This window comes from Pseudomonas sp. LBUM1661 (genome assembly GCF_059695925.1).
In genome coordinates this window covers 3,937,947-4,389,978 of sequence record NZ_CP166794.1, presented here as the reverse complement: position 1 = coordinate 4,389,978, position 452,032 = coordinate 3,937,947, and the positions used below count along the sequence as shown (strand labels likewise).

The following is a 452,032-nucleotide window of genomic DNA, read 5'->3' as shown; positions in this document are numbered from 1 at the left end:
GATCGCTCAGGTCGTAATCGGAAAAGTAGAAATTGATCTCGATTTTCTCGAGGTTCTTGCCGGCTAACAGCCGCGCAAAACCCGACAGGTCGAAGAACATGAACTTGTCCGGGAAGGTGAAGTACTCGTGCAGCAAGCGATAACCGAGGAACGAGCGCTCCGAGTAATCCACCAGTCCTTCATCGCGACCATAACCGACGGCTTTCAGCGCGTTCGCCGGTAGCGTGATCTCGCGGGTTCGCCCCTCATCCTCGAACGACAACGTGGCCTTGGCCAAGTTGTTGAACAGCAGCTCATAGAGCTGCAGCATCAGGGTGCTTTCGCCGTCGAGGAAAAAGCGCAGGCTGTCCAGTTCCATCTTGCCGAACAACACGTCGGAGGTCGCCGTCAGGCCGATGCGCAGGCGCGCGACCAAGTCAGCGCTATGACCGTTGAACGCCGAGCGTTCCATTTCAATGAACGACGCCTGATGCACCGCCACCGGCCACAGTTCGACCGGGTAGCACGTGCGGAATTTGCACACCACGCCATCAATCGGGTTGGCGCTGAGTTCGGTGTGGCGGGCGACGCGGAAGGCTTCGGTGACTTTTTCCTGCTTGCCCAGGTTGAACTCGACGATCGACATCGACGGGGTAGGGCGCAGGTAATGCGGGTACAGCACTTCGAGAAACGACTCGACGATTTCCGGCAGCTCATCGTCGAGTTTTTTGTGCACGCGAGCAGACAGGAACGAGAACGCTTCGATCAAGCGCTCGGTATGCGGGTCTTCGCAGTTATCGCCCTCGATGAGCAACCGCGAAGCAATCTTCGGGTACTGGCTCGCAAACTCCTGGCCTAAAAAGCGCAGGTGCGACAGTTCCTTTTCGTAATAGGGCAGCAGATCGTCGAGCATCAGTTGAGGTTCTGCACTTTGTATTCCTGGGTGTTGACCTGCAGCACCGCGTCGAAGGACACCTGACGGGTGATGTCTTGCAGGCGCAATACTGCGTCCACGCGGAAGGTCAGCATGCGTTGGCCGGTTTGTTGGGCGAGCAGTTGGACTTTTACGCTGCGAAACCGTCGATCGCCGACGGTGATCGCTTTCTCCAGTTGTCGTTGAATCAACAGGCGGTCTTGTGGATCAAGCACGCTGCGGCTGGTGAAATCCGGCATGCCGTAGTCGAGGATGGTTCCGCTCAAATTGACGAAACCCTCCAGCTCGTTGGCGACCAGGGACTGGCGCGTGTTGACCAGCACCTCCAGGTCGCGAACGATGCTGGCCTTGTAATCGGCCAGCGAACACAAGCGTTGCGACGAGGCTTCCATGGATTGATGCGGATGATCGTCCAGCAATCGATCCAGCAACGATGGCAACAGCTTGTGTTGACTACTCATATTGCCTCCCTGGCAATGGGGTGGATCAACCGCGAGTCGATTGCGGCAATTCGGCGACCAGGCGCAACGAGGCGGTCAGCTCGTCCAATTGGTAATGCGGACGCAGGTACGTCACGGCCTTGTACACGCCTGGCTTGCCGGGAACCTCGAACACTTCGGCCCGCGCTTCACGCAACGGGAACTTGGCCTTGGCTTCCTGGCTGGCGGTGTCATCCAGCAGCACATAGCTCGACAGCCACTTGTTGAGGAACATCTCGACGTCCTTGCGGGACGCGAAGCTGCCGATCTTGTCGCGCATGATCGCCTTCATGTAGTGCGCGATGCGCGACGTGGCGAAGATGTATTGCAACTGCGCGGACAACCGGGCGTTGGCGTTGGCGATGTCGGTGTTGTAGTGCTTCTGTTTCTGCGCCGACTGAGTGCCGAAGAACGCGGCGTAGTCGGTGCCTTTGCAGTGCACCAGCGGAATGAAGCCAAGGTCCGACAGCTCTTTTTCACGACGGTCGGTGATGGCGATTTCGGTCGGGCACTTGAGGGCAATTTCGCCGTCATCGGTTTTGAACGTGTGCGTCGGCAGGCCTTCCACCAGACCGCCACCCTCGACACCGCGAATCGCCACGCACCAGCCGTAACGCGAGAACGCGTCGGTGACCCGAGTGCCCAGTGCGTAGGCGGCGTTCATCCACAGGTATTTGTTGTGGTCGCGGCCATCGACGCTTTCGACGAAATTGAATTCTTCAACCGGCGTGGTATCCGGGCCATAAGGCAGGCGACCCAGCACGTGCGGCAACGTCAGACCGACATAACGCGAGTCTTCTGAGGCGCGGAACGACTTCCACTTGGCGTATTCGACGGTGTCGAAAATCTTCGCCAGGTCCCGTGGGCCGGACATGTCGGTAAACGAGTCCCAGCCGAACAGCTCAGGCGAGGCCGCCGAGATGAACGGTGCGTGAGCCGCCGCGGCGACATGGGAAATCTCTTCGAGCAGGTACATGTCTTCGGGGCTGCGATTGAACTCGTAGTCACCCAGCAACATGCCGAACGGCGCACCACCGAAGGTGCCGTATTCTTCTTCGTAGATCTTTTTGAACAGCGCGCTCTGGTCGAATTCGGAGGCGGACTTGAGGTCGCGCACCAGGTCTTTCTTCGACGCATTGAGCAGGTGAATCTTCAGCGTGGTGCTGGTTTCGGTTTGGTCCACCTGATACTTCAGGCCACGCCACGACGCTTCCAGTTGCTGGAATTCGCGAGCGTGCATGATTTCGTTCATCTGCTCGGAGAGCATCGCGTCGATTTCGGCGATGCGCGCGTCGAGCACGGCAATCAGGTCCTTGCTCGGCGTCATTTCGCCTTCGAGCACCTGGCTGACCAGTTCGCCGATCAAGTCACGTGTGCGGGTGCGCTCAGTCTCGGAGCGCGCCACACGGCTTTGCGAAATGATGCTGTCGAGCAGCGAGGATTGCGGGGCGAAGTTTTCCACTTCAACCAGATCGCCGTCCTGTTGAGTCACGGTTTGCTTATCGTTCATCTTCAGGCTCCTACTCTTTGCTTTCGGTGGCTGGAACGGCGGCTTCACGGCCGAATTCCTTGCCCAGCGTTTTCAACTTCTCGGTGTTCTGCAACACGTCCATGAGCAGCTCTTCGAGCTTGTCGTTGCCGCCCATCTTGTTGCGCAGATCCGCCAGCTTGTTGCGTACTTCCAGCAGCTTGCGCAGCGGCTCGACCTGCTTCACCACGTTCTGCGGCTCGAAGTCTTCGAGGGCGTTGAAGTTGAGCTCGACGCCCAACTGCGTGCCGTTCCTGGCCAGCGTGTTGTCGACCCGATAACTCAGGCGCGGCTTGATGCCCTTGAGCACGCCGTTGAAGTTGTCGCGGTCGATGAAAATGAACTTGCGGTCCTTGAGCTTCGGCAGCGGCTCCAGCGGGTTGCCGGAGAAATCGCCCAGCACACCGACGACAAAGGGCAGCTCTTTCTTTTCCTGAGCGTCACCGATATCCACGTCATAGGTGATATGGACCCGAGGCGCGCGAACGCGGTCGAGTTTGTGCTGGGTACTTTCCTTCTTCGCCATCGTGATCTCCTGGTGCGAACAATTCGCTGCAAGTCGTTTGCGTTCCGGCCAACGGGTGGCCGGGCGCGTTACATTCCTTCGATCGTCAGCAGAAGGCGCTGACGGATTTCATCGTTCATTTCAATAATGTTGTCGTGCCCCACCAGCTCTTCGAAGCTGGTGTTGCCGGCGATTTGCGTGCTATTGCGGATAACCGATTCATCCGGCAATTGGGAGCGCACCGGTGAGCCGATGACGCAAAAGGGCAGGTCGCCAAAGTCTTTCAGGCGTTCGAAACTGAGGGGGAAGCGCAGGCCGCCAAACAGACGACCCAAACCGGGTGACTGGCTCAGGCAATAGAACAACACCAGGTAGTGCACGACAAAGCGGTACAACTCGGCGCTGCTGCGATTGGGGTCTTTGATGACGGTGCGAAAGCGGGCCAGATCGAATGAGTTGAAGCCCACCACCCAGCGCACGGGGCTGGTGATGCGGATGGTCTGGCCGCTTTGCGAGAGCACCTTGTCGTACTCCAGCGGAAACAGTTCCGGCGTCGTCCCGATCAGGTTCAGGGGCACTTCCAGTTCATTGACCAACTGAAAGGGCGCTGCCGACCCGATGCGGTCATAGAGTTCCTTGAACTCCTTGAAGTGGTGCTGGGTTTCGCGGCCGCTGCTGCGTTGCGCGCCTTGCAGGTATTCACCGAAAAACGTCTGTGGACGGATCAGCAATGCGAGGGTCGACAGATAATCCGAAGCCTGCGCCTTGAGCGCATCGGAAATGGCCCGGGTCTGGCTTCGCAGTTTGATCAGTGCTTCAACGTCAAACGTCTGAGTCATCGGTATATCGTCCTTGAACTCTACACAACCGCTTCCCGACTATTCAGGGAGAACGTGAAGAGTTACGAATTTCTCAATTGAGCACCTGTTCACAAAGTGCGATGGCCGATGTTTCAACATCGAAAATGCACATTGCCAGGAATTTGTAGGAACACGGTGCTGGCATATGGATGTCGAGTGGCCAGCAACGTCGTATATGGCAACATCTCGAACGGAAAAGTTCACTGAGGAAGAGATTTTTTCTCGTTTTTGATACATGCCGCAATGATGTCCGCTTGCCATTAGACGATGGATCTGTCTGACAGAAGCCTCTGAAACCCAGCAGGTTCAATGGTTTGAGAAGGGTTGTGGATCCAATTTTCAAATGAAATTAAATTGAAAAAAGGTGAACCGGTTCACCAAATACAGGTTTATTTAGCCTCGGCAAAAAATGAGAACAGAGGAAAGTGATGATTGTTGCGCAGGGAAGTGATGGCAACGCAGAGTATTTGAAATAAGGAAAGGTTTATCTCGTTGCTCTGTTTGTAGGACGGCATTGCGGGGTTACATAGGGTTGGCATCGCTGTATAACGCGTTCAGTGCAATTACGTCCCAAGGAGCTTTCGCGACGGGCTGTGCAAATGCGCAAAGGCCTTCGGGCATTTGTTAAATGGATTTTGCGCTCGCTAAGGACAGTAGAGCGGCGCATTTATTGGGCCAGTGCCTCATGAAAAAATTAAAACTCATTGCCGTACTCATACTCCTGCCGCTTTGCCTTGGTTTGTTTGGTTTCTGGGAGCTGCAACGCAGCAGCGAAACCGAACTGGAGCTCGCCCGGGCCAGCGCTGATCTGGTCGATATTCGTCCCCAGCTTGAAGCTTTGGCCGCGAAACGAGGCTCAAGCGCTATCGCAGTCGATTTTGAGGGGGAGCGAGTGAGCGTTGCGTTGGCCTTGTCCCGCCTGGCCGAAGTCGAAGACGCGTTCAGCACCCTGCTACCGTTAAGTGCGGTGATGACCGTTCTGGCCAAGAGTGTCGTCATCCTTGGCCTGCTGGCCGCGCTGGCCGGTGTGTTGGGCCTGCTCTGGCTCGGTTGGGCCGGATCACGCGCAAGCCATTCCCGTGAGCAATTGCTGCACACCTTCACTGAAGTGAGCCGTACGTTGCCGTATCTGCTGGTGGGCCATAACGTCGCCATGGGCGCGGCGGTCGCAGCCATCATCGGTTTCGAAGCGTTGGGGGTGTGGCACATCGGGCAATTGACTGTCGGTGAGGTCAGGCTGATGGCGGTCGCAGCATTGGTAATACTGGGCTGTCTGTATTCAATCTGGCAGATGGGCAAGCAGCTGCGCGTCATGCTGCGCCTGTTTGAGCCGACGCCAATGCCCGTTCTCGGCCAAGTGGTCACGCCAGAACAAGCGCCGGTGCTGTGGGCTTATGTTCGAGATCTGGCCGATCAACTAGGCGCACTGGCGCCTGAACACATCGTCCTGGGCATGACCGAAGGTTTCTACGTAACGTCGAGCGACGTCGACCTGTTGCCCTCGAACACTGCGCTCAAAGGCCGAACCCTGCACGTGCCGATGATGTACCTGGGGTTGCTCGACTCTGCGGAAACCAGCGCGGTGATCGGGCACGAACTGGCGCATTTCGCCGGCGACGATACCGAGTACAGCTTGCGCTTCCTGCCGATCTACGACGGCATCGGCCGCAGCCTGGGCCTGATTGCCGGAACCATGCTGGAAAGCGGCCTGCTGCAACGCTTGATCTTGCGTGGGGCCTTCATGCTCGGCATGTACTTCATGGAAAGTTTCGATCGTGCGGTGAACCACTGGAGTCGCGTGCGGGAGCTGGCTGCGGACGCCGCAGGCGCTCGGCTAGCGGGAAACATCGCCGCCGCATCGGCGTTAGTGCGCATCTCTGCCATCAACCCGCTGTTACAAGAGCGCGTGAGTAAGCATGTTGACCATGCTACTCGCCTGGCTCCCAAGCGCGTCGCGCCCCGCGACCTGCCGACCAGTGTGCTGCACAAACTGGCGGCTCGGCGGCTGATCTTGCCCGAGGAAGAAATGGCGACCCGGATGCCGCACCCGTCGGACACTCACCCGTCCAATGGGGAGCGCGTGGCATCGTTGCAGGTATCAGTCGAGGAGGCCGTGCGCCGCGGTACGCGTCCCATCGTCGCAGCGCAAGCCTGCGCCGCAATGGATCAGTATTTTGCCGATCCCCAGGCATTGTGCATCCGTATCACCGAGGACTTCCTCAGCCACTACGTGACACAAGATGCGGCAGCAGTCGAAGAGTTGCGCACCCATGCCAGCCAAGCTACGGAAGAAGTCCGGCTGCACGAAGGTGCACGCTGGCGCGGCTGGATCACTCTTGTTTTCTTCGCAATGCTGATGTTGCTGGGCCTGGGTCTGCTGATGTGGCCGCTACTGTTCCCGGAGGCTGTAGGGAGCAAGAAGGGCGTGATACTGGTGACGGGCGGCATGCTCGCTTGCCTGATGGCGTGCGTGCTGCCGTTCTCGCTGCGCATGCTCATGCGAGCGGACAAGACCGCGTTACTGCTGACCCCCGATCACTTCGTTTTCGCCAACCTCAAGCAACCGCTGCCGATCCAGCACATCGCCGATTTCGGCCTGCGAGTGGGGCAGGGGCTGCATTTGAACCTATTGCTCGAAGACGACGCGCCCATGCCAGAACTGGCCTCACGCTCGTTCTTTGCCCCTGATGTGAAGCTCGACAAGAAAAAACGCTGGGTCCAGTTGCAACTGATGCAGTTCTGTCGCGACGACAAAAAACTCAAGGAGAAGGAGCTGGCGGAACTGATTGGCACGTACTTGAACGCAGGGACGGCGCGGCATTTGTTGCAGCAGCGGTTTGAGCAGGCGTAACGGAGGGGGCGCTGGCAGCCGCTGAGGTTGTCAGCCATTGAGTGAGCGGCGTCCTATTTTTCAAAAGCAGCAACGCTGACGGTGCCATTGTGCAAGTCGACCGAGTAGCTGAGGCCATTCCAGTTACCGGCAATCACCGCATTTTTGTCGCAGAAGAGGTTCATGTAGGGCTTGTCGACTTCCGTGCCATGGGGGCTTTCTTCGATTTGCCAGAGCAATTCACCGTGCATCGACAGTGCGAAGACGTTTCTATTGAAAATCACATCGGGCGCGGGCTCTACCAGAATCAAAAGCCTGTTGTTGTGTTGAAGGGCCTCTTTTACGGGGTGAGGCAGGTAAATGGGTTGACCGGCTATCCATAGGGTTCCGTTTTCAACACGATGCCACGTTTCGGTCATCTCTTTACCTCTAGCGATAATCCAGGGCAGTTATTGGAGTTTTAAGGAGGTGGTCCCTTCGAGCTCCAGCGTTTTGAGCGCGACGCGACGTAATCATCAAACATTTGAACCTGCTCTCTGGTCAAGTCACCGTCCCGATAATAATCAACGTGTTTTCTATTGCTAAGGAATCGTTCCGATTGTGGTCCATGAGTCAGCAGCGAAACGATGGCTGCACATTGCAAGAGCCAATAGATTTCAAACGAGGATTCAGTGCCTCGACAATAGCCAAGCTTTTCCCCTTGCTTGTACAAGTCAGCGGCCAGTTGGCTGGCTGTATCGCGGTTTATCGTCGTCTCTGATGTCAAACCGGCCGAGTCATTCGCTATGACGAATACCCGATAGCGCTGCAATAGGAGAGCATCCACAAGCGTCAGGTCCGGACAGGCGGGGGGCATTAGCGGGACAAATACCTCCGCTTCACGATTGATCGGTAGCCAGGACAGGTTCCTTTCCACTTGGGAAGGTGCCTTGACCAACTCGGTCAAGGGGACTTCATCAACAAACTGCTCGGTGGGGGTGGGAGGAAAACCAGTCTTTTGCCTGAAAAGAGCTTTCAAATGATGCAGTAGTTTTGTCATGGGAAAGCCTTCAGCGGTCCAATCAACGTTATTTATCCATATTTGCTTCTATCTGCATATTAAATAGCCGAGCCTCTGTTAGTTCCAGGCTTCTCAATGAGCAACTCGTCCAGTTCTCGGTGACGGCATTTCATAGCGAAATCCACTGCGGCATCAAGGTCGTTTTGAAAAAGTTCGAAGCTTGCGCGATCTATTTCGTAATATTCCTCGTAGTCAACCATGCCGTTGCTCACTGGTATCGACACGTAAAAGCGGCCTGTAGTCTCTTCGACTCCTAAAGAGAACATGTGTTTACGGCTTATGAACGCGTCACTGAATTTCATCGTGCTCCTGAATCGCGTTAATTTTTGCAATTGTTTGGTTCTAACGTGACTTCGGCAATGTTTTTTAAATCAGCGCTGCTGTATTGGTAAGTAATTCTGTTACCCAAAGCCAGAACCAGTAAATAAGCGGTTTGGCTGCACAGTGATTTGTTGATTTGTTGAGCAAGATAACTTTGATAATAAGCTTGCTCGCCGGGACGACCTTCGTACCCAGATAGCGTCAATTTGTAATGGATAGTTCGATCTGCGTACGTGATGTTGTCGATGCGTGTGGCTAAGTCCAGCATGATCGGTAGCTGTTGCTGCTGTTGATTAACAACCTCGGCGAGTATTTTTTCCGCATCCTCCGCGTATAGGGGCGTCGTGAACATCATTGCGGCGGTGAAGGCCAAAAGGCCATGGCGCAAACAGGACTGCTTCAAACTGATCTCTCCCTGATGTGGGGTTCGGCTGCAAAATTGACGGCCGCCCATGCTGACTGATCATCCGTGAGTAAGCGTTCGCTCAGCTGTCAGTCAAGCTTCAAACCGCTGTTCTTCTTCTCTTCCATCTGCGACTTGAGTCGACGCAGCGTCCCGTAGCGTAAGCGTCTTTTCTATCAGTAGTTCGCTACTCACACTGACGCCTTTCATCTGCCGTCTACCTGAATACGCACTTTCTGATTGCCGATCATTTTGCAAGGCCAGCTATTTTACTGTCTGACTTTTTTCATGATTTCTTCTATCATTTTAAGCGTGTCCGAGCCACGGCCATCGATAAGTTCAACATAAAAATTGCTGTAAGCATCCGAAAGCTCCCGATGCTTCCGAAGGTTTGACTCATCCATGATGCGATGGCCTGGTATATCTCTTGCTTCAACTTGGGTTTTGATTTCACCACGCTCAGCTGCGGATATCAAATATTCCATTTGTTCGTACAAAGTCAGCGCTGCCGGTTCTTTTTCTTTATAGAACTCAAGTTGTTTTCGCAATTCGATCGCGGTCTGTTTTAACGCTAGAATATCCATTGCTAATTCCTAGTTTGCGATTTCGCCAATAAGCTTTGCTGCAGACCACTCTTGCCGATTAGGCACTAGATACTGAGCCGCCTCTCCCGTTCTCGTGATTCTACCCCCAAATTCTACCGTTGGCGCGACCTTGCTAACGAAAACCTCAGTAGGCGCAAGTGGCTTAATTTCAAAAATAGAATATCTGGCATTTTCGCTGATGACCGGCAAACCGAGAGCATCTGCTAGCGTTTTATCTGACTTAGCTGCCGCCTGCAATTCTTCCATGGTAGTGAAAAATGGTGAGTAGTCGGAAATGCCTTTTTCACCCACCGGTACGATTTTCACAAGCGGCGTTGTTATGCTAGTGGTTACGGGTACCGTACTTCCTGACGCCACTTGGCTAAAGGCTCTCTCTAAGAGACTTGCAGAGGATGCATTAGGGTCTGCCAGTGCGAGTTTGGCGATGTATTTTTGCCCGTCTGCGCTCTGGAGATAATTATGGATTTCCTGGTTACTTAAGCCCTTTGGCTCAAATGTCTTCACCAACTTTCGTTTATTTTCGACGGAAACGAATTCAGTATCTTGCTTCGCGTAAAACTCGCGCATCTGATTTTCCCGCGCAAGCTTCTCAACTGACGTGACCCCCCTGATCTGTAGCTCCGGATGCTCCAAAAGTAGTTTTTCGTTTTTCGTGAGCCATACAGCTAACGGCTTGTTCGAAATCTCTGATCGAAGCTTGGCACTTCTCGTCGCGATGCTTTCCATGCCGCCAACAACACCCGCTTTCGCCTGGCCGCGTGTCAGGTAGGTGACAATGGCAGTCAGTAGCAGCAACACCAGTTGCTCCTGGCCACGGGCCAGTTGTCGCGCTGCGCGTTCGGTGCGTTCCTGGACCAGCGATGCAGAGCCGCCGCTGGGGTCCAGGCCCGCGGGCTTCACACCTTCTTCGGCGTGCCATGCAGTGGCAATGCCTTCCTGCAACGTGGAGAGGCAGGCGGGGAGGCCGTCGTAAAAATACTCAGCGATGGCCGACAAGCCCAGTCCCATAAGAATCAGGTTACCGACTTGCAGGCCGATACCGGCCCCGGCGGCAGCTCCCGGTGCTGCGCCAATCCCGAACGCAAAGGCCCCTGCCGCACCACCGGCGATAGTGCCAACCACAACGCTGCCACCCAGAATCATCGAAACTTCTTTGACCAATTGCAGCAGCACAGGAAGGATCTGCTCGATTTCGATCGAGGCCCACTTGCGCTTGAGGTCCATCTGGATGATCGGGTAGGAGAGGGCGAACGCTCGGTTCACCGCATCGATGCGGTGGCCGCCCATGTAGCCATAGGCTTGGCTCGCCCCATTGCCGACGCGACGGGTAAAGCCGTTCCAGTTGTCGTGAGCGCTCTGCAAGCCCTCGTTGACGCCCTGGTTCAGTTCGCTGAATTTCTGGTCGAGATTTCGTTCGACGTCAGCCCAGCTGGGCACGTTCGCTAAAAGATCCATTTACACATCACTGTCCTTGGGTGGAAGAAGCTTCCCTGTCGCTACGTTTGAGGTGTCGAATGCTCGACTCTATGCGTGAGCGAAAGTACTGGCCATTAGCCGCACTCTAGACTGCACTCCGTGTAATAAAATTCAATGTGGATCCCATTTTTATTATTCACGTTACACTCGGCAATGATGTCAATGAGGCACTAGTTGCTTTTTTAATGGCATCTGATTCCCCTTGCTCCTTGATATACAGGCGTTTCTGCCGCGCTTTATGGGCTCATAAATATTTTTCAAACTTTCCTGATGGGCGAATTCGTGTCTGGGGAGCGCTGTGCGATGCCTGGTCCGGGTTGACACAGTGCAGGGCGAAGGTGTTTCCTTTGCCGCTTTCGAAGCGCGGTTATGCCGCCGAAATTGTGACCGTTCTCTCATTTTTGCGTGGTTAGTGGCACTTTCACACTGCTGTGCGGTCGCAGTACCAGACTTTGAATCCCGGTATCAGAAATCTTCTACGGTTTCAAAAATATGACGGGGAAAAGTTTGTAGGCAGTTTCATACAAAGTTTCAGGTATTTGGGCCCCCAATCTCACGAGGTGGCGGGTTGTTGCCCTGATCCATGATAGTGCAATCGGGTTTCGACCCACTTGTCAGATTCGTTATGCGCAGTGGCTGGCGAGGACGGTAGCGTTTCCACTGCTTTCAAGGAGATACACATGTTGATGGACCTTGCCGCAATGCTTTCGCCGCAGAACCGGCGCCTGTTCAAATTCACGAACCTTGCCAATCCCGACCAGCAATTATTGCTTGAGTCCTTCAAGGGAACTGAAGGTCTGTCACGTGCCTACAACTTCGAATTGCTGCTGGTGTGCCAGGATTCGGAGGTCGAGCTCAAGTCGATGATGGGCCAGCACGTGGTGCTGGAGATCGAGCTAGCCGAGGCGGGGCCTCGATACTTGGCGGGTTACCTGACCCGCTTCGCCAGTATCGGCAGCGACGGCGGCATGGCCCGCTACACCGCGACGTTGAACCCTTGGTTCTCGATGCTGAAAAACCGTTTCGACACCCGCATCTTCCAGGGCTGCACTGTCGAAGACGTTGTCACTCAGGTGTTTGCCTTATGCACCGCGTTTTCCCGGCATGAATTCCGCCTGAGCAAGCCGCTCAAACGCTACACGTACATCACCCAATACCGCGAAACTGATTTCAACTTCGTCCAGCGCCTGCTGGAAGAAGAGGGGATGTTCTACTACTTCGAGCACACTGCCGAAGGCCACACCATGATCATCTGCGACGACTCCACCACGCTGGTGCCGTTGCCTGAGCAGCCACAGATTCGCTATCACACCGCTTCGGTCACCGAGACCGCGGACTCCATTACCCAATGGAGCGGCAACCGCCAATTGCAGTCCGGAAAAATCGCCGTCCAGACCTTCGATTACCGGCAGCCGAGCAATCGCTTGCCGGTCACCATGAAGAGCCTGAACAAGCAGGGCGACGTCGAAGATTTCGAGATCTACGACTTTCCCGGCCAGTACACCCACGGCACGTACGACGAAGGCGAGGCGCTGGTTCGGTTGCGCGTCGAAGCACTCGAATTGAAGGGCAAAAGCTTTCAAGGCGCGAGTAACTGCCGCGCGATGAAACCCGGCTACACCTTCGAACTGCTGCAGCATTACGACCACGATCAAGGCTCGCCCGACGATCGTCAGTTTCTATTGATGAGCGTCGAAAGCGAAGGCCACAACAACTACCTCAACGGGTACCCGGCGAGTTACTACAACACCTTCTCCTGCGTACGCAAAAAGATCGTATTCCGCCCCCAACTGACCACACCACGCCCGACCATTTCCGGCCCGCAAACTGCCATCGTCGTCGGCCCGCCGGGCGAGGAAATCTTCACCGACGAACTCGGCCGCGTCAAAGTGCAGTTTCACTGGGACCGCAAAGGCGAGCACAACGACAAGAGTTCGTGCTGGGTCCGCGTGGCTCAATCCGGAGCCAGCGGCGGCTTCGGCAGCATTCTCATTCCACGGGTCGGCGATGAAGTTGTCGTGGTCTTTCTGGACGGCAACCCCGACCGCCCACTGATCATGGGCAGCCTCTACAACAGCCAGAACACACCGCCGTGGTCGCTGCCGGCGAACAAGACGCAGAGCGGGTTTTTGACGCGGTCGATGAAGGGCGATGGCGGCACGGCGAACTTTTTCCGCTTTGAAGACAAGGCGGGGGCCGAGCAGGTCATCGTGCATGCCGAGCGCAACATGGACACCGAGATCGAGGTCGACGAGATCCATAGCGTTGGCAGCAATCGCACAATCACGGTCGGTGGCACGCACACCGAAACGATCAAGAAAGACACGGTGATGAATGTCCAGGAAGGTTCGCTGACGATTCAAGTCGACAACCAGTTCATTCAGGTCAACGCCAAGCAGCACATCATTCTTCAGGTGGGGGACAGCAGCATCACCCTCACGCCGGATGGCGTCGAGATCAAAGGCAAGACGATTGTCACGACCAGCACTGGCACTACCCAAATCACGGGCTCCGAGGTTCGGGTCAATGACTAGGGAATCGTGCCCATGACCAGAACCAGTATTTACGATCGTATTTCCGCCAAGCGTATTGCGCTGGAGGAAGCTGCGCGCCTTGAGCAGCAAAATGCGCCGATCGTTGAACAAGCGCCCGAGCCGGAACCCGTGCCTGTCGTTGCCCTGCAAAGCACGCCCAGCAGCTTCAATTTCGGTGGTTTCAATCTGGCTTTCCCTGCGGGTTTCAACTTCCGCGATATCCAGACGACCATCGAACAGAAAGGCGAGCCAATCATCTTGACGATCAAGCGTCGCGATGTGGCGCAGGGCCAGAATCTGGAAATGCTGTTCGAAGCGTCCGTGCAGATGTTTCGCACGATTTATCCCGAGTTGCGCATCATCCGTCAGCGCGAATACAGCGTGGCAGGCAATGCCGCCAAGTGCCTGGATTTCCACTTCAAGATCGGTCACGCCGAACGCCACGGACGTTTGGTGGGCGCCATTGTTCCTGTTGCCGGGAGTGACGAAGTGCAATGGCTGAATATTTCGTGCGTGATTGATCCGACCAAGCCGGCGCTGAGTCTTTGGCTGGTGGATTTCGACAGCATGCTTGAAGGCCTCGCGGCCCGCTGATACCTCATTTTTCGATTTCAGGAATTTACATCACATGGATTATGAATTGCAGGAAGGCAGCATCGCGTTGCCGCAGGGTTTTCAGGACCGAACGGTAAACATGTTTGTGCTGGGGGCGAGCGTTCCTGCGCCGTTAAGCATCACCATTTCCAGGGACATGCTGCTGCCCGCCGAGGCGCTCAAAGCCTACGTTGATCGTCAGGTGAAAATGCTTGCCTCCAAGCTGCGCGGCTACACCTTGCTAGGCAAGAAGGCGGTTGCGTTGTCGATCTCTGCGCCGATCGACGGCATCCAGATCGATGCGTATTACATGACCGATGGTCGACCGTTCTATCAGCGTCAAGCGGCATTTCTGATTGAGCCGGGTCGCGCGATTATTTTCTCCACCACAGCTCAGGCCGATTTCAGTAGCGAGCAAAACCAGAACTGGGTGGACCTGCTGGCCAGCTTCCAGCCTCGCCAGCCCGGCGCAACCAAGACCGACTCCAGCGAACAGGAGTAACGGCCATGTTTGAAGCCGCAAGGTTTGGCGATGAGATCGCCCACACCAGTGCGTTGGGCGGGTTTCTGATCGGTGCCGCGCTCGGTATTGCGCTGATCGCCACGGTTGCCATCGCGACGTTCACCTGTGGGTTTGGTGTGGCTTTGTTGGCGGGTCTTGCGGCAGGCGTCGGAGGTAGCCTGCTGACTGCCGCAGGGGAGGCGATAGGCAGTATGTTTTCATCGCCCTCCGGAACCATCGTCACCGCGTCGGACAACGTATTCATCAATAGCCGCAAGGCCGCCCATGTCGAAAAAAGCATTGGCGCCTGCGACAAGCATCCCGGTCCGGTGCAAGTCGCGGAGGGCTCGACCAACGTCTTCATCAATGGCACGGCGGCTGCGCGCAAGGGCGACAAGATCACCTGCGGTGCGAAGATTTCCAGCGGCTCGGGCGATGTTTACATTGGCGGTGGCACACACCGCTATCTGCCGGTAGACGACGAGATCCCCGGCTGGCTACGAACCACGGTCGATATCCTCATGGCAGTCGCCGGTGCGGCGGGCGGTATCGCTCAATTGATCAAGGCCGGGACACAGGCCGGCATGAAAGCCATCATGCCCTGCGTGTTGAAATTCACCGCCGGCTTCGTCGCGGGTGAGGTTGCCAGTCGCTACGTCGTAGGACCGGCTATCGAGCGTGCAGTCGGCGGTCTGGTCGGCAACCCTGTCGATGCCACCAGCGGCCGCAAGGTCATCCCTGACGAAACTGACTTCAGTCTCCCAGGCCTGATGCCCATCGACTGGTCACGCTTCTACGCCAGCGACCTGACCGTCGACAGTGTGCTCGGCAAGGGCTGGGTGCTGCTTTGGGAACAAAGTTTGCGCCGCAGTGGCAGCTTCGTTTACCTGACCGACAATCAAGGTCGCACGGTGCCCTTCGTAGACATCCAGCCCGGCGAGCGCATCTACAATCCGCACGAACAGGTCTATCTGGTCTGCACCGAAGGTGGCCACTACCTGCTGCAAACCCTCGACAACATCTTCTTCTACTTCGGCGAAGTATCGGACGATAACGTCCCCGTACCGCTGCAACGCATCGAAAACGCCCTCGGCCATTTCCTGCATTTCACCCACACGGTCGAAGGCACGCTCACTGACATCAGCGCCACCGGCGGCGTTCGTGTTCATCTACATTACGACAACCCGCTGGGTCGCCTGACCGATGTCAAACGTATCGTCGACAATCAGGCCGTCGAAACCCTGGTGCAGTATCGCTACGACGACAATGGCCAGCTCATCGAGGTGATCAATCGCAACAGTGATTCGGTCCGGCGCTTCAGCTACGTCGACGGCGTCATGGCCAGCCACAGCAACGCTCTGGGTCTGACGTGTAATTACCGCTGGGAAACCATCGGTGAGCAGTCCCGCGTGGTGGAACACTGGACCAGCGATGGCGAACATTTCCATTTCCGCTACGACGTGAAGGCCCGCACCACTTGGGTCACCGATGTGCTCGGGCGCGAAGCTGAAATTCACTACAACGACGATCATCGCGTCATCGCCAGTCGCGACTTCGGTGGCGAGCACTACGTCATCGACATCGACGACAACGGCAACATGACCGGTCTGACGCTGCCAGACGGCAATACAGTCGAGCTCAAGTACGACGACTACGCGCGACTGGTCGAAGAAACCGATCCGCTCGGGCGCAAGATCAAGTACCAGTATCACCACCTGACCACGCTGGTCACGCAGGTCGATTATCCCGACGGCAGCACCTGGAAAGCCCGCTACGACGCTAAGGGCAACCTCATCGCCGAAGTCGATGCGTTGGGCAACAAAACCGAATACCTCAACAGCGATGACGGCTTGCCGCACACCGTAATCGACGCCACCCAAAAGTCCAAATACCTGTGGTGGAACACCCTGGCCCAGGTCGAACGCTTCCAGGATTGCTCGGGCAAAAACACCCATTACCGCTTCGACGAGCGCCATCACCTGATCGCCGTCACCGATGCCCTGAACCAGACCACCACCCTGGAACGCAAACCCGACGGCGAAGTGCTGCGTATTCAGCACCCGGACGGCAGCGCCGAGTCGTTTACCTACAACGCCCTCGGCCAAGTCCTGACGCACACCGACGGCAAAGGCCAGACGACGCGCCTGCTGCGCACCGCTCGCGGCCTGCCGAGCAGCCGCCAGGACGCCAAAGGCCAGCGCATCCGCTACGAATATGACCAGGCTATTCGCCTGACCGCGCTGGTCAATGAAAACAACGCCGCCTACCAGTTTGCCTACGACGCGTCCGACCGCCTGATCGAAGAAAAACGCATCGACAACCTGACCCGTCGATTCAGCTACAACACCGGCGGGCACCTGACGCGGGTCGACGAAATCGGCTACGGCGAGCGCGCCGAACGGCCACAACGCCACACCGAATTCGAGCGCGACACCATCGGCCGGCTGTTGGCCAAACTCAACGCCGATGCGCGTCAGGATTACACCTACGACGACGGCGATCGCTTGCTGTCCATCGAACGCCTGCCCACCGCTCACGGCAAAAAACTCGGCGTCAGCGAAGAGAAACTCGACTTCACCTACGACCTGCTGGGCCGCCTGATCAAAGAGACCACGCCGCAAGGCGCCTTGTCTTACGACTACGATCCGCTGAGCAACCTGACCACGCTGACCCTGCCCACCGGCCAGCACCTGAATCACCTGTATTACGGCAGCGGCCACCTGCACCAGCTCAACCTCGACGGCCAGCTCATCAGCGACCTGGAACGCGACGACCTGCACCGCGAAGTCCTGCGCACCCAAGGCCAGCTCACCAGCTGCTTCGGCTACGACGCCATGGGCCGCAAGGCCTGGCAGTTCGCCTCGACCCTGCCGGCGGAAAAACTCTCGCAACTGCACAACCCCGGCATCCAGCCCGACCTGCTGGTGGAGCACGCCCACAACCCGATCCACCGCCGTCACCACTACGACCCGGCCGGCGAACTGACCCGCACCCTCGACAAGTTGCGCGGCGAGATCAAGTACGACTACGAAGCCAACGGCCAATTGCACAGCCGCGACACCGGTAAGTTGGTGGACAGTGAAGAGTTCCGCTACGACGCGGCGGCGAACCGGTTGAACTTCAACACCAGCCAGTTCGATCACGTCAAAGACAACCGGCTCAAGCAGTGGCGGGATCAGGAATACACCTACGATGCGTGGGGCAACCTGATTGAAAAGCGCAGTGGCATGAGCAAGCTGCAGACATTCAGTTATGACGGTGAGAATCGGCTGGTTAAGGCTGAGACGTTGGTCAACGGCAAGCTGGAAAGTACCGGCGTTTATCGTTACGACAGCCTGGGGCGTCGTGTGGCCAAGGTGTCAGCGGTCAACGGCGTCACCGAACAGAAGAATTTCCTGTGGCAAGGCTTGCGCATGTTGCGCGAGGAAAGTCCGGGGCAGAGCAGCCTCTACGTTTACGAGCCGGGTAGTTATGCGCCGTTGGCGCGGGTGGATCAGGCCGAGGGCGGGGAACAGAAGCTCTATTACTTCCACACCGACCAGATTGGTACGCCGCTGGAGATGACTGACCGGGAAGGGCAAATCGTCTGGCAGGCGACGTACAAGGCGTGGGGTTCGCTAGAAAAGCTGGAAGTGAACGAAGTCGAGCAGAATCTGCGGTTTCAGGGGCAGTATTTCGACGATGAGACAGGACTGCACTACAACACGTTTCGGTATTACGATCCGGAGGTGGGGCGGTTTGTTACGCAGGATCCGATTGGGTTGATGGGTGGGTTTAACCTTTACCGGTATGCACCTAACTCGACAGGATGGATAGACCCTTATGGGTTGACCGGGTTCTTCGCGCCGTCTACATATATGGCTCCATCTGGTAGTGTCCACACTGTTTATCAGCAAGCTATCGATTGGGACTTGCCGGTTAATACTCGGGGTGGCGTCAGAACTAACCTAGATTTAGCCTCTGAGGGGAGAAGTCCGTTTGTAGTTAAAAACGGAAGCTACTCACAACTTAATTTGCACCATTCAAAACAAGATGGCTTAGGCTCTCTTTTTGAATTATCCGCTGACACGCATCAGAAATTTGGTAAAACTAATGCGCTCCATCCTCATTTGCCTGGTCAGCACCCGATTAATCCTGTGGATAGAGATCTATTTAATGGAGATCGGGAGGCGTATTGGAAAGGGCGTGCGCAGTCGGAAGTAAAAAATAGAAACTCTGGAGGCTCTAAAGTCTCTATGAATTGTGGGTGAAAAAATGATATCTAAAAAAGTTGTAGATTATTGTAAGCAGCAAGGTTGGTGGTATGATGATGCTAGTTTGGATTATGAGATGGAGCTTAAAAAATTAGGTGTTGATCTTTCAACTGACTTCAGTCAATTCTATCTTCATGTGGAAGATGGACCTACTTTTATTAGCGGCGGTAAAGAAATATTTCAAATTTGTTGGTTTTCCAAAAATACTAATTTTGATTTGACGCTAAGACGAACCCACGAAACGCTAGGAATTCCTCAGGACTATCTTCCGCTGGATAGTTTTGAGGGGGAGAGTGGTTATTTCTATAATAAAAAAACAGAAGAGGTAATCGAAATTTCTCTCGGAGATTCTATTATTGAGTTTCAACAGGGGCGGTTGAAAGCTCAATGGCCGAATTTCAGTGAATTCTTGGAGAGCTTTTTTGAGTTGGCGTAAAAAGCGAGTACGTATGGCCGATTAAATTTGGCCATTTGTGACTAGAATTTTAGGATGTAACTGGCATGATGCGGTGATGCGTAGCCTCTTCGCGCAATCGACAAACTATGCAGGGGGATCAATATAATGATTCACAACGAACTCACTCACACCCAGCGCAGTGGGAAATGTAAAATTCGCAGGTTGAGATCGGTCGCGATATCTCAATTGTACAAGCTAAATCGAGTGGATGAAATAAGTGGGCGATGGTAACGTTTGTCGATAATGCGAGGAAGGTTTGAAGATATATAAAGGTTTGTCTGATCTGTTGGCCAACATTGATCGTTTGCCCAATGTTGGATGGCTGTTCGTCGATTCTAAAATTGATAGAGCGTCAAAGGAATCTGTAAGTTCTGCGGCTTTTTATGTTGCGGAGGATGATGCAGAGGAGATTCTTTTTGAAAAGTCCAAGCGTACATTTGTTGAGTGTTCGACTATGCTGGATATCAAAGCTATCGCAGACAATCGAGTAGTCAATCCGGACTTAAAAACATATTTGGAAGCGGCATTGTACTATCTTGAGAATGATGATTTTAAAGATTAAATGAGTCTTGGGTCGGTGAGGTAATGGCTTTTCGCGTAAGCTAATTGAGCTCTTTAAAAATGTGAATTTTTTTAGAGTGGTTGCTTGCCTCAGCCACTCATCTATACGCTTTGATTGCGTTCAATTTTTATGCTGCTGCATTGACTGAGTGACCCCGCCGCGCTTACTCAACCATTAGCTGGCACCTTTAATCACCTGTATTACGGCAGCGGCCACCTGCACCAACTCAACCTCGACGGCCAGCTCATCAGCGATATGGAACGCGATGACCTGCACCGCGAAGTCCTGCGCACCCAGGGCCAGCTCACCAGCTGCTTCGGCTACGACGCCATGGGCCGCAAAGCCTGGCAGTTCGCTTCGACCCTGCCGGCGGAAAAACTCTCGCAACTGCACAACCCCGGCATCCAGCCCGACCTGCTGGTGGAGCACGCCTACAACCCGATCCACCGCCGTCACCAATACGACCCGGCCGGCGAACTGACCCGCACCCTCGACAAGTTGCGCGGCGAGATCAAGTACGACTACGAAGCCAACGGCCAACTGCACAGCCGCGACACCGGCAAGTTGGTGGACAGTGAAGAGTTCCGCTACGACGCGGCGGCGAACCGGTTGAACTTCAACACCAGCCAGTTCGATCACGTCAAAGACAACCGGATAAAGCAGTGGCGGGATCAGGAATATACCTACGACGCGTGGGGCAACCTGATTGAAAAGCGCAGTGGTATGAGCCGGCTGCAAACGTTCAGTTATGACGGTGAGAATCGGCTGGTTAAGGCTGAGACGTTGGTCAACGGCAAGCTGGAAAGTACCGGCGCTTATCGTTACGACAGCCTGGGGCGTCGCGTGGCCAAGGTGTCAGCGGTCAACGGCGTCACCGAACAGAAGAATTTCCTGTGGCAAGGTTTGCGCATGTTGCGCGAGGAAACGCCGGGGCAGAGCAGCCTCTACGTTTACGAGCCGGGTAGTTATGCGCCGTTGGCGCGGGTGGATCAGGCCGAAGGCGAGGAGCAGAAACTCTACTATTTCCATACCGACCAGATTGGTACGCCGTTGGAGATGACTGACCGGGAAGGGCAGATTGTCTGGCAGGCGACGTACAAGGCGTGGGGCTCGCTAGAAAAGCTTGAAGTGAACGAGGTCGAACAGAATCTGCGGTTTCAGGGACAGTATTTCGACGATGAGACGGGGCTGCACTACAACACGTTTCGGTATTACGATCCGGAGGTGGGGCGGTTTGTTACGCAGGATCCGATTGGGTTGGCTGGGAGCTTTAACCTTTATGGCTATGTTCCAAATTCAATAGGTTGGGTTGACCCTTCTGGGTTAAGTCCAGAAGATCTAGTCAGGTATAAGCCGAGGGCTTCGGTGACACCTCAACCGGGAGCTCGAGGTACTGCTATCAGCCGAGCTTGGGGTGAGGAACGGACACTTGTTGAGAGGGGTGGGGGCTCACGAGATTGGACTTCTGCAGAGCGTCAGACCATTTTAGGTACTCGCAATAATGCACAGCTTTCTTCTGTCATGTCCGAGGCTGGTTATACGGGCCACCATATCAATAGTGTAGAAGGTAATGGTGGTCTTGGGTCTGCATGGAAAGGTGATCCAAGGAATATCGTATTTTTACAAAATGCTAACCATCCAAGCGGTATCGATGAACACTTGAACAGTCCGCAAGGGCACCGTGGCAACTATACAAATGCAGGAAAGGGGCGCTTAATTGATCGTGCCAAAAGTGCCGCAAGGTCAGGATCCTGTGGTTGACAATATAAGTTTAGGGGGTAGATATGAACGACATTGATGACGCAATGTTGGAATTGATTAGGGTTCACAATAAATATAGTCTGCCCGGCAGTTTTCAGCGACGTAGTCAAGTTGACGCAAGGTGGCCGTCGAATCTAAGTCGTTCCGTGCAATTAGATTATTTTTTTAATAACTACGAGCCAGTCGATGTCAAGATTGAGACGGGGTTCACGCCAATAAAATTTGTAAATTTGGACTCGCTGGAAAAGGCGCAGATAGGCTATAAGTGGATAAATATTGATACGAATACTAAATTAAACGAAGGCTGGGATCATGCTTTTGTTGTAGTTTTGGATGATTCAGGCGGTGGGAAACCTGTGGTTGCAAAAACCAATATTGAAAACACACCTGTTTTCGCTAGCTATGGTGTGGTTGCTCCTTTTCAAATTTCAGATTCGTTAGCTGATTTTCTTAATGCGCTGGCAAAGCTTATCGAAATTATCTACGGTGAATTTAATGTTTTTGATGTTTCGGATGATGATGGCTTAAGTCCATTGTTTGTTGCGAGGGTGGAAGCAGATATTTCTCCTTTGTTAGGCAATAAAAACTTTCGAGGGTTTTTCGACTACTTTTATGGGTGAGTTTGATTTTTTAGCTTGCTCTGTAGATCAGATGTCACGTTAGTTGGTTTTGCCGACCGTCATCCGCTCTTTTATAACTTCTCGAAAAAATAAAGTGGCTGTCGGCATTGTCTCAGCCACTTTCTCAGCACCTGACGCGGGTCGACGAAATCGGCTACGGCGATCGCGCCGAACGACCACAACGCCACACCGAATTCGAGCGCGACACCATCGGCCGGCTGTTGGCCAAACTCAACGCCGATGCGCGTCAGGATTACACCTACGACGACGGCGATCGCTTGCTGTCCATCGAACGCCTGCCCACCGCTCACGGCAAAAAACTCGGCGTCAGCGAAGAGAAACTCGACTTCACCTACGACCTGCTGGGCCGCCTGATCAAAGAGACCACGCCGCAAGGCGCCTTGTCTTACGACTACGATCCGCTGAGCAACCTGACCACGCTGACCCTGCCCACCGGCCAGCACCTGAATCACCTGTATTACGGCAGCGGCCACCTGCACCAGCTCAACCTCGACGGCCAGCTCATCAGCGACCTGGAACGCGACGACCTGCACCGCGAAGTCCTGCGCACCCAAGGCCAGCTCACCAGCTGCTTCGGCTACGACGCCATGGGTCGCAAAGCCTGGCAGTTCGCCTCGACCCTGCCGGCGGAAAAACTCTCGCAACTGCACAACCCCGGCATCCAGCCCGACCTGCTGGTGGAGCACGCCTACAACCCGATCCACCGCCGTCACCAATACGACCCGGCCGGCGAACTGACCCGCACCCTCGACAAGTTGCGCGGCGAGATCAAGTACGACTACGAAGCCAACGGCCAACGGCCAACTGCACAGCCGCGACACCGGTAAGTTGGTGGACAGTGAAGAGTTCCGCTACGACGCGGCGGCGAACCGGTTGAACTTCAACACCAGCCAGTTCGATCACGTCAAAGACAACCGGCTCAAGCAGTGGCGGGATCAGGAATACACCTACGATGCGTGGGGCAACCTGATTGAAAAGCGCAGTGGCATGAGCAAGCTGCAGACATTCAGTTATGACGGTGAGAATCGGCTGGTTAAGGCTGAGACGTTGGTCAACGGCAAGCTGGAAAGTACCGGCGCTTATCGTTACGACAGCCTGGGGCGTCGCGTGGCCAAGGTGTCAGCGGTCAACGGCGTCACCGAACAGAAGAATTTCCTGTGGCAAGGCTTGCGCATGTTGCGCGAGGAAAGTCCGGGGCAGAGCAGTCTCTACGTTTACGAGCCGGGTAGTTATGCGCCGTTGGCGCGGGTGGATCAGGCCGAGGGCGCGGAACAGAAGCTTTACTACTTCCACACCGACCAGATTGGTACGCCGCTGGAGATGACTGACCGGGAAGGGCAGATCGTCTGGCAGGCGACGTACAAGGCGTGGGGCTCGGTAGAAAAGCTAGAAGTGAATGAGGTCGAGCAGAATCTGCGGTTTCAGGGGCAGTATTTCGACGATGAGACAGGACTGCACTACAACACGTTTCGGTATTACGATCCGGAGGTGGGGCGGTTTGTTACGCAGGATCCGATTGGGTTGGTGGGTGGCGATAACCTATACCAGTATGCTCCAAACTCAATCGGCTGGGCCGACCCTTGGGGCTGGAGTTGTAACCGTCCGGGCGGCTATAAGGCTGGTGATGTTGATGCTCACGGTAACTTGTCACCCGGTGTTAACAGAGCGTCGGGTCACAAGAATATTTCAGAAGATAAACTCGTGCAGTCGCACCACTTTATCCAAGATGAGTGGGCAAAAAGAAACGTTACTGGATACAAGAGAAATGATGCACCTGCTGTTCTTCTGAAAAGTTCCTCGGGAGAGCCTCATGCTGTTGTCTCATCCCTTCAGCGAACTAGGCGTAGGCTTTCTGGATTTGGTGGGACTATAAAGGACGAGTTTGGAACAGCATACAAAGAACTACTTGATGCAGGTGTTAATCCTGATGCAGCTAAAAAAGCTGCAAGCAAGTCATACAAATATTTCGATTCGCTAGGGGCGTTTAAATGACTATAAAATATACAGAAACAAAACACGCCGCATCAGCGAAATCCATAGCTGACATTATCCAAACGCTCGGAGTAGATAGAGACGTCTGGATTGTAAAATTTTGGTCACGCTACGATGGTGCATTGCTTAATGATCAAGTTTTGATGTACTCAACAAATGACATAGTTGAACGCAATCAAACGTATGAAATAGACATCAATTTTCCAGAACAGGTTTTGATAGGCGATGACTCTGGAGGCAGACTTATTTTAATTGATAAAGCTCTTTCAGATGTCTTCTATCTAATTGACTCTGGTGATCCATTCTTAGAGGATGCCGTCATATTTCATTCGATTGACGAGCTGATGGAAAATATTTATGGTGAGGAAACTGATCTGTCGGCTACTTTTAATATAGTGGCTGTTGCGAACGATAAACCAACTCCGCAAGAAGTGCTGGCTATCAAAAAAGGGCTGGGATTAAGTTTTTCAATAACAGATCTGAAGGGGAAGCTTGAGAAGAGAAATGAGATAATTCTATCAGATGTTAAGATTGTTAAATATGAAGCGATGGTGATGGCGTACAATCATCTAATTCGGTTTGACTCATAGTGAGTGCGAATTGATGATTTTATAAGTTGATTGCAGGATGAGAAACTTGTGTTTGGAGCCTGCACTGTTTTTTCATATGTGTGTGCTACTCCATATTGTTCTTTAATAATTCGAATTCGAATTCGAAGTGGCGGTGAGTATTTTTCTGCCACTCTCACCATCCTTGTCGATTAGCCCCACGGCAGTACAGGAAAGCCCGCTACGACGCCAAGGGCAATCTCATCGCCGAAGTCGATGCGTTGGGCAACAAAACCGAATACCTCAACAGCGATGACGGCTTGCCGCACACCGTCATCGACGCCACCCAAAAGTCCAAATACCTGTGGTGGAACACCCTGGCCCAGGTCGAACGCTTCCAGGATTGCTCGGGCAAAAACACCCATTACCGCTTCGACGAGCGCCATCACCTGATCGCCGTCACCGATGCCCTGAACCAGACCACCACCCAGGAACGCAAACCCGACGGTGAAGTGCTGCGCATCCAGCATCCGGACGGCAGCGTCGAGTCGTTTACCTACAACACCCTCGGCCAAGTCCTGACGCACACCGACGGCAAAGGCCAGACCGCGCGCCTGCCGAGCAGCCGCCAGGACGCCAAAGGCCAGCGCATCCGCTATGAATACGACCAGGCCATCCGCCTGACCGCGCTGGTCAACGAAAACAACGCCGCCTACCAGTTTGCCTACGACGCATCCGACCGCTTGGTCGAAGAAAAGCGCATCGACAACCTGACCCGTCGATTCAGCTACAACATCGGCGGGCACCTGACGCGGGTCGACGAAATCGGCTACGGCGAGCGCGCCGAACGACCACAGCGCCACACCGAATTTGAACGCGATTCAATCGGCTGCCAGCCATGGTGCAGGACAGATCAAGACGGGCTCTGGAAATGTCTTTACCAATAGAAAAGCTGCCGCTAGAGCTCACGTAGATACTGCCGTGTGTGACCAGCATGGCCCCGCTCCTCAAATTCTGGCGCAGGGTAGCGACTCTGTTTATATCAATGGTCAGCCCGCAGCGCGGGTCGGCGATAGAACCGTTTGCGACGGCAAGATCAGTGCAGGCTCTGGGAACGTTTTTATTGGCGGCGGGACTGAGACTACGGATGCAATTGATCCAGAAGTTCCTGAGTGGTTAGAACGAGTAGTTCTCATCGTCGGTTTGGCCAGTGCTTTTGTGTTGGCAAGCCCGGTAATCGTAATCGCAGGCCTTGCCGGTGGGATTGCGGGGAACTGGGCTGGTGGTGAACTTTTTGGTCAAGGTTCAGATGGCCAGAAGCTTATGGCGTTTGGTGGTGCGTTGCTTGGGGGCGGACTGGGGGCGAAGGGCGGTAAATGGTTCGATGCGCGGTATGAGATTAAGGTGCAGGGGCTGGGATCGAATCTTGGAAATTTGAAGATTGTTCCGAAAGGTGCGACTAGAGTTGCTAACATTGCCGAATCAGAGGGTGCATTAGGCCGTGCGTCTCGAGCGAAAGCAGAACTACCGGAGGGTAAAGAATATAAGGTAAAAACTGTATCCTCTAATGATAAAAAAACTCTAAGCGGCTGGGGTAACAAGAAGCCGCAAGGGTATGAAAAGGTTTCTGCAGAACAAGTAAAAGCTAAATCCGTAGAAATTGGCCATGAGGTTAAACCTCATCCATATGATAGAGACTATGAAGGCCAGTATTTTTCGTCTCATGCAGAAAAGCAAATGTCTCTAGCGAGCCCGGATCATCCGATAGGAGTATCCAAGCCTATGTGTAATGACTGCCAAGGTTATTTTTCAAAGCTGGCACAGTTTAAAAATGCCGAGCAAACGGTTGCTGATCCAAAAGCCATTCGAATTTTTAAACCTGACGGTACTGTTGAGACAATTTTGAGGTCGGAATGAACGAAAAATCTGAGATTTTGATTAAAGTTCTTTTAGATGAGGTGAGAGGGTCTCTATCTGGTGAGTTAATGTTACCGCTAAGAAAGCTGTTGTGGGAGACAATCACTGAAGGCCAGGTTGAAGAGGAACGACGTTTCACTCTCACCAGGCTTGATGCTCTTTGTGTAGAGCATGGTTCACTTTTTTGGGTTCGAAAGTTTGGGGGGGTTGAAGAAGTAGCTAGTATATTGTCTATGGCTCTTGCTCTGGCAAAAGGAGCACTATCCGAAGAAAGGGCGATGAGTGTGCGGGATGAATTTTATGTGGCGGTAGTTGAGGATCAGGATTATGAACTTGATGAATACCCAGCAATGTTTGTGGGGCATGCAGCTGCCAACACAGTGATCACAGCAGCAAGCAAGTATAATTTTGATCCAGCGGACGGGCGAAGTGATCGCGACCTAGATCCCGCCGCTTTTGAACCTAGTTATTTGGTCGCATCGGCGTTCGCCGGAGGCTTGGCAGAGGATGGTGATGCTGAGTTACGTCGAAAATTTTGGCAGTGGTATCTAATAGATGCAGTTTCGCAAGTATCGTAGCGCGGTATCAGTAATATGGGCTGTTGCAAGGGCCGAATAAGTGGTGTTTTGTACAACCGCCCAAGGTTAGCTACATCTGGAAGTGCCGATTGCGGCCTTGGCTCAAGTTATAAAGTGCTTGGCCAAACGGGTGGGCAGGTTGCTCATCTCCCTGCTAACAGGTTCAGGGCTGCACTGAGTGCGTGCCATGCTGCATGCCGGAGGTCAGTTTGACGCATTGGTTGAGACGCTCGAGTTGCGCTCCCCACCTGACATCGACAAGGAGGAGATCGTCGACGAGGTTCTGCCTTCACGAGCGAAGCCGCGGCGCGCCTGGATGACCCGATTGAGCATTCGAGCGCGTTAAGTGGGCTGTTAACCGGGCTTGCGATTGGCGCTGGTGCAGTGTTGATAGGTATTGCCATTGTCGGCACAGGCGGCCTGGGTGCAGTCGCACTGTGTGCGATGGTCGTCGCAGGAGCTGCGACCGGTGCGGGAATAGGGCAATTGCTCGGTAGCCTCTCATTTGCCAGCCATGGTGCAGGACAGATCAAGACGGGCTCTGGAAATGTCTTTACGACATATCTGCTTTAGTTTCAGAAGCTAAGCGCGGGCTTTTCGCAAATGTGCCTATGCAATATGTGGAGTTTCTAAAGGTTCATGATGGGTTGGTTTCAAGTGGTGTTTTTATATATTCAAGTCGGTCGCACAAATTTCCTGATAGTGATGGGTTTAGTCACTCATTTATTGAACAGAATTTAATGATTCGAGATCTGGGTTTTATGAGTGGGTTTCTCGTTTTTGGTGAAAGCGATCAAGATGAGTATCTCTTGGATATTGTGAAAAATAAATACCAGGTTAGAGATAGGCAGGCAATCGATAATATATTTGAGGAGTTTGATACATTTGATGGTTTGCTGGGGTTTATGGTGGACGTGATCAACGCCCGACTGTGAACTTTTTGTGCAGTAAGTATCTAATGGACAGGGCGCTGTAATAAGCGCTGATCCTTCACCTACCACGCTTTAAACTGATGAATATTCCGGATATTTAATGAAAATCCCACCAAGTTCTCATCGCAAGGCGGTAGCTAATCACACCTTGAAAATGTTTCAGGGCACACCAGTTGTTCATGCCTATTATGATGATGCAAAAGTTCGTTCTTTTTCAATTTTGACAACGAATAATTCTATTGAAGACGGAATTAAATCGATAGGAACTATTGGACTGTCGGAAATACCTTTGGTTGGCGAGGATGGTAAAGAGTTTATTACTCGTGTTGAGCTTTGCTCGGCGGTGCCTATTAGCGAAGAGTTATGGGATAATATTATAGCGTCAGCTGCTTTTTATATTGAGCAAAGACGCCTATCTGTATCACCTGGTGATATTTTAGAAAATATTGTTGAGGATTATTATCCAAATACAAAAATGCCGCATCTGTACTTTTCGATCCCTTTTTTGTGGAATGACGGGCATTTTGAAGAACTTTTGGTTTCTGATTTAAGAGTGAATTGGCTGCAATGTTTTGCGATTCACGAGTCAGAAAAAAAATTCGTTCAAACTCATGGGGTTGAAGCATTTGAAGATCTGTTATCTGACCAAGAAATCGACATATTTGATAGCGAGCGAGCGGCGGCTTTATTGAATTAGGTAAAATTTTTATGAGTATATTGGTGATGTGGCCTTCGAAGCACTAGTGCAATATTGCTATGACGATAGTGGGGCCAGCCACAGCAACGCTCTGGGTCTGACGTGTAATTACCGTTGGGAAACCATCGGTGAGCAGCCCCGCGTGGTGGAACACTGGACCAGCGATGGCGAACATTTCCATTTCCGCTACGACGTGAAGGCCCGCACCACTTGGGTCACCGATGTGCTCGGGCGCGAAGCTGAAATTCACTACAACGACGATCATCGCGTCATCGCCAGTCGCGACTTCGGTGGCGAGCACTACGTCATCGACATCGACGACAACGGCAACATGACCGGTCTGACGCTGCCAGACGGCAATACGGTCAAGCTCAAGTACGACGACTACGCGCGACTGGTCGAAGAAACCGATCCGCTCGGACGCAAGATCAAGTACCAGTATCACCACCTGACCACGCTGGTCACACAGGTCGATTATCCCGACGGCAGCACCTGGAAAGCCCGCTACGACGCCAAAGGCAACCTCATCGCCGAAGTCGATGCATTGGGCAACAAAACCGAATACCTCAACAGCGATGACGGCTTGCCGCACACCGTTATCGACGCCACCCAAAAGTCCAAATACCTGTGGTGGAACACCCTGGCCCAGGTCGAGCGCTTCCAGGATTGCTCGGGCAAAAACACCCATTACCGTTTCGACGAACGCCATCACCTGATCGCCGTCACCGATGCCCTGAACCAGACCACCACCCTGGAACGCAAACCCGACGGCGAAGTGCTGCGCATCCAGCATCCGGACGGCAGCGCCGAGTCGTTTACCTACAACGCCCTCGGCCAGGTCCTGACGCACACCGACGGCAAAGGCCAGACCACGCGCCTGCTGCGCACCGCTCGCGGCCTGCCGAGCAGCCGCCAGGACGCCAAAGGCCAGCGCATCCGCTACGAATATGACCAGGCCATCCGCCTGACCGCGCTGGTCAATGAAAACAACGCGGCGTACCAGTTTGCCTACGACGCATCCGACCGCTTGGTCGAAGAAAAACGCATCGACAACCTGACCCGTCGATTCAGCTACAACCTCGGCGGGCACCTAACGCGGGTCGACGAAATCGGCTACGGCGAACGCGCCGAACGACCCCAGCGCCACACCGAATTCGAGCGCGATCCCATCGGCCGATTGCTGGCCAAACTCAACGCCGATGCGCGTCAGGATTACACCTACGACGACGGCGATCGCTTGCTGTCCATCGAGCGCCTGCCCACCGCCCACGGCAAAAAACTCGGCGTCAGTGAAGAGAAGCTCGATTTCACCTACGACCTGCTAAGCCGCCTGATCAAAGAGACCACGCCGCAAGGCGCCTTGTCCTACGACTACGATCCGTTGAGCAACCTGACCCTGCCCATCGGCCAGCACCTGAATCACCTGTATTACGGCAGCGGCCACCTGCACCAACTCAACCTCGACGGCCAGCTCATCAGCGACCTGGAACGTGACGACCTGCACCGCGAAGTCCTGCGCACCTAGGGCGGATGGTACAGAGGTTGACATTTATTCGCGTGCTTAGGTCGCCCAGATACGTAAGTAGTTGCTGTGATTAGCTATTTTTTTGCGGGGAAGCGAAATTGTGTCACCATTAAGAATGATGACTTAAATTACACAATGTTTGAGTGGGAAAAAACTAATGATTGTTAATCATATAGTAACGCCGAGTTGGTAGAGGTATTTAATAATGAATCGGAAAATTGAACATAAAATAGCAGCGTTACGAGACCAACTAGATGAAGCTGACATGTTTCTTGGCGGCCCGGCTCGAGAAGAGGATACATTGGCTCTCGTTTCGGAGGCGAAACGTGGGCTTCTCACAAATGTACCTGAGCAGTATGTGGAGTTTCTAAAGCTACACGATGGGTTGGTTTCAAGTGGTGTTTTTATATATTCAAGTCGGCCGCATAAATTTCCTGATTGCGATGGGTATAGTCCATCATTTATAGAACAAAACTTAATGGCTCGAGACCTTTGCTTTATGAGTGCGTTCGTCATTTTTGGTGAAAGCGATCAGGATGAATATCTTTTTGATGTTGTAGAAAATAAATATCAAGTTAGAGATAAACAGGCAATCGATAACGTATTCGAGGAGTTTGAAACCTTTGATGGTTTACTTGAATTTATGGTGGGTGTGATTAGCTCGCGGCTATGATTTATTGTGCGTTAAACTATAGAAAACTAAATGGGGCGCCGATAATTCTATTGGCAAAATACGCGCTAGTATTGCTTTCGTTCCATCGAAGGGAAGTTAAGGGGTTTGTGATGTTTTACTATATCGAACCCGAAGTAGCGGGTTGCTTTGGTGTGGGTACGGTTCTGGATGCAGCGCTCCATCCACCGACAGTGGTTAAGTTGGAGTATCAGTTTGACGGTTGGTTGGGAGATGAGGTGCTGGAAGTATTTCCCTGCTTTGTTGTAACGGAGGCGGTGGCAACTGAAATTACCAAGCTAAGGCTTACAGGTTTTTCTTTGGACTTTGTAACGGTTTACAAATCTGAGATTTTTAATGAATTGAAGCCCACGATAGTTTTGCCAAAGTTCTTTTGGTTAAAAGTTGAGGGAGAGGCTGGTGTGTCTGATTTTGGTATTGCGGATGATTATAGACTGGTAGTTTCTGACAAAGCTAAAAACACATTGAGTAAGTATCAGTTGCGGAATGCCGATTTTGAGAATTACGTTGGATAGGTCGACTATTTAATTTATTGATACCTCTGTTAACCAATTTGACAGCTATGAGTATTGTTCGCCGGTACCAATACCCTACGACCGCTTAATCAGCCTTGAGTCATGTTTTCATACATTTCCACCGCCTTACACGAAGAGGTGACGCTGGCAATGCCCATATGGATGTCAGGCAACTCACCTGACTAATGCCGTTAGTCGCGGTTTCGCCTGACTCAGCTGCGACACGGGGCGTTGCGGGCTACCGAGAAATGATCCCGTGATCGATCGCGTATTTGACCAGCGCTGCCGGTTTGTCAATGTTGAGTTTGCGGCGGATGCTCAGGCGATGGGTTTCGACCGTGCGGACGCTGATGTCCAGCTCCCGGGCCATTTCCTTGTTGTTGAGCCCCTGGGCCATTTTGTACAGCACCTGGCTTTCGCGCGGTGTCAGTTCGTTGTCGGTGCTTTTATCAGCGATGAGCCTCTGGGCAATTTCGGCGCTGTAAAACGTGCCGCCACTGGCGATGGCTTCGATGGCCGCAATGATTTCCCGCGACGGTGAGTTCTTCAGGACGTAGCCGCTCGCACCCGCGCGCACGGACTCACTGACGTATTCATTGTTGTCGTACATGCTCAGCATCAGCACCTTGAGCGACGGGTATTGGCTGCGTAGCACGCGGGTCAGTTCCAGGCCGTTCATGTCTTTGAGGCTGATGTCGACCAGCAGCAGATCCGGTTTGCAGCGCCCGACCATCTCGATCGCGTCCGCGCCGTTCTCGGCTTCGCCCACCACTTCCAGGGGCGCCATGACCGCGAGCAAGGCTTTGATGCCGTCGCGGACCAGGGAGTGATCGTCGACCAGGGCAACGCGGATCGGGTAGGGCAGGTTCATCGCAGGCATTCACTCTTGTTGTCAGGGGGCACGTCAGCGTTTTGTGCCGGGCATTTTCATCGGCAGCCAAACGTCCAGCTCACTTCTACCCGGCATCGAAATCAGGTCGAAGCGGCCACCAAAATGCTCGACCCGTTCACGGATATTACGCAGGCCGATGCCCGCGTGACGACGCTCGACCTGGGCAACGTTGAAACCAACGCCGTCGTCGACCACCGTCAATCGCACGGATTCTTCGCACCCGTGCAGGGTAATGGAAACGTTTTTTGCCTGTGCGTGGCGTTCAATGTTGGTCAGGCCTTCTTGCACGATGCGAAACAGCGAGACGGCGGCGCCATCGACCAGATCACAGGCGAATTCGTTGTCGTCGTAGGTCACCACCAGCCCGCTGCGTTGCTCGAATTCGGCGGCGAGTTGACCGATGGCGGCTGGCAGGCCGAGGGTGTCGAGCAGCGACGAGCGTAAGTCGTGGGAGAGGCTGCGAACTTCGCCAATCGCATCGCCCAGGCGCCCGGTGGCCTCTTTTAGAATGTTCAAACCCTTGTCTTGTCCACTCTCCAGCACCAGGCTCGCCAGTTCGAACTGAAATTTGATCGAGACCAGTACCTGGCTGATGCCGTCGTGCAGTTCGCGGGAAACCCGTGATCGCTCTTCCTCTTGCAAGCTGACGATACGCTGGGTCAAACGCTGAAGTTTTTTGTCGGCCAAGCGATGTTCGCTGACGTTCAGTGTCATGCCGCTGGCGAAGACGAACAGCACCGCCACCAGGGCGACGACGGCAATCGCCATCATGGTTTTGCGGATGCCCTGCGCGACCTCGGCCCGCGCTTGCTGCGTGGCGCGCTCGACGTCTTCAAGGTAGATGCCGGTCCCGAGCATCCAGCCCCAGCGATCCAGCATCACCACATAGGCGAGCTTGTCGGTGACCTGGCCGGAAGAGGGTTTGTTCCAGGCGTAGCGTTGAAAACCTTCGCCGGATTGCGCACTTTTCAGCAGCGCCTGGATCACGGGCAGGCCGTGCGGGTCTTTCATGTCCCACAGGTATTGGCCCACCAGATCCGACTGCCGCGCGTGCATCAGGCTGCGGCCCTCGCGGTCGTAGACGAAGAAGTAGCCGTTGATGCCAAAGCTGAGCTTGCGCAATTCTTCCAGCACTTGTTGCTGGGCCTGCGCGTCACCGTGGCCGTCGTCGTACAGCGGGGCGATCAGGCTTTGCGCCATTTCGACGTAGTTTTTCAGTTCGGCGCGCTTGCTCGCCAGAATGCTGTCTTCGATCAGCTGCGCCTGTTGATCACCCAATTGGCGGTTCAGGGAAATCACCAGCGCGCAGATGACGGCGATCGCCAACACCAGCGGCAGAATCCCGAGCGCGACGATTTTGTGTTTGAGCTGCATCGGTGCTCCTGACCGGACCGAGGGAAGGCGGGGCCCGGCATCATATGCCAAAGATACGCCCGCCCTGTAGCGCTGCTGGACGGAATGACCGGTGGCCAGGATGTCCGTCACTTGAAACGCAATCGTTGTGGGAGCGGGCCTGCTCGCGAAGGCGGTAGATCAGTCAACATCCCTGCCAACTGATCCACCGCTATCGCGAGCAGGCTCGCTCCCACATTTGTATCGCTGTCCTGCAGGGGATTTTGTGTCCACCACCGATCCTCTGTGGGAGCGAGCCTGCTCGCGATGGCGGCCGACCAGTCACTATCCCTGCCAGCTGATCCACCGCTATCGCGAGCAGGCTCGCTCCCACATTTGTATCGCTGTCCTGCAGGGGATTTTGTGTCCACCACCGATCCCCTGTGGGAGCGAGCCTGCTCGCGATGGCGGCCGACCAGTCACTATCCCTGCCAACTGATCCACCGCTATCGCGAGCAGGCTCGCTCCCACAGGGGATTGGGTTTATCTACGTAGAACTACGTAGACGCTGTGTACGTAGTAACGCGGATTTATTTGTAGACGGCATGCGGGGATATTGGGCCAGCTCCGCACAGCGGACACAATTATAAAAATTACCGCCGCAGTCCACTGGCTGTCGGCAGGAGACACGCTATGCCCCGTCTGGCTAAACACCTCGCCTGGTTTGCCGTGGCTGTCCTTGGAGCGTTTGCGCTAAGTGTCGTGGCCCTGCGCCGCGGCGAAGCGATCAACGCCCTCTGGATCGTAGTCGCAGCCGTCGCTATCTACCTCGTCGCCTATCGCTATTACAGCCTGTTCATCGCCACCAAGGTGATGCAACTGGACCCCAATCGCGCGACGCCCGCCGTACTCAACAATGATGGTCTGGACTACGTGCCGACCAACAAACATGTCCTCTTCGGTCACCACTTCGCAGCCATCGCTGGCGCGGGGCCGCTGGTCGGTCCGGTCCTGGCCGCGCAGATGGGCTATCTGCCCGGTACGCTGTGGCTGATCGCCGGCGTAGTGCTGGCCGGTGCGGTTCAGGATTTTATGGTTCTGTTCATGTCCACCCGCCGCAACGGCCGCTCCCTGGGTGACATGGTCCGTGAAGAAATGGGCCGCATCCCCGGGACCATCGCGCTGTTTGGCTGCTTCCTGATCATGATCATTATCCTCGCGGTGCTGGCGCTGATCGTGGTCAAGGCCCTGGCCGAGAGCCCGTGGGGCATTTTCACCGTGATGGCGACCATCCCGATCGCGATGTTCATGGGCATTTACATGCGCTACATCCGCCCGGGCCGCATTGGTGAAATCTCCGTGGTCGGCGTGCTGTTGCTGCTGGGTTCGATCTGGCTGGGCGGGCAGATTGCCGCTGATCCGGTCTGGGCCAAAGCCTTTACCTTTACCGGGATCCAGATCACCTGGATGCTGATCGGCTACGGTTTCGTGGCTGCAGTGCTGCCGGTGTGGCTGATTCTGGCACCACGCGACTACCTGTCGACTTTCCTCAAAATCGGCACCATCGTCGCCTTGGCGATCGGCATTTTGATCACCATGCCCGAGCTGAAAATGCCGGCATTGACCCAGTTCATCGACGGCACCGGGCCGGTGTGGAAGGGCGGGATGTTCCCGTTCCTGTTCATCACCATTGCCTGTGGCGCGGTCTCCGGTTTCCACGCGCTGATCGCCTCCGGCACCACGCCTAAATTGCTGGCCAGCGAAGGGCATGCCCGTTACATCGGTTACGGCGGCATGCTGATGGAATCGTTCGTCGCCATCATGGCCATGGTCGCGGCGTCGGTGATTGATCCGGGCGTGTACTTCGCCATGAACAGCCCGGCCGCCATTGTCGGCGCCGACGCTGTTTCGGTTGCGCAAACCGTCAGCAGCTGGGGCTTTGCAATCACCCCGGAAGCCCTGCAAGCGGTGGCCAAGGACATCGGTGAAACCACTATCCTGGCCCGTGCCGGTGGCGCACCGACCCTGGCGGTCGGTATCGCGCAGATCCTGCACCACGTCCTGCCGGGTGAAAACACCATGGCGTTCTGGTACCACTTCGCGATCCTGTTTGAAGCATTGTTCATTTTGACCGCCGTTGACGCCGGTACGCGTGCCGGGCGTTTCATGCTGCAGGACTTGCTCGGTTCCTTCGTGCCGGCCCTGAAGCGTACTGATTCCTGGACCGCCAACCTGATCGCGACCGCCGGTTGCGTAGCGATGTGGGGTTACTTGCTGTACCAAGGCGTGATCGATCCACTGGGCGGCATCAACACTTTGTGGCCGCTGTTCGGTATCTCCAACCAGATGCTGGCCGGTATCGCGCTGATGTTGGCGACTGTCGTACTGATCAAAATGAAACGCCAGCGCTACGTTTGGGTGACCATGCTGCCAGCGGTATGGCTGCTGATCTGCACCGTGACCGCCGGCTTCATCAAGCTGTTCGACGCCAACCCGGCGATCGGTTTCCTGGCCCTGGCCAGGAAATACAGCGATGCCCTGGCCAACGGTCAGGTGCTGGCCCCGGCCAAAAGCATCGAGCAGATGCAGCACGTGATCTACAACGCGTACACCAACGCGACCCTGACGGCGCTGTTCCTGTTCGTGGTCTTCAGCATCCTGTTCTTTGCCCTCAAGGTCGGTATCGCCGCTTGGGGCACCAAGGAACGTACGGATAAAGAAGCGCCATTCCAGGCCATTCCGGACGCTTGATCGAGGATTGCAACCATGTTCAATGACCTGAGTCGCCTCGGTAAATACCTCGGTCAGGCCGCGCGCCTGATGGTCGGCATGCCCGACTACGACAATTACGTCGAGCATATGCAAACCAAACACCCGGACAAACCGGTGATGGACTACGAGATGTTCTTCCGGGAACGGCAGGAAGCCCGCTACGGAAGCAAGGCCGGGCCGAAGTGCTGTTGAAACCTGATACTTTAGGCGGATGCAGACGGCGGGTTAACGCTGCTGATGCAGTCTCAGCGATGGCAGATGCCTGCGGTTGAAGTGATTACTGCGTAGCCCGACACACCGCTTTCGCGAGCAAGCCCGCTCCCACATTTAATCGACTGTGAACACAGTATTTGTGTACGACGCAGATCAAATGTGGGAGCGGGCTTGCTCGCGAAGGGCGCGACGCGGTGTTACGGCGTAACGATATTGAACTGCGGACTGAAGCTATCCAGGCTGCCCATCAGTTGCGCAAGCTTTTTCCCGTCCCCTTGCAGTTTGATCAAGCCCTGCTGCATCGCTGTCGGGAAATCCAGTTGCTTGAGGCTGATCTGCTCCAGCGTCGCGTTGCTCAGACTCACGCTGGCATCCGCCGCCGGGTTGAGCCCCGAGCGGTGTGTCAGCACGCCATTGCGCAAAGTCAGGTTGAAATCCTGGTGCTGATCCTCGAACGTCCAGTTCAGCGTCAGGTCATGGCCGGCGGCTTTGTCGCTGTCGAGCCGAATCGCCAGGAAGTCGAAGAACATGTCCGGCGTCATCGCCCGCACCATGTCCACCGACACCGTACTGCCGGCATGTTGCGGCACGCCATTACGCAGTTCCATCGCCCCGGTCAGGTACATATTGCGCCAGGTGGCGTTCTCGCTTTGATAGCCCAACTGCTCCAGCGCTTCGGCCTGAGCCGTGCGACCCGGTCCGTTTTCCGGCTCGGCAAACAGCAACTGATTGCCCAACCCCGCGTCCACCTGACCTTTTTCGCCTCGGGGCAACAGGCTGCCGAACTGGTATTGCGCGCGGCGACTCATGGCATTGCCGGCGAACACGTTTTCGCTCATCACGTGCTCCATGAACCCGGACGGCGCAAACACCTTGACCTTGCCATCCTTGACGTCGGCCTCGTCGATCTCACCGCGTACACCGCCGAAATGGTCGACGTGGGTGTGGCTGTAGATCACCGCCACCACCGGTTTTTGCGGACGGTTCCGGTAGTACAGGTCCAGCGCTGCCTTGGCGGTTTCGGCCATGGTCAGCGGGTCGATGATGATCAGTCGGGTAGGGCGCCAGTCGGGTGGTTCTGCAATCGTCAGCGGACAAAAACCATTCAGGGCCGCTATCCTTGCCCCACGCTCATCGAACAGGTTTTCCCATGCTTGAAGTCCACGGCGTCTTCAAAAGCTATGCCACTGCGCAAGGTCCGCTGCCGGTGTTGCAAGGCGTCGACCTGACGTTGAAACCCGGCGGCAGCCTGGCGCTGATGGGCGAGTCGGGCAGTGGCAAAAGCACCTTGCTGCACCTGATCGCGGGGCTGGACAAGGTCGATCGCGGCAGCATCCGCAGTGGCGAACATCGCCTGGAGCAGATGAACGAAAGGCAACTGGCGAACTGGCGGCGGACTGAAATCGGCCTGGTGTTCCAGCAGTTCAACCTGATCGGCAGCTTACGCGTTGAGGACAACCTGGCGTTTCAAGCGCGACTGGCGGGGCGCCACGATCCGCGCTGGCAAGCGCATCTGGTACGGCGTCTGGGGCTGGGTGATTTGCTGCGGCGGTATCCGGAGCAGCTGTCCGGCGGCCAGCAACAACGGGTCGCACTGGGACGTGCCCTGGCGTCGCAGCCAAAATTGCTGTTGGCCGACGAGCCCACCGGCAGCCTCGACGAAATCACCAGCGATGAGGTGCTGAAGTTGTTGCTGGAATTGCTCGACGACAGCCCCACCACGCTGCTGATGGTCACCCACAGCCCACGAGTCGCGGCGCGACTGGCGGAAAAAGTGGTGCTCCACGGTGGCCGGCTGGCTGGCGCGGACGAGCGCTGACGTGCGCGTCTTTGGCGAAACATTGCGGGCGCTGCTCAGTCATTGGCGGCAACACCCGGTGCAGTTTTTCAGCGTGCTGACCGGGCTCTGGCTCGCCACCAGCCTGCTGACCGGCGTGCAGGCACTGAACAGCCAGGCGCGGGAAAGCTACGCCCGGGCCAGTCAGTTGATCGGCGGCGAACCCCAGGCCAGCCTCAGTGCGCCCAATGGCGCGACCTTTTCCCAGGCCTTGTTTGTCGACCTGCGCCGCGCCGGCTGGCCGGTGTCGCCGGTGCTGCAAGGGCGGGTGACGCTCAAGGGCCATGAAGACCAGCGCCTGCAACTGATGGGCATCGAGCCGGTGTCGCTGCCGACCGGTTCCGCAGTGGCGGGGCGGGCATTGGCGATCGAGCAGATTGTCGAGTTTTTCAGCCCGCCGGGCAGTACCTGGATTTCGCCGCAAACCTTGCAGGCATTGAGTCTGCGCGAAGGTGAAACGCCTTTGAGTTTGAGCGGTGTGGCATTGCCGCCATTGCGTGTTCAAACCGATATGGCGCCCGGTGTGTTGCTGGTGGATATTGGTTTCGCCCAGCAGATTCTGGGCCTGCCGGAGCAACTGTCGCGCCTGCTGTTGCCCAAGGATTTCACCGCGCCGTTGCCCGATCAGTTCAAGGGCCTGCTCCAGCTCAAGAGCAGCGGCGAAGAGAACAACCTGTCGCGCCTGACCGAGAGCTTTCACCTCAACCTCGATGCCTTGGGTTTTCTGTCATTCGTGGTCGGCCTGTTCATCGTCCACGCGGCAATCGGCCTGGCCCTCGAACAGCGCCGGGGTTTACTCAGAACCCTGCGTGCCTGCGGGGTCAGTGCGCGGATGCTGATCGGTTGCCTCGCCGTCGAACTGGGCGGGCTGGCCCTGATCGGCGGATTCGCCGGGGTCGTCAGCGGCTACCTGTTGGCCAGCGTGCTGTTGCCGGATGTCGCCGCCAGCCTGCGCGGGTTGTACGGCGCCGAAGTGGCGGGGCAGTTGAACCTGAGTCCCGGGTGGTGGCTCAGCGGTATCGGCCTGAGTGTGCTCGGCGCTTTGCTGGCCGGTGCCAACAGTCTGTTGCGCGCCGCGCGTTTGCCGTTGCTGGCCCTGGCCGATCCGCAAGCCTGGCATCAGGCCCATGCGCGCTGGTTGCGGCGTCAGGGTTGGGTCGCGGCGATTGCCGCCGTGATTGCGTTGCTGGCGTTGAGTGGGGGCGACAGCCTGGTCGCCGGTTTTGTACTGATGGCGGCGCTGTTGCTCAGCGCCGCGCTGGCGCTGCCTGTGGTATTGAACACCGTGCTGAACCTGGTGCTGCATCGCAGTCGTTCGGTACTCGGCCAATGGTTTCTCGCCGATTGCCGGCAGCAATTACCGGCGTTGAGCCTGGCGTTGATGGCACTGCTGTTGGCCCTGGCGGCGAACATCGGTGCCGGCAGCATGACCGCCGGTTTTCGCCAGACGTTCAGCGACTGGCTCGAACAACGCCTGACCGCCGAGCTCTACCTCACGCCACAAAATCCAGCCCAATCACGGGAGCTTTACGCCTGGCTCAAACAGCAGCCGTCACTCACGGCGGTGCTGCCCAACTGGCAAGTATCTATTCAGTTGCAGGGTTGGCCGACCGAGGTGTTTGGGGTGATCGATCACCCGACCTATCGCCAGCATTGGCCGCTGCTGGAGAGCGTGGGCGACAATCCCTGGGACCGGCTGGCCAAGGACGATGCGCTGATGCTCAGCGAACAACTGGCCCGCCGGCTGAAAGTGCGCCTCGGCGACCACCTGACGATTCCCACGCCGAGCGGGCCGTGGTCGCCGCGGATCGTCGGGATCTATGCCGACTACGGCAATCCCAAGGGCCACGTGCTGGTCAACGTCAACCACCTGTTGCGCGGCTGGCCGCAGCTGACGCCGAACCGCTTCAACCTGCGCATCGACCCGGCCTCGATCCCCGGGTTCGTGACAATCTTGCAATCACGCTTTGCCCTGGAAGACAGCCGCATCGTCGATCAGGCCCGGCTCAAGGGCTGGTCCACCCAAGTGTTTGAGCGGACCTTCGCCGCGACCGCTGCGTTGAACAGCCTGACCCTCGCCGTCGCCGGTGTCGCGTTGTTCATCAGCCTGTTGACCCAGAGCCAGAGCCGTCTCGGACAACTGGCGCCCTTGTGGGCATTGGGCGTGACGCGCCGGCAGTTGATGCTGCTCAACCTCGGGCAAACCTGGTTGTTGGCGGTGCTGACGCTGGTGCTGGCGTTGCCATTGGGCATCGCGCTGGCGTGGTGCCTGGACACGGTAATCAATGTCCAGGCCTTCGGCTGGCGCCTGCCGTTGCGGGTGTTTCCATTGCAGTTGTTGCAACTGATGGGGCTGGCGTTGCTTGCGACATTGCTGGCGTCGGCGTGGCCACTGTACTCGCTGTATCGCACGCAACCTGCCGATCTGCTGAGGACGTTTGCTCATGAGGATTAAGATCGGAGTGTTGCTGTTGGCCTTGTTGTGCGGCTGCGATAACTCGGCACCTGACGAAAAAGGCTTCGCCGGCCTCGGCAATCAGGCCGCTGCGTTTACGCCGGTAGTGCCCGGTCGGGTGTTCAGCTTTCCGGAGGATCATGGGCCTCACGACGGTTTTCGCATCGAGTGGTGGTACGTCACCGCCAACCTCAAGGACGATCAGGGACGCGAGTTTGGCGTGCAATGGACGTTGTTTCGCAGCGCCTTGAAAGCGCTTCCCGAGGTGGCAGGTTGGGGGAATCAAACAATCTGGCTGGGGCACGCGGCCGTGACGTCGGCGACGGTGCATCACGCCGCTGAGCGCTATGCCCGTGGCGGCGTCGGCCAGGCCGGGGTGAGTCTGGCGCCGTTCAAGGCGTGGATCGACGATTGGCATTTCAGCAGTCAGGGGCCTGACACGGATCCTCTGGCCGACGTGCAACTCAGCGCCCGCGACAAGGGCTTCAGCTATCAATTGCGCCTGACCTCGACACGTCCGCTGGTGCTTCAGGGCGACAAGGGCTTCAGCCAGAAATCCGAACAGGGCCAGGCGTCGTATTACTACAGTCAGCCGTTTTTCCAGGCCAGCGGCCAACTCGAAATCGATGGCAAGGTTTATCAGGTCAGCGGCCCGGCCTGGCTCGACCGCGAGTGGAGCAGCCAGCCGCTGACTGCCAATCAGTCAGGCTGGGACTGGTTTTCCCTGCACCTGGACAGTGGCGAACAGGTGATGCTTTACCGCATGCGACAAAAGGACGGCGCGCCGTACCTGACCGGTACGTGGATCGACGCCCAGGGCCAGACGCAATTACTGCACGCCGCCGACATCAGCCTCACCCCGCAAGACACCGCCAACGTTGCTGGCCGTTCGATGCCCATTCGCTGGGCGATCAAAATCCCCGAAAAGCACCTCGACATCCACATCATGGCCCTCAATCCCAAGGCGTGGATGGATTTGCGCATTCCCTATTGGGAAGGCCCGGTGCAATTGAGCGGCAGCCACGGCGGGCAGGGGTATCTGGAAATGACCGGGTATTGAATCGGAACTCTCGGCGAAGCGGCGCCCTCCTAAGTTAACCTCCCCCGTTTTCAGGAGCCCGCCATGAGCGAAGACCTCAAACCGCCCGACCTTGATGCGTGGCAACGCCTGTTCGAAGACAAGGCCTACTGGCAGCAATCCCCCGACGCCCATTACAGCGAACTGCTGCGCGTGGCCGACGATCTGCTGGGGCAGGGCGCCATCGACCTCGAACAGTGGCAAGCCCTGAAGACCAAAGCGGAGCAATCCCACAAGGACTCGCCTGCCGTAAATGTCGCCCACGAGGTTGACGATCCCGAAGCCTGAGGAGAACCCGGATGAAACCCATACCCGACACGGAACACCCAGACGAACCGCGTCCTCCCGGAGAAGTCGAGCGCGACAACGACGCCCTGCGTCCCACCGACCCGACCCGACGCAAGGACAGCGGCAAGGGCACTGACAGCGGCGAATCCACCGCGCAAGAAACCGCGAACACTCCCTGATCAGCGTGCTTGAGGGGCCGGAAGGTAAACAGGTTCACGTACAACTGACAGATAAGGCCCAAGACCTGGGTAACCTGAAAGTTGGCGATAAGGTCAACGTTGAGGTCATCCACTCGGTGACAGCGTACCTCGATACCCCGGCAGTGAAGCCTTCCGTCAGGTCCCTAGTTTCAGCTCTCTCAATTTCGCCTGAACTTCAGGCTTTTCGACGTTGACGACTTTGGACTGGCCGGCCGGGTTTTCGAAGGCTACCTGGTTTTTCTACAGGTCGATGCGGGTAATTTTCAGCTGCGTTGTGGTGACCTATACCGACATATTGAAAGTGACCAGTCAGCATGAAAGCTGATCATTAGTTCTACATATTTATTGTTCTTGTACAGTTTCTTGCATAAGAGCAATCAGTTTTGATGGTCGAACCGGTGCGTTTAAAAAGTTTGTCAAAGTTATATTTCGACTGACATTTTGTTAAATAGGGTATCGATAAATTTCATGTTCGTACTACGGACATATCTGCCAACTTCTATTAAAATACTCCCCGTTCGCCCAGTGTCAGGGCTCTTTACCGGTGCATGGATTGCCAGGCCATTACACTGGGCGAACACCTCCTCTGAAGCGCAGTGTTTAAAAGTTCAGACATAGAGATGGGCGACCGTAGAAGTCGCCCATTTTTTATTTGTCTGGATTAAACCTGCTAGCAGAGAGGACTTTCTTTATGGCGGAAGGAACTGCAAGACTTTTTGTGCATCAAGGCGATATTCCACTCCCTCAGTTTGGAGGGAGGTAACAACATCGATCAGCAGGGCTGGCCGAATCTTGGAACGGCTGGCCAGAGTTAACTCGCGGTTGGAGAGCGCCAGTCATCAGCCCCCATAGAGCGGGATATCTGGTGTTCCCAAGTGATTGCCCGGTAGCTGAAATGCACATCTTGTAAATGTGTGAAGTGCGAATTCGCCGGATCCTGGCAGTTGTGCATGTAGTCCTTGATGTGGACGATGACCGCGTCCAGAAGCGTGGTGGTGTAATAGAGTTCCTGGGCGCCGAGAGTCGAAGTGCGGTACCACTGAATTTCGACTATTTCCATGACCTCGCCTTTGCACAGTGCTTCCAATAGCAGTGGGGACGCCTTGTCGAATACCTTGGTAATGACGAGTGGTTTGTGAACGCGCTGACCGGTCGGTTGGCCCGACTGAGGGTCGCGCGGGATGGTCACCTCGTGGCTGAAACCCTGAACCATGACCTTGTCTTGGTGATCTTCCTGATAGATGTTGCCAACCGATTCAGCAGTGAATGCCTGATCAGTGAGCGAAACACCTTTCTTGTTAATGATGACCATATACGCTGGTGTAGCCATGAATGCTCTTCCTTGCTCAATCAGTGAGGGCCCCGGGGCCGGTATCGCCCGGTGGGTATCTGACTGTTATCAAGGCTCGTGCCAGAAGCCATTAAATCTATATAAATCAATGCGTTGAAGTATTTTCCTTGTTGTTGGACAGTTTTTTCACCGCCATTACCGCGAAATATGCGCAAGAACTTGCGCAGCCTCCGCAACTTCTTGCGCACCTGTCTGAAGCGCCTCATAACCCGAGTGTCCAGCAGCGAAACACAGCCTTTCGCAGATCCGCCCCAGCAAATTCTTGCGCATCAAGGCAATTAGCCGTCACACCGAGTGACCAATCGTCTCAATGACCGAAAACCCGTCGCAGAACGACTATGTTGTCAGGTGCAACGAACAGAGCGGCACGGCGGTCAAAGTTAGCCGAGACGACCCGACACTCCCGAACTCAAGGAGCCCGACATGAAAATTCTGATGGTTCTAACCTCCCACGATCAATTGGGTGACACCGGCAAGAAAACCGGCTTCTGGCTGGAAGAATTCGCTGCACCGTATTACGTCTTCAAGGACGCCGGCGCTCAGCTGACACTAGTTTCACCCAAGGGCGGCCAGCCACCGCTGGACCCGAAAAGCGACGAGCCGGACTTTCAAACAGCCGCCACCGAGCGATTCCGCAAAGACTCTGCTGCGCAGTCCGCATTGGCCTCTACCGCCCTGTTGAGCAGTGTGAGGGCCGAAGATTACGACGCGGTTTTCTATCCGGGTGGCCACGGCCCGCTGTGGGATCTGACCGAAGACAAAAATTCGATTGCGCTGATCGAGGCACTCTTCAAGGCCGGCAAACCGGTCGCGGCGGTATGTCACGCGCCGGGTGTGTTGCGTCACGTCAAGGCAGCGGACGGCCAGCCGTTGGTCAAAGGCAAGCGTGTGACGGGGTTTACGAACACCGAGGAAGAAGCGGTGCAACTGACGAAGGTCGTGCCGTTTCTGGTGGAGGACATGCTCAAGGAGAAGGGCGGGATTTATTCCAAGGGCGAGGATTGGGCGAGTTATACGGTGGCTGATGGTCTGCTGCTGACAGGGCAGAATCCGGCGTCTTCGGAGGCCACCGCCAAAGCCCTTTTGGCGAAACTCGGCTAAACACCGAACCCCGTAGAAGCTGGCGCAGCCTGCGCCAGCTGCTTCAGGTCGTGCTATGCCTCAGGCAGTTAATGCGGCGAAACACTGCTCGATGGAGCGCCGCTGCGTCTCGGCATACAAGCCCAACTCGTCAATAGTCGGCCGCCCCAGCGCCTTCTCGAACGCCTGCTGATTCGAATGCACCCCGTAGTGGGTTTGTGCTGCATCCCCCAGGTTCGACTGAAAAATCCCCGCCGCACTGACCGGCAGGAAGTCTTCGTACACCAGCGGTTCAACCTGCAAATAGCCGCCGCTGAGCAAGTCTTCCAGCGACAAGGTTTTCAGTTCCTCCGCCGCCCGGCCTTTTTCCGTGACGAAGTAGCGAAAGTACGCCAGTTCCTGTCGGCGCATGCCTTCATAGGTGTCAGGGAATTCGCCAAAGTGCTGGGCCATCAGCGTGTTGTAGCGCTCGGCGTTGGCCTCGTTGGGGAAGTCCTTGAGTTCGTCCCGGGCGGCGTTGAGCAAGCGGTCGTAAAGCGCCCGGCCTTTGGGGGTGAGGGCGGCGCCGCGTTGCTCGATTTCACCGAAGCGCGCGCTGTGGCTGCCGCGCGTCTCGGTTTGATCGCTGAAGGCAATCGGCTCGTCCAGGGCCTTGAAACTCGTTTGGCGCAGCAGGATCGGGCACTGCCGGCGGGGTGGGCCTTCGATCACCGCTTTGGGAGTGATGCCGTGCGCCGGCATTTGCGCCTGGACGATGTCGATGTCCAGGGTGCGCGGGGTCAGGTGGTTGATGTGCGGGCCTTTGAACGCCACCACATCGGCGATCAGTCGATGCTGGGCGCTGAGTGTCTGGTATTGCTCGGCGGTGACGGTAGCGCTGTGGTGCCAGCGAAAAGTTTCCAGCGCCTGTACGACGAAATCCTCGGCCTCTTGTTCAGTGAGTCCGCCCTGGGTCTCCGCGCGTTCGATGAGGATCAGCGCCACCGGGGTGAAAATCGAACGTTTATCCAGCACTGACTGGGCGAAGGCCCGCAGATCCAGTTCTTCGATCAGTTCCAGGCGCAGCAGCGAGGTGAAAACGCGGAACGGGCTGACCTGCAACGCCGCTTCATGCACGGCGCGAAAAGCCGTGGAGTGCACCGGTACGCCGGCCGGCGTCAGGTCGTAATAACCCACGGGTTGCATGCCCATGACGGCGAACAGTCGCGCGAGGGTCGCCAGTTCATGAGCGGTGCCAACGCGAATGGCACCATGACGCTCCCTGTCCAGGCGCTGGATTTCGCCGGTGCTGTTCAACTGTTGAGCCACTTGTGGATCGCTTTCCAGCACATGGCGGTTGGTCTGTTCCACCAGTTCCATCAGCGCGCCGTACAGCGGCACTTCTTCGCGGTACATGTCGGACATCGCTTTGGAGAAGCGTTGGCGGATCAGGTCAGGGCTGACGAAGTTCGGGTGGCTCATGAAAAAAATTCCTGGCGCGATGACTTAAAGGATGTGAGAAAAGATCGCAGCCTTCAACGACGCCGACAAACGAAGTTTCTGACGGACTTCATTCTGCAAAGGACTGCTGGATGTAATTCCTGATCACCTGTAGCAGCTGTCGAGCCTGCGAGGCTGCGTTCGGCTGCGAAGCAGTCGCAAAACCTGCATGCACGTTCCTACTGACACACCGCGGTGCTTGATTTCATGACTGCTTCGCAGCCGAACGCAGCCTCGCAGGCTCGACAGCTGCTACAAAGAATGTTGGCAGCGGTTATAGGTGAGAACGGCTTTCCGAACGCAGCGATGACAAAAATTCCCCATACAGGCGCGCCGTGCTCGTGGGCAGTTCCACCATCGGCATGTGACCGATGTGGTCCCAGACTTCCACTCGCAGATTTTCGATGCCTTTGCTCCAGATCGCCACGCTGCTGACATCGATCAAGCGATCCTTGTGCCCCCACAGCAACAGCGCCGGGGCCTTGATGTCGGGGAGTTTCGGCTCCATCGGCGGGCTGGCGCGGAAGTCGTTGAAGATCTCTTCCAGCTCATCGCGACACTGTTCATATCGCTGGGCAATAGCGTCCAGCACCACCCCCGGCACCCACGGTGGTTCGGCCATGGTCATGGCATAGAGACGGCGGAATTCTTCCCGGGAGTTAATCAAAAACGGGTTATGCCCCTTGGCCAGATGCCGCTCCAGGTCGCTGGCTTCGGGGGCGGTGACGCCGGCCGGGTCGATCAGGGCCACCGAAACAATGCGATCCGGGTAAGTGGCCGCGAGCCACGCCGCCATGTAGCCGCCCATGGAGTTGCCGATCACATGGACCTTCTCGACGCCGCAGACGTCGAGCAACTGGATCATCCGTTTCGCCTGCAAGGGAATGTCGTAGCCGCCGCCCGCCTTGAAGCCGGTTTCGCCATGGCCGGCGATGTCGGGGATGATCACCCGATAGTTGCCGACAAAGTGCCGGGCAAAGCGCAGCCAGATGTTTTTGTCGGCACTGAAACCGTGAAGCATCAGCACACTGCTGGAGGCTTCGTACGGCCCGCCCTGCCAGGTGGAGACGGTCATCTCGGCAATCGGCACGACAATCTTGTGCAGCCGATACAGCTTGGCCTCCACCGCCATATTCAGGTTATAGAGCCAATGCCCGATGGCCGGGTAACTCAACCAGCTCCAGGCCGCGAAAACCGCGATTGCGACAACCAACACAAGCATCAGGCGACTTCCTTCTACAAAATCAGGACAAAATGTGATCGGCGGGTTTCAGCGCCCGGGTCAACCGGTGATAGCTGAAACTGAACCCCGGAAATATAGCAATCACATGACCGCTCTTGCTTTGATACCAACTGTGGCAGCCTCCGGACTTCCACACGGTACGTTTCATCTCTCGATGAATCATCTCAGTGTAGGTACGTTCCGCTTCGGGGCGTACTTCGATACTGCGCAAACCTTGATCTTTCAGTGTGCGGATGCAATCGAGGATGTAATTCATCTGGGATTCGATGATGAATAGCGCCGACGTATGGCCAATGCCGGTGTTCGGCCCGGTGACGATGAACAGGTTGGGGAAGTCCGGCAGGCTGGTGCCCAGATAGGCTCGCGGGTACTGGGCCCAGAAGTCTGTAAGTCGGGTGCCGTTTTTGCCGATGACGGGGTAGGAAATCACCCCGTCGGTGGCGTCGTAACCGGTGGACCACACAATCAGGTCGACGTCGATGTGCTGGCCGTCCTGAGTGAGAATCCCGGTTTCGTCGATCGAAGCGATGCCTTGCTCGCGGCTGTGCAGCGTCACGTTATTGCGGCCGAGTGCCGGGTACAGGGTGTTTGAGAGGATGACTCGTTTACAGCCAATGGTGTAATCCGGCGTCAGTTTTCGCCGAAGTTCCGGGTCGGGCACTTGCCGTTTGAGAAACCGCAAGGCGTGTCGCTGGACGATGCGGATCGCTAATTTCGAATACTTGAAGCCAATCACTCGGCTTTCGCACTGCCAGTAAATCATCCAGCGCAACAGTGTGTAGGCCGGTTTCAGGCCCAGCAGCCAGCGCTGGAACCGGCCAAACGTGCGATCGGCGCGGGGCAATACCCAATGGGGCGTGCGCTGGAACACATGCAAGCGCTCGACCTGCGGCGCAATCGCCGGAATGACCTGGGCCGCACTGGCGCCACTGCCGACAATCGCTACGCGTTTTTGCCGATAGTCGTAGGTGTGATCCCAGTTATTGGTGTGAAAAGTCTTGCCCCGAAACCGTTCCTGGCCCTCGAAACGCGGGACCACCGGTTGGCTCAGCGGCCCGGTGGCATTGATCAGGAACTGCGCATAGTACGTGCCTTTGCTGGCGGTATGGACTGCCCAGTGTTTGCGCTCGTCATCCCATTCGATGCGCTCGACATTGGCCTGCAGTTCCACCTTGTCGCGCAGGCCGAAATGTTCCACCACGTATTGGGTGTAGTGGTGCAGTTCGGCCTGTTCGGCGAACATCTGCGTCCAGCGATAAGGGGCGAAGGACAGCGAGTAGAGCGGCGAGGGCACATCAACCGCGGCGCCGGGGTAGGTATTCTGGCACCAGGTGCCGCCGAAAAAGTCCCGCCGTTCCAGCAGGCGAAAATCGCCGATGCCGGCGTTCAACAAATTGATCGCCGCGCACTGACCGCCAAAACCGCTGCCGATGATCAACACTTGAAAGGTTTGCATGGGCTTCCTTTGTCATCGTTGTCGATCGAACCCTCCCTTCATGTATAGCAAACTGTGGAAACCCGTTTGCTCTTGTAGGAGCGGGCAAGTCGGATCGCCGCACCGCTCGCTCCTACACGCATAGCGCGATATTCAGACTGCCGGCCGGAGATGGCTATTTAACGTTGCCCTGATAGACTTCCCGACACACATGCAGGCCCGGTGTTATCAGGTTCCGTTCAGTGGCACAGAGGCCCTATGGGAAAGACCGGAGGAAAAGGATTTTCATTGGCCAAGAGGCTCTATACATCGCGAACCCTGGGGTTGGCCCTCGGGCTGCTTTGTGTGGGCGCGGCGATGTACCCGCTGAACCCGGCACCGTGGGTTTGGGTGGTGATGCTGTTCAATGCTTTTATCTGGCCACACCTGGCCTATCAATGGGCGCGCCGGGCGAAGGTTCCCTATCACGCCGAACATCGCAATTTGCTGGTCGATGCGTTTATGGGTGGTTTCTGGGTCGCCGCCATGCACTTCAATCCGCTGCCCAGCGCGACCACCATTTCCATGATGGCGATGAACAATGTGTCCATCGGTGGTTTGCGATTCCTGCTGGCGGGCACCGTCGCGCAAATTCTGGGCGTCGGCGTCGGCTGGTTGATATTCACACCACTCTTTATCCCTGAAACCAGTCAACTGCAGCTGTACGCCTGTTTACCCTTGATGGGGTTGTATCCGCTGGCGCTGGGCTGGATCTGCTTTCGCCAGGCGCACATGCTCGGTCGGCAAAAGCGTGAACTGCTGGCCCTGAGCCGCACCGACAGCCTCACCGGCCTGCTGAACCACGGCGCCTGGAAGGATCGGCTGGACGTCGAGTTCCAGCGTTGCCAGCGCCAGCAACAGGGCGGGGCGATTGCACTGATCGACATCGACCATTTCAAAACCATCAATGACACCTACGGCCATGTTGCCGGGGACATCGTCCTGCGTCAGCTGAGCAAGATGCTCAAGCAGAACCTGCGGGCGGCCGATGTCGCCGGCCGCTATGGCGGTGATGAGTTTTGCGTGATCCTCCCGGACCTTCCGCTCAACAGTGCCGCTGCCGCCATGGATGCCCTGCGTGATCGCTTCGCCACCCTGGGTTACGAGCAGAGCCCGGCGCTGAAAGTCAGCCTCAGTATCGGCCTGGCCGCCTTCAACCCGGCCCACACCGACGCGACCCTGTGGCTCAACGACGCCGACCAGGCGCTGTACGAAGCCAAATCCACGGGACGCAATCGGGTCATCTGCTGCGGCGACGGCAGGTCGCATCACGACGAGTTACTCGATCCGGTCTGACCCTTCACCACAATGAAATCCTTGGTCAATCAGGTCCATGTGCGTCGCTTTCGGTATAGAGCCGCGCCGCTGAGTCAGGTAGGGTTTGAGCTCCCCGACACGAAACAAGGATCGATTCATGACGTTCAAACTCCCTCGTTCCCTGCTGGCCACCAGCCTGGGCCTGACCCTCGCGCTCGGTGCCTTCGCTCCCGCCGCCTTCGCCGAACCGCACAAACAAGTCCTCGCCGACGCCGAACAGTACAAGGGCGAAGCCCTGAAATTGCTGGAACGGCTGGTGAACATCGACTCCGGTTCCGGTTATGAGCCGGGCCTGACTCAAGTCAGCGACATCGCCGTTGATGAACTGAAAAAACTCGGCTTTACCATCGAACGTGTAGCGAACACGCCGGATAAAAGCAGCCATGTGATCGCAACCCTGAAAGGCACCGGCAAGGCGAAAATCCTGCTGATGGCGCACATGGACACCGTGTTCAAGGAAGGCTCTGCCGCCGAACGTCCGTTTCACATCAAGGACGGTCGCGCCTACGGGCCGGGTGTGATGGACGACAAGGGCGGTATCGTCGCCGGGATCTATGCGCTGAAAGTCCTGAAAAACCTCGACTTCAAGGACTACGCGCAAATCACCTTCCTGCTCGACGCCAGCGAAGAAACCGGCTCCGACGTCGCCACCGACCTGATCAAGAAAACCGCCAAGGCTCACGACGTCACCCTTAACCTCGAACCCGGTCGTCCGGCGGATGGCCTGGTGGTCTGGCGCAAGGGCAGCGCGACCGCAGTCGTCGAGGTCAAAGGCAAGGCGGCTCACGCCGGTGTCGCACCGGAACTGGGTCGCAACGCAGCCATGGAGGCAGCACACCAGATTTTGCAGCTCGGCAAACTGGGCGATGAAGCGAAGAAAACCACCATCAATTTCACCGTGATCAAGGCCGGCGACCGGACCAACGTGATCCCGGACCAGGCCACGGCCAAGGCCGACGTGCGGGCGGCGGTGCCGGAAGAGTTTGACCGGATCGAGAAGGACCTGGCGCGGGTTTCGAAGGACAAGTTGATTGCCGATACCGAAGTCACCACCACCCTGCAGCGTGGCTTGCCGCCGATGCCGCAGACACCGGAATCGGATCGGTTGATGGCGATGGCGCAGGGGATATACGGCGAGATCGGCCGCAAGTTGACCGAGGAAGGAAGCGGTGGGGCGGCGGATGCGAGCCTGTCTGCGGGAGTGGGGACGCCGACGCTGGATGGGTTCGGCATTGTTGGCGGGAATATTCATACGCCTGAAGAATATGCCGAGGTCGAGAGCGTGGCGCCGCGGATTTATCTGTTGTCGCGGATGATTATGGAGTTGGCCAAGAAGTAAGCGAGGCGTCAAGGCTGCGCTGTAGCGTTGTAGCGACTGACGCCTTCGCGAGCAGGCTCGCTCCCACATTTGATCACTGGCGTACACAAATCAGGTGTCCACCGACAATCCACTGTGGGAGCGAGCCTGCTCGCGATGGATGGCGTCAGATCGGTTCACACCGTCAAACTCACTGAACCATTATTCCTTAACCCGCATAAACTCTTCTGCCCAACGGATGTAATCCTCAGGCTGGGTGTAGGTATGCGTCAGTTCGGTCGCGCTCAAATCCGATGCCTCGGTAAAAATCTGCCGTTGTTCGCGCAGGCTGTCGTACGTCGCCTTGATCGCCGCAAAGTACGCACCATGCCCATCGATAGTGACGCGCACGCCCAGTTCGGCCAGGCGCTTGTCGTCGCGTAGCGCCGGGTTGCCGTAGGTGACCAGCATCAGCGGCACGCTCAGGTGCTCGGCAATCTGTTCCAGATGATTGAAGTCCTGAATCCCCACCATGCAAATGCCGTCCGCGCCCGCCGCCTGATATTGCTGGGTGCGGCTGATGATTTCCTGGACCGGCAAAATCCCTGCGTGGGTTCGGGCGATAATCGCCATCTCCGAGTCGCAGCGGGCTTCCAGTGCCGCACGAATCTTGCCGACGCCTTCTGCCACCCCGATCAGGTCGGTGGACTTGCGGCCGAATTGCGCCGGCAGCAGCGTGTCTTCAATCGTCAGGGCGGCGATGCCGGCGCGTTCGAGCTCGACGATGGTGCGCATGACGTTGAGTGCGTTGCCGTAGCCGTGGTCAGCGTCGGCGATGACCGGCAATTGCGCCACACGGCCGATGCGGGTGGCCTGTTCGGCGAACTCGCTGAGGGTGATCAAGGCAAAGTCCGGGGCGCCCAGTACCTGCAACGACGCAACCGAGCCGCCGAGAATCCCCACTTCAAAACCCAGATCAGCGGCAATACGGGCCGACATCGGGTCGAAGACTGACGCCGTGTGGTAGCAGGCGTTGGAGGCGAACAGCTCGCGAAAGTTACGGCGCAAATCTTGATGAGAAAGCCTGGACATATGTGTTCCACCAATGGAATGGAAGGGCTTGAACAAAAGTGTCAACGCCGAAGGAACAAAAGGCTATCACGGGGACGGGGGGAGAATGATGACGAATTTAACAAAATAACCTCATCACCGACGATGCTTTCTAACAGGAAGGACACAAACCTCAGCCATCACACGGCCCCCTGTAGCAGCTGCCGAAGGCTGCGTTCGAGTGCGAAGCGCTCGCAAACAGGATGCGCTTGGGAAGGAGGATTTCGGTTTGAAAGACCGAGGCGTGAGGTTTTACGGCTGCTTCGCAGCCGAGCGCAGCGTTCGGCAGCTGCGACACTTCACGCGGCAGCGGCTTGTTGCTGTTGATTGAGCAGAGGTACGGCGCGTACCGAGTTGCCGGGTTGCAGTTGCAGGCGTTTGGCGGTGAGGCGGTCGACGATCAGGCTGTTGCCCACCCTTCGCGCCGGGGCGGCGGTGATGCGGCAGTTTTCCAGACGTCGATTGTGGATCAGCCAGGCCGGCGCTTCGTCGTCCGGTGCGCCGATGGCCAGCACCAGGGATTGGCTGTCACGTACGGTGCGGATTTTCGGGATCGGCGCCTCGATCACCGGGCCTGCGTCGAAGATGTCGATGTAGCCTTTGTGGGCAAAACCTTCGGCCGTGAGGATTTTCAGGGCCGGTTCGGTGTTCGGGTGAGCCTTGCCGATCACCGCTTGGGCCTGTTCGGTGAGCAGGCAGGTGTAGAGCGGTTGGCGTGGCATCAGTTCAGCGATGAACGATTTGCTGCCCAGCCCCGACAAGTGATCGGCGTGGTTGAAATCCATCTTGAAAAAGTGCCGGCCGAGACTGTCCCAGAACGGCGAGCAGCCTTGTTCGTCGGCACTGCCTCGCAATTCAGCGATGAGTTTGTCGCCGAACAGGTGCGGATACTCGGCAACAAACAACAGGCGCGCCAATGACAGCAACCGACCGTTATTACCTTGGCGTTGATCCGGTCGCAGGAACAGCGAGCAGATTTCCGATTGCCCGGTCATTTCATTGTTCAGGAACAATGTCGGGATTTGCCGCTGGATGCCCAGGTCCGGTGACGAGCTGACCGTCAACCCGACCCGGTAGTTGTACCAGGGCTCGCGCAGGCCAACGGCCCCCGACAGGGCACTGACACCCACCACTTGCTGATCGTCGTCTTCGAGCACGAACAGGTAATCGGCATCGGCGCGCTCGACCTGTTCGGCGAAGGTCCGTTGCGCCCAGCGCAACCGGTGGGCCAGGCGCTCTTCGTTGGCCGGCAGGGTGCTCAACCCGCGACCGGCCTGCCGCACCAGTGCCAGCAAGGCGGGCAGGTCGGTGACGTGAACCGGACGGACAATCATGATGCAGCTCCTTCTTCGCGCCTGCTCGGGCGCCGTCGATGGGCACGGGGCCGGGTGATGCTCACAGGGCGATCAACCGGATCGCACTGCCTTCGGTCACGTTCAGTGCCGCGCACATGTCCTCGCTCAGCACCACGGTTTGCCCGGCGTTATAGTCCAGTTCGGCGACGATGGCGCGATAGTCCTTCAGCGCGTCGTTGCTCACCAGGTAGCGGCCACGGGCATCGATGGGCGAACCCGGTTTTACCGTGCCGGTCTGGCTGCGGGCAATCGAGCGGATGTTGGAGGTGCGTGCATACAGCGTCGGCCCGCCATCGAACAGGTCGACGTAGCTGTTGGTCTCGAACCCTTCGCACTCGAGGATATCGAAGGCTTCCTGGCCATCGGGGTGGATTCGGCCGATACAGTCCTGCGCCGCTTGGGGCAGCATCGGCACATAGATCGGGTATTGCGGCATCAGTTCGGCGAGGAACGTGCGACTCTCCAGACCACAGAGCCGCTCGGCCTCGGCGTAGGGCAGGTCGAAAAAATGCTTGCCCACGGCGTCCCAGAACGGCGATCGCCCGTCATCGCTGCTGAAGCCGACGATCTCGGTGATCACCGCTTCGGCAAAGCGCTGTGAATGGGCGGCAATGAACAACAGCCGCGCCCGAGACAGCAATTCGGAAAACGGCGTTCGCACCCATGCCGCGTCAATATGAAACCCGCGCAATAAGGTGTGGCCACTGAGGTCGTGACACAACGACAGCGTCGGTACGCCGTGCTCGATGTTCAGTTCCCGCGAGGCGCTGGTGAAGTGCCGATTGCGCAGGCTGTAGAACGGCTCGCTGAAACCGGCGGTGGCGAGGATTTCCGAACACCCGACCAAATGCCGGGTATTCAGATCTTCCAGCACGAAGAAGTAATTCTCCGGGCCGTGACCCTGGACGTCCTTATCGAACGAGGCGCAGGAGTCGAGAATTCTCTCGCGCAAGCGTTCGGTATCGTCCGGCAAGGACGTGACGCCTACCAGGCTTTCGCGAGCAAGCCGCTGTAACTGGGGCAGGTCGGTTAACTCGACTGGACGTAAAGCCAGCATGGATGCACTCCTGTATCAAAGGGCCCGGCGGTTGGCACCGAACCTGACTATCACTGTCGGTTTCCACGCGTTGAATCGGCGGTCGCTTGAACAGGTCAGGCGCCACTCTTTTTTTTCAGCCGTTACGTGAGGCGGGCAGCACCAAGCTCACACTCCGGTTGTTGAAGTGCGGGCTGGACGTGTATCTGGCGCTGGGAGAACGGAGGCGGTGGTCGATATCGTTGAGAGAGGGCATCCGGGCTCCTTGCTGGATGGGTGTGTCGTTTTCAATTGATGTTCCGTTTAACCAGTATTTATTTATAGCTTGCTCCCTGTCTAGTGAATTTTTGCGCACTTTTTTCACGCCCCGGAATGGAGCGAAATGCCCGTCTGACGGGGGCTACACGTATGTCGACAGAGTTTGTAGGCCATCGCCTATAGAGGCATCGGAGGTAGCCTTTTCTCTCGGATGAAATGTGTCTAAAAGCAGCGTTGCCGGTTGAAACGAAACACCCCCGAAAAGCGCTTCTTACGGCACAATTGCCCAATTATTGGCGGCATGCCGGTTTCCCTTCCTATCAACAGAGTGATCCTCAGTGCAGGCAACCCGTTTGACCCTGATGTGCCACGCACGAACCGTCGCACAAAAATTGGCGCGTTTTCCTACGGATGAACCGCTGGAGATGGATGGGCCATCGGCCAAGGGTTCCCGTGGCCGCCAGTTCAAGGGGACACCACGCCTGGTGTGTGGCCCGGAACTGCGCACCCGGCAGACTGCGGAATTGTTCGGCAGTGATGTGGAGATTGTTGCGGCGCTGGGTGACTGTGATTTCGGGCGCTGGAAAGGTGTGCGGATCGACGATTTGCAAAAAAACGAAGCGGAAACGCTCCAGGCCTGGCTCAGTGATCCGGACTCGGCGCCCCACGGCGGTGAGTCGGTGGCGCAACTGGTTGAGCGCGTGGCCGCGTGGCTGACCACACTGACGGCGACACCGGGGCACATCGTTGCCATCACCCATCCGTTTGTCATTCGCGCTGCGCTGACGCACGTGTTGCAAAGCCCGGCATTCAACCTTATCGACGTTGAACCGCTGTCGGCCATCGAGTTGCGGTTCAACGGCTGCTGGCGGCTACGCTTCCTGGGCGCGGACCCTGAGGAAACATTTTGATGAAAAAACTTCTGGTCATCGGTATCGGCGCCGGCAACCCCGACTACATCACGATGCAGGCGGTGAAGGCGTTGAACCTCGTCGACGTGTTTTTCCTGATGGACAAGGGAGAGAGCAAGGACAAGCTGATTGACCTGCGTCGCGAGATCTGCGAGCGCTACATCACTGATCGCGACTACCGCTTTGTCGAGGCCCACAGCCCGGAGCGCGAGCGTGGGGATGTGGACTACAAGACCAGCGTCGAAGATCTGAACCTTGCCAAGCAACTGACCTTCGAACGGCTGATCAATGAGGAAATGACTGACGAGCAGTGCGGCGGTTTTCTGGTCTGGGGCGACCCCGCGTTGTACGACAGCACGATTCGGATCTTGCAGGCGATTCTGGCATCAGGCCGCTGCGACTTCGAATTTGACGTGATCCCCGGCATCACCAGCGTCCAGGCGTTGGCGGCGCAGCATAAGGTGCCGCTGAATCGCATCGGTCGCTCGATCGAGATCACCACGGGCCGGCGCCTGGCAGCGGGGCAGGTGAGTGATGCCGACAGTTTGGTGGTGATGCTGGATGCGCAAGATTCCTACCATCAAGTGGCGGATCAGGAGACAGAGATTTACTGGGGAGCCTACCTGGGGACGCCGGATGAGATCCTCATCAGCGGCAAACTCAAGGATGTGGCGGATGAGATTGAGCGGGTGCGCAAGGCTGCGAGGCTGGCCAATGGGTGGATTATGGATACCTATCTGTTGCGTAAGCCTTGAGGGATAGGGTGTCTGGTCTGGCCTCATCGCGAGCAGGCTCGCTCCCACAGTTAACCGAGTTGGCTGGACGAACGCGATCTAATGTGGGAGCGAGCCTGCTCGCGATGAGGCCAGTCCAGACACCTCAAGAAATAACGTTGACCTCCCGCCCAAACCGCTCCCGATACACCGACGGCGGCACCCCGACCACGCTACGAAACGCCACCCGGAAACTTTCCACCGAACGATAACCACAGCGTTCGGCAATCTGATCGGTGTTGTGGCTCGTGCTCTCCAGCAACTCACGCGCCCGACCGAGGCGTTCATGTTGCAACCAGGCCTTGGGCGGCATGCCCGTGGCTTCGGTGAAACGACGCAGGAACGTCCGTTCACTCATGGCCGCCTCGCTGGCCAATTCGCGCACTTCCAGCGGTTCATGCAAGCGCTCGCGCGCCCACTGCATCACGCGCGAAAGATCGCTGCGCGGCGTAGGACTGACCGGTGTCGGAATGAACTGCGCCTGGCCGCCGGTGCGTTGCGGCGACATCACCAGGCGTCGCGCCACTGCGTTGGCGACCTGCGTACCGAAGTCCCGCGCCACCAGATGCAGGCAAGCATCGATACCTGCCGCACTGCCAGCCGAGGTGATCAGTTGACCGGAATCGACATAGAGCACGTCCGGGTCCACCAGAATGTTCGGGAAACGCTCGGCCAGTTCAGTGGCGTAGCGCCAATGCGTGGTGGCGCCGTGACCGTCGAGCAATCCGGTGGCCGCGAGCACGAATACGCCCGAGCAAATCGACAGCAACCGCGCGCCGCGGGCATGGGCCTGGCGCAGGGCCGCGAGCAAGGCTTCGGGCACCGGCGCGCTACGGTCGCGCCAGCCAGGAATGATGATGGTCCGGGCTTGCTCGAGCAGTTCCAGGCCGCCATCGGCCAGCACGTGAATGCCGCCCATGGCGCGCATCGGGCCTTGATCGACAGCGGCGATCCGATGCTCGTACCACGGAAAATCGAATTCCGGCCGCGCCAGGCCAAAGATCTCCACGGCGATACCGAATTCGAAGGTACACAGGCCGTCGTAGGCCAGAATCACGACCAATCCAGGGGTGGGCTGCATTTGGCGGAAAGTTCCCGGTGAGTGTCTTGTGCGCCACTGTAGCCTCCAGCGACGGGCGGATAAAGTCTCCTTACACCCACCGAGACTTTGGAGTACGACCCATGACCAGCCTGGTTCGCGCAATTCCCGCCGCCCCATCGGCCATTGCCCTGATGCATTTCAGCAACCGTCTGACCTTCGAAACCGATTGTTCCGACGTCTATGGCAGCCAACAGGCCGGCGAGGTGGATTTTGTCCTGGTGGACGTGCGCGGTCCGCTCGCGTTCGAGCGGGGCCATGTGCCGGGAGCGATCAACCTGCCGGGGCGACTGCTGACCGCTGACGGTCTGGCGACGTACGCGAAAACCAGCGTGTTCGTGGTCTATTGCGCCGGTTCGCACTGCAATGGCGCCAACAAGGCCGCGGTGAAACTGGCGGCGCTGGGTTACCCGGTCAAGGAAATGATCGGCGGCGTGACCGGGTGGCTGGATGAAGGGTTTGAGTTGAGTGTGGGGGGCGAACGTCCGATCAATGCCGTGATCGGTTGCGAATGTTGATCTTTTGATCTTCGCTTTAAACCGCTACAGCCCACCATCCATCCAGCGTCGCCTGCAACCACTTGAACACGGCGGCATAGGCGGCGCTGTCCTGCTCACCCCGTGGCAACGGTGACTCATTGGCAAAGTGTTCATTCAGCAGGGCCACCGACTCGGCATTCCACTCTGGATGAAACTGCAGCCCCACTCGCGTAGGCCCCACGCGGTACATCTGCTGCTCACAATGATCACTGCTGGCCAGTAACTTTGCGTTCGGCGGCAGATCAATCGCGTCTTCGTGCCACTCCAGCACCTTCAGCGTCTGACCCTCGACGAACGTCACGGTGGTCCAGCCCGTTTCGCTATGCGCCATCCGCCGCACAGTGCCGCCCAGGCTCAGCGCCAACAACTGCGCACCCAGGCAAATGGCGAACACCGGAGCGCCCTGATCGAGGCTGCCCGCCAGCCACTGACGTTCGGCTTCCAGCCACGTCGGTCCGGCATTGGACTCGTAGGGCCCGCCCAACAGAATCACCGGCGCCGCCCCTGGCGGCGGCAATTGCCCGAGGTCTGCGCGAAAGATGTTCAGCGCCACGCCTCGGGACGCGGCCCACTTGGCAATCGCGCCGGGGCCTTCGGCAGGGTGGTGCTGGATCAGGTTCAACGTGGGCATCACGTTTCTCTATTGGGGCGGGAGGGAAGGCAATGTGCCGCAAAAAATGCTTCATCGCCAGCGCGACTCGTCAGTCGGACTAGCACCCCATACCTTGTAGGATTTGTCTGAAATCAGGGATTGTCTGACAACCTTTGCACCGCCATGGCGCACACCTCTAAACGGCGTAATCCGCCGGCCACTTTTCTATACGTATTTGTCGCTTAAACACAATTTGCCCTCCGTAAGCCCCTCTAGACTGCCGGCCACTTCGGTCTTCACCAGCCACAAGCTACCGACCGCAAGCTGATAATCGAACGCTGCCAATAAAAGCCTCCGCACACAGGAGTTATAAATGAAGAAGCTAGTGATGTTCGGTGCCCTGGCACTGTCGATGTTGTCCCTGACCGCTGTGGCCGAAGACGCCAAGCCGATCCGCATCGGTATCGAGGCCGGTTACCCGCCCTTCTCGATGAAAACCCCCGACGGCAAACTCACTGGTTTCGACGTCGACATCGGCGACGCGTTGTGCGAGCAGATGAAAGTGAAGTGCACGTGGGTCGAGCAAGAGTTCGACGGCCTGATCCCGGCCCTGAAGGTCAAGAAAATCGACGCGATCCTGTCGTCCATGACCATCACTGACGACCGCAAAAAGAACGTCGATTTCACCATCAAGTACTACCACACCCCGGCGCGCTTCGTGATGAAGGAAGGCACCGACGTCAAGGACCCGCTGACCGAACTCAAGGGCAAGAAAGTCGGTGTGCTGCGCGCCAGTACCCACGACCGCTTCGCCACTGAAGTGCTGCAACCGGCCGGGATTATCCTGGTACGTTACGCCTCCCAGCAGGAAGCCAACCTGGACATGGTCGCTGGCCGCCTCGACGCGATGCTGGCTGACTCGGTCAACCTGGACGACGGTTTCCTGAAAACCGACGCTGGCAAAGGCTTTGCGTTTGTCGGCCCGACCTACGAAGACGCCAAGTACTTCGGCGGCGGCGCCGGCATCGCTGTGCGCAAGGGTGACAAAGAGCTGGCGGACAAATTCAACACCGCCATCACTGAAATCCGCGCCAACGGCAAGTACAAGCAAGTGCAGGACAAATACTTCAATTTCGACGTTTACGGCGAGTAATCCGGCCGTTCAAAAAAAGTGGCAACCGTTGACGCGGTTGCCACTTTTTTTATGCTCTCTATCTATTGAAACGAGAAACCTGTGGGAGCGAGCCTGCTCGCGATGGCGTCGTGTCAGCCGACATTGATGTTGAATGTCAGTACGCCATCGCGAGCAGGCTCGCTCCCACAGGTGATCTCACCGTTCAGACATTCAGGAGTCCGCCATGCAACGCATCGACCATCCTCTGCCCTGGAGCCACTTGGGTACCGAACGCACACTCAGCGTGTTTCGTTATGGTGCGGGCACTCGCAAGGTGTACATCCAGGCCAGCCTGCACGCCGACGAACTGCCAGGCATGCGCACTGCCTGGGAATTGAAGAAGCGCCTGACCGAACTCGAAACTCAAGGCCAGTTGCAAGGCATCATCGAACTGGTGCCGGTGGCCAATCCCATCGGCCTCGATCAGCACTTGCAAGGCAGCCACATGGGGCGCTTTGAGCTGGGCAGCGGCAAGAATTTCAACCGTTCGTTCGTCGAACTCAGCGCGCCGGTGGCCGAGTTGATCGGTGATCGCCTGGGCGCCGATGCCGAGGCCAACATCGCGTTGATTCGTCAGACCATGGGCCAGGTACTCGACGACTTGCCCGCAGCGGTTTCGCCATTGGAGGCCATGCACCGCTTGCTGCTGCGCCACGCCTGCGACGCCGACATCACCCTCGACCTGCACTGCGATTTCGACGCGGCGATTCATATTTATGCACTGCCGCAGCACTGGCCACAGTGGCGGTCACTGGCGGCGCGCTTGAAGGCCGGTGTCGCTTTGCTCTGTGAAGATTCCGGCGGCAGCTCGTTCGACGAGTCGTGCTCATCGCCGTGGTTGCGCCTGGCACGGGCCTTCCCCGAGGCGGCGATTCCACCGGCCAACCTGGCGACGACGCTGGAGCTGGGCAGCATGGGCGACACCCGCGTCGATCAGGCCCAGGCCAATTGCGAGGCGATCCTGGGATTTCTTGCCGAGCAGGGTTTTATCAACGGCACCTGGCCGGCGGCACCGAGCGAATGCTGCGAAGGCATGCCATTCGAAGGCACCGAATACCTGTTCGCGCCGCATCATGGCGTGGTCAGTTTCCTGCGAGATTCCGGAGAGTGGGTGGAGAAGGGCGATGCGCTGTTTGAAGTGGTCGATCCGTTGAACGACCGGGTCACGACGGTGTGCGCCGGGACCAGCGGTGTGCTGTTTGCCATTGATCGTGGTCGCTACACCCAGCCGGGTACGTGGCAGGCGAAAGTCGCGGGGCGCGAGCCGATTCGGGTTGGGAAACTGATCAACGACTGAGGTGCTGGCTGGGGCATCTTTAGTGAATTTCCCGGCCTCATCGCGGGCAAGCCCGCTCCCACAGGTTTTGCGCGATCCTGTGGGAGCGGGCTTGCCCGCGATGGCGGTATCCGCATCGCTACAAATGTCCCTGCCTGTCTCACAGTGTTAGGCTCTGCCCCGAATCCTGCGCGCCGTGAAGGAAGGTTTATGTTGAAGTTTCTCGCTCTGCTGACGCTGCTGGCATCCGCCGCCGTCCACGCTCAAACCCCGCTGCAAACCGATTTGCCACTCCAGTACCTGGAGCAGACCCACCCCGACTCGAACAATCAACCTCTGGTGATTTTCCTCCACGGTTACGGCAGTAACGAGCAGGATCTGTTTGGCATCAAGGATGAACTGCCCGCGTCCTACAACTACCTGTCGGTACGGGCACCGATGGTGCTGGAAGAGGGCAGTTACCAGTGGTTTCGCAAGAAAGGCGAAGGTGCCTACAACGGCGAGACGGACGACTTGAAGACCAGCGGCCAGGTGCTGCTGGATTTCATCGCACAGGCGGCGAAGAAATATCACACGGAGCCGGCCAAGGTTTTCCTGGTGGGTTTCAGCCAGGGCGCGATCATGTCTTACGAGGTCGCCTTGCGTCACCCCGAGGCGGTGGGCGGGATTGCAGCGTTGAGCGGGCGGATTTTGCCGGTGCTCAAATCCGAGCTGAAACCGGATGAAAAACGCCAGAAACTGGCGATTTTCATTGGTCATGGCACAGTGGATAAACGCTTGCCGTACACCGATGGCACCGACGCCGTCAGCCTGTTGCAGAGCCTGTCACTCAAGCCTGAATTTCACGCCTACCCTGGCGTAGGTCACAGCATCAGCGGCGCGGAAATGCAGGACTTGAGCACCTGGTTGCAGCGCCTCAACCCCTGAGTTTCACTTGCCGCTGACCAGCTGTTTGATCAAGGTTTCGTGGGCGGCCATGTCGCCGGGGCGGGAAATCACCTGAACCACGGCCATGCGGGTGCCGGACGCCGCCATCAGCGTGGTGTTGAGGGTGACGCCGCCACCCTGTGTGGCGGTGCTGTCGACCTGTCGCAGTCCCAGCCCGGTGCCTTTTTGGGTCAGGCTTTTCTCGCTGAGTTTATTGAAATCCGGTAGGGCCTTGCGTTGCGCGGTGTCGAAGTCGGCCACGGTTTCGTCGAGAAACGTGCCGTCGTTGTCCTTGACGGTGACACCGGGCGGGAGGTTGTTTTCGGCGGCGATCACCACGGTCTTGGTGGTCTCGTTGGTGTACATGGTGCCGGTCGCGCCCGTCGGGCTGGCGGGCAAGGGGTTGGCAATGAAGCCCTTGGGCAGGGTGAACTTGAACTTGCCGCCCAGCATCGAGACTTTTTGTGCCGGCGCGGAATCGCTGGAAGTGGCCTTGGCCGCTTGCGCATTCAACGCCCCCAGGCTGGTAGCCACCGTCAGCAACAGGACAATGGCGTTTTTACTCAACAATGACATTCGAAATCTCCAGGGATGGTCGCGCTATGAGGGCGATCATCCCATGGATTACGATCTGTAGCAGCTCCCGAACCTGCGAGGCTGCGTGGGCAGGTGCTGCTAGGTTGATGTTTGCGCGAACCTGTTCGATTGACGTGCAGGCTTCTTGTTCTACTCGTTCGAAATGATCGAACGTGTGATCGGCACTTTGGTGGTTGAATTCGACGTGGCGATCACGGCACCGGCAATGATCAGCAACGCCGGGATGATCAGGATCGGGCTGGCATGGCTGCGGCCGACGGTAATCAGCAGCATCGTGGAAATCAGCGGCGCCAGGTAGGACAGTGCCCCTAGCGTCGCCAGATTGCCGTGTTTGGTGGCGTGGTCCCAGGCGAGAAACGCCAGCCCGACCGGGCCGAGGCCGAGGACAATAATCGCCGTCCATTGGCTGAAGTCGGGCCGCACCGTGGTTTCGATCGCGAGGTGGCAGACCAGCCCGGCCAAGGCGACCAGACCGCAGATCCCACCGATGGTGCTGCTGGGCACTTCGCTGAAGCGGCGGTTGATCACCGAGTAACCCGCCCAGATCAGCGCACAGCCGAACGCGGCGAGATAACCGGCGATGGGCAGCGCGACGGCTGCGTTCGGGGTGTGTTGTTGCATGATAAACGCCGTGCCGGCCAGGCCCAGCAGCGCGCCGAGCATTTGCCGCTTGTGCAGTTTTTCTCCGGCGGAGAACGCCGACAACAACACCAGCAACAGCGGCCAAAGGTAATTGATCAGGCTGGCTTCGGCGGCGGGGGCCGCTTTGAGCGCGAAAAAATACAGCGCGTGATAAACGAAAATTCCCACGAAGCCGGTCGCCCAAACGCTCCAGGGTTGTCGCCAACTGCTGAAGCCGACCCATCCGCGTCGGCCCAAAATGATCAGGCTCGCCAGGAACGCCACGCCGAAGCCCAGCGTCATCAGCTCAAAGGGCGGAATGCCTTCGGTGAGGGTGGTCAGCAATGCCAGGGAAGACCAGAGCAAAATCGCAATCACGCCGACAGCCGTGGCCGATCGGGCGTTTCGGAGCTGAGTCATGTCTGTTCCTTCAGCGTAAAGAGCGGGCGACCATCCTGGCCCGATGACATCAAGCAGCTTAGCGTTTGATTGCCGTACGTCCAGCGTCCGCCACCGGGCTCGCCGGTTTGGCCAGCAATCGCTTGGTCACCCCGAGCATTGCCACCGACACCGCGACGCCGAGGGCGAACGCGCTCAGGCCCATGCCTGGCAATGCCAGCGCCAATACCAGGCAGAACGCCGCGAACGAATACATCCCGGTGGCGGTGGCTCGCAGCAACGCGGCGGTAAACGCCGGGCCGCGGGTTTGCTGGGAGAACACCGCCATCACGCTGCCGAGCACCGGGAACACGGCGAGCAGGCCACTCCAGCGATCGCCGACGGTGCTAGCGAGCAACGTGACCGCAAGGGTGAGCAGGGCGCCGGCGACCATGCGCAGCAGCAGTTTGTCGGACTTCGGCGCCGGGCCTGAAACGATCGGCTGCACGGCGGGAAACAAGTAAGGCGCCGCCAGCAGCGCGACGGAAGCGGCGATCACCGAGAACGTCAGGGACGCGGGAATCAATGACAGCACCACGGCCACCGAGGCCCAGACCAGCAACGAAATGATCAACGCCCATGGCCAGCCGGCCCGTTGTGCGACCTGGGCGTAGGTCACGCAGAAGGCAATCATCGCGAACATTGCCGACAGCGCTGCCGTCGCCGATTGCGCGGCGAACACCTCACCTTGTTCGATGGCGAGGAAGAACAGAATCGGTCCGACCACCACCGGCAATCCCGATAACCAACCGGCCACGCTAGGGCCCCAGCGCTTGCCGGCCAGGGAAATCAGCAGGAGAAATCCTGGAATGACCAGCAGTTTGAGCATCAGCACGCACGCACCTCCGACCTGAGTGAGGCGGCAACGTTAGCATTGCGGGCGAATGATTGCTCTATGGATGTCTCGATTTTGTATACAAAGCACAGCGCGACCCCTGTCCCTGTAGGAGCCGAGCTTGCTCGCGAAGACGGCGGCACATCCAACATCAAATGAACTGTCGGACCGCCTTCGCGAGCAAGCTCGGCTCCTACAGGGTTTGTGAGTACACCGGAATGGGGGAAACGTCTAAGCTGGCCGCTCCCAGCTGTTGACGGATGGTTTGCGTGAAATTCAGTTTGCCCAAATTCGCCACCGCACCGTTCTGTCCGCCGGAAGTGGCCGGCAGCGTTGCCGTCGATCCCCGCGCGTCGTTCTTCAAGCGGCTGCTGCGTTTTGCCGGTCCCGGTTTGCTGGTGTCCATCGGTTACATGGACCCGGGCAACTGGGCGACCGCGATCGAGGCCGGGTCGCGCTTTGGCTACAGCTTGTTGTTCGTGGTGCTGCTGGCGAGCTTGGCGGGGATGGTGGTGCAGTGTTTGTGTTCGCGGCTGGGCATCGCCACCGGGCGGGACCTGGCGCAGTTATCGCGCGAGCGCTACAGCCCACGGACCGCACGGACCCAGTGGGTGCTGGCGGAAATCTCGATCATCGCCACCGACCTTGCCGAAGTGCTCGGTTGCGCCTTGGCGTTCCATTTGTTGTTGGGTTGTTCGCTGACCGTCGGCATCGCGCTCACGGCGTTCGACACGCTATTGGTGCTGGCCTTGCAAAACCGTGGCTTCCGCCGACTGGAAGCGATCATGTTGGTGCTGGTGGGCACCATCGGCGCGTGTTTCTTCGTCGAACTGCTGTTGATCAAACCTTATTGGCCGGACGTTGCCCGGGGTTTCACGCCGTCACTCTCAGCCATCGGCGACGCTGCGCCGCTGTACCTGGCCATCGGGATCCTCGGGGCCACGGTGATGCCGCATAACTTGTACTTGCACACCTCGATCGTGCAAACCCGGATGATCGGCAAGGACCTGGCCAGCAAGCAGGACGCGGTGAAACTGGCGCGCATCGACACGATTGGCTCGCTGGCCCTGGCGCTGCTGGTGAACGCGGCGATCCTGATCCTCGCGGCAGCGGCATTCCACACGAGCGGGCATACCGACGTGGTGGACATTCAGGACGCCTATCACTTGCTCGATCCACTGGTGGGCGGGGCCTTGGCCAGTGTGCTGTTCGGCGTGGCGTTGCTGGCCTCGGGGCAGAGCTCGACGTTCACTGGCACGATCGCCGGGCAAGTGATCATGGAGGGGTTCCTGAACCTGCGGATTCCGTGCTGGCAACGGCGTTTGATTACCCGTGGGCTGGCGCTGATTCCGGCGTTCATTGGGGTTTGGTTGATGGGCGATAACGCGGTGGGCAAGCTGCTGGTGTTGAGTCAGGTGGTGTTGAGCCTGCAGTTGCCGTTTGCCTTGTATCCGTTGATTCGCATGACCAACGATCAGAAGCTGATGGGACCGTTTGTCAATCGACTGCCGACGCGGGTGTTGGCGTGGGGGTTGTTTGGGGTGATCAGTGGGGCGAATAGCTGGTTGATCCTGCAATTTTTGGGGTGATTGTTCGGGCCTCTTCGCGGGCAAGCCCGCTCCCACATGGATTGTGGTGTACATGGATCCTGTGGGAGCGGGCTTGCCCGCGATGAACGATTACACGGCGTCCCGTCCAAACGCATCCACCACAAAATCAACAAACGCCCGCGTCTTGGCCGGCATCAAACTCCGGCTCGGGTAATACAGCGAGATCGGCCCCGCATCGCCGTACCAGTCGGGCAGCAGGCGCACCAGTTCGCCGCGCTGGAAATTGGCCAGCACATCGGGCAACACCAGCAGCGTCACGCCCAAGCCAAGCATGGCCGCCTCACGCATGGCCGCCGGGTCATTGAGGACGATGTGTTCGTTGAGGCTGGCCGGTGCTTCATGGCCCGCCCCGTCACGCATGATCCACTGGCGAATCCGCCCGGTGCGGGAGCCGCGCATCACGATGCCGTTATGCTGTGACAAATCCTCCGGGCGTTCAGGCAACGTGCGTGAGGCCAGGTAGGCCGGGGAAGCCACAGCCACCACATGCGCCGCCGCCAATGTTCGGGAAATCACCCCCGGAGTCAATTCGAAGCCGCCGCCGATGGCCGCGTCGTAGCCCTCGGCAATCAAATCAACGGGACGGTTTTCGAAGTGCCATTCAGGGCGAATCAGCGGGTAGCGCTCCAGAAACGCCGGCAGCAGCGGCAGGATATGACCGATGCCAAACGTCGGTGCCAGGCTGACCTTGAGCACCCCGGCCGGTTCGCCACGGTCGCTGGCCACGGCGCTGATTGCCGCTTGCAATGCCTGCAGATTGCCGCCGATGCTGGCCAGAAAGCTTTCGCCGGCTTCGGTCAGTGACAATTTGCGGGTGGAACGCTGGAACAGCCGCACACCCATGTTGCGTTCGAGCATCGCCACGTTGCGGCTGACCGCAGCAGGCGTCAGTGCCAGCAAGCGAGCGGCAGCGGAAAAGCTCCCGGTTTCGGCGCTGCGCACAAAGGACTCAAGGTTGGCGAGGGTTTCCATGGCAACCACCTGCTAGTAATGCTTGAAGATCATTCAAGTCATTACCGACTAATAAAGACCTAATGGCAAGCGCAGTATTCACTCCATCGACAACCCACGGAGTGAACAACCATGAGTACTATCGGAATCATCGGCGCCGGCGCAATCGGCGCAGCCTTCGCCAAAGCCCTCTCGCGTCAAGGCATTGAAGTAGTCATCGCCAACAGTCGCGGCCCGCAAACCCTGGCCTCGCTGGTCGCCGAACTCGGGCCAACGGCTCGCGCCGGAACCCGCGAAGAAGCCGCCGCCCAGCCGATGGTGCTGGTGGCAGTGAACTGGTCGAAATTGCCGACTGCACTGGCTGGCCTGCCGGATTTCGGCGGAGGGATCGTCATCGACGCCAACAATTCGATCGAGGCGCCCTCGTTCAAAGCCGTGGATTTGCAGGGAAGGACATCCAGCGAAGTATTCGCCGAATGGGTGCCGGGGGCGCGGGTGGTGAAGGCGTTCAATCATCTTCAGGCGCGTTTTCTGGACAGCGATCCGGCGGCGGAGGGCGGGCGGCGGGTGCTGTTTTTGTCCGGCGACGATGCCGACGCGAAAGCGCAAGTGGCCGCACTGATCGATCAGTTGGGGTTCTTCGGGATCGATCTCGGGGAGTTGAGCGTTGGAGCGAAGCTGGTGCAGTTTCCAGGCGGTCCCTTGCCGACGCTGAACCTGGTGAAATTCGCCTGACCCTTCATTCACCGCCAGCGGCTACAAAGTGTGCGTTGTGGCAGAGATAGGGATAACCCGGTGCGACGTGAGTCGCACCGGGTGTGTTGCCAGGCTGCGGCGGTTCTTCGTGGATCCCCGCGCAGTCTGTTGAACGCTTTAAGACCGTTCGATTGCCAATGCCACGCCCTGACCACCACCGATGCACAGGGTGGCGAGGCCTTTCTTGGCGTCACGCTTAATCATTTCATGCAGCAACGTCACCAGCACCCGGCAACCCGACGCACCGATCGGGTGACCCAGGGCGATGGCGCCGCCGTTGACGTTGACCTTGTTCAGGTCCCATTCCAGGTCCTTGGCGACCGCCAGGGATTGCGCGGCGAAGGCTTCGTTGGCTTCAACCAGCTCAAGCTGGTCGATGGACCAGCCGGCCTTGTCCAGGCAACGGCGAGTGGCCGAAACCGGGCCGATGCCCATGATGGCCGGGTCGACGCCCGCGTTGGCGTAGGCAGCGATTTTCGCCAGCACCGGCAGGCCCAGGGCCTTGGCTTTTTCGGCGCTCATCAGGATCACAGCAGCGGCGCCGTCGTTCAGCGAAGAGGCGTTACCGGCGGTCACCGAACCGTCCTTCTTGAAGGCCGGTTTCAGTTTGCCCAGGGCTTCGGCGGTGGTGCCGGCCCGTGGTTGTTCGTCGGTGGCGAAGGACAGCGGATCGCCCTTGCGCTGAGGAATCAGGATCGGCGTGATCTCATCGGCAAAACGCCCGGCTTCAATGGCGGCCGTGGCTTTCTGCTGGGAGGCTGCGGCGAAGGCGTCCTGTTGTTCGCGGGTCAGGCTGTACTTGTCCGCCAGGTTCTCGGCGGTGATGCCCATGTGGTAATCGTTGAACGCATCCCACAGGCCGTCGCTGATCATGGTGTCGACGATTTGCGCGTGACCCATGCGCAGACCGGTGCGTGCGCCGGGCATGACGTAGTTGGACAGGCTCATGTTTTCCTGGCCGCCGGCAATGATCACCTCGGCATCGCCGCAGCGAATTGCCTGAGTGGCCAGATGCAAGGCTTTCAGGCCCGAGCCGCAGACCTTGTTCAGGGTCATGGCGGGAACGGCGAAGGGCAGGCCGGCCTTGATCGACGCCTGGCGCGCAGGGTTTTGCCCGGCACCGGCCGTCAACACCTGGCCCATGATCACTTCATCGACTTCGGCCGGGTCCAGGCCGGTTTGCGCCAGCAGCTGACGGATGACCGCAGCGCCCAGGTCGACCGCAGAAACATTGGCCAGGGCACCCTGGAAACTGCCGATCGCGGTGCGCGTGGCGGCAACAATGACGACTTCTTGCATGGAATGATTCCTCACTGGGCAGCGAACTGCATTTCCGGCACGTGATCCGGCACGATCAGTTTACCGGCGGTCTTGGCGACAATCTCTTCGACGCTGACGCCCGGTGCACGTTCTTTCAGGATGAACGCGCCGTTTTCGATTTCAAGATACGCCAGGTCGGTCAGCACACGCTTGATGCACCCGGCGCCGGTCAGCGGCAGGCTGCATTGGGACAACAGCTTGGACTCACCGTCCTTGGACGCGTGGGTCATGATCACGATGATGTTGTCCGCGCCTGCGACCAGGTCCATCGCGCCGCCCATGCCCTTGACCAGTTTGCCGGGAATCATCCACGAGGCGATGTTGCCTTGCACGTCGACTTCAAAGGCGCCGAGCACGGTCAGGTCGACATGGCCACCGCGGATCATCGCGAAGGACTCGGCCGAGGAAAAAATCGAAGCGCCGATACGGGCGGTCACGGTTTGCTTGCCGGCGTTGATCATGTCGGCATCGATGGTGTCTTCAGTCGGGAAAGGACCCATGCCGAGCAGGCCGTTTTCCGACTGCAGCATGACTTCCATGCCTTCCGGGATGTAGTTGGCGACCAGGGTCGGAATGCCGATGCCCAGGTTCACGTAGAAGCCGTCCTGCATTTCGCGGGCGACGCGTTGAGCCATTTGTTCGCGGGAAAGTGCCATTGTTGTTCTTCCTTCATTCGGTCCGGGGGCAGGGGATCACTTACGCACGGTGCGCTGTTCGATGCGCTTCTCGAACGTGCCGCAAATGACCCGGTCGACGTAGATACCAGGGGTGTGGATCTGCGCCGGGTCCAGCTCGCCGGGTTCGACGATTTCTTCGACTTCGACCACGGTGATCTTGCCGGCAGTGGCGGCCAGCGGGTTGAAGTTCTGGGCGGTGTGGCGATAGATGACGTTGCCGAAATGGTCGGCTTTCCAGCCTTTGACGATGGCGAAGTCACCGGTGATGGATTCTTCCATCAGGTACTTGCGACCGTGGAATTCGCGCACTTCCTTGCCTTCGGCAACCGGAGTGCCGACGCCCGTAGCGGTGAAGAAGGCCGGGATACCAGCACCGCCGGCGCGCATTTTTTCGGCGAGGGTGCCTTGGGGGGTCAGGACAACTTCAATTTCGCCTTTCAACAGCTGTTCTTCGAACAGTTTGTTTTCGCCGACGTAGGACGCCACCACTTTACTGATCTGGCGGTCTGTCAGCAGCACGCCGAGGCCGAAGCCGTCGACGCCGCAGTTGTTGGACACTACGGTGAGGTCACGTGTGCCTTTGCGCTTGATCTCGGCGATGAGGTTTTCCGGGATCCCGCACAGGCCGAAGCCGCCAGCGATCACGGTCATGCCGTCTTCAAGACCTGCCAGAGCTTCCTCGTAGGAACTCACACGCTTGTCGAAACCTGCCATATGCACCTCTTTTATTCTTTGTGGGCGGCTGGCTAGCCGAATGGATGGAGTGTCTCTCTGGGTGATTCATTTGTTAAGTTGATTTTTAAGGTTGATTGGTTAATAAAGCTCATCAAACCGCTGCTTCAATCTTGCAGCTTATAGCTTGAAGCGTACAACTGGAGCGAAGCGAGATGACCGTCAAGCAGATACGCGCATTCCTGGCCGTGGCCCAGAGTCTGAGTTTTGCTGTGGCCTGCGAGCGGTTGCACCTGTCGCAATCGGCGTTGAGCCTGACCATCAAGGCGCTGGAGGAGGGCTTGGGCGGGCGATTATTTACCCGCAATACGCGCAACGTGGCGCTGACGCCTGAGGGTGAGTCGCTGGTGCCGCTGGCACGCCGACTGATCGCCGATTGGGACAACGCCGAGGATGAACTGCGCCAGCGTTTTACCCTGCAACGTGGCCGCGTGACCCTGGCGGCGATGCCGTCGTTTGCCGGCAACCTGTTGCCACCGATCCTGAGGATTTTCCGTGCGCGTTACCCCAAGGTCAATGTCACGGTGAATGACGTGATCAATGAGCAAGTGCTGGAGATGGTGCGGGATCGGCAGGTTGAGCTGGGGGTGGCGTTTGAGCCGACGCAGAGTTCGTCACTGGAATTCACGCCGCTGTACATGGACCGGTTTGTGGCGGTGGTGCCACACGATTCCAAGTTGGCCGAACTGGACGACATCGACTGGCAGACGTTGCTCAAGGAACCGTTCATCACCTTGCAGCGCCCGTCGACGGTGCGGGTCATGCTTGAAGAGCACTTGCAGGCACGGGGAATGAAGCTGCCGGTGGAGTTTGAAAGTCACCAGCTGGCGACGGTCGGCAGAATGGTCGCCAGCGGCCTGGGCGTGAGCGCGGTGCCGGCCCTGTGCGCCGGGCAGATGCGCGAGCTGGGCGCACGCTGCATCACCTTGCGCGACCCGGTGGTGGAGCGGGCGATCGGGGTGCTGACCAAACCGGGGGTTGAACTGTCGGCGGCGGCGCAGGCGTTGTTCGATATTCTCAAGGAAGAAAATCTTGGCGTGCACTGAACACATTCCCCTGTGGGAGCGAGCCTGCTCGCGATGAGGCCCGCACTTCCAGCATTTATGTCGCCTGCCAGACCGCTATCGCGAGCAGGCTCGCTCCCACAGGGATTGGGTTTCGTCAGTTCTTAAGGTGTTGTGCCAGTAACGGCAGCAACCGTTCGCAGGAGCCTTCGATTTTCAGATCGAGGATGTCATCCGCCCGGGTCTTGCCCAGATTAATCGCCATCAACGGCTTGCCCTGATCCGCCACAGCCCGGCACAACCGAAACGCCGAATACGCCATCAGCGAAGACCCGACCACCAACAACCCCGCCGCCTTTTCCACCGCCGCCATCGCCTTGGCGGCCGTAGCCTGCGCCACGTTCTCGCCAAAAAACACCACGTCCGGCTTCATCCGTTCGCCCGCGCAGTGGGGGCAGTGCGGTACTTGAAAGCGCGCTTCAAAGGCGGCGTCGAGCAAGGTGTCGCCATCGGGTGCCTGCACCGCATCAACCCCGGCCAGGTAAGGGTTCTGCGTTTCCATCAGGCGCTGGATCGAATCCCGTTCGCTGCGCTGGCCGCAGTCCAGGCACAGCACCCGATGCAGGCTGCCGTGCAGTTCGATCACGTCGTGGCTGCCGGCCTGGTCGTGCAAGGTGTCGACGTTTTGGGTGATCAGCGCGCTGATCTGCCGCGCACTTTGCAAACTGGCCAGGGCCTCGTGCGCCACGTTCGGTTGAGCCTGGCGCACTCGCGGCCAGCCAAGCATCGCCCGCGCCCAATAGCGGCGCCGGGATTCAGGAGCCGAGAGGAATTCCTGATACATCATCGGTTGCCGGCCACGCCGCACGCCCTGGTTGTCGCGGTAGTCCGGAATGCCCGACGGCGTGCTGATGCCGGCGCCGGTCAGGACCACAAACGGTTGATCGGCCATCAGCTGCTGGAGCCGGTCGAGTTGTTCGCGTAAGGGGCTGTCGAGCATGTTCAACACTCCGCAAGGCCTTGATGGCTTGCAGCGTAACATTTGCCGGGCGAGCGCAAGCAGTCAACTTGTAGCAGCTGGCGAAGCCTGCGTCCGGCTGCTACATGGCACGTGTTTCACCGTTTATTTACGCGCCTCCAGGATCAGGTTGAACGGCGTTTCCGTGGCCCGGCGGAAACTCTTGAAGCCCGCCTCGGTGAAGACCTTGCGCAACCGCGCCTCGCCCGCCTGGGCGCCGAGCCCGAGGCCGACTTCCTGGGACAGCGAGTTCGGCGTGCAAATGAAGGTCGAAGCAGCGTAGAACAGCCGACCCACCGGGGTAACGTTGTCGTCGAGCGAATCGTTGGCAAACGGCTCCACCAGCAACACCGTGCCGTCCGGCTTCAGCGAGTCATAGGCGTGCCGTGCGGCGCCCACCGGGTCGCCCATGTCGTGCAGGCAGTCGAAGTAGCAGACCAGGTCATAGTCATCGCCGGGATAGCTTTTTGCCGTGCCCTGGAAGAACCGCGCACGCCCGGACACACCGCCTTCCTCGGCGCGCTGGGTGGCGACGGTGACAGAAGGTGCGTGGTAGTCGAACCCGACGAATCGCGAGTCCGGAAACGCCTGGGCCATGATCACCGTTGACGCGCCATGGCCGCAGCCGATGTCCGCCACTTTGGCGCCAGCCTGCAGTTTGGCGACGACGCCATCCAGCGCGGGCAGCCACTCGGCAATCAGATGCGCCTTGTAGCCGGGGCGGAAGAAACGTTCCGTGCCGCTGAACATGCACGGATGGTGATCGCCCCAGGCGAGGGCGCCGTTGCCGCGCATGGCGTTGACCAGTTTGTCCTTGTCATGGAAAAACGACGCCACCACCCCGATTCCGCCGGCGATGTAAACCGGCGAATCTTCGATGGCCAACGCCAGCGCTTGCTCTTCCGGCAGGCGGAACTGGCCGTCGCGATGTTCCATGTAACCGGAGGCCGCGTGGGCGCTGAGCCATTCGCGCAGCAGGCGGGTGTTGCAGCCGGTTTTGTCGGCAAGTGCTTCAGGGGTGATTGGCTGACTGTCGGCCATGGCCCGGTACAGTCCGAGCTCTTCGCCGAGGATGACATTGGCCAGCATCGCCGCGCCGCCCATGTCGTTCACCAGCTTGCCCATGAAATCGTTGAGTCTGGCCTCGTCCATCACGTGTGCTCCTTCAGCAGGATCACGGTCCAGAGGCGTGGTTAGCCTGGGTGTTCGCCACTGGGCGGTGGTCGTGGGAATGAACAGGACGCTGTGCACGTCCTGCGTGCAATAAGTTTAGTCCGAGCCCCGCGCACCGCAGCCTGGAGCGACGAAAGCCCATTTACTGACCCACCCCCATCCAATGTGGGAGCGGGCTTGCCCGCGATAGCGGTGTGTCAGTCGACAGGTATGTTGGATGTGCCGACCTCATCGCGGGCAAGCCCGCTCCCACAGGGATCTGCAGTGGCTGTTGGTATCGCATGTATCTCACTGTATCTAACCGGCCTTTCGATACAGTCTCGCTCAACACCGGGGCACTGCCGAACACAGACCAGATACAAACCTGCGCTGAACTGTGAAGGCCGTTTTGGCGCCCTGTAACCGGGGCGACCGAGACCCTTTCCAGGCCGTCGCAACAGGCGGCCGTTTGCTTTTGCCACTGTTCCGCGCCTGATGCGGTCAAGGGGACCACAATGACAACGCTTGTGTCTCAACCCACCCTCAACGCCACGCCGGTGAATCGCCTGCGGGTCGATCACTACACCAACGGCATCATCGGCCCGAGCCAGCCGATGCTCGGACCGTTGGCCGACGGCGGCACCCTGATCACCGGCACACCGCCGGGCTGCTGGGGTCCGATGATCACGCCAGCATTCGAGGGCGGCCATGAAGTGACGCAACCGGTGGCTATCGCCGGGGCGGAAGTCGGCGATGCGGTCGCCATCAAGATCAAAAGCATGCGCGTGACCTCGCTGGCGACCTCGTCCGGGGTCATGAAATTCGTCGAGGGGCGCTACAACGGCGATCCGTTCGTCTCCAAATTCTGCGCCAAGTGCGGCACCGAGCATCCGGCCAGCCATGTCGAAGGCATCGGCGAAGAGTCGATCCGCTGTAACAATTGCGGCGCCGAAGTCAGCGCGTTTCGCTTCAGCCACGGCTACGTGATCGTGTTCGATGCGCAGAATCAGGTCAGCCTGACCGTCAATCAGGACGTCGCCAATCAACTGGCCGGCAATGCTTCAGAAATGTCGGCGCTGCCGGAGTTCGCCGCCCAGCACTCGATACTGTCCCTGGCCCGCGCTGACATCCCCGGCGTCGCGGCGCACATGCGCCCGTTCCTCGGCAACATCGGCACCACGCCGTCCCGGGATCTGCCCGATTCGCACAACTGCGCCGATTTCGGCCAATACCTGATCAATGCACCACACCGTTTCGGCACGACCCGTGAAGAGCTGCACGCGGCCAAGACCGACGGCCACATGGACACCAACTCGATCCGCGAAGGCTGTGTGCTGATTTGCCCGGTGAAAGTGCCAGGCGCGGGGGTGTACATGGGCGACATGCACGCCCAGCAGGGCAACGGCGAGATCGCCGGGCATGCCACCGATTGCTCCGGGGAAACCGAAGTGGTGGTCGAGGTGGTGAAAAACCTGACGCTGGAAGGCCCGATCCTCCTGCAAAACCTCGATGACTTGCCACCGATGGCGCGGCCAATGACCGCTGAGCAACGGGCCAAAGTCCGTGAGTTGGGCGAGCGTTGGGGCCAGCAGGAGATCGAGCAGAGCGGGCCGATCACCTTTATCGGCAGCGGCGAGAACCTCAACGTCGCGGTCGAGAACGGCTTGAAACGTGCGGCTTCGGTCACCGGCCTGCCGTATGACGAAGTGCTCAACCGCGCAACCATCACCGGCTCGATCGACATCAGCCGCTTGCCGGGTACCGTTCGCGTGACATTCCTGTGCCCGATGAGCGTGCTGGATCGCATCGGCATTGGCCATCTGGTGCGTGAAAAGTACGACTTGGCGTAACCCTGACGGCGGGTCTGTATCACACTGTGTACAGGCCCGCCGACGATACAACCGCTGCGATTTTCTGCCGGACCGGAACACAGACCCGATACACCGTTTCGGTTAACTGTGATTCCGAACTGGCAACCCTGAGATCGACATCATGCAGACCTCTCACACATCAACGAAGGCCACCGTCGGGCTCGGCCTGCGTCGCGGTTTAATGAAAGACCTTCAAGCCGCCCCGGTGGGTGACTTCGATTTTCTGGAAGTCGCACCGGAGAACTGGATCGGCATCGGCGGCGCCCATGGTCATGCGTTGCGTGCCCTGGCCGAGCGTTATCCGTTGTCCTGTCACGGCCTGTCCCTGTCACTGGGCGGCCCGTCGCCGCTGGACGTCGGGTTTCTGCAAGAGGTGCGGGTTTTCCTCGATCACTACAAGGTGCCGCTGTACAGCGAGCACTTGAGCTACTGCAGCGATGACGGTCACCTGTACGACCTGCTGCCGTTGCCGTTTACCGAAGAGGCGGTGCATCACGTTGCCGCGCGCATCCGCCAGGCCCAGGACATTCTGGGTCGGCGATTGGCGGTGGAAAATGTCTCGTACTATGCCGCGCCTCAGCAGGACATGGACGAGCTGACGTTCACCAACGCGGTGCTGCGCGAAGCCGATTGCGACCTGCTGCTGGACGTCAACAATGTCTACGTCAACTCGATCAATCACGGTTTCGATCCACAGACCTTTCTGGCCGGCATCGACTCGGGCCGGGTGGTTGCCATGCACGTGGCCGGGCACTTCGATGAGTCCGATACCTTGAAAATCGACACCCACGGCGCCTCGGTCAAACCGGTGGTCTGGTCGTTGCTGGCGGCGGCTTACGCCCGTTTCGGCGCGCAACCGACGTTGCTGGAACGGGATTTCAACTTCCCGGCGTTTTCTGAACTGGTGGCCGAGTTGCAGACCATTCGTCGCCTGCAAGCCGAGGGGGTGAACCGTGGATAAGCCGAGTCTGTTTCAGCAACAAAACACGATGGGGCTTTACCTGCGCGATCCCGAACACTGCGAGCCGCCAGCCGAGATGGACGTGGCGCGGGCACAGGTGTATCGCGACCTGATTTTCCTCAACCTGTCGACGCTGCTCAGCGGGACGTTTCCGGTGCTGATCAAGATTCTCGGGGATGAACAGTGGCGCACGTTGGTGCGGGTTTTTCTGCGGGACTACCGTGCGCACACGCCGAAATTCGGTGAGATTGCCAGTGAGTTCGTCGAGTTCCTGGCGTCCGAGCCGCCTGCGTTGAGTAAGGGGGATTGGCCGCCATTCATGGTCGAGCTGGCGCATTACGAGTGGGTCGAGATGGCGTTGCAACAATCCGAGGATGAGCCGTTGGTGCACGGTGATGCCGGGTTGATCCTGGAGCGACCGTTGCAGGTATCGCCGCTGGCCTGGCCGTTGGCGTATGCCTGGCCGGTGCAATTGGTGGGGCCGGATTATCAGCCCGAAGCACCTCCGGAACAGCCAACATTGCTGCTGGTTCGTCGGTCCGAAGACTGGAGCGTGAAGTTTTCCGAACTGAGCCCGTTGGCGTGGCGGTTGTTGCAGAGGATCGGCGAGTTTCCCGAACTGGACGGTCGTGCGCAGCTGGAAGGATTAGCGGTGGAGGCCGGGACCACGGGGTCGCCGGAATTTATCGACAGCGGTTTGGCATTGTTGCAGCAGATGCATGGGGAAGGGGTGGTGGGCGTAGTCGCTTGACCAACCACAACCCTCAAAACCCCACAATTCAAATGTGGGAGCGGGCTTGCCCGCGATGGCGGAGTGTCAGGCGATATCAGTGCTGAATGTACCGACCCCTTCGCGGGCAAGCCCGCTCCCACACTTGATCGCTGACGTGCATAAAACCTGTGTTCACTAAAAATCTACTGTGGGAGCGAGCTTGCTCGCGATGGCGGTGGGTCAGGCGACAGCAATGCTGGAAGTGCCGACCTCATCGCGAGCAGGCTCGCTCCCACACTTGATCTTTGTCGTGCACAAAACCTGTGTTCACTAAAAAATCCCATGTGGGAGCGAGCCTGCTCGCGATAGCGGTGGGTCAGGCGACAGCAATGCTGGATGTGCCGGCCTCATCGCGAGCAGGCTCGCTCCCACACTTGATCTTTGTCGTGCACAAAACCTGTGTTCACTAAAAAATCCCATGTGGGAGCGAGCCTGCTCGCGATGGCGGTTTGGCAGGCGACAGCAATGCTGGAAGTGCCGGCCTCATCGCGAGCAGGCTCGCTCCCACACTTGATCTTTGTCGTGCAAAAAACCTGTGTTCACTAAAAAATCCCATGTGGGAGCGAGCCTGCTCGCGATGGCGGTGGGTCAGGCGACAGCAATGCTGGAAGTGCCGACCTCATCGCGAGCAGGCTCGCTCCCACACTTGATCGCTGTTGTGCACCAAATCAATGTGCTTTTTGCGCCGGTAATTTGAGTTCTGCACACAACCCACCCCCTTCACGATTACTCAGCGTCAACGACCCCCCGATCGCCAACGCCAGTTGCTGTGCGATCGCCAACCCTAACCCGGTGCCGCCGGTGCTGCGGTTGCGTGAGTTTTCTACGCGGTAGAACGGTTCCATGACTTGGGCCAATTGTTCTTCGGCAATGCCCGGGCCGCGGTCCATGACTTTCACCGAGACGCTGCCATTGGCCTGCTTTTCGACCCACAGCTCTGCTGCCCCGGCGAATTTCAGGGCGTTGTCCGTCAGGTTCACCAGCACCCGGCGCAAGGCGTGGGGGCGGGTGTCGATGACGGTGGCGCTTTTGCCGCTCAGCTGAACTTCCTTGCCCATGTCCTGATAGTCAAACACCAGGCTGTCGAGAAACGAGTCCAGGTCGGTGCGGCGGCTTTCTTCGGTGGCGCCGTGGACGCTACGTGCATACGCGACGCCTTCACGCACCAGATGCTCCATCTCGCCCAGGTCGCTCCACAGTTTTTCTTTTTCCACGCAGTCGTCCATGAATTCGGCACGCAGTTTCATCCGCGTAATCGGCGTTTGCAGGTCATGGGAGATCGCCGCCAACAGCTGCATGCGTTCTTTCAGGTAGGCCGCGATGCGCACCTGCATGGCGTTGAAAGCCTTGGCCGCGTGGGCCACTTCGGTCGGGCCTTTTTCGTCCAGCAGCACCGGGTGGGTGTTGGGGTCGAGGGTGTCCACGGCTTCGGCGAGGCGGGTGAGGGGGCGGATGGCGATTCTCACGGCCAGCCAGGTGCAGAGAAGCATCAGTGCCAACTGCCCAAGCAACGCGATGGGTAACCACGGCGACAACGGCACCATCGACGGTCGCACGTCGATGGTCACCGGGCTGCCGTCAGCCAGTTTCAGGTGGACCTGAAAGTGTTTGATCGGCCCTGGGATGTCGGTAAAGGTCATCGGATAATCCTTGCCGATGGCCTCTTTGATCGATGTCATCGCGATGGGCGCATCGCTCATGGCAACACCCGGTGAGCCCTCATTCAACAGGTAGCGGTAATTGCGCCGTTCCAGTTGTTGCAGCCAACTCATGCGTTCTTCGGCCGGCAAGCGGTCGAGGATTGCGATGGAGGTCGAAACGTCGGTTTCCAGATTGCCTAGCATGGTGTTCTTGGTGCTTTCGTATCGCTCGTAATACTGCGCGCCGAAAGACAGTGCCTGCGCGAGAATCAAGCCGATCAGGAAGATCAGCGACAGCCGCGAGGCCAGGGTGCGCGGCCAGCGAATCGAGAGATTCATGAAGGTGCTCCGAGGACTTCCACCGGCAGGGAAAACACATAGCCTTCACTGCGCACGGTCTTGATGTACGCCGGTTCGCGAGCATCGTCGAGCAGGCGCTGACGCAAACGGCTCACCAGCAAATCGATGGAACGGTCGAACAGATCGGCGTCGCGGCCCTGGGTCAGGTTCAGCAGTTGATCGCGGTTGAGTACCCGCTGCGGGTGATCGAGGAACACCCGCAGCAAACGATATTCCGCGCCGCTCAAGGCGACCATGGTGCCGTCCTCATCCAGTAAGTGCCGGGCCGACGTATCCAGTTGCCAGCGTCCGAAGGCCAGCAGGCGACCCGTCTCGGTGACCACCAGGTTAGGCGGTAGCATCCGTGTGCGGCGCAGCACCGCGTTGATCCGCGCCAGCAATTCACGGGCCGCGAACGGCTTGACCAGGTAATCATCGGCGCCCATTTCCAGGCCGATGATGCGGTCGGTTTCATCGTTGCGGGCGGTGAGCATCATGATCGGCGTGGCCTTGTGTTTGCCCGCGCGCAACTCGCGGCAGAGCATCAGGCCATCGTCGCCCGGCATCATGATGTCGAGCACGATCAGGTCCACCGGCGTCGATTCAAGGAAGGCGCGCATTTGCCGGCCATCGGCGACCACGGTGGTGCGCAGACCGTTCTTCTTCAAGTAGTTGCCTACCAGCTCACGGATCTCGCGGTCATCGTCCACGATGAGAATGTGATCGACGTGTTCCATGGGGCCTTGCCTCTATAAAGGGGGAATGTCGCACAGTCTATCGAGCCTTGGCGCGTTCGCCCGCAGCCCTTTGTATTGCAGTGTATCTGGCTTGTCAGTGGATACACGCAGACGCAAAAACCCGATTTTTCGCTGGTTTTGTATCGCTCTGTATCCAGGCCCCACTTTGATACTTGCCGATTTACACGCGCCTGTTCCCGACACATACGGGATACCTCGCGGGCTTCTAATAGGTTCCATCGAGGCAAACCAAACCGCCTCGGCCCACTAAACGATTTGACCTATTGAAGCCTTGAGGAAACCACCATGAACACTAAAGCCATCTACGCCGCTTGCCTGTTTGCCGCACTGAACATCTGCACCTTGGCCGCCCGTGCCGAAGCCGCCGATGTCACCGCTAAAACCTACACCTACGGCACGCACCTGGATATCAAGAAAGTGGTGTCGCTGAAACAGGACGCTTCCTCTTCCTGCGGGGTGGTGGATGCCCAGCTGACCTACCTGGATTCCCAGAACAAAACCCAGGTCCTGGACTACCGCAAAGTGGCTGACAACTGCAACTCGGACAACTGAGTGCGTCGACCACCCGACGCCCACCCCATTTGAATCAGGAAGAACATCATGATCAACGTCACGCGCTTTTTGACCGCCATCGCCTTCTCTGTTGCCGGCGCCGCCGCTCACGCCAATGCCGCTGTTGAGCAAAACAGCTGTGGCAGCGCCACCTGCTTCCAACTGACGCCCGTGGCCGAGAAGGGCGCGGGTGCCTTCCTCGCCGAGGATGGTTACAGCCGCACGCCGCAGGGGCAGTTGCTGGATAACCCGACGGCCTGAAGCCCGAACACCGATCTGTAAACACCACGCTCCCACAGGGTATGCGGTGCAACGTCCCGCTCATATTTTCAAGGTGATCCCATGTTTCTCATCGCTTTCCTGGGCGGCATATTGACCGTCCTCAGCCCCTGCATCCTCCCGGTCGTGCCGTTTCTGTTCGCCGGTGTCGACCGTACCCGGTCCTCGATCCTGCTCACCCTCGGCGGCATGGTCCTGACCTTCGCGCTGATTTCCAGCCTGGCCGTGGTCAGCAGCGAGTGGGTCGTGCAAGCCAACAACACCGGTCGCCACGTGGCCCTGATCGTGATGGCACTGTTCGCGCTGTCGCTGATTTCTGCGCGGATCGGCGGCTGGCTGGCACGTCCCTTCGTGCTGCTGGGCAATCGCGTCGACCCCAACACCCGCAAAATGTCCGGCCCGTTGAGCTCGGTCATGGTTGGCGTGGCGACCGGTCTGCTCTGGGCGCCCTGCGCCGGACCGATCCTCGGCGTGATCCTCACCGGCGCCATGCTGCAAGGCGCGAACGCCCAGACCAGTCTGTTGCTGGTGGCGTACGGCCTGGGCAGTGCGCTGTCCCTGGGCACCTTGATCTTCTTCGGTCGCAGCCTGGTCAATCGCTTGAAAGGGTCGATCCCGGTCACCGGTTGGCTGCGTCGTGGTACCGGTGTTGCCGTGCTGGCCGCGGCGGCGGTGATTTCCACCGGCGCCGATAAAACATTGCTGGCCGGCACCTCGTCCGAAGGCGTCAGCAGCGTCGAGAAAAGCGTGTTGGAAACCGTACCGAAAGTGGTCGATTACTTCGTCAGCAAGGTCAGCGCGGACTCGATGGATAACGCCAAAGGCGCCATGCCGTCGCTGTCCGGTGCGGTCGAATGGATCAACTCGCCAGCGCTGACCAACGAGTCGCTGAAAGGCAAAGTGGTGCTGGTGGACTTCTGGACCTTCGACTGCATCAACTGCCAGCACACCTTGCCCTACGTGAAGGACTGGGCGAAGAAATACGAGAAGGACGGCCTGGTCGTGATCGGCGTGCACACCCCTGAATACGGCTTCGAACGCATCATCGCCAACGTCAAGGATCAGGTGAAAAAGCTCGGCATCACCTACCCGGTGGCCATCGACAACAACTACGCGATCTGGCGCAACTTCGACAACCAGTACTGGCCCGCTCACTACCTGATCGATGCCAAGGGCCAGGTGCGTTACACCCACTTTGGTGAAGGCAGCTACGAGACGCAGGAGAAAGTGATTCAGCAGTTGCTGGAAGAAGCCAAGGCCGACGCCAAAGCCCCCGCAGCCGCTTGACCTTGATGTTCGGTGTAGCAGCCGAACGCAGCCTCGCAGGCTCGTCAGCTGCTACATCGTCCGAGGCTGCGGTCACGCGTGGGGGCGAGACGTTACCTGGTTGCGTCGCCACGCCGCCGGTGGCGCTCCGTACTCACGACGAAAGGCGCGGCTGAACGCCGTGTCGGTCTGGTAACCCACCTCTTCGGCAATTCGCATCAATGAACTGTTACTGCTGCGTAACAGGTTCGCCGCCAGCAGCATCCGCCATTGCGTCAGGTACTGCATCGGCGAACTTCCCACCAGTTGCTGAAAACGCTCCGCCAGCACCGACCGTGAAGTGCCGGCTGTACGCGCCAGTTCATCCAGCGTCCAGGCGTGGCAGGGCTTTTTGTGCAACGCGTTCAGGGCGGCGCCGACAATTCGGTCACCCACGCCGGCCAGCCAACCGGTACGACCTTCGCCCTGTTCGTGCATGTACAGGCGCAACACCTCAATGAACAGCACCTCGGCCAACTTGGCCAGCACGCCTTCACCGCCAGGCCTTGGCGACCGGGCTTCAGCCAGCGCATAACGGACCGACGATTCCAGCCAGATACCGGCATTCGAGCCGCGCACATTGACCCTTACCACGGCCGGCAACCCGGTCAGCAACATGCCCGCCAGACGCGTCTCGCACGCCAGATAGCCGCACACCAGCCGCGTGACCGCGCCGCCTCCGCCGTAACTCAACTGCCGAGGACGCCGCGCCAGCACCACGTCCAGTCGCGCACCGGTGGCCGGAGGCAGTCCCGGTTTAGAGCTCATGCGGTGCGCGTCTCCCTGGGGAAATACCACCACATCGCCAGCCGTCAGTAGCAGCGGGGGATCATTGCCCAGTTCGACGTAACACTCGCCTTCGGTGATCAAGTGGAAAATCACCACCCGTTCGGCGCCGGGCTCCAGGAAGGGCGCTGCCGTGTCAGCGCTGGGCGACTGGTAGCACCAGGGCGCGGTGAATCGGGCGTTGATGAAAATCGCGCCGACCAGGCGCACGACACGCAGGGTCTGGGACAAGGCATCCATGGTGGCTTTCCCGTGTGGGCGGGTAGCTTTTGATTGTGAGCCTGTTGCCGCGCCACGCGAAATCTCCGGACGATCGGACAGCCTTGGCCGACGATCGGGCAGGACGCCGACGTTGCCTGGCGCGATAGTTGGCACACAGGGTCTGCCGGCCCTGTCATCAATAACAAGAATGAGAGGTTGCCATGCCGAAGTTCGTCATAGAACGCGAGATTCCGGGTGCTGGAACACTGTCAGAAAGGGATTTGAAAGCCGCTTCGCAAAAGTCCTGCAGGACCTTGCGCGATTTGCCGCAAGTGCAGTGGCAGCAGAGTTATGTCACCGGTGACAAGCTCTACTGCGTGTACATCGCGCCCAACGAAGAGTTGATCAAGGAGCACGCCAGGCTGAGCGGTTTCCCGGCCAACCGTATTTCCCAAGTCACGGCCATCATCGATCCGACCACGGCAGAATAGGCCGGGCTGTGTTCCAACCCCAACGGAGCGGAATTCATGAGTACTCCCATTGATCTTACTGCCTTGAAAAACCGTCAAATGGCCTCTTGGGCCAGCGGCGACTATGCCGTGATCGGCACTACTTTGCAGATCGTCGGCGAGCAACTGGCCGAGGCCTGCGACCTGCTGTGCGATGAACGCGTGCTCGACGTCGCGGCCGGCAACGGCAACGCGACGCTGGCGGCCGCACGCCGTGGTTGCCACGTTACTTCCACTGACTATGTGCCTGCGTTGCTTGAGCGCGGCGAAGACCGAGCCAGGGCAGAACGCCTGGAAGTGACGTTTCAGGTGGCCGACGCCGAAGCACTGCCGTTCGACGACGCCAGTTACGATGCCGTGCTGTCGACTTTCGGTGTGATGTTTACGCCGGACCAGGCCAAAGCCGCCACGGAACTGGCGCGGGTCTGTCGGCCTGGCGGCCGGATCGGCCTCGCCAACTGGACGCCCGAAGGCTTCGTCGGCCAGATGTTCAAGACCCTGGGCCGCCACCTGCCACCGCCACCGGGCGCCCAACCGCCTTCACTGTGGGGCACCGAGGCCTGGCTGCACGAGCACTTTGACGAGCGCAATTTCCTGGTTCAGGTGACGCGCAAGACCTTCAACTTCCGCTACCGCTCGGCCGCGCATTTCATCGATACGTTCCGTAACTGGTACGGCCCGCTGCACAAGGCTTTCGCGGCGCTGCCTCCCGAAGGCGGCAAGGCGCTGGAGCAAGACCTGACCGAGCTGATCAACCGGATGAACCGGGCGGGCGACAAATCGCTGGTGGTGCCGAGTGAATACTTGGAGGTGGTCATCACCCGGCGTTGACCTGACGCCGATCCCCTGTAGGAGCCGAGCTTGCTCGCGAAGACGGTGTATCAGTTGGCAGTGATGTTGCCTGACAGTCCGCCATCGCGAGCAGGCTCGCTCCCACATTTGATCTGTGTCGTAACCCAAATCCGTGTTCACTGGAGATCTACTGTGGGAGCGTGGCTTGCCCGCGATGGCGGACTGTCAGCCAGCCTCGATGTTGAATGTAAGGCCTTCATCGCGAGCAAGCTCGCTCCCACAGGTTTTGTGCTTTATTCACCCGTTCCGTCACTCATCCAGCCGCTCGGTGTACACCACCCAAACGCTGCACGGCATTTTGTACAGCAGGTGCTCGACCGTGCTGCCGATCAGCCGGCCCATGCCGCGATGGCCGATGCGGCCCATGACGATCACGTCGACATCGTAGGCATCGGCGTAGCGGGTCAGGACCTTGGCGGGGTTGCCCATGATCATGTGCCGCTGCTCCGGCGCGATGCCGTTGCGCTCGGCCAGTTCGTGGAACGCGTCTTCCTGGTAGTCGAACACGGTCTTGGCCTTGCCCGACGAGAAAAACGCCGAACCGTTGTCGAAGCCGAATTCGTCGGCGCTGATGGAGGAAAGGTCATAGGCGTAGACCACATCCAGTTCAGCGTTACAAGAACTCGCCAGTTTCGACGCTTCGTGCAGGATCCGGTCGTTGAAGCTTTTGTACTGGTCATCGCGATGGAACGGGTCGACCGCCGCGACCACTTTGCGCGGCAACGCGTGCACCGCGTGGCTGACAAAGTGCAACGGCACCGGGCACTCACGCAGCAAATGCACGTCGAGTGGGGTAAACATCAGCCGCGACAGCAGCGATTCGTGCTCCAGCGCCTTGATCAGCACGTCCATCGGCTGCTCTTTGAGGTGAATCAGGATTTCCTCCAGCGGGCGTTCGACCCAGGCCACCTCCGTGGTGACCGTGACGCCGATTTTGCGCAAGGGCCGGGCCTGTTCCTCCAGCCATTGGCGGTGGCGCTCGACGTAGCCCAGGCGTATCTGCTCCAGGGCTTTTTCATTGACCAGACTGGCCGTCGCCAGGCCTTCCAGATAATCGAAGGCGACGATGTGCAGCGCCGCGTCTTCGGCCTTGGCCAGCGCGGCGGCCCGGTCGAAAGCGGGGCTGTGTTCCATCAGGGGCGAGGCGACCAGCATGAAGCGCGATTGCTCAGACATGACAAACCTCCCGTGGGTTAACGAGCCGGTGGCGGGCCCTGTCTAACCAACAACAGAAACCGACGTTGCCGCCCGACGTGCAGTCATTCGACAGGCATTCAATCCCCTAAGTATTGACCATGATCAACCTCCCGTCCGTCAGTCCGGCGCAGGCTGGCGTTCGTGCTGAACTCAAGCGCACGCGCACACTCAGGAGAACCGCCATGGCAACCATGAAAGCCGCGATATTCGTTGAGAAAAACCGCATTGTGCTCGACGACAAACCGATCCCCGAGGTCGGCCCGCTGGACGCGTTGATCCGCATCACCACCACGACTATCTGCGGCACCGACGTGCATATCCTGCGCGGCGAATACCCCGTGGCCAAAGGCCTGACGATCGGACACGAACCGGTGGGCATCATTGAGCGGTTGGGCTCGCAGGTGCGCGGTTTTGTCGAAGGGCAACGGGTGATTGCCGGCGCCATCACCCCCAGCGGCCAAAGCTATGCGTGCCTGTGCGGATGTGGCTCTCAGGATGGCCCGGACACCCGCCATGGCTTCAAGGCCGCCGGCGGCTGGAAATTCGGCAACACCATCGACGGCTGCCAGGCCGAGTACGTACTGGTACCGGATGCGCTGGCCAATTTGTGCCCGATCCCCGATGGTCTGACCGATGAGCAGGTGCTGATGTGCCCGGACATCATGTCCACCGGGTTCTCCGGGGCGGAGCGCGGCGAGGTCAATATCGGCGATACCGTGGCGGTCTTCGCCCTCGGGCCGATTGGCCTGTGTGCGGTGGCCGGCGCGCGGCTCAAGGGCGCTACCACGATTATCGGCATCGATGCCGTGCCCGAGCGCATGAGCGTTGCGCGGCAGTTGGGGGCGACCCACGTGATCAACTTCAAGGACGGCGATGTGGTGGCGCAGATCATGGCGCTGACCGACGGTCGAGGGGTCGACGTGTCCATCGAAGCGCTGGGCACCCAAGGGACTTTCGAGTCCGCGTTGCGGGTGCTGCGTCCGGGCGGCCGCCTCTCAAGTCTTGGGGTTTACTCCAGCGACCTGCGCATTCCCCTCGACGCCTTTGCCGCCGGGCTCGGGGATTTCAGCATCGTCAGCACCCTGTGCCCCGGCGGCAAGGAGCGGATGCGCCGGCTGATGGCGGTGGTGGAGAGTGGCGGGGTAGACCTGTCGCCGCTGGTGACCCATCGGTTCAAGCTGGATGACATTGAAGCGGCGTATGAGTTGTTTGCGCATCAGCGGGACGGGGTGATGAAGGTGGCGATTACACCTTGATGTTTTTTGGTGCCTGCTAGACCGCTATCGCGAGCAGGCTCGCTCCCACATTGTTGACCGAGGTGTCCAGGCGAACACGGTCAAATGTGGGAGCGAGCCTGCTCGCGAAGAACGATGACTCGGTTTTCGCTCAGCCTCGGTCGGCCAGCATCGGTAGGTGCCGCTCCATAACGATCGTGCGTTCAGCGCCGTGGAATTCATCACGTACTTTGCGAAAACCCAGCTTGATGTAGAAACCTTCAGCGGTGATTGAGGAGGGAACGCGCAGTACGGCGATTTTCGCGTCAATAGCGATGGATTCAAGCGTGGCCATCAACTGCCTGCCGAGTCCGCCTCCTTGATGGATGGGGTCAACGAATACACTGCGCACAACATCGCCATCCAGGCTGGCGGTGGCGACTACCCGATGATCGACGGTCGCGACAAAGACCTGGCGTTGGTTCAACAAAGCGCACACGGCCTCAGGAGAAAAGCTTTTCTCCACCTGTGCGATGACTTCGGGCAAGTAGTCCTGAGCATTGGACTGGCGCAGCGACCGGATGATGACCTGGCTGATGGCTGCCGCATCCTCTGCGGTTGCGAGTCGAATCTGGCTGTTCATGTGGGACCTCATTCCTTGGTCTGTTGATCGTAAGGTGAGACGGCGTGGCAGGTCATGCAAAATAAACCTGTCCAGGTTTTCTGAATCGGCGTAAATGGCGTTCGGGTAATCAATCAGGATGGAATGCAATGGACGCTTTTAACGCGCAGGCGCTGCAGAACCTTATCTCCCGCAGACGCAGCGTCAGGAGTTACACCGACGAACCTCTTCCACTGGACGCCTTGCTCAACATTCTGTCGGCCGGACAACGCCGAACATCGGTAGACGGAAAGCGCTCGGTGCCTTCGGCGCATGCGTTGTATCCATTGACGCTGGGTGTCGTCGTTCGTCGGGTCCACGGTTTGGCGCCGGGCTTGTACACGTTCGACCCGGAAGCGGTTCAGCTGGAGTTATCAGGCCCGGCGGTGAAGGCGGGGGTCTTGAACTCAGCTGCCTTGGGGGATGAAACGTGGTTGGAGAGCGCCTCTGCCGTAGTGGTCATTCTCGGCAACCGGGACTTGGCCTTCGAGCATTTTGCCGATCAACAAGCGGATGGCTTGCGCGGTGCGCGTTACGTCGATTTTGAAGCAGGCGCGGTCGTGCAAAACATGTATCTGGCAGTGACCGCCGAAGCACTGGGGGCCGTGGTCGTGATGGGATTTGACGATGCACTCATGCAAAGCGCTTTGGAACTGGATGACGCCAGCTATCCGATAGCGCTTTTTTGCATTGGAAAACCGCAGTTGTAAGGCTTGAAACGATCACACAATCCAGGCGCCACGTGCCGCCAGCAGCTCTCGCAACACGGAGCGATGGCAGTGCGCCTCATCCTCGCAGTAACAGCCTACGGCCAGCGAGGTTTGATGGGACAGGGCGGCCAGCAGATCCAGTAAGTGGTTGGGCGCGGGATGGTTCATCTCAGCCTTGAACTTGCGTCGAAAGGCCTCCCAGGCTTTCTCATCCTCCGCCGCTTGGGCTTCGGCAACCAATTCGGCACTGGGGGAAAGCAGCGGTTGCCAGACGTCATAAAAATCCCGACTGGCGAACTCGGCTTTCGGCACGCCCCGGGGTGGGCGGCGCACCGTGCCTATCCGCAGGCCTTCGTCAGGCTGGCGGGGTGAACCGAGTCGCACGATATGGATAGGCATGTCGGGTTACTTGTGCCGAGACCCGTCGAACCATTCCATCGCCGTGCGCCAGATGCAGATCCCCAGGAAATACGCCGACATCAGCAGCCAAAGCCCCATGACCAGCGGGTTGATGACCGGATGGTTGATCACCAGCGACAAGCTGCACAGCAGCCAGATGGCGGTCACGGCAATGTTGATCGGCATGAACTTGCGCACGCGGAACGGGTGCAGGAATTTCATCCGGGTCACGGTCAACAGCGCCAGGCCGATGACGGTGAGCAGGGTGATCCAGGGCGACGGGGCGATGATGTAAAGGCACAGGGCTACTACGTTCCAGGCGGCGGGGAAGCCCTGAAAGTAGTTGTCCTTGCTCTTCATGTTGACGTTGCAGAAGCAAAACAGCGACGAGACCAGGATCAGCGACACGGTCAGCAGCAGCGTGTAGTCCGGCAACGGGACGTAGCGATAGATGAACAGCGCCGGGATAAACACGTACGTCAGGTAGTCGATCACCAGGTCGAGGATCGAACCGTCGAAACTCGGCAGCACCGACTGGACATTGACCTTGCGCGCCAGCGCGCCGTCCAGCCCGTCGACGATCAGCGCGACGCCCAGCCACAGCAGGCAGTTGGTCGGTTGGTTTTCCAGCAGGGCGAGGGTGGCGAGGAAGGCGGTGACCACGCCGGTCGCGGTAAAACCATGGGCGCCCCATGCTTTGAGCCTGGCGATGTGTAGAGTCGATATCACGGGGGCGTTCTCCAAAAAGTGAAGCAAGCCAGTTATCACCCCTTCAATGAGGGGTGTCGGCAAACCAAGTCAGGTTGCATGTATCGACCGGGTATCCGGGGATAAGGTTCACCGTCTGTAAATCTTAGCTGCGTGGGGGAAAAATACTTTGGATAAATTGGTGATGGTTGTGGAGTTGAGAAAAGGCTGGGACTGAGTACATATCCGTTTCTGCGGTAACGGCTGATTATGGTTTCGCTCTTACAGCGACTCCCTTTTGCAAACGCCCAAAAGGAAGCAAAACGCTTCGCCCCTCCATTCGGTGCCTCGCCTAGGCTCGGCATGCCCTCACTCCGGCATTGCTCCGGGGGCCCGCCGCCATCGGCCATCCATGGCCGGGGGCGGCTACCGCGGCATCCTTGCCGCGGTACCCCCTACGCAACGCCTGCGTTCGGCCTCTGGGAAAGGGGCGGTAGATCTGAAGCCAAAGCAAAGCAACGGCAAGATCAACAGCATCGCGAGCAAGCCCGCCTGGACATGATCGTTCCCACGCTCCGCGTGGGAATGCCGGCGGGGACGCTCCGCGTCCCGTTGTCGACGCAAGACCCGCGTCCTGCGCACGGGTGACGCGGAGCGTCACGGGATGCATTCCCACGCGGAGCGTGGGAACGATCAGGTCACGGGGAGTGCGTGCGCAGGAATCAGGCCGGCCTGCAGGCCGCCGTGCTTTTGATTTTGACGCACCGCCCCATCGTAAGGCCGAGTGGAGGTTCTGCGCAGTGGGTAACCCGGCAGGGATGCCGGGTTAGCCGCCCCCGGCCATGGATGGCCGATGGCGGCGGGCCCACGGAGCAGGACCGGAGCGAGGGCATGCCGAGCCTAGGCGAGGCACCGAACGAAAGGGGCAAAAGCGCTTGGTTACTTGGCGCTTTTCCAAGTAACCCGCCGTAAGGGCGGAACCAATAGCCGCCATCACCCAAATAATGGATATACACCCCTCACAGCAGCTTGCTCATAAACACCCGACTCGTACCCTCCGGATCACAGGGCACTTCGCCAAACCGTTGCCACCCACGCTTCTCATAAAACTCAGGCGCCTGAAAACTGAGGGTATAAAGCACCGCCGAACGGCACCCGCGACGACGTCCTTCATCCTCATACGCACTGAGCAGGCGCGACCCCAGTCCCGAGCCACGCAGGGATTCCGGTAAATAAAACAGATCAAGAAAGAGCATCCCCAGCGACGTTCGCCCAGTCACACCGCCGAGCACCTGATGGTTGACCGGATCACGCACCGTTACCGCCAATGCCTGCCGGTCATTGACACCCGACATCTGCTGATTAAAAGCACTTAATCCTGCGCTGAGTAGGTGCTCGACCTCTGGTTCGATGACATCGCTGACGACAATCTGATGTCGGTCCATGTATTTATTAATCCTGTGGGCAACGAAGGCAGAACACTCGCAGCCGACGGTAATCGAGGTCAAGTGCCACCGACCGCCAGCGCTGTCTCACTAACGTGACAGCCCCGGACAATAAGGCTTCCACGTCAGCCAAACGGTCGTGGCGCAAACGCCTGCGAGGACTATTGTTGCCTGACCGGATCACTCCCATCGATGAGGACGTCGTCATGAACACCAGCGATCTGCTCGAACAACTATTGCGAGCCGGCCAGGGCTCGATGTCGCAACAGGGCGGCGCTGGCGCGTCGGGTCAAGGCGGGCTCGGTGGCCTGGGTGGATTGCTTGGTGGGCTGTTGGGCGGCGGTGCCGGGGCGAGTGCCGGAGGCGGTGGCCGGGGCGGTTTGCTCGGCGGGCTGCTGGGTGGCGGCGCTCCCATGGGCGGTTCGACCCGGGCCAGCTCAGGTGGCGGCGCCAACTACGCAGCGCTGGCTTCACTCGGGATGATGGCGTTCCAGGCGTATCAGGCCTGGCAGCGTAGTCAGGCCTCGGCGCCGCAAGAGGCACCGCGCACCGTCGACCTGCTGTCCGGCCCGGAAGTCGAGGACCACAGCCACGCGATCCTTCGTGCATTGATCGCGGCGGCCAAGGCCGATGGCCGGATCGATGACGCAGAAAAACAGATGATCAGCACTGAAATCGGCCGCCACACTGACGACCCGCAATTGCAGCAATGGCTGGACGACGAAGTGGCCCGGCCACTGGATGCCGCCGATGTGGCGCAGTCGGCAACGGATTCCGGCATGGCGGCGGAAATGTACCTGGCCAGTGTGATGCTGGTGGATGATCAGCAGGATGCCGAGCGCACTTATCTGGATGAACTGGCTGCGGCGCTGAGTATTGATCCGGATTTGCAGGTGCATCTGGAACAGCAGGCCAAGGGCGGCGTTGCCTGAGGTGCAACAATAAATACCGGGTTGGCTGTCAGGCCGCCTTCGCGAGCAAGCCCGCTCCCACATTTGATCGGTTTGTCCAGACGTACGCGGTCAAATGTGGGAGCGGGCTTGCTCGCGAAGAACGTAACGCGGTCAATCCGTAGAAACCCCTACACCAGAAACGTAACGCCATAGCGCTCGGCCACTTCAACGATCCGCGATAGATCCTCGGGCACTTTAAGTTGATCCATCGCCGCAAAAAACTGCCCTCCACGCGGATCAGAGACCACGCCAATCATTTTCGCCGTGGCGCTGATGTTCTTGTAGGCATGAATCGCCCCGCCAGGAATATGCACATACCCCCCGGTCGACACAGTGGTGGATGTGCCTTCCACCGTCACTTCCACCTGACCATCAATGACATAGAACGCCTCGTCCCAAGGGTGAAAATGCGGAGGCGGGCCGCCACCTTGCACACCTTCCTGGATATGCATTTCAAAGGGCTTGCTCAGATCCCCACCCGCGAGAATCGTGATGGCTTCACCGACGACATTGACTGGACCGGGGGTTTGTTCGGGCTCGATGACGTGAACCGTGCGCATGATTGCTCTCCGAAGGATGAGTCCACACCCGCTGAGTATATTCACTTGCGTGCAAGCCAAGTGCCGTCGCACAAGCCCGTCTGTCCGGGCGTTTTCAACGTCGATGGAATTTTTCTCCGGGCGAGTCGCTCTGCTGCTGTAGAGACGTGCTGATTGAGCGTCCTGCCACTGGCCACCGATCGAGAGACGCATCCATGACTGCCCTGACACGACTTGAATCCAAGCCTGCCCATGAACACTCGATTCCCGGTGCGGGCAGCCTGAAGCAGACCTACGAGCAGCTGTTGCTGAGCGACGATGCCGAGCATCAGCGCACGCTCGCCCGGACCTTCCTGGAGGCTCAACTTGAGCACGCCACGGACCTGCCCGAGGAAATGCCACGGGACTTATCGGCGCTGCACACCTTTGTCGAACACCACTGCGCCGAGGTCGCTCGCCAATACGCCGACTACCTGCAACAACGCAAGGACGGCGGGCCCCGGCAGTTCTTCAGCAACAAGGCGCGTGCGCTGTTTTTCCTGCAAGCCGTTGCCCCGACCAAACTGGTGGACGGCGCCTGGCTGTATGGCTTGCTGCGGCACTGGCGCGATCCGCGTTTCGACGGGCTGATTTGCACGTATCTGGAAGAGTTGGGCGACGGCAATCCGGCGCAGAATCATGTGGTCATCTACCGCAAATTGCTGGCCGAACATGGCTTGCAGGACGGCGCCGTGATCGCCGATGAACGCTACCTGCAAGGCGCGGTGCAACTGGCGCTGGGTTATTGCAGCGACGAGTTTTTGCCGGAGGTGATCGGCTATAACCTCGGCTATGAACAACTGCCGCTGCACCTGTTGATCAGTGCCTATGAACTCCGCGAGCTGGGCATTGATCCCTACTATTTCACCCTGCACGTGACCATCGACAACGCCAGTACCGGCCATGCGCACAAAGCCGTGCAAGCGGTGCAGCAATTGATGCCGCTGGAAGGCGATCGCGAGGAATTCTTGCGCCGGGTCGCGCTGGGTTATCGGCTCAACGACCTGGGGCAGGGCAGCCGCGCGATCATCGAGTCGTTCGACCTGGACGACGAAGTGCTGAAGATGCTCGAACGTAAGCGCCCGTTCGGCCAGCACATGCATTCCGATTACTGCCGCTTCGAAGGCCAGACCGTCAATCAATGGTTGTCGACGCCGGAACAGTTGCCCGGCTTCCTTGTGGCCCTGGAAAACAAGGGCTGGATCAAGCGTCACCAGGACCCGCAAGCCAGCCGCTTCTGGCAATTGATCGAAGGCGACGGCGCGGCCATGTTCGGGGTGTTCAGCCCCTATGAAAAACAGTTGCTGCATGACTGGATCGGCGGAAACTGGAAGCCTGAGCGTTCGCCGGCAGCGGCTCGACGCAGTATCAGCACTGCAACGCAACCCACACTGCCCGCCAATGACCCGGATATCGTGAGCCTGCAAGCCGCGCTGGACGGTCTTGCCGCCCACGAGCAGATGCAAGTGCTGATCCCGTGGCTGTCCGCCCAGCGGCATTCCCATCCTGCCGGCCTGATGGCCACGCGACGGTTTATCGAACTCAAGTCCAGCCTTCGATAGGGAGCACGTCATGAACCAGGAAGCACAACTGGGCGCTGCCGATCTGGCCTTATTGCAACTCGGGCGGCGCTTGCAGGCCGACGGCTACCGTTTTATCACCCCGACACCGCTGACTCACCAGCGGGTCAATGACCGCAACTTCGGGCAAAGCGCGCGGACCTTGCGCGAGGTGTTCGGCTGGTCACGGCCGTTCGAACCCGGCCTGTTATCAGTGGATGAACAGCGCCAGTTGCAACAGGCCGGCGTGTTAGAAGAAAGCAACGGACACCTGAAAAGCCGCGTGCGCTGGTCAAGCCTGGACGATCTGCTGTTCGTCCATTCGGGATACCCCACCGATGCGGCCGACGCGGTGTTCTTCGGCCCGGACACCTACCGTTTTGCCCAGCTGATCCACAGCCATCTGCAACAAAACTTCGCGCCGATCAGGCGCGCCGTGGACATCGGTTGCGGCGCGGGCGTCGGGGCCATTGTCATCGCCCGCGCGCGCCGTGAGGCCGAGGTCCTGGCCGTCGACATCAACCCGGCGGCGCTGCGCCTGACAGCCGTCAACGCCGCACTGGCCGAGGTCGCCAACATCAGCATCGAGGCCAGCGACGTGCTGCAAGACGTCGACGGCAACTTCGACCTGATCGTCGCCAATCCGCCTTACATGGCCGACCCGGCCGAGCGTGCTTACCGCCACGGCGGTGGGGCGCACGGCGAGCAACTGTCGTTGCGCATCGTCGAGCAAGCCCTGTATCGGCTGGCGCCCGGTGGCTCGCTGGTGCTGTACACCGGCGTGGCGATGATCGATGGCTTCGATCCGTTTCTCGCGGCGCTGACGCCGCGCCTGGAGTCGGCGATGTTCGGCTGGACTTACCGCGAACTCGATCCCGACGTGTTCGGCGAAGAGCTGTTGACCCCCGGCTATCAGCGGGTGGAACGGATCGCCGTGGTCGCGCTGGTCGTCACGCGCATCGGCCCGGGCATCGGCGGAATCGTTTCGTCGTCAGCGGGTGCGCCATGAGCAAGAACCTTGACGATTACAACCGCATGCGCGACTTCTCGGCGACCTCTGAGCCGGCCGCCACTAAACGCGCGGGCAGGAAAACCGCGAAAGACCATGCCTTGCAATTCTGTATTCAGAAGCATGACGCCTCGCGCTTGCACTACGACTTTCGCCTGGAACTCGATGGCGCGCTGAAAAGCTGGGCGGTACCCAAAGGTCCGTCGCTCGACCCCAAGGTCAAGCGCCTGGCGGTGCACGTCGAAGACCATCCGCTGGACTACGCGACCTTCGAGGGCAGCATTCCCGAAGGGCATTACGGCGCCGGCGATGTGATTGTCTGGGACCGTGGCGTGTGGATTCCCCAGGAGGATCCGGCCAAGGCCTACGCCAAGGGCAAGCTGAAATTCGAGCTGCAAGGCGAGAAGCTCGGCGGCCTGTGGAACCTGGTGCGCACGCACATGCCGGGCAAGCAGGAGCAATGGTTTCTGATCAAGCATCAGGACGGCGCGGCCAAACCCGAAAGTGATTACGACGTGGTCGCCGCCGAGCCCGACAGCGTGCTCAGCGATCGGACTATCGTCGCCAAAGCGCCAAAAGCCGCCAAGACTGCAAAACCCAAACCGATCAAAAAGCCGGCAGCCCCGGAGCGCAAAGCCGCGCGTAAAGAACCACCGGCGCAGCTGACCGGCGCCCACAAGGCCAAACTCCCGGACCAACTCAAACCGGAGCTGGCGACGCTGGTCGAAAAGGCCCCGGAAGGCGAGTGGAGCTACGAGATCAAGTTCGACGGCTACCGCATCATGGCGCGCATCGATCACGGCGAGGTCAAACTCTTCACCCGCAACGGCCACGACTGGACGCACAAACTGCCCAGCCAGGCCGAGGCGCTGGCGGCACTCAACCTTGAATCGGCGTGGCTCGACGGGGAAATGGTGGTCGCCGACGAGCACGGTGTGCCGGACTTCCAGGCCTTGCAAAATGCCTTCGATTCGGGCCGCAGCGGCAACATCGTTTACTACCTGTTCGACTTGCCTTACCTCAATGGCGTCGACTTGCGCGAAGTGCCCGTCGAAGAGCGCAGGGTCGCGTTGGCGACATTGCTCAAACTCAATGAAGACCCGCTGCTGCGCTTCTCCGACGCCTTCGGCGAGGACCCGGAGGCCTTGCTCAATAGCGCCTGCCAGATGCAGATGGAAGGGTTGATCGGCAAACGCCTGGGTTCGCCTTACGTGTCCCGGCGCAGCAGCGACTGGATCAAACTCAAGTGCAAGCATCGGCAGGAATTCGTTGTCGTCGGTTACACCGACCCGAAAGGTTCGCGCAATGCCTTCGGTGCCTTGCTGTTGGGGCTGCATGACCGTGACAGCGGTGAGTTGCGCTACGCCGGCAAGGTCGGCACCGGTTTCAACGAGGCCACGCTCAAGCGCATCTACGAACAATTGAAACCGTTGAAGGCGAAAAAACCGTCGGTGGTCAACCCGCCGAGCGGCTTCGACGCCAAGGGTGTGCACTGGCTCAAACCCAGCCTGCTGGCGGAAGTGGCCTTTGCCGAAATGACCAAGGACGGGTCGGTGCGTCATGCGGTGTTCCATGGCCTGCGTGACGACAAACCTGCCGAAGAGATTACCGAGGAGCGTCCGAAAGCCGTGAAGACCTCAGCCGCGAAAAAAACCACTGCCGAAAAACCGGCCGCCGCTGCCAAAAAGAAGGCTGCACCCGCGCCCTCGCAAATCGGCCTGGGCGATGGCAAGGTGCGCATTACCCATCCTGATCGGGTCATCGATGCCACCAGCGGCACGACCAAAGTGCAATTGGCGGAATATTACGCCAGCGTCGCCCAATGGATTTTGCCGGAGCTCAAGGATCGTCCGGTGGCGCTGGTTCGCGCACCGGACGGCATCGCTGGCGAATTGTTCTTCCAGAAAAACGCCGAGCGCCTGGCCATTCCGGGGATCACCACGCTCGACAAGGCGCTGACCGGGCAACCGGTGATGATCATCAACAACGCCGAGGCGTTGATCGGCGCGGTGCAGATGAGCACCGTCGAACTGCACACCTGGAACGCGACTTCGGACAACCTCGACAAGCCTGACCGCTTCGTTCTCGACCTCGACCCGGACCCGGCGCTGCCGTGGAAAAGCATGGTCGAGGCGACCCAGTTGACCCTCTCGGTGCTCGATGAGTTGGGGCTCAAGGCATTCCTCAAGACCAGCGGCGGCAAGGGCATTCACCTGGTGGTGCCGCTGACCCGCAAGCTCGGTTGGGACGAGGTCAAGGACTTCAGCCACGCGATTGTCAGCCACATGGCCAAGTTACTGCCGGAGCGGTTTTCCGCGGTGTCCGGCCCGAAAAACCGGGTCGGGCGGATCTTCATCGATTACCTGCGCAACGGCCTGGGTGCCACCACCATCTGCGCCTACGCCGTGCGCACCCGCGAAGGATTACCGGTGTCGGTGCCGATCTTTCGGGAGGAGGTGGCCGAGCTCAAGGGCGGCAATCAATGGAACGTACACAACGTGCATGAACGTCTGGCCGAAGTCGGCGACGAGCCTTGGGCGGACCTGAAAAAAACCCGCCAGACCATCACCGCCGACATGCGACGGCGGGTCGGGATGAAGAAATAGAGATTGGTCGAAGGGGTCGTCTGACTGACCGGCAGGTGCCCGGAATTTATGTGCCCCACCAATCCCTGTGGGAGCGGGATTGCCCGCGAAAGCGGTGTGTCAGTCAGCATTGATGTTGAATGTGATATCGCCTTCGCGGGCAAGCCCGCTCCCACAGGATCCTCGGTGTTTTCGACAACGTGCGCGCCGGTGCCCCTGTTTTTGAGAGGCACCGATGTCGTCGGTATTACCGGATAAACGCCTGCAAATCGGTGCCCAGTTTATCGATCGCCGCTTTGAAATCCTGGGCGGTGATTTTCTGGCTGGCGTTGGACACCTGGGTGCCGAAGACTTTGCGCACCACTTTGGCCACGGTCTGGTTGTTGCTCGCGTCGATGAATTCGGCTTCGATGAACAGCGTGGTGTCCTGGTCGCGATGGCCACTGGCAGCAGAAACACCACCCACGACGGCGGCCACCGGCACCACTTCATACCACTTCATGCCTTCGTTCTCGGCATTCACCCCGGTGATCGCCGCGCGCATGATCAGGACTTTTGAACCCTCCGGTGCTGATTTTTCGCTCGTGACCACCCGGTATTTTTGTCCCAGCGTGTTTTTAGCTTTGCTGGTCATATAGCTTTGTATTTCATTCAGGGTCTGCTGATTCACCCGCTCGTTGGGCTGTGGCGCCGGGTAGAGTTCCAGCTTGTTGAAGACCACGGTGTTGTAGGCGTCGGGATTCCACGACGGGCTGACCCAGCGCATGGCGGTCTCGCCGCTGGTGGTGGTCACTTGCTGCAGGTTGTTGTAGTTGGACAGGAAGCCTGAGTACTGTTCCTTCTCGGTGACTTTCGAGGTGCAACCGCCTAGCAACAGACCGGCCATTGCAGCGCCGATGAGCAATTTTCGGGACAGGTTCATAGTGGTGTGTGCTCCATGGATTAAGTCGTTTTTTTCAGTGGCAGGGAATCAGAATCGCCAAGTCATGTTTCCGGTCACGGCTTGAATCCAGGCATTGTCGAACTGACCGGAAGTTCGCGTGCCTGACGTGGTTTTGGTCTGGTCCACCGGCATGTCGCCCAGCCAGACCATGGCCCAACTGACGTTGATGTCGGTGACCTTGTTCAGAGCATAGGTGGCTCCTGTTGCAATGCGCCAGGATTCGCCCATGGGCACGGTAAACGTCCGGTTGCCGTCCGAAACGGCGCTGCTGTCGTAGGCCACGCCGACGTTCCACAACAGGTGCGCGGTGGCCTGGTATTGCGCGCCGAGCGCCAGTTGCCAGGTGTCCTTGAAGTGGGCGTCGACCGTGGTTGATTGGGCGCCGACCGCCGTGGTGTCGACCTGCACGGCGATATCGCCGAACTCCGACCAGTCCTGCCAGTTGACCGAAGCCAGCAACGCCCATTGTTGGTCGAGTTGCTGGAACAGGCTCAGGGTGGCGGTTTGCGGCACCGTCATGTCGAGTTGGGTGTTGAGGCCGTCGAGGCGCTGCAACAACGGGCCGTCGCCTTTGACGTCCAGCCCGTCTTCGAAGTCCAGATCGACCTTGCTGGTGTAGGCCAGGCCAATGCGCGTGCCGGGTTGCGGGGCGTAGATCACCCCGACATTCGCGCCAAACCCCCAATCGTTGTCCTTGTATTTGAACTGACCGTCGCTGCGGTCGGTGAGGCCGAAGGGCGAGCGGTCGATCGCCGTTTGCGCTTGCAGCATGCCGTACATGGCTTTGACGCCGAGGCCCACCGACCATTGCTCGTTGAAGCGGTAAGCCACACTGGGCACAAACGACAAACCGGCCAGACTGGCGTTTTGCGCGAAGTAGCGCCCGGACCAGTCGTTGTCGTAATTGGCGGCCAGGCCAAAGTCGCCGTAGTTGCCGAAGCCGACGCTCCAGTGCTCATCCAGTTCATGGCTGATGAAAAAGCTGCCGCCGGGAATCGGGTCGAGGGCGTTGCCACTGCCGGTGCCCGTGCCGTTGGTGTTGGAATCGCGGTTGAAGGTCAGGTCGCCATAGAGAATCTGCAATCCGCCGGTGATTTGCGTGCCGGGCAGGTAACTCATGCCCGCCGGGTTGCTGGCGATGGTCGAAGGGCCCTGCGCCCGGGCGGCGGCACCAGCGTTGGCCAGGCCGGCGTTATCGGTACCGATCTCGTAGAGCATGATGCCGCCCGCATGGGCCTGTTGGCAGCACAGCGCAAGCAGGGTCAGGGCGGGCAGGGCGGATGTGTTTATTTGCATAGGGTCACCTCAGCAAATGTCCGTCACAAACGCGGGTGGCCAACGCTGGCCACCCGTGAACTCGTCTGATTACTTGGCCATCGCCGCCCGGGCTGCTTCGATCTTGGCCTTGACCGCTTCAAGGTTGAAACTCGCGCCTTTTTGCATCGGCGGGAACTCGACCGCTGTTTCAGCCAGCTTGACCACCTGCTGCTGCACGAACACGAAGCGCCAGAACTGGAACTTGAACCACTCGAAATATTCCAGCGAGCCATTGGCCGCCATGTTTTCCGGCCACCCGGCGCGTTCGAACGGGTCGAGACGCAGGTTGGTCAGGATCGGCATGTCCAGTGTGGTTTTCGCCCCCAGCCAGCCACCGGGCTGGTCGATGAAGCGGTACTTGAAGTCATCGATGCGGATCGCGCCCAGGGTGCTTTCACCAAAGTAGAAGATTTCATGGCGATTCGACGGACCTTTACCGGTGATCATCGGCGTCTGGTCATAGCCATCGAGGTGCACCTTGTACGTGGTGTCGCCCAGTTGCTTGCCCTTGAGCAGTTCGGCTGTGATGTTCGGATTGCCAGCCGCCGCGACCAGGGTCGGGAACCAGTCCATGCCGGACATGATGCCGTTGGCGACCTGGTTCGCCGGTACTTTGCCCGGCCAACGAATGATCGCCGGCGCCCGGAAACCACCTTCCATCACCGTGCCTTTGCCCATGGCAAACGGCGTGGTGCCGCCGTCCGGCCAGGTGAAGTTTTCCGCACCGTTGTCCGTGGTGAAGATCACGATGGTGTTGTCATCCATGCCGTCCTTTTTCAGTTTGGCCATGACGTCGCCGACGATGTCATCAAGCTGCGCCATGCCTGCTTCCTGTTCCGACCAACCGTTTTGCGCATTGCGCATGGCTTCGTACTTGTCGGACAGGTGCGTGACGATGTGCATGCGCGTCGGGTTGAGCCAGAGGAAGAATGGTTTGTTGTCCTGCTTGGCCTTGTCCACAAAGGCGAACGCCTTGTCGCGAATCTCGTCGTCGACGGTTTTCATGCGGTCGGGATAGAGCGTGCCGGCGTCTTCGATTTTCTGTTTGCCGACCTTGCCCCAGCGTGGCATCACGGTTGTATCGTCAGTGGTCGTGGCCCAGCTGTGGACCATGTTGCGCGGGCCCACGGTCGCCAGCAGTTCCTGCGGATAGTTGGGGTGCGCCGGGTCTTCCATGGCGTCGAGGTGGTAGAGGTAACCGAAGAACTCGTCAAACCCGTGCACGGTGGGCAGGAACTCGTTCAAATCGCCCAGGTGGTTCTTGCCGAACTGCCCGGTGGCGTACCCCATGGATTTCAGCGTGGTGGCGATGGTCACGGCTTCGGGTGGAATGCCGACGGGAGAACCGGCCTGGCCAACCGTGGTCATGCCGGTGCGGATCGGCAGTTCACCGGTAATGAAATTGGCGCGCCCGGCCGTGCAACTGGCCTCGGCGTAATAGTCGGTAAAGCGCATGCCTTCGGCGGCGAGCTGGTCGAGGTTGGGGGTTCGACCGGCCATCATGCCCTGGTTGTAGACGCCGATATTGGACCAGCCAATATCGTCACCCATGATCACTACAATGTTTGGCGGTTTATCAGCGGCTTGAGCCATGCCGGGGAGAACCATTGCAGACAACAGTACAGATGCAGCGAACGCCGTTGATAACTTTGTTCGGTTCATGTCGAGCTCCTGCGTACCAGCGTAAGTACCTGAGTGAAGCCCCCGACTGCTCTTCGAATGTGTGATCCCCCGCGAATAGATTAGGTATGAATCGGTAAAAAGCCAGAAAATCCTCGACACTGTCAGGAGCTGTTTCGTCACTGTTACAGCGGCCGTTGATTAAGGGCGGCAAGAAACTCTCGCCGCCCTGATGAGCGTTACTTGCCAATGCCTGCCAGCAGCGGCGCCATCTGCTCATCGGTCAGTGCCGCGTGGACTTCCATGCTCATGAGGTCGTTCCATTCCAGCACCCATTTCTGAATGAGCAGTAGATCATCGGCCTCTGCAATGCCAAAACCGGCCGAACCTCCTACCGCATGCCAGCGCCCCTTCATGGTGACGCCTGCCGGTGGTTTGCCGCCGGTCTTGAGAAAGCGTTCGATCGCGCGGTTACGATTTTCCGAGCTGATGGACCAACTCACGATGAATAACATTTGCCACCTCCTGCGACGGATCGGCACCTGTTTATCTGCGCGCACCGGGCTGGCGCCGGGACCACGGTGACGCGGGTGTTTCCAGTAAGGCATAGCAGCGGCGCGCGGTTTGCGTACGACCGCTGATCCTCTTTACAAGGCTTTTTCGGCGCGGGGGAAGGGGCTTGTATCAACGGCGAAACAGGCGCCGATTTTACGCGTCGCGCAACAGGTCGTTGGCGTTGAGCAGTTCGTAGGCAATCTCCGGGCGCTTCTCCAGTGCGCGGCGAATGGCCGCCGGGATAGAGGCGCGGGTCTTGCGACACAACCCCGGTAATTCACCGATGTTGATGCCGATGCCGCGCATGGTCCGTACTTCGTTGAAGCTGGGGACGATGCTGATGCGGATGCCCAGCTGCTCGTACATCCGCTGTTGCAGGCGCTCGAGGTCGCTCAGGCTCTGGAGGTTTTCCAGGCGCTCGATCAGGCGCTTTTCCTCTGCGCGGGTCAGCAGCAGGATGCGCACGTCCGCCCCCGGTGTTTCCAGCAACGGGTCACGCCCGCAATCGCAGGCGCCGGGCGGGCAGGGTTGGCGGATCGGAACAGAGGTCGTCATGGGGTTCAATCATAGAGCGCGGCGATCGAGTTTGCCCATAGGGTTTGCAGCGAAGGAGATCAAATGTGGGAGCGGCGGTGCGACGATTCGACTTGTTCGCGAAGGCGGTGTATCAGTCAACAATGATGTGAATGACACGCCGCCTTCGCGAGCAAGCCCGCTCCCACAATGATTAGGGTGAAACCGGCTTACCTCATTTCAGGACCAGCATGCGGTAAACCCCGGCTTCGGCTTCGATCCCGTGGGTGTCATGGGTGAAACCGGGGAAGGATTTGTCGAAGGCTTCCAGGGCCTTGAGGTACGCCAGCAACGGCCCGTCCGCAGGGCCGGCGTTTTCACCTGGCATCAGCAAGGGGATTCCCGGTGGATACGGCACGATGCCGGTGGCGGCGATGCGTCCGGCCGCTTCCTCCAGGGTGACCCGCTCGATGTCATTGCGCACCAGTTTCTCGTAGGCCTCCACCGGGCTGAATTCGGCTGTCGGCAGCGTGCCGAACGCCTGGGACATGTTGTACGTGGTCTTGTGTTTTTTCATGGCGGCGAAAATTTCGTCGGCCAGGTCCTTGAGGCCCATGCCGGCGTAACGGGCCTGGTTGGCGGTCAGCAGATCCGGCAGGCACAGTTCCAGGTCGACGTTGTCGTCGTAGTCGCGCTTGAAGTCGAGCAGGGCGTTGACCAGCGTGCCCCATTTGCCTTTGGTGATGCCGATGGAGAACAGGAACAGGATCGTGAAGTCGGTGGTTTTCTCGACCACGATGCCCTGGCGTCCGAGGTACGCCGTGAGCACGCACGCCGGTATGCCGTTTTCGAGCAAGTTGCCGTCGTCGCCCATGCCGGGGCTGAGCACCGAGACCTTGATCGGGTCCAGCATGCAGTAGCCTTCCTCGATGTCGCCGAACCCGTGCCATACCTCATTCGGGTGCAGGACCCAGCAGTTTGGCTCGGTTTTCAGCAGGACCGGGTCCACTTCGTGGAACGGCACCGTGGCGTTGCCGACCTGCACGGTGGGCGGCTGCCAGCAGGTAAAGAACCAGTCATTTTTGCTGAGCATGTCGTTGTGCATGCGCGAGATGACTTGGCGGAAGGACACGGCTTCTTCAATCGATTCGCTAGTGAGAATCTGCCCGCTCGGCGCTTCCATCATCGCCGAGCTGACGTCGCAGGAGGCCATGATCGCGTAGTTGGGCGAGGTCGAGGCGTGCATCATGAACGACTCGTTGAAGCGCCCGTGCTCGATCGGGTTGCGACCGTTGCGCACGTGGATCATCGAGGCTTGGGACAGGGCGGCCAGCAATTTGTGGGTCGACTGGGTGGCGAACACCGTTGGCTTGGACGCATCGTGATCGTCAGGGCTGCCATGCATGGCATGGCGCTCGCGGTACAGCGGGTTGAAACGTGCGTAACCGTACCAGGCTTCGTCGAAATGCAGGCGGTCCACGCTCTGGCCCAGCAGCTCTTCGACGCGAGTGACGTTGTAGGTCAGGCCGTCGTAGGTGGAGTTGGTGATGATCGCGTGGATCGGCGTCGGGTCGATCCCGTCCTTGACCAACGGGTTGTTGGCGATGGCTGCCTTGACGGCTTCGGCGCTGAGGGTTTGCGGCAGGATCGGGCCGATGATGCCGTAGCGGTTGCGCGTCGGCACCAGGTACGTCGGAATGGCCCCGGACAGGGTCATCGCGTGCTCGGCGGATTTGTGGCAATTGCGGTCGCACAGGGCAATCTGGTTGCGCGTGACGCTGGCCATCAGGATGACGCGGTTGGAGGTCGACGAGCCGTTGGTCACGTAATAGGTGCGATGGGCGCCGAAGACCTTGGCCGCGTAGCGCTCGCCCTGGCCGATCGGGCCGCTGTGATCGAGCAGCGAACCGAGTTCGCCGACCGAAATCGACAAGTCGGAACGCAGCAGGTTTTCGCCGAAGAACTCGTAGAACGCGCGCCCGGCGGTGCTTTTCAGAAATGCCGTGCCGCCCGCGTGTCCTGGGGTGTGCCAGGAATATTCATAGGTGCGGGAGAACTTCACCAGTGCGCCAAACATCGGCGGCAGGGCGGCCTGGCGATAACGTTCGATGGCCGCCAGGATGCGTCCGCTGAGGAAGCGGCTGGTGTCCTCGGGCAACCAGATGAAGTCGTCGGCGTGCTGCATGACCACCAGCGGAATGCTCGACGCGGTGCTGCGGTCGCTGATCAGGAACACCGGTACACGGGTGTTGCGCTCGCGCAGGCTGGTCAGCAGTTTGATGCATTGTTCGTGGCCTTCGCTGTCGTCCATTTCCCAGCTGAGCAGCACACATTGGATGGCCGGGTCTGTGCGCAGGATCGACGTGGCGTCGCTCAGGGTTTCCGACGCCAGCACGTGGACGGCGCGTTCTTCTACATCGTTGACCAACTGTTGCAAGGCGCGGCCGAAGACGGTGCGTTTGTCCGGCGGGCTGCTGACCAACAAGGTCAGCATCCCGAGCGAGTGTCTATATTCCGTCATGATTAAACCTCCAGAGGGACTTTATTCAAGCTGTTCACCGGCACCGGTTCGCCGGTGAGGTGCTGCGCGCTGACGGTCTGCGTCGGTACGCTGTTGTTGTGCGCTTCAAGTGCAATCAGGCGGTTGTTGACGAAGCCGAACAGGGTGTAGCCGAAGATGGTCGCCACGCCGCCGAGCATCAGCGCTTGCTCGCCCGAACTGTAGAGCGCCAGGTAGCTGTAGGCCGCCGCCACCCAGGCAATGATGTTGGTCGCCAGGGCCTTGCCGGCCGGCACGTTGGAGACTTTTTGCATGGTCATCAGCGCAGCCATGGACAGGATGTACGGCACCAGGTTGGTGACCACCGCGAGGTTGACCAGGGTGTCGAACTGCTTGCTCAGGTTAGGGCTGATGGTGAGAAGGGCCAACGCAGTCTGCGCCGCCAACAACACCAGCATGCCGATAATCGGCGTGCCGGCCTTATTGGCTTTGGCAAAAATAGGCAGGAAGTAACCGGTATCCGCCGAGCTTTTGTACACCTGGGCAATCGTGAACTGCCAACCGAGCAGCGAGCCGATACAGGCGAGCACCATCGACGCCATCACAATGTCGCCGATCAGGGGTGTGAACATATGGGCGAACACCAACCCGAAGGGCGCGGTGGAGGAGACCAATTCTTCGTTGCCGACGATACCGAAGATAACGTTGGTGGAGACGATGTAAATCACCGCCGCACCCAGGGTGCCGCCGAGGACGGCGATCGGTACGTTCTTCTCGGGGTTTTCCACCGCGTCGGTGTTGGCGCACGCCGATTCCAGACCCAGGAAGGCCCACAGGGTGATCGCCACCGAGGCGCCGGCTGCTTCGAACCAGCTCTTGTCGTGGGGGTTCCAGCCGGCGGCATAAACGCTGCTGTCAAACCAGAACCAGCCAACCGTGGACACCAGCACCACGGGCGCAATCACTCCCCAGACCGTGACCGCACCGATCCGACCGGTAATGCGTGCACCGCCAAAGTTGGCGAAGGTAGTGATCCATAACAAGGCAATCGTTGCCAAGCCTACTTGCAGGGAGTCCAGTTTTATATTGAACAACACCTGAATGTAGCCGACCGCGGTAATACTGATTGCCACGTTGGCGATCAATAAAGACAGGCCATAGGTGTAGTTGGTGATGTAGTTACCGGCCTTGCCGAAGGTGTATTCCGCGTAGCCACCCATGCCACCGGTTTTGCGGCTAAGCATCCCGCAGCGCGCAAAGGCATAGGCCAGAGCGAGTGAACCGGTAGCCGTCACCAGCCAGGAAAGGATTGAAATTGCGCCGACTTCGGCGAGTTTGGTCGGCAACAACACAATGCCTGAGCCCAACATGTTGACGGCCGTCAACATTGTCAGTTGCCCCACCGTCATTTTCTTTGCGACTGACATTCCGTTGCCTCACTGGGTTGCATTGAGAGGTGTTAGCTATAGCAAAGGATTGAAATCTCGCAAGAAATGTCCGTCAGACACCGAGAAAACAAACTATCGCGCACGTAAGGCATTTTGCTGGCCCCGAAGTTTCGATTTATTGACCAAAATCAATTTATATTCAGTTAGTTAGGGTCGGATGCAAATGCGGAATGTGATGATCACGCTGATGGCCTGTGGGCTGGCGGGCATGGCGGCCTCGGTCCAGGCCAAAGAGCTGGTGTCCAATGATCGTTATATGTGCAGCTGGGGGGCGGGGACGGCTGCCAGGGCCCAGGAACTGAAGCTGTCTGGCGTCTCGCTGTATGCCGCGCGCCAGAAGTTGCAGGCGTACAAGTTCAGCAAGCCGTGGATGCGCATGATGGCCATGGGCATTACCGAGCAGACGTACGACAGCAACTCACGGATCAAGCCGGCGGCGATCCGTGAGAGTTTTTATCAGGATTGCCTGAGGTATAAGTTGGCGCGTAAATGATGGGGTAGTGCCCGGTGCGACTGCAGTGGATGTGATGTCCCCATCGCGAGCAGGCTCGCTCCCACAGTGGATTGGGGTGTACACAGATTTTGTGTTCACCAGAGATCAAATGTGGGAGCGAGCCTGCTCGCGATGAGGCCCTCGCAGACGATTTGATCCCGCTTCAAGCCAACATCGACATCAGCCCACCCTGGCGATCCAGCTTGGCCAGATCGTCAAAGCCCCCCACATGTGTCTCACCGATAAAAATCTGCGGCACGCTGCGCCGCCCGCTGCGGCTGATCATTTCCTCAAACTTCCCAGGTTCCTTCTGAACGTTTATTTCCAAAGCCTCTATCCCCTTGCGCGCCAACAGCGCCTTGGCGTTGCGGCAGTAAGGGCAGGTGTCAGTGGTGTAAAGCGTCACAGTGTTCATAACCGGTACTCCCAAGGTTAAAAGTGGCGTTCAAGCATCGATGGCCGGGAAGTCAATCTCGGTCAGGGCGGCATTGTTCAAGTAGTTGGTCAGCGTCTGTGACGCGACGTGGGCAATCACCTCAATGATCTTGGCATCGTCGATACCGGCTGCTCGCGCCGCTTCAATCTGCTCGTTGCTCAAGTGGCCACGGGTTTCGGTGATCTGCCGGGCGAGGGTGGCAAATGCATTGAGCTGGCCGTGTCGAGCGCTGAGGATGTCTTGGGCCGACAGCCCGGCCTTGCCGGCGAACAGCGTGTGTGCGGCCAGGCAGTAGTCGCAGCCGTTGACTTGGGAGGTGGCGAGGAAAATCGCTTCTTTTTCAGTGGCGCTCAACGACGTCTTGCCCAGTGCCACAGACTGTTGCAGATAGGACGACAGCACGGCGGGTGCATGGGCCAGCGTCTTGAAGACGTTCGGCAAAAAGCCGATCTTTTTCTGCACGCCTTCCAGCAGCGGGCGGGTGGCGTCGGTGGCGTGTTCAAGGCTCAGGGTGTTGATGCGGCTCATGGTGACTCTCCGTCGATTGAAGCGCGGTGTGCGCTGGGTACGGAGCTCATGCTAGTGAGACGGGCTGGTCTTTAGGGTGCAAATCGTCGAGGATATGCGACAGATCGTCCAAATATGCCCTCGGGAGCCTGTCCATGGATCGCTTGTCCACGTTGCTCACGCATTTCGGTGTCAATGCCGGGACCTTTCACAGCGGGACGTTTTGCGGCACCACCGGCTTTGATGGCGAGCAGGCGAGTGGGCATCTGCATTTGCTCCAGGCCGGCGAACTGGACCTCACATTAGCCGATGAGCGCGTCCTCCACCTGACCACGCCAACGTTGATCTTTTTCCCGCGGCCGTACCGTCATCGATTGATGGCCTCGGAAGCGGCCGACACGCAATTGGTGTGCGCCTCGCTGACCTTTGATGGCGGCGCGGGGAATGCACTGGCTGCAGCGTTGCCCGATTACCTGATCCTGGATCTCGAAGAAATGCCGACCATGGCCGGTACGCTGGAATGGTTGTTCAACGAAGCCTTCGGCGGTATTTGTGGCCGCGAAGCGATGATGGATCGCTTGTTCGAACTGCTGGTGATTCAGCTGCTGCGGCACATTCTGAGCAATCGTGACCAGACCCCGGGAATGATGGCCGGCCTTGCCGACCCGCGCCTGGCGCGATCCTTGAGCCTTATGCACGACTCACCGAGCAAGGCCTGGACCGTGGCCGAACTCTCGACGGCGGCCAACATGTCGCGCGCCAGTTTTGCCGAATACTTTCGGCAGGTGGTGGGGCAGACGCCGGTCGATTATCTGGTGAGCTGGCGGATCAGCCTGGCGCAGAAACGCTTGCGTGAAGGCAAGTCGATTGCGCTGATCGCCGATGAAGTGGGCTACGAAAGCCCCTCGGCGCTGGCGCGGGCGTTTCGCCGAAAAACCGGCACCAGTCCGCGCGAATGGCTGCAGGAAGGCAAGCGCCGATAGCCGGGGCTCAATCGTTCATCCCATCTTCGATGGCGATGCCTTGCGCACGCATGGCCTTGATCAGTTCGGCGCGGGTGCCCGGCAGGTTGAGCATGGTTTCGTGGCGCAGCGCGGCGACTTCCTCGGCGCTGTAGGGCTGATAGTTGGCGGGTGTGCTTTTGCCCGCGAGGCCGTCTTCACGCATCAGCCAGTTGAGCAGGTCAGCCAACTGCGCGTTGTTCAGCGCCGACTGCGACATACCGGGCACACGCACGAGAAACTCACGCCCGCCCGGTACCTTCAGAAAATTGCCGACAAAGCCTGTCATTCGAGGCGTGTCATTGGCGGCGGACCCCATGCCGTTGCCCAAGTGGCAACCGGCGCATTGCAATTGGTAATTCACACCGACGCTGTAACCGGCCTCGGCGATGGGTTTTTGCAGTTCTTCATTGCCCGGCGCATGACGCTGGGCCGGATCGGGAATGGCTCGGGCGTACGCCAGCGGGGCGGCCATGACGCAGACAAGACCGAGCAACAGCAAACGACGCATGATGAGCACCTCTTACGCTTGAATCGCTTTTCGTAGGAGCCAGGCTTGCCGGCGAAGGCGTCCTTGAGATCGCCTTCGCCGGCAAGCCTGGCTCCTACGAGTTCGATGTGTTCCCTAAACGGCGACACCACGGATGATCGAAACGGTGCAGTGATAGATGTGCGATTTGGCGGCCAGGCACCAGTTCACATCGTTGTTGTTGAACGGGCGATAGGCCGGTTCTTCACTGTCGTTACGGGTGCAGGCGCATTGCGCGCAGCTTTGCTTACCGCAGCAATCGTTGTACGAAATGATGTAGTCCTTGCCGTCAGCCGGGTTGCGGCAGGTGCCGATCCAGGTGACTTGCGAGGCTTCGGTGCCCGGTGGGCAGGACGTCACCGAGCCGCCGCAGCAACTGCACAAGAAGCCATCGATGGAACAGTAGCGCCAGTAGTCGCAGCTGTTCGGATCGCCCGGATCACCGGCCTTCGGGTTGTCGGCGGCCAGGGCCTTGCTGGTGCGATCCAGCGGCAGCAGCAGCGGCAGTGCAGCCCCGGCGACCATCAGCGAGCCCATCCGTGCAAGCAGTTTGCGTCGCGACGTGGTGTCGGCAACCCGGCGCGTCGAGCGTTCGAACAACAGATCCAGCAGTTTCATAAACGTCTCCCTGCCTTAATCAGTGGCTATGGCCGTGGCTATGGTCGTGATCGTGTGGCTGAGCATTGAGGTATTGCTGCAGCGTGGCGTGCTTGAGGTGTTCAACCTCGAACAGGCTGTCCAGGTGCTCGCGGGAATTGACCAGGCCTTTGGCGCGCAAGGTGCCGGTCTTGTCGATCAGCGCGGCGTAAGGCAGCTTGCCGATCTGATAGGTCATGCCCACTTCCGGCCCGACCACGTAGGTGGCGTCGTCCAGTTTGTGTTCGCGGATCAGCGCTTGCTGGGCGTCCATGTCGCCATCGCTGATGAACACCACGTCGAGGCGGTCGGCTTGTTCCCTGGCGATGGATTTGATCGCCGGCAGCAGCGACTTGCAGATCGGGCAGGTCGGCGAGAGGAAGAACAGCAGTTGCGATTTCTCAGCGGCATAGCCGAAGTTCACCGGGCGGCCATGGCGGTCGCTGGCCGTGACTTGCGGCGCGGCTTCGTTGACGGCCACGCCTTTGTCGACCATCAGCGCACCGGCGGGCGCCAGTCGGCCATGCAGCACGCCAATCTGACGAACCAGGCCCATGACGACAAACGCCACGGCCACCAGCAACACCCAGAGCAGAACGTTGGAAACAATCAAGCCTTCCATTGGATCACCTACCAATCAATTTGAGCAGAAGAGGGGAGTTCGCCAGCAAGCCATCGGCCGCGGCGTAGATGAGCAACGCGACAGCGCTGGCAGCCAGCGTCACAAAGCCATCGAACACAGTCATGTCTCGGGCAATCGGCGCCACGCTGGCCAGCAGCGCCAACGCCACCAGCACGCTGTTGCGCAGCAGCAGAATCGGCCGCAACGGTTGCGCCTGGTCCGGCCCGGCACAGCCGCAGTCGATGTCGCGACGACCGCGCCACAGGTTGATGCCAATGGCGGCGGCGTACAGCGCGATCAGGCTGGTGGCACTTAACGCGGCCCAACCACGGCTGAGCGGCACCAGCAAGGCGAAGGCGATGGCCAGCTCCAGCAGCGGGATCAGCCGGGCACTGGGGCGCACCAGCGCCTCGGGCAACAGTTGATAGTCAGCCAGTTGCTTGGCGAAGCGTGCCGGCGCCCGCAATTTGTGGGTCGCGGCACTGGCCAGCAACGCCGAGATGGCGAGGGCGGCGGCAATGATGAAGATCGGATCTGAGTGCATGGCCGAACCTCGTTAGTAGCTCATGACCTGAGTCGCGGTTTTCGCGACCTTGGCCATGCTGCCGGTGTGCTGGTTGGTCTTGAGATCGAAAATCTGCAAGCCGCCTTCAACGTCGGCACCCAGCAGCAGCGGCTTGTCGTCGCCCGTTGCCTGCAGGCTCCACACCGGTGCCGGTGCTTCCAGGGTGGCGATTTTCTTCTGGGTCTTGAGGTCATACGCCCAGATGAACGTGCTTGGGTCTTCCCACTTCATCGGTTCGTGCGCGTCGTGCATCAGCACGTACAAGCGGTTGAGCTTCGGCGCGACAGCCATCAGCTGCCAGCCGCCCGGGGCCCAGCCGGCTTGCTTCTCGGTGTCGGTGACCAGCGACCAGCTCGGCAGGATCTTCGGTGCGTCGCCGGCAAAGTCCACCGGGCGAACGGTGCCCGTGGTGGTGGTGAAGTAATAGGTGTCACCGACGTTGACCGCGCGCTCCACCAGTTTTTCCGCGTTCGGGTCGAAGAACGGCGTGCGGCTGCGCGCGGTTTCCAGGCCCTGGTCGTTGAGGGTCACCACTTGCAGAGTGCCGTCGCCGCACAACGAGGCGAAGCGGCGATTGCCGATCGGGTAGTTGAGCACGCAACCGGGAATGGCGATTTCCGTGGCGACGGTCTTGGCCTGGGTGTCGACCACCGTCACCGACGTCGACGGGGTGAAGTTGTAGACGTAGACGAAGCGGTCATCGCCACTGGTCTTGAGGCCGTAGCGCTGGGTCAGCGACTCGGCGCGCTTGTTCGGAATCAGCACTTCCCAGGCGGGCGACAAAGTCGAGCTGTCCCAGGCGGTCAACACGTCGGTGCGGGTGCCACGGGTGCCGCGGGAATACCAGATGTCGGCGCTGTAGATCAGCTTGCCGTCGTGGCTCAGGGTCGAGGGCGCGGCAAAACCGGTGGGCACCATGCCCAGCACGCGTTTCTGGTCGGGGTCGACCACGGTGATCCGGCCCGCGACGAAACTTTCGAATTCGACATCGACGACGAACGCCCGGTGAGCTTCAGCGGGGAACGCGAGGGTGGTCTGGCCGATCGTGTCGGCGGGCAAATCCGCACGGGCACTGTTCAAGCCGAGTACAAGCAGGCTCAGGCCTAGCGCTGACTGTACGGAGATCCTGTTTGTTCGCATAAGGGGAACTTCCTGAATTGTTGGTAACGCGGATCGCGGGTGCTTTGGCAGATTTTTACAATTCGATTCTGCCTCGCCGGGAAAACCGGAGAATTGCTGTGGCTGCCAAGTGTTTGTGTGTCTGTGCCAGTGTCAGGAAATCACTGTTATCGCGGGCTCGGCAGCTGCTACAGGTCCGGGGAGGACAGGGGAAGGGAGAACGTGAACACGGCACCGCAAGGCTCAAGGTTTTGCGCCCAGATATCGCCGCGATGCCGGCCGATGATGTTTTTGCACAGCGCCAGGCCGATGCCGTTGCCGCTGACTTTGGAGGAGAAGAAGCCATCGAAGAGCTTCTCTTGCGCCTGGGCCTGAATGCCGCGACCGCGGTCTTCGATGCGCACCAGCGCCACGTCTTTGTCGCGGCTGGCATGAATGCGCAACACGCGTCGCTCGAGCGGCAGATCAGCCATTTCTTCAATCGCGTTGAACGCCAGGTTGAGGATGACCTGGCCGATCAGCACCTTCTCGCAGCTCACCCATAGCGGCTCGGGACTGGTCGCGATTTCCACCCGGATCCGGCTCGGATCGGCCCGCAGGCTGATGAAGTAGCGGGTTTCGCGCAGCAGCTCATTGAGGTCGATCCGCTCTTCGGACTGCTCCAGCTTGACCACGTAATCGCGCACGCTTTTGATGATCAGCGACGCATGCTCGATTTGCCGCACGGCGTTCTGCAAACCCCAGGCGACGCCCTGATCAGTGGATTGATCCTTGCCCAGGCGAATCATCGCGCCTTCGATGAAATTGCGGGTAGCCGCCAGCGGCTGACTCAGCTCATGGGCAATCGCCACGGCCATTTCGCCCATCGCGTTGTAGCGGGCCAGGTACTCGAGTTTTTGCTCGCTCACGCGCCGCGCTTCTTCGGCTTGCACCTGCTCGGTGACATCGCGAAACAGCAGCAAATGGCCGATCAGGTCGTCTTCAATCTCGATAAACCGGCACGTCGCGTCATGCCAGCGCCACTCACCGTCACGCCGTTGCACCTGGTAATGCACGCTGAACGGTGCGTGCTCAGGCGTTTCGCTGGCCAGCTGTTGCAGCAGGCGCTGGCGCGAAGCGTCGTCGCACCAGGCGAGGAAGTTTTCGCCGGTCAACTCATGTTCCTCACCCTTTAAAAGGTGTGCGGCAGAGTCACTGATAAAGCGGATATCACCCTGCGGCCCAAGCACCGCAACCCCTTCGGCCAGGTCCTGCATAAAGGCCTTCAGGCGGCTTTCGAAACGCTTGAGGTCGCGCTTGACCTTGTCTTCCTTGGAGATGTCGCGGAACTGCACCATCAGCACATCGCGCCCGTCCAGGTGTACCAGCGTGGCAACCGCCTCGGACAAGATCTCAACCCCTTGCTTGGAGCGATAACACCACTCGATGGCGCGCTGGCCCGTGCGTGCGGCGCCCTCCAGCCAGCGCAAACCCACCGAACGGCGGTACTTGGGCGCGTCGCGGGTCATGTCCGGGGCTTTGAGCGGCGTGAGTTCTTCCAGGGTAAAGCCCAGCGCCTTCAGGGCGGCGTTGTTGGCCCAGAGAATCTCCTTGCTCTGGGCATCGTGAAGAATGATGCACAACGGCATGGCTTCGATGAGGCTGTAGAAATCGTTCGGTTTTGGCAGATACATCGCGCAGCCCTTGGCGGCAGAGGGGTCAACGACCGGTGTCGGTTGAAGTATGGCTTTTTATACCGGCTTGCGCGTGGGGATGCGCTCAGAAGTAACCGGGGGCGGGCTAGGGGATTTCTTTAGCCGAGGGGCTGCACGCCCCAATAGTTGCGACCCGATGTGGTTTTTACACTGGACCTCAATGCACAGGGCACCCACGCATCCCCTCTGTAGGAGCAAGGCTTGCCCGCGAAGAACGATGACTCGGTCGATCTGAGAGACCGCAGTGCCTGGTTCGCGGGCAAGCCTCGCTCCTACAGGTAGCGGTGCGGTTCGCCCCACTAACAATAAGCAAAACGGAGAAAGCCCATGCTGCGTTCAGCGGTCGCGCAACAAGACGCTCTGCCCGGCGTTGACGACGATGTCGTCGACAGCCCGCTCTTTGCGCAGGTACTGGATGAGGTGCGCCAACGTCGGGACGAATTCGACGCCGGCTCCCACGTGCCAAGGGACATGATCGAACGCTTCAAGCAGGTCGGCATCTACCGCGCCGCCACGCCGAAATGCTTTGGCGGTGACGCCTTGGCCCCCGCGCGTTTCCTGCACATGATCGAACGCATCTCCGAAGCCGACGGCTCCGCGGGCTGGGTCGCCAGCTTCGGCAGCGCCGGTGTCTATCTCGCCGCGTTGCCGAAAGAAACCCTCGCCGACCTCTATGCGCACAGCCCTGACCTGGTGTTTGCCGGAGGCTTGTTTCCGTTGCAACCCGCCGAAGCCGTCGAGGGCGGTTGGCAGGTCAACGGCACCTGGAAATTTGCCAGCGGTTGCAAGGGCGCCGACTTGCTCGGTGTCGGTATCGGCGCCGCGGGCGGCAAACCGCGCACGGCGGTGTTCCGCGCGGATCAGGTCGACATCGTCGAAAACTGGGACGTGGTCGGCCTCAAAGGCACCGGCAGCCATGACCTGCGCGTGACCGATCAACGCGTTGACGAGCGCTGGACCTTCATTCGTGGCGGTGCCTCGACCATCGATGAGCCGTTGTTCCGCTACCCGTCGATTGCCTACGCCGCGCAGGTGTTGGCGGTGGTTAACCTTGGCCTGGCCCGTGCGGCACTCGATGAGGTCAGCCGCATGGCCGCCGGCAGTGGCATCACCGGCGCGCCGAAAATGGCTGATCGTGCTTATGTGCGCATCGAGATCGCCAAGGCCGAAGCGCAACTGGCCGCCGCGCGCGGGTTTTTCTACGGCGCGACCGAGCAGGTGTGGCATTCGATCCTCGCTGGCAACCCGGTGACCGCCGAACAAACCAGCCTGTTGCGCCTCTCTGCGATCCACGTTTCCCAGGCCGGTGCCGCTGTAGTGCAAAGCGCGTACAGCCTCGCCGGGACCACCGCGATTTACCTGCGCCATCCGCTGCAACGCTACCTGCGCGACGCGATGGTGGTCACCCAGCACGCCTTCCTCAGCGAAGGCCTGTACGACGGCGCTGGCTCGGTGTTCCTCGGCGTGCCGCCATTCCCTGGCTATCTCTGAACCCTCTATTCAAGGATCAACACCCATGACCCAGACCACCCAAGAACCGTTGCGCGTCGTCTTTTGCATCGGCATCACCCAGAACTTTTTCGACCTGCCCACCGGCGAAGGCTTGAGCGTCTGGAAAGGTTTCAGCCAAATGATGGGCTCGCTCGGCGCCATGCCGGGCATCACCGTGCTGGGCGCGATGGACGATGATCGGCTGATGGTCGGGCCGTCCACCACCTCGCCGTGGACCGTCTACATCATGGCCGACGTCGACTGCCATCAATCGGTGATCGACGCCTGCAACCTGTTCCGCACCACGCCGGTGAACGAGTACAGCCTGTGGCGCTACGCCAAGGTCGAAGCGCGCATCGGTCGTCCGCTGACCATCCCCGACGCGGCCCAGGTGTAAGTCATGAACGAGGCCTTGCTGCAGCGTCTGCAGACGCTCGAAGGGGAGAGCCAGGTGCGCCGCGTGATGGCGCGCTACATGGACCTGTGCGATGTGCCGAGGGCCGCGACCCAGGTCCGCGAACTGGCTGAATTGTTCTGCATCGATGCGATCTGGGAAGGCGTCGGCAGCGTCACTGCGCAAACTTTTGGCCAGCACCAAGGGCGTGATGCCGTGGCGGCGTTTGTTGGCAGTTATTTGCCGCCCTCGGAGCACTTTCGCCTGAACCTGCATTACCTCACCAGCGAGCAGATCGTGGTCGACGGCAGCACGGCCCAGGGGCAGTGGATCATGCAGCAGATTTCCACCTACGCCGATGGGCGCAGCGAACTGTTCGGCACTCGGCTGAACATTGATTTTCGCTGTGTCGACGGTGTCTGGCTGATCGCGCACTTCCGTACGCAACGCTTGTTCAATACGAGGCTGGGCGCATGAGTACGTTTATCAGCGAATTTTTACTCGGTGGCAGCGGCAAACGGGTCGCGATCAAAGACTCGATCGACATTGCCGGGTATCCGACGCGCTCGGGCAGCCGTGCATTTGCCGATGCCGCGCCGGCCACCCGCAACGCCGAGGTGGTGGACGCGATCCTCGCTGCTGGCTGGCAAATAGTCGGCAAAACCAATCTGCATGAGCTGGCGTTTGGCGTCACCGGGATCAACGACTGGACCGGCACGCCGATCAACCCGCAAGCACCGGATCGGGTGCCGGGCGGTTCGTCCAGTGGTTCGGCAGCGGCGGTCGCGGCGGGCCTGGCGGACATCGCCATCGGCACCGACACCGGCGGCTCGGTGCGGGTGCCAGCGGCCTGTTGCGGCATCGCCGGGTTGAAGCCGACATACGGTCGCGTCAGCCGAGTCGGTGCGCACCCGGCGGTGTCCAGCCTCGATTGCGTGGGGCCGTTCGCGGCGGACATGGACGACCTGATCGCCGCGATGCAGGTCATTTGCCCAGGTTTTCAGGTCCAGGACTTGCCGTCGAGCGATGCCCGCGTGGGCTTTCTCGAAGTGGCCTGCGATCCGCTGTTGCAAGCCTGCCTCTATGCAGCTGCCGACCGTGCCGGTTGGCGTCGCAGCAGCCTGCATCTGGGCGAATTCGAAGCGGCGTTTGCCGCCGGCCTGAGTGTTATCAATGTTGAAAACTGGGCCGCGTTCGGCCACCTCACCGGCAAAGGCCTGATCGGCACCGATGTCGAGCAGCGCCTGTTGGCCGCCAGCCGCACCAACGCCGCTGAGCTGGCGCACGCCGAAGAAGTCCGTGCGCGCTTCAGCCAGCAAGTAGATGCCGCACTGGAGCAGTTCGAAGTGCTGCTATTGCCGACGATGCCGAGCCTGCCACCGACGCTGATCGAAGCCCGCAGCGCAAGCAAAGCCGTGGCCGGTATGACGCCACTCGTACGGCCTTTCAACCTCAGCGGTCATCCGGCGCTGACGGTGCCGGTGGAACTGGCGGGTAGCGGGCTGACAGTCGGCCTGCAGATTGTCGGCCGTAAAGGCCAGGACGAAGTGGTCTGCGCCTTTGGTGCGCAGCTGCAACAGAGCATGCACCCCTAAAAACAAGTCATAAAAAAGCCATGAGGAGAACCGCATGAGCACTCATGAATACCGGCTGATCGCATCGTCGAAAAGCCCGGACGACCTGGTCAAGCACGACCGCGTCGACGTCTCGCTGTACAACGACCCGGCGCTGTTCGAAGCCGAGCTGGACAAGATTTTCTACCGCACCTGGGTCTGGGTCGCCCACGAAAGCGAAGTGCGCAACAGCGGCGACTTCAAGACCGCCACCATCGGCCGTCGTCCGGTGATTGTGGTGCGTGACAAGAAGGGCCAGATCAACGTGCTGGAAAACCGCTGCCGGCACCGTGGCGCCACCGTCTGCGAAAAACACAAAGGCAACGCCACCGGCTTCACCTGCCCGTATCACAGCTGGTCGTACGGTCTGGATGGCAAGCTGCGTGCGCTGCCATACCCGGACGGCTACGAAGGCATCCTGGAAAAATCCGAACTGCCGCTCACCCGCCTGCGCGTCGAAAGCTACGCCGGCATGGTCTTCGCCAGTTACAACGACGAGATCGAACCGCTGGAAGATTTCCTCGGCGGCGCCAAGCACTGGATGGACCTGTTCATGAAACAGGGCGCCGGTTACCCGATCAAGACCCAGGGCGAACACAAGTTCAGCTTCAAGGGCAACTGGAAGATCCAGCTGGAAAACACCACCGACGGTTATCACTTCCCGATCGTGCACAAGTCGTTCATGTCGTCGGTGGATGAAGAAACTTCGGAAATGCTCTCGTTCATGACCGACGAACACGCCGTCACCCACGCCTTGGGCAACGGCCACAGCGTGATGGTGATGGTGCCTGAGCACGTCGATCTGGATCACGACGACGGCACCGAGCAGTTGCAGGAACGCTTCGCGCATGTGACTGAAGAATTGTCGAAAACCATGGCGCCGGAGCAGGTCCGGCGCATCGTGCTCTCGCTGCACGGCGCCGGTTTCAACCTCAACCTGTTCCCCAACGTAGCGATGTCGATGTCGTTCTTCCGCGTGCTGCGTCCGGTGTCGGTGACTGAAACCGAGATCCGTCATGTCGCCCTCGGCATGGACGGCGGCCCGGAGATCGCCAACCGCGAACGCATGCGCATTCACGAACACTTCCAGGGCCCGTTCGGTTTCGGCAGCCCCGACGATGCCGAAGCCTGGGACCGCGTGCAGCGTGGTTCGTATGCCGGCGTCGATGCGCCGATCCTGGTCAATCGCGGCCTCAATCGCGAAATCACTGCTGAAAACGGCGACAAGGTGTCCCACGCCACCGACGAGGGCGGTATGCGCGGGGCCTATGACATGTGGAAAAGGATGATGAGCCAATGAGCAATCACGACACCCTGAACGGTTTTTCCGGCCCGTTGGCCCAGGCCATCGAATTCATCTGGCGTGAAGCCGAATTGCTCGATCACAAGAACTACGCCGAATGGGCGACCTTGTGGAGCGAGAACGGCCGCTACATCGTGCCGATCGATCCGGACACCGACGACTTCGAAGCCACGCTCAACTACGCCTACGACGATGCACGCATGCGTGACTTGCGCATTGAACGCCTGACCGCCGGCTACTCGCCGTCGGCGGTGGACGCGGCGAAAACCGTGCGCAGCGTTTCGCGTTTTCGCTTGGTGGAAGCGGCGGGTGACCTTGTTGAAGTCAATTCCGCGCAGTTGCTGTACGCCTACAAACGCGGGGTGCACACGCCGTTCGTGGCCGACTTGAACCATCGCATTCGCTTCACCGACGGTGTCGCGACCCTGGAACGCAAGGTCGTGCGCCTGATCAATTCCACCGACAGCCTGAGCGCGCTCGGCTTCCTGCTGTGAGGGCCAACACCATGAACCGAGTAGCCTTGGTAACCGGCGCTTCGCGCGGTCTTGGCGAATGCATCGCTCGCCGCTTGCACGCGGCGGGTTATCGCGTCGGCCTGGCGGATGTGCGCCTCGATGGCGTGCAGCGTCTGGCGTTGGAACTTGATAGCAGCGGCGCGAGTGCCGTCGCCATTGAGCTGGACGTGCGTAATAAGGCTGATTTTGTGCGGGCCCGCGATGTGCTCGCCGAGCGCTGGGGCGGCACCGACATTCTGGTGAACAACGCCGGTGTGTCGAAGGTCGCGGCGCTGATGGACATCACCCCGGAAGAGTTCGATGAGTCGATGGCGATCAACCTGCGCGGCACCTTTGTCGCGTGCCAGGTGTTTGGTGCGCACTTTGCCGAACGGGGGTTTGGCCGGATCGTCAACATCGCCTCGCTCGCCGGGCAGAACGGCGGCACGGCCACGGGCGCGCATTACGCGGCGGCCAAGGGCGGTGTGGCGACGCTGACCAAAGTGTTTGCCCGGGAATTGGCGCCGCAGGGTGTGACGGTCAACAGCATTTCGCCGGGCCCGCTGGATTTGCCGGTGGTGCGCGAAACCGTGGCCCCGGAGCGTCTGGAACAGATTCTGAAAATGATCCCGGCGGGCACCCTCGGGGCACCGGAGTACATCGCTGACACGGTCCTGCTGCTGATTGCCGACCACGCTGCCTCCGTAACCGGCGCGTGCTGGGACATCAACGGCGGGTTGTTCATGCGCTGATTTCGCCGCACAACGAACCCGTAGCAGCTGTCGAGCTTGCGAGGCTGCGTTCGGCTGCGAAGCAGTCGTGGAATCAGGCGGCGCGGTGCATCAGTGAGACCGAGTACTCAGGTTTTACGACTGCTGCGCAGCCGAACGCAGCCTCGCAAGCTCGACAGCTGCTACAGGTTGCTCATTAACCAAAAGATAACTGTATTCAGGTGATGCAATGATGAAGGTGAAGATCGAAAGGATCGTCGACGAAGCGCTGGATATCCGCTCCTTTCGCCTCGTGCGCAGTGACGGCCAGCCGCTCGACACCTATGAACCGGGTGCCCACGTCGACCTGACCGGGCCGACCGGGGTGACCCGCCAGTATTCGCTGTGCAGTCCGCCGCAGGACCGCCGCGCGTATCTGGTGGCGGTGAAGAAAGAAGCGCAGTCGCGTGGTGGTTCAGCGGCGCTGCATGAAGTGCAAGAGGGCATGGAGCTGGAAATGGGCGCGCCACGCAACCTGTTCCGCCTCGACCCGACGGCCACCGAACACGTGCTGTGCGCCGCCGGCATCGGCGTCACGCCGCTGCTGAGCATGGCTTATAGGCTGACGGAAAACGGCCAGCCGTGGCGCCTGCATTATTTCGCCCGCTCGGCGGAGTACGCGGCCTTTTCCGCGCTACTGGCGGAGACTTTTGCCGGGCATGTGCAGTTCCACTACGGCGTTGAGCCGGGTGATATGGAGGCCGCGTTGAGCGACTGCCTGAACCAGTCGGGCAGTGCCGCGCACGTCTACACCTGCGGACCCGCGCCGTTCATGAACAAAGTGGTGGAAGTGGCTTCACGCAGCCGTTGCGACGATTTCATCCACCTCGAACACTTCCAGGCCGATCCGGCCGCGAATGCCGCGCCGAGTGGCGGTTTTGAAGTGGTGTTGGCCAGCTCCGGCGTGGTGCTCCAGGTGCCGGCCAACTCCAGTCTGGTCGACGTCTTGCAGGCCCATGGCTGCGACATCGACACCGAGTGCCGCGAGGGCATCTGCGGCACCTGCATCGTCGAGGTGCTGGACGGTGTGCCCGAGCACCGCGACAACTGTTTGTCGAACAAGGAGAAGGCGGCCAACAAACAGATTTGCGCCTGCGTTTCCCGCGCCGTTTCCGCTCGTCTGGTATTGGACATTTAACTGCACGGAACACTGGCAAGCCAACGCCGGAGCCTGTTGAATGGCGCTCCGGCGGCCGTCGAAGGAGGAGACAGCCAGGAACGAAACATTGGCCGAACCGCTCGACGAAGCGGTCGAAAAATAACAATAAAATACGCGTGAGGCTTTGCAGTGATGATGACTTCTTCGGCGGTTCGCAACGAGGCGTTCGAAAACTGGTTGAGCCAGGTCAACCAGGCCTGTGGGCGTTTCGATGCTCGCGCGCTGGACACCGATTTCTACGGTGAGCTGGCGGAGTTTCGCAGTGGCGCGATCAATCTCAGCGTCGTCGACATGGCGCACGTGCACCTGTATCGCACCAGCAAGGACGTCAGTATCAGCAGCGACGGTCACTATTACGCGGTGTTCCAGATGCGCGGCAGTTCGCAGCTGGAGCAGGGGGGCAATCGCGCTCAACTCGGCACCGGCGACATTGCCCTGATCGATGCCTGCCACCCGAGCGACATGACCTACAACGAAGATTCCCGGCAGTTGTCGCTGATCCTGCCGCGCCAGGTGGTCGAGCGCGGTTCGCACTTCAATGCCGTCAACTGCGCCACGCGCATCGCGGCCAACACGCCACTGGCGACGATGGCCAATAAACTGGTGCTTGATACCCGACAACACCAAGGCCTGGACATGCAGGAAAGCGAAGCGGTCCTCGATGCGCTGGTCAGTCTGCTGTTGCCGGGGATCAGTGCTCGCGACAGCGGCGGGGATGCCCATGAGCGGCAGTTTCGTAAAATCATCGCCTACATCGACGAACACATCAGTGCCGAAGAACTGTGCCCGGAGTTGATCGCTCGTGAGGTGGGGATTTCGGTGCGTGGGCTGTACCGGATGTTCTCCAAGCGCGGCCTGGTGGTGGCGCAATACATCAAGCACCGGCGCCTGGATTTCTGCGCGGAAAACCTGCGCCACTCGCACGTTGAGCAGAAGCTCTCGGCGCTGTGTTACGCCTGGGGATTTTCCGACTCCAGCTACTTCTCATCGGCGTTCAAATCGCGCTTTGGCGTATCGCCCGGCGCCTATCGCAAGCGCTACAGCCAGAACTGAGCTGCCGGCATTGATGTTGAACTTGCCGGCCTCATCGCTAGCAGGCTAGCTCCCACAGGGATTTTCGTCGTACACAGGTTTTGTGTTCGCTGGAGATCCACTGTGGGAGCTAGCCTGCTAGCGATGGCGGCCTCGTGAGCACCAATAATCCCTCAATGCCGCACCGGCTCTTCCACCGGCAGGTGCAGCACTTCACGCACCAGCATGGCGATGCTGGTCACGCCCATCTTTTCCTTGATCTTGGTCCGGTGCACGTCAACGGTTTTCACGCTGATGTTCAGCTCCCGGGCGATGACCTTGCTGGCCTTGCCATCCACCACCAGCATCAGCACTTCCCGCTCACGGCTGGTCAGCAGTGCCAGTTTGCTTTGCAGGTGCTGGCGCTGTTGCTGATCGGCCTGGGCATGCACGGCCGTCTTCAGCGCGGCCTGGATGCGGTCGATCATTTGCTGCGGGTTATAGGGCTTTTCAACGAAATCCAGCGCGCCGTTCTTCATCGCCGTCACGGACATCGGAATATCGCCATGGGCGGACACGAAGATCGTCGGCAAGGTGCTGCCGCGCTGGTTGAGGATTTCCTGCAACTGAAAGCCGCTGGTCTCCGGCATGCGCACGTCCAGCACCAGGCATGCCGGCTGTTTCGGGTCGTATTGGCTGAGGAACTCGTCAGCGCCGGCAAAGCATTGCGCTTGCACGCTGACCGACTCCAGCAACCAGGCCAGCGAGGTGCGCAGGTCTTTGTCGTCATCAACGATGTAAACAATCGGTTTGCGGATTTCCATCAGGGACTGCCACGAAAGTTTCTAATTATTGTTTTCGCACGCGTGCACGCTGCGGCGGACATCGGCTCTCATCGGAGCCAGTAAGCAGAATACCCACTGCGGCGGGCCGTGACGATAAAGAAACCACCTAGTCGACTAGCGGAAAGCCAACCTCGGCATGGGGATCGTCAGGATAGTTGCGTAACCCGCCGGGTCGTAATCTTGTTCCATCACTTTGGGCCGCGCAACGGCGGTCCTCCTGAAGGAAGGGGCACCGACATGGCCGACCTGAGCCAGCAGCAAATCGACTTTCGCAACGCCATGGCGCAGCTGCCCGCGGCGGTGAACATCATCACCACCAACGGCCCGGGCGGGCGCTGCGGCATCACCGCCAGCGCCGTGTGCTCGGTGACGGACTCACCGCCCACCGTGCTGGTGTGCGTCAACCGCGGCAGCGCCACCCACGATGTGTTCCGCACCAATGGCCGGTTGTGCGTCAACGTCTTGTGTGGCGAGCAGGAGGAGCTGGCGCGGCATTTTGCCGGCATGACCCAGGTGCCGATGGCCGAGCGATTTGCCTGGGACCTGTGGGATGGCGGCGACCTGGGCGTGCCGGTACTGCGAGATGCCCTGGTGCAGTTGGAAGGGCGGATCAGCGAATGCAAGGAAGTGGGGTCGCACTCGGTAATGTTTGTGGAGCTGGACCACGTGGGTGTGCGCGGGGAGGGTGATAGCCTGGTGTATTTCAACCGGTTGTTTCACCGGCTTGAGCATGCCGGCGCGCATTGCTGAGGAACCGCGTTATCGTAATTCGCGGGCAAGCCCGCTCCCACAGGTTTTGTGGCGTTCGCAATGTTTGTGATCGCCACAACCTTGTGGGAGCGGGCTTGCCCGCGATGGCGGTGTGTCAGTCCCGTTGATGTTGTAGGTGATGGCCTCTTCGCGGGCAAGCCTCGCTCCTACAGGTTTCCGGTCGTTCACAATGTTTGTGAGCGCCATGACATTGTAGGAGCGAGGCTTGCCCGCGAATGCGCTGGGTCAGGCACAACAGTCTTTTTCCTTGACGCGAAAGGACGCCGCAACGCGATCCCTGCGTTGCGGCTACCTCTTAGAACGTCGTGGCGAAGATCACTTGGCTGTAGAGGTTTTTGTCGTTGTTGCCCAGTTGGGTGCCACCCTGTTCGGCGCTCTTGTCTGGCTGGTAGAGGCCCACCAGCGGCATGATCGTCAGGTGGTCGTTGACGTGCCATTCGGCATACAGGTCGACTTCGTGGCCGTCGGTGTTGCCGAGGTTGCGGTCGAGGGTGTCGTAGTTGAAGTACATCGCGCCCACTGTCAGGTTTTCCAGGGGAGAGACTTTCAGCGTGACGTTCTGAATGCGTGAGTTGGTGTTGAACGGGCCGGCGTAGTTGCCGGCGACTTCGCCCTGGAACCAGGTGCCAAAGCCGCGACTGAAACCGTAGAACAGCGTGTCATAGCCTTCCGAGAATCGGCTGTAGCGGTAGCTGACATACGGCGTCCAGGCCACATCGGCAAAGGTCCAGCCGGCTTCCAGGTACCAGGCGTCTTCGGTGGCGGTGTGGGGTTTGTCCTGCTTGGCGTATTCACCGGACAGGAACAGGTTTTTCACCCCGGCATTGCCTGTCGCGCGCAGGCTGTAAGTCTTCATGCCGTCGCGTTCAAGTTGTGCCGGGGAGGCAAATTGCTTGTCGACATCGGTGCTGTCGATATAAGTCACGCCGACCGTGCCCGCTTCGGCGACGTGCTCGAGCGTGCCGACGTACATTTCAGTCTTGGCCTGGGCGCGGTTGTCTGATTTCAACCACATCAGGTCGCCGCGCCAGCCTTCCTTGCCACCCAGACGCAGCACGGCAGTCTCGTCGAAGGCTTTGCGCGCGGCCAGCCAATAGGCGCCGCCACGGTTGAATTCGCCGTCGGCCAGGCCTTTGCCCAGGTTGAGCGCATCACCATTAATCAGGAAGCCATCACCGACCACGATGTTCTGGCGGCCGAAGGACAGGTCGACGCCGTCGTCACCCAGCACGTCAAACAGCTTGCCCGAACGCCAGCCGAGGTAGGCGTCTTCGAATTTGGTGGTGCGTTCCGAGCCGTCGCTGAAGCCCGCGGCATCGCCGTCGCCCCAGGTCCCGGAGCTGAGCAGGTTCGCCGCGCCATACGCGGTCCCCACACCGGCCAGGCCCTTGTCGAAGCTCAGGCCATATTTGATGTAGCCCTCGCGCCACGACGATGAACCTTCGTCGAGGCGGCCGGACAACGCGTAGTTTTCCTGGCTGTGGAAAATGCCGAATACCGCTTCCAGCGTGGCGTTCAGGTGACTGTCGTCATCGGCGTACAGTTCGTAGGCACTGGCCTGGCCAGCGCTGATCATCAGCGCGAGCGTCGAGAGACGAAGCAAGGGGGACTTGAGCATGTGTGGCATCCGTTCTTGTTCTTGAGCGCAGGTTTGCGGTCTTTTTCGATACTACGGCCCGGCACTTTTTCGGCCTTTTGTGTGGTTGCCAAAGAGTTGCCTGTGCTTGCCAAAATGCCCGGTTTGGCAGCCCTGCGAATACGACTGGCACGCAGGGCAAATCCCGCCTGTCCCTGACCATCGACAATCCGTATCAACCCTGCCGATGCACCGTTGCGTCGGCCTTCCAGTGTTGACGCTCGCCTGACGAGCGCGCGGATTTTCAAGGTCGTGTTCTTATGGTTACTGCGCTCAGAGTCTCCCTGTTCGGTCTGCTCTCTCTCTCGCTGACACAAGCCGCACTCGCGGCTGAATGTGCGCCGGACCAGGGCCACGGCGCCCAGGTCTTTGCCAATGAATGCGCGGTTTGCCACTCAGTGACCAAGGGCATGAACGGCATGATGGGGCCGAACCTGTCGGGCGTGGTGGGGCGCAAATCCGGTTCGCTGGAAGGCTTCAACTATTCCCAGGCCATGCGCAATAAAGACATCAACTGGCAGGCCGAGAACATCGCGCAACTCATCGCTCAACCCCAGGCTTTCGTGCCGGGGACCTACATGCCCTACATGGGTCTGGCCTCTGCGGACGATCGTCAGGCGGTCGTGTGCTTCCTCAAAGAACAACAGTAATCAGCCGGTTTTTTCTGGCTGAACAACGCGTCTGAAGCAAAGGTGATTTATGAGCAACGTTGAAATTCTGCCGCAGGTGGCGGCCTTCCTCGACCGTCGTCATGGCTGCTTTATCGAGGGTCAGTGGGTGTTTGCCGAAGGGCAACGCATCGCCGTGGTCAACCCGGCTACCGGGCAAACGCTGTGCGAAACCCTGGATGCGCCGCTGGAAGTGATCGAGCGTGCCGTGCAGTCATCCCATGCCGCGTTCAAGTCCGGCGTCTGGTCCGGTTTGCGCCCGGCGGACCGCGAACGCATTCTGCTGAACTTCACCGCGCTGGTTGAGGCGCATGCCGAAGAGCTGGCCCAGCTGGAAACCTTGAGCCAGGGCAAGTCGATCAACATGGCCCGCGCGCTGGACTTGAACGCCACGGTGGAGTTCATGCGTTACATGTCCGGCTGGGCCACCAAGATCGAAGGACAAACCTTTGATGTGTCGATTCCGCTGCCGCCGGGCGCCAGGTTCACGGCGTTTACCAAGCGTGAACCGGTGGGTGTGGTGGTCGGGATTGTGCCGTGGAATTTCCCGTTGCTGATCGCTGCCTGGAAGCTGATGCCGGCGCTGGCCACCGGTTGCACAGTGATCATCAAACCAGCCATGGAAACCCCGCTGACCGCCATGCGCCTGGCTGAACTGGCCCTCGAAGCGGGCATTCCGGCTGGCGTGTTCAACGTCGTGACCGGTGGCGGCGCTTCGGTGGGTGGCGTGCTGACAGCGCATCCGCTAGTGAGCAAAGTGTCTTTCACCGGTTCCACCGCCGTGGGCAAAAGTGTCGGCGTGGCGTGCATGGAAAACATGACACGCTTTTCGCTGGAACTGGGCGGCAAAAACCCGATGATCGTTCTGGCGGATGCCGACATCGACAAAGCCATTCAGGGCGCGATCCTCGGTGGCTTGTTGAACAACGGCCAGGTCTGCGCGGCGGCGTCGCGCTTCTATGTGCATCGCTCGATTCACGACCAGTTTGTCGAAGGCCTCGCGTCGGCGGTGTCCGCCATGCCGATTGGCGCGGGCATGAACGGCGACGCGGCGATCAACCCGCTGGTGTCGCGCAAGCAACAACAAGCGGTGCTCAAGCACATCGAGCTGGCTCGTCAGGAAGGTGCGCGCGTGGTGTCGGGGGGCGAGTTGCTGGAAGGTGAGGGCTTTTATGTGCAGCCGACGATTCTCGCCGACATCGACCACAGCATGACCGTGGCCCGTGAAGAGGTGTTTGGTCCGGTGTTGGGCGTGATGCCGTTCGACGATGAAGACGCGGTGATCGCGTTGGCCAACGACAATCGCTACGGCCTCGCCGCGAGTCTGTGGACCAATGACCTGAGCAAAGCGATGAACCTGGTGCCGCGCATCGAGGCCGGTACGGTTTGGGTCAACGCCCACGTACTGCTCGACCCGGCGATGCCGTTTGGTGGCGTCAAGCAATCCGGGATGGGCCGCGAGTTCGGTCGCGCGGTGATCGAGGCCTACACCGAGCTGAAGTCGGTGTGCATCGCGCACTGATGCCAGTGCGCTAAAACGAAACGGCGCCCGCAAGGGCGCCGTTTTTGTTTTGGCCGATCAGACGCGTTCGAACAACACGGCAATGCCTTGGCCGCCGCCGATGCACATGGTTGCCAGGGCATAACGGCCCTGGACGCGGTGCAGTTCGTGGATGGCTTTGGTGGCGATGATCGCGCCGGTCGCGCCCACCGGATGCCCCAGCGAGATACCCGAACCGTTCGGATTGACCTTCTCAGGGTCGAAGCCCAGTTCTTGCGCCACGGCAAACGCCTGAGCGGCGAAGGCCTCGTTCGACTCGATGACATCCAGGTCGGCCACCGTCAGGCCCGCGCGCTTGAGCACCAGTCGGGTGGCTGGAATCGGACCGAGTCCCATCAGTTCAGGCTCGACACCGGCATGGGCGTAACCGACCAGGCGGGCCATCGGCTTGAGGCCGTGCGCGCGAACCATTTCACCGGTGGCCATGATCAGTGCGCCGGCACCGTCATTCAGGCCCGATGCATTGCCGGCGGTGACGCTGCCGTCTTTTTTGAAGGCCGGTTTCATCTTGCTCAATTGCTCGAAATTGACCTCTGTGCGGACATGTTCGTCCGTGGAAAAGGTCACGCTGCCTTTGCGCGACGCCACTTCGATCGGCACGATCTGCCCGGCGAACCGGCCTTCGGCAATGGCTCGGGCAGCACGTTGTTGGCTGACCAGCGCCAGTTCATCCTGGGCCTGGCGGGTGATGCCGTAGCGTTCGGCGATATTTTCTGCGGTGATGCCCATGTGGAAACCGGCAAACGGGTCTTGCAGGACGCCGAGCATGTAGTCGATGGCTTGCATGTCGCCCATCCGTGCGCCCCAGCGCGCCTGCGGCAACAGGTAAGCGCCACGGCTCATGGATTCGACGCCACCGGCCAGTGCCGCGCCCGTGTCGCCCAGCATCAGGCTTTGTGCGGCGCTGACAATGGCTTGCAGGCCAGAACCGCAGAGGCGATTGACGTTGAAGGCCGGGGTCTCTTTTGGCAGGCCGGCGTTCATCGCCACCGCCCGGGAGATGTAGGCGTCGCGTGCTTCTGTCGGGATCACATGGCCCATCACGGCATGGCCAATGTGTTCGGGCGCCAGGCCTGAACGTTCGATGGCGGCGCGGCAGACGTCGGTTGCCAATTGAATCGGCGGGACGTCTTTGAGCGAACCGCCGAAGCTGCCAATGGCTGAGCGCACGGCGCTGATGACGAAGATATCGGATGGGTTCATGCGGGGTCCTCTGGGGCCGTCCTGGATGCGGTGCGCTTTGGCACTTGTTTGGGGGGCGAGTCTAGAGACGGCGAGCGTGTTGGCCTATGCCGGAACTGCTCACGGGAGGTGGTGTTTTTTGCCATTTCGGGGGGGCGGGGGATTGGGACATTCGACCGCGTTCGTGCGGACAAATCGCTCCTACAATTGTCCGGGGTGTCTGGAGGAACACTATCCAATGTGGGAGCGAGCCTGCTCGCGATGGTCGTCAACGATGACGTGTTTTGACAGGATAAACGCGGTGCCTATGGGTTCATCGCGAGCAAGCTCGCTCCTGCATTGGACGGTGCTGGCCAAGCCAGCACCGCCCTGGGTTCCAGGTTGAAGCGCAATCAGCGCCGATCCAGCCACACGGTCTGGGCATTGCAAAATTCGCGTACGCCGAAGTGCGACAGCTCGCGGCCAAAGCCGCTTTTTTTCACGCCACCAAAGGTCACGCGCGGATCGCTGGCGCAGTAGCCATTGATAAACACGCCACCGGTGTCCAGTTGATCGGCCATCTGTTCGGCCAGCTGAACATTGCGTGTGTAAATGGTTGAGGCGAGTCCGAATTCGCTGTCATTGGCCAACGCCAGCGCATGGTCAGCATCGCGGGCGGTAATGATCGACGCCACTGGCCCGAACAGTTCCTGTTTGAACGAGGTCATCTGGTCGGTGACATCGGCCAACACCGTGGGCGGGTAAAAATTGCCCGGCCCTTCAGCCTTGCGGCCACCCAGCAGCAACGTCGCGCCTTCTTCCAGGGTGTCGCGCACCTGTTGATCCAGTTCATCACGCAGGTCAAAACGCGCCATCGGGCCGATGTAAGTGGCGGCGGCCAATGGGTCGCCGACGACCAACTGACGGGTGGCGTCGACGAACTTGCGGGTGAATTCCTCGACAATGCCTTGCTCGACAATCAGCCGCTTGGCGGCGGCGCAGACTTGCCCGGTGTTCTGGTAACGGCCAATCACGGCGGCTTTGACGGCCTCGTCGAGGTCGGCATCGTTGAGCACGATAAAGGGATCGGAACCACCCAGCTCCAGCACACACTTCTTCAATGCCGCACCGGCCTGGGCGCCGATAGCCATGCCGGCCCTGACGCTGCCGGTGAGGGTGACAGCCGCGATGCGTGGATCGGCAATCGCCGTGGACACGCCGTCCGGCGTGACGTTGATGACCTCGAAGACACCTTCGGGAAAGTCCGCTTGCTTGAAGGCATCCCGCAACAGATAGGCGCTGCCCATCACGTTGGGTGCATGTTTGAGCACGTAGGTGTTGCCAGCGATCAACGCTGGAACCGCGCCGCGAAGCACTTGCCAGATCGGGAAATTCCACGGCATCACCGCGAGAATCGGCCCGAGCGGGCGGTATTCAATGCGTGCCTTGCCACCTTCAACCAGCGTCGGCTCGGCGCTGAGCATGGCCGGGCCGTGCTCGGCGTACCACTCGCACAGCTGCGCGCACTTTTCAATTTCACCGCGCGCCTGAGCGATCGGCTTGCCAATTTCCAGGGTGATCATCGTGGCCATTTTTTCGGCGTTGTCGCGCAATGCCCGAGCCAGGGCAATCAACAATTGCGAACGCTGCTCAACGGGCTTGCCGCGCCAGACGCGGTACCCGGCAGCGGCACGGGCCAGTGCGGTTTGCAGCGCTGATTCCGATTCGAAAGGGTAGTGGCCGATCTGTTCGCCCGTGGCGGGATTGATCGAAAGGGCATGGGTGAGGCTGGAAACGTTAGTCATGGCACCGTCCTGCGAGGTGGGGATGCGTTCAGGTTACGGTGGCATTTGTTTTCTGGAAACTGAATAATACTGAGCATATCGTTCACGTTTGGAGAATGTCGTGGATCTGGTTCAGCTGGAAATTTTCAAAGCCGTGGCCGAGCACGGCAGCATCAGCGCCGCCGCGCAGCACATCCATCGGGTGCCTTCAAACCTGACGACACGGATCAAGCAACTGGAGCTGGATCTGGGCGTGGACCTGTTTATCCGCGAGAAGAGCCGTTTGCGTCTGTCGCCGGCCGGCTGGAGTTTTCTCGATTACGCCCGACGCATTCTCGACCTGGTGCAAGAGGCGCGCGCGACGGTGGCCGGCGAAGAGCCGCAAGGGTCGTTTGCGCTAGGGTCGTTGGAGAGCACGGCGGCGGTGCGGATTCCCGAGCTGTTGGCCGCCTACAACCAGAAGTACGCCAAGGTCGAACTGGACCTGTCGACAGGGCCGTCCGGGACCATGATCGACGGCGTGCTGGCGGGCCGGTTGGCCGCAGCCTTTGTCGATGGGCCGGTGTTGCACCCGGCACTGGAAGGCGTGCCGGCGTTCGAAGAAGAGATGGTGCTGATCGCGCCGCTCAACCATTCACCTATCCACCGCGCGCAGGAAGTGAACGGCGAAAACATCTATGCGTTTCGCTCCAATTGCTCCTACCGCCATCACTTCGAAAGCTGGTTCGCCAAGGACGCGGCGGTGCCCGGCAAGATCTTCGAAATGGAGTCTTATCATGGCATGTTGGCCTGCGTCAGCGCCGGTGCGGGGCTGGCGTTGATGCCGCGCAGCATGCTCGAGAGCATGCCGGGCTGCACCACCGTCAGTGTCTGGCCGTTGTCGCAATCCTTCCGTTATCTGCGCACCTGGCTGGTCTGGCGCCGGGGCACGGTGTCGCAAAGCCTGACCATGTTTGTTCGCTTGCTGGAAGAACGAGGCGTGACGCAAGACGCCACAACCCAACCCCTGTAGGAGCGAGCTTGCGATGAACGCAGCGGCACCGCGTTCATTCAGTCAGCGCGCGTTATCGTTAACGTCCATCGCGAGCAAGCTCGCTCCTACAGAGGTTGCGGTGTTTAAACGATCCCGGTCAGGTAATAGACCCCGATCACGAAAAACGCCGCGAGGATCTTGAAGATTGTCATGCCGAAAATGTCCTTATAGGCCTGACGATGAGTCAATCCGGTGACCGCCAGCAACGTGATCACCGCGCCGTTGTGCGGCAGGGTGTCCATGCCGCCAGCCGCCATGGCCGCCACGCGATGCATGACTTCCAAGGGAATGTGGGCAGCGTTGGCCGAGGCGATGAAGGTGTCCGACATGGCCGCGAGCGCGATGCTCATGCCGCCGGATGACGACCCGGTGATACCCGCCAGCAAGTTGATGGTGATGGCCTGATTGACCAACGGATTGGGAATCACCTTCAGCGCCTCAACCACCGCGACGAAGCCAGGCAACGCGGCGATGACCGCACCGAAACCATATTCCGAAGCCGTATTGAGGGTGGCCAGCATCGCCCCACTGACGGCGGTACGGCTGCCTTCGGCCAGTTTGCGCGAAATCGTGCGATAGCTGAACAGGAAGACCGTGACGATCCCGACCAGCAACGCCGCCTGCACCGACCAGATGGCGATCATCTTCGACACTTGCGTCTGGATCGGCGCCTTCAAACCGGGCAGATCGATTTCATAAACACTGCCGTACCAGTGGGGAATCCAGTGCGTGAAGGCGAGGTTCATCACCCCGACCAACAGCAAGGGCAACAACGCCACCAGCGGGTGAGGCAGGGCGATGTCCTGCGGTGTTTCCGGCTCATTACGCAGATCGGTGCCGTAGCCTTCTCCCGCGCGTTGCGCTTTACGCCGCTGACGCTCGAGATAGAGCATGCCGCCGATCAACACGAACAACGAACCGATCACGCCCAACCACGGCGCAGCCCAGGACGTGGTGCCGAAAAACGTGGTGGGGATGATGTTCTGGATCTGCGGCGAACCGGGCAACGCATCCATGGTGAAGGTGAACGCGCCCAAGGCAATGGTCGCGGGCATCAGTCGCTTGGGGATGTTGCTTTGCCGGAACATTTCCGCTGCAAAGGGATAGACCGCAAACACCACCACAAACAACGAAACGCCGCCATACGTCAGCAGCGCGCAGACCAGCACAATCACCAACATGGCCTGGCTGCTGCCGAGCAAGTGAATGACGGACCTGACAATCGAGCGGGAAAAACCGGACAGTTCAATCAGTTTGCCAAACACGGCGCCGAGCAAGAAAACCGGGAAGTAGAGCTTGATGAAACCGACCATCTTGTCCATGAAAATATCACTGAACGCCGGGGCGACCGCGCTGGGATCAGTGAGCAAAACGGCAGCGAGTGCAGCGAGAGGCGCGAAGATAATGACGCTATATCCCCGGTAAGCAGCGAGCATTAACGCGAACAACGCCAGCAAGGCGATGATGACACTCATGGGATGTCCTTTGAGGCTGAGCCTGTAGCGCAGAGGGGCGGGCGATGGGCTGCGCAGTGGCTGTGATTTATTGTTGTTGGGCCGCGAACGTGTCGCGGCCCTTTCTAGCCAGGCTTTTATTACTCTGCGATACCGGCGTACGGCACATCCTTGTGACCGTAGCGACGGACGCGGATGTTGGCTTGCTCGCCGTGGCCGGAGAAGCCTTCCAGGGCGCACAGGCGTGAGCAGTACTCACCGATCATGGCCGACGCTTCGTCGGTCATGACCTTCTGGTACGTGCAGGTCTTGATGAATTTGCCGACCCACAGGCCACCGGTGTAGCGCGCGGCTTTTTTGGTCGGCAGGGTGTGGTTGGTGCCGATGGTCTTGTCGCCGTAAGAAACGTTGGTGCGCGGGCCGAGGAACAGGGCGCCGTAGTTGCGCATGTTTTTCAGGAAGAAATCCGGGTCACGGGTCATGACTTGTACGTGCTCGAAGGCCAAGTCGTTGGCGATCGCGAGCATTTCCTCTTCGTCTTCGGCGACGATCACTTCACCGAAATTCTCCCAGGCCTGACGGGCAATGACGGCGGTCGGAAGGATCAGCAGCAGGCGCTCGATCTCAGCCATGGTCTCGCGCGCGAGTTTTTCCGAAGTCGTCAGCAAGATCGCCGGCGAATCCGGGCCGTGTTCGGCTTGACCGAGCAGGTCCGTGGCGCAGATTTCACCGTCGACCGTTTCGTCAGCGATCACCAGGGTTTCGGTGGGGCCGGCGAACAAGTCGATGCCGACGCGGCCGAACAATTGGCGTTTGGCTTCGGCAACAAACGCGTTGCCCGGACCGACCAGCATGTCCACCGGCGCAATCGACTTGGTGCCCAGCGCCATGGCGCCGATCGCCTGGATACCGCCCAGGCAGTAGATCTCATCGGCGCCCGCCATGTGCTGCGCGGCGACAATGGCCGGCGCCGGTTTGCCATGGAAGGGCGGGGCGCAGGTGATGATGCGCGGGACACCGGCGACCTTGGCGGTGATCACCGACATGTGCGCCGAAGCCAGCAGCGGGTACTTGCCACCCGGCACATAGCAACCCGCCGCATTCACTGGAATGTTTTTGTGGCCGAGGATCACGCCCGGCAGGGTTTCGACTTCCAGGTCTTGCAGGCTGTTGCGTTGGTGCTGGGCGAAATTGCGCACCTGGGTCTGGGCGAATTCGATGTCGCTGATGTCGCGTTTGGTCAGCTGCGCCATGCACGCATCGATCTCGGTGCTGGTGAGTCGGTAGTCCTCGCGATCAAGGTTGTCGAAGCGAATGGAGAGCTCGCGAATCGCGGCATCGCCACGTTCTTCGATGTCGGCCAGGGTCTTTTCGACCGTGTCACGTACTTCACGCGCTGCCGATTTGATGACCGATGCTTCCGCGCCTTTTTTGAGCCAAGTTGCCATGGGACGAATTCCTGAGCGTTGTTGTTTTTGGTTTTGCATACGTATGCAATTCAGAGCAATGCTAAGCCATTCCCGAGGACGATGAAAAGGGGGTGGGCGAAAAAGACTCGAAATCGCGAAGGGCGGGTTGATGCGTTTTTTCGCAAAACGGGCAGGCAGCACACCTCACTGGCAATGGCAGGTATGATCGGCATTTCGACAATTGAGCTGAGACGCAATGGCAGATTCCAACGACCCCTCCCGGCATCCGGTCACCGCCCATGATGTGGCCAGGTTGGCGGGTGTCTCGCAGTCGGCGGTCTCGCGAACCTTCACCAAGGGCGCCAGTGTTTCGCCGAAGACGCGGCAGAAAGTCGAGGAAGCCGCCGCGACCTTGGGTTACCGCCCGAATCAGTGGGCACGCTCGTTGATCAAGCGTCGATCCAACCTGATCGGCGTCGTTGGGCCGAGCATGGAAAACCCGTTCTATTCAGCGGTGTTGGAGGCCTTGTCGGCGGCGTTCGAAGAGTTGGGTTATCGGGTTCTGTTGTTCTCCACCGCGAATCACGAAGACTGCGATCCGGTGCTCGAAGAGGTGTTGGGTTACCGCGTTGAAGCCCTGATTCTGGTCTCGGCGAGCCTGTCTTCGCGTTTCGCCCAAGAGTGCAAACAGACCGGGCTGCCCGTCGTGCTGCTAAACCGCAGAAATGACAGCAGTAGTATTTCCAGCGTGACCAGTGACAACGCACAAGGCAGCATGGAAATTGCGCAATTTTTGGTGGCGGGCGGTCATCGTCAGCTGGCTTATATCGCCGGCAAGGAAAGCTCATCGACCAGCCGCGACCGCGAAAAAGGCTTTGTCGACACCCTGCAACGCCTCGGTCACCCCGCGCCGCAACGCGAAGTAGGGCATTACACGTTTGAGGGGGCCATGGACGCCACTCGCCGACTGCTGTCGAGCGCCAACCCACCGGACGGCATTTTTTGCGCGAACGACATCATGGCGTTGGGCGCCATCAACGTCGCTCGCGAAGAGTTCGGGCTGAAGCCGGGCAATGACATTTCAATCGTCGGTTTCGATGACATTGCCCTGGCTGCCTGGCCGGTTTTTTCGCTGACCACTTACGTGCAACCGGTGGGTGACATGGTCAGTCGTGCGGTCGGCATCATTTGCGCGCAATTGGAGAACGCCGATACGCCAGCGATTCAAGAGGTGGTTCGAGGGCAGTTGATCGTGCGCAACAGCTCGAAAATCCCTGAGTCTGGCGTACAGCAAGGGCCGGATTGCCGGGTATGGCAACCGCACGAATAAGCACAGGCGAGAACGCGATCTGTGTAGCAGCCTGCGGCAGCTGCTACAAAGTGTGCGTGATGCATTAGGCTGCTGAGGCTTATAGACGCCTGCAATGGATTTTACGTTTGGCCTCTGCCCGGCATGTCGATGGCATGCTGGTGCACCCGTCGATACAGCGTTGCCCGGGAGATGCCCAGTGCCTTGGCTGCGGCAGTGGGTTTCCAGCGATGACGCACAAGTGCATCGATGAGTGCCTGGCGTTCCGGACTGGCGCAGCGTTCCATGGTCTCGGCCGGCTCATTCAGGCCGTGACCGAGCAGTTGCTCGGGCAAGTTACTCAGCACAATCAAGTTGCCTTCGCATACCGCGCAGGCGTAACGCAGTGCGTGGCGCAACTCGCGCACATTGCCCGGCCAGCGGTAGCCGAGCAGGCACTCCAGCGCGGCGCTTGCGAGGTGTATCGACACCCCGCAAGCCATCGATTCCTCTTCGAGTATCCGGTTGATCAAGGCCAGTCGGTCACTGCGTTCGCGCAGCGGCGGCAACTGGAAGCGCGCGCCGCTGAGGCGAAAATACAGGTCTTCGCGAAACGTGCCAGACGTCACCAAGGCTTCCAGGTCGCGGTGGCTTGCACAGACGACCTGAAGGTTTATCGCCTTGCTCCGTGACGCCCCCAGCGGCGCCACTTCGCCCTCGGCCAGCACCCGCAGCAAGCGGGTTTGCAGGGGCAGGGGCATGTCGCCGATTTCATCGAGAAACAAGGTGCCGCCATCGGCCTGTTCCAGCAGGCCTTGCATGCCTTTGCTCGAAGCGCCGGTGAAGGCGCCGGCGACATAACCAAACAGCTCGCTTTCGATCAGGTTTTCCGGGATCGCTGCGCAGTTCACCGCGATGAAAGGTCGCTCCCGGCGCTGACTGGCCTGGTGCAACTGGCGGGCGAAGACTTCCTTGCCGGAGCCCGTTTCACCCTGAATCAGCACTGGCAGGTTGCGATCCTTGACGCGCACGGCCAGACGCAGGCTTTCTTCCAGCCGCGGGTCGAGTTCGGCGGGTGTCAGTACCAGGCGTGCAGGGTTGCGTTTCACCTGCCGAGGCGCGCGCAGTCGTCCATGCAACTCGGTGCGGCCGCCCAAGCCGTGAAGCAGACACAGCGACTCGTCACGGGCCCGATGCAACACCTGCTGATCGAACACTTGGCCGATGTGTTCCGGCAACTGGCCGAAGCTTTGCAGCAGCCAATGCCGCGCTGCAGGGTTCAGCGCTTGCAGCTGGCCGTCATCGTCCCAGGCGAGCAAGTAATCGGGTTGGCTGTCGACATAGCCGGGGCTGTTGTGCGCCCGCAGCACCCAGTAACCCTGGGCACTGCTCATGAAAAACGCCTGTTCTATTTCCCGCGCACTCTGCACCACCATCTGCCGGATCAGGTGTTGCGAGCGGCGGTCGTCCGGAGAGCGCACGGCGGAGACGTCGAGCACCCCGAGCAGTTCGCCCCGAGGATCGAAGACCGGCGCGGCCGAACAGGTGAGGCCGATAAACGCGGCGCGGAAGTGATCGCGCTTGTGCACGGTGATGGGTGTTCTTGCGGTCAGTACGGCGGCCACGCCACAGGTGCCTTCCTCGCCTTCCGACCAACAGGTGCCGAGGTACAGGCCGGCTTTGCGGCAGTCGTTACGGATGGCGCTTTCCACCCGGTAGTCGATGGTCTGGCCCTGGGCATCGGTGAGCAGCACGCAGTAGTCGGCATCGCGCACACGACCGTGGAGGCGGGCGACTTCTTCGCTGGCAATGCGCAGGAACAGCTCGGAACGCTCGCGGCATTCCTGCAGCACGTTCTGCGAAAGAATCCGTGGCCCTTGCAGCGAGCCGGGGTCCAGGTGGTGTTGCTCCATGGAGCGGCGCCAGGAGTCGAGAATCAAATCCGACACCGGTAGCTGCGGCAGGTGTCCGGCGTTTTTCAAAACACGGCTGACGCAATCCACGTGCGCCTTCGAGTGTGCGGAAAGCATTAAGGCCTCCGGGTCCAGCTTCTTTTAGTTGTGCGGCTATTAAGCGCCGTTCATGGACGGTCGACAAGCGTTGGCTCACCCACGGCGACGGTGAGACGCGACGTCTCAGGGTCTCACCGCCCACCCGTGCAGGCTGACATGGAACGTCTCAGCCGAGCGTGCTCCCCATCACCTTAAAGTTAGACAGCGACCGCTCTGGAACAGGGGTTCAGGCGATTTTTTACGGAACTGGCACCGGCCTTGCTCTAGCCCTCGTAACCAGTGCGACTGGCAACCCAATAATAAAAAGAGGTGCCCCATGTCCTCCTGCCGAGGCTCTTTCCCTGTTCTAACTGCGGTGGCGACATGAGTCGCTTGCCCCTGACCGTTGGCATCATTGCCAACCCGGCGTCCGGCCGGGACGTGCGACGCCTGACCGCCAACGCCGGGCTGTTTTCCAGCACTGACAAGGTGTCGGTGATCCAGCGGCTGCTGGCGGCGTTTGGCGCCACCGGTGTCGAGCGGGTGCTGATGCCCACTGACATGACCGGCATTGCCGCAGCGGTATTGAAAAACAGCCATAGCCGCCAGGCTCGCGACAGCCATTGGCCAACGTTGGAGTTTCTCGATCTGCGCTTGCGCCAGAGCGTGGTGGATACGCGCCAGGCAGCGCGCTGGATGGCTGAGCGCGGCGTCTCGCTGATTGCCGTGCTCGGCGGTGACGGCACCCACAAAGCGGTGGCGGCCGAGGTCGGCGACATTCCGCTGCTGACCCTGTCCACCGGCACCAACAATGCCTTCCCCGAATTGCGCGAAGCCACCAGTGCCGGACTGGCCGGTGGGTTATTCGCCAGCGGACGGATCCCGCCCGAGATTGCCTTGCGCCGCAACAAGCGTCTGCTGGTCCAGGTCCCGAGCCGCGACGTGTGCGAAGTGGCGCTGGTGGACGTCGCGGTGTCTTCGCTGCCCTTCATCGGTGCCCGTGCCATCAGCCGCGGGATCGATCTGGCCGAAGTGTTCGTGACCTTTGCCGAACCTCAATCCATCGGCATCTCGGCCCTGTGCGGCTTGTGGTTTCCAGTGTCGCGCCAGGCATCGGGCGGCGCCTGGATGCGCCTTGACCCGCAATCCCCCGAAGCCTTGCTGGTGCCACTGGCGCCCGGCCTGTTGCAAGGCTGCGGCGTGCTCGCCGCCGGCAGTCTCGAACCCGGCGTCGCCCACAGTCTGTGCCTGAGCAGCGGCACCCTGGCCCTGGATGGCGAGCGCGAAATCGAATTCAACGCCGATGACCGGCCCACAGTGACCCTCGATGCCGGCGGCCCGATGAGCATCGATGTCAATGCGGCCCTGGCCTACGCCGCGCAACAACGGTTGCTGGCCATCGGTCGCGAACACCCGCAACACCCCCTGAACGTCTCAAGACACCCTGGAGAATAAAAATGTCGACACAGCTGACCGCTGATCAATTGCTGCATGCCTACCGGGTGATGCGCACTATCCGCGTCTTTGAAGAGCGCCTGCACGTGGAATTCGCCACCGGCGAGATCCCCGGTTTCGTCCACTTGTATGCCGGTGAAGAGGCCTCGGCCGCCGGTGTCATGGCCCACCTGGGCGATGACGATTGCATCGCGTCCAACCACCGTGGCCATGGTCATTGCATCGCCAAGGGCGTCGATGTGTACGGGATGATGGCCGAGATCTACGGCAAGAAAACCGGGGTCTGCCAGGGCAAGGGCGGCTCCATGCACATCGCTGATTTCGAGAAGGGCATGCTCGGTGCCAACGGTATCGTCGGTGCCGGTGCGCCGCTAGTGGTCGGTGCGGCACTGGCCGCCAAACTCAAGGGCACCGACAGCGTTGCCGTGGTGTTCTTCGGTGACGGCGGCTCCAACGAAGGCGCGGTGTTCGAGGCGATGAACATGGCCTCGGTGTGGAACCTGCCGTGCCTGTTCATTGCCGAGAACAACGGTTACGCCGAGGCCACGGCGTCCAATTGGTCGGTGGCCTGCGATCACATCGCCGACCGCGCGGCCGGTTTTGGCATGCCCGGCGTCACGGTCGACGGCTTTGACTTTTTCGCCGTTCACGAAGCCGCCGGTGCTGCCGTGGAGCGGGCCCGGGCTGGGGAAGGACCGTCGCTGATCGAGGTCAAGTTGACCCGCTATTACGGGCACTTCGAGGGCGACGCCCAGACCTACCGCGCACCGGACGAGGTCAAGTATTTCCGCGAGAACAATGACTGCCTGATGCAGTTCCGCGAGCGCACCACCCGCACCGGCCTGGTCGATGCCAGCCAACTGGACCAGATCGACAGTGAAGTGGAGCTGCTGATCGAAAACGCCGTGCGCAAGGCCAAGTCCGACCCCAAGCCCAGCGCGGCCGACCTGCTCACCGACGTCTACGTGTCCTATCCCTGATCGCCCCCTATAACAATAATCGAGACCTTCATCATGGCGAGAAAAATCAGCTATCAACAGGCAATCAACGAAGCCCTGGCCCAGGAAATGCGCCGCGACCCCAGCGTGTTCATCATGGGTGAAGACGTCGCCGGCGGTGCCGGTGCCCCCGGTGAGAACGATGCCTGGGGCGGTGTGCTGGGCGTGACCAAAGGCCTTTATCACCAATTCCCCGGTCGCGTGCTGGACACGCCATTGTCGGAGTTGGGCTATGTCGGCGCGGCGGTCGGCGCCGCGACCTGTGGCGTACGTCCGGTGTGTGAATTGATGTTCGTCGACTTCGCCGGTTGCTGCCTGGACCAGATCCTCAACCAGGCGGCGAAGTTCCGCTACATGTTCGGCGGCAAGGCCTCCACGCCCTTAGTGATCCGCACCATGGTCGGCGCCGGGCTGCGCGCTGCCGCCCAGCACTCGCAAATGCTCACGTCGCTGTGGACGCATATTCCGGGGTTGAAAGTGGTCTGTCCGTCGTCGCCTTACGACGCCAAGGGCCTGTTGATCCAGGCCATCCGCGACAACGATCCGGTGATCTTCTGCGAACACAAAATGCTCTACAGCATGCAAGGCGAAGTGCCGGAAGAGCTCTATACCATTCCGTTCGGCGAAGCCAACTTCCTGCGTGATGGCAAGGACGTGACCCTGGTGTCCTACGGGCGCACGGTCAACACGGCGATGGATGCCGCCCGCAGCCTGGCCGGGCGCGGCATCGACTGCGAGGTCATCGACCTGCGCACCACCAGCCCGCTGGACGAAGACAGCATCCTCGAAAGTGTCGAAAAGACCGGGCGCCTGGTGGTGATCGACGAAGCCAACCCACGCTGCTCGATGGCCACCGACATCTCGGCGCTGGTGGCGCAAAAAGCCTTTGCCTCGCTCAAGGCACCGATCGAGATGGTGACCGCGCCGCACACGCCGGTGCCGTTCTCCGACGCCCTCGAAGACCTGTACATCCCTGACGCGGCGAAGATCGAAAATGCCGTGCTCAAACTGATCGAGTGGAGCAAGCGTTCATGAGCCAGATCCATACCCTGACCATGCCCAAGTGGGGCCTGTCCATGACCGAAGGCCGGGTCGATGTCTGGCTCAAGGAAGAAGGGCAGGCGATCACCAAGGGCGATGAAGTGCTGGACGTGGACACCGACAAGATTTCCAGCAGCGTCGAGGCGCCGTTTTCCGGGGTGCTGCGCCGTCAGATCGCGCGTCAGGATGAAACCCTCGCCGTCGGTGCCTTGCTGGGCATTGTGGTCGAGGGCGACGCCAGTGAGGCGGAGATCGATGCGGTGGTCGAGCAGTTTCAGGCAGCGTTTGTGCCCGGCGACGGAACCGAGGAAGACAGTGGACCGAAGCCGCAAAAGGTCGAGCTGGAGGGACGGGTGATCCGCTACTTCGAGCGCGGCGAAGGCGGGGTGCCGTTGGTTCTCGTGCACGGCTTTGGCGGTGATCTGAACAACTGGTTGTTCAACCACGAAGCCTTGGCGGTAGGGCGCCGCGTGATCGCGCTTGACCTGCCGGGTCATGGCGAGTCGAGCAAGCAACTGGCGCGCGGCGATCTGAATGAGCTGAGCGAAGTGCTGCTGTCGCTGCTCGATCATCTGGACATCCCAGCGGCGCATCTGGTGGGTCATTCCATGGGTGGCGCGGTCTCGCTGAACGCGGCGCGCCTTGCACCGCAACGCGTGTGTTCCCTGACCCTGATCGGCAGCGCGGGCCTGGGGACGGACATCAACGGTGCGTACCTGCAAGGTTTTGTCGACGCGGCCAATCGCAATGCGCTCAAGCCGCAGCTGGTGCAGTTGTTCTCCAATGCTGAATTGGTCAACCGGCAGATGCTTGAAGACATGCTCAAGTACAAACGCCTCGAAGGCGTGGACGCGGCATTGAGGATGCTCGTGTCAGGCCTGTTTGCCGATGGCCGGCAACAGCTGGATTTGCGCCACGTGGTGCAGGAAGGCCAGCAGCCGGTATTGCTGATCTGGGGCAGTGACGACGCAATCATTCCTGCGGCCCACAGCGCTGGGCTGCAGGCCCGGGTCGAGATCCTGCCGGGTCAGGCGCACATGGTGCAGATGGAGGCGGCCGAGCAGGTCAATCGGCTGATCCTGGACTTTGTGCAACAGCAGTGATGCGTTCCCGGCAGCCCCTTGCGGGCTGCCGGGCCAACTTTTTTCAAGGAGATTCCAGCATGAGCCTTTCAATCAATCCGTCCCGCAGCATGCGTGCCGCCGTCTGGCATGGCCGTAATGACATCCGCGTCGAAGACGTTCCGCTGCCGATATCGCCACCGGCAGGCTGGGTGCAGATTCGCGTGCAGTGGTGCGGGATATGCGGGTCCGATTTGCATGAGTACGTGGCCGGACCGGTGTTCATTCCGGTAGACGCGCCGCACCCGCTGACCGGGATCAAGGGGCAGTGCATTCTCGGTCACGAGTTCTGTGGCGAGATCGTCGAGATTGGAGCCGGTGTCGAGGGTTTCAATGTGGGTGAACCGGTGGCCGCCGATGCCTGTCAGCACTGCGGCACCTGTTATTACTGCACGCACGGCTTGTACAACATTTGCGAGAACCTGGCCTTCACTGGGCTGATGAACAATGGCGCGTTCGCCGAGTTGGTCAACGTGCCGGCCAACCTGTTGTACAAGTTGCCGGCCAACTTTCCAGCCGAAGCCGGGGCGCTGATCGAGCCCTTGGCAGTGGGCATGCACGCGGTGAAAAAGGCCGGCAGTTTGCTGGGGAAAAATGTGGTGGTGGTTGGCGCGGGCACTATTGGCCTGTGCACCATCATGTGCGCCAAGGCAGCGGGTGCGGCGCAGGTCATCGCCCTGGAAATGTCCGGCGCGCGCAAGGCCAAGGCCCTGGAAGTGGGCGCCAGCCATGTGCTCGACCCCAATGAATGCGACGCGCTGGCTGAGGTGCATCGCCTGACGGGTGGGCTCGGGGCCGATGTCAGCTTTGAATGCATCGGCAACAAACACACGGCCAAGTTCGCCATCGATCTCATCCGCAAGGCCGGCAAATGTGTGATGGTGGGCATCTTCGAAGAACCCAGCGAGTTCAATTTCTTCGAGCTGGTGGCCACCGAAAAACAGGTCATCGGTTCACTGGCCTACAACGGCGAGTTCGCTGACGTGATCGCCTTTATCGCCGATGGCCGGCTGGACATTACGCCACTGGTGACCGGGCGCATTCAGCTGGAAGAGATTGTCGGCCGGGGCTTCGAAGAGTTGGTGAACAACAAGGAGCACAACGTCAAAATCATCGTTTCACCTGCTCGGCTCTGAAGCGTCTGGACGGGGGGCGATCAAAACGATTCCTTGAAGCGCCGTAAATCCAGTTCCTGGGTCCACGCGCTGGGCGGTTGCGAATGCAGATACCAGTACGCTACGGCGATGTCCTCAAGCTGCAATGAACCCTCGGCGCCAAGTTGCTACAGAGTCGAACGCAGCATGCAACAGGGATGGTGTTTTTGGCTTGATTCCACACGGCCTCTGAAATGAGGGTATGGTGGCCCCGGAGCACAAGACACATCGCGACACAAAGGATCTGGAAGCAACACCCCATTCAAGGACTAAAGGACTTATAGAATGAACACGACTGATCAAGTGCAAGGCAACAGCAAGTACAGCGCAAAATGGCAGGAGCGGTTTGCGTTTTTCGATGCCCACGGTGCGCCCAATGCACCGGGTTACAAAGAGGCACTCAAGCAGCTTCCCGGCAAACAGAAGAGAACCATTAACGCAAACTTCATCGCGTTCTTCTTTGGGCCGATTTACCTGTTTGTGCTCGGACTGTGGAAGAAGAATCTGACGCTGATTGCAATCATGGTGGCGTTATCTTTCGCGCTGGACGCCGTCTATGCGTTGACCGATTTCGCCTATGCCAAACAGCTCAACTTTGCCGTGGGGTTTGCTTTCAATCTGTCCTACGCCCTCATGACTAACTATGCTTACTACCTCAAGGAACAAAAGGGCGAACAGGGTTGGAACCCGTTCAAAGGCATGCGCTTGTAATCAACAAGTACAGGGTATTAGTCAAAGCACGCCTTTGAGTTGAAGCAGGATTCAACACGCCTTCCTGGAGGGCGTTTTGAGTCGCTGTTCCGCATCAATAGCTGAACGGAGCCTGGCATGAAAGTTGGCGTGATTTCCGATACCCATGGCTTGCTTCGCCCCGAAGCCCGCGCGGCCCTGGAAGGGTGTGAGCGAATCATTCATGCGGGAGACATCGGCAACCTCGACATTCTCGATCAACTGGCATCGATCGCCCCGCTGCACGTCGTACGCGGTAATAACGATCTCGGCGCTCCTTGGGCGGAGCATATCGCCGACCTTCTGCGGTTCGATCTCAACGGATGGCAGGCGTTGCTGGTGCATGACATCGCCGATGTCCCGCAAGTGCTCGATGCCGACATAAAGCTGGTGATCACCGGCCATTCGCACAAGCCTCGCATTGAATGGCGCGGTGATCAGCTCTATCTCAACCCCGGCAGCGCCGGGCGGCGGCGTTTCAAGCTGCCGGTGACACTGGCTCTGCTTGAGGTGCTTGAAACTTCAATTGAGCCGCGCCTGGTCTCGCTGCTGGAATGACCAGTGTTGCTGGCGTTGTTGCACGGTTTGAGCGGTCTCACCCACCAGTTCGCTGTACACCGCAGGAGCTGTGGCACCTTCGGTGCTGATCAACAAAACCCGAGCATGCTTATCAATGCCCACTTGCGTGGCGAGGTGTGGCGACTTGAGCAATTGGATCAACCCTGCGAGCCCGGCCACCGCCGATTCACCGGCAATCAGCGGAACGTCCCGCTCACTGCCTGCCGCCAATACGCGCATCGCGTTGACGGCGTCCTCGTCCTCAATCGTCATGAAGTGATCGATGCTGTTGTGGAGGAATGTCCACGCCAGTGGCGAGGTTTCACCGCACGCCAGTCCCGCCATCACCGAGTCCACCGAGCCGTGAGTTTTCGCTGCGTGGCCGCTGAGGGCGCTTTGCAGCAGGCAATCGGCTTGCTGTGGTTCGACGACGATCATCGTTGGCCGCGCGGGTCCATACAGCTCCCAGAAATAGCTGGCGAGTCCCGCCGCCAGGCCACCGACGCCACCTTGCAGGAACACGTGGGTGAAGGTCCGGCCATCCAACTGCTCAATGATTTCCGCGGCGAGGGTGCCGTAGCCTTGCATCACGTCCCGGGGAATCTCTTCGTAGCCCTCGTAGGACGTATCGGACACCACCTGCCAGCTGTGTTCGATGGCCAGCGCGGCGGCTTCTTCCACCGATTCGTCGTAGTTACCGGGGACCCGCACAATCCGCGCGCCATACGCGGCGATAGCCTGTTCCCGTTCGCGGCTGACGTTGGCATGCAGCACAATCACGCAGGGGCAGCCGATGCTGCGCGCCGCTGCGGCGAGCGCCCGGCCATGGTTGCCGTCGGTGGCGCTGATCACCGTGAAGTCGGAGAGGGCGTCGCGGTACTCGCCCGTCAGCAGGCCCTGAGGTTCGAAGTGTTGTTCGGGGAACCGCCGCAGGATTAACCGCACCAGTGCAATCGGCGCGCCCAGGGCTTTGAAACTGCCCAGTTCCGAACGGCTCGATTCATCCTTGACCAAGAGCTCGGCGACACCCAGGTTCGCGGCCAGGTCGGGCAGGCTGAACAGGGGCGTGCCAGAAGGGTTGAGCTGGGGCCAGTGCGCCAGCCAGGCGCGGCTTTCAACGGCAGCCTGAATGTTCAGGATCGCCTTGAGTTCTTCGGGATAGGCCGTGCGGCTGGCGTTGGGGTTGGCGATCAGCATCGTCGGCTCCAGGGTTTGGGTGGCGAAGTGAAATTTTATCTCGCGCATCCCGCACTTTTTTATTGAATAACGTGCATCAGCCGTACGTTGATTACTTAATATCGCGGTTTGGATCATTTTTATTGCGAGCCCCTTCACCATGAGCCTTGATGCTTTCGATCTGCAACTGATCGCGCACGTCCAGCAAGATGCCGGCCTGTCCCAAAGCGAACTGGGCGAGCGGATCAATTTGTCTTCTGCCGCGGTCAATCGCCGCCTCAAACGCCTCACCCATGAGGGTTTTATCAAAGGCACGGTGGCGCTGGTGGATCAGGACAAGCTCGGCTACCCGCTGACCATCGTCGCCCAGGTGGAAGTGGAGAGTGAGCGTCTGGATTTGCTCGATGCCATGAAGCGTAGCTTCGCCAACTGCCCGCAGGTGCAGCAGTGTTACTACGTGGCCGGGGAGTGGGACTTTGTGTTGGTGCTGGCGGTGCGCAACATGGAGCAGTACACCGAGCTGGCGCGTGAATTGTTTTTCGAGAACAACAACGTCAAGCGCTTCAAGACGCTGGTGTCGATGAGCAACGTCAAGGTGGGATTGCAGGTGCCGGTGGATGAAGCTCAGCAATAAAAAAGGGCCCTGGCGACAATTTTTGGGAGCAGCATCGCCAAGGCCCGAAAACCTATTTTTGTAGGAGCGAGCTCGCTCGCGATGAACCTGAGGGCGACGCGTTGATCCAGCCATCACGCGTTATCGTTAACGTCCATCGCGAGCGAGCTCGCTCCTACAGGGGGGTTATCCATTTTGTGACGGTTGGGGCTTGCCATTGCTCCAGTGCATCGATCAATGCACACGGGGCGGTGTTGAAGATCAGCATCTCGCTGTGCTCGGTTTTCATGAAGCCTTCCGTCACCGCATGGTTGAGCAGGCTGCGAACCGGATTGAAGAACTCACCGATGTTCAGGCAGGCGACGGCTTTGTGGTGTTCGCCCAGTTGCGTCAAGGTCGCCACTTCAAACAACTCTTCAAAGGTTCCCAGGCCACCTGGCAATGCAATGAACGCATCGGCGCAGTCGCTCATGCGGGTCTTTCGGCTGCGCATGTCTTGCGTCACTTCATGCCGGGTCAGTCCCGGATGAAGATGCCCGAGGTCGAACAACAGGCGCGTAATGATGCCGACGACTTCACCGCCCTCGGCGAGCACGGTATCGGCCATCACGCCCATCAAGCCTTTGTCGGTGCCGCCGTAGACCAGCCGCAAGCCACGCTTGGCAATTTCCCGCCCCAGCGCCTTGGCGCCTTCGACATACGCGGGGTTGAAGCCGTAGTTGGAACCGGAGAACACAGCAATACTGCGCAGTGGGAGGGGAGTGGGCATTGGATTTTTCCCGGTCGATTGTGCTGGGGATTGAATGCTTTAAACGGTCGCCGGCAACGGCTTCGAAAAGTACACCGCCGTTTCTCGTTCCGTTCTTTCTCGCGTGGCGTTCAAGGCGTCTGGTTTTTGCGCGGTGCCTTCAACCGAGAAGAACTTCACGTTCAGCAAGCCGATCGTTGCCAGCGTAGCCCTGAGGTAGGGCGTCAGGAAGTCGGGTTGCGATGCGTTGTCGGTAGAGAATGTCCCGCCCGAAGAGATGGCGACGAAAACCGGACGGTCGCGCAGCAATGCGATTTTGCCTTCGGGCGCAATTCGGAACGTTCGGTCCGCTTGAATCACATGGTCGAGCCAGGCTTTCAATGCTGAAGGGAGGGTCATGTTGTGCATCGGGGTCGCGATCACCAGGTAATCCGCACTTTCCAGCTCTCGAATCAATCGCTCGGACTGAAGCAAGGCGCCAGTGGCGACGACGGCACTGGAGGGATCCCGTCGTTTGCTGACTGCCGTGGCATAGTCGGCGTCGACATGCGCGAGTCCGCCGACACCGCGCTCGGCGATGATGAAATCACTGCCGCGATGGCGGGTGATCAAGTGGTTGATGATGGTTTGCGAGAGCCGATAACTCTCGGAGGATGCGCCTCGCGGGCTGCAAATCACGCGCAGGATTTTCATGTCGGGTTCGCCTCCAGGACCTTGTAGAAACGCATGGCACTCGTCAGTAATCCATGACGAAAATAGAAGCGCTGTGCGTGAGCGTTCGACAGCGCGGTGTCCAGCACCAGTTGCCGACAGCCCGAGGTGCGAGCGATGGTCTCCAGCTCTTCGAGCAAGCGTGCGCCCCATTGCTCGCGTCGATGCGCCGGGCTGACAACCAGGTCATCGACGTAGAGAAAACGCCCATACAGCAGGTTTTCCTGGAACCGGTAGCCCGCCAGTGCAACGGCGTTCGGGCCGTGCCAGACCGCCAGCAGGTGGTAGTTTTCTGCGTGCATCCGACTGAGTCTGTCGGCGAAATCCATCTCGTCGTGCAGGTGTGGCCGAAGTGGCTGCATGACCGAAAAACACGCCCGCACTTCAGCCTCGGTATTGGCGTGACGGAGTACGTGGCTGTTCATGATTGCACTGCTCATGGCGGATCCTTTGTAGCGCTTGGGTAAACAGGATCTGCATGATGCGGTCTCTTGGATCACTGAAAAAGGTCCAAGAAATGGGTGTTGTAATGGACCATGATCAGTTTTACATCAGCGCCAGGATGCGTTTTCCCAGTTGTTCGGCGGTGTCTTGCGAGTCGATGTTGGCGAATCCGAGCATCAGCGCGGAGTGTGTTTCGGCACCGATGCTCCAGCCTGACAGGGCTTCTGCGTAAATGCCGTCTTCGCGCAGGCGCTCGACCAGTGAGCGGTCGGACTGCTGATCCGTCAGTCGCAAAATCAGGTGCATGCCGCCGGGCTGCGCATCAACGCGGATGTGCTCGCCCAAGGCTTTCTTCAGCCCTCGCGCAGTCGCTTCCCGACGCTCGCCGTAGAGTTTGCGCATGCGCTGGATATGCCGAGCGAAATGGCCCTCGGTCAGAAACGTGGCGACGATGGCCTGGGTGAGTTCCGGGCAACCGCCGAGGAAGGTCTGGCTGACATGTTCGAATCGTTCGACCTGCGCCTCGGGCACCACCAGGTAAGCAAGGCGGATGCCGGGAAACAGCACCTTGCTGAAGGTGCCGGCGTAGAGCACTCGCCCGTCGCGATCCAGGCTCTTGAGCGCGGGCAGCGGGCGGCTGATGTAGCGGTACTCGCCGTCGTAGTCGTCTTCGACAATCCACGCTTGCTCGCGGCTCGCCCACTCCAGCAGTTCCAGGCGTCGCGGCAGCGACAGCGACACGCTCAACGGGCTTTGATGGGCCGGCGTGACGACGGCGGCGCGGGCGTCCGGCGCGCTGTTTACGCCATGCGCAACCTGCATGCCGTCCTGGTCCACGGCGACGGGCGCTACCTGTATCTGCAAATGTTCCAGCAATTCGCGGGTGGGCGGGTATCCCGGGTCTTCGACGAGTACGCGGTCACCGGGTTTGAGCAGGGCGTGAGCGACCAGCGCCAGGGTATTTCGATAGCCCGAGGTGATGAACACTTGAGCGGGTGAACAGGTGATGCCACGCGCGACCTGCAGGTAGGTGGCGATCGCGATGCGCAGCGATTCCAGGCCATAAACCGATGGATTAGCCATGTCCGGAATACGCGTGGCACGCACGCAGCGCGCGCCGATTTGCGCCCAGATTTTTCTCGGAAAGGCGTCCAGCGCGGGCAGGGCCATTTGAAAGGGCAGGACCGGTGCCTTGTTCCTGACGGAGGTGTTTTTCGCCGGGTTGAAGGTGTGTGCGCTTGGGGTAGCGGCAGCCCTGGCGTTGATCCCTGGCGCCACGACCGTGCCTGCCTGGCCACGCGACTGGATGTAGCCCTCGGCGGTCAGCAGTGAATACGCGGTATCGATGGTGCCTCGCGCCAACCCGAGTTCTTTGGCCAGCGCCCGCGCAGCTGGAATACGGTCGCCGGGGGTGAGCACGCCGTCCGTGATCGCACCGCGAAACCGCCAGTAGATTTGCCGGTAGATCGGTTCAGTGGAGGAGGGATCGAGGGGCGAAAAGCTGCTGGCGGGTTTGGTCATGGCCTAGAACTCAAGAGAGATCATGGACCTTCTAACATAGGCCAAGCCGCCGCACCATAGCGTCCTCCACACAGCAAACATAAGGATTCACCATGAGCAATCGTCTTAACTACGCCAGCGCTGCACCGGAAGGTTACAAGGCTTTCGGCGGCGTGTACGTCTATCTGCAGAACTGCGGCTTTAGCGCAGAATTGATCGATCTGGTGTACCTGCGGGTTTCGCAGATCAATGGCTGCGCCTTTTGCATCGACATGCATTCCCGTGACTTGCTCAAGCTCGGTGTGGCGATAAACAAGCTGGTCTTGGTGCCGGTCTGGCGGGACGCCGGCAACGTCTTCACTCACCGCGAACGCGTTGCGCTGTCCTGGGCGGAAACCGTGACCCGCGTCGCCGAAACCGGCGTGCCCGATGCCGACTACGCCGCCGCGGCTGCTGAATTCAGCGATAAGGAACTCGCGGACCTGACCTACGGCATCAGCTTGATGAACGCCTTCAACCGCCTCGGTGTGACGTTCCGCTCGAAACCTGCGGCCGCTGAAAAAGCGTAATTCCGCCCTTCAACGAGCGCCTGCTTATTGGCGGGCGCTCGCTTCTTTGAGCCACCTTAACGGGACGTTTATCTATGGCATGGGCACTGCTTGGCATCGCTGGCATTCTCGAAATCGCCTTCGCCTTCTTTATGAAGGCCTCTGAAGGTTTCACCCGCTTGACCCCTGGACTGTTGGCGGCCGCCACCGGGTTGTCGAGTGTCTTTCTGCTTTCACTTTCGCTTCGTACGTTACCGGTGGGAACGGCCTACGCGGTCTGGACCGGAATCGGCGCGGCAGGCACTGCCATCGTCGGGATGGCGTTGCTGGGCGATGCGACGACGCCGCTGAGAATCTTCTGTCTGTTGGTCATTCTGGCCGGAGTCATCGGACTCAAACTGGTCTCGGGAAACTAAGGAAATCCCGGCCAGGTTAGCCCAGATGATGTGCGTGAAAAAACAGTCTGTTGACTGGCTGTTGCAGGGCAAACACTGTCAATTTCCGGTCATTAGCTTATGCTTAAATAGAATTTCAAAGGCTTCCTGTAAGAGCGTTATGGTCTATCTAAATACCGCTCAAGGAACCCCCGATGAACCTGTCCCGATTCGTGCGCAGTCTGCTGACCAGCGCGCTGTTTGCCGCCCCCTTGGCTTACGCCGCCGAGCCCGTCGTCCTGCACGTCGGTGACCAGAACTACTACAACGTTCGCGCCTCGGTGGAGGCATCGGGCGTGCTGAAAGGGGCACCGTATACCGTCGACTGGAAGCATTTCCAGGCGGCCGCACCGCTGGCCGAAGCGCTGAACACGGGTGCGCTGGACGTGGGCTTTCTCGGGGATTCGGGTTTTCTGTTTCTTGCGGCCAAACAGGCACCGGTGAAACTGATCGGCGTCTCGCGGCAAAACCCGGACACCATTGCTTTGCTGGTGCCCAAGGATTCGCCGGTGAAAACCATCGCCGACCTCAAGGGCAAGAAAGTCGCTTACTGGCCCGGCGCCTGGAGCCAGCAATTGACCCTGCGCGCGTTGGAAAAAGCTGATCTGCCGGAAGACTACGTCGACTTCATCAAACTGATGCCGATCGATGCCGCCGCCGCGTTGCCTCAGGGCAGTATCGACGCGTTCCCGGTGTGGGAACCGTACATTTCCCAGCAGATCCTGTTCTCCGGCGCCCGACCGATTCTTACCGCGAAGAACCTGATGCCCGGCCTGAGCGCCATCGCCGCGTCGACGCCATCAATCGAGAGCAAGCGCGAAGCCATTGCCGACTTCCTGGTACGCCTGAAAAAGGCCCGGGCCTGGGTCGACAACCACACTGACGAGTACGCCGATCTCTGGGCGAAGAAAGCCAACCTCGATCAGAACGTCTCGCGCCACTGGTTACGCCAGGCGCACATGACCGTCGGCCCGGTGGATGCGCAGGCCGCCAAGGATTTGCAGAGCACCGCGGACTTCCTGTTCAAGGTAAAGGCACTGCCGGCCGAATTGGCCACTGCGCCGATTATCGACCGCTCATTCCAGCAGTCCTTTACCGAGTAACCCCAACGCGGGCAGCGCTGGAACCAAACTCTGTGTACCCTGATCCAACCTGCGCCCGCACATCTGTGCGGGCGCAACAGTCTGGCCCAAGGCACACCATGAAACAGCTGTTCAAGGTTCTATCTGCACTCGCCATTGCCGTCGGGCTGGTGGGCTGCATCGCTGCTCCCATCGACATGACGCCGCAAACCGAACAGCGTCTGCGTGCGCAGCCACCGATCCGTTTTCTGCTGACCTTCGACGACGGTCCCAGCGCGTCGAGTTTCTGGAACCCGACGATGACCGTGCTCGACAGCCTGGCCAGTAACCCGGTGCAACCGAACATCAAAGCGGTGTTCTTCGTGCAGACCGGTGCGCCACGGGCCGGCGACAGCGACATCGGTCGCGAAGTCATGCGCCGTGAACACGCGGAGGGGCAGATCCTCGGTTTCCACACGGCCACCCACTCGCACACCAATCACCGCTCCCTGAGCCCGGAAGAACTGGAACAGGCGCTGAGCAAAGGCAGCGCTGACATTGCCGCGATCACCGGCGTGCCAACGACGCTGCTGCGCCCGCCGTTCTGGAACTACGACAAACGGACCTTCGCCGCGTATCAGCAACATGGCCTGCATGTGTTGCTCACCGACCTGAGCGCCAATGACGGCAAGATCTGGGGCTTCAACGCCAGCCCCCGGCGCCGGGCCCACTTCCTGCGCACCATGTCCGAAGTGCGCGAACGCATCGCGCTGGGCGAGTTGCCGGTGGTGGACGGGGTGATTCCGGTGGTGGTGACCTTCCACGACCTCAATCGCTACACCGCCCGGCATACCCGGGAATACCTGCAAATCCTCCTCGACAGCGCCCAGGCGACGGGCGTGCAAACCGCGCAAAAACCGTTTTACGACGACACGGCCGAGCTGCAGCGCGCGGCCATGGCGCGCACCGTCAAGGACAGCTCAGAAGCGGTTGAATTGCCGGGCATCTGGAATTGGTTTTGGGACAAAAATGCCCATTGAGCGACGCCGTGCAACCTACAAGGATGCCGGCTCTCGCGGTTGCAGTTCATCAATCATCTGTAAGCAGTGATTCAACCCCGGCGACACATCGCCCACCCGCCGGCTGAGGATGATCGGCGAGGTGGCGTTGTCTTCCAGCAGCGGGGTGAAGCCAATGTCGTCGCGGTGCAGCAATTGCACCGAAGCCGGCACCAACGTCACGCCGATGCCTGCTCCCACCAGGCCGATGGCGGTTTGCAGTTCGTTGGTCCATTGCGCCACATGGATGCTCACACCGTAGGATTCGAACAGCGCGATCACATGGTCGGCGTAGCTGGGGCGCGGGTTGCCGGGGTATAGCACAAAGGGTTCCTTCGCCAGTTGGCGAAGGCTGATTGGCCCGGCCAACAACGGATGGCCAGCGGGCAGGGCGGCGACCAGCCGGTCTTCGGTGAGAACGGTCTGGATGATCGCCGGGTCATCAATGCGGATTCGACCGAAGCCGATATCGATTCGCCCGGCCTTGAGCGCCTGCACTTGTTGCAGGGTGGTCATTTCCGAGAGCCCCAGTTCAAGCTCCAGCGGCTCGCCACTGCGCAAGCGGCGAATCAGTTCCGGCAGCACGCCGTAGAGTGTCGAGGGTGCAAAACCGATGCCCAGCCAGGTCTTTTCGCCCAGACCGATCCGCCGCGTGTTGTCGCAGACCTTGTTCAATTGCTCGAGCAGGGCGGTGGAGTGTTCATGGAAAAAACGCCCGGCGTCGGTCAACTTCAGCGGCCGCCCACGTTCCAGCAACAACACCCCGAGCTCATCCTCCAGCTGTTGAATCTGCCGACTCAGCGGCGGCTGGGCGATGTGCAGCAGCTCAGCGGCGCGAGTGAAATTGAGGGTTTGAGCCAACACCTGAAAATAACGCAGGTGACGCAGTTCCATGGGGCCTCCAGACGTTAGTCGGTTGTATACCTTTAAGGTATCAAGTCAGACCAATTCTATATTGGCTTCAGGAAAAAAGCCGTACCAGAATCGGTTCCAGAACTTTAAGAACCTGACGGGTATCGCCATGCTTGCAACAGCCATTGAATCGATCGAGACGATCATCGTCGATCTGCCGACCATCCGCCCGCACAAACTGGCGATGCACACCATGCAGAACCAGACCCTGGTGATCATTCGTGTGCGCTGCGCCGACGGCATTGAAGGCATCGGCGAATCCACCACCATCGGTGGCCTGGCGTACGGCAACGAAAGCCCTGACAGCATCAAGACCAACATCGACCGTCACTTTGCACCGCTGCTGTTGGGCCAGGACAGCGCCAACGTGAATGCCGCGATGTTGCGCCTGGAACGCAGCATCCGGGGCAACACCTTCGCCAAATCAGGTATCGAAACCGCCTTGCTCGACGCCCAGGGCAAGCGCCTTGGCCTGCCGGTCAGCGAATTGCTGGGCGGTCGCGTTCGCGATGCGCTGCCGGTGGCCTGGACCCTGGCCAGCGGCGACACCGACAAGGACATTGCCGAAGCGGAAAAAATGCTCGACCTGCGTCGCCACCGGATCTTCAAACTGAAAATCGGTGCCGGCGAAGTCAACCGCGACCTGGCCCACGTCATTGCGATCAAAAAAGCCTTGGGCGACCGCGCCAGCGTGCGGGTCGATGTCAATCAGGCCTGGGATGAAGCCGTCGCGCTGCGTGCCTGCCGGATTCTGGGCAGCAACGGCATCGACCTGATCGAACAGCCGATCTCTCGCAACAACCGCTCGGGCATGGTGCGCTTGAATGCCATGAGCCCGGCGCCGATCATGGCCGATGAATCCATCGAATGCGTTGAAGACGCCTTCAATCTGGCGCGGGACGGAGCGGCGTCAGTGTTTGCCCTGAAGATCGCCAAGAACGGCGGCCCGCGCGCCGTGCTGCGTACCGCCGCGATTGCCGAGGCGGCCGGTATCGGCCTGTACGGCGGCACCATGCTCGAAGGTGGAATCGGCACCCTGGCCTCGGCCCATGCCTTTATCACCCTGAATAAACTGGCGTGGGACACCGAGCTGTTCGGCCCGTTGCTGCTGACCGAAGACATTCTCAGCGAGCCGCTGGTCTACCGCGATTTCGAGCTGCACGTGCCGAAAACCCCGGGCCTGGGCTTGAGCCTGGATGAAGAACGCCTGGCGTTTTACCGACGCGACAAGACATCCACTGTCCTTCATCAAGTCTGAGGAGCGCATCATGCTTTTCCACGTAAAAATGACCGTGAATCTGCCGGTCGACATGAACCCCGAAGCGGCGGCCCAATTGAAGGCTGACGAGAAAGCCCTGGCCCAGCGCCTGCAAGAGCAAGGCAAGTGGCGTCACCTGTGGCGCATCGCCGGGCACTATGCCAACTACAGCGTTTTCGATGTCGACAGCGTCGAGGAATTGCACAACCTGCTCATGCAATTACCGTTGTTTCCGTACATGGCTATCGAGATCGACGCGATGTGCCGGCATCCTTCTTCGATTCGCGAGAATGACCACTGAGCCCAGCCTGTTCAGTTCGCTACGCCAATAATTACAAGATGAGGAACCCACCCAAATGAACGTCAAGATTTCCCACACTGCCAGTGCCCAGAAATTTCTCGAAGAGGCCAGCGGCCTGCACAACGATGCCGGTAACCCGCGTGCCAAGGCCCTGATCTACCGCATCCTGCGGGATTCGGTAAACATCATCGAAGACCTGGCCGTCACCCCGGAAGAATTCTGGAAAGCCGTCAACTACCTCAACGTGCTGGGCGCACGCCAGGAAGCCGGTTTGTTGGTGGCCGGGCTCGGCCTGGAGCATTACCTGGACCTGCTGATGGACGCTGAAGACGAGCAGGCCGGCAAGGCTGGCGGCACGCCGCGCACCATCGAAGGCCCGCTGTACGTGGCGGGTGCGCCGCTGTCGCAAGGCGAAGCGCGACTGGATGACGGTGTCGATCCGGGCGTGACGCTGTTCATGCAAGGCCGGGTGTTCAACACCGCGGGCGAACCCTTGGCGGGTGCCGTGGTGGACGTCTGGCACGCCAACACCGGCGGCACCTATTCGTACTTCGACACCACGCAATCGGAATTCAACCTGCGTCGGCGCATCGTCACCGATGCCGAAGGCTGCTATCGCTTCCGCAGCATCGTGCCATCGGGTTATGGCTGCCCGCCGGATGGTCCGACCCAGCAACTGCTCGATCAACTGGGCCGTCACGGTCAACGCCCGGCGCACGTGCACTTCTTCATCTCCGCGCCGGATCATCGTCACCTGACCACCCAGATCAACCTGGATGGCGATCAGTACCTGCACGACGATTTCGCCTACGCCACCCGTGACGAGCTGATCGCCAAAATCACGTTCAGCGACGATCAAGCGCGTGCCGCGGCCCATGGTGTGAGCGGTCGGTTTGCCGAAATCGAATTCGATTTCACCTTGCAGACCTCCGCACAACCCGATGAACAGCAGCGCCACGAGCGGGTCCGCGCACTCGAGGATTGATCACGTCGCCCCCTGTAGGAGCGAGCCTGCTCGCGATGGACGTCAACGATGACGCTCGGTGCCTGATGCCCCGCGGTGTCCTCAAGCCCATCGCGAGCAGGCTCGCTCCCACAGGGTTCATTGACAACCTTCCACAGGTCGGTCCACTGACACACCGCTATAGGGACTGACCTAGAATGACGCGATACCATCGATAACAACAACGAGAGTGACCCGATGATGCAAGCGCAACTGTTGAGTCAGCGCAGCAGAGTGTTCGACCAGGCCGACCCCTACGCGGTGTCGGGCTACGTCAATCAGCACGTCGGCAATCATTGCATTCTGATGCCCCGGGCCGGCCGTCCGCTGGCCAGTCTCGATCATCGCAAGTTCGCCAGTCTCGACCTGTGCCGCATCAGCTACGGTGCCAGTGTGCGGGTGACCTCGGGCGCGCTGGAAAGCATTTATCACCTGCAAGTGCTGCTGCGCGGCAACTGCCTGTGGCGCGGCCACGGTCAGGAACATTACTTCGCCCCGGGCGAATTGTTGCTGATCAATCCCGACGATCCGGTGGACCTGACCTACTCGGACGACTGCGAAAAATTCATCCTGAAAATCCCCACGCCGTTACTCACCTCCGTGTGCGACGAGCAGCGCTGGCGGTATCCGGGGCAGGGCGTACGGTTTCTGGAAAACCGTTATCAGCTCAACGAGCTGGAAGGGTTTGTCGGCCTGCTGGCGATGATCTGCCAGGAAGCCGAAGCCACCGAGCAGATTCCCAAGGTGCAGGAGCATTACACGCAGATCATCGTCAGCAAGATGCTCAGCCTGATGAAGACCAATGTCAGCCGCATCAGTCTGGGCTCGCAGACCGCCACGTTCGAGGTGATCGCCGATTACATCGCGCGCAACCTCAAGCAGGACATCGACAGCGAAGAGTTGGCGCGCCAGGCGCGGATGAGCTTGCGCTCGCTGTACGGGTTGTTCGAACGCAACGCCGGTGCCTCGCCGCAAAACTACATCCGGCAGAAACGCCTCGAACGCATCAACGCCTGCCTGAGCGACCCGACCTGCAACGTGCGCAACGTCACCGAAGTGGCCATGGATTACGGCTTTTTGCACCTGGGACGGTTCTCCGACAGCTACCGCAAACAGTTCGGCGAACTGCCCTCGGACACCCTCAAACGCCGCGACCATTAGGTGCCCGCTCGCTAAAGCCTTGAACGACACCAAACCTGTGGGAGCGGGCTTGCCCGCGAAGAGGGCGTGTCAGTCAACTTTATCTGGCCTGACACACCGCCTTCGCGGGCAAGCCCGCTCCCACAGGGTCCGTGTCTTGACAGACAGGCATAACAACTCCGGCCACTCTGCACAAAACGGATACAGGTCTGCACCCCGCGGATAGTCCACCGCATCCCTCCGTCCTAGCATGGCCCTGCCTGAATAAAAACAATGGAGGCGGCGGCCATGTCCCTGCGACCCGAATACCTTCACTCCCTGCTCGAAGATGACAAAGAACAGGGCATCTATCGCTGCAAGCGCGAGATGTTTACCGACCCGCGACTGTTCGACCTGGAGATGAAACACATCTTCGAAGGCAACTGGCTGTACCTGGCCCACGAAAGCCAGATCCCCAATGTCAACGATTTCTACACCACCACCATGGGGCGCCAGTCGATCTTCATCGCGCGCAACAAGGACGGTGTGCTCAACGCCTTTCTCAACGCCTGCAGCCATCGCGGCGCGACGTTGTGCCGGCACAAGTCCGGCAACAAAAGCTCCTACACCTGCCCGTTCCACGGATGGACCTTCAACAACTCCGGCAAGCTGCTCAAAGTCAAAGACCCGGCGGCGGCCGGCTACCCGGCGAGCTTCAACTGCGAAGGCTCCCACGACCTGACCAAAGTCGCACGGTTTGAATCCTATCGCGGCTTCCTGTTCGGCAGCCTGAAGGCCGATGTGGTGCCGTTGGTCGAGCACCTCGGCGAGTCGGCCAAGATCATCGACATGATCGTCGACCAGTCCGCCGATGGCCTGGAAGTGCTGCGCGGGTCCTCCAGCTACATCTACGAAGGCAACTGGAAGCTTACCGCCGAAAACGGCGCCGATGGCTACCACGTCAGCTCGGTGCACTGGAACTACGCCGCCACCCAGAACCAGCGCAAGCAGCGCGAGGCCGGCGACAGCAACCCGACCATGAGCGCCGGCAGCTGGGCCAAGCAGGGCGGCGGTTTCTATTCGTTCGACAAGGGCCACATGCTGCTCTGGACTCGTTGGGCCAACCCGGAAGACCGTCCGCTGTACGAGCGTCGCGATGAACTGGCGCAAGACTTCGGCCGCGCTCGCGCCGACTGGATGATCGAGAACTCGCGCAACCTGTGCCTGTACCCGAACGTGTACCTGATGGACCAGTTCAGCTCGCAGATTCGCATCGCCCGGCCGATCTCTGTCAACCGCACGGAAATCACCATTTACTGCATCGCCCCCAAAGGCGAAAGCGACCACGCCCGTTCGAGCCGGATTCGCCAGTACGAGGATTTCTTCAACGTCAGCGGCATGGCCACGCCAGATGACCTGGAAGAGTTCCGTTCCTGCCAGACCAGCTACGAAGGCAGCGTGACCGCGTGGAACGACATGTCCCGTGGCGCCGAGCACTGGGTCGAAGGCGCTGATGAAGCGGCCAAGGAAATCGACCTGCATCCGCTGCTCAGCGGCGTGCGCACCGAAGACGAAGGGTTGTTCGTGCTGCAACACAAGTATTGGCAGCACACGATGCTCAAGGCGTTGGCCGCTGAACAGCCCGAGTTGATTGCAGTGGAGGCTGTGCAATGACCATTACCTACGACGCCGTACGCGACTTTCTCTACCGCGAAGCGCGCTACCTCGACGACAAACAATGGGACGACTGGCTGGAGCTGTACGCGCCGGACGCCACCTACTGGATGCCGTCCTGGGATGACAACGACGAGTTGACCGAAGACCCGCAGCGGGAAATCTCGCTGATCTGGTACGGCAACCGCACCGGGCTTGAAGACCGCATCTTCCGGATCAAGACCGAACGCTCCAGCGCGAGCATTCCAGACACCCGCACCTCCCACAACATCAGCAACATCGAGCTGCTCGAACAGGCTGACGGGCTGTGCAAGGTGCGCTTCAACTGGCACACCCTGAGCTTTCGCTACAAGACCGTCGACAGCTATTTCGGCAGCAGTTTCTACACCCTCGATGTGCGCGGTGAAAACCCGTTGATCAAGGCCAAGAAAGTGATCCTGAAGAACGACTACGTTCGTCAGGTCATCGATGTTTACCACTTGTGAGGCAGCCGTCATGACTCATTCGATCGCGTTCAATTTTGAAGACGGTGTCACCCGGTTCATCGACGCCAATGCCGGCGAAACCGTGGCCGATGCCGCCTACCGCCAGGGCATCAATATTCCGCTGGACTGCCGCGACGGCGCCTGCGGTACCTGCAAGTGTTTCGCCGAGACCGGCACTTACGACCTGGGCGAGGAGTACATCGAAGATGCGCTCAGCGCCGAAGAGGCCGAGCAGGGTTTTGTCCTGACCTGCCAGATGCGCGCCAAGAGTGATTGCGTGGTCCGCGTGCCAACGTCTTCGGAGGTTTGCCGCACCCGTCAGGCCAGTTACGACGCGACCATCAGCGCCGTGCGCCAGTTGTCCGACAGCACCATTGCGCTGTCGATCAAGGGCGAAGCGCTGAGCACATTGGCGTTCTTGCCGGGGCAATATGTGAACCTTGGAGTTCCCGGCAGCGAGCAGACTCGCGCTTATTCGTTCAGCTCGTTGCAGCGCGACGGCGAAGTCAGCTTCCTGATTCGCAACGTGCCCGGCGGCTTGATGAGTAGCTTCCTCACCGGCATGGCCAAGGCTGGCGACAGCATGAACCTGGCGGGACCGCTGGGCAGTTTCTACCTGCGCGACATACGTCGTCCGTTGCTGCTGTTGGCGGGCGGTACGGGGTTGGCGCCGTTCACGGCGATGCTCGAAAAAATCGCCGAGCAGGGCAGTGCGCATCCGTTGCATTTGATCTACGGCGTGACCAACGATTTCGACCTGGTGGAAATGGATCGACTGGAAGCGCTGGCCGCTCGGATTCCCAACTTCAGTTTCAGTGCCTGCGTGGCCAACCCGGACAGCCAGCACCCGCTCAAGGGGTACGTGACCCAGCACATCGAGCCGCAGCATTTGAACGAGGGCGACGTCGATGTCTACCTGTGCGGCCCGCCGCCGATGGTCGAGGCGGTCAGCCAGTTCATTCGCGAGCAAGGCATCGCCCCGGCGAATTTCTACTACGAAAAATTTGCCGCCAGCGCGGCCTGAGTCGCGCTGTTTGGGGGGGGTCGTACATCAATGTTGAATCTGGCGATAAATCCTGTGGGAGCGGGCTTGCCCGCGAAGAGGCCAGAACGTTCAACATCAATGTCGACTGCCAAACCGCCATCGCGGGCAAGCCCGCTCCCACAGGACCGTGTTTCGCCTGGTAATCATTCGTCACGAGGTTGCTATGAACAGATTCAAAGACAAAGTCGCGCTGATCACCGGCGCCGCTCAAGGCATTGGTCGGCGGGTGGCCGAACGCATGGCCGCGGAAGGCGCGCAGTTGATCCTGGTCGATCGCTCCGAGCTGGTGTTCGAGGTGCAAAAGGAGTTGTCGGCGGTGAGCCAGGTGCTCGCCCTGACCGCCGATCTTGAGCAATACAGCGAATGCAACCGCGTGATGCAAACCGCCGTCGAACGTTTTGATCGCCTGGATGTGCTGGTCAATAATGTCGGCGGGACGATCTGGGCCAAACCGTTTGAGCATTACGACGCGCAGCAGATCGAAGCCGAGGTCCGTCGCTCGCTGTTCCCGACACTGTGGTGCTGCCATGCCGCGCTGCCCTTCATGCTGGAGCAGGGGAGTGGCGCCATCGTCAACGTTTCGTCGATTGCCACCCGCAGCGTCAATCGTGTGCCGTACGGCGCCGCGAAGGGCGGGGTGAATGCGTTGACCGCGTGCCTGGCCTTCGAAACCGCCGGTCGTGGCGTGCGGGTCAATGCCACCGCGCCCGGAGGTACTGAAGCGCCGCCACGGGTCATCCCGCGCAACAGCGCCGAGCAAAGCGCGCAGGAGAAGGTCTGGTATCAGCAGATCGTCGACCAGACACTCGACAGCAGTTTGATGAAGCGCTACGGCACATTGGATGAACAGGCGAGCGCCATTCTGTTTCTGGCCAGCGACGAAGCCTCCTACATCACCGGCATGATCATGCCGGTCGGTGGCGGCGACCAGGGCTGAACCGCTTACAAGCGACGCCGAAACGCGTTCACGATCCGGAGCGTGGCGTCGCTGGGATTCAGATGGTGCACCGCATCCAGCGGATGCCAGACGCAATCGAAGATTTCATTCAACGGCTGCGCCTGATCCAGGTTCACCACCGACGCCTCGTAAACGTGGTGCAGCGTGTTGCCCGACTGCAGTTCCATGAGGTACAGCAATCCGTCGACCCAAAGCCCGGTTTCTTCGCGAAGCTCTCGAATGGCGGCGTCAGCAATGGTTTCGCCGCGCTCGACCTTTCCGCCGGGCAGCGTCCAGCGACACCTGGCCTTGCGCACCAGGAGAATATGTCGGTCGTGCTCGCAAATCACGGTTGCGCGTACTTTCATGTGTTACCTGATTGGCGTTTGTCACAGTAATGTCATAAAACTGCAATATTCAGGCCGGGTTGTTTTTAGTGCTATTCGGGTAATTGGAGGGGGAACAACGGCTGAAAGTGCTATCGAATGCCAGAATCCTGTCGCGACGTCTGGTCGGCACCTTGGCGAAGGGTAGGTGTAAGGTAAGCAAGTCGATACTGGATATCACTGCCGAAATGGAGGTGACTATGAGCGTTCCGATGTTGAACAAGATGCACATGAATGGCTATGACGTACTCAGCGTGAACAACGGCCCTTGGCGGGTCTGCACCAAAGGTGACCGGCTGGGCGCTTTTCGCAGCAGAGAGGAAGCACTGGCCTACGCGGCATCCCTGCCGGCCTACAGAGCCAGGACCAGTGATCCGTCACGCAGTCAGTAATGGCTGAGCGCGCTTATTAGCCTCGGTATGCCCGGGGCTTTTTTGTGCCTGGAACATTCTGCCGATCAATAACCTCCACCGCCGGTGCGGGAAGGCTCTCTGGCTCGTCGCTGTACGGCGCTCCATTCCGCGCAGGTCATGAAGCTTGTGTGGTCGACCTGGCCGCGGCTATCGAAGCTGACGTTGAAGGGCTTTTGCTTGCCGGCCTGAGTCAGCTTGTAGTCAAAGCACGTGCCCGGTTCAACGGTGCGATCCGTGATGGACAGAGGCTGGCCGCCGATCTGCTGGACTTGATCCTTGCTCATGCCGTTTTCGACTTTCGCGACCAACGGCTGGTTTCGATAAACACTTGAGTCGGTGCTGCAGCCACCCGACGCTGTCAGTACGACGATCAGCGCGCACAGAGGCCTGTTCATGGCAGCGCTCCCGCTAGTGAGCCTTGTTTCGAGTGATGACCTTGGCCTTCACTTCCTCGGCATAACCCTTCAGCCGCTCTTCATCTCCCTGAAACAACTCGCACAGCTTTTGCGCGGCTTGCGCGTCTATATCATTCCCGGCGAGGCGTAATTGCTCGGCGATGCGCAAAAGCTCCACCGCCGACCATCTCAGATCCGATGCCACGCCTTGCAGGTCGCGCCGAAGTTCGTTTTCGGATTCGTTAAGCCACATGATGACCTCCTGCCAATCTCTGCTCCGAAATAGTAGTCCCATTTCGCTGGATGGGCCGTGATGTTCGTCTGATCGACCGGGAGTGCCTTTGGTCGGGAAGATGAGCGGGCACGCACAGATTTGCTGTCGTAGTGAAGTAGTGAATGTTCGCTAGGGCGAGGCAACTTCAAAATGACCAATACCGATGACTTCAGGTTTCACGCGCATGAACTGATCGTTGATCTGGACGCGGCGACGACGGAAATGATGAAACTGATTTCTGCACATCAGTTGAACGGTCCGGAATGGGAGCGGGTGACGCAATGGCAGCATGAAGCTTACGAACGATGGATGACGTATTTGAACGCGCGCTCCTATCCGGATCCCGACGACGTTAATGCGCCTCGCTGAGATGGATGTCTGGGCGGCGACGCGCTACATTTTGCGTTTTTGGGATAAGGAAGCGTCATGCGGATGTTGATCGGGGGCGTAGTGCTCGCTTTTTTGGCGGGTTGTTCGTTGCCCACTTCGCTGGTACCAGGTGAGCCCAATGTCAGCAAGTACAGCGACAAGCCGCCAAAAGAGTATGCCGCGTGCGTGCTGCCGGCGTGGCAGCAGGAAATCCCCAAAACGGCGCAAACGGCGATTTCCAACGGCTACAGAATCACGGCGCCGAGCATCATCACGGCCGACGAAATTGTCGATATCGTGAAGTCGAAGGACGGCAGCCGGGTATCGCTTTATCAGGGGCCGCCCTGGGCGAAATCCGGCGCAATGCGCAAGGCCGTGCGTGACTGCTTGTAAGCACTAGCCGGAAATATCCGCCACCTGGATGAGCGGGGCGTCACTGGCCTGCTCGCTGGTGCTGCCTTTCTTTTCCCGGCGCTCGCTCATCCAGTTGTCCACCTGGCCGCCGAACTCCGCCGGGGCTTTTCGCCCGACCTTTCTTGCCAGGTCAAGAATGGTCTGCTGGGCGAGGGCATCTTCCATGCGCTTTTGTGCAGTCATCATCGCGGCATGGACTGCGCAGGGACCGGCCAGCGCCCAGTCCGGCGGGTTGCCTTCGAACAAGGCACAACGCCCGCGAATCTCTCGGCAATCGAAGATGAGCTTCTGGCCGTCGATGGCGTTGACGATATCCAGCAGGGTAATTTCGTCAGAAGGCCGGGCCAGCTTGAACCCGCCTCGCACGCCCTCAGTAGCCACCACCAGTTTTGCCTTGGCCAGTTTGGTGAAGATTTTCGCCAGATAGTCCAGAGGCACGCCTTGCAACTCTGCGAGGTCGCGCACGCTCGCCTCACGGGTGTCGCCGCCATTACCCACCAGAAAAAGCAGGCAGTGAATGCCGTACTCAACGCCCGCGCTATAAAGAGACATATCGATCTCCGACAAATGTAGTCGTAAATGTTAGCAGCCGGCGGGGGGGCTAGGCAACGCATCCGATCGCCTGCTGATTCATTCTGCTTCGCTGCTATCTGCTTAGGCAGCAGGTTGATTAATCCTCTTCGAACCCATCGAAAGACCTGATGGTTACCATCATAAAAAAATCATTGCGCGTTTTATCTTGGATCAATAGAGTCGTAGTTGTCCGGCCGGCAATGGTAGTTTCTGCGACCGATGAGTGGCCTTCAACGAATTCATTTGGTCTTTCCTGGAGTAAAAAATGAAACAACATATCCTGGTAATCGGCGCAGGTTTTGGTGGCATGTGGACGGCTTTGAGTGCGACACGCCTGTTCGACATTCATGCTCGCAACGACGTCGAAGTGACTGTGCTGGCGCCTCAGGCCGAGCTGCGCGTGCGTCCACGCTTTTACGAACCGAATGCCCATCAACTGGCCGCACCGATCGGCGAGCTGTTCGATGCGGTCGGTGTGAAGTTCATCAAAGGCGCCGCCGAGACCATCGACGTGCAGCAAAAACGCGTCGGTTACATCGATGCATCTGGCAACCCACACGTGTGCAGCTACGACAAACTCGTTCTGGCGACCGGCAGCCGACTGGCGCTGCCGAACACTCCAGGCGTGGCCGAACACGCCTTCGACGTGGATCAGATCGAGCAGGCCGTGCGCCTGGAAAACCACCTCAAGTCCCTGGTCAACCTGCCAGAAAGCAACAGCCGTAACACGGTCGTGGTGGCCGGTGGCGGCTTCACCGGGATTGAAACGGCGACTGAAATGCCAGCGCGTCTGCGGGCCATCCTCGGTGATCGTGCCGACATTGAAGTGATCATCGTTGACCGTGGTGAGAAGGTTGGCGGCTCGATGGGCGCCGAGATCGCCGAGTCGATTGCTGAAGCCAGTCGTGCAACGGGCGTGAAATGGCGCTTGAAATCATCGGTCGTCGCCGTCGATGAAAACGGCGTGACCCTGGCCGACGGTCAGCGCATCGATGCCAAAACGGTGGTCTGGACCACCGGTGTACGCGCCAGCTCGCTGACCGAACAGATTCCCGCCGAGCGCGATCACCTGGGGCGCCTGCACGTCGACGCGCACCTCAAAGTCATTGGTCAGGAAGACATCTTCGCCACCGGCGACGTTGCTTACGCCGCCTCCGATGACATCGGCAACTTTGCCCTGATGACCTGCCAGCACGCCATCTCGCTGGGGCGTCACGCCGGAAACAACGTTGCCGCGCAGATTCTCGGCGTCGATCCGACGCCCTACAGCCAGCCCAAGTACGTGACGTGCCTGGACTTGGGTGCGTGGGGCGCGGTCTACACCGAGGGTTGGGACCGTCAGGTCAAGCTGGTCAAAGAGGAAGCCAAAGCACTGAAGACCCAGATCAACACCCAGTGGATCTACCCACCAGCGGCCGACCGTGTCACTGCGCTGGCTTCAGCCGATCCGATGATTCCTGTTGTCGCCTAAGACGTCGGCGGCGTGCTGCGATAACGCAGCCTGCTGAACAAAAATCCCGCCCAGGTCGCCTTGGACGGGATTTTTTTTGCGCCTCGAATGGTTGCGGTTGTGAAATTTACCGTGTACTTTTTCATGAAATTATAAGTATAAAAGTTCACGAGGCCCGCATGTTTCAACAGTCTAACCACCACGTTGCCAGCTATTACGCCCACACCTGCGTGGATCGCCTGGTCGATCGAACGGCTTTGGAAGGCGAGCAGGACACCGAGGTGGTGATCATCGGCGCCGGTTTCAGTGGCTTGCATACCGCTTTGCGTCTGGCCTTGGCCGGCAAGCGCGTGACGTTGCTGGAAGCCAGTCGGGTGGCGTGGGCAGCCTCGGGGCGCAATGGAGGCCAGGCCATTCTCGGCTGGTCGTGCGACATGCCGCCGTTGGAAACGGCGCTGGGTTATGAACGCGCACGGCGGTTGTGGGACAGCATGCGCTGGGCGGCGCGGGAATTGCGCGACTTGCCGGGACGCCATGGTTTCGACTGTGACTATCGACCCGGCCACCTGTGGACGTCGGTGATGCCGCGACGGGTGAGCCTGCTGACCGAGTGGCAACACGAGGCCAGTCACAAGTGGGGGCACGATGGTTTGCAGTTCATTGCGCGTGAGCAGTTGCCGGAATGGGTCGCCAGTGATCGTTATCAGGCTGGCTTGTTTGACCCTGAGGGCGGGCACCTGAATCCGCTGAAACTGGCCCTCGGCCTGGCGGCTGCGATTGAACAGGCTGGCGGATGCATCCATGAACAAAGCAAGGCGCTGAGCTACCGCGAAGAGGGTGGTCAGTACGTCGTCACCACTGAGCGCGGGCGCATTCGGGCAGACGTGCTGGTGCTGGCGTGCAACGCCTACCTTGATCGGCTCGACCCGCAGCTCTCGAGTTGCGTGTTGCCGGTTGGCACCTATCAAGTCGCCACCGTACCGCTCTCGCAGGAACAGGCGAGCGCGCTGATACCGAGCAATGTGTGCGTCACCGATAACCAGTTTGTCCTCGATTATTTCCGTCGCACACCGGATAACCGGCTGTTGTTCGGCGGAGGTTGTACGTACCTGGGCGGCATGCCCAAGGATATTGCCGCCGCGACTCGGCCTTATCTGGAACGCGTGTTTCCCCAGCTTAAGGGCGTGGAACTGGCGTTTGCCTGGGGCGGGCATATCGATCTCACGCTCAAGCGCACCCCTGATATCGGTCGCCGTGGCGATCTCTATTGGCTGCAGGGTTACTCCGGGCACGGCGTGCTGCCGACATTGGCCGGGGCCCGTGCGGTGTCCGACGCGATACTCGGCCAGCCGGATGAGCTGGCGTTGTACCAAGGTTTGATCAACAACAGTTTCCCCGGCGGTAAATACATGGCGGCCCCGCTGGAAGCCATCGGCAAGGCCTGGTATCGATTACGCGATAGCCTTTGAAGCATCAATTGGCGGAAGAATCCAGATGGACATGCAAGAAGAAATTTCGGCGCTGGCGATCCTGATCCAGGACCTGCGCAAACACAAAAAATACACGCTCAAAGAGCTGGCGGACAAAATCGGTCGCTCCGTCGGTTTCCTCTCGCAGGTCGAGCGTGGCCTGTCACGCCCAACGGTGGCGGACCTGACTGCCATCAGCGAAACCCTGGGCGTGCCGACCACCTATTTCTACAGTTTGCCCAAACCCATGGCATTGCCTTGGGTGACTCGCCCGGACGAGCGACGCACCCTGTATTACGCCGACGGGATTACCGACATTCTGGTTTCGCCGAAGATGAGGGCGACCTTTTCGATGCTTGAAAGCCGATTGGAACCTGGTGCCAGCAGCGGTGACCGGCACATGAATGACAGCTCGGAGCAGGGCGGTTACGTCCTGGAGGGAGAGTTGACGCTGTGGCTCGATGACGACAAACCGGTGACCTTGCGCACCGGTGACGGTTTTCAGCTGGCCAGTCACACCCATTGCCGCTACGGCAACCTCTCCGATCAGTTCACCCGGGTGCTCTGGGTCTACACCTGATAAAACAACAAGGAACACCACGATGGAAGCTGTCTGCTCTGATCTGTTGGCCGAGGTTCGCGCGTTTCGTCAGCGCTACCCCGATGTGCGCTACGTCGACCTGATTTCTCTGGACATCCCCGGGCATTTCTACGGCAAGCGCTACCCGATAGAAATGCTCGAAAAGGTCGCCGCTGGCAGCGTGCTGAAGCTGCCGCAAAACTGTGTGCTGCTGGGGACTCAAGGCGGGCTGTTCAAAATCGGCGACTACTGTTTTAACGACGGCGATCCGGATGCAGTTCGCCGCTTGGTACCCGGTACGCTCAAACCGGTCGGCTGGGAAAAACAACCGCTGGGGCAGATGCTGATTACGTCGGACGGCACGGAAAAACCGATCGTCTTCGAACCGCGCGAAGTGTTGGCGCAGGTGCTTGAACGGCTCGGTCGCAAAGGGATTTTTCCGGTGGTCGCCTTCGAGCTGGAGTTCTATCTGTTTGACAGCCAGTTGCGTGACGGCTTGCCGCAGTTCCCGCGCGATCAGTTGACGGGCGACGCAGACGATCAGCCGAACATGCACATCGAACGGCTCTCAAGATTTTCCCCAGTACTCGATGAAATGGTCGAGACCGCTCGGGCGCAAGGTATCGATGCCACGGTGATCACCGCCGAGCTGGGCCCTGGCCAGTTCGAGATCAATTTCGGTCACCTCGATGACGGCCTGCGTGCCGCTGACTGGGCGGCCCTGTTTTGCCGCAGCACACGGGGCGTGGCCCTCAAGCACCACCACCGGGCCAGTTTCATGGCCAAACCCTACTTGCAGCACCCGGGCAGCGGCATGCATGTGCATGTGAGCCTTTACGACGAGGCGGGGAACAATCTGCTGGCGGCTAACGGGCAGCAAGCGCTGCGTCATGCGGTGGCCGGTTGCCTGGAACTGTTGCCGCACTGCATGCCGATTTTTGCACCGAATCACAATGCAATGCGCCGTTTGAGTGGCACGGTGAACGTGGCGACGCGCGCCAGTTGGGGCTTTGAAGACCGTGATGCCTGCTTGCGGGTGCCTGACTCGGACGCAAAAAACCTGCGCATCGAACATCGCCTGGCGGGCGCCGATGCCAACCCGTATCTGGTGCTGGCGGCCATTCTGGTGGGATTGGAACAAGGGTTGGAAGTCGGCCGTGAACCGATTGCGTCACTCAACGAAGATCGTGGCAGCGGTATCGATTTTCCGTTGGAAATGCTCGAGGCCGTGCAGTCGATGCAAAGCCATGCGCCATTGCGCGAGGGCTTGGGCGCGGAGTTTGTCGATGTGTACTGCGAGAACAAGCGGCAGGACCATTTGGCATTCATGCACGACATCAGCGCGCGTGAGTATCGCTGGTTTCTGTAGAGGCAACCTTAAAAATAGTGTGGATATTTAATAGGTTAGAAGATTTAGTAACTGGATGGTGAATCAAAATATCTTGTTACACGCAGAAATATTACGTAATATTCGCCCCGCGTTCACCACCACGGTTTATGCATTTTTAAGTCCCAGGCGTCCATCAGCTGCCTGGGATTTTTTTTGCCTGAAATTCAGTACTGTCAGTGGACCGCCGAGGATCTTGGGACAGGCACGCGCTCGAATTTGGACACCGCTTTGATCCAGTAGCGGCGATAAGCCGTCTTGTCCGGGGCCACCGGCTTCTGGCTCGACCAGACGTGTTCGGCTTTCAGGCTGGCGCGGTACGCTTCCCACTCCTTCTCTTGCGCAGCTTCCTTCGCTTGGCGTTCGTCATCGAAATAGCCCAGGACGTAAACTTCGCCCTGATCCATGCCATGTTCGATCAATAGATAGATATCTTTCATCAGCTTTAGCCCGCTGCTAGTCCATTCCAGTGTCCCCAGACGATGGGGCATTGTCCTGACTATCGGCAAGCATTTTCGAATATTGAGTTTTATCGATGAATGGCAAAAAACAACCCACACCGATCTGGTTTTGATTTCGTGGGAGCGAGGCTGTTCGCGAAGGCGGCCTGACAGCCGCCTAATCTCTCGCAGCTGCACACAGCCCAAATGTAGTCAGTCAGGCCCCCAGGCTTCGCGTCCGAGGGGCAGGGTGGTGGACTCAGCGGAACGCTGGCACCACATGCTTGATAAACAGCTCCAGGGATTTTTTCTTCTCCGCGTGGGCCAGGCTGTTATCGCACCAGAAGCTGAATTCATCGACCCCCAGTTCCTGGTAGTACTTGATGCGCGGAATGATTTCTTCCGGGGTGCCGATCATGGCGGTGCGGTGCAGACTGTCCAGTTCGAACTCTGGGCGAGCGGCGAATTTCTCTTCCGGGCTCGGCGCCAGGAAACCGTTGACCGGCACTTCCTTGTTGCCGAACCAGGCGTCGAAGGTGCGGTAGAAACGCGAGATCGCCTTGGCCCCGACTTTCCAGCCTTCCGGGTCATCGACCGCATGGACGTGAGTGTGGCGCAGCACCATCAGTTGCGGGCGCGGTACGTCTGGATTGTTGTCCAGCGCGGTCTGGAATTTGTTCTTCAGGTCGAGGACTTCTTCGTCGCCCTTCATCAGCGGCGTGACCATGACGTTGCAGCCGTTGGCCACGGCGAAGTTGTGCGAGTCCGGGTCGCGGGCGGCGATCCACATCGGCGGATTGGGCTTCTGGATCGGCTTGGGCACGCTGGTGGAGGTCGGGAATTTCCAGATATCGCCGTCGTGGGCGTAGTCGCCTTGCCACAGCGCGCGGACTACCGGAACCATCTCACGCAACGCCTGGCCGCCAGACGAGGCCGGCATCCCGCCGGCCATGCGGTCGAATTCGACCTGATAGGCGCCACGCGCCAGGCCGACTTCCATGCGACCGTTGCTGATCACATCGAGCAACGCGCACTCGCCGGCCACCCGCAACGGGTGCCAGAACGGCGCAATGATGGTGCCGGCGCCGAGGTGAATGGTGGTGGTCTTGGCCGCGAGGTAAGCCAGCAGCGGCATCGGGCTCGGCGAGATGGTGTATTCCATGGCGTGGTGTTCGCCGATCCAGACCGTGCTGAAACCCCCGGCCTCGGCCATCAGGGTCAGTTCGGTCAAGTCTTCGAACAGCTGACGGTGGCTGACGCTTTCGTCCCAACGTTCCATGTGCACGAACAGGGAAAACTTCATGACGCTTACCTCGGATCTTTGTTGTTGGCCGGTCGATCGGGAGTCGGCTGGCTATTTATTGGCGTGTCGAAATTCAGGATGTACGCATACTGAGTATTGTCGAATCAGGCGAGAACGGGCAGGGCGCCCATCTTGCCGTGGCAATACACCAGCGGCCCGGCGTTCTGTTGGGGCACGATCAGGTTCTTCACGGCGCCGACCATGATGGCGTGGTCGCCGCCTTCATATTCGCGCCACAGTTCGCATTCGATCACCGCGGTGGCATTGGCCAGAATCGGGTTGCCCAGTTCGCTCAAGGTCCATTCGATGCCTTGGGCCTTGTCTTTGCCTTTGCGGGCGAACGCATAGGCTTCGCTCTGCTGGCCGCCGGACAGGACGTGAATGGCAAAGCGTTTGTTTTTGATCAGCACCGGGTAGGAGTCGGAGCTGTAGTTGGGGCAGAACAGCACCAGAGCCGGGTCCATGGACAGCGAGCTGAAGGCGCTGGCGGTCAGGCCGACGATTTGGCCGTCGTCATCCAGCGTGGTGATCACGGTCACACCGGACGGAAACGAACCCATCACTTGTTTGTAGATGGCGGCATCGATCATGGGACGGTCCTCGGGCGATGTAACGTGAATTCTTATGGGTTTGTAGGTCTGATGGTATACCGTAATACATAGTTTGCAAGGGCTTTTTCTGTGAGCCGATAAACGTGCACCTTCTGTCTTAAAGTCAATGTTTACGGGGCTTTGCGCTAGGAAATGCGTGCGTTTATGCGGCAGGAATGCAGATCAGCGGGGTGTTTAAAGACCGGATCAGTCTTGTGAAAATGTTGGAATACCATAATATGGCTCGCATCTGGGCGGGTGCCATCGAGTACCCCCGGTTTGGCTTCATACAACTATAAGATCAGACAAACTAGAGTTCACGCACATGTCCGAGATGTCCCGGCAAGACCCCCTGATCGAGAATCACACGGTCGACTACGTCCCCCTCGCAGAGCGCCACGGCAAGGCCCGCGATCTTTTCACCTTATGGTTCAGCACCAACATTGCGCCATTGCCCATCGTCACCGGGGCCATGGTGGTCCAGGTGTTTCATCTCGACCTGTTCTGGGGCTTGCTGGCGATTGCGCTCGGGCACATGGCCGGCGGTCTGGTGATTGCTCTCGCGTCGGCGCAAGGTCCGCGCATGGGGATTCCGCAGATGGTCCAGAGCCGTGGCCAGTTCGGCCGTTACGGTGCGCTGCTGATCGTGTTTTTCGCGGCGATCATCTACATCGGTTTTTTCATCTCCAACATCGTGCTCGCGGGCAAGTCGATTGTCGGTATCGCGCCTTCGGTTCCGGTGCCGGCGAGCATCCTCATCGGCGCGCTCAGCGCGACGGCGATCGGGGTGATCGGGTACCGCTTCATTCACACGCTCAACCGGATCGGCACCTGGGTCATGGGCAGCGCCTTGCTCGCTGGCTTCCTTTACATCTTTGCCCATGACCTGCCGGCGGACTTCTTCAGCCGTGGCGGTTTCAATCTGTCTGGCTGGTTGGCGACGGTGTCGCTGGGCATTATCTGGCAGATCAGCTTTTCGCCGTATGTGTCGGATTATTCGCGTTACCTGCCGGCGGATATCGGCATCGCGCGGCCATTTTTCGCCACGTACCTGGGCGCGACGCTGGGCACCATTCTGTCGTTTACCTTCGGCGCGGTGGCGGTGCTGGCCACCCCGGAAGGCACCGAGGCAATGGCCGCGGTGAAGCAGTCCACCGGCTGGCTGGGGCCTATTCTGATGGTGCTGTTTTTGCTCAACATCATCAGCCACAACGCCTTGAATCTGTACGGCGCGGTGCTGTCGATCATCACCTCGATCCAGACCTTCGCCAGCCAGTGGACGCCGAGCATCAAGGTGCGCGTGGTGTTATCGAGTGCGGTGCTGGCGGGGTGCTGTGTGGTGGCGCTGGGCGCGTCGGCAGATTTCATTTCGCAGTTCATCGGATTGATTCTGGCGTTGTTGCTGGTGCTGGTGCCTTGGGCGTCGATCAACCTGATTGATTTCTACCTGATCAAGCGCGGCAGCTACGACATTGCCTCAATTTTCCGTGCGGACGGCGGGATTTACGGGCGTTTCAACCTGCATGCAATTGTTGCGTATTTCATCGGGATTATCGTGCAGCTGCCGTTCGCCAATACGTCGTTGTATGTCGGGCCTTATGCGAATCTGGTGGAGGGCGCGGATCTGTCGTGGCTGGTGGGATTGGTGGTGACGTGTCCGCTGTACTATTGTCTGGCGACACGTGGGCAGGCGCAGGAAAACCGGGCAGTCAGACTGGGTTACACCGACTAAGTCCTGCCTCAGTTTCACAAATGAGAACCCCCGGATAGACAGGATCTACCCGGGGGTTCTTGTTTACGGCGGCACAAAGCCGTTAATCAGTAACGCTGATACTTCGAACCAAACTCAGGACGGTTTTCAGCGACGTACAGTTTGCTTGCCTGGCTGTCTTTTTGATCGACGCCGACGGTGTTGACGTTCTGCGTGGCCGGTTGGCTGACTTTCACGGCTGCCACGACTTGCGAGGTGGCGTGGGGGGCGGCAATGGCCGATGTAGCGCCAAGAACCGACAGGGCGAAACCAAGACCGATGATGCTTTTCATGATGTTGCTCCAGAAGAGTGGGGAGAAGATGTGGCCACTCTATGGCCGGCGCGTCGCAATGAAAAAGCACCCTTGCGCATAGTTGATATCGAGCGCGTTGATCCACCGTCAGCGCGGCGTGTTGTCGCTTAGCCAGCGCTGCTTGAGTTGTTCCAGGCGGCCGTCACGGTTCATCTCGTTCAGCGCCTGCTGCCAACGCGCCACCTGGCGCGCATCGGTTTGCGGGGAAAACGCGATGTACGTACCTTGCTTCATCAGCGGCATTTGATAGTGCAACTGGCTGGGCGCCAACCCTTCTTCGCGCGCCAGGGTGGCGATGGAGAGGGTGTCGGCCACCACAAATTCGGTGCGACCGAGACGCGCCAGACGCATCATTTGCTCGGGCGTTTCTACGCCGTAGACATTGTTCAAACCCTGCTGTTGCAAGTAACCGTAAGCCAGCCATTTGCGCGGGACGGCGATACGGCCCAGGCTCGCGGCTTGCTGCAAACTGCTGACGGGTTGCTGAGCCTTGTCAGCGGAATAGAGCGCGGTTTCCACGTCCATCAGCGGTCCGACCCACTGGTACTGAGCCTCGCGCTCGGGCGTGCGCATCACGGTGAACACACCGGTGGCAGGTTCGGTCGTGGCGACGTGCAAGGCGCGCAGCAACGGGACTTGTTGCAGATGCACCTGGTCGCCGGCGCGTTCGGCCAGCGCGTGCACCACATCCACGCCAAACCCCACCAACTCGCTGCCTTGCTGAAAATGCAGGGGCGGATGGTTGTCGGTGAGCATGTTCAGATCGGCGGCGACCGCAGGGAATGTCAGGAAGAACAACAGGCAACCGACAAAGCGCTTCATGAATCGTCCTTGATGAAATGAAGCGCAAATCTTAGTACGAGCGCGCGGCACCTGTCCCGAGAAATTGTCGGACTATTTCGTCAGATCTCAGGACTGCCGGTGATTGCCCGGCCGACAAATAACCCCTGTGGGAGCGAGCAGGCTCGCTCCCACAATTGATCTGTGGCGGGTTCGTGATCAGTAGCGCTGATATTTTGAACCGAACTCCGCGCGGTTTTCTGCAACGATCACACCGCCGCGTACTGCATTGCTCGGGTTGGTCAAGGCAACACGTTCGCGCAGTTCTTGCAGACGGTCGGCACCGCCCTCGGCAACGCGGTTTTCGATCAGGCGGTCGGAACCCCCTTCGGCAACACGTTCGCGCAGCTCTTGCAGGCGATCGGCACCGCCTTCCACCAGCAGCTGCTGGGCCGGGCTGTGGGATTCAGTGCTCGCCAAGGCCAGGTTCGACAGGCCGAGGCCGCCTACCAGTGCCAAGCCGAGTGCCAGGGATGAGACTTTCGAGAAGTTGAACATGGGTGATTCTCCGTGCGCTTTAGTTTGAGTGGGTCAGTAGCAGGCTGCTATCTGGTGTTCACAGTTAAACGCTCGGGTGTATCGCTGATGTGTGCGCGAATGCGGCGAAATCGGGGTTTGCGTATCTGTCGCGGGTTCCTATACAGACGGATACAAACCGTTTTACGGCTGGACGCGCAAGCCGTCCTCGGCGAACTGTAACGGGCCCTGATAGCTGCGGAGGATGGATTGCACAACGGCGTCACGGGACTCATCGATGTCTCGCGACAGATGGCTGAGTAACAGGCTCGACACGTCGGCGGCGGCGCTGATTCTGCCAATGTCGCCCGGCGCGGTGTGCAACGCGTAAAGCGCCGACGGAGAGTCGGGCGGATCCAGTACGGCAGCGTTGAACACCAGTAAGTCGGCGCCCTTGGCGATGCGCGTGAGTGCGGCGTGGCCGTGGGCGTCGATGTCACCACTGAAGGTGATGCTTTTGCCTTTGTAGTCGACGCGATAGATCACGGCCGGCGCGTCGCGGTGATGGCCGGCCACCGCCGTGATCCGCAGGCCGTCCTCGCTGAGAATGGTTTTGGCGGTCGTGGTGTCATCGATGTCAGTGGTGTTGAACGCCACGGTTCCGGCGAAATCCTGCAAGTAGCTGAAGGCGCCGTCCTTGCCGAACATCAGGTCGATGTAATGGCGGGTGGAAGGGAAGGGTTGTGCGGCACCGGGGCCGAATACCTGGAAGTGGATAGCGGAACGTGACGCCACGGCCCGCGCCTTGACGATGCCCGGCAGTTCCGCCACGTGATCGACATGCAGGTGCGTCAGCAGCACGATATCCAGATGGTGAATATCGAGCTTCGCTTCACCCAGTCGCACGAACGTCCCAGGTCCCGCATCCAGCAGGATTCGCGGTGTGCCGTCGAGCAGCACCACGTAGCCGGCGCCGGCCCGGCCGCCAGCGCCCGGCCCGCCCGAGCCGAGCACTCGTAACTCCAACGGTGCCATGCCCGGTTCCGCCGCCCGGACTCTGCTGGCGTCGACACTGACGCAGAGCACTGCTGCCAGTAGCAACCCTACGGAAAATCGCAGCAGGTCGGGCAGGGAAATCATCGTCACATCGCCGCTACATCAATGACCGCATCGGCAAACGCTTGTGGCGCTTCCTGAGGCAGGTTATGTCCCGCATTCGGCACCTGACGGTGAATCCGTTTGCCGGTGAATCGTTTGGCCGTGGACGAACCATCGCCTGCCGGGTAGTTGCCGTCGTTGAGGCCATCGAGGGTGATCGCCGGCTGGGTGATCGGCGGCAGCGCGGCCAGGCGTTTTTCGATCTCGACGTAGGCCGGAAAACCGTCAGCCAGGCCGAGGCGATGGCGGTAGGAGTGGATCACCACATCGACGTAATCCGGGTTGTTGAAATGGACGGCGGTGCGCGCCAGGGTGGCATCATCGAAAGCCCAGCCCGGCGAGTTGCGGGTCCAGATCACTTTGGCGATGCCGGCGGGATCGGCGGTCAGGCCGAGGCGACCGCGTTCGGTCTGGAAGTAGTACTGGTACCACAGGCCCGATTCGATCTTCGCCGGGATCGGCGCCGTGGCGTGGGCGATGTCCTGCACCAGGTAGCTGTTGACGCTAACCAGCCCGGTGCAGCGTTCCGGCCAGAGCGCGGCGGCGACACAAGCTGCGCGGCCGCCCCAGTCGAAACCCGCAAACACGGCGGTCTTGATGTTCAGGGCATCCATCAAGGCGATCACGTCGTCGCCGATGGCGCCTTGCTGGCCGGCACGCGGGGTGGTCGGGTCGATGAAGCGGGTGGTGCCATGGCCGCGCAGGTGCGGCACGATCACCCGGAAACCGCGAGCGGCGAGTATCGGTGCGACCTCTTCGAAACTCTGAATGCTGTAGGGATACCCGTGCAGCAACAGCACCACCGGGCCGGTTTTCGGGCCGGCCTCGTAGTAACCGATGTCAAGGATGCCGGCGCGGATCTGTTTGATGGGTGTCAGTGCAGCAGCGGGTTTCGCCGGCGTTGTTGCCGCTTGAACCGTGCCAATGCTCAGCAAGTTACTTGCAGCAAGGCTCGCCGCACCGATACTGGCGATTTGCAGGAAGTGCCGGCGTTTGGTGTTGATGGGGTCTGTCATGGGGAACACTCAACCTGTGATGGGTAATCTGCACAGTTGAGCGCAGCGACGTGTCTGGCCTGTTTCAAAATATCCGTCGAGTTAAAGCGCTTGTATCCCGATCCCCTCCAGACACACTGCGATACACAAGGCGCCTGTAGCAGCTGCCGAGCCTGCGAGGCAGCTGCTACAGGTAGCGGTGTGCGGCTTCGGCGCACACCATCCGGGCAAAAAAATTCATGACTGCGCGCCGAGCAATTCCACCGGATACGAAAATACATAGCCTTCGCTGCGCACGGTTTTGATGTAGGTCGGCTCCCGGGAGTCGTCCATCAGCCGTTGGCGCAGGCGGCTCACCAGCAAATCGATGGAACGGTCGAACAGGTCGGCGTCGCGGCCTTGGGTCAGGTTGAGCAATTGGTCGCGGCTGAGTACCCGTTGCGGGTGATCGAGGAACACCCGGAGCAGTCGATATTCAGCGCCGCTCAGGGCGACCATTGTGCCGCCTTCGTCCAGCAAGTGGCGGGCGGTGGTGTCCAGGCGCCAGCGGCCGAAACCCAGCAGCCTGCCGGTTTCGGTGATCAGCAGATTGGGCGGCAGCATCCGGGTGCGCCGCAGTACCGCATTGATCCGCGCCAGCAATTCGCGGGCGGCGAAGGGTTTGGTCAGGTAATCGTCGGCGCCCATTTCGAGGCCAAGGATGCGATCGGTTTCATCGTTGCGTGCGGTGAGCATCAGGATCGGCGTGGCTTTGTGCTTGCCCGAGCGCAGTTCGCGGCACAGCAGCAGGCCGTCATCGCCGGGCATCATGATGTCCAGCACGATCAGGTCGACGGTGTTGGCTTCGAGAAAACTGCGCATTTGCCGGCCGTCGGCGACGACTGTGGTGCGCAGGCCGTTCTTTTTCAGATAATTGCCCACCAGTTCGCGAATCTCGCGATCGTCGTCGACGATCAGGATGTGGTTCACATGTTCCATTGCTCAACCCTCTTATTATTCGCACCGTCTTTTTCGGGTGCGTATGTACCGAACTGTATCCAGGCGTCTGTGTGACACCTTACGCCTTGATAGCGGTGGTTTTACGACACATGGCAGATACCTCGGGTTGATTGAATGGGTTCCATCGAGACAGGACGACTTGCCTCGCACCACTCCCCATTGCAACCCTGAGGACATCATCATGAACGTGAACAAACTCTTCGCTGCAAGCGTCTTCGCGGTGCTGAGCGTCGCGGGTTTTTCGGCGCACGCCGATAGCCATACACACGCTTTTGGCACTCATTTGGATATTAAGCAGGTTATTTCAACTGTAGAAGATGGCGGCGCCAGTTGTGGCATTGTGAATGCGCGGATGACTTACCTGGATTCCAGTGGTGTGCAGAAGGTGCTGGATTACAGCAAGTTTGCGGAGTGTGGTAATCAGGGCGGTTGATCTTGGCGGCCTTCGGGCCGACCAGGATCCTGGTTGATTGAGTACATATCCGTTTCTTGCCCGCGAAGGCGGCCTGGTAGCCGACCAATCCCTTACTGATGCACACAGTACATATGTGGGAGCGGGCTTGCCCGCGAAGGCGGTGGGTCATTTAGCAGTGATGTTGGCTGACACTCCGCTTTCGCGAGCAAGCCCGCTCCCACAGGGGATTTGCGGTGTTTTGTAGATCGGGAGCGGTCAGGCGTTTTCAAGCATGTCGATCAACCGCTCTGGCCACACGGTTTCCCGGGTTTGTTGCAGTTCCGCCACTGACCACCATTTATGCTCTGTCATGACCCGCGCTTCATCTTCCGTCCAGCCATCGCGTGTCAGCTGCTCACTGTTCGCCCGGACGACGAAATAGCGTTCCACGGCCAAAACCGATTCGCCGCTGGGCAACATCATCTGAAAACTGCGCTCACGCACGCTCGTGCCCACGGTGTCGACGTGCAGACCGGTTTCTTCAAGCAGTTCGCGAATCGCGGCGGCTTCGAAGGTTTCACCTTCTTCCAGACCACCCCCAGGCGTCGCCCAATAATCGCGACCATCGAGGGCATCTCCCTTGTGCTGGAAGCGAAACAGCAGCACCTGATTGGAGGGGTTGAGGACCAGGAGTCTGGAGGCATTGCGTTGACGCATGACAGTTTTCTCTTTCCATAGAATGCGCGTGCCGAAGCGATTGATCGTTCCCACGCTCTGCGTGGGAATCCCTCAACGGACGCTCTGCGTTCGGCTCTTGATGTGACGCAGAGCGTCCCGGGCTACATTCCCACGCAGAGCGTGGGAACGATCTCCTTACGCAACCACCCGATAACACGGCACATACGCCGCGCCACCCGGCAGTTTCATCCGGTGCTGGGCCACGAACGCCTTGAGCAGTTGATCCAGCGGCTGCATCACCGCTGCATCGCCACGGATCTGGTACGGCCCGTGTTCTTCGATCAGGCGGATGCCCTTGTCCTTGACGTTGCCGGCGACGATGCCGGAAAACGCGCGGCGCAGGTTGGCGGCCAGTTCGTGCGCCGGCAGGTTGCGGCTCAGTTTCAGGTTGGCCATGTTTTCGTGGGTCGGGTCGAACGGGCGCTGGAAGCCTTCGTCGATTTTCAGCAGCCAGTTGAAATGGAACGCATCGTTGCGTTCGCGGCGGAACTGTTTCACCGCTTTCAGGCCCTGGGTCATGTACCGTGCGACTTCCGCCGGGTCGTCGATGATGATTTCGTAGTGCTGCTTCGCGGCGGCACCCAGCGTCGCGCCGACGAAGGCGTCCAGTTGTTCCAGATACGGCGCGGCATGTTTCGGCCCGGTGAGGACCACCGGGAATGGCAGGCCTGCGTTGTCCGGGTGCATCAGGATGCCGAGCAGGTACAGGAACTCTTCGGCCGTGCCGGCGCCGCCCGGGAAAATGATGATGCCGTGGCCAACGCGCACGAACGCTTCCAGACGTTTCTCGATGTCCGGCAGGATCACCAGTTCGTTGACGATCGGGTTCGGCGCTTCGGCGGCGATGATGCCGGGCTCGGTCAAGCCGAGGTAGCGACCGCCATGAATGCGTTGCTTGGCATGGGCGATGGTCGCGCCTTTCATCGGTCCTTTCATCACGCCGGGGCCGCAGCCGGTGCAGATGTCGAGGCTGCGCAGGCCCAATTCGTGGCCGACTTTCTTGGTGTATTTGTATTCTTCGGTGTTGATCGAATGGCCACCCCAGCACACCACGATCTTCGGCTCGACGCCGGGGCGCAGGGTGCGGGCGTTGCGCAGCAGGTGGAAGACGTAGTCGCTGATGCCCTGGGAGGTGCTCAGGTCTATGCGCTGGGCGTCGAGTTCGTTTTCGGTGTAGACGATGTCGCGCAGGGCGCTGAAGAGCATTTCCCGGGTGCTGGCGATCATTTCGCCGTCGACGAAGGCGTCGGCCGGGGCGTTCAGCAGTTCGAGGCGTACGCCACGGTCCTGTTGGTGAATGCGGATTTCGAAGTCTTTGTAGGCTTCAAGGATGGTCTTGGCGTTATCAACATGGGCGCCGGTATTGAGAATGGCCAGGGCGCACTGGCGGAAGAGGGTGTAGGTGCTGCCGGAACCGGCTTCGCTCAGTTGTTGGACTTCGCGTTGAGAGAGGGTTTCCAGGCTGCCTTTCGGGCTGACAGAGGCGTTGATTACTTGTCGTTGGGTCATTCAATGATCCTTAAAACGATGTCATTCATACAGGCAAATGGCATCCGAATAGTATGTATCCAAGAAAGAAGATGGCACGAACTGCGCTGTATCGCCATGTTCCCCGTTTGACGATGAAAAGATGAAAAGGAGCCTCAGCATAGCTAAAACCCTCGCAGAGGCGATAATGCCCCGCACTCTTTTTGTTCATGCCCCCAAGGAATCCTGCCGCGATGTTCGAAATCCAGCCGAAAAATGCCGCTACCTATCGCCAGCAGACGCGGCGCAGCACGGTCATCATCGCCCTGATTTTCCTGGCGCTGGCCATGGTCTTGTCCACCGCGGCGGTGGCCCTGTTCGGTGAGCCCGGCGGCGACAACCTGCGGTTTAACGTCGGTGGCGTGTTCGTCGCGGTGTTACTGATGGCCGCGTTGATGCGCGGCAAATTCTGGAGCCAGGAATGGATGGCGCCCGCCGTCTACGGCTGGCAGCTCAAGCGCAGCCTGATGAGCATCACCAACATCATGCATCAGGTCACGGCCGCGGTGGAGGCGGGTGACCCGACCGCCATGAAGCTGTTGCGCTTCTATCACCTGGGGTTGAGCCAGATGCATGAGTTGGACGGCAACTCCAGTGATCACAGCCAATTGAGCCGCGAAATGGATCAGCACAAGGCCCGAATGGAAGCGCTGGGCATCGACACTGAACAGACGCAATTGAATCCGGCGTGGCTGGAGGCGATGAAGCAGACGCCACGGTAAAACACTCTGGTGTGGACGTTTTGCCTCAGGGCCGGGTGGAAGAACAGGGCGCACCGTCTACTGTTCTTGAACAGCCCCGCAGCGAGCGGTTAAAGCAGTTTCTGTCGTGCGGATACTTATCGGGTAAATCACCCTATCGGGTGTGTGATGAGGCATAGTCGCCCGCTCCTGGCGGCTGATACTCGTCAGGGGTCATAAAAAGGGCGAACGGGAAGATTCGCCCTGTCATCAGGAATCAGGGAACGTCATGGGTAATCCATCCGTTAAAGATCGCATTGAAAAATCCCGGTCCGCCGTGTCGATGATGACCGAGCAGACCGGGGCGAAGCTCAAGGTTCGTTCTGCCGTGGTGCTGCTGGTGGCGGTGTGTTTGTCCATGACCGCGATCGCGATTTGGGAAGCGTGGAACTCGCGCCAGTACCATCTGCATGACAAAGAAGTGGCGATGTCCAACCTGGCGCAGACCCTGGCGTCGCAAGCGCGGGCGTCGATCAAGCAAGCGGATACGTTGCTGTTTGCCCTGGTAGACCGCCTCGAAAACGATGGCATGGGGCCGGCGCAGTTACCCCGATTGCAACGTTTGCTCATGGCGCAGCGCAGTGAATTGAGCCAGCTCCATGGCTTGTTCGTGTTTGACGAAAAAGGCCGATGGTTCGCCAATTCCAACGGTGCCAACCTGCCCGACGCCAACAATTCGGACCGTGAATATTTCATCTTCCATCGCGATCACCCCGACCGCGGGCCGCATATCGGCCCGTCGATCAAGAGCCGCTCAAGCGGTGAATGGATCATGACCGTGTCGCGCCGCCTCAATTACCCTGATGGGCGTTTTGCCGGTGTGGCCCTGGCAACCATTTACCTCAACCACTTCCTTGCGCTCTACGACAACATCGACATGGGCCGCAACGGTGTGATCAACCTGATTGCCGACGATGCCAGCATCGTCGTTCGCCGACCGTTCAACGAAGCTGAAATCGGCAGCAGCGTCGCCAAGGGACCGCTGTTCACGCAGCTGTTGCCCAAGGGCAATTCGGGTACGGCCACGGTCAAGTCCTATGTGGACGGTGTCGAGCGGGTGGTGGGGTTTCGACGGGTAGAGGGTTATCCGCTGGTGATCTTCGCCGCGCTCGACAAGGAAGAAGTCCTGACCGGCTGGCGAGCGGAGACGATGCTGAGCGCGGGTATTGTCTCTCTGCTGCTGGGGTTTTTGAGCTTCCTGGGTTTTCGCCTCATCCGCCTCATGAAGCAACAGAATCAGGTTCAAAGCGTCTTGCTGGACGCGCAGGAAAAGCTCATCGAGGTCAATCGCAGCCTTGAGTTGCTGGCGCTGGAAGACGCGCTGACCGGTCTTTCCAACCGGCGCCAGTTCGACTTGTTCATCCACGCGGAAATGGGCCGTGCCAGGCGTACCCAGACCAGCCTTGCGTTGCTGATGATCGATGTCGATCACTTCAAGAGTTTCAACGATCATTCCGGTCATTTGGCCGGTGATCAGTGTTTGCGCAAAATCAGCGCGATCATCACCGACAACATCAAGCGGCCCGGTGATCTGGCCGCCCGTTATGGGGGTGAGGAGTTTGCGGTGGTGCTGCCGGGCACCGACTACGTGGGAGCGTTCCTGGTGGCGGAAAAAATCCGCCGCGCGGTTCAGCAGGCGGGCATTGCGCACAGTACCAGTCCGGAAGGCACGGTGACGGTCAGCCTGGGGGTTTGCGCTTACGACCCGGCGGCACAAGCCCAGCCCGACGACTTGATCGGTGCCGCCGACAAGGCGCTGTACGTGGCCAAGGCCAGTGGCCGGAACATGAGCGTCATCGCCAACTGAGCGCCGGGTCTTCAGCAGATGGCTTCGAGCAATGCCATGTCTTCAATCGACAGCATGGTCTGACTCCTCGGTGGTGTTTCAAGCGGACCGGCGTGACTTCCATTGCCTGATCAACCGAAGGTAGACCCACGCGTTGATCGCCAGTACCACGCTGCCCAACCCTAGCTGAATGGCGGGAGTCAGCCCGGCAGGGTAAATGATCGGCCACACGTAATGTTCGATGAAACCGCCGCCATAGCCGGTTTGCCCGGCGGCGTGGCGCATGCTGTTTTCCCAGTCGGTCAGCGGGCAGATCAAGTGGAAAACTTCCACGCAAACGCCCCACACGGCAGCGGGCAGATGCCACCAGATCAGGTGGCGCCATTTGAGCACCAGCAGCCCGCCGAACAGCACAAACAGAATGAACAACAGGTGGAACAGTACCAGCCCGTCGGCGGCGATTCGGTAAAGCATGTCGCCTCCCTGATGCACTCTGCGAATCGCTCCATGGTACTCGGGCTGGTCGCCGGCGCTCTATCGATTGTTGCGGTTCAGCGCCGCGAGCACGTCCTTCAACCGCGCCACCATCGATTCACTGCTGCGCTGCATCGGTGCGCGCAATTCGTCAACGATCAGCCCTTCAAGGGCCAGGGCGGTTTTCACCGGAGCGGGGTTGGGTTCGATGAACAGGCTTTGAATCAGCGGCAGCAGCTCGAAGAAAGTCGCGCGACCGGCCGCCAACTGGTTGTCGCGCAGCTGTTGATACAGCGCCACGAACCGTTCGGGATGGACATGCGCCGAGGCGGCAATCGCGCCTTTGGCGCCCAGGCACAAGGCGTTGAAGATCTGATGATCTTCGCCGCACAGCACGTCGACGTCGCCACTGGCCAACAGCGCCAAGGTGTTGGCCTGATTGCCGCCGCAATCCTTGATCGCGACGATGCGCTCATGGCCGACGATGTTGAGCAAGGTCGCCTGTTCGAAAGCCACGCCGGTGCGGTAAGGAATGTCGTAGAGAATGATCGGCACGCTGGAGGCATCGGCGACCGTCTTGAAAAACCCTTCGAGGCCCGCCTGGGAAGGGCGGATGTAATACGGCGGCGGCACCAGCAAACCGGCCACGGGACGCTTGAGGATTTCACTTTGGAAGTGCAGCAGCTCGGTCAGGTTGTTGCCGGCCAGGCCCATGACCACCCGTTGCGCCGGCACCTGTTCCAGCACGGCGTCGAGCACCGCCAGTTGTTCCTGTTTGCTCAGGGCCGCCGCTTCCGCCGTGGTGCCGCAGACCACGAGGCCGTCGACGCCTTTGTCCAGCAGGTGAGCGACCAGCCGCCGCAACCCGACAAAATCGATGGCGCCGTTATGAAACGGTGTAACGAGTGGAACCCAGATACCTTGAAACGATGACATGCACGTACTCCTGATGGTTGACCGATTTCGTCACCGTCAGAAGCGTAGTAGGCAGTAAGCAAGGGGAGGGTGGTCCGTTGCGCTCAATGTCCTGTCAGCTCATCTGACGGGACAGCGCGCCCCGGTCACATGAGCGACTGTTTCTTCGATTTGAGGGCGTGCGCAACGCAACCTTGCGCCTTGGCAATCAAGCCAATGACGTCAATGTTGAGGTTGAAGGCTGCGTACATGTTGCTGACACCCTGAATGAGGCGCTCAGTTTTAAAAGTCGGCGTAGCGTTTGTCAATTGCGAAAATCAAATGCGCAAGATTGTTCAAGCCATCGACCGCGACTGCTGGCACAGTCTGAAGTCTTTCCCTGGTTGTAGAGCGTTATGTCCAATTCACTCTTGCCGCGCAGTGCGTTTCTTCGCGGCGCCGCGGCAATCATGCCGTTGTCCCTGGCGACTGCGCCTTGGGGATTGCTGGCCGGCTCCATGGCCATCGAGGCCAACCTCACGCCCCTGCAAGGCCAGGGCTTGTCGAGCATTGTGTTTGCCGGTGCCGCGCAACTGGTGGCCATCGGCATGCTCAAGGGCGGTGCCGGGATTTTTTCGATTCTGCTGACGACCTTGTTGCTGACCTCCCAGCATCTGCTCTACGGCATGAGCATGCGTTCGGTGATATCGCCGTTGCCGGGGCGCTGGCGCGTGGGGCTCGGGTTCTTGCTCACTGATGAGCTGTTTGCGCTGACCAGTCAGCATGACAAACAGCAGTTCAATCGCTGGTACGCGCTGGGTGTCGGCCTGACGTTTTACATCGCCTGGAACCTCTTCACCCTGGCCGGCATCGTGCTGGGCAGCAGCATTCCGGGCCTGGAGCACCTGGGGCTGGATTTCTCCATCGCCGCGACCTTCATCGCCCTGATCACCCCGGTGGTGCGTAACGTGCCGACAGTGGTGTGCGTGGCGGTTTCGCTGTTTTGCTCGGTGTTGTTCAGCTATTGGCAATGGGGGTCGGCGCTGGTGCTGTCGGGGCTGGCGGGGATGACCGCAGGTTTTGTCTGCAATAAATTCTATGGAGGTCGCTCATGATGGTCTGGGCGGTGATTATCGGGATGGGCGTGTTGGTTTTCCTCAACCGCTATGTGTTTCTGGAGCCGCGATTGCCGGTGCGCCTGAGCAGCAATGCGCGGCAGTTTTTGGGTTTTGCGGTGCCGGGGATGTTGACGGCGATCTGCGGGCCGATCGTGTTCATGCCGGACAAACAGTTGAATCTGCAGTGGGATAATCCGTATCTGCTCAGTTCGCTGGTCGCGGTGGGGTTGGTGCTCTACACCCGCAATACTTTGCTCAGTATGTTGTTGAGCATGGGGTTTTTCTTTTTGTTGCGTTGGTGGCTGTGAGTCGTTGGCGGTGAAACTGTTCTACGCTTTATGGAGATCCCTTCAGGAAGAGAGGTGAACATGGCAAATGATCCGAAGCGTCCTCACCAGGATGAAGATGCAGATGAACCTACGGAAGAAGAGATCGAGCGGCAGAGGCGTTCGACACCGGACTGGAAGCATCCTGACGATGGTAAAGAGTTATCAGACCGGGACCAGGAGCGTCCGCTGAAGCCCTGAGTGGGCTGAGCTTGGGGCGCTTCTTTGATTGAGGGCATATCCGTTTTTTGGTTGTGCTCAGATCAAAATCAAAAGCTGCAGGCGACGCTCGGCCTGTAGGAGCGAGCCTGCTCGCGAAAATCGTTAACGATGACGCGTTTCAACAGAATAAACGCGGTGCCTGTGGGTTCATCGCTTTCAAACGTCTTCCAACTGCACAAAATCGGGGTGCGCGGCTCGATAACCCAGGGTCTTGTCGATCCATGCGTTCAGTTCGTTGACCATGACCGGCGGTTTGCCCGGATAACCTTTGAGTGTTGAACGCAGAAGGTTGTTGATATCGGCGATTGAACGCAGGTTACGGGTGTCTATGTATTGGCTGATAAAACAGTCGAGCTGGAAGTGTTCTGTCGTCGATAGATAAACGCACGCCAGACCACCGACTTGATTAATTGCATAATCGTCGCGCAATTGGGTTCTCTGCAGGGTTTGTAGTTGTTGGGATTTCCGTACTTTGTTGACTCTTTGGTCAACGGGGTGGTGCCGAAGGGAAACGCGGCGCGCATGCTATCCGTAGTTAATCTAAAAGTATGTATGGTGGCCCCGAGCGTCAGACGGGCGGTTGAAACGCTTAAGGGTGGAACTTATAAAAGTGTCTCTTTGTTGAAACACAGTGTGTAACGTTGAAGTATTAAATGCATATATACCGCTGATATCAATCTCTGCATGACTGCCGGTATTGATTACCTCATCAATCGGCGTCTGGCCCGGCTGGCGGTCAGGGCCACGTTGTCGAGCAACGACGTCTATATTGAGAGATCCAGTCCGCTGCAGCGTCGTTTATCGAGCACGAAGGACTGGTCGAAATTGTCACGCGGCCTGATCCAATGAGAAGGCGATTTTTTTGATTCATCCGAGTTGAGCAAACAACCTCTTTGACATCCCCCCGGCGTCACGCCTTGCCTGGGAGCGTTTCAAAGCCAGTTTTTTTGAATTTTCAATCAGGAGATCATCATGAAGCAGCTCGACAAAATACTGTATACCGCCAAGGTTCATACCACGGGCGGACGGGACGGCGCATCACGCAGCTCCGATGGCCGTCTCGACGTCAAGCTTTCCTCGCCGGGTAGCCCGGGCGACGGCACCAACCCTGAGCAGTTGTTCGCCACCGGCTGGTCCGCCTGCTTCATCGGTGCATTGCAGGTGGCGGCCGGCCAAATGAAGATCAAGCTTCCGCCTGACCTGAGCATTGATGCCGAAGTTGACTTGGGCACCAACGCAGGCGGTTATCTTGTGCAGGCTCGCCTGAACATCAGTCTACCGGGGATGGATCGCGAAACGGCTCGGGCGCTGGTGGATAAAGGGCACGAACTGTGTCCGTACTCGAAAGCCACGCGGGGCAACATCAACGTCGAGATCAATCTGGTCTGAGCTAGCGCTCGACGGCCGAAGTTCTCCAACTGCGCAAGGGGACTGCCAGCCAGTCAAGCCATAACACAACCCCGCTGTAGTAGCTGCCGAACGCAGGCTTCGGCAGCTACTACACGGTAGGCGTTGTGGCGGAAATATCGATGCTCGGATCTGAGCGAGCCGGGCATAGGTGATGTAAATCCGCCTCATCGAATTTCAAAAACCGCGACTGCCCATGCCTCTGCGCGACAACCCTTATCCCTCTACGAAAATTACTTTCGCCTCGTTTGATAATCACGTCTCGAAATGTTTTAAGAGTTTCACAAATTTTCGACGTGACCCTTTCGAGGAGTACCGCATGACCCTGTCCTTCGGCTATTGGCTGCTGGTGTATGCCGCCATCGCCATCATTGCGCTGATCGTTCTGATCGCTCGTTACCGACTCAATCCCTTCATTGTGATTACCCTGGTCTCCATCGGCCTGGCCTTGCTCGCCGGGATGCCGGCGTCCGGGGTGGTCGGGGCGTACGAGGCCGGCGTCGGCAAAACCCTGGGGCACATCGCGCTGGTGGTGGCGCTGGGCACGATGCTCGGCAAGATGATGGCCGAGTCCGGTGGCGCCGAGCAGGTGGCGCGGACCTTGATCGACCGTTTCGGTGAGAAAAACGCGCACTGGGCGATGGTCTGCATCGCCTTCCTGGTCGGCCTGCCGCTGTTTTTCGAAGTCGGTTTTGTGCTGCTGGTGCCGATCGCCTTTACCGTGGCGCGGCGCGTCGGCGTGTCGATTCTGATGGTCGGCTTGCCGATGGTTGCCGGGCTCTCGGTGGTGCATGCGCTGGTGCCGCCGCACCCGGCGGCGATGCTGGCGGTGCAGGTCTATCAGGCGTCGGTGGGGCAGACCTTGCTCTATGCGATCCTGATCGGCATTCCAACCGCGATCATCGCCGGTCCCTTGTACGCCAAATTCATCGTGCCGCGCATTCAACTGCCGGCGGAGAACCCGCTGGAACGGCAATTCCTCGACCGCGAACCGCGCGACAGCCTGCCGGGTTTTGGCATCACCATGGCGACCATTCTGTTGCCGGTGGTGCTGATGCTGATCGGCGGCTGGGCCAACCTGATTTCGACGCCGGGCAGCGGTTTCAACCAGTTCCTGTTGTTCATCGGCAACTCGGTGATCGCCTTGCTGCTGGCAACCTTGCTGAGCTTCTGGACCCTCGGCCTGGCCCAGGGCTTCAACCGCGAATCAATCCTCAAGTTCACCAACGAATGCCTGGCACCGACCGCCAGCATCACCTTGCTGGTCGGCGCCGGCGGCGGCTTGAACCGGATTCTGGTGGACGCCGGCGTCACCGACCAGATCGTCAGCCTGGCCCAGGTTTTCCACCTGTCGCCGCTGTTGATGGGCTGGCTGTTCGCCGCGTTGATGCGCATCGCCACCGGTTCCGCCACGGTGGCCATGACCACCGCCTCGGGGATTGTCGCGCCGGTGGCCGTGGGCCTGGGTTATCCGCATCCGGAGTTGCTGGTGCTGGCAACGGGCGCCGGCTCGGTGATTTTTTCCCACGTCAACGACGGCGGCTTCTGGTTGATCAAGGAATACTTCAACATGACCGTTGCCCAGACTTTCAAGACCTGGACGGTGCTCGAAACCATCATTTCGGTGGTCGCTTTCGCGCTGACCGTGGGCCTTTCTTACCTGATCTAGCGCGTCGAGCGCTGACCGCTCGAACACTCCGATCGCTTGCGAAATTCAATGCTCATGGTCACCCATCGGGCGCGTCATTGTGCGCGCCGCTGTTGGGTGCCAGCGGCGGATTGCGGTCGGTGAACAGTCAAAAAAAACATAAAAAAAACCACCCTGGAGCACCGTATGTTGAAGCGAGCAATCCCCACCGCAATCCTGATGGCCACCAGTTCGCTGTGCGCACAGGCAGCAGACTCTGCTGCGCATGGTTTTCTGGAAGACAGCAAAGCCAGCCTCTCGATGCGTACCTTGTATTTCAACAGCGACAACCGCGACGGCAGTGCCGACCCTTCGAAAACCGAGGAGGCCGCGCAGGGTTTTGTGCTGCGCTATGAGTCCGGTTTTACCCAGGGCCCGGTCGGGTTCGGGCTCGATGCGCAGGCGCTGCTTGGCGTTACGCTGGACAGCGGAGCCGGGCGCCACGTCGGTAGCGGCATGATCCCGACTGACGGCGACGGCGCGGCGGATGCCTGGAGCAGCTTCGGCCCCACCGCGAAGATGCGTGTTGCAAAGACCGAGTTTCGCTACGGCACGCTGCTGCCAAAACTGCCGATCCTGCTGTCGAACGATGCTCGTGTATTGCCGCAATCGTTCACCGGTGCGCAGATCACCTCGAACGACATCGATGGCCTGATGCTGACAAGCGGTGTGCTTGAACACGCGGTCGGTCGCGCCTCGACTGACCGCACCGGTCTGTCGGTGGCGGGCAGCACCCAGGACAGCAACAAGTTCTACTTCGCCGGGGGTGACTACAACCTCACCAAGGACCTGAAGGCTCAGTATTACTTCGCGCAATTGGAAGACTTCTACAACCAGAACTTCTTGGGTCTGACCCACGTTTTGCCCATCGACGGCCAAAGCTCCTTTACCACCGACCTGCGTTACTTCCGCACCACATCAACCGGCGCAAACGGTTCCGCAGCGGGCAGGGCCCAAGGTTATCGGGTATCGGGTTACACCGACGACAACAACGGTGAAATCGACAACACCACCTGGGTGGCGATGATCACCTATGCCAACAGTGGTCACGCGGTGTCGCTGGGGCATCAACAGGTGGGTGACGGCAGCAATTTCGTCCAGCCCAATCAGGGCAGCCTGGTCGACAAAGGCGCGGGTGGCGGCAGCGTTTACCTGCCCACCGACCGCATGATCCAGAGCTTTGCACGTGCGGGTGAACAAACCAATTTCGGTCAGTACAGCTATGACTTTGCGCCTTTGGGTGTACCGGGTTTGAAAGCCACGATCGCGTATTTGAAGGGGACGGACATCAAAGCCCAGAACGCGGCGGATCAGTCTGAGTGGGAGCGGGATATGACCCTGGATTACGTGCTGCAATCGGGCACGTTCAAAGGCGTCGGCTTCAGCTTGCGCAATGGTAAGTCGAATACGGACGCTGGACGCGACGTGGATCAGAATCGCTTTATCATCAACTACACGCTGTCGTTGTTGTAATCGCCGGGGCTGATTTCTGCTCTTAGTTATTGGGGGCATATCCGTTTTTTTGGTGATGGCGGCTATTGGTTTCGCCCTTACGGCGAGTCACTTGGAAAAGCCCCAAGTAACCAAGGGCTCTTGCCCCTTTCGTTCGGTGCCTCGCCTAGGCTCGGCATGCCCTCGCTCCGGTCCTGCTCCGTGGGCCCGCCGCCATCGGCCATCCATGGCCGGGGGCGGCTAACCCGGCATCCCTGCCGGGTTGCCCACTGCGCAGAACCTCCACTCGGCCTCTCGAGGCGGCGGTGCATCAAAATCAAAAGCACGGCGGCCTGCGGGCCGGCCTGATTTCTGCACACGCATTCCCCGTAACCTGATCGTTCCCACGCGGAGCGTGGGAATGATCAGGTGCGGCCGGGCTTGCCAGCGATGTTGTTGATCTAGCCGTTGCTGTTGCTGTTGCTGTGGCTTTTGAACTTGACCTTGATCTGTTACCCCTTTCCCAGAGGCCGAACGCAGGCGTTGCGTAGGGGGTACCGCGGCAAGGATGCCGCGGTAGCCGCCCCCGGCCATGGATGGCCGATGGCGGCGGGCCCCCGTAGCAATGCCGGAGTGAGGGCATGCCGAGCCTAGGCGAGGCACCGAATGGAGGGGCAAAGCCTTTTGGTTACTTTTCGGCGTTTGGAAAAGTGACTCGCTGTAAGAGCGAAACCATATTCAGCCGTTACCGCAGCAACGGATATGCCCCCAACCCCAACCCCAACCCAAACGTGTCTTGGCATGGATAAGCTACAACGCAGGCGTCCGAGGCGGAATCAATCGCTTCGAACCCGTCGCCTCAAACGCCGAAGCAAAGCGCAGCAACGTCGAATCGTCGTAAGCTCGACCGGCAAATGTCAGCCCTACCGGCATACCGATGTCCGGCATGACACCCATCGGCACCGTGACCGTAGGAACGCCCAGGTGCCGGATCGCAAGGTTGCCGTTGGCGACCCATACACCATTACTCCACGCGATATCCGCAGACGCCGGATCGACATCGGCATTCGCCGGGCCAACGTCGGCGACTGTCGGGAACAGCACCGCATCCAGCCCGAGCCGATCCATCCAGTCCTCAAGATCAATGCGCCGGGTCTTTTCAAGCCCGCGCAATCCGTCCGGCACCGTGGTGATCTGGTCCCACGGCGTAATACCACGCTGGGCCATCTTCACGTACTCGTCCATCCCGGCGGCCAGATCGTCCTCACGGTTGGGGAGCGTCCCCGGGTCGTGGGGGAAAATCAGCGGCCCGTCGGCATCCGCCAGACGGTTCAACGTGGGATCGCCATTGGCCCGCAGGAAATCATCGAACGCCCAGGCCGACAGGTCCCACAACTCATGATGCAGGAACTCCTTCGACACCAGGCCACGGGTGAACACAGTTGGTGCACCGGGACGATCACCTTCGCAATTGGAGACCAGCGGGAAATCCACTTCGACCACTTCCGCGCCGGCGGCTTCGAGTGCCTTGCGAGCCTCTTCCCAGAGCCCGATCACCGAAGGGCGAGTGATGATCCGCTGGCCCGTCGGACCACCGATACCCGGCGCTTCCGACGTACCGGCCTCGGGATCCGCATTGATGTACATGCGCGGCACACCAAGTCGTTTTCCGGCAAGTGCCTCGGGCTTCGCAGCGAGATCCTGATAGGACGCCGGACGCACCGACGCGACACTCGGAATCGGCACCCAGGGTTGCATCCGCCACAGATCGCCGCGGGTGTCGGGATCTTCCGCCACTACCACGTCGAGCACTTCGAGCAGGTCGGCCATGGTTCTGGCGAACGGCACGACAACGTCCATCGTCGGCGTCAGCGGCCAGTTGCCGCGTACCGAGATCACGCCGCGCGAAGGCGTATAGGCACACAGGCCATTGTTCGATGCCGGACCGCGTCCGCTCGACCAGGTTTCTTCAGCCAGGCCGAACGCCGCGAAACTGGCGGCAGTCGCCGTCCCGGCGCCGTTCGATGAGCCCGAGGCGAAAGGTGCGGTGAGATAGTCGGCGTTGTACGGGCTCTCCGCACGGCCGTAGACCCCGCGCTGCATGCCGCCATTGGCCATCGGCGGCATGTTGGTCTTGCCCAGGCAGATCGCACCCGCGGCGCGAAGCCGTTCGATGGTGAACGCATCGCGATAGGCAATCAGGTCGACGAAGGCGGGACTTCCGGAAGCAGCGGTCAGCCCCTTCACCAGATAACTGTCCTTGGCCGTATAAGGGATGCCATCCAGCGGGCCCAGCGTCTCGCCTTTGGCCCGACGGGCATCGGACGCCTGCGCCTCTTGCAGCGCTCCGGGGTTGCGAACCACCACCGCGTTGAGGGCGGTGGGCGTGCCGGGGCCGTCGTAGGCATCGATCCTGGCGAGATAGGCCTGCACCAACTCAACCGCCGTTGTCTGGCCGGATTCAAGCGCAGCACGCAGTTGGGCAATGGAAACTTCGGTGACCTCGATCATGCTGTTACCGCCGGCTGCTGATGGGAAATGGGGTCAATGTGTCCTTGACGATGTGGCTTGGTTTCAGGGACATCACTTATCTCGAAATGGGTTCGCATAACGGTTCTACCTTAAGCACGTTTGTTGCTGGACAAGCGGCGAGGAATGAGGCGAAAAAAGGTTCAGGTTTGGCGACATAGTATCGATCAAACCAGTCCAGTAGTTGTAGCCCTGAGTCTGCCTGCTGACTGATGGATGGACTTTGCGCATTCACCGGGTGCATCGAGAGGCGACCGATGGGGATACGCTAAAGTTATGCGCATCGTTGATCAACTGTTCGCACTGCGTCCGCCCCTGGAGCACCCCATGTCGCCCATCCCCACGCGCCTGGTGGCGCTGATTGTTCTTTGCCTGACGCAGGCAGTGGCAGCCCAGACCAGCGCTTGCCCGGCTGGCGAGAAAGAAGTGTGCCTGGACAGTTGCATCTGCCTGCCAGACCTGGGACAGGTACTCGGCCCCTTGTCGGATGACGTCTACCAAGTCGCGGCGCCTGCCCTGGCACTATGGCTGACCCAAGCCCGCGCTGATGCGGCCAGCGCCGGCACCCAACCCATTCCCCCGCACCTCCGCGAGCAACTGTTGCGCTGGTACGCCCCCAGCGTCCTCGACACCGCGCGCTACAAAGTCAGCGACAACGGCCAATTCAACGCCGCCACGGCCATGCTGCAAAATCCCGATGTCGGTGCCGTGACGCTGATCGACATCATCCTCTTTCGCGACACTGAAACCGCAGAGCAAAACATCGCGCTCTGGGCTCACGAACTCAAGCATGTGCAGCAGTATCAGGAATGGGGGGTAGAAGGATTTGCCCAGCGCTATACACAGGATTTCAATGCGGTGGAGGCGCCGGCTTATGCCATACAGGCTGAGGTCAGACGGGCGGTGCGGGAGGGGGCTTACTGAAAGCGCTGCCGGTCAATAGAAGCACACCGCAGTCGACCCGGTTTCGATGAGGTAATCCGCGTTGTAAATACGGTAGTCGCCGCGCCCCTAAGCGCTCGATACGCCAGGCACATCCATGTTGATCTTGCGCCAGAAGGCTTCTGAAAAGCTGTACACCGAAAACGCGATCAGCCCGACGGCCATCACCATCAAAATCAAGCGTCCGGCAGGCAGACTCTGCAGAGCATCGAGGGCTTCCTTCATGCCAGGTGGATTCATGGCTTGATAACGGGAGCCACTCACTATCAGCAGTAAGGCGATCTCGATAAAGACGACGCCACGGGCGATGAGACCGAACCGAGATACCGGGCGCACGTACCGCATGACGTCTTCGTCGGCTTCAAAGTATTTTTCGAACGACGCCTTCCAGCCTTTGATGATGTGAGCAATGCCGACGCCCATTGGGATGAGGGCGAGGATGTAGACCAATAAATTCGAGTGTTCCCAGGATAAAAGATGCGCCAGTAAATCCCTGGTTTGCCCAGTTCCGGAATTGCCCGAGGTTTTGAGGCCGCTGATCAGTAAGCCCAACGCAAAAAACGCCAGCGCGCCGTTGACTACGCCTCCCGCCAACAAACCCGCACGAATGACCCATCCCTTGAAGTTTTTACCGTGATGATCAACGTCGCGCGTTGCCTGCAACACGCGCCAAGCGGCGAAGGCGAGCAGGCCCGCCACCACTAGCCCGACCAGGACATAGCCAAATGGCTGGCTTAACAATGCCTCCAGGCTCTTGTGGCTGTCTTTGGGTTTTGTCGAGTCATGAGCGGCCAGCAGGGCGAAGATACCGATGATCAGATAAAGAGCGCCCCGAGCGGCATATCCGCCACGTGCGAGTACGACAAGGTTGTTTTGCGCGGACATTGGATAGAAATCCCGAGAAGTCATACAGGAGCAGACCTGTCGGGTCGGCAGGCGTTCGATTAAAGATCGGGCTTGGTCATCGCGCACCTGGGACGTGCCGCAGCGTTCGATTGCTGGCTTGCAGTCAGTCGCAACCCAGCACTGCAACGGACAAGGCTTTCAGAGCGCCTGGTTCGTTACAGTGCTTTGGGCCGCGCTCCGTTTGCAGAAAAATTTCGGAGAGGGTTGTATCTGCTTTCAAGTAATGGTAAGCGGCTGTTTTTAAACAAATTTATTTTTAATAGGGCTTTTCACCCGGAGCGAAAGTTGATAAATTCCCGCGCATCTTGCAGAGGCCATTACACGACCTTGGCGAAAGCAGTTACTCGAAGCTGCTCGCCACCTGCAATTTCACCAAGAGTGCCAGGCACTCGTCGCAACACCTACAGGGGCGTCGCCAAGCGGTAAGGCAGCAGGTTTTGATCCTGCCATGCGTTGGTTCGAATCCAGCCGCCCCTGCCATTTCCTTACAATCTCATCTTTGCTCTAGACCTGCGCCGCCCACGAGGGCAGCACGGAGTTGTCCGGGCAATGTGTTGTGCTTCGATTTTCGCGTGGTAGCTGAGTAGGGACGAGCAGATCGACTAGCTGTTCGATGATTTCAATCACCTCCTGCCCCGGACCGAAACACGCCTTGATTCCCAGGCTCAGCAACTGACTCGCATCGGCCTGCGGAATGATGCCTCCCACCACCACCGGAATGTCGAGTTCGCGTTCGCTCAATACACTCAGCAGCTCAACGAGTAATTCGTTGTGCGCCCCGGCCAGACTCGACACCCCGATCAGGTCCACCGGGCGCTTTTCATCCAGTGATTGCAGTAACTGAATCGGCGTTCGAAACAGCGGCAGAAGTTTTACCTCGAAACCGGCATCGGCCAATGCAGCGGCCATTAGCCGAATCCCACGGTCATGGCCGTCCTGGCCCAGTTTGGTCAGCAGAATCCTCGGCGACCGGCCATGGTCGGCGACGAAGGTCAAGATGCGCGCACCGACCAGCGCCCAGCCCGGTTGCTCGCTAAGAGAAGGGCCGTAGTGGCCGGCGCGAAAACTCAGATCCTGCCGGAAACGTGGCCATACCTTTTCCAGTGCCTGGGTGCATTCGCCCAGGGTCGCTCGTGCCCTGATGGCCGCGACGGTCACCGCCAGCAGATTACCCTGACCCGAGCGTGCGCACTCAGTGATCGAATCCAGAAGGGCGTCAACCCGAGCGGTGTCGCGCCTCAGTCGCAAGCGGCTCAGGCGTTGGCATTGGCGGGCGCGCAGGGCCTGACTGTCGATGGCTGCCGCCGCTTCTTGCGCCGCCTCACTTGAAGCGACACGCCGTTGAATCCCGCTTTCAAGTCGGGCCTGGGTGACCATGGCCTGGAGATGAATGGCCTGGCTGATCGCCCCCGATTCTATCGACTGCAACACTCCGCCTTGAGCATCAATCTGCGCCATCTGTTGACGCACCTGCGCGGCCAGTTGTGCCGTCAGGGCTTCCATCATGTAAGACCCTGCCCACGGGTCGACCACATCACAAAGTCCGGTTTCCTGTTGAAGGATATGTTGGGTATTGCTGGCCAATCTTGACGACGCCTCACTGGGTAGCGCCAACGCTTCGTCCCAGGCGTTGGTATGCAGAGACTGCGTACCGCCAAATACCGCCGCCATGGCCTGGACGGTGGTTCGCGTGATGTTGTTGAGCGGGTCCTGAGCTGACAGCGACCAGCCTGATGTCTGGCAGTGCATGCGCAACGCCTGACCTTTTTCACTCCGGATGCCCAAGGCCCGGGTGATTTCGGACCAGAGCAGGCGGGCTGCACGACACTTGGCGACTTCGGTATAAAAATCGCTGCCGATGCCGAAAAAGAAGCTGATTCGTTCACAGAATCGCTGCAGATCGAGCCCGCTTTTTTGCACCTGCTCAGCATAGGTTTTGGCGTTGATCAGGGTCAGTGCCAATTCCAAAACAGCGTCGGCACCGGCCTCCTGAAAGTGGTAGCCGGACACCGAAATCGGGTTGAACCGCGGCACGTGTTCGTTCAGGTAACCGATCACGTCCGTGGTGATGCGCATCGAGGGTTGCGGCGCAAAAATGTAGGTGTTGCGTACCGTGAACTCTTTGAGGATATCGTTCTGGATCGTGCCACTGAGGTGTTCCGGTGCGACGCCGGATTCTTCGGCGGCAACGATGAAGGCTGCCAGCACCGGCAGTACGGCGCCGTTCATGGTGAGCGACACCGAGACCTGGTCCAGGGCAATGCCGTCCAGCAGTTCAGCCATGTCTTCGACGCTATCGATGGCGACACCGGCCTTGCCGACATCGGCCTGCCATTGCGGATCGCTGGAGTCGTAGCCGCGATGGGTCGGCAAATCGAACGCCAGTGATAAACCCGTGGCGCCCTCGGCCAAGCGTTGCCGTAGCCGCCGGTTGCTGGCGTCGGCACCGGCGAATCCGGTGTATTGGCGCACGGTCCAGGGTTTTTCCGGGTACATGCTCGTGTAGGGGCCGCGTACAAACGGTGCCTTGCCGGGCAGGCTGTGCAGGTGCTCAAGACCCTCCAGGTCGCTGCTGTGATACACCGGTTTCAGTCGCAGGCCTTCGGGCCGCCAGAGTGGAGGATGGCTCATGGTCGGCTGCACTCCGAGAGATGGATTTTGCGGGTGAACACGTCGGCCAGCTTGAACAGGTCGCTGCGCCGATACACTTCACACCAGTGCGATTCTCGATGCCCGGGCTCGCCCATGTGCAGCCTGAGCTGCAAGCTGTCGTTGATATTGAGGTTGCCGTAGAAATGCAGCTCGCGCTGGCGGATGTGGCCGGGGCGACGCAATCCCGACAAGGCCCATTCCGCCCGCTCGACCATGGCCTGGAAGCTGGCGAAGTACAGGAGATCGGCACCGTTGAAGTCGATGTCCGGGCAGGGCGTGAAGTCAAACACGCGCGCGGGCTCGGTGGATTGTCGGTCTACGTCGTAATGAGTGTGCCAGTCACCGCTGCGAATTCGCCGGTTGTCGGCGTGCAGTTCCTGCAATCCATCGGGTAGCGGTGTTATGGGTGCGTGACGGCCTTTGAGACAAGCCTTGCTGACACTGCGATTGTCGCCCGGTACGTGACGGCTGACGAAGGTGGACAGCAATGCCAGTTGCCCGACGACACGGTCGCCAAGCCTGACCTCATGTTCGCTGTAATGCCGAGCCTGCCCACCGCGACCGATGCGGGTATGGATCTGGAACGCGCGATTCTCGATGATCGCTTCCAGCTTTAGATTCCAGGTTTTTACGGCGGTGAACGCGGCATAGGCGATACGTCCTTGCTCATCGACGAAATCAGGCAGCGGCCGATTGTGCAGTTGGGCCAATGCGAGCCAATGTTGATGGCCGCACTCTTTCAGCAACCAGTTTTCCGACAGTCCGGTGAAGGCCAGATTGGGCATCGAAGCGAGGTAGGTTTCTGAACGCGTGGCAATGAATGTCGGCATGGTAGATATCCGTCAGGCGGGTGAGTAGCCCGTTGCGAATGCCGTACCAGTTTGTTGCGGTTGTTTGTGTGTTGATTAACTGTTTGATTTAAAACATAAATATTGATTAATCGCAGTGTCATTTAAGTCGAGGCGACCCTACGCAATTACGTAGAAATACGAATCTTCGTAGAGCGATTCACGAGATTGCGTAACGCTGTTTGTGTCGCTACAGGGATGCGTTGCTGCTATTCGTCCAGCTTGATTTCCAGGCGCTTGAACCGCGAAGCCAATGTCGTGGGTTTGAGGCCCAGTAGTTCGGCGGCACCACCTTTACCAAACAATTTGCCGTCGCTGGCCTTGAGCGCGGCCTGCATGTTGTTGCGCTCCAGTTCGCGAATCTGCGCGTCGGTCATGATCGTCGACGAAGGAGAAGGCTGGTGAGGGGCGATGGTTTTAGGTTCATCGGGAAGGTCGAGGTTCAGGTCGGCGCCGTTCGAGGTGATCAGTGCGCGCTCAATGACGTTTTGCAGCTCGCGGATATTGCCCGGCCAGGAATAGCTTTGCAGCCGCTCGATATCGCTGTTGCGCAGACGCCGTCCGGGCATGTTCAGACGCTTGCCGGTCTGTTTGAGGAAGTGCGCCGCCAGAGGCGCGATATCCATCGGACGTTCACGCAGCGCCGGCGACTGGATCGGGAAAACGTTGAGGCGGAAATACAGATCTTCGCGAAAATGCTTCGCTGCGACTTCCTGGCGCAAATCGCGGTTGGTTGCGGCGATAATCCGCACGTCGACCTTGCGGGTGCGTTCTTCACCGACCCGTTCGAACTGGCCTTCCTGCAACACCCGCAGCAGTTTGCTTTGCAGTTCCAGCGGAATTTCACCGATTTCATCGAGAAACAACGTCCCGCCATCGGCCAGTTCAAAACGCCCGACGCGGTCTCGCACAGCGCCGGTAAAGGCACCGCGAATGTGCCCGAAGAACTCGCTTTCAAACAATTCGGCAGGGATCGCCGCGCAGTTGACCCGGATCAGCGGGCTGGCATTGCGGCGGCTGGCCTGATGGATCGCGCGGGCGATCAACTCTTTGCCCGTCCCCGACTCGCCATTGATCAACACGCTGGCATCAGTGGGGGCGACCACGTCGATCTGCCGGATGATTTTCAGGATCGGTTCGCTCTGGCCGACGATCTCGCGGAAGTTGTGTTCGATATGGATCTCTTCCTGCAAATAGGCGTTCTGCTCTTCGAGCCGATCCTTGAGCACCTTGAGTTCATCGAGGGCATTTTGCAGCTGGTTTTCGGTGCTGCGCCGCTCAGTGATGTCGCGAAACACCACCACCGCACCGACGATTCGGCCGTCGGAAATCACCGGAGTACTGGTGAATTCCACCGGGAACGAACTGCCGTCACGGCGCCAGAACACTTCCTGACGGCCTTCATGAACCACGCCGTCGCGTACGGCTTTGTAGATCGGGCACTCTTCGACCGGGTAATGGCTGCCGTCGGCATGGGTGTGGTGGTGAATGCGGTGGATGTTCTTGCCGATCATGTCCTGCGGCTCCCAACCCAACATGCGCGCGCCGGCCGGGTTGACGAAGGTGGCCAGGCCCTCGCTGTTGATGCTGTAGATGCCGTCGCCCACGGAACTGAGCAGCAACTGATTGTCGCGCTCACTTTCCTGAAACAGGTTGAGGATGTTGCGCCACTCGATCAGCCCGCCGCGCATGGTGCGCTCGGTATGGGCCTGGTCACGCTGGTATTTCTCATGGCTCAGCTCGCGCATCACCAGGATCAGCTGTTGCTCGCCCTTGATCTGCAAGGTCGTGGCGGAGATTTCCAGCTCGATGCGTTCGCCGCTCTTGCAGTTGCAACTCAACTCTTCGGTCCAACCGCGACCTTTGTCCATCACCGCCTGAGTGAACACGATCAGGTCGGCCAATTGGTGGCCGAACAGCTTGCTCACCGGCAGCTCCAGCAATTCCTGGCGCGGGTAACCGAGCAACTTGCAGGCGGCAATGTTCAGGTCGCCCAGTCGATCGGAAAACGGATTAAGCAGCGCGATGGCTTCGGCGCAATGCTCGAACACCATGTGCCGTGACGAATAGGCCAGGTCGGCCCAGCCGTTGAGAGAGTCTGTTTCGTTCATGGCTTCGTTCATTGCTACGAAATCTCGTGATTGGCCGCTACGAATATTCGTATTTCTACGGGAATGCGTGATTCACCGATAGCATCAGAAACGCCTTGAAAAACCGGATCAGATGGCCATTTCCAACCTAATCAACCACTTAGCCCTGCACCGAAAATAATTTTATTTCCTGGCACGGCGTTCGCTCTCTCTCCTGTAACCCGGCAGCCAACCCAGGCTGGCGTTCAAGCACGAAGCAACTGGAGAGCGACACTATGCCCACCGTGGACATCCCCCATTACAAAGACGGCGACTTCCTGGTCAATTACGAAGAAAAAGTCTTTGAGGACATCAAGGCCGAGCCTGGCGAAAAGGTCCTTATCACCTTCCACACCATCGCCTTCGAGGGCTCCATTGGCCTGGTCAACATGCTTCAGGCCAAGCGCCTGCTGCGCAAAGGTTTCGAAACCAAAATCCTGCTCTACGGACCCGGCGTTCAGCTGGGCGTGCAGCGCGGCTTCCCGACCCTCGGCGCCGAAGCATTCCCCGGACACCTGGCGGTGAACAAGCAACTCATCCAGTTCATGGAAGAGGGCGGTGAGGTCTACGCCTGCCGTTTCGCCCTGCAAGCCTTGTACGGCCAGACCGAAAAAGCCCTGATCGAAGGGATTCGCCCGATCAACCCGCTGGACGTGATGGACCTGCGCCTGCTGATGCGCCGTGAGGGCGCGATGATCATCGACACCTGGACTGCCTGACATCCCCAGCATTGTCCCAATGCCGCTGGGTTGAACACTGCCCCTGTGGGAGCGGGCTTGCTCGCGAAGAGGGAGTGTCAGTCGACATCGCTGCCGTATGACACACCGCCTTCGCGAGCAAGCCCGCTCCCACAGGGGACCGCGCAGATTTCAAAAAATTTACGAACACAGGAACCACCATGCCCAATATTCGCGCAGCCGCCGTACAGATCAGCCCGGTGCTTTACAGCCGCGAAGGCACCGTGGACAAGGTCTGCCAACAGATCATCGCCCTCGGTCGACAAGGCGTGCAGTTCGCCGTGTTCCCGGAAACGGTGGTGCCTTACTACCCGTACTTTTCGTTTGTGCAGCCGGCATTTGCCATGGGCGCACAGCACCTCAAATTGCTCGATCAATCGGTCACGGTGCCGTCCGCTGCCACCCTGGCGATTGGCGAAGCCTGCAAGCAAGCGGGGATGGTCGTCTCCATCGGCGTCAATGAGCGCGATGGCGGCACGATCTACAACGCACAACTGCTCTTCGATGCCGACGGCAGCCTGATTCAGCATCGACGCAAAATCACCCCGACCTACCACGAACGCATGGTCTGGGGGCAGGGCGATGGTTCCGGTCTGCGCGCCATCGACAGCGCCGTCGGGCGCATCGGCTCGCTGGCCTGCTGGGAGCATTACAACCCGCTGGCCCGTTATGCCTTGATGGCTGACGGCGAGCAGATTCACGCGGCGATGTTCCCCGGTTCTCTGGTGGGTGACATTTTCGCCGAGCAGATCGAAGTCACCATCCGCCATCACGCCCTCGAGTCCGGCTGTTTCGTGGTCAACGCCACCGCGTGGCTGGACGCCGATCAGCAGGGCCAGATCATGCAGGACACCGGTTGTGGCCTCGGCCCGATCTCGGGTGGCTGCTTCACCGCCATCGTCTCGCCCGAAGGCAAATTGCTCGGTGAGCCACTGCGTTCCGGCGAAGGCGTGGTGATTGCCGATCTCGATCTGGCCCTGATCGACAAGCGCAAACGGATGATGGATTCGGTCGGGCATTACAGTCGCCCGGAACTGCTCAGCCTGTTGATCGATCGCACCCCCACGGCGCACGTGCACGAACGCAGCGCGCACCTTGTGCCGGCGATCACCGAGGAGCTCGATCATGCAAACCAATGAATTGCTCGCCGAGCTGCAATGCCATGGCGTGCGGTGGCCCGCGGCGCACAACGGCTTGTCGCGACAAGGTGGCGCCGGGCCTTCGGATCACAAGGCGCTGAGTGTTGGCAGCCGGACCATGATGGTGCCGATCCTCAATCAAGCCTCCCAGGATTCACCTTATCAAGCGCAGCCCAGCGCCGATGGCAGCCAGGCGTTGATCTTTCGCGAAGGCTTGCAGGTCGGTCAGGTGCAGATGCCCGGCGTGCCGAAGTTCTACGGATTGAGCACGGCTGACGGCATTCCCTATTGGAAAATCGCCACGCTGCACAGCAGCGATGTCCTCGCGACCACCGTGTTGCAGCATTGCATTCGCTTCAATGATCGCGGCAGTTCCTGCCAGTTCTGCGCCATCGGCCAGTCGCTGGCGGCGGGCAAGACCATTGCCCGCAAACGCCCGCAGCAATTGGCCGAAGTGGCAAAAGCCGCAGTGGAACTGGATGGCGTCAAGCACATGGTGATGACCACCGGCACGCCGCAAACCCCGGACCGTGGCGCGGCGATTTTGTGTGAGTCCGCCGCTGCGGTGACGGCTGCGGTCGCTCTGCCGATTCAGGCGCAGTGCGAGCCGCCGGACGATGATCGCTGGTTTCAACGCCTGGCTGACAGCGGCGTGGTGTCGCTCGGCATGCACCTGGAAGCGGTCACTGACGAGGTGCGCCAGCGGATCATGCCCGGTAAGGCCGAAGTGCCGCTCAGCCGCTATTTCGAAGCCTTCAGCGCGGCGGTCGACGTCTTCGGTCGGGGCCAGGTCAGTACCTACATTCTGGCCGGACTGGGCGACAGCGAAGCGGCGATCAGTGAGATGAGCGAGCGCTTGTGTGCGCTGGGTGTGTACCCGTTCGTGGTGCCATTCGTACCCATTGACGGCACGCCGTTGGCCAATCACCCGAAACCCGACAGCACGATGATGGCCCGCCTGTATCCGCAGATCGGCGCCAGCCTGCGTCGTCACGGTTTGCACTCCGATCAGATCAACGCCGGCTGCGCCAAATGTGGCGCGTGCTCGGCCCTGAAAAGCTACGAATAAGCCGGAGAACACCCATGCCGAATCTCGCCTTTGCGTTGGTCGACAGCACCTTTGAACCGTTCCGCGCCGGTGAACTGCTGGTCAAGCCTGCCAGCGAACACTGGGAGAAGCAGGCCTATTTCGCCCTGCGACGCTCGGTGTTTTCCGATGAGCAACAACTGCTGAAACAGGACAAGGACAGCCATGATTTCCAGGCGATTGCCATCGTCGCCCTGGCCGGCAATTGCGGGATCGCCGATCAGGTGGTGGGCGCGGTGCGCATCTATCAGCCGGAGCCCGGCCTGTGGTTTGGCGGGCGCTTGTGCGTCGCCCCGGCGTATCGGCGGCACAGCATGATCGGCAAGGCGTTGGTCAACGAAGCGGTGTCACGGGCCAAGGAGCTGGGCTGCGAGGTTTTTCGCGCGACTGTGCAGGCGCAGAACGAAGTCTATTTTCACGGCTTGTGCTGGAAAACCCTCGAACAGCTGGAGTTGCTCGGGCAACCGCATTGTTTGATGCAGGCGGATTTGTCGAGCTACCCGCTGATGCCGCGCCAGGTCTCATTGCGCGCGCTGAAGGTGGCTCGCCATGAGTGATTTTCTTGATTTGGCGGCGCTGCTCGACAGCCTGCGCACTACCCCGGCGATGCGCTCGAAACAGGCGATCCAGCAACCCGCCGCCGTCATCGGCAGTGCGACACACGCGCTGACCCGCGAGCAGCTTTACGCCTTGCCCGGCGATGACACCGCAGCGATTGCCTGTGGCGATCATTTTCAATTGCTGGCCATCGAAGGCATGTTGCCGGCCTTCGTCGCGGCAGCGCCGTGGTTTGCCGGATGGTCGGCGGTCATGGCCAATGTCAGCGACATCACCGCCATGGGCGGTCGTGCCACGGCAGTGGTCAACGCTTATTGGCATCACGACGACGCTGCCGCGCAGCAATTGTTGGCGGGTATTCGCGCCGCATGCGACGCCTACGGATTACTGCTGGCCGGTGGGCACACCAGTCTCATGACGGGTAATCCGGCGGCGCTGGCGGTAGCGATTACCGGTATCGCGAAAACATTACTGTCGACCTTGCATGTCGCGCCCGGTCAGGTCGTCGCCATGGCGGTGGACCTTGAAGGGCATTGGCATGCCGACAGCACGTACTGGAAAGCCTTCGAAGGCGTACCGGCCGAGCGCCTGCGCAGCAAGCTCGACGTGTTGCCGCGCCTGGCCGAAGCGGGACGGCTGAAGGCGGCCAAGGACATCAGCAACGCGGGGATTCTCGGCAGCCTGTTGATGCTGCTGGAAACCACCGGCTGCGGCGCGACCATCGATTTATCCGCGCTGCCCGGTCCTGCGGATGCCGATCTCGCGCGCTGGCTTCAGGTGTTCCCCAGCTACGGCTTTTTGATGACGCTGGATGAGCGTGACTGGCCGCAGGTGCAGAGCGCTTTTGCCTTCGAAGGCGTGCGCTGCGAACGCGTTGGCCAGGTCAACGCCAGTGGCACATTGAGTGTCCGGTCCGGCGCACAACGCAGCGATTTCTGGAACCTGCGCGAGCAGCCGTTTACCGGTTTCAGCTACTCCCATCTCGATCTGACCCCTTTGAACCTTAATCAACAGGAGCACTGACATGCCCGCCGTCAATTTCAAAATCCGCTGGCCCAATGGCCGGGAAGCGACCGGCTATTCACCCTCGACCGTGATCTATCACTACCTGGAGGAGGGCGCCAGTTACCCGCTGACGGACTTTCTGCAACGCCTCGAAAGCGCACTGGACAATGCCTCGGAACGGGTCAAGCAGGTCAAGGGTTTCTACTGCAGTTCAGCGATGGACACCTTGAGTTCGCTCAAGGGCCAGGCCAGTTATCTGGTCGATCCAGCCCACGCCAATGGCCAGGTGGACATTCTCAGCATGCGTACCGAAGGCGCAGGCCAAGTGATCGGCGCGGGTTGGAGTTCATTCTGATTCATCGATTTTTCCTTAATCCTTTTCGTTACCCAGCACCGGAGCACCCCATGACCAGCCACCTCACCTCAATCAAAATTCCACACCACAGCGTGATCGTCGTCGGCGGCGGTCAGGCCGGGTTATCCGCCAGCTACTACCTGCAACAACAGGGCATCGATCATCTGGTCCTGGAAAAACACAGCCTGACTCACACCTGGCGCAACCAGCGCTGGGATGCGTTCAGTCTGGTCACGCCCAACTGGCAATGCGCCTTACCGGGTTACACCTACAGCGACGGCTTCAACGGCAGCGATCCTCATGGGTTCATGAAGAAGGACGAGATCAACGAGTACCTGGCCGGCTTCGTCAAATCAGTCGACGCCCCGGCCCGTGAAGGCGTCACGGTGCAACGCGTGGTGCCGCGAAGCCAAGGTGGATTCGAGGTCCACACTTCGCAGGGCGAATTCACGGCCGATCAGGTGATTGTCGCGTCGGGCGGTTATCACACGCCGATCATCCCGCGCCTGGCCGAGCGCTTGCCGGCGAGTATTCACCAGCTGCACTCCGAGCAATACCGCAATCCGCAGGCCTTGCCCGCCGGTAATGTGCTGGTCGTCGGTTCCGGGCAGTCGGGCGCGCAAATCGCCGAGGACTTGCACCTGGCCGGGCGCAACGTCTATCTGGCCGTCGGTGATGCACCGCGTTGCGCACGCTTCTACCGGGGCAAGGACGTGGTCGATTGGCTGGCGGAAATGGGCTACTACGAGATTGGCGTCGACACCCATCCGCTGCGTGAAGGCGTGCGCGACAACACCAACCATTACGTCACCGGTCGCGATGGCGGGCGGGACATCGACTTGCGCAACTTCGCGCGCGAAGGCATGCAGTTGTTTGGTCGTCTGGATGGGTTGCAAGGCAACCGGCTGCAGTTTGCCAGCAATCTGGGCGAGAGCCTGGACAGTGCCGACGCGGTGTACAACCGGATCAACGGGTCGATCGACAAGTACATCGAACAGCACGCGATCGACGCCCCGGCGGGGGAACGTTATGAGCCAACCTGGGTACCCGGGCAGGAGCGCAGCGAACTGGACCTCGACGCCGAAGGCATCACCAGCATCATCTGGTGTATTGGTTTCAGCCCGGACTTTACCTGGGTCGAAGCGCCAGTCTTCAACGGTCGTGGTCATCCTGGCCACCAACGTGGAGTGACGGCACAGCCGGGTTTGTACTTCCTCGGTTTGCCATGGCTGTACACGTGGGGCTCGGGGCGTTTCTCCGGCGTGGCGCGGGATGCGCAGTACCTGGTTCAGCACATGGTCGATGGCGTTCTTGAGAATACCTCGCCGAAAAGACGATTGGCTGCCGGGTAGGTATCGTCATCACCGGCCCCTGATCTGCCTGAGCCTGTCAGGGGCCGGCGTTGTGCGAGGTGGGCGCCGCTGGTGGCGGATGGGGCGGGGCGACGTATGGGCGCTCACATTTCAGCGGTGGCAGCCGATAGCGTGATATGCAGCCGACCTGCCTTAACGACCCGCGGGAACCTATGCCGAACAACTTCCCACCAATCGTCTCCTCTCAGTCCAATCGCTCAAGCGTGGCGTTGACACGTGCCTCTCTGTTCAAGTTTGTGGGGCTCTTGGCCGGCGTCTTTTTACTCGCGAGCTATTCACTGATTTATCTTGCGCAGGATCTCGACCGTACGGAGGAGCTCGAAAGTGCCTTTTATACGAAGAAGGCCGTGCAAGCGCTGGAAAAATCGCTGCGTTCGACAGCCAAGGATTACGCGTTTTGGGGCGATGCCTACAAACACTTGCATGCTGAAGTCGACACTGACTGGGCCTACGTACGCCAAAACATCGGGCCAACGCTTTACACGGATTTTGGCTTCCAGGGACTGTTTGTCGTCAACGACGTCAATCGCACTGTTTACTCTGTGGTCAACGGTGAACTCAAATCCGTTGAAGTGGAGAAATGGCTAGGGCAGTCCATCGCCGCGATTCTTGAACAGGCTCGTGCAGGCGCAGAAACGGAAACGCCAGTAAGCGCTTTCATTGACGTTGGCGGCACACCCGCCCTCGTCACGGCAGCGGCGATTACGCCGGGCACTGACCCGACCGTGGTGCCTGATGACCGGTCGTCGTCGGTATTGATTTTCGTCGACCTTTTGGACAGCGCCAAACTCGAGGTGATAGGCAAGGATTACGGGATCAATGGCCTGCACCTCGCGACGTCCGACGATGTTGGCAAAACGTCTGTCTTTCCCTTGGGCGAGAACGGTGCCGGGGGCAGTTTGCACTGGAACCCACCCACGCCGGGCCTGCGATTATTGGGGCTGGGGTTGCCGTGGATCGGCCTCGCCGCGCTGTTGGTGTACCTGATGACATGGGTCATCCTGCGCCGCACGACCTCGGGTGCGCGGGCGCTTGACGCCAGCTATGCATCGCTGCAGAGCAGTCAGAGCGCGCTCGCCACCAGTGAAGCGCGCTTTCGCGATGTCGTTGAAGCCAGCTCGGACTGGGTATGGGAAATAGACGCTGACTGGCGTTTCACCTATCTGTCCGAGCGATTTGAGGCGGTAACGGGACTCTCCAGGGACGCTTGGGTAGGGGCGGCGATGAATGATCTGCTGCGCACTGAGTCAGGCACGGTATCGGGGTGGCTCACTGTGCCGAATCGGCGCCCGGATATCAGCGTTCAGTGCCGCTACGTCGATCATCAAGGCCAAGAGCGAATCACGCGTCTGTCGGCGCGAGCAATGACCTGTGGAGGCTTTCGCGGGACTGCAACCGACGTCACCGAAGAAGTCGAAGCCCGTCGGCGCATCGAATTTCTCTCTCAGCATGACGCCCTGACCGGGTTGCCCAACAGGACACGGCTGCAGGAGTTTCTCGACGGTAAACTCAAGGCTCTGCCAACGGTGGAACAACCGTTAGTCATGCTCAGCCTGGACCTTGACCGATTTAAACCGGTGAATGACCTGCTTGGGCATGCGGCCGGTGATCGGGTGCTTAACGAGGTGTCGAGCCGCCTGGCGGCCTGCGTTCGCCACGGGGATCTGGTTGCCCGAATCGGCGGGGATGAGTTTGTACTCATCCTCACCGATGTGAGCTCCCAGGACGAAGTCGAGGCGCTCTGCCACCGGTTGATCGCGTCCATCGAGCAGCCCGTACAGATTGATGAACAGGAAGTGTTTGTCAGTGCCAGTATCGGCATCGCGATGGCGCCCAATGACGCTTGCGAGGCGACCGAGTTGCTTCGCTATGCGGACATCGCGCTGTACGAGGCCAAGGCCGGAGGTCGTAACACCTGGCGCTTCTACGCCGGCGATATGAACGCGAAGATCATTGAACGCCGCCGGTTGGAAAGCGACTTGCGTTTCGCGATCAACCACGGAGAGCTGCGACTGCATTTCCAGCCACGCTATCGCATTGCCGACGGCCAGATGGTCGGTGCCGAAGCGTTGGTGCGGTGGCAACATCCTGAGCGTGGTTTGATATCACCCGACACCTTTATCCCCATCGCGGAAGAAAGCGGGCTGATTCTTTCCTTGAGCAACTGGGTCATCGACACTGCTTGCAAATGCGCAGCCGGGTGGCCAGACAGTCTCTTCGTGTCGGTCAACCTCTCGCCCAGCGAATTCAAGCGAGGCAATCTGGTTGAGCGAGTCCAGACAATACTCCTCGACTCTGGTATCGATCCTGCCCGGGTAGAGCTGGAGATTACTGAAAGCGTCATGCTCGAAGACGCCGAAGGCGCGCTTGAGATCATGCATACGCTCAAACGCCTCGGCGTGCGCATTGCCATGGACGACTTTGGTACCGGATATTCTTCGCTGAGTTACCTGCGCACCTTCCCATTCGATGGCCTGAAGATAGACCGCAGCTTTTTAAACCGGCTGGGTGAAAGCGACGATGACAAGTCCATCATCCAGGCGATCGTGGGCTTGGGCCGCGCGTTATCACTGACCGTTACCGCAGAAGGCATTGAAACAGCCGAGCATTTAAAACTGTTGAAAGCCGTATCGTGCGACGAAGGCCAGGGCTATTTCTTGAGCCGACCGCTTGAAACGTCCGTGTTCAATGCGTTGGTGGGCGTCAGATCAGGCAAGAGCACCCGAATCAACGTTTAAGTGAACGCGCAGGGCTCCTGGAGTAGACCAGGGGCCTACAGGTATCTCAATTAAAGATAACCCCGATCGTATTAATGCGCTTCTTAAGATATAGGCGCGCGCGTAATGTCTGCCCTGTCTGAAGAACAGAAGGGCAGATGATGACCAGGGTGAATCAAACAATCGCCGGTGCGCAGCCGACAGTGCGGCCAACCAGCGCCGGGTGGGCAACGGTGGCCGGATTTGCTGCAAGCCTGGTCGGCATCGGCCTGGCCCGGTTTGCTTATACGCCGCTGCTGCCGGCGATTATCGGCGCCCACTGGTTTGACCCTTCCAAGGCGGCCTACCTCGGCGCCGCCAACCTGGCCGGGTACCTGGCCGGCGCCATTTTCGGTCGCTCGATGGCGGCGAAAACTTCAACCGTGTTCATGCTCAGGGCCATGATGCTGCTGGCCAGTCTCGCGTTTTTCGCTCGTGCCTGGCCTGTTTCGTTCGCGTGGTTCTTCGCCTGGCGCTTCCTGTCGGGAACCTCGGGTGGGGCGCTGATGGTGTTGGCTGCCCCGACTGTTTTGGCTCATGTTCCGCCGTCCCGGCGCGGGTTGGTCGCCGGGATTATTTTCATGGGCGTGGGGGTGGGCATTGCCGCCTCTGGAACGCTGGTGCCGCTCTTGCTGCAACAGGGCCTCGGCGAAACCTGGGTGGGTCTTGGGGTGATTTCCCTGGTGCTGACCGCGATTGCCTGGCGGGGATGGCCGCGAGGGGATGCACCGGTGGCCAACGCCACGCACACCCGGCGCGCTGCGCCCAACGGCACACTCAAAGCGCTGTATGTCGAGTACGCGCTCAACGCCGCCGGTTGGGTGCCGCACATGATTTTTCTCGTGGATTTCGTCGCGCGGGGCCGGGGCGAAGGCCTTCAAGTGGGGGCGCAGTATTGGGTGCTTTTCGGCCTCGGTGCGACCGTTGGCCCACTGCTTGTGGGTGTCGTGGCTGACCGGATTGGATTTGGTCGCGCCTTGCGGCTGTCGTTCCTCGTCGAAGCCTTCAGTGTCGCAGTGCCCGCCCTCGGGCTCGGGACCGTCTGGCTGATGATATCCAGCGTCATCGTCGGGGCGTTTGTCACGGGTACCGTGCCGCTGGTGCTGGGGCGGGTGCATGAGATTCTCGCCCATCATCCCGCGCAGCAGAGTTCGGCCTGGCAAACAGCCACGGTGGGTTTTGCGTTGTTTCAGGCGGTGGCCGCTTATGGGTTGTCGTTCCTGTTTTCTTACAGCGATGGGAACTACGCCTTGCTCTTCATGATTGGCACGTCGGCGATGGTGATTGCGTTTGTGATTGATGTGGTGGCGGTCGCGAAAAAACGCCACCCATTGTCGTGATGCGGGCGGGAGCAGGGCAGGGGCTTGATTGGGGGCATATCCGTTTTTTTGGTTGTGGCGGGTATTGGTTTCGCCCTTACGGCGAGTGATCGTTCCCACGCTCCGCGTGCGCAGGAGTCAGGTCATGCGTCGACAGCGCGACGCGGAGCGTCCCCGGCGGCAATCCCACGCGGAGCGTGGGAACGATCATGTGCGGGCGAGCCTGATCGCGATGCTGTTGATCTTGCCGTTGCCGTTGCCGTTGCTTTGCTTTGTTTTGGCTTCAGATCTGCCGCCCCTTTCCCAGAGGCCGAACGCAGGCGTTGCGCAGGGGGCAACCCGGCATGGATGCCGGGTTAGCCGCCCCCGGCCATGGATGGCCGATGGCGGCGGGCCCCCGGAGCAATGCCGGAGTGAGGGCATGCCGAGCCTAAGCGAGGCACCGAATGGCGGGGCAAAAGCGTTTGGTTACTTTGCGCTTTTCAAAGTGACTCGCCGTAAGGGCGAAACCAATACCCGCCACAACCAAAAAAACGGATATGCCCCCAATCCAAAACTCCCTCGAGTAAACCACCACCGGAGCCGCTGACACCGTGAATTATTCCGATCGTAACCTGATGTATTGGCGCCGAAACCTGGCCGTCTGTGTCTTCGGTTCCTTCACCACGCTCGTCAGCCTGAGCATGTTGTTGCCGTTTCTACCGCTGTACGTCCAACAACTGGGCGTGACTGCCCAGGCGGACGTGGTGCAATGGTCGGCCGTGGCATTCGGCGCGACTTTTTTTGGTACGGCGATTACAGCGCCGCTCTGGGGGCGCCTGGCCGACCGTTATGGTCGTAAACCGATGTTGGTCAGGGCGGCCATCGGCATGGCCGTGGTGATGTCATTGATCGGGCTGGCCCGGGACGTGACCGACCTGGTCGCACTGCGCCTGATCGCCGGCCTCATCGGTGGCTACGCCTCCGCTTCCATCGTCATGATTGGCTCCCAGGTGCCGCGCGAAAGGGCCGGGTGGGCACTCGGCGTTTTGTCCACGGGCGCCTTGTCCGGCAACCTGATCGGGCCGCTGGTGGGTGGATTCCTGCCTGAGTTAGTCGGCATTCGAGGCACGTTTTTCGTGGGGGGCGGGATGATTGCGGTCGCCGCGCTGACCACAATCCTGTTCATTCGCGAGGACTTCGATCGTGTCGCGGATGCCAAGCAACGCGACCGGAAGACCCGGCCTGAAAGTGCTGACTCCAACTGGCCCATCATCGGCGCGCTGCTGATGACCGCGATGATGGTGCTGTTAGCCAATATGTCGATCGAGCCGATCATCACCGTCTACATCGGCGACCTCGGTGTCGCGTCTGACAGTCAGGCGCGTATCGCCGGCATTGTCATGGCCTGTTCAGCGTTGGGCAGTATTTTGACCGCCGCCAAACTGGGTGCGTTGGCAGACCGGGTTGGCAGCTGGAACGTTATTGTCGGGTGTCTGCTGCTGACCGCTGTCGTCATGGTGCCCCAGGCGTTCGTCACGCAATGGTGGCAACTGGCGGTGTTGCGCGGGCTCATGGGCATGACCATTGCGGGGCTTCTGCCATCGATTGCCAAGCTGATCCGGCATTCGGTCGAGGATCACAACACCGGCAAAATTCTCGGCTACCTGCAATCGGCACAGTTCTCCGGACAGGTCATCGGGCCACTGATCGGTGGCCAGATCGGTGCTCATCTGGGCTTGCATCACGTGTTCCTGGTGACAGCAGTTTTGTTGGTGCTATGCGCCGGCATGAACGGCTGGGTGAGGAATCGCTACCTGGGCGTCACCGTCCAGACGAACGCTGTCGAGAAAGGTTGATAACGCGCTGGAAAAGTAGCCATCGATGCGCCTGACAAACACCGTCTCGACGTCGGCGATTTCAGGCGCCAGTTCATGCACGTTGACCAGCCCTTCGCGCAATGCGCTCGCCACCACACCTCTGGGCAACAGCGTGACCCCGACGCCAGCGGAAACGCAGGCAATGATCGCTTCGATCGAGCCAAATTCCAGGGGCTCGGGCGCGACGATGCCCAGGTTGGCCAGCAGCGAATCCAGACGCTGGCGGTAGGAGCAACCGATGCGAAAGACCACCGTTTTCAGCGTGTCGACCGACGCGACTGCGTCGAGGCTGTGTATGGCGCAAGACGTGACCAGCACCAGCTCTTCGCGAAAGGCTTGCTCACTCTGCAATTCCGGATGATTGACCGGGCCGACGACAAACGCGCCCTCAAGCTTACTGTCGATGACGCCCTGGATCAGGCTGCAGGTGGTGCCGGTGCGAATCACCGGGCGAACGTCCGGGTAGGCCTTGGCAAACTTCGCGATCAGCCGTGGCAAACGCAGCGCCAGCGTCGTCTCCAGCGTACCGATTTCAAACACACCTTTTGGATGCCCGTCGTCCCGCGCGGCGCAAGAGGCATCGGACAGCAGCCTGGAAAGACGCGCGGCGAACGGCAGAATCCGGCGCCCGGCCGCTGTGACCTGCACACCTCGGGCGCTGCGCTGAAACAGCGCCACCCCCAGCTCGTCTTCCAGCGAGCGAATCCTCGCGGAAACGTTCGACTGCACGGTATTCAACTCGCTGGCCGCCTTGTTCATGCTGCCATGCCGCGCCACCGCGTCGACCACCTTGAGATCCGTTACATCCATCGCGTTCACCTATCTCAGAAACCAATAACTGATGACAAAAAGTAGCTTTTAAGAGATTAGTTTTCATGGAGGGCAAAGACAAGTAAAGCGTGGATGGTTTCATCAAAAGAGATCACAAACATCATTAATGATCGTTTTACATGATCATAGGCCAGGCATAGGTTGAGGGTGCACAGACACCGCAGCCAGTGGCAAATCGAGTCTTCGAATTTGAGGCTGTGGAACAACAATAACGCGTCCACTGCAACACGGAGTCAACGTGAATCATGCATCCGAATCAGCCAGAATTCGCAATCACCCCCGGTATCGGGAGTTGGTCTCACGGCAGCGAAGATTCGTCGCTGGCCTTACCGCCGCCACCCTTGTCCCGTACTTCACGTTCATCCTCGTTGCCGCCTTCGCGCCCCAGCTCCTGGCTCAGAAGCTGTCGGCGACCAGCATCATCAACATAGGTTGGCCGCTGGGCGTCGCCTTCATTGTCGGCGCCTGGTTGTTTACCGGCCTGTACATCCTTCGTGCCAATGGTGAGTTCGATGACCTCACCGCCGAAATCCGCGCGGGGGTCATCGTATGAAACCGCTCCTTCGATACCTCATTGTTCCTGCTGTGTCGGGCGCAGTAACGACGTGCGCCTCGGCGGCCGAGGTCTTGCAGGCGGTGGAAAAGCAGCCGCTTAACCTCACCGCCATTGCAATGTTCCTGGTCTTCGTCCTGACAACGTTGGGCATCACCTATTGGGCCGCCTCAAAGACCAAATCGATGGACGATTTCTACACGGCCGGCGGCGGCATTACCGGCTTCCAGAACGGTTTGGCGTTGGCCGGGGACTACATGTCGGCGGCTGCGCTGCTGGGGGTCACCAGCATGTTCTTCTTCAACGGCTTCGATGGCTTGCTCTATTCGATCAGCTTCTTCGTCGCCTGGCCGCTGCTGCTGTTCCTGTTTGCCGAGCGCATCCGCAATCTTGGGCGTATCACCATTTCGGACATTGCCTCGTTTCGACTCGATCAAAATCGCATTCGAACGATGACAGCCTTCGGCTCGTTGACTGTGGTCTGCTTTTATCTGGTGGTGCAGATGGTGGGCGCGGGGCAGCTGATTCAACTGCTGTTCGGACTTCCCTACAATTATGCGGTGATCGCGGTCGGGCTATTGATGGCGGTCTACGTCACCTTTGGCGGGATGGTCGCTACCACGTGGGTGCAGATCATCAAGGCCGGTTTGCTGCTGTTGGGCGGAACGCTGCTGGCGATTCTGGCGCTGAGCAAGTTCGGGTTTTCCTTCGAGCAGTTGTTCACGCAAGCGGTGGCCGCACATCACGATGGCGAGCGAATCCTTTTGCCGAGCAAGTTGGTGGCCGACCCGCTGGCACTGATCTCGCTGTCACTTGGCCTGGTCTTCGGCACGGCAGGATTGCCGCATATCCTCATGCGCTTTTTTACCGTGCCGGACGCCAAACAGGCGCGTAAATCGGTGTTCGTCGCCACGGGCTTCATCGGCTTTTTCTACCTGATCGTAGCGATCCTTGGGTTGGCGGCGATCGTGATTGTCGGTCAAGACCCGGCCTTCTATGAGTCCGGCGTTGTCGGTGGAAAGCTCATCGGCGGCAGCAACATGCCGGTGATGCACCTGGCCAAAGCCGTCGGCGGTGACCTGCTGCTGGGCTTCATCTCCGCCGTCGCGTTTGCCACGATCCTGGCCGTGGTGTCCGGGCTCACCATGGCCGGGACTTCGGCGATCTCACATGACCTCTACGTCATGGTCTTGCGGAAAAACCGCGCCAATGCAAAAGAAGAGCGCCGTGTTTCGCGGATCGCTTCGGTCGGCATCGGCATTGTTGCGGTGGTCCTGGGTATTTTGTTCAAGGACCAGAACATCGCGTTCCTGGTGGCGCTGACGTTTGGCGTGGCGGCCTCGGTCAACTTTCCGATACTCGTGCTTTCGATGTACTGGAAAGGGCTGACCACGCGAGGCGCGTTGATCGGCGGTATCGCCGGGCTGGTGAGCTCGGTCAGCCTGGTCGTTCTCTCGCCGGCGGTGTGGGTCAAAGTGCTGGGAAATCCCGAGGCGATTTTCCCTTTTGACTACCCGGCAATCATTTCGATGAACGTGGCGTTCTTCTTCACCTGGCTCGGCTCGGTCACCGATCGCAGCGCCGGGGCAGTGCTTGAGCGCGAGCGTTTCGATGACCAGCTCATCCGCGCCCAGACCGGCCTTGGCGCCTCACAGGCTGTCAGTCATTAAGGCAGGCCACTGTCAGTCACTTCCTATCCCGTTTTGCGCGCTCTGCAAAAGGAGTCAGCCATGCAACTTCGAGACAATGGCTTAAGATTTTCACCCATCACCGTCGTGCTGCACTGGGTCGTGGCGTTGTCGCTGCTCGCGATCTTCGGCCTGCAACTGGTGATCGGCCAGGCGTCCAGCGATGTCGTGCGGATGCCTTACCTACACCTGCAAAACCTCATGGGGCTGATGCTGTTCCTGGTATCGGTCTATCGGTTCTGGGCCAGGATCACCTCTTACCATCCGCTGCCGGTGGGCACCCCCAATCCGATTGAAGTGATCATCAGTCGTTCCGTTGCGGTGGCGCTCGCGTTGGCGATGGTGCTGCTGCCGGTCGCGGTCTGGGCTTCGCGGTCGGCTGCCGGAGAGGTAGTGGGCTTGCCTGGAGGGTTTTACATTCCGGCGCTCTTGCCCATCCATGCAGGACTCAAGCACGTGGTCGATGTGCTCTTCGATATCGGCGCATCGGCATTCCTCGCCGGGCTGGCGTTGCATGTCTTCGGTGCGGTCAAGAATCACTTTCTCCTGAAGAACAACACGCTCAAGCGGATGCTTGGCAAACACGTGGAGCTGTGAGCATGAACGAAGCCAAATCAGATTTTGCGGGCAATGCCATCACGCAACTGTGCGGGGTGAAATACCCGATCTTTCTCGGTGGCATGGCGGCCATTTCCGGCCCCCAGCTGGTGGCGGCAGTCGCCAACGCCGGGGGCATGGGCGTGATTGGCGGCCTGCGCCTGCCGCCGCTGACCTTGCGCCGATGGATAGAGGAAACCCGCGCACAGACCGACAAGCCGTTTGGTGTGAACCTGGTGCCGCAGTTCGGCGGGCCGGATGTCTTTGAAGCGCAATTCCAGGTCGTCCTCAAGGAAAAACCCCGGCTGCTGTCACTGTTTTATGCCGAGGCTTATTCCGCCGACATGATTCCCCGGGCGAAAGACGCAGGGCTGACGGTCATGGTGCAAGCGGGGTCGGTGGAACTGGCCAGCATCGCCATCGCCCAAGGCGCTGACATTGTCGTGGCACAAGGCAGTGAAAGTGGCGGTCATTTGAACCGAGGCACGATTGGCATCATGCCGTTGTTGACGTCGATCCTGGCTGTTGCGCAGGGAAGACCGGTGCTGGCGGCTGGCGGTATCACTCACGGCGACGATGTCCGGGCATTGATGTCACTCGGCGCATCTGGGGTGGTGGTAGGCACGGCGTTTATTGCCACCGACGAGTCGAATGCGCATCCGCTGTACAAGCAAAAAATCGTCGAGGCGACCACGGATGACACCGAATACCGCACGGGTTACTCGTTCGGCTGGACCTACGGCACGCCGCACCGGGTGATCCCCAACCGTGACAAGTGGAACCTGCTGCGCTTCATCGGTGGCGGCGCGCGGGCGATCGATAAACCACGGATGGCCAAGAAGCTGTCGCTGTACGCGGGACAGGGGGTTGGCAAGATCCACAGTGTGGTTCCTGCGGCAGAGCGCGTGGCGGAACTGGTGCGTGGATTGTCGATGAGCGCCGGCGGGCAGGTCAGCGTCGAGCGCGCCGCGCGGGGCAGGTTCATGCTTGAGGAGAGAAGGTCGCTTGGCTGGCAGTAAGCGGCGCCATTGATCGTGAGATGAAAAAACGGCTCGGTGTGATTCACCGAGCCGTTTCTCGTGGCGATGCAGCCGTTACCGGAATCAGATCGGCAGACTCGCCGGCCGGGCAATCTGTTCTTGTGCCAAGCCGATGAACGCGCTCATGGCCGAGGTGATCATCGAGTCGTTTCTGCGGATGAAGACGGTCGAGACGTGAGCGAATTCGGCCGGCAGCGTGTGGCACCGAATGGCATGCCGCACGCTGCAATTCTCGGCGATGGCCTTGGGCAGCAAGGTCACGCCCATGCCGGCGGCGACGCACGACAAGATGCCGTCGAGGGTTCCCAGTTCCATGATCTGGTTGGGCACCAGCCCGACCTGATAGAACCAGTTTTCGAGTGTCGAGCGGTAGAAGCAGCCTGTGCGGAAGACCAGCACGGTTTGCTGGGGGATTTTCTCGATGAGCGCGGCGAGTGAATCGAAATGGTTGCTGCTGCAAAGCACCAGTTCTTCCTGGAACACTTCTTCCTGGGTCAACGCCGAGTTCTGGTGGAAGCCACCGACGAAGGCGCCGTCGAGTCGATGCGCTTCAATCGCCTTGATCAGCTCGGCGGTGGTTCCGGTCAGCAACGACAACTGAACCTCGGGGTATTTCTCGCGGTACTTCGTCAGGACTTGCGGCAAGCGAATGGCGGCCGTGGTTTCCATCGATCCCAGTCGCAGCAGGCCTGCCGGAACGCCGGTGTCCATCAAGGCACTGCGACTCTCGTCTGTCAGCTGCAGGATGCGCCGCGCATACCCGAGGAAGGTCTCGCCTGCCGAGGTCAGCACGACCCCGGATTTCTTGCGGATGAACAACTCGCGATTCAGCTCGGCTTCAAGCTCCTTCACCCGCATGGTGACGTTGGACTGCACCGTGTTCACATTAATGGCGGCTGCCGTGAAGCTGCCAAGTTCGGCAACCGCGCAGAAAATCTTCAGTTGGCGCATTTCCATGATCATTGCCACCTATCATAAAAAGTGATGAATCGCATCACGAGCCATCATTTTACGGGGTTGGTGGACGCTTAGTAAAGTCAACAAAACAGGTTGATGAGCGAAGTGGGACGATGACACTGATTGCAAAAATTGACCATGTCTTTGCCGGTGGATTGGGTGTCTTGAAACCCGAAGGACAACGTACGGGCATCTTCAAACGCAGAATTTCGGGTCCCGCTCGCGTTGACGTCAGTGGGATTGTCGGTGACCAGCATGGCGATACCCGGGTTCACGGCGGTCCGGAAAAGGCTGTTCATCACTATGCGGCAGAGAACTATCAGCGCCTGGCGCAGGCCTTTGCGCAATGCGCTGACGAGCTGATTCCAGGCAGCCTGGGCGAGAACATTTCAGCGTTCGAATTCACTGAGCTGAATGTGCATATCGGTGATGTATTTCAGGTTGGCAGCGCGGTGTTGCAGGTTTCTCAGCCGCGCAGCCCGTGCTGGAAAATCAATCATCGCTTTGATGCCGAAAGCCTGTCGATGCATGTCGCGAAGGAGCGAATCACCGGCTGGTATTACCGTGTCCTGCAGCCAGGTTTTATTGCCGCGGGGGACACGATTGAGCGGCTGGACCGGCACACCGAACGCTTCTCCATCGACCAGTTCTGGCAGGTGCAGTTGTCGCACCGGCCGGTGATCGACGATGTGCTCGCGCTGGCGGTAACCGAAGGCCTGGCCGAGGACTGGAAGCGGCGCTTGTCGGAACGGGCGAAGTGGCTGCAAAAGCGGCTTGAAGAAGCTTCCTGTCCGCCGAGAACGCCAAGGGATCAAGTGCAATAGCGTTTACTCACACTCATCACATTCAGGTGCTGTCATGTCCAATGCGTTGCTGTCTCTTTTGAACATCGAATTCCCTATCCTTCAATCGCCCATGGTCGGTGTTTCCACGCCCAAACTCGCGGCAGCGGTCTCCAATGCCGGCGGGCTGGGGGCCATTGGCATTGGCGCGAGCAACGTCGAGCAGGCGCGGGCCATGTTGCGAGAGACGGCGGCGCTGACAGACAAACCCTTCAATGTGAATGTGTTCTGCCACCCGCCTGCCGTTCATGACCGTGATCGCGAGGCGCAATGGCTGGATTTTCTGACGCCTTTTTTTGCCGAGTTCGGTGCCGCTGCGCCTGCTTCGTTGCGTGAGATCTACACCTCGTTCGTCGAAGACCCGGACATGCTGCAGATGCTGCTGGAAGAACGGCCAGCGGTGGTCAGCTTCCATTTTGGCTTGCCGCCGCAACCGGCAATCGATGCACTCAAGGCCGCCGGCATCATCCTGCTCTGTTCGGTGACGAACCTCGCCGAAGCGCAGTTGGCCGAACACGCCAGTGTGCATGCGCTGGTGGCGCAAGGTTACGAAGCCGGGGGCCATCGCGGGGTGTTCGATCCGCAACAGGACACAGAGATGGGCACGTTTGCGCTGGTGCGTGTGCTGGTCAGCGCGTGCACACTGCCGGTGATCGCGGCGGGCGGCCTCATGGATGGCGCGGGCATCAAGGCGGTCATGCAGCTGGGGGCCAGTGCGGCGCAGTTGGGAACCGCGTTTATCCTCTGCCCTGAATCCTCCGCCAACAGCGCCTATCGCGAGGCGTTGAAGGGGCCGCGTGCACACCAGACCAAGGTCACCCGCGTGATCTCCGGCCGGGCGGCTCGGGGCATGGTCAACCGCAACTTCACCAGCCTGGAGGCGGGCAGCACGGCGCTGCCAGACTACCCGCTGACCTACGACGCCAACAAAGCACTCAACGCTGCAGCAAACGCCAAAGCCAACACCGAGTTCGCCGTGCAGTGGGCCGGGCAGGGCGCGCCACTGGCCCGCGAAATGCCGGCAGCGGCGTTGGTGAATATGCTGGCCGCAGAAATCAAAGCCTGACCCTTGTAGGAGCGGGCAAGCCCGCTCCCACAGGGACCGTGGTCAGCTTTTAGAGCGCGTCGCGGGACGGTTGGCCGTCCACCAGGCGTTGGATGTTCAGTGGATTGGCGTTTTTCAACGGCTCCGGCAGCAGGTTGTCCGGATAGTTCTGGAAACACACCGGCCGCAGGAAGCGATCAATCGCCAGGGTGCCCACCGACGTACCGCGCGCATCGGATGTCGCCGGGTACGGCCCGCCGTGAACCATCGAATCGCAGACTTCCACGCCGGTCGGGTACCCATTGAGCAAGATCCGCCCAACCTTCTGTTCCAGCAACGCCGTCAGCTCAGCGAACTGCGCAAAGTCCGCCGACTCGCCAATGATCGTCGCCGTCAGCTGCCCGTGCAGGCCGTTCAACGCGGCACTGAGTTGCGCCTGATCCGCCACTTCGACAAACACCGTGGTCGGGCCAAACACTTCTTCTTGCAGCACTTCATCGCCCTTGATCAGCAGGCTGACATCCGCCTTGAACAGTTGCGGCTGAGCCTGATTGCCTTGTTGCGCTGCGCCAGCCAAATGCTCGATGCCAGGATGCGCCAGGAGCTTTTGCAAGCCTTTGCCATAGCTGCTCAACGTCCCGGCATTGAGCATGGTTTGCGCCGGTTGATCACCGATAAAGCCCGCCACCTGTTGCACGAACGCGCTGAACTGCGGTGAACGAATGCCGATGACCAGACCCGGGTTGGTGCAGAACTGACCGCAGCCCTGAACCACCGAAGCCGTCAGGTCACGAGCCACGCTTTCTGCCCGAGCTTCGAGCGCCTGCGGCAAGACGATCACCGGGTTGATGCTCGACATCTCGGCGAACACCGGGATTGGTTGCGGACGCGCCGCCGCCATGTCGCACAACGCGCGACCGCCCTTGAGCGAACCGGTGAAACCCACTGCCTGAATCGACGGATGCTTGACCAGCGCTTCGCCAACCCCGCCACCGTAGATCATGTTGAAGACACCGGCGGGCATGCCGGTTTTTTCGGCGGCGCGGATGATTGCATCGGCTACGTGTTCAGCCGTGGCCATGTGGCCGCTGTGGGCCTTGAACACCACCGGGCAGCCCGCCGCCAATGCCGAAGCGGTGTCGCCGCCAGCCGTCGAGAACGCCAGGGGAAAGTTGCTCGCGCCAAACACCGCAACCGGTCCGAGACCAATGCGGTACTGGCGCAGATCAGGACGCGGCAGCGGTTTGCGTTCCGGCAGTGCCTGATCAATCCGCGCCCCATAGAAATCACCGCGACGCAGCACCTTGGCGAACAGGCGCATCTGGCCGCTGGTGCGGCTACGCTCGCCTTGAATCCGTGCAGCGGGCAATGCGGTTTCGCGGCAGACCAGCGCCACAAAATCATCACCGAGCGCATCCAGTTCATCGGCGATGGCGTCGAGGAAATCGGCACGTTTGGCGGCGCTCAGGCTGCGGTAGGCTGGATAGGCGCCGGCGGCAGCCTTGGCCGCACGGTCGACCTCTTCAAGGGTGGCCTGATGGAAGCTGTAAGGCAGTTGATCGCCCGTGCTGGCATCGACGCTTTTGACGATGACAGTGCCGGCAGCGCTGCGCTGGCCGCCGATGTAGTTGTGGCCGGTAATCGTAGACATTTCTGGCTCCAGAAAGAGAGGTTCGCATCCCCTGTACGGGGATGTCGGGGGAGGTGAGGAGAGACCGTCGATTCAGGTGACAGCGCCGATCTGCCAGGGCACGAATTCGTTCTGGCCGTACCCGTGCTGTTCGCTCATGCTGCGTTCGCCCGAAGCGATGCGCAGCATGAGGTTGAAAATGGCTTCACCGCATTCTTCAATGGTCAGGGTGTCTTCGGCGATCTCGCCGCAGTTGATGTCCATGTCCTCGCGTTGGCGATTCCACAACGCGGTGTTGGTCGCCAATTTGATCGACGGGGAGGGCGCGCATCCGTAGGCAGAGCCGCGTCCGGTGGTGAAGGCGATCAGGTTGGCGCCACCGGCCACCTGGCCCGTGGCCGACACCGGGTCGTAGCCGGGCGTGTCCATGAACACCAGGCCTTTCGCGCTGACCTGCTGCGCATACTCATACACATCGACCAGGTTGCTGGAACCTGCCTTGGCAACCGCGCCCAGCGACTTTTCGAGGATGGTGGTCAAGCCACCGACCTTGTTACCGGCCGACGGGTTGTTGTTCAGTTCGGCGCCCATGCGTTCGCAATACGCTTCCCACCAGTGAATCCGTGCGACGAGTTTTTCGCCCACGGCGCGGTTGACGGCGCGGCGGGTCAACAGGTGTTCGGCACCATAGATTTCCGGCGTTTCCGAAAGGATTGCGGTACCACCGCAGGCGACCAGGCGGTCCACGGCATTCCCCAGCGCCGGGTTGGCGGTGATCCCGGAATAACCGTCCGAACCGCCGCATTGCAGGCCAATCACCAGATGCTTGGCACTCACCGGTACGCGTTTGACCTGGTTCGCCTCCTCAAGCAACGACTTGACCTGGGCGATGCCGCTGGCGACCGCTTTCGACGTGCCGCCGCTGTCCTGAATGCTGAAGGTGCGCAGGGTATTGCTGCGGCTCAGGCCCTGGCTGCTGAGCAGCCCTTCGATCTGGTTGGTTTCGCAGCCCAGTCCGATCACCAGCACGGCGGCGAAGTTGGCATGGGTGGCGTAGCCGGCCAATGTGCGACGCAGCAAACCCAGGCCTTCGCCGGCGGGGTCCACGGCGCAACCGGCGGAGTGGGTGAGGGCGACCACGCCATCGACTTCGGGGTACGCCAGTAGCGCGGCCGGGTTGATGTCGCGGCGAAAGTGGTCAGCGATGGCACGGGCCACGGTGGCCGAGCAATTCACAGAGGTCAGGATGCCGATGTAATTGCGCGTCGCCACACGACCATCCTGGCGCACGATGCCCATGAACACCGGTTCGTCGTTCAACGGCTGCTCAGGTTTCACATCGTGGCTGAAGGCGTAGTCGCGGGCGAAATCGCCCATGGTCAGGTTGTGCACATGCACGTGATCACCGGCCTCGATCACCTCGGTGGCAAACCCGATGATCTGCCCGTAACGACGCAAGGGCTGGCCCGCTTCAACACGGCGCGAGGCGATCTTGTGGCCGGCGGGGACGGGCTGGCGTACGGTCACGCCTTCCTGCTCGAGGACTTCACCCGACAACAACGGTCTGCGGGCGATCAACACATCGTCCAGAGGATTGAGGCGCAGGACGGCGGCTGCGCCGGTTTTCATGATCAATTCCATCGGAAACTCTCTGGCTGACAAGCGTGGGAGGTCGCTGGCACACGGGCCGCGCCATACCTTTGTGGCCCCACTATAAGAGCCCCCGGACGCTGATGCCTAATGAGACCTTTGGATTGATCGATAACCTTTCCTCATTGATTAGCCATTAACTCACTTGAAATGGTTGTCAAAGCGCTTCGCGCCGCAGCCTGGCGAACGCCAGCAGGATATCGGCAAATTCACGGGCCGCTTCGCTCAGGGGTTCGTCCTTGCGCGTGATGATGCCGTAGTCCTGAGGCTCGACCTTGAACGGCGTGTTGAGCACTTTGAGCAAGCCAATCTGGACCTGCGACTGGACCATGGATTCGGGCAGAAACGCGAGCATCGGTCCCGACTGCAGGAGTTGCAGGAAGGTTGGCATCGAGATGGTTTCAACGGTGTTGGTGGGCGTGCGCATGTTGAATTCGTTGAAGGCGCTTTCCATCCGCCGACGGATGGGCGCATTGAACGGGTACATGACCCACGGCCAATCGCTGAGTTGTTCGATCGCCACCTCGTCGAACTGCGCGAGGGGATGGCGGCTGTTGACCACCAAACAATACGGCTCGGGCCCCAGCGCACGAAATTCGAACGGTTGCTGATAACGCTCATCGGTGAAGCGGGCAATAATCAGATCGAGCTTTTTATGCTCAAGCATTTCCAGCAGTTGATTGCTGGTCTGCTCGATCACTTCGATGGACAACATCGGCCGGTCCAGCTTGATCCGGGTGATGGCTTCGGGCAGCACCACCGAGGTCGCGGCGAAGATCGCGCCGACCTTCAAATGACCATGGCCACCCTTGCGCAGCTTGTTCAGCTGATCAACGAAGGACTGCGTGTCGTCCAGCGTCACCCGCGCATAGCGGACGACAAACTCGCCCAGTTCGGTGAGGGCCATGTTGCGGGTTTGCCGTTCGAACAAGGGGAATCCGAACAACAACTCAATGTCGCGCAACATCTTGCTGATGGCGGGTTGGGTCAGGTTCATCAGCTCGGCGGTGGTGTGCATGTTGCGGGTTCGGGCCAGCGTATCGACCAGCATCAGGTGCTTGATCTTGAGCCACTTGCTGACACTGGCGAATGAAATCTCGTCGTTTTCCATGAGGCGCTCAATCTGGTTGATAACGAAACGATATCAAATGCTGAAAATATGTCATTGGGATTTATCAATCAAGTCCACTAGTTTTTGCCCGAACGTCACTGAATTGATTTGGATCTCCTTATGCCCACTCTGAAATTGACCTGTGAAAACACCCTCCCGAACGATGGCTTGCAAGGGACCCTGATCGGGCGTGCCTGGGTGCCGGGGAAAACCGCAGGCCCATCGCCGGTGGTGCTGCGCGCCGATGGCGTGTTTGATCTGTCCGAAGACTTCGCGACGTTGAGCGATCTGCTGGAAAGTGCATTGCCGCTGGAGGAGGTTCGCAACGCTCGCGGTCGCTACATCTGCACCACTGAAGCCCTGTTGGCCAACACCGGACCGGACTCCGATCCCGCCAAAGCGTACCTGCTGCCACCGGTTGACCTGCAAGTGATCAAGGCCGCTGGCGTGACCTTCGCCTCGAGCATGATCGAGCGCGTGATTGAAGAGCAGGCGGGTGGCGATGCGGTCAAGGCCGAGAGCGTGCGCAGCCTGGTCAAGTCGGCGATCGGCGACAACCTGAGCGCGATCAAACCCGGTTCGACCGAAGCGGCGCGGCTCAAGGCTGTGTTGATTGAGCAGGGTTTGTGGTCGCAGTACCTGGAAGTGGGCATCGGCCCTGATGCCGAGATTTTCACCAAGGCCCCGGTCCTCGCGTCCGTCGGCAGTGGAAATGAAGTGGGTATTCATCCGAAGTCGAAATGGAACAACCCCGAGCCGGAAATCGTCCTGGCGGTGAGCAGCCGTGGTCAGATTCACGGCGCAACCCTGGGTAATGACGTGAATTTGCGCGATTTCGAAGGCCGTAGCGCCTTGCTGCTGAGCAAGGCCAAGGACAACAACGCCTCGTGCTCGATCGGCCCGTTCATTCGCCTGTTCGACGAAAGCTTTTCCCTGGATGATGTGCGCCGCTGCGTGGTCGACCTGGACGTCGAAGGCGATGACGGTTTCGTCCTGCGTGGCAGCAGTTCGATGGAGAAGATCAGCCGCGATCCGCTGGAGTTGGTGGCCCAGACCGTGGGCAGCGATCACCAGTACCCGGACGGTTTCATGCTGTTCCTCGGCACGCTGTTCGCCCCGACGCAGGATCGTGAAGAGCCGGGCAGCGGCTTCACCCACAAACAAGGCGACAGCGTCAGCATCGGCAGCCCGCTGCTGGGCGCTCTGCACAACCGCGTCACCTACAGCAATGAAGCGACACCCTGGACGTTTGGCCTGCGGGCATTGATGGGCAACCTGGCCGCTCGCGGTCTGGTGGCCGGTAAATCTATCCGCTGATTGACCGGCCGGAGATTCCGGCCAGCTAAAACACAGTGGTTGCTGCACCTCTAATAACAAGGCACACGAATGATGAGTAAAAATAAAACAAGAACGGATCACGCCGCCGCTATCGAGAGCGCCATCGCCAAGTGTCGCTGGAAGCTGTTGCCGTTCCTTGCCTTGATGTTCGCCCTGGCAATGATTGATCGCTCCAACGTCGGGTTCGCCAAGGCGGCGTTGCAAACCGACATCGGTTTGAGCAATGCCGCGTTCGCCCTCGGCGCCGGCATTTTCTTCATTGGTTATGCGATCTTCGAAGTGCCCAGCAACCTCATGTTGCACCGGGTCGGCGCACGGGTCTGGCTGAGCCGGATCATGATCACGTGGGGGCTGGTGTCTGCCGCCATGATGTTCACCCGCGATGAAACCACCTTTTACGTGCTGCGCTTTCTGCTCGGCGTGGCCGAAGCGGGCTTCTCCCCGGGCGTGATCCTGTACCTGACCTACTGGTTTCCGGCGCAGCGTCGCGGTCAGGCCATCGGCATCTACTACTTCGGCCTGCCATTGGCCTTGATGCTCGGCAGTCCGTTGTCCGGCTGGTTGCTGGAAATGCATGGCATGTTCGACCTGACCAACTGGCAATGGATGTTCCTGGTGGAAGGCCTGGCCGCTGTCGTTGTCGGCATCATTGCGCTGTTCTACCTCAAGAGTAAGCCGCAGGAAGCCAACTGGCTGACCCGTGAGGAAAAAGCGGCCCTGAGCCAGGAGCTCGAGGCGGAAGACAAGCTCAAACTCGCCCATGGACCGAAGAGCCTGCTGGGTCTGGTTAGCAACAAGCGCGTGCTGAAGTTCATCCTGATCTACTTCAGCGTTCAGGTCAGTGTGTACGGGGTGATCTTTTACCTGCCGACGCGAATTGCCGAACTGCTGGGGACCAAGGTCGGCTTGGAAGTGGGCATGTTCATTTCGTTGCCCTGGCTGTGCGCCGCCGTCGCCATGTACTTTGTGACGCGTTATGCCGACCGGCATGCGGCCCACTTGAAGATGGCGATGTGCATGCTGGGCATGGCCGCGTTGGGGATTGCCGCCTCGGCGTTGCTCAACAGTTTCGCGCCGGTGCTGTTGGCGTTCTGCTTCGCCGCCGCCGGCTTCGTCACCGTGCAACCGTTGTTCTGGACATTGCCGACCAGCTACCTCGGCGGGGTCGCGGCGGCCGGCGGGATTGCGTTGATTGGTTCCATGGGCAATATCGGTGGCTTCGTCGCGCCGATGCTCAAGGCCAATATGGAAGTCTGGTTCACCGATCCGCGAGCGGGGATGTTGGCACTGTCCGCCGCCGGACTGGTGGGCGTCTATCTGCTGTGGACGTTGCGCACGCCTCAGGCGCCAGTGCCGTTGAAACAGGCCCTGGCAGGGTAATACCGCTCCTACCATTTTCCTTCACAGTGACCGTTGAAAAACAGCCGAAGCCTTCGGGGGCTTCGGCTTTTTTGTGCCTGTCAGAACAGATTCAATTCAGCGCTTCGGCGGCAACCTGGCGCTTTCAAACCACAGAATGTGAATGCCCGCCCCACGTTTTACACCTTGAAGGCGCACCCCGTCGGCCTAGGATGTCCACAGCGGTGACACCCAAGAGTCGGCCCACGCACCTCAGGCCTGCTCGACCGGCGCGACCGATAACAATAAAGACACGCCTTGATTGGACAGGAGAAAAACTGATGAAACCCCTGATTGGACTTATGCTGGGCGATGTCACCGGCATTGGCCCTGAGTTAGTCGTCAAGCTGTTGTCGACACCCGAGGCACGTGAGCGGGCGGATGTGGTGATCATTGGGGACGAGCGTGTGCTCGAGCTGGGCATGCGCGATGCAGGTTTGCGTATTCCTTTCCAGAAGATCGAGCGCCTCAGCGAGGCCGACCATTCCCGGGCCGCCGTGCCCTTGATCGATTTACACAACGTGGATCCGGCGTTGTATGAACGCGGCGTGGTCAACGCGGAGTCGGGTCGCCTGACCGGCGAAACCCTGAAGATCATGACGGACATGGCCCTGGCCGGCGAGTTGGACGGTATCTGCTTCGCACCTCTCAACAAGGCTGGCCTGCACCGTGGCGGCTGGAACTACCACGACGAACACCAGATGTTTGCGGCCTGGACCGAGCACGTCGGTTACTTCGGCGAAGTGAACATCATTCCGCAGTTTTCGACCTTTCGCGTGACCTCCCATGTGGCACTGCGCAAGGCCGTCGACATGGTGCAACCGGATCGCATCGAAGGCGCCTTGCAACTGGCTCACGATACCTTGCGTGCATTGGGCAACAACGCCCCGCGTATCGGCGTCGCGGCACTCAATCCCCATGGCGGCGAGAACGGTCTGTTCGGTGACGAGGAGATCACGATCATTCGCCCGACCCTCGAAGCCCTGCGCCTCAAGGGCCTGGCCTGCGAAGGGCCGTTCCCTTCGGACACGGTGTTTATCAAGGCGCGCAACGGCGATTTCGACGCGGTGGTGATCATGTACCACGACCAGGGCCAGATCGCGACCAAGCTGCTGGGCTTCTCGTCGGGCGTCACCCTCACCGGTGGCCTCAAGACTGTGTATGCCACCCCGGCCCATGGCGTCGCGTACGACATTGTCGGCAAAGGCATCGCCGACGTCGGCGCCATGGCCGCTGCGTTCCGCGTGGCATCCGATAACGCCGCTGCGCGCAAGCTCAAACGCTAAGCGCGGGGAATTGAAAGAGCAGGGCGCTGCACCTTCAAAGCTGCACCTTCAACACAGTCAGAACGGTCAGGCCCAGGCACACCTATCGAGGCTAACGCTATGTTCGAAAATTTCACCAAAACCATCACCAAAACCAGTGGTGCCGAGATTGTCACCGTTGTCGGTGGCGAAGGCCCGCCCTTGCTGCTGATGCACGGCAACCCGTTCAATCACCTGTCCTGGCACAAGATCGCACCGCGCCTGGCCAAGGACTTCACCGTGGTCTGCACCGACTTGCGCGGCTACGGCGACAGCTCCAAGCCTGAGGGCGGCGGCGATCACTCGGATTACTCATTCCGCGCCATGGCCCAGGACCAGGTCGAAGTCATGCAGTCGTTGGGCTTCAATCAGTTTTATGCCGCCGGCCATGACCGGGGTGCGCGGGTCCTGCATCGCATGTGCCTCGACCATGGCGACACGGTGCTCAAAGCCGCTTTCGTCGACATGCTGCCGCAGCATTATTTGCTCAACAACGTCACGCGCCAGTGGGGCAAGTTCTCCTGGCACTGGTTCTTCATGACCCAGGACGCCCCGACGCCAGAGCACATGATGGACGCGGATCCGGAGTTTTTCATCCGGCGCAAACTGTCGAAGACCGACCAGGGCACCAGTTTCTTCGGGCCCGAAGCGCTGGCCGATTACATCCGCTGCATCAAGAACCCGGCCACCACCCATGCCATGTGCGAAGACTATCGCGCGACCTTCGGCATCGACCTCGACATGGACACCGCCGACTTCGACGCGGGCCGGCGGATCAACAACCCGTCACTGATTCTCTGGGGCGCCAAGGGCGGCGTCGGCCGCAACCATAACGCCGCCGAAATCTGGAGCCGCTACGCCACCCATATCGTGCAGACCGCCACCGTACCTTCGGGGCATTACCTGCAGGAAGAATGCCCGTACGAGACCTACGAGGTGCTGCAGGGCTTCTTCAAGTAACACAACGACAGGCGGTCCGGGATGACCGCCTGCCCACTACAACTATAAAAAAAGGTGGAAAAAATGATTCCGACTACGCTTGCGCAAAAGCGCCGGGCGACACTCACGTTCGTGTTGCTTTGCGTCATGGCTTTCATCATGTACGTGGACCGTACCAACCTGGCCGTCGCCGCGCCGACGATCAGCAAGGAACTGGGGTTCAGCAACACCAACCTGGGCATGATGTTTTCCGCCTTCGCCATCGCCTACAGCTGCTTCATGATTCCCGGCGGCTGGTTCAGTGACCGCATCGGCTCACGCAAGGCGATGCTGCTGTACGGCATCATCTGGTCGGTGGCGACCATTGCCACGGGCCTGGTCAGTGGTTTGGTGGTGCTGGTGATTGCACGTTTCGTGGTGGGGATCGGCGAAGCGCCTATCTACCCGACAGCGGCGCGCATGATTGCTCGGGCTATCCCCATTACCCAGCGCGGTACGGCCCAGGGCATGATGCATGCGTCAGGGCGCCTGGCCAACGCATTGGCGCCGTTGATCGTGACGTTCATGATCATCCAGTTCTCGTGGCGGATGACCTTCGTCATCCTCGGCGTGGTGACATTGATCTACATGTTCGTCATGTACTTCAGCCTCAGCGAATCGAAGAAACTGGTCGAAGCCACCGCCGCAGCGCCGGTGCCACCGGTGAAGGCCAAACCGGTCAACTGGCCGCAGATGCTGCGTAAAGTCTGGCCAGCGGCGGCCACCTGTTTTTGTCATGGTTGGGTGTTGTGGTTCTTCCTCAACTGGATACCGTCGTTCTTTACCCAGCGTTACGGCATGGACCTGACCCACACCGCAATGTTTTCAACCTTCGTACTGCTCGGCGGGACCGTCGGCACCGCGGTCGGCGGCATGCTCTCGGACTGGCGCTTCAAGGTTACCGGCAACCGCCTGCGTTCACGTCGCGACTTGATCATCTTCGGCTTCCTGGCCTCGATCATTGGCTTGATTCCGCTGATGTTCACCCACGACCTGATCATCTGCGCCTGTGGTTTGAGCTTCTCGTTCTTCTGCTCGGAACTGGCGGACTCGCCGCTCTGGGTCATCGGCACCGAGGTGTCCCACGAGCATTCCGCAACCTCCAGCGCTTGCACCTTCACCGGCATGGCTTTGGCGGGTGCCGTGTCGCCGGTGGTGATTGGCTGGTTGCTGGATATCACCGGCAATAACTGGTCGGTGGCGTTCGGCGCGTCGATCGCCGTGGTATTGCTGGGACCGGTACTGGCGATGTTTATCAAGCTGGACGACGAACCCGCTCCGGAGCCGGTGTCATCCAGGCATTCGCAGGCCGCCGTGACCCACAGCTGAAGCTGCCTTCTGGCATCAATGACAAAAAGCCTGAAGCCCGTTACCGGGTTTCAGGCTTGTTTGTGCGAACGCAGGGTGTGTATATCCGTTTCTGTGGTGATGGCCGTTATTGGTTTCGCCCTTACGGCGAGTCACTTGGAAAAGCCCCAAGTAACCAAGGGCTCTTGCCCCTTTTGTTCGGTGCCTCGCTGTGGCTCGGCATGCCCTCGCTCCGGTCCTACTCCGTGGGCCCGCCGCCATCGGCCATCCATGGCCGGCGGCGGCTAACCCGGCATCCATGCCGGGTTGCCCACTGCGCAGAACCTCCACTCGGCCTCTCGATGGGGCGCTCAAATCAAAATCAAAATCAAAAGCGACAGGCGAGCTAACGCTCGGCCTTGAGTGGTGGAAAGCAAAAGCGTACGCCGCTCTGCTTTTGATTTTCTGAAGGAGCGAGGCTTGCCCGCGAAGGCGGCCTTCGAGTCAACCAATCTCTCACGGATGAACCGGGTCCAATTGTGGGAGCGAGCCTGCTCGCGAAGGTCGTTAACGATGACGCGTTTCAACAGGACAAACGCCGCGCATTCAAGACCTTCGCGGGCAAGCTCGGCTTCTACATTAGGGTGGCGGTGGTTTTTGATGTTGCGTTCGCTGTTGATCTCGCCGTTGCTCTGCTTTGGCCGGCATCATTCATCCAACCGCCGCGCCGGAAAGAACAGCTCAAAACAAGTCATCCCCTCGCTGCTACTGACGCTGTAAGCCCCGTTATGCAGCTGCATGATCGTCGCCACGATCGACAGCCCCAGGCCGTTGGAATGGGCCGAGCGTTCGCGGGATTCATCGACGCGGTAGAAACGCTCGAACAATCTCGGCAGGTGTTCGGCGGGGATCGTCTGACCCTGGTTGCGCACGGTCAGGCGAACGCCATCAGCCGAGGGCGTGGCGCGAATGACCAGTTCTGAATTCGGCGCGCCGTATTTGATGGCGTTGGCGCAGAGGTTGGCCAGGGCGCGGCGCAGCAGCATCGGTTCGGCCCAGATCACGCCGCTGCCTTGGGCATCGATGCTGATCCCGACGTCCGCTGCCGGCCCTTCGAAGTAATCGGCCATCCGTTGCATTTCGTCGGCGGCATCCAGCTCCTGGCGTTGGCTAAGCGCGCTGGCCGGGTCGGTACGGGCCAGAAACAGCATGTTGTCGAGCATCCGCGCCAGGCGTTCGAGCTCTTCGACATTGGACGCGAGCAGTTGTTGATAGGCCTCGATGCTGCGGTTTTGCTGGAGGGCAACCTGGGTTTCGCCGAGCAGGTTGTTGATCGGCGTGCGCAGTTCATGAGCCATGTCGGTCGAGACCTGGCCCAACTGCACGAAGCCCTTGCCCAGCCGGTCGAGCATCGCGTTGAACGCCTCGATCATCGGCAGCAGTTCCCGTGGTGCGCCCTGGCTGTCGAGGCGTTCGCTGAGGTTGCCGACGCCGATGCCGTGGGCATGGCTGGCCAGGCGCCGCAGGGGCAGCAGGCCACGATGCACCAGCAGATAACCGGACAACGCCAGCAGAATCGCCGCGACGCTGGCGAACAAGTACACATTAAGGCGATAGCTGGCGAGCACCGCGGTGCGCTCGGTCATCAGGCGGCCGGTGACCACTTGCAGGCTGCCCATGTCGCCGGAATCGATGGTTGCCGCCAGCGCCGCGAACGGCACCCCGTCCACGCTGGGGTAATGCTGCACGTCGGCCAGGCTCAACGGATGATCCATCGACACCGGCGCCAGCGACGGCATGTCGAGGTTGCCGGGGTTGACCACCAGCAGCGGTTGTTGGCCGGGGGCGCCGATGGTCAACAGGGCCTCGCGGTTGCCAAGCATGTTCTGGAACAGCGCCGGTTTGGTTTTGATCAGGTCCAGAGTATTGCTGTCGTTGAGGAACGTGCGCAGTTGATCGATGCGGTTCACCAAAGCGGCGTCGTCGCGGCGGATCAGCTCGCGCTCCAGATCCCGGTACAGCGCCACGCCCAACAGGGTCAGCGAGACAAAGGCCAGCAAGGCAAAGACCAGGGCCAGGCGCAGCGTTAAAGAATGGCGCAGGCGGGCGGTCATGGTTGCGTATCGAAGCGGTAGCCGATGCCGCGCACGCTGTGAATCAACTTGAGCTGGAACGGGTCGTCGATTTTCAGTCGCAGTCGGCGCACCGCGACATCGACGACGTTGGTGTCACTGTCGAAATTCATGTCCCAGACCCGTGACGCGATCATCGAGCGCGACAGCACCTCGCCCTGATGGGTGGCGAACAGATGCAGCAGGGCGAATTCCTTGTTGGTCAGGGTGATCCGCACGCCGGCGCGGGTGATGCGGCGTTTGAGCACGTCGATCTGCAGGTCCTCGACGTGCAGTTGTTCTTCTTCACGGGTGGGACCCCGGCGGGTCAGGGTGCGCAGGCGCGCGACCAGTTCGGCGAACGAAAAGGGCTTGATCAGGTAATCGTCGGCGCCCAGTTCCAGACCCTTGATGCGGTCGGCGATGTCATCGCGCGCCGTGAGGAACAGTACCGGCGTGTCGGCTTCCTTGCGCAAGCGGCGCAGGACTTCCCAGCCGTCCATTTTCGGCATCATGACGTCCAGCACGATGACATCGAAATCATGCTCCAGGGCCAGGTGCAAACCATCGACGCCATCGCGCGCCAGGCTGACGCTGTATCCGAGTTCCTGTAGGCCATTGAGCAGGTAGTTACCTGCCTTGGGTTCGTCTTCGACTACGAGGATGTTCATGGATAGTTGCCTCAGCCCTTTGGCGCCAGTGTAGTCCGATCGGTTGCAAGTACGGTTGTCGAATCAATGATCATTGATGCAGCCCATGCCCTGGACCTGGTAATCCAGCTGATGCTCGCGACCTTGATGATCGAGGTAATTGAACCGTGCGGGGACGATGCCACATTCTTGTGAGATGTCGGTACTGGACAGCTCTTTGGCGACGTCGAGGTGGACGAAGAAACCGGTTTTGTCGTGGATGATGGGTGGTGCGGCCGGGGTATCGGCAAACGCCGAACCGGTGGCAAGGAGGGCGGCAAAACCGAGGATTAACAGTTTCATGATGAGGTTCTCCAATCTGGGGCGGTGGGCTGCCGGAAGGTGTTGCCTGGCAGTGAGTTCAGGTTAACCAGGCGATCCGGACAGCCGACCAACAGTTCAATGACAAGTTTGTAATGAAACGGCGCGGGCGTTATGGCTGGCGACCGGCGGCTTCTAGGATCAGGTCGGCGATTTCCCTGGAATGGGACACCAGGGACAAGTGGCTCGACGGCAACTCGATGGTGGTCGCGCCCATGCGCTTGGCGAGGAAGCGTTCCAGGTCCGGGTTGATCGTCTGGTCGAGGCTGGAGACCGCGTACCACGACGGCTTGGTGTGCCACGCCGCAGCGGTGGTGCGGTCGGTGAACAGGGTTTTGGCGATCGGTTGCTGGACGGCGAACAGCTCCATCGCTTTGTCGTGGGGCACGTCACTGGCGAAGTACTTGAGGAAGGCGTCTTGCTTCAGGCTGATAAAGCCGTCGTGTTCTTCAGTGCCGGCGCGCACGGGCATGGTCGGGTACTTGGCCGACAGCGCGACGAAGTCTTCGCCTGCATCCGGTGCTCGTGCCGCAACGTACACCAGCGAACTGACCTTTGGATTGACCCCGGCCTCACTGACCACGGTGCCGGCGTAGGAGTGGCCGACCAGCACAGTCGGGCCGTCCTGTTGATTGAGCACGCGCTGGGTGGCGGCGACGTCGTCGGCGACCGAGGTCAACGGGTTTTGCACGGCGGTCACGTGCAGGCCGGCAGCCTGCAACCGCGAAATTACCTCCGACCAGCTGGAGCCATCGGCCCACGATCCGTGCACCAGCACGACGTTGTTGGCCTTGACCGGCGCGATGTCGCTGGCCATGGCGGAACCGCTGCCCAACATGAACAGGCTGGCGGCGATCAGGCAGAGTTTGCTTATTGGTTTCATGGTGTCGACCCTTGTCATCATCAGTAGGTGGCGTGTCACCCGGTGTGGGTGACTGACGACTTCACTGTATGAAGCGAGGGTGCTGGCTACGCTGACAACTCAATGACATGTTTGTAATCATCGCCGTACGTCGGGACCGAGGAACGGCTATACAGCGCCGACCTTCCAAATGAGCACAATCCTTTGGAAGTCTGGCCATGAATGATGATCAAAAAGAACAGGCCTTGGCTGCCTGGTATCAGCTCCTTAATGAGCCGGAAATCCGCATGGATGCTGAAGAACAGTACGACGAACTGCTCAAGGCCGCCGATGAGATGGAGCGCAAAGGCCTTATTAACGCCGCTGAATGGCGCAAGCTGGTTCGCGAGGCTGGAGCCGCTTTTGCCAAGGCGATAGAAGGCGTGGGCGGCGGCACGTAGCGCTGCAAAATACCCCGTCAGGTGTAGGCCAACAGTCGGCCGCACAGCACCACGCTGACCCATAACGCCATCGAAAACAGTGCCTGGAGTTTTGCCACGCCAGGCGCCGCGGTGCCGGTATTCCACTGCGCGACGGAGCGGTACACCCCCACGTGGAAAAGCACGGCGTTGAGGCCCGCCGTAGCGATCAGGCACAGCTTCAAGATAAAAATATCGTTGGAGGCGAAGTCATGGGGATGGGCTGAAAACATCATCAGCCCGGCAGGCACGATGAACAGCAGGGCCGCGATGGACCAGGTCAGCAAGTGGCGGGCCAGCGCTTTCACCTGAATATCCTTGGACAACCCGAGCACCCGCAGATCGAACATGATCACCGAGCCGACCAGCACGATGAAGCCAATGATGTGCACCACCTCGACCATCGGATAAAGCCACAGCTCGCCGCGCATGGCGGCGCCAAGAGGCGAGTCATTCATCCAGTCCAGCCAGCTTGTCGAACCCGGTCCACTGGTCGTCGTGGTATCCATCAGCGCAACTCGGTGGTTTTGCCGGCAACGGTGATGCGTTCTGCCCGCAGCTCATCGGGTTTGTTGCGATTCTGATAGCCGACCACGGTGGCCTGACTGCCGACCGCCAGCATCTCTTTTGAAAGGCCACGGTTCTCCATGCGCGATGGCGGCGCCAGCACCACGTTCCAGGTCTTGTCGTCTGTCTTGAGGTTGACGAAGCCGTGCGGGTGCGAGTAGCCGGATTCCTCTATCGTGCCGGTCAATTGCAAGGGTTTGCTTGAGTCGTACTCACTCCAGCCGTGATGTGCGAATGCCGCCGTGGCAACCAGTAGCAATGACACTGCAATGCCCTTGAGCATGAGGTTCATGACACGGTTCTCCTGTTGCAGGACGATGGTTTTTAGAATAGTCAGCCAAACCGAGCGTGCCGAACCTCGGGCTCCAAAAGAATGTATCTGTCTGTGACGCCTGCCTGACCCGTCAAGCCAAAACACGAGCCTTGTAGCAGCTGGCGAAGCCTGCGTTCGGCTGCGTAGCAGTCGTGAAGTCAGGCAATGCGGTGTAACAGCAATACCGCGTGTTCAGGGTTTACGACTGCTGCGCAGCCGAACGCAGGCTTCGCCAGCTGCTACAGGAGATTTTCTTCGGCCTGGTCGGCGAACCATTGCAGGATCAGCGAACACGCCGGGTGCGAGGTGGCCGAGGGTTGTGGGCACAGCGAATAGACTCCGCCCGTCTTCAACGGCTGGCCGAACGGAACGACAAGCACGCCTCGATCGATGGATTCTTCGGCCAGCGTCAGGTCAGTGACGGCCACGCCCAGGCCGCGCGCCGCCGCATCGAGTGCCAGTTCGTCAAGGTTGAAGGGGATGTGCCGGTAGTCCTCCAGCGGCTTGCCGTCATTGGCCGCCAGCCAGTCAATCCAGGCTTGCTTGTCCGCCGAGCGGTGGAGCAACGCGAAGCCAACAAGGTCGTCCACTGACGCCAATGGCCGGGTTGAACTGGCCAGGCCCGGGGCGCACACCGGCACCAGCGCTTCCTCGAACAAGGTCAGGCAATCCGGATCACTGGACGGTTCAGGCAGATAAAGAATGTAGGCGTCGCTGTCGCTGGCCGGCTCGACGATTTCCGTCGCCACGGTTTCGATCGCAAGGGAAATGTCCGGGTGACGCCGGTAGAAATCGCTCAGTTTGGGCAGCAACCAACGAACCGCGAGTGACACATGCATGCGAATGCGGAAAGGGCGATTCTGCGGATTAAGCCGATCCTCGAGTGCCTTCAATTGCTCAAGGATATTGCGCGCGCTGGCAAGCACCTGTTCGCCTTCCGGGGTCAGTCGAATACTGCGACTGCTCCTGACGAACAGCGGCACGCCGAAGTGACTCTCCAACTGCTGGATTTGCCGACTCACGGCGCTTTGGGTCAGGCAGAGCTTTTGCGCCGCTTGGGTGAAGCTGCCTGAATCAGCGACTTCCACCAAGGCCTGCATAGCCTGAAGAGACGGTACGTGGCGAATTTTATCCATGCGTTTTCAGAATATCTCGATGATTTTATAACGTTGGTTGTAACACCACAGACCTTATAGATTCTAGATCTGGAAACCGTCATCTCAAACCACTCATGCAAATGTTGCATGCAGCTCTGAACTGGGATGGCTCGCGGAACGACAGTCAAATGAGGTGACCCATGGAAAACGTATGTGGCTGGATTGCGCAGGCGGGCAGTGCGCCCGTTCGTGATCGCCTGAGCGGCCCGCAAACAGCCGATTGGCTGGTCATCGGTGCCGGCATCACCGGCCTTTCTGCCGCACATTCGCTCGCTGAAATGCACCCTCAGGCACGCATCGTAGTCGTCGACCGGCAGCGCGCGGCGCAAGGGGCCTCGGCGCGTAATTCAGGGTTCGTGGTGGGTCACGAACACCCGGCCACTGATGAGCTTCTGGGCCATTCGGGTTTCGCCGGTTATGAAGTGGATACCTCGATTTCACGCGCGGCCAGCGACGAGGTGCGTCAGCGCATCGCGCGGCACGGCATCGAGTGCGACTTCCGCGATTCCGGGTATTACTTCGCCGTTAGCGACCCGGCCAAGCTGACGCATGTCGAGGAAAAACTGGCGACGCTCAAAGCCGTCGGGGCTTCTGCGCACTTTCTACAAGGCGAACAGCTGATTCAAAAACTCGGAACCCGGCATTACCAGGCTGCGATCTGGTGCGGCAACGGCAACGCACTGCTGCAACCGGCGAAGTACGTGAAGGGCCTGCTCAATGCGCTGCCGGACGGCGTGACGCTCTATGAAAACACCGAGATCACCGGCCTGGAGCGCTTGGACAAAGGGCGCATTCGTGCGAACGGCATTGATGGGTGTATTGAGGCGAAGCAGGTGTTGGTGTGCCTGAACGCGTTCATCCCGCGTGCGGGGATCGATGACAGCGGCACCTTCCCGATGGAACTCAGCGCCAGCCTCACACGGCCGCTCAGCGATGAGGAATTCCAGGCCCTTGGCAGTGTGGAGCCCTGGGGCGTGCTATCCACCCGGCCGCTTGGCGCAACGGTGCGACTGACCCCGGATCGTCGCGTGATGATCCGCAACACCGCGGAGTACCGCTCCAGGGATTTGTCCAACAGCGAGCTCTTGCTCCGTCGCCAACACCACGTGCTCGGTTTGCAGCGGCGTTTTCCGTCGCTGACCGAGCAGGATATTCAGTACACCTGGACCGGCCACTTGAGCGCCTCACGCACCGGGCAACCGTATTTTGCCAAGGTCGAGGAGGGCCTGTTCGCCGTGGCCGGATGCAACGGTTCGGGCGTCGCGCGCGGCACGCTGTGGGGACGCCTGCTGGCTGAAATGGCCTCGGGCGCCAGTTCGCCCATCTTGCGTTCGGTGATGCACAGGGCGCAGCCGGGCTGGCTCCCGCCCAAACCCTTGCTCGATATCGGTGCCATGCTTCGAATGCGCGTGGAGGCGGCCAGGGCCAGAACAGAAATCTAGACACCCTCAAAAGAAAAAGCCCCAAAAGAATAAAAGCTCCTAAAAAGGTGATTGAACATGCACGCCAATAAACTTTCCCTGACGGTCTTGCTCGCGTCGTTTTCGGCAGTCAGTTACGCGGACGAAGTCGTCAATATTTCCAACTGGAACGGCTACATCGCCGACGATACCTTGACCCACTTCACCCAGGAAACGGGGATCAAGGCGACGTACGACATTCACGACAGCAACGAAGTCCTCGAATCAAAACTGATGACCGGCAATACCGGTTATGACGTGGTCAGTCCGTCGAACCATTTTCTATCTCGATTGATCAAGGCCGGGGCGATTCAGAAGCTGGACAAGAGCCAGCTGCCCAACTGGAAAAACCTTGACCCGGCGTTGCTGAAAAAACTCGAGGTCAACGACCCCGGCAACCAGTACGGCTATCCGTACATGTGGGGCACGGCGGGGATTGGCTACAACGTCGAAAAAATCAAAGCGATCTTCGGCAACACCGATGTCACCCATTCCTGGAGCCTGTTTTTTGATGAGGCCAACATCAAGAAGCTGAGTGAATGTGGCGTGGCGATTATCGACAACCCGACGCAGATCCTGCCGATTACCCTCAATTACCTCGGACTGCCGCCCCATAGCCATGAGCCAGCGGACTATAAGAAAGCCGAGCAGGCGCTGCTGAAAATCCGCCCTTACGTCCAATATTTTCACGCCTCCAAGTACATCAGCGATCTGGCCAACGGCAATGTCTGCGCGGTGATCGGCTTCAACGGCGACATTGTGCAAGCCGCCGCCAGTGCCAAGGAAGCCAAGAACGGGATCGAGATCGCCTATTCGATTCCTGACGAAGGATCGACCCTTTGGCTCGATATGGTGGTCATGCCCAAGAGCGCGCCGCATGAGAAGAATGCTTATGCGTACATGAATTACCTGTTGAACCCTCAGGTCATCGCCGACATCAGCAACAGCATCCATTACGCCAACCCCAACAGCGCAGCGGATGAGTTTGTCACGCCGGCGGTGAAGCAGGACCTGGCGATTTACCCGCCGAAAAACGTGATGGACAAGTTGTTTACCGTTGAGGATCTGCCCGCCGCTATCGCGCGCCTGAGCACTCGCCTGTGGACCAAGCTAAAAACCAATACCTGACCGAACATCACCTGTAGGAGCAGAGCTTGCTCGCGAAGACGTCGGCACATACAACGTGGATATAACTGAACATACGCTTTCGTGAGCAGCGAACTTGTAGTGGCCGCTGGATCGCCGGTAGGGTAAGACCGTCGCAAACACCCCCTCAAGGAGAGCGCATGACATTGACGGCCGAGACGCTAACCGAGATCGCCATGACCAACCCGGTCAACGCCGAGCTGGTCCGGCGCTTGCCTTCACTCGACCTGAACCAATGCCTGTTGACGGCGGGCTGCCTTTTTCAGGCGGTCTGGAATCATCAGTCCGGCCGTCCCACGGAGTGGGGCATCAAGGACTACGACGTTTTTTACTTTGATGAAGACGAGTCGTGGGAAGCCGAGAACGAAGTGATCATCGCCACGCGCAGACTCTTCCACGACCTCGATGTGGACATCGAAATCAAGAACCAGGCGCGGGTTCACCTGTGGTACGGGCAGCGATTTGGCCGGGCCTATCCCAAACTCCAGTCAGCAAGGGATGGCATCGATCGGTACTTGATTGCGGGGACGTGTATCGGTCTGGAGGTGGCGACCGGCGAGGTGTATGCGCCTTACGGTTTGAGTGACGTCGAAGCAGGGCTGTTGCGTATCAACCCGCTCAATCATCAGCCTGATTTGTTTGATCAGAAGGCCAAGAGTTATCAGGCTCGGTGGCCGTTTTTACGACGGGCAGGCGTTTGAACCGGCAGACATTGCCGCCCCGAAGCATACATTTTTCGGGGTCGACTTCCCCGTCAGCCAGCGCTCCGATTAAAGCGAGGTAATCGTTTATCAGTCTGCGGGTGGTTTCACTTTGCAGGAAACCGGCAAAAGCGGCGGGGGATATCGTAGGGCGCAAAGAATCGAGCGTGTGGAAATGAGCAGAGAAGGGGACCGGTGACTTCTCAATCAACCCGTCCCCTTGTTTACGCCACGATCAGAACTTGAACGCTTGTCGTCCTACGAGTAACCATTTGCCTTTCTGTTTTTGCCAAATCTGGAAGTTCTCGATTTCGGTTGGAATCACTTCGGTGCCCTTGAGCGCTTGTGCCGAGAAGTGGTTGCGAACCAGCGCGACGTCGCCTGAAACGGTGATGGTCTGGTTCTGCATCTCAAGTGTCTTGAACGCACTTGCGCCGGTTTCGATATCGGCAATGAACGCTTTCTTGTCCTGGATCTTCCCGCTGGAATGCCCGTAGGTCAGGTTCGGGGCGGTCAGCGATTGGAGCTCGGGGATGTTCTTGTGCAGCATCGCCTGGGTCAGATGGTCGACGGCTTGCGCGACATCCTTGTCCGCCGAAGCCGGGGTGGCGGCGACGTAGCCGCTGAAGAGGCAGAGAAAACCAACCAGCAATTTGACTTTTTTCATGGTGTTTCCTTGTTGTTGTAGGTCGTCGTACAACCTAGCATGAGATTCAAGAAAAACGAACTTGCGCAGCAAGATTTTTCTCCAACGTTCAGGTCCGGGACGGAGAAGGGGGGACATCAGATGTCAGCGGTTTACGTAGGGTGTGCCGGCTGGAATCTGCCGCGTGAATACTGGCCGCTGTTTACCGGCCACGGCACACACCTGCAACGGTATGCGTCGCAATTGACGGCGGTTGAAATCAACAGCTCGTTTTATCGCCCGCATCGGCCACACACCTATTTTCGCTGGGCGCAGTCGGTGCCAACGTCCTTTCGTTTTTCGGTCAAGGTGCCCAAGGTCATTACCCATGTGCAGCGTTTGCAGGGCTGCGAGCTATTGCTGGACGAATTTCTTGCCCAGTGCACGGCGTTGGGGGATTCGTTGGGTTGCCTGCTGGTTCAATTGCCGCCGTCACTGGTCTATGACGAAGCGATCGCCACAGCTTTTTTCCAGGCGTTACGCCAGCGTTATGCAGGAGCGGTGGTGCTTGAGCCTCGGCACGCGTCCTGGCTGAGCGCGGACGCTTTATTGATCGAGCAGAAAATCGGTCGGGTCGCGGCTGATCCTTCGCCGATTCGCGGAGGAGGATCTCCGGGCGGCTGGTCGGGAATTCATTACTGGCGCCTGCATGGCTCGCCGCGTATTTACCACAGCGACTATGACCCAAGCCGGCTGCAGGCGCAGGCTGAGCAAGTCCACACATCGGCCCGCGCGGGCATCGACACATGGTGCATTTTCGATAACACCGCCAGCGGTTTTGCCGTGAGCAACGCGCTGACCCTTCAAGCGTTGTCAGCAGCTCATCAGCGCACTTCAGGAAGCGTCTGACATCAATTCGCAGGTTCCTTTGTCAGGGTTGCACTGAACGCTCGACTCGCCACTACACTGCATCTTCAGTACTTCACCCTTGATAGGGACATTGGCACATGGATGAAAACAGAAGGCCGATCAAGACGCGCTCTGCGGGCTGGGCTAAACGCGTTACCGCCATCCTGGTGAAAAAAGACATTTCCCCCAATCAGATCTCCGTCGCCAGCATCGCTTTTGCGCTTTTTGGCGCTGTGGCGCTGAATATTGATAGCGGTGTCGTTGGCTCGATTTGCTGCGCGGTCGGCATTCAGTTGCGCCTGCTGTGCAACCTTTTCGACGGGATGGTCGCTATGGAGGGCGGCAAGCAATCCGCCATCGGCAGTCTCTACAACGAGTTTCCGGACCGCATTGCCGACAGCCTGCTGATCGTCGGGCTCGGGTATGCCATCGGCTATCCGGACCTCGGATGGTTTGCGGCCCTGGCCGCCGCATTGACGGCCTATGTCCGGGTGTTTGGCGGCTCCATCGGCCTGCAACAGAGCTTCATGGGGCCGATGGCCAAGCAGCATCGGATGGCCGTGATGACGGTGGGGCTTTTGCTGAATGCCATCGAAGCGAGCATTTATGGCACTCACTATGTGCTGTTGACCGTTCTGTCCATCATCGCCATCGGATCAGCCGCAACGTGCGTCACGCGAACGCTGGCAATGTCCAGGCAGCTAAAGGATGCCCGCCATGTGGATCAGTAATGCACTGATTTCTGTTCTTCGATTCCTGATCGGCGTCACGGCACGGTGGGAGAGCCCGCCGGATCTCACTCGGCAAAAAATCTATTTTGCCAATCACACCAGCCATATGGACACCCTGGCGATTATTGCTGCGCTGCCGCCCGAAGCCCGTCTGAACGTGAAGCCGGTCGCCGCCGCCGATTACTGGGGGAAGAACAGGTTTTTGTCGTACATCTCGCAGAAAGGGCTGAATGCCGTGCTGATCGATCGTCAGGCAGCGCCTGGCCAAAACGCGCTGGCGCCCATTTTTGAAGTGGTGCAAGCCGGCCATTCGATCATCATCTTTCCAGAGGGCACTCGATCCAGCCAGGCACTGCCGGGGGCGTTCAAATCGGGTCTTTACCGGTTGGGCGAGACCTTCCCCGACGTCGACCTGGTGCCCATCTACCTGGAAAACCTGCATCGCTCCATGCCCAAAGGCAAACACGTACCCCTGCCCATCATCTGCACGATCCGCATCGGCAACCCGCTGGAAAGGATTGCCGGCGAGGAAAAACAGGTGTTCCTGGAGCGGGCGCGTGACGCCATAGTGAGGCTGTCCAAATGAGTCTTGAAGCAAAGTTCTTGTGGTTCTTTTTCGGGCTGGCCTGCTTGCTGGCCATTGCTTCACTCTGCGGTCGGCTGCTGGCCAATCGAGCGAAAACGGAAGCCTCTGTCTCGACCATCGAAAACCTCAACCAGCGCGTGAACGCCTGGTGGGGCATGGTGATCATCTTCTTCGTGTCCTACCTGCTGGGCGGCAACGCGACGGTGGTCCTGTTCAGCTTCATTTCACTGTTCGCGCTCAGGGAATTCATTACCCTGACACCGACAACGCTTGGCGATCATAACGCGCTGTTTTCGGCGTTTTTCATCCTGATCCCGTTGCAATACATCTTGATCGGAACGCATTGGTATTCGATGTTCACGCTACTGATCCCGGTGTATGCATTCTTGTTGCTACCGGCGATTGCCGTGCTGAGCCAGGACACCGAAGGCTTCCTGGAACGGACGGCAAAGATCCAGTGGGGCGTGATGATTTGCATCTACTGCATCAGCCACGCGCCAGCGCTGTTGCTTCTGGATCTGGAGGGGTTCAAGGGCCAGAACGCGCTGCTGCTGTTTTACCTGGTGTTCGTGGTGCAGTTGAGCGACGTGTTGCAGTACGTGTTCGGCAAACTCTTCGGCAAGCACAAGGTAGCGCCGCTGGTGAGCCCGTCAAAAACCGTGGAAGGTTTGGTCGGTGGCGGCCTGTCAGCCACGCTGATTGGCGGCTGCATGTACTGGATGACCCCCTTCAACTTTTGGCAATCACTGCTGATGTCGTTTGTCATTGTGGTGATGGGGTTTCTGGGTGGCCTGGTCATGTCGGCGATCAAACGCAGCCTGAGCGCCAAGGACTGGGGAACCATGATCAAGGGACACGGCGGAATGCTCGACAGGATGGATTCGATCTGCTTCGCCGCGCCGATTTTCTTTCACCTGACGCGGTACTTCTTTTCTGCCATTTAGCTGTCGCCGGCGCCCAAGACATACCGCATGTCGTAAAAAACGGAATGTGTGGCGCCAGGCTAAATAACCGCCCGGACCGGTCGATAACCTCTACAGAAAAGCAATCTGCAGTTGGCGCCAGCCCGCTGACAACGTGCCGAGAGAGGTGCCACCGTGTCCATAAAATTACGTCTACTGTTGCTGATGGGCACCGGCTTGCTCACGGCCTTGATCATGAGCCTGGTCAGCTATCTGGGTAATACCCAGATGGCTGAAGCGGTGAATGACAACCAGGTCAGCATGACCGCGCTGCGCAATCACCTTGAAGCCGACATGATGCACGACGCATTACGCGCTGACGTACTGTCGGCGATGCTGGTCGGGTTGGGCAAAAGCACCAGCACCAAAGCCGAGGTGCGCAGCTCCATCGATGAACACGCGGCGCATTTTCGTGAAGTGCTCGGTGAAAACCTCAAGCTGCCGGTCAACGACACGATTAAAGCGGGCCTGAACAAGGTCAAGCCAAGCCTCGACACCTACATCAGTGCGGCAGAACGCATCGTCAGTCTGGCGCTGGAAAATCCCGATGCGGCGCAAAAAGACCTGGGCGCCTTCAGTGCGGTATTCAGCCAACTGGAAGAGCAGATGGCGGCGCTCAGCGAGCTGATCGAAACCAACACCCAACAGACCAGTACCGGTACTGCGCACGCCATTCATAACGCCAACGTTGCCCTCGGCGCTGTGCTGATCGCCAGCCTGTTATTGCTGCTGGTCCAGGGACGCTGGGTGATTCTGAGTATCCTGGGGCCGTTGCGCACCGCCAGTCGCATCGCCGACAGCATCGCCCATGGCAACCTGAGCGAGCCGATTGTCGAACCTACCAGCCAGGACGAAGCCAGCGCGTTGATTCGCAGCCTCGCCACTATGCAACGCGACCTGCGCGGCATGATCGAGGTCGTGCGCAGCAACGCCCATGGCGTCAGCGGCATGAGCACGCAATTGAGCGATGGCTGCCACGAAGTCGCCGGCAGCAGCCAGCAACAGAGCGCGGCGGCGAGCACCATGGCGGCCGCCGCCAGCGAAATGACCGCGAGCATCGAGGAAATCACCCGGCATGCCGAGCGGGCGTTGAACATGGCCAACCAGGCCGAGGCACTCGCCAAGGATGGTGGCCGAGTGATTCATCAAGTGGTCAACGACATGGACGGCATCGCGCGTTCGGCGCAGCAATCGGCGCAAGTGATCCGCACGCTGGACAAGGAATCCGAAGGGATTTTCAGCATCATTCAGGTGATCAAGGGCATCGCCGACCAAACCAACCTGCTGGCGCTGAACGCCGCCATCGAAGCCGCCCGCGCCGGTGAACAGGGCCGCGGGTTTGCCGTGGTCGCCGACGAAGTCCGCAGCCTGGCCGGACGCACCAGCGCTTCCACCCAGGAAATTGCCACCATGGTTGCACGCATCCAGCAAAGCACGCGCGAGGCAGTGACCAGCATGGAGGCGGGCGTTGCGCAGGTCGACAAAGGCATGGCCGTGACCGCCGACGTCGAACGCGCCATCCGTGAAATCCTCGAAGCCACGCTGAACACCACGCAACTGGTCAACGACATCACCCGCACCATCGGCGAACAGAGCCTGGCCAGCAACGAAATTGCCCATCAGGTGGAAATGATTGCCGGCATGTCGGAAGACAACAGCAAGGTGATTGGCCGGACGGCTTCGACGACCGATGATTTGTCGACGCTGGCGGGGCAGCTTTCGCAGTCGGTGGGTCGGTTTCGGTTGTGACGTGGGTGTACGGTCGTTAGATTTTCGGTGTTTTTCAAGGCCCCTTCGCGGGCAAGCCCGCTCCCACAGGTATCACGTCGATCACAACATTCAGGTCCGACATGTACCCTGTGGGAGCGGGCTTGCCCGCGAAGGGGCCTGAACATTCAACGGAGAACGACGGGTCAAAGGTATTTATCCGTGACCGCGCCCTCGGAGGCGCTGGACACGGTCTTCGCGTACTTGGCCAGCACGCCGCGTTTGTACTTGGATTCCGGGCGTACCCAGCGGGTCTTGCGTTCGGCCAGCTCGGCGTCGGAAACATCGACGCTAATCTGCCGGGTCTCGGCGTCGATGGTGATCTTGTCGCCGTCTTCGATCAACGCAATCGGCCCGCCCTCAAAGGCTTCCGGGGTGATATGGCCGACGACAAAACCGTGAGAGCCGCCGGAAAAACGGCCGTCGGTAATCAGCGCCACGTCCTTGCCCAATCCCTTGCCCATGACCGCCGATGTCGGCGAAAGCATTTCGCGCATGCCGGGACCGCCCTTGGGGCCTTCGTAGCGGATCACGATCACATCGCCGGCCTTGACTTCGCCATTGAGAATACCGGCCAGCGCACCTTCTTCGCCGTGATAGACACGGGCGGTGCCTTCAAAGCGCAGGCCTTCCTTGCCGGTGATCTTGGCCACGGCGCCGGTGGGTGAAAGGTTGCCGCGCAGCACCACCAAATGGGAGTCCTTTTTGACCGGTTGATCGAAGGGCAGAATCACGTCCTGACCTTCGGGGTAGTCCGGCACGTTTTGCAGATTCTCAGCCAGGGTCTTGCCGGTGACGGTCAGCACATCGCCGTGCAACATGCCGGCGGCGAGCATGCGCTTCATCAACGGCTGGATACCGCCGATGGCCACCAGTTCACTCATCATGTAGTTGCCGCTGGGGCGCAGGTCGGCCACTACCGGCGAGACCTTGCCCAGCTCGACGAAGTCGTCCAGTGTCAGCTCGACGTCTACGGCATGCGCCATGGCCAACAGATGCAGCACGGCATTGGTCGAGCCGGCGAGGGCGATCACCACGCGGATCGCATTTTCAAAGGCTTTGCGGGTCATGATGTCTCGCGGCTTGATGTCCAGCTTGAGCAACTCCATGACCTGCTGGCCAGCGCGGAAACTGTCCGACGCCTTATCGTCGCCGACCGCATCCTGAGAGCTGGAACCCGGCAGGCTCATGCCCAACGCTTCAATGGCGGAAGCCATGGTGTTGGCCGTGTACATGCCGCCACAGGAACCGGGGCCGGGAATCGCCACTTCCTCGATCTGCTTGACCTGGATCTCGTTGATGTCCCCGCGCGCATGCTGGCCCACGGCCTCAAACACCGAAATGATGTCGGTGTGCCCGGCGCCCGGCCGAATAGTGCCGCCATAGACAAAGATCGACGGACGATTAAGCCGCGCCATGCCGATCAGGCACCCCGGCATGTTCTTGTCGCAACCGCCCACCGTCACCAGCCCGTCAAAGCCTTCGCAACCGGCCACCACTTCAATGGAATCGGCGATCACCTCGCGCGACACCAGCGAATACTTCATGCCTTCGGTGCCATTGGCGATGCCGTCGGAAATGGTGATGGTATTGAAAATGACGCCCTTGGCGCCGGCGGCATTCGCGCCTTTTTCGGCTTCGACGGCCAACTTGTCGATGTGCATGTTGCACGGTGTGACCATCGCCCACGTGGAGGCGATGCCGATCTGCGGTTTCTTGAAGTCTTCGTCGGTGAAACCCACGGCGCGCAGCATGGAGCGTCCGGGCGCGCGTTCCACGCCATCGACCACTTGAGAGGAATATTTGCGCAGATCAACGTTGTCGCTCATGACGTCTCCTCACCGGCTCATCGAGAAAAGCACGATGAGTATAGTGGTCGAGGCGGACTATCAAGTCGGGAACAGACGCGCGGGTTTGCCGTGTCGTGATATTCTTCGCATTAACTTGGTTTGACCTGTTCAGTTTGCGTGTCCTTGCGACGCGCCAACAGAATCACTGTCGCTCAAGTAGCTGAGGCCAATAATGATAAAAAACCAGTTCAGTAGGGACATATAAACTGAGGTCGATGCAGTAAGTCGGCCTTGTGTGCCCACCCTCCAATCCCTATGCGCGGGAACCCACGACAGGCTGCCTGCTTGCCGTGAACCAGGGGCCTTGTGACTGCGGATGGAAGGGCGGATGGCGTTTTATCATAGGTGCTACAGATGTTTAAAAAAATGAACACAGCCCTGCTTGGGCTGGCTTTGTCGATGGGGATCGCGTCCGCGCAAGCGGAAGAGGCAAAGAAAGTCGATGTGCTGCTCATTGGCGGCGGCATCATGAGCGCGACCCTGGGTGTCTGGCTCAATGAGCTGGAACCGGGCATGTCGATGGAAATGGTCGAGCGCCTCGACGGCGTCGCCCTGGAAAGCTCCAACGGCTGGAACAACGCCGGTACCGGTCACTCCGCCCTGGCCGAGTTGAACTACACCCCGGAAGACGAGAACGGCAAAGTCTCGATCCCGAAAGCCGTTGAAATCAACGAAGCGTTCCAGATCTCCCGTCAGTTCTGGGCCTGGCAGGTTCAGCAAGGCGTGCTGAAAAACCCGCGTTCGTTCATCAATTCCACGCCGCACATGAGCTTTGTGTGGGGCGACGACAACATCAAGTTCCTGAAAAAGCGTTACGACGCTTTGCAAGCGAGCCCGTTGTTTGCCGGCATGCAGTACTCCGAAGACCCGGCTGTAATCAAGAAGTGGGTTCCGCTGATGATGGAAGGGCGCGACCCGAACCAGAAAATCGCGGCCACCTGGTCTCCGATCGGCACCGACGTCAACTTTGGCGAGATCACCCGCCAGTTCGTTGCGCACCTGCAAACCACGCCGAAGTTCGACTTGAAGCTGTCTAGCGAAGTGCAAGACATTACCAAGAACGCAGACGGCAGCTGGCGCGTCAGCTACAAAAACCTGAAAGACGGCAGCAAATCCGAAACCGACGCCAAGTTCGTCTTCATTGGCGCGGGCGGCGGTGCACTGCACTTGCTGCAGAAGTCCGGCATTCCTGAAGCCAAGGAATACGCTGGCTTCCCGGTAGGCGGCTCGTTCCTCGTCACCGAAAACCCGACCATCGCCGAGCAACACCTGGCCAAGGCCTACGGCAAAGCCTCCGTTGGCGCGCCGCCGATGTCGGTTCCGCACCTGGACACCCGCGTGCTGGACGGCAAGCGCGTGATCCTGTTTGGCCCATTCGCGACCTTCAGCACCAAGTTTCTCAAAGAAGGCTCGTACCTGGACCTGCTGACCACCACGACCACGCACAACGTGTGGCCAATGACCAAGGTCGGCATCAAGGAATACCCGTTGGTGGAGTACCTTGCTGGCCAACTGATGCTGTCTGACGAAGATCGCCTCAACGCCCTGAAAGAATACTTCCCGAACGCCAAAGCCGAAGACTGGCGCCTGTGGCAAGCCGGCCAACGCGTGCAAATCATCAAGCGTGATGAAGCAGCGGGCGGCGTGCTGAAACTGGGTACTGAAATCGTTGCCTCGCAAGACGGCACCATCGCTGGCCTGCTGGGCGCATCGCCAGGTGCATCGACCGCTGCGCCGATCATGCTGACCGTGCTGCAGAAAGTGTTCAAGGACAAGGTGGCTTCGCCTGCCTGGCAGGAAAAGCTGCACCAGATCGTGCCGAGCTATGGCACTCAGTTGAACAACGATCCAGCCAAAGTGGCTGAGGAGTGGGCTTACACCGCCAAGGTGTTGCAGCTGACTCCGCCACCGGCGATGGGGCAGGTGGTCGCTCCGGCTGCTGCTCCGGCTGATGCTGACAAGGCGAAAGCGCCGAAGGCAAATGCTGCCAGCGATATGGCTTTGTAAGTAGAAGCGCAATCGCAAAGCCCACTGAACCGGTGACGGTCAGTGGGCTTTTTTGTGGGTGGGTTTTGAGGGCCTGCGTTCAGTCAGCGTCCGGCCTCAACACCGGGCTTCTGTGCGCGGGTTTGTTGCTGAGCGTTCGGCCAAGGGCTTGCCCGGTCATTTCGACATAGCGGTAGGTGAACATCGATACCAGGATTACCCCACCCACTACCAGCAACGCGATGACGTTGTTGAACAGGGCATTGCCGGTGTCCAGGTAGCGGGTTCCGTCGATCATCGGTGCTATGTCAACGCCGAGAACCTTTGCCGCCACCATGAACGCCGACACGACGCAAAACAGAATGGCCGCGTGGGTCAGGTAGATGGAATAAGACAACTTGCCGAGAAACCCGAAGGGCCGTCCCGCCAGCAACCGCGACACCGCGCCGCCATCAAAGGCGAATATCAAAACGATGACGCCGAACAACGGGCTGGCCACCAACGCTTTGCCTGCAAAATCGTTGACCACGAACACCAGCGCCGCTGCCACCGCCGCCACTTCAAGCGCTGTCAGCAACCCGGCGTTGGCCGGGCCGGGATGGGGGAGCTTCAGATACACGGCATACGCCAGGCAGCCAGTGAAAAAATAGGTGATGCCCCGCAGCGACTCGATGGTGAAGAAGGTATTGCCTGCAAACATCAATGCCAGGGCCACGCAGACCATCGTCGCCCATACCCATGTCCTGACCCCGAAGGCGATGCTCAGGATCACGGCGAAGATCATATAGGTGTAGTACTCGATACTGATGCTCCAGGACGGATAGTTGAACGACAGTGGATTGGTCAAGTACGTCCAAGATTGCAACAGCAGCGCATTAGGCAGAATTTCAGCCGGGGCAAACTTTCCAGTGAAAGGCGCATTGTTGAACGTCATGCCTTTTTGGACAGCCATATACCGGCCGCACTCCAAGAGTATAAAAACACCCAACATGAAGAGGTGCAGCGGCAATAAACGGAAAGTCCGCGTTATGAAGAATCTGCGAAAATTAAACTGCACAGCGCTGCCATAGGCATGCGTCAAGACAAAGCCGCTCAGTACAAAAAAGAACGAAACAAAGACGTCGGCATGGCGAAAAAACAACCATTCGGTAAAGCTGTCGCTGACGCGCAAGTGATAGAGCATCACGGAAGCGGCCAGCAGCCCCCTGAAACTGTCCAGCGAGTAAAACCGCTTCTCTGCGCGCATATCCCAGGCTCCCTGACTTGCATAGACGGCATGTTTTGGATTCACCTACGATCACCCTGTCGCTGGGTCGGCGATGGTTTCGCACGGCTTCAACCCGGTGACGTGCCATCCGCTCCCGGAATGATTGCAAACCTTTCAGTGCTGCAATGAAGAGCGTAGCGCAAGATTTAAACGCTTAATTGGCGAATAACAAACCGCTGATCTGATGTCACGCTAGCATCACTCTTTCAAAGAGCAAGCTGGTTTTTTTGTTTGATGACGGATGTGTTAATGACGCAATTACAGCGTCAAAAAAGCTACTAATTTTTTAGGGGGAATTGGGGGTTGGATTATGGCGATTGGGATGGGGGTATATCCGTTGCTGCGGTAACGGCTACTTACGGTTCCGCTCTTACAGCGGGTCACTTTTGGCAAACGCCCCAAAAGTAACCAAAAGGTCTTGCCCCTCCATTCGGTGCCTCGCTTAGGCTCGGCATGCCCTCACTCCGGCATTGCTCCGGGGGCCCGCCGCCATCGGCCATCCCTGGCCGGGGGCGGCTACCGCGGCATCCTTGCCGCGGTACCCCCTGCGCAACGCCTGCGTTCGGCCTATGGGAAAGGGGCGGTAGATCTGGAGCCAAAGCAAAGCAACAGCCAGATCAAAAGCGAACGCAACATCTAAAAAAACACGGTCCCCTGTAGGAGCGAGCTCGCTCGCGATGAACCCACAGGCACCGCGTTTATCCTGTTAAAACGCGTCATCATTGGCGTCCTTCGCGAGCAAGCTCGCTCCTACAGGGGAATGCGTATTTCCCAGTCAGGCCGGCCTGCAGGCCGCCGTGCTTTTGATTTTGACGCACCGCCCCTCGTAAGGCCGAGTGGAGGTTCTGCGCAGTGGGCAACCCGGCATGGATGCCGGGTTAGCCGCCCCCGGCCATGGATGGCCGATGGCGGCGGGCCCACGGAGCAGGACCGGAGCGAGGGCATGCCGAGCCTTAGCGAGGCACCGAACGAAAGGGCAAAAGCGCTTTGGTTACTTTCGCGCTTTTCGAAAGTGACTCGCCGTAAGGGCGGAACCAATAGCAGCCGTTACCGAAACAACGGATATACACCCAATGCATGGTGTTGGTCGTCGTACAACAAATCTTGACGCTTAAAGCCCCAAACCCCGCCCTCAACACCCCACAAATCAAAGGCTAACAACCCCACAGCCTGCACAACCCGTACGAAATAGAAACTCCAGCAAGCCATCTTTATCAAGACGAACGGCCATTTTTCAGATTGACAGCCCGGCACCGAAGTCGATATAAAAGCGACAGTTGTACGACGACAGACGATAAGTCAGCTGTTCAACCCTAAAAATAAAAATGAGTGTCGGCCCCCACTATGAATTCCACCAACGTCCTCACCTCCTCGATTGCCGCTTCCCCTGGCTCGATCTTGACCGATCGCCCGTTCGCACCGTCACGCCCATTGCATGCTCCAAACGCCTCATAGCACTCGCTAAAAGTCCGCCCTGAGAATTTTGCTGCGCGTGATCCAACCGGTGGCGGGAGAACACAATAAGTCGATCGGGAACACGGCGAACCCTGACTTGCCCTGGCGCGGACTCTCGCGTTTTGGCGATGCCTTACGACACAATTGATCTCGCTTGAAACCGAGAGATCATCACCATAATCCAATAATAAAGTGATGCTATGAATCTGAACGAGCCCATCAATCCGCAACGCATAGGCCAGGCCGTTGGCAAATATCGCTGGACGATCTGTGCGCTGTTGTTTTTTGCCACCACTGTCAATTACCTGGACCGTCAGGTACTGAGTTTGTTGGCGCCAGACCTGTCGACACAATTTGGCTGGAGCAACACCGATTACGCCAACATCGCTTCGGTTTTCCAGTTCGTGTACGCGATCTCCATGCTGTTCGCCGGCCGTTTCGTCGATAAAATCGGCACCAAGACGGCCTATATCGTGGCGATCGGCATTTGGTCGACCGGCGCGATAATGCACGCGTTTTCGGTGCCGATGGGCGAGGGCATCGCTGCCGTGAGCAGCGCGTTCGGCCTGGCGGTCATCCCGGTCTCGATTGCCGGCTTCATGCTGTCGCGCGCTGTGTTGGCGATCGGTGAAGCGGGTAACTTCCCGATTGCGATCAAGGCCACTGCCGAATACTTCCCGAAAAAGGAACGCTCCTTCGCCACCGGTATCTTCAACTCCGGCGCGAACGTTGGCGCGGTCCTGGCACCGATTTGCGTGCCGCTGATCGCCGGTCTCTGGGGCTGGGAAGCAGCGTTTATCGTGATCGGCATGTTGGGCTTCGTTTGGGTAGCCGTCTGGATTGCCTTGTACGAGAAACCGGAACAGCAAAAACGCTTGTCGGCGCAGGAGTTGGCCTACATCCGCAGCGATGACACCGTGGAAGTAGTCACCGCGCCGGTGGCGGGCGAAGTCGCCAAAAAAGTCTCGTGGTTCAAATTGCTGACCTACCGCCAGACCTGGGCCTTTGCCTTCGGCAAGTTCATGACCGACGGCGTGTGGTGGTTCTTCTTGTTCTGGTTGCCGACTTATCTGTCGGCGCAATACGGCATGAAAGGCCAGGCCATCGTGTTGCCGCTGGCCGTGCTGTACAGCATGACCATGGTCGGCAGTATTGGCGGCGGCTGGTTCCCGAGCTATTTCATGGCGCGCGGCGACAAGCCGTATGACGGTCGCATGAAAGCCATGCTGGTGATTGCGTGCTTCCCGCTGCTGGTGCTGCTGGCACAGCCATTCGGTTACATCAGTTTCTGGGTGCCGGTATTGCTGATCGGCGTGGGCGCGTCGGCGCACCAGGCGTGGTCGTGCAATATCTTCACCACCGTGTCCGACATGTTCCCGAAAAAGACCGTCGCTTCGGTGGTCGGTATTGGCGGCATGGCAGGCGGCTTGGGGGGGGTCGTGATGACCAAGATCGGCGGTTGGGTGTTCGACTACTACAAGTCCATCAACGATATTCACACCGGTTACATGATCATGTTTGCAATCTGTGCGCTGGCCTATCTGGTGGCATGGAGCGTGATGAAAATGCTGGTGCCGCGCCACAAGGAAATCACTGACCTGTAAACGGCGGTTAGTGCGGTAAGAGGCTCCGTTCCATTGAGATGGGACGGAGCTTTTTTCGTTTTTATGACTTTGAGATCGCAGCCTTCGACAGCATCTGATCCGTACTTTTCATCGCAATCTGCCTCTGTCATGCACACAGCCCTAGGCTCACAATGACGGCACGGTCAGCGTTCACCGAACGGGCTGCACCGCAAACTCAATGTAGGAGGCCTTCATGGGCAAGATGGCGATTTTCCTGGGTGGATTTCTGGTGTTGACCCTTTTGATTGGCGCGCTTGCCACGATTTCTCCGGTTTAGTGCTTCCAGCGACAGCGCTGGCAAAAAGCACAACGCCTCCACAATGGGAGGCGTTGCGATCGTTCAGTGATACCGATTACTTAAGGTCGAAGCGATCCAGGTTCATCACCTTGGTCCATGCCGCCACGAAGTCGTTGACGAATTGTTCCTTCGCGTCGCTGCTGGCATAGACCTCGGCCAACGCGCGCAGCTGCGCATTCGAGCCAAAGACCAGGTCGACACGGGTGGCAGTCCACTTCGCTTCACCCGTTTTGCGATCGCGGCCTTCGAACTCCTCGTTAGCTTCCGAGACCGGTTTCCACTCCACGCCCATGTCCAGCAGGTTGGTGAAGAAGTCGTTGGTCAACGCCCCTGGCTGCTTCGTGAAGACCCCGTGCCTGGTTTGCCCGACGTTGGTGTCCAGCACCCGCAGGCCGCCAATGAGCGCGGTCATTTCAGGCGCGGTAAGCGTCAGCAGTTGCGCCTTGTCGATCAACAGCTGTTCGGACGGTACGCGGTATCTGCCTTTGAGGTAGTTGCGGAAGCCATCGGCAATCGGCTCAAGGAAACCGAACGATTCCACGTCCGTTTGCTCTTGCGAGGCATCCATTCGCCCCGGTGTGAAGGGCACCGTCACGGTGTGCCCGGCATTTTTTGCAGCCTGTTCGACGCCGGCGTTACCGGCCAGCACGATCAGGTCCGCCAGCGAGATTTTCTTGCCGCCGCTGTTGAACTCATTCTGGATGCTTTCGAGTTTGCCCAGCACGTTGGCCAGTTGCTCAGGCTGGTTGGCTTGCCAGAATTTCTGCGGAGCCAGACGCAGGCGGCCACCGTTGGCGCCGCCGCGCTTGTCCGAGCCTCGGAAAGTGGAAGCCGCCGCCCAGGCCGTCGACACCAGCTGCGAGACCGACAGGCCCGAGGCGAGGATTTTGCTCTTGAGTGCAGCGACGTCACTGTCGTTGACCAGTTCGTGGTCGACCGCCGGGATAGGGTCTTGCCACAGCAGTTCTTCAGCCGGCATTTCCGGGCCGAGGTAGCGCGAGAGTGGCCCCATGTCGCGGTGGATCAACTTGAACCAGGCGCGGGCGAAGGCGTCGGCCAATTGATCGGGATTGGCCAGGAAGCGTCGCGCAATCGGTTCGTAGATCGGGTCGAATCGCAGGGCCAGGTCCGAGGTCAGCATGGTCGGATTGCGCCGCTTGGACGGGTCGTGTGCGTCTGGAATGGTGCCGGCCCCCGCGCCGTTTTTCGCTATCCATTGGTTTGCACCGGCCGGGCTTTTACTCAGTTCCCACTCGAAACCGAACAGGTTTTCCAGGTAGTTGTTGCTCCACCGGGTGGGCGTGGTGGTCCAGGTTACTTCCAGGCCGCTGGTGATGGTGTCCGGGCCTTTGCCGGTGCCAAAGCTGTTCTTCCAGCCAAAGCCCTGTTGTTCGAGGCCAGCCGCTTCCGGCTCGGCGCCGACATTGTCGGCAGGTCCGGCGCCGTGGGTCTTGCCGAAGGCGTGGCCGCCGGCGATCAGGGCTACGGTTTCCTCGTCATTCATCGCCATGCGACCGAACGTTTCACGGATGTCCTTGGCCGAAGCGACGGGATCCGGGTTGCCTTCGGGGCCTTCAGGGTTGACGTAGATCAAGCCCATCTGCACCGCAGCGAGCGGGTTTTCGAGGTTGCGTCCCTGCTCGGTACGGCTCTCTTCGTTTTCGCCGGGTTCGGCAACGAGTGGGCCTTCGCCGGGCTCTTGCATGGGTTCATTGTCTTTGCCGTAGCGCGTGTCGCCGCCCAGCCACTTGTTTTCAGAACCCCAGTAAACGTCTTCATCCGGTTCCCAGACGTCAGGACGCCCGCCAGAAAACCCGAAGGTCTTGAAGCCCATGGATTCCAGCGCGACGTTGCCGGTGAGGACGATCAGGTCCGCCCAGGAAATGTTACGACCGTACTTTTGCTTGATCGGCCAGAGCAGCCGGCGCGCCTTGTCGAGGCTGACGTTATCCGGCCAGCTGTTGAGCGGGGCGAAGCGTTGTTGACCGGAGCCGGCACCGCCACGCCCGTCACCGGTGCGGTACGTGCCAGCGGCGTGCCAGGCCATGCGAATGAAGAGGGGCCCGTAGTGGCCGAAGTCCGCTGGCCACCAATCCTGAGAATCGGTCATCAGTGCATTCAGGTCTTGTTTGACCGCCGCAAAGTCCAGGTTTTTGAACGCTTGGGCATAGTTGAAGCGCTCGCCCAGGGGATCGGACAGGGACGAGTGCTGGTGCAGGATCTTCAGATTCAGTTGGTTCGGCCACCAGTCGCGGTTCGTTGTGCCACCGCCAGCGGCGTGATTGAACGGGCATTTCGATTCGTTTGCCATCTGTGAGCTACCTTTGGTCGTGTTCATCCGGCTATTCGGCCCAGCGTTGGGCGTTAAACAGCAACGGGCGAAACCAATGACACAGGCTGCAGGGCCAGCACTTTGATCAACTGATTGTTTTGATGACTCGGGGATTCTGAACAGCGGCAATCGAGTTGCCTGCACGGTGGCCCACGGCAGGTTTAGTCAGGCTTCTGACCCATTCCTATCTCCTTATCAGCTCTTACCGGCCGGCTTATGGTGCCAGCGCTCGACTAAGGTTAGACCCCAGTTGGGAAGTCAGCTAATAGGTGGAGTATTAGATCGTGATAGGCAGAGTCTTTTAAGGAGCCACGGGTAACCCCGCGTCTATTTGCAGTATAGACGCGGGAAAACCCTCACTTGCGCACGTTCTGGTACAGCATCAACCGTGAGGTTTCATGCATGGCGCGGGTCAGCTCCACCAAGCGTTTGAATTCTTCAGGGTTTTGCTGGGCGACGTTGTCCAGCGGGGTTTGTGAGGCCAGATCATGCAGGCTCGGCGAGCTGCCGTCGTGCTCCATCTGCACCATGTAGTGTTGAGTCACGCCGGCAATCAGCGGGAAGGTGCCTTCACGCAAGACCAACGGCACCACGCGCTCACCCTCCGGCGCTGGCTGCTGGATATCACGGCCCATGCCGCTGTTGCGGAACTCAAGGCCGGCCATGCCGGCCACGGTTGGCAGCAAGTCCACCAGGCCGACCGCTTCCTCGACCTTACGCGTCCCGAGCAAGCCGGGGGCGTGGATGAGCATCGGCACCGCGTTGCTTTCCAGGCCCAGTTGCTCGTAGGCCGGTGCCAGGAAAGGGATCTGGGCGATACGGGTGTTGTGGTCGCCGAACATCACAAAAATGGTGTTTTCGTACCAGCCACCGGCCTTGGCGATTTCCATCAGGCGGCCGATGTTGAAGTCCAGCAAGCGCACGGCGTTGTACTGCTCGACACTGCGTGAGCCAGCGGCCTGGACTTCTTCCAGGGTCGGGTGCTTGACCTCGAACCCGTCATTGGTCTTGGGAATCGTGAAGGGACGATGATTGCCGGCCGTTTGCACGTAGGCGAAGAACGGTTTGTCCTTGGGCAGCGCTTGCACGATCTGGTCGGTTTCCTTGAACAGGTCCAGATCCGAGATCCCCCAGACATCCACTACCGGGGATTTCCAGTCACGCTCTTCGAACAAGCGCACGCCATCGATGCTTTGCCGAATCAAGGCATTCATGTTGGCCCAACCGGAGTTGCCGCCGATGGTGTAGATCTTCTCGTAGCCGGTGAAGGCATTGATCAGCGTATTCTGCTTGGTGATCAGCGGATTACGCGTCGCGGTTTCCTGGCGAGTCACGTCAGGCACTCCGCTGATGCTGGCCCAGACGGTTTTTGCGGTCCCGGTTACCGGCACGTAGAAGTGTTCGAAGAACCAGCTCTGAGTGGCCAGGCGATCGATATTCGGCGTCGGGTTGATCGGGTTGCCATAGGCGCCGACGGCACTGGTACCCAGTGATTCGAGCATGATGAACATCACGTTCGGCGGTCGCGAACCCGGTACTTTGTAAGGTTGTGGCGCTTGATGGCGGACGAAGTTCAGGGCTTGCGGATCAGGCTGCTCGACGCCCAGATACTTGGCCATGACCGCGTAGTGTTCGCGCACCTGCGCTTCGTCATAGCGCGACTGGCCGACCTTGACCGTGTCGTAGAGGAAAATCACCGGGTTCAGGCCCAACGCCGCTACTTGGTTATTGCCCGAGAAAAACGCATCGCTCCAGCGCAGCGGGACCGGGTTCTCAAGGTTCATGTTTTCCACACGGCCCAAAATACCCAGCAGCACCAGCACCACCATCACCGCGCCACCCCATGTGGCGGAGAGCGGGTGAATGACTTGGCGCGGGCGGTCCAGCGTGATGCGTTCCAGACGCACCAGTGCCAGGGTCACCAGAGTGACGGTTGCCAGCCAGCCCAATGAAATCCAGATAACCGGGTAGGTCTGCCAGACCATGTCACGGGAGATTTGCGCATCTTCGATGAAGCGCAACACCGTGGCGTTGATCCGCACGCCCAGGTAGGCGTAATGGCCAAAATCGATGATGTAGATCAGCAGCAGCGCGCTGAGGATAGCCACCAGATAGACCCGGGCGAGGAGGCGAAGCAGACGGCTGCCGATCAGGTTCCAGCGAGGAATCCAGGCCAGCAACGCCAACGGCAGCATCACCAGGATGGCCAGGCGCAGGTCGAAACGAAAGCCGATGCCCAGGGTTTCCAGGACAGCTTTTTCGTCGCTCAGGGCGTTGGCGTCGAAACCGGAAAAGCCGAAAAAGAACACCACACGCAGCAGTGCAAACAGCACAAACGCGATCGCTGTTGCGCCCAGCCAGTAATGTAAACGTCTCGATTTCAGCCAACCCATCCGTGTTCCCCTGTAAAAAATAGCGTCAAATCTTAAACGGATCTGTTTGGCATGGGACTGCGCAGCGTGATCAGCCAGCGATACGTCCAGCGCATCGCCAGCGTCAGCAATGCCAGGCAGCAATACAGGCCCAGCAGCGGATCAATCAGGTAATCCCAATAGTTATGCGACGGTTTTATCCCGACGAGGAAGGCCAGGGTCGCGCTGGCCAGCATCACGACGGCCAAGCCGTTGCGCAGGTAAAACAGGCCCAGCGTCAGCAGTGCCACGAAAATCAACAGCGGACGCGGGCTGAAACCCAACCGGTAAGGGTCCAGGTCACTCAACCCCAGGGTTGCCGGGTACAGCACGAGGGCCATCGCGGCGAAGAGGATCAGCACGCTGGTTTGTCCGTGCTGCGCAGGCGGCAATATATCCAGCCGACGCAAACAGCCCCACACCATGAACACCAGTGAGGTGATCGCCAGGTCATCAATGTGGCTGCGCAAGTACGCGGCCAGCGTTAACCCGTCCAGCGGTATGAAACTGGCGGCCAACAGTGCGATCAGCAGCGCGATGCGCCAGACCTTATTCAGACCAAAAGACGGCAGCACCAGGAAGAGGATCATCGCGAAGCTGACGTGGGCTTGCCACAGACTAATCATTTGAGACGCTCGGACAGCCACGCATCGTTGAAGGTGACGTGTTTGATGAAGGTGTTGTTCCAGGAATAAACCAGGTGATACATGCCGTCGGGGCTGCGGATGAAGTAGGGGTATTCATACTCAAACTCACAGCCTTGGCTTTTGCAGACACGCTTGTCGAGGTTGTCGAGGAATTGCGCCTCCAGCGGTTCGCGAAGCTTGCCACTGGAACCACGGAATTCTCTGCCGATGATTTCCTTGTAGGCGAGGGGTGAAAACGGTGCGCCCTCTGGGTCCGGTGATTTGTCCAGATCGCGCAACGAGCGCCAATCGTCCATTTTCGCGTCGGTGCCATACAGGCTCAGCTTGAAGCGGCCCTCTTGCAGGTCGTTGAGCGCGACCAGCAACCCGTGTTCAGGCGTCGCGACTGCCGCCAGGGAGGAATTCGGATTGGAGGGGTCGAGCGGATAAGGTTCGCTCCAGGTTTGCCCGGCATCTTCAGTGCGGCTCGCCAAAACACGGTGGTGAGTGGAGCCCGCGTAGCGCAACAAGGCGATGCCTCGCTGGCCGTCCAGCGGAACGACCGCCGGTTGCAATGAGTTATTGCCGTGGCTGATGCGGTATTTGTCGATCACCTCACCGTCTGAGCTCAAGTACAGGTACTCGGCAAACTTGCCCAGGAATTCGTGGTAGACCGGCAAGCCGATGGAGCCATCGACATGAAACACCGGTGCCGAGCGGACCAGGGTGCTGATGTTCAAAAAGGGCGAAGTGATCAACTGGCGCGGCTCGGACCAATGCGCGCCGAAGTCGTCCGACACCATTACGTTGACCGCGCTACCGGCCCAGCCACCCATGGACACGGACACATAGAACAACCACAGGCGATTGTCCGGCGCCAGTGCAACCACCGGGTTGCCCAGTTTACGAATGTATTTGCGGGTGCCTTGCTGGGTCGAATCGCGGGTCGCCATGACCTGTTCCGCGCCCCATTCGCCGGTGCTCACGTTAAAACGGGCGGAGCGCACCTGCACGTCGGCGGCGCCTTCGCGCGTGCCGGCGAACCAGACCGCCATCAGGCTGCCGTCAGGCAAGGCGGTTACCGCCGAGGAATGCACGAAGTCCACCAACCCGGAGGAGGCGAAGCGGCTGGTGTAAATGGGTTTGGCCACCTTGTCAGCCACGGCCATCGCCGGGCTCATCAGGGCAAAGGACGCATGCTTGGGGGCAGGATGGGTGAACCATGCGCCCGCGAAGAGGCAAGCAAGGACAAGGTAAGCACTGAGGGCAGGAAGACCAGGTAAGGTGATGCGCATAATTAAAACAGAACATCTCATGGCCCGATTAAGCGGCGTAACGTAACACTCGTTAGTACAAGATCTAGCTTTATGAATGACTGTTTTGTAAGTAGATGTTTGTAGGGCGCTGACAGGTTGACGAACAAACGCTGATTGAGTCGCTGAAACTGCCGGATTAGACGGTGTTCACTTCGCTCCCACCGTACTCGTCGGCACTTCGCCGCTGGTCGAAGGTTTTACTGGTTCGCTCCCTCAAGTGCCGTCCTTCGTGGTGGTGAGTCGTGAGATAGACTGAACAGCGGGCATCCGACGGTGGGAGTGACACGAGTGGCGGGATTATGGATTCGCTGATCACGGCAGCGGCGCGGGCGCTGGCGGCGGGTGACCCGCTCGGTGCGCTGGACCTGGTCGCACTGCGCGACGATGCGCCAGCCCTCGCGCTTCGGGGCATCGCGATGGCGCAGCTCGGCGATCTGGTTCGAGCGAAGGCGCTGGTGCAGAAGGCCGCGCGGGCCTTTGGGCCGAAGGAGTCTTTGGCTCGGGCGCGGTGTGTGGTTGCCGAGGCCGAGATCGCGCTGGCGTCGCGGGATCTGGGTTGGCCGGTAAAGGCACTTGAGGCTGCGCGGGTGACGCTGGAGAACCACGGCGATCGGGTCAACGCCGCCCATGCACGGTATCTGCAGATCCGACGTTTGTTGCTGATCGGGCGGCTGGATGAGGCCGAATTGCTGCTTGCCGAACTCGACCCCGGGCCATTGCCGCCGGCACTGCGCGCCGCTCACGAACTGATCGTGGCAGGCATCGCGATGCGGCGACTGGAAACGCACAAGGCACGGTCGGCCCTCAGCAGAGCCGAACACGCCGCCCATGACGCCGGCATTCCTGCGCTGACGGCAGAGGTCGAAAACGCAACTCTGGTCCTGAACACGCCCGCTGCACGGTTGATTGCCGGCGGCGAGGAAAAGCCCTTGTTGCTGGAGGAGGTTGAAGCATTGCTTGCGTCAACCTCGCTGGTGGTGGACGCGTGCCGTTACGCCGTGCGTGGCGCCGGGATGACGGTGTCCCTCGCCACGCGCCCGGTCCTGTTCACCCTCGCGCGTGCGCTGGCCGAAGCCTGGCCCGCCGATGTACCGAGGGAAGTGCTGATCAGCCGAGCCTTCCGTTTGAAGCACGCCGATGAGTCCCTTCGTGCCCGGTTGCGCGTCGAAGTCGGGCGTCTGCGTGCAGCGCTCAAACCCTTGGCCGGCGTGAACGCAACGTCGCGCGGTTTTGCACTGGTGCCGCTGATTGCCGGCGACGTTGTGCTGTTGGCTCGCCCGGTCGAAGAGAAGCACGCGGCGGTGTTCGCCTTCCTCGCCGACGGTGAATCGTGGGCGAGTTCGGCCTTGGCGCTGGCCCTTGGCGCCAGTCAGCGGACGGTGCAACGGGTGCTCGACGAACTGGCCTCCACTGGCAAGGTGCAGTCGTTCGGTCGTGGCCGGGCGCGACGCTGGATGACCCCGCCGGTGCCGGGTTTCGCGACGACCTTGTTACTCCCGGCGCCACTGCCCAGTGATTAGGATCACTGCACACACCCCGTGACGAGGAAACCAACATGAAAAGTTCAGCTGCAGAAATCCTCCGTGAATATGGCCCGTTTGCCGGCGTCGACAAAATCCATGGCGTCACCTACGACGGCCAGCATGTCTGGTTTGCGACCGGCGACAAACTCAATGCCCTCGACCCTGCAAGCGGCAAGACGCTGCGCTCGATCGATGTCGCCGCCCATGCCGGCACCGCCTTCGATGGCCGGCACCTGTTTCAGATCGCCGAGGACCGCATCCAGAAAATCGACCCGCAGACTGGCCGTGTACTCGCCACCATCCCGGCGCCCGGTGGCAGTGACTCGGGGCTGACGTGGGCGGAAGGAACGTTGTGGGTCGGTGAATATCAGGAGCGCAAGATTCATCAGATCGATCCCGAGACCGGGAAGATTCTGCGCACCCTCGAATCGAACCGCTTTGTCACCGGGGTGACCTGGGTCGAAGGACAGTTGTGGCACGGCACGTGGGAAGGCGAGGAGAGCGAGTTGCGGCACATCGATTCGAACACCGGCAAAGTGCTGGAAAGCGTGAAGATGCCGGCCGGCGTCGGCGTCTCAGGCCTTGAATCCGACGGCGCCGATCAATTCTTCTGCGGCGGCGGCACCAGCGCAAAAGTCAGAGCAGTACGCCGGCCCAAATAACACTCAAGGCAATCGTGTAGGGTTCGCGTTGTGGTTTGACTGAGCCACTCAAGGCGCGCCAAACAACATCGTCCAGTAAACCCCCTCATCACTGCGCGAATCCGCGGCATACGCCGCACCCATCTGGGTAAACATCGGGTTCATCAGGTTCGCGCAATGCCCAGGGCTGGCCAGCCAACCCGACATTGCCTTGCTCGGTGAGCCCTGGCCGGCCGCGATGTTCTCGCCAATCTGCCGACCACGAAAACCCGCCGCCCGCGCCCGATCCGCCGGGCTATCGCCGTCCGGGTCCTGGTGGGCGAAGTAGTTGCCGTACGCCATGGCCTTGCTGTGTCCTTGCGCCGCAGCGCCGAGGGCGGCGTTCCAGGCCAATGGCCGTGCGGCGGCGAAACGCTGACGACCGCACAAACGCGGTTTCGCACGCGCCACATTGACCTGCGCCAGCAAGGCCTTGCTGACGGCACGAGTATCGCCGACCTGACCGTCGAGCACCGGCCGCGCCAGCACCACCTGCCATTCACTCCGCGCGCGACTCACGCCAATGTCGGCGAACTGGGTATCGAGCAACGCCTCGCAGTAATCGCTCTGGAGCCTGTCGAAGGCCTCGTCGGCATCTTGCGCACCGACCACCCGCAGGGTGCGCACCGTCACCGCTTGATAGCCGGATGCTTTCAGGCGGTCGCGCAAACCGCCGCTGTAGCCGATCGGCAACGCCAGGTTCGACTTCAGCGCCAGCGGCGTCAATGCTCGACCTGCCCGCCCGGAACAATGAGAGGGATGGGCACGGTAGTCATTGATGGCTTCCACCAGTTGGCGTTCTGCACCGGCATGGGCGGGGCTGGCGAACAGCGAAATCAGGGGAGTCAGGCACAGCGAAGCAACGCGAAACGAGCGGACGAAGTGGCGCATGGGGTGGACGGCTCTGATGGAGTGACACGTTGAAGGTGGAAGTGGAGCCGAACGAAGCGCGTTTTTTTCGGCTGTCGATAGCTTCGCGGCGGGTCTAAGACTGGTGTTTCGAGACTTGGTTCATGAGGTGAAAGCCAAATTGCGCAAGGGCGCCGAAGCGCTGGGGAGGTGTCGTATCATGGGCTTTTTTCACCACAGACAAGGATCCTCCCATGGGCTTGAGCAAGCGCGATCAGGCGCACATCGAACGTCGCCTGGTTGCCACCCTGACCGAGGCGTGTGAGACGGCCAAAGCGCAAATCGTCGGGTTTGCCTGGTTGACCCACGAGGTCGATTACGCCGAATTTCCCGCCAGCCTGAGGATCGTCTGGGTATTCGACACCGAGGCGCAAAAAGACCAGGCACTGGCCGCCGGGCAGGGCGAGCGCATGGTCGAATTGACCGCCATTGCGTTAGGCGAAGCGGATGTGTTGGTCAGCCCGGTTGCGGCCCATGTGCAATTCGATTCTGAAGAACAATGCCAGCGCGCCAACGCCGGGAACTGGCAGCAACGTCTGGCGCGCAAGCGTTCGACACGGGGCTAGCGTTGTTTATTTCGAAAACTTCCGCGCACCCGCCACGCACAGGATCACCGCAACGGTGACGCCGAGCATGCCGATACTGACTTGCTCGTGCAGCAGCGTGGCGGCCAGCGCCAGTCCGAAGAACGGCTGTAGAAGCTGAAGCTGGCCGACCGCGGCAATCCCTCCTTGGGCCAGTCCGCGGTACCAGAAGACGAAACCCACCAACATACTGAAGACCGATACGTAAGCCAGGCTGATCCACGCGGGTGTGCTGATGCCCGAGAACGAAGGCGGTGTCAGGAACCCGGTCAGCGGGATCATCACCGGCAGTGACAGCACCAGCGCCCAGGAGATCACCTGCCAGCCGCCGAGCGTCCTTGAAAGCTTCGCCCCTTCGGCGTAGCCCAGGCCGCAGGCGAGGATCGCCAGCAACATCAGAATGTCTCCGGCAGGGTTGGCGGTCAGGCCCTGGGAGAGCGCAAACCCGACCACCAGCGCGCTGCCCAGGATCGAGAAGAACCAGAAAACCGGACGGGGGCGCTCGCCACCGCGCAAGACACCGAGCGCCGCAGTGGCGAGTGGCAGCAGGCCGACGAAGACGATGGAATGCGCCGACGACACGTACTGCAGCGCCAGCGCCGTCAGCAGCGGGAACCCCACGACAACGCCCAACGCGACGATGGCCAACGACACAAGCTGATGCCGGGCAGGGCGCTTTTCTTTAAAGAGCAGCAGCATGCACAGCGCCAGCAGTCCGGCGATGGTCGCTCGGGCAACCGTCAGGAAAACCGGGTCGAATTCCAGTACCGCCAGCCGAGTTGCCGGCAGCGAGCCGCTGAAAATGAGCACGCCGATGAACCCGTTGAGCCATCCGCTTGCGGTTCGTTCGGTCGTTGGGTTGTGCAGCTCAGAGGTCCGTTCCATTTGGGTCACACTCAAGAATGTTTGCGTGAACCCCATCGTATGATCGAAGATCAGCACAATCAAAAAATTGTCATGGATACATCCCGACATGCCTCGTTCCCGCTACAAGTCATTGGTGGATGCGTTTGCAGCAGACATCCGCTCAGGGCGATTGCTGCCCGGCACGCGCTTGCCCACGCACCGACAGCTCGCCACCACTGAAGGCCTGGCGTTGGTGACGGCAAGCCGGGTTTATGCAGAGCTCGAAGCCATGGGCCTGGTCAGTGGCGAGACCGGGCGCGGCACCTTCGTCAGGGAGACGTCGCTACCGCCCGGCCAGGGCATCGACCAGAAAGTCGTCGCCACCGGCATGATCGATCTCAACTTCAACTACCCATCGTTGCCCGGCCAGGCAGAACTGTTGCGCACGGCGCTGCGCCAACTGGCCTTGGCCGGCGATCTGGAATCCCTGCTGCGTTACCAGCCACACGCCGGGCGCCCGCATGAACGCGCTTCAGTGGCGCGTCATTTGCGCGCCCGAGGGCTGACGGTGGATGCCGAGCAAGTGTTGATGGTCAGTGGCGCTCAACACGGACTGGCCGTAACCCTGATGGCACTGCTGCAACCCGGTGATGTGATCGCTGCCGATGCGCTGACCTATTCAGGTTTCAAGGTATTGGCCGAATCGCTGCACCTTGAGATCGTGCCCATTCCCGTCACCGTTGATGGCCCGGATCTGCAGGCCCTGGACAACCTGTGCCGCGGTCGGCGCGTGCGGGCCGTGTACACGATGCCGACGCTGCACAATCCGCTGGGATGGGTGATGAGTGCCGATCAGCGTGAGCACCTGGTAACGATTGCGCGCCAGCATGAATTGCTGATCATCGAAGACGCCGCTTACGCCTTCCTGGTCGAGAATCCCCCAGCGCCATTAGCGCAACGAGCCCCCGAGCGGACGGTGTACGTGTCAGGGCTGTCCAAAAGCGTGGCCACCGGATTACGCGTTGGCTTTGTTGCCGCGCCTCACGAAAAAGTGCCCGCGTTGGAGCGAATCATCAGGGCGACGACCTGGAATACTCCCGGCGTGATGACAGCGCTGGCGTGCGCGTGGCTCGACGATGGCACCGTCATGCAGCTTGAGGATGAAAAACGCCGCGACGCCCAGGCCCGGCAAACCATGGCTGCCGAGGTGCTGGCGGGACTGGAGTGCGTGAGTCATCCTTCGTCGTATTTTCTTTGGCTACCGTTGTCTGAAGACGCCAGGGCTGATCAGGTCGCCGCGGCGTTGATGCGTGAACATGTGGCGGTTTCAACGGCGGAGCCATTTGCGATTTCTGCGCATGTGCCGCACGCCATTCGGTTGGCGCTGGGCTCTGCAGAAATGGGCCCGTTGCGGGAGGCGCTGGAAAAGGTCAAGTGGGTGATTGGCGCCTATTCATAGGCGCTACTCACTGCAAGCCTCATTGACGGCCTTCTCGGCACGTTCGATTTCCTGCTTGGTGTCAGTGGTTATTCGCTGTTTTTTCAGTTTCTGCTCGAGGAATTGCTGACTGCCCTGGGTTTTCAGTTCTGCGTTGGTGGCGGCGTCCTGCACTTCCAATTCGGCCGCGTGGGCGTCGATGACCGCTTCAACCTCGGCATCATTAGTGGCGCTGTCCAGGGCGCTGACCAATTTGCCGACGTCCGCTTTCTCGGCCTCGGCGTAAGCCTCGACAGACAGCCCGGCCGCCATCGCCCGGGTTCGAATTTCCAGCGCTTGCATATGCTCCTGCGCTGCCTTGCACACCGCCTGCTGGCGTTCGCTCTCGCCCGCTTTCCATTCCATAAATTCGCGCGTCGTCACACCAATCACCGCCAGGATGATGGCGGCCCCAATTAATCGGCCTCTCACATTTCACAACCTCAACAGTCAAGGGAACAGGGTTTCGTGATGATCGCCCGGGTCCCTCCAAGCATTAAAAGCGTAGCAGGGCGAGCGGTGCTAATTAGCAATTTTTGTCGTTTCGTGACCTGCGTCATTCCGCCCCTCACACTCCCCATCCCTCCCTGACCGCCGTCCGAATCCCCTCCAGCAACATCGCAAACGCCGGGTTGTCGTTGTTCTCGCGCCAGATCAAATGCAGCTCGCTCTGCACGCCTTCCCCCAGATCGATGTCCCGAAACACCACGTTCTTGAACACCACGCTACTGGCGCAACGCGGCACCAGCGCCAGGCCCATTCCGGCGTTGACCAGCGCCAGGATAGTCAGTGAAGAACCGAGCCATTGCACGTATTCCGGGGCCACGCGGGCGGAGCGCAGCATGCCGGTCAGCAGTTCGTTGAACGGCGGGTAGGCGGCGTGGGAGTACATCAGGAACGGTTGCGCATCGAGGTCTTTGACGGACACGGTGTCGGCACTGGCCAGCCGATGATTGCTCGGCACAGCGAGGACGAAGGGCTCGCGCACCAGGCATTCGGTGGCGTAACCCGGTTCGAGCAAGGGCGCGCGGACGATGCCGAGATCGATACGCCGGGCGCGCAGGGCTTCGTGCTGCTGGTAAGTGTTCATCTCCGACAGGTCGATTTTGACATGGGGCTGTTTAAGCCGCGCTTCGGCGATGACTTTGGGCAGGAATTCGTACACCGCGCTGCCGACAAAGCTGATGTTGACCGAACCGATGTCGCCTTCGGCAAAACGTCGGGCCGTGACGGCGGCTTGTTGGGCGCGCTCCAGCAGGTTCTGCGCTTCGATGAAAAAGGCCCGGCCAGCGGCGGTGAGGGCGACGCTGCGGGTGGTGCGGGTGAACAGTTCGACCCCCAGGTGGTGCTCCAGCAGTTGAATCTGCCGGCTGAGCGGCGGTTGCGTCATGTTCAGCCGTTCGGCGGCACGCCGGAAATTGAGTTCGGTGGCCACCGTGGTGAAGCAGCGCAGTTGAGTCAGCTCGAACATTGATCTAATCCAGGTATCAATCGAATGCCAAGTTAGATTAGACGGGATCAATTGCCGCGTCCATGATCGCCTCGTCCCTAAAAAAACAATGAGCGGGAGATGCCTCTTGAATACCCTCCAGAATCCGCCGGACCCGACGGTGCTTGCCCGCGCGGCGGCCAAGGTCAAGCGTCATGTGCTGCCGCTGTTCGTGGTGATGTTCATCGTCAACTACATCGACCGGGTCAACATCGGCTTCGTCCGTAGCCACATGGAAACCGACCTGGGCATCGGCGCTGCAGCCTATGGCCTGGGCGCGGGGCTGTTCTTCATCGGTTACGCGATTTTCGAAGTGCCCTCCAACATGCTGCTGCAACGCTACGGCGCCCGCGCCTGGCTGACGCGCATCATGTTCACCTGGGGCGCAGCCGCCATGGCCATGGCCTTCGTGCGTGGTGAAACCAGCTTCTATGTGCTGCGTTTCATTCTCGGCGCGGCCGAGGCGGGCTTTTTCCCTGGCATCATCTACTACTTCACCCAATGGCTGCCGTCGACCGAACGGGGCAAGGCCATGGCGATCTTCCTCAGCGGTTCGGCGATTGCCTCGGTGATTTCCGGCCCGGTGTCCGGTGCGTTGCTGAACGTCAGCGGTTTCAGTTTGCATGGCTGGCAGTGGATGTTCCTGATCGAAGGCTTTGCTTCCATCGTGCTGTGCGGGTTTGTCTGGTTCTGGCTGCAATCCCATCCGCGTGAAGCGAAATGGCTGAGCGCCGAAGAGAAGGACGCACTGACCAGCGCCATCGCGCTGGAACAGCAGGCCCGCGAAGCCGCGCAGACGGTCAAGCCGTCGATGTTCAAGTTGCTGGCCGACAAACAGATCGCGCTGTTCTGCTTCATCTATTTCTCCATCGCCCTGACCATTTATGGCGCCACGTTCTGGCTGCCGAGCATGATCAAGAAAATGGGCAACCTCGGCGACTTCCAGGTTGGTTTGTTCAACTCGATTCCATGGCTGATTTCCATCGTCGCGATGTATGGCTTCGCCGCCATGGCCAGCAAATGGAAACACCAGCAGGCGTGGGTGGCCTTGACGCTGGTGATCGCCGCGTTCGGCATGTTCATGTCCACCACTGGCGGGCCGGTCTTCGCCTTCGTCGCCATCTGTTTTGCGGCTATTGGTTTCAAGGCGGCTTCGGCATTGTTCTGGCCAATTCCGCAAGGCTACCTGGACGCGCGCATCGCGGCGGCGGTGATCGCCCTGATCAACTCCATCGGCAACCTCGGCGGTTTCGTTGCGCCGACCGCGTTCGGTTTTCTCGAGCAGAAAACCGGTTCTATTGAAGGCGGGCTTTACGGCTTGGCCGCCACATCACTGGTCGCGGCCGTGGTGATCTTTTTCGCGCGCACGGCACCCCGTGGCGACGCAGCGGCAACAACCACCCTCAATCATCAAGCCTTGAGTTCAGGTTCAAAGGGAGCAGCCTCTTGAAAATCAAACGTGTCACCGTCACCCCCATCGCTTTCCGTGATCCGCCGCTGCTCAACGCCAGCGGTATCCACGAACCTTTCGCGCTGCGCTCGATCATCGAGGTCGAGAGCGACAATGGCTACATTGGCCTGGGCGAAAGCTACGGCGACGCCCCGGCGCTGGCGATCCAGATGCAACTGCAAGATCAACTGATCGGCCTTGACCCGTTCAATCTCAATCAACTGCGTGCAATCGTCCAGGCCACGGTGGCGGCGAACAAACCGACGAGCGTTGCGGGTGCTGAACTGGCGCCGGGCTCCCATGCCAGCAAAGCGGTGAGCAACGCCTATTCGGCATTCGAAGTGGCGTTCCTCGATTTGCAGGCGCACTCGCTGAATGTGCCGCTGGTGGACTTGCTGGGCGGAGCGATCCGCGACGAGATTCCGTTCAGCGCCTATCTGTTTTTCAAGTACGCCCAGCATGTCGACTCACCCTACAAGCCGGACAGCTGGGGCGAAGCGCTGAACGAAGAGCAGATCGTCGCCCAGGCCCGGCGCATGATCGAGACCTATGGTTTCAAGAGCATCAAGCTCAAGGCGGGTGCGCTGGAGCCGGAGCATGAGGTGGCGTGCATCAAGGCGCTGAAAAAGGCGTTTCCGGGTTATCCGCTACGGATCGATCCGAACGCCAACTGGTCGCTGGACACCTCGATTCGCATGGCCGAACTGCTGGGCGACGACCTGCAATATTATGAAGATCCGACGCCGGGCCTGGAGGGCATGTCCGAGCTGCACAAACGCACCGGCCTGCCGCTGGCGACCAACATGGTCGTCACCGATTTCGATGAATTCCGCCGCAGCGTGGCGTTGAACAGCGTGCAGATCGTCCTTGCCGACCACCACTATTGGGGCGGCCTGCGTGATACCCAGGCGCTGGCGAAAATGTGCCAGACCTTTGGCCTGGGCGTGTCCATGCATTCCAACTCGCACCTGGGCATCAGCCTGATGGCCATGGCGCATGTCGCGGCCTCGGTGCCTAACCTTGATTACGCCTGCGATACGCATTACCCGTGGCAGGAACCGGACGAAGAGGTGATCAAGGGCGGCAAGCTGCCGATTGTCGATGGCTGCGTGAAGATCTCCCGTGCGCCGGGCCTGGGGCTGGAGCTGGACCACGATCAATTGGGTAAGCTGCATGACCAGTACCTGACTTGCGGTATCCGCCAGCGCGATGACGTGAAGCAGATGCAGCGTTACAAGCCGGAATGGAAAACCATCAAGCCGCGTTTTTGATCGCTGACAGCGATGGGTCTGATGGAGCGCCCGCGTGCTCCATCAGACCAGGCTTTTTCCCACCCCATCACAAACCATCACCGATCAGCTTCAGGTACTCAGGGCTGTCGCCGATGGAGTTGTGCCCGACACCCGGTATGACCTTCAGCGCCGCCACGCCGCTGGCGAACTGCGTGTAGAGCCGATCCGTACTTGAACGCGGTATCACTTCGTCGTTCTGCGCCGCGATCAACAGCGTGGGCACGGCGATGTGAGGTGCGTATTTCCAGGATTCAAACTTGTCCCGCAGCAGCCACTTCACCGGGAACATCGGGTATTGCCGTGTCGCCAGTTCTTCGAGGCTGTTATAGGGCGTGATCAGGACCAGACGCGCCGCCGGGCGGAGGCTGGCGAGACGGACGGCGACGCCCGAGCCCAGGCTGCGACCGACCACCGCAATGCGCGGGTGTGTGGCGTAGACCAGGTCAAACAAGGTCATGGCATCGCGGGCAATCGCCTCCTCGGAGGGCGACCCGGAACTGCCGCCGTAGCCTCGGTAGTGAAGCAGGTAGAGGGCATGATCCGGGAACGCCTGTGAAAACTCGGGCAAGCTCCGGGAAACGTCCTCGGCATTGCCGCCGAAATAGATCAACGCTTTGGGCCCGTCATGCGCTCGAACAGTCACCCGCACCTGCGCATCGTCCACCGACAGCGTCAGCAGCGCTTCGGAGGTACCGATGGCACGCGGTTGCGGGAAGTAGATGAGCGCGCGTTGAAACACCAGCAGCGCAGCGCACAGCGCCAGATACACCACCGTAAGGATAACGACGATAGACACCAGGGTTCGTGACATTCGGCTAACTTTAGTGGGCGGCATTGACTGCTCTGGCCGGAAGACTGCAAGCGTTTGATCGCTGTCAGAGTGTAGTAGGTCGGTCGCAAGGCGGTACCGACCATGGCAATGCAGAGCACCAGGGATTAATGATGCGGGTACGCTTGCGGGCGTTTCATCTCGCCTTACGCGAAACGAATCCGGTGCCGGCCGGATGTTTTACCCGCGGGTTTGACCACCTACCCGAAGTTTGGTGAAAAACCTGTCCTGTATCTCTTTGCTTTCAATGATGGGGAAGGGCAGGTGTGCTGGCTTGTGTGGTGTGGATACAGTGACATCCTGACCTTGTGAGGCCTCAAGCCTGACGTCGAAAATGCCCTGTTGGGCGAGATGGCTTTTAATAGAGGAAAACTGTTCCTGGCGGTGTCTGGCTCCTTGATCCTGGATGTGCTGCCAGGTGTGTGTTCTTGTTTCTTTATTTTCGCGATATGCACTTTGGGTATTAATTTCTTTAAGTAACATGCTTGCCTCGGAATCAACCGATCTGGCTTTTTGTGCATCCATGAATATCAGGGCGTTTTTCATGTCGAGCCGATTGTCTGGACTCATGCCAATCGTGTCCTGATTGTGGATGTCGACCGGTCCGTAAATATTCATTTTAGTGACAGCTTCGAGCTTCTGCACCTCGGCGGAAAAGTCGTTAATGATGTTGTCTTGGTGTCGGATTTTCCCCAGTGGAGAATTCCCCTCTCCTCCTGCTATGAATTTATCAGGAAACAGAACTGAAAGATTTTGCCCGCCGATCCCTAATAATATGGCTTTGGTGTCGGGGTTTTCCTGAAGCAAATTCTTGGCAAATACTTCGAGAGTTTGCAGCAGTACTTTGCTTTTCACATCATCCTGCTTGATCGCTAGTGTACCCAGGAGGATATTTCCTTCGGTGTCTTTCCAGGCATTCATGTGGCCGACATAGTCTCCGGAACGCATGATTTTGCAAGATACACCATCTGATGACAGATATTCTGCCAACGGATAATTCCCTCCAAAACCGCCTATGAAATCACAATGTTGAGTTTTGCAGCTCAACAGGAAAGGTAAACCGGTTTTGTACTCTTCGGTTGTTAACGATTCAATTTTCATGTCGTGAAAACTTGAAGAAGGGACTGAAAAGTTAACGCTTTTGTCACTGAGTTTGTCACTCAGTATGTTGGTAAGTGTCTGTGTTTTTACAGGATCGATTGTATAAGTGATGTCGGTTTTTAGATCTTTAAACTTATATTCTCCTCTCGCCAATTTGTCGTGATCGTAATAGGCAGTGTTCACATGGCTGGCGTGAGTTTCATGAGTGGCTGGGGTCAGTTCGGTGCTGAATAGCTGCTTTTGTTCTTTTGGTGTTACGTCGATGTTGTTGTTGCGTAGGGTTTCTACGAGGAGTCTGATGTTTGAAATCGATTCTTCGCCGTGGACGGCTGTTAGTTGAAGTTCCGAGCGCGGCTGGATTGGGGAACACCGGGCGGTATCAATGGGGTACATGAGGTTTCTCTGAATAATGATGCTGGACCACTGGATGAAAGTAAGTGCGGGTTTTTCGGCCGCATTACGGTTAATAACGAGCTTTTTTAGCGCCCACTCTGCATCGTTATCGACCAGAAAAAAAACGGCTTCCAAAAAGCGCTCAAGGTGATTCCAGTGGCAGACCACATCATCGATATTTCGGCGCCGCACAACCACTGCGCCAGGTACAACGCTGAACCTATAACGACGCGCGCGACATTCGACTAACGTTAATGCGCGGCACCGATCATGGCTACGCGGAGGAGGGCGCCCATGCCCATCGTGCTCAAATGGCTCGACGTTCAGCCCTGCGAAAGAGCGGCGGTGATGCTGGGGTTCGCGTTCCATTTCTGCGTGCTGGCCAGTTATTACCTGGTGCGACCGCTGCGCGACGCCTTGGGCCTGGAGGGCGGAGCCGACAAATTGCAGTGGCTGTTCACGGCCACGTTCGTGGTGATGCTGCTGATGGTACCGGTGTTCGGTGCGCTGGTGTCGCGACTGCCGGCCACGCGTTTTGTGCCGATGATCTATCGCTTGATTGCCTTGTCGATGCTGGTGTTTGGCGTGCTGATCGCCAATCACGTTGCGCCGGTGACGGTCGGTCGGGTGTTTTTCGTCTGGATCAGCATCTACAACTTGTTCATCGTTTCGATTTTCTGGAGCGTGCTGGTGGACCGGTTTTCCAGCGAACAAGGACGGCGGCTGTTCGGTTTTGTCGCGGCGGGAGGCACGCTGGGCACGTTCATCGGGCCGTTGCTGGCCGCGACCATGGCCACGCGTTTGGGCCCGGTGGCATTGACCGTCGCGGCGGCGGTGCTGCTGGAAATCGCGGTGCGCTGTTATCGGGCGCTGCTGTCGCGTACCGAATCGCAGTCCGGCGATCGGTTGCTGGACGAACGGCGCATGGGCGGCAGCATGTTGGCCGGGGTCACGCTGATCCTGCGTTCGCGTTACCTGCTGGGGCTGGTGCTGTTCATGTTGTTGCACACCAGCGCCGCGACCTTGTTGTATTTCGAACAGGGGCGAATTGTGGCGGGTAGCTATGCTGATGTTGTCAGCCGGACGCAGTTTTTTGCGGTCGTCGATTTGATTGTGTCGGCACTGACCTTGATCTTTCAGCTGGTGTTGACCGCGCCGTTGATCCGGCTGGTGGGGGTTGGCGGGGCACTGGCGGCCTTGCCGTTAGCGACGGTCGTGGCGTTTGCCGCCATGGCCCTGGCGCCTGTACCGGCCACCGTCGCCCTGGCACAAGGGCTGCGCCGCGCGGTCGAGTTCGCCATCGTGCGGCCGGCGCGGGAAGTGTTGTGGACGGTGGTCAGCCGCGAGGAAAAGTACAAGGCCAAGAATGTGATCGAAACCTTGGTCTATCGCGGCGGAGATGCCGCCAGTGGCTGGCTGTCCGCCGGTTTGACGGCGCTCGGCGCAGGTTTTGGCCTGGTGGCGCTGGTGATCGTGCCGTTTGCCGGGGGCTGGAGCTGGTTATGCCTGTGGCTGGCCAGGCGTCAGGTGCAAAAAGCCAGCAGCCAAGAAGTGGAAGGACAAGACCATGAGCCACACTGATGGATACACGCGTCGAAAAATACTCACGCTGGCTGCCGGTGCTTCGGCGGTTTTCACCTTCGAGTCGGCTTTTGCAGCATTCACGCCATCGACGGAAACAGGAGGCAAGAACATGCTGACCCGAGCCATTCCTTCCAGCGCCGAGCCGTTGCCCATCGTCGGCTTGGGCACCTATCGCGGCTTTGATGTCGGGCCCGCCGATCCAGCGTACAAGCCGCTGCCGGCTGTGCTCAGTGCACTGTTCGAGAAGGGTGGGACGTTGATCGACAGCTCGCCCATGTACGGTCGCGCCGAGCAGACCACCGGTGAACTATTGTCGATCCATCAGCCGCGCTCGCCCGCGTTTCTGGCCACCAAGGTGTGGACCCGTGGCCGCGACGAAGGCATCGCGCAAATGGAGCAGTCGTTCAAATTGCTGCAAACCGACCGTATCGATCTGATGCAGATTCACAACCTGCTGGACTGGAAAACCCATCTGCCGACCTTGCGCAAATGGAAGGAAGAAGGGCGCATTCGCTACATCGGCATCACCCATTACACGGCGTCGGCGTATGACGAAGTGGAGGCGGTGCTCAAGGCCGAACCGCTGGATTTCTTGCAGATCAACTATGCGCTGGACGACCGTGGCGTCGAGAAGCGAATTCTGCCGCTGTGTCGCGAGCGCGGCGTGGCAGTGATCTGCAATCGCCCCTTTGGCGGCGGTGAGTTGCTCGCCCGATTGAAGGGCAAACCGCTGCCCAAATGGGCTTCAGACGTGAATGTGAAAAGCTGGCCGCAACTGGCGCTGAAGTTTTTGCTGACGCATTCGGCGGTGACCTGCGTCATCCCCGGCACCGGCAACCCGCGCTACATGGCGGAAAACGCAGGTGCCGGTTTTGGTCCGATGCTGACAGGGGCGCAACGTGAACAGTTGATAGATTTGGTTGGATGAGCCGGCAGTTGAGTGTCTCAACGGTATGCCGAATTCGTCATCCACCCGGCCTAAAGCGATCAAGCCGCAGCCCTTGGAATAGGCCAGTCTGGACGGTCTGTCCAAGGAGCTGATTATGATCCGACTGTCCCTGGCCGAAGCTCGCGAGCTGGCCGAATCGATCCTGCTGCACAACGGTTTCAACGCGGCCCACGCTCAAGCGGTGGCCGCCACGGTGATTGCCGGCGAGCGCGACGGCTGCGCCTCCCATGGGTTGTACCGGATTCTGGGTTGTGTGAATTCGCTCAGGGCCGGCAAAGTGGCGCCCGATGCTGCGCCGCGGGTGATCGACCAGGCGCCTTCGATCGTGCGGGTCGATGCGGCGGGTGGTTTCTCGCAATTGGCGTTCCAGGCGGGGCTGCCATTGCTTGAGGAGAAAACCCGGGCAAACGGCATTGCGGCGTTGGCGATCAATCGCTGCGTGCATTTTTCCGCGTTGTGGGTCGAGATCGAGCAGCTCACTGCGGCCGGTCTGGTGGCGCTGGCCTGTAACCCCAGCCACGCCTGGGTCGCGCCGGCGGGTGGGCGTCTGCCGGTGTTTGGCACCAACCCCATCGCGTTCGGCTGGCCGCGTCCGGGTAAGGATCCGTTTGTGTTCGACTTCGCCACCAGCGCAATTGCCCGTGGCGAGATCGAGTTGCATCGGCGCGCCGGCAAAGCGATCCCCGAGGGTTGGGGCGTTGACGCCGAGGGCCAGCCGAGTACCGATGCGAACGTGGTGCTCGATGCCGGCGCGATGCTCACGTTTGGCGGGCACAAAGGCTCGGCGCTGGCGGCGATGGTGGAGCTGATCGCCGGGCCGTTGATCGGTGACCTGACCAGTGCCGAGTCGTTGGCTTATGACGCCGGCAGCAAGTCGTCGCCGTACCATGGCGAGCTGATCATCGCCCTCGATCCGCGACGTTTTCTCGGCGAGGCCACCGAGCAACACCTGGCCCGTGCCGAAGTGTTGTTCGAGAGCATTCAAGGGCAGGGCGCACGCTTGCCGTCGCAACGACGTTATGCGGCGCGGGGGCTCAGCCTGGTGGAAGGCGTGCAGATTCCCGAGGCGTTGTACAACGATCTGAAGGCGCTGCTGGCCTGAGAAACGCAACCGATCAAATGTGGGAGCGGGTTTGCTCGCTCCCACATTTGATCTTCGCTGTATTGAGACTCGCCCTTCTACAGTGGATTGCGATGGCTGTTGCCATCGACCAGACGAGCGATGCCCAGTGGGTTTGCGTTTTTCAGCGCATCGGGCAGCAGCGCATCCGGGCAGTTCTGGTAGTACACCGGGCGCAGGAATCGGTCGATGGCGAGGCTGCCGACCGAGGTGCCACGGGCATCGGAAGTCGCCGGATAGGGCCCGCCATGCACCATCGCATCGCAGACTTCGACACCGGCAATCACTCAGAGACCGACGTCTGGCAGTTCCGGACGATTGGCCAAAGCCTTGGCCATGATCTGCTCGACGAACACCCGATCGGCTTCCGGCAGCGCCAGGCGTGGTGGACGGGTCAGGGCGCTGCCGCGACCGGCGATGGCTTCGCACAGCTTGATGCACTGCACCAGGTCGGCACGCGCATCGAGGTGCAAGATCGGCATCAGCCATTCGTAGATCGGCATGGCCTCGGCGAAGCGGCCGGCCTTGGCCAGGCGGAAGATGGTTTCGCCTTCTTTCGGGAACACGTTGGACATGCCCGAGACCCAGCCTTCGGCGCCCACTGCGATGCTTTCCAGCACCACGTCATCGAGGCCGGCGAACAGCACGAAACGATCACCGACTTCATTGCGCACGTCGATGAAACGGCGGGTGTCGCCGGAGGAGTCCTTGAAGCACACCACGTTGTCGCAGTCGGCGAGGGAAATCAGGATGTCCGGCGTGACGTCGTTTTTGTAGATCGGCGGGTTGTTGTAAACCATCAGCGGTACGTCAGCGTTTTTCGCCACGTAGCGGTAGTGCTCGGCGGTCTCGAACGGCTTGGAACCGTAGACCAGCGCCGGCATCAGCATGACGCCGTCGACGCCGACCCGGCGCACCGCGTTGGCCACTTTGGCCGCTTGAAGGCTGGTGAATTCAGCCACGCCGCAAATCACCGGCACACGGCCGCGCGAGGCATCGACCGCGACTTCGGTCACGGCGATTTTTTCTTCGGCGCTCAGCGAGGTGTTTTCCCCCACCGAACCGCACACCACCAGGCCCGATACGCCGTCACGGATCACGTTGGAAATCACCTGGTGGGTTTTTTCCAGGTTGATCGAGAAGTCGTCGTTGAATTGAGTGGTCACCGCGGGGAAGACGCCACTCCAGTTAATGCGCTTGCTCATTGTTACCTCCGGTTCATTAATTGTATTTCGTATACGATATTGCAAGTGCCAACACTCAGCCAGTGCTTTTTTCAGGTTTTAAGGGGTTTTTTTAGCCGTTTGTCAGTGCGATTAATGATGCGGGTTTCAGGCGCCAGGCCAGGTATCTGACAGGCGATAGCCTTGCGGCCAGGGATCGCTCGGATCGAGCAGCAATTGGTGGGTGCCGGTGATCCAGGCTCGACCGGAAATGCACGGGTAGATGGCGGGGCGCCCGGCCACTTCGGTGAGCGAATCGATTCGGCAGTGGAACTCGGAACCGATGATCGAACGGCCGATGAATCGATCCCCGACCTGCATCAAGCCCTTGGCCTGCATCACCGCCATGCGCGCCGAGCAACCGGTGCCGGTCGGCGAACGGTCGATCTTGCCGGGTTGAATCACCACCGCATTGGCGCCGGTGGCGATGCCATGCTCATGGGCGATTGGCGCGGCGATCTGGCAGAAGGAAATATGCGACCACTCCGGGTTCAGCGGATGGACGAAGCCCAACTGTTCGTTGGCCGCGCGGGTGATTTTCAGCCCGACCTCGACCAGTTCGGCGGCCTCATCGGGCCGGATGGAAAAGCCCAGGCGCTCGGCGTCGGCGATCACAAAACTGTCGCCACCGTACGCGGTGTCGACCTGCAACGAGCCGAGGCCTTCGACTTCGATCCAGGCGTCGAGACGGTCCGCGAAGGACGGCACGTTTTTAATTTCGACCCGCTGGACCTTGCCGTCACGGCAATCGGCCACAGCCTCGATCAATCCGCCGGGCGCTTCGAGCACCAAGTGGGTTTGCGGCTCGGTCATCGGCAGGATGCCGCTGTCGAGCAGCACGGTGGCCACGCACAGCGAGTTGGAGCCGGACATTGGCGGCGTGTCGGCCGGTTCCATGATGATCCAGGCCATTTGCGCCCGTGGGTCCTTGGCCGGCACCAGCAAATTGACGTGCCGGAACACGCCGCCGCGAGGTTCGTTGAGGACGAAGTTGCGCAGGGTTTCATCCCTGGCGATCCAGCGCGATTGTTCCCACACGGTGGCGCCGGGTGGCGGGGCGACGCCGCCGACGATCACATCGCCGACTTCGCCTTCGGCGTGGCAGCTGACTACGTGGATGACTTTCGATGAGCGCATTGCCTGCTCCTTGTTTTGTTTGCTAGGGCCCCTTCGCCAGCAGGCTGGCTCCCACAGTGGTTTTGGGTTGATTGAAATTTCAAGGACAACCCAAACCCCTGTGGGAGCCAGCCTGCTGGCGATGGGGCCATCGTTTATTTCACCGATTTCAGAAACGCAGCAGTCTCCGCATGCACCGGATTGCCAATCACCTGATCCGGCGATCCAATCTCATGCACCCGCCCATTGCGAAAAAACGCCACGCGATCAGACACATCCCGGGCAAAGCGAATCTCGTGAGTCACCAACACCATGGTCATGCCGTCCTCGGCCAGCATGCGCATGGTGTCCAGCACCTCGCCGACCAGCTGCGGATCAAGCGCCGAAGTGGCTTCGTCGAACAGCATGTAATCCGGCGACATCGCCAGGGCGCGGGCAATGGCCATGCGCTGTTGCTGGCCGCCGGACAACTTGCCGGGAAAGGCCTTGAGCTTGTCGCCCAACCCCACGTGCGTCAGCTGCCGCACCGCCAGTTCCTCGGCTTCGGCCTTGCTCTTGCCGAGCACTTTGCGCGGCGCCAGCATCACGTTTTCCAGCACGGTCAGGTGCGGGAAGGCGTTCCATTGCTGGAACACAATGCCGATCCGCTGCCGCAGGCGGTTGAGGTCGGTGGCGCTGTGATGAACCTCGACGCCGTCGACGCGGATGTTGCCTTTCTGGATCGGCTCCAGGCCGTTGATGCACATCAGCAAGGTCGATTTACCCGAGCCGGAGCCGCCGATAATCGACACCACCTCGCCCTTGCTCACCGTCAGGTTCACACCCTTGACCACTTCAAGGTCGCCGAAGGATTTGTGTACGTTGTCGATCTCAATCATTTTCTTGCCACCTTCTTTCCAGACGAGCGCCGAGGCGAGCGACCACCAGGCTCATGACGTAGTAGATGAGGCCCGCGATGCACAGCACCAGCAGCGGCTCCTGAATGCGGGTCACGATGGTTTGCGAGGCGCGCAGCAGCTCGACGATGCCGATCCACATCACCAGCGCGGTGTCTTTCATCACGCTGAGCACCAGGTTCAGCCAGCCCGGGAAGGCCACCCGCGTGGCCATCGGCAGGACGATCCAGCGCAGGTCCTGCAAGAAGCTCAGGCCTAATGAGCGACTGGCCCGGCGCACGCTGAACGGCACCGACAGCACGCCGCTGCGGACGATCTCGGTGAAGTACGCGGCGGCGTAAACCCCGAGCACGATGCAGCCAACGCTGAAGGCGCTGATGTTCAGGCCGACGATGCTCTTGAGCGAGTTGAACAGCACGAACTGGATCAGCAACGGCACGCTGCGAAACACGTCCAGCACCCAGGCCAGCGGCAGGCTGGCGCGCGGCAACAGCGCTCGCAGCAGGCCGAACAGCAGCCCGGCGAAGGAGCCGAGGATGATCGACCAGAACGTCAGTTGCAGGGTGATCCAGGCGCCATTGAGTAAAAACAGCAGGTCATTCCAGGAAAAACTGGTGGAAAACATGGTCACCCCTCAGTAGCGAAACAGCCGCCAGGCCATCAGCCGGGCTGCCGCGACGATCGCCTTGGCAATCAGGTAATACAGCACCGCGGCGATGGCGAAGTATTCGAAGGTGCGGAACGTCTTGACGTTGTAGTCCTGGGTCACGCCGGTGAGGTCGTTGTTCAGCCCGACGATCACCCCCAGCGACGTCATCAACACCGCCCAGACCATCTGGTTACTCAACGGGTAGAACACGATCCGCAGCAACTGCGGGACGATGATCATCCGGTAGGCCTGGAAAGCACTCATGCCCAGCGAACGCGCGGCGCGCACTTGCGTACCGGGCACGGCCTTGAGGCCGCCGCGAAAGTTTTCCGCGAGATAACCCGCGTTGTTGAAAGTGATCCCCGCCAGCAATGCGAACCATGAACTGACGTGCAAGCCCATCGAGCCGAGGCCGAAGTACAGGACGTAGATCTGGAACAGCGACGGCGTGTTGCGGGCGATCGACACCCAGCCGTTGCCGATGCCGCGCAGCAGCGGATTTTTGGTCTCGCGCATCACCGTCAGCGCCAGGGCGATCAGCACGCCGAAAATCATCGACAACGCCGCCGTCTCGAAGGTGACCAGCGCGCCGGCGAGCATGTCCGGCAGGGCGCGCAGCGTCGCGCGCCATTGGAAGGTGTAATCAAACATGCGCGGGGCTCTCCAGTGAGGCGGCAGGTTGCAGCCACGCCGGCAGACGACCGCTGGCCGTGCCGTTGCAGGCCGCGTCGACGCATTCGGCGAGGTTGGCGAAGTGCACCTTGCGACCGACCAGCCCGGGTGCGTAATGGGCGTACTTGCCCGAGTTGGTCATCAAGGTTTTCGCCGCCAGCGGAATCACCGGTTCGCCGAGCATGCACCAGCAGGTATCGGTCACCAGCGTGGCACCGAAGGCTTCGATCACGGCGATGTGTCCGGCCTCGCGAGCCTGCTCCAGCACGGCACGACCGCAAGTGATGGCGAGGAGCACGTCAGGGTGCTTGTGCCGCCCGCGACACAACCGCGCCAGGTGGGCGAACTCGCTGAGCGAGAAATGCGGGTTGCCCAGCGAGACCACATCCACCCGGTTGTCGCGGGCGCTGTTGAGCTTACGCCAACTGAGCAACAGGTCCTTCAGGCGGATTTTTTCCACCGGCAGCGCGACGTCCGGCGCCAGCACCTGAGCCGGATCGAGTGCCTCCGGTGTCACCCCGGCGATATGAAACAACGGCGCGGCAGAAGTGGTGGCGAAAGCCGCGCCGAACGCTTTCAAATCGTCCAGGCTCGGTGTGCGCTGTTGCAGTCCCAGCACCAACGGAATCCGGCTGCCCGACAAGGCGCCGATGTGGTAACCGAGCAGCGGGTAAAAGGCATCGTCCAGTTCGCCCAACGCCGGCAATTCGATTTGCAGGCCAGCCTTGCGTTGCGCGTCCAGGTGGCAGCCGATCAGCGGGGCTCGTCCGGTCAGGGCGATGCAGATGTCCAGGTAGTCCGGGTATTTCAGGGTGCGTGCGCCGAGCACGCTGTTGGCGTAGACCACTGCGTTGGATTCGGCCCAGACGATTTGCTCGCCGGCCTTCGGCGCGCTGTCGAGCAGGTAGGGCGCACAGGTGAAACTGAGCTGCGCGCCCATCGCCATGTACGCATCGCCCAAGGCACTGGCCGGTACGCCGAGCGCCGGGTCGATGCCCAACTCACGCCAACGGCGTTGGTCGACGGAGATTGAATTAAGGGTGGTCGGCACCCGTACTTGGGCTCCCCACTGCACCAGTTGTTCGGCGAAACGCAGGCTCGCAGGTCCGGTGTAGATGCAGCCGTCGATGTGCGCCTGGGTGACATCCACCAGGCTGCGCGCGCCTTGCAGTTGCGCCATGCGCAGGACGATCTGCATGGCGACCTGGGCGGCCTTGCCATGCTGGCCGTCGAGCAGCGCCCGATCCTGTTCGCTGAGGTCGATCAAATCGCCTGTTTCGGCGGTTTGCAAGGGGCCGTCGACTGCCTGCCAGGTATCGCCCGGCAGATCTTCGAAGAGTGTTACCGAGGGGCCGTCGACCCGAGCAAAGGCCTGGCCGCGCAAGGCGGCGAAGGCCTCCCGGCCGATGCACAGCACCGGCAAGGAACGCTCGAAAATGGTCTGTGCCACCAGCACGCCCAGGGTCAGGATCTCATCGGGTTCCGCCAGTACCAGTGCGGCCGGCGCGTGACCGTTGCTGATCAGTTCCATCAGCACACTGCTGCCGGTACACGAACCGCGGCCACTGGGAATGGCCAGCACACGGCCGGCCAGGTGTTCGCCGCTGAGCGGGTGGTGGCGGTCGATGACTTCTCCGCTATACGGATCGACCCCGCCCCAGAAACTCAAGCCGACATCGGCAAACAGCAGGGCACCTTGGGCGGCCCCCGCGACCAGACTGCGACCGGTGAGAGAAGTGAGCCTAGGCATGCCGGACACCTCAGTAATAGACCTTGGGTACGGTCAGGTCGGTGGGCGAAATTTCGGTGCCGACCCATTTGGTGAACAGCTCATTGTATCGACCGCTGCGCACCTGCTGATTGACGAACAGGTTGAGGTAATTGAGCAGGCCGTACTCGTTACGCTTGGCGCCCAGGGACACGTAGTCGATGGTGTAGGGTGCGTTACCGGCGACTTTCAGGTTCTTGTATTTACCCGACTTGATGGTGGCGGCGGCCACGGTATTGGTGACCACGGTAGCGTCGATGTGGCCTTGGGCGACCGCCAGCAGCGTGTCGTTCTGCGACTGGTAGGCGCGGAAGGTGCCGCTGCCCCAATTCTTCACGTCTTTTTCCAGGGCGATGGCTTCATAGGTGCCGCTGGTGTTGCCCAGCGCTTTGCCTTTGATGTCGGCGAAGCTGTTGATGCCGGTGTTGTCGCGGGTCAGCACCACCATCTGGAAGGCAAAGTACGGCACGGTGAGGCCGACGGTCTTGGCCCGTTCGAGGGTGTCGGAAGTGGACGCGACGATCACGTCGGCACGCCCGGAGACCAGCGCCGGAATGCGGTCGGGGAACGGTGTTTCAACCACTTCGGCCTCGACCCCGAGGATTTTTGCCAGGTCGCGGCAGTAGTCCACGTCGAAACCGGCCGGGTTGTTACCTTCATCGCGGAAACCCATCGGCGGGAAGTCCAGGGTCACGGCACAGCGTAGTTTGCCCGAACCGATGATGTCGTCGAGCTTGTCGGCCTGGGCGGTGGCGATGAAGGAGGTACTGAGAACAGCGCTGAGGGCTACGGCAAATGCGGGGTTTTTCATAGAGGCCTCGTGGTCGGTGAAGTGCTGTTTGATATCGTATTGTGGATTTCGTATACGATATTAATGGTAGCAATCAACGTGCCCATTTCCAGTCCCTGGTGTGAATTTGTTGTCCGATGTTGAAGTAGAGGTGTTGCAGTGGCGCGACCCTCTCCAGAGAGGCACCGGCGGCAGTTTGCGGGTGTTACATAAGGGAGCAATGGTTGCGCCATCGCCCCTTTAAGGAACACGTTTCCTAACGCTGATTGTCGCGATATTGGCTGGGCGCGAGGCTGGTCAACGCGCGGAACTGCCGGCTGAAAGCACTGTGGTCGGTGTAACCACAGCGCAGGGCGATCTCGGTGATGGGCAGGTCGGTGTCCAGGAGCAGGCGGGAGGATTCTTCCAGGCGGGCCTTGTGAATCATTTGTCGTGGGGTGAGCTGGAACACGCGCTTGCAGTGGCGCTCCAGTTGCGCCACGGAGTACCCGGCGATGTCCGTCAGCTCGGCGAGGCTGATCGGGCGGGCGAAGTGCGTGCGGATATGTGCATCCACCGCCGCCAGTTTCTGGAAGGCCGGATGGTTGGACTGTGGCAATTGCAGGTCGCGGGAGATGCCGGCGAGGCCGACGATTTGACCTTGCTCGTTATGCAGGGCGAGTTTGTGGGTCAGGCACCAGATCGGCTGGTTACCGTAATAGAGGTGCAGTTCGAGTTGGTCTGACAGCTCGCGACCGCTGGCGAGTACTCGACGATCCTGCTCGGTGTACAGCGGGCCGTAACGTTCCGGAAAAACCGTGTCGGCGGTGCGCCCGAGCAGCTCGGTACTGTGCTTGAAGCCACAGCGCCGGGCCAGGGTCTGGTTGACGAAGGCGTAGCGGGCCTCGCTGTCCTTGATGAAAAACACCACGTCCGACAGGGTGTCGAGCAGTGGCGCGATCGGCTGCAGACTGCTCAACAGCGTCGGCAGGTCGCACGGTTTGAAGGTAGTGAGCGAGGCATACATGGCGCTGGGCGTCTGGAGGCAATCTGCCGAATCATAAAGACTCGGCAACGGACCCGAAAGCCCCGGGCCGGCATTCAGGCCGGCGGGGTGTCGTCCAGGCACAACAAGGTTTCGATTCGCGCCGGGCTGAACGGCGGTCGTGGTACCGAGGGTTGCCAGCCAAACAGATGCTGCAACGCGCCGCCACACACTCGGCCCTGGCAGGCACCCATGCCGCAACGGCTGGCCAGCTTGGCCTCGCGCCAGCTCGTGTGCCCGGCCAGTGCGGAGTAGGGCACGTCTTCGCAGCGACACACCAGGGTGTCGGCCTGTGCCAGTGATTTGAGCTGCGGGTCGAGGGTGAAGGCGTTGTTCAGCGCCTTGGCAAACCCTTGCCAGCGCGCCCGCCGAGGCCACAACGCTCGGGCGGCAGTCGCGTCACCGACGGCGGCATGACCGGCGATGGCGCCTTCGACCAGCGCCAGTTCACTGCCACCGAAACCGGTGCATTCACCTGCGGCGTAGTGATCGGCGCGGCTCGTGGTCTGCCAGGCATCGACGGCGAGCGCTTGCTCCGCGAGTTCGCAACCGAGGGCTTGGCCGAGCTGGGTGTTGGGAATCAGGCCGAAGCCACAGGCCAGGCGATCGCATCCCAACTCGACGATTTTCCCCTGTTGTTTCAGGCGTACACCTTCCAGTCGCGTGCTGCCCAACGCGGCCAGTACGTGGGTCCCGGTGCGGTAGTGACGGTCGAACAAGGTCAACGACTGCATCAATTTGTGCGGCCAGCGTGGCAGTTGCGCGGCGAAACCGGCGACGGCGGCCGTGGAGGCCTGCTCGGCGATGCGCAGCATCTGGGCGCCGTTGTGTTTGGCGGTGGCGGCGCTCGCCAGCAACAGCGGCCCGCTGCCGGCGATCACCAGACGCTCGCCGCGCACGGGCAGGCCGCCCTTGATCAATGCCTGAAGGCCACCCGCGCCCGTTACACCGGGCAGCGTCCAGCCGGGGAAGGGCAGCAGCAACTCGCGGGCACCCGTGCATAGAATCAGTAAGTCGTAACCGATCAGCCAGCCGCGATCGGCGTCTTCGACCAGCAGTTCTTTCGGGGCGGTGCAGGCGATTACCCGAGTGCCGGCGTGGCGGCGGATGTTGCTGCAGGCCTGCAATTGCTCGCGCATCTGACGCGCCTGATTCGGCAGGCTGGCGTGGGGACCATCCCGCCAGATTTGCCCACCCGGCAGCGGATTGTCGTCGAGCAGTACGATGCGGGCACCGCTGGGGGCCGCGGCAAGCGCGGCGGCCATCCCGGCGGGGCCGGCACCGATGATCAGCAGATCGGCATGTTCGCTCATGCTCGGGTCTCCACCTGCATGCCGTCACGGCACAGGGTCTGGCAGGCCAGGCGTCGTCGGCCGTCGATGGTCACCCGGCATTCCTGGCAAATGCCCATGCCGCACAGCGGTGCGCGCCGCTGGCCGCTGACCGACGTGCGGCTGCAACCATCGCTGCCCAGCACCAGTGCCGCCGCGACACTGGTGCCTTCGGCGACCCTCAGAGTGCGGCCGTCCAGCATCAATTCAGGCATACACAGGCTCCTTGAGAAAACGTTGCGGCAGATAAGGTTGCGCGGCCAGTGGTGGCGTTTCATCGAACAACTGCGCGACCAGCAAATCAGCGGTGCCCGGCGCGGTGGTAACCCCCAGGCCTTCGTGGCCGACCGCCAGCCATAGGCCTTTGCGGTGCGGGTGTTGACCCACCAGCGGCAGGCCGTCGGGGCTCGCGGCGCGAAAACCGGTCCAGGCGCGGATGCCGTTGAGCTGTGCCAAGCCGGGCATGTAGTCGACCGCACGCCTGAGCATTTTCGCCAGCATCCAGCCTTCGACCTGCGGATCGGTAGTGCCGAATTGCCGAGACGCGCCGATGAACAATTGCCCGGTCGGCCGCGGCTGGATGTTGCAGGCCGTCGACGGGCCCGTGGCGTTGTGCGCGCTGGTGACATAACCCAGTTCCACCAGGGTATGAGTGACTTTGCCGGGGTAACGGTCGGTAATCAGCAAGTGGCCTTTCTTCGGCTCGATCGGCAACTCCGGGCAGAGTTCGTTGGCCTGAATGCCGTTGGCCAGCACCACCGCCTCGGCGCTGAGCCAGTGGCCGTCGTCGAGTCGCACGCGGTTGCCATCGACTTCGCTGACGCGTGCCCGACGCTGGCTGATGGTGGGTGCGTCGAGCATCCAGCGGGCGGTCGCCGGGGCGTAGAGGATGCCGTCGCCGGTGATCAACAAACCGCCTTCGAGGCTCGCGCGCAGTTCAGGTTCACGCTCGTGCAAGGCATTGGCGCCCATCAATTCGCACGCCACGCCGTGTTCCTGCAAGGTCTGGTACTTGTTTTGCGCGACGGCCATTTCTTCGGCATTGGCCGCCAGCCACAGCGTGCCGTTGCTGCGATAGGCGCAGCCGTCGGGCAAGGCCGGTGCCCGTTCGCGCCAGCGTTGCAGGGAATATTGACTGAGGGCCAGTTCGGCGGGGTTGTCGTCGAGCACCAGCAAGTGGCCCATGCCCGCCGCCGTCGCGCCGGGCAGGCCGGCGTCCAGCACCAGCACGCGCAAACCGCGCTCGGCCAACGCCTGGGCGCACGCGGCACCGATGATGCCGGCGCCGATCACAATCACATCGGCCACTTGGCCCTCATTCACGGGCGAATGCCCCAGGCGAACGGGTCGTCCTGCTCGATGATCAGGCTCGCTTCGGCGCTGATGTAGGCGCGGCCGCGAATGGTCGGCACGATGCGCTCGCCCTGGATTTCGTAGGCGCCTTCGAACTCGCTGCCGATCACGCTGGCCTGACGCCAGAGCTGTCCCGGTTGCAATTTGTCGTCCGCCGCCAGACACGCCAGTTTGGCACTGGTGCCGGTGCCGCAGGGCGAACGGTCGTAGGCCTTGCCGGGGCAGAGGACAAAGTTGCGGCTGTCGGCATGCTCGTCATCGGCGAACAGCTCGACATGGTCGATCAAGCCGCCGTCTTCACCGCGAATACCTTGAGCCTCCAATGCTTGCTGCACCGCGAAGGTGTACGCCGTCAGCGCGTCGAGGTTATCGCCGGCAATGCGCAGGCCATGCTCGGCGATCAGGAAAAACCAGTTGCCGCCCCAGGCCACATCGCCGGTGACTTGGCCGATACCCGGCACCTGCAACGACAGCGCTTGACGATAACGATAGGCCGGCACGTTGCGTACGCTGACCGAACCGTCGTCGTGCAGGGTCGCCTGCACCGTGCCCACCGGCGTCTCGATGCTGTGGATGCCAGGGCCGATCTTGCCCAGGTGCGCCAGCGACGCCACCAGACCGATGGTGCCGTGGCCGCACATCCCCAGGTAACCGCTGTTGTTGAAGAAAATCACCCCGGCGCAGGCACTCGGATCGACCGGCTCACAGAGCAGGGCGCCGACCAGCACGTCGCTGCCCCGTGGTTCCAGCACGCAAGCGGCACGCCAGTGATCATGCTGTTCGGCCAGCCGCTGTCGACGTTCGGCCATGCTGCCGCTGCCCAAGTCAGGAAAACCGGCGGTCACCAGACGGGTCGGTTCGCCGCCAGTGTGGGAGTCGATCACGGTGATGCGTTTCATGGGAGGGCCACTTCCGTTCAGATGAGTGAACCAAAGAGTGGCCTGTAGGGCGGTGCGCCGGCTTGAGGGTTTTACCCTGTACCGGTGACGAAATCAGCACAGTGGGGCGAGCGATCAATGGCTGTGGGGCAGGTGCTCGAACAGGGTTTTGCAGACCCCGGCAATGTGCTCGTCAAGCAGTTTCACCGCCAGGTCGACGTCGCCAGCGCGACAGGCGGCAAGGATTTCCCGGTGTTCGTGATCAGCGCGATCCTTGCCGGCCGAGAGGCTCATCTGCATGCGCAGGTAGCGTTCCAGCTTGTCGTTGACCGAGCGAATCAGGCCGACCAGAAACGGTCGTTGCGCCGGTTCGTAGAGACAGGCATGCAGTTCCCAGTTGAGTTCGGCCCAGCGTCCGACGTCATCTTCGCCAATGAACTCCTGACAGATACGTTCGGCGCGGGCGAAGGTTTCTTCGGTCATGTTCGGAATCGCCAGGCGCAGCACCTTGTCTTCGAGCAGCATGCGCACTTCAAACATCTGCGCCAGTTCGGCATCCGACACCCGCGTGACCATCGCCCCGCGATTGCGCTGGAACATCACCAGGCCTTCGGCCTCCAGGCGCTTCAGGGCTTCGCGCACCGGAATCTTGCTGACGTTGAACTGGCGGGCGATGTCGTCCTGGCGAATCGGCTCGTCCTCGGCGAAATGCCCGGCGACGATGGCATCACGCAGATGACGGGTGATGATTTCCGACGTCGACGGCGCATTGCCAAGGTCTGGGGCATTGAATTTGGGTAGGGTCACGGCAGCGGTTCGTTCGGAATGAGTTGCAGATAGGGTATACGAATTTTCTTGGGTGTTCCTTCGGCTATGGTTAGACAGGCACTTAATCAAGGCGCGGACACTACCCAAGTGACTGGCGAGCAGAACCCTCATGAAGAAGGAAAAGACCGGGGCAACGGAAGAAGAGAACGCCAATTCAGCCTCTCGGTTGATCGACCCGAGAATCAAGGAACTCAGTGATTGGCGCGGTGAAACGCTGGCCCGGGTCAGAGCACTGATCAAGTTGGCCGACCCCGAAGTCATTGAAGAATGGAAGTGGCGGGGCGTTCCGGTGTGGTCGCCGGCGTGCATTGCGGGCAAGACATCTTCGCCGAGTGGGACGGTGCGCACGCATTGATCCTGCGTGGCGACTGAATAGCCGATAGCTCGCCATCAGGAACGCCTGGAGACCCCACAAGGAGGTCTCCCGGCTGGTATTACTCGAGTGCTAACGTCGCAGTCGGAATGTTTGCCAGCTCCGACCGCTCGTGAAAACGCCCGTGTCACCGCGAAGGGTAAAAAGACTTGCCCGGTAGAAAGCCGTCATGGGTGAGCATCCAAAGCTCCTTATTTTTTTATATGCCCATCCCCATCCCCGGGATTTGGCGTTTTTGGCTTTTTCAGTGAGTGTCACTTCTCAGCCCCCTATTTCAAATGTTGGCGGCGCACGATAGCAATTTGCCCAAATCAGGAATGCGTCAAATAATAACCTTTTACATTTCATGGTTAATACAAGGTTGACACTTTGCGCTACAAGGGCGTCGTGGCCTGTATTCCTGCGAAAATCTGCAACAGTGTTTGTGGAATCAACCCAGGCGTGATGGCCGCCGCCCAAGGGCATCATTTTGCAGGCCGGGGCAATCGCTTCTGGCGCACGCTCCATCTCGCCGGTTTCACACCAGAGGAGGTGCGCCCGGAAAACGATCGGACAATCTTGCAGAATCAGTGTGGATCCTGCCCAATCCCAGCGGGCGAAATCGCGCGTTTACGCTCGATCAACTGGTTAGCGCGTACCGCCAACTCTATTTGGCTGCAGACGAGCGTCGAATTTAGATAGAAGGCTTTATTGATCTGTAGACGCTATCTACCTATAGTTGTGTCTATAGATGCATGAAGAGGTATCGGGACATGACAGTCGCCCTGCAAACCCAAGGCTTTTCCAAACAGCAGTGCGTGACCGGCCTGCGAGCAGCCGTCGGCATCCTCGAAAAATGGGGGGCGTCCAGCGATCAGGCTTGCCGGATCCTGCGCATTTCCCGTAGCACCTACACACGCGCCAAGCCGCGCGATCCCGATTGGTCCGTGAGCCTGGATTCAGACCAGATGCAGCGCATCAGTTTTGTGCTCAATATCCACGCCGCGCTGCGCCTTATCTTTGATAACCCGGAAAACGTCTACGGTTTTCCGTCGATGGCCAACGACAACGAGTTTTTCAACGGGCGTTCCCCACTCGAGATCATGGCTCAGGGCGACATGATTTCTCTGTACGAGACGTTTCGGCGGATCGACGTGCTGCGAGGCGCGCAATGGTGAAGGTGAGCCAGCTGGCAGCGCTGGCTGGCGAGCCGTTGCAGGCCTACCGACTGGTCAATTCGAAGTTTCCGCCCATTGCGCTGTTTGATGACGTGGCGGACGCGGACGAATTTGAGGACCTGTACCAGATTCAGGCGCTGACCAACCCCAGGCTGAAAAACGAAGTGGGCCACCTGGAGTTGATTCCACGAAGTGAGATCCCGTTCGGTATTCCTGGCTGCTCCTATGCGATCGCGCCGTTTACCCACGTCAACCCGGCGGGTTCACGATTCAGCGATGGTCGCTACGGTGTGTTGTACCTGGCTGACAGCATGGAAACGGCATTGGCCGAGGTGCTGCATCACCAGAATCTGTATTGGTCGAATGTCCGGCAACTGAATTACGAGCGGTTTGTTTTTCGCGGGCTGACGTGCACCTTCAGGGAAACCGGGATGAAGGATGCCACGTCCATTCCGACGACTGATCCCATCTACGATCCCGACGATTACACGCATTCCCGGCGCCTGGGCAAAGCCGTCAGGGGGGCAGGGTGCGCGGGTCTTCGGTACCACTCGGTGCGCAAGCAGGGCAGCTACTGCTGGGCACTGATGACGCCGAGGCCTGTCTCCTCAATTATTCAAGCAGCCCACTACGAGATGATCTGGAACGGACAGATCACCAGCGTCAATACAATCAGCGAAGCCTGATGCGTTTCCGGGAAAGCGTTTGAAAGTTGCAGCAATTACGCACCCTTTGTAGCAGCAGGCTTCGCCAGCTGCTACAGGTTGTTTGTTTCGCCTATGGCTAGTTACCGTCCGCTACCTTGCGCTCTATCTCCGCTATTTTTCGCCTGAGTTCCTCCGCCTCCTGCTCTTTGGTGCGAGGTGAAGAGGGCGGAACGGTCCGATCCTCCGGTGTAGACGTGGTATCCGATTCGACGTCGTTAACATTGTCATCGTTGTTCATATCGCTTACCTCCATTGACCTGTTCATTGGATACGGCGATAGCGCTGGAGTTCTGTAAACTGGCGGGCCAAAAAGGCGTCGCCCCCCTTACCACTCAAGCGAGAGACTTCCATGGCTAACCACGACATCACCTTCGTTCCCGATCCTGACTCGGAATCCATCTCCTCGGACGTCGCCGGTTTCGGCGGCCTGCTGGTCTCCACGCAAATTCCGACCCACGCCGACGGCAGTCTGGAACTGGGCGATATCACCCTGCAGAGCGAGTGCGCGTTGCAGGCGCTCAAAGTCGCGCTGGAACGCGCCGGCAGTTCCATGGACCGGGTCTTGCACCTGACCATCTACCTCACCGACATGGCCGACCGCGCCGCCTTCAATCAGGTCTACCAACGCTTCTTCGCCAAGCCCTGGCCGGTTCGCGCCGCAGTGGGCGTGGCGGCGCTGGCGGTCGAAGGCATGCGCGTTGAAGTCACCGCGATGGCCGCCAAAGGCTGAGTCCGCAGATCCAATCAACAGGTTTGTGTGAAGCTTGTGAACAACATCAGGCCCGTCGAGCGATTGAGCTAATGTCTAGCTGTTCACCTCGCTGCCGCAGCCCAATCAGCTGGTCCCTGATGTGGCCGGCGAGGTGAACGCTCCTCACGACGCTACGCCGCGACAATCAGTCTTGTTCAAAGCCCCAGGTAGCCGAAGTAAACGAATGCCACCGCCGCTGCAATGACAAACGCCAGCAGCGCCTTTGTCGTTGAAGTGTGCAGCGGTACGGATTCGGTCATTCGCTGCAAGCGCGTATCTGAAAACGCTGTGCGATTGTTGTAGCGGTGCCTGATTGCCCGGTAGGCGTATCGGAGCCCGATCAGCAGAAGCAGGGCTATCAGGCCGATGACAGGCCAATTAGTCGTTGCCGGTTTGACCGCCGGCGCGATGCTGTCTTGTTGGCAGGCGGCGCTATTGACCTCGACAATGGAAATTCGCTTGTCGTGCGTCGAGGGCAGTTTCTTGTCACGCTGGATCGTCGCCAGTTGCTCCAGATCAAAGGCCTTATATTGCCAAAGCGTGGACTGTCCCTCTCGGCAATAGGTGAACGCCGTGGGGTTTGAGGCGGCGATAATGCAAGCGTCTTCGATACCCAGTTTTTTCAGCGTTTCCGTCGCGGACCTTGTGAAGTCAAGGTCGATGACAGGGATTACCCCTGTTGCACAAGCGGCGACCGACACCAGCAGGCTTCCCAGGAAGCAGATGATTGATTTTTTCACAGTAGGCGCTTCCTGGTTTTTTGTTGATTTCCCAGTTCGAGTGCACCCAACGTTGAGATCGTCGACGCAAGCCTTCGCCCTCAAAGAGTGCGCGTCATGATCGTCCTCCTTACGATCACGACGCTCAGAAAAGATTAGACAATCCTGGAGGATTTCACACAGCCAGGAATCAGATATTGAGATTTATTACCAATGAATCATTGAAGTCCGGATTTTCATTGATGCCATTTTTTGCATAACCCCGGGCGTTGCACAGGACGCGGGTGTTGCCCACCTGGTAGTCAAAACTCCCATGGGTATGGCCATGCAGCCAAAGTGCCGGCTGCCAGTCCTGGATCCGGTCTTCGAGGTTTGAAACAAAACTCGAGTTGATCGGCGAACTCGCAAACATCGGGCTGATGCTCAACCGTGTCGGTGCGAAATGGGACACCACCACCGTGGGAATGGTGCTGTTGCGGGAGAAGCAGTCGTCCAGCCAGGCGACAGTCTGTAAAAAAACCAGTTGGGAAATGGCTGGCGTGAACAGGTCTTGAAAATCCGGCGATATTTTGATGTGGGTAAAGTCCCGCATCAGCTGCATCGCCAGATCAATCCCGTGTGCCCGATCCTCGGCAGAATCGAAAAGACGATAATCGGACCACAAGGTGCACCCCAAAAACCGCACGCCGTTGTGGACGTACTCCGAACGTTCCAATACGTGGATCTGCGTGCCTTCAGCCAACCTGTTCAAATGCTCGTAGGTCGAGAACAGGTCACTGCCATAAAACTCGTGATTGCCTGCCACGTACACGACCGGAGCGGGGCTCGATCTGGCCCACTCAATGGCCTTGGCCGGTCGGCAGATGTCTCCGGCGAGCACCACGACATCGGCATCCACCTCGGGAAACGGTATCGCGTTGACGGACAAATGGACGTCAGACAGTAAAGCGATGCGCATCGATCAATTCCTGACTGTTTTGAAGGGCCGCGAATTCAACTTACGCGTTCATCACCGCCTGCGACAACTGAATATCACACACGGTCTCGACGGCGCGGGCGGCGTTACCCGCCGCGCCAGTCTGTCATTTGCTGGCGTCCAGCACGACGCGGTAGCGCGCCTTGCCGCTGCGCAGGTGATCGACGGCTTCGGCAGCTTCTACAGACTGACTCGATCCCCTGTAGGAGCAGGCTTGCCAGCGAAGGACGTTAACGATGACGCGTTGTAGCAGGATAACGATGCGCACTTGAGTGCTTCGCTGGCAAGCCAGCTCAGGGACAGCTATTACGCCTTGACCCAACGCTGGCGGCTCCAGCTGCTCAGCGTATCCACGGCAAACACCAACAACAGCATGGCCAGAATCACGGTGCTGGCTTGAGCTTCCTGGAACAGGCTGAGGCTGACGTAGAGCATCTGCCCCAAACCGCCAGCGCCGACGAAGCCGAGCACGCTGGCCATGCGGATGTTGTTTTCCCAGCGGTACAGGATGTAGGCCAGTAACTGCGGCAACAGGTTGGGCAGGGTGCCGTAGCAGAACGCCCACACGGCATTGCCGCCCTGGAGGCGGATTGCATCGGCCGGTTCTGGTGGGGTGTTTTCCAGCGCTTCGGCGAACAGTCGGCCGAGCACGCCGGTGGTGTGCAGGGCCAATGCCAAGGTGCCGGCATTCGGGCCGAGCCCGGCGGCCAGGACCATCAGCGCGGCCCACACCAATTCCGGCACTGCGCGCAGGGCGTTGAGTATGAGGCGCGACGCACTCTGCAGCGGCCAGCCGTAGCGCCCGGCTGCTGGCAACGCCAATAGCAGGCCAAATACCGCCGCGAGCAGGGTGCCGAGGGCGGACATGGCGATGGTTTCCAGGGCGCCATGGCCGATGGCTTGCAGGTGAGCGGGACTCAGGTCCGGACTGAGAAAACGCTGCGCATAGGCGCCCATTTGCTTCAGGTTGCCGCTGCCGCCCAACTCGCCGAGATCGATGCCCAGGTAGATGAACGAGGCGACGACCGCTGCGACGATGCAGAGCAGCAGTGCAAGATTGATCAGGCGATTCATGTCAGCCTCCAGCGCAGCAGGCGGCTGAGTTGGTCGGCGAGCAGCACCAGCACAAGAAAGGTCAGCAACAGACTGGCCACTTCACCGCCGGCGAACATGCGCAGCGACAGGTCCATTTGCTGGCCCAACCCACCTGCGCCGACGAAGCCCATCACCACCGACGCGCGGATCGCGCATTCCCAGCGGTACACCGTGTACGACAGCAGTTCCGCCGCCACATTGGGCAGAATCCCGTAGCAGAACGCCGCCAGCCGACCGCTGCCGGCTTGCAGCAGCGCGTGGGCCGGGCGCTGGTCGACCGACTCGAAAATTTCCGCGTAGACCTTGCCCAGCATGCCGCTGTAGGTAATCGCGATCGCCAGGACCCCGGCGGTCGGGCCGAGGCCGACAGCGCGCACGAACAGCAGCGCCCAGACGATTTCCGGCACGCTGCGCAGGAAGATCAGTAAACCGCGTACCGGCCAGCGCAGTAGTTGGCCCCAGTAACCCGGATGGCCGGCGCGGGAGGCTGCAGACAACGACAGGGCACGACTGGCCAACAGGCTGGCGGGCACCGCCAATAGCAGCGCCAAGGCCATGCCCGCCGTGGCGATGGCCAGGGTTTGCAGGGTGGCCTGTAACAGCAGCTCAATAAACGCTGCGTCATGGGCCGGTGGCCAGAAGGCCGATACAAAACGGCCGATCTCACTCTGACTATCACTTGCCACCAGAACGCCCAGGTCCAGCTCGCTGAAGCGGATGCCTGGCCACAGCAAGGCAATCGCCAACAAAGTCAGTAGCAGGCGGGGGCGGGTGGCCGGGTCTCGGGTATCGCGCGTCAGCATCGGGGAATCTGCACACTCAAGGGCACGGGAGCAACCGGTGGAGAATGCAACTGCTCGTTGGCGTAGAGCTTGTCGAGCAACTCGCGGTCGACGTCGCCGGCCGGCAGGTCGAACAGGATCTGCCCGTCACGCAAACCGATGATGCGCGAAAAGTGCGCCAGGGCCAGTTCCACCGCATGCAGGCTGGCGACCAGGGTGACGTTGTGTTGTCGGGCATGGCGGCACAGAACCGAAAGCGTGTGCGCCGCCAGCACCGGGTCCATGGCCGACACCGGCTCATCGGCCAGCAGCACTTGGGGCGCTTGATACAGCACGCGGGCAATGCCCACGCGCTGAAGTTGCCCCCCGGACAGTTGCTGGCACTGTGCGAACAACTTGTCGCCCAGGTCGAGCCTGGCCAATGCCGAGCGTGCGCCCGGAATGTCCAGCGGATGCAGCAGGTTCAACAGGCTTTTGCCCAGGCCCCACTGGCCAATCTTTCCGGCCAGCACCGCAGTCACCACGCGCTGGCGCGGAGGCAGCGGCGGCGACTGATGCACCAGGCCGATGCGAGCGCGCAAACGCTGACGCTGCCGGGCAGACAGCTGCCACGCGCGCTCGCCGAGCACCTGCAACTCACCGCTGCTCGGTCGCAGGGCGGTGGCCAGCACATTGAGCAGGCTCGACTTGCCCGCCCCGGACGGGCCGATGATGGCGACCTGTTCGCTTGAACCGATGTGTAAGTCCACGCAGCGTAGCGCCTCGACGCCATTGACGTGAACGAGGCTGGCGCCGGTCAAATGCAAGGTCATTTCAGCAGTTCGGCGGCGCGTGCGGCTTCCTCGATGCCCTTGTAGTTGTCAGGGCTGGTTTCGATGAAGCGACTGGCGGCCTGCAGATCGAGAATTTCCTTGTCCTTCGGGTTCGCCGGATCGAGCGCCAGGAAGGCGGCCTTGATCTTGGCTGCCAGCGCCGGGTCAAGCGTTCCGCGCACGGTCCAGTTGTAGTCGAAATAGGCCGGGGTGGTGGCAAATACCTTGACCTTGTTGGTGTCAACTTTGCCGGCGGCGACCAGTTTTTCCCACACGCTGGCGTTCAGTACCCCGGCGTCGACCTTGCCGGCCTGGACCCAGGCGACGGTGGCGTCATGGGCACCGGAGTAGCCGACCCGGCTGAAGTAGGTTTCCGGTTTGATGCCGTCCTTGAGCATGAAATAACGCGGCATCAGGCTGCCCGACGTGGAGGACACCGAGCCGAAGGCAAAGGTTTTGCCCTTGAGATCTTTAAGCGATTTGACGTCGGGGTCGGCAGTGATGAATTTGCTGGTGAACTGCGCGTCCTGCTCACGCTGTACCAGCGGAATCGCATTGCCGGTTTTCAGGCGTGCCTGCACGAACGTGAAACCGCCTAGCCAGGCCATGTCGATGCGGTCAGTGGCCAGAGCCTCGACCACGGCCGGATAGTCGCTGACCGGGACGAACTCGACCTTCATGCCGATTTTCTGCTCCAGATAGGCGCCCAGCGGCTTGAATTTGCGCAGCAGTTCGGTGGGGGCTTCATCAGGAATGGCGCTGACTTTCAGGGTGTCGGCGGCCTGTGCAAGCAAGGTGCAAACAGACAGGGACAAGCCGACGGCCAACGCCAGGGTTCGTTTGAGCATGGAGGTTCTCCGGTTCGTTAGCGCAAGAGTCAAGGCGCCTGGCACAGCTGATAACTGCCTCGGCGCTTCATGAGGGTAGACGAAACGCAGCGATTATAAGCACTCCTGCGCCGTTGGCCTGCTTTGTTCGAATCCGTAGGACGACAAGGAACTTTGCACGACACATCAGCTCGACAAGAAATACGCCATGGCTTGTCGATTTCGCGGAGTCCCGTTCGACTATCCGTCAAGGAATGCATCTGATCGATTGCACTGTCCGTGGGCGTTCCTTGTACAAGCACCTCCACGAGGACGAATCAGGAGACCAACATGCGCAAGCTCACCGTAGCCGCATTCATGAGTCTGGATGGCGTTATTCAAGCGCCCGGCGGACCGGAAGAAGACACCAGCGACGGGTTCCGCTTCGGTGGCTGGATCGTGCCCTACACCGATGAAACGTCCAGCCAGGCAATACACGCGCTGTTCTCGCAGCCGTTCGAGTTGCTGTTGGGGCGTCGCACCTACGACATCTTCGCCGCGTATTGGCCGCAGATACCGGCCAGTTCGCACAACCGTATCGCCGACCTGTTCAACAGCGTGCCCAAGCAGGTGGCCACGCATCGATCCGCTACGCTGGATTGGCACAACAGCCACGCGTTGCAGGGAGACCTTACCGACGCGATACGCGCGCTCAAACACCAGGACGGCGCCGACCTGTTGACCCAAGGCAGTGCCGATCTGGTGCGCCAACTGCTTGCAACCGAGATGGTGGACGAGCTTCGGCTCATGATCTTTCCCATCATCCTCGGACGCGGCAAGCGTTTGTTCGACGACAACGCACAAGCGTCGGCCTTCACGTTGGCGCACTCGACCAACACGCCTGGCGGTGTGCTGATCACCCGTTACGTGCGCAGTGGCGAGGTGCGTACAGGAACGTTCGAAGAACCATAAGCAGGAAAAACCAGTCCGTCCCAACCTTGGAGAAGCAAAATGGTCAGCAAAAACACGATTTGTCTCTGGTACGACGGCAGCGCGTTGGACGCTGCAACTTTCTACGCCGAAACGTTCCCGGATAGCACGGTGGGCGCTGTGCTTCGCGCGCCTGGCGACTATCCGGCGGGCAAGGAGGGCGATGTCTTGACGGTCGAGTTCACGGTCATGGGCATCCCCTGTCTGGGGCTGAACGGAGGCTCGGGGGTCCAGCACAACGAAGCCTTTTCATTCCAGGTGGCGACCGACGACCAGGCTGAAACCGACCGCTTGTGGAACGCGATTGTCGGAAACGGTGGCCGGGAAAACGTCTGCGGCTGGTGCCAGGACAAGTGGGGATTGTCGTGGCAGATCACGCCACGCGTCCTGACGGACGCGATAGCCAACCCCGATCGAGCGGCGGCCAAGCGCGCGTTCGATGCCATGATGCAGATGGGAAAAATCGACATCGCCGCCATCGAAGCGGCTGTGGGGCGTTAACCCGCGTGGCTGGGTGAGAGGAGACGCAGCATGGAACGATTCACCGGCGGTTGCCTGTGCGGCAACGTGCGAATAGAGGCGTCGGGACTTCCCTACCGGGTTGGTCTGTGTCACTGCCTCGACTGTCGCAAGCATCACGGGGCCCTTTTTCACGCCTCCGCGATCTTTCCCCAAGAGGCGGTGACGATCGATGGCGAAACGCGCGACTATGCCGGGCGGTTTTTCTGTCCCCGCTGCGGCTCGTCGGTGTTCGCACGCAGCGGTGACGAGATCGAAGTGAACCTCGGTTCACTGGATGCCCCTGATCAACTGAAGCCCACCTACGAGAGCTGGATCGTCCGTCGTGAGTCCTGGTTACCGCCGTTTCCGCTCACCAGACGCTATGAGCGCGATCGTGACGCCACCGGACGCTTAGAGGAGTAGGTCGCTATTAATTCCTGCACTCCGACAACACCACTTGGCAGGTGTCTGGGGTGCCACCGGAGCGGCCGGAATAGCGTATGCAATTATCCATGGATTTTTTGCGAGCCATGCTCAAGGTGGAACCCCACGCCAGGCCGCCCTCGCCGACAGTGGGGAGCGCTTTTGCATAACAGCTTGAGCCCAGGTTTGAGGCTGCATAGCGAGGGGTGGCGGCTTTGCCTGAACATCCCGCGGTCAGCGCCAGGTTGATGGCGAACAAGGAAAGCAGGACCCATGACGAGCATTGGCGCGCGGTGTGCCTGTTCATCCCGTTTCCCCTGCATCAAGCGGCTGGAGATATTGTGGTGGTGCTCTACTCAGCATAGACGCTGTTACGCCGCCGGTGTTCTCGGGCACAACTGATCGATGACACTCACTCGCGCTGTTCGGCCACCAACAGCAACGACTGCGGCACAGGACTTTGCGGGTGCTGCGGCTCTTGCAGGCTGGCCAGCCGGAAACCGGCCATGTCCAGTGCATTGATCCAACTGGCCAACGTGCGGAAATACCAGGGCATGGGATGCCACTGCCCCTTGAACCCCGCGAACGTTTCGTTGCGCCAGCCATCCTGATAGTCGCCTGCCGCCGCCGTCCACGGGTGCAGCGTCTGGATCACCAACGCGCCACCGGGGGCGAGCAAGGCATTCATGGCGGCGAGCAGAGGAATGATGTCCTGGTGCAGCAGGGCGAAATTGGCGCAAATCAAGTCGTAGTTGCTGCCGATGTCCACCTTCGCCTCCACCAACGCGTCGTAACTCGCCAAATGCACCCGCGCAGAGCCCGCCGCGCGCGCCGCCTCGACCAGCGTCGCATCGCCATCCACACCGACCGCCTCGATGGCCCGCTCAGTCAGCGTACGCAACAACCAGCCCTCGCCGCAGCCCAGGTCGAGCACGCGCTCGGGCTGGCGACCCAGCACCGCCAGCAGGATCGCCTGGTCGGTGACCTTTCGCCGGCTTTCGATAGCACCGCTGCGGACCGCTTCGATCCAGGATTGGGCGTTTTGGTGCCAGCTTTGGAGGAGGGTGGATTCAGGGGCAGGCATGTCGATGTCCGGGCTGGGTGGTTGTAGGGAAGGATAGGGCAAGTTTTACAGGTGGCTGCGCCACGTGCTTGAACGGTTGCCGCACGCGCTGGTCTGTGGTCTGGTTGGAGGCGCCGCGGAAGGATGGGCAGGAGGGAAGCCGGAAAATGGGGCGGTGAGCAATTGGGCAGGTTTCTTTATGGAGAGGTGACAAAATGACAAGTGTCCCCATAGGCTTGATTGCCGGATTAATACTAGCGCCGATGATACTTACGTGTTTCGCTGTGGCCTTCATCGCACACAAGTACGTTGAACCTATTGAAGAACGTTTACCCAACTGCGCTTTTGTGAAAACCACTAGGGACGCATTTTCAGCGGGCGGCCTACTGGGCAAGATTATGCGCGGCGGCGTTATTGCCATGGTGTTGATGATGCCCACACTCAGCGCCCGAAGAGGTGTTATTGACGCTAAAGAGGTACAAAATCTTCCGAGCCACTACAAAAAACTTTTGATAGTTCCGGTGGTTATATTGTTCGTTTTGTTTTCTTCGTTGATCGCACTCAGGCTTTTTTCAGCTTGATTTTAGAGGGGGATCGAGCCGGTGCGGGGCAGATCACCCCGCACCGATATACTGCCCCAACGCTTCTGCTGGTTTACTGCGTTATGACAGGCGCGATTCGCCGGTCTCGCGTGCCACGGCGTATCGCTATTTTCCCTCGACCGAGGCGTTGATCAGCGAGACGGCGGCCGATCGTGAGATGACACCGCTTGAGCGCATCTGGCGGCCGGGCGACGACCCGGTAAAGGGTATTGGCCTGGCGGCAAACGCGTTGAACAAGCTTCTGATCGAAGACGAAATCGGCCTGCACGTGATGGAACGTTCGTTCATGACGGTGTGGCTCGACAGTGACGCCCATGAGCCCCTGAGGCCGGGCCGTCGCTTGAGCTACATTGAGCCGATTGTCGACTCGCTCAAGGACGTGCTTTCACCGCGGGCGCGCAAACGCTTGAAGCAGGCGCTGTCGATCGTCATGGGTACCGAGGCATTGATCGCCGTGCGCGATATCGGTGGTGCGAGCATCGAAGAATCACTCAACACTGCCGCCTGGGCAGCGCGGGCGCTCGTTCGTCAGGCACTGGCGGAGGATGAACAAGCGCGACGTAAACGCACAAAGACTTAATGAGGGAATGAGCTTGCTCGCGATGAACCCATAGGCGCCGCGTTTATCCTGTTAAAACGCATCATCGTTGACGTTTCCTTCGCGAGCAAACTCGCTCCTACAGGGGGCCAGGTCGAGTGACTCGCTGTGAAAGCGGAACCAATAGCAGCCGTTACCGAGGAAACGGATAAACACTCCATCGAGAAAAACCGATATCAACCAACTTATAGTGATTCATAGCCAGGAAAATCGGTATATCCAACTTCACCATTCCTAGTGTAATAACTCGACGGATCAGCCTCTATCACGGGCCAGTTGTTCTGGAAACGTTCCACCAGATCGGGATTGCCAACAAAAGGCCGCCCAAATGCGATCAGGTCAACATTCCAGGTGTCCAAAGCCGCTTTCCCGGAAACTTTATCAAACCCCCCACACCAGATAATCGTACCCTTATAGATAGACCGAATTTTTTGAACCAGAGCATCACTTAAATGATGTTGATTAAAATCGCTGGAATTCATATTGCCTGCCGGCATTAACTGATAAACCAAATGCACATAGGCAATATTTCTCCTGTCCAGCTGCGCGCAGAGATAAAGCAAGGTTTCTTCCACGTTGGGATCTTCGGGCATGCTGTTAAATCGCCCGAATGGCGACAATCGAACACCTACCCGATCCGGTCCCAATACAGCTGCAGCGGCGTCCACCACCTCAAGCAGAAAACGTGTTCTCGATTCCAGTGTCTGCCCACCGTAGCAATCCGTACGTGTATTGAGGGTCGAGTTAGTAAACTGATCGACAAGGTATCCGTTGGCCCCATGAATTTCCACGCCATCGAATCCGACGGCATCCGCGTTTTTAGCGGCTTGAGCGAACTCATTCACCACATGCGACACGTCTTCGAGGGTCATTTGTCGTGGCTGGCTTGCCCGGACAAATGTGGCCTTACCTTCAGCATCGTAAGCAAAAACATCGGATTCGCTCGCCGCCTCATCAGTAACGCCCCAAGGCGCTTCGCCATTGGGCATCAGCGATGTATGGGCCATTCGGCCTACGTGCCACAGCTGGGCGAAGATCCGGCCAGCACGGCGGTGCACCTCATCGGTCACCCTGCGCCAACCTTGTATCTGGGCCTGCGAATAGAGGCCGGGCGTCCGAGCGTAACCCTTGCTGTGTGGGGAAACGTCGGCCGCTTCAGTTATGATCAACCCGGCACTGGCACGCTGGCCATAGTACTGAGCCATCAGTGCCGTCGGAACGTCACCTTCGGATGTCCTCGCGCGGGTCATCGGTGCCATCACGACACGGTTTTTCAGACGGATGTTGCCGCCAAGTGTATGAGGAGAGAGTAAGTTAACCATGTGATTATCCCGTTGCTGAAAGAAGTCCAGGCAGGGTAGCCGTTGATTAAAACTCCGTTCCACAGACAAATAGGTGTGTAAGCATGCACGTCACGAAGCATCTGCCCGGTTTGCCGATTGAAAGAGCATTGAGCGTTGTCTCAGGGCGATGGAAGGCGGTCATTATTTATGTGCTGTTAGAAGGGCCGCAGCGTATCTGCTTTCTCGAAAATAATATCCAGGGTATTTCGCAAAAAGTGCTAATTGGTCAACTTAGAGCACTTGAAAGTCATGGTCTCGTGTATCGGCTTTTCTTTGCAGAAGAACCACAAAGAATTGATTATGCTTTAACCCCTCTGGGCATGAGTCTCGAACCCTTACTTAACAGTCTGTACGATTGGGGGGTAAACCACGCGAAGGAAATGGGTGAGGTTCATCGGCTTCTTCCTTGCGAGGCTGTCGTAAAACTATCGGCTGGGAAGGCTGGAGAATAAGCAAAAATGCCTGGCGCCCACGCCGGATCCCACAACGATAAAAAGCAAGCGGAGACACGAATGAGCAAGCAAGAATCGTTCGAAAACCTACCGCTGACCCGCTTCCCTATCAGGACGGTGTTCAACCGTCAGGATGGTGGCGGGCCCGCTGGGGAATTACGCGCTATTCCGCCGCTTTAAGCGTGTTGACCTGGACCAAGAGCATGGATGAATCGGCGGTTTCCACGAACAGGTCATAGGTCTCCAGGTAGAGGTAGACATTTTTTGTCTTCAGCCCGGTGTCTGCGGCGCAAGTTACATTGCGCGCCATTCCTTGCAGCGAGGCGACTTTTTGTGCGGCAGGAAAGGATTCACCCACCGAGCATTCAAAATCTTGCTCGAATGGTTTGCCAGTGCTGGTCGTAAAGCTTTTGCTGTAGGCGATGTCGCTGCCAGGCTTGACGGTTTGCCAATCGCCATCCAGTTCGATGTGTGTGAGCGTGCTTGCCTGGCCGGTTTTGTCCGAGCGCTGAGTGCTGCTCGTCGCGGCAAGTTCGATCAACCCGCGCCAGCGGATGCTCACACGCTGGCTGCTGCCCAAGGCGCCCGTCGCCTGCTGACGCCATAAGCCGCGGGCCGGGCCAGGTTGCAGATAAAGGTCCAGTGGGCTGTCGTTGATCAAGGCGTGAGGCACCATTGGGGATGAGGCGTTGTACGTGAATTGCAAATGGCTGAGCGTGTGGGTCGGTTGCCCCTGAGGCAGTGCGCTTACCTCTGCCAGCAGGGGTGCCGGAACCTCTGGCGTCAGCATGTTCGGTGGTGATTTTTTCCGGGATACGGGCGTGGCGAGTTGCGCCAGGTTGACGGGCTCGGCGCACACGGCACCCATCAGCCGGACGCGTTGCTCTTTGTCCAATGCACTGTCAATCGGCTGAGCGGGCGGCGGGAGCAGAGTCTGGCCATTTAAACGATAAGCCAAGCGGGTGCTGGCCTGGTGGGTAGTGCAGTCGATCTCGACACGTTCCAGCTGTCGGTCGTAGGGCTTCCCTTCGTTTTCATCCAGGCGGATGCGGCCGTAGTCGATGCCCGCCCATATCGCACGTCGAGCGTTCGTCGTGCCCAGGGTGCCCGGGTCTAGCAACAAAACATCTTCGCTGTCGCCGGGAAGCTGCCTCCAACTGCTGTCCCGGACCGCTTGGCACAACTGTTGGTTCATGTTTCGCGCCGGGTCTGCCGGCAGGACATAGGCACTGCTCCAGTCCTTTGCGCGTCGATACTCAACCGCTAATTGCGCCGAATCGCAGCCAGCGAAAAGACGGGCCTGGGTGGCTGGCTCGGAGCCTTCAGCCGGAACATTCACCGTCACCACGGCAGTTTGGCCGAGCTTGATAGTGGTATCCAACGGCAACGGCTGGGTTTGTACACGGGACGCCATCGCCTGATTTTGTACCTGGCGTTCGGCAGCGACCTGCTTATAGTAATCGGCCATCCCGTTGCCTTGCAGGGCACAACCCGTCAGGGTCACAGCGAAAACGGCGCCCGCGAGGCGAAAGAGTAAACTCACAGCAAACATCTCCTTGGCGCGCACGGAATTCATCACGATAGCGGGCGCGTACTTTATTGGGTTATCGAAGTGTTGAAGTTATTGCGATGTGGCCGAGACAGTGATCCGTTGTACTCGGCGACTAAGAACTATCGGGGAAACTGAATTTTCGTGTTCAAGAGGGGCGTTCATGGACGGTCCTTCGTCGGTTTCTGAGTATCAAGCCCATTTGAATCGGCTTAACCAGTAAAACCTTTAGCGAAGAGAGTGACAGCAGCGGGCAAGCGCGCGAGCCTCTATCCTTCCCGGTGTCAGTTTTTCTCGCTCAACCCAGTGTTCGATCAGGGCGAGTGGATTCGCAGTAACGACTCCAGAAAGTTGTTTGCACTTCTTAATACGAGGAACCCACCGTGACGAACTACACCCTGGAATACCTGTTCAACGGCGAACCTCGCGCGCACCTGTTCGAACTCGATCAGCCTCAGCTGCCTGTCCATGAGGCGGCGATGCACTTGCTACAGCTGCACTATGGGGATGCCGAAAACAGCCTGATCATGCCCTCTGCGGACGCGACGCCGGAGGAAATTTTAGCGCAGGCTGAACGAGTAGGGCTGACGCGGATAAAGGTCGTCGATTAATCCGCTCGGATCGGCCCATTTCGACTGCACGAAGACCACAACACTTACTTATTTCAGCTCCGTTCTAATGTCAGTTCCGGGCACGAAATACTTACCGGGATCATCGGCCTTCTTCAGGTCAATCAAGGCTCGGCAAATGCAATGTGAGAATTCTTTCTGCAAGGTTTCGGGGTCTTTCCAGGCCATTTGCGATGATTGCAATTGTTGTCCTTCGGAGGACTTATAGCAGACACAATTGTCAATTCGGGTGATGCCGTCATCATTCGTGCTCTGACAAGCAGTGGTCAGCAAAGCAATCGCGATGAGCATTACGATCTGTTTCATTGGCTCCCCTCCGAGGCTGTTGTGAAGGGCTAACGCTGAATAAACCGCAGTGGTGTGATGGTCGCTCTGCGGGGTTGCTGGATAGCCAGGGGCGCAAAGCCCAATCGGCTCAATAAGCCCGACAATAGAAGGAGCTTAGCTCTCAATTTCGATCGCTCCATCCACGGCCTGCTTTTGGCCGAATTTTGCCGCTGCTGTCCGGCAGCTATGGGCTGAAGGCAGTAAGCAAAGGGGACGGATTTACTGACAACCATATCTGCTACCTTTTGCCGTCAGATTCAACGTAGGGACCTAAATAGAAACCCTGCGTATCCCAGTTGATTCGATAAATCACTTCTTTCCTTGGCTTGATGTTGGCCGCAACCGTTTTGATCGCGACACCCGCACATAACCCCGACTCGGCGAGCCCGGAGCCGAGGTTCACTTCACCGGCAGGCAAAACGAAAGATGCCTTTTGACCTGGACCTATCTTGGCGGCGCGCTGACCGTCAATGTAGAACACGACGTCACATCCCGAACCGACAAACCCGTCATCACGGAAAATGGTCAGGCGTCCCGACTCTTGCGTGCCCTGGCTTTTGATCGCGTATAGCTCATTGGCCGGCACTGGCCGCGCTTCAGAAACCCGCATAGGTGATGTTGCGCACCCGCCCAAGGCCAGCAAGAGCGCCCCCGTTGCGATAATCCTTCGCATGATTTTTCCCTCCTGAAAAAGGGCGAATGTATCAGCGCGACCTACTGCGTTGCTTCAAAACGCCATTCGCCAAAAACACCATTGCCCCGTACTACCCAGTGTATCTGCCTTTGGCCGATAACTGCCCGTCACCCAGGGCGGTCATCGGCCCAAAGCCCGGGCCGTTTACGCTCAAACCTGATCCATCGCCTCGGTCAGCCCCTGGTCCTCACCCAGGAACCCGCCACTCTGATGGTGCCACAGCCGCGCATAGATGCCGTTCCTGGCAAGCAATTCGCTGTGCGTGCCCTGTTCGACGATGCGTCCATCATTCATGACAATCAGTCGATCCATCGCCGCAATCGTGGACAGCCGATGGGCGATGGCGATGACGGTTTTGCCCTGCATCATGTCATCGAGGCTTTCCTGAATGGCCACTTCGACTTCCGAGTCCAGTGCGCTGGTCGCCTCGTCAAGTAGCAGGATCGGGGCGTTCTTGAGCATCACCCGGGCAATCGCGACGCGCTGGCGCTGGCCGCCCGACAGCTTGATGCCGCGCTCGCCCACCAAGGTGTCGTATCCGCTATGACCTTGCCGGTCGCTCAATTGGCTGATGAACTCATCGGCCTGGGCACTGGCCGCGGCACTGCGGATTTGTGCATCGCTTGCATCGGGTCGGCCATAGGCGATGTTGTCGCGAATGGAACGGTGCAGCAGGGACGTATCCTGGGTGACCATGCCGATGGCGCTGCGCAGGCTGTCTTGTGTCACGTGCGCAATGTCTTGCCCGTCGATGCGAATCTGCCCGCTGTCGACATCATAGAAGCGCAGCAGCAAGTTGATGAGCGTGGATTTGCCCGCGCCGGAACGGCCTACCAGGCCGATTTTCTCGCCCGGGCGAATGTTCAGGCTCAGGCCATCGAGCACTTGGCGTTCGCCATTGTAGTTGAAGCTCACGTTGTCGAAGGTGACCGCTCCGCCGGAGGTCACCAACACGCCCGCGTCCGGCGCATCCTGCACCTTGGGGCCGCGGGTAAGGGTGGCCATGCCATCCTGCACGGTGCCGATGCTCTCGAACAACGAGGTCATTTGCCACATGATCCAATGCGACATGCCGTTGATGCGCAACGCCATGGCGGTAATCGCCACCACGGCACCCGTGCCGACTTCGCCCAGGTGCCACAGCCAAAGTGCATAACCGCCTGCTGCCATGATCAGCGCCACCACCAACGCTTGGTTGACGATCTCGAATTGGCTGACCAGGCGCATCTGGCGAAAGCCGGTTTGCTTGAAATCCTCCATGGCCGCGCGCGCGAAGTGCGCTTCACGATTGGAATGGGAGAACAGTTTCACTGTCGTGATGTTGGTGTAGGCGTCCGAGATACGTCCGGTCATTGAGGAGCGCGCATGGGCCTGTTCCTGTCCGACCTTCCCCAAGCGGGGCACGAAGTAGAGCATGGCCAGCCCGAACAACACGATCCAGGCTATGAAAGGCAGCATCAGTTTCAGGGCGAAGCCGCCGGCCAGTGCGATGATCGCGATGAAATACACCCCGATGCCGGGTGCGATTTCGATCAGGGTGAACAGCACGTCGCGCACGGCCAGCGCCGTCTGCATCACTTTGGTGGTGACCCGGCCGGAGAACTCATCGGAAAAGAACGAAAGGCTTTGCCGCAGCATCAGGCGGTGGAAATCCCAACGCAGCCGCAACGGCAGATTGATCGCCAATATCTGGTGCTGCACCATGGTCCGCAGCGCCACCAGCCCGATGCTGGTCAGCATGACGAAGCCCATGCCCCACAGCACGCGACTTTCCTGCGCGGCCGCATCACCACCGGCCTTCCAGGTCGAGAGCAGATCCACGACCTGACCGAGGAAAGAAAACAGCCAGGCTTCGTAGATCGACACACCAGCACTCAGTAGCGCAAACGCCAGAATATAGCCGCGCGCGCCCCGTGTGCACGCCCAAAGGAACCGAGCCAGGCCGTCGGGTGGCGGTGGTACCTCGTCGGGCGGGAAGGGGTCGAGTCTTTGTTCAAATACGCGAAGCATGGTGGTCTCCGAAGCGATCAAGAAGGAGATTCTACACAGCCAGCAGGTGAGCGGGGTTCATCGATGCCCAAGGAAATGCAGTGCTTGAACTCCCGCGTGGTTTGCGAGTCCATCATTTGCCCGTTCGAATCTCAGAACGTCATGGAAGAGGGAGAAGTAACATGGATACAAGAAATCTATGGGTAGCGGTTCTGGTCTCGATGGGGATCTTGCTCAGCGGCTGTGACAATGCTGACAAACCCAGGCAAGCAGCGGCAAACAATCAGGGCGTCATCGAGGAGAAAAGTTCGGCCCAGGCTGAAATGGAAAAATTCAATATTTATGTTGATGCTGCGAATAGCGGCGGGGATTTCGGCGCCATACTGGAAGAACGCCGGACGAAGTATTCGGCCATGCTCACGTCGAAAAAGAAACTGGACAGCTATTACATGTTCAGTGGTTATGACATCACCCTCTTGCAAGACAATCTAAACAAGGCATTGGCTCTTTCGCATCCAATGCCAGAGTTGGATGCGCCTGCGAAAGGCATGCTGGTGGCGTTGGCGAAGTTACAGCCTATTCACGCGGAACTGGTCAATTATGCCAACTCCAAGGGCTACCTGGCCGATGACGGTAAAAAGGCCCGGGAAATGGAGCCCTCGCTAGAGGCGGCGTTGCAGGATGTCGCTGTGGAACAGGCGACATTTTATGAAGGCATCAGCAAGCGCGACGAGATCAATACCCAAGAGGCCTTTGAAAGCGCCGAAAAAGACAGCTTGGCCTATTACCGCGCAGGCATCGTGCTCAACGCCAAGCAGTCCGTACGGCTGTCGAATGATTTTTTCAAGTCAGCGGGAACGGAAGTCACTGCGAAACCCTTCGAAGAAAGCCTGAATAAAACTGCCCAAATGATCGAGGGCTGGGACAAGCAGGCCAAAGCTCAAACACCTGTTCTCAAATGCAGCGTCTTGCTGAGTGATATGAACCGATTTGTCGGCAAGGGCCGGGAAGCCATCAGCGCGGCCAGAAGCGGTAAATATCAATACAACGAGCAACGTCAGATGAGTTGGAAAATAAGTAATCCCATCCAACAAGACGCCAAGTTTTTTGCACAGTCGTTTGATTCTGTCATCAATGGCTTGAATCAGACCCGCTGCATGTGAATGTTAATAGGGACGTCACAGTGCAATCGCAGGCAGCGATTTGCTGCCGTGTACTTAATCAATTATCAAGGAAGTAACCCACTATGCAGCCATCCTCTAAGCCCGCTCCATCGGTGACGGGAGAACTGATCAAAACCTTCCACCATGGCAAAGGTTTCCTTTTGTTCACGCTGTTGTTCGCCATCCTCATGTTGGGCCTGGCAGGTTTTGTGGTGTACCTGGGGACGCTTCTGCCGTCAGGCAGCAGCGGCACGAACAACCATGAGTCCAGCCCGCTGTTGCTGATCTATGCCGTCGCGGGCCTGCTGGCGATTATTTCCGCCGTTCTGTTCGGCATTCATTTCTGGCAGAAGAAGCTGCGCGGAACCCATTATGAGGTGTACGAGCACGGCATCGTCGCGATCAACGCAGCGGGTCAGAACTACACGGCATTCACTGAAATCGAAGACCTGTATCTGTTCGGCTCAGGGCAGACCGGCTTCACTGGCTTGATTACCAATCTGGCTTATCGACGGAATGAACGTGAGCCCTTTCATCGCGTCATCGAGTCCCTCAAGGGCTTTCAGGATTTTCAGCAAATGGTGCGCGAGTTGCACGTGCGTGCGCGTCTGCCACTCGTGGTGGAACGGCTTGAGTCTGGCGGTGCGGTGAGTTTCAGATTTGTGCCGACCGGGCAGGTCTGGCGCAAACGGCTCTCGGGGGATTTCTTGAATGTCACCACCCAGACAATCATCCTGACTAGCGAATTTCTGGACGTTGAGGGGCGCAAAGTCCCGGTGTCGAGCCTGCGTTCAGTCGATATGAATACGTGGAGTGAGAAGGTCACTATTAAAGACGAGGCCGGGAGCCCGATCCTGTCCACCGTTTGCACCGGTATTCTGAGTCATGACCTGTTTCTCACGACGCTGGACGTGTTGCTTGATGCTGAGCGGGTCGACCTTGGTGAACAGGCCCCAACCCTGGTGTGAGGATCGCCAAGCGCTGGTCGACGTGATTGTCAGCCAGCGCATGCTGGAACAGGACTGAGCCCATTGGGTGTCATAGCAGCGTTCAAACCTCGTTGACCACCGGAACATCCGTTTCGGGCGCAGCGGTGTTGGTTTCAGCCTCCAGCTTCAATCGGTCAGCCTTACTGATGTATTTAGACTTGTTTGCCGGGGCCAATTTGGCACTCGCCTTTTTGGCGTGAGCCTTTAATAACTGCTGTATTTTTTTACGGCGATTCATATCGTTCTACTCAGCTTGTAAATGCTTGAATGATATCAGCTTAAATCTGCAGCCAGATCCCCGTGGCTGGGTTCGCTTTAGTCCGCCTGAATACGGGGCGAACCGTGGCTCCGGTCGTATAAATTTGAAATGCGCGGCGTTGCCCGACAGAATCGCGCCCCGATCCGGGCAAAAGGTGCCGGACGTCCGTGGTCAGAAGGGGCTGTAGTTGAACGAACAGACATTGTCCATGCGCCTGGAGCGCGTCGCGGCGCATGTGCCAGCCGGTGCGCGCCTGGCCGATATCGGCTCGGATCACGGCTATTTGCCGGTGGCATTGATGCGCCGTGGCGTTATCGCGGCGGCGGTGGCCGGCGAGGTGGCATTGACGCCGTTTCGCTCGGCCGAACGCACCGTGCGCGAGAATGGTTTCGACGAGCGGATCAACGTGCGCCTGGCCAATGGCCTGGCGGCAATCGCGCCGGGAGACCGGATCACGGCGATCAGCATCTGCGGCATGGGCGGCGAGACGATCCGCGACATCCTCGACAGCGGCAAGGCGTGTTTGAGTGGCCAGGAGCGCCTGATCCTGCAACCCAACGGCGGCGAGCAGCCACTGCGCCAATGGCTGATGGAAAATGAATACCACATCCTCTGCGAGGAACTGCTGCGGGAAAACCGCTTCGACTACGAAATCATCGTCGCCGAGCGCATCGGGCCGGTGATGTACACCGCCGAGGAGCTGTACTTCGGCCCGTTGCAGATGCAGGCACGCAACCCGGCTTTCCTGCTCAAGTGGCAGCGCATATTGCGTGAGAAACACAAGACCCTGAGCCAGTTCGCCCGTGCGCGGCAGGCTGTGCCCGAAGAGAAGGTGCAGGACATCGCCCGGCAGGCCCGGTGGATCACCGAACTGTTGGTTTGAGTCGGGGCACTAAAGCCAGGTATTCACCACTCTGCGATCCAGTTCCTCCCAGTCCGCCATGCCCAACACCCGCGTGGTGTTCAACCCGCGCAAATACCCGCGCAACTGATTGGCGGTGTCCCGCGCCAGCTCCGGGTCGGGTGCGTTTTCGTCCAACAGGATGGTTTCGTACTGGGTCAGGTACTCGGCCACCCGGTCACGGAAGTCGGGCAAAACCGCATCGCGGATCAGGTCAAAAGTTCTCAAGTAGCGATCCTCATCAATCTATTCCAGTGGTGATGGCGTGTGCTTGCGTCTGCACGACGCGCAACTATTGCTAGAAGTAATAGTGACCATCACTAAACGCAAGTTCTGCTTTATCGGCGATCGTCGGAAAATAGCCTCCATCGAACACGCGACTCAAGAAGTTTTCCAGCGTGTTAACCGAATCTTTTATTTTCAGGATGAGACCGATGCGCTCTTTGATCGTGCCTGCCATGGCGTTTGCCCCGTTGCTGCTCGCCGGTTGCGCCTCCGTACCGAACGATCCGACCCTGACCTTACAGACCAGCAAGACGCCTGCGCAATACGCTGACTGCGTCGTACCGAAACTGCAAGGCAACGCGTTGCACCCGACGGTTTCGCAGACCCAGCGCAGCTATCGGATCGTGGTCCCGAGCAAAGTCTCGGCGGATAACGTGCTGGAAGCCTACAAGGCCGGGAACGGCGGCAAGGTGTTCATCTACGAGCGGCATTTGCTGGCCTCGAACTTCCTGCCTTCGAGTTTTGAACGCGCCGCACAGGAATGCATCTGACCCTCGGCCCGTAGACGTTTTTTACAGAGCTCCTTTGGTTGGCCGCAACCAACCAATTCTTTGCCCCGCACCGCATTCGGTCGCGGGGCTTTTTTTTTCCTGCTAATGCAGTCGACCCATGACTTACACCCGCGCCAGCGCCTGAGCCAGGTCGGCGCGCAGGTCTTCGACGTCCTCGACACCCACTGACAAACGCACCAACGCATCGCCGATGCCGAGTTGCGCACGGGTGTCGGCAGGGATGGTGGCGTGGGTCATGATCGCCGGGTGCTCGATCAGGCTTTCGACGCCGCCCAGGCTCTCGGCCAAAGCGAAGATCTGCACACTCTCGAGGAATCGCTTGGCGCCGGCCAGGTCGCTGTTGAGGTCGAGGGAAATCATTCCGCCGAAACCGCGCATTTGCTGCCGCGCCAGTTCGTGCTGCGGGTGCGAGGGCAGGCCCGGGTAATAGACACGCGCCACCTGCGGCTGACGCTCCAGCCATTGCGCCAGTTCCAGCGCATTGCTGCAATGGCGCTCCATGCGCAGTGCCAGGGTTTTCACGCCGCGCAGGGTGAGGAATGCGTCGAACGGCCCGGCGATAGCCCCCACGGCGTTTTGCAGGAAACCCAGGCGCTCGGCCAGTTCGGCGTTCTGCCCGACCACGGCGATACCGCCGATGACGTCGGAGTGACCGTTCAGGTATTTGGTTGTCGAGTGCACCACGATATCGAAACCCAGTTCCAGCGGGCGCTGGATCCACGGGCTGGCAAAGGTGTTGTCGGCCACGCAGATAATGCCGCGTGAACGGCAGATGCGCGCGATGGCGGCCAGGTCAGTCAGGCGCAGCAATGGATTGCTCGGCGTCTCGACACAGACCATCCGCGTGTCGTCCTGCAGCGCGGCTTCGAAGGCGGCGAGGTCAGTCAGGTCGACGAAGCTGAAGCGATGCCCGGCGCTACGCCGGCGCACTTTGTCGAACAGGCGGAACGTACCGCCGTACAAATCGTTGCCGGAGACGACGTGCGAATCAGCGTCGAGCAGTTCCAGGATGGTCGAGATCGCCGCCAGCCCTGAGGCGAAGGCGAAGGCCTGGGTACCGCTTTCGAGGTCGGCGACGCAGCGCTCCAGCGCAAAGCGCGTCGGGTTGTGCGAACGCCCGTAGTCGAAACCCTTGTGCACGCCGGGGCTTTGTTGCAAATAGGTGGAGTTGGCGTAAATCGGCGGCATCAGCGCCCCGGTGGTGGGGTCCGGCGCCTGTCCGGCGTGGATCACACGGGTGGCGAAGGCGCGGGGAGCGCCAGTTTCATCGTGCTGACTCATGCAAGGGATCTCCGTAGGTGATTGAGCAGGTCGACGCGGGTAATCAGGCCGTGGAAGCCCGAGGCGTCGGCGATGATGGCCACCAGTCCGCGATCGAGCTCCGTCTGCAGCTCAGCCAGACTGGCTCCCGGAGGCAGGGTTTGCAACTTGTCGGTCATGACGCTGGCCACGGTCATATGAAAGTGCGAAGCGTCTTCATGGACGCCCAGCAAAATATCGGACTCGTCGATCACGCCGACCAGTCGTTGCTTATCAACCAGCACCGGCAGTTGCGATACATCCGCCAGCCGCATGCGCTGGAAAGCCGTGAGCAGCGTGTCGTCCGGCCCTACGCTGATTACCCGGCCATCCTCGAAGCGCCGCGCGATCAGGTCGCGCAGATCGCCATAACGTTTGTACTGCAACAGGCCCTGGTCGTTCATCCATTGGTCGTTGTAGACCTTCGACAGGTAGCGGGTACCGGTGTCGCAGACGAAGCTGACCACGCGTTTCGGCTCGGTTTGCTCGCGGCAATAGCGCAACGCTGCCGCCAGCAAGGTGCCGGTCGACGAGCCGCCGAGAATACCCTCGGCGCGCAGCAGTTGGCGGGCATGATCGAAGCTTTCCTCGTCACTGATCGAATAGGCGTGTTGCACGCTGGACAGGTCGGCAATCGACGGAATGAAGTCTTCGCCGATGCCTTCCACCGCCCAGGAACCGGGCTTGCCAAGGGTACCGCTGCGGCTGTATTCGGCCATCACCGAACCGACCGGATCGGCCAGGACCATGACCAGGTCAGGCTGCACGCGGCGAAAGAAGCGCGTCAGCCCGGTCAGCGTACCGGCCGAGCCGACACCGACGACGATGGCATCGACATCATGCTGAGTCTGCGCCCAGATTTCCGGCGCGGTGCTGCACTCGTGGGCCAGCGGGTTGGCCGGGTTGTTGAACTGGTCTGCGAAAAACGCGTCGGGTATCTCCTGCGCCAACCGCGCCGCGACGTCTTGGTAGTAATCGGGATGGCCCTTTCCGACGTCGGAGCGGGTGATGTGCACCTCGGCGCCCATTGCCTTGAGGTGCAAGACTTTCTCGGTGGACATCTTGTCGGGCACCACCAACACCACCCGATAACCTTTGGCACGCCCGACCAGTGCCAGGCCCAGTCCCGTGTTGCCGGCGGTGGCTTCGACGATGGTGCCGCCGGGTCGCAGGCTACCGTCGCGCTCGGCGGCGTCAATCATCGCCAGGCCGATGCGGTCCTTGATCGAACCGCCGGGGTTTTGCGATTCGAGTTTGAGAAACAGTGTGCACGGGCCGGTATCGAAACGGCTGACGCGCACCAGCGGCGTGTTGCCAATCAGTTCGAGTACGGCGGGGCGGGAGTCGTTCGGCATGTCGTCACCTCGCGGGGGGAATCTGCTCTGGATGGACAGCAACCTGCATTCAGTCATCGCGTGTCAGTCGCAGGAAATGCCTCGCTTGGAACATAGGCTGCGATTGGCTGTATCGCAACCTTCCACAGCCGGCCGGTAACGTCATTGCCGAACCGCCAAAGGCTGCTTCTGCTAGTCTGCCGGGCCTGACATTCAACAAAACCAGGTTCAATCAATGTACGACATCCGCGTCATGACCATGGCCGATTATGATGCAGTCATCGACCTCATCAGGGGAACGCCTGGCGTCTCGTTGCGGGATGCAGATTCTCGCGAATCGACCTCGACATACCTGGAACGCAACCCTGGATTGAGCTTCGTGGCTGAAGTCGAAGGCGTTCTTTGTGGGTGCATCATGTCTGGCCACGACGGCCGCCGAGGCTATTTGCAGCACCTGGTCGTGCTGCCTGACTATCGGCGGCAAGGCATCGCCAATGCGCTGGTTGAGCGTTGTCTGTCGAGTCTTGAAAACCACGGGATACTCAAATGCCATCTCGACGTGTTCAAGACCAATGCGACTGCTGCCAGCTATTGGCACAGCCAGGGTTGGCAACTCAGGACTGATATCGATCGGTACTCGTTCACCCGATCGAAAAACGAGAACGCATAACCTGCGGAGCAATACCGTAATGCAACTCACGAAAACACTGACAACCCTGTGGGAGCGGGCTTGCCCGCGAAGGCGGCCTTACATTCAGCATTAGCGCTGGCTGACACACCGCTTTCGCGGGCAAGCCCGCTCCCACAGGGATGGATGGTGAGACATAAATCCACGGCACCCTGCCGACCTGTAGCAGCTGGCGCAGCCTGCGTTCGGCTGCGAAGCAGGCGTCAAATCAGGCAACGCGGTGTATCAGGAAAACCGCGTGTTCAGGGTTTACGACTGCTGCGCAGCCGAACGCAGGCTTCGCCAGCTGCTACGGGGTTGGGTTGCAGCTGGTGGCTTAGTAGACCTGAGGCACGATCAGTTCTGGCGGCGTCGGGCTGCGGGAGTAGTCTTCCTGGCGCACGCGCTCCGGCAGTTCGATCACCGGCAGCTCCACTTCTTCATAAGGCATTTGCCCGAGCAAGTGGTTGATGCAATTGAGTCGGGCTTTTTTCTTGTCGTCGGCTTGCACCACCCACCATGGCGCTTCGTCGATGTGGGTGCGTTCCAGCATGATTTCCTTGGCCTTGGTGTAGGCTTCCCAGCGCCGACGGGACTCCAGGTCCATGGGGCTGAGCTTCCATTGCTTGAGCGGATCGTGAATGCGGCTGAGAAAGCGCAGGTTTTGTTCCTGATCGGAAATCGAGAACCAGTATTTGATCAACTGAATACCGGAGCGGGCGAGCATCCGCTCGAACTCTGGCACCGTACGGAAAAATTCTTCGTACTGATCGTCATTGCAAAACCCCATGACCTTTTCGACCCCGGCGCGGTTGTACCAGCTACGGTCGAACAACACGATTTCCCCCGCGGCCGGCAGGTGCGAGACGTAGCGCTGGAAATACCACTGAGTGCGCTCGCGGTCATTCGGGGCGGGCAGGGCGGCGACTCGGCAGACCCGAGGGTTGAGCCGCTGGGTAATGCGCTTGATCACGCCACCTTTGCCCGCCGCATCGCGTCCTTCGAACAAAATCACCACTTTGTGCCCGGTCTTGACCACCCAGCTTTGCAGCTTCACCAGTTCGCCTTGCAGGCGAAACAGTTCGCTGAAATAGCGTCTTCTGGCTTCCTTCTCACTGCCGTCATCGACGTGTTCATCGAACAGCGCGTCGAGGTCGTGCCCATCCTCCAGTAATTCCAGCTCCAGTTCTTCGTCGCTGTGATCGAGCAGCTCGCGATGGATGCGTTGCATCAGGGTGTCGTTGGTTAAAAGCATGGTCAGTACTCCCGACGAAGGTGGAAGCCAATGCTAGGCCGCGAGGTGTGACGAAGTGGTGACGAGCAACAGCCCTGCAAATGTTCGGGGTGTCATCTTGGTGTCACCAAAGGCATGGCAACATCCGTGCAAACCGTTTTGACCGCTCAGCGGAACTCCGTCCGCAAGCCGATACATCAGCCAGGAATCCCCATCATGAAAGGAGACACCTCCCTGTTTGCGGCCATTGACCTGGGGTCTAATGCGTTTCGCATGATGATTGGACAGTCGGTCAAACGAAACCGCCAGTTCGTGATTCAGGAAGTGAAAACCCTGCGTGAGCCGGTCCGTTTGGCCGAGGGATTCCAGGGCGGAGCGCTGGATGAAATGGCACTGGACCGGGGCTGGCAAGCGCTGGCGCGGTTCGGCAAGAAGTTACGCGGCTTTGAGGCGGGGCGAGTGCGGGCGGTGGCGACCAGTGCCGTGCGCGAAGCTGACAATGCGCAACTGTTCCTGGCCAGTGCGGAGCAGCACCTGGGATTTCGGATCGATGTCATTACTGGCCAGGAAGAGGCCCAATTGGTGTACGCCGGTGTCGCCCATACGATCCCTGGCACGGAGTGCATGCGACTGGTCGTGGACATCGGCGGCGGCTCCACCGAACTGATTCTGGGGCAGGGCGCCAAGCCGCTGGTCACCGAGAGCATTGCCATTGGCAGCGGCACCTTTGGCGCGCGTTATTTTCACGGTGGCAGTGTCACCGCCCAGGCACTCCTGGAAGCTGAACGTGTGGCCACGGTGCAGTTTGAAAAAGTCGCACGGCGTTATCGGGCGCTGGGTTGGCAGCAGACAATCGGCTCTTCAGGAACGGCACGGATGCTGGCGAAAGTGCTACAGGCCAACGGGCTCAACGACTTTGGCCAAACCGGCATCACCTACAGCGGCCTGTTGCGCTTGTCGTTGCGACTGCTGGAAGTGGGACATGTCAAAAAGCTGCGACTGACCGGCCTGCAAGCCCATCGCCTGAGCATCCTGCCGGGTGGTCTGGTGCTGATGCTGGCGGCGTTCAAGGTGTTTGGCATCTCGCAGATGACGCCGTCCGAGCCGGGCTTGAGGTTCGGGGTGCTGCATGGCTTGATGTCTAAACACTGATCACTGGCGGCCGTTCAGGAAATTCATGAACGGGTCAAACTGTTCAGCACCGTGAAAACCCGGCCCTAAGGCTTGCGATCCGCCAACTCTTCCAGCAGGTCGGCTGAAGCTGCCACCGGCAAACGCCAGGTCTTCATTGCCCACTAGCGTTAAGTCGGCAAGTGTCCCGAAAGAATGCAAGCGTGAGGGCGAGGGCCTTGGCAGCCATCGCCCTCACGATGCCAGGCCAATCGGCCGTTTAGCGCTTGATCAGGGAAATCTTCGTGCCTTCGATACTGACCCCGGCCATTAACCCTTGCTGGTCGAAGATGAACGCGTAGGCGTCGTCCTTCAGCGTCGAGCTGGACAGATTCTTCGAGATCCCTTCGTCAACCACCACGACCGTCGGGCCGACGCCGATTTCCCAGCCCTTGGTTTCGCGAATGTAGTTCACGGCTTTGTCGGTCATCAGGAACACCACGTAGCCGTACGACTGGGCGCCTGCCTGTAGCCCCCATGAGCCGGTGACGGAGTTGTAATAACCCTCGACCTTCTTGCCTTTCAACAATTCGCCTTCGCCGTAGCTACCACCAAATACCAGGCCGGCCTTGATGATTTTCGGGAAGACCAGGATCGCTTTGGCGTTGTGCGACATGGTTTCGGCAAATGGATGGGACTTGTAGAGCGTTTGCAACGCTTGCTGAGAGTCGGCGTCCAGATTCTCGGCGGTTGCCGCACCGGCGTTGTTCAGGAAACTCGCCGACGCCAGTGCGGCGGTCGCGAGGATGATCGATAGGAAGAACCGCAAGGACTGAGTCATGTTCGTACTCCGATACGGGAGCATTGGATGTGAGCAGCAGTCAGCGCCTGCCCCCCGGCAGAATCCGAGCCTACTGACAGTTATCCGGCGCACCCTACAGTGTGTGAATTACCGGCTTCGCCTTTGAATGAAACAGATCATTGGCGATGTCATCACCTGCTTTGACCTCTGCGTATCGGACGGGTTCGTTGGCAGACTGCTCGCCGCAGCGGATCTGGTCCCTCATTCCGCAAGATTTTCTTGTAGGACAACGAGACAACTGCCGTACGGCTGACGACGTTAGAAAAATTTAATCTCGTAGCCGAATCGTGACGCTGCGCTAACGATATGCTGCCCCATGATCTGACGCGCCGCCGCTGCATTTCGGTCGATGAACGCCTGCACGAGTTCTTCATGCTCCCCCCGCGCCGCATGGGGAATATTGCTGAACACCGGGCCTCGTCGCGCAAAGGTCATGGTGATCAGTGCCCGCATCGGCTCCAGCACCGTGCGAATCATCGCCTCGAGGTAGTCGTTGCCTGATGCCGCGGCCACGGCTCGATGAAAGTCGAGGTCGGCGTTGACAGTCTCCAGCGTCGGTTCGCCTTCGTATTGCATTCGCAGGACCGCCGCCTGAATCGTTTTCAGCTTGCCGGGCGTCATATTCGACGCCGTAAGCGCGGCGGCCTGGCTTTCCAGTACAGCCCGCACTTCGAACATGTTGCGGATCGTGTTGTCACCGTCCAGCACGGGCGCACTCTCGCGCGGTACAGGGTGCGACGCTTGTGGGGATGCCGAGACAAACACGCCCACGCCCTGGCGTGACTGGATCAGCCCTTGCGCTCGAAGCGTCGCGATGCCTTCGCGTACGACGTTCCTGCTGACGCCGAAGTTTTGCGAGAGAAACTGTTCGGTCGGCAAACGGTCTCCCGGCCGAAGTCGTCCGGAGGCGATCTCGTCGCTCAACGAACGGGCGATGTGCTCGGCAAGATGAGGTCGCCGCGCCACGGGTTGCACATTCATTTCACTCATGCTCGTTCATCCCTTTCACTTGTCTTCTTAATCTACATGAGAAGACTTGTTCCCGTCAGTAACAACTGAAATTCATTAACGACATCAATCATAAAATCCAATAAAAACAACAATATAGATAGGCTGTGACGAGATTCTGCGCAAAAACACCAGTTGTTCAGTTGAAGGACAACAGGACGTCAGATACGTTGTCCTCAACCTGACGCAGCCAGAATTCGAAAATCCCTGCGCCAGCTTTGTAACTTGTTTGAGGCGCAGTCCTATGAAAATTGCCAGCATTGAAACCATTCCGCTTCGGATTCCCTTCACCACCGGTGGCAAGTCGGCCGGTGGGGTCTGGGGGCCGAAAGACCTGCAGATGGTCGATTCCCTCGTGGTTAAAATCACCACGGATGACGGTATTGTCGGCTGGGGCGAAACCTTCGGCTTCACCGCAATCCCGGCAGCCAAAATCGTCATCGACACGATCCTTGCGCCCGAACTGATCGGCAGTGATGTAACGCTGCGCGAGAAATTGCAGGGCGATCTGCAGAAGAATTTCACGTCTTCGGTCGCAGCGGCGCGTTCATCTATGGCCTCTCGGCGATTGATATTGCGCTGTGGGATATCGCCGGCAAAGCGGCCGGTCAACCGATCTACCAGCTGCTTGGCGGTAGCGAGGCCACGTCGCTTGCGGCGTATGCAAGCCTGATCCGCTATGCCGACCCCGAACTCATCCGCATTAATGTGCAGCGTGCGGTTAACGCCGGTTTCCGGCACCTCAAGCTGCATGAGGTCGATATCGAGGTCATCCGCGCCGCGTGCGAGGCCGCTGGCCCCGGCGTCGAAATCACCCTCGACGTCAATGCTCCGTGGACGGTGCGCGAAGCGCTCGATATGACTGAGAAACTGCGCCCGTTAAATCTGCGCTGGATCGAAGAGCCCGTGTGGCCACCGGAAAACTATTCGGGTCTGGCGACGGTACGCAAGCACGGCGGGATTCCGGTCGCGGCCGGCGAGAACGCGTCGACGCTGATGGACTTCCAGCATCTGCTTGAAGCCGGTGCGGTCGATTTCATTCAGCCCAGCCCGGCAAAAATGGGCGGCATCACCGAGCTGCAAAAAGTCTATGCGCTGGCCAACGCCCATGGCGTCACCGTGATGGTCCACGCCTTTTATGACGGTCCCGGCCTGCTGGCCGCGGTGCACGGAAGTGCGGCCCTGGGTGGGGCGAAGTCACTGGTCGAATGGCGTTATTTCGATCTCGAAGCGCAACTCTATGGCGACGCCATCATTCCGCATAACGGTCGCATCGACGTACCGCAAGGGCCGGGGCTCGGCATCGAGCCGGACCAGGACGTCATTCGGGACTACCGCTTCAAACCTTAGCCACCTGAGTCGCTTGCGCATTGCCGCGTTGATCGAGGCCGAGGTGTCGGCCTCGATCAGCCATGACGACATTCTTGATAAAAACAAATACGAGGATTGAGGACATGTTAGACAGAATCGTAGGACCCATTTTGCCTGTCGCCTTTGTGATCGCGCTGGGCTATATCGCCGGCAAACGCGGACGGCTCACCCATTCGGACAGCCTGCTGATCAGCCGACTGGTGCTCGGCTGGATATTCCCGGCGCTGCTTTTTGTCGGGATGGCGAGCACGCCTCGTGAACAGCTTTTCGACTTCAAGTTCATCGTGGCCACGTTCATCGGCATCATGGGCATGTACACGATAGCGCTGGCGATCGGCTGGTTCAGCACTCGCGATCTCAAGGTTGCAACGCTCAAGGGTTTCGTCAACGGTTATCCCGACGCCGCCTTCATGGGTATTCCTATCCTGGGTGCGATGTTCGGGGCGGGCAGCATCTATTCGGTGCTCGTGCTGAACCTCGTCGCGAGCCTGGTGATGATCCCGCTGACCACCATGTTGCTGACCATCGCCGATGGAAAAGGCAGCGGCACCCAGGCGTTCGTGTCGAGCCTGTCGGGGGCAGTACGTCGCCCTCTGATGTGGGCTCCGGCGCTGGGCATTCTGCTCTCCCTGCTGCAGTTCAAACTGCCGCCCGTTGCTGCGGAGTCACTTACGCTTCTGGGCAAGGCGACACCTGGCGTATCCCTGCTGTGCCTGGGGCTGATCATGTCGTCGGAGAAGCTGAAAATGTCGGGTGAGGTGTGGACCAACCTTGGGCTCAAGTTGTTCATTCACCCTGTGTTGATGTTCACCGCTACGGTAGTGCTGGGCACTCACGGCATTTACGCACAACAGATGATCCTGCTTTGCGCGCTTCCATCGGCGACGATCCCAGCGATGTTTGCGAACCAGACCGGTGCCTATCAGAGCGAAGCCGCGACCTCGATTCTGGTCAGTACCGTGTTGTCGATCGTGACGTTCTCTTTTGCGATCTACCTGATTGATGGAGGACTTGCCGCAGCCTGAAATCGCCGACCTTTTCCTTACGACGCGATACTCAAAACCCACCCGGCAATCCCGCTGCCGATCACAACCAGCCACGGCGGGAGTTTCCAGAACATCAGCGCGACAAGGGCCAGCAGTGCCAAAGCGAAGTCTTGCGGCTTGAATATGGCACTGGTCCAGACCGGCTGATAAAGCGCGGCCAACAGGAGGCCGACCACGGCGGCATTCACCCCGCCCAGTGCGGCCCGCGTGCGCACACTGCGGCGCACGCGTTCCCAAAACGGCAGGGCGCCGAGGATCAACAGAAAGGACGGCGCGAAGATTGCCAGCAAGCAAATTGTGCCGCCGAGCCAGCCCGTCGGGGCGAGGTTCATTGACGCACCGAGGAACGCGGCGAACGTGAACAACGGGCCGGGTACTGCTTGCGTTGCGCCGTACCCGGCAAGGAACGCGTCATTGCTGACCCAGCCTGGCGGCACCACCTCGGCTTGCAGCAGTGGCAGCACGACGTGACCACCGCCAAATACCAGTGATCCGGCCCGGTAGAAGGCATCCACCATGGCCAAGGATTGATTGGGCAGCAACTGACTCAAGAGCGGCAGGCCGACCAGCAAGGCGAAGAATAGCGACAACCAGATCGCTCCGGCTCGCGGGCTGAGCGTGATCGGCAGGGGATCGTGCCCGGCATTCTGCTCGGGTTTGAACAGCAGGAGACCGGCACCGCCAGCGGCGATAATCACGCTGACCTGTCCCCATGCCGACGGTTCAAGCAGGACGACGCAGGCCGCGATCAACATGATGCTGACGCGCAGTACATCCGTGCATAAAACGCGCGCCATGCCCCAGACCGCTTGCGCTACTACCGCGACCGCCACCACTTTGAGGCCATGCAAGGCGCCGGGTGGGATCACCGTGCCGTAATGGGCAATGCCCAGCGCAAACAGGATCAGGGCAATGGCCGACGGCAGCGTAAAACCAGCCCAGGCCGCCAACGCGCCGCCATATCCCGCTCGAGACATGCCCAGCGCGATACCCACCTGACTGCTGGCAGGGCCCGGCAGAAATTGGCAGAGCGCCACCAGATCCGCGTAGCTGTGCTCGGTCAACCAGCGCCGTCTGGTGACGAACTCATCGCGAAAGTAACCCAGGTGCGCGATGGGGCCACCGAAAGAGGTCAGGCCAAGGCGCAGGAAAATCAGAAACACCGACCACGCGCTGCTGCGGTCATTGGCAAAGCTGGGCATAGGGTCGCCTTGTTGATTCGAATCGGGCTGGTTGAACAATCGAATGACGATAGCGAGTTTCGATTGTTTCAAAAAGACACTTGCGGCGAGATAGCGAAAGAAACGCAGGCGCTTAAGCTAATTCCAAAAAGATATTTGTTCGTGTTTTTTAAGATCGTTTAGCTTTATGTCTCCAGAGAGTGCTGCGCTTCAAGCGTGGCGCTTTTTTTTGCATCAGGCCAACCGTTTTTGGGCATGGCCTGAGGTTCAGCCAATTTTCCTACCCTGGGCGAGCGCCGCGCCCGCCTCCAGGGCTGCTTGTCGGGAGCTCCTGTGACAATCATTCAAACCTCTTTGGCGACTGCCCGGATCGACTCTTCTAAAAGGCTTGCGCAACCGACCGACGATCACGCCAATGAAGGAGATGTGGTGCTTGAACTGCGAGACGTCACCAAGGCTTATTTGCGAAAAGGTTCGCGGGTGTTGCCTGCCGTCAGCAATGTCAGCTTGAAGGTGCGTCGCGGTGAGGTTCTGTGCCTGATGGGGACTTCCGGCAGCGGCAAGTCGACGTTGCTGCGGCATATCAACCGCTTGATCGAGCCCACGAGTGGCGAGGTATTGATCGAAGGACAGGCCATCAGCGGGTTGAGCAGCAAGGCCTTGCGTGCGCTGAGATCGCGGCGCATCGGCATGGTGTTTCAACATTTTGGCCTGTTGCCTCATCGTACGGTTCTGGACAACGTCGCGTTGCCTCTGGAGTTGCGTGGCGAACCCGAGTCCGTTCGTCATGCGGCGGCAACCCTACAGTTGCAAGCGGTAGGGCTGGAGGGGTGGGGAGAGCATTATCCCCACGAACTTTCCGGCGGTATGCAGCAACGTGTCGGGTTGGCCCGAGCCCTTGTGACGGAGCCCGATATCCTGCTGATGGACGAGCCTTTCAGCGCTCTGGATCCGACCATCCGGCGCGATTTGCAAAGTCATTTCCTGGCCTTGGCCCGCGACCGCGGCATCAGCACCTTGCTGGTCACGCACGATCCGGCGGAAGCCATACGTCTTGCCGACCGTATCGCGGTGTTGCGCCAGGGCCGTCTGGTGCAGCTAGGCACACCCGAACAGTTGCTTGAACATCCGGCAGACGCCGAAGTCGCGGACTTTTTCCGCGACTGCACACCCACACCATCCTCGCCGCGCAGCTTAAACAGCGTTCGCCCGCAGACTGCCGAAAGCCAACCTCGCGAGCAGCGCTCCAGCCCCGGCTTGCGTGGCTGGCAAGCGCTTTTGCTGGGACCGGCGGCCCTGGCGGCCCGGGGCAAGGGCGGTTTGTTCTGGCTCACGTTCGCCAGCGAACTCGCCGCATTGGCTGTCGTGAGCCAAGGCCTTGCCGACGCGTCGTGGCTGGCGGTTCTGGCGGCAGTGGTGGTGTTCGCTGCCAGCCGATTCACTGCGCTCACTTTGAGCCGCCAACCCGTGCGCCGCAACGCATCGGGTTGGGCGCTGCCGTTGGTGGTGCTGCTGGTCAGTCAGGCACTGGTGATCTGGCGAGTCATTACCCCAGACACCAGCAACGCCTTGCTGCAGTTCCCGGCCAACCGCCAGGCGCTGCTGGTGGCAGCAGAGAGCATCGATCAGTTCATCGGCTGGTCGCAGGTGACGTTCGAAGGCGCATTTGTCGGCGTGATTGTCGCGGTACGCACGGTCATCGAAGGGATCGAAAACCTGCTGGGCTGGTTGCCGTGGCCGGTGTCGGCGCTGGCGCTGGTGTTTCTGGCCTGGCGTTCGGCTGGGCTGGCGCTGGCCCTGACCAGCAGCGCGGCATTGTTGTACATCGGCCTGTTCGGTTTCTGGGAGCGAACCATTGCCACCCTGGCGCTGGTCGGTTCGTCGGTGCTGATCGCTCTGGTTATCGGCGTGCCGACCGGCATTTTGCTGGCGAAGAGACCGCTGGTACGCCGCTTGATCACGCCCTTGCTGGATGTCATGCAGACCTTGCCCACGTTTGTTTACCTGATTCCTGCCGTGGCGTTCTTCTCTGTCGGCAAGACGCCGGCCGTGATCGCGACAGTGATTTTCGCCCTGGCGCCGATGATCCGCCTGACCTCGCTGGGCATCCAGGAAGTGCCGAAGGATGCCGTCGAGGCGGCGGTCGCGCACGGTGCCAGCCCTTGGCAAACGCTGATCAAGGTGCAGCTGCCGCTGGCTCGTCGCTCGCTGTTGCTGGGGATCAACCAGACCATCGTCATGAGTCTGTCGATGGTGGTCGTGGCTGCGCTGATCGGCGCCGGTGGCCTGGGTTATGACGTGATGACGGCGCTGCGCAACATCAAGGGCGGCGAGGGCATGCTGGCCGGCGCGGCGATCGTCCTGTGTGCGCTCATTCCGGATCGAATCATTCAATCGAGCTTGCGCAAGCAAGATCATCCGCACAACTAAACGGAGAGACTTATCGTGAAGACACACTTGTCGCGCACCCTGGGCGCAGCCGCGCTGCTGGCCTCGTTGATTCTGCCTGCCGCGGTCATGGCCAAGGACAAAATTGTCATAGGCGAGCAGAACTGGACGGGCGCTATCGCCATTCAGCACATCCTCGGCGAAGTGATCAAAAGCCGACTGGATGGCGATGTCTCGTATCTGGCAGGCGATGTCCCGGTGCTGTTCAGTGCCGCGGCGAAAGGCGACGGTTCGGTCGATGTGCTGACCGATATCTGGCTGCCGAATCAGTCGGCAGCCTGGGCCAAGTACGTCACGGGCGGCACCCGCTCGCTGGTCCCGAACACTCACCCCTATGCGGGGGAGCAAGGGTTTTATATTCCGGGGTATTTGCAGGACAAGTACGGGGTCAAATCCATCTACGACCTGAAAAAGCCGGAAGTGGCCAAGCTCTTCGAACCACTGGGCGGCGGCAAGGCTCAGTTGCTGGTTGGGCCGGCGGGCTGGGAGTCGACGTACATTGGCCAGATCAAGGCCAAGGATTATGGGTTCGCCGATAAATTCGAGGCGGTTTCAACGGAAGCTTCCGTCACTTACGCCAAACTGGCCGCGGCCTACAAGGCTCAGCGCGGCGTGGTGTTCTATGCGTACACCCCGGACTGGATCTTCTCGGCGTTTGACTTGCGTCGTCTGGAAGAGCCCGCATTCGACGGTTATGCCCAGGACAACAAAAAAGACGACCCGCTTTACAAAGCTGATGGCTGCTGGAAATTCATCAGCCCGACGGTCGACCCGGACTGGTTGAACAAGAGCCAGATTACCTGCGCCTTCCCGGACGCCAAGGTGCATGTTTTGGCCTCTGCTGCCTTGCAGAAACGCGCGCCGAAAATTGCCGAGTTCCTGCGCAATGTCGCCATCGAACCGGCGCAGCTCAACGAACTGATCCTGAAGATCGAAAAGGAAAAACTGCCGGCTGACGTCGCGGCCAAGGCGTGGGTCCAGGCGAACAGCGCCACCGTTGATCAATGGCTTGCCGCCTCGGCGCCGAAAGTGAGTTCGAGCCAATGAGCAAAGTTTCCTTGCGTTTGCTCGATGGTGGGATGGGGCGTGAGTTGCAGCGAATCGGTGCGCCTTTTCGTCAGCCGGAATGGTCCGCACTGGCGCTGATCGAGGCGCCGCAGTGTGTGCTTCAGGCGCATCAGGCATTCATTGAGGCCGGCGCCCGAATCATCACCACTAACAGCTATGCGGTGGTGCCGTTTCATATCGGTGACGAGCGCTTTGCCGAACAGGGACGCACGCTGGCCGAACGGGCTGGACGCCTGGCGCGTCAAGCTGCGTCTGACAGCACTGAGCCGGTCACGGTGGCCGGTTCGCTGCCGCCGGCATTGGGCTCCTATCGTCCGGACCTGTTCGATCACCAGCGCTCGGTCGACATCCATCGCACGCTGATTGCCGGCTTGCACGAGCATGTTGACCTCTGGTTGGCGGAAACCCAGAGCTCCACGGCTGAAGTCCGGGCGGTGGTCGAGGCCCTGGGGGAAGATTCCCGGCCTCTGTGGGTCTCCTTTACGCTGCTTGATGAAGTCGGTGAGGCACCGCGCCTGCGGTCGTCCGAGCCGGTCGCCGACGCGGTACGCGTGGCGGTCGAACTGGGGGCGAGGGCGGTGCTCTTCAACTGCAGCCAGCCGGAAGTGATGGCGACAGCACTGGCCGAGGCCCGAGATGTCATTCAGAACCTTCATCAACCCGTTGAGCTGGGCGTGTACGCCAACGCGTTTCCTCCCGTCAGCACCGAGGCCAAGGCGAACAGCACGTTGCTGGAGATTCGTCGTGATCTGGGCCCCGAGTCTTATTTGCACTGGTCCCGATCCTGGGTCGCGGCAGGGGCTAGTATTGTCGGCGGATGCTGCGGCATCGGGCCAGAACACATCGAACAATTACACCGGCATCTCGTGCCGCACAGAGAGGTTGCCGGGACATGAGTGATCTTCAACACCACGTATTGGTTGAGCAGGCGACTTTTGGCGCCGGCTGTTTTTGGGGTGCTGAAGCGTCATTCAGGGCGTTGCCGGGCGTGCTCGACAGTCGGGTCGGTTTTGCACGGTCGGCCAACGGTGAGTCGGCATTGATCGAAGTGGTGCAGGTCGACTTCGATGCCAAGGTGATTTCCTACAGCCGTCTCATCGAGCACTTCTGGACGTTGCATGACCCGACATCATTCGATCGCCAGGGCGCGGATGTCGGGGTGAAATACCGTTCTGCGCTATTTTTCAAATCTGCTCAGCAGGCCCAGTTGGCGCTGGTCGCCAAGCAACGGTTGGATGCGTCGGGGCAGTTGGGCAAGCCGGTCGCCACCGTGATCGTGCCGCTGGGGGAATTTCAACTGGCGGAGGAGGAACATCAGCGCTACCTGGAAAAACACGGGGCAAGTAGCTGCTCCCTCTGAGGTGCAGGCCGAGCGCGGTGAAGTGACCAAGGGCCAGATCCTCTATCAAGGGCAGGTGATCACCGATGCCGACCCCGCGAGCCTGGTGCTGGCGGGGCTGGCCCAGGTGCTTGAAGGGCGGCATTGCTTCACCCACTTGACGGTCGAACAGAACCTGCTGATCGGCGGGTTTGTCGGGCGGCCGTCACGCAAGGTGCTGAATCAGCGACTGGAACGCATCTACGGTTACTTCCCCCGGTTGCGCCTGCTGCGCAAACGCCTGACCGGCTACACCTCGGGCGGCGAGCAGCAAATGGTCGCCATCGGTCGCGCCCTGATGTCCGAGCCGCGCCTGTTACTGCTGGATGAACCGTCCATGGGCCTGGCGCCGCAAGTGGTCGAGGAAATCTTCGAGATCCTCGCCCGGCTCAATCGCGATGAAGGGTTGAGCCTGCTGGTGGCCGAGCAAAACATCAACATCGCCCTCGATTACGCGCAGTACGCGTTTGTACTGGAGAACGGCCGGGTGGTGGATGAAGGGGCGGCGGTCGAGTTGGCCGGGCGCGAGGATATTCAGAATTATTATCTCGGGGCTGTGGGGTAGCCGCCACAATGCCCACCTGTAGCCGCTTGCGAAGCCTGCGGCTACAGGGTTTGCGTGATTGGTCGACTGGAGGGTTTCGCTACTCGTCGGCGGGGTATGGACTAGACTCCAGGGGCTATCGATGGGTCGTCAGCCGGAACGAGGTGTTGGCCATGGCAAAGGACAAGAAAGGTAATCCTGCTAAAACCTTGAAGCTCAAGAACAAAGACTATCTTGAGCAGTTGCGCCGGCTGCATGTCGAGCTGGTCAAGTTGCAGGAGTGGGTGAAAAGGAAGGGCGTCAAGATCTGTATCGTCTTCGAGGGGCGTGACGGCGCCGGCAAGGGCGGGACGATCAAGGCCCTCACCGAACGGGTGAACCCACGGATCTTTCGGGTCGTGGCGCTGCCTGCACCGACTGAACGAGAGAAGAGCCAGATGTATGTGCAGCGCTACCTGCCGCATTTGCCTGCGGCTGGCGAGGTGGTGATCTTCGATCGCAGTTGGTACAACCGAGCGGGTGTCGAGCGGGTGATGGGGTTCTGTACCCAGGAACAGGTTGAGGGTTTCCTGAAAACCGTCCCCAATGTGGAGCGTGCGATCGTCGATTCAGGCGTGATTCTGCTCAAGTACTGGCTGGAAGTCAGTCCGCAGGAACAGACCCGACGGCTAGAGGCGCGGATCAACGATGGGCGCAAGATCTGGAAACTGACCCCCATGGACCTCAAGTCATACAGCCGCTGGTATGACTACTCACGCGCACGTGACGACATGTTCAAGGCAACCGACACCGAACATGGACCGTGGCTGGTGGCGAACTCGAACGACAAGCGCCGGGCCCGTCTGAACATCATCTCCGATTTACTCAGCCGCATCCCGTACAAGGATGTGCCGCGCGAGAAGGTGATTTTGCCCAAACGGCAGAAGCCCGGCGGCTATCGCGAACCGGATTATCCGTACAGACGGATTCCCGAGACATTCTGACGGCTACGTTCAAGCACATCTTCGCTGTACACCAAAGGACCACCGTCCTATGAGCGATCCGGACGCTTCGCCTGTCGCCCCGCAACCGGGCCGAATTGCACACCGCGATACCCGCGACGATCGGCGGCGCTGGGGCCGCTGGCTGCCGGGGCTGCGTACGCTGCGCCACTACCAAATGGCCTGGTTGCGCCACGATATCGTGGCCGGTCTGGTGCTGACCACCATGCTGGTGCCCGTTGGCATTGCCTATGCGGTGGCCTCGGGCGTACCTGGCATTTATGGCCTGTACGCGACCATCGTTCCGCTGCTCGCGTATGCGTTGTTCGGGCCCAGCCGGATTCTGGTGCTGGGGCCGGATTCCTCACTGGCTGCCGTCATTCTCGCCGTCGTCCTGCCGCTGTCCGGTGGCGATCCGCATCGCGCGGTCGCGCTGGCGGGGATGATGGCGATCGTCTCGGGGGCCGTGTGCATCCTGGCGGGGATCGCGCGCCTGGGCTTCGTGACGGAGCTGCTGTCCAAGCCGATCCGCTACGGCTACATGAACGGGATCGCGCTGACGGTGTTGATCAGCCAGTTGCCGAAGTTTTTTGGCTTTTCGATCGAATCCGAAGGGCCGCTGAGAAACCTCTGGGCCATCGCCACCGCCGTGCTGGAGGGCAAAACCAACTGGGCGACGTTCGCCATCGGCGCAGTCACCCTGGTGGTGATCCTGCTGCTCAAACCCTACAAACGGGTGCCGGGCATCTTGATCGCGGTGGTAGGGGCAACTGTCGCCGTGGGGGTGCTGGACCTTGGCGCCCGCGCCGGCGTGTCGGTCCTTGGCTCACTGCCGCAAGGCTTGCCTGCCTTCGCCATCCCCTGGATCACCACGGCCGACATCGTGCCGGTGCTGATCGGCGGTTGTGCGGTCGCCATGGTTTCGTTCGCCGACACCAGCGTGCTGTCGCGCGTCTATGCGGCGCGAACCCAGACCTACGTCGACCCGAACCAGGAAATGGTCGGGCTGGGCGTCGCCAACCTGGCCGCCGGTTTTTTTCAGGGTTTTCCGATCAGCAGCAGTTCATCCCGTACACCGGTGGCCGAGGCCGCCGGCGCCAAGACCCAACTGACCGGAATCGTCGGCGCGCTGACGGTTGCCTTGCTGCTGTTGGTGGCGCCGGACCTGTTGCAGAATCTACCCACCAGCGCACTGGCAGCGGTGGTGATCGCATCGGCCATCGGCCTGATCGAGATCACCGACCTGCGACGGATTTATCGCATCCAGCGCTGGGAGTTCTGGCTGTCGATCGTCTGCACCGTCGGCGTGGCCGTGTTTGGCGCGATCGAGGGCATCGGCCTGGCCATCGTGATCGCCGTCATCGAATTCCTCTGGGATGGCTGGCGCCCGTACTCGGCGGTGCTGGGACGTGCCGATGGCATCCAGGGCTACCATGACCTCAAGCGCTATCCGGACGCGCGATTGATCCCCGGCCTGGTGCTGTTTCGCTGGGATGCACCGTTGTTTTTCGCCAACGCCGAGTTGTTCCATGACCGGGTGCTGGACGCGGTGGCAGCGTCGCCAACGCCGGTGAGCTGGTTGGTCATCGCCGCGGAACCGGTCACCAGCGTCGACGTGACCTCCGCCGACATGTTGGCCGAACTGGACGAAACCTTGCAGGCGGCAGGCATCGAGTTATGCCTGGCCGAGATGAAGGACCCGGTGAAGGACAAGCTGAAGCGATTCGGGCTGTTTGCGCGGCTGGGCGAATCCGCGTTTTTTCCGACCTTAGGCACTGCCGTCAACAGCTACCTGGCGACCCATCCAGTGGATTGGGTGGACTGGAAGGAAGAGGAACGCTGAGCCTTCAGGCCACGCTCGACCTGCTTCGTACACATTCCCCTGTTGGAGCGAGCTTGCTCGCGAAGGTCGCCAACGATGACGGTTTTAAACAGGAGAAACGCCGCGCATTCAAGACCTTCGCTGGCAAGCCAGCACCTGGAGCTTCCCGTGATTCGCCGATTAACCCCGCATCTGCTCAACCAGTAGCACCAGCGCAATGATGATCATGGCGGCTCCGGAGAAACGACTGACCCGGCGGGCGGCGGCAGGGCGCGCCCGAAGCACCACCTGCGAGCCAAATCCAACCAGCAGATAGATCACACCACAGCTGAAGGTATGGACGAGGCCAAGCGCAATCATCTGCATTTTCTCGCCTTTAAATCACGAGAGCCGCCCAACGATTGGCATCCATTCAAGCGCAGGCTGAAGACCTGCCTTAGCTCGGCGCGGATGCAACATTGTGAAATATTGGAAGTGTCTGGCCGCCATAAAAGAGTTTTCCTACATCAACCCGCCCAACACCTTGTTAGCGTTATTTCGGTAACGGCCGCCAGGGTAATGGGGTCCACTAGCGGGCGAAATGTCAGGGAGACATTCGAATGTTTTTATGGAACGTCGTGCCCACGTGGCACGAAATAGAAGACCGAATACGTCATGAAATGGGTTACCAGGGAAGCGCCAGCTTTCGCACGCATCTCAACGAAGTTGTCCCTTCCTTATCTCTCAATATCCGTCGTATCAGCAGTGTCAGGTCTGCGTTCAACCGGGCTGAGTGGGAAGCTGGCCGTTTGTTGAGGCAGCGCTTTTCTGATCTCGACATCTCCAGCATCCTCAACGAGTTGCTCGACGTCGTCACGCAAATGGCGATGATCGTCGCGGGCAGTGTGTTGACCGGAGGCGCCATCGGAGCGGGTGTAGGCGCATTTTTCACAGGCGCAGGTGCCATTCCCATGGGCGCCGCTGGCGCCGCAATGGGGTTGCACGTCAGCACCTGGATATTGGGAGTACTCGGCCTGACGTCCATCGCCGAGTTTTTTGTCGAGGGCTTGCCGCGCATTGGCGAGTACTACCTGACGGGCATCAACATCGCGTGGAAAGGCCCGCGCGGCGACGACGGGTTGAACCCGTTCAGCCAGGACGATCCTTTCGCTCAGGACAGAGCCGTCCACCACATCGCACTGGGGCATGTAGAGGTTATCGTCCTGCTGCTGGGAGCCATCGTTGAATACATTACGCGCGGTCGAGGCAATGCCAATGTCCTCGCCCAGGAAATGCGAGCAAGCTCCAAAGGCGCGCGATTGGGCGAATGGATGCTCAAGCATGAAGACGCGCTGAAAAAACGGCCAGACCTGCAACCGCCTGAGCGGAGCAAAAGTCCATTCGGAAAGCAGGAGCCAGCACCGCCAGCAGATCGTCCACCAGGAAAAGACAAGGATTCCCCGCGTGACAAACCGAACGCCATGCCGCTTCATAAAGTCGAATGCTTCAAAGCGGACAAGATGCCAGCGTCTAAAATCGGTGAGTTCGAGCGGCAGTTGCAGGGGCAAGAGGATGGGCTGAATCGGCTGACGGTTGATGAGTATTTGGAGAATATTGCTAATCCGGTGAAGCGGAGTCGAACTGCGGCTAGGCAGGCCCGAAAGAAATTACAAGCCAAATTACAAGCGCGATTTCAAAAGGAGTATTCGAAAACGATGAGCCCCAGAATTGCGAAAGCAGAGAGCCTGAAAAAAGCCAAGGAAACGATGTCCAACCTTGCAGGACTGCATAATCCGGATTTGAGTGCAGGCGGTAAAGATATCATCGCGGATTTCGGGGATCGACAAGTCAACTCCAGCATTGGCCCTCAATGGGGACCAAAAATAACTAATCTGAAAAAGGCCGCTGAGACAGTGCCAGCGACTTTACGCAGTGACACATATCTCAATGTCAAACTTCATAAATGTTAAGGAGAACCGTAATGGATGAAGTATTTTCAATTTTTCTGGATACGTTTGGCGGTCCCATTGATCGACAGGAAGTACCAGCGTCTAGTATCGAACGCTATAGAGGCAGGCTACCCAATCAGCTACTGGAATACTGGGCTGAACACGGTTGGTGCGGTTACGGTGAGGGGATTTTTTGGATCGTTAATCCACAAGAATACGAGGGGGTAGTGGCGTCCTGGCTTGAAGGGACGAAATATGGAGAGCGTGATGCTTACCACCTGATTGCTCGTAGCGCCTTCGGTGACTTGTATCTTTGGGGCGAAAAAACGGGAGCCTCTCTAAAAATAACCAGTGTGCTTTCTCGATGTGATGTCGATGACTTCGAAATCACAAACGATGATTTGGATAGGGAACTACAAAATTTTCTTTTATCTACAGAAGTGGAATACAACGATTTCGACGACCTGTTCAATCCCGCGAAGAAAAAGCTCGGCACCCTGCGTCACGACGAAATGTACGGCTTTGTTCCCGCGCTGATGTTCGGCGGCCCCGACACCCTCGATCATCTAGAGAAGGTGAAGGCAGTGGAGCATCTGATCCTGCTGTCTCAGATCACCGAGCTTCAGCCCTATAGTTTTTCAGACCTTTAAGGCTGGTATCAGGAATCAGATCTCAATGAAATTACCGATCAGTGAGCAGATTCTTAAAACGAAGAAGGTTTCATGTGGACAAGATATTTGCCCGGTTTTTAGAGAAATTTGGCGGACCTGTTGATCGGCAGGAAGTCCCAGCATCAAGTATTGAGCGCTATAGAGGCAAGCTACCCAATCAGTTATTGGAATACTGGGCCGAACACGGCTGGTGCGGATACGGTGACGGCATTTTCTGGATAGTGAACCCACAAGAATACGAGGGGGTTGTAGCGTCTTGGCTTAAAGGAACCAGGTTTGAAGCGTTTGACACTTACCACCTGATTGCTCGTAGTGCCTTTGGCGACTTGTACCTTTGGGGCGAAAAAACGGGGGCCTCCCTCAAGATAACCAGTGTCCTCTCTCGCTATACAACACACACATCTATATATACAGGAGAGCAGATGGATAAAGGACTTCGCTCCTTCCTGCTATCCAGGCAAGTAGACTCCAATGATTATGGCGACCTGTTCAAACCTGCAAAGAAAAAGCTCGGCACTCTTCGTCACGACGAGATGTACGGCTTTGTTCCCGCGTTAATGCTAGGAGGCCCTGATACTCTCGATCATCTAGAGAAGGTGAAGACGGTGGAGCACCTGATCCTGCTGTCGCAGATCGCCGAGCTTCAGCCCTATAGTTTTTCAGACCTGTAAGGCAGGCCCGCACACACGCCCTGAACCCGTTTTCGCACCAGCCCCTGTATCCCGCAATTGCACACCCTCTGTGTCTATCGGCCCCATCCCCAGGTTGATACGGTCCGCATTCACTGTATCTCGATGAGGCAACAATGGATCTCACCGCTATCCCGTTTGGTACTACCGACTGGTCGACTGTCGAACCAGTAACGCATCCCGGCGAAACAGGCACAGCCTATTGGCGAACCTGCCAGTTTGGTTCGACGCGTGTGCGGATGGTTGAGTACAGTCCTGGATACCTGGCCGATCATTGGTGCTGGAGAGGTCATATCCTGTTGTGCCTGGAAGGCCAGTTGCACACTGAACTGGAGGATGGCCGTCAATTCACACTGACGGCCGGGATGAGCTATCAAGTGGGCAACAATGCTGAAGGGCACCGCTCGTTCACGACCACCGGTGCGAAGTTGTTCGTTGTGGACTAGCACTGTGGACATATCATCTAGCCAGCCACTACAACGTTAACGCTTGGGCGGGCCGAACCGAGGTTATTTCGCCGAACCTCCTGGCTTGATATCCCCGCAAAAAATATCGACGTTGCCGCTGTCCGGTGCACTTCGCACGACCACGGAATACTCACCGGCAAGCAGATCCTGCATTGCGACAGGTGCGCTTCTTGAGAACGCCCAGCCGCGTATGGCTTGGCGTTCGGTGTTCACATGATCATTCATTGCATAGGCAACGGGCCCGGGTTGCTGGCAACTGCCTTTATTGATGAAGGTATAGAGGCGCAAGGGCAGGGACGCGCCGCTTGGAACACCGCTGATGAAAAAACTGAAGCCGGTTTGTTTGTCCCAACTGGCCAACGTTACATTGCCGATCTGACCGGTGTTATGCCGCGTGGCCACCAAAGGAATGCTCACGCCATGGTCGGCTGAAGTGGTGCAGCCGACGAGGCTTGCGATGACCATTAGCGCTGCCAGTGAGTTTCCAGGGTTCATTGCCAACCTCCAAAGAACTGCAAAGGGAGATTAGCGGGTATAGCTCATTAATCGCCTCTTTGGTGTCGCACGTTCGAAATTCTCTGTGCCGGGGAAGTGGAGAGCATTCCGGGCGGCTGCTTCTGACCGATAGAGGCGAGCCGCGAAGGGCCGCAGTCGGCCCATTGCTGCCGGTGGCAACATCGAAGGCAACACGGCGTAAGGAAGCTAGGGCGTAAAGCCCTAGCGGATAGCAGGTGTCACTTTTTCTTCTTCGCCGGCTTGTCTGCCTTCTCTGATTTCTTGGCCTTTTCTGGCTTGCTATCAGCTTTTTTTGCAGATTTCTTTGGCTCGGCATCTTTTTTCTTGTCTTTCTTGTCGGAAGATTTCGAAAGAGCCGACGCCGCCGCTGATTTCTTTGCCGGTGATGACTTTTTGTCTTTCAAATCCTTGCTGGCTTTTGAAGACTCGCCTTTGCTTTTCTTCTCGTCTTTAGCCATGTTGACCACCTCTTGGAGTCTGCCGGTATTGACACATTGCCTGTGGGATTCTCCACACGCTGATCATTAGGCGAGCGCGTCCAAAAGCGGTTCAAACTTTTTTGATGCGTCGAGATGGGCTTAGGCTGATGCACCGATAGGTACTGAGGGCTGGACTGTCTACTTCGCTGTCTGACCGAGGTTTTTAAATTTGGATATGCGGAAAGTGGACATCGAACGTCGTACCTTCGTCGGCGCTTGAGCTGACCGCCACGTCCCCGCCATGCGACCTGGCGATTTCCCTCACGATAAACAACCCGAGTCCTACGCTACGCGTGTCGCTGTCGGTCGTGCCACGGGTCATGGGCTCGAACAAAGTGGCCATTAGCGTCGCTGGGATAACCGCACCTTGGTTATGCACCGACACAACGGCCTGATTCTCTTCGACACGTGACGTAATGATGATCGGCTGTTTCAAATCTCCATAAGCCACGCTGTTAGCCACCAGATTGCCAATAATCTGCTGCGCCCGATCCGCATCAAGGTAAGCACTGCCCGAACCACTGCGTTGATGCAGCAATGTGGCCTCAGGAAACGCAATGCGCAGTTCGTCGACGCTCAGGCTGACGAATGCGTGCAGGTCAACCGAAGCAGGCGTGATCGCAATCCCTCGTCCGACTCTGGCCAAGGTGAAGTCCAACAGGTCGGCAATCATCCGTTCGGCGCGGCTGGCCGACTGGCTGATGTGGCCGAGCATTTTGACGTGCCTGGCAGAATGTTCGCCTCGGGCAAGGATGTCAGAGGCCATTTTTATCGCGGTCAGCGGGGTTTTCAGGTCGTGGCTGACGATGGCGACCATTTGTTCGGCGAACGTGGCGCGACGTTTGGCTTTTTCGTAGGCCTTGTTCAGTTCATGTTGGGCTTGCTGGAGCGCCGTTTCGGCGGCGGTTTTCTCCCGCAACAGGTCTTCGGCGATTTTTCGGGCACTGAGCAATTCACGCTCGTACTTGTCGCGATCGGTGGTTCCGAACAGCGCCAGCTCATAAAAAGCACCGCTGGCATGCTCGCGTCTAACACCGTTGAGCAGCATGGTGACGGAATGTTTGTCTTTGTGAACCAGATCGAGTTTCACCTCGGCCACAGAGCCTTGCATTCGCATTAACGGCGCCCAGTGGGTTTGATGAAAAATGCGGCCGCCCATGGTCAGCAGGTCCTGGAAACGCCGGCCGATCAACGCGTCTGAGTCGAAGCCGATCCAGTAACAGAACGTCAGGTTGGCGCGCAGGATCGTGCCGTCCTCTTTCGTCACCACCAAGCCGCAAGGAGCGCCTTCAAATAGCGACTGCGGGTCGGGCAGTGGCGGTTCATCAGTCGACATCAGTGCCCACCCACGGCGACAGGAAGCTGTCCATGGCTTCGGAACAGGCACTCGGTGCGCTCATGTGCGGGCAATGACCGACGTTGGCCACCAAGCAGAGCGTGCTGTTGGGGAGTACAGCATGCAGGTATTCACCCACAGCGACGGGCGCGATGAGATCGTCGGTGGATTGCAGGATCAAGGTGGGTGTGATCAGGCCCGCGACGTCCTTGCGGTTGTCCGACATGAATGTCACACGGGCGAATTGCTTGGCGATCTCGGGTTCGGTACGGCAGAAACTGTTGGTCAGTTCTTCGCCCAGCGCCGGTTGCCCGGGCGCACCCATGATGACGGGGGCCATGTTGCTGGACCAGCCGAGGTAGTTGCTGTCGAGGGTGTCGAGCAGGGAGTGGATGTCTTCGAGTTTGAATCCGCCCACGTAGTCGTCGGCGTCGATGTAGCAGGGCGAAGGGCCAATCATCACGTGAGCGGCAATTCTTCCGGGGGACTGGCGGTCCACCAAGGCGCCAATCATGGCGCTAACCGAGTGGCCAACCAGAATGACCTCGCCAGTGGCGAACTGATCGATGATTTCGCCCAGGTCATGAGCATACCCGGCCAACGAGTTATATTTTTCCCGATCATACGCGTCCAGATCTGACTGGCCCGCACCGACAAGGTCATACAGTACAACCCTGAAGCGAGAGGTGAAGTGGTCGAGCAGATAACGCCACATGGTCTGATCGCAGCCAAAGCCGTGGGAAAAGATCAGTGTCGAAGGACCTTCACCCACCACTTTTATGTTGTTGCGAGATTGAAGGTTCATGCGTGTCATCCCGAGCGTGCCGAAGGTGTTTTGGCTATCTTCGGCAGTGTAGATAATGAGGGGGGGCACGTAGAATAGCTGGATGGGTATTCAACGTACATTGGCGAACAGAATGCCAACGCTGCTCGGCACTAATGTCACTTTCAAGGGTCAGTAAATCCTGCGCGACCGTCAGGTCGTTCCTGCACTGCGCGGACCGGCTCCGCACCGGCAATCTGATCAAGGACAGTGAAAGCATGCTCGCCGCCATTTAAACAGCAACCGCCTCCAGAGGTTCCGTGAATCGGGACTCGCCATACGTTTATCCCTCAATCAAATTCGAAGAATTAAAGCATGCACCTACGCAAAATTGCAGTGGGGCTGTCGGCCCTTGTTTTGCTCTCGACCGGGGCCGAAGCCCGCAGTCTGCTGGATCTCCTGAAGCCGCCAACCCAGCATCAGGAACAGGCATCCCGTTCAGGCTCGATCAGCCAGAACGCGGCGCTGGAGCTCTATTCAAGCAAACAGAAACAGGCATCGTTTGACGGCTGCGCGGATTTGTTTCCGGCAGCCAAACCGATCAACACGGCCACTGTGCCCGCAACCATGAAACCCCTGGCCCTGTGCTCCGATAACTTCGCGGTGCTGTACTCGCAAACCAGCAGGACGCCGCTGGTGGTGGTCGAACGCCTTAATGCGGCGCAACTGCAGGATGCCAAAGGGGAGGAGCGCACCAATCAATTCTATCCGGACCCACGCATCCCCAAGAGTGGGCGGGCAGAGTTGAGCGACTATCGCAGCCAGCATCCGGCCGTGGACCGTGGCCATCAATCCCCGGCCGCCGATGCACCAACCCCCAATGCAATGGCCCAATCCTTTGCGCTGTCGAACATGGTGCCGCAAGACCCGACCAACAACCGCAAGATCTGGAGCAAGGTTGAGTCCGATGTCAGGAAGTTTGCCAAGCGCGCCGATGGCAATGTGTTTGTCTTTACCGGCCCGCTCTTTGACTCAGGCCACAGCACCATCGGTGACAACAAGGTCTGGGTGCCGACCCGCCTGTTCAAGCTGGTTTACGACGCCTCGTCCAAACGGGCCTGGGCTTACGTATTGCCTAACGCAGAAACCCGTGTCGAGAAACCGATGGACTACGACGCTTTCGTGAAAAGTACCGGGCTCAAATTGCTCGGGAATCTCCCGGTCACAGGTTCCGTCGGGCGCTCTTGAGGGCATCACCCCTCGAATGTCCGGCATTCATCGCTCCGGCCCGGACGCGATTCGCAAGCCCCCGACACCTTGTTATTTGCGCTCATCGTGGCCGGACGATGAGCTCGAAAATTACTGACGAGAACATCAATATTGAAATTCGTCTCAATATTGAATACCTTGGCCCTGCCTGACGCTGAGACCTGCGCGCCTCACGACTTCAATCACAACAAGGGCTCGAGATGAACAACAACAAGAAAGTTTCCCAATTGCCTCCCTCCGCCGTCGACGTGCTGGTCGTCGGTAACGGTCCGGTAGGTGCAACAATCGCGGCGCTGCTCGGCCGCTATGGGGTAACAACCCTGGTGCTGGACAAGTCCCACGAGGTCGTACTGATGCCTCGCGCCATTGCCCTGGACAACGAGGCGCTGCGTATCCTGCAACTCGCCGGTTTGTCGGAAGACGCTTTCGAGAAGATCGTTATCCCTGAAGTGAAAATGCACTCCCCGGTACTCGGGCAGTTCGGTCGAGCCAATACGGAGGGGTGCATCGACGGCCATCCGAAACTTGTGACGTTCTATCAACCCGACCTCGAACACGCGATGCGCAGCCAGGTCTCCCGGCTGAAGTCAGTGACCAGTCTTGGTGGTTTCGAGCTTGAGAGTCTGGTCGAGGAGCCGGATGGCGTCGTCGCCTCCGTGCGGGATCAGAATGGGCAATCGCATGCTGTTCGCGCTCAGTACCTGGTCGGTGCGGATGGTGCAAGCTCCAGGGTCAGGGCACTGATTGGCCAGGAGTTCGAAGGGCAGACCTATGCGCAGGATTGGCTGATTGTCGATGTCATGAATCGGCATCAATCAGCGATTGATCACATTGAGTTTCTCTGCAATCCGCGGCGCCCGACGCCGCACATGCCGGCACCCGGCGGCAGGGAGCGTTGGGAGTTCATGCTGCAACCCGGTGAGTCCCGGGAAGAGCTGGAAAGCCCGGAAAGCATCGCCCGGTTAATCGCACCATGGATCAACCCGCAGGAGTTGCAAATCGAGCGCAAGGCGGTGTATCGATTCCACGCGCGCTGCTGCAATAGATTCAGCAAGGGACGCGTCTTCCTCGCCGGCGACGCAGCGCACATCACCCCACCCTTTGTCGGTCAAGGCCTCGTCGCGGGACTTCGCGACGGTGCCAACCTTGCCTGGAAACTGGCCTGGGTCCTTCGCGGTCATGCCGCGCCGGCAATACTCGATACCTATGACGTAGAGCGCCGCCCCCATGCCCAGGCGATGATCAATCTGGCGAAACTCATGGGCCGAATGGTGATGCCCAAGAACAAGCTCGCCGCGTTCTTTATGCACGGCCTGATGCGCACGCTGGCGTTGACTGCCGCTACCCGCAAGTACTTCGAACAGTTGGACATCAAGCCGAAGAACACCTTCAAGCATGGCCTGTTCGTGCAGCATCGTCGGGGCGACGCGCTGGTACGTGGCAGCCTGTTTCCCCAAACCTGGATTCGCACCCTGCAAAAGCAGATCAAACTGAGCGACGATGCGCTAGGAGACAACCTGACCCTGGTTGGATTCGGTGTCGACCCGTTGTCACTGCTCACCACGCATCAGATCGTTTCCTGGGAAAAAATGGGAGGCCACTTCCTGGAAGTCAGGCCACGCGGACAACGCTCCGGCGGCAGCTGTGACTTCATCGAAGACATGAACCATGACATCCTGCCGCTGGCCCCTAAAGGAACGCTCGTCGCGGTTCGCCCCGACCGTATCATCATGCACCACGCCCCTGGCGCACAGGCAGCCAGTTTCCTGCGTGACTGCCGGGCGCTGCTGGTTGGCGAAGACACCACGCCTGACAGCGTTTCCGTTACCATCAACGAGCCCACTCGATTACGAGCTTGATCATGCATTCCCCCAATCTTCCTTTAGAAACGACTGCGCCAGAACCTCTCACGAGAGGCCACAAGAAACGTGAGCGCACCCGTCGCGGCCTGGTGGACGCGGCATTGCGTCTTGTCGCACGTAAGGAAGTGGGGGAGATCGCATTGCTCGAGGTCGCCGCGGAAGCTGCGGTGTCCAACGGCACCATCTACAACTATTTTCGAACGCGCGACGAAGTACTGGAAGCGGTGGGCATCGCCATGGCCGCCGAGTTTTCTGACGCCATTTCTGTCTTGAACGCGGACGTACAGTGTGGCGCGCAGCGGCTTTCGATTGGCGTACGCATGTTTGTGTGCCGGGCCGCCGCCGACCACCAGTGGGCCAATGCGCTGCTGCGCATCATCCATTTCGACCAGGCAATGCGCTCGCGCCTGGCTGGCCATGTACTGGGCGATCTGCGTGAAGGGCTGCGTGCGGGCATTTTTGCTTACGTGGACGAAGGGGTCGCCCTGGACCTGGTCTTGTCATGCACCACCGGCGCCATGCGCTCTGTTGTCGAGGGGCGTGCAGTGGCGGAGCACGATCTGCGGGTCGCCGAAATGGTTCTTCAGGCGCTGGGCGTAACGCCTGCCAAAGCCAGGAAAATCGCCGGCAAGCCGCTACCCGCCTGATCCCCGCGACCTCCTTTTTGCACACGCCACTGGTGCCCATCAGTGGCCTTGTACGCCATCTCGATAGGCTAATGAACGCGCGTGTTCATTTGTAATCGTGCGCCGCTTCCGCCATTGATACTGAAATGTTGGTAAAAGTATTCATATATAACGGTTTTAATCAAAAATGGCCTATTCGATCGAAAAAACGCTGTTGACTAGAAGTGAACACGCGTGTTCAATTAGCCCATGAGGTAATCCTGGAGAGAGAACCGTGCAATCCCTGAATCCAACACAGCGCCGCATTCATCAAGCCGCCTTTCGCCTGTTCGCTGAAAGAGGCACCTCGCAAGTGAACATTCTCGACCTCGCACAAGAGGCCGGCGTGGCGCGCGGAACGGTCTATAGCAACATCGACAGCATGGAAAACCTGTTCGAGACGGTCGCTAGCCATCTGGCGAGGGAGATGCATGAGCGCGTCAACAAGAGCTTCAATGCCCTCTCTGATCCGGCTCAGCGCCTTGCCAATGGCATTCGATTCTTCATTCGTCGAGCGCACGAGGACTCTCAGTGGGGCGCATTCATCCATAAATTCGCCATGAGCAATGCTTCGTTGCGCGAGATGTTCAGCAGCCAGGCGACGACGGATCTTCTGAGCGGGCTTTCCGCTGGGCGCTACACCTTTCAGCAGGAACAATTGCTCTCGGTACTGACGTTGATATCGAGCAGCGTGCTGGGCTCGATTTTCCTGGTACTGGAAGGTCACCGAACGTGGCGCGAATCGGGCGCTGACACCGCCGAGCTGATACTGCGGGCATTGGGTGTGCCGGCAGAAGAGGCTCGTGCGCTGGCGACCAACGAGTTGCCGGCACTTCCGTCTCTCGACTGAATTCGTAACTGACTCAACCAGACAAGCCCCTGATTTTTTCAGGGGTTCGGGATCGCTTTGCCCTAAAAACCCGGATAACAAGAACAATGACCCACACACACGAATTGCACCGGTTGGCGACACCACAACCCGCGCGGCATTTGCAGCCGACGGTGAAGGCCCAGGACCTGACGCACCTGATCTTTCAACGCCCGGACTTGAATGAGGCGGCGCGCTTCTTGACCGACTTCGGCCTGACCGTCAGTCGGCAGGACGCCGATACGCTCTATCTGCGAGCCACCGACGCCACTGCATATTGCTACCGTGTCCATCGTGCCGATTCTGCAGGTTTTATCGGGTTCGGACTGGCAGTGCCGTCACTGGACGATCTGGACAAACTCTCTCGAATCCCGGGGGCATCATCGGTTGAAAAGTCGGAGCATCCTGGCAAAGGGTATTACGTCAGATTGACCGATCCGTCCGGTTTCATTGTGGAAGCCGTTTGCGACCAGACGCCAGGCAAGACGCTGGCCCATAGAGCGCCTCTGCACTGGAATCTGGCGCACGAGCAACCGCGAATCAACGCCACGCAACGCCCGCCGATTGCGCCCCCTGAAGTCCTCAAGCTTGGTCACATTGTCATTGAAGTGGCTGACTACCAGGCGACCTGTGCCTGGTATACGCAGCATTTCGGGTTTATTCCCAGCGATGTGCAGGTGCTTCCCGATGGCACGCCTATCGTCGCTTTCATGCGCCTCGACCTGGGTGACAGGCCGACAGATCACCACACGTTGGCGATAGCGCAAGGGTTCATGGCGACCTATAGCCATAGCGCTTATGAGGTCGTCGATGCCGACGCGGTGGGAATGGGACAGCGCGTCCTGCGCGAGCGCGGCTGGGAGCACTCATGGGGAATTGGGCGACACATTCTGGGCAGTCAGATCTTCGATTACTGGCAAGACCCATGGGGCGATAAGCACGAGCATTACTGCGACGGGGATATTTTCACGGCCACTCGGCCGACGGGCATCCATCCCGTGAGCCCCGAAGCCATGGCGCAGTGGGGGCAGCGCATGCCCAAGCGTTTTACAAAACCCAAGATGAGCTTCAGCAACCTGCGAGCGCTGATCCGCAACTTGCGAAGCAGCCCGGACTTGACCGTTCGCAAGTTGATAACACTCATGCGGATGTTCGGGTAGAGCTGCCGCCATGTCGGGCAACTCAACCCAGTATGGCCGGCGGGATGTGCTTAAAGCCGGCGCCGTGATCGCCGGCGGCTCGTTGGTTTACAGCATTGCCGGCCCCCCCGCAGAACAACACCACAGTTCCCACGCCACCGAACGCGGGACAAACGCCGCTCCAGGAGTCCCTTCAATGTCTGCTGTACACGTAGTCCGCTTTGAATTTGAGAACGGTATCCACTGGGGCGTGCTTCGCCAGGGCCGTATCACGGTCATCCCCGGTGTTTTTGAAACCACCGGTGACTTCATTCGCCAGAACAGTATCGACGACCTCGCTGTATTGAAAGGCTCGGAGCTTGCGGAGGGCGAAGTAAAACTGCTGTCGCCGGTGACCCGTAACCAGCAGTTCGTCTGCCAGGGTGCCAACTACCGTCAGCACATGATCGAGTCCGGCATGGACCCGGATGCGAAGACATTCAACATGATCTTCACCAAGGCGACCAGTTGCCTGGTGGCGGCTGACAGCGACCTGATCAAGCCGCGCCACGTGCGCTTCCTTGACTACGAGATCGAACTGGGGCTTGTGATGAAGCGCCCGATTACCGGCGCTACTGCTGTCACCGACGCCAATCTGCACGAATTCATTGCAGGCGTCGTCATTGTCAATGACTACTCGGCGCGTGACATTCAGATTCCCCAGATGCAGTTCTACAAGGGCAAGAGCTATCGCACGTTCGGCCCGGTCGGCCCGTACCTGTGCCTTTTGGATGCCAAGGACATGCATTACCTCAAGGCACTGCAGCTGAAGCTGACGGTCAACGGTCAGGTGCGACAGGAGGACAGCACGGCCAACCTGGTTTACGGCCCCGTTGAAACCCTTATCGAGCTTTCCGCTTTGCAAGACCTCGACGCTGGAGACCTGATCGCCACGGGTACGCCTGCCGGTTGCGCGCTAACGATCCCTTCGCCCGCAAAACAGCGCATTGCGGCCCTGATGCCAGAAGCCATCAAGTGGAAGCTATTCCTCAAGGCGCAAGAGGGCCGGACGCAGTACCTCAAGGCCGGTGACGTGGTCGAGGCGCGCATTCGTAGCGCCGACGGCGTGATCGATCTCGGCGTGCAACGCAACCGCGTCGTAGAGGAAGCCTGACGATGAGAGTGCGATCGCTGAACGACATTGAGAATATCGAGCAGGTCCCGTTGGCGGAGCGTGGCTTGGCGTCAAGCACCTATGAAGCGCTGACACGGACAGCCGAGCTTAGTCCCAACGCGCCTGCGCTGAGTTTCTTCGCTGACGCCACGTGCTTCACAAACACTCACCACTGGACCTACTCCGAACTCGTCGAAGAGATCACCTGCGCGGCGAATGCCTTCCACGACTTGGGCATTAACCCGGCTGAAGTGCTGGCCTTTATCTTGCCCAACTTGCCGGAAACCCACTTCACCATCTGGGGGGGAGAAGCGGCGGGTATCGTCATGGCGATCAATCCGCTGCAAGAAGCCAAGCAGATAGCGGCCTTGTTACGCGCCGCCAAAGCCAGCGTGGTGGTAACGCTCGCACCGACGCCGGGCAGCGACCTGTGGCCCAAACTGGCCTCGCAGCTGGATCAGCTTCCCGAGGTCAAGCACGTCGTTTGGGTTGGCATGCAACCCTATGTTGATGTCGCTCAACGTGAATCCCTTGAGTCCCTGGCAAATAAAGAACGTGACTTGCACCGGGGGGCCACGATTCACGAACTGCGCACGTTGATGGACGCTCAGCCAGGCACGCACTTGAAGAGTGCTCGGTTGTTCCGCCCCGAGGATCGTTCCTCTTATTTCTGCACTGGCGGTACCACCGGGCTGCCCAAGATTGCGATGCGTACCCATGGGGCGGAAGTCTTCAACGCGTGGGCCATGGCCGCGCACATGCAACCCCGTGGCAGTGGCCAGGTCATTTTCTGTGGGTTGCCGCTGTTCCATGTCAATGCACAGTTGGTGACAGGCCTGATGCCTTGGACCCAGGGTGATCATGTCATCCTCGGCACGCCGCAGGGGTATCGCGGCGAAGGTGTGATCCCGCGCTTCTGGGAGATGGTCGAGCACTTCGGCATCAACTTCTTCTCCGGCGTTCCAACCGTTTATTCCGCACTGTTGCAAAACGAGCTGGAAGGCCGCGACCTGTCCAGCCTTCGATATGCCATGTGTGGTGCCGCGCCGATGCCGGTCGAACTTTTCCGCGAGTTCGAAGGCCGGACCGGGGTGAAGATCCTCGAAGGCTATGGACTCACGGAAGGCGCGTGCGTCTCCTCGGTTAATCCGCCCCATGGCGAGCGCTTCATCGGCTCCATCGGGTTACGGATTGCCTACCAGGACATGCGCACCGTCATGCTCGACGAAACTGGAGCGTATCTGCGCGACGCCGACATCAACGACATTGGCCTGATTACCATCACGGGCCCGAACCTGTTCGAGGGTTACGTTGAAGACAGCCACAACCGGGGCTTGTGGATCAACATCAACGGTCAGCGCTGGCTGAATACCGGGGATCTTGGGCGTCAGGATGAAAAGGGCTACTTCTGGCTGACCGGGCGCAAAAAGGAGCTGATCATCCGCGGCGGCCACAATATCGATCCCAAGCAAATCGAGGAGGCTCTGCAAGCTCATCCAGCGGTGGCGTTGGCGGCTGCCATCGGTAGCCCGGACGCTTATTCGGGTGAGGTGCCGGTCGCCTACGTGCAACTGCGCCCCGGCCACGTCTGCACCCTTGAAGAGCTTGAGCAGTTTGCTCAGTGCCACATCAGTGAGCGGGCGGCCATTCCCAAGCGGATCGAAATCCTCGAAGCACTGCCATTGACGGCGGTCGGCAAAATCTTCAAACCCGCCTTGCAGCAGCGCGAAGTGACCCGAGTCGTTTGGCAGGAAGTGGAGCGAATGTGTCTGAAGGGCATTGAGGTCGAGGTGATTCAGCATGAACAACGTGGATTAGTCGCGTGCATCCGGGCCGGGAGAGATAAAGAGTCCCTGGCGCGCCTACTTGGTCTTTATAGCTTTCAGGTGGAGTGGCTCAAATGAGCCTGACTTCGTAAGTTCGGCCCCTCGGCCCTGGTAGTTGTCAGCCAGGGCCTTTTCTACAACGTCGATCAACGTCAACCGGCACTGCCAAGTGCACCGGAAGGCGAAGCTTTGCCTGCGCACCAATCAATAAAAACAATACGAGGTGGGAAATGAAACTGAGCAACCGTGCAACCCCGTGTCTCTTCGCTGTGCGAGAAATGTCTTCCTGGATCACATTCGCAGGTGCCGCGGCAATACTCAGCGCTTCCACCAGCGCGGGCGCCAATGGCATTGCCTTGAACGAGCAAAGTGCAAGCAGTGCGGGTACTGCTTATGCGGGAAGGTCGTCTTCCGCGCTGGACGCCAGCACTATCTTTGGCAACCCCGCGGGCTTAACCAAATTGAAGCGTAGTGAGATTTCCGGCGGGGCCGCGGTCGTTTCAGTGAGCGACGACATCAGTGATGCGCAGAGCAGTGCCCCGGGAACGAATAAAGGCGACTCGGTACCATTGGGGGTTGTGCCCTTCGCTTATATGTCGACGCCCCTTGATGATCGTTTTTCGATTGGCCTGGGACTCTATGCGCCGAGTGGTCTGATCAATGATTACGAGAGCACATTTCAGGGCCGTTACCATGGCTCCTATAGCACAACCAAGGAAATAACCCTGCAGCCCACCATTGCCTGGCGGATCAATGATTACGTGTCGATTGGTGGCGGGCCGACCCTGAACCGTTTCAATGCAAAACTTCAGAACTACCTGGCCACTGGCGCCCTGAACAACGGCGAGGACACACTCGTCACCATCAAGGGCGATGACACCGCACTTGGCTACAACGTCGGCATCTTGATTGACGTCACTGAGGCAACGAGTTGGGGGATTAACTATCACTCGAAAGTGGACTATCAACTCGAAGGGCATACCGAGGTTTCTGGCTCCCCGAGCGTTATTCCGCTGGACGGAAAGTATGACAACACGATAGACCTCACGATGCCCGAATCCGTGGACACGTCCATCACCCATCATTTCAACAGTCGCTGGACGGGCTATCTGGGGACCACCTGGAAACGTTGGAGCCGGATCCAGAACGTCGAGGCAGTCAACAGCGGTCTTTCCCCCGTGGGCCAGGCGGCTGGGCTGGGAAGTGTGATCGAAGAAATGAACTGGCGTGACACGTGGAGCACCGCTGTTGGCGCCTCCTACCAAGTGAACCCACAATGGCTGCTGCGCGCAGGCTACGCCTATGATCCGTCGCCCATTAGAAATGCCGATCGCAGCGTACGCATTCCGGTCGGGAATCGACAAGCCGTGACGTTGGGCGGCGCTTATTCGCCGAGTTCCGATCTGACGATAGACTTCGCTTACGGTTATCTCTGGGATTCCAAAGTCTCGGTAAAACAGGCAAACAACTCCGGTCTTCAACCGGAATACAGTGCCCAATACGACAACAGTGCGAATGGAATTTCAGCGCAGGCAACCTACCGGTACTGATCGAGACGGCTGCAATTTTGCGCTGAAGACTCTGCCGAACAGCATATGGCCAAGGATCGGTCCTAAGCTGATCGGGGGCTGACTGAATGGGCGAAAATGGCCTTTATTCAAGGCAGCCACCAGGCGTCGCGGACAACCTTTCGACAAATTCGCCAATCTGCCGGGTGCCGCGCAAGTGCACCACGGGAATCTGCGGGCCTATCGCCCGGCGCACCGCTTCGATTCCCGGGCGGTAGCCACGATCGAAAGTCCACACGAAGTTCAGGAAGGTCAGGAACGCCCGATCGAGCTTTTCCGTGCAGCCGGTGGCAAGGTCAGGCCGAGGACGGTTCAGTACGCTGCGCATGATCACCCGGGTGAAACAGGTGAGCCGCGGCGTGTCGAGCCAGATGATCAAGTCGGCACGGGGCAGGCGTAGGTCGAAAGTGCGCCGGGCATAGTTGCCTTCACACACCCAGGCCGCCGGTGCGATGGCTTCGCGGACCCGCGCGCGGAATTGTTCGGCGTCGGGTTCGACCCAGCCGGGCTCCCAGAACAGTGTGTCGAGGTGCACCACGGGCACGCTCAGGCGTTTGCCGAGGACGCGGGCGAGGGTGGATTTGCCGCTGCCGGCATTGCCCAGAATTACAATCCGTTGCATGAAGACGTCCTGTGGCGAAAAAAGCCGGCAATTGTGCAGGTTTTTGATCGCCAATCAAAGGCTGCTGGTGCCGGCCTCGGTGCTATTTGACCTCCTCAACCTCATAATTCACGTAGCCAAACTCGTTGCTGCGCGCCGCCAGGTATTTGCCGTTTTGCTCGAACACCGTGGCCTCGAAAGGCGTGCCGCCGAGTGTGGTCAGCAGGTGCCCGTCCTTGATTTCGTATTTGGCCGGCACGCCAAACTGGCCGCCATGCAGCATGTTCAGGTACTCGCCTTGCGCGGGCGGATTGCCGTCGACGCTGGTGACCAGACGTTGGCCGTCGGTGCCGTAGACGATCTCAAACGTCTGGCCGGTGACGGTATTGCGCACCTTGATGGTTTTGCCCACCACGTAGGTTTGCAACTGCTCGTTGGTGAGTGCTTTGGCGCCTGCGGTTTTCAGTTGATCGATGGTTTTACCGGCAGCGATAGTCTTGCTGTCTTCAGTCGTCGGCGTGTACCAGATCGGCGAGGTCCACGCGCGTTCCTGGACGGTGGCCGAGACATCGGCCGGCGGTGGAACTTGCAGTTTGGCCGCGTCATAGGTGCTCCAGCGCGGTGTCGGGATCTGGAGCGCGCGGGCGTAGTAGAACGCGTGTTGCGCCGGATCGAAATCCGGATCGACCCAGACTTTTTTCAGCTCGGTGGCACCGATGGTATTGGTGTAAGTGGCCTTGGACACATCGACCGTCGAGCCCACCGACGGGACGTTGCCGGTGGCCGGGTCCGGTTGGCGATCACCGGACCACGCGACGTCGTAGATCTTCTCGAAGGTCTGGCCGTTTTGTGTCCAGCCCTTGATGATCTGGATGCGGTCGAGGTTGGCGTCCTCGACATCCTTCACCGCCCACACCACGAAGGACGGCGCCTGTTTACCCGGTTTCGCCGGCAGGTCGCCGCCCATGGGAACGCCCTTGGCGTAGGCGGCGTGCACCCAGTCTTTTTCGTTCCACAGACTGCTGTCGAAGCCCCAGCCACCAAACAGGCGCACGGGGATGCGCACGCCGCTGGTGCCATAGACTTCCTTACGTTTCATGGCATCGAAGATCGCTTCACGGGTGTTTTCTTCCGCCCATACACCGGCCAGTCCCGAGGTGCTGGTCTGCAAGGCCATCATGCCCGAGTTCTGTTTGCCGGACAGGCGCGCCGCCGGGGTGCTGTCGGTAAAACCGTGGGAGCCGAAGTTGTTGCTCTGCGCATAAGGGATCACCCCGTTGTGCGAGTCGCTGGCGCCGACCACGCCCATTTTGTACAGGTTGTAGCCACGGGCCTCCTGCAAGGCCATGCCGTTTTGCCAGGCTTGCCTGACGTAACTGCCGTTGAGTTTCGACGTGCTGTTGTCGATGCCGATCAGGAAACTCATGATTTCATAATTGGCAAATTCGTCGGTCGGCGACAGCTCGGGGTGGGTTTCGGAGGTGCCCTTGACCTGGTGAATTTCAGTGAGCGATTCATTGCGCATCCGCGTTTCAGCCCAGGCGGCATCGATGGGCCGGCCACGGTCATCCACGTCGACCGGAAACATCAGGCCGTTGCTGAGATTGCCATTGTGGGAGATCGCCAGGACCTCGTTGCCCTTTTTGCGTTGGTCGTCCATCCAGCCCCACAAGTCCTCCGGCTTGTCCGAGTCGAGGGCCGTGAAGGGCAGGTCCGGCACCTTCTTCGAATCGCGGAAAAACACATTGCGGTGCATGTTTTGGTTGTTCGGGGCCGAGGTCCATTCATAGGCGACGAACGTGGTGAACGTGCCGGGCTTGTAGTACTTGTCGGCGATGGCGATGTTCTGCTGCCAGATGTTGCCGGCCACCTTCGGATCAATCAGCTCCTTGATCGGATGGCTCAAGCTGCCGGCGATCCATTTGAACACCCGGTTGAAGTCTTCCGGGGTCTTGGCGATCAGCTTCTGCGCGATGGGCTGCTTGCTGAAGTCCGACTTTGGATCGTTGGCCAGGGCGATCACGCCGACGTATTCCGAATGATCGGTCACGCCGTGGAAATCCAGCGGTCGGCCTTTGAGTTGCACTTCAAAGCCCATCGGATGTTTGACCGGCATGCCGAGTGAGTATTGGTAAGCCTGCTCCGGATCGACCTGATGGTTGCCGATCAGGTAGGCATCAATCGACCAGGAGGTGTGCGAGTGCGTCTGGCCAAAGTAAACCTCGCGATCCGGGTTGCCGTCTGCCAATGCCAATGTGCTGACAGTCAGCAAGGCGCAACCGAACAGTGACGGCGCGGTGAAGTGTGTAGGGGCGTTCATATTCCACGTCTCCTCAGAAACTCGAGACCCGTTCAAAAAACCAGAAGGCTGCCAGCGTACCCAGCCCATAAGAAGCAATCGGTCGGGCATACAGGCGTGCGAGCTCTGGCAGTCGACAACGCAACAACAAGGCTCGCAGGCCCAGCACGGCGGCGACAAACATCAGTTGGCCGATCTCCACGCCGACATTGAAGGTGAACAGCGCCAAAGGCAGGTCGCGCTGGGGCAAACCGATTTGCGCCAGTGCCCCGGCAAAACCAAAGCCGTGCAACAAGCCAAAACAGAACGCGACGACCCAGGGCCATTGAAGGGTGAAGCTGGTTTCACCTCGGTTCTTGCGGGCGATTTCCACCGCCAGCAACAGAATGCTCAACGCGATCGTCGCTTCCACCGGCGGCCCTGGAAGCTGCACCGCGCCCAGTGCAGCGAGCGCCAGGGTAATGGAGTGGGCGAGGGTAAACGCGGTGATGGTCTTCACCAACATCCAGCCGTTACCCACCAGCAGCAGAAGGCCGAAGACGAACAGCAGGTGATCGAAACCGCCCAGAATGTGCTGGATGCCATGGGCCACAAAAGCACCGGCCACCGAGAGCGCGCCCGGCGTGGCAGCGATGTCTATCCAGGGTTGAGCGGGATGGACGAGGGTGGTCGTCAGGCTGCCGTCCAGGCGCGAGACACGCACCAGCACGTCGGTGATGCTCGCTTGCAGGCCGATGAATTCGATGCGTTGCCCGACCCGTCCGGTGGGGCCGACATCAATCATTCGGCGCTCGATCAGTGAATCGTTCAATTCGCTTTCGACCGGCCCAACGACAGTGCGCACACCGTCGGCAAACCGCAGCGCAATCGGTAAGCGCATGCCTGACAGCACCGGCGTGCGCCACAGGACGTCATAGTGCCCGGCGGCCGTTTCGTTGATTTCCAGGTAAGCAGGACGGGACTCATGGGCCATGGCCGTCAGCCCCATGAAGCAGAGCAGCAACAACAGCCAGACCGTGCGCCTCATCAAGGCCGCTCCGGTTGCGTCGCGGCAATCGTGCTGGTGGACGTCGGCATCACCACCACCACTTCATAGCGTGCTTTCAGCGCATCGAAATTTGCTTGTTTCGAGGTGCTGCGTTGCTCGGACAACCAATCGGACTTGACCTGCTGGGCCACGGTTTCAAACGGCGGTGCCGGTGGTTTGGCCAGCGCTTCAAGCCACACCAGGTGCCAGCCAAAGCCCGATTCCACAGGCCCCACCCAACGTCCCGGCGTTTGCTTGAACAAGGCCATGGCGAACGTTGAACCAAAGACCCGCGCCAGCTGATCCTGGGATTGTTCTGTGTAGGCGCTTTTAAACATGAACGCATCGCCTTCACCACTGTTCTTGTCCGTCAGCCCACTTAACACGGCCTGAGCCTGGGCCTGCGCATCCGCTCCGCGTTTGTCCTGGGCGAAGAACAGATGATGGAAGGTCGCCAGTGGTGGAGGGGCATACAGGTCTTGATGCTGCTGGTACCAGGCCTCAAGTACACCGGGTGCCGGTTCGCGAAGTGACGCGACATCTTCGGCGAGGAAGTCCATTTTTTGCGCCAGTCGGCGGCGAATGATGGTGTCGTCTTTATCCAGGCCAAGTTTCAATGCTTCGCGATAGAGGATTTCCTCTTTCACATATTCATCAATCATGCCCTGCAACTGTTGCTCCGATGCGGGTCGTTGCCATCGTGCCAGCCACGAGATCGCGATCCGCTGAACAATCTGCGGGGTAATTTCGATGCGTTGAGGGTCTTGATTGACCGTTGAACGGTGCACGCCGCCGTACAACACAAAGAGTGCAAAACCGGCGATTAAAAAGTGCACTAACGGCTGGCGAAGGCATCGCTTGATTAACGAACGTCGAGATTCTTTCGCTACGCAGACGCCTAAGTTCATGACTTATTGCCCCACGCTATACTCGAATAGTTTTCGAAGCAGAGTGGAGTATTGCTGCTGGACCGGAACTTTCCACCGAGGTTAATCACAATAGGCACTAATCATTAGTCGCAATTGGATTAACTGCCCCGATCGTCAGCCATCCACGGAGATCAGCCATTGAGCTCCATCATCATCGGAGGCATTGTTTTCGCCTGCCTGTTCGCTGCCGCGCTGATCGGGATGCTGCTGCGCATGCGATTACCGATTCATCACCTGGATGCCGAGTCCAAGGACGTCATCCGCCTGGCAACGGCCGTCGTGGGGACGCTGTCCGCGCTTGCGCTTGGGCTGTTGATTGCGTCTGCCAAAAACGTCTATGACAGTTATGAGATTGAAGTGCGGACCTCGGCTGCGCGCATCGTCCTGCTCGACAGGCTGATGGATCAGTACGGTCCGGAGACAACCCAGGCTCGAACCCGCCTGCGCGAGTTGATTGAATCCCGCTTAAACCGGGGCTGGGGCCATCCGCCCGCCGACTCGACGGTGGTCAACCCGTTTGACGATTCTCCGGGGATCGAACCGATTCAGGTGGTGCTCCGGGCGCTCACGCCCGCCAACGAACCGCAACGCATGCTGCAGGCCCGCGCGCTGGAAGTCAGCACACAGTTGGCGGAAGCCCACTGGATTCTGGTCGAGAGCAATACGGAAGGACTGCCGACGGCGTTTCTGGTCATCCTCACCTGCTGGCTGGCCTGGTTGTTCGCGACGTTCGGTCTGCAGGCGCCGGCCAATCCCACGGTGATCGGTGTCATGTTGATCTGCTCTTTGTCGGTGGCGGCGGCGGTGTTTCTGGTGGTCGATATGGCGCACCCTTACATCGGTGTGATCCATGTTTCGGATGCTCCGTTACGGACGGCACTGATGCATATCGGCAAATAGCGACGGGTTGAATCCACCGCCAATTAATTCCCGCGACAAAACCCCTGGCGCTACATTTTGCGGGCATCGTCACGCGAGTTCGAAGGAGTTGCTAGTAAAGCGAATAAAACGGTTGAAAAAATCCGCTATAAGCTTTAAACGAGAGGGTCACCGGCACATTGCCAGCAAACAATAACTATCGCCGGTTTTTAACTCAGGGAGCGCTGATGAGTTTTCGTCCATTGACCGACTCTCCGCGGCAATCGAACGATTGCGACGTGGTCGCATCGCAACTGAAAGGGAACCTGGATACCGTCGGCATGGCTTACGCTGGCAACGGGGACACGATCGAACAATTGCTGGACTCAGCGCGCAGCTGGGCGCACACCACCGCGTGGGTGGTGTACCGCGCCGGTGAGCAAATGCATTTGGTCGGGCAGGGCGACCCACGGGTACAGTGGCCGTCAATCGTTGCCAATGAAGCGTTTGAAGACTTTTGCCTGACCTGGCGCTTGCATCGCTGGCCGACCGGCAGAGGCGAAACGGTGTTGGGTTGGCTACTCGCGCCCGTCGAGGACGCCGCGGAACCGGCACTCGCCGAGTTTGCCCAGCGCCTGGGCATTGAGGTCCAGACCAATACGCTGGCCCGTGCGCAGATTACTCAGCGGGTGCTGTATGAAATTACCTACCTGGCCAGTTCGACCCGCGATCGCTCCGTGTTTCTGGTGGGGGTTCACCGGCTGCTGGCCAGCCTGATCGACGCCGAGAACTTCTACCTCGCGCTGTATGACCCGCACAGCGGCAAGATCGACTACCCGTATTACGTCGACATCATCGACGTGGATGCCCTGGAGTCCGAGAACTACGAATACCTGGACCGTTCGCACCTGTCGCTCACCGGCCAGGTATTGACCTCGGGCCAGCCGTTGCTGATCGACGCCGCCGGCATTCTCGCGGCGCAGGCCGAGGGCCGTTTCTACTGCGTAGGTGATCGCCCTGAGTTCTGGATGGGCGCACCGTTGAAAAACGCCTCGGATGACGTGTTCGGCATGCTCGCGATGCAGGTCTATGACGTTTCCCGCACCTACAGCGCTGAAGACCGCGCGCTGTTTCTGGTGGTGGCCCGTCACGTGGCCATGGCGCTTGACCGGATCCTGCACCGCGAAGACCTCGAAGCGATTGTGATGCGCCGCACCCTGGAGCTTTCGGCACTCAACGCCGCATTGCGGCAAGAAGTGGCAGACCGGGAACGTGCCGAACATCTGCAGAGCGCGCTGTTCCAGATTGCCGAGATGTCGAGCCAGCCTGGCGACATGGCAGAGTTGTTCCAAACCTTGCATGGCATCGTTGGTGATCTGCTGTTCGCGCAGAACTTCTACATTGCGCTGTTCGATGACGCGACCAGTGAAGTGACCTTTCCGTACTATGTCGATGAACGACAGACGACCTGCCCGATGGCCCGGCGTGGGTGCCGAGGCTTGACCGAGTACGTGATCCGCCAGCGTCGACCGTGCCTGATTGACGCCGACGAGGCTGAACGATTGTCTGCGCGCGGTGAGATTGAGCTGGCCGATGAGTCTGTCCGATCCTACTCCTGGCTCGGCATTCCCTTGTTCGATGGCGATGTGGTGCGTGGCGTGCTGGCGGTGCAAAGCTATACCTCGCAGGTGCAGTACACCCTGCGGCACCAGGAACTGCTGACGTTCGTGTCGCGACACATCGACACCGCGTTGTCGCGACGCACCGCCGCCGAAGCGATCCATGCCGCCAACCTCAAGCTCGAAGCCCGGGTGCAGAACCGCACCCGCGAACTCGATCACGCCAATGCCAAGTTGCAACACGAAAACTCCCACGATGCACTGACCGGGCTGCCGAACCGTACCTACCTGCAACAGCGCCTCAATCAGGCCTGGTTGCAGTTCGGCCGCGAAGGCGGGCACCTGGCGGTGATGTTCATCGACCTCGACCGTTTCAAACTGGTCAACGACAGCCTCGGCCACCATTTTGGCGACCTGCTGTTGATGCAGGCGGCCCAGCGTTTGCGCGGTTGTATGCGCGACACCGACATGCTGGCGCGTCTGGGCGGCGATGAGTTTTCGGTGCTCGCGCCCGAAGCGCCACTGGACGCGGTGATCGAAATCGCCGAACGGATCCTGGCGGCGTTTGACCTGCCGTTTGTCATCAATGGCCATGAAGTGTTTTCGTCCTGCAGCATCGGCATTGTCAGCGCCGACCATCAGTTCCATCACGAGCCCGCCGACTTGCTGCGCGATGCCGATGCGGCGATGTACCGGGTCAAGAGTGCCGGGCGCGACAGCTACGCGGTGTTCAACCAGGAAGTGCGCCGCGAAGTCTCGGACCAGGTCGAGCGCGAAGGGGCCTTGCGCAACGCGCTCAAGCGCACCGACGAACTGCTGCCGTATTTCCAGCCGATTGTCAGCGTCGAAACCGGCGAACTGTTGGCCCTTGAAGCGCTGATCCGCTGGCATCAACCGGGGGGCCGGGTCATCGCACCGGGCGAATTTTTGCCGGACGTCGAGGGTTTACGCCTGATCGGTCGACTGGACCTTTACATGCTCACCAGCATCGCCGTGATCCTCGCCCAACCCGAGCACGCCAACTGGCCGCCGGTGCACGTCAACTGCTCCAGCTACAGCATGACTCGCCCGGACTTCGCCAGTGACGTGCTCGCGCTGTTGGCGCGGCACAACGTCGCGCCATCGCGCATCTGCCTGGAATTGACCGAAGGCGCGCTGGTGGCTGAACCCGCCATTGCCCGACTGACCATGCAACAACTCGCCGACAACGGCATGTCGGTGGTACTCGACGACTTCGGCGCAGGATTCTCATCCCTGAGCTACGTGCACCAATACCGCTTCAGCGGCTTGAAAATCGACAAGTCATTCATCCTTGAACTGACCACCAGCCCACGTAGCCGCGCGATCGTCCGGGCGATTGTAAGGATGGCGGAGTCGCTGGACTTAAGTGTGGTGGCGGAAGGTGTTGAGGATGAGGCGACGTTGGTGTTGCTGCGGGAGATGGGGGCAGGGCAGGCGCAGGGGTATTATTTTGCCAAGCCGATGGGGTTGGAGGATTTGTTGGGGGCCAAGGACAGCGAGCAGCAGGACGGAATCACTCAAGTAAGTGCGCTATGGCGGCGTTCATTTACTAACCCTCACCAGCCTGACTACCTGTGAGCTGTTTGCTTGCTTGTATAGTTCGTGGGTCAGGAATAGATTCGATCCTTAAGGATCCTATCAAGCTATACATCAAAGGGAAATTGCCGTGATTTACTCAAAATCGCTCGGTAACCACCTCAACCGTTGATCTCAATGATGTCTATGCATGCTGGTGGCTGATGGTCAGTTACCAAGACACTGCGAGGTCGGGTATCAATCCAGTGAGGATTATCGAATGCGCGTGATGATTCTGGATGATGATCCCTGGATATCAGATCTCTTAAAACAGCTCGTGTTGAGCATCCGTCCGGTTGCTCAGGTCGATTGCTTTATCGATGTCGCCAGCGCTTTAGTCGCTTGGCAGTCAAGCACCTATCAGTTGGTGATGGCCGACTGGAATCTACCGGATGCCCCCGGCGTCAACCTGTTGCAGAAAATTCGCGAAAAAGATCAAAGCACGCCGCTGATCATGATCACTGGGCGCGCTGATCGAGACAGTGTGCTGGCGGTAAAATCGCTGAGGATCAGTGCCTTTTTCACCAAGCCATTCCAGGTTACGCGCGTCGTTGAATGCCTGGACGCGCTCCTTCCGCTTGATGAGCCCCCCCGAGCGATCACGGTCAACACTGAAGACCTGATCAGCTATCTCAGTGGTTTGTCTGCGGGTGAGTTGGACTTACCTTTACTGGCCTCTGTAAAAGACAAACTTCAGCTCGGCTATGGCGTGGCGCCAATGGATTTACGAGAGCTCGCCAATGATTGGCAGTATGACCCGGCGCTGTGCGCCCACTTGATCGCCGCCGCCAACGGTGCCGCGTATCTCGGGCTCGGCCAGCCATGCACGAATTTGAACGGTGCTCTGACACGGTTAGGAGGGCTTACCAGCGTGAATCTGGCCATTAGCCAGGCACTGCGACAGACCAATACTCAGCCTGACGGCATGCTGAAGATTGCCATCCAGGCTCATCTGGATGATGCCGAGCGTTTAGCTGAAAGGGCTGTTCTTCTGGCTCAACAATGTGGTCTGGATCCCGCTCCGCTGCAAAGTGCCGCCCTGTTGCACCGGATGGGCGAACTCTGTGTGCTGTACCAAACTCAGAAATGGGAGAACCAGGGCAATAGCGTGACCGAAGAAACGCTTACCCACGCAGTCCGTGATTTTTCAGCGCCGTTTGCCATTCGCTTGAAAGCGCGCTGGGGGCTTCCTATGGTTTTACGCGAGTTGATAGGCGCAATTTATGCGTTGCCCCACATGCAAGTTCGCCGCGAACAAATAGTGATGCGCCTTGCTGCCGCCATGAACAACGGCGAACCCGAAGCAGCCATAGAAAGACTTAAACGATTGGCCGGCCTGACCTGAGCGTATTCGTGCCTTGCAGGTTGGACATCTTGCGGCACCCCAACAGGGTTTTAACTTTAATCTTGAAGGCTGAAGGCCTTCTGCGATGGAACAATGCGGGTGAGAAAGCATAAGTATTTTGCATGGAACTGGGGAGTAGCTATCACTCTTGTCGTAGGGTTAGTGGCAAGCATTCTGGGTGGATGGACCCTTGAACGCACCAACGAACAGCAGGCTCAAGAAGCGATTACAGCGGCGACCGAAGACGCCGCAGAGTTGGTTTTAATGCGTCTGAACCTTTACCAATACGGTTTGCGAGGCGCTCGTGGAGCGGTCCTGACAGCAGGCGAATATGACATTAGCCGTGAAGTTTTTCGCCGATATCACAAAACCCGCGACCTCGCTTTCGAGTTCCCCGGCGCCAGTGCCTTTGGTTTTATCAGGCGTGTACCCGAGCGCGACGAAAACGAGTTTCTCAAGCACGCTCAAGCTGACGACGCGGCGGATTTCTCCATTCATCAATTCTCAGCGCACTCAGGCGAGCGCTACGTTATTCAGTATGTCGAACCGGCTGAAGGTAACCAGGCTGCCATTGGCTTGGACATAGCGTCGGAAACATCGCGGCGAGAGGCGGCACAATCCTCGATACAAAGCGGTGCGGCACGGATCACCGGGCCTATCACGCTTATACAGGCCGTAGGAAAACCGCAGCAGTCTTTCCTGGTGTTGATGCCCATCTTTCGCGGCGGAGTCACTCCGGTGACCGCTGCTGAACGAGAGGCAACTGCTTTTGGCTGGAGCTATGTTGTGTTGCAGACCGAGGAGGTACTCAAAGGCCTGCGCATAGAAAATGAGACGGTACATTTGCGATTAAGGGATATCACCGTCCCAGGACAAGAGAAGCTGTTTTATGAAAGCACCGACGACTCTGCTCGCCGTGAAACGCTGATGACCCATCAGCTGGAGCGCGAGGTATACGGAAGGCGGTGGCAAATCGAACTCGACGCAAATTCGCTGTTCATCCAGCGCCTGCATCAGGTTTCACCAAAAGTGGTGCTGTTTTTCGGTGGTTTTCTCACGCTTCTTCTGGCGACATTGGCGAGTGTCGTGAGTGTCAGCCGTCAACGTCGGCGGCAGATATTTGTCGAGCAGGCAAGGCTGGCTTCCATCGTTGAAAGCTCGGGCGATGGCATTATTGGAACAACCCTCGATGGCGTCGTCACCAACTGGAACAAAGGAGCCGAACACCTTTATGGTTATACCACCGAGGAGGCGGTGGGACAGACACTCGCTAATCTGATTGTTCCGGCAGAACTTGTCACAGAGGAAGCTCATATCCTTGCGCAGATCAGGGCGGGTGAGCGTATCGGCAGCTTTGATACACAACGCCATCACAAAGACAGGCGACTGATCGATGTCTCCGTCAGCATCTCACCCATTTATGGCGAGGGTGGTCGCGTCATTGGGGCGTCCAAGACGTTAAGGGATATCTCGGCGAAAAAAGTGGCAGAGGCCCGAATTCTTGAACTCAACTCCAACCTTGAAGAGCAGGTTGCGCAACGAACCTCCGAGTTGCGGCATCTCAATCTGTTGTTGGACACGGTGCTACGCTCGGCTACTGAGGTTTCGATCATTGCGACGGATCTCGATGGCGTTATCCGTGTATTCAACAAAGGCGCCGAGCATTTGTTGGGTTATGACGCCGTTGAGTTAGTCGGCAAAGGCACCCCGGCGCTCTTCCATGTCCCAGAGGAAGTCGCTGCGCGTGGCGTTGAGCTGAGCGAGGAGTATGCTCAGACTATCGACGGTTTCCGTGTGCTTACCCATAAACCTGAGCTTGAAGGCGCAGAAACCCGAGAGTGGACTTACACACGCAAGGATGGCTCGCGGTTTCCTGTCACGCTAGTGGTCACCTCCATGCGCGATGCCGATGGGAAATTGAACGGCTACCTCGGCATCGCGGTAGACATCACCGAACGTAAAGCGGCAGAAAAGGAACTGGCTGCGAGCCTGAAGACGACACTGGAACAACGTAGCGAACTGATGGCGGTGCACGATCAACTGCTGATGGCGGCTGAAGTGGCCGAATTGGGCGTCTGGTCCTGGACGTTGGCGGACAATAACTTGCAGTGGAATGACCGTATGTTCGAGTTCTACGGGCAGCCACTGACGTTGCGCAATAACGGTCTGAGCTATATGCACTGGTACTCGCGTGTTCACCCCGAGGATGTCGTGGCAGCGGCGGCAAAGCTGAATGCCGCCGTCGAGGGGACTGATGTGTATGACACGATTTTCCGTGTCGTTCGCCCGGACGGTCAGATCCGCTTCATACAGGCCGGCGCGCAGATTGAACGCAGCCCGAACGGTGCGGCATTGCGTGTGACCGGGATCAATCGGGACATCACTGTCCAACGCGAGCTAGAGTCGCATCTGCTTTACGCCAAGGAACAGGCCGATGCAGGGAGTGCGGCCAAGTCTGCCTTCCTGGCCAACATGAGTCATGAAATACGCACACCGATGAATGCCGTGTTGGGTATGTTGCAGTTGGTGCAGAACACTGACCTGAATGGTCGCCAACTCGACTATGTGACCAAAGCGCAAACCGCTGCGAAATCACTGCTGGGTTTGCTCAATGACATTCTCGATTATTCCAAGATTGAGGCGGGCAAGCTGCAGCTCGATGTGCACCCGTTCGAGCTTGAACCGCTCATGCGTGACCTCGCCGTTGTGCTGACAGGTAACCAGGGCGATAAGGAGGTTGAGGTCATGTTCGACCTCGACTCCAATTTACCCAACGACCTGATCGGCGATAGCCTGCGACTGCAACAGGTACTGATCAACCTGGCGGGTAATGCCCTCAAGTTCACCCTCGAAGGCCAGGTCGTGGTCAGCGTTGAACAACTGATGCGCACGGAAAATGCTGTGAGTTTGCGCATCGCCGTTTCTGATACCGGCATCGGTATAAGCCCGGAACAGCTTCAGCGCATTTTTGAAGGCTTCACCCAGGCCGAGGCTTCAACTTCCCGACGCTTTGGTGGCACAGGTCTGGGCCTGGTGATTTGCAAGCGGTTGGTCACCTTGATGGGTGGTGAACTTCGAGTGGAGAGCAAGCAAGGTGTCGGGAGTCGTTTCTGGTTCGATATCACTCTGGATGTAGCGCCGACGTCACTGCTGAGCTCCGCATGTACTGGAGTCGATATGTCCTTACGGATTCTGGTCGTTGACGACAACGCCACGGCGGGTGAATTGCTGTTGCGCACCGTGCATGCATTGGGATGGAAGGCTGACCGCGTGAGCGGTGGCACGCAAGCGGTGGAATGGGTAAAGAAAGCCCGAGCGCTAGGTGAGGCCTACGACGTGGTGCTGATGGACTGGCGGATGTCCGATATGGATGGACTGAGCGCTGCGCAATTGATCCACCAGCAGGGTAACGGAGTACCACCTCCGATGGTCATTATGATCACTGCTTACGGCCGCGAGGTATTGGCCGACGTCCACCAGGCGGGAGACGCTCCCTTCGTGGGGTTCCTCACCAAACCTGTCACTCCCAAGCAGCTAGCCGACGCTGTTCAGAAAGCGTTCAATGAAAAAGACCTTCTGCATTCCCCCATCCCCCGCTCAACGGTTGAGAGACCACCGCGTCTGACCGGGCTACGGCTATTGGTGGTGGAAGACAACATGCTCAATCGACAGGTAGCCGATGAGTTACTGACAAGGGAGGGCGCGCAGGTGACGCTGGCTGAAGGCGGGCTGGAAGGTGTGAGCAAGGTGATGAATGAGCGTGTGTCCTTCGACGTCGTATTAATGGATATCCAGATGCCAGATATTGATGGCTTGGAGGCGACTCGTCGCATTAGATCGAACCCACGCTTCGCAACACTGCCGATTGTGGCGATGACCGCAAATGCCTCCAATACCGACCGTGAAGCCTGTCTTGCTGCGGGGATGAATGATCATGTCGGCAAGCCTATAGACCTGGAACAACTCGTGGTAACGCTGCTCTTTCAATCGGGCCGTGAAGACAGTCAGGCATCTTTAACCTTGGGACAAGTCAATGCAGGAGAAGGCGTTACAGAGTCTCGTGCATCAACTATTGACCGCTTTGGTGGTGACCTCGATTTGATCCGCACGGTGCTACGTACCTTTGGCCCAGAGATGGGAAAACAGCTTGTCCACTTGCGCGATCAGATCCAGCGGCAAGATGCATCGGGGGCCGCGTTTGTCCTGCATACCATTAAAGGTAGCAGCGGTACTATGGGCGCCAAGGCTTTGTCGCTGATGGCAGGCGACCTGGAGCACAAACTGAAATCTGCCGATTCAGAGTCTGTAGCGAGTCTTTTGGCCGACCCAATATGGTTTGACGGGTTGAGCAGGTTACTGCAACAAAGCCTTGAGCAAATGAATGCCGATTTTGGCCAGAGCCTGCGTGAAAATAGGGGGGCTGACGAGGACTCCATGGCGCCTGCGCAATGGAGAGAGTCCCTGGAGGAGGTTTTGCTGTTGTTGGAAGCGGGTAACCTTCAAGCCATAGAGCTGACAGACGCATTGGCGTCAAAAACGCCGCAATCCCTCCGCCCACAGTTCGACGAACTTGTTGCCAAGGTGCAGTCGCTAGACTTTTCCGCCGCGATGCCGATCGGTCGTGACCTGTTGAGATCTGCCTGATGGAACAATCAATGGAAACCTGGTTACCCCATTCCTTTAACCGTCCAAAACTCCTTATTGTCGACGACCAACCGATTAATATCCGGGTACTTCATGAGCTATTTCGTGAAGACTGTGATGTGTTCATGGCCACCAGCGGTGAGCAGGCAATCAGCGTATGCCAGACCCAACTGCCCGATCTGATTCTGCTGGACGTGGTCATGGAGGGTATGGACGGGCATGAAGTATGCCGTCGACTCAAGGTTGACCCTACGACCCAAGGCATCCCTATCATCTTCATTACCGCACAGCAGCAGGAGTCAGATGAGGTGCTAGGTCTGGAGCTTGGCGCGGTGGACTTCATCACCAAACCCATCAATACCACCATTGTCAGAGCACGGGTACGAACACATTTAACCCTGAAACTACAGAGCGATCTGCTGCGTTCCATGGCATTGATAGATGGTCTTACTGGAGTGGCCAATCGACGCAAATTTAATGAGGACATACTGGTGGATTGGCGTCAGTGCTTTCGAGAGCAAAAGCCGCTATCGCTCATTTTGGTGGATGTCGACTATTTCAAACGCTACAACGACCGGTACGGTCACCAGGCTGGAGATGACTGCTTGAAATCCGTTGCCCAAACGTTATCTGAAACGGTTAGACGGCCCTACGACCTGGTCGCTCGGTATGGTGGCGAAGAGTTCGCCTGCGTTCTGCCCAATACAGGTCTTTCTGGTGCGGTCGAGATTGCAGAAAGAATGCAAGAGCGTGTTCGGACATTGGGCATCGAACATTCTGCTTCCGATGTAGATCGTGTGGTGACTATTTCTCTAGGCGTCGCAACATTGACTCCCACTCGAGATCTTGAGTTCCAGGCTTTGATTGAAGCTGCGGACAAGCAACTCTACGAAGCGAAGAACGCGGGCAGGGCGCGGGTATGTTCTTCTGCAATGTCGTCCAGTTAAGAGTTTCTCCGGTTGCTGAATGCATGTTTGGTTGGCGCTTACTTGCGGCAGCAAGGCGGTAAAGGGAGCGCCTGATTAACGCGAGCATCAATCGATAATCTCCATTACCTTGCTTTACATGAGCTGGCGATCAGGGCAAATGCACCTACCCAGTTTGCTGCTTGGCTTTGGGCCGCTTTGGGTCGGCCCTTCGCGACTGGCGGCTTCAGGCCGATTTCTGCCTGTCGCGAGGGCGTATTCATGGATTGCCTTATCCGTTGACGGCGGAACCTGAAAGGGGCAAGACAGGGTACGGGGTCGTCGAGGTCTTCAGCCGGATGTCTACACTCGTGGGCGTCGGATTGCTCCGTGGCTACGCACTAGCGACGGTAGTAACGGTGATTGTCCTCGTAGCGGTGCCGCATCGCCCGATCGTTGTCGCGATCCCAATAACGATGGCGTTCAGCTTCTCGGCGCGCTTGCTCTCTACGCCAGTTATCTCGGCGCCACTCGTCTCGGCGCCAATTGTCTCGACGATCGTGCCAACGGCCGTCACGCCAGTATCGGTCGTCATGGGCAAGCAACGGCCCTGGTTGCTTGTCGGCCTTGCTGGCCAAGGTCGGCCACGGGTTGCCGGCGGTCCGGACAGGAGCCTGAACAGCTGTGACTTCAGTTGCGAAAACAGGGGTTGAGGTTTTCATCTGTGTTGCTGATGCCGAGTCCACTGCCGCGAGCGCGAACAGGCCGAAGAGCACCATCCGTGAGACATGAAGTTTCATGAGCGAAGTCAACCTCTGATCGACAATTGGACGTATGGCCAAGCTGCTGTGGTCAGCCTGCGGGGGCGTGCTGACCGAGCGGATTTGCCTATCTCCATAGACCGGCAATTAGAGAAAAGTTCTAGGGAGCCGTTGCTTAAATAACGACGGTCTCACTCTTCGACCCTTTTTGAAGTGTGCTTTCTCGGTGCGAGCTTTGGCCGTTTTCTGTCCTGCGTGTAGTGCCGCAATAGGTCGTGCTTAGAGGTCGGGGTGGTCAAAAATGACACGGGTTGCGACGGCCGTTGCAGCAGGAACTTCAGGGTATAAGCCAGGTCAATAGCGGCCCTGTATCGCAAATGCCGAGCAGTGCTGTGGGCTGTTTTACGGCAGTGCCGTCCGAGTTCAGTCGAGTCCGCCCCTGATGCCAATCAAGTCTGTAGGGCGTGCGCCTACGACACATAAACATCGCTTGAGTGTGCGTGTTTAAACGCTCTCAAGGTTACTTCCTGAAAGCTACAAGACCTTGCGCCGTTGCCTACGGGTACGCCAGAATCCGCCGGCTTGTTCGCCGTGGGCCTTGGTTCTATCGTTTCCGTGCTGCTGACTATTCAGCGGCCGGGTCTGGAAACCCCGAAGTGTAAATGGCGCAAAAGTGCCCTTCATAACTTATGCTTGCGCGCTTTCACAGTGTGCACTCCGTTATGGCGGCTGTGCGCGGGAGACCTTCGGGTCTACCGGGTTGCCGTTTCCCCGGGTTTCCAGCCTGCGTACAGCTGCCACCTTTTCGCCTGGAAACGAATGGGAGCAGTTCAACCCGCAAACGGAGATTCACAATGAAAAAGCCCACACCCAACCCGCCGGAAACCGATCCAGTCTCCCCATACGAACCCGGTTCAAAAAAGCTCAACGACGCCGCCGAAGCCGCCCTCGGCTTCCACTTCGCATCAATCGCCGACATCAAAGCCACACCGCGCACACCCAACAAGGGTTTTCTCGTCGCCCCTGAGAGCGATACCGAATCCCTGGTGGTTTATCTGGTCGAGACACTGGCAGCTGTCGATGTGATGGTTCATCAGTTGGTGGATCATCTGGACGGTGAGTCGCGTTATGCGCTGCTGGGCATTTCCAACAGCGTCATGCTGGCGGAGATCACGGCCAATCGAGTGCTGGATCAGATTGATCCGCAGGAGTAGGCGCTCGCACATTCCACCGAAAAGCAGGTGACGGGCTGGGCTTCTGATCGTTTCCCACGCGGAGCGTGGGAACGATCGGAGTCGGAGGTGTTGTCAGGGGCGCGTTTCGAGGGGGTGGTGGCCGGAGCAGGGCGACCGCGTCTACACTCGCTCAGTGCAGCGGCAATGGCGGATCACTGAGCACTTGACCGAGTAAGGCATGCCGGTGTTCGATGCCTCTCCGGGACGGTGTCTGCCGTCCGATCTGCCCAAACGCCACGCCTTTCAAAGGGACTATCAATGCATCAAGTTGCGCAAAGTTACCGTGGCGTTTGGAAGCGGCGTTTGATCCAGCATCGCTCAGGGCATTCGGACAGTGAAACGGCCGTGTATTGGCTACAGACGCCGCGACTGTTCGCCGACCTGCGCATCCCCTCCAATCCACTGCCAGCTCTGGCGCTTGAAGCACTCAGCCACGCTCAACAGCTGGCGTTGTGTGAACAGAAAGGCTTCGCCGGGGTGACCCAGGTTGACGCCGACATTTGCCAATGGCATCGCAAACTGGACTATCAGCCGGTCAGTGGCGATGAAGACATGGGTCGTATGCACTTTGAAACCAGTGAGTGCCTGATCGAAACCGCGCTGGACGACAGCTACTACGAAATATGGGACCGCTTGCCCGATTCCCTCGGCGCTTGTCGTGGCCAATGGTTGCAAGCGATGGATGATCCAGCGCGTCAGGGCTGTCTGCTGTTGGCCGGGGATTATTTTCTGTTCGCCGCCAGCCGTCCCACACCGCTGAGCCCGGGCACTCATTTACGCGAAAATTTCAGCCAACTCGACAGCTCGATAAACCCTGGTTCCTTGTTGGCTTGCGAACTGTCTTTTGGCCGGCATCACGCCGGACAAACCCCATGGAAAATCGAGTGCTCGACGCTCCCCGCCAACGCGGGCCAATGCTTGCTGCCAGCATCGGTGGACCCGTTTGCCGCGGATATTTTTGCCAATGAAGCCGTCATGGCTTCACTCGGCACATTCATCCCGGCTGGCGGTTGGCGCTGTGCGCCTGATCCCTGACACACAGCGGGCCCGCGCTATGGCCTGATTGCTTTCTATCGCTCAGTACAAGGAAATACAAGCGTGCTTGATCCATTGATTGAAGTGATTTTTCGCGCAATTTTCTTTCCGGTTGGTTGGCCCATCATGAGGCTTATGACGCTAGGTAAATATCCTTCGAAGGGCGCTTGGTTTGCCAGTACACCGGAGTCCGACTGGACTTGCGGAGTGGGGCTCGCCGTTCTGTTGATTGCAGTAATGGCCGCAATGAAACAGTTCGTTTTTCCGTAGCACACTGACAGCTCCGTTCGCTACGCGTGCGGCCCACTGCACTATTTCATGGATGGGTATATGCAAGCTGTTAACCCTGCCAAACCTTCGGTGGCGTTTCTACTGGGTGCTGTCGTTAGCGGCTGGGGGTTGTTCTATGCAGGTCGACCTCGACTTGCCGCCGCGCTTATTGCCGCGCTATGGAGCTGCTTACTGATAGGAGGATGGTCTGGACTGTTTACCAGCCGGCGCGGCGTCATTGCATTGGTCGCGATTATCATCGTGACGAAGTGCGTATCAGCCTTTGCCGGTGCCTGGTTTGCGCGTCACCGTGTCGAAGTGCCCCGCAAACGAGAGCATTTTTTCTTCCTTGCCGCGATGGCTGTCAGTCTTTGGCTGCTGGCCCAACCCAACGCGCGCTCTCGATTGCTCGGTATTGAAGGGTATCGCGTTCAGGGGAATGGCATGGCCCCGACACTGATGACTGGCGATGCGTTTGTTTGTGATAGTAGGCGTAGCGATTACTCACTGGGAGATGTCGTCGCTTACGAGCGTGAAGGAAAAATCGAGGTCAAGCGTATCGCCGCCACCGAGGGAAACAGCATCGAGATGATCGACGGCAACGTGCTGCTTAACGGAGAAAACTTTGGGCCGTTTCATTCTTGGTCGCCCAAGGATAAACGCTACTCGCAAAGCTTCGCGCTAACAAAGATTCCGCGTGGGTATGTTTTCATGCTGGGGGACAACCGCGACAACAGTCGCGACAGTAGATCCGATGGGCCAGTAGCGCTCGCTAACGTCCGCTGCAAAACCACCGCGATCGTTTACTCGGCTGACGGTAGGAGGACCGGAGCAGCAATATGGTAGTCATTAACGTTCGGTTAGCAAGGTATTCTGGCCGGACGCTAACGGTCCGTGTAGCAGCTGGCGAAGCCTGCGTCCGGCTGCGCAGCAGTCGTAAATTCAGCGTATGCGGTGCGTCAGACCGACCGCGCACTCAGGGTTTACGACTGCTGCGCAGCCGGACGCAGGCTTTGCCAGCTGCTACAGGGTAGGTGTTGCTGCGGGCTTGTTAGTACTGCAGGAATCGCTGCTCCATCTCCCGCAACAAACGATCATCCTCTCCCGCAGCGGCAATCACCTGTAGCCCCACCGGCATCTTCCTCACCAGCCCCACCGGCAGGCTGATCGCAGGCAACCCGGTGAGGTTCCACGCACTGGTATGGCTGAGCAGGGCGGGGCGCACATCGATGTCTTGCTCACCCACACGGACCTCGCGCGCGTCGACGGCTGTCGCGGTAATCGGCACGCTCGGCGAAACCAGGAAGTCATAGTGCTCGAACAAACGCGCCATCGCCGCTTTGAGCCGTACCTGGCTCGCCTTTGCGCGGATGTACTGCCAGCCCCGGACTTCACGCGACAATTCGAGGCGCTCGCGCACCTCTTGCTCGAACGTGTGCGGTGCCTCCTGCATGCGCTCGGCATGCACATTGAAGGCCTCGGCGCGTTGCAGCACCAGCAAGGTGTCTTTCATTTCGGCCGCCAGCGGCACCAGTTCCGCCGTATCTTGCAGCGCCTCGCCAAACAGCCGCTGCGCCGCCTGATAAACCTGCCGATCCAGCTCGGCGTCGACCGGGCCGAAGCTGCCGGTGCTGATCCAGCCAACCCGTAACGGTCGAGGGTTGGCCAGCGACGCACACACGCGCCCAGCGACCACTTCGAACAGCAGGCGTGCATCCTCGACATTGTTGGCGATCGGGCCCACGTGGTCGAGACTCGACGCCAACGGGAACACGCCCTCGACCGGCACGCTGGCAAACGATGGCTTGAAGCCGACCACGCCGCACAACGCCGCCGGAATGCGGATCGACCCGCCGGTGTCGGTGCCCAACGCCAGTGGCACCATGCCGCTGGCCACCGCCGCCGCGCTGCCGGCGCTGGAGCCGCCAGTGATGCAGCTGGCATCCCACGGGTTACGGGCCGCGCCGTGCAGCGAGCGGTCGCCGGTCGGGCCGTAGGCGAATTCGTGGGTCAAGGTCTTGCCGACAATGACCGCACCCGCCTCGCGCAGGCGTTGCACGCACAGCGCATCGCGGCTCGGCCTGAAGCCTGCGAAATGCGCCGAACCGTAGGTGGTGACGTGGTCGAACGTGTCGATATTGTCTTTGACCGCCACCGGTATGCCGTGCAACGGGCCCAGGTCCAGGCCTTGGGCAAACAGTTCATCGGCCTTGCGCGCCTGGGCCAGCGCCACGGGTGCATCGACATGAACGAAGGCGTTCAAGGTCGGATTGAGGCGCTCGATGTTGTCCAGGGCGGCTTGGGTCAGCTCGACGCTCGTCAGGCTGCCCGCGCGCAGGCGCTCGGCCAGCGCGACGACCGATTGAGCATAAAAAGATCCAACGTGAACAGGCTTCGCCAGGCTCATACGAACGACTCCATCAAACGGCTGCGGGTAAAGGGGAAGGGCGGGTTTGCCGACTGCCGGGACGCACCATCAGCATCGCGCTCATGCCCAGTGCAGTGGCCACCGCCGCTGCCACGAACATCGACGAGTAGCCATAGCGCACGGTCAGGTAGCCGGTGAGCATCGGCGCGATGAACGAAGCGGTGTTGGCGATGAAATGGGTCATGCCGCTGTAGGCGCCGACCCGGTTGGACGGCGCGGTGTCGATCACCACGGCCCAGTAAACCGAGTTGGGCAGCGCGTTGAGGGCGTTGGCCAGGGTCATCAGGGCAATCACGCCCCACACGGTCTGGGCCTGCGATACCAATATGAAACAGAGCGTGGTCAACAGCAGGCAGGTCGCGGCCAGCCAGCTGCGGGCCACCTTCAGGTTGCCGGTGCGGCGCAACAGCAGGTCGGAAATCTTGCCGCCCAATAGCACGGTGAAGCAGGCGCCGGTCCACGGAATCATGCCCATGTACCACAGCGACGACAGGTTGTAGTGGAACTCGTCCTGCAGGTATTTCGGGGTCCAGGTCAGCAGCAGGAACGTCACGTAGACGAACGAGAAGTAACCGACCGCATTGAGTATCAGGTCCTTGTTCTTGAAGAAATGCCATACCGGCGCCACGCTGGTGGTCGGGGTTGACGCATTGGCGGCGGCGGCGCGTTCGCGGCGCAGGAAGTCGAGTTCAGCCTTGGACACGCGCGGGTTTTCATCGGGGGTGTTGGTGAAGCGCGTCATGAAGAAAATCAGCAGCGCCAGGCTGACCAGGCCCAGCACCACGAACATGCTGCGCCAGCCACCCGTCAAGGTTTGCAAGCCGACCGCGACCGGGGCGGTGAGCAGTGCGCCCAACGGTGTGCTGAGCAGCCCGACCGAGACCACGAAGCCGCGTTCCTTGGGTGTGGCCCAGTTGGCCACGCTCTTGTTGATCACCGAGTAGGCCGGGCCTTCGGCAAAGCCGAACAGCACGCGGATCGTGGCGAAACCGGCCATGGCCGAGCCCCCCATGAAGGCCAGCCCGAGGTCACCGGCAAACGCGGTGGCGATCTCGAAAATCGACCAGGTGGCACCCGCAATCAGCCAGATGCGCCTGGCGCCAAAGCGGTCGGCCAGGATGCCGCCGATCAACGCCCCGAGGATGTAGCCGTAACCGAAGTAACCCAGGACTTTGCCCCAGTCGGCCTTGTCGAAACCGTACTCCGGAAGAATGCTCGCCGAGGCATAGGCAATCGCGCCGCGGTCAATGTAATTGAGCAGTGCCATGAGCATGATCAGGAAGAAAATCTGGTAGCGGAAAGACGGGATAGCTGCGCTCTTCATAGGGATCTGACTCTTCAAAATGATGGCAGAAGTCAAAAAGTCGGCCGCGTCCGGCGTATTTTATTGTTTTACCCAAACGTTTGGGTTAACGAAATGTAGAGGCGGATAAAGTTTTAGTCAATCGTTTGGGTAGAGGTTTTTTTCTCGGGAAGAGGTCGCGGTTGAGGTAGAATCGCGCGCTGATTAATGCACGGTGGAAGACGCTCAAACATGCCGAATGAATCTCGCCCCGCCACCCTCAAGTCCATGGCGACTGCACTCGGGGTACACGTCTCCACGGTGTCGCGGGTGCTCAATGGCGACCCGGCCGAGGTCGAGCGAGCGGCGTCGGCGACGGTGGTGGAGCGTATCCGCGCGCTGGCCAAGGAGCTGGATTACCGGCCGAACACCCAGGCAACCAACCTGAAATTGCGCAAAAGTCAGGAGATCTGCGTGCTCATGCCACGCCTCACCGACCTGGTGATGGCGACCATTTATGACAGCATTGACAGCGCGGCCGAGGAGGCCGGCTACCTCACGTTCGTCTCCAATACCGACGACCTGCAGCCGCGCCAAATGGCCCGCGCCGAGCACGCCTTGCGCCGTTCGGTGGCGGGGTTGATCGTGGGGGATTCGCACGTGGGTGAAAACCAGCCCCTGCTCGATCTGCTCGCTCGCAAGAACATTCCTTACGTGCTGGTCAGTCGGCAGATTGCGGGACATCTCGCGGCGGCCAGCGACGATGAATTGGGCGGCTGGTTGGCGGCCGAACACTTGTATCAGTTGGGCTGTCGCGACGTGGCGATCCTGGCGGGTGAGCGGCATGCGTCCACCGGCGCAGATCGTACCCGCGGGTTCATCCGCTATTACCGTGAGCAAGGCGTAGCCCTGCGCCCGGAGTGGATCGTTAATGGTCCTTTTGACAGCCACACCGGACACCAACAAGGCGAATATCTGTTGGGGCTCAACCCACGTCCTCAGGCATTTTTCGCGGTCAACGACTTCCTTGCCATCGGCCTGATGGGCGCCGCCCGCGACAAAGGCTTGCAGCCGGGCAAGGACATTGCCGTGGTCGGCTTCAACGACATCCCATTGGCCAATGAACTCATCGTTCCACTGACCAGCGTGCGCCTGCAATTGGCACAGATGGGACGGCATGCGGTGGAGTTGCTGCTCAAGCGCATCAAAGGCGAGGCAGCCGAGTCAATCATCCTTGCGCCGCAGTTGCAGGTGCGGGCGAGTTCCTCGCTGTTGCCTCCGCGCTGATTAAGGGGCGACTGCCGAGTCGCACGGGTGTTCCCCTGTGGGAGCGGGCTTGCTCGCGAAGGGGCCATATCAGTCAACATTCATGTTGAATGTAAAGCTGCTTTCGCGAGCAAGCTTGCTCCTACGGGTTTGGGTTTTTATGACGGTGGCGATCAGCTTCCGGCCCGTTTATTCAACGCCGCTTCAGCCGCCGCAATTTCCGCCTGGCGCTTGATAATCACGTCGCCAATCGGCGGACCCTGGAAGCGTCGGGCTTCAAAACCGAACCAGACGATGGCCGTCAGCACCAGGAAGCCGATGGTGATGTACAGCGCCCAATCGTTCGGTGGCTGGATGCCGATGACGAAGATGATCACCATCGACAGGATCGAGAGCAGGGCGAACACCGTGTACCAGAAGCGCCCCATGTTCCACGGCCCCATGGTCGGCCACTTCGAGGTGCCGTAGGTAAACAGGCCCAGCACGATCGGAATGACGAAGGAGAAGAACAGGAAGATCACCGTGCAGGACACCACGATGGTGTACACCGGTGTTTCACCGATCGAGATCACCGACGATCCCCAGACAAATAACACGGCCAGAGTGGCACCGGTCCAGATCGCTGCCACCGGGCTGCGAAAGGTCGGCGAGACCGAGGCCAATGCTTTCGAGCAGGGCAGGCCGCCGTCACGCGAGAAAGCGAAGATCATGCGTGAAACCGAGGTCACGGTCGCCAGCCCGCAGAGAAACTGCGAGATGAAAATCGCCACATACAGCGCGAGCTTCACCGTCGGGTTGACTTGTGTGTCCATAGCCCAGAAAAACACGGTCCAGCCATGCTTTGCCGCCTCGTCCATGCTCGGCAGCATCAGCACAAACGCGCTGAGCATCACCCAACCGAACAGCAACGACCAGACCACCGACATGACCATCCCGCGTGGCACCGACATGGCCGCATTGCGGGTTTCTTCGGAGGTGTGTGCGGACGCGTCATAGCCGGTGATGGTGTAGATCGGCAACAGCAGGCCGAGCATGAAAATCCAGCCGTTCGAGACCTGTGGCCAGACGCTGCCGCCGGCCTCACCGGAGTAGTTGCTGAAGGTCCATAACCGGGCGAACTCGTAACTCGGTGCCGAGATCAGGCAGACGATGGTCAGCGCCAGGGCGGTGGCGAAAATCAGGTAACCCGAGAAGTCGGTGAGCTTCGCGGTCAGGCCGATACCCAAGTGGTTGCACAAGGCCTGGACGCCGGTCAGGATCGCCAGGAAAATCACGCGGGTCGTGGTGGTATCTTCCATGCCCAGGGCCGGTCCGAAGGCGCCGAAAAAGAAGTAGTAGGTGCCGACGTTGATCGCGCCGAGCACCGTCACCAATCCCAGCAAGTTGAACCACGCGGTCAGCCAGCCGGTGAAGCGGTTACCAAGAATCGAGCCCCAGTGATACAGCCCGCCAGCGGTGGGGTAGGCCGAGGAAATCTGCGCCATGGCCATGGCGAAGACCCCGGAGATCAGGCAGCCGATCGGCCAGCCGATGCCGATGGACGCGCCGCCCGCGCCCGAGGTGCCCTGGGCGAGCGAGTTGATGCCACCCGAGAGGATGCAGATGATCGAAAAGGAAATCGCAAAGTTGGAGAAAACCCCCATTCGTCGCGAGAGCTGTTGGGCGTAACCCATGCTGTGCAGCACCTTGACGTCATCGTCGTGCGACGCGCTGGTGCCGGGCTGGCTTTCTGGCTTCATGTTGTGTGCCCCTTCTCAGGTTTTGGTACAGGCCGAACTGAACCGCCGTAGGCTGCGACCTTGGTTTTCTGTAGGAGCGAGCTTGCTCGCGATGAGCGTCAACGATCACCTGTGCTTACTGACTAAACGCGGCGTCCTTGAGTCCATCGCGAGCAAGCTCGGCTCCTACAGACGGCCGTGATATGCGCTTTGAAAAATGTCGGTCACGCCGGCCTTGGTCAACGGCAGCGGGTTGCCGCTGGCAGACGGGTCGACGATTGCCATGTCGGCGATCAGATCGGCTTGCCGGTCATCCACGCCCAGCTCAACCAGCGTGTGCGGCACGCCGATGTCTTTGCGCAGCTTTAGGACGAAGGCCAAAAAGCTGTCGAAGCCGGGGGAGGGCAACCGCAAATACGCCGCCAGACGCGTGATGCGTTCTTCGATGGCCGGGCGATTGAATTTCAATACATAAGGCATGAAAGTGGCATTGGTCATGCCGTGATGGGTGTCGTACAGCGCGCCCACCGGGTGCGAAAGGGCGTGCATCCCGCCCAGGCCTTTCTGGAAAGCCGTGGCGCCCATCGCCGCCGCCGCGAGCATTTGCGCTCGCGCTTCAAGGTCGGAGGGCGTGTGCACGGCCCGCACCAGAGCGTTGGCCACCAGACGCATGCCTTCCACCGCGATGCCATCGGCCAAGGGGTGAAAACCGGGGGCGCAGTACGCTTCCAGGCAGTGCGAAAGCGCATCCATGCCCGTACCGGCAGTGACTTTGGCCGGCATGCCGACGGTCAGGGCCGGGTCGCTGATGACCACGCGCGGCATCATTTTCGGGTGAAAGATAATGCGTTTGGTGTGGGTGCTTTCGTCGATGATCACCGCTGCACGGCCCACTTCCGAGCCTGTGCCCGCAGTGGTCGGCACCGCAATGATCGGGGCGATCTGGCTTTCGTCGGCACGGGTCCAGTAGTCGCCGATGTCTTCGAAATCCCACACCGGTCGGGTCTGGCCACTCATGAACGCGATGAGCTTGCCCATGTCCAGCCCGCTGCCGCCGCCGAAGGCGATCACGCCATCGTGTTTGCCGGTGCGCCAGGCTTCAAGTCCGCCCGCCAGGTTGGCTTCGACCGGATTCGGCTTGAGGTCACAAAACAGCGCGACGCCCAGGCCGTCGGCGCGCAAGGCGTCCAGCGCCGCCGTGGTGATCGGGGCACGCGCCAGGCCACTGTCGGTGACCAGCAACGGTCGCTGGATACCCTGGCTGCGACAGACTTCGGCCAGCTCGGTGATGCGGCCGACACCGAAACGAATGCTCGTGGGGTAATTCCAGTTTCCCGTCAGGCTCATGGCTCAGATCTCGTGGCGCAGATGGAAGGATTTGGCGCGGGTCAGGTGCTCGTAGCCCAGGCGCGACAGCGTCACGCCGTGCCCGCTTTTCTTCACGCCGGTCCAGGCCAGCGCCGGGTCCAGGTAATCACAGCGGTTCATGAACACCGTGCCGGTGTCGATCTCGTTGCCCAAGCGTTCGGCGGCGGCGAGGTCTTGGGTCCAGATGGACGCGCTGAGCCCGAACTCACTGTCATTCATCAGGGCGATGGCTTCGTCGTCGCTGGCCACCGGCATGATGCCGACCACCGGACCAAAGCTTTCCTCGCGCATGACCGACATTTGATGGGTGACGTCAATCAACACCTGCGGCGCGAGGTAGGCGCTGCCCGGTGCGTCGGCGGGGAAGGTTTTCGGATCAATCAGAGCCTTCGCGCCTTTCGACAACGCCTCGGCGATCTGGCCCCGAACGAATTCAGCGGCGCTCGGCGATACCAGCGGGCCGAGCGTGGTGGCTTCGTCCAGTGGGTTGCCGAGCACGTACTGGCGCGTCAGGTCGGCGAAGCGCTCGACGAACGCCGGGTAGATGTTCTTATCCACATAGATACGTTCGACCGCGCAGCAGCTTTGCCCGGAATTGAAGAAGCTGCCGTCCACCAGGTTTTCCACCGCGTGTTCGAGGTTGGCGTCTGCCCGGACATAGGCCGGGTCTTTGCCGCCGAGCTCCAGGCCCATGCCGATAAAGGCTCCGAAGGAGGCGTTTTGCATGGCCTTGCCACCCTCCACCGAACCGGTGAAGTTCACCTGCTGCACACCTCCCGGTGCGATGAGCACCGAGGTGTAAAGATGACTGAGCACCAGGTTCTGGAACAGCCCTTCAGGCACGTTGGCGCGGCGCATGGCCTCGGCGAAACGTTCGCCGACCAGCAGCGTTTGCGAGGCGTGTTTGAGGATGACGCTGTTGCCGGCCATCAGTGCCGGAATGATCGTGTTGACCGCCGTCAGGTAAGGGTAATTCCACGGGGCGACCACCAGCACCGTCCCCAACGGTTCACGTTGGATATGCCGGCGAAAGCCGGCGACCGGCGTGGGTTCAACCGCTGCCAACGCTTCTGGCGCTATGGCAATCATATGGCGGGCACGCTCTTCGAACCCGCGCAGTTCGCCCCCGCCAAAACGCACCGGGCGGCCCATTTGCCAGGCCAGTTCCGGGATGATTTCATCCTTCATGGACAGCATCGCGTCCACCGCCGCGCTGCAAAAAGCCGCGCGTTCGCTCAAGGGACGACGTTTCCATTGCGCCTGGGCAGCGGCGGCAGTCGCCAATGCCTGCTCGATCTGCACAATATCGGCGTACTGACGTTCGGCGTACACCCGGCCATCGACCGGTGAGATGAGTTGACTAAGCTTTTTCATGGCGCTCTCAATAACGCTCAAAACCGCGCTGCAGTTCCCAGTCGGTGATCCGCCGGTCGTACTCCTTCTGCTCCCATTCGGCGGTGTGCACGTAGTGGTCGATCACTTCATCACCGAACGCCTCGCGCAACATGGTTGAGGCTTTGAGTGCCCCGCACGCATCGCGCAGGGTCTTCGACACTTCGGGCAAGTGCTCGTCGACGTAGGCATCGCCTTCGAACGGGGGCGTGAGGGTGAGCTGCTCATCGATGCCGGCCAGGCCCGCAGCGATCAACGCAGCGAAAGCCAGGTAAGGGTTGAGGTCGGCGCCGCCGATGCGGCATTCGATGCGGATCGATTTGCTGCCTTCGGCACACAAACGAAAGCCTGCGGTGCGATTGTCGCGGCTCCACACGGCACGGGTCGGTGCAAACGTGCCGGCCTGAAAGCGCTTGTACGAGTTGATGTAGGGCGCGAGAAAACAGGTGATGTCGTTGGCGTACTTGAGCTGGCCGGCGACCCAGGAACGCATCAGCTTCGACATGCCGAACTCAGCCTTGGCGTCGAAGAACAGCGGCTTCTTGGCGTTCTTGTCCCACAGCGAATTGTGGATATGGCTGCTGGAACCGGCGGCGTCATAGCGCCACTTGGCCATGAACGTAATCGCCTTGCCTTGCAGCTGCGCGATCTCTTTGCAGGCGTGTTTGATGATGACGTGGTGGTCGGCCATGGTCAGGGCATCGGCATAGCGAATGTTGATTTCTTCCTGGCCCGGCCCCCATTCACCCTTGGAGTTTTCCACGGGAATGCCGGACGCCTGCAGATGCTTGCGAATTGCCCGCAGCACCGGTTCCTCGCGGGTCGTCTGCAGGATGTTGTAATCCTCGATGTAGTGACCGGCTGTTTTTGGCTTGTGGTAGTTGCGTTTGTGGATGGCTTCGTAGCTCTCGTCGAACAGATAGAACTCCAGTTCCGAGGCGAACATGCCGGTATAGCCGCGCTCACGCAGGCGCTCGATCTGCTTTTTCAGGATCGCCCGCGGGCTGTGCGGCAGGTCGCGCCGATGGTGGTGATCGAGCACATCGCAGAGCACCAGCGCCGTGCACTCCAGCCAGGGCACTCGTCGCAACGTGGCCATGTCGGGTTTGAGCACAAAGTCGCCATAGCCTTTGCTCCAGCTGGCAGCGGCGTAACCCGGCACGGGTTCCATGTCGATGTCGTCGGCCAGCAGGTAATTGCAGCAGTGGGTTTCTTCGTGGCCGCTATCGATGAAAAACTCGACCTGGAAGCGCTTGCCGACCAGTCGGCCTTGCATGTCGACCATGCACACCAACACGGTATCAATCTCGCCGGATGCGGCGGCACGCTTTAGTTGATCAAAACTAAGGAGGGGCTCGGTCATCACGTCGTTCCTGCGTGAATTGTTTGGGCCTGATCTGAGATAGCTGTTGCAGACGCTCTCCAGAAAAAACCAAAACCTGCAGACGCGAGCATCATGGGCAATAAGCTGCACTAAGCTTAGCCTACTGTTGGTATACGCAAGTTTCGGTGAGCGAAGCCTTTAGCGCGGAGAAGAAAATGGCCAAGAAGAAAGAGCTCAACACCTACCAACGCCTTGAACTGCAATACCCGGATTACCTGACCGCCGTGGAGGCCTTGGGCACGGCGGTGCGTCAGGCCGGGCCACTGGAGGAGAAAGTGGTGCAGTTGATCCAGCTCGGCGCCGCCGCAGCCATCCGCTCCGAGGGCGCGGTGCACAGTCATACACGACGGGCACTGGAGGCGGGTGCAACGAAAGAGCAGATCCATCACACGCTGATTGCACTGACCAGCACGATCGGCTTCCCCACGGTGGTTGCCGCCATCAGCTGGGCGGACGACGTCATGGAAAAATGAACAACCAAAACAACACATACCCCTGTAATTGGATCGTGTTGTGGCTTGGTTTCCAGCCTTTTCTCCTGCGTCTCCTATACTTGATCCGCGTTGACCGGTTCAACGCAGAACACAGCGCACCGTTGGAACAGCAGTCAGCGCTCTGACGGCTTCCCTCTCAGTCACTGCAAGGAGATCGAACATGGCAATTCGTATTGGCGATGAAGCACCGGATTTCACCGCCGAAAGCACTGAAGGCCAGATCCGCTTCCACGAGTGGATTGGCGATAAGTGGGCGATCCTGTTCTCGCATCCGAAGGACTTCACACCTGTATGCACCACTGAACTCGGTTACATGGCCGGACTCAAGCCAGAGTTCGACAAGCGCAATACCAAGATCGTCGGGCTCAGTATCGATCCGGTCGGTAATCACAAGGACTGGGCCAAAGACATCGAAGAAACCCAGGGGCACGCGGTCAACTACCCCATGATCGGCGACGAAGACCTGGTGGTGGCCAAGCTCTACGACATGATTCACCCCAACGCCAGTGGCGGCTCACGCACGGCCGTGGACAACGCTACGGTGCGGTCGGTGTTCATCGTCGGCCCCGACAAGAAGATCAAGGCAATGCTGATCTATCCGATGAGCGCCGGGCGCAACTTCGATGAAGTGCTGCGCCTGCTCGATGCCCTGCAACTGAACGCCAAGCACACCGTCGCGACCCCGGTGAACTGGCGTCCGGGCGACGACGTCATCATTCCCACGTCGGTCTCTGACGAAGACGCCAGGAAGAAGTACCCGGAAGGCTTCAAGACGGTGAAACCTTACCTGCGCACCGTGGCGCAACCGAAGTAATCACCGCAGCAAAACGGAGGATAGCGGTTGCCCTTTAGCCTGGGGCAACTGCTGTCTGTCCCCGATCCGATCAGTCGTCTAACCCAGGTATTTTTTAAACCAGCCCAGCGTGCGGTCCCAGGCCAGCTTGGCGGCGGCCTCATCGTATCGAGGTGTGGAGTCGTTGTGGAAACCGTGGTTGGCGCCGGGGTAGATGTAAGCCTCGTAGGTCTTGCCGGCGGCTTTCAACGCCTTCTCATAGGCGGGCCAGCCTTCGTTGATGCGGGTATCCAGTTCGCCGTAATGGAGCATCACCGGTGCCTTGATTTTGGCGACATCCTTGGCCTCCGGCTGCTTGCCGTAAAAGGACACACCCGCACCCAGTTCCGGATAGGCCACGGCTGCGGCGTTGACGACTCCGCCGCCATAGCAGAACCCGGTGATGCCGACTTTTCCGGTGGTCTTGTCGTGTTTCATCAGCCACTCAATGGCGGCGAAAAAATCGTTCATGAGCTTTTCAGGATCAACAGTCAGTTGCAGCTCTTTGCCTTTTTCATCGTTGCCGGGATAACCGCCGACCGAGGTCAGCCCATCGGGGGCGAGGGCAATGAAACCGGCCTTGGCCAGACGCCGGGCGACGTCTTCGATGTACGGATTGAGCCCACGATTTTCATGCACGACCACCACCGCCGGGACCTTGCCAGTGGCTTTCGCCGGGCGTACCAGATAACCACGGACCTGCCCGTTGCCCTTGGGTGAGGGGTAGGTGATGTATTCGGGGAGGATGTCCGGGTCGGTGAATTCAACCTGTTCGGCCAGCGCATAGTTCGGGCTCAGCGCGGCCAGCAACGCACCGGCCGTCAAACCGCCAAACGTGAACAACGCCGCCCGATCGAGAAACTCTCGCCGGTTGATCTTGCCGTGGGCGTAATAGTCGTAGAGTTCCAATAATTCCGGGGCAAAGTCTTTCGCAGTGAGACGGGTCATCTGTGCGCTTCCTTCTGGGCGGGTCGGTGGCTGCAGGCTCGACAATGTGAGCGACAACTATCGAGCGTAGCCGCTTACAGAAGAACCGGCCCGAGCCTGATGCCAGTCTGCTAAACGCAATCAATGTGGGAGTGGGCTTGCTCGCGAAGAGGGCGTGTCAGTCGACAAAAATGTTGCCTGATACGCCGCCTTCGCGAGCAAGCCCGCTCCCACAGGTTCTGCAGCTTGACTGACCGTTATGCCCTCGACTGTTTGAACCCAAGCCGGAATTTATGCAGCAACGGTTCGGTATAGCCATTGGGTTGTGCGCAGCCCTCGAGCACCAGTGCGCAAGCCGCCTGGAACGCAACGGATTGCTCAAAGTCCGGCGCCATGGGGGTGTAGAGCGGATCCCCGGCGTTCTGCTCATCGACGACCCGCGCCATGCGCTGCAAAATCTCGAGGGTCTGTTCCTGGGTGATGACCCCGTGCCGCAGCCAGTTCGCCATGTGCTGACTGGAAATGCGCAAGGTCGCGCGGTCTTCCATCAGGCCCACGTTATGGATGTCCGGCACCTTCGAGCAGCCGATGCCTTGCTCGACCCAACGCACCACATACCCCAGCAAACCTTGCGCATTGTTTTCAACTTCCTGACGTATCTCATCGGCCGACCAGGACGCGGTGGTCACGACCGGCACGCTGAGTAAACCGTCCAGCAGTGCCGGGCTGACGCCACCGAAGTCTGTTGTTTCAAGGGATGCTTGCACCGAGCGTACATTGACCTGGTGGTAATGCAGCGCGTGCAGCGTAGCGGCAGTCGGCGAGGGCACCCACGCGGTATTCGCGCCAGCCTTGGGGTGCGCGACTTTCTGTTGGAGCATGTCGGCCATGCGGTCCGGCATCGCCCACATGCCTTTACCAATCTGCGCCCGCCCGCGCAGTCCGCAATCCAGGCCCACCAGCACGTTGCTGCGCTCGTAGGCTTCGATCCACGCGGTGCTTTTCATGTCGCCCTTGCGCAGCATCGGGCCCGCTTCCATGGCGGTGTGCATCTCGTCGCCGGTGCGATCGAGGAAGCCGGTGTTGATGAACGCAACCCGTGAGGATGCCGCCGCGATGCAGGCCTTGAGGTTGACGCTGGTGCGTCGCTCCTCGTCCATGATGCCCATTTTCAGGGTGTGACGTTCGAGCTGCAGCAGGTCTTCGATGCGGCTGAACAGCTGCTCGGCGAAGGCCACTTCGGCGGGGCCGTGCATTTTCGGTTTGACGATGTAGACGCTGCCGGCTCGGGAGTTGCCCCGGCGCTGCAGGTCATGCAGGGCAATCAGGCTGGTGATGACACCGTCGAGAATGCCTTCCGGAATGTCCAGTCCACCCTTGTCAAGAATCGCCGGGCTGGTCATCAGGTGCCCGACGTTGCGGATGAACAGCAACGAACGCCCGTGCAGCGTCAGTGAGCGGCCATCGGCGGCGGTGTATTCGCGGTCCGGGTTCAAGCGTCGAGTGATGGTTTTGCCGTTTTTCTCCAGGTCTTCCTTCAGGTCACCCTTCATCAAACCCAGCCAGTTGCGGTACACCTGCACCTTGTCGTCGGCGTCGACCGCCGCCACCGAATCTTCGCAATCGATGATGGTCGAGAGGGCGGCTTCGATCAGCAGGTCCTTGACGCCGGCCGCGTCAGCCTGGCCGATGACGCTCTGCCGATCGATCTGGATCTCGATGTGCAAATCGTTGTTTTTCAGCAGAATGGCCGTGGGGTCAGCGAGCGAGCCTTGGTAGCCGATGTACTGCGCGGTATTCGCCAATCCGGTTTGACTGCCGTCGTTCAGGGTGACTTGCAGCGCACCACTTTCGATGCCGTATCGCGACGCTTCTGTATGGGAGCCGCCGCTCAGCGGGAACGCCTGATCGAGAAACGCCCGCGCAAACGCGATGACTTTTGCCCCACGCACAGGGTTGTAAGCCCGGCCCGGCTCAGCGCCGCCGTCGTCGGAAATCACGTCGGTGCCATAGAGTGCGTCGTACAACGAGCCCCACCGGGCATTGGCCGCGTTCAGCGCGTAACGCGCATTCACGGCCGGGACCACCAGTTGCGGACCGGCCTGCACACTGATCTCGGTATCGACGTTACGGGTGCTGACTTTCACATGCTCGGGCTGTGCGTGCAGATAACCGATCCCGCTCAGGAAATCGCGGTACGCCGGCATGTCGGTCACCGGGCCGGGATGGGCCCGGTGCCAGGTGTCCAGTTCGGTTTGCAGGCGATCCCGCTCAGCCAGCAACGCGCGGTTGATCGGCGCCAGTTCATGCACCAGCGCGGCGAAACCACCCCAGAACGTTTGCGCATCCAGGCCGGTTCCCGGCAACACGTCCGAATCGACGAAACGCTGCAGGACAGGCGCGACCTTGAGGCCTTGGCAGTTAACGAAATCGGTCACTTTTGCATCTCCATCACACGGTATTTATCGAGCGCTATCGCGTCACGTTCAGTTCATTTCAGGCATTGCGCGCCGGCCTTGGCCACTTGTGCGTCCTGCTCGGCCTTGACCCCGGACACGCCGACCGCGCCGATCACCTGGCCGTCGACAATGATCGGCACGCCACCTTCAAGGGAGGTCAGCAATGGCGCCGACAAAAACGCATGGCGACCGCCGTTGACCATCTCTTCATAGCCCTTCGACTCACGCCGACCGAGTGCCGACGTGCGGGCCTTTTCGGTGGCAATGTAGGCACCAATCGGCGCGCAACCGTCGAGGCGTTCGAGGGCCAAAGGATGGCCACCGTCATCGACAATCGCGATGGTCACGGCCCACTGATTGTTCTGCGCTTCGGTGCGTGCGGCGGCGAGGATTTGGCTGACTTCGGTCTGGCTCAGTACGGCTTTGCTTTTCATGGGGAATCTCCAGGGTTCGGTTAAGGCAACGCGGCTTCGACCAGTTCGATCCAGTGCCGGACAGGGGTTCTGCCCGCGCCATCGAGGTGCGACTGGCAGCCGATATTGGCGGTGACAATGACTTCGGGGTGTCCACTTTCCAGCGCGTTCAACTTGTTGTCGCGCAGTTGCCGAGACAGTTCAGGTTGGGTGATCGAATAAGTGCCCGCCGAGCCGCAGCACAGGTGGCTGTCGGGAACGGCAGTCAGATTAAAGCCCAGGCTCGTCAGCATCGCCTCAACGGCGCCGCCGAGTTTCTGGGCGTGCTGCAAGGTGCAGGGGCAATGGAACGCCAGGCGCTGGCAGCTTTGTACACCGAGCTTTTCCAGCGGCTCGTCGCGCAGCACTTCAACCAGGTCCCTGGCCAGTGCGCTGACCTTTTTCGCCTTCTCGGCATAGGCCGGGTCGGCATTGAGCAGGTGCCCGTAGTCTTTGATAAATGCGCCACAACCACTGGCGGTTTGCACAATGGCCTCGGCACCTTTTTCAATGCTCGGCCACCATGCATCGATGTTGCGGCGCGCACGATCGAGGCCGGCGGCCTGAGCGTCGAGGTGATAATCCACGGCGCCGCAGCATCCGGCTTCGCTGGCCGGGGTCACACTGATACCCAGGCGATCCAGCACTCGGGCAGCCGCTGCGTTGGTATTGGGCGACAAGCTCGGCTGCACGCAGCCTTCGAGCATCAGCACGTGCCGGGTGTGGCGGGTAGTCGGGCGTGGCTTCGCCGGATGCACGTTGCGCGGCAATTTCACTTGCAGGGTATTGGGCAGCAAGGCGCGGAACACCTGGCCGCTGCTGACCAGCCCTTTGAACAGTCCCGGATTGGGTACGACTGCTCTTAATCCTTCGCGCAACAGTCGTTGGCCGAGCGATCGCGGCACCGCCGCGTCGACCACCGCCCGGCCGATGTCCAGCAGGTTGTGGTAGTCGACGCCGGAAGGGCAGGTGGTTTCGCAATTGCGGCACGACAGGCAGCGATCCAAATGCTGCTGGGTTTTCTGGGTGACCTCGTTGCCTTCCAGCACTTGCTTGATCAGGTAAATGCGGCCCCTCGGGCCATCCAGTTCATCGCCGAGCAATTGATAAGTCGGGCAGGTGGCATTGCAGAAACCGCAGTGCACGCAAGTGCGCAGAATGCTTTCGGCTTCTTCGGCGCGGGGCAGTTGGCGGGCGTGTTCGCTCAAGGTTGTCTGCATGGGTCAAAGCTCCGCGTACAGGCGTCCGGGATTGAAAATGCCCCGGGGGTCGAGTTGTTGCTTGAGGTTCTGGTGGTAGCGCATCAGCGCCGCCGGCAACGGTTGGAACGGGCTGTCGATCAGGCCGTGGCTGTAACAGGTCACGTGTCCGCCGACCTCTTCGACAACCTTGCGGATGAACGCCGCTTCGGCGGTGGATTTGAGCCAGCGCTGGGCGCCGCCCCAGTCGATCAGTTGGCGACCGGGCAGGGACAGTTTCGCGGTGTTGTTCGGCAGTGACAGACGCCAAAGCGGCTGATCCTCATCGAAGAAACTCAAGCGCTGTTCGTTGAGGTCGGCCCAGTACGACGAGTCCAGCAACTCGCCGCCCAAGCGGTCATGGGCGGCTGCCACCGAGCCCTCGCCACCCTCAAGCCGCAGGTGCAGGCGTTGACCGTCGTGACACGCGGCGCTGATCGGCAGCGGCTGCTGGCCCCATTCCGCCAGGCGTAGCAAGGCGCGATCGCTGTCGATGTCCAGGCTGATGCTCAGGCATTGACGCGGCTTGGGCAGGACCTTGAGCGAGACTTCGGTGATCAAGCCGAGGGATCCGAAACTGCCGGACATCAACCGCGACAGATCGTAGCCGGCAACGTTTTTCATGACCTCGCCGCCAAAGCGCAAATGCTTGCCGTGCCCGGTAATGACCCGCGTCCCGAGGACGAAGTCGCGAACGGAGCCTGACCACGGGCGGCGCGGCCCCGAGAGCCCGCTGGCAATCATCCCGCCCACCGTGGCGTCTTCGCCGAAGGAGGGCGGTTCGCAGGGCAACATCTGTTGCGCCGCGTCCAGCACTGCGGACAATTCTGCCAATGGCGTGCCGCAGCGGGCAGTGATCACCAATTCGGTCGGGTCGTAGCTGACGATGCCCCGGTGCGAGCGCGTGTCGAGCACTTCACCCGGCACAATACGCCCCAGAAACGCCTTGCTGTTGGAACCCTGGATACGCAACGGCGTGGCGTTTTCCAAGGCCTGATTGACCTGCTCCAGCAGTGCGCCGCTGTCATCGATATCGTGTTCATTGCGCATCAGAAACGCTCCAGTTCAGGGAAGGGCATCTGACCCATGTGGACGTGCATCGCGCCGAACTCGGCGCAGCGGTGCAGGGTGGGAATGTTCTTGCCGGGATTGAGCAACCCGCTCGGATCGAACGCGGCTTTGACGGCATGGAACACAGTCAACTCATCGCTGTTGAACTGCGCACACATCTGATTGATTTTCTCGCGGCCCACGCCGTGTTCGCCGGTAATGCTGCCGCCGACCTTCACGCACAATTCGAGGATCTTGCCGCCCAGGGCTTCAGCACGATCCAGTTCACCGGGTTGATTGGCATCAAACAGAATCAGCGGGTGCATGTTGCCGTCACCGGCGTGGAAAACGTTGGCGACTCGCAGGTCGTATTCGGCCGACAACGCGGCAATCGCGTGCAACACGCCGGGCAATTCGCGGCGCGGGATCGTCCCGTCCATGCAGTAGTAATCCGGTGAGAGGCGGCCCACCGCCGGGAAGGCATTTTTGCGCCCGGCCCAAAAACGCACGCGTTCAGCTTCATCTTTCGCCTGACGCACTTCGGTGGCGCCGGCCTGTTCCAACACCTGGCGTACGCGGTCGCAGTCATCGTGAACGTCGGCTTCAACGCCATCGAGCTCGCAGAGTAAAATGGCTTCGGCGTCGACCGGATAGCCCGCGTGGATAAAGTCTTCGGCGGCCCGAATGGCCAGGTTGTCCATCATTTCCAAACCGCCCGGGATGATCCCGGCGGCAATGATGTCGCCGACCGCACGACCGGCCTTTTCCACGGAGTCGAACGCCGCCAGCAGTACTTTGGCGGTTTGCGGTTTGGGCAGCAGTTTGACGGTCACTTCGGTGATGACGCCGAGCATGCCTTCAGAACCGGTGAACAGCGCCAGCAGATCGAAACCCGGTGAGTCGAGCGCTTCCGAGCCCAGCGTCAGGTGTTCGCCGTCGACGGTGAGGATGTCGACCTTGAGCAGGTTGTGCACGGTCAAACCGTACTTCAGGCAATGCACGCCACCGGCGTTTTCCGCCACGTTGCCACCGATCGAACAGGCGATCTGCGAGGACGGGTCCGGCGCGTAGTACAGGCCGAACGGCGCGGCGGCCTGGGAAATCGCCAGGTTACGCACCCCCGGTTGGACCCGGGCGGTGCGCGCAGCGGCGTCGATGTGCAGGATGTTGTTGAAGCGCGCCATTACCAGCAGCACGCCTTTTTCCAGCGGCAATGCGCCGCCGGACAAACCGGTCCCGGCGCCGCGAGCGACCACCGACACCTGCTTTTCGTGACAGAGGCGAAGCACCCCTTGAACCTGGTCGATGGTTCGTGGCAGCACCACCAGCATGGGCGTGGTGCGATACGCCGAGAGTCCGTCGCATTCGTATGGCTTGAGTTCTTCCTGCTGATGCAGCACTTCCAGGTCCGGCCACTGCGTGTGCAGGGCCTGCAGCAATGCATTTTTGTCGACGTCAGGCAGGACACCGTCAACGCGTTCGTCGTAGAGAATGTTCATCGGTGCACGACACTCGCTTGTTTTTATAAGAGGGTCTGTTTACGTATGCAGCTGACTTGCATCATTGGCCCGAGGCGTTCTACTGTCTATGCGTTGTTTGGCTGGTCGAACCAGTTTTTTACTTGCCAGTTTTTTATATTTTTGAAAAAAATCAAATAAAACAGTTAGTTATGTTTGGCTTTGAGTCTGCGTGGTTTTGATGTTGAGACTGGTCATACCAGTTGGAGGGTTCGATGGACAGCACAACGGTGACCCGTAATCCACAAGTGGCAGACGTGGTCTGCGAGCGTATAGAACGGCTGATCGTCGACGGGGTCCTCAAGACCGGGCAGCTGTTGCCGTCGGAGCGGCGGCTGACGGAAAAACTCGGCGTTTCCCGTACCGCACTGCGCGAAGGCCTGAAGCTGTTGCGCGCTCGCGGGATTATCAAGACGGAGCAGGGCAAGGGCTCATTCGTGGCCGACCTGTCAGGGCATGGTGCCGCGTCGCCACTGCTGCATTTGTTCAGTTCGCAGCCACGAACGCTCTACGATCTGTTCGAGGTGCGCAGTCTGCTCGAAGGTGAATCCGCACGCCTCGCGGCCCTGCGCGGTACGGACGCGGATTTTGTCCTCATCACCCGCGCCTATGAAGCGCTGCTCGATGCCCACAGCCGTTCGCTGGACGCGTCCGCCCATGCCCGTCTCGACCATGCGTTTCACCTGGCGATTTGCGAGGCTTCGCACAACCCGGTGCTGGTGCAAACCCTGCGTTCGCTGACCGATTTGCTGCTGAACACCGTGTTCGCTTCGGTCAACAACCTCTATCACCGCGAAACGCAAAAAAAGCAGATCGACCGTCACCACGCGCGCCTCTACAACGCCGTGACCGGGCGTATGCCGGAACAGGCGCGCAAGGCGGCCATCGCGCACATCCAGAGCATCTGCGAAAACCTCAAGGAAATCGAAGGCGAGGAACAGCGGCTGGTTCGGGCCACGTTGCGGCTAGAGGGGTGGGCGTAAAACCCCGTCTTCGCCAAGAGCAGTACCTGCGGTGGGTTGTACTTGTTCTCCTACCAGATGAAATGCAATCTCCAATTGCCATTTGAACGCGGTCAACTGATCGGATGGGTCTGAAACATTGCCGAAATATTCCGGCCGTATGATCTGGTTCATCGAAAACCTGGGGTGTTATGGATGAATCGGTCATCAAGGAGCATGCGCAAACTGCTCGACGCTGTTGCCACCAACAACGAAGTTGCGGCGCTGGATGTCATGCGCGCCACCGAGCAACTCAAAGACGAGCTGTTGCGCCAGCGGCTGCTCAACCTGATTCACCAGCTCAATCAGGACGCCCATGACCTGCGATTGGCTCGAGACGACGTCCAGGGCGGCACCATCAAATTCGCCTGATCGGCCGCCCGGCGACTCTATGCAAAGCCAAGGAACGACAGGATCACGACGACTACCACAACTAATCCGACGATGTAGATGATGTTGTTCATGAAATCCACCTCTCAATCTGAACAGGATTGCGATACAAGGGTGCTGCGCGTACGTATTACTAGGACCCGCTTGTTCTGCGCAAGGTTCAGCCTTTCATCAGAGGTTGCTGAGGATGGGGACTTGGAAACGCCCGCTCATAGGCCCGGCATACGCGCAGCACCTGATCATCGGCAAAACGCGCACCGACCACGTGCAAGCCGACGGGCAACCCGTCTTGCGCGAAGCCGCACGGCACTGACGCTGCCGGCTGCTGGGTCAAATTGAAAGGATAGCTGAAGGGCGTCCACTCCATCCATTCACCCAAGCCTGAGTCCGGCGGAACGTTGTGCCCGGCGGCGAAGGCTGTGATGGGCAGCATCGGCGAGACCAGCAGGTCATAGCGACTGTGGAACTCAGCCATCTGTGCGACCAGCGCGGCGCGAGCTTCCAGGGCCAGGGTGTAGTCGTGGAGGCTGATACGTTCGCCTTGTTCGGCGATGCGCAGCAAGCCCGGATCGAGTTGCGCGCGTTGCGCCGGGCTCAGCTGTCCGGCCAGTCGTGCAGCGCCGGCGAACCACAGGGTATTGAACAGCTCCAGTGGATCGCTGAAACCAGGGTCGACCTGTTCGACATGCGCGCCCAATTGCACCAGGCGGTCCACTGCCTGGGCCACCACCTTGGCCACCTGCGGATCGACCTTCACATAACCGAAGTCCGGGCTGTAGGCGATGCGCAGGCCTTTGAGATCATTGCTCTCTGGCAGCCATGGCGTGCTGCGCGGTGCTCCGGCGAAACCGTCGCGCACGTCTGGCCGAGCGACGGTTTGCAGCATCAGCACCGCATCGTCGACGGTGCGAGTCATCGGCCCCAAATGCGAAAGCAGGGTCATGGCGCTGGCCGGCCACTGCGGCACGTAACCGAAAGTCGGCTTGATCCCGAAAGTGCCGGTGAACGCACAAGGAATGCGGATCGAGCCGCCGGCATCGCTGCCCTGGTGCAACACCCCGAGGTTCAGCGATGCAGCAGCGGCCGCGCCCCCGGAGGAACCGCCGGCGGTCATGCGCGTGTCCCAAGGGTTTCGGGTGACGCCGTACAACGGATTGTCGGTCACGCCTTTCCAACCGAATTCGGGGGTGGTGGTTTTGCCCAGCAGCACCGCGCCGGCGTTGCGCATAAAGGCCGAGAAGGGTGCATCAACTTCCCAGGGGCCCGTGGCAGAAGTGGTCTTCGAACCTTTGCGCGTGGGCATGCCACGCGTCAGGGTCAAGTCCTTGATCGACGCCGGCACACCGTCGAGGGCGCCGCGCGGCTGGCCCTTGAGCCAGCGTTGTTCGGAGGCCCGCGCCGCATCCATCGCACCTTGTTGATCAACATGACAATAAGCGTTGACCTGCGGATTGAAGCGCTCGATGCGCGCCAGGGCGTCCTCGGTCACTTCCACCGGCGACAGGCGCTTGTCACGGTAATGGGCCAATAGCTCGACGGCACTCATTTCGGCGATTTCGGTGTGCTTCATGCCGCTTGTCCTCCTTGCCCTTGTGCCGCGTTGACCATGGCCCGCAGCAATACGGCGCAGCCGTCGGCCAGGTCCTGGGGCGCGGCGTTTTCGATTTCGTTGTGGCTGATGCCGCCCTCGCACGGTACGAAGATCATCCCGGCCGGACCCAACTCGGCGACGAAGATCGCGTCGTGCCCGGCGCCGCTGACGATGTCCATGTGACTCAAGCCCAACTGCACGGCGCCCTGGCGCACGGCGGCGACACAGGCGGGGTCAAAATCCAGCGGCGGGAAGTCGGCGGTCGGGGTCAGCTCGAAACTCAAGCCGTGCTGCTGGCAGGTGTCTTCGATCACCTGGCGCACTTCCTCGACCATGGCTTGCAGCTTGTCGGCATGCAGATGGCGCAGGTCGATGGTCATGTGTACTTGTCCGGGAATTACATTTCGCGAGCCGGGATGCAGGGTCAGGCAACCGACCGTGCCGCAGGCGTGAGGCTGTTGCGCGTGGGCGATGCGATTCACTGCGCTGACCACCTGCGCGGCGCCGACCAAAGCATCCTTGCGCAGGTGCATCGGCGTCGGCCCGGCATGGGCTTCGACACCGGTCAGGGTCAGGTCGAACCACTTCTGCCCGAGACAGCCCATGACCACGCCAATGGTGGTCTCGCGGTCTTCGAGTACCGGGCCCTGTTCGATGTGTGCCTCGAAATACGCCCCCACCGCATGACCGAGCACTGCCCGCGATCCGGCATAGCCGATGCGCTGCAACTCACTGCCTACCGACAGCCCTTGTTCATCCTGTTTACGCAAGGTGTCTTCCAGATCGAACTTCCCGGCAAACACCCCCGAGCCCATCATGCACGGCGGAAAACGTGAGCCTTCTTCGTTGGTCCAGACCACCACTTCGATCGGCGCCTCGGTCTGCACGCCGAGGTCATTGAGGGTGCGGATCACCTCCAGCCCGGCCATCACGCCATAGCAGCCGTCGAACTTGCCGCCAGTGGGCTGGGTGTCGATATGGCTACCGGTCATTACCGGCGCACGCTCGGGATCGCGTCCGGCACGGCGGGCGAAAATATTGCCGATGCCGTCGATGCTGACGCTGCAACCGGCGTCTTCGCACCAACGCACGAAGAGGTCGCGGGCCTGGCGGTCAAGGTCGGTCAGGGCCAGGCGACAGACGCCGCCCTTGACGGTGGCGCCTAGCTGCGCAAGGTCCATCAGCGACTGCCAGAGACGTTCGCGGTTGATCAGCGGGGCACTGTTTTGCAACTGGGGTGGCGACATTATCGGTTGGTTCATTTCATCTCTCCCGTCAGGCGCTCAGGGCCAGGTAGCGGTTCTTGATGGTCGGGTCGGCGCGGAAGTCAGCGGCGCTGCCTTCGTAAACCACGCGGCCCTGTTCGAGGACGTAATGGCGGTCGGCGAGCTTGTCGCAGACCATCAGGTTCTGTTCCACCAGCAGCACCGGCAGGCCGTCGTCCTTGATCTTGCGCAAGATCTTCACCAGTTCATCGACGATCACCGGGGCCAGGCCTTCGGTGGGTTCATCAAGGATCAGCAGCTTCGGGTCATTGAGCAGGGCGCGGGCGATGGCGAGCATTTGCTGTTCGCCGCCGGACAGTGCGTGGCCGGCGTTTTTACGGCGTTCCTTGAGGCGTGGAAACATTCCGTAGACATCCTCCAGCTGCCAGCGGCTGGTCTTGCGCTGGGCGATCCGCAGGTTCTCCTCGACGCTGAGCAAACGGAAAATACCGCGATGTTCCGGCACCAGCGCCAAACCCTGGCGAGCGATCTCGAAGATTTTCTGGCCGACCAGCTCCTTGCCGTTGAAACGGATCTGCCCCTGACGCGGGCAGATAATCCCGAGGATGCTGCGCAGGGTCGTGGTCTTGCCTGCGCCGTTGCGTCCCAGCAGGGTCACCAGTTCACCGGCGTTGACCTGCAGCGAGACGCCTTCGAGGACGTGGCTCTTGTCGTAGTAGGAATGGATATTCTCGACGGTCAGCATCAGGCGGCTTCTCCCAGATAGGCGATGCGTACGCGCTCGTCGGCGCGGACGAATTCCGGTGTGCCCTCGACCAGGATCTGGCCGTGGCTCATGACGGTGATGCGTTGGCTGATGGACATGACGATGCTCATGTTGTGCTCGATCAGCAGCACCGTGTGATCGCGGCCCAGGTCGCTGATCAGTTGGGTCATGATCGGGATGTCGTCGATGCCCATGCCCGAGGTGGGCTCATCGAGCATCAGCAGTTTTGGCTTGGAGCAGATCGACATGCCGACTTCCAGCACCCGCTGCTGGCCGTGGGACAGTTCGCCGGCGAGGGTGTCGGCGCGTGTCGTCAGTTGCAGGCGTTCGAGTACCTGATCGGCCATCTCAAGGTGTTCGCGGCGGCTGTCGACATGACGCCAGAAGTTCAGCGCCGCCAGGCCATCGCGGCCCTGGGCGGCGAGGCGCAGATTTTCCCGTACGCTGAGGTTTTGGAACAGGCTGGTCAACTGGAACGAACGGGCCATGCCCAGGCCGACCCGGCCATGAGCCGGCTTCTTGATGATGTTTTTGCCGTTGAACAGGATGGCCCCGGCAGTGGCCTGGCGTTCACCGGTCAGGCAGTGGAACAGGCTGGTCTTGCCCGCACCGTTGGGGCCGATGATGGTGTGGATGGTGCCGGCCTCGACTTTCAGGTTGACGCCATTGACCGCGCGGAAGCTGCCGTAGGCCAGTTCCAGGTCGCGGGTTTCCAGCAAGTACTGTGCAGGGCTGTTCATGAGAGTTTCTCCTCGGCCGGCACGACCGTTTTGCGCTGACCCTTGAGGCGTTCAACCAGACTCGACAGTCCGCCCCACAACCCGCCGCGCATGAACACCACCACCAGGATCAGGATGATCCCCAGCAACATCAGCCAGCGTGGCCAGAGATCGGAGAGGAACTCGCCGAGCAGCACGATCGAACCGGCGCCCAACAAGGAGCCGAACAGCGAACCGGTGCCGCCGACGATGGTCATGATCAGGATGTTTTCCGACATCGCCAGGTCGATGTTCGACAGCGGCACGAAATGCAGGAGCATGGCGTACAGCGCCCCGGCGATCCCGGTCACCGCGCCGGACAACATAAACACCAGGATCTTGAAATGCCGGGTGTCGTAGCCGATGGCGGCGGCGCGGGTTTCGTTCTCGCGGATCGCCATCAGCGTGCTGCCGAAGGGCGAGGCGATCACCCGACGGGCGCCAATGAAGATCAGCAGGAACAACACCGCGACGAACCCGTAGAAATAACGGGCGTCGCTCAGCGACAGCAGCACCGTGTCGCCGATGCGGATTTCCGGGCGCGGCACGCTGAGCAGGCCATTGTCGCCGCCGGTCCAGTCGCTCAGGGTGTAGGCGATGAAGTAGGCCATCTGGCTGAACGCCAGGGTCAGCATCACGAAATAGATGCCGGTGCGACGAATCGCCAGGGCACCGACCAGTAACGCCAGCACCGCGCCGGCCAGTGCGGCACCGAGCAGGGCGCTGATCAACCCGAGTTGCAGGTGGATCATCAACAGCGCCGCGCAGTAGGCACCGGCGCCGAAGAAGATGCCCTGGCCGAATGACAGCAGCCCGGTGTAACCCAGCAGCAGGTTACAGGCCAGCGCCGCGAGGGCGAAGATCAGGATTTCCGTGGCCAGGGTCGCCGAGGGCAATACCAGCGGCAGGCCGATCAGCACCGCTATTACCAACAGCAGCATGGAGCGCGACTGGGTCTTGGCAAAGGGCAGGGGGTTTTTCTCGCTCATGATCATGCTCTCCCGAACAGGCCGTAGGGACGGACCAGAATGACCGCCGCCATGGCGCCGTAAATCATCAGGCTGGCGCCTTGGGGCCAGATAGTGGTCATCAGGCTTTGCACCACGCCGACCAGCAAACCGCCCACCAGCGCACCGCTGAACGAGCCCATGCCGCCGATCACCACCACTACGAACGCGACCCCGAGAATCTCCGGGCCGACAAAGGGTTGGGCGCCGCGCAAGGGCGCAAACAGCACCCCGGCGACACCGGCCAGTGCGACGCCGAGAGCGAAGGTCATGGAGAACAGGCGGAAGATGTTGGTGCCCAGCAGCGACACCGTTTCAGTGCTTTCACTGCCGGCCCGCACCAATGCGCCGAAACGCGTGCATTCCAGTAGCAGCCACAATGTCAGCCCGATCAATCCGGAAAAGACGATCAGGAACAAGCGGTAGTAGGGGTACACGAAGTCGCCGATGATCAACACGCCGCGCAGCAGCTCCGGCACCGCCACGCTTTTGCCTACCGGTCCCCAGATCAGCACGCTGGCTTCCTGGATAATCAGCGCGATGCCGAGGGTCACCAGAATCTGGAAGGTATGGGGTAAGTGGTAGATCCTCTGGATCAATAATCGCTCGATGGCCCAGGCGAGGGCGGCCACCACCAGCGGCGCCAGAAGCAGGGCCAGCCAGAAACTTCCGCTCAGGCTGACGACGGTGTAGCAGATGTAGGCGCCGAGCACGAAAAACGCGCCGTGGGCGAAGTTGACGAAGTTCAGCAGACCGAAAATGATCGTCAGGCCGACCGCGATCAGGAAGTAGATCATCCCCAGGCCGAGGCCATTGAGGATCTGGAACAGGTAAAGATTGAGCATGCAGGTACCCTCTGCAGGGAGCCGGCTGACAAAGGCGTCACCCGGCCCGCTGCCTGTGGCAAGCGGTAGAAAGGTTTCTCGGTCAGCCGAGGACGCAGCCGGTCGCGTCTGCTGAAGGGAACGAGCGACCGGAGCTGACGATTTGCGCCAGGTCATCCTTGTCACGCATGTCGGCAGCGGCCTTGCCCACCAGCAAGTAGTAATCCTTGATCACCTGATGATCGCCGGCACGGATCGACTCCTGGCCGGTCGGTCCTTCGTAGCTCAAGCCCTGCATGGCCTTCGACACGGTCGGGCCGTCGAAGCTGCCGGTGGCGATGATGCTGTCGAGCATGATCTTGGTGCCGATGTAATCGGCCGCCAGCGGGTAGGTGGGATTGATCCCGTATTTGGCCTGGGTGATTTTCACCAGCTCACGGTTCAACGGGGTATCGACCTGATGCCAATACTGCGCACCGAGGTAGACGCCTTCGAGCACGTCGCTGCCCAGCTCCTGGAACTGGTCGAGCCCGGCGGACCACACCAGCAGCACTTTCATGCGCTCCTTGATGCCGAAGTTCACTGCCTGGCGCAGGGCGTTGGAGGACTGGCTACCGAAGTTGAGCAGCACCAGCACGTCGGGTTGGGCGGCGATGGCGTTGGTCAGGTAGCCGGAGAATTCCTGCTCCTGCAACGAGTGATAGCTGTTGCCGATGTGTTCGATGCCATGCTCGGCGCACACCTGTTTCGCCCCGGCGAGCAACGCTTCGCCGAACACGTATTGCGGGGTGATGGTGTACCAGCGCTTGGCATTGGGTAGCAGTTTGATCAGCGGCACCATGGTTTCGCGAATGGCGCCATAGGTCGGCACCGACCAGCGAAAGGTCGAGGCGTTGCAGTCCTTGCCGGTGACTTCATCGGCGCCCACCGGCGTCATGAACACACCGCCCACCTTGCCCACTTCCTTGGCCACCGCCAGCGCGGAAGACGACAGGGTGCAACCCTGGAAAAAACGTGCGCCATCCTGGGCGATTGCCTCCTGGACTTTGCGCACGGCCTTGCCGGCGTTGCCTTCGGTGTCGATTACCTTGTAGTTCAGGGGCCGGCCGAGCAAGGTCGGATGCTGCTCCACCGCCAGGCGCGAGCCCATGTCGGCGAACTTGCCGTAACTGGCGAAGGCGCCAGACATCGATTTGAGCCCATAAAAAGTAAAGGGCTCGGCGGCAAACGCATGACGCACACCCAGCGGAAGGCTAAGGGCTCCGGCTACGGTCAGACCGGCTTTCAACAACGTACGACGCTGCATGGGGTAACTCCCTGGTTTAATTATTGGCAGGAGTGGCAATGACAAAACGGCGCATCACGGCCTGTGGGCAGGCCTTTTATTGGAGGTCGGAGCGGACATCAGTGGGTGTGATCGAACTCCAGTAAAAAGTGGCGGGTAACTTCCCCTTCGAGGGCACTCATGTGGTGCTCGGCATCGCACATGTGTTCGTGCATCAATTGCCGCACGCTGCTTTCGTCCTCGGCTTGCAAGGCGTTCAGCAGGCGTTTGTGGTAATCGAGGTTGGCCGCGTCGAACTGCTTGCGCTTGGGTTTGTAGGCTTTCTTCAACACCACCAGGTCGCGCAGCAGGTCGTTGAGAAATTGCGCCATGAATGCCAGCAGCGGGTTGGGGCAGGCACGGGCCAGCAGGTTGTGGAACTCCAGTTCCGCCAGGCGTTGTTCGCGCTGGCCGGCTTCGCTGTCTTCCGGTGCGCTGCAGAAATCCACGTTGTCTTGCAGGGCTTTGAAGTCAGCGGCGCTGAGGCGGCCGATCACCGACACCGCCAGTTCGACTTCGATGACTTTGCGCAGTTGGTACACCTGCTCACCGTCCAGGTGCTGGAAGTGCAGGTAATTACGCAAGGCACGGCTGGCCGGTTCGGTGCCGGCTTCATTCAGGTAGGCGCCGCCGCTGGGGCCGGTGCGGGTGTTGACCAACCCTTCGACCTCAAGGGCCTTGAGCGCTTCACGCGCCGAGCCCTTGGAACACTGGAAGCTTTCCATCAGCTCGCGCTCGGTGGGCAAACGGTCGCCAGGACGCAGCGCGTCGGTGACGATGGAGCGCTTGACCGACTCGACAATCACATCGGAAAGCTTCTGGCGTTTGCGGCGAATCGGGCGACTGAGCATGTTTTCTATTTATCCTATTAATGCGGATAAATAGCACTTAATAGGACGAAGCACGGTCCGTCAATCGTCCACGGGACGAGGTGTCGCTTTCGGTGTGCAAGGGTCGTAATCAGATAAAAGCCTGTAGGAGCGAGCTTGCTCGCGATGGACCGGAGGGCACCGCGTTCATCCAACAAGCACGCGTTATCGTTAACGTCCATCGCGAGCGAGCTCGCTCCTACAGGTGTCCTGCAGACCGAACGGCTGTGCGAGGTGCTCGAAGGCCGCTGGCGTGGGCGGCGATCAACTCAACGGTGATCGTCGTCGTCAACGGCCTGGTGTGCCTCGTGCCCTCGGCGGGTGAGAAGGGCAGGGAGCGGCTGGCCAAAGACATCACCCTCGGGGCAGCTAATTTCGATACTCAATGAAGGGAGATGTAGCACGGAGTGCTGCATCTTCGCCGTGCGGCGGAAAGTTTTTCCAGATGTGTAAGCTCTCGATTCCGGCTTTTAATGTTATAGGGTAACAATAGATAATCCTCGCCCGTCGTTCTGCGGGACACATTTATTCACCCTTGCTGCGAAATCCTCATGACCCAACATCCTCCTCATTCCACGAACATCGTGGCTGGCCGGCTTACGTCCATTGACGCATTGAGAGGCATGGTGATTCTGTTCATGCTGCTCGACCATGTTCGTGAGACCTTCCTCCTGCATCGACAAGTGTCCGATCCCATGGACATTGCCATGACCGAGCCAGCCTTGTTTTTCAGCCGGACGCTGGCCCATCTGTGCGCACCGATCTTTGTGCTGCTCACCGGTGTATCCGCCTGGTTGTATGGTGAGAAATACGCTGGCAAGGCAGACGTTTGCAGCTTTCTCTTCAAGCGAGGCCTGTTTCTGGTGGTGCTGGAACTCACCCTGGTGAACTTTGCCTGGACGTTCCAGTTCCCACCGACCGTCATTTACCTGCAGGTGATATGGGCCATCGGTTTGAGCATGATTGCCCTGGCGGTGATGGTCTGGTTGCCGCGACTGGTATTGCTCTTGTTGAGTCTGGCGATCATTGCCGGTCACAACATGCTGGACGCCATGCACTTTCCGATTGAGTCGGCCATGCACGTGCCCTGGGCGATTCTCCATGATCGAGGCTGGATCGAACTGTCTGAAGGGTTTCGATTGCGCACGTCCTATCCTGTATTGCCATGGATCGGTGTCATCGGCCTGGGTTATGCCATCGGGCCGTGGTTCGGGCGCGCAGTGGATGCGAAGGTGCGCCAGCGCAAGCTGATGCTCTGCGGCGTCGTGGGTTTGACGGGTTTCATCGCGCTGCGACTGCTGAACGGTTATGGCGAGAAGCCCTGGGTTGGGGGTGATACGTCCCTGCAAACGCTGATGGGATTTTTCAATATCACCAAATACCCACCGTCGCTGCAGTTTGTGGCGCTGACCCTGGGCGTCGGATTTCTACTGTTGCTGGGGTTGGAGCGGCGGCAGAACAGCCGATGGCTGCGTCCACTGACGGTATTTGGATCGGCACCGATGTTCTTCTATTTACTGCACCTGTACGCGCTGAAGGTTTTGTATCTGATCGCCGTCGCTGTGTTCGGATTGAACCAGGGCAGCTGGTTTGGCTTCTCCTCGGTCGGCGCGGTTTGGCTCGCGGCAGGGCTGCTGGCCATTTTGCTTTATCGCCCGGTTCGCGGGTTCTCTGAGTTGAAGGTTCGACGTCGGGACATTACCTGGCTCAAATACCTGTAGTGCCGCCCTTTGTGCACTTTTATAAAGCCGTGGGGCAGGCCTCTGCACTATGCGAAGGCAAGCGCCTGCGGTTCTTTCAGGCGAGTTCACCCGTTACAGGCTTGAAAACCCTTCTCAAAGCCCTGTCTTCGCGATCTGGCACAAACGCTGCAAGACACTGTTCAGGCCCACCGCAAACGCAGTCGAGTGGGCAGCCCCCTCGGTCAACGACGATCGATTCGTGGGCAACATCGGTGGATCAGGCATAGACGTCTGGTGCTAACACCGCAAAAGAACAGGCAAAGACGCCTGGAACCGCAAGGTTTCAGGCGTTTTTTTTTGCTTTTTGAACCGTTTTAGCCGGGTGCTTCTTATGAACTCCAATGTTGCCACGTTGAACAAGCTGCAAACGCTGATCGTGATCGGCAATGGCATGGTCGGACATCATTGCGTCGAACAACTGATCGAGCGCGGTGCGCTCGATCACTATCGGCTGCACGTCTTCAGCGAGGAGCCGATGCGTGCCTACGACCGCGTGCACCTCTCCGAGTACTTCTCCGGTCGTGATGCCGAATCGTTGGCGCTGTCAGATGCGTCGCTGTACCAGACGCCGGGCGTCACCCTGCATTTGGGTGTGCCGGTGCTGGAAATCGACCGTGCCCGGCGTGAGGTGATTACCGCGCAAGGTTGCGTCTCTTACGACAAATTGGTCCTGGCCACCGGGTCCTACCCGTTTGTGCCGCCGATCGAAGGCGCCGAGGGCGACTCGCGCCTGGTCTATCGAACCCTTGAAGACCTCGACGCCATCCGTGCAGCGGCTGCCAATGCGCGGCGCGGCGTGGTGGTGGGCGGGGGCTTGCTCGGTCTTGAAGCCGCCAATGCGCTGAAGAGCCTGGGCCTGGAAGCGCATGTCGTGGAATTCGCCCCGCGCTTGATGCCGGTGCAACTGGACGAAATGGGCGGCCTTGCGCTCAAGTCGCAGATTGAACGGCTGGGCGTCGGCGTGCACCTGTCACGCGCCACGCAATCGATCAGTGCGGGCGAGCATTACCGCTACCGCATGAATTTTGCCAATGACGAATTCCTCGAAACCGACCTGATCGTGTTCTCGGCCGGTATCCGCGCACAAGATGCGCTGGCCCGCCAATGCGCCTTGGAAATCGGGCCGCGCGGTGGCGTGGTGATTGACGACGAATGCCTGAGCATCGACCCGAACATCTACGCCATCGGCGAGTGCGCGTCCTGGAATGGCAGCCTGTTCGGCCTGGTCGCGCCTGGCTATCAGATGGCTCGCAGCGTCGCGGCGCGGCTGTGCCACGAGGTCGCCGAGCCGTTCATGGGCGCCGACATGTCGACCAAACTCAAACTGCTGGGCGTCGATGTCGGCTCCATCGGTGACGCTCACGGCAATACGCCGGGTGCGCGCAGTTACCAGTTCATCGACGAAACCACGGCCAGCTATCGACGCCTGGTGGTGGACGCGACCGGCAAACACGTCCTCGGTGCGGTGCTGGTCGGCGACAACAGCTATTACGACACCCTGCTGCAATACATGCAGAACGCCATTGCACTGCCGTCCGAACCGGCCAGCCTGATTCTGCCGTCGTCCGAAGGCGCACCAACCCTGGGCCCAGGCGCGTTGCCTGAATCGGCAACCGTCTGCTCGTGCCATAACGTCACCAAGGGCGCCATCTGCTCGGCCATCGACGGCGGCTGCACCGACCTCGGCCAGCTCAAGTCGCAGACCAAGGCCTGCACCGGCTGCGGCGGTTGTGCCGGTTTGCTCAAGCAGGTCTTCGAGCATGAGTTGATCGCCCGTGGCGTCAGTGTCGATAAAAGCCTGTGCGAACACTTCGCCTATACCCGCCAGGAACTGTACGCGCTGGTGCGGGTAGAAGGGGTGATCACCTTCGAAGAACTGCTGGCCAAACACGGCCGTGGTCACACCGGTTGCGATATCTGCAAACCGGCCGTGGGTTCGATCCTCGCGTCGTGCTGGAACCAGCCGATCATGGACGCCTCACTGGTGCCGTTGCAGGACACCAACGACACCTTCATGGCCAACATGCAGAAGAACGGCACCTATTCGGTGGTGCCGCGCATCCCCGGCGGCGAAATCACCGCTGACAAGTTGATTGCGATTGGCGTGGTGGCGAAGAAATACGACCTCTACACCAAAATCACCGGTGGCCAGCGTATCGACCTGTTTGGCGCGCAGTTGCATCAATTGCCAGAAATCTGGGCCGAGCTGATCGAAGCCGGATTCGAAACCGGGCATGCCTATGGCAAATCGACCCGCACGGTGAAGTCCTGCGTCGGCAGCACCTGGTGCCGTTACGGCGTGCAAGACAGCGTGCAAATGGCCCTGACCCTCGAAGACCGCTACAAGGGCCTGCGCTCACCGCACAAGCTCAAGTTCGCGGTGTCCGGTTGCACCCGCGAGTGCGCCGAGGCGCAGAGCAAAGACGTGGGCGTGATTGCCACCGAGAAGGGCTGGAACCTCTACATTTCCGGCAACGGCGGCATGCGTCCGCGCCACGCCGAGCTGTTTGCTACCGACCTCGACGATGAAACCCTGATCCGTTACATCGACCGCTTCCTGATGTTCTACATCCGCACCGCCGACAAATTGCAGCGCACCTCGGTGTGGCGCGAAAGCCTCGAAGGCGGCCTCGATTACCTCAAGGACGTGATCATCCACGACAGCCTCGGACTTGGCGCAGAACTCGAAGCGCAGATGCAGCTGGTGGTCGACCGCTATGAATGCGAATGGGCCAACGCCCTCAAAGACCCGGAAAAACTCAAGCGCTTCCGCACCTTCGTCAACGACAAACGCCCAGACCCGGACATCCACTTCGTCCAGGAACGCGGCCAGCGCCGTCCAATCATGGCCACCGAACTCAACCTTATCCCTGTCACCGAGGAGATTGCCTGATGAGCCAGTCCAATACCCAGCGCATTGATGCCCTGAACAACACCGACGTCTGGCAAACGGTGTGCGAGCAACAGGACCTCGTCAGCAACTCCGGCGTCGTCGTCTGGCTCGACGGCGCCCAAGTGGCGCTGTTCTACCTGCCGACCGCCGAGGGCCGGACCCTCTACGCCATCGACAACCATGACCCGCAATCCGGGGCGAACGTCATCGGTCGCGGGTTGGTGGGGAGCATCAAAGGCGACCTGGTCGTGGCCTCGCCGATCTACAAGCAGCATTTCCGCCTGGAGGACGGCAGTTGCCTGGAGTATCCGCAACAGCGCCTGCGCGTGTGGCCGGTGCGGTTGAACGGTGGAAGAGTGGAAGTCGGACAGGCTTGAGCGTGTTGTCCGGAGTCGGGTGAGCAGCGCGACTCTGGAAAAACAGGCAAACCACCCGGTAGAATTTTTTTTGAAATCAAGGGGTTGCCAGCCTCGGGAAATCAGTACATAATTCACGCCATCGAAAGCACTGACCGCTGAAAAAGCTCAATGTTTTCAAGGAGTTAGATCAAGTATCTAAATCCAAGTTTGTACGCATCTGGTGTTGTGCTACATGACATCAGATGTTTGAGGCCGAGTAGCAAAATGGTTATGCAGTGGATTGCAAATCCACCTACGCCGGTTCGATTCCGACCTCGGCCTCCACTTTAAACAAGCTCCGTAGATCTATGATTTACGGAGCTTTTTTATTTGCATTGCGCTGCAAGATTTAGCCTTGAAAAGGGCATCTGCGAACTTGCTTCACCGGGGTGGGATGTATATATTTCCACCTCTGCTGCACAAGCGTCAGAACTGCCAGTTTGTTGTGTGCAGTGTCAGACCGCTTCACCGCGCTACCGCCCGAATGGCGAAACTGGTAGACGCATGGGACTTAAAATCCCCCGCTCGTAAGGGCGTGCCGGTTCGATTCCGGCTTCGGGCACCATATTAAAATCAAGGGTTTGCGGGCGAAAGCTAATGCAAGCCCTTGTTTGTTTCTGGGTCGCAATTCACTTGGTAGGCGAGACTTTCTTACCTATGCGATTGCGGATGTATTGCTCGGTCATGACAACGGTCGTATGCCCAAGTTGATCTCTGGCCTGCATGATGTCGCCACTTGATTCAGCCTTGTCCGTACCAGCTTTAGCGCGTAAATCACGCATTTGAAACTCGGACTTCGCGACACCCGCCGCCTCCCTGGCCAGATCAAACCTTCCCCGCAACATTGCCACCGTCATTGGTGTGCCATCCTCCGAAACGATCAGCCGCGTCGAGCGGACCTTATGTTCTTTTTTTCGGGACATGATTCGATTAATCAAAACTTTCAGTTCGCCCGTTATCTCAATCCGACGTTTTGCATTCGTCTTACCTTGCAGCACCCAGATTTGCCCGTCTCGGACGTCCCGTTCGTCCAGTAATCGGGTATCCGTCACGCGCTGACCGGTTAGATAGGCAAGGTCCATCGCATCTCGCAGGCCAGCATCTGCTTTCTCATACACGCGCTTGAACATTGCGTCCTCGATGTAGATGTCCCGGCCGGTCTCTTTGTTACCCTTGATTCCGGCGCAGGGGTTGGCCAAGGCCGTATAGCCGACGTCCCTGGCAAAGTTCCAGATTGCACTGAGCAAAGCCTTCTCGCGGTTGGCCCGTACAGGTGCAGCCCTGCGCCAGGTCAAATACTGGCGGACATGCAGGGGCTGGATTGTTTCGAGCGGTGCCGGCGGGTCGTCGAAAAAAGACATCAGGTTTTTCAGCTCTCTGACGTTGTCTTTCTGTGTGGCGGGCTTTTTCGTTGGTACGACGTCGACCATATACTTCTCGGCCACGTACCGGAAGGTAATCACCTTGGCGACCAGGGCCGTCGCGGTGCGGTCCCGCTCTAGTTTGGCGTATTCCATGATTGCCAGGCCGTAGTCGCTGCCCAGCGCGATTTCTTTGCGGTCCTTGCCGCCCATCTCGTAGTAGTAGAAAACCCGGCCGCTAGCTTTCTTGCGCTCTCGCAGCCGGGCTATTGAGCCGGATTTACTCGGTCGTCGTCCCATATCAACTAGCCTTGCGTGGTTTCCATTCGGTTTTTTCTGCTTCAAACATGCCGACCGCCGTCACGGCCATGGCCGTGACACTTGGCCAACCATTCACCTTGATGGTGTGTCTGACGCCATTCTTCTTCAGGTTGAGGATCTGTCCTGCCTTGGTCCGCGCGCCGGTCAGCTCGCAAACCTCTTCGTGCGATAAAAATTGAATTCTCATGAGCTGTTCCATGCCGCGCGTGGCGGCAGAAGGTGGATTAAAAAGGGGGGCCGTTCGTCGGAGCTCGGGCACGATCAGCCAGGTGGCAAGTCGACGTAGTAGCCCAAAAAAAATAGGTTCCTATGCGATCTTTAATTCTCGATATGCCAAATGGGCGCGAACTCATTGATGAGCTCGACCTCTCGACTGCTCAGATGATGTCTATCCCAGTCGAGCTCATCGGAAGCGCTCAGTGGCAGGAAGCCGCCGGCAGGCAGTACCAAGCCTTCAAAAAGTGGCGTGAGTACCTTCATTGCATGGCTGATGGGCGGGCACGTGTCGAGACATTGAAAGTCGCCTGACCTTATGGCCCCGAGTAGATGAGCCAGGCCATGTAGGCGAGGGCAAAAATAGGCATGACTTCGTCCTTTGCCGCTATAGCGGCTGACTTTGAAGGGGGAGGGAGTTACTGCGGGGTGCAGCGGTTGCTGCGTTTGCGAAACTCGTAAACCATGCCGCGCAAATCTACCAACGATTCCTGCAGGTCCTGACGGGTCGAATCGATCGCTTCAAGCAGCTCGCCTTCACCATCGTCACCGCCCTCATCGACTGCCAGCAGAGCCAATCCGTATGCCTGGAATTTTGCCAGTACGTCATCGGCTGACTTGGCCATGTATTCAGCATGCTCAACGGCGTAATCCTGTGGTGAGCGATCAGTCTGAGATCTAGAAAGCTCATCAATCCGCTGATCCGCTGCGTTCAGGCGAAGCTGCAGGGCTGCTTCGCGGCGTTCGGCGGCGAGGCATCGTTCCGCCGCATCCAGAAAAAGGCGGGTCGCCTTGTCGTAGTCTTCGGCGAGGACCACGACGGGTTGAAATACCGCCTTGCTCTCACCCTCGACGCCTGGGATGAAGCCCTTCAATTTCCAACGCATCACTTCGCTCATCACGCAATCTCCATCGATACCAGATCATGGGCATTCACAACCGTCATGCCGAGGCGGTGGCCAATCTGCACTTCCAGCCGCGCGCCTTCTGACCTTTCCCATCCGGGCAGGAGGGCGATCACTCCGCACAAGCCAAGCCTTGTCAGGTCGTAGGCCATGTAGTCGGCCCAGACCGCACCCTCAACGACACCGTGGTCGGCTGGGTTTTCGACCTCGTAACCTTGTGCGCGCAGTCGGTGGGCCATGGCGTTGAAGGCTGGATAGTTGAAGTCCTCGATCCCGGTCATTGGTCCTGCCACGTACACGCGGTTGGCGCGGGTGGTCTGAAGCGTCACGCCTGGGGTAACGAATGCCTGAATGCGATCCACCGCACGATCAATCGGGCCTTGGATGAAAGGTGGCGGTGGCTCGTTCGCCGGCGGTACCAGCTGGGTAACCGTTGCGATCATGCCGATCAGGGACTCGGTCACGATGGTACGCAGATCCGGTTTGCGGTTTTCTGTGGGCATGGGGCGTCCTATGCCGGGTCATGCCCGGGCGGTGGGGAGAGGGAAAAGGGAACTGCTGCCACAACTAATTACGTAAATCGCCTTCCGCTTTTTTGGGGCGCAGTAACATCAGCGGTCGCCGGATATGCCGGTTCGTTGATAGGCGGTAAACGCTGATGTTTCGACTTCTAGAAGAACTTCTGCTACAGCTCCTGACCGACCAAGTGATAACCCTTTTGGGTCGATTCATCGATTGGCTTAACACGATGCCTTGGCAGTTGTGGTTTGCATAAGTCAGGCGGCGAGGCGCTGGTAAAGCTCGATGATGTCGGCGGCGTTGGCACTTACCAGCGCCTCGGCCTCATCGGGACAGACGCTGTTTCCGATCAGCCGGACCTGGTCTGTCTTGTTAATGTCGCGCCACTCTTCGGCGCCGGTGACCGGATCGACGAACAGACCCCGGTCGATGATGTAGTCCTTGTCGAAACCCTGTGCAGCCTTCAGCTCAGGCGGTTGCAGCATGCGCAGGGTGATGTCCACCAGCACATAGCCGCCGACCATCACCATTTCGGCGGGGTCTTTGAAGTGTTCCGGCAGATACTCGTGCATGAAGGCGGCGCAGCGGCGGGCGCCTTCCATTTGTTCCGCCGTCAGCGTATCCGGCACCTGCACAACCTCGACCAGTGCAACACGGTCTTTCGTGGGCAGGGTGTGCATCGGCTCAGTGAGCGAAATGCCGTCCTTCTCGTTGCCGTAATACTTCACCAGGTACGCGTTCACCAGTCGCTGGTTGGCGCCGGACTGACAGATGGTCGAGAGAGGTGAGTCGGCGGCGCGGCCGTCACCGTCGTAGAATCCGCCATTCGCTTGCTCGAAGAATGCCGCAACGATCCCGTGTCGGGCGGCTCCGGCCATTACCGTCTGCGTCGGCTCCAAAGGCGAACTGCCGACGGCGTTTTGGCCGAATGCAGTCATGTGGGCGGCGACCATGGCGAAGTGGCCGCCTTTAACTTGAGCGACTTGCGTTCTCAGTGGCTCCTGTACATCGAAGTTGCGTTGCGATGAACCGTTGGCGCACTCGGTAAGAAAGGAAGCCGCGACCGGCTGAACTAATGCGTGGTGAGTACCACCAGAGCTGATCGTCGACAGCGCCTCATCCACACCATGGGTGCTAGTGTGAGAGGGCGATGTTCCGCGCATAGGTACGATGAAGGGCTTCGGATTGGTCAGTACGTGCCGGTAGCAGCCTTTGGCTACCCGGCGCATGGTGTTCTTCGCCATTGGCCTTTCGCGAAAGATGGTTCTTCCGACGTTGTTCCAGTCGATGCACTCCGCCGCGGTGCGCCACGGGTGTTGTTTTGCTGTTGGCTTTTTGTGGCGCTTCGGCGCTGGCCAGACGATCGGCTGGCCATCGCTTCGTGCTACCAGGTACAGCCGTTTGCGAATGGTTGGGGTGCCGGCGTTGGCGGCGATACGCTCGCGCCATTCGACGTTGTAGTCAAGGCCGCGCACCAGCGCTTCCATCGGTACGAACTCGCCGATGGCCTGCATGATTTCCGGCATGTCCGGGTGATCGGCGGAAAGTCCAGTGCTGATCGCCGCAATGAATGCCTTGAAGGTGCGCCCGCGCTCGGTCTTGATCGGTTGGCCTTCGTCGTCGATCGGTCCCCAGTCGCAGAAATCTTCGACGTTCTCGAGGAAGAGCAGCCGCGATTTGGTGATGAACAGCCAACGAATCACCACCCATGCCAGCCCGCGAACGCCTCGGTCACGCGGCGCGCTACCTTTGGCCTTGCTGTGGTGGCGACAATCGGGTGATGCCCAGATGATCGCGACGGGCTGGCCGCCGGTTGCTTCCCGCGGATCAACCTCCTACACGTCGGCAACATAGTGCGCCGTCTTCGGGTGGTTGGCGCGGTGCACAGCCAGGGCGATGGGGTTGTGGTTTACCGCCACGTCCGGCTCACGATACGCCCGAGCGATGCCGGTGCTTGCGCCACCGCCACCAGCGAACAGGTCCACCACCAGTTCTTTTTCGAACGGCAGGCCCATACTTGGCTGGCCATGGATGAACTGGGGCAACTTCTGTTGTGCGGACATAGGGGAACCTGCTAAATAGTGGAGAAAAGCCAATGTGAATTTATCGAGGCGCTCTAAATGAAACTTGACCAGTCAGGCACACGCCTGCTAGATCGATCTTTAAAAGTCGGCCTGATATTTATATTCAGTTTGCTGGTTATAGCGGCAGTTGTTTATTTGAGTGTATTTAATGATGGTTTATCAAAGGCCCCAGATAACTGGTCGGCTTTCGGTTCTTTTGTTGGTGGTGTTTTTGGTCCTGTTATTTCTTTGGTTACCCTGTTTGCCATATTAAAAACAATTGATCTTCAGAAGCAGTTGCTCAGTACTCAACGGAAAGAGTTTGATGATTTAAGCAAGCTGCAGCGTGAATCCAATGATGCGCAAGTAGAGCAGGCGGGGTTTTCAAAGCTGTCAGACTATAAGTCTCACCAGCTGCAGTTACTCGATCAGCAAATTTCAATGTTTGAGCGTATGCATGACCGGTATAGCAAAGATGTTGAACAGATAAAGCTGACACAAGATTTCTTAAGTATGAACGCGGCTCATCTTCGTGGTTTGAATAACTCTTTGCAGGAGACAGACAAGGCAGCTTCAGATTTGGTCCGCTTGTCCATTGAGATTTCGCTAGGTGATTTTGATTCTGTTGAACAACTCCGAAATAGAGTTTCGGAAAGGTTGGGGACTATCCACCCTTATTATTCGAACTTGATTAACGCAGAGCTGGCTGCGAGTTGAGTGGGATCCTGCTTTCGCCCTCCGTGGCCGGATGCGCGGCGTGCGGTGTGCTATAAATCCAGAACCCATACCGTCGAGGCTCATGGATGAAATCGAAAGTCGAGCAACAAGAAACGCTGGTCAATCGTTTGAAGGGTGTGAAAGTGGAAGGTGTATCTGAAAAGTTTGCGATCACCCCGGAAGAGGCATTGGCTGGCCTTATGCGCAAGACCACCAAAAAGCGTCGCAACAAAGCCAAGAAGAAAAAAGGCAAATGGTCGCCTGTGTATCCAGGAAGCTTTGAAAGCTCATCCCGCTGATCAAGCCTCGACGCCTGTCTTCGCGAACCGCTCAAGCTGTCGCGACTGCTTTTCCGTAACCACTATTTCAGGTCGCGACATGTTGGCGAATTGACCGGACTGATAGGCCGTTGCGCCGGCCAGGTTGATCAGGAACGTCGACACCGTCTACTGCCATTCCTCGAAGTCGTGACGCTCGCCCAGCACCTCAAGTGCATCAGCAAGCGCCTTCGACACAATCAGCGTGCGCTTCTCGGCGCCGATCCGATCCAGCAAGGCTTTCTCCTTGGCACGCTTGTCCCTCTGTATCTGCGCATTGTCTTTGGCCATGGCCAACCTCTTCAATTCCGTGGGCCGGTAGATCCAGCCATGTCTGTCGGCGCTAACAATTCTCATTCGTGCGCCGTCCTACGTGATTGGTTGCGGCGTGGTGGCAATTTAATGCCAATTGTAGTTTGATAGTAGCTAACGAGGATCCAGATAGAGGTTGATTTTGTGGGAAGGTCGGCAAGCGTAACTTCAGTTCGAGATAAGTTTATCGCGGTTCTGGATAGTAATCTGGACTTGTATGAAGCGATGATTCCTCATGCGAGCTACACCTATCACAATAATAAAGCTGCTATACGCCCAACACAGGCGACTCGTGTTCTAGGGCTTTGCTTTATGTCGACTGTAGGAGCCTGGGAGGAGTTCGTTGGCAAAAGCTTCATTCGATACATGGCTGGGGCCGTTTCACCTAGTTACGCTCCTAATTTTAAAATTGGACCATGTAAAGGTATTGATCATGCAGTCGACGTGCTAGCGGGAGAGCACGAATATGATTTGACTCGGAAATATCTCACATGGACTCGGTATTCTGAGGTGCGCTCCCGCGCTAATCTTTTTTTTGAACGTGGCGAGCCATACACGAAGATTCCGTCCGTCTTTGAAGACAGGCTGGCAGACGCAATTTCTATTCGAAACAGGGTTGCTCATAGCTCGGATAAATGTGTTAAAGATTTTGCTGTTGTTGGAAAGCGACTGATGGGGCTTCAAAAAAATGATCCACTGCCGCAGGGAACGTCTGTCGGGAAACTGCTGAAAATGCCTAACGTAAATCACTTTCAAGCTTTTAATAACTCTAAAACTTTCTATCATGCCTTTGATGGAATGTTTAGGCACCTTGCCTTCATGCTTGTTCCTCAGTAACGGATAGCCCTTTAGCTCTTCGGAAAGGACATAACCAATCTGCTTTGGGTAGATCCAGCCGTGTCTGTCGTCGGCGCTGGCGCACTCCAGTTGGGCCCTCCGTGACCGGATGCGACAGTGGTTGGATGTTTTCGGGTGTGGCAGAGTGATGGCCAGCTTCCCTACACCACAAGGAATGTTGCCGATGCGGCTTTTATTGGTTTCAACGATCACCCTACTTATCGCTGGTTGCTCTGGACCGGGCATCGTGCCGATGGGGCGCGACACATACATGCTCGCGAAGGATGGCAGCTTCACCACCTTCGGCGGCGGAGCCGTCAAGGCTGAGCTGTACCAGGAAGCCAATGTCTTTTGTGAAAACAAAGGGAAGCAGCTTATGCCTGTGAAAGAAGCATCCCGAGATTCCGGCTACGGTCGCTATGCAAATGCCGAACTGCAATTCCGTTGCCTTGATGCGAACGATCCAGAGTTGCGTCGCCCGACGATGTCGTCAGAGCCAAACGTGAAGATCAAAGTCGAGTAGGCGCCGCCCTCCGTGACCGGATGCGACAGTGGGGTGGTTGTGGAACCGGCGATCTCTCGAAGAGGTCTAATCAGAATTGCTTTCGTATTTGGAAGTGATCTTGGAGAAACGCCATTGAATATCTTCGAAGCTTTGCGTGAGAGCCATGAACGGCAGCGCACCTACGCTGATGCACTTATCCAGACCAGTGGAGAAAGCCCGGAGCGCGTCGAGGCGTACAAACAGCTCAAATCTGAGCTCCAAGCTCACGAAACTGCGGAAGAGCGCTTTTTCTACATGCCGCTAATGGAGTACGACGACGGCGTTGACTTGAGTCGTCACGCCATTTCAGAACACCACGAAATGGATGAGTTGATGGAGCAGCTGGACGAGATAGAGATGTCCACCCCCGGCTGGCTGGTTACCGCCAAAAAGCTCTCTGAAAAAGTGCATCACCACTTGAAAGAGGAGGAGCAAAAGTTCTTCCAGATGGCTGGTAAGATTCTGGACGATAAGCAGAAAGAGTCGCTGGCTGTTGGGTACACCAAGGAATACAAGGAGCAGCTTTCCGCCACTTAACTCTGGAGCGCATTCATCATGTGCTTCGGTAGGTCGCCTGGGTCTTTACTTAGCTCGCGCAGGCTTTCCCGCTCAAATGCCCGCGACACGTTTTCGCTAAATACGATTTCGTGTCGCGGGATTGCCATCACCTTGGCCGACCCATTCGGGCCTAGGGCATGCGCGTTTAGAATCAGGTTCTGCACCGCCTCGTTGATTTCCTCGATGCCGTTCCAGGCTATCAACTCGTCAAGCTTCTGCCGAGTGCCCAACCGGCAGCGATGCCGTAATTCCTTCTCGTCGTACTCGATCCGTTTCTCGGCGGCCTTCGCCGATCGTTCTTGTCCACTCTTGGCCATGGTCAACCTCTTCTATGCCACTGGCCGGCATCGCCAGCCAGGTTTGTCGTTTTCGTTGCTGAACGCGGAACCGTCTCACGCTGCTACCTTGACCTGATTCCAGGCCCCGACCGCTTCAAAAATTCGCGCTGCGTGAGCTTCGTCGAGCGACAAGGATTCCGGAACCGCGATCCAGCCAGAAGCCACCATCTGGCTTTGGTTGGCTGAGTCGCGCAAATCCTTGTAGCAGCGCTCGATCACGTCTTCCAGGTGGTCGGAGAGATAGACTCCGTCTGGAGCCACCTCAATCGACTTGCTGTAGCGGTCGCCGCGAGCATCAATACAGAGAGCGCTGAGGTAGATCGTCCATCGGTGGGGGATGCTACAAACGGCCTGGCCAATCTTCCCGGGCGCGATGTTCTTCAGCGACTTGTAATTGATCATGCCCTAGTGGCCGCTGGGATCGATGTTCACCACTGCGACGTGGTTGGTGGCCAGCAAAGAACGACATGATCGGTCGATGCGGGCTTTGAGGTTGTGCTGTTTGCGTTTACTCATAGCGAGTCCGCCATTAACCGGAGAGCCTTTCGATCAGCGGCTGTCAACGCCTTAGGCTTTCTCTTGAGGACCGTGCCGGGGTCGATTTTCTGTGAGCTGGAAGGCGGCAGCGGGTTGCGCGGCGGGCTTTTCAGTTGGGCGATTTGCCCGCCGGCAGCCAGAAACTCGGCGGTCCGACTGGAGATTGATTCCGCGCTCTGCCGCTGCTGCTCGACCAAGTTGAGGTGGTTGCTGATCATGATCAGGCTGTTGCCACTGGGAAAGGGCAGGGCGCAGTCGACGCGAACGGCGAATCGTCCAGGCGCCGGAGTGGAGAATCAAACTTCCGCGCCCCAGGCGCCAACGGCTGGCGAGTATCCATTCGAGCTTGCGGTACAACCAGGTCTCGGGGCGAGCCCGTTTGGCCCGACGCAAAAGCGTACCACCGGCAAATACCACCAGCGCCATGCTTGCGATCATGCTGGTCGGCGCAACGGCAATAGACGAGGTGGCGATCGCCAGAGGAACGCCTAGCAGCAGGCCAATGACAGCGCCGGTGCCGAGCGCTACCCACATCTCATCATTGGTCAAACCACGCAATACGGCGGGATCACGATTGAGTCGCTCTGGCAGAAAGGCCAAGGTGCCGTCGGCAAAGCGTTCGATAGTGTCGTTCATATCGACCTCACAGAATTGCAGCAGCCTTGGTCAGGAACCAGATGATGATCACCACCAGCAGGGCTCCGATGCCGACTACGGCGCCGAGGTCTTTCCAAGTCTTGCGCTGGTTTTGCACGTCGGCATAGACGGTCAGGGAATGCCAAGCCACACCGAGAAAAGCGAGCAGGGCGATCAGCAGGCCGAGCAGGATGCCGCCGTCGTAGGCGTAGTTTTTGATCGTCTCGATCAACCCGGAACCTTCACCGCGTGAAGGAGCTTCCATGGTCGGTAGTTCGGCAAAAGCCAAACTTGGACCGAGCACCAGCAGCAGACCGATCAAGCGCTGGCTCGCACGATCACGCAGGTTGTTTTTCAGGGGGACTAAGGACTTGAGCATGGCGGCGATCTCCAAGGTTAGGAAAGGGTGAAGAACATCAAAACCAGCAAGGTGAGCAGCACGCGCGCGGCGCTGCCACCGAAGGCTCCAAACCGCACACTGCCGGTGGCCCATCCCCGGTAAGCCGTCCACATCACCCAGGCACACCACAAAAAAGCCAGAACGAGAATCAGGGACAACCACAGTGTCGAACTGCTCTGTGCCGAGAAGCCGGAGGCGTTTTGGAAGGCAGCGGCCTGAGCCTCAGTCATGCTCATGGCAACGGCTTCGCGGGCAGTGTGTCTAGACGGTAATCACCGACCAGTTCGGCGGGATCACGGGGCTGAGCGCGGGAGGGGGACATATAATCCTGCACGCCCTGGCGAATACGTTGGATGTCCTGAGACAGGCGGGGGTAGTCAAAGCGATAGCGCTCGACAGATTCAGATGGGCTGGCTGCCTCGGCTCGTGTTGCAAGGCGTTCGATAGCATCGAGTTGCTGCAGGACCAGACTGAGTTGACTCTGTTCATGAGCAGATGCGGCATAGCTACCGCCATGGACAAGTACCAGCGAGAGTAGAGACAGGTAGCGAGAAGCAGTAGTCGGCATGATGCTGGCCCATAGTCATATGGAACCAGAATCAAGTTAAAAGGGTGGGCGGGGCAGTAAGAAAAGCGAGATATGAGGAATCGCTTTTTCCTTATCAAGATACGCAGCGGAAATTGAGGTGGAGGTCGATTGAATCTGGGTTTTAGGTTTATGGGGTAACCCCAATCCGTGCTCGATAGATTGGCGATGACGCTCGGGTCATCTTTACATCAGCGTCTGTTGGAAAGATGAGCATCATAAAGGAGACGAAACCCGGCGTGACGCCGGGTTTCGATGCCTTACAGAATGTTCAGCGCGTAGCTGATGATCACTCGATGCTCGTCGCTGTCCCGTTGTGTGGACACACCGGTGCGCAGTGAGGCGTGGCGAAGGGCAATGCTCAGGTCTTTGAGCGGGCCTTGCTGGACCACATAGCTCACGGTCAGGTTGCGTTCCCACTCTTTCTTGTCGCCATCAGGGGTACGGATGTTCGAGCCGCTTTCGTACATTCCCAAGAAGCTCAAACCAGGAACGCCTACCGTCGCAAAATCATAGCCGTATCGAACCTGCCAGGTGGTTTCCCCGGCGCGCTGGAACTTGCCGATCATCGACTCCGTCATGAAGTAAGCCGTAGAACCGTCGCCCTGGTTCAGCCAGACCGCATCGCTGTCGCCGCTGACTTGTTGCAGGCCGGCGGCGAAGGTGTGGCCGTTGACCAGGTAGGTGAGTTGCGCGCTGTCCAGGCGACTGTCGACCTTGCCTTTGGTCACGCCGTTGCCGTAGTAGCCAAAGGTGTAGAAGTCGGGGTCGTGGCCGTTGGCGCCATCGGAGCGGTTGTCGAAGTGGCGCAGGTCGGTACGCAGGGTGCCGGGACCCACCTTCAGATCGTATTTGAGGCCGAGGAAGTTCTGTTTGTAGAAGTCCTCCAGGTTGCCGTAGTAGTACTGCAACGTCAGGTCTTTGGTGGCTTTGTAATCCACGCCGCCGTAGTAGAACTTGTTCACGAACTCGCCGGTTTGCGCGTTGTTCGCGCCGGGAATCGACATGCCCATCTGGTTACTTGAACCGCGACCTTTGACGTGCTCCAACTGGCCCACGGTGAAAGTGAAATTCTCCAGCTCTTTGGACTGAATCTGCCCGCCATTGAAAGTCTGTTGCAGCATGCGGTCGGTGGACATCACCACCGGCAACATCGGCACCAGCGTGCCGTATTTCAGTTCGGTGTTGGAGAACTTCGCCTTGGCCGTCAGGCCCAGGCTTCCGAACTCATCCACGGCACGCCCATCACTGTCGGTCGGGAAGATATTGCCGTTGAAGGCCTTGCTTTCAGGGTTGTAGTGCCGACCTTTACCAGAGTCCAGCCGCACCCCGAACATGCCAATCGCATCCATGCCGAAACCGACGGTGCCCTGAGTAAAGCCTGACTGAAAGTTGGCGATGAAACCCTGGCCCCATTCCTGAGTGTAATTGGGGTCGGCGGCGCCGCTGCGGTTGTCGGCATTACTGAAAAAGTTACGGGCCAGCACACTGAGCTTGCTGTCTTCCACCAGACCGGCGGCGTAACCCTGTTGAGCGATAATCAGGCCGCAAATGCCGGCCACTACTTTAGGTGCGCGATTGAAAAGCTCCATCGGAGTCATCCCCATGAGTTGTCGAATGTTGTGAGAGGCAGTCAAAAGCGGCAGTAGAAGTTTTTATTGTTTTTCAGGAGCGACGATGGCCGGTGAAACGTTCAGTTTAACGGGCGGCAAGCGGTACAGGATGAACAACGCCAACACGCCGAGCCCGGCGCACAGCAGCAGGCCGACGCCCACTGACTGGGCCAGTGCATCACGGGCCAGGTTCAGCCATTGAGGGTGTGCGAGCAGGTCAGCCTCGGGGCGCAAAAGGACCTGCGGGTCTGCGTACAAGGCCAGTCCGTCGAGGTGCCCTTGGGCAATGAAAAGTCGTTGCAGGTTGGCGCTGTACAGCAGGTTGACCAATACCCCCATTCCCGCCGTGCCCAGCAATCCACCGACCAGGCGCAGCGATTGGGTCAGCGCCGTAGCGATGCCGAGGAACTGACGCTCGGCGAGGGTCTGGGTGAAGACCGTCAGGTTCAGCAGGATGAAACCCAGGCCAAGTCCCGCCAGCAGGATCAAGCCCAGTAGCGCATTAAACGAAGCACTGCGTCCGGCGATGGCCAGCCCGAGGCAGGCCAGTAGCAGCGCTACAAAACCTCCCAGCGGCAACAGGTTTGGATTGCGCAAACGGGTGACGATACGGCTGTTGACGATGGCGCCCAGGGTGATGCTCAGCGCCAGTGGCGTAATCAGCAGACCGGCATCCTGGGGCGTGTAGCCGTAGCCGCCTTGCAGTAACAGCGGCAGATAGAACAACAACGAAAACATGATCGCCCCGGCCGCCATTGACAGCAGAAACAACAGGCGCATGCTCGGCAATCCGAGTAACGCCGCCGGCAGCAACGCGTGTTGGCAGCGACGTTCCCAGTGCCATAGGGCGAGGGTTGCCGCGATGCAGCTCAGTCCCAGCACCGTGCTCAATATCAGACTGGAATGGCCCAGCCATTCGACGAACAATTGCAGGCTGCCCAGCGCCAAGGCAATCAGTAATGCGCCCGGCCAGTCGAGGCTGATTGTTGCCCGTTGCTGCGGGCGGTAATAAGGCAGGTAGCGCCAGGCAAAAAACAATGCCAGGCAGCCCAGTGGCAAGTTGATGTAGAACACAGAACGCCAACCGTAGGCCCCGGTCAGATAGCCGCCCAACCCAGGCCCGATGGCGTTGACCACACTGAACAAGGCACTGAGCAACATCTGCCAGCGCAGGCGTTGGCGGGTGTCGGGAAACAGTTCCGGGATGCAGGCGAACGCGGTGCCGATCAACATGCCGCCGCCGACACCCTGCAAGGCGCGGCCGATCACCAGCCACAGCATGTCGTTGGCCACGGCGCAGGCCAGCGACGCCAGGGTGAAGATCACGGTGGCGGCGATGATGAAGGGTTTGCGCCCGTAATAGTCGCCCAGTCGACCGAAGATCGGGATGGTGACAATCGACGCCAGCATGTACCCCGTGGCCACCCAGGCGTAGAGCTCGAACCCCTTGAGCTCGGCGACGATGCTCGGCAAGGCATTGCCGATCACGGTCTGGTCGAGCGCCGAAAGCATCAGCACCAGTGAGATGCCGAGCATTGCCAGCAACGCTTGCCGAAAGCTCAGGGGCGGGTGGGTCGCCACGGTCATGGTCGTTCCTCAGCTCAGCGCCGCAACGGCAGCGGCAATCCGCGAACAACCTTCATCGAGGGTCTTGATGTCGGTGGCGATCGACATCCGGAAGAACGGCGCCAATCCATACGCGGTCCCGGCGACCACGGCCACACCCTGGCTTTCCAGCAGGTACATGACCACGTCGTAATCGGTGTTCAACTGCTTGCCTTGAACTGTGGTTTTACCGAGCAGCCCCGAGCAGTTCACATAGAGATAAAACGCGCCATCGGGTTTGCGGCAACTCAAGCCATCTATGGCGTTGAGCAGGTCCAGGCAACGATCCCGACGTTGCTGGTAAACCGCCACGCTGTCCTTGACGAAACTCTGGTTACCGTTGAGCGCTTCGACCGCGGCGGCCTGGCTGACCGAGCAAGCATTGCTGGTCGATTGCGATTGCAGGGTCGCCATGGCGCCGATCAAATCAGCCGGGCCAGCGGCGTAGCCGATTCGCCAACCGGTCATGGCGTAGGTCTTGGACACACCGTTGACCACCAGGGTGCGTTCGGTCAGCGCCGGTTCGATGGCGAGGATGTGCGGGTTATCCAGGCCTTCATAGCGGATGTGTTCGTAGATGTCGTCGGTCATCAGCAACACCTGCGGATGATCGAGCAGCACATCGGCCAGGGCGCGCAGTTCGGCAGCGCTGTAGCTGGCACCGGTCGGGTTGCTCGGCGAATTGAGCAGCAACCAGCGAGTGCGTTCGGTGATCGCGCCGCGCAGTTGCTCCGGAGTCAGCTTGAAGGCGTGTTCTTCCGGGCAGGCGAGGGTGACCGGTTCGCCTTCGCAGGCCAGCACCATGTCCGGGTACGATACCCAGTACGGCGCCGGAATCAGAACTTCGTCGCCCGCGCCGAGGGTGGCGGCGAAGGCATTGAAAATCGCACTCTTCGCGCCGCTGGTGACCAGGATCTGATTCGCCACGTAAGTCAGGCCGTTTTCCCGTGCCAGCTTGTCGACGATTGCCTGACGCAGTTCCGGGGTGCCGGCATTTTGCGTGTAACGGGTTTCGCCGCGTTCGATGGCGGCACTGGCCGCTTGCCGAATGTTCACCGGGGTATCGAAGTCCGGCTCGCCGACCACCAGATTGATGATGGATTTGCCCTGCCGGCGAAGTTCGTTCGCACGGTCGGAAGCGGCGCTGCTGGGGGACGGCTTGATGCGTTGCACACGGGCGGCGATGCGGGAGGCGGTCACGTGTCGTTCCTCGTTGATGACGTTGACGAGGTCCTACAGTACGAGTCGCTCACCGGGCAGCCATAAGATGAGATCGTTCTGGTCGGATAGGAATCGCTTATGGCTGGAACTGAGCAGTGCTCGCACCAGGTTGGTGCAGTCAAGCCTGTATGGCCGTGGCGGGGGTTGATCGAGGTCGCCACGATCCAGCCATAGCAAAGGCTTATGGTTGGGCCTTGGCTTTAACCCCGCGCGCGACTTGTCGGGGCTGGCCTGGCTCTTGCTAAAGCCTGAGGGCTGTCTCCCTTTTTCGAGCAAGAGCACCGCCACCGTGAACCTGCGTCGTTTGAAGTATTTCGTGAAACTCGTCGATATCGGCAGCATGACCCAGGCTGCCGATGTGCTGCATGTCGCGCAACCGGCACTGAGTCAGCAACTGGCCACGCTGGAAGCGGAGTTGCAACAGCAGTTGCTGATCAGGACCAAACGTGGGGTCACCCCGACTGAGGCTGGGAAGGTGCTCTACGGTCATGCGCAGATCATTTTGCGGCAGTGCGAGCAGGCTCAAAGCGACATCAATGCCACGGGGCATGCCTTGTCCGGGCAGGTGTCGGTCGGCCTGGCGCCGGGCACCGCCGCATCGACGCTTTCGTTGCCGCTGTTGCGCCGGGTGCGCGAGCGCCATCCGGGCATTTTGCTGTACCTCAATGAAAACTTCGGCACCACTTTGAGCGAGTTGATCATGAACGGCCGGATGGACATGGCTGTGCTCTATGGCGGGCGCGAAGTGCATGGCTTGAGCTTCGTGTCGCTGCTGCGCGAGAACCTTTACCTGGTGAGCGCCGATCCGGCGGTCAGCGCGCTGGACGAGATTCCCCTGGCCGAACTCGCCGACATGGACATGCTTCTGCCGCGTCCCTACAACGTCATGCGGCGATTGGCGGATGAAGCCTTCCAGCGCATTGGCATGAGCGCGCGGGTGGTGGCGGAAATCGAATCATCGGTCACCCTGACCGCCGCCGTCGCCGAGCACTTCGGCTCGACGATCCTGCCCGAATCCTCGGCGCGGGTGATGGTCGCCGCCACTTCCGTACACATGTGCCGCATTGTCGAACCTGAAATCGAGGCGCCGCTGGCCCTGTGTCTGTCCGGTCACCTGCCGTTGTCGGTGCCGGCCCAAGCGGTCAAGGCAATCCTGCTGGAACTGGTCGCGGAGATGCGCGGCAGCCTGATCTGAGCGGTCATAAGGACGGCTTATCACCCCAAAGCCAAAGCGTCTTGGTCGCCGTCGGACGGGCTCGCTACATTGACCTCATCCACTCAGACACGCTCGACAGGCAGGGGCCCACGCATGGATTCAGAACGCATCAAGGGGTTGATCGATTTGCTCGCCGAATCCGATCTGCTCGAACTGAGTCTGACCGAAGGCGACAGTACGATTCGTCTTTTCAAGCAGACGGGGAAGGTCGTGACGACCGAGTCGATGGCGGAGCCTTCGCCGACACCGGCCGCGAATTTGCCCACGTCAGACACCCCGGCGATGGCCGCTACCGAGATCAAGGCCAGCCTGTATGGCGTCCTGCATCTGACGCCCGCCGCAGGGGAAGCACCGTTTGTCGCGGTCGGCGATCAGGTCGAAGCAGGGCAAACCCTGGCGATCCTCGAAGCGATGAAAATGTTCCACCCGGTCAAGGCCAAAATCGCCGGTCAGGTCACCGCGATCCTTGCCCGCAGTGGCGCCGAAGTCGAAGCCGGACAGTCGCTGTTCCGCCTCGGCTGATCCAAAGCCCATCCTCTTTCAGGTGAATTCAATGTTCGACAAAGTGCTGATCGCCAACCGTGGCGAAATCGCCCTGCGCATTCAGCGTGCCTGCCGCGGCCTGGGGATACAAACCGTGGTCGTGCACTCCGAGGCCGATCGCCACGCACAGTATGTGCAAAACGCCGATCAGGCCCTGTGCATCGGGCCGGCGTCACCCAGCCAGAGTTACTTGAACCAGGCGGCGCTGCTGTTCGCGGCCAAGGTCAGCGGCGCGCAGGCGATCCATCCGGGTTACGGTTTTCTGTCGGAGAACGCCGGGTTTGCCGAGCGTATCGAAAACGCCGGCCTGACCTTTATCGGGCCGAGCGCCGCGTGCATTCGCACCATGGGCGACAAGGTCGCGGCCAAACGGGCAATGCGTGAAGCCGGCGTGCCCTGCGTGCCGGGGCCTGATTCGGTCATGCCCACCGACGATGCCAGCATCCAGGCGATTGCCCGTGAAATCGGTTACCCGGTGATCGTCAAAGCCGCCGGCGGTGGCGGTGGTCGTGGCATGCGCGTGGTGAAGGAAGAGGGCGAATTGCTCGACGCCATCGCCCTGACCCGTGAAGAAGCGCGGCTGGCCTTCGGCAATCCGGAGCTCTACATCGAGAAGTTTCTCGGCCATCCACGGCATGTGGAAATCCAGGTGTTGTGCGATGCCCATGGCCACGCGATCTGGCTCGGCTGCCGCGATTGTTCGTTGCAGCGTCGGCACCAGAAAGTCCTGGAAGAAGCGCCGGCGCCGGGCATTGATCCGGAACTGATCTCCAAGGTCGGTGAGCGCTGTGCCGCCGCGTGCCGGCAGATCGGCTATCGCGGCGTCGGCACCTTCGAATTTCTGTACGAGGACGGCGAGTTCTTCTTCATCGAGATGAACACCCGGCTACAAGTCGAACACCCGGTGACGGAGATGACGACCGGCATCGATATCGTCCAGCAGCAATTGCGCATGGCCCGCGGTGAAGTGCTGGAACTGCGTCAACAGGACGTCCAGCTCAACGGCCATTCGCTGGAATGCCGGATCAACGCCGAAGACCCGATCACCTTTATGCCGACGCCGGGGCTGATCCAGCGCTGGGAAGTCCCCGGTGGCTTTGGTGTGCGGGTCGATTCCCACGTCACCACCGGGTATCGGGTGCCGCCGTATTACGACTCGATGGTGGCCAAGGTCATCACCCACGGCGCGACGCGCGATGAGGCGATGGCGCGGATGCGCCTGGCCCTGAGTGAGCTGGTCGTGGAAGGCATCTCGACCAACATCCCCTTGCACCGCGACATTCTCGACGACCCGGCGTTCTGTGCCGGCGGCGTGGACATTCATCACCTGGAGCGCTGGTTGCAACAACGGAGTCTGACATGAACACAGCATCTGTTTCGCCGCGTCCGCACATCAGCCTGCTGGGGTCCACGGCCTTGTTATTCGAAGCGCCGGGCGAGCTCGATCTGGCACCGCAACAACGCATTTGGAGCCTGGCCTTGCAAGCCGGGGAGTGGGCCGAGGTCCACGAAGCGGTCCCGGGCATGAACAACCTGATGCTGACGTTCATCAAGCCGCCACGTGACCTCAACGGGTTGTGCGAGCGATTGCTGGAAGCATGGGAGGCCAGTCAGCCATTGCCACTGGAAGGCCGGATTGTTGAATTGCCGGTGGTCTACGGCGGCGAGTTCGGCCCGCACATCCATGATGTGGTGGCGCACACCGGGCTGGACATCGAAACCATCGCCAACCTGCATTGCGAGCCGCTGTACCCGGTGTATGCCTTGGGCAGCCACCCGGGTTATTGCTACCTCGGCGGCATGGATTCGCGCCTGGCCACGCCACGACGCCAGGTGCCGGTGATCAGCATTGGCGCCGGCTCGGTGTCGATTGGCGGGGTGCAAACCGGTGTCTCTGCCTCGGCCGGCCCCAGCGGCTGGAACACCATCGGCCGAACTGAAATGTCGTTTTTTGACCCGACCCAAAACCCTCCGGCGATGCTCAGGCCGGGCGACATGTTGCGTTTGCGCATCGAGAGGATCATTCGATGATCGAGATTTTATCGGCCACTGCTTTGGCCACGGTGCAGGACTTCGGCCGCTTTGGCAGCCTCGGTTATGGCGTCGGAACCTCCGGCGCGATGGACCATTTGGCGCTGGCGCTGGGCAATCTGCTGCTGGGTAATCCCGAAGACGCGGCGGCCATCGAGATTCCGCTGTTCCCGTTCGAAGTACGGTTTACGCAGGACTGTGCCTTCGCGTTCACCGGTGCGGCCTGCGAAGCGACCCTGGACGGTCAGCCATTGTTGCCATTCTGGGCGGCGCAGGCTCGGGAAGGCCAGGTGCTGAGCCTCGGCTATCCCAGCTCCGGCAGTCGCGCCTACTTGTGTCTGGCCGGCGGTGTCGACGTGCCGTCGGTGCTCGGCTCGCGCAGCACTCAGTTGCGCGGTGAGTTCGGTGGTTTGCAGGGGCGAGCCTTGCAGCAGGGCGACCAGGTCTCGGCGTTGCGTCCCGGCATGAGCACGCTGCCCACGGATTTTGGGGTCGTGTCACCCAGTCAGGCCTTGCCATTGCAACGCGATGGACTGCCGGCGATGCGCGTACTGCCTGCGGCCGAATACGAGTGCTTTCTGGAAGAATCCCGTGCCGCGTTCTGGGCTGGCGAGTGGAAGGTCACGACCCAGAGCAACCGCTACGGCTACCGGCTCGAAGGCGCGCCGATATTGCCCAAGGCGCCGATGGAAGTCCGTTCCCACGGCATCGTCCCCGGCGTGATTCAGGTGCCCCACGGTGGCCAGCCGATCATCCAGATGCGCGATGCGCAACCGAGTGGCGGTTATCCGAAATTTGGCACCGTGATCGAGGCCGATCTCTGGCGTCTGGGTCAGGCGCCGATTGGCAGCAAGGTACGGTTTATCGAGTGCAGCTATGCCGAAGCCGTCGCGGCCCTGGAAGACAATTCGCGCTATCTCGCGGAGGTCAGCCGCCTGGTTGACCTTCACGGGCTAGCCTCGCGCTAAGGACATTCAGACATGACAAATCAGGAAATCCGCCAGTTGGCGGTGTGGCTCAAGGAGACCCACCTGGCTGGCGCGGAAATCCGTCGTCCAGGGCTGCATCTGGTGCTCAAACGTAGCGTCGACGAGGTCGCGGCACCGGTTCAGATCACGGCGCCAGAAGCTTCGAAGGCGCCGGATGAACAGCTGTTGAAGACCCCCGGCCTGGGCCGGTTTCTGCTGACGCACCCGCAACAGAGCGAGGTGCTGGTATCGGTCGGCAGTCGGGTGGAGCCAGGGCAACTGGTCGCGTTGCTGCAAGTCGGCGACTTGCTTTTGCCGGTCCGCAGCCAGAAGGCCGGACGAGTGGCGGCGGTGTTGACGGTGTGTGGCACGACTGTCGGTTATGGCGAGGCGTTCATGCGCCTGGACGCGGCATGACGAGTGAGGGCAAGTGATGAAAATCGATTTGAACGCTGATCTGGGCGAAGGCTTCGGGCCTTGGCGTATGGGTGAAGATGAAGCGTTGATGAGCCTGATCTCATCGGCCAACGTGGCGTGCGGTTTCCATGCCGGCGACCCGCTGATCATGGATAACACCGTGCGCCTGGCCAAGGCCGGCGGCATCGATCTGGGCGCCCATGTGGGGTTTCCCGACTTGATGGGTTTCGGTCGGCGGCAGATGAACATCGAGCTCAAGGAGCTGGCGACCTACGTGGTGTATCAGCTCGGCGCGCTGGCCGGGATGGCAGCGGTCAATGGCCACCGTATGACGCACATGAGCTTTCATGGCGCACTGGGCAACATGGTCGCGGCCGATTCTGCGCTGGCAGAGCCCTTGGTGTGTGCGGTGGCGGCGTTCGATCCGACGCTGATTATCAGTTCATCGAGCAGTCGGGCCATCGAAAACGCCGCTGAAAAATGTGGCTTGCGGGTCGCCACGACGTTTCTCGCCGACCGCGCCTACGACGATGACTGCCTGCTGGTGCCGCGCAAGGTGCCAGGCTCGGTGATCAAAGAACCGGCAGCCGTGCTGCAACGGGTTCGGCAGTTGCTGGAGGAGGGCACCGTGACCAGCCTCAACGGCAAGCACCTCGCGGTGCCGGCACATTCGATCCTGTTGCACGGAGACACACCCGGTGCCGTGGAACTGGCCCGCACCATCCGTCGAGAAATCCTGCTGGCGGGCGGTTCTATCACACCGATATCGCAGCTCTTGGCGTAACGGTTGCACGGTCATAAGCAGCGCTTATTGCCACACAGTCATTCCGTCTTGGTCCACGGCTTCAGGGCTGGATAGAGTCGAAGTCATCGCGATCACTGAGTGATCCGCACACGTAATACGAGGACAACTTCATGCCATTTTCAGATTACAAAACCGCGCTGGTGACCGGCGCCTCTTCCGGGATTGGCGCCGCCGTCGTCGAGCGCCTATGCCAGGAAGGCGTGCAGGTGCATGCCTTGGCTCGCAGTGCTGACAAGCTCGAAGAACTGGCCGCGAAAACCGGTTGCATCGCACACGCCATCGACGTCACCGACCTGGCCGGGTTGACCCGCCTGTTTGCAACCCAGCAGTTCGACATTCTGGTGAACAACGCCGGGGTCGACAAACCGGGTTCGATTCTAAAGGCCGACGCTGAAGGCATCGACTTGCTGATCGACGTCAACCTGCGGGCGGTCCTGCACCTGGCGCGTCTGGCGTTGCCGGGGATGGTCGAGCGTGACTGCGGCCACATCATCAACATCAGTTCGATTGCTGCCGCGTATAACTTCGGCGGCAACTCCACGTACCACGCGACGAAAGCCGCCGTGAGCATGTTGTCGCGGCAATTGCGCATCGATGCCTTCGGCAAGCGGGTCCGGGTCACCGAGATCTGTCCGGGGCGCGTGGCCACTGACATTTTCGCCCACGTCCACGGTGACTCCGAAGAGACCTACAAACGCTTCGTCGAAGGTTTCGAGCTGCCCCAGGCCAAGGACATTGCCGACGCCATCGCGTTTGCCATCGCCGCGCCGATTGCGGTCAACGTCGGGCACATGGAAATCACCCCGACCCTGCAAGTGCCCGGTGGTCTATCCACGGCTCGCCCGCAGGATTACCAGGGCTGAGATTTTCCCTGCGAAGCACGCACCAGAAGAACGGATCAATCCGTCATGCGGTACCCACGTCATGGCTCGCCAGACGCTTTTTATTTCTGCCCTAGCCCAATGCCCGTAGGGATTGACCATGAAGCACGACTTCGATTTGGCCGCGGTTCTGCAAGGCGAATATGCCGAGCTGATCGTCAAGGGCATCGAAACAACTCTGCAGTTGGCGCTGTTCGCCTGGCTGCTGGCGATGGCCCTCGCGCTGTTGCTGGTGACCGTGCGCCTGACCGGTAACAAGCTCGCTGATCGTCTGGTGGCCGGTTACGTGTCCTATCACCGCAATGTGCCAACGCTGGTGCAATTGATGCTGTGGTACTTCGGTGTGCCGACGTTGCTGAGCGAATCCACTCAGCTGTGGCTGGCCAACTACAGCACTGAATACCTGTTCTCGGTGATTGCCTTGGGGTTGTGTCAGGCCGCGTATTTCTGTGAAGACATCCGCAGTGGCCTGCGCGCCATTCCGGCCGGGCAGACCGAAGCGTCCCGAGCGCTGGGGCTGGGGTATGTGCGTTCGATGCGCTACGTGATCCTGCCGCAAGGCGTGCGTAATTGCCTGCCATCGCTGATCAACCACACGGTGCTGTTGTTCAAGAACACCAGCCTGGCCATGGCCATCGGTGTGGTCGAGCTGACTTACGCCACCCGCGAAGTCGAGAACTACACCTTCCGCACGTTCGAGTCCTACCTCGTCGCCACGGTGTTCTACCTGGTCTTTTCACTGCTGTTGATGGGGCTCGGCGCGCTGTTGGCACGACGCTTCAACAAAGCGCTGGCGAGGTAGACGACCATGTTCGATCTCTTTTCGATACTGCAGCAAAACTGGACCCTGTTTCTGATCGGCCAGTACCCGCACGGCCCGCTGGGTGGTTTGGCCAGCACCTTGATTCTGGCGGCACTGGCGTTGTTGCTGGCATTCCCGTTTGGTTTGCTGCTGGCGCTGGCGCGGGTTTCGCCTTGGAGGGGCCTGCGGTGGGCGGCCACGGTGTGGGTCTATGTGCTGCGCGGTATTCCGCTGCTGATGGTGATTTTCTGGACCTACTTCCTGGTGCCCTTGCTGATCGGCCACAACATCACCGGGTTCGTCACCATGCTGTGCACCCTGGTGATCTACCAGAGTGCCTACCTGTGCGAAATCATTCGCGGTGGCATCCAGGCGTTACCACCGGGTCAGTACGAAGCGTCCCGTGCACTGGGCCTCGGTTACCTGCGAACGACGGTTTGGGTGATTTTGCCGCAAGCGCTCTACAACGCGCTGCCCAGCCTGATCAGCCAGTTCATCTCGATCATCAAGGAAACCTCGCTGGGCTATGTGATCAACGTCCAGGAAGTGACCTTCGCTGCCAACCAGGTCAATAACCAGTTACTGACCAAGCCGTTTCAGGTGTTTTTTATCCTGGCGATCATCTACTACCTGCTCTGTTTTGGCCTGACCCATCTGGCCGGCTGGGTGGAGCGCCGTATCGCTCGCAAGCGTCTGGGCAACGGCGGTCCGGCCGTGGCTGCCGACCCCTTGCTGGCCATCGATAATTGAAGAGGGTTGCGTCCATGCATCCAATGATCATGTTTTCGAACATCAACAAATGGTACGGCGAGTACCACGCACTGACCGACATCACTGCCGAGGTGAAACCCGGCGAAGTGGTGGTGTTATGCGGCCCGTCAGGGTCCGGCAAGTCGACGTTGATCCGCACGGTCAATCGTCTGGAAGATATCCAGAAAGGCCAGATCCTGTTCGACGGTCAGGACGTACACGGCACCGACGCGCACATCAACCGACTGCGCAGCCGGGTGGGTTTTGTGTTCCAGAGCTTCAACCTGTTCCCGCACCTGTCGGTGCTGGAAAACATCACCCTGGCGCCGAGCAAAATCCGCAACCTCAAAGGTTCGGCAGCTAAACAGCAGGCCATGCAATTGCTGGATCGGGTTGGCCTGGCCCACAAGGCCGGGGCCTATCCGGCGCAGTTGTCCGGCGGTCAACAGCAGCGGGTGGCAATCGCCCGCGCACTGGCCATGGAGCCGCCAGTGATGTTGTTCGATGAACCCACCAGTGCCCTTGACCCGGAAATGGTCGGCGAAGTGCTGAGTGTGATGAAAGGCTTGGCCAAGGAGGGCATGACCATGATGTGCGTGACCCACGAGATGAACTTCGCCCGTGAAGTCGCCGACACCATCTGGTTTATGGACGCGGGTCAGATTCTGGAAAAGAGCACGCCCGAAAGCTTCTTCAATCAGCCCGCGCACCCGCGAGCACAACGCTTTATCGCCGATCTGCGGGCTCATTGAGCCGCAGCGGTTTTTCTTGCTCTGCCATCCGACTTTCCCATCCCCGGAGTTTTTTCCATGCGTATGAAGCATCTGTTTGTCACGCTGGCGTTAGGTCCTTTGGCTGTTGCGGTCGCGCAGGCCGATCAGTTGAGCGACATCATGGCCAAGAAGTCGTTGAGTTGCGGTGTGTACGCCGACGTGCCGCCGTTCTCGGCGCCTGATCCGAAAACCCGCGAACTGGTGGGCATGGACGTCGATTTGTGCAAGGCCTTGGCCAAGACCATGGGCGTCGAATTGGAACTCAAGCCGCTTTCGGTCGAAGCACGGATTCCTGAAGTGAAAATGGGTCGCGTCGATGTGATCTTCGCCAACCTGGCCTACACCAAGACCCGCGCCGAACAGATCCAGTTCAGCGATCCGTACTACATCGCCAAGGAAACCCTGGTGGTGCGCGCGGTCAACGCCGATCAGCCGAAAAGTTTCTTCAAGGACAAGCGCATCAGCTCCACCAAAGGCTCGACCTCCGAGCAGTCGATCCGGATTGCCGGGGCCACGCCGGTGACGTTCCAGGACACCGGCTCGGCCTACATGGCCTTGCAGCAAAACAAGGTTGTGGGTCTGGTGACCAACACCATGACCGCGTTGAAACTGGTGGGTCAGGCTAAGGAAAGTGGTGTCGAACTGGCATTGGCCAAGGAGCCGATGGCCCTCGAACCAATTGGCGCGGGTATGCGCCGGGATGAGCCGGCCTTTCTGGCCAAGGTCAACGAATCGCTGGCGTCGATGGAAAAGGCCGGCGAGATCGATGCGATCTGGGATCGCTGGATCGGCCCAAACACCGCTTACAAAATGGTTCGTGAGGACAAAGTGCAGAGCCTCAGAAATTTGAAGTTTGATCCCTTGCCTTGAGCTTAGTGAGTTGTTGCGCGGAAATCTTCTGGAGCGATCAGTTGTCCAGTTGAAAAGTCAATCCCGATGAATGTCCGCTATGTTGTCTAGCTAGAAAATTTGACTAATCCCTGCGCATCGGGGAAGGCCGGAATCTGATAAGGGTTCCGGTTTTTTTATGCCCCTCCATTAGCCATCGAAAATCTTCCTCTGATTAAGCTCAACGATTCGTGATCGGCATAGCTTTATTCGAGCGCAGAGATGGCCAAGCAAGTCCCGGATCGCTTGTAATAAACTGTGTAGTAGTACCGATACTTTGGAACGCCGATTAGTAGCCGTCAAAGATATTTTTTGAATGTTGCTGCGGTGATCGCCATTGTCACTCCAAGTAGCATGGCGCAAGGCAAAAACACAGCCATAGGGTTAAACGAAAAGGGGAGAGACAAGTAAATGATCCAGGGCACGAATAACAGTGGCGCCACTGCTCGCTTGACGCGGTGATAAACAAAGCTGCTTTCCCGCCCAGCGCCAAACTTACGCAGGTCGCGGCGCATCAAACCATCGACAAAACCGGTGAGCGTGGCCAACAAAAATAGTGGTGTTGCCAGGACTAGAATGGTCAGGCGCACCACGAAGGTAAAGGTCACATACACTGCAGCCAGCACGAAATCCTCAATGCTCACGTAGAGCTGATTGGTCCAGCTCCAGAAGCCGTTGCCCTGGCTCGACACCCGCGCCTGCCGGGCAAAATCCGCAAAGCCAGTCTTGACCAGCAGCCACTGATTTAGAGAATCCAGTACTTGAACGATCGTTTGCCCGGGTTGTTGGAGGATGAGTGAAGCTTTGAAGTGCTCGCTGAGCCATCCCAATTCGCTATTTAACATGGCCTGGCTGTGTCGCCAACCCTGATCGCCCCAGAACAGTAGCAGTCCGACGAACTCGGTGAGGATCGAGAACAACAACGAGGCAATCAGCAAGCCGATGATGCGCAGGACCAGGCTGATCGCCGAGATGATCAACCCCGGGCGCTGGATCGGTTGTGGCGGCGTGTTCTGGACGGAAGTCGCCATCGTTCACTCCATTGCGCGCTGCAGAGTTGATGTGGGCACTACGTCTTCTGGATCGTTTTCTGCTGAATCGAAACCTGTGGTGGGGTAGGGCTACCCCACCTGATCCCAATCGAAGTTTGTTGTTGGGCCGCCACCGCTTGCGCTCCACCATTGCCCCGCCTGCTCGTTGTAGGCCGCCCGCATCCGCTGAGTGAGTTCCTGCAGGTCCTTGGGCATGGCATCGTCGTTGGAGGGTTTTGGCAACGGCATGCGGACTTTCCAGAGCTGGCCACCGGCCTGGAAAGAGAACATTTGCCCTTTGGGCAAGCTGACGATGTGAGCCGGCTCGATCAACGGCACGTTTGTGCTGCTGACGCGATCCTGGGAGGACGAAGTGAAGTCTGTATTGGCTTCAGGATCGGAGGTGTCAGTCGCACCCGACACCAAGGTTCTAGTTAGCACGTTGACCTTGGGCAACTGCTGGGTGAGCAGCTCCGCGGTGGCGGTCTCGCGCACCCGCAGCATCTGCAAGGTATTGAAGTTTCCAATGACCTGGTCGGCCTTGGCCCGGTTGCCGATTCGCGCCTCGATATCGCTGAGGGTCTGGGTGTAGGCCGTCACCTGGATGCCGGCCCCGCCGCCCTTGTTGATCAGCGGGATGAACTCATCACCCATCAACTCGTTGAACTCATCGGCGTGCAGGTTGATCGGCAGCTTGTCACTGCTCCTACCCGACTGAGGCAGGCCGTGGTCGATACCATGTTTGTAGATGTGGCCCGCGACCGAAACCAAGTCGGCGAACATGGAGTTGCCCACGGCGGCGGCCACCTCAGCGTCGGTCAGCGCATCCAGACCGACGTAGACGATGCCGCGTTTTCGAATGATTTGCATCCAGTCGAAGATCGGTCGCGGGTCATCTAGGTCGGTGTAGTTGGGGGCCAGTAACTGGGCGGTCTTGCCGGTGGTGAGTTTCTCCAGCAGCGGCAGTAGCGAGGCAACGATTTTGTCGAAGTAAGTACGGTCGTAGCGTACCGCCGAACGCAGTCCGTCCAGTACCGGATCAAATACCCGCTTCACTGCCAGGTACTGCTCGATGGCCACCACCCGCTTTTCGCGTCCCACCATATGTCGAGGAATGTTCTTCTCGGTGAGCTTGCCTTCAAGTTGGACGATCACTTCCCAGGCTTTCGGATCGGTCTTGGCGAAAAACTGCTGGGCGTATTCGATGAACAGGGCGTCGATATTGACCACATGTCGCTGGATCTGCAGGTAGTCCGGACGCCGGCCCAACTCGATCAAAGCCCGGGCAATGATGTTGACGAAGCGCCAGGCGAACTCACGGAAGGCCGCAGAGTTACCTTCACCACTGAGTTGCCCAGCAATGCGTGATGCCACTTCCGAGATACGACCGAAACGTCCCACGGCATTGTAGCGCGCGGAGATCTCCGGCCAACCTAGATGGAAAACATAAAACTCCTTCTCCCGTCCGGCGCGTTTGGCTTCGACGTACATACGCTTGAGCAGGTCGGCATCGCCCTTCGGATCGAAAACGATGACCACCTCATGTTCGACGCGGTGAATGTCCTGGGTGATGTACACCTCGGCGAGTCGCGTCTTGCCGACACGAGTAGTGCCGAGCACCAAGGTGTGTCCGACCCGTTCGCCCAGCGGCAGACTGACTTCCGTTTCATTGGGCTCGACCCCATGCAACAGCGGCGAGCCACCTACCGGGGGCAAAGGGCGCAACGGATTGAAGGCACTGTCCCAGGCGGTGACACGGGCCAATGTCGAGAGCGGAAACGGTGCATGCTCCAGGCGCCGTTCGAGTCCACGGGCTAGGCGATAACAGGTCGGTTGGTCGACATAGTGGGCGACCGCCGGATCCTGGGCTTCTACCAAGCGCTGGGTGTGCAGGCGGGTCCAGCGAAAGCCGCGCCCCATGAACAAACGCTTACGACTGACCGGAATCTGCCGACTGGTCAGCTCGTAACGGGGCAGCCGACGGATATTGCGTCGATAACGCAGCACCTCCCAGGCTTGTCGCAGGCGGATAAGGCCGAATAGGGTATAGGCCAGCGCCGCAACCAGCCCGATCTCGGGTGAGAGGGCCACAGCCCAGGGCGAGTTCACGCACAACACCGCGGCGGCGACGCAGATCGCTACGGTATACAGCTCCACCGCTGGCCGGAGTTTGGACTCCATCGCATGCTCGGCCATGACCTTACTCACTGATCCAGTGAGGTGGCGGTGATCAAGACGGGGTAGTGCTCAACCGACTGCACGCAATCCAATGCGTTTAGCCTGAGGGAATTTACCTTCTTTCATCAGGTTGTAGATGTGGGCACGCTTGAAGCCGGTTTTTCGTTCGACTTCTTCGCGGCGCATGATGTGGCGTTCGACCTGCGGTAGAGGTATTTCAGCGATGGGTGAGGATTGGGCGGGCATGCTGGTCACTCCTGGCGCCGATTGGCGCGTGGTGGGAAGTGACCTGAATTGAATAGCAGAATGGGGAGGGCGTCATTGCACTGCAATTAAGGGCGTCGCAGTGCAATGCCGTGGCTCAAGTTTTTTTGTTGAGACTACGGTTGGCCGCAGCAAATTTCTCGTCAAGGGTCCGCTTGCTGAGACCGGGAATGTCTTTATGGCGTACGGTCACAGCATCGACAATCGCGGTTTGATTTTTGAACACGGAAAGCGGCTTGCCCGCGGGTGAAGAGTCCAGCATGGTATTAAGCAAGGCGCCAATGATCTGCAAGTAGGTATGTTCACTACGTTTGCTGAGCTGTCCTTGTGTTTTTACTAGAGCTTTTAGGCTTTCCTGCTCAAGTCCCAGCTCCTGAAGGTCTGCCTCAACATCCCGGAGCTGATGCTTCAGAGTATTCCTCTCTCGCAGGAGCGCATCACGGTCTGCCTGGAGCGAAAAGTATACACCTAGGCTGATTTTTCCTTGAGTGTCGTCTGCGCCGAACAGAAACTCGGGTTTTTGATCGGGGTAGTAGATTTGCATCCAATGCCGCAGGTCAGAGTGTCGTACCGTCAACAGAGTGAGTTCTACTGGGGTGCCCAGGGGCGTCGAAATACCGAAACAGCCATACGGTAATTCGCCATTCCGGACGGCGTCATAAATTTTTTCGATATTGGCTTGCAGGCAAGGCCATTGGGGAAACTGGGTCCTTAGCTTTTCTGGACAGGACCAATCAGCTTGCACTATCTGCGTTTCGTAACGAGTGAGGTTGCACCAACGCAATGCTGCGTCGATGGGTCGATAGAAGGTTTTGGCCTGCGGATTAAAGTTGTTTGAAGACATATGCTAACGGACCTCCATTCCCGATGGATAGGCCTCCTGCGAAACGTCTCTATGGCAACGTCTCTGAATCTGCATCAATTGTGCAGACACTAAACATGACATCTACCTACAGGCCTCTGGCGGTGCTGATCGCCAGTTGATTGCATCCCTCACCAAGTACTGAAATTGATAAGTGAGCCAAGGCGTTGCACCAGTGTTTCGGTAGTCCCATCGCGGTAGCTCTGTAATTGACCAAAGGGCTAATCGTCGCGACACATTGATCTGTGTGTTGAATCTCCCGAACGGCTTTCTGAAGCTATGAAGTTACTTAAAGCAACGGGCGAATGCAGTAGTGCTCTGGCTAGTGCTGCAATCGTCCTGTTGTCGCCATTCATGCAAATCAGCTCGTCTTTCCTCGCAGATTCTGCTCGATCTGACGTTCACGCCGCTGCATCCACAGGGCACTGACCAGCGCATATTCGTCAAAAAAACTGGCTTGTGGACTTGTCCAGGAGAAGTGTCCATCGACAAGTTTTAGCGCCTGCAGTCTGTACGCTAATCCCGTATTTTTCACGTGATCGATGGGGTGAGGTTGGTCTCTGACTATGGCCGCCGTATTGCGCAACCACGCCTTTTGTCATCGATCCTTCCCAGAAGGCTGATGTTGAAACCTTCGGTTTCACGGTATTGATTGCGCAACTGCTGATGGCCAATTTAATCGGAGCAAACATGATGAATTGACGAGCATTCATGGGTGCATTCCTTCCTAAATTGCGGGATGTCGGTCAAATGAAAACTGTCATCACGCCGTCTGATGGCGTGAAGCACCTTGGTTCTGCTGCATTTTCCACTCTCTGTGCTAGTAGCTGGCAGGATTGAATTCGCGTGCCTGCCATCTTGGTGGCGATGATGCCTCGCCGGAGAACCTCCTCAGTCGTGGGGCGACGAAAATTTTATATCATAATGAATTATCGGTCATTAGTGGCTTTTTGGAGCTGCACAAATTAAGTATCTAGTCGTTGGGAGCGAAAATGAGTGAATAAGGGGAGCGTTTGTAAGAACCAGCTTTTTTCATGGCCGCGCGACTGTCACTCGATGCGTGCGATGCAGGTCTATTGCTTCTGCGGATCGAATTGTTTGTCCCTGATAAACAGTGCCGGAATCACGCCACAGATGAAGTAGGCCGCGCCCATGACCAGAAAACCCACACCGATCGAGCCATGAGAGGCAAGGAACCCGATAGCGGCCGGAGCAACCGCTGCACCCAGACGCCCGATATTGTAAGCACCGCCTACGGCAGACCCGCGAAATTTTGCCTCGAAGCTTTCGGTCATGTACGTGGCGTTCACACCGTATGGAATGCCGTACAAAAAGCCGAACACCACTAGCATCCAGAGTATGTTTTCCTGGCTTTGGAAGAGCACGATAACCGGCAGGAACACTGCGGTCCCCAGAGCGCCAAAGGCGAACACGGTACGACGTCCGATCCGATCAGCCGCCAGGCCCGCAAGGATTTTTCCGAGGATCATGGCGGTGTAGGTGCCGACCATGTAGCCGGTCATGGATTTGAGATTCATGCCCAGTTCGCTTTCCAGGTACGTCGGCATCCAGTTGTTCACGCCGTAGTAGCCGAACTGTAGAAAGCCGGCAGTCAGGGCCCAGAAGATAAACATCCGACTAGCTTGCGGATCACTGAAGATCAGCTTGTACATGCTTTCGCGCTTTTCGGAGAGCCGATTTTGGGCGCCCGTGATTTTCTTCTTGGCGCGCTCGGCCTGAGCGTTGATCCAGGCTTGTGGCTCCGGCACGAAACGTTGCATCACCATGGCCAGGATCACCGGGATAATCGCGATGTAGAACAGCCAGCGCCAGCCATGGCTCGGCAGTATCCAACCCGCCAGCAGCGTCGCAACGATATAGCCCACTGACCAGCCTGCCTGCAGGGTGCCGAGTACTGTTGTGCGGTAACGGGTGGGCACGTATTCGGACATCAACGTGTTGCAAGCCACATACAATGCGCCGATACCCAGTGAGGCCACGAAACGGGTAATCGCGAACTGCCAATAGCTATGCGTCATGCCTAGCACAGCGGTGCCGACGGAAAACAGTACGATACTCCAGACAACGGTTTTCACCCGGCCGAAGCGATCGCAGGCCCAGCCACCGTAGATGCCACCGATGGCCATCCCGGCCAGGGTAAAGCTACCCAGGCTGCCGGCCTCTACGTTGCTCAGGCCGAATTCGGCCTTCAGGCTGCTGAGGCTGTAGGAAAGCAGCATCAGATCGGCACCGTCGATCAACAATCCAAGAAAGCAGAAGATGAAGACCAGCACCCAGGTACTGGTTTTGGCGTGCGTAGTCACACTCGCCTGAGCTGCAGCGTCCATGGTGTTACCTTTTTTGTATTTATTGGGGGAGGGCACTTGAATCGGAATTGAAAGCCCGGGGCCTCAGCGTTGAGCGTCGCGGATCATGTTTCGGGCGATGACTATCTGCTGAATCTGGGTAGTGCCTTCGTAAATGCGGAACAGGCGAACATCCCGATAGAAGCGTTCGATGGCGTACTCGCTCACATAGCCGGCACCACCATGAATCTGTACGCAACGGTCGGCGACCCGTCCGCACATTTCAGTGGAGAACATCTTGGCGCAGGAGGCTTCGGTGCTAACGTTACGTCCGTCGTCACGCTTGCGTGCAGCATCCAGCACCATGCAACGGCTCGCATAGATTTCAGCCTTACTGTCGGCGAGCATGGCCTGGATCAGTTGAAACTCGGCGATCGGTTTGCCGAATTGTTTGCGCTCCATTGCGTAGCGCAAGGCATCGTCGAGCATCCGTTCAGCAGCGCCGACACTCAACGCGGCAATATGCAGCCGACCTTTGTCGAGTACTTTCATCGCGGTCTTGAAGCCCACGCCTTCGACACCACCGATCAGTTGGCTGGCCGGGACCCGTGCATTCTCAAATATAACGTCGCAGGTGTGAGCACCTTTGTGGCCCATCTTGTGATCGGGCTTGCCCAGTGATACGCCGGGTGTTCCACGCTCGACAATAAACGCGCTGATGCCGGCGGCGCCTTTGATTTCGGGATTGGTTCGCGCCATCACCGTATAGATTCCGGCGTGCGGGGCATTGGTGATGAACCGCTTGGTGCCATTGAGAATGTAGCTATCGCCATCGCGTACAGCGTTGGTTTTGAGCGAGGCGGCGTCTGAGCCAGCGTCGGGCTCAGTCAAGCAGAAAGAACTGAGTAACTCGCCGCTGGCCAGCTTGGGCAGGTAGTGATGCTTCTGTTCTTCAGTGCCGTCCAAGAGGATGCCGATGGAGCCGATCCCGTTGTTGGTACCGATGTAGGAGCGAAACGCTGGTGAAGTGCGACCCAGCTCGAAGGCGATACTCACCTCTTCCTCCATCGTGACGCCCAAACCGCCAAACTCTTCCGGGAGCGTCAGACCAAACAGACCCATTTCCCGCATCTGCTCGACGATGTCGTGGGGGATTGCGTCGGTGTCAGCCACCTCATTTTCACGGGGAATCAGCACTTCGCTGACGAACTGACGAAGGGAATCCAACAGAATCTGCAGGGTTTCGGTATCACGGATCATGTGCGCTCCTGAGGCTCGCAAGCGAGCCGTTTTTTTAGGGCGCCGTTACTCCGTTGCGTCAGCGAGCAGCGGCGCCAATGTTATTGACCATGTTGATCAGGCGAGGCCCGATATCGTCCACGAGCTGTTCACGGGGTAGCTGAAAGCTCGGTCCACCGCAGTTGAAGGTCAGTAACCCGTACTGCGGGTGTAGCAATGGCACTGCAACGGAGTTGACGTCGCGGTGCCACTCACCAATCGACAGGCAGAAGCCGTAATCGGCGAAATCCCTGAACGCTTTGTCCAGGCCCTTGCGGATGGTTGGCCACTGCTCCGATTCGCGCTGGCGAATGTGGTCGAGTAAAAATTCCCGCTCGGTTTCCGGCATCGCAGCAAGGCACGCCCGACCCACCGAACTCTGTGCCAATGGCAAGTAGCTGCCGATTTGCCGGCGCATGGTCATGTTGCCCTGACCCTGAACCACATCCAGGTACACCATCTGAAGTCGATCGCGGGCGGCCATGGCGACGGCCGCTTGAGCGTGATTGGCCAACTCCTCCATCAAGGGATGAGCCACCGTGCGAATCGCCAGATTCGACAACATCGCGTAACCGAAACCCAACACACCGACGTCCAGCTGATACTTGCCTGAATGCACTTCACGTTTGAGGCAGCCCAGCCGCATCAACGTATTGGTCAGACGCGTCACGGTCGGTTTGGGCAGCCCGGTCATTCGCGCCAGGTCCTGATTGCCGAGCACGTTGTCGCGTGGCGTGAAACACCTCATCAGCTCAAGCCCGCGTGCCAACGCTGTTACGAACTGGCCACTGCTTTCGTCTTCGCTCAGCGCGCTGGCGGGGTCGAGCATGCCCATCTTCAGCAAGCCGATTTCATCCGCTCCCTTTGACTTGTCCACGGCCTGGTGATCTGCCTTGTTGCGACCCATGGTAGAACCTCGCTTTCGAGAAATGCAAGAAAATAAAATACAGTTTCGCCTGACGAAATTGTATTAGGTGCTTCACAAAAAACCAACCTGTTTCTTGGTTATGCCTAAATCACTGTAAATAAAGGGTTAAAACAGATTTATTGGTTTTCCTGTTTACAGAATTTTAGAAGCGTATCTATGATTGATATGAATTACGGTATTCAGTTTCGTATAGCGAAACATAAAACAAGAGGTGGCTATGGACTCCCGACTCAACGCTGTAGTGGATCTGCACATTCGCGATGATGCCGTCGCGGTCGTACACATTCAGCGGCCCGAGACCAGGAACGCGCTCAACAGCGCAGTGCGCGAACAGCTGGCAGCAATCTTTCGCTCTCTGGCCGGCAATGAGCAGGTGCGCGCGATCGTCCTCACCGGTGGTGAACAGTGCTTTGTCGCCGGTGCCGACATCCGTGAGTTCGCCGAGGCCAGCCCTATCGAAATGTATCGCCGCCACACAGAGTACTTGTGGGAGGCCATCGCACGTTGCCCTAAACCTGTGATCGCCGCGGTCAATGGTTTTGCCCTGGGAGGCGGCTGCGAATTGGCGATGCACTGCGACATCATCGTTGCAGGGCAATCGGCACGCTTCGGTCAGCCAGAGGTCAAGCTTGGCCTGATGCCGGGAGCCGGTGGCACCCAGCGCCTGATTCGCGCCGTCGGCAAGTTCCAGGCGATGCGTATCGCACTGACGGGCTGTCTGGTCCCGGCCCCCGAAGCGCTGGCAATGGGCATGGTCAGCGAGGTGGTGAGTGACGAGCGCACAGTGCCGCGAGCCCTTGAGCTGGCTTCTGAAATAGCCGCCTTACCACCGTTGGCCGTAGCGCAGATTAAGGAAGTCATGTTGCTCGGTGCCGACTTGCCTCTGGACAGCGCGCTGGCGTTGGAGCGCAAGGCGTTTCAGCTGCTGTTCGATTCCAGGGATCAGAAAGAGGGTGCCAGTGCCTTCCTTGAAAAACGCAAAGCCACCTTTTCGGGAGAGTGATTCATGACACGCGAGATCAACCATATGGCGGTGGTGGGGGCTGGCATCATGGGCACCGGCATTGCCCAGATTGCAGCCCAGGCCGGTATTCAGGTTCTGCTGTTTGATAACCGCGAAGGCGCCGCCCAAGCCGCTCTCGATAACCTTGAACAGACGCTGGACAAGCTGGTGAGCAAGGGCAAGGTCCTCGCCGCAGACGCACAGGCCACACGCGATCGCCTGCAGGTAGCGACCGCTCTGACCGAGCTCAAGGACGTCGACCTGGTCGTCGAAGCGATTGTTGAGCGCCTCGATGCCAAGCAGGCTTTGCTCGCACAGCTTGAAGCCGTCGTCGGTGATGATTGCATTCTGGCAACCAATACCTCGTCGCTGTCTGTGACCAGCATCGCCCGGGAATGTCGGCGTCCTGAACGTGTCGCGGGTTTCCACTTCTTCAACCCGGTGCCACTGATGAAAGTCGTTGAAGTCATCGATGGCCTCGCCAGTGATCCGCAAGTGGGTGATCGCTTGCAGGCGTTGGCGGCGCGCATGGGCCATCGTGGTATTCGGGCCAAGGACACGCCAGGTTTCATCATTAACCATGCGGGACGTGCCTACAGCACCGAAGCCCTGCAAATTCTCAAGGAAGGCGTGACTGAGCCCGCCGAAATCGACCGCATCCTGCGCGAAGGCCTGGGTTTTCGCATGGGGCCGCTGGAGTTGTTCGACCTGACAGCCCTGGATGTCTCGCACCCGGTAATCGAGTCGATCTACAACCAGTTTTACCAAGAGCCACGATATCGTCCGGCAGCGTTGACTCGGCAGATGCTTGAGGCCGGGTATGTCGGTCGCAAGGTCGGGCGAGGCTTTTACAGATACGCCAACGGTCAAATGGTCGATGCGCCCCAGGCGCAGACAGTACCGGTAGTGGAGACTCAACCTCCGGTTTGGCTGGGTACCGAGAACGAGGCCGATCATGTCAGCCTGACTGCTTTGCTGAATCAGCTCGGCGCGCAGGTAGAGCAGGGCGCCACGCCGTCCAGCGAAGCGCTCTGCTTGCTGGCGCCCTATGGTCTGGATGCGACCAGTGCCTCGGAACGCTTTGCCACCGACCCGGCGCGCACGGTCTGCATCGACCCGCTTCTCGACTGCACTCGCTACCGCACGCTGATGCTGAACCCGGCAACCCGAGTCGACATGCGCAATGCCGCGCATGCATTGCTTGCTCGCGACGGCGTAGGTGTCAGCGTTATTAACGACAGCGTCGGCTTCGTCGCCCAACGCGTGCTGGCAATGATCGTCAACCTGGCCGGCGATATCGTTCAACAGCGCATCGCCAGCGTCGCAGACCTAGATGAGGGAGTGCGCCGGGGGCTGGGTTATCCGCAGGGGCCGTTGGCCTGGGGCGACAGTGTCGGCACCAAACGCTTGCTGACCATCCTGGAGCGCATGACCGAATTGACGGGGGATCCGCGTTACCGGCCGGGCCCTTGGCTGCGTCGACGCGCGACCATCGGCCTATCGCTGCGCCACGCCGAACCGACACTAACCTGACCTTTCTATCCTTAGGATACTTCCATGCTCGACGCCTACATCTTTGCAGGATTACGTACTCCTTTCGGTCGCCACGGCGGTGCACTCGCACCCGTTCGACCCGATGATCTTGCTGCTCATGTGATTCGAGAACTGCTTGCGCGACATGCCATCCCTGGTGACGCCATTGAGGATGTGATTCTCGGCAATACCAATCAGGCCGGCGAAGACAGCCGCAATATCGCGCGCCACGCCGCACTGCTCGCCGGTTTGCCGGTGACGGTTCCGGGGCAGACGGTCAATCGGTTGTGTGCCAGCGGGCTGGCCGCGGTGATCGATGCCGCACGCGCGGTGACCTGTAAGGAAGGTGAACTGTTTGTTGCCGGCGGAGTGGAGAGCATGTCGCGCGCGCCCTTCGTCATGGCCAAAGCCGAAACGGCCTACAGCCGCGACTTTACGATGTATGACAGCACCATCGGCGCACGCTTTCCCAACCCCAGGATTGTTGCCGAGTTCGGCAATGACAGCATGCCTCAGACCGGCGACAACGTGGCCCAGGAGTACGGCATCGAGCGGGCCCAGGCCGATGTGTTCGCCGCACGCTCCCAAGCCAATTACGAAGCCGCGCGCACACGTGGTTTCTTCAACGACGAACTGCTCGGCGTCAGCGTGCCCACCGGCCGCAGGACGCCGCCCCATCTGGTGGAGCAAGACGAACACCCGCGCCCGCAATCTGACCTTGCCGCACTTACTCGTCTGCGCCCCTTGCACGAAGGGGGCGTGGTCACCGCCGGCAATGCGTCAGGTGTCAACGATGGGGCCGCAGCACTGCTGATCGGTACGGCTGCTGCGGGTGAGCGCCACGGGTTGGTGCCTATGGTGCGTATCCTGTCGAGTGCCGCTGCGGGTGTGGCTCCGCGCATCATGGGTGTCGGCCCGGTGGAGGCGATCAACAAGGCCCTGGCCCGCGCCGGGCTGACGCTGGCAGACATGGATATCATCGAAATCAACGAAGCGTTTGCCAGCCAGGTACTGGGCTGCCTCAAGGGGCTTGGCCTGGCGTTGGACGACCCTCGGGTCAACCCCAACGGCGGAGCGATCGCGGTCGGCCACCCGCTGGGTGCCTCGGGTGCTCGCTTGGCGCTGAGCACCGCACGAGCGTTGCGGGAATGCGGCAAACGTTACGCCGTGGTCAGTCTGTGTATCGGTGTCGGCCAAGGGCTGGCGATGGTTATCGAGCGTGTGTAAACGCTCAAGCAAAGGTGAAATGACATGGGTGCTTTGACTGGATACCGCGTGCTCGACTTGAGCCGTGTGCTTGCCGGCCCCTGGTGCGGGCAAACACTGGCCGACCTGGGCGCCGAAGTGATCAAGGTCGAACGGCCGGGCGCGGGCGATGACACTCGTGGTTGGGGCCCGCCCTGGATGAAGGGCCAGAGCGATGAGTTGACCTCCGAGGCCTCTTATTATCAGTCGACCAATCGCGGCAAGTTATCGGTGGCACTGAACCTGGCCAGCCCGGAAGGGCAGGAACTGGTGCGTGCGTTGGCGACCGATTGCGATGTGCTGATCGAAAACTACAAGGCCGGCTCCCTGGCCAAGTATGGGTTGGATTACGCCTCGCTGGCGCAACTGAACCCGCGACTGGTGTACTGCTCCGTCACCGGCTTTGGGCAGACCGGGCCACGCGCTGCTGAGCCGGGCTACGACTTTATCGTGCAGGGCATCGGCGGGCTGATGAGCATCACCGGCGAGCGCGATGACCTGCCCGGTGGCGGGCCGCAAAAGGTCGGCGTGGCGTTTTCCGATCTGATGACCGGGCTTTATTCCACGGTCGCGATCCAGGCGGCGTTGCTCAGCCGGGAAAAGACCGGCGTGGGTCAGCACATCGATATGGCGCTGCTGGATGTGCAGGTCGCCACCTTGTGCAACCAGAGCCAGAACTACCTAGCCTCGGGCAAACCACCCGGCCGTTACGGCAATGCCCACGCCAACATAGTGCCGTATCAGGTGTTTCGCGCCAGCGACCAGGACTTCATCATCGCTTGCGGCAACGACTCGCAATTCGTCGCTCTGTGTGAAGCCATCGGCCTGGTGCACCTGTCTCAAGACCCGCGCTTCATGCGTAACGCCGACCGCGTTGCCAATCGCGAGGCGATTATCGAGATCTTGTCGCGGCACTTCCTTGAGGGCTGTGCGCAGGCGTGGATAGACCGTATCCATCCCCGGGGCGTGCCGATAGGGGCGATCAACAGCATCGCACAGGCGCTGGATGAGCCTCAGGTCAAGGCGCGCAATATGCTGGTGACGATTCCCCATCCGCTGAAGGCCGATTTCGTGACCGTTGGGAGCCCGATCAAGCTGTCCGGCACGCCGGTGGAATACCTGCGACCGGCGCCGATGCTCGGCGAGCATACGGATGAAGTGCTCAAACGTCAGTTGGGGTTGGATGACGAGCGTCTGGCGCAGTTGAAGGCCAGCGGTGTCATTGAGCAGTTGGGCGCGCGCTGATCTGCTTTGCCCGGCCCGCCGAGGGTGAGCCGGGTTCACTATTTTGTAATGGAGTTATCCATGAAAGTCCTCGTAGCTATCAAACGAGTGGTCGACTACAACGTCAAGGTTCGCGTCAAGGCGGACAATTCCGGCGTCGACCTCGCCAACGTCAAGATGTCGATGAACCCGTTCTGCGAAATCGCCGTGGAAGAAGCCGTACGCCTGAAAGAGAAAGGACTAACGACTGAAATCGTCGTCGTCTCGATCGGCCCGTCCACCGCTCAAGAGCAACTGCGCACCGCGCTGGCGCTGGGTGCCGACCGCGCCATCCTCGTCGAATCCGCTGAAGACCTGACTTCCTTGGCGGTTGCCAAGCTGTTGAAAGCGGTTGTCGACAAGGAACAGCCTCAGCTGGTGATCCTTGGCAAACAAGCCATCGACAGCGACAACAACCAGACTGGCCAGATGCTCGCGGCATTGAGCGGCTACGGTCAGGGCACGTTCGCGTCCAAAGTCGAGATCAGCGGCGACAGCGTTGCCGTGACTCGCGAAGTCGACGGCGGCGCGCAGACGGTTTCCCTGAAACTGCCGGCCATCGTCACCACCGACCTGCGTTTGAACGAGCCGCGCTACGCGTCCCTGCCAAACATCATGAAAGCCAAGAAGAAGCCTCTCGAAGTGCTGACTCCGGACGCTTTGGGCGTTTCCACCGCCTCCACCAACAAGACCGTAAAAGTCGAAGCGCCGGCTGGACGCGGCGCGGGTATCAAGGTCAAGTCGGTGGCTGAACTGGTCGAGAAACTGAAAAACGAAGCGAAGGTGCTTTGAATTGGAGAGCCGAATAATGACTATCTTGGTCATCGCAGAACATGACAACAAAGTGCTGGCTCCGGCCACGCTGAACACCCTGGCTGCCGCTGCGAAAATCGGTGGTGATATCCACGTACTGGTTGCCGGTCAGGGCGCTGGCGCCGTGGTTGAAGCCGCTGCGAAAATCGCCGGCGTGAGCAAAGTACTGCTGGCCGATAACGCCGCCTATGCGCATCAGTTGCCGGAAAACGTCGCGCCTCTGGTCGCTGCTCTTTGTTTAGAGGCGGGGGGCGCTGGCTACAGCCACATCCTGGCCGCCGCCACCTCCAACGGCAAAAACATCCTACCGCGCGTTGCCGCGCAACTGGACGTTGATCAGATCTCCGAGATCATCTCGGTCGAAAGCGCTGACACCTTCAAACGCCCGATCTATGCCGGTAACGCCATCGCTACCGTTCAGTCCAACGCTTCGGTGAAAGTCATCACCGTGCGTGCTACCGGTTTCGACCCGGTGGCGGCTGAAGGCGGTTCTGCTACTGTTGAAGCAGTGGCGGCGACTCACGACGCCGGCACTTCCAGCTTCGTCGGCGAAGAACTGGCCAAGTCCGATCGTCCGGAACTGACCGCTGCCAAAATCGTCGTTTCCGGCGGCCGCGGCATGCAGAACGGTGACAACTTCAAACACCTGTACGCCCTGGCTGACAAGCTGGGCGCTGCCGTCGGAGCTTCCCGCGCCGCGGTCGACGCAGGTTTTGTACCCAACGACATGCAGGTCGGTCAGACCGGCAAAATCGTTGCTCCACAGCTGTACATCGCCGTCGGTATCTCCGGAGCGATCCAGCACCTGGCCGGCATGAAAGACTCCAAAGTGATCGTTGCGATCAACAAGGACGAAGAAGCGCCGATCTTCCAGGTGGCCGATTACGGTCTGGTAGCGGACTTGTTCGAGGCAGTGCCAGCCCTTCAGCAAGCCCTTTAAGGATGAACCAGGCGCCGGTACGCGGCGCCTGGCGAGTTTCAGTCGTATGAGCCTTTGCCCGGCATCTTGATGCCGTGCAGGTTGACCTTGCGATACAGCGTTGCACGCGAAATCCCCAGCTCCTGCGCGGCCAACAGCGGCTTCCAGCGATTGCGCACCAGCGTATCAATCAAAGCTTGGCGTTCTGGACTCCCAGAGACAGTGTTCAAACCTTTCGCAGGTGCACTCACGCTCAGTGTCACCGGTAGATCCTCCACCCCAATCACCTGGCTTTTGCAAATAGCACAGGCGTAGCGCAGCACGTGGTGCAATTGCCGCATATTGCCGGGCCAGCTGTAATTCAGCAGCATTTCCAATGCCGCTTCGCTTAACTCCAAGCGTTCCCCCGAGCGTGCGCATTCTTCTTCCAGCAGTTTAGTGATCAGCGCCAGCTTGTCCTTACGCTCGCGCAGCGGCGGGATATCGAAGCGCGCGCCGCTCAAGCGGAAGAACAGGTCCTCGCGGAAGTGCCCGGTTTCAACCAGAGTGGCGATATCGCGGTGGCTGGCGCAGATGATCTGGATGTCGATCGACTGTGCGCGCGCTGCACCCAATGGCGCTACCTCACCCTCGCTTAACACCCGCAGCAGGCGCGTTTGCAAGGACAGTGGCATGTCGCCGATTTCATCCAGGAACAGGGTGCCGCCGTCCGCCTGCTGCAACAGACCGAGCATGCCTTTACTGGAGGCGCCGGTGAAGGCACCGGCGGCATAGCCGAACAGCTCGCTCTCAATCAAGCTCTCGGGTATCGCCGCGCAGTTGATAGCCACGAAGGCCTTGTCGCGGCGTTTACTGGCAGCGTGCAGTTGCAGGGCAAAGTGCTCCTTGCCGGCGCCGGTCTCACCATGAATCAGCACAGGCAGCCCGCGATCCTTGACGCGCACCGCCAGTTCCAGCGCTTGGGCGACCTTAGGGTCGAGGGCTGACGCCAGTGTGCTGGCCGCGGGCGCACTGATGGGCCGGCGGGGCATCTTGAGGCGCACATGCAGGCCCATCGTCGGCAGGTAGTGGATGTTGTCATCCCCGGCGGCGGGCAGTTGCGCTGAGGCGAAGGCTTCGTCGATATGTGTGGGGATCCGGCCACAGCGCTGCAAGAGCAGGCGTCGCGCGGCGGGGTTGAGCGCTTCGATGCGGCCATCACGGTCCCAGGCGAACAGGCACTGAGGCTGGCTGTCGACGTAGCCGGGCAGGGGATGGGCGCGTAACACCCACAGGTCTTGGGTGCTGTACATGAAGTAGGCATTTTCAAGGTCGATGGCACTTTGGATAACCATCTGCCGGATCAGATGCTGGCTGCGTCGGTCGTCTGGTGCGCGCACTGAAGAGACGTCCAATACCGCCAGGATCTCGCCGTTGGGTGAAAATATCGGCGCCGCCGAGCAGGTATTGCCAATGAACGCCGCGCGGAAATGATCATGCTTGTGCACGGTGACCGGCAGTTTGTCGATCAACACCGCGCTGACAGCGGTCGTACCTTCTTCCTTTTCCGACCAGCAGGTGCCGACGTCCATGCCGGAACGGCGGTACTCGCCGCGCAGGGTCGATTCGATCCGATAGTCGACGGTGCAACCCAGCGTATCGGTGAGCATCACACAGTAATCGGCGTCTCGTACACGGCCATGTAGCCGCGACATCTCATCACCGGCCAAGTGCAGGAAATCGTCGACACGCTGGCGGTGTTCATTGATTTGGTGAGCCTCCAGAACCCTGGGGCCCTGCATTGACCCAGGGTCAAGTTTGTAGTGCTGTATCGAGCGTCGCCAGGAGTCGAGGATGATATTCGGCACCGGTAAGGTCGGGGCATTTCCAGCCGTGCGTAACACTCGATTCACATGCTCGACATGAACCTTTGACAAGCCAGAGGACATGGTACCTCCGAAGATTGGATCTTATTTTTCTGTGAGGCTCATTAAAGGCGCGATGGCTGTCCCCTTCAAGCTGAATCGGTCAGCCGGTCCCGGTGAGACATAACATCTCAGTATTCGCAGGGGGACGTGAGGAAGGAGAGCCATTATGTCTTGGATTAGCCGCCTTTCTCATACCTTCATTTAATCGCTTAACCTCTCTGTTACGGGCTTCTCAGCCCGGTTTTCCGATCTTGGCATTCGACTTGCTCTGTCTGTCTCAGCGGGCCGCATGAGACGGCTGTATTTCAACAAGAAGAATGAACAGAGGCACCCCATGAGCCAATTCAAAGCTGTCAATTTCTCCCTGGAAGGCAAAGTTGCCCTAATCACCGGCGCCGGTCGTGGTATTGGCCAAGGTATTGCGCTGAGCCTGGCCCAGGCGGGCGCTGACGTAGTACTCGCCGACTACGACTTGAATATCGCTGAGGAAGCGGCGGCCAATGTGCGTGCCCTCGGTCGTCGTGCTGTCGCCCTGCAGGTAGATGTCAGCCAGGCAGAGAGTGTCGCAAGCATGATCGATCAAGTGCGGCAGACCTTTGGCCGTCTTGACGTAGCCGTCAATAATGCCGGCGTGGTGAGTCTCGGCCGGGTCGATGAGCTTGCGGTTAGCGAATGGGACCGCATCATGAATATCAACGCGCGCGGCGTTTTCCTGTGCTGTCAGGCTGAACTCAAGCTGATGCGGGAGCATCACTTCGGCCGAATCATTAACCTGGCCTCTATTGCCGGCAAAGTCGGTTTCCCGGATCTATCCCACTACAGCGCCTCCAAGTTCGCCGTAATCGGTTTTACCAACGCCTTCGCCAAGGAGGTAGCCCGCGAGGGCATCACTGTCAACGCCCTCTGCCCGGGCGTGGTCGGCACAGGCATGTGGCGCGGTGACGAGGGGCTTTCCGCGCGTTGGGCCCAGTCTGGGGAATCCGAAGTGCAGTCCTGGGAGCGGCATCAGTCCAGCCTGCTGCCTCAGGGTGAAGCGCAAACCGTGGAAGACATGGGTCAACTTGCGGTTTACCTGGCCTGCGCCCCCCATGTCACCGGCCAGGCTATCGCTGTAGACGGCGGCTTCTCGCTTTAGTTGTCCCCATGGGCCTGCCTTGGCCCGCTAGCACACGTTGAAGATTACATCCCCTGAACGCTTGGCTCAGGGGGCGGATACGGCTTGCCTGCAGCTTTGCATCACGCACTGAAGCGAGTTGTGCCTGCAGGCGCATTGATCGAAACAGGAGAACATAATGACAACTACAGTTCTGGCCAAACGTTCCGTTGGCACCGACGTTATCAACTACGACGCCATTGTGATTGGCGCAGGTTTCGGCGGCATTTACATGCTCAAGAAGTTGCGCGATGAACTGGGTTTGAAAGTCCGCGCCTTCGACAAGGCCGGCGGAATTGGCGGCACTTGGTTCTGGAACCGATATCCCGGTGCGTTATCCGACAGTGAATCATTCGTCTACTGCTTCTCCTGGGACCGCGAGCTGTGCCAGGAGTGGGATATCACCACGCGCTACCTGACCCAGCCGCAGATTCTGTCCTACCTTAACCATGCGGTAGATCGACACGACTTGCGTCGTGATATCCAGTTGGAAACCGGCATCACCGCAGCGGTGTTCGACGAGCAGAGCGGCCGCTGGCTGGTGACGGCTGATGACGGCCATCAATACAGCGCCAAGTACCTGGTGACTGCGCTGGGCCTGCTGTCCGCGACGAATGTTCCGAAGATCAACGGCTTGGACCAATTCAAGGGGCACATGTACCACACCGCCAACTGGCCGGCCGATGCCGTGCTCGAAGGCAAGCGGGTGGGAGTGATAGGTACCGGGTCCACAGGCTGCCAAGTCATCACCGCGATCGCGCCGACCGTCGGCCACCTCACGGTGTTCCAGCGTTCAGCGCAGTACACCGTGCCGGTGGGCAACGGCCCGGTCAGTCGCGAATACGTCGACGACATCAAGCGCAACTATGATGCCATCTGGAAGGAAGTGCGTTCCTCGCGGCTAGCGTTCGGCTTCCCGGAGAGCGACGTCCCCACCATGAGCGTGGACGCTGCCGAACGAAAAGCCATCTTCCAGCGCGCCTGGGAAGGAGGTGGCGGTTTCCGCTACATGTTCCAGACCTTCAACGATATTGCCACCAGCGAAGAAGCCAACGTCGAGGCCCAGAACTTCGTCCGCGAGAAAATCGCTGAAATCGTCAAGGACCCGGAAACCGCACGCAAGTTGATGCCCCGCGATCTCTACGCCAAGCGACCGTTGTGCGACAGCGGCTACTACGCCACCTTCAATCGCCCCAATGTGTCGCTGGTGGACGTCAAGGCCAACCCGATTGAAGAAATCACCGCCAAGGGCATTCGCACGGCGGACGGGGTCGAACACGAGCTGGATGTACTGGTGTTCGCCACCGGTTTCGATGCCGTGGACGGCAACTACAAGCGTATCGATATTCGCGGGCGCGACAACGTCTCGATGAAGGATCACTGGGCTGACGGTCCGTCGAGCTACCTGTCGGTCGCCACCGCCAAGTTTCCCAATATGTTCATGATCCTTGGGCCCAACGGTCCCTTTACCAATCTTCCACCGACCATTGAAACCGAAGTGGAGTGGGTGTCCGAGCTGATCGACTTTATGGAGCAGAACGAGCTGGCTTGCGTGGAGCCGTCGGCGCAAAGCGAGCACGAATGGGGCAAGACCTGCCAGGACATTGCCGACCAGACGCTGTTCGCCAAGACCGACTCGTGGATCTTCGGCGCCAATATCCCCGGCAAGAGCAACAAGGTTTATTTCTACATGGGTGGCTTGGGCGCGTTCAGCGAACAGTTGGCAGCCGTCAGGAACGACGACTACCGGGGCTTCAAATTCAAGGCCGTGAGTGTTGATGGGGCGAAGTCGCGCCGCGTAACGGAGAACCTGCAATGAAGTTGAACAACCCCCAACTGATGCGTCATCAAGCGTTTATCGACGGTGAGTGGCTGGCTGCCGACAACGAAGCCACGATCACCGTGGTCAACCCGTCGACCGGGACGACCATCGGCCAGGT

424 protein-coding genes, 3 tRNA genes and 17 pseudogenes (2 of these 444 only partly in view) are annotated in these 452,032 nt (G+C 59.4%); 237 read left to right on the top strand and 207 right to left on the bottom strand.

Going from position 1 to position 452,032, the window contains the following annotated elements:
- The 5 genes from tssF to ACA057_RS20155 all read right to left on the bottom strand — a co-directional run.
- Window positions 1–892, bottom strand: the beginning of a protein-coding gene (gene tssF / locus ACA057_RS20175; protein WP_497341710.1) for a type VI secretion system baseplate subunit TssF. The gene continues 941 nt to the left of window position 1, outside the view; only the first 892 of its 1,833 coding nucleotides appear in the window; its start codon is at window positions 890–892; the stop codon falls past the left edge of the window.
- On the bottom strand, window positions 892–1,374 hold the full coding sequence (gene tssE, locus ACA057_RS20170) for a type VI secretion system baseplate subunit TssE (RefSeq protein WP_059404745.1): 483 nt from the start codon (window positions 1,372–1,374) through the stop codon (window positions 892–894). Before tssE ends, tssF begins: the two co-directional genes overlap by 1 nt.
- A gap of 25 nt (window positions 1,375–1,399) precedes the next feature.
- Window positions 1,400–2,902: a type VI secretion system contractile sheath large subunit gene (gene tssC / locus ACA057_RS20165; protein WP_059404744.1), complete on the bottom strand. Its 1,503-nt coding sequence runs from the start codon at window positions 2,900–2,902 to the stop codon at window positions 1,400–1,402.
- A gap of 10 nt (window positions 2,903–2,912) precedes the next feature.
- On the bottom strand, window positions 2,913–3,446 hold the full coding sequence (gene tssB / locus ACA057_RS20160) for a type VI secretion system contractile sheath small subunit (protein ID WP_401361018.1): 534 nt from the start codon (window positions 3,444–3,446) through the stop codon (window positions 2,913–2,915).
- 68 nt (window positions 3,447–3,514) lie between these two features.
- Entirely contained in the window at window positions 3,515–4,264 is a 750-nt protein-coding gene (locus ACA057_RS20155; RefSeq protein WP_059404742.1) for a hypothetical protein, read from the bottom strand.
- Between the two features lie 706 nt (window positions 4,265–4,970).
- Here ACA057_RS20155 and ACA057_RS20150 point away from each other — a divergent pair.
- Complete coding sequence (locus ACA057_RS20150; RefSeq protein WP_497341707.1) at window positions 4,971–7,136, top strand: M48 family metallopeptidase; 2,166 nt, start codon at window positions 4,971–4,973, stop codon at window positions 7,134–7,136.
- Window positions 7,137–7,189: 53 nt separating this feature from the next.
- On the opposite strand, the gene ACA057_RS20145 is transcribed toward ACA057_RS20150, so the two are convergent.
- The 6 genes from ACA057_RS20145 to ACA057_RS20120 all read right to left on the bottom strand — a co-directional run bounded on the left by ACA057_RS20145 (window position 7,190) and on the right by ACA057_RS20120 (window position 10,959).
- A complete protein-coding gene (locus ACA057_RS20145) occupies window positions 7,190–7,534 on the bottom strand; it encodes a DUF7957 family protein (RefSeq protein ID WP_497341705.1) in 345 nt (114 codons plus the stop codon).
- A gap of 41 nt (window positions 7,535–7,575) precedes the next feature.
- Entirely contained in the window at window positions 7,576–8,154 is a 579-nt protein-coding gene (locus tag ACA057_RS20140; protein WP_497341703.1) for a hypothetical protein, read from the bottom strand.
- Window positions 8,155–8,213: 59 nt separating this feature from the next.
- A complete protein-coding gene (locus ACA057_RS20135; RefSeq protein WP_497341701.1) occupies window positions 8,214–8,477 on the bottom strand; it encodes a hypothetical protein in 264 nt (87 codons plus the stop codon).
- Between the two features lie 17 nt (window positions 8,478–8,494).
- The gene (locus ACA057_RS20130) at window positions 8,495–8,950 is read right to left on the bottom strand and encodes a hypothetical protein (protein WP_497341699.1); all 456 of its coding nucleotides are present in this window, start codon (window positions 8,948–8,950) and stop codon (window positions 8,495–8,497) included.
- Window positions 8,951–9,168: 218 nt separating this feature from the next.
- The gene (locus tag ACA057_RS20125; RefSeq protein ID WP_497341697.1) at window positions 9,169–9,483 is read right to left on the bottom strand and encodes a hypothetical protein; all 315 of its coding nucleotides are present in this window, start codon (window positions 9,481–9,483) and stop codon (window positions 9,169–9,171) included.
- A gap of 9 nt (window positions 9,484–9,492) precedes the next feature.
- Window positions 9,493–10,959, bottom strand: coding sequence for a DUF6861 domain-containing protein (locus ACA057_RS20120; RefSeq protein WP_497341695.1), 1,467 nt, complete (start codon window positions 10,957–10,959; stop codon window positions 9,493–9,495).
- A 701-nt stretch (window positions 10,960–11,660) separates the two neighbouring features.
- On the opposite strand from ACA057_RS20120, the gene ACA057_RS20115 reads away from it, so the two are divergent.
- The 20 genes and pseudogenes from ACA057_RS20115 (at window position 11,661) to ACA057_RS20020 (ending at window position 31,679) form a co-directional block, all read left to right on the top strand.
- Window positions 11,661–13,514 (top strand): type VI secretion system Vgr family protein, encoded by a 1,854-nt coding sequence (locus ACA057_RS20115; protein ID WP_497341693.1) that lies wholly within the window; start codon window positions 11,661–11,663, stop codon window positions 13,512–13,514.
- A 12-nt stretch (window positions 13,515–13,526) separates the two neighbouring features.
- Window positions 13,527–14,108, top strand: coding sequence for a hypothetical protein (locus ACA057_RS20110; protein ID WP_497341691.1), 582 nt, complete (start codon window positions 13,527–13,529; stop codon window positions 14,106–14,108).
- A gap of 34 nt (window positions 14,109–14,142) precedes the next feature.
- Window positions 14,143–14,610 carry a DcrB-related protein gene (locus ACA057_RS20105; RefSeq protein WP_497341689.1) on the top strand — a complete coding sequence of 156 codons (468 nt, stop codon included), beginning with the start codon at window positions 14,143–14,145 and terminating at the stop codon, window positions 14,608–14,610.
- 5 nt (window positions 14,611–14,615) lie between these two features.
- The gene (locus tag ACA057_RS20100; protein WP_497341687.1) at window positions 14,616–18,860 is read left to right on the top strand and encodes an RHS repeat-associated core domain-containing protein; all 4,245 of its coding nucleotides are present in this window, start codon (window positions 14,616–14,618) and stop codon (window positions 18,858–18,860) included.
- A gap of 4 nt (window positions 18,861–18,864) precedes the next feature.
- Complete coding sequence (locus ACA057_RS20095; protein ID WP_497341685.1) at window positions 18,865–19,299, top strand: hypothetical protein; 435 nt, start codon at window positions 18,865–18,867, stop codon at window positions 19,297–19,299.
- A 295-nt stretch (window positions 19,300–19,594) separates the two neighbouring features.
- Window positions 19,595–19,882 carry a DUF7716 domain-containing protein gene (locus ACA057_RS20090; RefSeq protein ID WP_497341683.1) on the top strand — a complete coding sequence of 96 codons (288 nt, stop codon included), beginning with the start codon at window positions 19,595–19,597 and terminating at the stop codon, window positions 19,880–19,882.
- A gap of 186 nt (window positions 19,883–20,068) precedes the next feature.
- Window positions 20,069–21,211: pseudogene (locus tag ACA057_RS20085) on the top strand (RHS repeat domain-containing protein); the annotation flags it as partial.
- 36 nt (window positions 21,212–21,247) lie between these two features.
- Complete coding sequence (locus tag ACA057_RS20080; protein WP_497349968.1) at window positions 21,248–21,643, top strand: hypothetical protein; 396 nt, start codon at window positions 21,248–21,250, stop codon at window positions 21,641–21,643.
- 23 nt (window positions 21,644–21,666) lie between these two features.
- Window positions 21,667–22,263: a hypothetical protein gene (locus ACA057_RS20075; protein ID WP_497341682.1), complete on the top strand. Its 597-nt coding sequence runs from the start codon at window positions 21,667–21,669 to the stop codon at window positions 22,261–22,263.
- A gap of 125 nt (window positions 22,264–22,388) precedes the next feature.
- Window positions 22,389–24,276 (top strand): annotated as a pseudogene (locus ACA057_RS20070) (RHS repeat-associated core domain-containing protein); the annotation flags it as partial.
- A complete protein-coding gene (locus ACA057_RS20065; protein WP_497341680.1) occupies window positions 24,273–24,866 on the top strand; it encodes an SMI1/KNR4 family protein in 594 nt (197 codons plus the stop codon). The pseudogene ACA057_RS20070 and the gene ACA057_RS20065, both read left to right, overlap by 4 nt.
- A 191-nt stretch (window positions 24,867–25,057) precedes the next feature.
- Window positions 25,058–25,714 (top strand): annotated as a pseudogene (locus ACA057_RS20060) (type IV secretion protein Rhs); the annotation flags it as partial.
- Window positions 25,695–26,741, top strand: a complete 1,047-nt coding sequence (locus tag ACA057_RS20055) for a PAAR domain-containing protein (RefSeq protein WP_497341678.1) — start codon at window positions 25,695–25,697, stop codon at window positions 26,739–26,741. The pseudogene ACA057_RS20060 and the gene ACA057_RS20055, both read left to right, overlap by 20 nt.
- The gene (locus tag ACA057_RS20050; RefSeq protein ID WP_497341676.1) at window positions 26,738–27,319 is read left to right on the top strand and encodes an Imm5 family immunity protein; all 582 of its coding nucleotides are present in this window, start codon (window positions 26,738–26,740) and stop codon (window positions 27,317–27,319) included. The genes ACA057_RS20055 and ACA057_RS20050 overlap by 4 nt, the downstream gene beginning before the upstream one ends.
- Window positions 27,320–27,631: 312 nt before the next feature.
- Window positions 27,632–27,871 (top strand): annotated as a pseudogene (locus tag ACA057_RS20045) (PAAR domain-containing protein); the annotation flags it as partial.
- Window positions 27,872–27,930: 59 nt separating this feature from the next.
- Window positions 27,931–28,254 (top strand): YrhA family protein, encoded by a 324-nt coding sequence (locus ACA057_RS20040; RefSeq protein ID WP_497349966.1) that lies wholly within the window; start codon window positions 27,931–27,933, stop codon window positions 28,252–28,254.
- A gap of 97 nt (window positions 28,255–28,351) precedes the next feature.
- On the top strand, window positions 28,352–28,948 hold the full coding sequence (locus ACA057_RS20035; RefSeq protein WP_497341674.1) for a suppressor of fused domain protein: 597 nt from the start codon (window positions 28,352–28,354) through the stop codon (window positions 28,946–28,948).
- A gap of 31 nt (window positions 28,949–28,979) precedes the next feature.
- A pseudogene (locus tag ACA057_RS20030) lies at window positions 28,980–30,470 on the top strand (type IV secretion protein Rhs); the annotation flags it as partial.
- Between the two features lie 208 nt (window positions 30,471–30,678).
- Window positions 30,679–31,146 (top strand): YrhA family protein, encoded by a 468-nt coding sequence (locus ACA057_RS20025; RefSeq protein ID WP_497341672.1) that lies wholly within the window; start codon window positions 30,679–30,681, stop codon window positions 31,144–31,146.
- A 110-nt stretch (window positions 31,147–31,256) separates the two neighbouring features.
- Window positions 31,257–31,679 (top strand): hypothetical protein, encoded by a 423-nt coding sequence (locus tag ACA057_RS20020; protein WP_497341670.1) that lies wholly within the window; start codon window positions 31,257–31,259, stop codon window positions 31,677–31,679.
- Window positions 31,680–31,917: 238 nt separating this feature from the next.
- On the opposite strand, the gene ACA057_RS20015 is transcribed toward ACA057_RS20020, so the two are convergent.
- Window positions 31,918–32,550 (bottom strand): response regulator, encoded by a 633-nt coding sequence (locus ACA057_RS20015; protein ID WP_059406030.1) that lies wholly within the window; start codon window positions 32,548–32,550, stop codon window positions 31,918–31,920.
- A 33-nt stretch (window positions 32,551–32,583) separates the two neighbouring features.
- Window positions 32,584–33,945: a cache domain-containing protein gene (locus ACA057_RS20010; RefSeq protein ID WP_497341668.1), complete on the bottom strand. Its 1,362-nt coding sequence runs from the start codon at window positions 33,943–33,945 to the stop codon at window positions 32,584–32,586.
- A gap of 651 nt (window positions 33,946–34,596) precedes the next feature.
- Between ACA057_RS20010 and ACA057_RS20005 the strand changes: the two genes are divergently transcribed.
- On the top strand, window positions 34,597–36,654 hold the full coding sequence (locus tag ACA057_RS20005; protein WP_497341666.1) for a carbon starvation CstA family protein: 2,058 nt from the start codon (window positions 34,597–34,599) through the stop codon (window positions 36,652–36,654).
- Window positions 36,655–36,669: 15 nt separating this feature from the next.
- Window positions 36,670–36,867 carry a YbdD/YjiX family protein gene (locus ACA057_RS20000; protein ID WP_054050768.1) on the top strand — a complete coding sequence of 66 codons (198 nt, stop codon included), beginning with the start codon at window positions 36,670–36,672 and terminating at the stop codon, window positions 36,865–36,867.
- Between the two features lie 218 nt (window positions 36,868–37,085).
- Here the strand turns inward: ACA057_RS20000 and ACA057_RS19995 are convergent.
- A pseudogene (locus tag ACA057_RS19995) lies at window positions 37,086–37,979 on the bottom strand (alkyl sulfatase C-terminal domain-containing protein); the annotation flags it as partial.
- A 59-nt stretch (window positions 37,980–38,038) separates the two neighbouring features.
- On the opposite strand from ACA057_RS19995, the gene ACA057_RS19990 reads away from it, so the two are divergent.
- The 5 genes from ACA057_RS19990 to ACA057_RS19970 all read left to right on the top strand — a co-directional run bounded on the left by ACA057_RS19990 (window position 38,039) and on the right by ACA057_RS19970 (window position 42,725).
- Entirely contained in the window at window positions 38,039–38,707 is a 669-nt protein-coding gene (locus tag ACA057_RS19990; protein ID WP_497341664.1) for an ABC transporter ATP-binding protein, read from the top strand.
- A gap of 1 nt (window position 38,708) precedes the next feature.
- Window positions 38,709–41,180: an ABC transporter permease gene (locus tag ACA057_RS19985; RefSeq protein ID WP_497349964.1), complete on the top strand. Its 2,472-nt coding sequence runs from the start codon at window positions 38,709–38,711 to the stop codon at window positions 41,178–41,180.
- Window positions 41,170–42,240, top strand: coding sequence for a lipocalin-like domain-containing protein (locus tag ACA057_RS19980; protein ID WP_497341662.1), 1,071 nt, complete (start codon window positions 41,170–41,172; stop codon window positions 42,238–42,240). Before ACA057_RS19985 ends, ACA057_RS19980 begins: the two co-directional genes overlap by 11 nt.
- Window positions 42,241–42,303: 63 nt before the next feature.
- On the top strand, window positions 42,304–42,546 hold the full coding sequence (locus ACA057_RS19975) for a hypothetical protein (RefSeq protein ID WP_497341660.1): 243 nt from the start codon (window positions 42,304–42,306) through the stop codon (window positions 42,544–42,546).
- A gap of 11 nt (window positions 42,547–42,557) precedes the next feature.
- A complete protein-coding gene (locus ACA057_RS19970; protein WP_497341658.1) occupies window positions 42,558–42,725 on the top strand; it encodes a hypothetical protein in 168 nt (55 codons plus the stop codon).
- 832 nt (window positions 42,726–43,557) lie between these two features.
- Here the strand turns inward: ACA057_RS19970 and ACA057_RS19965 are convergent.
- A complete protein-coding gene (locus ACA057_RS19965) occupies window positions 43,558–44,076 on the bottom strand; it encodes an Hcp family type VI secretion system effector (protein WP_497341656.1) in 519 nt (172 codons plus the stop codon).
- A 444-nt stretch (window positions 44,077–44,520) separates the two neighbouring features.
- On the opposite strand from ACA057_RS19965, the gene ACA057_RS19960 reads away from it, so the two are divergent.
- Window positions 44,521–45,198, top strand: a complete 678-nt coding sequence (locus ACA057_RS19960; RefSeq protein ID WP_497341654.1) for a type 1 glutamine amidotransferase domain-containing protein — start codon at window positions 44,521–44,523, stop codon at window positions 45,196–45,198.
- Between the two features lie 60 nt (window positions 45,199–45,258).
- Here ACA057_RS19960 and hglS read toward each other — a convergent pair whose 3' ends face one another.
- The 3 genes from hglS to ACA057_RS19945 all read right to left on the bottom strand — a co-directional run bounded on the left by hglS (window position 45,259) and on the right by ACA057_RS19945 (window position 49,355).
- Entirely contained in the window at window positions 45,259–46,638 is a 1,380-nt protein-coding gene (hglS, locus tag ACA057_RS19955; RefSeq protein ID WP_497341652.1) for a 2-oxoadipate dioxygenase/decarboxylase HglS, read from the bottom strand.
- Window positions 46,639–46,930: 292 nt separating this feature from the next.
- On the bottom strand, window positions 46,931–47,878 hold the full coding sequence (locus ACA057_RS19950) for an alpha/beta fold hydrolase (RefSeq protein ID WP_497341650.1): 948 nt from the start codon (window positions 47,876–47,878) through the stop codon (window positions 46,931–46,933).
- 22 nt (window positions 47,879–47,900) lie between these two features.
- A complete protein-coding gene (locus tag ACA057_RS19945) occupies window positions 47,901–49,355 on the bottom strand; it encodes a flavin-containing monooxygenase (protein ID WP_497341648.1) in 1,455 nt (484 codons plus the stop codon).
- Between the two features lie 237 nt (window positions 49,356–49,592).
- Between ACA057_RS19945 and ACA057_RS19940 the strand changes: the two genes are divergently transcribed.
- Entirely contained in the window at window positions 49,593–50,669 is a 1,077-nt protein-coding gene (locus ACA057_RS19940; RefSeq protein WP_497341646.1) for a diguanylate cyclase, read from the top strand.
- 118 nt (window positions 50,670–50,787) lie between these two features.
- Entirely contained in the window at window positions 50,788–52,029 is a 1,242-nt protein-coding gene (locus tag ACA057_RS19935; RefSeq protein ID WP_497341644.1) for a M20/M25/M40 family metallo-hydrolase, read from the top strand.
- A gap of 180 nt (window positions 52,030–52,209) precedes the next feature.
- On the opposite strand, the gene ACA057_RS19930 is transcribed toward ACA057_RS19935, so the two are convergent.
- The 3 genes from ACA057_RS19930 to ACA057_RS19920 all read right to left on the bottom strand — a co-directional run bounded on the left by ACA057_RS19930 (window position 52,210) and on the right by ACA057_RS19920 (window position 55,509).
- Window positions 52,210–53,079: an isocitrate lyase/PEP mutase family protein gene (locus ACA057_RS19930; protein WP_059402873.1), complete on the bottom strand. Its 870-nt coding sequence runs from the start codon at window positions 53,077–53,079 to the stop codon at window positions 52,210–52,212.
- Window positions 53,080–53,396: 317 nt separating this feature from the next.
- The gene (gene astA, locus ACA057_RS19925) at window positions 53,397–54,431 is read right to left on the bottom strand and encodes an arginine N-succinyltransferase (protein ID WP_497341642.1); all 1,035 of its coding nucleotides are present in this window, start codon (window positions 54,429–54,431) and stop codon (window positions 53,397–53,399) included.
- A 61-nt stretch (window positions 54,432–54,492) separates the two neighbouring features.
- Window positions 54,493–55,509 (bottom strand): arginine N-succinyltransferase, encoded by a 1,017-nt coding sequence (locus ACA057_RS19920; RefSeq protein ID WP_497341640.1) that lies wholly within the window; start codon window positions 55,507–55,509, stop codon window positions 54,493–54,495.
- A 575-nt stretch (window positions 55,510–56,084) separates the two neighbouring features.
- Between ACA057_RS19920 and ACA057_RS19915 the strand changes: the two genes are divergently transcribed.
- Complete coding sequence (locus tag ACA057_RS19915) at window positions 56,085–56,657, top strand: histidine phosphatase family protein (protein WP_497341638.1); 573 nt, start codon at window positions 56,085–56,087, stop codon at window positions 56,655–56,657.
- Entirely contained in the window at window positions 56,657–57,412 is a 756-nt protein-coding gene (cobF, locus tag ACA057_RS19910) for a precorrin-6A synthase (deacetylating) (protein WP_497341636.1), read from the top strand. The genes ACA057_RS19915 and cobF overlap by 1 nt, the downstream gene beginning before the upstream one ends.
- Before the next feature lie 124 nt (window positions 57,413–57,536).
- Here the strand turns inward: cobF and ftrA are convergent, their stop codons facing one another.
- Window positions 57,537–58,511 carry a transcriptional regulator FtrA gene (gene ftrA / locus ACA057_RS19905; RefSeq protein WP_497341634.1) on the bottom strand — a complete coding sequence of 325 codons (975 nt, stop codon included), beginning with the start codon at window positions 58,509–58,511 and terminating at the stop codon, window positions 57,537–57,539.
- A 101-nt stretch (window positions 58,512–58,612) separates the two neighbouring features.
- On the opposite strand from ftrA, the gene ACA057_RS19900 reads away from it, so the two are divergent.
- The gene (locus tag ACA057_RS19900) at window positions 58,613–59,047 is read left to right on the top strand and encodes a rhodanese-like domain-containing protein (protein WP_497341632.1); all 435 of its coding nucleotides are present in this window, start codon (window positions 58,613–58,615) and stop codon (window positions 59,045–59,047) included.
- Window positions 59,048–59,063: 16 nt separating this feature from the next.
- Here the strand turns inward: ACA057_RS19900 and ACA057_RS19895 are convergent, their stop codons facing one another.
- Window positions 59,064–59,699 carry a type 1 glutamine amidotransferase gene (locus ACA057_RS19895; protein ID WP_497341630.1) on the bottom strand — a complete coding sequence of 212 codons (636 nt, stop codon included), beginning with the start codon at window positions 59,697–59,699 and terminating at the stop codon, window positions 59,064–59,066.
- 334 nt (window positions 59,700–60,033) lie between these two features.
- On the opposite strand from ACA057_RS19895, the gene ACA057_RS19890 reads away from it, so the two are divergent.
- From ACA057_RS19890 to ACA057_RS19880, 3 genes are all read left to right on the top strand, one after another.
- Entirely contained in the window at window positions 60,034–60,813 is a 780-nt protein-coding gene (locus tag ACA057_RS19890) for an ABC transporter substrate-binding protein (RefSeq protein WP_497341628.1), read from the top strand.
- A gap of 205 nt (window positions 60,814–61,018) precedes the next feature.
- The gene (locus ACA057_RS19885; RefSeq protein ID WP_497341626.1) at window positions 61,019–62,131 is read left to right on the top strand and encodes a succinylglutamate desuccinylase/aspartoacylase family protein; all 1,113 of its coding nucleotides are present in this window, start codon (window positions 61,019–61,021) and stop codon (window positions 62,129–62,131) included.
- 189 nt (window positions 62,132–62,320) lie between these two features.
- Window positions 62,321–63,037 (top strand): alpha/beta hydrolase, encoded by a 717-nt coding sequence (locus ACA057_RS19880; protein ID WP_497341624.1) that lies wholly within the window; start codon window positions 62,321–62,323, stop codon window positions 63,035–63,037.
- Window positions 63,038–63,040: 3 nt separating this feature from the next.
- On the opposite strand, the gene ACA057_RS19875 is transcribed toward ACA057_RS19880, so the two are convergent.
- The 3 genes from ACA057_RS19875 to ACA057_RS19865 form a co-directional block, all read right to left on the bottom strand.
- Window positions 63,041–63,613: a DcrB/PsbP domain-containing protein gene (locus ACA057_RS19875; protein WP_497341622.1), complete on the bottom strand. Its 573-nt coding sequence runs from the start codon at window positions 63,611–63,613 to the stop codon at window positions 63,041–63,043.
- Window positions 63,614–63,763: 150 nt separating this feature from the next.
- Window positions 63,764–64,675 carry an aromatic amino acid exporter YddG gene (yddG, locus tag ACA057_RS19870; RefSeq protein ID WP_497341620.1) on the bottom strand — a complete coding sequence of 304 codons (912 nt, stop codon included), beginning with the start codon at window positions 64,673–64,675 and terminating at the stop codon, window positions 63,764–63,766.
- Window positions 64,676–64,733: 58 nt separating this feature from the next.
- Window positions 64,734–65,528, bottom strand: a complete 795-nt coding sequence (locus ACA057_RS19865) for a hypothetical protein (RefSeq protein WP_497341618.1) — start codon at window positions 65,526–65,528, stop codon at window positions 64,734–64,736.
- Window positions 65,529–65,797: 269 nt separating this feature from the next.
- On the opposite strand from ACA057_RS19865, the gene ACA057_RS19860 reads away from it, so the two are divergent.
- Window positions 65,798–67,117: an Nramp family divalent metal transporter gene (locus ACA057_RS19860; protein WP_497341616.1), complete on the top strand. Its 1,320-nt coding sequence runs from the start codon at window positions 65,798–65,800 to the stop codon at window positions 67,115–67,117.
- 90 nt (window positions 67,118–67,207) lie between these two features.
- On the opposite strand, the gene ACA057_RS19855 is transcribed toward ACA057_RS19860, so the two are convergent.
- Window positions 67,208–68,110, bottom strand: coding sequence for a LysR family transcriptional regulator (locus ACA057_RS19855; protein ID WP_497341614.1), 903 nt, complete (start codon window positions 68,108–68,110; stop codon window positions 67,208–67,210).
- A 111-nt stretch (window positions 68,111–68,221) separates the two neighbouring features.
- Here ACA057_RS19855 and ACA057_RS19850 point away from each other — a divergent pair, with 111 nt between their 5' ends.
- A complete protein-coding gene (locus ACA057_RS19850) occupies window positions 68,222–68,824 on the top strand; it encodes an NADPH-dependent F420 reductase (RefSeq protein ID WP_497341612.1) in 603 nt (200 codons plus the stop codon).
- A 138-nt stretch (window positions 68,825–68,962) separates the two neighbouring features.
- On the opposite strand, the gene ACA057_RS19845 is transcribed toward ACA057_RS19850, so the two are convergent.
- From ACA057_RS19845 to ACA057_RS19835, 3 genes are read right to left on the bottom strand one after another with little or no spacing between them, the layout of a single operon-like run.
- Entirely contained in the window at window positions 68,963–70,144 is a 1,182-nt protein-coding gene (locus ACA057_RS19845) for an acetyl-CoA C-acetyltransferase (RefSeq protein ID WP_497341610.1), read from the bottom strand.
- 11 nt (window positions 70,145–70,155) lie between these two features.
- Window positions 70,156–70,821, bottom strand: a complete 666-nt coding sequence (locus ACA057_RS19840) for a CoA transferase subunit B (RefSeq protein ID WP_008021761.1) — start codon at window positions 70,819–70,821, stop codon at window positions 70,156–70,158.
- Between the two features lie 36 nt (window positions 70,822–70,857).
- A complete protein-coding gene (locus tag ACA057_RS19835; protein WP_059402853.1) occupies window positions 70,858–71,556 on the bottom strand; it encodes a CoA transferase subunit A in 699 nt (232 codons plus the stop codon).
- 173 nt (window positions 71,557–71,729) lie between these two features.
- Here ACA057_RS19835 and ACA057_RS19830 point away from each other — a divergent pair, with 173 nt between their 5' ends.
- Window positions 71,730–72,620 (top strand): LysR family transcriptional regulator, encoded by an 891-nt coding sequence (locus tag ACA057_RS19830; RefSeq protein ID WP_497341608.1) that lies wholly within the window; start codon window positions 71,730–71,732, stop codon window positions 72,618–72,620.
- 115 nt (window positions 72,621–72,735) lie between these two features.
- Here the strand turns inward: ACA057_RS19830 and ACA057_RS19825 are convergent, their stop codons facing one another.
- Both ACA057_RS19825 and ACA057_RS19820 read right to left on the bottom strand, forming a co-directional pair.
- Window positions 72,736–73,578 (bottom strand): NAD-dependent protein deacetylase, encoded by an 843-nt coding sequence (locus tag ACA057_RS19825; RefSeq protein ID WP_497341606.1) that lies wholly within the window; start codon window positions 73,576–73,578, stop codon window positions 72,736–72,738.
- Between the two features lie 123 nt (window positions 73,579–73,701).
- Window positions 73,702–74,748 (bottom strand): class I SAM-dependent methyltransferase, encoded by a 1,047-nt coding sequence (locus ACA057_RS19820; RefSeq protein ID WP_497341604.1) that lies wholly within the window; start codon window positions 74,746–74,748, stop codon window positions 73,702–73,704.
- Window positions 74,749–75,263: 515 nt separating this feature from the next.
- Between ACA057_RS19820 and ACA057_RS19815 the strand changes: the two genes are divergently transcribed.
- The 3 genes from ACA057_RS19815 (at window position 75,264) to ACA057_RS19805 (ending at window position 78,331) form a co-directional block, all read left to right on the top strand.
- Window positions 75,264–76,598 (top strand): acetamidase/formamidase family protein, encoded by a 1,335-nt coding sequence (locus tag ACA057_RS19815; protein ID WP_497341602.1) that lies wholly within the window; start codon window positions 75,264–75,266, stop codon window positions 76,596–76,598.
- A gap of 142 nt (window positions 76,599–76,740) precedes the next feature.
- Window positions 76,741–77,580 (top strand): HvfB family MNIO-type RiPP peptide maturase, encoded by an 840-nt coding sequence (locus ACA057_RS19810; protein WP_401357808.1) that lies wholly within the window; start codon window positions 76,741–76,743, stop codon window positions 77,578–77,580.
- The gene (locus tag ACA057_RS19805; protein WP_497341599.1) at window positions 77,573–78,331 is read left to right on the top strand and encodes an HvfC family RiPP maturation protein; all 759 of its coding nucleotides are present in this window, start codon (window positions 77,573–77,575) and stop codon (window positions 78,329–78,331) included. Before ACA057_RS19810 ends, ACA057_RS19805 begins: the two co-directional genes overlap by 8 nt.
- 689 nt (window positions 78,332–79,020) lie before the next feature.
- Here ACA057_RS19805 and ACA057_RS19800 read toward each other — a convergent pair.
- Both ACA057_RS19800 and ACA057_RS19795 read right to left on the bottom strand, forming a co-directional pair.
- Window positions 79,021–80,331 carry an ATP-binding protein gene (locus ACA057_RS19800; protein WP_497341597.1) on the bottom strand — a complete coding sequence of 437 codons (1,311 nt, stop codon included), beginning with the start codon at window positions 80,329–80,331 and terminating at the stop codon, window positions 79,021–79,023.
- Window positions 80,328–81,068 carry a response regulator gene (locus tag ACA057_RS19795; RefSeq protein ID WP_497341595.1) on the bottom strand — a complete coding sequence of 247 codons (741 nt, stop codon included), beginning with the start codon at window positions 81,066–81,068 and terminating at the stop codon, window positions 80,328–80,330. Before ACA057_RS19795 ends, ACA057_RS19800 begins: the two co-directional genes overlap by 4 nt.
- Before the next feature lie 306 nt (window positions 81,069–81,374).
- Here ACA057_RS19795 and ACA057_RS19790 point away from each other — a divergent pair, with 306 nt between their 5' ends.
- From ACA057_RS19790 to ACA057_RS19780, 3 genes are all read left to right on the top strand, one after another.
- The gene (locus ACA057_RS19790) at window positions 81,375–81,641 is read left to right on the top strand and encodes a DUF2790 domain-containing protein (RefSeq protein WP_059402844.1); all 267 of its coding nucleotides are present in this window, start codon (window positions 81,375–81,377) and stop codon (window positions 81,639–81,641) included.
- Window positions 81,642–81,689: 48 nt separating this feature from the next.
- Window positions 81,690–81,902, top strand: coding sequence for a hypothetical protein (locus ACA057_RS19785; RefSeq protein ID WP_497341593.1), 213 nt, complete (start codon window positions 81,690–81,692; stop codon window positions 81,900–81,902).
- 81 nt (window positions 81,903–81,983) lie between these two features.
- On the top strand, window positions 81,984–83,207 hold the full coding sequence (locus ACA057_RS19780; RefSeq protein WP_497341591.1) for a cytochrome c biogenesis protein DipZ: 1,224 nt from the start codon (window positions 81,984–81,986) through the stop codon (window positions 83,205–83,207).
- 72 nt (window positions 83,208–83,279) lie between these two features.
- Here the strand turns inward: ACA057_RS19780 and ACA057_RS19775 are convergent, their stop codons facing one another.
- Window positions 83,280–84,251, bottom strand: coding sequence for an AraC family transcriptional regulator (locus tag ACA057_RS19775; protein WP_497341589.1), 972 nt, complete (start codon window positions 84,249–84,251; stop codon window positions 83,280–83,282).
- Between the two features lie 182 nt (window positions 84,252–84,433).
- Between ACA057_RS19775 and ACA057_RS19770 the strand changes: the two genes are divergently transcribed.
- On the top strand, window positions 84,434–84,703 hold the full coding sequence (locus tag ACA057_RS19770; protein WP_497341587.1) for a DUF4242 domain-containing protein: 270 nt from the start codon (window positions 84,434–84,436) through the stop codon (window positions 84,701–84,703).
- Between the two features lie 36 nt (window positions 84,704–84,739).
- Window positions 84,740–85,552 (top strand): class I SAM-dependent methyltransferase, encoded by an 813-nt coding sequence (locus ACA057_RS19765; RefSeq protein ID WP_497341585.1) that lies wholly within the window; start codon window positions 84,740–84,742, stop codon window positions 85,550–85,552.
- A 270-nt stretch (window positions 85,553–85,822) separates the two neighbouring features.
- Here ACA057_RS19765 and ACA057_RS19760 read toward each other — a convergent pair whose 3' ends face one another.
- The gene (locus ACA057_RS19760; RefSeq protein WP_497341583.1) at window positions 85,823–86,749 is read right to left on the bottom strand and encodes a universal stress protein; all 927 of its coding nucleotides are present in this window, start codon (window positions 86,747–86,749) and stop codon (window positions 85,823–85,825) included.
- A gap of 203 nt (window positions 86,750–86,952) precedes the next feature.
- Here ACA057_RS19760 and ACA057_RS19755 point away from each other — a divergent pair, with 203 nt between their 5' ends.
- Window positions 86,953–88,026 (top strand): NAD(P)-dependent alcohol dehydrogenase, encoded by a 1,074-nt coding sequence (locus tag ACA057_RS19755; protein ID WP_497341581.1) that lies wholly within the window; start codon window positions 86,953–86,955, stop codon window positions 88,024–88,026.
- A gap of 130 nt (window positions 88,027–88,156) precedes the next feature.
- On the opposite strand, the gene ACA057_RS19750 is transcribed toward ACA057_RS19755, so the two are convergent.
- Entirely contained in the window at window positions 88,157–88,627 is a 471-nt protein-coding gene (locus tag ACA057_RS19750) for a GNAT family N-acetyltransferase (protein WP_497341579.1), read from the bottom strand.
- A gap of 128 nt (window positions 88,628–88,755) precedes the next feature.
- Here ACA057_RS19750 and ACA057_RS19745 point away from each other — a divergent pair, with 128 nt between their 5' ends.
- Complete coding sequence (locus ACA057_RS19745) at window positions 88,756–89,355, top strand: SagB/ThcOx family dehydrogenase (protein WP_497341578.1); 600 nt, start codon at window positions 88,756–88,758, stop codon at window positions 89,353–89,355.
- Window positions 89,356–89,367: 12 nt separating this feature from the next.
- Here the strand turns inward: ACA057_RS19745 and ACA057_RS19740 are convergent, their stop codons facing one another.
- The 3 genes from ACA057_RS19740 to ACA057_RS19730 form a co-directional block, all read right to left on the bottom strand.
- Window positions 89,368–89,754 (bottom strand): DUF488 domain-containing protein, encoded by a 387-nt coding sequence (locus ACA057_RS19740; RefSeq protein WP_497341577.1) that lies wholly within the window; start codon window positions 89,752–89,754, stop codon window positions 89,368–89,370.
- Window positions 89,755–89,760: 6 nt separating this feature from the next.
- On the bottom strand, window positions 89,761–90,483 hold the full coding sequence (pcsA, locus tag ACA057_RS19735; protein WP_497341576.1) for a phosphatidylcholine synthase: 723 nt from the start codon (window positions 90,481–90,483) through the stop codon (window positions 89,761–89,763).
- A gap of 977 nt (window positions 90,484–91,460) precedes the next feature.
- Complete coding sequence (locus tag ACA057_RS19730; RefSeq protein WP_497341575.1) at window positions 91,461–91,886, bottom strand: GNAT family N-acetyltransferase; 426 nt, start codon at window positions 91,884–91,886, stop codon at window positions 91,461–91,463.
- A gap of 206 nt (window positions 91,887–92,092) precedes the next feature.
- On the opposite strand from ACA057_RS19730, the gene ACA057_RS19725 reads away from it, so the two are divergent.
- Window positions 92,093–92,818: a tellurite resistance TerB family protein gene (locus tag ACA057_RS19725; protein ID WP_497341573.1), complete on the top strand. Its 726-nt coding sequence runs from the start codon at window positions 92,093–92,095 to the stop codon at window positions 92,816–92,818.
- A 149-nt stretch (window positions 92,819–92,967) separates the two neighbouring features.
- Here the strand turns inward: ACA057_RS19725 and ACA057_RS19720 are convergent, their stop codons facing one another.
- Window positions 92,968–93,399, bottom strand: coding sequence for a cupin domain-containing protein (locus tag ACA057_RS19720; RefSeq protein WP_497341571.1), 432 nt, complete (start codon window positions 93,397–93,399; stop codon window positions 92,968–92,970).
- Window positions 93,400–93,593: 194 nt separating this feature from the next.
- Between ACA057_RS19720 and ACA057_RS19715 the strand changes: the two genes are divergently transcribed.
- Genes ACA057_RS19715 through ligD form a run of 3 tightly spaced genes read left to right on the top strand, consistent with a single transcriptional unit; the run spans window position 93,594 to window position 98,591 of the window.
- Entirely contained in the window at window positions 93,594–94,979 is a 1,386-nt protein-coding gene (locus tag ACA057_RS19715; protein ID WP_497341569.1) for an iron-containing redox enzyme family protein, read from the top strand.
- A gap of 10 nt (window positions 94,980–94,989) precedes the next feature.
- Entirely contained in the window at window positions 94,990–95,985 is a 996-nt protein-coding gene (locus ACA057_RS19710; RefSeq protein ID WP_497341567.1) for a methyltransferase, read from the top strand.
- Window positions 95,982–98,591 carry a DNA ligase D gene (ligD, locus tag ACA057_RS19705; protein WP_497341565.1) on the top strand — a complete coding sequence of 870 codons (2,610 nt, stop codon included), beginning with the start codon at window positions 95,982–95,984 and terminating at the stop codon, window positions 98,589–98,591. The genes ACA057_RS19710 and ligD overlap by 4 nt, the downstream gene beginning before the upstream one ends.
- Before the next feature lie 226 nt (window positions 98,592–98,817).
- Here the strand turns inward: ligD and ACA057_RS19700 are convergent, their stop codons facing one another.
- The 7 genes from ACA057_RS19700 to potE all read right to left on the bottom strand — a co-directional run bounded on the left by ACA057_RS19700 (window position 98,818) and on the right by potE (window position 107,445).
- Entirely contained in the window at window positions 98,818–99,492 is a 675-nt protein-coding gene (locus ACA057_RS19700; protein ID WP_497341563.1) for a DUF3313 domain-containing protein, read from the bottom strand.
- A gap of 48 nt (window positions 99,493–99,540) precedes the next feature.
- Window positions 99,541–100,809 (bottom strand): OmpP1/FadL family transporter, encoded by a 1,269-nt coding sequence (locus ACA057_RS19695; protein WP_497341561.1) that lies wholly within the window; start codon window positions 100,807–100,809, stop codon window positions 99,541–99,543.
- A 69-nt stretch (window positions 100,810–100,878) separates the two neighbouring features.
- Window positions 100,879–102,492, bottom strand: a complete 1,614-nt coding sequence (locus tag ACA057_RS19690; RefSeq protein ID WP_497341559.1) for an arylsulfatase — start codon at window positions 102,490–102,492, stop codon at window positions 100,879–100,881.
- A gap of 197 nt (window positions 102,493–102,689) precedes the next feature.
- The gene (locus ACA057_RS19685) at window positions 102,690–102,965 is read right to left on the bottom strand and encodes a DUF3303 domain-containing protein (RefSeq protein ID WP_497341557.1); all 276 of its coding nucleotides are present in this window, start codon (window positions 102,963–102,965) and stop codon (window positions 102,690–102,692) included.
- A 193-nt stretch (window positions 102,966–103,158) separates the two neighbouring features.
- Window positions 103,159–103,560, bottom strand: coding sequence for a hypothetical protein (locus tag ACA057_RS19680; protein WP_401357837.1), 402 nt, complete (start codon window positions 103,558–103,560; stop codon window positions 103,159–103,161).
- A gap of 193 nt (window positions 103,561–103,753) precedes the next feature.
- Window positions 103,754–106,039, bottom strand: a complete 2,286-nt coding sequence (locus ACA057_RS19675; protein WP_497341555.1) for an Orn/Lys/Arg family decarboxylase — start codon at window positions 106,037–106,039, stop codon at window positions 103,754–103,756.
- Window positions 106,040–106,041: 2 nt separating this feature from the next.
- Window positions 106,042–107,445, bottom strand: a complete 1,404-nt coding sequence (gene potE / locus ACA057_RS19670) for a putrescine-ornithine antiporter (protein ID WP_497341553.1) — start codon at window positions 107,443–107,445, stop codon at window positions 106,042–106,044.
- A 178-nt stretch (window positions 107,446–107,623) separates the two neighbouring features.
- Here potE and ACA057_RS19665 point away from each other — a divergent pair, with 178 nt between their 5' ends.
- Window positions 107,624–107,959, top strand: coding sequence for a hypothetical protein (locus ACA057_RS19665; RefSeq protein ID WP_497341551.1), 336 nt, complete (start codon window positions 107,624–107,626; stop codon window positions 107,957–107,959).
- 163 nt (window positions 107,960–108,122) lie between these two features.
- Here the strand turns inward: ACA057_RS19665 and grxC are convergent, their stop codons facing one another.
- Together grxC and ACA057_RS19655 are read right to left on the bottom strand one after the other, a co-directional pair.
- Complete coding sequence (grxC, locus tag ACA057_RS19660; protein ID WP_497341549.1) at window positions 108,123–108,374, bottom strand: glutaredoxin 3; 252 nt, start codon at window positions 108,372–108,374, stop codon at window positions 108,123–108,125.
- A 30-nt stretch (window positions 108,375–108,404) separates the two neighbouring features.
- A complete protein-coding gene (locus tag ACA057_RS19655; RefSeq protein WP_497341547.1) occupies window positions 108,405–108,923 on the bottom strand; it encodes a carboxymuconolactone decarboxylase family protein in 519 nt (172 codons plus the stop codon).
- Between the two features lie 134 nt (window positions 108,924–109,057).
- Between ACA057_RS19655 and ACA057_RS19650 the strand changes: the two genes are divergently transcribed.
- Window positions 109,058–109,885 (top strand): helix-turn-helix domain-containing protein, encoded by an 828-nt coding sequence (locus ACA057_RS19650; RefSeq protein WP_497341545.1) that lies wholly within the window; start codon window positions 109,058–109,060, stop codon window positions 109,883–109,885.
- A 7-nt stretch (window positions 109,886–109,892) separates the two neighbouring features.
- Here the strand turns inward: ACA057_RS19650 and ACA057_RS19645 are convergent, their stop codons facing one another.
- The 6 genes from ACA057_RS19645 to ACA057_RS19620 all read right to left on the bottom strand — a co-directional run bounded on the left by ACA057_RS19645 (window position 109,893) and on the right by ACA057_RS19620 (window position 115,047).
- Complete coding sequence (locus ACA057_RS19645; RefSeq protein WP_497341543.1) at window positions 109,893–110,414, bottom strand: cytochrome C; 522 nt, start codon at window positions 110,412–110,414, stop codon at window positions 109,893–109,895.
- A gap of 114 nt (window positions 110,415–110,528) precedes the next feature.
- Entirely contained in the window at window positions 110,529–111,050 is a 522-nt protein-coding gene (locus ACA057_RS19640) for a methylamine dehydrogenase light chain (protein ID WP_008079640.1), read from the bottom strand.
- A 19-nt stretch (window positions 111,051–111,069) separates the two neighbouring features.
- Window positions 111,070–111,690: a methylamine dehydrogenase accessory protein MauD gene (gene mauD / locus ACA057_RS19635; RefSeq protein ID WP_401357848.1), complete on the bottom strand. Its 621-nt coding sequence runs from the start codon at window positions 111,688–111,690 to the stop codon at window positions 111,070–111,072.
- Between the two features lie 4 nt (window positions 111,691–111,694).
- Entirely contained in the window at window positions 111,695–112,234 is a 540-nt protein-coding gene (locus ACA057_RS19630) for a MauE/DoxX family redox-associated membrane protein (protein ID WP_497341540.1), read from the bottom strand.
- 12 nt (window positions 112,235–112,246) lie between these two features.
- Window positions 112,247–113,395, bottom strand: a complete 1,149-nt coding sequence (locus ACA057_RS19625) for an amine dehydrogenase large subunit (RefSeq protein ID WP_497341538.1) — start codon at window positions 113,393–113,395, stop codon at window positions 112,247–112,249.
- A 167-nt stretch (window positions 113,396–113,562) separates the two neighbouring features.
- Entirely contained in the window at window positions 113,563–115,047 is a 1,485-nt protein-coding gene (locus tag ACA057_RS19620; protein WP_497341536.1) for an ATP-binding protein, read from the bottom strand.
- Window positions 115,048–115,395: 348 nt separating this feature from the next.
- Between ACA057_RS19620 and ACA057_RS19615 the strand changes: the two genes are divergently transcribed.
- The 9 genes from ACA057_RS19615 (at window position 115,396) to feaR (ending at window position 123,345) form a co-directional block, all read left to right on the top strand.
- Complete coding sequence (locus tag ACA057_RS19615) at window positions 115,396–116,559, top strand: acyl-CoA dehydrogenase family protein (RefSeq protein ID WP_497341534.1); 1,164 nt, start codon at window positions 115,396–115,398, stop codon at window positions 116,557–116,559.
- Between the two features lie 25 nt (window positions 116,560–116,584).
- The gene (locus tag ACA057_RS19610) at window positions 116,585–116,956 is read left to right on the top strand and encodes a hypothetical protein (RefSeq protein ID WP_497341532.1); all 372 of its coding nucleotides are present in this window, start codon (window positions 116,585–116,587) and stop codon (window positions 116,954–116,956) included.
- Between the two features lie 3 nt (window positions 116,957–116,959).
- The gene (locus ACA057_RS19605) at window positions 116,960–117,430 is read left to right on the top strand and encodes a nuclear transport factor 2 family protein (RefSeq protein WP_497341530.1); all 471 of its coding nucleotides are present in this window, start codon (window positions 116,960–116,962) and stop codon (window positions 117,428–117,430) included.
- Window positions 117,427–118,548 carry an amidase gene (locus tag ACA057_RS19600; protein WP_497341528.1) on the top strand — a complete coding sequence of 374 codons (1,122 nt, stop codon included), beginning with the start codon at window positions 117,427–117,429 and terminating at the stop codon, window positions 118,546–118,548. The genes ACA057_RS19605 and ACA057_RS19600 overlap by 4 nt, the downstream gene beginning before the upstream one ends.
- A gap of 34 nt (window positions 118,549–118,582) precedes the next feature.
- The gene (locus ACA057_RS19595) at window positions 118,583–119,866 is read left to right on the top strand and encodes an aromatic ring-hydroxylating oxygenase subunit alpha (RefSeq protein ID WP_497341526.1); all 1,284 of its coding nucleotides are present in this window, start codon (window positions 118,583–118,585) and stop codon (window positions 119,864–119,866) included.
- Window positions 119,863–120,363, top strand: a complete 501-nt coding sequence (locus ACA057_RS19590) for an aromatic-ring-hydroxylating dioxygenase subunit beta (protein WP_497341524.1) — start codon at window positions 119,863–119,865, stop codon at window positions 120,361–120,363. The genes ACA057_RS19595 and ACA057_RS19590 overlap by 4 nt, the downstream gene beginning before the upstream one ends.
- Window positions 120,364–120,374: 11 nt before the next feature.
- A complete protein-coding gene (locus ACA057_RS19585; RefSeq protein ID WP_497341522.1) occupies window positions 120,375–121,115 on the top strand; it encodes an SDR family NAD(P)-dependent oxidoreductase in 741 nt (246 codons plus the stop codon).
- Window positions 121,116–121,323: 208 nt separating this feature from the next.
- Window positions 121,324–122,271 (top strand): PDR/VanB family oxidoreductase, encoded by a 948-nt coding sequence (locus tag ACA057_RS19580; RefSeq protein ID WP_497341520.1) that lies wholly within the window; start codon window positions 121,324–121,326, stop codon window positions 122,269–122,271.
- A gap of 153 nt (window positions 122,272–122,424) precedes the next feature.
- A complete protein-coding gene (gene feaR / locus ACA057_RS19575) occupies window positions 122,425–123,345 on the top strand; it encodes a transcriptional regulator FeaR (RefSeq protein WP_497341518.1) in 921 nt (306 codons plus the stop codon).
- Window positions 123,346–123,497: 152 nt separating this feature from the next.
- Here the strand turns inward: feaR and ACA057_RS19570 are convergent, their stop codons facing one another.
- Window positions 123,498–124,127, bottom strand: a complete 630-nt coding sequence (locus ACA057_RS19570; protein WP_497341516.1) for a response regulator transcription factor — start codon at window positions 124,125–124,127, stop codon at window positions 123,498–123,500.
- 258 nt (window positions 124,128–124,385) lie between these two features.
- Between ACA057_RS19570 and hpaC the strand changes: the two genes are divergently transcribed.
- Window positions 124,386–124,898, top strand: coding sequence for a 4-hydroxyphenylacetate 3-monooxygenase, reductase component (gene hpaC, locus ACA057_RS19565; RefSeq protein WP_059402782.1), 513 nt, complete (start codon window positions 124,386–124,388; stop codon window positions 124,896–124,898).
- Window positions 124,899–125,214: 316 nt separating this feature from the next.
- Here the strand turns inward: hpaC and ACA057_RS19560 are convergent, their stop codons facing one another.
- Window positions 125,215–126,537 (bottom strand): alginate export family protein, encoded by a 1,323-nt coding sequence (locus ACA057_RS19560; RefSeq protein ID WP_497341514.1) that lies wholly within the window; start codon window positions 126,535–126,537, stop codon window positions 125,215–125,217.
- A 278-nt stretch (window positions 126,538–126,815) separates the two neighbouring features.
- On the opposite strand from ACA057_RS19560, the gene ACA057_RS19555 reads away from it, so the two are divergent.
- Window positions 126,816–127,205, top strand: coding sequence for a c-type cytochrome (locus ACA057_RS19555; RefSeq protein ID WP_497341512.1), 390 nt, complete (start codon window positions 126,816–126,818; stop codon window positions 127,203–127,205).
- 49 nt (window positions 127,206–127,254) lie between these two features.
- Window positions 127,255–128,745, top strand: coding sequence for an aldehyde dehydrogenase family protein (locus tag ACA057_RS19550; protein ID WP_497341510.1), 1,491 nt, complete (start codon window positions 127,255–127,257; stop codon window positions 128,743–128,745).
- A 57-nt stretch (window positions 128,746–128,802) separates the two neighbouring features.
- Here the strand turns inward: ACA057_RS19550 and ACA057_RS19545 are convergent, their stop codons facing one another.
- Window positions 128,803–129,987: an acetyl-CoA C-acyltransferase family protein gene (locus ACA057_RS19545; RefSeq protein WP_497341508.1), complete on the bottom strand. Its 1,185-nt coding sequence runs from the start codon at window positions 129,985–129,987 to the stop codon at window positions 128,803–128,805.
- 371 nt (window positions 129,988–130,358) lie between these two features.
- A complete protein-coding gene (locus ACA057_RS19540) occupies window positions 130,359–131,750 on the bottom strand; it encodes an aldehyde dehydrogenase family protein (protein ID WP_497341506.1) in 1,392 nt (463 codons plus the stop codon).
- Window positions 131,751–131,850: 100 nt separating this feature from the next.
- On the opposite strand from ACA057_RS19540, the gene ptrR reads away from it, so the two are divergent.
- Window positions 131,851–132,741, top strand: coding sequence for a putrescine utilization regulator PtrR (ptrR, locus tag ACA057_RS19535; RefSeq protein WP_497341504.1), 891 nt, complete (start codon window positions 131,851–131,853; stop codon window positions 132,739–132,741).
- A 104-nt stretch (window positions 132,742–132,845) separates the two neighbouring features.
- Here ptrR and ACA057_RS19530 read toward each other — a convergent pair whose 3' ends face one another.
- Together ACA057_RS19530 and hisD are read right to left on the bottom strand one after the other, a co-directional pair.
- Complete coding sequence (locus ACA057_RS19530) at window positions 132,846–134,237, bottom strand: GntP family permease (RefSeq protein ID WP_497341502.1); 1,392 nt, start codon at window positions 134,235–134,237, stop codon at window positions 132,846–132,848.
- 119 nt (window positions 134,238–134,356) lie between these two features.
- Window positions 134,357–135,664, bottom strand: coding sequence for a histidinol dehydrogenase (gene hisD, locus ACA057_RS19525; protein WP_497341500.1), 1,308 nt, complete (start codon window positions 135,662–135,664; stop codon window positions 134,357–134,359).
- 217 nt (window positions 135,665–135,881) lie between these two features.
- Here hisD and ACA057_RS19520 point away from each other — a divergent pair, with 217 nt between their 5' ends.
- On the top strand, window positions 135,882–136,955 hold the full coding sequence (locus tag ACA057_RS19520) for a LacI family DNA-binding transcriptional regulator (RefSeq protein ID WP_497341498.1): 1,074 nt from the start codon (window positions 135,882–135,884) through the stop codon (window positions 136,953–136,955).
- Between the two features lie 101 nt (window positions 136,956–137,056).
- Here the strand turns inward: ACA057_RS19520 and ACA057_RS19515 are convergent, their stop codons facing one another.
- Window positions 137,057–138,943 (bottom strand): sigma-54-dependent Fis family transcriptional regulator, encoded by a 1,887-nt coding sequence (locus ACA057_RS19515; protein ID WP_497341496.1) that lies wholly within the window; start codon window positions 138,941–138,943, stop codon window positions 137,057–137,059.
- A gap of 345 nt (window positions 138,944–139,288) precedes the next feature.
- Here ACA057_RS19515 and ACA057_RS19510 point away from each other — a divergent pair, with 345 nt between their 5' ends.
- The 7 genes from ACA057_RS19510 (at window position 139,289) to ACA057_RS19480 (ending at window position 145,960) form a co-directional block, all read left to right on the top strand.
- Window positions 139,289–140,359, top strand: coding sequence for an ATP-NAD kinase family protein (locus ACA057_RS19510; protein ID WP_497341494.1), 1,071 nt, complete (start codon window positions 139,289–139,291; stop codon window positions 140,357–140,359).
- Between the two features lie 2 nt (window positions 140,360–140,361).
- Window positions 140,362–141,339, top strand: coding sequence for a thiamine pyrophosphate-dependent dehydrogenase E1 component subunit alpha (locus tag ACA057_RS19505; protein ID WP_497341492.1), 978 nt, complete (start codon window positions 140,362–140,364; stop codon window positions 141,337–141,339).
- 33 nt (window positions 141,340–141,372) lie between these two features.
- Window positions 141,373–142,392 carry an alpha-ketoacid dehydrogenase subunit beta gene (locus ACA057_RS19500; protein WP_497341490.1) on the top strand — a complete coding sequence of 340 codons (1,020 nt, stop codon included), beginning with the start codon at window positions 141,373–141,375 and terminating at the stop codon, window positions 142,390–142,392.
- Window positions 142,389–143,501 carry an acetoin dehydrogenase dihydrolipoyllysine-residue acetyltransferase subunit gene (locus tag ACA057_RS19495; protein WP_497341488.1) on the top strand — a complete coding sequence of 371 codons (1,113 nt, stop codon included), beginning with the start codon at window positions 142,389–142,391 and terminating at the stop codon, window positions 143,499–143,501. The genes ACA057_RS19500 and ACA057_RS19495 overlap by 4 nt, the downstream gene beginning before the upstream one ends.
- Before the next feature lie 89 nt (window positions 143,502–143,590).
- Window positions 143,591–144,655: a 2,3-butanediol dehydrogenase gene (locus ACA057_RS19490; protein WP_497349962.1), complete on the top strand. Its 1,065-nt coding sequence runs from the start codon at window positions 143,591–143,593 to the stop codon at window positions 144,653–144,655.
- A 303-nt stretch (window positions 144,656–144,958) separates the two neighbouring features.
- Window positions 144,959–145,384: a DUF2628 domain-containing protein gene (locus ACA057_RS19485; protein ID WP_497341486.1), complete on the top strand. Its 426-nt coding sequence runs from the start codon at window positions 144,959–144,961 to the stop codon at window positions 145,382–145,384.
- Between the two features lie 117 nt (window positions 145,385–145,501).
- Complete coding sequence (locus tag ACA057_RS19480) at window positions 145,502–145,960, top strand: metallophosphoesterase family protein (protein ID WP_497341484.1); 459 nt, start codon at window positions 145,502–145,504, stop codon at window positions 145,958–145,960.
- Here ACA057_RS19480 and ACA057_RS19475 read toward each other — a convergent pair.
- Window positions 145,925–147,157, bottom strand: coding sequence for a diaminopropionate ammonia-lyase (locus tag ACA057_RS19475; RefSeq protein ID WP_497349960.1), 1,233 nt, complete (start codon window positions 147,155–147,157; stop codon window positions 145,925–145,927). The two genes, ACA057_RS19480 and ACA057_RS19475, sit on opposite strands and share 36 nt — an antisense overlap.
- 139 nt (window positions 147,158–147,296) lie before the next feature.
- On the opposite strand from ACA057_RS19475, the gene ACA057_RS19470 reads away from it, so the two are divergent.
- Window positions 147,297–147,770, top strand: a complete 474-nt coding sequence (locus tag ACA057_RS19470; RefSeq protein WP_497341482.1) for an Lrp/AsnC family transcriptional regulator — start codon at window positions 147,297–147,299, stop codon at window positions 147,768–147,770.
- 154 nt (window positions 147,771–147,924) lie between these two features.
- Here ACA057_RS19470 and ACA057_RS19465 read toward each other — a convergent pair whose 3' ends face one another.
- From ACA057_RS19465 to pdxR, 4 genes are all read right to left on the bottom strand, one after another.
- Window positions 147,925–148,518, bottom strand: a complete 594-nt coding sequence (locus ACA057_RS19465) for an LOG family protein (protein ID WP_497341480.1) — start codon at window positions 148,516–148,518, stop codon at window positions 147,925–147,927.
- Between the two features lie 39 nt (window positions 148,519–148,557).
- Window positions 148,558–149,190, bottom strand: coding sequence for an FMN-dependent NADH-azoreductase (locus tag ACA057_RS19460; protein ID WP_497341478.1), 633 nt, complete (start codon window positions 149,188–149,190; stop codon window positions 148,558–148,560).
- Window positions 149,187–149,648, bottom strand: a complete 462-nt coding sequence (locus ACA057_RS19455) for a GNAT family N-acetyltransferase (RefSeq protein WP_497341476.1) — start codon at window positions 149,646–149,648, stop codon at window positions 149,187–149,189. The genes ACA057_RS19460 and ACA057_RS19455 overlap by 4 nt, the downstream gene beginning before the upstream one ends.
- A 106-nt stretch (window positions 149,649–149,754) precedes the next feature.
- Complete coding sequence (gene pdxR / locus ACA057_RS19450; RefSeq protein ID WP_497341474.1) at window positions 149,755–151,173, bottom strand: MocR-like pyridoxine biosynthesis transcription factor PdxR; 1,419 nt, start codon at window positions 151,171–151,173, stop codon at window positions 149,755–149,757.
- 92 nt (window positions 151,174–151,265) lie between these two features.
- Here pdxR and ACA057_RS19445 point away from each other — a divergent pair, with 92 nt between their 5' ends.
- The 4 genes from ACA057_RS19445 to ACA057_RS19430 all read left to right on the top strand — a co-directional run bounded on the left by ACA057_RS19445 (window position 151,266) and on the right by ACA057_RS19430 (window position 154,235).
- Window positions 151,266–151,721: a carboxymuconolactone decarboxylase family protein gene (locus ACA057_RS19445; RefSeq protein WP_497341472.1), complete on the top strand. Its 456-nt coding sequence runs from the start codon at window positions 151,266–151,268 to the stop codon at window positions 151,719–151,721.
- Between the two features lie 74 nt (window positions 151,722–151,795).
- On the top strand, window positions 151,796–152,116 hold the full coding sequence (locus tag ACA057_RS19440) for a DMT family transporter (protein WP_497341470.1): 321 nt from the start codon (window positions 151,796–151,798) through the stop codon (window positions 152,114–152,116).
- 173 nt (window positions 152,117–152,289) lie between these two features.
- Complete coding sequence (locus ACA057_RS19435; RefSeq protein WP_497341468.1) at window positions 152,290–153,237, top strand: ABC transporter substrate-binding protein; 948 nt, start codon at window positions 152,290–152,292, stop codon at window positions 153,235–153,237.
- Window positions 153,238–153,335: 98 nt separating this feature from the next.
- The gene (locus ACA057_RS19430; RefSeq protein ID WP_497341466.1) at window positions 153,336–154,235 is read left to right on the top strand and encodes a polysaccharide deacetylase family protein; all 900 of its coding nucleotides are present in this window, start codon (window positions 153,336–153,338) and stop codon (window positions 154,233–154,235) included.
- 15 nt (window positions 154,236–154,250) lie between these two features.
- On the opposite strand, the gene ACA057_RS19425 is transcribed toward ACA057_RS19430, so the two are convergent.
- Window positions 154,251–155,147, bottom strand: a complete 897-nt coding sequence (locus tag ACA057_RS19425; RefSeq protein ID WP_497341464.1) for a LysR family transcriptional regulator — start codon at window positions 155,145–155,147, stop codon at window positions 154,251–154,253.
- A 127-nt stretch (window positions 155,148–155,274) separates the two neighbouring features.
- Between ACA057_RS19425 and ACA057_RS19420 the strand changes: the two genes are divergently transcribed.
- The 8 genes from ACA057_RS19420 to ACA057_RS19385 all read left to right on the top strand — a co-directional run bounded on the left by ACA057_RS19420 (window position 155,275) and on the right by ACA057_RS19385 (window position 162,987).
- Entirely contained in the window at window positions 155,275–156,423 is a 1,149-nt protein-coding gene (locus ACA057_RS19420; RefSeq protein ID WP_497341462.1) for a muconate cycloisomerase family protein, read from the top strand.
- A 10-nt stretch (window positions 156,424–156,433) separates the two neighbouring features.
- The gene (gene catC / locus ACA057_RS19415; protein WP_497341460.1) at window positions 156,434–156,724 is read left to right on the top strand and encodes a muconolactone Delta-isomerase; all 291 of its coding nucleotides are present in this window, start codon (window positions 156,434–156,436) and stop codon (window positions 156,722–156,724) included.
- A gap of 55 nt (window positions 156,725–156,779) precedes the next feature.
- Window positions 156,780–157,709: a catechol 1,2-dioxygenase gene (gene catA, locus ACA057_RS19410; protein WP_497341458.1), complete on the top strand. Its 930-nt coding sequence runs from the start codon at window positions 156,780–156,782 to the stop codon at window positions 157,707–157,709.
- A gap of 216 nt (window positions 157,710–157,925) precedes the next feature.
- Entirely contained in the window at window positions 157,926–158,888 is a 963-nt protein-coding gene (locus ACA057_RS19405) for an AraC family transcriptional regulator (protein ID WP_497341456.1), read from the top strand.
- A 267-nt stretch (window positions 158,889–159,155) separates the two neighbouring features.
- Window positions 159,156–160,520 (top strand): benzoate 1,2-dioxygenase large subunit, encoded by a 1,365-nt coding sequence (gene benA / locus ACA057_RS19400; RefSeq protein ID WP_497341454.1) that lies wholly within the window; start codon window positions 159,156–159,158, stop codon window positions 160,518–160,520.
- Window positions 160,517–161,005 (top strand): benzoate 1,2-dioxygenase small subunit, encoded by a 489-nt coding sequence (benB, locus tag ACA057_RS19395; RefSeq protein WP_059402715.1) that lies wholly within the window; start codon window positions 160,517–160,519, stop codon window positions 161,003–161,005. The genes benA and benB overlap by 4 nt, the downstream gene beginning before the upstream one ends.
- A gap of 10 nt (window positions 161,006–161,015) precedes the next feature.
- Complete coding sequence (gene benC, locus ACA057_RS19390) at window positions 161,016–162,029, top strand: benzoate 1,2-dioxygenase electron transfer component BenC (protein WP_497341452.1); 1,014 nt, start codon at window positions 161,016–161,018, stop codon at window positions 162,027–162,029.
- A 184-nt stretch (window positions 162,030–162,213) separates the two neighbouring features.
- Window positions 162,214–162,987: a 1,6-dihydroxycyclohexa-2,4-diene-1-carboxylate dehydrogenase gene (locus ACA057_RS19385; RefSeq protein WP_497341450.1), complete on the top strand. Its 774-nt coding sequence runs from the start codon at window positions 162,214–162,216 to the stop codon at window positions 162,985–162,987.
- 5 nt (window positions 162,988–162,992) lie between these two features.
- Here the strand turns inward: ACA057_RS19385 and ACA057_RS19380 are convergent, their stop codons facing one another.
- Complete coding sequence (locus ACA057_RS19380) at window positions 162,993–163,355, bottom strand: NUDIX hydrolase (protein ID WP_497341448.1); 363 nt, start codon at window positions 163,353–163,355, stop codon at window positions 162,993–162,995.
- Between the two features lie 218 nt (window positions 163,356–163,573).
- Between ACA057_RS19380 and ACA057_RS19375 the strand changes: the two genes are divergently transcribed.
- On the top strand, window positions 163,574–163,765 hold the full coding sequence (locus ACA057_RS19375) for an SPOR domain-containing protein (RefSeq protein ID WP_497341446.1): 192 nt from the start codon (window positions 163,574–163,576) through the stop codon (window positions 163,763–163,765).
- 65 nt (window positions 163,766–163,830) lie between these two features.
- Here ACA057_RS19375 and osmE read toward each other — a convergent pair whose 3' ends face one another.
- Both osmE and ACA057_RS19365 read right to left on the bottom strand, forming a co-directional pair.
- Window positions 163,831–164,181, bottom strand: a complete 351-nt coding sequence (gene osmE, locus ACA057_RS19370; protein WP_497341444.1) for an osmotically-inducible lipoprotein OsmE — start codon at window positions 164,179–164,181, stop codon at window positions 163,831–163,833.
- 13 nt (window positions 164,182–164,194) lie between these two features.
- Window positions 164,195–164,434 (bottom strand): hypothetical protein, encoded by a 240-nt coding sequence (locus ACA057_RS19365; RefSeq protein WP_497341442.1) that lies wholly within the window; start codon window positions 164,432–164,434, stop codon window positions 164,195–164,197.
- 171 nt (window positions 164,435–164,605) lie between these two features.
- On the opposite strand from ACA057_RS19365, the gene ACA057_RS19360 reads away from it, so the two are divergent.
- Both ACA057_RS19360 and ACA057_RS19355 read left to right on the top strand, forming a co-directional pair.
- On the top strand, window positions 164,606–164,824 hold the full coding sequence (locus ACA057_RS19360; RefSeq protein WP_497341440.1) for a hypothetical protein: 219 nt from the start codon (window positions 164,606–164,608) through the stop codon (window positions 164,822–164,824).
- Between the two features lie 57 nt (window positions 164,825–164,881).
- Window positions 164,882–165,217, top strand: a complete 336-nt coding sequence (locus ACA057_RS19355; RefSeq protein ID WP_497341438.1) for a hypothetical protein — start codon at window positions 164,882–164,884, stop codon at window positions 165,215–165,217.
- A 3-nt stretch (window positions 165,218–165,220) separates the two neighbouring features.
- Here ACA057_RS19355 and ACA057_RS19350 read toward each other — a convergent pair whose 3' ends face one another.
- Window positions 165,221–165,790, bottom strand: a complete 570-nt coding sequence (locus ACA057_RS19350; protein WP_497341436.1) for an RrF2 family transcriptional regulator — start codon at window positions 165,788–165,790, stop codon at window positions 165,221–165,223.
- A 286-nt stretch (window positions 165,791–166,076) separates the two neighbouring features.
- Between ACA057_RS19350 and ACA057_RS19345 the strand changes: the two genes are divergently transcribed.
- From ACA057_RS19345 to ACA057_RS19330, 4 genes are all read left to right on the top strand, one after another.
- Window positions 166,077–167,282: an NAD(P)/FAD-dependent oxidoreductase gene (locus tag ACA057_RS19345; RefSeq protein WP_497341434.1), complete on the top strand. Its 1,206-nt coding sequence runs from the start codon at window positions 166,077–166,079 to the stop codon at window positions 167,280–167,282.
- Between the two features lie 158 nt (window positions 167,283–167,440).
- Complete coding sequence (locus ACA057_RS19340; RefSeq protein WP_497341432.1) at window positions 167,441–168,730, top strand: NAD(P)/FAD-dependent oxidoreductase; 1,290 nt, start codon at window positions 167,441–167,443, stop codon at window positions 168,728–168,730.
- Between the two features lie 25 nt (window positions 168,731–168,755).
- Window positions 168,756–169,310 (top strand): helix-turn-helix domain-containing protein, encoded by a 555-nt coding sequence (locus ACA057_RS19335; protein WP_497341430.1) that lies wholly within the window; start codon window positions 168,756–168,758, stop codon window positions 169,308–169,310.
- Window positions 169,311–169,332: 22 nt separating this feature from the next.
- Window positions 169,333–170,679 (top strand): glutamine synthetase family protein, encoded by a 1,347-nt coding sequence (locus ACA057_RS19330; protein WP_497341428.1) that lies wholly within the window; start codon window positions 169,333–169,335, stop codon window positions 170,677–170,679.
- Window positions 170,680–170,873: 194 nt separating this feature from the next.
- On the opposite strand, the gene ACA057_RS19325 is transcribed toward ACA057_RS19330, so the two are convergent.
- From ACA057_RS19325 to ACA057_RS19315, 3 genes are all read right to left on the bottom strand, one after another.
- Window positions 170,874–171,137: a hypothetical protein gene (locus tag ACA057_RS19325; RefSeq protein ID WP_497341426.1), complete on the bottom strand. Its 264-nt coding sequence runs from the start codon at window positions 171,135–171,137 to the stop codon at window positions 170,874–170,876.
- Window positions 171,138–171,396: 259 nt separating this feature from the next.
- Window positions 171,397–172,440, bottom strand: coding sequence for an LLM class flavin-dependent oxidoreductase (locus ACA057_RS19320; RefSeq protein ID WP_497341424.1), 1,044 nt, complete (start codon window positions 172,438–172,440; stop codon window positions 171,397–171,399).
- 104 nt (window positions 172,441–172,544) lie between these two features.
- Entirely contained in the window at window positions 172,545–173,030 is a 486-nt protein-coding gene (locus ACA057_RS19315; protein ID WP_056740501.1) for a flavin reductase family protein, read from the bottom strand.
- Window positions 173,031–173,355: 325 nt separating this feature from the next.
- Here ACA057_RS19315 and ACA057_RS19310 point away from each other — a divergent pair, with 325 nt between their 5' ends.
- Window positions 173,356–174,762, top strand: coding sequence for a purine-cytosine permease family protein (locus tag ACA057_RS19310; RefSeq protein WP_497341421.1), 1,407 nt, complete (start codon window positions 173,356–173,358; stop codon window positions 174,760–174,762).
- Window positions 174,763–174,848: 86 nt separating this feature from the next.
- Here the strand turns inward: ACA057_RS19310 and ACA057_RS19305 are convergent, their stop codons facing one another.
- The 6 genes from ACA057_RS19305 to ACA057_RS19280 all read right to left on the bottom strand — a co-directional run bounded on the left by ACA057_RS19305 (window position 174,849) and on the right by ACA057_RS19280 (window position 179,521).
- Window positions 174,849–175,073, bottom strand: coding sequence for a hypothetical protein (locus ACA057_RS19305; RefSeq protein ID WP_497341419.1), 225 nt, complete (start codon window positions 175,071–175,073; stop codon window positions 174,849–174,851).
- Between the two features lie 108 nt (window positions 175,074–175,181).
- Window positions 175,182–175,916, bottom strand: coding sequence for a substrate-binding periplasmic protein (locus tag ACA057_RS19300; protein WP_497341417.1), 735 nt, complete (start codon window positions 175,914–175,916; stop codon window positions 175,182–175,184).
- A 177-nt stretch (window positions 175,917–176,093) separates the two neighbouring features.
- Complete coding sequence (locus ACA057_RS19295) at window positions 176,094–176,432, bottom strand: hypothetical protein (RefSeq protein WP_497341415.1); 339 nt, start codon at window positions 176,430–176,432, stop codon at window positions 176,094–176,096.
- A 162-nt stretch (window positions 176,433–176,594) separates the two neighbouring features.
- A complete protein-coding gene (locus tag ACA057_RS19290; RefSeq protein ID WP_497341413.1) occupies window positions 176,595–177,530 on the bottom strand; it encodes an MBL fold metallo-hydrolase in 936 nt (311 codons plus the stop codon).
- A 2-nt stretch (window positions 177,531–177,532) separates the two neighbouring features.
- On the bottom strand, window positions 177,533–178,564 hold the full coding sequence (locus ACA057_RS19285; protein ID WP_497341411.1) for an alpha/beta fold hydrolase: 1,032 nt from the start codon (window positions 178,562–178,564) through the stop codon (window positions 177,533–177,535).
- A 216-nt stretch (window positions 178,565–178,780) separates the two neighbouring features.
- The gene (locus ACA057_RS19280; RefSeq protein ID WP_497341409.1) at window positions 178,781–179,521 is read right to left on the bottom strand and encodes a response regulator; all 741 of its coding nucleotides are present in this window, start codon (window positions 179,519–179,521) and stop codon (window positions 178,781–178,783) included.
- A 202-nt stretch (window positions 179,522–179,723) separates the two neighbouring features.
- On the opposite strand from ACA057_RS19280, the gene ACA057_RS19275 reads away from it, so the two are divergent.
- Window positions 179,724–179,975, top strand: coding sequence for a DUF2790 domain-containing protein (locus tag ACA057_RS19275; protein WP_497341407.1), 252 nt, complete (start codon window positions 179,724–179,726; stop codon window positions 179,973–179,975).
- Between the two features lie 237 nt (window positions 179,976–180,212).
- Here the strand turns inward: ACA057_RS19275 and ACA057_RS19270 are convergent, their stop codons facing one another.
- Together ACA057_RS19270 and ppnN are read right to left on the bottom strand one after the other, a co-directional pair.
- On the bottom strand, window positions 180,213–180,653 hold the full coding sequence (locus tag ACA057_RS19270) for an NUDIX hydrolase (protein WP_497341405.1): 441 nt from the start codon (window positions 180,651–180,653) through the stop codon (window positions 180,213–180,215).
- A gap of 156 nt (window positions 180,654–180,809) precedes the next feature.
- Window positions 180,810–182,183 (bottom strand): nucleotide 5'-monophosphate nucleosidase PpnN, encoded by a 1,374-nt coding sequence (gene ppnN, locus ACA057_RS19265; protein ID WP_497341403.1) that lies wholly within the window; start codon window positions 182,181–182,183, stop codon window positions 180,810–180,812.
- 212 nt (window positions 182,184–182,395) lie between these two features.
- Between ppnN and ACA057_RS19260 the strand changes: the two genes are divergently transcribed.
- On the top strand, window positions 182,396–182,923 hold the full coding sequence (locus ACA057_RS19260) for a DUF3087 domain-containing protein (protein ID WP_497341401.1): 528 nt from the start codon (window positions 182,396–182,398) through the stop codon (window positions 182,921–182,923).
- Between the two features lie 247 nt (window positions 182,924–183,170).
- Window positions 183,171–184,748: a sensor domain-containing diguanylate cyclase gene (locus tag ACA057_RS19255; RefSeq protein ID WP_497341399.1), complete on the top strand. Its 1,578-nt coding sequence runs from the start codon at window positions 183,171–183,173 to the stop codon at window positions 184,746–184,748.
- Window positions 184,749–184,826: 78 nt separating this feature from the next.
- Here ACA057_RS19255 and ACA057_RS19250 read toward each other — a convergent pair whose 3' ends face one another.
- Entirely contained in the window at window positions 184,827–185,201 is a 375-nt protein-coding gene (locus ACA057_RS19250; RefSeq protein ID WP_497341397.1) for a DUF2784 domain-containing protein, read from the bottom strand.
- 60 nt (window positions 185,202–185,261) lie between these two features.
- Window positions 185,262–186,137, bottom strand: coding sequence for a 4-hydroxy-tetrahydrodipicolinate synthase (gene dapA / locus ACA057_RS19245; RefSeq protein WP_497341395.1), 876 nt, complete (start codon window positions 186,135–186,137; stop codon window positions 185,262–185,264).
- A 374-nt stretch (window positions 186,138–186,511) separates the two neighbouring features.
- Here dapA and ACA057_RS19240 point away from each other — a divergent pair, with 374 nt between their 5' ends.
- Genes ACA057_RS19240 through ACA057_RS19230 form a run of 3 tightly spaced genes read left to right on the top strand, consistent with a single transcriptional unit; the run spans window position 186,512 to window position 187,740 of the window.
- Window positions 186,512–187,210: an AzlC family ABC transporter permease gene (locus ACA057_RS19240; protein ID WP_497341393.1), complete on the top strand. Its 699-nt coding sequence runs from the start codon at window positions 186,512–186,514 to the stop codon at window positions 187,208–187,210.
- Complete coding sequence (locus ACA057_RS19235) at window positions 187,210–187,521, top strand: AzlD domain-containing protein (protein WP_177333631.1); 312 nt, start codon at window positions 187,210–187,212, stop codon at window positions 187,519–187,521. The genes ACA057_RS19240 and ACA057_RS19235 overlap by 1 nt, the downstream gene beginning before the upstream one ends.
- A gap of 60 nt (window positions 187,522–187,581) precedes the next feature.
- Window positions 187,582–187,740: a hypothetical protein gene (locus ACA057_RS19230; protein ID WP_497341391.1), complete on the top strand. Its 159-nt coding sequence runs from the start codon at window positions 187,582–187,584 to the stop codon at window positions 187,738–187,740.
- Between the two features lie 177 nt (window positions 187,741–187,917).
- Here the strand turns inward: ACA057_RS19230 and ACA057_RS19225 are convergent, their stop codons facing one another.
- Window positions 187,918–188,190, bottom strand: coding sequence for a hypothetical protein (locus tag ACA057_RS19225; protein WP_497341389.1), 273 nt, complete (start codon window positions 188,188–188,190; stop codon window positions 187,918–187,920).
- A gap of 543 nt (window positions 188,191–188,733) precedes the next feature.
- On the opposite strand from ACA057_RS19225, the gene ACA057_RS19220 reads away from it, so the two are divergent.
- The 3 genes from ACA057_RS19220 (at window position 188,734) to ACA057_RS19210 (ending at window position 192,328) form a co-directional block, all read left to right on the top strand.
- Complete coding sequence (locus ACA057_RS19220) at window positions 188,734–189,150, top strand: organic hydroperoxide resistance protein (RefSeq protein ID WP_497341387.1); 417 nt, start codon at window positions 188,734–188,736, stop codon at window positions 189,148–189,150.
- 337 nt (window positions 189,151–189,487) lie between these two features.
- A complete protein-coding gene (locus ACA057_RS19215) occupies window positions 189,488–190,837 on the top strand; it encodes a GntT/GntP/DsdX family permease (protein ID WP_401365331.1) in 1,350 nt (449 codons plus the stop codon).
- Between the two features lie 165 nt (window positions 190,838–191,002).
- Complete coding sequence (locus tag ACA057_RS19210; RefSeq protein ID WP_497341385.1) at window positions 191,003–192,328, top strand: OprD family porin; 1,326 nt, start codon at window positions 191,003–191,005, stop codon at window positions 192,326–192,328.
- Window positions 192,329–193,096: 768 nt separating this feature from the next.
- Here ACA057_RS19210 and ACA057_RS19205 read toward each other — a convergent pair.
- A complete protein-coding gene (locus ACA057_RS19205; protein WP_497341383.1) occupies window positions 193,097–194,797 on the bottom strand; it encodes an amidase in 1,701 nt (566 codons plus the stop codon).
- Between the two features lie 345 nt (window positions 194,798–195,142).
- On the opposite strand from ACA057_RS19205, the gene ACA057_RS19200 reads away from it, so the two are divergent.
- Entirely contained in the window at window positions 195,143–195,739 is a 597-nt protein-coding gene (locus ACA057_RS19200) for an eCIS core domain-containing protein (protein WP_497341381.1), read from the top strand.
- Window positions 195,740–195,826: 87 nt separating this feature from the next.
- Here the strand turns inward: ACA057_RS19200 and ACA057_RS19195 are convergent, their stop codons facing one another.
- Window positions 195,827–196,642, bottom strand: a complete 816-nt coding sequence (locus tag ACA057_RS19195; protein WP_497341379.1) for a DUF1206 domain-containing protein — start codon at window positions 196,640–196,642, stop codon at window positions 195,827–195,829.
- A gap of 426 nt (window positions 196,643–197,068) precedes the next feature.
- Here ACA057_RS19195 and ACA057_RS19190 point away from each other — a divergent pair.
- A tRNA-Gln gene (locus tag ACA057_RS19190) sits at window positions 197,069–197,143 on the top strand.
- Between the two features lie 24 nt (window positions 197,144–197,167).
- Here the strand turns inward: ACA057_RS19190 and scpA are convergent.
- From scpA to ACA057_RS19175, 3 genes are all read right to left on the bottom strand, one after another.
- Complete coding sequence (gene scpA / locus ACA057_RS19185; RefSeq protein WP_497341377.1) at window positions 197,168–199,294, bottom strand: methylmalonyl-CoA mutase; 2,127 nt, start codon at window positions 199,292–199,294, stop codon at window positions 197,168–197,170.
- Window positions 199,291–200,145, bottom strand: coding sequence for a Pnap_2097 family protein (locus ACA057_RS19180; RefSeq protein ID WP_497341375.1), 855 nt, complete (start codon window positions 200,143–200,145; stop codon window positions 199,291–199,293). Before ACA057_RS19180 ends, scpA begins: the two co-directional genes overlap by 4 nt.
- 227 nt (window positions 200,146–200,372) lie before the next feature.
- On the bottom strand, window positions 200,373–202,274 hold the full coding sequence (locus ACA057_RS19175; protein ID WP_497341373.1) for a sigma 54-interacting transcriptional regulator: 1,902 nt from the start codon (window positions 202,272–202,274) through the stop codon (window positions 200,373–200,375).
- A 254-nt stretch (window positions 202,275–202,528) separates the two neighbouring features.
- On the opposite strand from ACA057_RS19175, the gene ACA057_RS19170 reads away from it, so the two are divergent.
- The 10 genes from ACA057_RS19170 to ACA057_RS19125 all read left to right on the top strand — a co-directional run bounded on the left by ACA057_RS19170 (window position 202,529) and on the right by ACA057_RS19125 (window position 214,459).
- On the top strand, window positions 202,529–203,011 hold the full coding sequence (locus tag ACA057_RS19170) for an MSMEG_0572/Sll0783 family nitrogen starvation response protein (protein ID WP_007969977.1): 483 nt from the start codon (window positions 202,529–202,531) through the stop codon (window positions 203,009–203,011).
- 179 nt (window positions 203,012–203,190) lie between these two features.
- On the top strand, window positions 203,191–204,168 hold the full coding sequence (locus tag ACA057_RS19165; protein WP_497341371.1) for a Nit6803 family nitrilase: 978 nt from the start codon (window positions 203,191–203,193) through the stop codon (window positions 204,166–204,168).
- Window positions 204,155–205,237, top strand: a complete 1,083-nt coding sequence (locus ACA057_RS19160) for an MSMEG_0568 family radical SAM protein (protein ID WP_497341369.1) — start codon at window positions 204,155–204,157, stop codon at window positions 205,235–205,237. Before ACA057_RS19165 ends, ACA057_RS19160 begins: the two co-directional genes overlap by 14 nt.
- A 14-nt stretch (window positions 205,238–205,251) precedes the next feature.
- On the top strand, window positions 205,252–205,812 hold the full coding sequence (locus ACA057_RS19155) for an MSMEG_0567/Sll0786 family nitrogen starvation N-acetyltransferase (RefSeq protein WP_497341367.1): 561 nt from the start codon (window positions 205,252–205,254) through the stop codon (window positions 205,810–205,812).
- Window positions 205,805–206,836 (top strand): sll0787 family AIR synthase-like protein, encoded by a 1,032-nt coding sequence (locus tag ACA057_RS19150; RefSeq protein ID WP_497341365.1) that lies wholly within the window; start codon window positions 205,805–205,807, stop codon window positions 206,834–206,836. Before ACA057_RS19155 ends, ACA057_RS19150 begins: the two co-directional genes overlap by 8 nt.
- Before the next feature lies 1 nt (window position 206,837).
- Entirely contained in the window at window positions 206,838–207,173 is a 336-nt protein-coding gene (locus ACA057_RS19145) for an MSMEG_0570 family nitrogen starvation response protein (protein WP_497341363.1), read from the top strand.
- Between the two features lie 50 nt (window positions 207,174–207,223).
- On the top strand, window positions 207,224–208,525 hold the full coding sequence (locus tag ACA057_RS19140) for an MSMEG_0569 family flavin-dependent oxidoreductase (protein ID WP_497341361.1): 1,302 nt from the start codon (window positions 207,224–207,226) through the stop codon (window positions 208,523–208,525).
- A 173-nt stretch (window positions 208,526–208,698) separates the two neighbouring features.
- Window positions 208,699–211,284, top strand: coding sequence for a bifunctional diguanylate cyclase/phosphodiesterase (locus tag ACA057_RS19135; RefSeq protein WP_497341359.1), 2,586 nt, complete (start codon window positions 208,699–208,701; stop codon window positions 211,282–211,284).
- Window positions 211,285–211,424: 140 nt separating this feature from the next.
- A complete protein-coding gene (locus ACA057_RS19130; RefSeq protein ID WP_497341357.1) occupies window positions 211,425–212,642 on the top strand; it encodes a YbfB/YjiJ family MFS transporter in 1,218 nt (405 codons plus the stop codon).
- A gap of 572 nt (window positions 212,643–213,214) precedes the next feature.
- On the top strand, window positions 213,215–214,459 hold the full coding sequence (locus ACA057_RS19125) for an MFS transporter (protein ID WP_497341355.1): 1,245 nt from the start codon (window positions 213,215–213,217) through the stop codon (window positions 214,457–214,459).
- Here ACA057_RS19125 and ACA057_RS19120 read toward each other — a convergent pair.
- Entirely contained in the window at window positions 214,379–215,290 is a 912-nt protein-coding gene (locus tag ACA057_RS19120) for a LysR substrate-binding domain-containing protein (protein ID WP_497341353.1), read from the bottom strand. The two genes, ACA057_RS19125 and ACA057_RS19120, sit on opposite strands and share 81 nt — an antisense overlap.
- 259 nt (window positions 215,291–215,549) lie before the next feature.
- Here ACA057_RS19120 and ACA057_RS19115 point away from each other — a divergent pair, with 259 nt between their 5' ends.
- The 4 genes from ACA057_RS19115 to ACA057_RS19100 are packed head-to-tail and all read left to right on the top strand — an operon-like array spanning window position 215,550 to window position 219,168.
- On the top strand, window positions 215,550–215,864 hold the full coding sequence (locus tag ACA057_RS19115; protein ID WP_497341351.1) for a DUF485 domain-containing protein: 315 nt from the start codon (window positions 215,550–215,552) through the stop codon (window positions 215,862–215,864).
- The gene (gene actP / locus ACA057_RS19110; RefSeq protein WP_497341349.1) at window positions 215,861–217,534 is read left to right on the top strand and encodes a cation/acetate symporter ActP; all 1,674 of its coding nucleotides are present in this window, start codon (window positions 215,861–215,863) and stop codon (window positions 217,532–217,534) included. Before ACA057_RS19115 ends, actP begins: the two co-directional genes overlap by 4 nt.
- A gap of 60 nt (window positions 217,535–217,594) precedes the next feature.
- Window positions 217,595–218,149 (top strand): cytochrome b, encoded by a 555-nt coding sequence (locus ACA057_RS19105; protein WP_497341347.1) that lies wholly within the window; start codon window positions 217,595–217,597, stop codon window positions 218,147–218,149.
- A gap of 2 nt (window positions 218,150–218,151) precedes the next feature.
- Window positions 218,152–219,168 carry an NAD(P)H-dependent flavin oxidoreductase gene (locus tag ACA057_RS19100; RefSeq protein ID WP_497341345.1) on the top strand — a complete coding sequence of 339 codons (1,017 nt, stop codon included), beginning with the start codon at window positions 218,152–218,154 and terminating at the stop codon, window positions 219,166–219,168.
- A gap of 84 nt (window positions 219,169–219,252) precedes the next feature.
- On the opposite strand, the gene ACA057_RS19095 is transcribed toward ACA057_RS19100, so the two are convergent.
- Window positions 219,253–220,146 (bottom strand): LysR family transcriptional regulator, encoded by an 894-nt coding sequence (locus tag ACA057_RS19095; protein ID WP_497341343.1) that lies wholly within the window; start codon window positions 220,144–220,146, stop codon window positions 219,253–219,255.
- A 5-nt stretch (window positions 220,147–220,151) separates the two neighbouring features.
- On the opposite strand from ACA057_RS19095, the gene ACA057_RS19090 reads away from it, so the two are divergent.
- Window positions 220,152–220,970, top strand: coding sequence for an MOSC domain-containing protein (locus ACA057_RS19090; protein WP_497341341.1), 819 nt, complete (start codon window positions 220,152–220,154; stop codon window positions 220,968–220,970).
- A gap of 34 nt (window positions 220,971–221,004) precedes the next feature.
- Complete coding sequence (locus ACA057_RS19085) at window positions 221,005–222,054, top strand: NAD(P)H-dependent flavin oxidoreductase (RefSeq protein ID WP_497341339.1); 1,050 nt, start codon at window positions 221,005–221,007, stop codon at window positions 222,052–222,054.
- A 49-nt stretch (window positions 222,055–222,103) separates the two neighbouring features.
- Here the strand turns inward: ACA057_RS19085 and ACA057_RS19080 are convergent, their stop codons facing one another.
- The 3 genes from ACA057_RS19080 to ACA057_RS19070 all read right to left on the bottom strand — a co-directional run bounded on the left by ACA057_RS19080 (window position 222,104) and on the right by ACA057_RS19070 (window position 226,424).
- Window positions 222,104–223,684 (bottom strand): aldehyde dehydrogenase (NADP(+)), encoded by a 1,581-nt coding sequence (locus tag ACA057_RS19080; RefSeq protein WP_497341337.1) that lies wholly within the window; start codon window positions 223,682–223,684, stop codon window positions 222,104–222,106.
- A 72-nt stretch (window positions 223,685–223,756) separates the two neighbouring features.
- On the bottom strand, window positions 223,757–225,304 hold the full coding sequence (locus ACA057_RS19075) for a UxaA family hydrolase (protein WP_497341335.1): 1,548 nt from the start codon (window positions 225,302–225,304) through the stop codon (window positions 223,757–223,759).
- Window positions 225,305–225,470: 166 nt separating this feature from the next.
- The gene (locus ACA057_RS19070) at window positions 225,471–226,424 is read right to left on the bottom strand and encodes a LysR family transcriptional regulator (RefSeq protein WP_497341333.1); all 954 of its coding nucleotides are present in this window, start codon (window positions 226,422–226,424) and stop codon (window positions 225,471–225,473) included.
- 120 nt (window positions 226,425–226,544) lie between these two features.
- Here ACA057_RS19070 and ACA057_RS19065 point away from each other — a divergent pair, with 120 nt between their 5' ends.
- The 5 genes from ACA057_RS19065 to ACA057_RS19045 all read left to right on the top strand — a co-directional run bounded on the left by ACA057_RS19065 (window position 226,545) and on the right by ACA057_RS19045 (window position 232,771).
- The gene (locus tag ACA057_RS19065) at window positions 226,545–227,741 is read left to right on the top strand and encodes a fumarylacetoacetate hydrolase family protein (protein ID WP_497341331.1); all 1,197 of its coding nucleotides are present in this window, start codon (window positions 226,545–226,547) and stop codon (window positions 227,739–227,741) included.
- A 72-nt stretch (window positions 227,742–227,813) separates the two neighbouring features.
- Window positions 227,814–229,142, top strand: a complete 1,329-nt coding sequence (locus ACA057_RS19060; RefSeq protein WP_497341329.1) for an MFS transporter — start codon at window positions 227,814–227,816, stop codon at window positions 229,140–229,142.
- Between the two features lie 299 nt (window positions 229,143–229,441).
- Entirely contained in the window at window positions 229,442–230,446 is a 1,005-nt protein-coding gene (locus ACA057_RS19055; RefSeq protein WP_497341327.1) for a PdxA family dehydrogenase, read from the top strand.
- A 99-nt stretch (window positions 230,447–230,545) separates the two neighbouring features.
- A complete protein-coding gene (locus ACA057_RS19050; protein WP_497341325.1) occupies window positions 230,546–231,424 on the top strand; it encodes an alpha/beta fold hydrolase in 879 nt (292 codons plus the stop codon).
- Window positions 231,425–231,487: 63 nt separating this feature from the next.
- On the top strand, window positions 231,488–232,771 hold the full coding sequence (locus ACA057_RS19045) for an MFS transporter (RefSeq protein WP_497341323.1): 1,284 nt from the start codon (window positions 231,488–231,490) through the stop codon (window positions 232,769–232,771).
- 665 nt (window positions 232,772–233,436) lie between these two features.
- Here the strand turns inward: ACA057_RS19045 and ACA057_RS19040 are convergent.
- The 4 genes from ACA057_RS19040 to ACA057_RS19025 all read right to left on the bottom strand — a co-directional run bounded on the left by ACA057_RS19040 (window position 233,437) and on the right by ACA057_RS19025 (window position 236,733).
- Window positions 233,437–234,843, bottom strand: a complete 1,407-nt coding sequence (locus tag ACA057_RS19040) for a heavy metal sensor histidine kinase (RefSeq protein ID WP_497341321.1) — start codon at window positions 234,841–234,843, stop codon at window positions 233,437–233,439.
- Complete coding sequence (locus ACA057_RS19035) at window positions 234,840–235,511, bottom strand: heavy metal response regulator transcription factor (protein ID WP_401364312.1); 672 nt, start codon at window positions 235,509–235,511, stop codon at window positions 234,840–234,842. The genes ACA057_RS19040 and ACA057_RS19035 overlap by 4 nt, the downstream gene beginning before the upstream one ends.
- A 63-nt stretch (window positions 235,512–235,574) precedes the next feature.
- Window positions 235,575–235,832 carry a DUF2790 domain-containing protein gene (locus ACA057_RS19030; protein WP_401364315.1) on the bottom strand — a complete coding sequence of 86 codons (258 nt, stop codon included), beginning with the start codon at window positions 235,830–235,832 and terminating at the stop codon, window positions 235,575–235,577.
- Window positions 235,833–235,962: 130 nt separating this feature from the next.
- A complete protein-coding gene (locus tag ACA057_RS19025; RefSeq protein ID WP_497341318.1) occupies window positions 235,963–236,733 on the bottom strand; it encodes an alpha/beta hydrolase in 771 nt (256 codons plus the stop codon).
- A gap of 197 nt (window positions 236,734–236,930) precedes the next feature.
- Between ACA057_RS19025 and ACA057_RS19020 the strand changes: the two genes are divergently transcribed.
- Entirely contained in the window at window positions 236,931–237,152 is a 222-nt protein-coding gene (locus tag ACA057_RS19020; RefSeq protein ID WP_497341316.1) for a hypothetical protein, read from the top strand.
- 17 nt (window positions 237,153–237,169) lie between these two features.
- Here the strand turns inward: ACA057_RS19020 and ACA057_RS19015 are convergent, their stop codons facing one another.
- From ACA057_RS19015 to ACA057_RS19005, 3 genes are all read right to left on the bottom strand, one after another.
- Window positions 237,170–237,679 (bottom strand): DUF6644 family protein, encoded by a 510-nt coding sequence (locus tag ACA057_RS19015; RefSeq protein ID WP_497341314.1) that lies wholly within the window; start codon window positions 237,677–237,679, stop codon window positions 237,170–237,172.
- Window positions 237,679–238,029 (bottom strand): DUF6152 family protein, encoded by a 351-nt coding sequence (locus ACA057_RS19010; protein ID WP_497341312.1) that lies wholly within the window; start codon window positions 238,027–238,029, stop codon window positions 237,679–237,681. Before ACA057_RS19010 ends, ACA057_RS19015 begins: the two co-directional genes overlap by 1 nt.
- 260 nt (window positions 238,030–238,289) lie before the next feature.
- Window positions 238,290–239,186 carry a LysR family transcriptional regulator gene (locus ACA057_RS19005; RefSeq protein ID WP_497341310.1) on the bottom strand — a complete coding sequence of 299 codons (897 nt, stop codon included), beginning with the start codon at window positions 239,184–239,186 and terminating at the stop codon, window positions 238,290–238,292.
- Window positions 239,187–239,347: 161 nt separating this feature from the next.
- On the opposite strand from ACA057_RS19005, the gene ACA057_RS19000 reads away from it, so the two are divergent.
- The 3 genes from ACA057_RS19000 (at window position 239,348) to ACA057_RS18990 (ending at window position 242,514) form a co-directional block, all read left to right on the top strand.
- Window positions 239,348–240,649 carry an NAD(P)/FAD-dependent oxidoreductase gene (locus tag ACA057_RS19000; protein ID WP_497341308.1) on the top strand — a complete coding sequence of 434 codons (1,302 nt, stop codon included), beginning with the start codon at window positions 239,348–239,350 and terminating at the stop codon, window positions 240,647–240,649.
- A gap of 57 nt (window positions 240,650–240,706) precedes the next feature.
- Window positions 240,707–241,795, top strand: a complete 1,089-nt coding sequence (locus ACA057_RS18995; protein WP_497341306.1) for a polyamine ABC transporter substrate-binding protein — start codon at window positions 240,707–240,709, stop codon at window positions 241,793–241,795.
- Window positions 241,796–241,953: 158 nt separating this feature from the next.
- Window positions 241,954–242,514: a nucleotidyltransferase family protein gene (locus ACA057_RS18990; RefSeq protein WP_497341304.1), complete on the top strand. Its 561-nt coding sequence runs from the start codon at window positions 241,954–241,956 to the stop codon at window positions 242,512–242,514.
- On the opposite strand, the pseudogene ACA057_RS18985 reads toward ACA057_RS18990, so the two are convergent.
- A pseudogene (locus tag ACA057_RS18985) lies at window positions 242,501–242,593 on the bottom strand (helix-turn-helix transcriptional regulator); the annotation flags it as partial. The gene ACA057_RS18990 and the pseudogene ACA057_RS18985 sit on opposite strands and share 14 nt — an antisense overlap.
- 156 nt (window positions 242,594–242,749) lie before the next feature.
- The gene (locus ACA057_RS18980) at window positions 242,750–243,181 is read right to left on the bottom strand and encodes a nuclear transport factor 2 family protein (RefSeq protein ID WP_401355722.1); all 432 of its coding nucleotides are present in this window, start codon (window positions 243,179–243,181) and stop codon (window positions 242,750–242,752) included.
- Between the two features lie 120 nt (window positions 243,182–243,301).
- Between ACA057_RS18980 and ACA057_RS18975 the strand changes: the two genes are divergently transcribed.
- From ACA057_RS18975 to ACA057_RS18950, 6 genes and pseudogenes are all read left to right on the top strand, one after another.
- Window positions 243,302–244,048: a DUF72 domain-containing protein gene (locus ACA057_RS18975; RefSeq protein WP_497341302.1), complete on the top strand. Its 747-nt coding sequence runs from the start codon at window positions 243,302–243,304 to the stop codon at window positions 244,046–244,048.
- Window positions 244,049–244,146: 98 nt separating this feature from the next.
- A complete protein-coding gene (locus ACA057_RS18970) occupies window positions 244,147–244,779 on the top strand; it encodes a CDP-alcohol phosphatidyltransferase family protein (RefSeq protein WP_497341300.1) in 633 nt (210 codons plus the stop codon).
- Window positions 244,766–245,365: a lysophospholipid acyltransferase family protein gene (locus ACA057_RS18965; protein ID WP_497341298.1), complete on the top strand. Its 600-nt coding sequence runs from the start codon at window positions 244,766–244,768 to the stop codon at window positions 245,363–245,365. The genes ACA057_RS18970 and ACA057_RS18965 overlap by 14 nt, the downstream gene beginning before the upstream one ends.
- A complete protein-coding gene (locus ACA057_RS18960) occupies window positions 245,362–246,309 on the top strand; it encodes a phosphatidate cytidylyltransferase (RefSeq protein ID WP_497341296.1) in 948 nt (315 codons plus the stop codon). Before ACA057_RS18965 ends, ACA057_RS18960 begins: the two co-directional genes overlap by 4 nt.
- A 153-nt stretch (window positions 246,310–246,462) precedes the next feature.
- Window positions 246,463–247,218, top strand: a pseudogene (locus tag ACA057_RS18955) (MCP four helix bundle domain-containing protein); the annotation flags it as partial.
- Window positions 247,213–248,076 carry a methyl-accepting chemotaxis protein gene (locus tag ACA057_RS18950; RefSeq protein ID WP_497349958.1) on the top strand — a complete coding sequence of 288 codons (864 nt, stop codon included), beginning with the start codon at window positions 247,213–247,215 and terminating at the stop codon, window positions 248,074–248,076. The pseudogene ACA057_RS18955 and the gene ACA057_RS18950, both read left to right, overlap by 6 nt.
- A 164-nt stretch (window positions 248,077–248,240) precedes the next feature.
- On the opposite strand, the gene ilvD is transcribed toward ACA057_RS18950, so the two are convergent.
- On the bottom strand, window positions 248,241–249,923 hold the full coding sequence (gene ilvD / locus ACA057_RS18945) for a dihydroxy-acid dehydratase (protein WP_497341294.1): 1,683 nt from the start codon (window positions 249,921–249,923) through the stop codon (window positions 248,241–248,243).
- A 375-nt stretch (window positions 249,924–250,298) separates the two neighbouring features.
- Between ilvD and mqo the strand changes: the two genes are divergently transcribed.
- Window positions 250,299–251,951 (top strand): malate dehydrogenase (quinone), encoded by a 1,653-nt coding sequence (mqo, locus tag ACA057_RS18940; protein WP_497341292.1) that lies wholly within the window; start codon window positions 250,299–250,301, stop codon window positions 251,949–251,951.
- 79 nt (window positions 251,952–252,030) lie between these two features.
- Here mqo and ACA057_RS18935 read toward each other — a convergent pair whose 3' ends face one another.
- Window positions 252,031–253,176: an acyltransferase family protein gene (locus ACA057_RS18935; RefSeq protein WP_497341290.1), complete on the bottom strand. Its 1,146-nt coding sequence runs from the start codon at window positions 253,174–253,176 to the stop codon at window positions 252,031–252,033.
- Between the two features lie 1,676 nt (window positions 253,177–254,852).
- On the opposite strand from ACA057_RS18935, the gene ACA057_RS18930 reads away from it, so the two are divergent.
- On the top strand, window positions 254,853–256,256 hold the full coding sequence (locus ACA057_RS18930; RefSeq protein ID WP_497341288.1) for an MFS transporter: 1,404 nt from the start codon (window positions 254,853–254,855) through the stop codon (window positions 256,254–256,256).
- A 374-nt stretch (window positions 256,257–256,630) separates the two neighbouring features.
- Here the strand turns inward: ACA057_RS18930 and katG are convergent, their stop codons facing one another.
- The 4 genes from katG to ACA057_RS18910 all read right to left on the bottom strand — a co-directional run bounded on the left by katG (window position 256,631) and on the right by ACA057_RS18910 (window position 263,239).
- On the bottom strand, window positions 256,631–258,886 hold the full coding sequence (gene katG, locus ACA057_RS18925; protein ID WP_497341286.1) for a catalase/peroxidase HPI: 2,256 nt from the start codon (window positions 258,884–258,886) through the stop codon (window positions 256,631–256,633).
- 377 nt (window positions 258,887–259,263) lie between these two features.
- On the bottom strand, window positions 259,264–261,300 hold the full coding sequence (locus tag ACA057_RS18920; protein WP_497341284.1) for an LTA synthase family protein: 2,037 nt from the start codon (window positions 261,298–261,300) through the stop codon (window positions 259,264–259,266).
- 32 nt (window positions 261,301–261,332) lie between these two features.
- Complete coding sequence (locus tag ACA057_RS18915) at window positions 261,333–261,944, bottom strand: hypothetical protein (RefSeq protein WP_497341282.1); 612 nt, start codon at window positions 261,942–261,944, stop codon at window positions 261,333–261,335.
- On the bottom strand, window positions 261,941–263,239 hold the full coding sequence (locus ACA057_RS18910) for a sialidase family protein (protein ID WP_497341280.1): 1,299 nt from the start codon (window positions 263,237–263,239) through the stop codon (window positions 261,941–261,943). The genes ACA057_RS18915 and ACA057_RS18910 overlap by 4 nt, the downstream gene beginning before the upstream one ends.
- A 320-nt stretch (window positions 263,240–263,559) precedes the next feature.
- On the opposite strand from ACA057_RS18910, the gene ACA057_RS18905 reads away from it, so the two are divergent.
- Window positions 263,560–264,780: a helix-turn-helix domain-containing protein gene (locus ACA057_RS18905; RefSeq protein WP_497341278.1), complete on the top strand. Its 1,221-nt coding sequence runs from the start codon at window positions 263,560–263,562 to the stop codon at window positions 264,778–264,780.
- A gap of 35 nt (window positions 264,781–264,815) precedes the next feature.
- A complete protein-coding gene (locus ACA057_RS18900; protein ID WP_497341276.1) occupies window positions 264,816–265,445 on the top strand; it encodes a Vgb family protein in 630 nt (209 codons plus the stop codon).
- 48 nt (window positions 265,446–265,493) lie between these two features.
- On the opposite strand, the gene ACA057_RS18895 is transcribed toward ACA057_RS18900, so the two are convergent.
- Window positions 265,494–266,354: a CAP domain-containing protein gene (locus ACA057_RS18895; RefSeq protein ID WP_497341274.1), complete on the bottom strand. Its 861-nt coding sequence runs from the start codon at window positions 266,352–266,354 to the stop codon at window positions 265,494–265,496.
- Window positions 266,355–266,566: 212 nt separating this feature from the next.
- On the opposite strand from ACA057_RS18895, the gene ACA057_RS18890 reads away from it, so the two are divergent.
- The gene (locus tag ACA057_RS18890; RefSeq protein WP_497341272.1) at window positions 266,567–266,938 is read left to right on the top strand and encodes a hypothetical protein; all 372 of its coding nucleotides are present in this window, start codon (window positions 266,567–266,569) and stop codon (window positions 266,936–266,938) included.
- Between the two features lie 6 nt (window positions 266,939–266,944).
- On the opposite strand, the gene ACA057_RS18885 is transcribed toward ACA057_RS18890, so the two are convergent.
- Window positions 266,945–267,841 (bottom strand): DMT family transporter, encoded by an 897-nt coding sequence (locus ACA057_RS18885; RefSeq protein ID WP_497349956.1) that lies wholly within the window; start codon window positions 267,839–267,841, stop codon window positions 266,945–266,947.
- 88 nt (window positions 267,842–267,929) lie between these two features.
- On the opposite strand from ACA057_RS18885, the gene ACA057_RS18880 reads away from it, so the two are divergent.
- Window positions 267,930–269,261, top strand: a complete 1,332-nt coding sequence (locus ACA057_RS18880; RefSeq protein WP_497341270.1) for an aminotransferase-like domain-containing protein — start codon at window positions 267,930–267,932, stop codon at window positions 269,259–269,261.
- Between the two features lie 3 nt (window positions 269,262–269,264).
- On the opposite strand, the gene ACA057_RS18875 is transcribed toward ACA057_RS18880, so the two are convergent.
- Both ACA057_RS18875 and ACA057_RS18870 read right to left on the bottom strand, forming a co-directional pair.
- Window positions 269,265–269,645, bottom strand: a complete 381-nt coding sequence (locus ACA057_RS18875; protein ID WP_401355633.1) for a hypothetical protein — start codon at window positions 269,643–269,645, stop codon at window positions 269,265–269,267.
- Window positions 269,646–269,847: 202 nt separating this feature from the next.
- On the bottom strand, window positions 269,848–270,750 hold the full coding sequence (locus tag ACA057_RS18870; protein ID WP_497341268.1) for a LysR family transcriptional regulator: 903 nt from the start codon (window positions 270,748–270,750) through the stop codon (window positions 269,848–269,850).
- A gap of 106 nt (window positions 270,751–270,856) precedes the next feature.
- Between ACA057_RS18870 and ACA057_RS18865 the strand changes: the two genes are divergently transcribed.
- Window positions 270,857–272,218 (top strand): MFS transporter, encoded by a 1,362-nt coding sequence (locus ACA057_RS18865; RefSeq protein ID WP_497341266.1) that lies wholly within the window; start codon window positions 270,857–270,859, stop codon window positions 272,216–272,218.
- Window positions 272,215–273,489: a glucarate dehydratase family protein gene (locus ACA057_RS18860; RefSeq protein ID WP_497341264.1), complete on the top strand. Its 1,275-nt coding sequence runs from the start codon at window positions 272,215–272,217 to the stop codon at window positions 273,487–273,489. Before ACA057_RS18865 ends, ACA057_RS18860 begins: the two co-directional genes overlap by 4 nt.
- 67 nt (window positions 273,490–273,556) lie before the next feature.
- Here ACA057_RS18860 and ACA057_RS18855 read toward each other — a convergent pair whose 3' ends face one another.
- Both ACA057_RS18855 and ACA057_RS18850 read right to left on the bottom strand, forming a co-directional pair.
- Complete coding sequence (locus tag ACA057_RS18855) at window positions 273,557–274,345, bottom strand: alpha/beta hydrolase (protein ID WP_497341262.1); 789 nt, start codon at window positions 274,343–274,345, stop codon at window positions 273,557–273,559.
- A 174-nt stretch (window positions 274,346–274,519) separates the two neighbouring features.
- The gene (locus ACA057_RS18850; protein ID WP_497341260.1) at window positions 274,520–275,968 is read right to left on the bottom strand and encodes a hypothetical protein; all 1,449 of its coding nucleotides are present in this window, start codon (window positions 275,966–275,968) and stop codon (window positions 274,520–274,522) included.
- A 159-nt stretch (window positions 275,969–276,127) separates the two neighbouring features.
- Between ACA057_RS18850 and ACA057_RS18845 the strand changes: the two genes are divergently transcribed.
- The 3 genes from ACA057_RS18845 to ACA057_RS18835 all read left to right on the top strand — a co-directional run bounded on the left by ACA057_RS18845 (window position 276,128) and on the right by ACA057_RS18835 (window position 279,468).
- Window positions 276,128–277,414, top strand: a complete 1,287-nt coding sequence (locus ACA057_RS18845; RefSeq protein WP_497341258.1) for an NTP/NDP exchange transporter — start codon at window positions 276,128–276,130, stop codon at window positions 277,412–277,414.
- Window positions 277,401–278,345, top strand: a complete 945-nt coding sequence (locus tag ACA057_RS18840) for an aldo/keto reductase (protein WP_497341256.1) — start codon at window positions 277,401–277,403, stop codon at window positions 278,343–278,345. The genes ACA057_RS18845 and ACA057_RS18840 overlap by 14 nt, the downstream gene beginning before the upstream one ends.
- Window positions 278,346–278,460: 115 nt before the next feature.
- Window positions 278,461–279,468, top strand: a complete 1,008-nt coding sequence (locus ACA057_RS18835) for an Ldh family oxidoreductase (RefSeq protein ID WP_497341254.1) — start codon at window positions 278,461–278,463, stop codon at window positions 279,466–279,468.
- A 77-nt stretch (window positions 279,469–279,545) separates the two neighbouring features.
- Here the strand turns inward: ACA057_RS18835 and ACA057_RS18830 are convergent.
- From ACA057_RS18830 to ACA057_RS18765, 14 genes and pseudogenes are all read right to left on the bottom strand, one after another.
- Window positions 279,546–279,764 (bottom strand): annotated as a pseudogene (locus tag ACA057_RS18830) (aldehyde dehydrogenase (NADP(+))); the annotation flags it as partial.
- A 9-nt stretch (window positions 279,765–279,773) separates the two neighbouring features.
- Window positions 279,774–280,691 carry a dihydrodipicolinate synthase family protein gene (locus ACA057_RS18825; protein ID WP_497341252.1) on the bottom strand — a complete coding sequence of 306 codons (918 nt, stop codon included), beginning with the start codon at window positions 280,689–280,691 and terminating at the stop codon, window positions 279,774–279,776.
- Window positions 280,692–280,817: 126 nt separating this feature from the next.
- The gene (locus tag ACA057_RS18820; RefSeq protein ID WP_497341250.1) at window positions 280,818–281,846 is read right to left on the bottom strand and encodes a trans-3-hydroxy-L-proline dehydratase; all 1,029 of its coding nucleotides are present in this window, start codon (window positions 281,844–281,846) and stop codon (window positions 280,818–280,820) included.
- A 134-nt stretch (window positions 281,847–281,980) separates the two neighbouring features.
- Window positions 281,981–282,703: an amino acid ABC transporter ATP-binding protein gene (locus tag ACA057_RS18815; RefSeq protein WP_059402452.1), complete on the bottom strand. Its 723-nt coding sequence runs from the start codon at window positions 282,701–282,703 to the stop codon at window positions 281,981–281,983.
- Window positions 282,696–283,346, bottom strand: coding sequence for an amino acid ABC transporter permease (locus ACA057_RS18810; protein WP_059402451.1), 651 nt, complete (start codon window positions 283,344–283,346; stop codon window positions 282,696–282,698). Before ACA057_RS18810 ends, ACA057_RS18815 begins: the two co-directional genes overlap by 8 nt.
- Before the next feature lie 9 nt (window positions 283,347–283,355).
- Entirely contained in the window at window positions 283,356–284,021 is a 666-nt protein-coding gene (locus ACA057_RS18805) for an amino acid ABC transporter permease (RefSeq protein ID WP_497341247.1), read from the bottom strand.
- Window positions 284,014–285,792 (bottom strand): cis-3-hydroxy-L-proline dehydratase, encoded by a 1,779-nt coding sequence (gene lhpI, locus ACA057_RS18800; RefSeq protein WP_497341245.1) that lies wholly within the window; start codon window positions 285,790–285,792, stop codon window positions 284,014–284,016. Before lhpI ends, ACA057_RS18805 begins: the two co-directional genes overlap by 8 nt.
- Before the next feature lie 10 nt (window positions 285,793–285,802).
- A complete protein-coding gene (locus tag ACA057_RS18795; protein WP_497341243.1) occupies window positions 285,803–286,621 on the bottom strand; it encodes an ABC transporter substrate-binding protein in 819 nt (272 codons plus the stop codon).
- Window positions 286,622–286,856: 235 nt separating this feature from the next.
- Window positions 286,857–287,606, bottom strand: coding sequence for a PAS domain-containing protein (locus ACA057_RS18790; RefSeq protein WP_497341241.1), 750 nt, complete (start codon window positions 287,604–287,606; stop codon window positions 286,857–286,859).
- Window positions 287,607–287,680: 74 nt separating this feature from the next.
- Window positions 287,681–288,937, bottom strand: coding sequence for an FAD-dependent oxidoreductase (locus ACA057_RS18785; protein WP_497341239.1), 1,257 nt, complete (start codon window positions 288,935–288,937; stop codon window positions 287,681–287,683).
- Window positions 288,934–289,170, bottom strand: a complete 237-nt coding sequence (locus ACA057_RS18780) for a (2Fe-2S)-binding protein (RefSeq protein ID WP_497341237.1) — start codon at window positions 289,168–289,170, stop codon at window positions 288,934–288,936. Before ACA057_RS18780 ends, ACA057_RS18785 begins: the two co-directional genes overlap by 4 nt.
- Window positions 289,163–290,278 carry an NAD(P)/FAD-dependent oxidoreductase gene (locus ACA057_RS18775; protein WP_497341235.1) on the bottom strand — a complete coding sequence of 372 codons (1,116 nt, stop codon included), beginning with the start codon at window positions 290,276–290,278 and terminating at the stop codon, window positions 289,163–289,165. Before ACA057_RS18775 ends, ACA057_RS18780 begins: the two co-directional genes overlap by 8 nt.
- Window positions 290,275–291,207, bottom strand: a complete 933-nt coding sequence (locus ACA057_RS18770) for a 4-hydroxyproline epimerase (RefSeq protein ID WP_497341233.1) — start codon at window positions 291,205–291,207, stop codon at window positions 290,275–290,277. Before ACA057_RS18770 ends, ACA057_RS18775 begins: the two co-directional genes overlap by 4 nt.
- A gap of 114 nt (window positions 291,208–291,321) precedes the next feature.
- A complete protein-coding gene (locus ACA057_RS18765; protein WP_401355581.1) occupies window positions 291,322–291,993 on the bottom strand; it encodes a GntR family transcriptional regulator in 672 nt (223 codons plus the stop codon).
- Between the two features lie 130 nt (window positions 291,994–292,123).
- On the opposite strand from ACA057_RS18765, the pseudogene ACA057_RS18760 reads away from it, so the two are divergent.
- The 5 genes and pseudogenes from ACA057_RS18760 to ACA057_RS18740 all read left to right on the top strand — a co-directional run.
- Window positions 292,124–292,324, top strand: a pseudogene (locus ACA057_RS18760) (DUF1801 domain-containing protein); the annotation flags it as partial.
- 507 nt (window positions 292,325–292,831) lie between these two features.
- Window positions 292,832–293,064, top strand: a pseudogene (locus ACA057_RS18755) (uracil-DNA glycosylase family protein).
- A gap of 75 nt (window positions 293,065–293,139) precedes the next feature.
- On the top strand, window positions 293,140–293,544 hold the full coding sequence (locus tag ACA057_RS18750; protein ID WP_497341231.1) for an antitoxin Xre-like helix-turn-helix domain-containing protein: 405 nt from the start codon (window positions 293,140–293,142) through the stop codon (window positions 293,542–293,544).
- On the top strand, window positions 293,538–294,230 hold the full coding sequence (locus tag ACA057_RS18745) for an RES family NAD+ phosphorylase (RefSeq protein WP_497341229.1): 693 nt from the start codon (window positions 293,538–293,540) through the stop codon (window positions 294,228–294,230). Before ACA057_RS18750 ends, ACA057_RS18745 begins: the two co-directional genes overlap by 7 nt.
- 370 nt (window positions 294,231–294,600) lie before the next feature.
- A complete protein-coding gene (locus tag ACA057_RS18740; protein ID WP_497341227.1) occupies window positions 294,601–294,981 on the top strand; it encodes a RidA family protein in 381 nt (126 codons plus the stop codon).
- Window positions 294,982–295,157: 176 nt separating this feature from the next.
- On the opposite strand, the gene ACA057_RS18735 is transcribed toward ACA057_RS18740, so the two are convergent.
- The gene (locus tag ACA057_RS18735) at window positions 295,158–295,742 is read right to left on the bottom strand and encodes a hypothetical protein (RefSeq protein ID WP_497341225.1); all 585 of its coding nucleotides are present in this window, start codon (window positions 295,740–295,742) and stop codon (window positions 295,158–295,160) included.
- A 169-nt stretch (window positions 295,743–295,911) separates the two neighbouring features.
- Window positions 295,912–296,679, bottom strand: coding sequence for a metallophosphoesterase (locus ACA057_RS18730; RefSeq protein ID WP_497341223.1), 768 nt, complete (start codon window positions 296,677–296,679; stop codon window positions 295,912–295,914).
- Between ACA057_RS18730 and ACA057_RS18725 the strand changes: the two genes are divergently transcribed.
- Window positions 296,672–296,947 (top strand): hypothetical protein, encoded by a 276-nt coding sequence (locus tag ACA057_RS18725; protein ID WP_497341221.1) that lies wholly within the window; start codon window positions 296,672–296,674, stop codon window positions 296,945–296,947. The genes ACA057_RS18730 and ACA057_RS18725 overlap by 8 nt on opposite strands.
- A gap of 56 nt (window positions 296,948–297,003) precedes the next feature.
- On the opposite strand, the gene phnE is transcribed toward ACA057_RS18725, so the two are convergent.
- Genes phnE through ACA057_RS18705 form a run of 4 tightly spaced genes read right to left on the bottom strand, consistent with a single transcriptional unit; the run spans window position 297,004 to window position 300,234 of the window.
- Complete coding sequence (phnE, locus tag ACA057_RS18720; protein WP_497341219.1) at window positions 297,004–297,771, bottom strand: phosphonate ABC transporter, permease protein PhnE; 768 nt, start codon at window positions 297,769–297,771, stop codon at window positions 297,004–297,006.
- A complete protein-coding gene (locus ACA057_RS18715) occupies window positions 297,768–298,595 on the bottom strand; it encodes a PhnE/PtxC family ABC transporter permease (protein WP_497341217.1) in 828 nt (275 codons plus the stop codon). Before ACA057_RS18715 ends, phnE begins: the two co-directional genes overlap by 4 nt.
- Window positions 298,589–299,386 carry a phosphonate ABC transporter ATP-binding protein gene (locus ACA057_RS18710; protein WP_497341215.1) on the bottom strand — a complete coding sequence of 266 codons (798 nt, stop codon included), beginning with the start codon at window positions 299,384–299,386 and terminating at the stop codon, window positions 298,589–298,591. The genes ACA057_RS18715 and ACA057_RS18710 overlap by 7 nt, the downstream gene beginning before the upstream one ends.
- Window positions 299,383–300,234 (bottom strand): putative selenate ABC transporter substrate-binding protein, encoded by an 852-nt coding sequence (locus ACA057_RS18705; protein ID WP_497341213.1) that lies wholly within the window; start codon window positions 300,232–300,234, stop codon window positions 299,383–299,385. The genes ACA057_RS18710 and ACA057_RS18705 overlap by 4 nt, the downstream gene beginning before the upstream one ends.
- A gap of 309 nt (window positions 300,235–300,543) precedes the next feature.
- Between ACA057_RS18705 and ACA057_RS18700 the strand changes: the two genes are divergently transcribed.
- Genes ACA057_RS18700 through ACA057_RS18690 form a run of 3 tightly spaced genes read left to right on the top strand, consistent with a single transcriptional unit; the run spans window position 300,544 to window position 302,106 of the window.
- Window positions 300,544–301,164 carry a dihydrofolate reductase family protein gene (locus ACA057_RS18700; RefSeq protein WP_497341211.1) on the top strand — a complete coding sequence of 207 codons (621 nt, stop codon included), beginning with the start codon at window positions 300,544–300,546 and terminating at the stop codon, window positions 301,162–301,164.
- 39 nt (window positions 301,165–301,203) lie between these two features.
- On the top strand, window positions 301,204–301,683 hold the full coding sequence (locus ACA057_RS18695) for a VOC family protein (protein ID WP_497341209.1): 480 nt from the start codon (window positions 301,204–301,206) through the stop codon (window positions 301,681–301,683).
- Window positions 301,684–301,713: 30 nt separating this feature from the next.
- On the top strand, window positions 301,714–302,106 hold the full coding sequence (locus tag ACA057_RS18690; RefSeq protein ID WP_497341207.1) for a GFA family protein: 393 nt from the start codon (window positions 301,714–301,716) through the stop codon (window positions 302,104–302,106).
- Window positions 302,107–302,113: 7 nt separating this feature from the next.
- Here ACA057_RS18690 and ACA057_RS18685 read toward each other — a convergent pair whose 3' ends face one another.
- Together ACA057_RS18685 and ACA057_RS18680 are read right to left on the bottom strand one after the other, a co-directional pair.
- Window positions 302,114–302,413 carry a hypothetical protein gene (locus ACA057_RS18685; protein ID WP_497341205.1) on the bottom strand — a complete coding sequence of 100 codons (300 nt, stop codon included), beginning with the start codon at window positions 302,411–302,413 and terminating at the stop codon, window positions 302,114–302,116.
- 105 nt (window positions 302,414–302,518) lie between these two features.
- Window positions 302,519–303,190 carry a class I SAM-dependent methyltransferase gene (locus ACA057_RS18680; RefSeq protein ID WP_497341203.1) on the bottom strand — a complete coding sequence of 224 codons (672 nt, stop codon included), beginning with the start codon at window positions 303,188–303,190 and terminating at the stop codon, window positions 302,519–302,521.
- Between the two features lie 194 nt (window positions 303,191–303,384).
- Here ACA057_RS18680 and ACA057_RS18675 point away from each other — a divergent pair, with 194 nt between their 5' ends.
- Together ACA057_RS18675 and ACA057_RS18670 are read left to right on the top strand one after the other, a co-directional pair.
- The gene (locus ACA057_RS18675; protein WP_497341201.1) at window positions 303,385–303,750 is read left to right on the top strand and encodes a hypothetical protein; all 366 of its coding nucleotides are present in this window, start codon (window positions 303,385–303,387) and stop codon (window positions 303,748–303,750) included.
- Window positions 303,751–303,853: 103 nt separating this feature from the next.
- A pseudogene (locus tag ACA057_RS18670) lies at window positions 303,854–304,351 on the top strand (TetR/AcrR family transcriptional regulator); the annotation flags it as partial.
- Window positions 304,352–304,554: 203 nt separating this feature from the next.
- Here ACA057_RS18670 and ACA057_RS18665 read toward each other — a convergent pair.
- Entirely contained in the window at window positions 304,555–305,691 is a 1,137-nt protein-coding gene (locus ACA057_RS18665; protein ID WP_497341199.1) for an alkene reductase, read from the bottom strand.
- A gap of 83 nt (window positions 305,692–305,774) precedes the next feature.
- Between ACA057_RS18665 and ACA057_RS18660 the strand changes: the two genes are divergently transcribed.
- Entirely contained in the window at window positions 305,775–306,164 is a 390-nt protein-coding gene (locus tag ACA057_RS18660; RefSeq protein WP_497341197.1) for a winged helix-turn-helix transcriptional regulator, read from the top strand.
- Between the two features lie 163 nt (window positions 306,165–306,327).
- Here the strand turns inward: ACA057_RS18660 and ACA057_RS18655 are convergent, their stop codons facing one another.
- Window positions 306,328–307,716 carry a hypothetical protein gene (locus ACA057_RS18655; RefSeq protein WP_497349954.1) on the bottom strand — a complete coding sequence of 463 codons (1,389 nt, stop codon included), beginning with the start codon at window positions 307,714–307,716 and terminating at the stop codon, window positions 306,328–306,330.
- Between the two features lie 380 nt (window positions 307,717–308,096).
- Between ACA057_RS18655 and ACA057_RS18650 the strand changes: the two genes are divergently transcribed.
- Window positions 308,097–308,324: a hypothetical protein gene (locus tag ACA057_RS18650; RefSeq protein WP_497341195.1), complete on the top strand. Its 228-nt coding sequence runs from the start codon at window positions 308,097–308,099 to the stop codon at window positions 308,322–308,324.
- 48 nt (window positions 308,325–308,372) lie between these two features.
- Here ACA057_RS18650 and ACA057_RS18645 read toward each other — a convergent pair whose 3' ends face one another.
- The 3 genes from ACA057_RS18645 to ACA057_RS18635 all read right to left on the bottom strand — a co-directional run bounded on the left by ACA057_RS18645 (window position 308,373) and on the right by ACA057_RS18635 (window position 311,373).
- Window positions 308,373–308,648 carry a hypothetical protein gene (locus ACA057_RS18645; RefSeq protein ID WP_497341193.1) on the bottom strand — a complete coding sequence of 92 codons (276 nt, stop codon included), beginning with the start codon at window positions 308,646–308,648 and terminating at the stop codon, window positions 308,373–308,375.
- A 259-nt stretch (window positions 308,649–308,907) separates the two neighbouring features.
- A complete protein-coding gene (locus tag ACA057_RS18640) occupies window positions 308,908–309,342 on the bottom strand; it encodes a hypothetical protein (protein WP_497341191.1) in 435 nt (144 codons plus the stop codon).
- 171 nt (window positions 309,343–309,513) lie between these two features.
- Complete coding sequence (locus ACA057_RS18635) at window positions 309,514–311,373, bottom strand: ABC transporter ATP-binding protein (protein WP_497341189.1); 1,860 nt, start codon at window positions 311,371–311,373, stop codon at window positions 309,514–309,516.
- A gap of 161 nt (window positions 311,374–311,534) precedes the next feature.
- Here ACA057_RS18635 and ACA057_RS18630 point away from each other — a divergent pair, with 161 nt between their 5' ends.
- Together ACA057_RS18630 and ACA057_RS18625 are read left to right on the top strand one after the other, a co-directional pair.
- Window positions 311,535–312,515, top strand: a complete 981-nt coding sequence (locus tag ACA057_RS18630; RefSeq protein ID WP_497341187.1) for a YiiG family protein — start codon at window positions 311,535–311,537, stop codon at window positions 312,513–312,515.
- Between the two features lie 83 nt (window positions 312,516–312,598).
- Entirely contained in the window at window positions 312,599–313,483 is an 885-nt protein-coding gene (locus ACA057_RS18625) for a hypothetical protein (RefSeq protein WP_497341185.1), read from the top strand.
- Between the two features lie 82 nt (window positions 313,484–313,565).
- Here ACA057_RS18625 and ACA057_RS18620 read toward each other — a convergent pair whose 3' ends face one another.
- Window positions 313,566–313,742, bottom strand: coding sequence for a DUF2986 domain-containing protein (locus ACA057_RS18620; RefSeq protein WP_497341183.1), 177 nt, complete (start codon window positions 313,740–313,742; stop codon window positions 313,566–313,568).
- A gap of 208 nt (window positions 313,743–313,950) precedes the next feature.
- Between ACA057_RS18620 and ACA057_RS18615 the strand changes: the two genes are divergently transcribed.
- Window positions 313,951–314,646 carry a tRNA (adenine(22)-N(1))-methyltransferase gene (locus ACA057_RS18615; RefSeq protein ID WP_497341181.1) on the top strand — a complete coding sequence of 232 codons (696 nt, stop codon included), beginning with the start codon at window positions 313,951–313,953 and terminating at the stop codon, window positions 314,644–314,646.
- A gap of 9 nt (window positions 314,647–314,655) precedes the next feature.
- Here the strand turns inward: ACA057_RS18615 and ACA057_RS18610 are convergent, their stop codons facing one another.
- Window positions 314,656–314,892 (bottom strand): hypothetical protein, encoded by a 237-nt coding sequence (locus tag ACA057_RS18610; RefSeq protein WP_497341179.1) that lies wholly within the window; start codon window positions 314,890–314,892, stop codon window positions 314,656–314,658.
- A 206-nt stretch (window positions 314,893–315,098) separates the two neighbouring features.
- On the opposite strand from ACA057_RS18610, the gene ACA057_RS18605 reads away from it, so the two are divergent.
- Window positions 315,099–315,440: a hypothetical protein gene (locus tag ACA057_RS18605; RefSeq protein ID WP_497341177.1), complete on the top strand. Its 342-nt coding sequence runs from the start codon at window positions 315,099–315,101 to the stop codon at window positions 315,438–315,440.
- Window positions 315,441–315,563: 123 nt separating this feature from the next.
- On the opposite strand, the gene ACA057_RS18600 is transcribed toward ACA057_RS18605, so the two are convergent.
- Together ACA057_RS18600 and ACA057_RS18595 are read right to left on the bottom strand one after the other, a co-directional pair.
- Window positions 315,564–316,742: a trans-sulfuration enzyme family protein gene (locus ACA057_RS18600; RefSeq protein ID WP_497341175.1), complete on the bottom strand. Its 1,179-nt coding sequence runs from the start codon at window positions 316,740–316,742 to the stop codon at window positions 315,564–315,566.
- Window positions 316,739–318,115, bottom strand: a complete 1,377-nt coding sequence (locus ACA057_RS18595; RefSeq protein ID WP_497341173.1) for a pyridoxal-phosphate dependent enzyme — start codon at window positions 318,113–318,115, stop codon at window positions 316,739–316,741. Before ACA057_RS18595 ends, ACA057_RS18600 begins: the two co-directional genes overlap by 4 nt.
- Window positions 318,116–318,329: 214 nt before the next feature.
- On the opposite strand from ACA057_RS18595, the gene ACA057_RS18590 reads away from it, so the two are divergent.
- Window positions 318,330–318,764 (top strand): GNAT family N-acetyltransferase, encoded by a 435-nt coding sequence (locus tag ACA057_RS18590; protein WP_497341171.1) that lies wholly within the window; start codon window positions 318,330–318,332, stop codon window positions 318,762–318,764.
- Between the two features lie 334 nt (window positions 318,765–319,098).
- Here ACA057_RS18590 and ppk2 (ACA057_RS18585) read toward each other — a convergent pair whose 3' ends face one another.
- Window positions 319,099–319,992: a polyphosphate kinase 2 gene (ppk2, locus tag ACA057_RS18585; protein ID WP_497349952.1), complete on the bottom strand. Its 894-nt coding sequence runs from the start codon at window positions 319,990–319,992 to the stop codon at window positions 319,099–319,101.
- 219 nt (window positions 319,993–320,211) lie between these two features.
- Here ppk2 (ACA057_RS18585) and ACA057_RS18580 point away from each other — a divergent pair, with 219 nt between their 5' ends.
- Window positions 320,212–321,147 carry a Ppx/GppA phosphatase family protein gene (locus ACA057_RS18580; protein ID WP_497341169.1) on the top strand — a complete coding sequence of 312 codons (936 nt, stop codon included), beginning with the start codon at window positions 320,212–320,214 and terminating at the stop codon, window positions 321,145–321,147.
- Between the two features lie 238 nt (window positions 321,148–321,385).
- Here the strand turns inward: ACA057_RS18580 and ACA057_RS18575 are convergent, their stop codons facing one another.
- Window positions 321,386–321,946, bottom strand: coding sequence for a lipid-binding SYLF domain-containing protein (locus ACA057_RS18575; RefSeq protein ID WP_497341167.1), 561 nt, complete (start codon window positions 321,944–321,946; stop codon window positions 321,386–321,388).
- Window positions 321,947–322,225: 279 nt separating this feature from the next.
- Window positions 322,226–322,957: a FadR/GntR family transcriptional regulator gene (locus tag ACA057_RS18570; protein ID WP_497341165.1), complete on the bottom strand. Its 732-nt coding sequence runs from the start codon at window positions 322,955–322,957 to the stop codon at window positions 322,226–322,228.
- 262 nt (window positions 322,958–323,219) lie between these two features.
- On the opposite strand from ACA057_RS18570, the gene ACA057_RS18565 reads away from it, so the two are divergent.
- The 3 genes from ACA057_RS18565 to ACA057_RS18555 all read left to right on the top strand — a co-directional run bounded on the left by ACA057_RS18565 (window position 323,220) and on the right by ACA057_RS18555 (window position 325,371).
- On the top strand, window positions 323,220–323,648 hold the full coding sequence (locus ACA057_RS18565) for a hypothetical protein (protein ID WP_497341163.1): 429 nt from the start codon (window positions 323,220–323,222) through the stop codon (window positions 323,646–323,648).
- On the top strand, window positions 323,543–324,325 hold the full coding sequence (locus ACA057_RS18560) for a mandelate racemase/muconate lactonizing enzyme family protein (protein WP_497349950.1): 783 nt from the start codon (window positions 323,543–323,545) through the stop codon (window positions 324,323–324,325). Before ACA057_RS18565 ends, ACA057_RS18560 begins: the two co-directional genes overlap by 106 nt.
- A 104-nt stretch (window positions 324,326–324,429) precedes the next feature.
- On the top strand, window positions 324,430–325,371 hold the full coding sequence (locus ACA057_RS18555) for an AEC family transporter (RefSeq protein ID WP_497341161.1): 942 nt from the start codon (window positions 324,430–324,432) through the stop codon (window positions 325,369–325,371).
- 17 nt (window positions 325,372–325,388) lie between these two features.
- Here the strand turns inward: ACA057_RS18555 and chrA are convergent, their stop codons facing one another.
- Complete coding sequence (gene chrA / locus ACA057_RS18550; RefSeq protein ID WP_497341159.1) at window positions 325,389–326,594, bottom strand: chromate efflux transporter; 1,206 nt, start codon at window positions 326,592–326,594, stop codon at window positions 325,389–325,391.
- Window positions 326,595–326,999: 405 nt separating this feature from the next.
- Here chrA and ACA057_RS18545 point away from each other — a divergent pair, with 405 nt between their 5' ends.
- The 7 genes and pseudogenes from ACA057_RS18545 (at window position 327,000) to ACA057_RS18515 (ending at window position 334,834) form a co-directional block, all read left to right on the top strand.
- Window positions 327,000–329,003 (top strand): ATP-binding cassette domain-containing protein, encoded by a 2,004-nt coding sequence (locus ACA057_RS18545; protein ID WP_497349948.1) that lies wholly within the window; start codon window positions 327,000–327,002, stop codon window positions 329,001–329,003.
- Window positions 329,004–329,090: 87 nt separating this feature from the next.
- A complete protein-coding gene (locus ACA057_RS18540) occupies window positions 329,091–330,068 on the top strand; it encodes an ABC transporter substrate-binding protein (RefSeq protein ID WP_236710300.1) in 978 nt (325 codons plus the stop codon).
- Window positions 330,065–330,985 carry a homocysteine S-methyltransferase family protein gene (locus tag ACA057_RS18535; RefSeq protein WP_497341157.1) on the top strand — a complete coding sequence of 307 codons (921 nt, stop codon included), beginning with the start codon at window positions 330,065–330,067 and terminating at the stop codon, window positions 330,983–330,985. The genes ACA057_RS18540 and ACA057_RS18535 overlap by 4 nt, the downstream gene beginning before the upstream one ends.
- The gene (msrA, locus tag ACA057_RS18530) at window positions 330,982–331,449 is read left to right on the top strand and encodes a peptide-methionine (S)-S-oxide reductase MsrA (protein ID WP_497341155.1); all 468 of its coding nucleotides are present in this window, start codon (window positions 330,982–330,984) and stop codon (window positions 331,447–331,449) included. Before ACA057_RS18535 ends, msrA begins: the two co-directional genes overlap by 4 nt.
- Window positions 331,442–332,032: pseudogene (locus ACA057_RS18525) on the top strand (ABC transporter ATP-binding protein); the annotation flags it as partial. The gene msrA and the pseudogene ACA057_RS18525, both read left to right, overlap by 8 nt.
- 152 nt (window positions 332,033–332,184) lie before the next feature.
- Entirely contained in the window at window positions 332,185–332,994 is an 810-nt protein-coding gene (gene ppk2, locus ACA057_RS18520) for a polyphosphate kinase 2 (protein WP_497341153.1), read from the top strand.
- Window positions 332,995–333,043: 49 nt separating this feature from the next.
- Entirely contained in the window at window positions 333,044–334,834 is a 1,791-nt protein-coding gene (locus ACA057_RS18515) for a SulP family inorganic anion transporter (RefSeq protein WP_497341151.1), read from the top strand.
- Between the two features lie 159 nt (window positions 334,835–334,993).
- Here the strand turns inward: ACA057_RS18515 and ACA057_RS18510 are convergent.
- A pseudogene (locus tag ACA057_RS18510) lies at window positions 334,994–335,179 on the bottom strand (LysE family translocator); the annotation flags it as partial.
- 233 nt (window positions 335,180–335,412) lie between these two features.
- Here ACA057_RS18510 and ACA057_RS18505 point away from each other — a divergent pair.
- From ACA057_RS18505 to ACA057_RS18490, 4 genes are all read left to right on the top strand, one after another.
- Window positions 335,413–336,762, top strand: coding sequence for a DUF6861 domain-containing protein (locus ACA057_RS18505; protein ID WP_497341149.1), 1,350 nt, complete (start codon window positions 335,413–335,415; stop codon window positions 336,760–336,762).
- An 11-nt stretch (window positions 336,763–336,773) separates the two neighbouring features.
- The gene (locus ACA057_RS18500) at window positions 336,774–337,391 is read left to right on the top strand and encodes a GAD-like domain-containing protein (protein ID WP_497341147.1); all 618 of its coding nucleotides are present in this window, start codon (window positions 336,774–336,776) and stop codon (window positions 337,389–337,391) included.
- 74 nt (window positions 337,392–337,465) lie between these two features.
- Window positions 337,466–338,083, top strand: coding sequence for a GAD-like domain-containing protein (locus ACA057_RS18495; protein ID WP_497341145.1), 618 nt, complete (start codon window positions 337,466–337,468; stop codon window positions 338,081–338,083).
- 134 nt (window positions 338,084–338,217) lie between these two features.
- Window positions 338,218–338,547, top strand: a complete 330-nt coding sequence (locus tag ACA057_RS18490; RefSeq protein ID WP_497341143.1) for a DHCW motif cupin fold protein — start codon at window positions 338,218–338,220, stop codon at window positions 338,545–338,547.
- Window positions 338,548–338,610: 63 nt separating this feature from the next.
- Here the strand turns inward: ACA057_RS18490 and ACA057_RS18485 are convergent, their stop codons facing one another.
- The 4 genes from ACA057_RS18485 to ACA057_RS18470 all read right to left on the bottom strand — a co-directional run bounded on the left by ACA057_RS18485 (window position 338,611) and on the right by ACA057_RS18470 (window position 341,704).
- Entirely contained in the window at window positions 338,611–339,063 is a 453-nt protein-coding gene (locus tag ACA057_RS18485) for a hypothetical protein (protein WP_497341141.1), read from the bottom strand.
- A gap of 239 nt (window positions 339,064–339,302) precedes the next feature.
- Complete coding sequence (locus tag ACA057_RS18480; RefSeq protein WP_497341139.1) at window positions 339,303–339,551, bottom strand: hypothetical protein; 249 nt, start codon at window positions 339,549–339,551, stop codon at window positions 339,303–339,305.
- Window positions 339,552–339,726: 175 nt separating this feature from the next.
- A complete protein-coding gene (locus tag ACA057_RS18475; protein ID WP_497341137.1) occupies window positions 339,727–340,899 on the bottom strand; it encodes a PAS domain-containing sensor histidine kinase in 1,173 nt (390 codons plus the stop codon).
- Window positions 340,889–341,704, bottom strand: coding sequence for an alpha/beta fold hydrolase (locus ACA057_RS18470; protein WP_497341135.1), 816 nt, complete (start codon window positions 341,702–341,704; stop codon window positions 340,889–340,891). Before ACA057_RS18470 ends, ACA057_RS18475 begins: the two co-directional genes overlap by 11 nt.
- 333 nt (window positions 341,705–342,037) lie before the next feature.
- Between ACA057_RS18470 and ACA057_RS18465 the strand changes: the two genes are divergently transcribed.
- The 8 genes from ACA057_RS18465 (at window position 342,038) to ACA057_RS18430 (ending at window position 351,994) form a co-directional block, all read left to right on the top strand.
- Window positions 342,038–342,910: a DNA/RNA non-specific endonuclease gene (locus tag ACA057_RS18465; protein ID WP_497341133.1), complete on the top strand. Its 873-nt coding sequence runs from the start codon at window positions 342,038–342,040 to the stop codon at window positions 342,908–342,910.
- A 221-nt stretch (window positions 342,911–343,131) separates the two neighbouring features.
- Window positions 343,132–344,790 (top strand): bifunctional 3-(3-hydroxy-phenyl)propionate/3-hydroxycinnamic acid hydroxylase MhpA, encoded by a 1,659-nt coding sequence (mhpA, locus tag ACA057_RS18460; protein ID WP_497341131.1) that lies wholly within the window; start codon window positions 343,132–343,134, stop codon window positions 344,788–344,790.
- Between the two features lie 2 nt (window positions 344,791–344,792).
- On the top strand, window positions 344,793–345,440 hold the full coding sequence (locus ACA057_RS18455) for a TetR/AcrR family transcriptional regulator (RefSeq protein ID WP_497341129.1): 648 nt from the start codon (window positions 344,793–344,795) through the stop codon (window positions 345,438–345,440).
- A gap of 253 nt (window positions 345,441–345,693) precedes the next feature.
- On the top strand, window positions 345,694–346,308 hold the full coding sequence (locus ACA057_RS18450) for a TetR/AcrR family transcriptional regulator (RefSeq protein ID WP_497341127.1): 615 nt from the start codon (window positions 345,694–345,696) through the stop codon (window positions 346,306–346,308).
- A gap of 86 nt (window positions 346,309–346,394) precedes the next feature.
- Window positions 346,395–347,486: a VOC family protein gene (locus tag ACA057_RS18445; RefSeq protein WP_497341125.1), complete on the top strand. Its 1,092-nt coding sequence runs from the start codon at window positions 346,395–346,397 to the stop codon at window positions 347,484–347,486.
- 175 nt (window positions 347,487–347,661) lie between these two features.
- Window positions 347,662–348,618, top strand: a complete 957-nt coding sequence (locus ACA057_RS18440) for a fumarylacetoacetate hydrolase family protein (RefSeq protein ID WP_497349945.1) — start codon at window positions 347,662–347,664, stop codon at window positions 348,616–348,618.
- A gap of 2 nt (window positions 348,619–348,620) precedes the next feature.
- The gene (locus ACA057_RS18435; protein ID WP_497341123.1) at window positions 348,621–350,522 is read left to right on the top strand and encodes an acyl-CoA synthetase; all 1,902 of its coding nucleotides are present in this window, start codon (window positions 348,621–348,623) and stop codon (window positions 350,520–350,522) included.
- A 152-nt stretch (window positions 350,523–350,674) separates the two neighbouring features.
- Window positions 350,675–351,994 carry an outer membrane protein transport protein gene (locus ACA057_RS18430; protein ID WP_497341121.1) on the top strand — a complete coding sequence of 440 codons (1,320 nt, stop codon included), beginning with the start codon at window positions 350,675–350,677 and terminating at the stop codon, window positions 351,992–351,994.
- A gap of 103 nt (window positions 351,995–352,097) precedes the next feature.
- Here the strand turns inward: ACA057_RS18430 and ACA057_RS18425 are convergent, their stop codons facing one another.
- The 4 genes from ACA057_RS18425 to ACA057_RS18410 form a co-directional block, all read right to left on the bottom strand.
- Window positions 352,098–352,634, bottom strand: a complete 537-nt coding sequence (locus ACA057_RS18425) for a P-loop NTPase family protein (protein ID WP_497341119.1) — start codon at window positions 352,632–352,634, stop codon at window positions 352,098–352,100.
- A gap of 82 nt (window positions 352,635–352,716) precedes the next feature.
- Window positions 352,717–354,933 (bottom strand): DUF3604 domain-containing protein, encoded by a 2,217-nt coding sequence (locus ACA057_RS18420; protein ID WP_497341117.1) that lies wholly within the window; start codon window positions 354,931–354,933, stop codon window positions 352,717–352,719.
- A 13-nt stretch (window positions 354,934–354,946) separates the two neighbouring features.
- The gene (locus ACA057_RS18415; RefSeq protein WP_497341115.1) at window positions 354,947–355,939 is read right to left on the bottom strand and encodes a HupE/UreJ family protein; all 993 of its coding nucleotides are present in this window, start codon (window positions 355,937–355,939) and stop codon (window positions 354,947–354,949) included.
- Window positions 355,939–356,847: a peptidyl-prolyl cis-trans isomerase gene (locus tag ACA057_RS18410; RefSeq protein ID WP_497341113.1), complete on the bottom strand. Its 909-nt coding sequence runs from the start codon at window positions 356,845–356,847 to the stop codon at window positions 355,939–355,941. The genes ACA057_RS18415 and ACA057_RS18410 overlap by 1 nt, the downstream gene beginning before the upstream one ends.
- Window positions 356,848–357,006: 159 nt before the next feature.
- On the opposite strand from ACA057_RS18410, the gene ACA057_RS18405 reads away from it, so the two are divergent.
- The 5 genes from ACA057_RS18405 (at window position 357,007) to ACA057_RS18385 (ending at window position 367,877) form a co-directional block, all read left to right on the top strand.
- On the top strand, window positions 357,007–357,768 hold the full coding sequence (locus ACA057_RS18405; protein ID WP_497341111.1) for a bestrophin-like domain: 762 nt from the start codon (window positions 357,007–357,009) through the stop codon (window positions 357,766–357,768).
- 206 nt (window positions 357,769–357,974) lie between these two features.
- Complete coding sequence (locus ACA057_RS18400) at window positions 357,975–360,944, top strand: sensor domain-containing phosphodiesterase (protein ID WP_497341109.1); 2,970 nt, start codon at window positions 357,975–357,977, stop codon at window positions 360,942–360,944.
- Window positions 360,945–361,161: 217 nt separating this feature from the next.
- Complete coding sequence (locus tag ACA057_RS18395) at window positions 361,162–362,286, top strand: HDOD domain-containing protein (RefSeq protein ID WP_497341107.1); 1,125 nt, start codon at window positions 361,162–361,164, stop codon at window positions 362,284–362,286.
- 93 nt (window positions 362,287–362,379) lie between these two features.
- On the top strand, window positions 362,380–366,930 hold the full coding sequence (locus ACA057_RS18390) for a PAS domain-containing hybrid sensor histidine kinase/response regulator (protein WP_497341105.1): 4,551 nt from the start codon (window positions 362,380–362,382) through the stop codon (window positions 366,928–366,930).
- A gap of 11 nt (window positions 366,931–366,941) precedes the next feature.
- Window positions 366,942–367,877 carry a diguanylate cyclase gene (locus tag ACA057_RS18385; protein ID WP_497341103.1) on the top strand — a complete coding sequence of 312 codons (936 nt, stop codon included), beginning with the start codon at window positions 366,942–366,944 and terminating at the stop codon, window positions 367,875–367,877.
- Window positions 367,878–368,236: 359 nt separating this feature from the next.
- On the opposite strand, the gene ACA057_RS18380 is transcribed toward ACA057_RS18385, so the two are convergent.
- The gene (locus tag ACA057_RS18380; protein WP_497341101.1) at window positions 368,237–368,635 is read right to left on the bottom strand and encodes a hypothetical protein; all 399 of its coding nucleotides are present in this window, start codon (window positions 368,633–368,635) and stop codon (window positions 368,237–368,239) included.
- A gap of 815 nt (window positions 368,636–369,450) precedes the next feature.
- Between ACA057_RS18380 and ACA057_RS18375 the strand changes: the two genes are divergently transcribed.
- From ACA057_RS18375 to lepB, 4 genes are all read left to right on the top strand, one after another.
- Window positions 369,451–369,810 (top strand): DUF6124 family protein, encoded by a 360-nt coding sequence (locus ACA057_RS18375; RefSeq protein WP_497341099.1) that lies wholly within the window; start codon window positions 369,451–369,453, stop codon window positions 369,808–369,810.
- Between the two features lie 324 nt (window positions 369,811–370,134).
- Window positions 370,135–370,866 carry a hypothetical protein gene (locus tag ACA057_RS18370; RefSeq protein WP_497341097.1) on the top strand — a complete coding sequence of 244 codons (732 nt, stop codon included), beginning with the start codon at window positions 370,135–370,137 and terminating at the stop codon, window positions 370,864–370,866.
- 63 nt (window positions 370,867–370,929) lie between these two features.
- On the top strand, window positions 370,930–371,136 hold the full coding sequence (locus tag ACA057_RS18365; RefSeq protein ID WP_497341095.1) for a hypothetical protein: 207 nt from the start codon (window positions 370,930–370,932) through the stop codon (window positions 371,134–371,136).
- Between the two features lie 60 nt (window positions 371,137–371,196).
- Window positions 371,197–371,982, top strand: a complete 786-nt coding sequence (gene lepB, locus ACA057_RS18360; protein WP_497341093.1) for a signal peptidase I — start codon at window positions 371,197–371,199, stop codon at window positions 371,980–371,982.
- A 205-nt stretch (window positions 371,983–372,187) separates the two neighbouring features.
- Here lepB and ACA057_RS18355 read toward each other — a convergent pair whose 3' ends face one another.
- A complete protein-coding gene (locus tag ACA057_RS18355) occupies window positions 372,188–373,543 on the bottom strand; it encodes an amidase (RefSeq protein ID WP_497341091.1) in 1,356 nt (451 codons plus the stop codon).
- 13 nt (window positions 373,544–373,556) lie between these two features.
- On the bottom strand, window positions 373,557–374,888 hold the full coding sequence (locus ACA057_RS18350; protein WP_497341089.1) for an MFS transporter: 1,332 nt from the start codon (window positions 374,886–374,888) through the stop codon (window positions 373,557–373,559).
- A 210-nt stretch (window positions 374,889–375,098) separates the two neighbouring features.
- Here ACA057_RS18350 and ACA057_RS18345 point away from each other — a divergent pair, with 210 nt between their 5' ends.
- Window positions 375,099–376,133, top strand: a complete 1,035-nt coding sequence (locus ACA057_RS18345; RefSeq protein ID WP_497341087.1) for a LacI family DNA-binding transcriptional regulator — start codon at window positions 375,099–375,101, stop codon at window positions 376,131–376,133.
- Between the two features lie 152 nt (window positions 376,134–376,285).
- On the opposite strand, the gene ACA057_RS18340 is transcribed toward ACA057_RS18345, so the two are convergent.
- The 4 genes from ACA057_RS18340 to ACA057_RS18325 all read right to left on the bottom strand — a co-directional run bounded on the left by ACA057_RS18340 (window position 376,286) and on the right by ACA057_RS18325 (window position 381,953).
- On the bottom strand, window positions 376,286–377,851 hold the full coding sequence (locus ACA057_RS18340) for an amino acid permease (RefSeq protein ID WP_497341085.1): 1,566 nt from the start codon (window positions 377,849–377,851) through the stop codon (window positions 376,286–376,288).
- Window positions 377,852–378,016: 165 nt separating this feature from the next.
- Window positions 378,017–379,177, bottom strand: a complete 1,161-nt coding sequence (locus ACA057_RS18335) for an iron-containing alcohol dehydrogenase (RefSeq protein WP_497341083.1) — start codon at window positions 379,175–379,177, stop codon at window positions 378,017–378,019.
- A gap of 3 nt (window positions 379,178–379,180) precedes the next feature.
- Window positions 379,181–380,572: an aldehyde dehydrogenase family protein gene (locus ACA057_RS18330; RefSeq protein ID WP_497341081.1), complete on the bottom strand. Its 1,392-nt coding sequence runs from the start codon at window positions 380,570–380,572 to the stop codon at window positions 379,181–379,183.
- A 7-nt stretch (window positions 380,573–380,579) separates the two neighbouring features.
- Entirely contained in the window at window positions 380,580–381,953 is a 1,374-nt protein-coding gene (locus tag ACA057_RS18325) for a glutamine synthetase family protein (protein WP_497341079.1), read from the bottom strand.
- Between the two features lie 176 nt (window positions 381,954–382,129).
- On the opposite strand from ACA057_RS18325, the gene ACA057_RS18320 reads away from it, so the two are divergent.
- Window positions 382,130–382,447 carry a carboxymuconolactone decarboxylase family protein gene (locus ACA057_RS18320; RefSeq protein WP_401353286.1) on the top strand — a complete coding sequence of 106 codons (318 nt, stop codon included), beginning with the start codon at window positions 382,130–382,132 and terminating at the stop codon, window positions 382,445–382,447.
- A gap of 181 nt (window positions 382,448–382,628) precedes the next feature.
- The gene (locus tag ACA057_RS18315; protein ID WP_059406483.1) at window positions 382,629–383,282 is read left to right on the top strand and encodes a peroxiredoxin; all 654 of its coding nucleotides are present in this window, start codon (window positions 382,629–382,631) and stop codon (window positions 383,280–383,282) included.
- A 78-nt stretch (window positions 383,283–383,360) separates the two neighbouring features.
- Here the strand turns inward: ACA057_RS18315 and yghX are convergent, their stop codons facing one another.
- From yghX to glcD, 6 genes are all read right to left on the bottom strand, one after another.
- Window positions 383,361–384,248, bottom strand: coding sequence for a YghX family hydrolase (yghX, locus tag ACA057_RS18310; RefSeq protein WP_497341076.1), 888 nt, complete (start codon window positions 384,246–384,248; stop codon window positions 383,361–383,363).
- 236 nt (window positions 384,249–384,484) lie between these two features.
- On the bottom strand, window positions 384,485–386,665 hold the full coding sequence (locus ACA057_RS18305) for a malate synthase G (RefSeq protein WP_497341074.1): 2,181 nt from the start codon (window positions 386,663–386,665) through the stop codon (window positions 384,485–384,487).
- Window positions 386,666–386,718: 53 nt separating this feature from the next.
- Window positions 386,719–387,120, bottom strand: coding sequence for a heme-binding protein (locus ACA057_RS18300; protein ID WP_401353278.1), 402 nt, complete (start codon window positions 387,118–387,120; stop codon window positions 386,719–386,721).
- Between the two features lie 20 nt (window positions 387,121–387,140).
- A complete protein-coding gene (gene glcF, locus ACA057_RS18295; protein WP_497341072.1) occupies window positions 387,141–388,358 on the bottom strand; it encodes a glycolate oxidase subunit GlcF in 1,218 nt (405 codons plus the stop codon).
- 3 nt (window positions 388,359–388,361) lie between these two features.
- The gene (gene glcE / locus ACA057_RS18290) at window positions 388,362–389,426 is read right to left on the bottom strand and encodes a glycolate oxidase subunit GlcE (protein ID WP_497341070.1); all 1,065 of its coding nucleotides are present in this window, start codon (window positions 389,424–389,426) and stop codon (window positions 388,362–388,364) included.
- Entirely contained in the window at window positions 389,426–390,925 is a 1,500-nt protein-coding gene (glcD, locus tag ACA057_RS18285; protein WP_497341068.1) for a glycolate oxidase subunit GlcD, read from the bottom strand. Before glcD ends, glcE begins: the two co-directional genes overlap by 1 nt.
- A 233-nt stretch (window positions 390,926–391,158) precedes the next feature.
- Here glcD and glcC point away from each other — a divergent pair, with 233 nt between their 5' ends.
- Together glcC and ACA057_RS18275 are read left to right on the top strand one after the other, a co-directional pair.
- On the top strand, window positions 391,159–391,926 hold the full coding sequence (gene glcC / locus ACA057_RS18280) for a transcriptional regulator GlcC (RefSeq protein ID WP_497341066.1): 768 nt from the start codon (window positions 391,159–391,161) through the stop codon (window positions 391,924–391,926).
- 174 nt (window positions 391,927–392,100) lie between these two features.
- Window positions 392,101–392,316 carry a hypothetical protein gene (locus ACA057_RS18275; protein WP_401353258.1) on the top strand — a complete coding sequence of 72 codons (216 nt, stop codon included), beginning with the start codon at window positions 392,101–392,103 and terminating at the stop codon, window positions 392,314–392,316.
- Between the two features lie 178 nt (window positions 392,317–392,494).
- Here ACA057_RS18275 and ACA057_RS18270 read toward each other — a convergent pair whose 3' ends face one another.
- The 8 genes from ACA057_RS18270 to ACA057_RS18235 all read right to left on the bottom strand — a co-directional run bounded on the left by ACA057_RS18270 (window position 392,495) and on the right by ACA057_RS18235 (window position 400,681).
- Entirely contained in the window at window positions 392,495–393,904 is a 1,410-nt protein-coding gene (locus tag ACA057_RS18270; RefSeq protein ID WP_497341064.1) for an amidase, read from the bottom strand.
- A complete protein-coding gene (locus ACA057_RS18265) occupies window positions 393,901–395,172 on the bottom strand; it encodes a Zn-dependent hydrolase (protein WP_497349943.1) in 1,272 nt (423 codons plus the stop codon). Before ACA057_RS18265 ends, ACA057_RS18270 begins: the two co-directional genes overlap by 4 nt.
- Before the next feature lie 28 nt (window positions 395,173–395,200).
- Window positions 395,201–395,896 (bottom strand): ABC transporter ATP-binding protein, encoded by a 696-nt coding sequence (locus ACA057_RS18260; protein ID WP_497341062.1) that lies wholly within the window; start codon window positions 395,894–395,896, stop codon window positions 395,201–395,203.
- Window positions 395,896–396,657 carry an ABC transporter ATP-binding protein gene (locus tag ACA057_RS18255; RefSeq protein ID WP_497341060.1) on the bottom strand — a complete coding sequence of 254 codons (762 nt, stop codon included), beginning with the start codon at window positions 396,655–396,657 and terminating at the stop codon, window positions 395,896–395,898. Before ACA057_RS18255 ends, ACA057_RS18260 begins: the two co-directional genes overlap by 1 nt.
- A complete protein-coding gene (locus ACA057_RS18250; RefSeq protein ID WP_497341058.1) occupies window positions 396,654–397,664 on the bottom strand; it encodes a branched-chain amino acid ABC transporter permease in 1,011 nt (336 codons plus the stop codon). Before ACA057_RS18250 ends, ACA057_RS18255 begins: the two co-directional genes overlap by 4 nt.
- Before the next feature lie 2 nt (window positions 397,665–397,666).
- Window positions 397,667–398,527 carry a branched-chain amino acid ABC transporter permease gene (locus tag ACA057_RS18245; protein WP_128871041.1) on the bottom strand — a complete coding sequence of 287 codons (861 nt, stop codon included), beginning with the start codon at window positions 398,525–398,527 and terminating at the stop codon, window positions 397,667–397,669.
- A gap of 82 nt (window positions 398,528–398,609) precedes the next feature.
- Complete coding sequence (locus ACA057_RS18240; RefSeq protein ID WP_497341055.1) at window positions 398,610–399,812, bottom strand: ABC transporter substrate-binding protein; 1,203 nt, start codon at window positions 399,810–399,812, stop codon at window positions 398,610–398,612.
- A 98-nt stretch (window positions 399,813–399,910) separates the two neighbouring features.
- The gene (locus ACA057_RS18235; protein WP_128871039.1) at window positions 399,911–400,681 is read right to left on the bottom strand and encodes a FadR/GntR family transcriptional regulator; all 771 of its coding nucleotides are present in this window, start codon (window positions 400,679–400,681) and stop codon (window positions 399,911–399,913) included.
- Window positions 400,682–401,250: 569 nt separating this feature from the next.
- Here ACA057_RS18235 and ACA057_RS18230 point away from each other — a divergent pair.
- From ACA057_RS18230 to ACA057_RS18210, 5 genes are all read left to right on the top strand, one after another.
- Window positions 401,251–402,420, top strand: coding sequence for an acetyltransferase domain-containing protein (locus ACA057_RS18230; protein WP_497341053.1), 1,170 nt, complete (start codon window positions 401,251–401,253; stop codon window positions 402,418–402,420).
- 352 nt (window positions 402,421–402,772) lie between these two features.
- Window positions 402,773–405,334, top strand: a complete 2,562-nt coding sequence (nirB, locus tag ACA057_RS18225) for a nitrite reductase large subunit NirB (RefSeq protein ID WP_497341051.1) — start codon at window positions 402,773–402,775, stop codon at window positions 405,332–405,334.
- Window positions 405,334–405,711 carry a nitrite reductase small subunit NirD gene (gene nirD, locus ACA057_RS18220; protein ID WP_497341050.1) on the top strand — a complete coding sequence of 126 codons (378 nt, stop codon included), beginning with the start codon at window positions 405,334–405,336 and terminating at the stop codon, window positions 405,709–405,711. The genes nirB and nirD overlap by 1 nt, the downstream gene beginning before the upstream one ends.
- A 232-nt stretch (window positions 405,712–405,943) precedes the next feature.
- Window positions 405,944–406,017 (top strand) — tRNA-Cys (locus ACA057_RS18215).
- Window positions 406,018–406,210: 193 nt separating this feature from the next.
- A tRNA-Leu gene (locus ACA057_RS18210) sits at window positions 406,211–406,297 on the top strand.
- Between the two features lie 64 nt (window positions 406,298–406,361).
- Here the strand turns inward: ACA057_RS18210 and ACA057_RS18205 are convergent.
- From ACA057_RS18205 to ACA057_RS18185, 5 genes and pseudogenes are all read right to left on the bottom strand, one after another.
- On the bottom strand, window positions 406,362–407,393 hold the full coding sequence (locus tag ACA057_RS18205) for a site-specific integrase (RefSeq protein ID WP_497341048.1): 1,032 nt from the start codon (window positions 407,391–407,393) through the stop codon (window positions 406,362–406,364).
- A gap of 1 nt (window position 407,394) precedes the next feature.
- A complete protein-coding gene (locus ACA057_RS18200; protein WP_497341046.1) occupies window positions 407,395–407,601 on the bottom strand; it encodes a DUF4224 domain-containing protein in 207 nt (68 codons plus the stop codon).
- Between the two features lie 445 nt (window positions 407,602–408,046).
- Entirely contained in the window at window positions 408,047–408,526 is a 480-nt protein-coding gene (locus tag ACA057_RS18195) for a hypothetical protein (protein WP_497341044.1), read from the bottom strand.
- Window positions 408,526–409,035: a DUF4406 domain-containing protein gene (locus ACA057_RS18190; protein WP_497341042.1), complete on the bottom strand. Its 510-nt coding sequence runs from the start codon at window positions 409,033–409,035 to the stop codon at window positions 408,526–408,528. Before ACA057_RS18190 ends, ACA057_RS18195 begins: the two co-directional genes overlap by 1 nt.
- Window positions 409,036–409,308: 273 nt before the next feature.
- A pseudogene (locus ACA057_RS18185) lies at window positions 409,309–411,114 on the bottom strand (DNA cytosine methyltransferase).
- 57 nt (window positions 411,115–411,171) lie between these two features.
- Between ACA057_RS18185 and ACA057_RS18180 the strand changes: the two are divergent.
- Together ACA057_RS18180 and ACA057_RS18175 are read left to right on the top strand one after the other, a co-directional pair.
- Complete coding sequence (locus ACA057_RS18180; protein WP_497341040.1) at window positions 411,172–411,831, top strand: hypothetical protein; 660 nt, start codon at window positions 411,172–411,174, stop codon at window positions 411,829–411,831.
- A gap of 86 nt (window positions 411,832–411,917) precedes the next feature.
- Window positions 411,918–412,130: a hypothetical protein gene (locus ACA057_RS18175; RefSeq protein WP_497341038.1), complete on the top strand. Its 213-nt coding sequence runs from the start codon at window positions 411,918–411,920 to the stop codon at window positions 412,128–412,130.
- Between the two features lie 147 nt (window positions 412,131–412,277).
- Here the strand turns inward: ACA057_RS18175 and ACA057_RS18170 are convergent, their stop codons facing one another.
- A complete protein-coding gene (locus ACA057_RS18170; RefSeq protein ID WP_497341036.1) occupies window positions 412,278–412,439 on the bottom strand; it encodes a hypothetical protein in 162 nt (53 codons plus the stop codon).
- A 234-nt stretch (window positions 412,440–412,673) separates the two neighbouring features.
- On the opposite strand from ACA057_RS18170, the gene ACA057_RS18165 reads away from it, so the two are divergent.
- The 3 genes from ACA057_RS18165 to ACA057_RS18155 all read left to right on the top strand — a co-directional run bounded on the left by ACA057_RS18165 (window position 412,674) and on the right by ACA057_RS18155 (window position 414,378).
- Window positions 412,674–413,297 (top strand): hypothetical protein, encoded by a 624-nt coding sequence (locus tag ACA057_RS18165; protein WP_497341034.1) that lies wholly within the window; start codon window positions 412,674–412,676, stop codon window positions 413,295–413,297.
- 148 nt (window positions 413,298–413,445) lie between these two features.
- Window positions 413,446–413,820, top strand: a complete 375-nt coding sequence (locus tag ACA057_RS18160) for a hypothetical protein (protein ID WP_497341032.1) — start codon at window positions 413,446–413,448, stop codon at window positions 413,818–413,820.
- A gap of 114 nt (window positions 413,821–413,934) precedes the next feature.
- Entirely contained in the window at window positions 413,935–414,378 is a 444-nt protein-coding gene (locus ACA057_RS18155; protein ID WP_497341030.1) for a hemerythrin domain-containing protein, read from the top strand.
- Here the strand turns inward: ACA057_RS18155 and ACA057_RS18150 are convergent.
- The 9 genes and pseudogenes from ACA057_RS18150 to ACA057_RS18110 form a co-directional block, all read right to left on the bottom strand.
- Window positions 414,375–414,716 carry a hypothetical protein gene (locus ACA057_RS18150; protein ID WP_497341028.1) on the bottom strand — a complete coding sequence of 114 codons (342 nt, stop codon included), beginning with the start codon at window positions 414,714–414,716 and terminating at the stop codon, window positions 414,375–414,377. The genes ACA057_RS18155 and ACA057_RS18150 overlap by 4 nt on opposite strands.
- Window positions 414,717–414,791: 75 nt before the next feature.
- Window positions 414,792–415,253: pseudogene (locus tag ACA057_RS18145) on the bottom strand (hypothetical protein).
- A 249-nt stretch (window positions 415,254–415,502) separates the two neighbouring features.
- Window positions 415,503–415,910, bottom strand: a pseudogene (locus tag ACA057_RS18140) (TIGR03750 family conjugal transfer protein); the annotation flags it as partial.
- A 7-nt stretch (window positions 415,911–415,917) separates the two neighbouring features.
- Window positions 415,918–416,289, bottom strand: coding sequence for a TIGR03745 family integrating conjugative element membrane protein (locus ACA057_RS18135; protein ID WP_497341026.1), 372 nt, complete (start codon window positions 416,287–416,289; stop codon window positions 415,918–415,920).
- A gap of 17 nt (window positions 416,290–416,306) precedes the next feature.
- Window positions 416,307–416,546 carry a TIGR03758 family integrating conjugative element protein gene (locus tag ACA057_RS18130; protein ID WP_497341024.1) on the bottom strand — a complete coding sequence of 80 codons (240 nt, stop codon included), beginning with the start codon at window positions 416,544–416,546 and terminating at the stop codon, window positions 416,307–416,309.
- Window positions 416,543–416,878 carry an integrative conjugative element protein, RAQPRD family gene (locus ACA057_RS18125; protein WP_497341022.1) on the bottom strand — a complete coding sequence of 112 codons (336 nt, stop codon included), beginning with the start codon at window positions 416,876–416,878 and terminating at the stop codon, window positions 416,543–416,545. The genes ACA057_RS18130 and ACA057_RS18125 overlap by 4 nt, the downstream gene beginning before the upstream one ends.
- 278 nt (window positions 416,879–417,156) lie before the next feature.
- On the bottom strand, window positions 417,157–418,488 hold the full coding sequence (locus tag ACA057_RS18120; RefSeq protein WP_497341020.1) for an OprD family porin: 1,332 nt from the start codon (window positions 418,486–418,488) through the stop codon (window positions 417,157–417,159).
- Window positions 418,489–418,551: 63 nt separating this feature from the next.
- Window positions 418,552–420,096, bottom strand: coding sequence for an MFS transporter (locus ACA057_RS18115; RefSeq protein ID WP_497341018.1), 1,545 nt, complete (start codon window positions 420,094–420,096; stop codon window positions 418,552–418,554).
- A gap of 9 nt (window positions 420,097–420,105) precedes the next feature.
- Window positions 420,106–421,314, bottom strand: a complete 1,209-nt coding sequence (locus ACA057_RS18110) for an aspartate transaminase (RefSeq protein WP_497341016.1) — start codon at window positions 421,312–421,314, stop codon at window positions 420,106–420,108.
- Between the two features lie 310 nt (window positions 421,315–421,624).
- Between ACA057_RS18110 and nac the strand changes: the two genes are divergently transcribed.
- The 12 genes from nac (at window position 421,625) to ACA057_RS18050 (ending at window position 431,391) form a co-directional block, all read left to right on the top strand.
- On the top strand, window positions 421,625–422,530 hold the full coding sequence (gene nac / locus ACA057_RS18105; RefSeq protein WP_497341014.1) for a nitrogen assimilation transcriptional regulator NAC: 906 nt from the start codon (window positions 421,625–421,627) through the stop codon (window positions 422,528–422,530).
- Between the two features lie 114 nt (window positions 422,531–422,644).
- Window positions 422,645–423,073, top strand: coding sequence for an acetyl-CoA carboxylase biotin carboxyl carrier protein (locus tag ACA057_RS18100; RefSeq protein ID WP_497341012.1), 429 nt, complete (start codon window positions 422,645–422,647; stop codon window positions 423,071–423,073).
- Between the two features lie 31 nt (window positions 423,074–423,104).
- A complete protein-coding gene (gene accC, locus ACA057_RS18095) occupies window positions 423,105–424,457 on the top strand; it encodes an acetyl-CoA carboxylase biotin carboxylase subunit (protein ID WP_497341010.1) in 1,353 nt (450 codons plus the stop codon).
- Window positions 424,454–425,125 (top strand): 5-oxoprolinase subunit PxpB, encoded by a 672-nt coding sequence (gene pxpB, locus ACA057_RS18090; protein ID WP_497341008.1) that lies wholly within the window; start codon window positions 424,454–424,456, stop codon window positions 425,123–425,125. The genes accC and pxpB overlap by 4 nt, the downstream gene beginning before the upstream one ends.
- Entirely contained in the window at window positions 425,122–426,093 is a 972-nt protein-coding gene (locus ACA057_RS18085) for a 5-oxoprolinase subunit C family protein (RefSeq protein ID WP_497341006.1), read from the top strand. The genes pxpB and ACA057_RS18085 overlap by 4 nt, the downstream gene beginning before the upstream one ends.
- A gap of 12 nt (window positions 426,094–426,105) precedes the next feature.
- Window positions 426,106–426,510, top strand: coding sequence for an acetyl-CoA carboxylase biotin carboxyl carrier protein (locus ACA057_RS18080; RefSeq protein WP_497341004.1), 405 nt, complete (start codon window positions 426,106–426,108; stop codon window positions 426,508–426,510).
- Window positions 426,511–426,526: 16 nt separating this feature from the next.
- Complete coding sequence (locus tag ACA057_RS18075) at window positions 426,527–427,294, top strand: LamB/YcsF family protein (protein WP_497341002.1); 768 nt, start codon at window positions 426,527–426,529, stop codon at window positions 427,292–427,294.
- Between the two features lie 131 nt (window positions 427,295–427,425).
- A complete protein-coding gene (locus ACA057_RS18070) occupies window positions 427,426–428,178 on the top strand; it encodes an SDR family oxidoreductase (protein ID WP_214510666.1) in 753 nt (250 codons plus the stop codon).
- 118 nt (window positions 428,179–428,296) lie between these two features.
- Window positions 428,297–428,998, top strand: a complete 702-nt coding sequence (locus ACA057_RS18065; protein WP_018609115.1) for an amino acid ABC transporter permease — start codon at window positions 428,297–428,299, stop codon at window positions 428,996–428,998.
- A 6-nt stretch (window positions 428,999–429,004) separates the two neighbouring features.
- Window positions 429,005–429,748: an amino acid ABC transporter permease gene (locus ACA057_RS18060; protein WP_497340999.1), complete on the top strand. Its 744-nt coding sequence runs from the start codon at window positions 429,005–429,007 to the stop codon at window positions 429,746–429,748.
- Between the two features lie 23 nt (window positions 429,749–429,771).
- The gene (locus tag ACA057_RS18055; protein ID WP_193901681.1) at window positions 429,772–430,500 is read left to right on the top strand and encodes an amino acid ABC transporter ATP-binding protein; all 729 of its coding nucleotides are present in this window, start codon (window positions 429,772–429,774) and stop codon (window positions 430,498–430,500) included.
- 57 nt (window positions 430,501–430,557) lie between these two features.
- Window positions 430,558–431,391: an ABC transporter substrate-binding protein gene (locus ACA057_RS18050; protein WP_497340997.1), complete on the top strand. Its 834-nt coding sequence runs from the start codon at window positions 430,558–430,560 to the stop codon at window positions 431,389–431,391.
- Window positions 431,392–431,708: 317 nt separating this feature from the next.
- Here the strand turns inward: ACA057_RS18050 and ACA057_RS18045 are convergent, their stop codons facing one another.
- The 8 genes from ACA057_RS18045 to ACA057_RS18010 form a co-directional block, all read right to left on the bottom strand.
- Entirely contained in the window at window positions 431,709–432,440 is a 732-nt protein-coding gene (locus tag ACA057_RS18045) for a TIGR03747 family integrating conjugative element membrane protein (protein ID WP_497340995.1), read from the bottom strand.
- Window positions 432,441–432,530: 90 nt separating this feature from the next.
- On the bottom strand, window positions 432,531–434,636 hold the full coding sequence (gene traD, locus ACA057_RS18040; RefSeq protein WP_497340993.1) for a type IV conjugative transfer system coupling protein TraD: 2,106 nt from the start codon (window positions 434,634–434,636) through the stop codon (window positions 432,531–432,533).
- Between the two features lie 51 nt (window positions 434,637–434,687).
- Window positions 434,688–434,864, bottom strand: coding sequence for an AlpA family phage regulatory protein (locus ACA057_RS18035; protein WP_497340991.1), 177 nt, complete (start codon window positions 434,862–434,864; stop codon window positions 434,688–434,690).
- A gap of 115 nt (window positions 434,865–434,979) precedes the next feature.
- Complete coding sequence (locus ACA057_RS18030) at window positions 434,980–435,726, bottom strand: hypothetical protein (protein ID WP_497340989.1); 747 nt, start codon at window positions 435,724–435,726, stop codon at window positions 434,980–434,982.
- A 461-nt stretch (window positions 435,727–436,187) separates the two neighbouring features.
- Window positions 436,188–436,457 carry a hypothetical protein gene (locus ACA057_RS18025; RefSeq protein ID WP_497340987.1) on the bottom strand — a complete coding sequence of 90 codons (270 nt, stop codon included), beginning with the start codon at window positions 436,455–436,457 and terminating at the stop codon, window positions 436,188–436,190.
- A gap of 360 nt (window positions 436,458–436,817) precedes the next feature.
- On the bottom strand, window positions 436,818–438,092 hold the full coding sequence (locus ACA057_RS18020) for an MFS transporter (protein ID WP_497340985.1): 1,275 nt from the start codon (window positions 438,090–438,092) through the stop codon (window positions 436,818–436,820).
- 63 nt (window positions 438,093–438,155) lie between these two features.
- Window positions 438,156–439,310: an acyl-CoA dehydrogenase family protein gene (locus ACA057_RS18015; protein WP_497340983.1), complete on the bottom strand. Its 1,155-nt coding sequence runs from the start codon at window positions 439,308–439,310 to the stop codon at window positions 438,156–438,158.
- 58 nt (window positions 439,311–439,368) lie between these two features.
- Entirely contained in the window at window positions 439,369–440,235 is an 867-nt protein-coding gene (locus ACA057_RS18010; protein WP_497340981.1) for an IclR family transcriptional regulator, read from the bottom strand.
- 238 nt (window positions 440,236–440,473) lie between these two features.
- Between ACA057_RS18010 and ACA057_RS18005 the strand changes: the two genes are divergently transcribed.
- The 6 genes from ACA057_RS18005 to ACA057_RS17980 are packed head-to-tail and all read left to right on the top strand — an operon-like array spanning window position 440,474 to window position 447,053.
- Window positions 440,474–441,259 (top strand): enoyl-CoA hydratase, encoded by a 786-nt coding sequence (locus ACA057_RS18005; protein WP_497340979.1) that lies wholly within the window; start codon window positions 440,474–440,476, stop codon window positions 441,257–441,259.
- 3 nt (window positions 441,260–441,262) lie between these two features.
- Window positions 441,263–442,792 (top strand): 3-hydroxyacyl-CoA dehydrogenase, encoded by a 1,530-nt coding sequence (locus tag ACA057_RS18000; protein ID WP_497340977.1) that lies wholly within the window; start codon window positions 441,263–441,265, stop codon window positions 442,790–442,792.
- Between the two features lie 24 nt (window positions 442,793–442,816).
- Complete coding sequence (locus ACA057_RS17995; RefSeq protein WP_497340975.1) at window positions 442,817–444,019, top strand: 3-oxoadipyl-CoA thiolase; 1,203 nt, start codon at window positions 442,817–442,819, stop codon at window positions 444,017–444,019.
- Window positions 444,020–444,043: 24 nt separating this feature from the next.
- Complete coding sequence (locus ACA057_RS17990) at window positions 444,044–445,282, top strand: CaiB/BaiF CoA transferase family protein (protein ID WP_497340973.1); 1,239 nt, start codon at window positions 444,044–444,046, stop codon at window positions 445,280–445,282.
- Window positions 445,283–445,342: 60 nt separating this feature from the next.
- Complete coding sequence (locus ACA057_RS17985) at window positions 445,343–446,092, top strand: electron transfer flavoprotein subunit beta/FixA family protein (protein ID WP_497340971.1); 750 nt, start codon at window positions 445,343–445,345, stop codon at window positions 446,090–446,092.
- A gap of 16 nt (window positions 446,093–446,108) precedes the next feature.
- Window positions 446,109–447,053: an electron transfer flavoprotein subunit alpha/FixB family protein gene (locus tag ACA057_RS17980; protein WP_497340969.1), complete on the top strand. Its 945-nt coding sequence runs from the start codon at window positions 446,109–446,111 to the stop codon at window positions 447,051–447,053.
- A gap of 38 nt (window positions 447,054–447,091) precedes the next feature.
- On the opposite strand, the gene ACA057_RS17975 is transcribed toward ACA057_RS17980, so the two are convergent.
- A complete protein-coding gene (locus ACA057_RS17975) occupies window positions 447,092–448,960 on the bottom strand; it encodes a sigma-54-dependent Fis family transcriptional regulator (protein WP_497340967.1) in 1,869 nt (622 codons plus the stop codon).
- A gap of 313 nt (window positions 448,961–449,273) precedes the next feature.
- Between ACA057_RS17975 and ACA057_RS17970 the strand changes: the two genes are divergently transcribed.
- The 3 genes from ACA057_RS17970 to gabD form a co-directional block, all read left to right on the top strand.
- Window positions 449,274–450,074 (top strand): SDR family NAD(P)-dependent oxidoreductase, encoded by an 801-nt coding sequence (locus ACA057_RS17970; protein WP_497340965.1) that lies wholly within the window; start codon window positions 449,274–449,276, stop codon window positions 450,072–450,074.
- Between the two features lie 157 nt (window positions 450,075–450,231).
- Window positions 450,232–451,911, top strand: coding sequence for a flavin-containing monooxygenase (locus ACA057_RS17965; RefSeq protein WP_497340963.1), 1,680 nt, complete (start codon window positions 450,232–450,234; stop codon window positions 451,909–451,911).
- Window positions 451,908–452,032, top strand: partial view of an NADP-dependent succinate-semialdehyde dehydrogenase gene (gabD, locus tag ACA057_RS17960; RefSeq protein WP_497340961.1) — the start only. The gene runs 1,324 nt beyond the window's last position; only the first 125 of its 1,449 coding nucleotides appear in the window; it begins with the start codon at window positions 451,908–451,910; its stop codon lies off the right edge, out of view. The genes ACA057_RS17965 and gabD overlap by 4 nt, the downstream gene beginning before the upstream one ends.

Excerpts from the sequence above, each read along its gene's own strand:
- tssE (WP_059404745.1), bottom strand. The coding sequence starts at position 1,374 with ATGAGTAGTCAACACAAGCTGTTGCCATCGTTGCTGGATCGATTGCTG.
- tssC (WP_059404744.1), bottom strand. The coding sequence starts at position 2,902 with ATGAACGATAAGCAAACCGTGACTCAACAGGACGGCGATCTGGTTGAA.
- tssB (WP_401361018.1), bottom strand. The coding sequence starts at position 3,446 with ATGGCGAAGAAGGAAAGTACCCAGCACAAACTCGACCGCGTTCGCGCG.
- ACA057_RS20155 (WP_059404742.1), bottom strand. The coding sequence starts at position 4,264 with ATGACTCAGACGTTTGACGTTGAAGCACTGATCAAACTGCGAAGCCAG.
- ACA057_RS20150 (WP_497341707.1), top strand. The coding sequence starts at position 4,971 with ATGAAAAAATTAAAACTCATTGCCGTACTCATACTCCTGCCGCTTTGC.
- ACA057_RS20145 (WP_497341705.1), bottom strand. The coding sequence starts at position 7,534 with ATGACCGAAACGTGGCATCGTGTTGAAAACGGAACCCTATGGATAGCC.
- ACA057_RS20140 (WP_497341703.1), bottom strand. The coding sequence starts at position 8,154 with ATGACAAAACTACTGCATCATTTGAAAGCTCTTTTCAGGCAAAAGACT.
- ACA057_RS20135 (WP_497341701.1), bottom strand. The coding sequence starts at position 8,477 with ATGAAATTCAGTGACGCGTTCATAAGCCGTAAACACATGTTCTCTTTA.
- ACA057_RS20130 (WP_497341699.1), bottom strand. The coding sequence starts at position 8,950 with ATGGGCGGCCGTCAATTTTGCAGCCGAACCCCACATCAGGGAGAGATC.
- ACA057_RS20125 (WP_497341697.1), bottom strand. The coding sequence starts at position 9,483 with ATGGATATTCTAGCGTTAAAACAGACCGCGATCGAATTGCGAAAACAA.
- ACA057_RS20120 (WP_497341695.1), bottom strand. The coding sequence starts at position 10,959 with ATGGATCTTTTAGCGAACGTGCCCAGCTGGGCTGACGTCGAACGAAAT.
- ACA057_RS20115 (WP_497341693.1), top strand. The coding sequence starts at position 11,661 with ATGTTGATGGACCTTGCCGCAATGCTTTCGCCGCAGAACCGGCGCCTG.
- ACA057_RS20110 (WP_497341691.1), top strand. The coding sequence starts at position 13,527 with ATGACCAGAACCAGTATTTACGATCGTATTTCCGCCAAGCGTATTGCG.
- ACA057_RS20105 (WP_497341689.1), top strand. The coding sequence starts at position 14,143 with ATGGATTATGAATTGCAGGAAGGCAGCATCGCGTTGCCGCAGGGTTTT.
- ACA057_RS20100 (WP_497341687.1), top strand. The coding sequence starts at position 14,616 with ATGTTTGAAGCCGCAAGGTTTGGCGATGAGATCGCCCACACCAGTGCG.
- ACA057_RS20095 (WP_497341685.1), top strand. The coding sequence starts at position 18,865 with ATGATATCTAAAAAAGTTGTAGATTATTGTAAGCAGCAAGGTTGGTGG.
- ACA057_RS20075 (WP_497341682.1), top strand. The coding sequence starts at position 21,667 with ATGAACGACATTGATGACGCAATGTTGGAATTGATTAGGGTTCACAAT.
- ACA057_RS20065 (WP_497341680.1), top strand. The coding sequence starts at position 24,273 with ATGACTATAAAATATACAGAAACAAAACACGCCGCATCAGCGAAATCC.
- ACA057_RS20050 (WP_497341676.1), top strand. The coding sequence starts at position 26,738 with ATGAACGAAAAATCTGAGATTTTGATTAAAGTTCTTTTAGATGAGGTG.
- ACA057_RS20040 (WP_497349966.1), top strand. The coding sequence starts at position 27,931 with ATGCAATATGTGGAGTTTCTAAAGGTTCATGATGGGTTGGTTTCAAGT.
- ACA057_RS20035 (WP_497341674.1), top strand. The coding sequence starts at position 28,352 with ATGAAAATCCCACCAAGTTCTCATCGCAAGGCGGTAGCTAATCACACC.
- ACA057_RS20025 (WP_497341672.1), top strand. The coding sequence starts at position 30,679 with ATGAATCGGAAAATTGAACATAAAATAGCAGCGTTACGAGACCAACTA.
- ACA057_RS20020 (WP_497341670.1), top strand. The coding sequence starts at position 31,257 with ATGTTTTACTATATCGAACCCGAAGTAGCGGGTTGCTTTGGTGTGGGT.
- ACA057_RS20015 (WP_059406030.1), bottom strand. The coding sequence starts at position 32,550 with ATGAACCTGCCCTACCCGATCCGCGTTGCCCTGGTCGACGATCACTCC.
- ACA057_RS20010 (WP_497341668.1), bottom strand. The coding sequence starts at position 33,945 with ATGCAGCTCAAACACAAAATCGTCGCGCTCGGGATTCTGCCGCTGGTG.
- ACA057_RS20005 (WP_497341666.1), top strand. The coding sequence starts at position 34,597 with ATGCCCCGTCTGGCTAAACACCTCGCCTGGTTTGCCGTGGCTGTCCTT.
- ACA057_RS20000 (WP_054050768.1), top strand. The coding sequence starts at position 36,670 with ATGTTCAATGACCTGAGTCGCCTCGGTAAATACCTCGGTCAGGCCGCG.
- ACA057_RS19990 (WP_497341664.1), top strand. The coding sequence starts at position 38,039 with ATGCTTGAAGTCCACGGCGTCTTCAAAAGCTATGCCACTGCGCAAGGT.
- ACA057_RS19980 (WP_497341662.1), top strand. The coding sequence starts at position 41,170 with ATGAGGATTAAGATCGGAGTGTTGCTGTTGGCCTTGTTGTGCGGCTGC.
- ACA057_RS19975 (WP_497341660.1), top strand. The coding sequence starts at position 42,304 with ATGAGCGAAGACCTCAAACCGCCCGACCTTGATGCGTGGCAACGCCTG.
- ACA057_RS19970 (WP_497341658.1), top strand. The coding sequence starts at position 42,558 with ATGAAACCCATACCCGACACGGAACACCCAGACGAACCGCGTCCTCCC.
- ACA057_RS19965 (WP_497341656.1), bottom strand. The coding sequence starts at position 44,076 with ATGGCTACACCAGCGTATATGGTCATCATTAACAAGAAAGGTGTTTCG.
- ACA057_RS19960 (WP_497341654.1), top strand. The coding sequence starts at position 44,521 with ATGAAAATTCTGATGGTTCTAACCTCCCACGATCAATTGGGTGACACC.
- hglS (WP_497341652.1), bottom strand. The coding sequence starts at position 46,638 with ATGAGCCACCCGAACTTCGTCAGCCCTGACCTGATCCGCCAACGCTTC.
- ACA057_RS19950 (WP_497341650.1), bottom strand. The coding sequence starts at position 47,878 with ATGCTTGTGTTGGTTGTCGCAATCGCGGTTTTCGCGGCCTGGAGCTGG.
- ACA057_RS19945 (WP_497341648.1), bottom strand. The coding sequence starts at position 49,355 with ATGCAAACCTTTCAAGTGTTGATCATCGGCAGCGGTTTTGGCGGTCAG.
- ACA057_RS19940 (WP_497341646.1), top strand. The coding sequence starts at position 49,593 with ATGGGAAAGACCGGAGGAAAAGGATTTTCATTGGCCAAGAGGCTCTAT.
- ACA057_RS19935 (WP_497341644.1), top strand. The coding sequence starts at position 50,788 with ATGACGTTCAAACTCCCTCGTTCCCTGCTGGCCACCAGCCTGGGCCTG.
- ACA057_RS19930 (WP_059402873.1), bottom strand. The coding sequence starts at position 53,079 with ATGTCCAGGCTTTCTCATCAAGATTTGCGCCGTAACTTTCGCGAGCTG.
- astA (WP_497341642.1), bottom strand. The coding sequence starts at position 54,431 with ATGATTGTCCGTCCGGTTCACGTCACCGACCTGCCCGCCTTGCTGGCA.
- ACA057_RS19920 (WP_497341640.1), bottom strand. The coding sequence starts at position 55,509 with ATGCTGGCTTTACGTCCAGTCGAGTTAACCGACCTGCCCCAGTTACAG.
- cobF (WP_497341636.1), top strand. The coding sequence starts at position 56,657 with ATGAAAAAACTTCTGGTCATCGGTATCGGCGCCGGCAACCCCGACTAC.
- ftrA (WP_497341634.1), bottom strand. The coding sequence starts at position 58,511 with ATGCAGCCCACCCCTGGATTGGTCGTGATTCTGGCCTACGACGGCCTG.
- ACA057_RS19900 (WP_497341632.1), top strand. The coding sequence starts at position 58,613 with ATGACCAGCCTGGTTCGCGCAATTCCCGCCGCCCCATCGGCCATTGCC.
- ACA057_RS19895 (WP_497341630.1), bottom strand. The coding sequence starts at position 59,699 with ATGCCCACGTTGAACCTGATCCAGCACCACCCTGCCGAAGGCCCCGGC.
- ACA057_RS19890 (WP_497341628.1), top strand. The coding sequence starts at position 60,034 with ATGAAGAAGCTAGTGATGTTCGGTGCCCTGGCACTGTCGATGTTGTCC.
- ACA057_RS19885 (WP_497341626.1), top strand. The coding sequence starts at position 61,019 with ATGCAACGCATCGACCATCCTCTGCCCTGGAGCCACTTGGGTACCGAA.
- ACA057_RS19880 (WP_497341624.1), top strand. The coding sequence starts at position 62,321 with ATGTTGAAGTTTCTCGCTCTGCTGACGCTGCTGGCATCCGCCGCCGTC.
- ACA057_RS19875 (WP_497341622.1), bottom strand. The coding sequence starts at position 63,613 with ATGTCATTGTTGAGTAAAAACGCCATTGTCCTGTTGCTGACGGTGGCT.
- yddG (WP_497341620.1), bottom strand. The coding sequence starts at position 64,675 with ATGACTCAGCTCCGAAACGCCCGATCGGCCACGGCTGTCGGCGTGATT.
- ACA057_RS19855 (WP_497341614.1), bottom strand. The coding sequence starts at position 68,110 with ATGGAAACCCTCGCCAACCTTGAGTCCTTTGTGCGCAGCGCCGAAACC.
- ACA057_RS19850 (WP_497341612.1), top strand. The coding sequence starts at position 68,222 with ATGAGTACTATCGGAATCATCGGCGCCGGCGCAATCGGCGCAGCCTTC.
- ACA057_RS19845 (WP_497341610.1), bottom strand. The coding sequence starts at position 70,144 with ATGCAAGAAGTCGTCATTGTTGCCGCCACGCGCACCGCGATCGGCAGT.
- ACA057_RS19840 (WP_008021761.1), bottom strand. The coding sequence starts at position 70,821 with ATGGCACTTTCCCGCGAACAAATGGCTCAACGCGTCGCCCGCGAAATG.
- ACA057_RS19835 (WP_059402853.1), bottom strand. The coding sequence starts at position 71,556 with ATGGCAGGTTTCGACAAGCGTGTGAGTTCCTACGAGGAAGCTCTGGCA.
- ACA057_RS19830 (WP_497341608.1), top strand. The coding sequence starts at position 71,730 with ATGACCGTCAAGCAGATACGCGCATTCCTGGCCGTGGCCCAGAGTCTG.
- ACA057_RS19825 (WP_497341606.1), bottom strand. The coding sequence starts at position 73,578 with ATGCTCGACAGCCCCTTACGCGAACAACTCGACCGGCTCCAGCAGCTG.
- ACA057_RS19820 (WP_497341604.1), bottom strand. The coding sequence starts at position 74,748 with ATGGACGAGGCCAGACTCAACGATTTCATGGGCAAGCTGGTGAACGAC.
- ACA057_RS19815 (WP_497341602.1), top strand. The coding sequence starts at position 75,264 with ATGACAACGCTTGTGTCTCAACCCACCCTCAACGCCACGCCGGTGAAT.
- ACA057_RS19810 (WP_401357808.1), top strand. The coding sequence starts at position 76,741 with ATGCAGACCTCTCACACATCAACGAAGGCCACCGTCGGGCTCGGCCTG.
- ACA057_RS19800 (WP_497341597.1), bottom strand. The coding sequence starts at position 80,331 with ATGAATCTCTCGATTCGCTGGCCGCGCACCCTGGCCTCGCGGCTGTCG.
- ACA057_RS19795 (WP_497341595.1), bottom strand. The coding sequence starts at position 81,068 with ATGGAACACGTCGATCACATTCTCATCGTGGACGATGACCGCGAGATC.
- ACA057_RS19790 (WP_059402844.1), top strand. The coding sequence starts at position 81,375 with ATGAACACTAAAGCCATCTACGCCGCTTGCCTGTTTGCCGCACTGAAC.
- ACA057_RS19785 (WP_497341593.1), top strand. The coding sequence starts at position 81,690 with ATGATCAACGTCACGCGCTTTTTGACCGCCATCGCCTTCTCTGTTGCC.
- ACA057_RS19780 (WP_497341591.1), top strand. The coding sequence starts at position 81,984 with ATGTTTCTCATCGCTTTCCTGGGCGGCATATTGACCGTCCTCAGCCCC.
- ACA057_RS19775 (WP_497341589.1), bottom strand. The coding sequence starts at position 84,251 with ATGGATGCCTTGTCCCAGACCCTGCGTGTCGTGCGCCTGGTCGGCGCG.
- ACA057_RS19770 (WP_497341587.1), top strand. The coding sequence starts at position 84,434 with ATGCCGAAGTTCGTCATAGAACGCGAGATTCCGGGTGCTGGAACACTG.
- ACA057_RS19765 (WP_497341585.1), top strand. The coding sequence starts at position 84,740 with ATGAGTACTCCCATTGATCTTACTGCCTTGAAAAACCGTCAAATGGCC.
- ACA057_RS19760 (WP_497341583.1), bottom strand. The coding sequence starts at position 86,749 with ATGTCTGAGCAATCGCGCTTCATGCTGGTCGCCTCGCCCCTGATGGAA.
- ACA057_RS19755 (WP_497341581.1), top strand. The coding sequence starts at position 86,953 with ATGGCAACCATGAAAGCCGCGATATTCGTTGAGAAAAACCGCATTGTG.
- ACA057_RS19750 (WP_497341579.1), bottom strand. The coding sequence starts at position 88,627 with ATGAACAGCCAGATTCGACTCGCAACCGCAGAGGATGCGGCAGCCATC.
- ACA057_RS19745 (WP_497341578.1), top strand. The coding sequence starts at position 88,756 with ATGGACGCTTTTAACGCGCAGGCGCTGCAGAACCTTATCTCCCGCAGA.
- ACA057_RS19740 (WP_497341577.1), bottom strand. The coding sequence starts at position 89,754 with ATGCCTATCCATATCGTGCGACTCGGTTCACCCCGCCAGCCTGACGAA.
- ACA057_RS19730 (WP_497341575.1), bottom strand. The coding sequence starts at position 91,886 with ATGGACCGACATCAGATTGTCGTCAGCGATGTCATCGAACCAGAGGTC.
- ACA057_RS19725 (WP_497341573.1), top strand. The coding sequence starts at position 92,093 with ATGAACACCAGCGATCTGCTCGAACAACTATTGCGAGCCGGCCAGGGC.
- ACA057_RS19720 (WP_497341571.1), bottom strand. The coding sequence starts at position 93,399 with ATGCGCACGGTTCACGTCATCGAGCCCGAACAAACCCCCGGTCCAGTC.
- ACA057_RS19715 (WP_497341569.1), top strand. The coding sequence starts at position 93,594 with ATGACTGCCCTGACACGACTTGAATCCAAGCCTGCCCATGAACACTCG.
- ACA057_RS19710 (WP_497341567.1), top strand. The coding sequence starts at position 94,990 with ATGAACCAGGAAGCACAACTGGGCGCTGCCGATCTGGCCTTATTGCAA.
- ligD (WP_497341565.1), top strand. The coding sequence starts at position 95,982 with ATGAGCAAGAACCTTGACGATTACAACCGCATGCGCGACTTCTCGGCG.
- ACA057_RS19700 (WP_497341563.1), bottom strand. The coding sequence starts at position 99,492 with ATGAACCTGTCCCGAAAATTGCTCATCGGCGCTGCAATGGCCGGTCTG.
- ACA057_RS19695 (WP_497341561.1), bottom strand. The coding sequence starts at position 100,809 with ATGCAAATAAACACATCCGCCCTGCCCGCCCTGACCCTGCTTGCGCTG.
- ACA057_RS19690 (WP_497341559.1), bottom strand. The coding sequence starts at position 102,492 with ATGAACCGAACAAAGTTATCAACGGCGTTCGCTGCATCTGTACTGTTG.
- ACA057_RS19685 (WP_497341557.1), bottom strand. The coding sequence starts at position 102,965 with ATGTTATTCATCGTGAGTTGGTCCATCAGCTCGGAAAATCGTAACCGC.
- ACA057_RS19680 (WP_401357837.1), bottom strand. The coding sequence starts at position 103,560 with ATGACGACCTCTGTTCCGATCCGCCAACCCTGCCCGCCCGGCGCCTGC.
- ACA057_RS19675 (WP_497341555.1), bottom strand. The coding sequence starts at position 106,039 with ATGACGGAATATAGACACTCGCTCGGGATGCTGACCTTGTTGGTCAGC.
- potE (WP_497341553.1), bottom strand. The coding sequence starts at position 107,445 with ATGTCAGTCGCAAAGAAAATGACGGTGGGGCAACTGACAATGTTGACG.
- ACA057_RS19665 (WP_497341551.1), top strand. The coding sequence starts at position 107,624 with ATGCAAATGCGGAATGTGATGATCACGCTGATGGCCTGTGGGCTGGCG.
- grxC (WP_497341549.1), bottom strand. The coding sequence starts at position 108,374 with ATGAACACTGTGACGCTTTACACCACTGACACCTGCCCTTACTGCCGC.
- ACA057_RS19655 (WP_497341547.1), bottom strand. The coding sequence starts at position 108,923 with ATGAGCCGCATCAACACCCTGAGCCTTGAACACGCCACCGACGCCACC.
- ACA057_RS19650 (WP_497341545.1), top strand. The coding sequence starts at position 109,058 with ATGGATCGCTTGTCCACGTTGCTCACGCATTTCGGTGTCAATGCCGGG.
- ACA057_RS19645 (WP_497341543.1), bottom strand. The coding sequence starts at position 110,414 with ATGCGTCGTTTGCTGTTGCTCGGTCTTGTCTGCGTCATGGCCGCCCCG.
- ACA057_RS19640 (WP_008079640.1), bottom strand. The coding sequence starts at position 111,050 with ATGAAACTGCTGGATCTGTTGTTCGAACGCTCGACGCGCCGGGTTGCC.
- mauD (WP_401357848.1), bottom strand. The coding sequence starts at position 111,690 with ATGGAAGGCTTGATTGTTTCCAACGTTCTGCTCTGGGTGTTGCTGGTG.
- ACA057_RS19630 (WP_497341540.1), bottom strand. The coding sequence starts at position 112,234 with ATGCACTCAGATCCGATCTTCATCATTGCCGCCGCCCTCGCCATCTCG.
- ACA057_RS19625 (WP_497341538.1), bottom strand. The coding sequence starts at position 113,395 with ATGCGAACAAACAGGATCTCCGTACAGTCAGCGCTAGGCCTGAGCCTG.
- ACA057_RS19620 (WP_497341536.1), bottom strand. The coding sequence starts at position 115,047 with ATGTATCTGCCAAAACCGAACGATTTCTACAGCCTCATCGAAGCCATG.
- ACA057_RS19615 (WP_497341534.1), top strand. The coding sequence starts at position 115,396 with ATGCTGCGTTCAGCGGTCGCGCAACAAGACGCTCTGCCCGGCGTTGAC.
- ACA057_RS19610 (WP_497341532.1), top strand. The coding sequence starts at position 116,585 with ATGACCCAGACCACCCAAGAACCGTTGCGCGTCGTCTTTTGCATCGGC.
- ACA057_RS19605 (WP_497341530.1), top strand. The coding sequence starts at position 116,960 with ATGAACGAGGCCTTGCTGCAGCGTCTGCAGACGCTCGAAGGGGAGAGC.
- ACA057_RS19600 (WP_497341528.1), top strand. The coding sequence starts at position 117,427 with ATGAGTACGTTTATCAGCGAATTTTTACTCGGTGGCAGCGGCAAACGG.
- ACA057_RS19595 (WP_497341526.1), top strand. The coding sequence starts at position 118,583 with ATGAGCACTCATGAATACCGGCTGATCGCATCGTCGAAAAGCCCGGAC.
- ACA057_RS19590 (WP_497341524.1), top strand. The coding sequence starts at position 119,863 with ATGAGCAATCACGACACCCTGAACGGTTTTTCCGGCCCGTTGGCCCAG.
- ACA057_RS19585 (WP_497341522.1), top strand. The coding sequence starts at position 120,375 with ATGAACCGAGTAGCCTTGGTAACCGGCGCTTCGCGCGGTCTTGGCGAA.
- ACA057_RS19580 (WP_497341520.1), top strand. The coding sequence starts at position 121,324 with ATGATGAAGGTGAAGATCGAAAGGATCGTCGACGAAGCGCTGGATATC.
- feaR (WP_497341518.1), top strand. The coding sequence starts at position 122,425 with ATGATGACTTCTTCGGCGGTTCGCAACGAGGCGTTCGAAAACTGGTTG.
- ACA057_RS19570 (WP_497341516.1), bottom strand. The coding sequence starts at position 124,127 with ATGGAAATCCGCAAACCGATTGTTTACATCGTTGATGACGACAAAGAC.
- hpaC (WP_059402782.1), top strand. The coding sequence starts at position 124,386 with ATGGCCGACCTGAGCCAGCAGCAAATCGACTTTCGCAACGCCATGGCG.
- ACA057_RS19560 (WP_497341514.1), bottom strand. The coding sequence starts at position 126,537 with ATGCTCAAGTCCCCCTTGCTTCGTCTCTCGACGCTCGCGCTGATGATC.
- ACA057_RS19555 (WP_497341512.1), top strand. The coding sequence starts at position 126,816 with ATGGTTACTGCGCTCAGAGTCTCCCTGTTCGGTCTGCTCTCTCTCTCG.
- ACA057_RS19550 (WP_497341510.1), top strand. The coding sequence starts at position 127,255 with ATGAGCAACGTTGAAATTCTGCCGCAGGTGGCGGCCTTCCTCGACCGT.
- ACA057_RS19545 (WP_497341508.1), bottom strand. The coding sequence starts at position 129,987 with ATGAACCCATCCGATATCTTCGTCATCAGCGCCGTGCGCTCAGCCATT.
- ACA057_RS19540 (WP_497341506.1), bottom strand. The coding sequence starts at position 131,750 with ATGACTAACGTTTCCAGCCTCACCCATGCCCTTTCGATCAATCCCGCC.
- ACA057_RS19530 (WP_497341502.1), bottom strand. The coding sequence starts at position 134,237 with ATGAGTGTCATCATCGCCTTGCTGGCGTTGTTCGCGTTAATGCTCGCT.
- hisD (WP_497341500.1), bottom strand. The coding sequence starts at position 135,664 with ATGGCAACTTGGCTCAAAAAAGGCGCGGAAGCATCGGTCATCAAATCG.
- ACA057_RS19520 (WP_497341498.1), top strand. The coding sequence starts at position 135,882 with ATGGCAGATTCCAACGACCCCTCCCGGCATCCGGTCACCGCCCATGAT.
- ACA057_RS19515 (WP_497341496.1), bottom strand. The coding sequence starts at position 138,943 with ATGCTTTCCGCACACTCGAAGGCGCACGTGGATTGCGTCAGCCGTGTT.
- ACA057_RS19510 (WP_497341494.1), top strand. The coding sequence starts at position 139,289 with ATGAGTCGCTTGCCCCTGACCGTTGGCATCATTGCCAACCCGGCGTCC.
- ACA057_RS19505 (WP_497341492.1), top strand. The coding sequence starts at position 140,362 with ATGTCGACACAGCTGACCGCTGATCAATTGCTGCATGCCTACCGGGTG.
- ACA057_RS19500 (WP_497341490.1), top strand. The coding sequence starts at position 141,373 with ATGGCGAGAAAAATCAGCTATCAACAGGCAATCAACGAAGCCCTGGCC.
- ACA057_RS19495 (WP_497341488.1), top strand. The coding sequence starts at position 142,389 with ATGAGCCAGATCCATACCCTGACCATGCCCAAGTGGGGCCTGTCCATG.
- ACA057_RS19490 (WP_497349962.1), top strand. The coding sequence starts at position 143,591 with ATGCGTGCCGCCGTCTGGCATGGCCGTAATGACATCCGCGTCGAAGAC.
- ACA057_RS19485 (WP_497341486.1), top strand. The coding sequence starts at position 144,959 with ATGAACACGACTGATCAAGTGCAAGGCAACAGCAAGTACAGCGCAAAA.
- ACA057_RS19480 (WP_497341484.1), top strand. The coding sequence starts at position 145,502 with ATGAAAGTTGGCGTGATTTCCGATACCCATGGCTTGCTTCGCCCCGAA.
- ACA057_RS19475 (WP_497349960.1), bottom strand. The coding sequence starts at position 147,157 with ATGCTGATCGCCAACCCCAACGCCAGCCGCACGGCCTATCCCGAAGAA.
- ACA057_RS19470 (WP_497341482.1), top strand. The coding sequence starts at position 147,297 with ATGAGCCTTGATGCTTTCGATCTGCAACTGATCGCGCACGTCCAGCAA.
- ACA057_RS19465 (WP_497341480.1), bottom strand. The coding sequence starts at position 148,518 with ATGCCCACTCCCCTCCCACTGCGCAGTATTGCTGTGTTCTCCGGTTCC.
- ACA057_RS19460 (WP_497341478.1), bottom strand. The coding sequence starts at position 149,190 with ATGAAAATCCTGCGCGTGATTTGCAGCCCGCGAGGCGCATCCTCCGAG.
- ACA057_RS19455 (WP_497341476.1), bottom strand. The coding sequence starts at position 149,648 with ATGAGCAGTGCAATCATGAACAGCCACGTACTCCGTCACGCCAATACC.
- pdxR (WP_497341474.1), bottom strand. The coding sequence starts at position 151,173 with ATGACCAAACCCGCCAGCAGCTTTTCGCCCCTCGATCCCTCCTCCACT.
- ACA057_RS19445 (WP_497341472.1), top strand. The coding sequence starts at position 151,266 with ATGAGCAATCGTCTTAACTACGCCAGCGCTGCACCGGAAGGTTACAAG.
- ACA057_RS19440 (WP_497341470.1), top strand. The coding sequence starts at position 151,796 with ATGGCATGGGCACTGCTTGGCATCGCTGGCATTCTCGAAATCGCCTTC.
- ACA057_RS19435 (WP_497341468.1), top strand. The coding sequence starts at position 152,290 with ATGAACCTGTCCCGATTCGTGCGCAGTCTGCTGACCAGCGCGCTGTTT.
- ACA057_RS19430 (WP_497341466.1), top strand. The coding sequence starts at position 153,336 with ATGAAACAGCTGTTCAAGGTTCTATCTGCACTCGCCATTGCCGTCGGG.
- ACA057_RS19425 (WP_497341464.1), bottom strand. The coding sequence starts at position 155,147 with ATGGAACTGCGTCACCTGCGTTATTTTCAGGTGTTGGCTCAAACCCTC.
- ACA057_RS19420 (WP_497341462.1), top strand. The coding sequence starts at position 155,275 with ATGCTTGCAACAGCCATTGAATCGATCGAGACGATCATCGTCGATCTG.
- catC (WP_497341460.1), top strand. The coding sequence starts at position 156,434 with ATGCTTTTCCACGTAAAAATGACCGTGAATCTGCCGGTCGACATGAAC.
- catA (WP_497341458.1), top strand. The coding sequence starts at position 156,780 with ATGAACGTCAAGATTTCCCACACTGCCAGTGCCCAGAAATTTCTCGAA.
- ACA057_RS19405 (WP_497341456.1), top strand. The coding sequence starts at position 157,926 with ATGATGCAAGCGCAACTGTTGAGTCAGCGCAGCAGAGTGTTCGACCAG.
- benA (WP_497341454.1), top strand. The coding sequence starts at position 159,156 with ATGTCCCTGCGACCCGAATACCTTCACTCCCTGCTCGAAGATGACAAA.
- benB (WP_059402715.1), top strand. The coding sequence starts at position 160,517 with ATGACCATTACCTACGACGCCGTACGCGACTTTCTCTACCGCGAAGCG.
- benC (WP_497341452.1), top strand. The coding sequence starts at position 161,016 with ATGACTCATTCGATCGCGTTCAATTTTGAAGACGGTGTCACCCGGTTC.
- ACA057_RS19385 (WP_497341450.1), top strand. The coding sequence starts at position 162,214 with ATGAACAGATTCAAAGACAAAGTCGCGCTGATCACCGGCGCCGCTCAA.
- ACA057_RS19380 (WP_497341448.1), bottom strand. The coding sequence starts at position 163,355 with ATGAAAGTACGCGCAACCGTGATTTGCGAGCACGACCGACATATTCTC.
- ACA057_RS19375 (WP_497341446.1), top strand. The coding sequence starts at position 163,574 with ATGAGCGTTCCGATGTTGAACAAGATGCACATGAATGGCTATGACGTA.
- osmE (WP_497341444.1), bottom strand. The coding sequence starts at position 164,181 with ATGAACAGGCCTCTGTGCGCGCTGATCGTCGTACTGACAGCGTCGGGT.
- ACA057_RS19365 (WP_497341442.1), bottom strand. The coding sequence starts at position 164,434 with ATGTGGCTTAACGAATCCGAAAACGAACTTCGGCGCGACCTGCAAGGC.
- ACA057_RS19360 (WP_497341440.1), top strand. The coding sequence starts at position 164,606 with ATGACCAATACCGATGACTTCAGGTTTCACGCGCATGAACTGATCGTT.
- ACA057_RS19355 (WP_497341438.1), top strand. The coding sequence starts at position 164,882 with ATGCGGATGTTGATCGGGGGCGTAGTGCTCGCTTTTTTGGCGGGTTGT.
- ACA057_RS19350 (WP_497341436.1), bottom strand. The coding sequence starts at position 165,790 with ATGTCTCTTTATAGCGCGGGCGTTGAGTACGGCATTCACTGCCTGCTT.
- ACA057_RS19345 (WP_497341434.1), top strand. The coding sequence starts at position 166,077 with ATGAAACAACATATCCTGGTAATCGGCGCAGGTTTTGGTGGCATGTGG.
- ACA057_RS19340 (WP_497341432.1), top strand. The coding sequence starts at position 167,441 with ATGTTTCAACAGTCTAACCACCACGTTGCCAGCTATTACGCCCACACC.
- ACA057_RS19335 (WP_497341430.1), top strand. The coding sequence starts at position 168,756 with ATGGACATGCAAGAAGAAATTTCGGCGCTGGCGATCCTGATCCAGGAC.
- ACA057_RS19330 (WP_497341428.1), top strand. The coding sequence starts at position 169,333 with ATGGAAGCTGTCTGCTCTGATCTGTTGGCCGAGGTTCGCGCGTTTCGT.
- ACA057_RS19325 (WP_497341426.1), bottom strand. The coding sequence starts at position 171,137 with ATGAAAGATATCTATCTATTGATCGAACATGGCATGGATCAGGGCGAA.
- ACA057_RS19320 (WP_497341424.1), bottom strand. The coding sequence starts at position 172,440 with ATGAAGTTTTCCCTGTTCGTGCACATGGAACGTTGGGACGAAAGCGTC.
- ACA057_RS19315 (WP_056740501.1), bottom strand. The coding sequence starts at position 173,030 with ATGATCGATGCCGCCATCTACAAACAAGTGATGGGTTCGTTTCCGTCC.
- ACA057_RS19310 (WP_497341421.1), top strand. The coding sequence starts at position 173,356 with ATGTCCGAGATGTCCCGGCAAGACCCCCTGATCGAGAATCACACGGTC.
- ACA057_RS19305 (WP_497341419.1), bottom strand. The coding sequence starts at position 175,073 with ATGAAAAGCATCATCGGTCTTGGTTTCGCCCTGTCGGTTCTTGGCGCT.
- ACA057_RS19300 (WP_497341417.1), bottom strand. The coding sequence starts at position 175,916 with ATGAAGCGCTTTGTCGGTTGCCTGTTGTTCTTCCTGACATTCCCTGCG.
- ACA057_RS19295 (WP_497341415.1), bottom strand. The coding sequence starts at position 176,432 with ATGTTCAACTTCTCGAAAGTCTCATCCCTGGCACTCGGCTTGGCACTG.
- ACA057_RS19290 (WP_497341413.1), bottom strand. The coding sequence starts at position 177,530 with ATGATTTCCCTGCCCGACCTGCTGCGATTTTCCGTAGGGTTGCTACTG.
- ACA057_RS19285 (WP_497341411.1), bottom strand. The coding sequence starts at position 178,564 with ATGACAGACCCCATCAACACCAAACGCCGGCACTTCCTGCAAATCGCC.
- ACA057_RS19280 (WP_497341409.1), bottom strand. The coding sequence starts at position 179,521 with ATGGAACATGTGAACCACATCCTGATCGTCGACGACGATCGCGAGATT.
- ACA057_RS19275 (WP_497341407.1), top strand. The coding sequence starts at position 179,724 with ATGAACGTGAACAAACTCTTCGCTGCAAGCGTCTTCGCGGTGCTGAGC.
- ACA057_RS19270 (WP_497341405.1), bottom strand. The coding sequence starts at position 180,653 with ATGCGTCAACGCAATGCCTCCAGACTCCTGGTCCTCAACCCCTCCAAT.
- ppnN (WP_497341403.1), bottom strand. The coding sequence starts at position 182,183 with ATGACCCAACGACAAGTAATCAACGCCTCTGTCAGCCCGAAAGGCAGC.
- ACA057_RS19260 (WP_497341401.1), top strand. The coding sequence starts at position 182,396 with ATGTTCGAAATCCAGCCGAAAAATGCCGCTACCTATCGCCAGCAGACG.
- ACA057_RS19255 (WP_497341399.1), top strand. The coding sequence starts at position 183,171 with ATGGGTAATCCATCCGTTAAAGATCGCATTGAAAAATCCCGGTCCGCC.
- ACA057_RS19250 (WP_497341397.1), bottom strand. The coding sequence starts at position 185,201 with ATGCTTTACCGAATCGCCGCCGACGGGCTGGTACTGTTCCACCTGTTG.
- dapA (WP_497341395.1), bottom strand. The coding sequence starts at position 186,137 with ATGTCATCGTTTCAAGGTATCTGGGTTCCACTCGTTACACCGTTTCAT.
- ACA057_RS19240 (WP_497341393.1), top strand. The coding sequence starts at position 186,512 with ATGTCCAATTCACTCTTGCCGCGCAGTGCGTTTCTTCGCGGCGCCGCG.
- ACA057_RS19235 (WP_177333631.1), top strand. The coding sequence starts at position 187,210 with ATGGTCTGGGCGGTGATTATCGGGATGGGCGTGTTGGTTTTCCTCAAC.
- ACA057_RS19230 (WP_497341391.1), top strand. The coding sequence starts at position 187,582 with ATGGCAAATGATCCGAAGCGTCCTCACCAGGATGAAGATGCAGATGAA.
- ACA057_RS19220 (WP_497341387.1), top strand. The coding sequence starts at position 188,734 with ATGAAGCAGCTCGACAAAATACTGTATACCGCCAAGGTTCATACCACG.
- ACA057_RS19215 (WP_401365331.1), top strand. The coding sequence starts at position 189,488 with ATGACCCTGTCCTTCGGCTATTGGCTGCTGGTGTATGCCGCCATCGCC.
- ACA057_RS19210 (WP_497341385.1), top strand. The coding sequence starts at position 191,003 with ATGTTGAAGCGAGCAATCCCCACCGCAATCCTGATGGCCACCAGTTCG.
- ACA057_RS19205 (WP_497341383.1), bottom strand. The coding sequence starts at position 194,797 with ATGATCGAGGTCACCGAAGTTTCCATTGCCCAACTGCGTGCTGCGCTT.
- ACA057_RS19200 (WP_497341381.1), top strand. The coding sequence starts at position 195,143 with ATGTCGCCCATCCCCACGCGCCTGGTGGCGCTGATTGTTCTTTGCCTG.
- ACA057_RS19195 (WP_497341379.1), bottom strand. The coding sequence starts at position 196,642 with ATGTCCGCGCAAAACAACCTTGTCGTACTCGCACGTGGCGGATATGCC.
- scpA (WP_497341377.1), bottom strand. The coding sequence starts at position 199,294 with ATGAGCCATCCTCCACTCTGGCGGCCCGAAGGCCTGCGACTGAAACCG.
- ACA057_RS19180 (WP_497341375.1), bottom strand. The coding sequence starts at position 200,145 with ATGCCGACATTCATTGCCACGCGTTCAGAAACCTACCTCGCTTCGATG.
- ACA057_RS19175 (WP_497341373.1), bottom strand. The coding sequence starts at position 202,274 with ATGAACGAAACAGACTCTCTCAACGGCTGGGCCGACCTGGCCTATTCG.
- ACA057_RS19170 (WP_007969977.1), top strand. The coding sequence starts at position 202,529 with ATGCCCACCGTGGACATCCCCCATTACAAAGACGGCGACTTCCTGGTC.
- ACA057_RS19165 (WP_497341371.1), top strand. The coding sequence starts at position 203,191 with ATGCCCAATATTCGCGCAGCCGCCGTACAGATCAGCCCGGTGCTTTAC.
- ACA057_RS19160 (WP_497341369.1), top strand. The coding sequence starts at position 204,155 with ATGCAAACCAATGAATTGCTCGCCGAGCTGCAATGCCATGGCGTGCGG.
- ACA057_RS19155 (WP_497341367.1), top strand. The coding sequence starts at position 205,252 with ATGCCGAATCTCGCCTTTGCGTTGGTCGACAGCACCTTTGAACCGTTC.
- ACA057_RS19150 (WP_497341365.1), top strand. The coding sequence starts at position 205,805 with ATGAGTGATTTTCTTGATTTGGCGGCGCTGCTCGACAGCCTGCGCACT.
- ACA057_RS19145 (WP_497341363.1), top strand. The coding sequence starts at position 206,838 with ATGCCCGCCGTCAATTTCAAAATCCGCTGGCCCAATGGCCGGGAAGCG.
- ACA057_RS19140 (WP_497341361.1), top strand. The coding sequence starts at position 207,224 with ATGACCAGCCACCTCACCTCAATCAAAATTCCACACCACAGCGTGATC.
- ACA057_RS19135 (WP_497341359.1), top strand. The coding sequence starts at position 208,699 with ATGCCGAACAACTTCCCACCAATCGTCTCCTCTCAGTCCAATCGCTCA.
- ACA057_RS19130 (WP_497341357.1), top strand. The coding sequence starts at position 211,425 with ATGACCAGGGTGAATCAAACAATCGCCGGTGCGCAGCCGACAGTGCGG.
- ACA057_RS19120 (WP_497341353.1), bottom strand. The coding sequence starts at position 215,290 with ATGGATGTAACGGATCTCAAGGTGGTCGACGCGGTGGCGCGGCATGGC.
- actP (WP_497341349.1), top strand. The coding sequence starts at position 215,861 with ATGAAACCGCTCCTTCGATACCTCATTGTTCCTGCTGTGTCGGGCGCA.
- ACA057_RS19105 (WP_497341347.1), top strand. The coding sequence starts at position 217,595 with ATGCAACTTCGAGACAATGGCTTAAGATTTTCACCCATCACCGTCGTG.
- ACA057_RS19100 (WP_497341345.1), top strand. The coding sequence starts at position 218,152 with ATGAACGAAGCCAAATCAGATTTTGCGGGCAATGCCATCACGCAACTG.
- ACA057_RS19095 (WP_497341343.1), bottom strand. The coding sequence starts at position 220,146 with ATGGAAATGCGCCAACTGAAGATTTTCTGCGCGGTTGCCGAACTTGGC.
- ACA057_RS19085 (WP_497341339.1), top strand. The coding sequence starts at position 221,005 with ATGTCCAATGCGTTGCTGTCTCTTTTGAACATCGAATTCCCTATCCTT.
- ACA057_RS19080 (WP_497341337.1), bottom strand. The coding sequence starts at position 223,684 with ATGTCTACGATTACCGGCCACAACTACATCGGCGGCCAGCGCAGCGCT.
- ACA057_RS19075 (WP_497341335.1), bottom strand. The coding sequence starts at position 225,304 with ATGGAATTGATCATGAAAACCGGCGCAGCCGCCGTCCTGCGCCTCAAT.
- ACA057_RS19070 (WP_497341333.1), bottom strand. The coding sequence starts at position 226,424 with ATGGAAAACGACGAGATTTCATTCGCCAGTGTCAGCAAGTGGCTCAAG.
- ACA057_RS19065 (WP_497341331.1), top strand. The coding sequence starts at position 226,545 with ATGCCCACTCTGAAATTGACCTGTGAAAACACCCTCCCGAACGATGGC.
- ACA057_RS19060 (WP_497341329.1), top strand. The coding sequence starts at position 227,814 with ATGAGTAAAAATAAAACAAGAACGGATCACGCCGCCGCTATCGAGAGC.
- ACA057_RS19055 (WP_497341327.1), top strand. The coding sequence starts at position 229,442 with ATGAAACCCCTGATTGGACTTATGCTGGGCGATGTCACCGGCATTGGC.
- ACA057_RS19050 (WP_497341325.1), top strand. The coding sequence starts at position 230,546 with ATGTTCGAAAATTTCACCAAAACCATCACCAAAACCAGTGGTGCCGAG.
- ACA057_RS19045 (WP_497341323.1), top strand. The coding sequence starts at position 231,488 with ATGATTCCGACTACGCTTGCGCAAAAGCGCCGGGCGACACTCACGTTC.
- ACA057_RS19040 (WP_497341321.1), bottom strand. The coding sequence starts at position 234,843 with ATGACCGCCCGCCTGCGCCATTCTTTAACGCTGCGCCTGGCCCTGGTC.
- ACA057_RS19035 (WP_401364312.1), bottom strand. The coding sequence starts at position 235,511 with ATGAACATCCTCGTAGTCGAAGACGAACCCAAGGCAGGTAACTACCTG.
- ACA057_RS19030 (WP_401364315.1), bottom strand. The coding sequence starts at position 235,832 with ATGAAACTGTTAATCCTCGGTTTTGCCGCCCTCCTTGCCACCGGTTCG.
- ACA057_RS19025 (WP_497341318.1), bottom strand. The coding sequence starts at position 236,733 with ATGAAACCAATAAGCAAACTCTGCCTGATCGCCGCCAGCCTGTTCATG.
- ACA057_RS19020 (WP_497341316.1), top strand. The coding sequence starts at position 236,931 with ATGAATGATGATCAAAAAGAACAGGCCTTGGCTGCCTGGTATCAGCTC.
- ACA057_RS19015 (WP_497341314.1), bottom strand. The coding sequence starts at position 237,679 with ATGGATACCACGACGACCAGTGGACCGGGTTCGACAAGCTGGCTGGAC.
- ACA057_RS19010 (WP_497341312.1), bottom strand. The coding sequence starts at position 238,029 with ATGAACCTCATGCTCAAGGGCATTGCAGTGTCATTGCTACTGGTTGCC.
- ACA057_RS19005 (WP_497341310.1), bottom strand. The coding sequence starts at position 239,186 with ATGGATAAAATTCGCCACGTACCGTCTCTTCAGGCTATGCAGGCCTTG.
- ACA057_RS19000 (WP_497341308.1), top strand. The coding sequence starts at position 239,348 with ATGGAAAACGTATGTGGCTGGATTGCGCAGGCGGGCAGTGCGCCCGTT.
- ACA057_RS18995 (WP_497341306.1), top strand. The coding sequence starts at position 240,707 with ATGCACGCCAATAAACTTTCCCTGACGGTCTTGCTCGCGTCGTTTTCG.
- ACA057_RS18990 (WP_497341304.1), top strand. The coding sequence starts at position 241,954 with ATGACATTGACGGCCGAGACGCTAACCGAGATCGCCATGACCAACCCG.
- ACA057_RS18980 (WP_401355722.1), bottom strand. The coding sequence starts at position 243,181 with ATGAAAAAAGTCAAATTGCTGGTTGGTTTTCTCTGCCTCTTCAGCGGC.
- ACA057_RS18975 (WP_497341302.1), top strand. The coding sequence starts at position 243,302 with ATGTCAGCGGTTTACGTAGGGTGTGCCGGCTGGAATCTGCCGCGTGAA.
- ACA057_RS18970 (WP_497341300.1), top strand. The coding sequence starts at position 244,147 with ATGGATGAAAACAGAAGGCCGATCAAGACGCGCTCTGCGGGCTGGGCT.
- ACA057_RS18965 (WP_497341298.1), top strand. The coding sequence starts at position 244,766 with ATGTGGATCAGTAATGCACTGATTTCTGTTCTTCGATTCCTGATCGGC.
- ACA057_RS18960 (WP_497341296.1), top strand. The coding sequence starts at position 245,362 with ATGAGTCTTGAAGCAAAGTTCTTGTGGTTCTTTTTCGGGCTGGCCTGC.
- ACA057_RS18950 (WP_497349958.1), top strand. The coding sequence starts at position 247,213 with ATGCAACGCGACCTGCGCGGCATGATCGAGGTCGTGCGCAGCAACGCC.
- ilvD (WP_497341294.1), bottom strand. The coding sequence starts at position 249,923 with ATGAGCGACAACGTTGATCTGCGCAAATATTCCTCTCAAGTGGTCGAT.
- mqo (WP_497341292.1), top strand. The coding sequence starts at position 250,299 with ATGTTTAAAAAAATGAACACAGCCCTGCTTGGGCTGGCTTTGTCGATG.
- ACA057_RS18935 (WP_497341290.1), bottom strand. The coding sequence starts at position 253,176 with ATGCGCGCAGAGAAGCGGTTTTACTCGCTGGACAGTTTCAGGGGGCTG.
- ACA057_RS18930 (WP_497341288.1), top strand. The coding sequence starts at position 254,853 with ATGAATCTGAACGAGCCCATCAATCCGCAACGCATAGGCCAGGCCGTT.
- katG (WP_497341286.1), bottom strand. The coding sequence starts at position 258,886 with ATGGCAAACGAATCGAAATGCCCGTTCAATCACGCCGCTGGCGGTGGC.
- ACA057_RS18920 (WP_497341284.1), bottom strand. The coding sequence starts at position 261,300 with ATGGGTTGGCTGAAATCGAGACGTTTACATTACTGGCTGGGCGCAACA.
- ACA057_RS18915 (WP_497341282.1), bottom strand. The coding sequence starts at position 261,944 with ATGATTAGTCTGTGGCAAGCCCACGTCAGCTTCGCGATGATCCTCTTC.
- ACA057_RS18910 (WP_497341280.1), bottom strand. The coding sequence starts at position 263,239 with ATGCGCATCACCTTACCTGGTCTTCCTGCCCTCAGTGCTTACCTTGTC.
- ACA057_RS18905 (WP_497341278.1), top strand. The coding sequence starts at position 263,560 with ATGGATTCGCTGATCACGGCAGCGGCGCGGGCGCTGGCGGCGGGTGAC.
- ACA057_RS18900 (WP_497341276.1), top strand. The coding sequence starts at position 264,816 with ATGAAAAGTTCAGCTGCAGAAATCCTCCGTGAATATGGCCCGTTTGCC.
- ACA057_RS18895 (WP_497341274.1), bottom strand. The coding sequence starts at position 266,354 with ATGCGCCACTTCGTCCGCTCGTTTCGCGTTGCTTCGCTGTGCCTGACT.
- ACA057_RS18890 (WP_497341272.1), top strand. The coding sequence starts at position 266,567 with ATGGGCTTGAGCAAGCGCGATCAGGCGCACATCGAACGTCGCCTGGTT.
- ACA057_RS18885 (WP_497349956.1), bottom strand. The coding sequence starts at position 267,841 with ATGGAACGGACCTCTGAGCTGCACAACCCAACGACCGAACGAACCGCA.
- ACA057_RS18880 (WP_497341270.1), top strand. The coding sequence starts at position 267,930 with ATGCCTCGTTCCCGCTACAAGTCATTGGTGGATGCGTTTGCAGCAGAC.
- ACA057_RS18875 (WP_401355633.1), bottom strand. The coding sequence starts at position 269,645 with ATGGAATGGAAAGCGGGCGAGAGCGAACGCCAGCAGGCGGTGTGCAAG.
- ACA057_RS18870 (WP_497341268.1), bottom strand. The coding sequence starts at position 270,750 with ATGTTCGAGCTGACTCAACTGCGCTGCTTCACCACGGTGGCCACCGAA.
- ACA057_RS18855 (WP_497341262.1), bottom strand. The coding sequence starts at position 274,345 with ATGCCGCCCACTAAAGTTAGCCGAATGTCACGAACCCTGGTGTCTATC.
- ACA057_RS18845 (WP_497341258.1), top strand. The coding sequence starts at position 276,128 with ATGCCCATCGTGCTCAAATGGCTCGACGTTCAGCCCTGCGAAAGAGCG.
- ACA057_RS18840 (WP_497341256.1), top strand. The coding sequence starts at position 277,401 with ATGAGCCACACTGATGGATACACGCGTCGAAAAATACTCACGCTGGCT.
- ACA057_RS18835 (WP_497341254.1), top strand. The coding sequence starts at position 278,461 with ATGATCCGACTGTCCCTGGCCGAAGCTCGCGAGCTGGCCGAATCGATC.
- ACA057_RS18825 (WP_497341252.1), bottom strand. The coding sequence starts at position 280,691 with ATGAGCAAGCGCATTAACTGGAGTGGCGTCTTCCCCGCGGTGACCACT.
- ACA057_RS18820 (WP_497341250.1), bottom strand. The coding sequence starts at position 281,846 with ATGCGCTCATCGAAAGTCATCCACGTAGTCAGCTGCCACGCCGAAGGC.
- ACA057_RS18815 (WP_059402452.1), bottom strand. The coding sequence starts at position 282,703 with ATGATTGAGATCGACAACGTACACAAATCCTTCGGCGACCTTGAAGTG.
- ACA057_RS18810 (WP_059402451.1), bottom strand. The coding sequence starts at position 283,346 with ATGTTTTCCACCAGTTTTTCCTGGAATGACCTGCTGTTTTTACTCAAT.
- ACA057_RS18805 (WP_497341247.1), bottom strand. The coding sequence starts at position 284,021 with ATGTTTGATTACACCTTCCAATGGCGCGCGACGCTGCGCGCCCTGCCG.
- lhpI (WP_497341245.1), bottom strand. The coding sequence starts at position 285,792 with ATGCCTAGGCTCACTTCTCTCACCGGTCGCAGTCTGGTCGCGGGGGCC.
- ACA057_RS18795 (WP_497341243.1), bottom strand. The coding sequence starts at position 286,621 with ATGAAAAACCCCGCATTTGCCGTAGCCCTCAGCGCTGTTCTCAGTACC.
- ACA057_RS18790 (WP_497341241.1), bottom strand. The coding sequence starts at position 287,606 with ATGTATGCCTCGCTCACTACCTTCAAACCGTGCGACCTGCCGACGCTG.
- ACA057_RS18785 (WP_497341239.1), bottom strand. The coding sequence starts at position 288,937 with ATGAGCGAACATGCCGATCTGCTGATCATCGGTGCCGGCCCCGCCGGG.
- ACA057_RS18780 (WP_497341237.1), bottom strand. The coding sequence starts at position 289,170 with ATGCCTGAATTGATGCTGGACGGCCGCACTCTGAGGGTCGCCGAAGGC.
- ACA057_RS18770 (WP_497341233.1), bottom strand. The coding sequence starts at position 291,207 with ATGAAACGCATCACCGTGATCGACTCCCACACTGGCGGCGAACCGACC.
- ACA057_RS18750 (WP_497341231.1), top strand. The coding sequence starts at position 293,140 with ATGACAGTCGCCCTGCAAACCCAAGGCTTTTCCAAACAGCAGTGCGTG.
- ACA057_RS18745 (WP_497341229.1), top strand. The coding sequence starts at position 293,538 with ATGGTGAAGGTGAGCCAGCTGGCAGCGCTGGCTGGCGAGCCGTTGCAG.
- ACA057_RS18740 (WP_497341227.1), top strand. The coding sequence starts at position 294,601 with ATGGCTAACCACGACATCACCTTCGTTCCCGATCCTGACTCGGAATCC.
- ACA057_RS18725 (WP_497341221.1), top strand. The coding sequence starts at position 296,672 with ATGCGCATCGATCAATTCCTGACTGTTTTGAAGGGCCGCGAATTCAAC.
- ACA057_RS18730 (WP_497341223.1), bottom strand. The coding sequence starts at position 296,679 with ATGCGCATCGCTTTACTGTCTGACGTCCATTTGTCCGTCAACGCGATA.
- phnE (WP_497341219.1), bottom strand. The coding sequence starts at position 297,771 with ATGAATCGCCTGATCAATCTTGCACTGCTGCTCTGCATCGTCGCAGCG.
- ACA057_RS18715 (WP_497341217.1), bottom strand. The coding sequence starts at position 298,595 with ATGCTGACGCGCGATACCCGAGACCCGGCCACCCGCCCCCGCCTGCTA.
- ACA057_RS18710 (WP_497341215.1), bottom strand. The coding sequence starts at position 299,386 with ATGACCTTGCATTTGACCGGCGCCAGCCTCGTTCACGTCAATGGCGTC.
- ACA057_RS18705 (WP_497341213.1), bottom strand. The coding sequence starts at position 300,234 with ATGCTCAAACGAACCCTGGCGTTGGCCGTCGGCTTGTCCCTGTCTGTT.
- ACA057_RS18700 (WP_497341211.1), top strand. The coding sequence starts at position 300,544 with ATGCGCAAGCTCACCGTAGCCGCATTCATGAGTCTGGATGGCGTTATT.
- ACA057_RS18695 (WP_497341209.1), top strand. The coding sequence starts at position 301,204 with ATGGTCAGCAAAAACACGATTTGTCTCTGGTACGACGGCAGCGCGTTG.
- ACA057_RS18690 (WP_497341207.1), top strand. The coding sequence starts at position 301,714 with ATGGAACGATTCACCGGCGGTTGCCTGTGCGGCAACGTGCGAATAGAG.
- ACA057_RS18685 (WP_497341205.1), bottom strand. The coding sequence starts at position 302,413 with ATGAACAGGCACACCGCGCGCCAATGCTCGTCATGGGTCCTGCTTTCC.
- ACA057_RS18680 (WP_497341203.1), bottom strand. The coding sequence starts at position 303,190 with ATGCCTGCCCCTGAATCCACCCTCCTCCAAAGCTGGCACCAAAACGCC.
- ACA057_RS18675 (WP_497341201.1), top strand. The coding sequence starts at position 303,385 with ATGACAAGTGTCCCCATAGGCTTGATTGCCGGATTAATACTAGCGCCG.
- ACA057_RS18665 (WP_497341199.1), bottom strand. The coding sequence starts at position 305,691 with ATGGTTAACTTACTCTCTCCTCATACACTTGGCGGCAACATCCGTCTG.
- ACA057_RS18660 (WP_497341197.1), top strand. The coding sequence starts at position 305,775 with ATGCACGTCACGAAGCATCTGCCCGGTTTGCCGATTGAAAGAGCATTG.
- ACA057_RS18655 (WP_497349954.1), bottom strand. The coding sequence starts at position 307,716 with ATGTTTGCTGTGAGTTTACTCTTTCGCCTCGCGGGCGCCGTTTTCGCT.
- ACA057_RS18645 (WP_497341193.1), bottom strand. The coding sequence starts at position 308,648 with ATGAAACAGATCGTAATGCTCATCGCGATTGCTTTGCTGACCACTGCT.
- ACA057_RS18640 (WP_497341191.1), bottom strand. The coding sequence starts at position 309,342 with ATGCGAAGGATTATCGCAACGGGGGCGCTCTTGCTGGCCTTGGGCGGG.
- ACA057_RS18635 (WP_497341189.1), bottom strand. The coding sequence starts at position 311,373 with ATGCTTCGCGTATTTGAACAAAGACTCGACCCCTTCCCGCCCGACGAG.
- ACA057_RS18630 (WP_497341187.1), top strand. The coding sequence starts at position 311,535 with ATGGATACAAGAAATCTATGGGTAGCGGTTCTGGTCTCGATGGGGATC.
- ACA057_RS18625 (WP_497341185.1), top strand. The coding sequence starts at position 312,599 with ATGCAGCCATCCTCTAAGCCCGCTCCATCGGTGACGGGAGAACTGATC.
- ACA057_RS18620 (WP_497341183.1), bottom strand. The coding sequence starts at position 313,742 with ATGAATCGCCGTAAAAAAATACAGCAGTTATTAAAGGCTCACGCCAAA.
- ACA057_RS18605 (WP_497341177.1), top strand. The coding sequence starts at position 315,099 with ATGCGCTCTTTGATCGTGCCTGCCATGGCGTTTGCCCCGTTGCTGCTC.
- ACA057_RS18600 (WP_497341175.1), bottom strand. The coding sequence starts at position 316,742 with ATGAGTCAGCACGATGAAACTGGCGCTCCCCGCGCCTTCGCCACCCGT.
- ACA057_RS18595 (WP_497341173.1), bottom strand. The coding sequence starts at position 318,115 with ATGCCGAACGACTCCCGCCCCGCCGTACTCGAACTGATTGGCAACACG.
- ACA057_RS18590 (WP_497341171.1), top strand. The coding sequence starts at position 318,330 with ATGTACGACATCCGCGTCATGACCATGGCCGATTATGATGCAGTCATC.
- ppk2 (WP_497349952.1), bottom strand. The coding sequence starts at position 319,992 with ATGCAACGCATCCATCGCGAGCTGCTCGATCACAGCGACGAAGAACTG.
- ACA057_RS18580 (WP_497341169.1), top strand. The coding sequence starts at position 320,212 with ATGAAAGGAGACACCTCCCTGTTTGCGGCCATTGACCTGGGGTCTAAT.
- ACA057_RS18575 (WP_497341167.1), bottom strand. The coding sequence starts at position 321,946 with ATGACTCAGTCCTTGCGGTTCTTCCTATCGATCATCCTCGCGACCGCC.
- ACA057_RS18570 (WP_497341165.1), bottom strand. The coding sequence starts at position 322,957 with ATGAGTGAAATGAATGTGCAACCCGTGGCGCGGCGACCTCATCTTGCC.
- ACA057_RS18565 (WP_497341163.1), top strand. The coding sequence starts at position 323,220 with ATGAAAATTGCCAGCATTGAAACCATTCCGCTTCGGATTCCCTTCACC.
- ACA057_RS18555 (WP_497341161.1), top strand. The coding sequence starts at position 324,430 with ATGTTAGACAGAATCGTAGGACCCATTTTGCCTGTCGCCTTTGTGATC.
- chrA (WP_497341159.1), bottom strand. The coding sequence starts at position 326,594 with ATGCCCAGCTTTGCCAATGACCGCAGCAGCGCGTGGTCGGTGTTTCTG.
- ACA057_RS18540 (WP_236710300.1), top strand. The coding sequence starts at position 329,091 with ATGGCCAAGGACAAAATTGTCATAGGCGAGCAGAACTGGACGGGCGCT.
- ACA057_RS18535 (WP_497341157.1), top strand. The coding sequence starts at position 330,065 with ATGAGCAAAGTTTCCTTGCGTTTGCTCGATGGTGGGATGGGGCGTGAG.
- msrA (WP_497341155.1), top strand. The coding sequence starts at position 330,982 with ATGAGTGATCTTCAACACCACGTATTGGTTGAGCAGGCGACTTTTGGC.
- ppk2 (WP_497341153.1), top strand. The coding sequence starts at position 332,185 with ATGGCAAAGGACAAGAAAGGTAATCCTGCTAAAACCTTGAAGCTCAAG.
- ACA057_RS18515 (WP_497341151.1), top strand. The coding sequence starts at position 333,044 with ATGAGCGATCCGGACGCTTCGCCTGTCGCCCCGCAACCGGGCCGAATT.
- ACA057_RS18505 (WP_497341149.1), top strand. The coding sequence starts at position 335,413 with ATGTTTTTATGGAACGTCGTGCCCACGTGGCACGAAATAGAAGACCGA.
- ACA057_RS18500 (WP_497341147.1), top strand. The coding sequence starts at position 336,774 with ATGGATGAAGTATTTTCAATTTTTCTGGATACGTTTGGCGGTCCCATT.
- ACA057_RS18490 (WP_497341143.1), top strand. The coding sequence starts at position 338,218 with ATGGATCTCACCGCTATCCCGTTTGGTACTACCGACTGGTCGACTGTC.
- ACA057_RS18485 (WP_497341141.1), bottom strand. The coding sequence starts at position 339,063 with ATGAACCCTGGAAACTCACTGGCAGCGCTAATGGTCATCGCAAGCCTC.
- ACA057_RS18475 (WP_497341137.1), bottom strand. The coding sequence starts at position 340,899 with ATGTCGACTGATGAACCGCCACTGCCCGACCCGCAGTCGCTATTTGAA.
- ACA057_RS18470 (WP_497341135.1), bottom strand. The coding sequence starts at position 341,704 with ATGAACCTTCAATCTCGCAACAACATAAAAGTGGTGGGTGAAGGTCCT.
- ACA057_RS18465 (WP_497341133.1), top strand. The coding sequence starts at position 342,038 with ATGCACCTACGCAAAATTGCAGTGGGGCTGTCGGCCCTTGTTTTGCTC.
- mhpA (WP_497341131.1), top strand. The coding sequence starts at position 343,132 with ATGAACAACAACAAGAAAGTTTCCCAATTGCCTCCCTCCGCCGTCGAC.
- ACA057_RS18455 (WP_497341129.1), top strand. The coding sequence starts at position 344,793 with ATGCATTCCCCCAATCTTCCTTTAGAAACGACTGCGCCAGAACCTCTC.
- ACA057_RS18445 (WP_497341125.1), top strand. The coding sequence starts at position 346,395 with ATGACCCACACACACGAATTGCACCGGTTGGCGACACCACAACCCGCG.
- ACA057_RS18440 (WP_497349945.1), top strand. The coding sequence starts at position 347,662 with ATGTCTGCTGTACACGTAGTCCGCTTTGAATTTGAGAACGGTATCCAC.
- ACA057_RS18435 (WP_497341123.1), top strand. The coding sequence starts at position 348,621 with ATGAGAGTGCGATCGCTGAACGACATTGAGAATATCGAGCAGGTCCCG.
- ACA057_RS18430 (WP_497341121.1), top strand. The coding sequence starts at position 350,675 with ATGAAACTGAGCAACCGTGCAACCCCGTGTCTCTTCGCTGTGCGAGAA.
- ACA057_RS18425 (WP_497341119.1), bottom strand. The coding sequence starts at position 352,634 with ATGCAACGGATTGTAATTCTGGGCAATGCCGGCAGCGGCAAATCCACC.
- ACA057_RS18420 (WP_497341117.1), bottom strand. The coding sequence starts at position 354,933 with ATGAACGCCCCTACACACTTCACCGCGCCGTCACTGTTCGGTTGCGCC.
- ACA057_RS18415 (WP_497341115.1), bottom strand. The coding sequence starts at position 355,939 with ATGAGGCGCACGGTCTGGCTGTTGTTGCTGCTCTGCTTCATGGGGCTG.
- ACA057_RS18410 (WP_497341113.1), bottom strand. The coding sequence starts at position 356,847 with ATGAACTTAGGCGTCTGCGTAGCGAAAGAATCTCGACGTTCGTTAATC.
- ACA057_RS18400 (WP_497341109.1), top strand. The coding sequence starts at position 357,975 with ATGAGTTTTCGTCCATTGACCGACTCTCCGCGGCAATCGAACGATTGC.
- ACA057_RS18395 (WP_497341107.1), top strand. The coding sequence starts at position 361,162 with ATGCGCGTGATGATTCTGGATGATGATCCCTGGATATCAGATCTCTTA.
- ACA057_RS18390 (WP_497341105.1), top strand. The coding sequence starts at position 362,380 with ATGCGGGTGAGAAAGCATAAGTATTTTGCATGGAACTGGGGAGTAGCT.
- ACA057_RS18385 (WP_497341103.1), top strand. The coding sequence starts at position 366,942 with ATGGAAACCTGGTTACCCCATTCCTTTAACCGTCCAAAACTCCTTATT.
- ACA057_RS18380 (WP_497341101.1), bottom strand. The coding sequence starts at position 368,635 with ATGAAACTTCATGTCTCACGGATGGTGCTCTTCGGCCTGTTCGCGCTC.
- ACA057_RS18375 (WP_497341099.1), top strand. The coding sequence starts at position 369,451 with ATGAAAAAGCCCACACCCAACCCGCCGGAAACCGATCCAGTCTCCCCA.
- lepB (WP_497341093.1), top strand. The coding sequence starts at position 371,197 with ATGCAAGCTGTTAACCCTGCCAAACCTTCGGTGGCGTTTCTACTGGGT.
- ACA057_RS18355 (WP_497341091.1), bottom strand. The coding sequence starts at position 373,543 with ATGAGCCTGGCGAAGCCTGTTCACGTTGGATCTTTTTATGCTCAATCG.
- ACA057_RS18350 (WP_497341089.1), bottom strand. The coding sequence starts at position 374,888 with ATGAAGAGCGCAGCTATCCCGTCTTTCCGCTACCAGATTTTCTTCCTG.
- ACA057_RS18345 (WP_497341087.1), top strand. The coding sequence starts at position 375,099 with ATGCCGAATGAATCTCGCCCCGCCACCCTCAAGTCCATGGCGACTGCA.
- ACA057_RS18340 (WP_497341085.1), bottom strand. The coding sequence starts at position 377,851 with ATGAAGCCAGAAAGCCAGCCCGGCACCAGCGCGTCGCACGACGATGAC.
- ACA057_RS18335 (WP_497341083.1), bottom strand. The coding sequence starts at position 379,177 with ATGAGCCTGACGGGAAACTGGAATTACCCCACGAGCATTCGTTTCGGT.
- ACA057_RS18330 (WP_497341081.1), bottom strand. The coding sequence starts at position 380,572 with ATGAAAAAGCTTAGTCAACTCATCTCACCGGTCGATGGCCGGGTGTAC.
- ACA057_RS18325 (WP_497341079.1), bottom strand. The coding sequence starts at position 381,953 with ATGACCGAGCCCCTCCTTAGTTTTGATCAACTAAAGCGTGCCGCCGCA.
- ACA057_RS18320 (WP_401353286.1), top strand. The coding sequence starts at position 382,130 with ATGGCCAAGAAGAAAGAGCTCAACACCTACCAACGCCTTGAACTGCAA.
- ACA057_RS18315 (WP_059406483.1), top strand. The coding sequence starts at position 382,629 with ATGGCAATTCGTATTGGCGATGAAGCACCGGATTTCACCGCCGAAAGC.
- yghX (WP_497341076.1), bottom strand. The coding sequence starts at position 384,248 with ATGACCCGTCTCACTGCGAAAGACTTTGCCCCGGAATTATTGGAACTC.
- ACA057_RS18300 (WP_401353278.1), bottom strand. The coding sequence starts at position 387,120 with ATGAAAAGCAAAGCCGTACTGAGCCAGACCGAAGTCAGCCAAATCCTC.
- glcF (WP_497341072.1), bottom strand. The coding sequence starts at position 388,358 with ATGCAGACAACCTTGAGCGAACACGCCCGCCAACTGCCCCGCGCCGAA.
- glcE (WP_497341070.1), bottom strand. The coding sequence starts at position 389,426 with ATGCGCAATGAACACGATATCGATGACAGCGGCGCACTGCTGGAGCAG.
- glcD (WP_497341068.1), bottom strand. The coding sequence starts at position 390,925 with ATGAACATTCTCTACGACGAACGCGTTGACGGTGTCCTGCCTGACGTC.
- glcC (WP_497341066.1), top strand. The coding sequence starts at position 391,159 with ATGGACAGCACAACGGTGACCCGTAATCCACAAGTGGCAGACGTGGTC.
- ACA057_RS18275 (WP_401353258.1), top strand. The coding sequence starts at position 392,101 with ATGAATCGGTCATCAAGGAGCATGCGCAAACTGCTCGACGCTGTTGCC.
- ACA057_RS18270 (WP_497341064.1), bottom strand. The coding sequence starts at position 393,904 with ATGAAGCACACCGAAATCGCCGAAATGAGTGCCGTCGAGCTATTGGCC.
- ACA057_RS18265 (WP_497349943.1), bottom strand. The coding sequence starts at position 395,172 with ATGTCGCCACCCCAGTTGCAAAACAGTGCCCCGCTGATCAACCGCGAA.
- ACA057_RS18260 (WP_497341062.1), bottom strand. The coding sequence starts at position 395,896 with ATGCTGACCGTCGAGAATATCCATTCCTACTACGACAAGAGCCACGTC.
- ACA057_RS18255 (WP_497341060.1), bottom strand. The coding sequence starts at position 396,657 with ATGAACAGCCCTGCACAGTACTTGCTGGAAACCCGCGACCTGGAACTG.
- ACA057_RS18250 (WP_497341058.1), bottom strand. The coding sequence starts at position 397,664 with ATGAGCGAGAAAAACCCCCTGCCCTTTGCCAAGACCCAGTCGCGCTCC.
- ACA057_RS18245 (WP_128871041.1), bottom strand. The coding sequence starts at position 398,527 with ATGCTCAATCTTTACCTGTTCCAGATCCTCAATGGCCTCGGCCTGGGG.
- ACA057_RS18240 (WP_497341055.1), bottom strand. The coding sequence starts at position 399,812 with ATGCAGCGTCGTACGTTGTTGAAAGCCGGTCTGACCGTAGCCGGAGCC.
- ACA057_RS18235 (WP_128871039.1), bottom strand. The coding sequence starts at position 400,681 with ATGCTCAGTCGCCCGATTCGCCGCAAACGCCAGAAGCTTTCCGATGTG.
- ACA057_RS18230 (WP_497341053.1), top strand. The coding sequence starts at position 401,251 with ATGACCCAACATCCTCCTCATTCCACGAACATCGTGGCTGGCCGGCTT.
- nirB (WP_497341051.1), top strand. The coding sequence starts at position 402,773 with ATGAACTCCAATGTTGCCACGTTGAACAAGCTGCAAACGCTGATCGTG.
- nirD (WP_497341050.1), top strand. The coding sequence starts at position 405,334 with ATGAGCCAGTCCAATACCCAGCGCATTGATGCCCTGAACAACACCGAC.
- ACA057_RS18205 (WP_497341048.1), bottom strand. The coding sequence starts at position 407,393 with ATGGGACGACGACCGAGTAAATCCGGCTCAATAGCCCGGCTGCGAGAG.
- ACA057_RS18200 (WP_497341046.1), bottom strand. The coding sequence starts at position 407,601 with ATGAGAATTCAATTTTTATCGCACGAAGAGGTTTGCGAGCTGACCGGC.
- ACA057_RS18195 (WP_497341044.1), bottom strand. The coding sequence starts at position 408,526 with ATGAGCGAAGTGATGCGTTGGAAATTGAAGGGCTTCATCCCAGGCGTC.
- ACA057_RS18190 (WP_497341042.1), bottom strand. The coding sequence starts at position 409,035 with ATGCCCACAGAAAACCGCAAACCGGATCTGCGTACCATCGTGACCGAG.
- ACA057_RS18180 (WP_497341040.1), top strand. The coding sequence starts at position 411,172 with ATGAAACTTGACCAGTCAGGCACACGCCTGCTAGATCGATCTTTAAAA.
- ACA057_RS18175 (WP_497341038.1), top strand. The coding sequence starts at position 411,918 with ATGAAATCGAAAGTCGAGCAACAAGAAACGCTGGTCAATCGTTTGAAG.
- ACA057_RS18170 (WP_497341036.1), bottom strand. The coding sequence starts at position 412,439 with ATGGCCAAAGACAATGCGCAGATACAGAGGGACAAGCGTGCCAAGGAG.
- ACA057_RS18160 (WP_497341032.1), top strand. The coding sequence starts at position 413,446 with ATGGCCAGCTTCCCTACACCACAAGGAATGTTGCCGATGCGGCTTTTA.
- ACA057_RS18150 (WP_497341028.1), bottom strand. The coding sequence starts at position 414,716 with ATGGCCAAGAGTGGACAAGAACGATCGGCGAAGGCCGCCGAGAAACGG.
- ACA057_RS18135 (WP_497341026.1), bottom strand. The coding sequence starts at position 416,289 with ATGCTCAAGTCCTTAGTCCCCCTGAAAAACAACCTGCGTGATCGTGCG.
- ACA057_RS18130 (WP_497341024.1), bottom strand. The coding sequence starts at position 416,546 with ATGAGCATGACTGAGGCTCAGGCCGCTGCCTTCCAAAACGCCTCCGGC.
- ACA057_RS18125 (WP_497341022.1), bottom strand. The coding sequence starts at position 416,878 with ATGCCGACTACTGCTTCTCGCTACCTGTCTCTACTCTCGCTGGTACTT.
- ACA057_RS18120 (WP_497341020.1), bottom strand. The coding sequence starts at position 418,488 with ATGGAGCTTTTCAATCGCGCACCTAAAGTAGTGGCCGGCATTTGCGGC.
- ACA057_RS18115 (WP_497341018.1), bottom strand. The coding sequence starts at position 420,096 with ATGACCGTGGCGACCCACCCGCCCCTGAGCTTTCGGCAAGCGTTGCTG.
- ACA057_RS18100 (WP_497341012.1), top strand. The coding sequence starts at position 422,645 with ATGGATTCAGAACGCATCAAGGGGTTGATCGATTTGCTCGCCGAATCC.
- accC (WP_497341010.1), top strand. The coding sequence starts at position 423,105 with ATGTTCGACAAAGTGCTGATCGCCAACCGTGGCGAAATCGCCCTGCGC.
- pxpB (WP_497341008.1), top strand. The coding sequence starts at position 424,454 with ATGAACACAGCATCTGTTTCGCCGCGTCCGCACATCAGCCTGCTGGGG.
- ACA057_RS18085 (WP_497341006.1), top strand. The coding sequence starts at position 425,122 with ATGATCGAGATTTTATCGGCCACTGCTTTGGCCACGGTGCAGGACTTC.
- ACA057_RS18080 (WP_497341004.1), top strand. The coding sequence starts at position 426,106 with ATGACAAATCAGGAAATCCGCCAGTTGGCGGTGTGGCTCAAGGAGACC.
- ACA057_RS18075 (WP_497341002.1), top strand. The coding sequence starts at position 426,527 with ATGAAAATCGATTTGAACGCTGATCTGGGCGAAGGCTTCGGGCCTTGG.
- ACA057_RS18070 (WP_214510666.1), top strand. The coding sequence starts at position 427,426 with ATGCCATTTTCAGATTACAAAACCGCGCTGGTGACCGGCGCCTCTTCC.
- ACA057_RS18065 (WP_018609115.1), top strand. The coding sequence starts at position 428,297 with ATGAAGCACGACTTCGATTTGGCCGCGGTTCTGCAAGGCGAATATGCC.
- ACA057_RS18060 (WP_497340999.1), top strand. The coding sequence starts at position 429,005 with ATGTTCGATCTCTTTTCGATACTGCAGCAAAACTGGACCCTGTTTCTG.
- ACA057_RS18055 (WP_193901681.1), top strand. The coding sequence starts at position 429,772 with ATGATCATGTTTTCGAACATCAACAAATGGTACGGCGAGTACCACGCA.
- ACA057_RS18050 (WP_497340997.1), top strand. The coding sequence starts at position 430,558 with ATGCGTATGAAGCATCTGTTTGTCACGCTGGCGTTAGGTCCTTTGGCT.
- ACA057_RS18045 (WP_497340995.1), bottom strand. The coding sequence starts at position 432,440 with ATGGCGACTTCCGTCCAGAACACGCCGCCACAACCGATCCAGCGCCCG.
- traD (WP_497340993.1), bottom strand. The coding sequence starts at position 434,636 with ATGGCCGAGCATGCGATGGAGTCCAAACTCCGGCCAGCGGTGGAGCTG.
- ACA057_RS18035 (WP_497340991.1), bottom strand. The coding sequence starts at position 434,864 with ATGCCCGCCCAATCCTCACCCATCGCTGAAATACCTCTACCGCAGGTC.
- ACA057_RS18030 (WP_497340989.1), bottom strand. The coding sequence starts at position 435,726 with ATGTCTTCAAACAACTTTAATCCGCAGGCCAAAACCTTCTATCGACCC.
- ACA057_RS18025 (WP_497340987.1), bottom strand. The coding sequence starts at position 436,457 with ATGAATGCTCGTCAATTCATCATGTTTGCTCCGATTAAATTGGCCATC.
- ACA057_RS18020 (WP_497340985.1), bottom strand. The coding sequence starts at position 438,092 with ATGGACGCTGCAGCTCAGGCGAGTGTGACTACGCACGCCAAAACCAGT.
- ACA057_RS18015 (WP_497340983.1), bottom strand. The coding sequence starts at position 439,310 with ATGATCCGTGATACCGAAACCCTGCAGATTCTGTTGGATTCCCTTCGT.
- ACA057_RS18010 (WP_497340981.1), bottom strand. The coding sequence starts at position 440,235 with ATGGGTCGCAACAAGGCAGATCACCAGGCCGTGGACAAGTCAAAGGGA.
- ACA057_RS18005 (WP_497340979.1), top strand. The coding sequence starts at position 440,474 with ATGGACTCCCGACTCAACGCTGTAGTGGATCTGCACATTCGCGATGAT.
- ACA057_RS18000 (WP_497340977.1), top strand. The coding sequence starts at position 441,263 with ATGACACGCGAGATCAACCATATGGCGGTGGTGGGGGCTGGCATCATG.
- ACA057_RS17995 (WP_497340975.1), top strand. The coding sequence starts at position 442,817 with ATGCTCGACGCCTACATCTTTGCAGGATTACGTACTCCTTTCGGTCGC.
- ACA057_RS17990 (WP_497340973.1), top strand. The coding sequence starts at position 444,044 with ATGGGTGCTTTGACTGGATACCGCGTGCTCGACTTGAGCCGTGTGCTT.
- ACA057_RS17985 (WP_497340971.1), top strand. The coding sequence starts at position 445,343 with ATGAAAGTCCTCGTAGCTATCAAACGAGTGGTCGACTACAACGTCAAG.
- ACA057_RS17980 (WP_497340969.1), top strand. The coding sequence starts at position 446,109 with ATGACTATCTTGGTCATCGCAGAACATGACAACAAAGTGCTGGCTCCG.
- ACA057_RS17975 (WP_497340967.1), bottom strand. The coding sequence starts at position 448,960 with ATGTCCTCTGGCTTGTCAAAGGTTCATGTCGAGCATGTGAATCGAGTG.
- ACA057_RS17970 (WP_497340965.1), top strand. The coding sequence starts at position 449,274 with ATGAGCCAATTCAAAGCTGTCAATTTCTCCCTGGAAGGCAAAGTTGCC.
- ACA057_RS17965 (WP_497340963.1), top strand. The coding sequence starts at position 450,232 with ATGACAACTACAGTTCTGGCCAAACGTTCCGTTGGCACCGACGTTATC.